401 protein-coding genes, 4 tRNA genes, 3 rRNA genes, 1 pseudogene and 4 riboswitches (2 of these 413 running past the window's edge) are annotated in these 456,190 nt (G+C 72.5%); of the genes and pseudogenes, 233 read left to right on the top strand and 176 right to left on the bottom strand.

Annotated elements, in window-relative coordinates; translation table 11 throughout:
• From SKED_RS18675 to SKED_RS18645, 7 genes are all read right to left on the bottom strand, one after another.
• On the bottom strand, positions 1 to 271 hold the start of the coding sequence (locus SKED_RS18675; RefSeq protein WP_012868747.1) for an aminotransferase-like domain-containing protein. The gene continues 1,040 nt to the left of window position 1, outside the view; 271 of the gene's 1,311 nt are visible here — the first part of the coding sequence; the start codon lies at positions 269 to 271; its stop codon lies off the left edge, out of view.
• Positions 272 to 512: 241 nt separating this feature from the next.
• Entirely contained in the window at positions 513 to 854 is a 342-nt protein-coding gene (trxA, locus tag SKED_RS18670; protein WP_012868746.1) for a thioredoxin, read from the bottom strand.
• Positions 851 to 1,852 (bottom strand): thioredoxin-disulfide reductase, encoded by a 1,002-nt coding sequence (gene trxB, locus SKED_RS18665; RefSeq protein WP_012868745.1) that lies wholly within the window; start codon positions 1,850 to 1,852, stop codon positions 851 to 853. Before trxB ends, trxA begins: the two co-directional genes overlap by 4 nt.
• Positions 1,853 to 2,023: 171 nt before the next feature.
• Complete coding sequence (locus tag SKED_RS18660; protein WP_012868744.1) at positions 2,024 to 3,862, bottom strand: protein kinase family protein; 1,839 nt, start codon at positions 3,860 to 3,862, stop codon at positions 2,024 to 2,026.
• Between the two features lie 70 nt (positions 3,863 to 3,932).
• A complete protein-coding gene (murJ, locus tag SKED_RS18655) occupies positions 3,933 to 5,630 on the bottom strand; it encodes a murein biosynthesis integral membrane protein MurJ (protein ID WP_012868743.1) in 1,698 nt (565 codons plus the stop codon).
• Positions 5,627 to 7,882, bottom strand: a complete 2,256-nt coding sequence (locus SKED_RS18650) for a DUF6049 family protein (protein WP_012868742.1) — start codon at positions 7,880 to 7,882, stop codon at positions 5,627 to 5,629. Before SKED_RS18650 ends, murJ begins: the two co-directional genes overlap by 4 nt.
• Entirely contained in the window at positions 7,870 to 8,487 is a 618-nt protein-coding gene (locus SKED_RS18645) for an NUDIX hydrolase (protein ID WP_012868741.1), read from the bottom strand. Before SKED_RS18645 ends, SKED_RS18650 begins: the two co-directional genes overlap by 13 nt.
• Before the next feature lie 170 nt (positions 8,488 to 8,657).
• Between SKED_RS18645 and SKED_RS18640 the strand changes: the two genes are divergently transcribed.
• Positions 8,658 to 10,070 (top strand): CCA tRNA nucleotidyltransferase, encoded by a 1,413-nt coding sequence (locus SKED_RS18640; protein WP_081448047.1) that lies wholly within the window; start codon positions 8,658 to 8,660, stop codon positions 10,068 to 10,070.
• A 13-nt stretch (positions 10,071 to 10,083) separates the two neighbouring features.
• On the opposite strand, the gene SKED_RS18635 is transcribed toward SKED_RS18640, so the two are convergent.
• The gene (locus SKED_RS18635) at positions 10,084 to 11,028 is read right to left on the bottom strand and encodes an alpha/beta fold hydrolase (protein ID WP_012868739.1); all 945 of its coding nucleotides are present in this window, start codon (positions 11,026 to 11,028) and stop codon (positions 10,084 to 10,086) included.
• A 166-nt stretch (positions 11,029 to 11,194) separates the two neighbouring features.
• On the opposite strand from SKED_RS18635, the gene SKED_RS18630 reads away from it, so the two are divergent.
• Positions 11,195 to 12,466 (top strand): sensor histidine kinase, encoded by a 1,272-nt coding sequence (locus SKED_RS18630; protein WP_012868738.1) that lies wholly within the window; start codon positions 11,195 to 11,197, stop codon positions 12,464 to 12,466.
• Entirely contained in the window at positions 12,463 to 13,128 is a 666-nt protein-coding gene (locus SKED_RS18625; protein WP_012868737.1) for a response regulator transcription factor, read from the top strand. The genes SKED_RS18630 and SKED_RS18625 overlap by 4 nt, the downstream gene beginning before the upstream one ends.
• Here SKED_RS18625 and SKED_RS18620 read toward each other — a convergent pair.
• The 3 genes from SKED_RS18620 to SKED_RS18610 all read right to left on the bottom strand — a co-directional run bounded on the left by SKED_RS18620 (position 13,112) and on the right by SKED_RS18610 (position 16,380).
• A complete protein-coding gene (locus tag SKED_RS18620) occupies positions 13,112 to 14,410 on the bottom strand; it encodes an MFS transporter (RefSeq protein WP_012868736.1) in 1,299 nt (432 codons plus the stop codon). The two genes, SKED_RS18625 and SKED_RS18620, sit on opposite strands and share 17 nt — an antisense overlap.
• A 198-nt stretch (positions 14,411 to 14,608) precedes the next feature.
• Positions 14,609 to 15,700, bottom strand: coding sequence for an inositol-3-phosphate synthase (locus SKED_RS18615; RefSeq protein WP_012868735.1), 1,092 nt, complete (start codon positions 15,698 to 15,700; stop codon positions 14,609 to 14,611).
• Positions 15,697 to 16,380: a PadR family transcriptional regulator gene (locus tag SKED_RS18610; RefSeq protein WP_012868734.1), complete on the bottom strand. Its 684-nt coding sequence runs from the start codon at positions 16,378 to 16,380 to the stop codon at positions 15,697 to 15,699. Before SKED_RS18610 ends, SKED_RS18615 begins: the two co-directional genes overlap by 4 nt.
• A 406-nt stretch (positions 16,381 to 16,786) precedes the next feature.
• Here SKED_RS18610 and SKED_RS18605 point away from each other — a divergent pair, with 406 nt between their 5' ends.
• From SKED_RS18605 to SKED_RS18580, 6 genes are all read left to right on the top strand, one after another.
• The gene (locus SKED_RS18605) at positions 16,787 to 19,459 is read left to right on the top strand and encodes a transglycosylase domain-containing protein (protein WP_012868733.1); all 2,673 of its coding nucleotides are present in this window, start codon (positions 16,787 to 16,789) and stop codon (positions 19,457 to 19,459) included.
• A 293-nt stretch (positions 19,460 to 19,752) separates the two neighbouring features.
• A complete protein-coding gene (gene rpsF / locus SKED_RS18600; RefSeq protein ID WP_012868732.1) occupies positions 19,753 to 20,040 on the top strand; it encodes a 30S ribosomal protein S6 in 288 nt (95 codons plus the stop codon).
• A gap of 60 nt (positions 20,041 to 20,100) precedes the next feature.
• A complete protein-coding gene (locus SKED_RS18595; RefSeq protein WP_012868731.1) occupies positions 20,101 to 20,601 on the top strand; it encodes a single-stranded DNA-binding protein in 501 nt (166 codons plus the stop codon).
• An 80-nt stretch (positions 20,602 to 20,681) separates the two neighbouring features.
• On the top strand, positions 20,682 to 20,918 hold the full coding sequence (gene rpsR, locus SKED_RS18590) for a 30S ribosomal protein S18 (RefSeq protein WP_012868730.1): 237 nt from the start codon (positions 20,682 to 20,684) through the stop codon (positions 20,916 to 20,918).
• A gap of 17 nt (positions 20,919 to 20,935) precedes the next feature.
• Positions 20,936 to 21,385, top strand: coding sequence for a 50S ribosomal protein L9 (gene rplI, locus SKED_RS18585; RefSeq protein ID WP_012868729.1), 450 nt, complete (start codon positions 20,936 to 20,938; stop codon positions 21,383 to 21,385).
• Positions 21,386 to 21,509: 124 nt separating this feature from the next.
• Complete coding sequence (locus SKED_RS18580) at positions 21,510 to 22,610, top strand: serine hydrolase domain-containing protein (protein ID WP_012868728.1); 1,101 nt, start codon at positions 21,510 to 21,512, stop codon at positions 22,608 to 22,610.
• A 122-nt stretch (positions 22,611 to 22,732) separates the two neighbouring features.
• Here the strand turns inward: SKED_RS18580 and SKED_RS18575 are convergent, their stop codons facing one another.
• Positions 22,733 to 24,073, bottom strand: coding sequence for an MATE family efflux transporter (locus SKED_RS18575; protein ID WP_012868727.1), 1,341 nt, complete (start codon positions 24,071 to 24,073; stop codon positions 22,733 to 22,735).
• A 327-nt stretch (positions 24,074 to 24,400) separates the two neighbouring features.
• On the opposite strand from SKED_RS18575, the gene dnaB reads away from it, so the two are divergent.
• Positions 24,401 to 25,786, top strand: a complete 1,386-nt coding sequence (gene dnaB, locus SKED_RS18570; protein WP_012868726.1) for a replicative DNA helicase — start codon at positions 24,401 to 24,403, stop codon at positions 25,784 to 25,786.
• 127 nt (positions 25,787 to 25,913) lie between these two features.
• Here the strand turns inward: dnaB and SKED_RS18565 are convergent, their stop codons facing one another.
• The gene (locus SKED_RS18565) at positions 25,914 to 26,657 is read right to left on the bottom strand and encodes a hypothetical protein (RefSeq protein ID WP_012868725.1); all 744 of its coding nucleotides are present in this window, start codon (positions 26,655 to 26,657) and stop codon (positions 25,914 to 25,916) included.
• A gap of 384 nt (positions 26,658 to 27,041) precedes the next feature.
• Here SKED_RS18565 and glsA point away from each other — a divergent pair, with 384 nt between their 5' ends.
• The 13 genes from glsA to SKED_RS18500 all read left to right on the top strand — a co-directional run bounded on the left by glsA (position 27,042) and on the right by SKED_RS18500 (position 41,846).
• Entirely contained in the window at positions 27,042 to 28,058 is a 1,017-nt protein-coding gene (gene glsA, locus SKED_RS18560) for a glutaminase A (RefSeq protein WP_012868724.1), read from the top strand.
• A gap of 46 nt (positions 28,059 to 28,104) precedes the next feature.
• Positions 28,105 to 30,315, top strand: coding sequence for an NADP-dependent isocitrate dehydrogenase (locus SKED_RS18555; RefSeq protein ID WP_012868723.1), 2,211 nt, complete (start codon positions 28,105 to 28,107; stop codon positions 30,313 to 30,315).
• A gap of 123 nt (positions 30,316 to 30,438) precedes the next feature.
• The gene (locus tag SKED_RS18550) at positions 30,439 to 31,077 is read left to right on the top strand and encodes a Type 1 glutamine amidotransferase-like domain-containing protein (RefSeq protein WP_012868722.1); all 639 of its coding nucleotides are present in this window, start codon (positions 30,439 to 30,441) and stop codon (positions 31,075 to 31,077) included.
• A 409-nt stretch (positions 31,078 to 31,486) separates the two neighbouring features.
• A complete protein-coding gene (locus SKED_RS18545; protein ID WP_012868721.1) occupies positions 31,487 to 31,753 on the top strand; it encodes a GlsB/YeaQ/YmgE family stress response membrane protein in 267 nt (88 codons plus the stop codon).
• Between the two features lie 113 nt (positions 31,754 to 31,866).
• Positions 31,867 to 33,141, top strand: a complete 1,275-nt coding sequence (locus SKED_RS18540) for a M18 family aminopeptidase (RefSeq protein ID WP_012868720.1) — start codon at positions 31,867 to 31,869, stop codon at positions 33,139 to 33,141.
• A 20-nt stretch (positions 33,142 to 33,161) separates the two neighbouring features.
• Positions 33,162 to 34,004: a pyridoxal kinase gene (gene pdxY, locus SKED_RS18535; RefSeq protein WP_012868719.1), complete on the top strand. Its 843-nt coding sequence runs from the start codon at positions 33,162 to 33,164 to the stop codon at positions 34,002 to 34,004.
• A 114-nt stretch (positions 34,005 to 34,118) separates the two neighbouring features.
• Positions 34,119 to 34,895, top strand: a complete 777-nt coding sequence (locus SKED_RS18530) for an alpha/beta hydrolase (RefSeq protein WP_012868718.1) — start codon at positions 34,119 to 34,121, stop codon at positions 34,893 to 34,895.
• Positions 34,896 to 35,059: 164 nt separating this feature from the next.
• Complete coding sequence (locus SKED_RS18525; protein ID WP_217167921.1) at positions 35,060 to 35,596, top strand: nucleotidyltransferase domain-containing protein; 537 nt, start codon at positions 35,060 to 35,062, stop codon at positions 35,594 to 35,596.
• On the top strand, positions 35,583 to 35,972 hold the full coding sequence (locus SKED_RS18520) for a hypothetical protein (protein WP_012868716.1): 390 nt from the start codon (positions 35,583 to 35,585) through the stop codon (positions 35,970 to 35,972). Before SKED_RS18525 ends, SKED_RS18520 begins: the two co-directional genes overlap by 14 nt.
• A 63-nt stretch (positions 35,973 to 36,035) precedes the next feature.
• Positions 36,036 to 37,610, top strand: coding sequence for a 3' terminal RNA ribose 2'-O-methyltransferase Hen1 (locus tag SKED_RS18515; protein WP_012868715.1), 1,575 nt, complete (start codon positions 36,036 to 36,038; stop codon positions 37,608 to 37,610).
• Positions 37,607 to 40,240 carry a polynucleotide kinase-phosphatase gene (locus tag SKED_RS18510; protein ID WP_012868714.1) on the top strand — a complete coding sequence of 878 codons (2,634 nt, stop codon included), beginning with the start codon at positions 37,607 to 37,609 and terminating at the stop codon, positions 40,238 to 40,240. Before SKED_RS18515 ends, SKED_RS18510 begins: the two co-directional genes overlap by 4 nt.
• Positions 40,241 to 40,362: 122 nt before the next feature.
• Positions 40,363 to 41,238 carry a tetratricopeptide repeat protein gene (locus SKED_RS18505; protein WP_012868713.1) on the top strand — a complete coding sequence of 292 codons (876 nt, stop codon included), beginning with the start codon at positions 40,363 to 40,365 and terminating at the stop codon, positions 41,236 to 41,238.
• Complete coding sequence (locus SKED_RS18500) at positions 41,235 to 41,846, top strand: 1-acyl-sn-glycerol-3-phosphate acyltransferase (protein WP_012868712.1); 612 nt, start codon at positions 41,235 to 41,237, stop codon at positions 41,844 to 41,846. The genes SKED_RS18505 and SKED_RS18500 overlap by 4 nt, the downstream gene beginning before the upstream one ends.
• A gap of 73 nt (positions 41,847 to 41,919) precedes the next feature.
• Here the strand turns inward: SKED_RS18500 and SKED_RS18495 are convergent, their stop codons facing one another.
• Positions 41,920 to 42,981: an ABC transporter ATP-binding protein gene (locus SKED_RS18495; protein ID WP_012868711.1), complete on the bottom strand. Its 1,062-nt coding sequence runs from the start codon at positions 42,979 to 42,981 to the stop codon at positions 41,920 to 41,922.
• Between the two features lie 112 nt (positions 42,982 to 43,093).
• Here SKED_RS18495 and SKED_RS18490 point away from each other — a divergent pair, with 112 nt between their 5' ends.
• From SKED_RS18490 to SKED_RS18480, 3 genes are all read left to right on the top strand, one after another.
• Positions 43,094 to 43,768: an ABC transporter permease gene (locus SKED_RS18490; RefSeq protein ID WP_042438193.1), complete on the top strand. Its 675-nt coding sequence runs from the start codon at positions 43,094 to 43,096 to the stop codon at positions 43,766 to 43,768.
• Positions 43,765 to 44,451 carry an ABC transporter permease gene (locus SKED_RS18485; protein WP_012868709.1) on the top strand — a complete coding sequence of 229 codons (687 nt, stop codon included), beginning with the start codon at positions 43,765 to 43,767 and terminating at the stop codon, positions 44,449 to 44,451. Before SKED_RS18490 ends, SKED_RS18485 begins: the two co-directional genes overlap by 4 nt.
• Positions 44,452 to 44,602: 151 nt before the next feature.
• A complete protein-coding gene (locus tag SKED_RS18480) occupies positions 44,603 to 45,604 on the top strand; it encodes a glycine betaine ABC transporter substrate-binding protein (protein WP_012868708.1) in 1,002 nt (333 codons plus the stop codon).
• A 185-nt stretch (positions 45,605 to 45,789) separates the two neighbouring features.
• Here the strand turns inward: SKED_RS18480 and SKED_RS18475 are convergent, their stop codons facing one another.
• The 6 genes from SKED_RS18475 to SKED_RS18450 all read right to left on the bottom strand — a co-directional run bounded on the left by SKED_RS18475 (position 45,790) and on the right by SKED_RS18450 (position 51,225).
• Positions 45,790 to 46,383 carry a hypothetical protein gene (locus SKED_RS18475; RefSeq protein ID WP_012868707.1) on the bottom strand — a complete coding sequence of 198 codons (594 nt, stop codon included), beginning with the start codon at positions 46,381 to 46,383 and terminating at the stop codon, positions 45,790 to 45,792.
• Entirely contained in the window at positions 46,380 to 46,952 is a 573-nt protein-coding gene (locus tag SKED_RS18470) for a TerD family protein (RefSeq protein WP_012868706.1), read from the bottom strand. The genes SKED_RS18475 and SKED_RS18470 overlap by 4 nt, the downstream gene beginning before the upstream one ends.
• 6 nt (positions 46,953 to 46,958) lie before the next feature.
• On the bottom strand, positions 46,959 to 47,417 hold the full coding sequence (locus SKED_RS18465) for a hypothetical protein (protein WP_012868705.1): 459 nt from the start codon (positions 47,415 to 47,417) through the stop codon (positions 46,959 to 46,961).
• 72 nt (positions 47,418 to 47,489) lie between these two features.
• A complete protein-coding gene (locus SKED_RS18460) occupies positions 47,490 to 48,689 on the bottom strand; it encodes a toxic anion resistance protein (RefSeq protein WP_012868704.1) in 1,200 nt (399 codons plus the stop codon).
• 200 nt (positions 48,690 to 48,889) lie between these two features.
• The gene (locus SKED_RS18455) at positions 48,890 to 49,588 is read right to left on the bottom strand and encodes a hypothetical protein (protein ID WP_012868703.1); all 699 of its coding nucleotides are present in this window, start codon (positions 49,586 to 49,588) and stop codon (positions 48,890 to 48,892) included.
• A 155-nt stretch (positions 49,589 to 49,743) separates the two neighbouring features.
• On the bottom strand, positions 49,744 to 51,225 hold the full coding sequence (locus tag SKED_RS18450) for a dihydrolipoyl dehydrogenase family protein (protein ID WP_012868702.1): 1,482 nt from the start codon (positions 51,223 to 51,225) through the stop codon (positions 49,744 to 49,746).
• Positions 51,226 to 51,387: 162 nt separating this feature from the next.
• On the opposite strand from SKED_RS18450, the gene SKED_RS18445 reads away from it, so the two are divergent.
• From SKED_RS18445 to SKED_RS19845, 3 genes are all read left to right on the top strand, one after another.
• Positions 51,388 to 52,065: a response regulator transcription factor gene (locus tag SKED_RS18445; RefSeq protein ID WP_012868701.1), complete on the top strand. Its 678-nt coding sequence runs from the start codon at positions 51,388 to 51,390 to the stop codon at positions 52,063 to 52,065.
• On the top strand, positions 52,058 to 53,422 hold the full coding sequence (locus SKED_RS18440; RefSeq protein ID WP_042438188.1) for a sensor histidine kinase: 1,365 nt from the start codon (positions 52,058 to 52,060) through the stop codon (positions 53,420 to 53,422). The genes SKED_RS18445 and SKED_RS18440 overlap by 8 nt, the downstream gene beginning before the upstream one ends.
• A gap of 69 nt (positions 53,423 to 53,491) precedes the next feature.
• Positions 53,492 to 54,316: a hypothetical protein gene (locus tag SKED_RS19845; protein WP_012868699.1), complete on the top strand. Its 825-nt coding sequence runs from the start codon at positions 53,492 to 53,494 to the stop codon at positions 54,314 to 54,316.
• A gap of 101 nt (positions 54,317 to 54,417) precedes the next feature.
• On the opposite strand, the gene SKED_RS18430 is transcribed toward SKED_RS19845, so the two are convergent.
• Together SKED_RS18430 and SKED_RS18425 are read right to left on the bottom strand one after the other, a co-directional pair.
• Positions 54,418 to 55,224, bottom strand: coding sequence for a VOC family protein (locus SKED_RS18430; RefSeq protein ID WP_012868698.1), 807 nt, complete (start codon positions 55,222 to 55,224; stop codon positions 54,418 to 54,420).
• A gap of 202 nt (positions 55,225 to 55,426) precedes the next feature.
• The gene (locus SKED_RS18425; RefSeq protein ID WP_012868697.1) at positions 55,427 to 57,091 is read right to left on the bottom strand and encodes an MFS transporter; all 1,665 of its coding nucleotides are present in this window, start codon (positions 57,089 to 57,091) and stop codon (positions 55,427 to 55,429) included.
• A gap of 73 nt (positions 57,092 to 57,164) precedes the next feature.
• On the opposite strand from SKED_RS18425, the gene SKED_RS18420 reads away from it, so the two are divergent.
• Positions 57,165 to 57,740 carry a TetR family transcriptional regulator gene (locus tag SKED_RS18420; protein WP_042438185.1) on the top strand — a complete coding sequence of 192 codons (576 nt, stop codon included), beginning with the start codon at positions 57,165 to 57,167 and terminating at the stop codon, positions 57,738 to 57,740.
• A gap of 142 nt (positions 57,741 to 57,882) precedes the next feature.
• Positions 57,883 to 58,104, top strand: coding sequence for a hypothetical protein (locus SKED_RS18415; RefSeq protein WP_012868695.1), 222 nt, complete (start codon positions 57,883 to 57,885; stop codon positions 58,102 to 58,104).
• Positions 58,105 to 58,141: 37 nt separating this feature from the next.
• On the opposite strand, the gene SKED_RS18410 is transcribed toward SKED_RS18415, so the two are convergent.
• Positions 58,142 to 59,074 carry a phosphotransferase family protein gene (locus SKED_RS18410; RefSeq protein ID WP_012868694.1) on the bottom strand — a complete coding sequence of 311 codons (933 nt, stop codon included), beginning with the start codon at positions 59,072 to 59,074 and terminating at the stop codon, positions 58,142 to 58,144.
• Between the two features lie 170 nt (positions 59,075 to 59,244).
• A complete protein-coding gene (locus tag SKED_RS19310) occupies positions 59,245 to 60,987 on the bottom strand; it encodes an HNH endonuclease signature motif containing protein (protein ID WP_012868693.1) in 1,743 nt (580 codons plus the stop codon).
• Between the two features lie 523 nt (positions 60,988 to 61,510).
• Between SKED_RS19310 and pcp the strand changes: the two genes are divergently transcribed.
• Both pcp and SKED_RS18390 read left to right on the top strand, forming a co-directional pair.
• A complete protein-coding gene (gene pcp / locus SKED_RS18395) occupies positions 61,511 to 62,152 on the top strand; it encodes a pyroglutamyl-peptidase I (RefSeq protein WP_012868692.1) in 642 nt (213 codons plus the stop codon).
• 325 nt (positions 62,153 to 62,477) lie between these two features.
• Positions 62,478 to 62,651, top strand: coding sequence for a CsbD family protein (locus tag SKED_RS18390; protein WP_012868691.1), 174 nt, complete (start codon positions 62,478 to 62,480; stop codon positions 62,649 to 62,651).
• Positions 62,652 to 62,765: 114 nt separating this feature from the next.
• On the opposite strand, the gene SKED_RS18385 is transcribed toward SKED_RS18390, so the two are convergent.
• From SKED_RS18385 to SKED_RS18370, 4 genes are all read right to left on the bottom strand, one after another.
• Positions 62,766 to 63,923: a hypothetical protein gene (locus tag SKED_RS18385; RefSeq protein ID WP_143755842.1), complete on the bottom strand. Its 1,158-nt coding sequence runs from the start codon at positions 63,921 to 63,923 to the stop codon at positions 62,766 to 62,768.
• 687 nt (positions 63,924 to 64,610) lie between these two features.
• The gene (locus tag SKED_RS18380; RefSeq protein ID WP_012868689.1) at positions 64,611 to 65,123 is read right to left on the bottom strand and encodes a MarR family winged helix-turn-helix transcriptional regulator; all 513 of its coding nucleotides are present in this window, start codon (positions 65,121 to 65,123) and stop codon (positions 64,611 to 64,613) included.
• A gap of 39 nt (positions 65,124 to 65,162) precedes the next feature.
• Positions 65,163 to 67,043, bottom strand: a complete 1,881-nt coding sequence (locus SKED_RS18375) for an ABC transporter ATP-binding protein (protein ID WP_012868688.1) — start codon at positions 67,041 to 67,043, stop codon at positions 65,163 to 65,165.
• A complete protein-coding gene (locus tag SKED_RS18370) occupies positions 67,040 to 68,914 on the bottom strand; it encodes an ABC transporter transmembrane domain-containing protein (RefSeq protein WP_143755840.1) in 1,875 nt (624 codons plus the stop codon). Before SKED_RS18370 ends, SKED_RS18375 begins: the two co-directional genes overlap by 4 nt.
• 112 nt (positions 68,915 to 69,026) lie before the next feature.
• On the opposite strand from SKED_RS18370, the gene SKED_RS18365 reads away from it, so the two are divergent.
• From SKED_RS18365 to SKED_RS18335, 7 genes are all read left to right on the top strand, one after another.
• The gene (locus SKED_RS18365; RefSeq protein ID WP_245534591.1) at positions 69,027 to 69,851 is read left to right on the top strand and encodes a helix-turn-helix domain-containing protein; all 825 of its coding nucleotides are present in this window, start codon (positions 69,027 to 69,029) and stop codon (positions 69,849 to 69,851) included.
• Positions 69,852 to 69,978: 127 nt separating this feature from the next.
• Positions 69,979 to 71,001: an ABC transporter substrate-binding protein gene (locus SKED_RS18360; RefSeq protein WP_245534590.1), complete on the top strand. Its 1,023-nt coding sequence runs from the start codon at positions 69,979 to 69,981 to the stop codon at positions 70,999 to 71,001.
• Positions 70,998 to 71,873, top strand: a complete 876-nt coding sequence (locus tag SKED_RS18355; protein ID WP_012868684.1) for a siderophore-interacting protein — start codon at positions 70,998 to 71,000, stop codon at positions 71,871 to 71,873. The genes SKED_RS18360 and SKED_RS18355 overlap by 4 nt, the downstream gene beginning before the upstream one ends.
• A 14-nt stretch (positions 71,874 to 71,887) precedes the next feature.
• Positions 71,888 to 73,012, top strand: coding sequence for a Fe(3+)-siderophore ABC transporter permease (fepD, locus tag SKED_RS18350; protein WP_012868683.1), 1,125 nt, complete (start codon positions 71,888 to 71,890; stop codon positions 73,010 to 73,012).
• Positions 73,009 to 74,130, top strand: a complete 1,122-nt coding sequence (gene fepG, locus SKED_RS18345) for an iron-enterobactin ABC transporter permease (RefSeq protein WP_012868682.1) — start codon at positions 73,009 to 73,011, stop codon at positions 74,128 to 74,130. Before fepD ends, fepG begins: the two co-directional genes overlap by 4 nt.
• A gap of 59 nt (positions 74,131 to 74,189) precedes the next feature.
• The gene (locus tag SKED_RS18340) at positions 74,190 to 75,062 is read left to right on the top strand and encodes an ABC transporter ATP-binding protein (RefSeq protein ID WP_012868681.1); all 873 of its coding nucleotides are present in this window, start codon (positions 74,190 to 74,192) and stop codon (positions 75,060 to 75,062) included.
• 54 nt (positions 75,063 to 75,116) lie between these two features.
• Entirely contained in the window at positions 75,117 to 75,785 is a 669-nt protein-coding gene (locus SKED_RS18335; protein ID WP_012868680.1) for a DUF998 domain-containing protein, read from the top strand.
• A gap of 19 nt (positions 75,786 to 75,804) precedes the next feature.
• On the opposite strand, the gene SKED_RS18330 is transcribed toward SKED_RS18335, so the two are convergent.
• Both SKED_RS18330 and SKED_RS18325 read right to left on the bottom strand, forming a co-directional pair.
• Positions 75,805 to 76,230, bottom strand: coding sequence for a PIN domain-containing protein (locus SKED_RS18330; RefSeq protein WP_012868679.1), 426 nt, complete (start codon positions 76,228 to 76,230; stop codon positions 75,805 to 75,807).
• Complete coding sequence (locus SKED_RS18325; protein ID WP_012868678.1) at positions 76,227 to 76,457, bottom strand: hypothetical protein; 231 nt, start codon at positions 76,455 to 76,457, stop codon at positions 76,227 to 76,229. Before SKED_RS18325 ends, SKED_RS18330 begins: the two co-directional genes overlap by 4 nt.
• Positions 76,458 to 76,586: 129 nt before the next feature.
• Between SKED_RS18325 and SKED_RS18320 the strand changes: the two genes are divergently transcribed.
• Together SKED_RS18320 and SKED_RS18315 are read left to right on the top strand one after the other, a co-directional pair.
• Positions 76,587 to 76,985 (top strand): DUF3817 domain-containing protein, encoded by a 399-nt coding sequence (locus SKED_RS18320; protein ID WP_012868677.1) that lies wholly within the window; start codon positions 76,587 to 76,589, stop codon positions 76,983 to 76,985.
• A 155-nt stretch (positions 76,986 to 77,140) separates the two neighbouring features.
• Entirely contained in the window at positions 77,141 to 79,000 is a 1,860-nt protein-coding gene (locus tag SKED_RS18315; protein WP_012868676.1) for a glycoside hydrolase family 15 protein, read from the top strand.
• Positions 79,001 to 79,004: 4 nt separating this feature from the next.
• On the opposite strand, the gene SKED_RS18310 is transcribed toward SKED_RS18315, so the two are convergent.
• From SKED_RS18310 to SKED_RS18290, 5 genes are all read right to left on the bottom strand, one after another.
• Positions 79,005 to 79,415 carry an NUDIX hydrolase gene (locus SKED_RS18310; protein WP_012868675.1) on the bottom strand — a complete coding sequence of 137 codons (411 nt, stop codon included), beginning with the start codon at positions 79,413 to 79,415 and terminating at the stop codon, positions 79,005 to 79,007.
• Between the two features lie 10 nt (positions 79,416 to 79,425).
• A complete protein-coding gene (locus SKED_RS18305; RefSeq protein WP_012868674.1) occupies positions 79,426 to 80,388 on the bottom strand; it encodes a cation diffusion facilitator family transporter in 963 nt (320 codons plus the stop codon).
• 165 nt (positions 80,389 to 80,553) lie between these two features.
• On the bottom strand, positions 80,554 to 82,929 hold the full coding sequence (locus SKED_RS18300) for an MMPL family transporter (RefSeq protein WP_012868673.1): 2,376 nt from the start codon (positions 82,927 to 82,929) through the stop codon (positions 80,554 to 80,556).
• 31 nt (positions 82,930 to 82,960) lie between these two features.
• The gene (locus SKED_RS18295; protein ID WP_012868672.1) at positions 82,961 to 83,620 is read right to left on the bottom strand and encodes a TetR/AcrR family transcriptional regulator; all 660 of its coding nucleotides are present in this window, start codon (positions 83,618 to 83,620) and stop codon (positions 82,961 to 82,963) included.
• Positions 83,621 to 83,791: 171 nt separating this feature from the next.
• On the bottom strand, positions 83,792 to 85,018 hold the full coding sequence (locus tag SKED_RS18290) for a cobalamin-independent methionine synthase II family protein (RefSeq protein ID WP_012868671.1): 1,227 nt from the start codon (positions 85,016 to 85,018) through the stop codon (positions 83,792 to 83,794).
• 314 nt (positions 85,019 to 85,332) lie between these two features.
• Between SKED_RS18290 and SKED_RS18285 the strand changes: the two genes are divergently transcribed.
• Positions 85,333 to 86,319: an asparaginase gene (locus SKED_RS18285; protein WP_012868670.1), complete on the top strand. Its 987-nt coding sequence runs from the start codon at positions 85,333 to 85,335 to the stop codon at positions 86,317 to 86,319.
• Positions 86,320 to 86,335: 16 nt separating this feature from the next.
• Here the strand turns inward: SKED_RS18285 and SKED_RS18280 are convergent, their stop codons facing one another.
• On the bottom strand, positions 86,336 to 87,229 hold the full coding sequence (locus SKED_RS18280) for a helix-turn-helix domain-containing protein (protein ID WP_012868669.1): 894 nt from the start codon (positions 87,227 to 87,229) through the stop codon (positions 86,336 to 86,338).
• Between the two features lie 56 nt (positions 87,230 to 87,285).
• Here SKED_RS18280 and SKED_RS18275 point away from each other — a divergent pair, with 56 nt between their 5' ends.
• The 7 genes from SKED_RS18275 to SKED_RS18245 all read left to right on the top strand — a co-directional run bounded on the left by SKED_RS18275 (position 87,286) and on the right by SKED_RS18245 (position 101,659).
• Positions 87,286 to 90,666 carry a DUF5107 domain-containing protein gene (locus tag SKED_RS18275; protein WP_012868668.1) on the top strand — a complete coding sequence of 1,127 codons (3,381 nt, stop codon included), beginning with the start codon at positions 87,286 to 87,288 and terminating at the stop codon, positions 90,664 to 90,666.
• A 20-nt stretch (positions 90,667 to 90,686) separates the two neighbouring features.
• A complete protein-coding gene (locus SKED_RS18270; protein WP_012868667.1) occupies positions 90,687 to 93,185 on the top strand; it encodes a beta-galactosidase in 2,499 nt (832 codons plus the stop codon).
• An 8-nt stretch (positions 93,186 to 93,193) separates the two neighbouring features.
• A complete protein-coding gene (locus tag SKED_RS18265) occupies positions 93,194 to 94,549 on the top strand; it encodes a cellulase-like family protein (protein WP_012868666.1) in 1,356 nt (451 codons plus the stop codon).
• A 708-nt stretch (positions 94,550 to 95,257) separates the two neighbouring features.
• Positions 95,258 to 96,781, top strand: a 16S ribosomal RNA gene (locus SKED_RS18260).
• Positions 96,782 to 97,236: 455 nt separating this feature from the next.
• Positions 97,237 to 100,348, top strand: a 23S ribosomal RNA gene (locus tag SKED_RS18255).
• Positions 100,349 to 100,426: 78 nt separating this feature from the next.
• Positions 100,427 to 100,543 (top strand): 5S ribosomal RNA (gene rrf, locus SKED_RS18250).
• Together the 16S, 23S and 5S rRNA genes form the textbook arrangement of a ribosomal RNA operon.
• A gap of 294 nt (positions 100,544 to 100,837) precedes the next feature.
• Positions 100,838 to 101,659: an alpha/beta fold hydrolase gene (locus SKED_RS18245; protein ID WP_217167919.1), complete on the top strand. Its 822-nt coding sequence runs from the start codon at positions 100,838 to 100,840 to the stop codon at positions 101,657 to 101,659.
• A gap of 13 nt (positions 101,660 to 101,672) precedes the next feature.
• On the opposite strand, the gene SKED_RS18240 is transcribed toward SKED_RS18245, so the two are convergent.
• The 3 genes from SKED_RS18240 to SKED_RS18230 form a co-directional block, all read right to left on the bottom strand.
• Complete coding sequence (locus SKED_RS18240) at positions 101,673 to 102,026, bottom strand: TraR/DksA family transcriptional regulator (RefSeq protein WP_052293939.1); 354 nt, start codon at positions 102,024 to 102,026, stop codon at positions 101,673 to 101,675.
• A 151-nt stretch (positions 102,027 to 102,177) separates the two neighbouring features.
• Entirely contained in the window at positions 102,178 to 102,468 is a 291-nt protein-coding gene (gene atpC, locus SKED_RS18235) for an ATP synthase F1 subunit epsilon (protein WP_012868663.1), read from the bottom strand.
• A 217-nt stretch (positions 102,469 to 102,685) separates the two neighbouring features.
• Positions 102,686 to 103,324 (bottom strand): TetR/AcrR family transcriptional regulator, encoded by a 639-nt coding sequence (locus tag SKED_RS18230; protein ID WP_012868662.1) that lies wholly within the window; start codon positions 103,322 to 103,324, stop codon positions 102,686 to 102,688.
• 86 nt (positions 103,325 to 103,410) lie between these two features.
• Between SKED_RS18230 and SKED_RS18225 the strand changes: the two genes are divergently transcribed.
• The 4 genes from SKED_RS18225 to SKED_RS18210 all read left to right on the top strand — a co-directional run bounded on the left by SKED_RS18225 (position 103,411) and on the right by SKED_RS18210 (position 107,188).
• A complete protein-coding gene (locus SKED_RS18225; protein WP_012868661.1) occupies positions 103,411 to 104,298 on the top strand; it encodes an alpha/beta fold hydrolase in 888 nt (295 codons plus the stop codon).
• Positions 104,295 to 105,290 carry an NADP-dependent oxidoreductase gene (locus SKED_RS18220; RefSeq protein WP_012868660.1) on the top strand — a complete coding sequence of 332 codons (996 nt, stop codon included), beginning with the start codon at positions 104,295 to 104,297 and terminating at the stop codon, positions 105,288 to 105,290. Before SKED_RS18225 ends, SKED_RS18220 begins: the two co-directional genes overlap by 4 nt.
• 123 nt (positions 105,291 to 105,413) lie before the next feature.
• On the top strand, positions 105,414 to 106,271 hold the full coding sequence (locus SKED_RS18215) for an alpha/beta fold hydrolase (protein ID WP_012868659.1): 858 nt from the start codon (positions 105,414 to 105,416) through the stop codon (positions 106,269 to 106,271).
• Between the two features lie 116 nt (positions 106,272 to 106,387).
• Positions 106,388 to 107,188, top strand: a complete 801-nt coding sequence (locus tag SKED_RS18210) for a hypothetical protein (protein ID WP_012868658.1) — start codon at positions 106,388 to 106,390, stop codon at positions 107,186 to 107,188.
• A 99-nt stretch (positions 107,189 to 107,287) separates the two neighbouring features.
• On the opposite strand, the gene SKED_RS18205 is transcribed toward SKED_RS18210, so the two are convergent.
• Both SKED_RS18205 and SKED_RS18200 read right to left on the bottom strand, forming a co-directional pair.
• On the bottom strand, positions 107,288 to 108,013 hold the full coding sequence (locus tag SKED_RS18205; protein WP_012868657.1) for an SDR family oxidoreductase: 726 nt from the start codon (positions 108,011 to 108,013) through the stop codon (positions 107,288 to 107,290).
• Positions 108,014 to 108,089: 76 nt separating this feature from the next.
• Positions 108,090 to 108,965, bottom strand: a complete 876-nt coding sequence (locus SKED_RS18200) for an SDR family NAD(P)-dependent oxidoreductase (protein WP_042438181.1) — start codon at positions 108,963 to 108,965, stop codon at positions 108,090 to 108,092.
• A gap of 50 nt (positions 108,966 to 109,015) precedes the next feature.
• Between SKED_RS18200 and SKED_RS18195 the strand changes: the two genes are divergently transcribed.
• Positions 109,016 to 109,591 carry a TetR/AcrR family transcriptional regulator gene (locus tag SKED_RS18195; RefSeq protein ID WP_042439773.1) on the top strand — a complete coding sequence of 192 codons (576 nt, stop codon included), beginning with the start codon at positions 109,016 to 109,018 and terminating at the stop codon, positions 109,589 to 109,591.
• A 67-nt stretch (positions 109,592 to 109,658) separates the two neighbouring features.
• Here the strand turns inward: SKED_RS18195 and SKED_RS18190 are convergent, their stop codons facing one another.
• Both SKED_RS18190 and SKED_RS18185 read right to left on the bottom strand, forming a co-directional pair.
• Positions 109,659 to 110,378, bottom strand: coding sequence for an SDR family oxidoreductase (locus tag SKED_RS18190; RefSeq protein ID WP_012868654.1), 720 nt, complete (start codon positions 110,376 to 110,378; stop codon positions 109,659 to 109,661).
• 86 nt (positions 110,379 to 110,464) lie between these two features.
• Positions 110,465 to 111,538 carry an alkene reductase gene (locus SKED_RS18185; protein ID WP_012868653.1) on the bottom strand — a complete coding sequence of 358 codons (1,074 nt, stop codon included), beginning with the start codon at positions 111,536 to 111,538 and terminating at the stop codon, positions 110,465 to 110,467.
• A 110-nt stretch (positions 111,539 to 111,648) separates the two neighbouring features.
• On the opposite strand from SKED_RS18185, the gene SKED_RS18180 reads away from it, so the two are divergent.
• Positions 111,649 to 112,248: a TetR/AcrR family transcriptional regulator gene (locus tag SKED_RS18180; RefSeq protein ID WP_012868652.1), complete on the top strand. Its 600-nt coding sequence runs from the start codon at positions 111,649 to 111,651 to the stop codon at positions 112,246 to 112,248.
• A 93-nt stretch (positions 112,249 to 112,341) separates the two neighbouring features.
• Here the strand turns inward: SKED_RS18180 and SKED_RS18175 are convergent, their stop codons facing one another.
• The 3 genes from SKED_RS18175 to SKED_RS18165 form a co-directional block, all read right to left on the bottom strand.
• Entirely contained in the window at positions 112,342 to 112,896 is a 555-nt protein-coding gene (locus SKED_RS18175; protein ID WP_012868651.1) for a HEAT repeat domain-containing protein, read from the bottom strand.
• An 82-nt stretch (positions 112,897 to 112,978) separates the two neighbouring features.
• The gene (locus SKED_RS18170; RefSeq protein WP_012868650.1) at positions 112,979 to 113,959 is read right to left on the bottom strand and encodes a hypothetical protein; all 981 of its coding nucleotides are present in this window, start codon (positions 113,957 to 113,959) and stop codon (positions 112,979 to 112,981) included.
• On the bottom strand, positions 113,956 to 114,681 hold the full coding sequence (locus tag SKED_RS18165; RefSeq protein WP_012868649.1) for a DedA family protein: 726 nt from the start codon (positions 114,679 to 114,681) through the stop codon (positions 113,956 to 113,958). The genes SKED_RS18170 and SKED_RS18165 overlap by 4 nt, the downstream gene beginning before the upstream one ends.
• 367 nt (positions 114,682 to 115,048) lie before the next feature.
• Between SKED_RS18165 and SKED_RS19305 the strand changes: the two genes are divergently transcribed.
• On the top strand, positions 115,049 to 116,374 hold the full coding sequence (locus tag SKED_RS19305) for a sensor histidine kinase (RefSeq protein ID WP_012868648.1): 1,326 nt from the start codon (positions 115,049 to 115,051) through the stop codon (positions 116,372 to 116,374).
• Positions 116,371 to 117,039, top strand: a complete 669-nt coding sequence (locus SKED_RS18155) for a response regulator (protein ID WP_012868647.1) — start codon at positions 116,371 to 116,373, stop codon at positions 117,037 to 117,039. The genes SKED_RS19305 and SKED_RS18155 overlap by 4 nt, the downstream gene beginning before the upstream one ends.
• A 136-nt stretch (positions 117,040 to 117,175) precedes the next feature.
• Here the strand turns inward: SKED_RS18155 and SKED_RS18150 are convergent, their stop codons facing one another.
• From SKED_RS18150 to SKED_RS18140, 3 genes are all read right to left on the bottom strand, one after another.
• Entirely contained in the window at positions 117,176 to 117,739 is a 564-nt protein-coding gene (locus SKED_RS18150; protein WP_012868646.1) for an AMP-binding protein, read from the bottom strand.
• Between the two features lie 199 nt (positions 117,740 to 117,938).
• Positions 117,939 to 118,424 carry a pyridoxamine 5'-phosphate oxidase family protein gene (locus SKED_RS18145; RefSeq protein WP_012868645.1) on the bottom strand — a complete coding sequence of 162 codons (486 nt, stop codon included), beginning with the start codon at positions 118,422 to 118,424 and terminating at the stop codon, positions 117,939 to 117,941.
• A gap of 94 nt (positions 118,425 to 118,518) precedes the next feature.
• Complete coding sequence (locus SKED_RS18140; RefSeq protein ID WP_012868644.1) at positions 118,519 to 119,361, bottom strand: SMP-30/gluconolactonase/LRE family protein; 843 nt, start codon at positions 119,359 to 119,361, stop codon at positions 118,519 to 118,521.
• A gap of 190 nt (positions 119,362 to 119,551) precedes the next feature.
• Here SKED_RS18140 and SKED_RS18135 point away from each other — a divergent pair, with 190 nt between their 5' ends.
• The 5 genes from SKED_RS18135 (at position 119,552) to SKED_RS18115 (ending at position 124,110) form a co-directional block, all read left to right on the top strand.
• Positions 119,552 to 120,373, top strand: a complete 822-nt coding sequence (locus SKED_RS18135) for an NAD-dependent epimerase/dehydratase family protein (RefSeq protein ID WP_012868643.1) — start codon at positions 119,552 to 119,554, stop codon at positions 120,371 to 120,373.
• 285 nt (positions 120,374 to 120,658) lie between these two features.
• A complete protein-coding gene (locus tag SKED_RS18130; protein ID WP_012868642.1) occupies positions 120,659 to 121,432 on the top strand; it encodes an amino acid ABC transporter ATP-binding protein in 774 nt (257 codons plus the stop codon).
• A 134-nt stretch (positions 121,433 to 121,566) separates the two neighbouring features.
• Positions 121,567 to 122,439 carry a glutamate ABC transporter substrate-binding protein gene (locus tag SKED_RS18125; RefSeq protein ID WP_012868641.1) on the top strand — a complete coding sequence of 291 codons (873 nt, stop codon included), beginning with the start codon at positions 121,567 to 121,569 and terminating at the stop codon, positions 122,437 to 122,439.
• A 157-nt stretch (positions 122,440 to 122,596) separates the two neighbouring features.
• Positions 122,597 to 123,247, top strand: a complete 651-nt coding sequence (locus tag SKED_RS18120) for an amino acid ABC transporter permease (protein WP_012868640.1) — start codon at positions 122,597 to 122,599, stop codon at positions 123,245 to 123,247.
• Positions 123,244 to 124,110 carry an amino acid ABC transporter permease gene (locus SKED_RS18115; protein ID WP_012868639.1) on the top strand — a complete coding sequence of 289 codons (867 nt, stop codon included), beginning with the start codon at positions 123,244 to 123,246 and terminating at the stop codon, positions 124,108 to 124,110. Before SKED_RS18120 ends, SKED_RS18115 begins: the two co-directional genes overlap by 4 nt.
• A gap of 75 nt (positions 124,111 to 124,185) precedes the next feature.
• On the opposite strand, the gene SKED_RS18110 is transcribed toward SKED_RS18115, so the two are convergent.
• Positions 124,186 to 125,136, bottom strand: coding sequence for an alpha/beta fold hydrolase (locus SKED_RS18110; RefSeq protein ID WP_012868638.1), 951 nt, complete (start codon positions 125,134 to 125,136; stop codon positions 124,186 to 124,188).
• Positions 125,137 to 125,239: 103 nt separating this feature from the next.
• Between SKED_RS18110 and SKED_RS18105 the strand changes: the two genes are divergently transcribed.
• Together SKED_RS18105 and SKED_RS18100 are read left to right on the top strand one after the other, a co-directional pair.
• Positions 125,240 to 127,177 carry a penicillin-binding transpeptidase domain-containing protein gene (locus SKED_RS18105; protein ID WP_012868637.1) on the top strand — a complete coding sequence of 646 codons (1,938 nt, stop codon included), beginning with the start codon at positions 125,240 to 125,242 and terminating at the stop codon, positions 127,175 to 127,177.
• A 179-nt stretch (positions 127,178 to 127,356) separates the two neighbouring features.
• Entirely contained in the window at positions 127,357 to 128,010 is a 654-nt protein-coding gene (locus SKED_RS18100) for a copper resistance CopC family protein (protein ID WP_012868636.1), read from the top strand.
• Positions 128,011 to 128,242: 232 nt separating this feature from the next.
• Here SKED_RS18100 and SKED_RS18095 read toward each other — a convergent pair whose 3' ends face one another.
• Both SKED_RS18095 and aztD read right to left on the bottom strand, forming a co-directional pair.
• On the bottom strand, positions 128,243 to 129,109 hold the full coding sequence (locus SKED_RS18095) for a metal ABC transporter substrate-binding protein (RefSeq protein WP_012868635.1): 867 nt from the start codon (positions 129,107 to 129,109) through the stop codon (positions 128,243 to 128,245).
• 131 nt (positions 129,110 to 129,240) lie between these two features.
• Positions 129,241 to 130,689 (bottom strand): zinc metallochaperone AztD, encoded by a 1,449-nt coding sequence (gene aztD, locus SKED_RS18090; RefSeq protein WP_012868634.1) that lies wholly within the window; start codon positions 130,687 to 130,689, stop codon positions 129,241 to 129,243.
• 213 nt (positions 130,690 to 130,902) lie between these two features.
• Here aztD and SKED_RS18085 point away from each other — a divergent pair, with 213 nt between their 5' ends.
• Together SKED_RS18085 and SKED_RS18080 are read left to right on the top strand one after the other, a co-directional pair.
• On the top strand, positions 130,903 to 131,415 hold the full coding sequence (locus SKED_RS18085; protein ID WP_012868633.1) for a hypothetical protein: 513 nt from the start codon (positions 130,903 to 130,905) through the stop codon (positions 131,413 to 131,415).
• 89 nt (positions 131,416 to 131,504) lie between these two features.
• Positions 131,505 to 132,014, top strand: a complete 510-nt coding sequence (locus SKED_RS18080) for a hypothetical protein (protein WP_012868632.1) — start codon at positions 131,505 to 131,507, stop codon at positions 132,012 to 132,014.
• 36 nt (positions 132,015 to 132,050) lie between these two features.
• Here the strand turns inward: SKED_RS18080 and soxR are convergent, their stop codons facing one another.
• Together soxR and SKED_RS18070 are read right to left on the bottom strand one after the other, a co-directional pair.
• Positions 132,051 to 132,554 (bottom strand): redox-sensitive transcriptional activator SoxR, encoded by a 504-nt coding sequence (soxR, locus tag SKED_RS18075; protein ID WP_012868631.1) that lies wholly within the window; start codon positions 132,552 to 132,554, stop codon positions 132,051 to 132,053.
• Between the two features lie 75 nt (positions 132,555 to 132,629).
• Entirely contained in the window at positions 132,630 to 133,463 is an 834-nt protein-coding gene (locus SKED_RS18070; protein ID WP_012868630.1) for an alpha/beta hydrolase, read from the bottom strand.
• 64 nt (positions 133,464 to 133,527) lie between these two features.
• On the opposite strand from SKED_RS18070, the gene SKED_RS18065 reads away from it, so the two are divergent.
• The 3 genes from SKED_RS18065 (at position 133,528) to SKED_RS18055 (ending at position 136,107) form a co-directional block, all read left to right on the top strand.
• Positions 133,528 to 134,004, top strand: a complete 477-nt coding sequence (locus SKED_RS18065; protein WP_012868629.1) for a MarR family winged helix-turn-helix transcriptional regulator — start codon at positions 133,528 to 133,530, stop codon at positions 134,002 to 134,004.
• A gap of 73 nt (positions 134,005 to 134,077) precedes the next feature.
• Complete coding sequence (locus tag SKED_RS18060) at positions 134,078 to 134,770, top strand: ArsR/SmtB family transcription factor (protein ID WP_012868628.1); 693 nt, start codon at positions 134,078 to 134,080, stop codon at positions 134,768 to 134,770.
• Positions 134,767 to 136,107 carry an MFS transporter gene (locus SKED_RS18055; RefSeq protein ID WP_012868627.1) on the top strand — a complete coding sequence of 447 codons (1,341 nt, stop codon included), beginning with the start codon at positions 134,767 to 134,769 and terminating at the stop codon, positions 136,105 to 136,107. The genes SKED_RS18060 and SKED_RS18055 overlap by 4 nt, the downstream gene beginning before the upstream one ends.
• Positions 136,108 to 136,125: 18 nt before the next feature.
• Here the strand turns inward: SKED_RS18055 and SKED_RS20410 are convergent, their stop codons facing one another.
• Positions 136,126 to 136,665, bottom strand: a complete 540-nt coding sequence (locus tag SKED_RS20410) for a TetR/AcrR family transcriptional regulator (RefSeq protein WP_012868626.1) — start codon at positions 136,663 to 136,665, stop codon at positions 136,126 to 136,128.
• A 279-nt stretch (positions 136,666 to 136,944) separates the two neighbouring features.
• Here SKED_RS20410 and SKED_RS20165 point away from each other — a divergent pair, with 279 nt between their 5' ends.
• The 4 genes from SKED_RS20165 to rsgA all read left to right on the top strand — a co-directional run bounded on the left by SKED_RS20165 (position 136,945) and on the right by rsgA (position 140,393).
• The gene (locus SKED_RS20165) at positions 136,945 to 137,379 is read left to right on the top strand and encodes an ArsR/SmtB family transcription factor (protein ID WP_012868625.1); all 435 of its coding nucleotides are present in this window, start codon (positions 136,945 to 136,947) and stop codon (positions 137,377 to 137,379) included.
• A complete protein-coding gene (locus tag SKED_RS18040) occupies positions 137,376 to 138,317 on the top strand; it encodes a cation diffusion facilitator family transporter (protein WP_012868624.1) in 942 nt (313 codons plus the stop codon). The genes SKED_RS20165 and SKED_RS18040 overlap by 4 nt, the downstream gene beginning before the upstream one ends.
• Before the next feature lie 184 nt (positions 138,318 to 138,501).
• Positions 138,502 to 139,308: a hypothetical protein gene (locus SKED_RS18035; protein WP_012868623.1), complete on the top strand. Its 807-nt coding sequence runs from the start codon at positions 138,502 to 138,504 to the stop codon at positions 139,306 to 139,308.
• 50 nt (positions 139,309 to 139,358) lie between these two features.
• A complete protein-coding gene (gene rsgA / locus SKED_RS18030; protein ID WP_012868622.1) occupies positions 139,359 to 140,393 on the top strand; it encodes a ribosome small subunit-dependent GTPase A in 1,035 nt (344 codons plus the stop codon).
• A gap of 87 nt (positions 140,394 to 140,480) precedes the next feature.
• Here rsgA and SKED_RS18025 read toward each other — a convergent pair whose 3' ends face one another.
• The 6 genes from SKED_RS18025 to SKED_RS18000 form a co-directional block, all read right to left on the bottom strand.
• Positions 140,481 to 141,239, bottom strand: a complete 759-nt coding sequence (locus tag SKED_RS18025; RefSeq protein WP_012868621.1) for an SDR family NAD(P)-dependent oxidoreductase — start codon at positions 141,237 to 141,239, stop codon at positions 140,481 to 140,483.
• 123 nt (positions 141,240 to 141,362) lie between these two features.
• Positions 141,363 to 141,578: a hypothetical protein gene (locus SKED_RS18020; protein WP_012868620.1), complete on the bottom strand. Its 216-nt coding sequence runs from the start codon at positions 141,576 to 141,578 to the stop codon at positions 141,363 to 141,365.
• A 311-nt stretch (positions 141,579 to 141,889) separates the two neighbouring features.
• Complete coding sequence (locus tag SKED_RS18015; RefSeq protein ID WP_012868619.1) at positions 141,890 to 142,366, bottom strand: SRPBCC domain-containing protein; 477 nt, start codon at positions 142,364 to 142,366, stop codon at positions 141,890 to 141,892.
• A gap of 88 nt (positions 142,367 to 142,454) precedes the next feature.
• Positions 142,455 to 143,054, bottom strand: coding sequence for a MarR family winged helix-turn-helix transcriptional regulator (locus tag SKED_RS18010; RefSeq protein WP_012868618.1), 600 nt, complete (start codon positions 143,052 to 143,054; stop codon positions 142,455 to 142,457).
• A 103-nt stretch (positions 143,055 to 143,157) separates the two neighbouring features.
• Positions 143,158 to 144,780, bottom strand: a complete 1,623-nt coding sequence (locus tag SKED_RS18005) for a methyl-accepting chemotaxis protein (RefSeq protein WP_012868617.1) — start codon at positions 144,778 to 144,780, stop codon at positions 143,158 to 143,160.
• A gap of 205 nt (positions 144,781 to 144,985) precedes the next feature.
• The gene (locus tag SKED_RS18000) at positions 144,986 to 146,617 is read right to left on the bottom strand and encodes a methyl-accepting chemotaxis protein (protein ID WP_012868616.1); all 1,632 of its coding nucleotides are present in this window, start codon (positions 146,615 to 146,617) and stop codon (positions 144,986 to 144,988) included.
• A 473-nt stretch (positions 146,618 to 147,090) separates the two neighbouring features.
• Between SKED_RS18000 and SKED_RS17995 the strand changes: the two genes are divergently transcribed.
• From SKED_RS17995 to SKED_RS17985, 3 genes are read left to right on the top strand one after another with little or no spacing between them, the layout of a single operon-like run.
• On the top strand, positions 147,091 to 148,113 hold the full coding sequence (locus tag SKED_RS17995; protein WP_012868615.1) for a 3-oxoacyl-ACP synthase III: 1,023 nt from the start codon (positions 147,091 to 147,093) through the stop codon (positions 148,111 to 148,113).
• A complete protein-coding gene (locus tag SKED_RS17990) occupies positions 148,110 to 150,878 on the top strand; it encodes an alpha/beta fold hydrolase (protein ID WP_012868614.1) in 2,769 nt (922 codons plus the stop codon). The genes SKED_RS17995 and SKED_RS17990 overlap by 4 nt, the downstream gene beginning before the upstream one ends.
• Entirely contained in the window at positions 150,875 to 151,867 is a 993-nt protein-coding gene (locus SKED_RS17985) for an NAD-dependent epimerase/dehydratase family protein (RefSeq protein WP_012868613.1), read from the top strand. Before SKED_RS17990 ends, SKED_RS17985 begins: the two co-directional genes overlap by 4 nt.
• 21 nt (positions 151,868 to 151,888) lie before the next feature.
• Here SKED_RS17985 and SKED_RS17980 read toward each other — a convergent pair whose 3' ends face one another.
• Together SKED_RS17980 and SKED_RS17975 are read right to left on the bottom strand one after the other, a co-directional pair.
• Entirely contained in the window at positions 151,889 to 152,737 is an 849-nt protein-coding gene (locus SKED_RS17980; protein ID WP_012868612.1) for an SDR family oxidoreductase, read from the bottom strand.
• Positions 152,738 to 152,834: 97 nt separating this feature from the next.
• A complete protein-coding gene (locus SKED_RS17975; protein WP_143755837.1) occupies positions 152,835 to 158,693 on the bottom strand; it encodes a DUF5979 domain-containing protein in 5,859 nt (1,952 codons plus the stop codon).
• Between the two features lie 251 nt (positions 158,694 to 158,944).
• Between SKED_RS17975 and SKED_RS17970 the strand changes: the two genes are divergently transcribed.
• Entirely contained in the window at positions 158,945 to 159,964 is a 1,020-nt protein-coding gene (locus SKED_RS17970) for a hypothetical protein (RefSeq protein WP_012868610.1), read from the top strand.
• On the opposite strand, the gene SKED_RS17965 is transcribed toward SKED_RS17970, so the two are convergent.
• The 3 genes from SKED_RS17965 to SKED_RS17955 all read right to left on the bottom strand — a co-directional run bounded on the left by SKED_RS17965 (position 159,961) and on the right by SKED_RS17955 (position 164,717).
• Positions 159,961 to 162,501, bottom strand: a complete 2,541-nt coding sequence (locus SKED_RS17965; protein WP_012868609.1) for a LuxR C-terminal-related transcriptional regulator — start codon at positions 162,499 to 162,501, stop codon at positions 159,961 to 159,963. The genes SKED_RS17970 and SKED_RS17965 overlap by 4 nt on opposite strands.
• A gap of 224 nt (positions 162,502 to 162,725) precedes the next feature.
• Complete coding sequence (locus tag SKED_RS17960) at positions 162,726 to 163,700, bottom strand: glycoside hydrolase family 43 protein (RefSeq protein ID WP_012868608.1); 975 nt, start codon at positions 163,698 to 163,700, stop codon at positions 162,726 to 162,728.
• Positions 163,701 to 163,793: 93 nt separating this feature from the next.
• Complete coding sequence (locus tag SKED_RS17955; protein ID WP_012868607.1) at positions 163,794 to 164,717, bottom strand: LysR family transcriptional regulator; 924 nt, start codon at positions 164,715 to 164,717, stop codon at positions 163,794 to 163,796.
• A 72-nt stretch (positions 164,718 to 164,789) separates the two neighbouring features.
• Here SKED_RS17955 and SKED_RS17950 point away from each other — a divergent pair, with 72 nt between their 5' ends.
• Positions 164,790 to 165,800, top strand: a complete 1,011-nt coding sequence (locus SKED_RS17950) for a DMT family transporter (RefSeq protein ID WP_012868606.1) — start codon at positions 164,790 to 164,792, stop codon at positions 165,798 to 165,800.
• On the opposite strand, the gene SKED_RS17945 is transcribed toward SKED_RS17950, so the two are convergent.
• On the bottom strand, positions 165,706 to 166,815 hold the full coding sequence (locus SKED_RS17945) for a CobW family GTP-binding protein (RefSeq protein WP_012868605.1): 1,110 nt from the start codon (positions 166,813 to 166,815) through the stop codon (positions 165,706 to 165,708). The genes SKED_RS17950 and SKED_RS17945 overlap by 95 nt on opposite strands.
• 150 nt (positions 166,816 to 166,965) lie before the next feature.
• Between SKED_RS17945 and rpmB the strand changes: the two genes are divergently transcribed.
• From rpmB to rpmF, 6 genes are all read left to right on the top strand, one after another.
• The gene (gene rpmB, locus SKED_RS17940; protein ID WP_012868604.1) at positions 166,966 to 167,202 is read left to right on the top strand and encodes a 50S ribosomal protein L28; all 237 of its coding nucleotides are present in this window, start codon (positions 166,966 to 166,968) and stop codon (positions 167,200 to 167,202) included.
• Positions 167,203 to 167,211: 9 nt separating this feature from the next.
• The gene (gene rpmG / locus SKED_RS17935) at positions 167,212 to 167,382 is read left to right on the top strand and encodes a 50S ribosomal protein L33 (protein ID WP_012868603.1); all 171 of its coding nucleotides are present in this window, start codon (positions 167,212 to 167,214) and stop codon (positions 167,380 to 167,382) included.
• 1 nt (position 167,383) lies between these two features.
• A complete protein-coding gene (gene rpsN, locus SKED_RS17930) occupies positions 167,384 to 167,689 on the top strand; it encodes a 30S ribosomal protein S14 (RefSeq protein ID WP_012868602.1) in 306 nt (101 codons plus the stop codon).
• Between the two features lie 109 nt (positions 167,690 to 167,798).
• Positions 167,799 to 168,116, top strand: a complete 318-nt coding sequence (locus SKED_RS17925; RefSeq protein ID WP_012868601.1) for a type B 50S ribosomal protein L31 — start codon at positions 167,799 to 167,801, stop codon at positions 168,114 to 168,116.
• Positions 168,113 to 168,235, top strand: a complete 123-nt coding sequence (gene ykgO / locus SKED_RS17920; protein WP_012868600.1) for a type B 50S ribosomal protein L36 — start codon at positions 168,113 to 168,115, stop codon at positions 168,233 to 168,235. The genes SKED_RS17925 and ykgO overlap by 4 nt, the downstream gene beginning before the upstream one ends.
• On the top strand, positions 168,235 to 168,420 hold the full coding sequence (rpmF, locus tag SKED_RS17915) for a 50S ribosomal protein L32 (protein ID WP_012868599.1): 186 nt from the start codon (positions 168,235 to 168,237) through the stop codon (positions 168,418 to 168,420). Before ykgO ends, rpmF begins: the two co-directional genes overlap by 1 nt.
• Before the next feature lie 65 nt (positions 168,421 to 168,485).
• Here rpmF and SKED_RS17910 read toward each other — a convergent pair whose 3' ends face one another.
• Complete coding sequence (locus SKED_RS17910) at positions 168,486 to 168,764, bottom strand: helix-turn-helix domain-containing protein (RefSeq protein WP_012868598.1); 279 nt, start codon at positions 168,762 to 168,764, stop codon at positions 168,486 to 168,488.
• A gap of 115 nt (positions 168,765 to 168,879) precedes the next feature.
• Between SKED_RS17910 and map the strand changes: the two genes are divergently transcribed.
• From map to SKED_RS17895, 3 genes are all read left to right on the top strand, one after another.
• Positions 168,880 to 169,650 (top strand): type I methionyl aminopeptidase, encoded by a 771-nt coding sequence (gene map / locus SKED_RS17905; protein ID WP_012868597.1) that lies wholly within the window; start codon positions 168,880 to 168,882, stop codon positions 169,648 to 169,650.
• Positions 169,651 to 169,696: 46 nt separating this feature from the next.
• Positions 169,697 to 170,188, top strand: coding sequence for a DoxX family protein (locus tag SKED_RS17900; protein ID WP_012868596.1), 492 nt, complete (start codon positions 169,697 to 169,699; stop codon positions 170,186 to 170,188).
• 211 nt (positions 170,189 to 170,399) lie between these two features.
• Positions 170,400 to 171,050: a hypothetical protein gene (locus tag SKED_RS17895; RefSeq protein WP_012868595.1), complete on the top strand. Its 651-nt coding sequence runs from the start codon at positions 170,400 to 170,402 to the stop codon at positions 171,048 to 171,050.
• A gap of 36 nt (positions 171,051 to 171,086) precedes the next feature.
• Here SKED_RS17895 and SKED_RS17890 read toward each other — a convergent pair whose 3' ends face one another.
• Positions 171,087 to 172,127, bottom strand: coding sequence for a LacI family DNA-binding transcriptional regulator (locus SKED_RS17890; RefSeq protein WP_012868594.1), 1,041 nt, complete (start codon positions 172,125 to 172,127; stop codon positions 171,087 to 171,089).
• A 28-nt stretch (positions 172,128 to 172,155) separates the two neighbouring features.
• Between SKED_RS17890 and SKED_RS17885 the strand changes: the two genes are divergently transcribed.
• From SKED_RS17885 to SKED_RS17855, 7 genes are all read left to right on the top strand, one after another.
• Complete coding sequence (locus SKED_RS17885; protein WP_245534589.1) at positions 172,156 to 172,449, top strand: LacI family DNA-binding transcriptional regulator; 294 nt, start codon at positions 172,156 to 172,158, stop codon at positions 172,447 to 172,449.
• Entirely contained in the window at positions 172,446 to 173,789 is a 1,344-nt protein-coding gene (locus SKED_RS17880; RefSeq protein WP_012868592.1) for an MFS transporter, read from the top strand. The genes SKED_RS17885 and SKED_RS17880 overlap by 4 nt, the downstream gene beginning before the upstream one ends.
• A gap of 93 nt (positions 173,790 to 173,882) precedes the next feature.
• On the top strand, positions 173,883 to 174,356 hold the full coding sequence (locus SKED_RS17875) for an ATP-binding protein (RefSeq protein WP_012868591.1): 474 nt from the start codon (positions 173,883 to 173,885) through the stop codon (positions 174,354 to 174,356).
• 7 nt (positions 174,357 to 174,363) lie between these two features.
• On the top strand, positions 174,364 to 175,206 hold the full coding sequence (locus tag SKED_RS17870; RefSeq protein ID WP_012868590.1) for a helix-turn-helix transcriptional regulator: 843 nt from the start codon (positions 174,364 to 174,366) through the stop codon (positions 175,204 to 175,206).
• Positions 175,207 to 175,395: 189 nt separating this feature from the next.
• A complete protein-coding gene (locus SKED_RS17865; RefSeq protein ID WP_012868589.1) occupies positions 175,396 to 176,466 on the top strand; it encodes an iron-siderophore ABC transporter substrate-binding protein in 1,071 nt (356 codons plus the stop codon).
• A complete protein-coding gene (locus SKED_RS17860; protein ID WP_245534588.1) occupies positions 176,463 to 177,629 on the top strand; it encodes a FecCD family ABC transporter permease in 1,167 nt (388 codons plus the stop codon). Before SKED_RS17865 ends, SKED_RS17860 begins: the two co-directional genes overlap by 4 nt.
• Positions 177,626 to 178,753, top strand: a complete 1,128-nt coding sequence (locus tag SKED_RS17855; RefSeq protein WP_012868587.1) for a FecCD family ABC transporter permease — start codon at positions 177,626 to 177,628, stop codon at positions 178,751 to 178,753. Before SKED_RS17860 ends, SKED_RS17855 begins: the two co-directional genes overlap by 4 nt.
• A 92-nt stretch (positions 178,754 to 178,845) precedes the next feature.
• On the opposite strand, the gene SKED_RS17850 is transcribed toward SKED_RS17855, so the two are convergent.
• The gene (locus SKED_RS17850; RefSeq protein WP_012868586.1) at positions 178,846 to 179,502 is read right to left on the bottom strand and encodes an NADPH-dependent F420 reductase; all 657 of its coding nucleotides are present in this window, start codon (positions 179,500 to 179,502) and stop codon (positions 178,846 to 178,848) included.
• 249 nt (positions 179,503 to 179,751) lie between these two features.
• Between SKED_RS17850 and SKED_RS17845 the strand changes: the two genes are divergently transcribed.
• Positions 179,752 to 181,035, top strand: a complete 1,284-nt coding sequence (locus SKED_RS17845; RefSeq protein ID WP_012868585.1) for a heparan-alpha-glucosaminide N-acetyltransferase domain-containing protein — start codon at positions 179,752 to 179,754, stop codon at positions 181,033 to 181,035.
• Positions 181,036 to 181,068: 33 nt separating this feature from the next.
• Here the strand turns inward: SKED_RS17845 and SKED_RS17840 are convergent, their stop codons facing one another.
• Positions 181,069 to 182,253: a class I SAM-dependent methyltransferase gene (locus SKED_RS17840; RefSeq protein ID WP_012868584.1), complete on the bottom strand. Its 1,185-nt coding sequence runs from the start codon at positions 182,251 to 182,253 to the stop codon at positions 181,069 to 181,071.
• A 259-nt stretch (positions 182,254 to 182,512) separates the two neighbouring features.
• Here SKED_RS17840 and SKED_RS17835 point away from each other — a divergent pair, with 259 nt between their 5' ends.
• From SKED_RS17835 to SKED_RS17825, 3 genes are all read left to right on the top strand, one after another.
• Entirely contained in the window at positions 182,513 to 182,797 is a 285-nt protein-coding gene (locus SKED_RS17835) for an HU family DNA-binding protein (RefSeq protein ID WP_012868583.1), read from the top strand.
• 193 nt (positions 182,798 to 182,990) lie between these two features.
• The gene (locus SKED_RS17830; protein WP_012868582.1) at positions 182,991 to 184,397 is read left to right on the top strand and encodes a sugar porter family MFS transporter; all 1,407 of its coding nucleotides are present in this window, start codon (positions 182,991 to 182,993) and stop codon (positions 184,395 to 184,397) included.
• 133 nt (positions 184,398 to 184,530) lie between these two features.
• Positions 184,531 to 185,985 (top strand): YibE/F family protein, encoded by a 1,455-nt coding sequence (locus SKED_RS17825; protein WP_012868581.1) that lies wholly within the window; start codon positions 184,531 to 184,533, stop codon positions 185,983 to 185,985.
• A gap of 18 nt (positions 185,986 to 186,003) precedes the next feature.
• On the opposite strand, the gene SKED_RS17820 is transcribed toward SKED_RS17825, so the two are convergent.
• Positions 186,004 to 188,622 (bottom strand): lysylphosphatidylglycerol synthase transmembrane domain-containing protein, encoded by a 2,619-nt coding sequence (locus tag SKED_RS17820; protein ID WP_012868580.1) that lies wholly within the window; start codon positions 188,620 to 188,622, stop codon positions 186,004 to 186,006.
• Positions 188,623 to 188,846: 224 nt separating this feature from the next.
• Here SKED_RS17820 and SKED_RS19300 point away from each other — a divergent pair, with 224 nt between their 5' ends.
• Positions 188,847 to 190,100, top strand: coding sequence for an HdeD family acid-resistance protein (locus SKED_RS19300; RefSeq protein ID WP_012868579.1), 1,254 nt, complete (start codon positions 188,847 to 188,849; stop codon positions 190,098 to 190,100).
• Between the two features lie 86 nt (positions 190,101 to 190,186).
• On the opposite strand, the gene SKED_RS17805 is transcribed toward SKED_RS19300, so the two are convergent.
• The gene (locus SKED_RS17805; protein WP_012868578.1) at positions 190,187 to 191,305 is read right to left on the bottom strand and encodes a dihydrofolate reductase family protein; all 1,119 of its coding nucleotides are present in this window, start codon (positions 191,303 to 191,305) and stop codon (positions 190,187 to 190,189) included.
• Between the two features lie 295 nt (positions 191,306 to 191,600).
• On the opposite strand from SKED_RS17805, the gene SKED_RS19295 reads away from it, so the two are divergent.
• Positions 191,601 to 192,164 (top strand): TetR/AcrR family transcriptional regulator, encoded by a 564-nt coding sequence (locus SKED_RS19295; RefSeq protein ID WP_012868577.1) that lies wholly within the window; start codon positions 191,601 to 191,603, stop codon positions 192,162 to 192,164.
• A gap of 86 nt (positions 192,165 to 192,250) precedes the next feature.
• On the opposite strand, the gene SKED_RS17795 is transcribed toward SKED_RS19295, so the two are convergent.
• Together SKED_RS17795 and SKED_RS17790 are read right to left on the bottom strand one after the other, a co-directional pair.
• The gene (locus SKED_RS17795; protein ID WP_012868576.1) at positions 192,251 to 193,060 is read right to left on the bottom strand and encodes a CPBP family intramembrane glutamic endopeptidase; all 810 of its coding nucleotides are present in this window, start codon (positions 193,058 to 193,060) and stop codon (positions 192,251 to 192,253) included.
• Positions 193,061 to 193,120: 60 nt separating this feature from the next.
• Positions 193,121 to 193,438, bottom strand: coding sequence for a hypothetical protein (locus SKED_RS17790; RefSeq protein ID WP_012868575.1), 318 nt, complete (start codon positions 193,436 to 193,438; stop codon positions 193,121 to 193,123).
• A 144-nt stretch (positions 193,439 to 193,582) separates the two neighbouring features.
• On the opposite strand from SKED_RS17790, the gene SKED_RS17785 reads away from it, so the two are divergent.
• From SKED_RS17785 to SKED_RS17770, 4 genes are read left to right on the top strand one after another with little or no spacing between them, the layout of a single operon-like run.
• Positions 193,583 to 194,281 carry a hypothetical protein gene (locus tag SKED_RS17785; protein WP_012868574.1) on the top strand — a complete coding sequence of 233 codons (699 nt, stop codon included), beginning with the start codon at positions 193,583 to 193,585 and terminating at the stop codon, positions 194,279 to 194,281.
• Positions 194,281 to 194,586: a transcriptional regulator gene (locus SKED_RS17780; RefSeq protein WP_012868573.1), complete on the top strand. Its 306-nt coding sequence runs from the start codon at positions 194,281 to 194,283 to the stop codon at positions 194,584 to 194,586. The genes SKED_RS17785 and SKED_RS17780 overlap by 1 nt, the downstream gene beginning before the upstream one ends.
• Positions 194,583 to 195,518, top strand: coding sequence for an ABC transporter ATP-binding protein (locus SKED_RS17775; RefSeq protein WP_012868572.1), 936 nt, complete (start codon positions 194,583 to 194,585; stop codon positions 195,516 to 195,518). Before SKED_RS17780 ends, SKED_RS17775 begins: the two co-directional genes overlap by 4 nt.
• Positions 195,515 to 196,291 carry an ABC transporter permease gene (locus tag SKED_RS17770; RefSeq protein ID WP_012868571.1) on the top strand — a complete coding sequence of 259 codons (777 nt, stop codon included), beginning with the start codon at positions 195,515 to 195,517 and terminating at the stop codon, positions 196,289 to 196,291. Before SKED_RS17775 ends, SKED_RS17770 begins: the two co-directional genes overlap by 4 nt.
• A 45-nt stretch (positions 196,292 to 196,336) precedes the next feature.
• On the opposite strand, the gene SKED_RS17765 is transcribed toward SKED_RS17770, so the two are convergent.
• The 4 genes from SKED_RS17765 to SKED_RS17750 all read right to left on the bottom strand — a co-directional run bounded on the left by SKED_RS17765 (position 196,337) and on the right by SKED_RS17750 (position 202,168).
• Positions 196,337 to 198,880: a heavy metal translocating P-type ATPase gene (locus SKED_RS17765; protein WP_012868570.1), complete on the bottom strand. Its 2,544-nt coding sequence runs from the start codon at positions 198,878 to 198,880 to the stop codon at positions 196,337 to 196,339.
• Positions 198,881 to 199,063: 183 nt separating this feature from the next.
• Positions 199,064 to 201,247: an MSCRAMM family protein gene (locus SKED_RS17760; RefSeq protein WP_012868569.1), complete on the bottom strand. Its 2,184-nt coding sequence runs from the start codon at positions 201,245 to 201,247 to the stop codon at positions 199,064 to 199,066.
• 235 nt (positions 201,248 to 201,482) lie between these two features.
• Positions 201,483 to 201,785: a heavy-metal-associated domain-containing protein gene (locus SKED_RS17755; protein ID WP_012868568.1), complete on the bottom strand. Its 303-nt coding sequence runs from the start codon at positions 201,783 to 201,785 to the stop codon at positions 201,483 to 201,485.
• 101 nt (positions 201,786 to 201,886) lie between these two features.
• A complete protein-coding gene (locus tag SKED_RS17750; RefSeq protein ID WP_012868567.1) occupies positions 201,887 to 202,168 on the bottom strand; it encodes a metal-sensitive transcriptional regulator in 282 nt (93 codons plus the stop codon).
• Between the two features lie 188 nt (positions 202,169 to 202,356).
• Here SKED_RS17750 and SKED_RS17745 point away from each other — a divergent pair, with 188 nt between their 5' ends.
• Together SKED_RS17745 and SKED_RS17740 are read left to right on the top strand one after the other, a co-directional pair.
• Complete coding sequence (locus SKED_RS17745; RefSeq protein WP_012868566.1) at positions 202,357 to 202,596, top strand: hypothetical protein; 240 nt, start codon at positions 202,357 to 202,359, stop codon at positions 202,594 to 202,596.
• Between the two features lie 232 nt (positions 202,597 to 202,828).
• Entirely contained in the window at positions 202,829 to 203,593 is a 765-nt protein-coding gene (locus SKED_RS17740; RefSeq protein WP_012868565.1) for an HdeD family acid-resistance protein, read from the top strand.
• 16 nt (positions 203,594 to 203,609) lie between these two features.
• Here the strand turns inward: SKED_RS17740 and SKED_RS17735 are convergent, their stop codons facing one another.
• From SKED_RS17735 to hemE, 8 genes are all read right to left on the bottom strand, one after another.
• Positions 203,610 to 205,196 (bottom strand): hypothetical protein, encoded by a 1,587-nt coding sequence (locus tag SKED_RS17735; RefSeq protein ID WP_012868564.1) that lies wholly within the window; start codon positions 205,194 to 205,196, stop codon positions 203,610 to 203,612.
• Positions 205,178 to 206,065 carry an ABC transporter ATP-binding protein gene (locus SKED_RS17730; RefSeq protein WP_012868563.1) on the bottom strand — a complete coding sequence of 296 codons (888 nt, stop codon included), beginning with the start codon at positions 206,063 to 206,065 and terminating at the stop codon, positions 205,178 to 205,180. The genes SKED_RS17735 and SKED_RS17730 overlap by 19 nt, the downstream gene beginning before the upstream one ends.
• Positions 206,066 to 206,129: 64 nt before the next feature.
• Entirely contained in the window at positions 206,130 to 207,458 is a 1,329-nt protein-coding gene (gene hemL, locus SKED_RS17725) for a glutamate-1-semialdehyde 2,1-aminomutase (RefSeq protein ID WP_012868562.1), read from the bottom strand.
• A gap of 57 nt (positions 207,459 to 207,515) precedes the next feature.
• Positions 207,516 to 208,502 carry a porphobilinogen synthase gene (gene hemB / locus SKED_RS17720; RefSeq protein ID WP_012868561.1) on the bottom strand — a complete coding sequence of 329 codons (987 nt, stop codon included), beginning with the start codon at positions 208,500 to 208,502 and terminating at the stop codon, positions 207,516 to 207,518.
• A 98-nt stretch (positions 208,503 to 208,600) separates the two neighbouring features.
• Entirely contained in the window at positions 208,601 to 209,644 is a 1,044-nt protein-coding gene (locus SKED_RS19290; protein ID WP_012868560.1) for a uroporphyrinogen-III synthase, read from the bottom strand.
• 13 nt (positions 209,645 to 209,657) lie between these two features.
• The gene (gene hemC / locus SKED_RS17710; protein WP_012868559.1) at positions 209,658 to 210,596 is read right to left on the bottom strand and encodes a hydroxymethylbilane synthase; all 939 of its coding nucleotides are present in this window, start codon (positions 210,594 to 210,596) and stop codon (positions 209,658 to 209,660) included.
• A gap of 163 nt (positions 210,597 to 210,759) precedes the next feature.
• Positions 210,760 to 212,355 carry a protoporphyrinogen/coproporphyrinogen oxidase gene (locus SKED_RS17705; RefSeq protein WP_012868558.1) on the bottom strand — a complete coding sequence of 532 codons (1,596 nt, stop codon included), beginning with the start codon at positions 212,353 to 212,355 and terminating at the stop codon, positions 210,760 to 210,762.
• A gap of 27 nt (positions 212,356 to 212,382) precedes the next feature.
• The gene (hemE, locus tag SKED_RS17700; protein WP_081448038.1) at positions 212,383 to 213,507 is read right to left on the bottom strand and encodes a uroporphyrinogen decarboxylase; all 1,125 of its coding nucleotides are present in this window, start codon (positions 213,505 to 213,507) and stop codon (positions 212,383 to 212,385) included.
• Here hemE and SKED_RS17695 point away from each other — a divergent pair.
• Positions 213,506 to 215,014 (top strand): glutamyl-tRNA reductase, encoded by a 1,509-nt coding sequence (locus SKED_RS17695; RefSeq protein WP_012868556.1) that lies wholly within the window; start codon positions 213,506 to 213,508, stop codon positions 215,012 to 215,014. The two genes, hemE and SKED_RS17695, sit on opposite strands and share 2 nt — an antisense overlap.
• A 176-nt stretch (positions 215,015 to 215,190) precedes the next feature.
• Here the strand turns inward: SKED_RS17695 and SKED_RS20405 are convergent, their stop codons facing one another.
• The 5 genes from SKED_RS20405 to purB all read right to left on the bottom strand — a co-directional run bounded on the left by SKED_RS20405 (position 215,191) and on the right by purB (position 220,674).
• Complete coding sequence (locus tag SKED_RS20405) at positions 215,191 to 215,490, bottom strand: DUF4333 domain-containing protein (RefSeq protein ID WP_012868555.1); 300 nt, start codon at positions 215,488 to 215,490, stop codon at positions 215,191 to 215,193.
• 737 nt (positions 215,491 to 216,227) lie between these two features.
• Positions 216,228 to 217,160, bottom strand: a complete 933-nt coding sequence (locus tag SKED_RS17685; protein WP_012868554.1) for a hypothetical protein — start codon at positions 217,158 to 217,160, stop codon at positions 216,228 to 216,230.
• Positions 217,157 to 218,215, bottom strand: coding sequence for a trypsin-like serine peptidase (locus tag SKED_RS20400; RefSeq protein ID WP_012868553.1), 1,059 nt, complete (start codon positions 218,213 to 218,215; stop codon positions 217,157 to 217,159). The genes SKED_RS17685 and SKED_RS20400 overlap by 4 nt, the downstream gene beginning before the upstream one ends.
• A gap of 184 nt (positions 218,216 to 218,399) precedes the next feature.
• Positions 218,400 to 219,194, bottom strand: a complete 795-nt coding sequence (locus SKED_RS17675) for a hypothetical protein (RefSeq protein ID WP_012868552.1) — start codon at positions 219,192 to 219,194, stop codon at positions 218,400 to 218,402.
• A 13-nt stretch (positions 219,195 to 219,207) separates the two neighbouring features.
• Positions 219,208 to 220,674 (bottom strand): adenylosuccinate lyase, encoded by a 1,467-nt coding sequence (gene purB, locus SKED_RS17670; RefSeq protein WP_012868551.1) that lies wholly within the window; start codon positions 220,672 to 220,674, stop codon positions 219,208 to 219,210.
• 763 nt (positions 220,675 to 221,437) lie between these two features.
• Between purB and SKED_RS20585 the strand changes: the two genes are divergently transcribed.
• The gene (locus SKED_RS20585; RefSeq protein WP_217167915.1) at positions 221,438 to 223,270 is read left to right on the top strand and encodes an HNH endonuclease signature motif containing protein; all 1,833 of its coding nucleotides are present in this window, start codon (positions 221,438 to 221,440) and stop codon (positions 223,268 to 223,270) included.
• A 261-nt stretch (positions 223,271 to 223,531) separates the two neighbouring features.
• Here SKED_RS20585 and SKED_RS17655 read toward each other — a convergent pair whose 3' ends face one another.
• Positions 223,532 to 223,924 carry a phage holin family protein gene (locus SKED_RS17655; protein WP_012868548.1) on the bottom strand — a complete coding sequence of 131 codons (393 nt, stop codon included), beginning with the start codon at positions 223,922 to 223,924 and terminating at the stop codon, positions 223,532 to 223,534.
• Positions 223,925 to 224,277: 353 nt separating this feature from the next.
• Here SKED_RS17655 and hisC point away from each other — a divergent pair, with 353 nt between their 5' ends.
• Positions 224,278 to 225,381, top strand: coding sequence for a histidinol-phosphate transaminase (gene hisC, locus SKED_RS17650; protein ID WP_012868547.1), 1,104 nt, complete (start codon positions 224,278 to 224,280; stop codon positions 225,379 to 225,381).
• Positions 225,382 to 225,587: 206 nt separating this feature from the next.
• Here the strand turns inward: hisC and SKED_RS17645 are convergent, their stop codons facing one another.
• Positions 225,588 to 226,067 (bottom strand): ASCH domain-containing protein, encoded by a 480-nt coding sequence (locus tag SKED_RS17645; RefSeq protein ID WP_143755832.1) that lies wholly within the window; start codon positions 226,065 to 226,067, stop codon positions 225,588 to 225,590.
• Between the two features lie 377 nt (positions 226,068 to 226,444).
• Between SKED_RS17645 and SKED_RS17640 the strand changes: the two genes are divergently transcribed.
• Complete coding sequence (locus SKED_RS17640) at positions 226,445 to 227,041, top strand: DUF805 domain-containing protein (protein ID WP_012868545.1); 597 nt, start codon at positions 226,445 to 226,447, stop codon at positions 227,039 to 227,041.
• A 52-nt stretch (positions 227,042 to 227,093) separates the two neighbouring features.
• On the opposite strand, the gene SKED_RS20395 is transcribed toward SKED_RS17640, so the two are convergent.
• From SKED_RS20395 to SKED_RS17625, 3 genes are read right to left on the bottom strand one after another with little or no spacing between them, the layout of a single operon-like run.
• A complete protein-coding gene (locus tag SKED_RS20395) occupies positions 227,094 to 228,140 on the bottom strand; it encodes a DUF4097 family beta strand repeat-containing protein (protein ID WP_012868544.1) in 1,047 nt (348 codons plus the stop codon).
• A complete protein-coding gene (locus tag SKED_RS17630) occupies positions 228,137 to 228,856 on the bottom strand; it encodes a response regulator (RefSeq protein ID WP_012868543.1) in 720 nt (239 codons plus the stop codon). The genes SKED_RS20395 and SKED_RS17630 overlap by 4 nt, the downstream gene beginning before the upstream one ends.
• Entirely contained in the window at positions 228,844 to 230,208 is a 1,365-nt protein-coding gene (locus SKED_RS17625) for a sensor histidine kinase (protein ID WP_012868542.1), read from the bottom strand. The genes SKED_RS17630 and SKED_RS17625 overlap by 13 nt, the downstream gene beginning before the upstream one ends.
• A 324-nt stretch (positions 230,209 to 230,532) precedes the next feature.
• Here SKED_RS17625 and pdhA point away from each other — a divergent pair, with 324 nt between their 5' ends.
• From pdhA to SKED_RS17610, 3 genes are all read left to right on the top strand, one after another.
• Positions 230,533 to 231,690: a pyruvate dehydrogenase (acetyl-transferring) E1 component subunit alpha gene (gene pdhA / locus SKED_RS17620; RefSeq protein WP_012868541.1), complete on the top strand. Its 1,158-nt coding sequence runs from the start codon at positions 230,533 to 230,535 to the stop codon at positions 231,688 to 231,690.
• Entirely contained in the window at positions 231,687 to 232,868 is a 1,182-nt protein-coding gene (locus SKED_RS17615; protein ID WP_012868540.1) for an alpha-ketoacid dehydrogenase subunit beta, read from the top strand. The genes pdhA and SKED_RS17615 overlap by 4 nt, the downstream gene beginning before the upstream one ends.
• Positions 232,869 to 233,036: 168 nt before the next feature.
• The gene (locus SKED_RS17610) at positions 233,037 to 234,692 is read left to right on the top strand and encodes a dihydrolipoamide acetyltransferase family protein (RefSeq protein ID WP_012868539.1); all 1,656 of its coding nucleotides are present in this window, start codon (positions 233,037 to 233,039) and stop codon (positions 234,690 to 234,692) included.
• A gap of 264 nt (positions 234,693 to 234,956) precedes the next feature.
• Here the strand turns inward: SKED_RS17610 and SKED_RS20580 are convergent, their stop codons facing one another.
• The 3 genes from SKED_RS20580 to SKED_RS17595 form a co-directional block, all read right to left on the bottom strand.
• Entirely contained in the window at positions 234,957 to 236,777 is a 1,821-nt protein-coding gene (locus SKED_RS20580; protein ID WP_012868538.1) for a hypothetical protein, read from the bottom strand.
• Between the two features lie 89 nt (positions 236,778 to 236,866).
• Positions 236,867 to 238,429, bottom strand: a complete 1,563-nt coding sequence (locus SKED_RS19270; RefSeq protein ID WP_012868537.1) for a hypothetical protein — start codon at positions 238,427 to 238,429, stop codon at positions 236,867 to 236,869.
• 229 nt (positions 238,430 to 238,658) lie between these two features.
• Positions 238,659 to 239,063 carry a MerR family transcriptional regulator gene (locus SKED_RS17595; RefSeq protein WP_012868536.1) on the bottom strand — a complete coding sequence of 135 codons (405 nt, stop codon included), beginning with the start codon at positions 239,061 to 239,063 and terminating at the stop codon, positions 238,659 to 238,661.
• A gap of 168 nt (positions 239,064 to 239,231) precedes the next feature.
• Between SKED_RS17595 and SKED_RS17590 the strand changes: the two genes are divergently transcribed.
• Together SKED_RS17590 and SKED_RS17585 are read left to right on the top strand one after the other, a co-directional pair.
• The gene (locus SKED_RS17590) at positions 239,232 to 240,827 is read left to right on the top strand and encodes a SulP family inorganic anion transporter (protein ID WP_012868535.1); all 1,596 of its coding nucleotides are present in this window, start codon (positions 239,232 to 239,234) and stop codon (positions 240,825 to 240,827) included.
• A gap of 56 nt (positions 240,828 to 240,883) precedes the next feature.
• Positions 240,884 to 241,741, top strand: a complete 858-nt coding sequence (locus SKED_RS17585; protein WP_012868534.1) for an SDR family oxidoreductase — start codon at positions 240,884 to 240,886, stop codon at positions 241,739 to 241,741.
• 144 nt (positions 241,742 to 241,885) lie between these two features.
• Here the strand turns inward: SKED_RS17585 and SKED_RS17580 are convergent, their stop codons facing one another.
• Complete coding sequence (locus SKED_RS17580; protein WP_012868533.1) at positions 241,886 to 242,527, bottom strand: MBL fold metallo-hydrolase; 642 nt, start codon at positions 242,525 to 242,527, stop codon at positions 241,886 to 241,888.
• A 247-nt stretch (positions 242,528 to 242,774) separates the two neighbouring features.
• On the opposite strand from SKED_RS17580, the gene SKED_RS17575 reads away from it, so the two are divergent.
• A complete protein-coding gene (locus SKED_RS17575; protein ID WP_012868532.1) occupies positions 242,775 to 245,207 on the top strand; it encodes a Pertussis toxin subunit 1 in 2,433 nt (810 codons plus the stop codon).
• Between the two features lie 241 nt (positions 245,208 to 245,448).
• Here SKED_RS17575 and SKED_RS17570 read toward each other — a convergent pair whose 3' ends face one another.
• From SKED_RS17570 to SKED_RS17540, 7 genes are all read right to left on the bottom strand, one after another.
• Entirely contained in the window at positions 245,449 to 246,837 is a 1,389-nt protein-coding gene (locus tag SKED_RS17570; RefSeq protein WP_012868531.1) for a D-arabinono-1,4-lactone oxidase, read from the bottom strand.
• Positions 246,838 to 246,899: 62 nt separating this feature from the next.
• Entirely contained in the window at positions 246,900 to 247,988 is a 1,089-nt protein-coding gene (locus SKED_RS17565; protein ID WP_012868530.1) for a hypothetical protein, read from the bottom strand.
• Positions 247,981 to 249,006, bottom strand: coding sequence for a vWA domain-containing protein (locus SKED_RS17560; RefSeq protein ID WP_012868529.1), 1,026 nt, complete (start codon positions 249,004 to 249,006; stop codon positions 247,981 to 247,983). Before SKED_RS17560 ends, SKED_RS17565 begins: the two co-directional genes overlap by 8 nt.
• Positions 249,003 to 250,112, bottom strand: a complete 1,110-nt coding sequence (locus SKED_RS17555; protein ID WP_012868528.1) for a vWA domain-containing protein — start codon at positions 250,110 to 250,112, stop codon at positions 249,003 to 249,005. The genes SKED_RS17560 and SKED_RS17555 overlap by 4 nt, the downstream gene beginning before the upstream one ends.
• Entirely contained in the window at positions 250,106 to 250,588 is a 483-nt protein-coding gene (locus tag SKED_RS17550; RefSeq protein WP_012868527.1) for a hypothetical protein, read from the bottom strand. Before SKED_RS17550 ends, SKED_RS17555 begins: the two co-directional genes overlap by 7 nt.
• The gene (locus SKED_RS17545) at positions 250,575 to 251,474 is read right to left on the bottom strand and encodes a DUF58 domain-containing protein (protein WP_012868526.1); all 900 of its coding nucleotides are present in this window, start codon (positions 251,472 to 251,474) and stop codon (positions 250,575 to 250,577) included. The genes SKED_RS17550 and SKED_RS17545 overlap by 14 nt, the downstream gene beginning before the upstream one ends.
• A gap of 6 nt (positions 251,475 to 251,480) precedes the next feature.
• Positions 251,481 to 252,479, bottom strand: a complete 999-nt coding sequence (locus SKED_RS17540) for an AAA family ATPase (protein WP_012868525.1) — start codon at positions 252,477 to 252,479, stop codon at positions 251,481 to 251,483.
• A gap of 182 nt (positions 252,480 to 252,661) precedes the next feature.
• Here SKED_RS17540 and SKED_RS17535 point away from each other — a divergent pair, with 182 nt between their 5' ends.
• Complete coding sequence (locus tag SKED_RS17535; RefSeq protein ID WP_012868524.1) at positions 252,662 to 253,270, top strand: histidine phosphatase family protein; 609 nt, start codon at positions 252,662 to 252,664, stop codon at positions 253,268 to 253,270.
• A gap of 76 nt (positions 253,271 to 253,346) precedes the next feature.
• Complete coding sequence (locus tag SKED_RS17530; RefSeq protein WP_012868523.1) at positions 253,347 to 255,473, top strand: bifunctional copper resistance protein CopD/cytochrome c oxidase assembly protein; 2,127 nt, start codon at positions 253,347 to 253,349, stop codon at positions 255,471 to 255,473.
• Positions 255,474 to 255,580: 107 nt separating this feature from the next.
• On the opposite strand, the gene SKED_RS17525 is transcribed toward SKED_RS17530, so the two are convergent.
• Both SKED_RS17525 and SKED_RS17520 read right to left on the bottom strand, forming a co-directional pair.
• Complete coding sequence (locus SKED_RS17525; protein ID WP_081448115.1) at positions 255,581 to 256,495, bottom strand: aminoglycoside phosphotransferase family protein; 915 nt, start codon at positions 256,493 to 256,495, stop codon at positions 255,581 to 255,583.
• An 85-nt stretch (positions 256,496 to 256,580) separates the two neighbouring features.
• Positions 256,581 to 258,299 carry a sensor histidine kinase gene (locus tag SKED_RS17520; RefSeq protein WP_012868521.1) on the bottom strand — a complete coding sequence of 573 codons (1,719 nt, stop codon included), beginning with the start codon at positions 258,297 to 258,299 and terminating at the stop codon, positions 256,581 to 256,583.
• 119 nt (positions 258,300 to 258,418) lie between these two features.
• On the opposite strand from SKED_RS17520, the gene SKED_RS17515 reads away from it, so the two are divergent.
• Complete coding sequence (locus SKED_RS17515) at positions 258,419 to 260,512, top strand: S9 family peptidase (protein ID WP_012868520.1); 2,094 nt, start codon at positions 258,419 to 258,421, stop codon at positions 260,510 to 260,512.
• Positions 260,513 to 260,612: 100 nt separating this feature from the next.
• Here the strand turns inward: SKED_RS17515 and SKED_RS17510 are convergent, their stop codons facing one another.
• Together SKED_RS17510 and SKED_RS17505 are read right to left on the bottom strand one after the other, a co-directional pair.
• Positions 260,613 to 261,224, bottom strand: a complete 612-nt coding sequence (locus SKED_RS17510; RefSeq protein WP_012868519.1) for a GNAT family N-acetyltransferase — start codon at positions 261,222 to 261,224, stop codon at positions 260,613 to 260,615.
• A 60-nt stretch (positions 261,225 to 261,284) separates the two neighbouring features.
• The gene (locus SKED_RS17505; RefSeq protein WP_012868518.1) at positions 261,285 to 262,034 is read right to left on the bottom strand and encodes an alpha/beta fold hydrolase; all 750 of its coding nucleotides are present in this window, start codon (positions 262,032 to 262,034) and stop codon (positions 261,285 to 261,287) included.
• An 83-nt stretch (positions 262,035 to 262,117) separates the two neighbouring features.
• Here SKED_RS17505 and SKED_RS17500 point away from each other — a divergent pair, with 83 nt between their 5' ends.
• From SKED_RS17500 to SKED_RS17490, 3 genes are all read left to right on the top strand, one after another.
• Complete coding sequence (locus SKED_RS17500) at positions 262,118 to 262,843, top strand: helix-turn-helix transcriptional regulator (RefSeq protein ID WP_012868517.1); 726 nt, start codon at positions 262,118 to 262,120, stop codon at positions 262,841 to 262,843.
• Between the two features lie 64 nt (positions 262,844 to 262,907).
• Positions 262,908 to 264,812 (top strand): NHL domain-containing thioredoxin family protein, encoded by a 1,905-nt coding sequence (locus SKED_RS17495; protein WP_012868516.1) that lies wholly within the window; start codon positions 262,908 to 262,910, stop codon positions 264,810 to 264,812.
• Positions 264,813 to 264,824: 12 nt separating this feature from the next.
• Positions 264,825 to 265,487 (top strand): HAD hydrolase-like protein, encoded by a 663-nt coding sequence (locus SKED_RS17490; RefSeq protein WP_012868515.1) that lies wholly within the window; start codon positions 264,825 to 264,827, stop codon positions 265,485 to 265,487.
• A 92-nt stretch (positions 265,488 to 265,579) separates the two neighbouring features.
• On the opposite strand, the gene SKED_RS17485 is transcribed toward SKED_RS17490, so the two are convergent.
• The 4 genes from SKED_RS17485 to SKED_RS17470 form a co-directional block, all read right to left on the bottom strand.
• Positions 265,580 to 266,389, bottom strand: a complete 810-nt coding sequence (locus tag SKED_RS17485) for a phosphotransferase (RefSeq protein WP_012868514.1) — start codon at positions 266,387 to 266,389, stop codon at positions 265,580 to 265,582.
• A 98-nt stretch (positions 266,390 to 266,487) separates the two neighbouring features.
• The gene (locus SKED_RS17480; RefSeq protein ID WP_012868513.1) at positions 266,488 to 267,138 is read right to left on the bottom strand and encodes a biliverdin-producing heme oxygenase; all 651 of its coding nucleotides are present in this window, start codon (positions 267,136 to 267,138) and stop codon (positions 266,488 to 266,490) included.
• Between the two features lie 159 nt (positions 267,139 to 267,297).
• Positions 267,298 to 268,419: a GNAT family N-acetyltransferase gene (locus SKED_RS17475; RefSeq protein WP_012868512.1), complete on the bottom strand. Its 1,122-nt coding sequence runs from the start codon at positions 268,417 to 268,419 to the stop codon at positions 267,298 to 267,300.
• Between the two features lie 138 nt (positions 268,420 to 268,557).
• On the bottom strand, positions 268,558 to 269,160 hold the full coding sequence (locus tag SKED_RS17470; protein ID WP_012868511.1) for a TetR/AcrR family transcriptional regulator: 603 nt from the start codon (positions 269,158 to 269,160) through the stop codon (positions 268,558 to 268,560).
• Between the two features lie 248 nt (positions 269,161 to 269,408).
• Here SKED_RS17470 and SKED_RS17465 point away from each other — a divergent pair, with 248 nt between their 5' ends.
• The 5 genes from SKED_RS17465 to SKED_RS17445 all read left to right on the top strand — a co-directional run bounded on the left by SKED_RS17465 (position 269,409) and on the right by SKED_RS17445 (position 275,731).
• A complete protein-coding gene (locus tag SKED_RS17465; protein WP_012868510.1) occupies positions 269,409 to 270,356 on the top strand; it encodes a hypothetical protein in 948 nt (315 codons plus the stop codon).
• Between the two features lie 333 nt (positions 270,357 to 270,689).
• The gene (locus SKED_RS17460; RefSeq protein WP_012868509.1) at positions 270,690 to 271,835 is read left to right on the top strand and encodes a pirin family protein; all 1,146 of its coding nucleotides are present in this window, start codon (positions 270,690 to 270,692) and stop codon (positions 271,833 to 271,835) included.
• Positions 271,836 to 271,960: 125 nt separating this feature from the next.
• A complete protein-coding gene (locus SKED_RS17455; protein WP_012868508.1) occupies positions 271,961 to 273,094 on the top strand; it encodes an acyltransferase family protein in 1,134 nt (377 codons plus the stop codon).
• A 182-nt stretch (positions 273,095 to 273,276) separates the two neighbouring features.
• Complete coding sequence (locus tag SKED_RS17450) at positions 273,277 to 273,867, top strand: M15 family metallopeptidase (protein ID WP_012868507.1); 591 nt, start codon at positions 273,277 to 273,279, stop codon at positions 273,865 to 273,867.
• A gap of 28 nt (positions 273,868 to 273,895) precedes the next feature.
• Positions 273,896 to 275,731 carry a TerD family protein gene (locus tag SKED_RS17445; protein WP_012868506.1) on the top strand — a complete coding sequence of 612 codons (1,836 nt, stop codon included), beginning with the start codon at positions 273,896 to 273,898 and terminating at the stop codon, positions 275,729 to 275,731.
• A gap of 21 nt (positions 275,732 to 275,752) precedes the next feature.
• On the opposite strand, the gene SKED_RS17440 is transcribed toward SKED_RS17445, so the two are convergent.
• Positions 275,753 to 275,826, bottom strand: a tRNA-Gly gene (locus tag SKED_RS17440).
• A gap of 56 nt (positions 275,827 to 275,882) precedes the next feature.
• Here SKED_RS17440 and SKED_RS20810 point away from each other — a divergent pair.
• The 9 genes from SKED_RS20810 (at position 275,883) to mnhG (ending at position 285,409) form a co-directional block, all read left to right on the top strand.
• Positions 275,883 to 276,521, top strand: coding sequence for a TM2 domain-containing protein (locus SKED_RS20810; protein ID WP_012868505.1), 639 nt, complete (start codon positions 275,883 to 275,885; stop codon positions 276,519 to 276,521).
• Between the two features lie 161 nt (positions 276,522 to 276,682).
• On the top strand, positions 276,683 to 277,258 hold the full coding sequence (dcd, locus tag SKED_RS17430) for a dCTP deaminase (protein WP_012868504.1): 576 nt from the start codon (positions 276,683 to 276,685) through the stop codon (positions 277,256 to 277,258).
• A 1-nt stretch (position 277,259) separates the two neighbouring features.
• Positions 277,260 to 278,342, top strand: a complete 1,083-nt coding sequence (locus tag SKED_RS17425; protein WP_012868503.1) for a hypothetical protein — start codon at positions 277,260 to 277,262, stop codon at positions 278,340 to 278,342.
• 304 nt (positions 278,343 to 278,646) lie between these two features.
• A complete protein-coding gene (locus tag SKED_RS17420) occupies positions 278,647 to 281,799 on the top strand; it encodes a Na+/H+ antiporter subunit A (RefSeq protein WP_081448033.1) in 3,153 nt (1,050 codons plus the stop codon).
• Positions 281,799 to 282,275, top strand: a complete 477-nt coding sequence (locus tag SKED_RS17415; RefSeq protein ID WP_012868501.1) for a Na(+)/H(+) antiporter subunit C — start codon at positions 281,799 to 281,801, stop codon at positions 282,273 to 282,275. The genes SKED_RS17420 and SKED_RS17415 overlap by 1 nt, the downstream gene beginning before the upstream one ends.
• Complete coding sequence (locus tag SKED_RS17410; RefSeq protein WP_012868500.1) at positions 282,272 to 283,894, top strand: Na+/H+ antiporter subunit D; 1,623 nt, start codon at positions 282,272 to 282,274, stop codon at positions 283,892 to 283,894. The genes SKED_RS17415 and SKED_RS17410 overlap by 4 nt, the downstream gene beginning before the upstream one ends.
• The gene (locus SKED_RS17405) at positions 283,891 to 284,514 is read left to right on the top strand and encodes a Na+/H+ antiporter subunit E (protein ID WP_012868499.1); all 624 of its coding nucleotides are present in this window, start codon (positions 283,891 to 283,893) and stop codon (positions 284,512 to 284,514) included. Before SKED_RS17410 ends, SKED_RS17405 begins: the two co-directional genes overlap by 4 nt.
• A complete protein-coding gene (locus SKED_RS20140; protein WP_012868498.1) occupies positions 284,511 to 284,978 on the top strand; it encodes an MrpF/PhaF family protein in 468 nt (155 codons plus the stop codon). The genes SKED_RS17405 and SKED_RS20140 overlap by 4 nt, the downstream gene beginning before the upstream one ends.
• The gene (gene mnhG / locus SKED_RS17395; protein WP_012868497.1) at positions 284,975 to 285,409 is read left to right on the top strand and encodes a monovalent cation/H(+) antiporter subunit G; all 435 of its coding nucleotides are present in this window, start codon (positions 284,975 to 284,977) and stop codon (positions 285,407 to 285,409) included. The genes SKED_RS20140 and mnhG overlap by 4 nt, the downstream gene beginning before the upstream one ends.
• Before the next feature lie 86 nt (positions 285,410 to 285,495).
• Here the strand turns inward: mnhG and SKED_RS17390 are convergent, their stop codons facing one another.
• Both SKED_RS17390 and SKED_RS20570 read right to left on the bottom strand, forming a co-directional pair.
• Entirely contained in the window at positions 285,496 to 286,515 is a 1,020-nt protein-coding gene (locus SKED_RS17390; RefSeq protein WP_012868496.1) for an alpha/beta hydrolase, read from the bottom strand.
• Between the two features lie 122 nt (positions 286,516 to 286,637).
• Positions 286,638 to 287,915, bottom strand: a complete 1,278-nt coding sequence (locus SKED_RS20570; protein ID WP_012868495.1) for an LppM family (lipo)protein — start codon at positions 287,913 to 287,915, stop codon at positions 286,638 to 286,640.
• A 299-nt stretch (positions 287,916 to 288,214) separates the two neighbouring features.
• Here SKED_RS20570 and clpB point away from each other — a divergent pair, with 299 nt between their 5' ends.
• Positions 288,215 to 290,830: an ATP-dependent chaperone ClpB gene (gene clpB / locus SKED_RS17380; protein WP_012868494.1), complete on the top strand. Its 2,616-nt coding sequence runs from the start codon at positions 288,215 to 288,217 to the stop codon at positions 290,828 to 290,830.
• 116 nt (positions 290,831 to 290,946) lie between these two features.
• Here clpB and SKED_RS17375 read toward each other — a convergent pair whose 3' ends face one another.
• Both SKED_RS17375 and SKED_RS19255 read right to left on the bottom strand, forming a co-directional pair.
• Positions 290,947 to 293,592, bottom strand: a complete 2,646-nt coding sequence (locus tag SKED_RS17375) for a helix-turn-helix domain-containing protein (RefSeq protein WP_012868493.1) — start codon at positions 293,590 to 293,592, stop codon at positions 290,947 to 290,949.
• Between the two features lie 151 nt (positions 293,593 to 293,743).
• Positions 293,744 to 294,697 carry a hypothetical protein gene (locus tag SKED_RS19255; RefSeq protein ID WP_143755830.1) on the bottom strand — a complete coding sequence of 318 codons (954 nt, stop codon included), beginning with the start codon at positions 294,695 to 294,697 and terminating at the stop codon, positions 293,744 to 293,746.
• A 185-nt stretch (positions 294,698 to 294,882) separates the two neighbouring features.
• Here SKED_RS19255 and SKED_RS17360 point away from each other — a divergent pair, with 185 nt between their 5' ends.
• Positions 294,883 to 295,515, top strand: a complete 633-nt coding sequence (locus SKED_RS17360; RefSeq protein WP_042439694.1) for a TetR/AcrR family transcriptional regulator — start codon at positions 294,883 to 294,885, stop codon at positions 295,513 to 295,515.
• 74 nt (positions 295,516 to 295,589) lie between these two features.
• On the opposite strand, the gene SKED_RS17355 is transcribed toward SKED_RS17360, so the two are convergent.
• Positions 295,590 to 297,923: a glycoside hydrolase family 3 C-terminal domain-containing protein gene (locus SKED_RS17355; protein WP_012868490.1), complete on the bottom strand. Its 2,334-nt coding sequence runs from the start codon at positions 297,921 to 297,923 to the stop codon at positions 295,590 to 295,592.
• 232 nt (positions 297,924 to 298,155) lie between these two features.
• Positions 298,156 to 298,947: an exodeoxyribonuclease III gene (locus SKED_RS17350; protein WP_012868489.1), complete on the bottom strand. Its 792-nt coding sequence runs from the start codon at positions 298,945 to 298,947 to the stop codon at positions 298,156 to 298,158.
• 70 nt (positions 298,948 to 299,017) lie between these two features.
• Between SKED_RS17350 and SKED_RS17345 the strand changes: the two genes are divergently transcribed.
• The 5 genes from SKED_RS17345 to SKED_RS17325 all read left to right on the top strand — a co-directional run bounded on the left by SKED_RS17345 (position 299,018) and on the right by SKED_RS17325 (position 305,879).
• The gene (locus tag SKED_RS17345) at positions 299,018 to 299,767 is read left to right on the top strand and encodes an SDR family NAD(P)-dependent oxidoreductase (RefSeq protein WP_012868488.1); all 750 of its coding nucleotides are present in this window, start codon (positions 299,018 to 299,020) and stop codon (positions 299,765 to 299,767) included.
• 290 nt (positions 299,768 to 300,057) lie between these two features.
• On the top strand, positions 300,058 to 300,651 hold the full coding sequence (gene pyrE / locus SKED_RS17340) for an orotate phosphoribosyltransferase (RefSeq protein ID WP_012868487.1): 594 nt from the start codon (positions 300,058 to 300,060) through the stop codon (positions 300,649 to 300,651).
• Positions 300,652 to 300,659: 8 nt separating this feature from the next.
• Positions 300,660 to 301,361 (top strand): type III secretion system chaperone family protein, encoded by a 702-nt coding sequence (locus tag SKED_RS19250; protein WP_012868486.1) that lies wholly within the window; start codon positions 300,660 to 300,662, stop codon positions 301,359 to 301,361.
• 83 nt (positions 301,362 to 301,444) lie between these two features.
• Positions 301,445 to 302,032 carry a LemA family protein gene (locus SKED_RS17330; protein ID WP_012868485.1) on the top strand — a complete coding sequence of 196 codons (588 nt, stop codon included), beginning with the start codon at positions 301,445 to 301,447 and terminating at the stop codon, positions 302,030 to 302,032.
• 208 nt (positions 302,033 to 302,240) lie between these two features.
• Positions 302,241 to 305,879 (top strand): HtaA domain-containing protein, encoded by a 3,639-nt coding sequence (locus tag SKED_RS17325; RefSeq protein ID WP_012868484.1) that lies wholly within the window; start codon positions 302,241 to 302,243, stop codon positions 305,877 to 305,879.
• An 87-nt stretch (positions 305,880 to 305,966) separates the two neighbouring features.
• On the opposite strand, the gene SKED_RS17320 is transcribed toward SKED_RS17325, so the two are convergent.
• Positions 305,967 to 306,740: an HAD-IIA family hydrolase gene (locus tag SKED_RS17320; RefSeq protein WP_012868483.1), complete on the bottom strand. Its 774-nt coding sequence runs from the start codon at positions 306,738 to 306,740 to the stop codon at positions 305,967 to 305,969.
• Positions 306,740 to 307,573 carry a VTT domain-containing protein gene (locus SKED_RS17315; RefSeq protein WP_012868482.1) on the bottom strand — a complete coding sequence of 278 codons (834 nt, stop codon included), beginning with the start codon at positions 307,571 to 307,573 and terminating at the stop codon, positions 306,740 to 306,742. Before SKED_RS17315 ends, SKED_RS17320 begins: the two co-directional genes overlap by 1 nt.
• Before the next feature lie 166 nt (positions 307,574 to 307,739).
• Here SKED_RS17315 and SKED_RS17310 point away from each other — a divergent pair, with 166 nt between their 5' ends.
• Positions 307,740 to 308,453, top strand: a complete 714-nt coding sequence (locus SKED_RS17310; protein WP_012868481.1) for a TrmH family RNA methyltransferase — start codon at positions 307,740 to 307,742, stop codon at positions 308,451 to 308,453.
• Between the two features lie 129 nt (positions 308,454 to 308,582).
• The gene (gene fbaA, locus SKED_RS17305; RefSeq protein ID WP_012868480.1) at positions 308,583 to 309,605 is read left to right on the top strand and encodes a class II fructose-bisphosphate aldolase; all 1,023 of its coding nucleotides are present in this window, start codon (positions 308,583 to 308,585) and stop codon (positions 309,603 to 309,605) included.
• A gap of 148 nt (positions 309,606 to 309,753) precedes the next feature.
• Here the strand turns inward: fbaA and SKED_RS17300 are convergent, their stop codons facing one another.
• Entirely contained in the window at positions 309,754 to 310,203 is a 450-nt protein-coding gene (locus SKED_RS17300; RefSeq protein WP_143755827.1) for an STAS domain-containing protein, read from the bottom strand.
• A 222-nt stretch (positions 310,204 to 310,425) separates the two neighbouring features.
• On the opposite strand from SKED_RS17300, the gene SKED_RS17295 reads away from it, so the two are divergent.
• The gene (locus SKED_RS17295; protein ID WP_169310153.1) at positions 310,426 to 312,675 is read left to right on the top strand and encodes a SpoIIE family protein phosphatase; all 2,250 of its coding nucleotides are present in this window, start codon (positions 310,426 to 310,428) and stop codon (positions 312,673 to 312,675) included.
• Between the two features lie 99 nt (positions 312,676 to 312,774).
• Here SKED_RS17295 and SKED_RS17290 read toward each other — a convergent pair whose 3' ends face one another.
• The 4 genes from SKED_RS17290 to SKED_RS17275 all read right to left on the bottom strand — a co-directional run bounded on the left by SKED_RS17290 (position 312,775) and on the right by SKED_RS17275 (position 315,361).
• Complete coding sequence (locus tag SKED_RS17290) at positions 312,775 to 313,518, bottom strand: AIM24 family protein (protein WP_012868477.1); 744 nt, start codon at positions 313,516 to 313,518, stop codon at positions 312,775 to 312,777.
• A 13-nt stretch (positions 313,519 to 313,531) separates the two neighbouring features.
• A complete protein-coding gene (locus tag SKED_RS17285; protein WP_012868476.1) occupies positions 313,532 to 314,206 on the bottom strand; it encodes an AIM24 family protein in 675 nt (224 codons plus the stop codon).
• 2 nt (positions 314,207 to 314,208) lie between these two features.
• On the bottom strand, positions 314,209 to 314,817 hold the full coding sequence (locus tag SKED_RS17280) for an AIM24 family protein (protein WP_012868475.1): 609 nt from the start codon (positions 314,815 to 314,817) through the stop codon (positions 314,209 to 314,211).
• A 169-nt stretch (positions 314,818 to 314,986) separates the two neighbouring features.
• Positions 314,987 to 315,361, bottom strand: coding sequence for an STAS domain-containing protein (locus SKED_RS17275; protein ID WP_012868474.1), 375 nt, complete (start codon positions 315,359 to 315,361; stop codon positions 314,987 to 314,989).
• Positions 315,362 to 315,488: 127 nt separating this feature from the next.
• Here SKED_RS17275 and SKED_RS17270 point away from each other — a divergent pair, with 127 nt between their 5' ends.
• The 5 genes from SKED_RS17270 to SKED_RS17250 all read left to right on the top strand — a co-directional run bounded on the left by SKED_RS17270 (position 315,489) and on the right by SKED_RS17250 (position 320,629).
• Entirely contained in the window at positions 315,489 to 315,929 is a 441-nt protein-coding gene (locus SKED_RS17270; RefSeq protein WP_042439683.1) for a DUF3151 domain-containing protein, read from the top strand.
• Positions 315,930 to 316,080: 151 nt separating this feature from the next.
• Positions 316,081 to 317,370, top strand: a complete 1,290-nt coding sequence (locus tag SKED_RS17265; RefSeq protein WP_012868472.1) for an adenylosuccinate synthase — start codon at positions 316,081 to 316,083, stop codon at positions 317,368 to 317,370.
• A 119-nt stretch (positions 317,371 to 317,489) separates the two neighbouring features.
• Positions 317,490 to 318,779 (top strand): phosphoribosylamine--glycine ligase, encoded by a 1,290-nt coding sequence (gene purD / locus SKED_RS17260; protein ID WP_012868471.1) that lies wholly within the window; start codon positions 317,490 to 317,492, stop codon positions 318,777 to 318,779.
• On the top strand, positions 318,776 to 319,729 hold the full coding sequence (locus tag SKED_RS17255; protein ID WP_012868470.1) for a phosphoribosylaminoimidazolesuccinocarboxamide synthase: 954 nt from the start codon (positions 318,776 to 318,778) through the stop codon (positions 319,727 to 319,729). The genes purD and SKED_RS17255 overlap by 4 nt, the downstream gene beginning before the upstream one ends.
• A 129-nt stretch (positions 319,730 to 319,858) precedes the next feature.
• Positions 319,859 to 320,629, top strand: coding sequence for a DUF1206 domain-containing protein (locus SKED_RS17250; protein WP_042438172.1), 771 nt, complete (start codon positions 319,859 to 319,861; stop codon positions 320,627 to 320,629).
• Here SKED_RS17250 and SKED_RS20135 read toward each other — a convergent pair.
• Positions 320,614 to 320,841, bottom strand: a complete 228-nt coding sequence (locus SKED_RS20135) for a hypothetical protein (protein WP_143755825.1) — start codon at positions 320,839 to 320,841, stop codon at positions 320,614 to 320,616. The genes SKED_RS17250 and SKED_RS20135 overlap by 16 nt on opposite strands.
• A gap of 137 nt (positions 320,842 to 320,978) precedes the next feature.
• Between SKED_RS20135 and SKED_RS17245 the strand changes: the two genes are divergently transcribed.
• From SKED_RS17245 to purQ, 7 genes are all read left to right on the top strand, one after another.
• The gene (locus SKED_RS17245; RefSeq protein ID WP_245534586.1) at positions 320,979 to 321,332 is read left to right on the top strand and encodes a PadR family transcriptional regulator; all 354 of its coding nucleotides are present in this window, start codon (positions 320,979 to 320,981) and stop codon (positions 321,330 to 321,332) included.
• Between the two features lie 26 nt (positions 321,333 to 321,358).
• Positions 321,359 to 321,991, top strand: coding sequence for a hypothetical protein (locus SKED_RS17240; RefSeq protein WP_012868466.1), 633 nt, complete (start codon positions 321,359 to 321,361; stop codon positions 321,989 to 321,991).
• Positions 321,984 to 322,592, top strand: coding sequence for a hypothetical protein (locus SKED_RS17235; protein ID WP_143755823.1), 609 nt, complete (start codon positions 321,984 to 321,986; stop codon positions 322,590 to 322,592). The genes SKED_RS17240 and SKED_RS17235 overlap by 8 nt, the downstream gene beginning before the upstream one ends.
• Before the next feature lie 119 nt (positions 322,593 to 322,711).
• Positions 322,712 to 323,749: a siderophore-interacting protein gene (locus SKED_RS17230; RefSeq protein ID WP_012868464.1), complete on the top strand. Its 1,038-nt coding sequence runs from the start codon at positions 322,712 to 322,714 to the stop codon at positions 323,747 to 323,749.
• An 8-nt stretch (positions 323,750 to 323,757) separates the two neighbouring features.
• Complete coding sequence (locus SKED_RS17225) at positions 323,758 to 324,294, top strand: DUF4303 domain-containing protein (protein WP_012868463.1); 537 nt, start codon at positions 323,758 to 323,760, stop codon at positions 324,292 to 324,294.
• A gap of 162 nt (positions 324,295 to 324,456) precedes the next feature.
• Complete coding sequence (gene purS / locus SKED_RS17220) at positions 324,457 to 324,735, top strand: phosphoribosylformylglycinamidine synthase subunit PurS (RefSeq protein ID WP_012868462.1); 279 nt, start codon at positions 324,457 to 324,459, stop codon at positions 324,733 to 324,735.
• Positions 324,732 to 325,448, top strand: coding sequence for a phosphoribosylformylglycinamidine synthase subunit PurQ (gene purQ / locus SKED_RS17215; RefSeq protein WP_012868461.1), 717 nt, complete (start codon positions 324,732 to 324,734; stop codon positions 325,446 to 325,448). The genes purS and purQ overlap by 4 nt, the downstream gene beginning before the upstream one ends.
• 126 nt (positions 325,449 to 325,574) lie before the next feature.
• Here the strand turns inward: purQ and SKED_RS17210 are convergent, their stop codons facing one another.
• The 3 genes from SKED_RS17210 to SKED_RS17200 all read right to left on the bottom strand — a co-directional run bounded on the left by SKED_RS17210 (position 325,575) and on the right by SKED_RS17200 (position 328,000).
• On the bottom strand, positions 325,575 to 326,240 hold the full coding sequence (locus SKED_RS17210) for a DUF1345 domain-containing protein (protein WP_052293938.1): 666 nt from the start codon (positions 326,238 to 326,240) through the stop codon (positions 325,575 to 325,577).
• A 68-nt stretch (positions 326,241 to 326,308) separates the two neighbouring features.
• Entirely contained in the window at positions 326,309 to 327,562 is a 1,254-nt protein-coding gene (locus tag SKED_RS17205; protein WP_012868459.1) for an O-succinylhomoserine sulfhydrylase, read from the bottom strand.
• Between the two features lie 6 nt (positions 327,563 to 327,568).
• Positions 327,569 to 328,000, bottom strand: a complete 432-nt coding sequence (locus SKED_RS17200; protein ID WP_012868458.1) for a rhodanese-like domain-containing protein — start codon at positions 327,998 to 328,000, stop codon at positions 327,569 to 327,571.
• 6 nt (positions 328,001 to 328,006) lie between these two features.
• A riboswitch (SAM riboswitch) is annotated at positions 328,007 to 328,109 on the bottom strand.
• A gap of 111 nt (positions 328,110 to 328,220) precedes the next feature.
• A riboswitch (SAM riboswitch) is annotated at positions 328,221 to 328,334 on the top strand.
• Between the two features lie 47 nt (positions 328,335 to 328,381).
• Here SKED_RS17200 and SKED_RS17195 point away from each other — a divergent pair.
• Positions 328,382 to 329,830: an aminotransferase class V-fold PLP-dependent enzyme gene (locus SKED_RS17195; RefSeq protein WP_012868457.1), complete on the top strand. Its 1,449-nt coding sequence runs from the start codon at positions 328,382 to 328,384 to the stop codon at positions 329,828 to 329,830.
• A 132-nt stretch (positions 329,831 to 329,962) separates the two neighbouring features.
• On the opposite strand, the gene SKED_RS19245 is transcribed toward SKED_RS17195, so the two are convergent.
• Complete coding sequence (locus SKED_RS19245; protein WP_012868456.1) at positions 329,963 to 330,613, bottom strand: pentapeptide repeat-containing protein; 651 nt, start codon at positions 330,611 to 330,613, stop codon at positions 329,963 to 329,965.
• A gap of 111 nt (positions 330,614 to 330,724) precedes the next feature.
• On the opposite strand from SKED_RS19245, the gene SKED_RS17185 reads away from it, so the two are divergent.
• Complete coding sequence (locus tag SKED_RS17185) at positions 330,725 to 331,810, top strand: FAD-dependent oxidoreductase (RefSeq protein ID WP_012868455.1); 1,086 nt, start codon at positions 330,725 to 330,727, stop codon at positions 331,808 to 331,810.
• A 56-nt stretch (positions 331,811 to 331,866) separates the two neighbouring features.
• On the opposite strand, the gene SKED_RS17180 is transcribed toward SKED_RS17185, so the two are convergent.
• The 4 genes from SKED_RS17180 to SKED_RS17165 form a co-directional block, all read right to left on the bottom strand.
• On the bottom strand, positions 331,867 to 332,508 hold the full coding sequence (locus tag SKED_RS17180; protein ID WP_012868454.1) for a hypothetical protein: 642 nt from the start codon (positions 332,506 to 332,508) through the stop codon (positions 331,867 to 331,869).
• 99 nt (positions 332,509 to 332,607) lie between these two features.
• Entirely contained in the window at positions 332,608 to 333,627 is a 1,020-nt protein-coding gene (locus SKED_RS17175) for a MaoC/PaaZ C-terminal domain-containing protein (RefSeq protein WP_012868453.1), read from the bottom strand.
• Complete coding sequence (locus tag SKED_RS17170) at positions 333,624 to 334,994, bottom strand: 3-oxoacyl-ACP reductase (protein ID WP_012868452.1); 1,371 nt, start codon at positions 334,992 to 334,994, stop codon at positions 333,624 to 333,626. The genes SKED_RS17175 and SKED_RS17170 overlap by 4 nt, the downstream gene beginning before the upstream one ends.
• Positions 334,991 to 336,403, bottom strand: a complete 1,413-nt coding sequence (locus tag SKED_RS17165) for an acetyl-CoA C-acetyltransferase (RefSeq protein WP_012868451.1) — start codon at positions 336,401 to 336,403, stop codon at positions 334,991 to 334,993. The genes SKED_RS17170 and SKED_RS17165 overlap by 4 nt, the downstream gene beginning before the upstream one ends.
• Before the next feature lie 209 nt (positions 336,404 to 336,612).
• Here SKED_RS17165 and SKED_RS17160 point away from each other — a divergent pair, with 209 nt between their 5' ends.
• The 9 genes from SKED_RS17160 to SKED_RS17120 all read left to right on the top strand — a co-directional run bounded on the left by SKED_RS17160 (position 336,613) and on the right by SKED_RS17120 (position 347,087).
• Positions 336,613 to 337,353, top strand: a complete 741-nt coding sequence (locus tag SKED_RS17160) for a copper homeostasis protein CutC (RefSeq protein ID WP_012868450.1) — start codon at positions 336,613 to 336,615, stop codon at positions 337,351 to 337,353.
• A 264-nt stretch (positions 337,354 to 337,617) separates the two neighbouring features.
• Complete coding sequence (locus tag SKED_RS17155; RefSeq protein ID WP_012868449.1) at positions 337,618 to 339,309, top strand: ABC transporter substrate-binding protein; 1,692 nt, start codon at positions 337,618 to 337,620, stop codon at positions 339,307 to 339,309.
• 48 nt (positions 339,310 to 339,357) lie between these two features.
• Positions 339,358 to 340,353 carry an ABC transporter permease gene (locus SKED_RS17150; protein ID WP_012868448.1) on the top strand — a complete coding sequence of 332 codons (996 nt, stop codon included), beginning with the start codon at positions 339,358 to 339,360 and terminating at the stop codon, positions 340,351 to 340,353.
• Positions 340,346 to 341,374, top strand: coding sequence for an ABC transporter permease (locus tag SKED_RS17145; RefSeq protein ID WP_012868447.1), 1,029 nt, complete (start codon positions 340,346 to 340,348; stop codon positions 341,372 to 341,374). The genes SKED_RS17150 and SKED_RS17145 overlap by 8 nt, the downstream gene beginning before the upstream one ends.
• Positions 341,371 to 342,264, top strand: coding sequence for an ABC transporter ATP-binding protein (locus tag SKED_RS17140; RefSeq protein ID WP_012868446.1), 894 nt, complete (start codon positions 341,371 to 341,373; stop codon positions 342,262 to 342,264). The genes SKED_RS17145 and SKED_RS17140 overlap by 4 nt, the downstream gene beginning before the upstream one ends.
• A 2-nt stretch (positions 342,265 to 342,266) precedes the next feature.
• Entirely contained in the window at positions 342,267 to 343,136 is an 870-nt protein-coding gene (locus SKED_RS17135; RefSeq protein WP_012868445.1) for an ABC transporter ATP-binding protein, read from the top strand.
• 152 nt (positions 343,137 to 343,288) lie between these two features.
• Positions 343,289 to 343,945 (top strand): TetR/AcrR family transcriptional regulator, encoded by a 657-nt coding sequence (locus SKED_RS17130; RefSeq protein ID WP_012868444.1) that lies wholly within the window; start codon positions 343,289 to 343,291, stop codon positions 343,943 to 343,945.
• Positions 343,946 to 344,035: 90 nt separating this feature from the next.
• Positions 344,036 to 346,120, top strand: coding sequence for an acyl-CoA dehydrogenase family protein (locus SKED_RS17125; RefSeq protein ID WP_012868443.1), 2,085 nt, complete (start codon positions 344,036 to 344,038; stop codon positions 346,118 to 346,120).
• Positions 346,121 to 346,226: 106 nt separating this feature from the next.
• Positions 346,227 to 347,087 (top strand): EamA family transporter, encoded by an 861-nt coding sequence (locus tag SKED_RS17120; RefSeq protein ID WP_143755822.1) that lies wholly within the window; start codon positions 346,227 to 346,229, stop codon positions 347,085 to 347,087.
• Between the two features lie 142 nt (positions 347,088 to 347,229).
• On the opposite strand, the gene SKED_RS19240 is transcribed toward SKED_RS17120, so the two are convergent.
• On the bottom strand, positions 347,230 to 348,087 hold the full coding sequence (locus SKED_RS19240; RefSeq protein WP_052293912.1) for a DUF2599 domain-containing protein: 858 nt from the start codon (positions 348,085 to 348,087) through the stop codon (positions 347,230 to 347,232).
• Between the two features lie 287 nt (positions 348,088 to 348,374).
• On the opposite strand from SKED_RS19240, the gene SKED_RS17110 reads away from it, so the two are divergent.
• The gene (locus SKED_RS17110) at positions 348,375 to 349,454 is read left to right on the top strand and encodes an alkene reductase (protein WP_012868440.1); all 1,080 of its coding nucleotides are present in this window, start codon (positions 348,375 to 348,377) and stop codon (positions 349,452 to 349,454) included.
• Between the two features lie 160 nt (positions 349,455 to 349,614).
• Complete coding sequence (locus SKED_RS17105) at positions 349,615 to 350,883, top strand: family 43 glycosylhydrolase (protein WP_012868439.1); 1,269 nt, start codon at positions 349,615 to 349,617, stop codon at positions 350,881 to 350,883.
• Between the two features lie 39 nt (positions 350,884 to 350,922).
• On the opposite strand, the gene SKED_RS17100 is transcribed toward SKED_RS17105, so the two are convergent.
• From SKED_RS17100 to SKED_RS17085, 4 genes are all read right to left on the bottom strand, one after another.
• Positions 350,923 to 353,373 carry a Tex family protein gene (locus SKED_RS17100; RefSeq protein ID WP_012868438.1) on the bottom strand — a complete coding sequence of 817 codons (2,451 nt, stop codon included), beginning with the start codon at positions 353,371 to 353,373 and terminating at the stop codon, positions 350,923 to 350,925.
• Between the two features lie 131 nt (positions 353,374 to 353,504).
• Positions 353,505 to 354,350, bottom strand: a complete 846-nt coding sequence (locus tag SKED_RS17095; protein ID WP_086015229.1) for a formate/nitrite transporter family protein — start codon at positions 354,348 to 354,350, stop codon at positions 353,505 to 353,507.
• Positions 354,351 to 354,447: 97 nt separating this feature from the next.
• Positions 354,448 to 355,164 (bottom strand): GNAT family N-acetyltransferase, encoded by a 717-nt coding sequence (locus SKED_RS17090; protein WP_012868436.1) that lies wholly within the window; start codon positions 355,162 to 355,164, stop codon positions 354,448 to 354,450.
• Between the two features lie 114 nt (positions 355,165 to 355,278).
• Positions 355,279 to 356,346 (bottom strand): LacI family DNA-binding transcriptional regulator, encoded by a 1,068-nt coding sequence (locus tag SKED_RS17085; RefSeq protein WP_081448030.1) that lies wholly within the window; start codon positions 356,344 to 356,346, stop codon positions 355,279 to 355,281.
• Between the two features lie 83 nt (positions 356,347 to 356,429).
• Between SKED_RS17085 and SKED_RS17080 the strand changes: the two genes are divergently transcribed.
• The 4 genes from SKED_RS17080 to SKED_RS20895 all read left to right on the top strand — a co-directional run bounded on the left by SKED_RS17080 (position 356,430) and on the right by SKED_RS20895 (position 361,281).
• On the top strand, positions 356,430 to 357,584 hold the full coding sequence (locus SKED_RS17080) for an adenosylhomocysteinase (protein ID WP_012868434.1): 1,155 nt from the start codon (positions 356,430 to 356,432) through the stop codon (positions 357,582 to 357,584).
• A 76-nt stretch (positions 357,585 to 357,660) separates the two neighbouring features.
• Complete coding sequence (locus SKED_RS17075; RefSeq protein WP_143755820.1) at positions 357,661 to 358,689, top strand: PDDEXK nuclease domain-containing protein; 1,029 nt, start codon at positions 357,661 to 357,663, stop codon at positions 358,687 to 358,689.
• A gap of 132 nt (positions 358,690 to 358,821) precedes the next feature.
• The gene (purL, locus tag SKED_RS17070; RefSeq protein WP_012868432.1) at positions 358,822 to 361,146 is read left to right on the top strand and encodes a phosphoribosylformylglycinamidine synthase subunit PurL; all 2,325 of its coding nucleotides are present in this window, start codon (positions 358,822 to 358,824) and stop codon (positions 361,144 to 361,146) included.
• A 9-nt stretch (positions 361,147 to 361,155) separates the two neighbouring features.
• Positions 361,156 to 361,281: a hypothetical protein gene (locus tag SKED_RS20895; protein ID WP_012868431.1), complete on the top strand. Its 126-nt coding sequence runs from the start codon at positions 361,156 to 361,158 to the stop codon at positions 361,279 to 361,281.
• Between the two features lie 74 nt (positions 361,282 to 361,355).
• Here SKED_RS20895 and SKED_RS17065 read toward each other — a convergent pair whose 3' ends face one another.
• Positions 361,356 to 362,198: an alpha/beta fold hydrolase gene (locus SKED_RS17065; RefSeq protein ID WP_012868430.1), complete on the bottom strand. Its 843-nt coding sequence runs from the start codon at positions 362,196 to 362,198 to the stop codon at positions 361,356 to 361,358.
• 95 nt (positions 362,199 to 362,293) lie between these two features.
• Between SKED_RS17065 and SKED_RS17060 the strand changes: the two genes are divergently transcribed.
• The 13 genes from SKED_RS17060 (at position 362,294) to SKED_RS17000 (ending at position 376,341) form a co-directional block, all read left to right on the top strand.
• Complete coding sequence (locus SKED_RS17060) at positions 362,294 to 362,863, top strand: TetR/AcrR family transcriptional regulator (RefSeq protein ID WP_042439661.1); 570 nt, start codon at positions 362,294 to 362,296, stop codon at positions 362,861 to 362,863.
• A 157-nt stretch (positions 362,864 to 363,020) separates the two neighbouring features.
• Positions 363,021 to 364,082 carry a hypothetical protein gene (locus SKED_RS17055; RefSeq protein ID WP_012868428.1) on the top strand — a complete coding sequence of 354 codons (1,062 nt, stop codon included), beginning with the start codon at positions 363,021 to 363,023 and terminating at the stop codon, positions 364,080 to 364,082.
• 663 nt (positions 364,083 to 364,745) lie between these two features.
• Positions 364,746 to 365,915, top strand: coding sequence for an LLM class flavin-dependent oxidoreductase (locus SKED_RS17050; RefSeq protein WP_012868427.1), 1,170 nt, complete (start codon positions 364,746 to 364,748; stop codon positions 365,913 to 365,915).
• A gap of 12 nt (positions 365,916 to 365,927) precedes the next feature.
• Positions 365,928 to 367,337 (top strand): NtaA/DmoA family FMN-dependent monooxygenase, encoded by a 1,410-nt coding sequence (locus SKED_RS17045; protein ID WP_012868426.1) that lies wholly within the window; start codon positions 365,928 to 365,930, stop codon positions 367,335 to 367,337.
• Positions 367,334 to 368,245: a DUF1684 domain-containing protein gene (locus tag SKED_RS17040; RefSeq protein ID WP_012868425.1), complete on the top strand. Its 912-nt coding sequence runs from the start codon at positions 367,334 to 367,336 to the stop codon at positions 368,243 to 368,245. Before SKED_RS17045 ends, SKED_RS17040 begins: the two co-directional genes overlap by 4 nt.
• Positions 368,242 to 368,844 (top strand): GNAT family N-acetyltransferase, encoded by a 603-nt coding sequence (locus tag SKED_RS17035; protein WP_012868424.1) that lies wholly within the window; start codon positions 368,242 to 368,244, stop codon positions 368,842 to 368,844. Before SKED_RS17040 ends, SKED_RS17035 begins: the two co-directional genes overlap by 4 nt.
• A gap of 72 nt (positions 368,845 to 368,916) precedes the next feature.
• Complete coding sequence (locus tag SKED_RS17030; RefSeq protein WP_012868423.1) at positions 368,917 to 370,041, top strand: amino acid ABC transporter permease; 1,125 nt, start codon at positions 368,917 to 368,919, stop codon at positions 370,039 to 370,041.
• Positions 370,038 to 370,820: an amino acid ABC transporter ATP-binding protein gene (locus SKED_RS17025; RefSeq protein WP_012868422.1), complete on the top strand. Its 783-nt coding sequence runs from the start codon at positions 370,038 to 370,040 to the stop codon at positions 370,818 to 370,820. The genes SKED_RS17030 and SKED_RS17025 overlap by 4 nt, the downstream gene beginning before the upstream one ends.
• 121 nt (positions 370,821 to 370,941) lie before the next feature.
• Positions 370,942 to 371,949 carry an ABC transporter substrate-binding protein gene (locus tag SKED_RS17020; RefSeq protein WP_012868421.1) on the top strand — a complete coding sequence of 336 codons (1,008 nt, stop codon included), beginning with the start codon at positions 370,942 to 370,944 and terminating at the stop codon, positions 371,947 to 371,949.
• Between the two features lie 145 nt (positions 371,950 to 372,094).
• On the top strand, positions 372,095 to 373,405 hold the full coding sequence (locus tag SKED_RS17015) for an LLM class flavin-dependent oxidoreductase (protein ID WP_012868420.1): 1,311 nt from the start codon (positions 372,095 to 372,097) through the stop codon (positions 373,403 to 373,405).
• The gene (locus SKED_RS17010) at positions 373,402 to 374,040 is read left to right on the top strand and encodes a GNAT family N-acetyltransferase (protein ID WP_012868419.1); all 639 of its coding nucleotides are present in this window, start codon (positions 373,402 to 373,404) and stop codon (positions 374,038 to 374,040) included. The genes SKED_RS17015 and SKED_RS17010 overlap by 4 nt, the downstream gene beginning before the upstream one ends.
• Positions 374,041 to 374,044: 4 nt before the next feature.
• Positions 374,045 to 375,244, top strand: a complete 1,200-nt coding sequence (locus tag SKED_RS17005; RefSeq protein WP_012868418.1) for an LLM class flavin-dependent oxidoreductase — start codon at positions 374,045 to 374,047, stop codon at positions 375,242 to 375,244.
• Positions 375,244 to 376,341, top strand: coding sequence for an LLM class flavin-dependent oxidoreductase (locus SKED_RS17000; protein ID WP_012868417.1), 1,098 nt, complete (start codon positions 375,244 to 375,246; stop codon positions 376,339 to 376,341). Before SKED_RS17005 ends, SKED_RS17000 begins: the two co-directional genes overlap by 1 nt.
• Positions 376,342 to 376,486: 145 nt before the next feature.
• On the opposite strand, the gene SKED_RS19820 is transcribed toward SKED_RS17000, so the two are convergent.
• Complete coding sequence (locus SKED_RS19820) at positions 376,487 to 377,683, bottom strand: peptidoglycan recognition protein family protein (RefSeq protein WP_169310151.1); 1,197 nt, start codon at positions 377,681 to 377,683, stop codon at positions 376,487 to 376,489.
• Between the two features lie 322 nt (positions 377,684 to 378,005).
• On the opposite strand from SKED_RS19820, the gene SKED_RS16990 reads away from it, so the two are divergent.
• Entirely contained in the window at positions 378,006 to 379,205 is a 1,200-nt protein-coding gene (locus SKED_RS16990) for an FAD-dependent oxidoreductase (protein WP_012868415.1), read from the top strand.
• Between the two features lie 72 nt (positions 379,206 to 379,277).
• Here SKED_RS16990 and SKED_RS16985 read toward each other — a convergent pair whose 3' ends face one another.
• The gene (locus SKED_RS16985; protein ID WP_012868414.1) at positions 379,278 to 379,706 is read right to left on the bottom strand and encodes a winged helix-turn-helix transcriptional regulator; all 429 of its coding nucleotides are present in this window, start codon (positions 379,704 to 379,706) and stop codon (positions 379,278 to 379,280) included.
• 115 nt (positions 379,707 to 379,821) lie between these two features.
• On the opposite strand from SKED_RS16985, the gene SKED_RS16980 reads away from it, so the two are divergent.
• Positions 379,822 to 380,232: a RidA family protein gene (locus SKED_RS16980; protein WP_012868413.1), complete on the top strand. Its 411-nt coding sequence runs from the start codon at positions 379,822 to 379,824 to the stop codon at positions 380,230 to 380,232.
• 117 nt (positions 380,233 to 380,349) lie between these two features.
• Here the strand turns inward: SKED_RS16980 and SKED_RS16975 are convergent, their stop codons facing one another.
• Both SKED_RS16975 and SKED_RS16970 read right to left on the bottom strand, forming a co-directional pair.
• Positions 380,350 to 380,886, bottom strand: coding sequence for a hypothetical protein (locus tag SKED_RS16975; RefSeq protein ID WP_012868412.1), 537 nt, complete (start codon positions 380,884 to 380,886; stop codon positions 380,350 to 380,352).
• A gap of 132 nt (positions 380,887 to 381,018) precedes the next feature.
• Positions 381,019 to 381,666 carry a TetR/AcrR family transcriptional regulator gene (locus SKED_RS16970; RefSeq protein WP_012868411.1) on the bottom strand — a complete coding sequence of 216 codons (648 nt, stop codon included), beginning with the start codon at positions 381,664 to 381,666 and terminating at the stop codon, positions 381,019 to 381,021.
• A gap of 173 nt (positions 381,667 to 381,839) precedes the next feature.
• Here SKED_RS16970 and SKED_RS20565 point away from each other — a divergent pair, with 173 nt between their 5' ends.
• The 3 genes from SKED_RS20565 to SKED_RS16960 all read left to right on the top strand — a co-directional run bounded on the left by SKED_RS20565 (position 381,840) and on the right by SKED_RS16960 (position 384,587).
• The gene (locus tag SKED_RS20565) at positions 381,840 to 382,208 is read left to right on the top strand and encodes an MFS transporter (protein WP_217167912.1); all 369 of its coding nucleotides are present in this window, start codon (positions 381,840 to 381,842) and stop codon (positions 382,206 to 382,208) included.
• On the top strand, positions 382,169 to 383,140 hold the full coding sequence (locus SKED_RS16965; RefSeq protein ID WP_217167910.1) for an MFS transporter: 972 nt from the start codon (positions 382,169 to 382,171) through the stop codon (positions 383,138 to 383,140). Before SKED_RS20565 ends, SKED_RS16965 begins: the two co-directional genes overlap by 40 nt.
• Before the next feature lie 103 nt (positions 383,141 to 383,243).
• Complete coding sequence (locus SKED_RS16960; RefSeq protein WP_012868410.1) at positions 383,244 to 384,587, top strand: glycoside hydrolase family 30 protein; 1,344 nt, start codon at positions 383,244 to 383,246, stop codon at positions 384,585 to 384,587.
• 243 nt (positions 384,588 to 384,830) lie between these two features.
• Here SKED_RS16960 and SKED_RS16955 read toward each other — a convergent pair whose 3' ends face one another.
• On the bottom strand, positions 384,831 to 386,903 hold the full coding sequence (locus SKED_RS16955) for a beta-galactosidase (protein ID WP_217167908.1): 2,073 nt from the start codon (positions 386,901 to 386,903) through the stop codon (positions 384,831 to 384,833).
• Between the two features lie 131 nt (positions 386,904 to 387,034).
• On the opposite strand from SKED_RS16955, the gene SKED_RS16950 reads away from it, so the two are divergent.
• On the top strand, positions 387,035 to 387,505 hold the full coding sequence (locus tag SKED_RS16950; protein ID WP_012868408.1) for a hypothetical protein: 471 nt from the start codon (positions 387,035 to 387,037) through the stop codon (positions 387,503 to 387,505).
• 26 nt (positions 387,506 to 387,531) lie between these two features.
• On the opposite strand, the gene SKED_RS16945 is transcribed toward SKED_RS16950, so the two are convergent.
• The gene (locus tag SKED_RS16945) at positions 387,532 to 388,455 is read right to left on the bottom strand and encodes an Abi family protein (protein ID WP_245534585.1); all 924 of its coding nucleotides are present in this window, start codon (positions 388,453 to 388,455) and stop codon (positions 387,532 to 387,534) included.
• 430 nt (positions 388,456 to 388,885) lie between these two features.
• On the opposite strand from SKED_RS16945, the gene SKED_RS16940 reads away from it, so the two are divergent.
• Entirely contained in the window at positions 388,886 to 389,317 is a 432-nt protein-coding gene (locus SKED_RS16940; protein WP_245534584.1) for a GNAT family N-acetyltransferase, read from the top strand.
• Between the two features lie 113 nt (positions 389,318 to 389,430).
• On the opposite strand, the gene SKED_RS16935 is transcribed toward SKED_RS16940, so the two are convergent.
• Positions 389,431 to 390,426 (bottom strand): ATP-grasp domain-containing protein, encoded by a 996-nt coding sequence (locus SKED_RS16935; RefSeq protein ID WP_012868405.1) that lies wholly within the window; start codon positions 390,424 to 390,426, stop codon positions 389,431 to 389,433.
• Entirely contained in the window at positions 390,423 to 391,748 is a 1,326-nt protein-coding gene (locus SKED_RS16930; RefSeq protein WP_012868404.1) for an amidohydrolase, read from the bottom strand. Before SKED_RS16930 ends, SKED_RS16935 begins: the two co-directional genes overlap by 4 nt.
• 296 nt (positions 391,749 to 392,044) lie before the next feature.
• Here SKED_RS16930 and SKED_RS16925 point away from each other — a divergent pair, with 296 nt between their 5' ends.
• The 3 genes from SKED_RS16925 (at position 392,045) to SKED_RS16915 (ending at position 393,846) form a co-directional block, all read left to right on the top strand.
• Positions 392,045 to 392,251, top strand: a complete 207-nt coding sequence (locus tag SKED_RS16925; RefSeq protein ID WP_143755818.1) for a hypothetical protein — start codon at positions 392,045 to 392,047, stop codon at positions 392,249 to 392,251.
• Between the two features lie 120 nt (positions 392,252 to 392,371).
• A complete protein-coding gene (locus SKED_RS16920; protein ID WP_012868403.1) occupies positions 392,372 to 393,448 on the top strand; it encodes an SDR family oxidoreductase in 1,077 nt (358 codons plus the stop codon).
• A 113-nt stretch (positions 393,449 to 393,561) separates the two neighbouring features.
• Entirely contained in the window at positions 393,562 to 393,846 is a 285-nt protein-coding gene (locus SKED_RS16915) for a DivIVA domain-containing protein (protein ID WP_143755816.1), read from the top strand.
• A 127-nt stretch (positions 393,847 to 393,973) separates the two neighbouring features.
• On the opposite strand, the gene SKED_RS16910 is transcribed toward SKED_RS16915, so the two are convergent.
• On the bottom strand, positions 393,974 to 394,540 hold the full coding sequence (locus SKED_RS16910) for an NAD(P)H-dependent oxidoreductase (protein ID WP_012868401.1): 567 nt from the start codon (positions 394,538 to 394,540) through the stop codon (positions 393,974 to 393,976).
• Between the two features lie 265 nt (positions 394,541 to 394,805).
• Between SKED_RS16910 and SKED_RS16905 the strand changes: the two genes are divergently transcribed.
• Positions 394,806 to 395,408 (top strand): TetR/AcrR family transcriptional regulator, encoded by a 603-nt coding sequence (locus tag SKED_RS16905; RefSeq protein ID WP_012868399.1) that lies wholly within the window; start codon positions 394,806 to 394,808, stop codon positions 395,406 to 395,408.
• A gap of 103 nt (positions 395,409 to 395,511) precedes the next feature.
• Here SKED_RS16905 and SKED_RS16900 read toward each other — a convergent pair whose 3' ends face one another.
• The 7 genes from SKED_RS16900 to SKED_RS16870 form a co-directional block, all read right to left on the bottom strand.
• Entirely contained in the window at positions 395,512 to 398,064 is a 2,553-nt protein-coding gene (locus SKED_RS16900; protein WP_012868398.1) for a zinc-dependent metalloprotease, read from the bottom strand.
• A gap of 165 nt (positions 398,065 to 398,229) precedes the next feature.
• A complete protein-coding gene (locus tag SKED_RS16895; protein ID WP_012868397.1) occupies positions 398,230 to 399,858 on the bottom strand; it encodes an ABC transporter substrate-binding protein in 1,629 nt (542 codons plus the stop codon).
• Positions 399,859 to 399,977: 119 nt separating this feature from the next.
• Entirely contained in the window at positions 399,978 to 401,084 is a 1,107-nt protein-coding gene (locus SKED_RS16890) for a ketopantoate reductase family protein (protein ID WP_012868396.1), read from the bottom strand.
• Entirely contained in the window at positions 401,081 to 402,016 is a 936-nt protein-coding gene (locus tag SKED_RS16885) for an SDR family NAD(P)-dependent oxidoreductase (protein WP_012868395.1), read from the bottom strand. The genes SKED_RS16890 and SKED_RS16885 overlap by 4 nt, the downstream gene beginning before the upstream one ends.
• A complete protein-coding gene (locus SKED_RS16880) occupies positions 402,013 to 402,915 on the bottom strand; it encodes a polysaccharide deacetylase family protein (protein ID WP_217167906.1) in 903 nt (300 codons plus the stop codon). The genes SKED_RS16885 and SKED_RS16880 overlap by 4 nt, the downstream gene beginning before the upstream one ends.
• Positions 402,912 to 404,345: a M20/M25/M40 family metallo-hydrolase gene (locus tag SKED_RS16875; RefSeq protein ID WP_012868393.1), complete on the bottom strand. Its 1,434-nt coding sequence runs from the start codon at positions 404,343 to 404,345 to the stop codon at positions 402,912 to 402,914. Before SKED_RS16875 ends, SKED_RS16880 begins: the two co-directional genes overlap by 4 nt.
• A complete protein-coding gene (locus tag SKED_RS16870) occupies positions 404,342 to 406,030 on the bottom strand; it encodes an ABC transporter substrate-binding protein (protein ID WP_012868392.1) in 1,689 nt (562 codons plus the stop codon). Before SKED_RS16870 ends, SKED_RS16875 begins: the two co-directional genes overlap by 4 nt.
• Before the next feature lie 569 nt (positions 406,031 to 406,599).
• Between SKED_RS16870 and SKED_RS16865 the strand changes: the two genes are divergently transcribed.
• The 8 genes and pseudogenes from SKED_RS16865 (at position 406,600) to SKED_RS20940 (ending at position 414,861) form a co-directional block, all read left to right on the top strand.
• Positions 406,600 to 407,526: a LysR family transcriptional regulator gene (locus SKED_RS16865; protein WP_012868391.1), complete on the top strand. Its 927-nt coding sequence runs from the start codon at positions 406,600 to 406,602 to the stop codon at positions 407,524 to 407,526.
• A 135-nt stretch (positions 407,527 to 407,661) separates the two neighbouring features.
• Positions 407,662 to 407,774, top strand: a riboswitch (SAM riboswitch).
• 143 nt (positions 407,775 to 407,917) lie between these two features.
• Positions 407,918 to 408,868 carry an ABC transporter permease gene (locus tag SKED_RS16860; RefSeq protein WP_012868390.1) on the top strand — a complete coding sequence of 317 codons (951 nt, stop codon included), beginning with the start codon at positions 407,918 to 407,920 and terminating at the stop codon, positions 408,866 to 408,868.
• 11 nt (positions 408,869 to 408,879) lie between these two features.
• On the top strand, positions 408,880 to 409,854 hold the full coding sequence (locus SKED_RS16855; RefSeq protein WP_012868389.1) for an ABC transporter permease: 975 nt from the start codon (positions 408,880 to 408,882) through the stop codon (positions 409,852 to 409,854).
• Positions 409,851 to 411,836 (top strand): dipeptide ABC transporter ATP-binding protein, encoded by a 1,986-nt coding sequence (locus SKED_RS16850; protein ID WP_012868388.1) that lies wholly within the window; start codon positions 409,851 to 409,853, stop codon positions 411,834 to 411,836. Before SKED_RS16855 ends, SKED_RS16850 begins: the two co-directional genes overlap by 4 nt.
• Positions 411,833 to 412,369, top strand: a complete 537-nt coding sequence (locus SKED_RS16845) for a rhodanese-like domain-containing protein (protein ID WP_012868387.1) — start codon at positions 411,833 to 411,835, stop codon at positions 412,367 to 412,369. The genes SKED_RS16850 and SKED_RS16845 overlap by 4 nt, the downstream gene beginning before the upstream one ends.
• Before the next feature lie 180 nt (positions 412,370 to 412,549).
• Complete coding sequence (locus SKED_RS16840) at positions 412,550 to 412,747, top strand: hypothetical protein (protein ID WP_012868386.1); 198 nt, start codon at positions 412,550 to 412,552, stop codon at positions 412,745 to 412,747.
• A 193-nt stretch (positions 412,748 to 412,940) separates the two neighbouring features.
• Positions 412,941 to 413,867 (top strand): annotated as a pseudogene (locus SKED_RS20975) (DUF222 domain-containing protein); the annotation flags it as partial.
• A 328-nt stretch (positions 413,868 to 414,195) separates the two neighbouring features.
• Positions 414,196 to 414,861 carry an HNH endonuclease gene (locus tag SKED_RS20940; protein WP_052293910.1) on the top strand — a complete coding sequence of 222 codons (666 nt, stop codon included), beginning with the start codon at positions 414,196 to 414,198 and terminating at the stop codon, positions 414,859 to 414,861.
• A gap of 243 nt (positions 414,862 to 415,104) precedes the next feature.
• On the opposite strand, the gene SKED_RS16825 is transcribed toward SKED_RS20940, so the two are convergent.
• Positions 415,105 to 415,629, bottom strand: a complete 525-nt coding sequence (locus tag SKED_RS16825) for a flavin reductase family protein (RefSeq protein ID WP_012868385.1) — start codon at positions 415,627 to 415,629, stop codon at positions 415,105 to 415,107.
• Positions 415,630 to 415,648: 19 nt separating this feature from the next.
• A riboswitch (SAM riboswitch) is annotated at positions 415,649 to 415,760 on the bottom strand.
• 34 nt (positions 415,761 to 415,794) lie between these two features.
• The gene (locus tag SKED_RS19230) at positions 415,795 to 418,347 is read right to left on the bottom strand and encodes a sigma-70 family RNA polymerase sigma factor (RefSeq protein WP_012868384.1); all 2,553 of its coding nucleotides are present in this window, start codon (positions 418,345 to 418,347) and stop codon (positions 415,795 to 415,797) included.
• A 257-nt stretch (positions 418,348 to 418,604) separates the two neighbouring features.
• Here SKED_RS19230 and SKED_RS16815 point away from each other — a divergent pair, with 257 nt between their 5' ends.
• The 3 genes from SKED_RS16815 to uxuA all read left to right on the top strand — a co-directional run bounded on the left by SKED_RS16815 (position 418,605) and on the right by uxuA (position 421,583).
• Entirely contained in the window at positions 418,605 to 419,474 is an 870-nt protein-coding gene (locus SKED_RS16815) for a DUF1684 domain-containing protein (RefSeq protein WP_012868383.1), read from the top strand.
• Complete coding sequence (locus SKED_RS16810) at positions 419,471 to 420,139, top strand: GNAT family N-acetyltransferase (RefSeq protein WP_012868382.1); 669 nt, start codon at positions 419,471 to 419,473, stop codon at positions 420,137 to 420,139. The genes SKED_RS16815 and SKED_RS16810 overlap by 4 nt, the downstream gene beginning before the upstream one ends.
• 265 nt (positions 420,140 to 420,404) lie before the next feature.
• On the top strand, positions 420,405 to 421,583 hold the full coding sequence (gene uxuA, locus SKED_RS16805) for a mannonate dehydratase (RefSeq protein ID WP_012868381.1): 1,179 nt from the start codon (positions 420,405 to 420,407) through the stop codon (positions 421,581 to 421,583).
• 68 nt (positions 421,584 to 421,651) lie between these two features.
• Here the strand turns inward: uxuA and SKED_RS16800 are convergent, their stop codons facing one another.
• On the bottom strand, positions 421,652 to 422,191 hold the full coding sequence (locus tag SKED_RS16800) for a GNAT family N-acetyltransferase (RefSeq protein WP_012868380.1): 540 nt from the start codon (positions 422,189 to 422,191) through the stop codon (positions 421,652 to 421,654).
• A gap of 208 nt (positions 422,192 to 422,399) precedes the next feature.
• Here SKED_RS16800 and gdhA point away from each other — a divergent pair, with 208 nt between their 5' ends.
• From gdhA to SKED_RS16780, 4 genes are all read left to right on the top strand, one after another.
• The gene (gene gdhA / locus SKED_RS16795) at positions 422,400 to 423,740 is read left to right on the top strand and encodes an NADP-specific glutamate dehydrogenase (protein ID WP_012868379.1); all 1,341 of its coding nucleotides are present in this window, start codon (positions 422,400 to 422,402) and stop codon (positions 423,738 to 423,740) included.
• A 130-nt stretch (positions 423,741 to 423,870) separates the two neighbouring features.
• On the top strand, positions 423,871 to 424,374 hold the full coding sequence (locus tag SKED_RS16790) for a DoxX family protein (protein ID WP_012868378.1): 504 nt from the start codon (positions 423,871 to 423,873) through the stop codon (positions 424,372 to 424,374).
• Between the two features lie 130 nt (positions 424,375 to 424,504).
• Complete coding sequence (locus tag SKED_RS16785; protein WP_012868377.1) at positions 424,505 to 425,974, top strand: RNB domain-containing ribonuclease; 1,470 nt, start codon at positions 424,505 to 424,507, stop codon at positions 425,972 to 425,974.
• Between the two features lie 3 nt (positions 425,975 to 425,977).
• On the top strand, positions 425,978 to 426,367 hold the full coding sequence (locus SKED_RS16780; RefSeq protein WP_012868376.1) for a sterol carrier family protein: 390 nt from the start codon (positions 425,978 to 425,980) through the stop codon (positions 426,365 to 426,367).
• Positions 426,368 to 426,454: 87 nt separating this feature from the next.
• Here the strand turns inward: SKED_RS16780 and SKED_RS16775 are convergent, their stop codons facing one another.
• From SKED_RS16775 to SKED_RS16765, 3 genes are all read right to left on the bottom strand, one after another.
• Positions 426,455 to 427,291, bottom strand: a complete 837-nt coding sequence (locus tag SKED_RS16775) for a MerR family transcriptional regulator (RefSeq protein ID WP_012868375.1) — start codon at positions 427,289 to 427,291, stop codon at positions 426,455 to 426,457.
• An 82-nt stretch (positions 427,292 to 427,373) separates the two neighbouring features.
• Positions 427,374 to 427,895 carry a glycosyl transferase gene (locus tag SKED_RS16770; protein WP_012868374.1) on the bottom strand — a complete coding sequence of 174 codons (522 nt, stop codon included), beginning with the start codon at positions 427,893 to 427,895 and terminating at the stop codon, positions 427,374 to 427,376.
• Positions 427,896 to 427,946: 51 nt separating this feature from the next.
• The gene (locus tag SKED_RS16765; RefSeq protein ID WP_012868373.1) at positions 427,947 to 429,245 is read right to left on the bottom strand and encodes an FtsW/RodA/SpoVE family cell cycle protein; all 1,299 of its coding nucleotides are present in this window, start codon (positions 429,243 to 429,245) and stop codon (positions 427,947 to 427,949) included.
• A gap of 541 nt (positions 429,246 to 429,786) precedes the next feature.
• On the opposite strand from SKED_RS16765, the gene SKED_RS16760 reads away from it, so the two are divergent.
• From SKED_RS16760 to purM, 6 genes are all read left to right on the top strand, one after another.
• Positions 429,787 to 432,477: a helix-turn-helix transcriptional regulator gene (locus tag SKED_RS16760; protein WP_143755814.1), complete on the top strand. Its 2,691-nt coding sequence runs from the start codon at positions 429,787 to 429,789 to the stop codon at positions 432,475 to 432,477.
• A gap of 315 nt (positions 432,478 to 432,792) precedes the next feature.
• Positions 432,793 to 433,410, top strand: coding sequence for a hypothetical protein (locus tag SKED_RS16755; protein WP_143755813.1), 618 nt, complete (start codon positions 432,793 to 432,795; stop codon positions 433,408 to 433,410).
• Positions 433,411 to 433,575: 165 nt separating this feature from the next.
• Positions 433,576 to 434,154, top strand: coding sequence for a S24/S26 family peptidase (locus tag SKED_RS16750; protein ID WP_012868370.1), 579 nt, complete (start codon positions 433,576 to 433,578; stop codon positions 434,152 to 434,154).
• Between the two features lie 96 nt (positions 434,155 to 434,250).
• Positions 434,251 to 434,844, top strand: coding sequence for a hypothetical protein (locus SKED_RS16745; RefSeq protein WP_143755811.1), 594 nt, complete (start codon positions 434,251 to 434,253; stop codon positions 434,842 to 434,844).
• Between the two features lie 159 nt (positions 434,845 to 435,003).
• Positions 435,004 to 436,551 (top strand): amidophosphoribosyltransferase, encoded by a 1,548-nt coding sequence (gene purF, locus SKED_RS16740; protein WP_012868368.1) that lies wholly within the window; start codon positions 435,004 to 435,006, stop codon positions 436,549 to 436,551.
• A gap of 100 nt (positions 436,552 to 436,651) precedes the next feature.
• Entirely contained in the window at positions 436,652 to 437,755 is a 1,104-nt protein-coding gene (gene purM / locus SKED_RS16735) for a phosphoribosylformylglycinamidine cyclo-ligase (protein WP_012868367.1), read from the top strand.
• A 427-nt stretch (positions 437,756 to 438,182) separates the two neighbouring features.
• Here purM and SKED_RS16730 read toward each other — a convergent pair whose 3' ends face one another.
• On the bottom strand, positions 438,183 to 438,389 hold the full coding sequence (locus SKED_RS16730) for a DUF3073 domain-containing protein (RefSeq protein ID WP_012868366.1): 207 nt from the start codon (positions 438,387 to 438,389) through the stop codon (positions 438,183 to 438,185).
• A gap of 323 nt (positions 438,390 to 438,712) precedes the next feature.
• Here SKED_RS16730 and SKED_RS16725 point away from each other — a divergent pair, with 323 nt between their 5' ends.
• The gene (locus SKED_RS16725; RefSeq protein ID WP_012868365.1) at positions 438,713 to 438,943 is read left to right on the top strand and encodes a BldC family transcriptional regulator; all 231 of its coding nucleotides are present in this window, start codon (positions 438,713 to 438,715) and stop codon (positions 438,941 to 438,943) included.
• 172 nt (positions 438,944 to 439,115) lie between these two features.
• Here SKED_RS16725 and SKED_RS16720 read toward each other — a convergent pair whose 3' ends face one another.
• The 5 genes from SKED_RS16720 to SKED_RS16700 form a co-directional block, all read right to left on the bottom strand.
• Positions 439,116 to 439,433 carry a DUF3618 domain-containing protein gene (locus SKED_RS16720; protein ID WP_012868364.1) on the bottom strand — a complete coding sequence of 106 codons (318 nt, stop codon included), beginning with the start codon at positions 439,431 to 439,433 and terminating at the stop codon, positions 439,116 to 439,118.
• A complete protein-coding gene (locus SKED_RS16715) occupies positions 439,430 to 439,852 on the bottom strand; it encodes a phage holin family protein (protein WP_012868363.1) in 423 nt (140 codons plus the stop codon). Before SKED_RS16715 ends, SKED_RS16720 begins: the two co-directional genes overlap by 4 nt.
• Positions 439,853 to 440,149: 297 nt before the next feature.
• Positions 440,150 to 440,222, bottom strand: a tRNA-Phe gene (locus SKED_RS16710).
• A gap of 50 nt (positions 440,223 to 440,272) precedes the next feature.
• Positions 440,273 to 440,346, bottom strand: a tRNA-Asp gene (locus SKED_RS16705).
• 122 nt (positions 440,347 to 440,468) lie between these two features.
• Positions 440,469 to 440,541: transfer RNA gene (locus SKED_RS16700), tRNA-Glu, on the bottom strand.
• A gap of 280 nt (positions 440,542 to 440,821) precedes the next feature.
• Here SKED_RS16700 and SKED_RS16695 point away from each other — a divergent pair.
• The 3 genes from SKED_RS16695 to SKED_RS16685 all read left to right on the top strand — a co-directional run bounded on the left by SKED_RS16695 (position 440,822) and on the right by SKED_RS16685 (position 443,573).
• Entirely contained in the window at positions 440,822 to 441,175 is a 354-nt protein-coding gene (locus SKED_RS16695; protein ID WP_042439602.1) for a metallopeptidase family protein, read from the top strand.
• Positions 441,176 to 441,332: 157 nt separating this feature from the next.
• Positions 441,333 to 442,316 (top strand): UDP-glucose 4-epimerase GalE, encoded by a 984-nt coding sequence (gene galE / locus SKED_RS16690; protein ID WP_042438159.1) that lies wholly within the window; start codon positions 441,333 to 441,335, stop codon positions 442,314 to 442,316.
• Between the two features lie 36 nt (positions 442,317 to 442,352).
• Positions 442,353 to 443,573: a hypothetical protein gene (locus SKED_RS16685; protein WP_012868360.1), complete on the top strand. Its 1,221-nt coding sequence runs from the start codon at positions 442,353 to 442,355 to the stop codon at positions 443,571 to 443,573.
• An 86-nt stretch (positions 443,574 to 443,659) separates the two neighbouring features.
• Here the strand turns inward: SKED_RS16685 and SKED_RS16680 are convergent, their stop codons facing one another.
• Positions 443,660 to 443,839 (bottom strand): hypothetical protein, encoded by a 180-nt coding sequence (locus tag SKED_RS16680; RefSeq protein ID WP_012868359.1) that lies wholly within the window; start codon positions 443,837 to 443,839, stop codon positions 443,660 to 443,662.
• Between the two features lie 293 nt (positions 443,840 to 444,132).
• Between SKED_RS16680 and SKED_RS16675 the strand changes: the two genes are divergently transcribed.
• The 3 genes from SKED_RS16675 to SKED_RS16665 all read left to right on the top strand — a co-directional run bounded on the left by SKED_RS16675 (position 444,133) and on the right by SKED_RS16665 (position 446,757).
• Positions 444,133 to 444,708 carry a TerD family protein gene (locus tag SKED_RS16675; protein WP_012868358.1) on the top strand — a complete coding sequence of 192 codons (576 nt, stop codon included), beginning with the start codon at positions 444,133 to 444,135 and terminating at the stop codon, positions 444,706 to 444,708.
• Between the two features lie 76 nt (positions 444,709 to 444,784).
• Positions 444,785 to 446,044, top strand: a complete 1,260-nt coding sequence (locus SKED_RS16670) for a DUF475 domain-containing protein (RefSeq protein WP_012868357.1) — start codon at positions 444,785 to 444,787, stop codon at positions 446,042 to 446,044.
• Between the two features lie 137 nt (positions 446,045 to 446,181).
• Entirely contained in the window at positions 446,182 to 446,757 is a 576-nt protein-coding gene (locus SKED_RS16665; RefSeq protein ID WP_012868356.1) for a TerD family protein, read from the top strand.
• A gap of 172 nt (positions 446,758 to 446,929) precedes the next feature.
• Here SKED_RS16665 and SKED_RS16660 read toward each other — a convergent pair whose 3' ends face one another.
• A complete protein-coding gene (locus SKED_RS16660; protein WP_012868355.1) occupies positions 446,930 to 448,516 on the bottom strand; it encodes a TerD family protein in 1,587 nt (528 codons plus the stop codon).
• A gap of 182 nt (positions 448,517 to 448,698) precedes the next feature.
• Here SKED_RS16660 and SKED_RS16655 point away from each other — a divergent pair, with 182 nt between their 5' ends.
• The 5 genes from SKED_RS16655 to SKED_RS20560 all read left to right on the top strand — a co-directional run bounded on the left by SKED_RS16655 (position 448,699) and on the right by SKED_RS20560 (position 455,930).
• Positions 448,699 to 449,856, top strand: a complete 1,158-nt coding sequence (locus SKED_RS16655; protein ID WP_012868354.1) for an HpcH/HpaI aldolase/citrate lyase family protein — start codon at positions 448,699 to 448,701, stop codon at positions 449,854 to 449,856.
• Entirely contained in the window at positions 449,853 to 451,445 is a 1,593-nt protein-coding gene (locus tag SKED_RS19225) for a phosphoribosyltransferase family protein (protein WP_012868353.1), read from the top strand. Before SKED_RS16655 ends, SKED_RS19225 begins: the two co-directional genes overlap by 4 nt.
• Positions 451,442 to 452,614, top strand: coding sequence for a cysteine protease StiP family protein (locus tag SKED_RS19220; RefSeq protein ID WP_012868352.1), 1,173 nt, complete (start codon positions 451,442 to 451,444; stop codon positions 452,612 to 452,614). Before SKED_RS19225 ends, SKED_RS19220 begins: the two co-directional genes overlap by 4 nt.
• Positions 452,611 to 453,612: an HAD family hydrolase gene (locus SKED_RS16645; protein ID WP_174269736.1), complete on the top strand. Its 1,002-nt coding sequence runs from the start codon at positions 452,611 to 452,613 to the stop codon at positions 453,610 to 453,612. The genes SKED_RS19220 and SKED_RS16645 overlap by 4 nt, the downstream gene beginning before the upstream one ends.
• Before the next feature lie 107 nt (positions 453,613 to 453,719).
• Complete coding sequence (locus tag SKED_RS20560; RefSeq protein ID WP_052293908.1) at positions 453,720 to 455,930, top strand: mechanosensitive ion channel family protein; 2,211 nt, start codon at positions 453,720 to 453,722, stop codon at positions 455,928 to 455,930.
• A gap of 76 nt (positions 455,931 to 456,006) precedes the next feature.
• On the opposite strand, the gene SKED_RS16635 is transcribed toward SKED_RS20560, so the two are convergent.
• On the bottom strand, positions 456,007 to 456,190 hold the 3' end of the coding sequence (locus tag SKED_RS16635; RefSeq protein WP_012868349.1) for a DUF4166 domain-containing protein. It continues 503 nt past the right edge of the window; the window shows 184 of its 687 coding nt (coding positions 504-687); its start codon lies beyond the right edge, outside the window; its stop codon occupies positions 456,007 to 456,009.

Genomic DNA, 456,190 nt, shown 5'->3' with positions numbered 1-456,190 from the left:
CACGCAGGGCCTCGTGGCCCTGACCCGAGCCGTACTGCAGCGCGGTGGTGCCGTGGGTGGCGATGAGCCGCTCCATGCTCGCGGCGATGGTCTCCATCGGCAGGCCCTCGAGGTAGGGCATGCCGCCCGCGAGCGACACCACCTCCGGGCGGTTCACGACGGCGAACAGGGCTCGCACCTCGGATGCTCGCATGTTGTGCGCACGCTGGGCGTACGCACCGAACCACGGGTCGAGTCGGGTGCCGGGAGTCGGCGGTGTCGGAGGCGTCACCCGGCCAGTCTCGCACGAGGGTCCGGGGGATCGCGTGAAGGGACACCAGACGGACCGTGCGCGCTCTGGTGCCCGTCCGGCGGTTCGACCCCAGGTCCCGGTCCGGGCCGGGACGAGCGGTGGCCCTGGACGCACGTCGGGCCCCCTGGTGGTCCAGGAGGCCCGACGTCAGATGCTGCTGTGTCGTGTGCGTACTGCGTACTGCGTACTGCGTGGTGGTGGTGCTGGGCGGTCCCGCCCGTCAGCCGATCTCGGCGAGGACGGCGTCGATCTCCTCGACCAGCGACCTCTTGGGCCGTGCGCCGACGATCGACCGGACGAGCTCGCCGCGGTGGTAGATGTTGAGCAGCGGGATCGACACGACGCCGTAGGCGGCCGTGACCTGGGGGTTCTCCTCGGTGTCGACCTTGGCGATCGTCAGCCGGCCGGCGTAGTCGGCCGCGATCTCGTCGAGCACCGGGGCCACGAGGCGGCACGGGCCGCACCACTCGGCCCAGAAGTCCACGAGGACCGGGACGTCGGACTCGAGGACGACGCTCTTGAAGGTGTCGTCGGTCGCGTGGACGGGGGTCGAGACGGTCATCGTGCCTCCAGTGCTTCGACGGCCTCGACGAGCTCGGTGGGCGAGTCCTGCGCGCCGACGAGGTCTGCGAGGTAGTGCTGGGCGTCGAGGGCCGCGGCGCAGCCGGAGCCTGCAGCGGTGATCGCCTGGCGGTAGGTGTGGTCGACGGCGTCGCCGCAGGCGAAGACACCCTCGAGGTTGGTGCGGGTCGAGCGCCCCTGGACCTCGATGTAGCCCTCGGCGTCGAGCGTCACCTGCTCCTTGACCAGCTCGGTGCGCGGGTCGTGGCCGATCGCCACGAAGAGACCGCCGGCGGCCACGTCGCGCTCCTCGCCCGTGAGGGTGTCGCGCAGGCGGACGCCCTCGACCTTGTCGGCCCCGTGGATCCCGACGACCTCGGAGTTCCAGGCGAACTCGATCTTGGGGTCGGCCTCGGCGCGCTCGGCCATGATCTTCGAGGCACGCAGGGCGTCGCGACGGTGGACCATCGTCACCTTGGACGCGAAGCGGGTGAGGAAGGTGGCCTCCTCGACCGCGGAGTCGCCGCCTCCGACGACCACGATCTCCTGGTCGCGGAAGAAGAACCCGTCGCAGGTGGCGCACCACGAGACGCCGCGGCCCGACAGGCGCTTCTCGTCGTCGAGGCCCAGCTCGCGGTACGCGGAGCCGGTCGCGAGGATCACGGCGCGGGCCGAGAAGACGTCACCGTTGCCGGTCGTGACGACCTTGAGCGGTCCGTCGAGCTCGAGGGACACGGCGTCGTCCCACTCGATCTGGGCACCGAAGCGCTCGGCCTGCTTCTGCATGTTCTCCATGAGCTCGGGGCCCATGATCCCGTCGACGAACCCGGGGAAGTTCTCGACCTCGGTGGTGTTCATCAGCGCACCACCGGCCGTGATGGACCCGGCGAGGACGAGCGGGGCGAGGCCGGCGCGGGCGGCGTAGACCGCGGCGGTGTACCCGGCCGGACCGGACCCGACGATGATGAGCTCGTGCGTGGGGGTGGTCTGTGCGGTCACTGGTCGTGCCCTTCGGTCGGTGGTGCGGTACGGCGGGTCGTGGGTGGTGCTCGCCCTGCGCAGCGGGGTGGCTGCTAGGACCAGAACACCGGGTTGCACGGGCTTGTTCCCGTGCTGGGGCTCACTGGTGGTTCGGAACCAGGGCCGCGTCAGATGGCCCTGGGCGGCACGTCACGACAGGCTGATGTCGTAGACGTGCGCACGGAACTTGCCGTCGGCCGCCGTCGGGAGCTCGGTGAAGAGGATCACGAGGCTCTGGGTCTCGACAGGCCGGGAGAGCGTGAACGGGGTCTCGCCGTCGAGCGGCCCCGAGGCGAGCAGCTCCCCGCCGCGGGGGTCGGAGGAGTCGGTGAGCCGGATCTCGACGTTGCCACCGGTGTTCTGCGTCGACAGGTACACGGTCGACACCGTCGCCGGCTGCTCGAGCCTGATCGCGTAGGCGAGCAGGCGGTCGAACCCGCCGAAGGCCGCGGTCTTGTACTCGAGGGAGTACCAGGCGGTGGCGCTGTCGTCGTCGAGCGCGAGGCCGGCGTTCTCGTTGTAGTCCTGCTCACCGGGGTTGGTGAGGACCTCGCCGCTCGCGATCACGGGGAGCGCCGCCGGGGCGGGCTCCTCCTCGGCCGGCTCCTCGGTGGGGTCGGCCGCGTCGGTCGCGTCGTCAGCGGGCGGCGCGGTCGTGGCCGCCGCGGACGGGTCGAGCGTCACGGGGTCGAACCCCGCGAAGAGGGTGTTCTTGGCCAGCACACCTGCGCCGAAGACGAGGACGAGCATGAGGACCAGGACGTAAGGGGTCGGGTTCAGGCGCAATCGTCTGCCGCTTCTCGTTGTCGGTGGGCGCGCGCCGTCGTCGGGGCGCGTGGTGTCCACGGGGGGTGAGGTCGGGGCTGAGGAGGCCACCGCAGGCTCGCTGCGGGTCGCGGTGGTCGTGGCGACCGGTGCGGTCGCCGCCGCGGGGGCTGGTGAGGTCGGTGCCGGGGGCACCTGGCTCGGGCCGAGGGTCAGCGAGGTCGTCGCAGCGGCGGCGGTCGCCGGGGCGACGACGCGGGGGATGCGTCCCGTCGTCGTGCCTCGGCGGACAGGTCCGGCCGGTGGGGGCGTCCCCGGCAGCGCGGCACCGCGGGAGGTGCTGCCGGTGGCGCCGAGCGACCGCACCGACTGGCGGGTCACCTCCCGTGTGACGGGGGGCTCGAGCGGCTGGACGGCCACCGGGACCTCCCCGGTGACGGGGACGTGCTCGGTGCTCCACGGGGCGAGCTCGGAGACGAGCTCGCCCGGGGTGGTCGGACCGTCGTCGTGCGCCCCGAGGGTGACGGAGCAGAGGGTGTCGAGGTCGCGCGGGATGCTCTGGTCGACGTCGCGCGGCGGGACGAGCGCCTCGCCGGGCGCCTGCAGCCCGGCCGGCGTGGGGACACCGGGGTCGAGCGCGGCGACGTCGTGCGCGACGCGGGGGAGGTCGCCGGTGAGCGCGTAGTGCAGGAGCGCGACGAGAGCGACCGTGTCGGCGCGTGAGGCCTCCTCGCCGTCGAGCCTGGTGTCACCGTGGACGAGGTCCCCGTCGATCCCCAGGCCCGTGACGCGGACGCGGCCGCGGTGGACCCTGATCGCCGACGGGCGCAGCGCACCGTGGTGCACCCCGCGCCGGCTGGCTGCTGCGAGCGCGGTCGCCGCAGCACCGACGACGGCACGGGCGGCGTCCGGCGACAGCGGCCGGGCCTCGACGAGGTCGGCGAGCGTCGAGCCGACGTAGGGCTCCGTGACGACGATGCTGCGCGACGCGTCGTGCAGGACGTCGATGACCCGGGTGACGTGCTCGTCGGAGACGAGGGCCGCGCGGCGTGCCGCGTCGAGGGTCAGGGGGGCGTCGGGCGACGTGATGATGCTCAGCCGGACGGGCCGGTCGAGGATCTGGTCCGTCGCCTCCCACGCCTCGACGCCGACGAGGTCGCTCGGCGCAGGTGTGTCCAGCCGGTAACGGGCGACGACGAGCTCGCCGCCTTCCAGGTCAGCCACCCCACGAACCCCGATCAGTCGTCGTCAGAGCGCGCCCGTACGGCGCGTCCCGCGCACCATGGTACGTGGCTCATGTGGAGAATCGGCGGGGGAGGAAGCGACGGAACGGTGCGGCGAGGCTGGTGAGCTCCTGGACGCCCATGATGCGCAGCGAGAGCACGTACACCGAGGTCATGGTCGTCAGGACGAGCAGAGTCACCCAGACCGCGCGCAGCCACGTGTCGCCGGGCGCGAAGCCCCACACGTGCAGGACGAGCCAGCCGGTGAGGGCAGCCAGCACGGCGGAGACCACGAGCTGGACGTGCAGCCGCACGATGCGCGCGAGGTCGAGCCCATCGAGCCGGTCGCGCATCCCGCGCACCCGGAGCAGGACGGCGACGAGGTTCGACGCCGACATCGCCAGCGCCGCGCCGACGGCCCACCACTGGCCCGGTGCGAGGAGCCAGACGGCACCGGCCCCGGCCACCAGGACGACGGTTACCGGGATCTGGATGAGGAACACGGTGCGGCCGTCCTCGAAGGCGAAGTAGACCCACTTCATGAGGACCATCGCGCCGAGGGGCGCGAGCCCCAGGGACATGGCGGCGAGCACGTTGCCCACGGCGACGACCGAGTCCGCGTTGAGCGTCGGGACGATGATCTTCACGACCGGTCGCGACAGCACGATGAAGACCGCGGTCGCGAAGATCGTGAACACCCCGATGACGCGCATGCCGCGCGACACGATCTCGCGGACCTTGGCGACGTCGCCGCCGGCGGCTGCGGCGCTCATCCCGGTGAACAGCGCCGTGGCGATCGACACGGTGATGAGCGAGTGCGGCAGGAGGTAGATCATCAGCGCCTGGGTGTAGGCGCCGTTACCGGCGACCGAGGCCTCGGCGACGCCGTCCGCGGCGGCCGCCAGCGGCGCTCCCGAGGTGATGTTCGAGGTCACCAGCACCGCGACCTGGTCGAGCAGCACGGCAGCGAAGGTCCACATGCCCACGCGGCCGACCGAGCCGAGGCCGGCACCGCGGAACCCGAACCGCGGACGCCAGCGGAAGCCGGAGCGCCAGAGCGGGACGACGAGGATGAGCGCCTGGCCGACGACCCCGAGGGTCGTGACGGCGCCGAGGACCGTGACCTGCGTGGTCGACCACGAGTCGACGACCACGTCGGTGGACAGGCGCGCGCCGGTGGCCGGGTCCTCCAGCAGCACCGAGCCGAAGACCAGCAGGAACACCGAGAGGCCGACGATCGAGATGATGTTGTTGACGACCGGGGCCCACATGAACGGGCCGAACTGGCCGCGTGCGTTGAGCACCTGGCCGAGCAGCGTGTAGAGGCCGTAGAAGAAGAGCTGCGGGATGCACCAGAAGGCGAAGGACACCGCCAGCGCGACCTGCGCGGACGTCCAGCTCGAGTCGGTGTAGAGCGCGACCGCCACGCTCGCGCCCATCGTGCACACGAGGGTGATGACGAGCAGCACGGACCCGGCGAGGGTGAGCAGCTTGTCGAGGTACTCCTGGCCGTCCGGGGACCTGTAGGCCCGCACCACCTGAGGCACGATGACCGCGTTGAGCATGCCGCCCGCGATGACCGCGAAGAGGATGTTGGGGATCTTGTTCGCGATGTCGAAGGCGTCCGCGATCGGCCCGGTCGCTCCGCCGACCACGGCCACCAGCAGGATGTTGCGCACGAGGCCGAGGCCGCGGGAGACCGCGGTGCCCGACGCCATGACGATCGAGCTGTGGCCGACCGACGAGGCCTTGGTGGCGGGCTGGGTCATCGGTCGTGTCCTTCGGCGTGCTGTGCGTCGTCCGCGGGCTCCACGAGCCCGACGGCGTCGGCGGACACCCGGCGGTCCGAGCGTCCACGATGGACGGTACGCCAGATGCCGGCCCCGAGCAGCACCACGAGCAGGCCGGCCACGACGGCGGTGCCCATGTTCTCCCAGTCGGCGCGCACCCTCACCTCGAAGGACTCGGCGCTCCCGAGCACCGTGCCGTCGAGGGCCATGATCTGGGCGGTGACCGTGACGTCGCCGCTGCCGACGGCGCGGACCGGGATCTGCTCGCGCACCTCTTCGCCCGGACCGATCGTCACGGTGACGGACTTCTCGGCGACGAGCCGGGGGTCGTCCGGGTCGAGGGCGATCTTGAGCGTGACGGGCTGGTCGAGGTCGTTGACCACCTGGACGGGGATCTGGCTCCCGGTGCTGATGATGTTGAAGTTCCGGGCGGTGACGACCGACACCGATGCGCGGGTGGCGTCGACGTGCGTGACGACGTCCGCCACGGCGGTGCTCCGTCCTGCGGGGTCGACGCGCCAGGCGACGGACGTCGCGGCGCGGACGGCGTCCTCGACCGGTGCGGTCAGCGCGGTCTGGTCCGGGACCACCTGCGCGAAGCTGCGGATGTCCTCGAGGGCGCCGTCGAGCTCGGACAGCTGGGCAGCGCTGATGGTGCCCTCGGCCGCGGGGGCCTCGGCCGGTCCGGTGCGGTCGACCTCGGCCGCCTCGGCGCCGAGGATCGTCGAGACCGGTCGCAGCCTGGTCCACGGAGCCGAGCCGAGGGCCTCGAGCTGGGCACGGGCGACCGCGGGCTCGGGGGCCCAGTCGCGCGGCACGGTGATGACGAGCTGTCGCGCCTCGGCCGGGCGCTCGCGAGAGACGACGGCGGTCTCGGCGAGGAGCCGCTGGCGCGCAGCCGCCGGCGAGGCGTCCGTGGGGGCGGTGAGCTGCGCGCTCAGCACGGTGTCGGGCACCAGGGCGGCCACGTCGCCCGACGCGGTCGGGACGGTCGTGCGGCCCGTCGGCGTGTAGCTCAGCGCGGTCGACGGGCTGAGCGAGCCGGGCGCGGTGACGACGGTGCTCGCCCCGGCGGCGGCGACCGTGGCGAGGGTGGCGGCGTCAGGTGCGGCCTCTTCGGGCCAGGCCAGGTCGGTGCGCCACGTGGAGGTGGCACCGACGAGAGCGGGCTGCGTCGGTGCCGGCAGCCCGGCAGCCGCGTAGGCCGTGACGTCCTGGTCGCGGTGCGGCAGCGCGAACACCTCGCGTCCGGCCGCCCCGTCGACGATGCGCGCCGAGAGCTCCCCGGCGGCGTCGTCGACCCCTGCCTCTGCGTCGTCAGGGCTGTCGGTGCTGTCTGCGTCGGCTGTGGCCCCGGCGTCGTCAGCGCCTTCGGTGTCGTCGGCGCTCGGGGTGCCGTCGGTCTCCGGGACGAGCGCCGGGTCGACCGCCCAGGCGACGTCGTCGACGCCCTCGGTGCTGGCCAGCACCTGGGTGAGGCGCCCGTCCGACGAGGTGGCAGCCTCGAGCGACGCCTCCGCGGAAGCGGGGTCGAGGGGGTCGACGGCAGGGCCGACGACGGGCACGAGGACGCTCGTGCCGACCGGGGTGACCTCGGAGTCCTCGACGGGGAACCACAGGACGAAGGTGCGCAGCGTGCCGACGGGGTCGACGGTCGCCGGGGACGTGCCGTTCCCGGCGAGCGTCACGGCGATGCCGCGCGGCCCCCAGAAGTCGAGGCTGGTGAGCAGCCCCATCGAGTCGGCCTCGACGGAGAAGTCCACGACCGCCGAGTCGCCCGGCGCGAGGTCTGCCGGGACGTCGACGGACTCGAGCACGGTCCCGAAGGGTGCGGTGAGCCCCTGGTCGGCCCAGGCCGCGAGCCTGTCGCGGGTGCTGAAGCGGTACTTGGACACCGTCAGCGTCGCGACGGGGGAGGTCAGCGTCTCGCCGGTGGTGTTGGTGACCTCCGCGCGCACCGTCATGGTGTCGCCCGGTCGGACGACCTCGGGGCTCATCGTCATGAGCCGGACCGCGGGAGCCGCGGTCGGCTCGGTCGCCGGCACGGGCGCGCTGTCCGTCGGCGGTGTGGACGGCGAGGGTGAGGGGGTGGTCGTGGCGGGCAGGACCGTCGCCGTCGCCGGCGCCGCGCTCCCGAGCAGGACGCAGGCGAGGACCAGCGCCGTCAGGAGGCCGAGGACCCCGGACGGGCGAGCCTGCGCGCCCCGGACCCAGCCGCCTAGCGCGGCCATGGCGGTGGGGTGTGCGCCTGCGGGCCGCCCTGGGCGTCCCGCAGGATCTCGAACGCCGCCGCGGCGAGCCGCCGCTCGTTCGGGTAGCTCAGCGTGGCCGAGAGCGCGGTGAACGCCACCCAGGCGACGTCCTCCGCCTCGGAGTCGGGGTCTCCCTCGACCGTGAGGTACCCGCCGACCGCCTCGAGCAAGAAGTGGTGGACCACCTTGTGGACCCGGCGGTCGTCCCCGGTGAACCAGTAGTCGATGACCCCGAGGCGCCGCTGGATGGTCCCGACGATCCCGGTCTCCTCGGTGATCTCGCGGATCGCGGCCTCCTCGGCCGTCTCCACGCCCTCGAGGTGCCCCTTGGGCAGGCACCACTCGAGACGGCCCGCACGGTTGCGCCGGGCGATCACCGCGGCATGGAACGCACCGTCCAGGACGGCCACCACCAGGCCGCCCGCAGACGTCTCCTCGACGACCGGTAGGTCGGAGGACTGGTGCGACGAGGGCGCGACAGAGCTGCTCGCGCGCCGGGCTGCCTGCGGGTCGATCCGCAGAGGATGGCCTCCTGGCGGCGCGGGGACCGGAGAGCGGCCCTCGGAGTGCGCTGCGCTGGACATGTCGGCCACTTTATCTTTGTCTGGCAGGCTTTGATGTTGTGTCGAAGTCCACGAGGTCCACCAGCGGGTCCACCAGCCCTGAGAATCCGGCCCTAGAGAGCGGTCGGGAGATCGACGTGCCCGCGAATGTCGCGCTGCTCCGGCGACGGCTCGCGACCGTTCTGTCCCACATGGCCCCCGAGGCGGTCGACCTCGGCGAGGTGTTCGCCGCCGCCGGCCACGAGCTCGCACTCGTCGGCGGACCCGTCCGTGACGCGTTCCTCGGCCGCTCGAGCGCCGACCTGGACTTCGCGACGTCGGCCCGCCCGGACGAGACTCTCCGCCTGCTCGCCGCCTGGGGCGACGCGCACTGGGACATCGGCAAGGAGTTCGGGACCATCGGCGCGAAGAGGTTCGCGCGCGGCGGGGCCCCCGAGGTGGTCGTCGAGGTCACCACCTACCGGACCGACGAGTACGACCCGGCGTCGCGCAAGCCGCTCGTCGTGTTCGGCGACACGCTCGACGGCGACCTGTCCCGTCGGGACTTCACCGTCAACGCCATGGCCGTGCGCCTGCCCGACCTCACCTTCGTCGACCCGCACGACGGCCTCACGGACCTCGCCCGCGAGGTGCTCCGCACCCCGATCGAGGCGGCACGGTCCTTCGACGACGACCCCCTGCGCATGATGCGGGCCGCCCGCTTCGCCGCGCAGCTCGGGTTCGACGTCGACCCGGAGGCCGACCGCGCCGTGCGGGACATGGCCGACCGCATCAGCATCGTCTCCGCCGAGCGGGTCCGCGACGAGCTGTCCAAGCTGCTCGTCTCCCAGCACCCCCGCAAGGGTCTGCACGTCCTCGTCGAGACAGGGCTGGCCGACCACGTCCTGCCCGAGCTCGTCGGCATGAAGCAGGCCGTCGACGAGCACAACCGGCACAAGGACGTCTACGAGCACTCCCTCACCGTCCTCGACCAGGCGATCGACCTGGAGACCGACGCCGACGGCGCCGTCCCCGGGCCGGACTTCGTGCTGCGCCTCGCCGCGCTGCTCCACGACATCGGCAAGCCCGCGACCCGCAGGTTCGAGAGCAACGGCACGGTGAGCTTCCACCACCACGAGATCGTCGGGGCCAAGCTCACCGCGAAGCGCCTGCGAGCCCTGCGCTTCGACAAGGAGACCGTCTCGCAGGTCTCGCGGCTCGTCGAGCTGCACCTGCGGTTCCACGGCTACGGCGACGGCGCGTGGACCGACTCCGCCGTGCGCCGCTACGTCACCGACGCCGGGCCGCTCCTCGAGCGCCTGCACCGGCTCACCCGGGCGGACTGCACCACGCGCAACAAGCGCAAGGCGCAGCGGCTCTCCGACGCCTACGACGACCTCGAGTCCCGCATCGAGGTCCTCCGCGGCGAGGAAGAGCTCGCGTCCATCCGCCCCGACCTCGACGGGCAGCAGATCATGGACGCCCTGTCGCTCACGCCCGGGCCCGAGGTCGGCCAGGCCTACAGGTTCCTCATGGAGCTCCGGCTCGACCGCGGCCCCCTCGGCCCGGACGCAGCCCGCGACGAGCTCGTGCGCTGGTGGCCCACCCGCGACCAGCAGGCCTGACCGGTCTCAGCGGTCAGCCAGCCTCGGGGCGGGTGGCCGCCCAGCCGCGGAAGGTCTCGGCGATCTCCGGCGAGAGGGTGTGGTGCAGGTAGTGGTCGCCGTCGAGCGGCACCACCGTGCCGTCTGCCACGCTCGCGGCCTGCCGCTCGTGCAGCCCGAGCCAGTCCGGGTTCTTCTCGTTGTGCTCCACGACGAGGAGGAGGAGCGGGAGGTCCTCGGGGAAGGTCCTGCCGAGCGCGTCCTCGAAGTTCGTGCTGATGTGCGACATCTCGTCGAGGTAGGTCGACGAGAGCGACGTCCGGTTGCCGATCATCCGCATCTGCTCCCGCGCCTCGTCGGGGTACACCGTGCCGTCGAGGCCGTCACCCGCGACGGCCGTGACCACGCGCGCGAGCCCGAGCGTCTTCGCAGCGCCGAGCAGCCCCGTCGGGAAGCTCGCGTCCATCCCCGGCTGACCGGGCACGCTCGAGTCGATCCCGACGAAGGCCGTCACCTCGTCCCGGTAGCGCGTGGTGTACTCGAGCCCGTAGATCCCCGCGATCGAGTGACCCATGAGGACGTAGCGGTCCACGTCCAGCTGCTGCAGCGCCTCGTGCACCTCGGACACGATGTTCTCCGTGGTCCGCTCCACGTCCGTGCCGTCGCTCAGGCCGTAGCCGAAAGGCTCGACGACGATGACACGGTGGTCCGTCGACAGGTCCGCGACCAGCGGTGCGAAGTCGAGCACGGGGGAGGCCGTGCCAAAACCCGGGAGCAGCACCACGTCCGGCCCCTGGCCCGTGACCTGCACGTTCATGTGCCGCCCGTCGACGGTCACGGTCTGCCCGTACGCCTCGACCCGGTCGCTCTCCCGCGCGGACGCGACCGCGTTCACGACGGTTGTCGTCGTCAGGCCGAGCACGACCACGGCACCCACGGCCGCCACCGCCACGAGCGCTCTCTTCGCAGACTTCTTCACAGCCACCTCTCCTGGTGACGCACCCTGCGTCCCGACCTCCAGCATCGGCCGACGACGCCCCGCGCGCGTCAGTCCCGCGTGGACACCTGGCGTACCGCGAGCGTCGTACGCGGACGTCACCCTCGCGGGCGATCCGCCGTGCGACCACGGCCGCGATACTGGAGGAGTGACGCCGACAGGATCCTCCCGAGCACCAGCCGACCCGGCTCGTGGTGCACGGACCCACGGCGGTCGCGAGCCGCGACAGAAGGCCCTGCGCAGCACGCAGGTCCGGGACGCGCTCGCCGTCACCGTCGTCGTGCTCTTCGGCGTCCTGCCCTTCCCCGACGAGGTGTTCCGGACCCGCGGCCTGCTGCTCGTCGTCGCGCTCCTGCCCGCCGTCGTCCTGCCGCTGCGCCGCCGCCGGCCCGCCCTCGCGCTCGCGGTCGCGCTGGCGTGCAGCACGGTCGTCGCCCTCGCCGGCACCCTCGCGCCGAGCGCGATCGTCGCCGTCGCGATCACGGCCTTCTCCGTGACCGCCTGCTCGGAGGCCGACCGGACACGCCGGGTCCTCGGGGTGGCGCTCGCCGCCGTGGTCGTGCTGCTCCTGCCCGCCGTCCCGCTCGACGGCGACCTCCTCGACTCGCGCGCCCTGCAGCTCGTCACCTTCGTGGTGCTCGCCGGTGCGCTCGGCGACACCAGCCGGTCGCGGAAGGAGGCGCTCGCCGCCGCGACCGACCGGGCCGATCGCGCCGAGCGGGACCGCGACGACGAGGCCAGGCGCCGCGTGGTCGACGAGCGCGTGCGCATCGCCCGCGACCTCCACGACGTGGTCGCGCACCAGATCTCCGTGATCAGCCTCAGCGCCGGCGTCGCGTCGTCGTCCCTCGAGAACCGGCCCGAGCGAGCCCGGGAGGCCCTCACGACGATCCGCAGCGCCGCCCGTACCGTGCTCGTGGACATCGGCTCCCTCATGGCCCTGCTGCGCTCGGACGACGCCGACGGCCGCGACCTCTCGCCCCAGGCGGGCCTGTCGCAGGTCGACGAGCTCCTCGGGCGCTTCGCCGACGTGGGGCTGCACGTCGAGGTGCGGCAGGACGCAGACCTCGACGGGCTCTCTCCCGCCAGCGACCACGTCGCCTACCTGGCCCTCCAGGAGGGGCTCACCAACGCGCACAAGCACGGCGCGGACGGCACCGCGCGCGTCGACCTGCACGACCTCGACGGAGCGGTCGTGCTCACCGTCACCAACCCGCTGCGCCCTACCAACCCGCTGGGCCCCACCAGCCTCAGCACCGGCAGCTCCGACCTCCCTCCCAGCAGCCTCAGCACCGGTCACGGCCTGCGCGGCCTGCGCGAGCGCATCGCCGCCGTGCGCGGCACGGCCGAGACCACCCAGGTCGACGGCGAGTTCCGCCTCGTCGTCACCGTGCCCGCAGGACGGAGGGCCGGACGGTGACCACCGTGCTCGTCGTCGACGACCAACCCCTCGTCCGCCAGGCCGTGCGCGACATCCTCACCGACGGCGGGGTCGACGTCGTGGGCGAGGCGTCGACCGGCCACGAAGCGGTGCGCGCCGCCGCGGCCCTCGCACCCGACGTCGTCCTCATGGACATCCGCATGCCCGGGCTCGACGGCATCGCCGCCACCGAGCAGATCTGCGCCGGCCCGGCGGGCAGCACCACCCGGGTGCTCGTCCTCACCACCTTCGAGGAGGACGAGTACGTCGTCGCCGCCCTGCGCGCCGGCGCCAGCGGGTTCATCGGCAAGGGAGCAGAGCCCGACGACATCGTGCGAGCCGTGCGCACCGTCCACCTCGGCGAGTCGTTGCTGTCCTCCGCGGCGACCCGCGCGCTCGTCGAGCGCTACGTGCACCAGCAGGCACCGCGAGCCGACGCCTGGGAGGGCGACGGGCTCGGCAGGCTCACCGAGCGCGAGCGTGAGGTCTTCCTCCTCGTCGCGGCCGGCCGGACCAACCAGGACATCGCCGCAGAGCTCGTCATCTCCACCCACACCGCCAAGACGCACGTCAACAGGATCATGACCAAGGTCGACGTCCGAGACCGGGCGCACCTGGTGATCCTCGCCTACGAGTCCGGACTGGTCACACCGCGTCGCTGAGCGCGCGAGGGCTGCGCAGCCCCCGCAGCCCGAAGACCACCGCGCTGAGCAGGTACCCCACCGCCAGCACCGCGAACACCGGCCTCGAGTACCCCGAGTCCGGCAACGTCACCGCCGCGACCGCGGCCGCCGCGATGAACGCCGAGTTGTAGACCACGTCGTACAGCGCGAACGCCCGACCCCGGAGCTCGTCCGGGGTGTCCCGCTGCACGATCGTGTCGACCGCGATCTTCGCGCCCTGCGCCGCCAGACCCAGCAGCGCAGCACACACCAGCAGGACCGGCAGCCGGACCGACGACAGCAGCACCAGCTGCGCGACCCCCGCCAACACCAGGCACATCACCACCCACACCTGCGCACCTGTGCGCCGCGCCAGCACCGGCGTGGTCAGCACCGCAGCACCGAAGCCGACCGCCGACGCCGCCAGCACCGACGCGAAGACCGCCAGGCCCGCATCAGGGTCCGCCGGGTCCGCCAGCAGGTTCCGCGACAGCAAGATGCTCGCCACGAAAGTCACCCCGTAGAACAACCGGTGCACCCCCATGACCGCCAGCGCCTGCGCCGGCGTCCCGATGCGCGCCAGCGCCCGACCACCCTCGACCAGACCGCGCCCCAGCCGCGCCAGGCGCTCGCGGACCACGTCGGCGTCCGCCAGAGCACCCGGCCCCAGCCGGTCCACCCCGAAGCGCGCCGCGACCCCCGCCGACACCGCGAAGAACACCGCCGCCGCAGCCAGCGACGCCGCGTCCTTCGACGTCCCCGCGTCCATCACCAGACCCAGCAGCAGCCCCACCAGACCACCCAGGGCAGCAGCGCCCGCGCCGAAGGTCGGCACCACCGAGTTGGCCGTCAACAGCTGCTCACGAGGGACCACCCGCGGCAACGACGCCGACAGCGCCGCCAGGACGAACCGGTTGAGCGACAGGTTGAGCAGAGCCAGGACGTAGACGGCCGGGCCGATGCCCCACAGCAAGACCCACGCACCGATCAGCAACGTCACCGCCACGCGCGCCACGTTGACCCGGACGAGCACCTGGCGACGACGCCAGCGGTCGAGCAGGACACCCGCCCAAGGACCGACCAGGGTGAACGGGGCGAGCAGGACCGTGAAGGCCACCGCGATCGACGCAGCCGTGCCCTGGCTCTCCGGGGAGAAGAAGAACAGGGTCGCCAGACCCACCTGGAACATGCCGTCACCCGCCTGGCCGACCAGGCGCACCGCGAAGAGACGGCGGAAGTCGCGGCCGTGGAGAAGACCGGCGAGATCCTGGTGGACAGACATGGGGGTCAGCCTAGGGGAGGGGGTGGGGGCTCCGTTACGGCCGGAAGCCCCAGGCGAAGAGCGTGCCGTGGGGGGCTTGGTCTGCCGGGTGCGGGACACGCGCTGTGTTTTTGGTCGCGATAGCCCTGCACTCCGATACGGCCGGAAGCCCCAGGCGAAGAGCGTGCCTGGGGCTTCCAACCTTCACTGCGTTTCGGGCTATCGCTCGTTGGTACCAGCGATGAAGGCCTCGAGGGCGGCGCGCCCCTTCGTGTCTTCCATCTGCACCGGCGGCGACTTCATGAAGTACGTCGACGCGGACAGGATCGGGCCGCCGACACCGCGGTCCTTGGCGATCTTCGCGGCGCGCACGGCGTCGATGATGATGCCGGCCGAGTTGGGCGAGTCCCAGACCTCGAGCTTGTACTCGAGGTTGAGGGGGACCTCACCGAAGGCGCGACCCTCGAGGCGGACGTACGCCCACTTGCGGTCGTCGAGCCACGCGACGTAGTCCGACGGGCCGATGTGCACGTTGCGGTCCGAGGTCTTGCCGCCGAGCGGGCCGTCGAGGTTCGACGTCACGGCCTGCGTCTTCGAGACCTTCTTGGACTCCAGGCGCTCACGCTCGAGCATGTTCTTGAAGTCCATGTTGCCGCCGACGTTGAGCTGGTACGTACGGTCCAGCACGACGCCGCGGTCCTCGAAGAGACGGGCGAGCACGCGGTGCGTGATGGTCGCGCCGACCTGCGACTTGATGTCGTCGCCGACGATCGGGACGCCGGCGTCCTCGAACTTCTTGGCCCAGACAGGGTCCGAGGCGATGAAGACGGGGAGCGCGTTGACGAACGCGACGTTCGCGTCGATCGCAGCCTGCGCGTAGAACTTCGCAGCCTTCTCCGAGCCGACGGGCAGGTAGCAGACGAGGACGTCAGCCTTGACGTCCTTGAGGGTCTGGACGACGTCGACAGCAGCCGCGTCCGACTCCTCGATCGTCTCGCGGTAGTACTTGCCGAGACCGTCGAGGGTCGGGCCGCGCAGGACGTTGATGCCGGTCGGCGGGACGTCGGCGATCTTGATCGTGTTGTTCTCCGACGCCTGCGTGGCGTCCGCGAGGTCGAAGCCGACCTTCTTCGCGTCGACGTCGAACGCAGCCACGAACTCGAGGTCCGAGATGTGGTACGGGCCGAACTGGACGTGCATGAGGCCAGGAACGGTCTCGTTCTTGTCGGCGTTCCGGTAGAACTCGACGCCCTGGATCAGGGAGGTTGCGCAGTTTCCAACGCCAACGATGGCGACGCGGATGGCAGTCATCCTCGCTCCTTGCTGTCTGTGTCGCGACCTTCGTCGTCGACAACGTATGGATTGATCTGATCTGGTGCTGCAGGTTGTGCGTCCGCCGTCAGGCTGGCGCCCGGGGTGACCCCCGCGGTCCGGGCACGACGACGGTCGCGCTCGGTGTTGATGAGGCCGTCGAGCCATCGAACTTCGCGTTCGACCTGCTCGAGGCCATGTCGTTGGAGCTCGAGGGTGTACTCGTCGAGCCGCTCACGAGTCCGTGCGGACGAGTCACGCACGTTCTCGAGACGCTCGTTGAGCCGGCTGCGCCGCCCCTCGAGGATCCGGATCCTGGTCTCCGCGTCCGTCTGCCCGAAGAACGCGAAGCGCACGTCGAAGCTGTCGTCCTCCCACGCCGCCGGACCCGACGACGCGAGCACGGACTGCAGGTGCTCCTTGCCGTCCGCGGTCAGCGTATAGACGATCCGCGCCCGCTTGCCCGACAACGCGTGCGGAGGCGCCTCGTTCGACGCGGCCCCCACGATCAGGCCGCGCGTGACGAGCGACTTCAGGCACGGGTAGAGCGAGCCGTAGGACAGCGCGCGGAACGACCCGAGGACGAGGTTGAGCCGCTTGCGCAGCTCGTACCCGTGCAGCGGAGAGTCGTTGAGGAGGCCGAGCACCGCAGTCTCCAAGACGGACGACTTGCTGCGCACAGACACCTCCTCGCCACGCTCAAGACCCTGACGAGTGCCGTTCGCGGGCACTCGATGTATCGAATCGATACATCGGAAGACTAGGCACATCCACACCCTTCCGCAAGGACCGCACACGTCTGCGCAGCCCCGGCAGAGCCTGCGCAGAGCCTGAGAACCGCGGACTCCCGGGGCTCAGCGGATGTGAAGGAGACGAGGAACTGGTGGGAGGGCGTCGGGCAGAGTTGGCCTCACAGCCCGCGCAGGGGTGATCCGACGAGGCCCACCCCCTAGAGTTCACGATGGGTTCGTGCGCTCCTGCCCCCCGGCGACGCTCGCCACGACACCCGCGCAGCTGATCGACAGCGGCCGACCACGGCCGGCTCTCCGGTCCGCTCCCACCGACATCCGTAGGAAAGGTCCGTGCGTGGCAAGCTCGACTGGACGACCTCCGCAGCGCCCGGCAGGCACCACGCCTGTCCGGGTCTCTGCCACCTCTCGTGCCACCGGTACGCCTGGCACCCCCGGCGCAGCCGGCACGCCCCGCCCGACCGGCACGCCCCGCCCCGCCGCAGCGACGACCGCGACCGCAGCCAGCGCCCCGGGCGCGCGCGGCGCGAAGACCACGGCCGGCAGCAAGGCCACGACAGCCACCAAGACCACGGCCGGCACCAAGAGCGCCGCGGGCTCCAAGGCTGCCAAGAAGGGTGCCGCCACCAAGGCCGGCGCCGGCAGTGGCAAAGGCGGCAAGGGCGGCAGCGGGAAGCGGTTCTTCAACTACCCCCGCTACGGCAAGGGCCCGATCCGACGCTGGCTGCCCTCGTGGCGGTTCCTCCTCGGCTCCTTCCTCACGATGATCGCCCTCGTGTGCGGCATCGTCATCGCCGCCTACGTCGGCCTCAAGGTGCCCACCCCCAGCGACGTCACCCTCCCGCAGTCCTCGACGGTGCTCTACGGCACCGGCCAGACCATGACGGTGTTCGCCGACCAGGACCGCGAGGTCATCCCCGGCGCCGACATCCCGCAGCACGTCCGCGACGCCGTGGTCTCGGCCGAGGACAGGTCCTTCTACGACAACTCCGGGATCGACCCCCGAGGGATCGCCCGCGCCTTCATCGGCAACATCCAGGCGACGATCAACGGCGGCCGGATCACCGGTGGTTCGACGATCACGCAGCAGTACGTCGAGCGCTACTACACGGGCGAGACGATCGACGGCTACGCCGGCAAGTTCAAGGAGATGCTCCTCGCGGTCAAGATCGACCGGCAGGAGAAGAAGGAAGACATCCTCGCGAACTACCTCAACACCATCTACCTGGGCCGTGGTGCCTACGGCATCGAGATCGCCGCGCAGAAGTACTTCGGCGTCTCGACCGGAGACCTCACCGTCGCCCAGGCCGCGCTCATCGCCGGGATCATCCCGGCTCCGTCCGCCTGGGACCCGCAGAAGAACCCGGAGAAGGCCGAGGAGCGATGGAACTACGTGCTCGACGGCATGGTCTCCGAGGGCTTCCTCACGAAGGCCGAGCGTGACCAGCAGACCTTCCCGGAGACCATCGCCTACGAGCAGACGAACCGGAAGCAGGGCCCGCAGGGCTACCTCATCGACATGGTCGAGCGTGAGCTCGCGGCGCTCCCGGAGCCCATCACCCGCGAGGACCTCGACAGCGGTGGCCTGACGGTCCGCACGACCATCGACGCCGGCCTCCAGGAGATGGCGCTGCAGGCGGTCGCGGAGATGCCCGCGGATGCCGCGCCGAACCTGCGGAAGTCGCTCGTGACCGTCGACCCCGAGACCGGGGGCTACCTCGCGGTGTACGGCGGGGCCGACTTCCTCGAGTCGCAGTTCAACAGCGCCACCATGGACGTCGCCCAGGCAGGATCGACCTTCAAGCCCTTCACGCTCATGGCGGCCCTCGAGGACGGCAAGACGCTCAAGGACACGTTCGACGGCAACAACAACAAGTTCTTCCCGGCGGAGAACTACACGGGTCGGAACTTCTCGAACCAGAGCTTCGGTCGGGTGACCCTCGAGAGGGCGACGCAGGACTCGATCAACACCGCCTACCTCGAGCTGAACGAGGAGATCGGACCGGAGGCCACGGTCGACGCCGCCATCAGGGCGGGCATCCCCGAGGGCTCGACCGACCTGTCGCCCGTCCTGGTGAACGTGCTGGGGGTCGCCTCGGTGCACACCGTCGACATCGCCCGCGCCTACACGACCTTCGCCGCGGGGGGCGAGAAGAAGTCGACGCACATCGTGGCGTCGGTGACCAAGAAGGTCGACGGAGAGGACGCCGTCGTCTACACGGAGAACACGTCGACCGGCGAACAGGTCTTCACGCCGGAGAACACCGCCGAGCTCACCTACGCACTCACCCAGGTGGTGCAGAACGGCTCGGGCACCACCGCGAAGAGGCTCGGCGTGCCGATCGCGGCCAAGACCGGCTCGACCAACGACAACAAGGCTGCCTGGTTCGCCGGGTACACGCCGGACTTCGTCACAGTGGTCTCGATGTTCCAGGTCGGGCCGAACGGCGAGCAGGAGTCCATCACGCCCTTCGGTGACTACGTCAACAAGGAGATCACCGGTGCGACCGCGCCGGCAGACCTGTGGACCGACTACATGGGCAAGGTCCTCCAGGGGCGCGACGTCAAGCAGTTCCCGGAGCGCCCAGCGCCGCCCACCCCGACCTGGACGCCCCCGCCGACGCCGACCGAGGAGCCCGAGCCCACGACGGCCCTCGTACCCGACGGCCTCGTCGGCAGCTCGCGCGACGCGGCTGCCAACGCCATCGCGGCCGCCGGGCTGACCCCGGCGGTGACCGAGCAGTTCGACGTGAACCCTGCCGGCACGGTGATCGGGGTGAACCCCGGCTCGGGTGCGGAGGTCGAGCCCGGCTCGACCGTGACGATCATCGTCTCGGCCGGCCCCGAGCCGGCGGCCCCGCCGCCCGCGCCAGAGCCGACCCCGGACCCGACGACGCCTGCTCCGGAGCCCACGACACCGGAGCCGGAGCCGACGGTGCCCGAGGAGCCAGACCCATCGACCGGGACCGCACCTCCGGAAGACCCAGGCGACGCCGCCCCGGCAGGTTGACCTCGGTCCCACCGGAGCCTCGCTCCACCTCTGCCCGCCATGCACCCCGGCGCTCACCGAGCTCGTACCGAGCACCGGAGGGCACCGAGAGCATGGCGGGCATCACGGTTCCCAGGGGGCGTGCCACCAGGTACCCTGAGTCACTGGTGTGTGCTCTGTGCTGTCCGCCAATCGGCCAGCACCGTGCACTCGAAGACACCGACCGGCCGGGCTCGTCCCGGCCACACGTACGCAACAGCCCTCCTGTCACGGAAAGACCGTGGCCGCTGAGTCCGTAGGAGGTGGGTTCACACATGCGTCAGTACGAATTGATGATCATCCTCGATCCCGAGATCGAAGAGCGCACCGTCGCTCCGTCGCTCGACAAGTACCTCACGGTCATCTCGACCGAAGGTGGATCGGTCGACAAGGTCGACATCTGGGGCCGCCGCCGTCTGGCGTTCGAGATCCAGAAGAAGTCTGAGGGCATCTACGCGGTGGTCGACTTCACCGCCACGCCTGCGACCGCCAAGGAGCTGGACCGTCAGCTCGGCCTCAACGAGGTCGTCCTGCGGACCAAGATCCTGCGCGCAGACGTCTGAGCACACGCTCTGACCTGAACGACCTCGTACGACCCGCACGGAATCGAATGGAGAGAAGCTATGGCTGGTGACACCGTCATCACGGTGGTCGGGAACCTCACGGGCGACCCGGAGCTCCGCTTCACCCCGTCCGGGGCTGCGGTCGCGAACTTCACGATCGCGAACACGCCTCGGACCTTCGACCGCCAGAGCAACGAGTGGAAGGACGGCGACACGCTGTTCATGCGCTGCTCGATCTGGCGTGAGGCTGCTGAGAACGTCGCGGAGTCCCTCACCAAGGGAACCCGCGTCATCGCTCAGGGCCGACTCGTGCAGCGCTCGTACGAGACCCGTGAGGGTGAGAAGCGCACCGTCGTCGAGCTTCAGGTGGAGGAGATCGGTCCTTCCCTGAAGTACGCGTCCGCCAAGGTCACCCGGGCACAGCGCTCGGGCGGCGGTGGCGGAGGCGGCTTCGGCGCCAGTTCTGGTGGTGGACAGGCACAGGCAGACGACCCGTGGGCGACCGCGGGTCCGGCGTCGTCGAACAGCGCGAGCTCGTTCGCCGACGAACCGCCGTTCTAGTCCCCACCCCGTAGATCGTCTCTGACGCCCGCGCCCAGCGCGCAGTCGTCGGAGAACCCTTGAGTGAAGGAGCAACCGCAATGGCAAAGCCCGTTGTGCGTAAGCCGAAGAAGAAGTCCAACCCGCTGAAGTCGGCGAAGATCGAGACCGTCGACTACAAGGACACCGCGCTGCTGCGTAAGTTCATCTCGGACCGCGGGAAGATCCGCGCCCGTCGTGTCACCGGTGTGTCCACCCAGGAGCAGCGTCAGATCGCGCGTGCAGTCAAGAACGCACGCGAGATGGCTCTTCTCCCCTACTCGTCATCTGCACGCTGAGAAGGGGCTGAAGACACATGGCAAAGCTGATTCTTACCCACGAGGTCACCGGCCTCGGTGAGCCTGGCGACGTCGTCGACGTCAAGGACGGGTTCGCCCGTAACTACCTCATCCCGCGCAGCCTGGCCACCCCGTGGTCCAAGGGTGCCGAGTCGCAGGTGACTGCGATCCGCAAGGCCCGCAAGGCCCGCGAGATCGCCAGCCTCGACGAGGCCAAGGCCGCACGCGACTCGCTGCAGTCGAAGGCTGTCGTCGTGAAGGCGAAGTCCGGCAACGGCGGCCGCCTCTTCGGCGCCGTCACCACGGCCGAGATCGCTGACGCGGTCGCTGCCCTCGGTGGCGTCACCGTCGACAAGCGCAAGATCGAGATCGCCCAGCCGATCAAGTCGACCGGAGAGTTCTCCGTGTCGGTCCGCCTCCACCCCGAGGTGTCGGCCAAGATCGCGGTCAACGTCGTCGCAGCCTGAGCCCTCACCGGCCAGCAGCACGTACAGGCAGGGCCCCGTCTCCCGTGAGGGAGGCGGGGCCCTGCCCCGTTCGGCGGTGAAAAGAGGTGGCCCGCCGCGGTGGGCCCGCCCTACGGTGAGGCGCATGGAGACGAGCGCCTCAGGTACCCAGGCCATCGACGACGCCGTCGCGGCGCGTCTGCCCGACGCGGTGCGCGAGACCGCGACCGACGAGGACTTCTCCGGCGTCGTCCGGGTGAGCAGCGGCGGGTCCCTCGTCTACGAGGAGGCCTTCGGGCTCGCCTCCCGACGCTGGTCCGTCCCCGTCGCGACCACCACCCGCTTCGACGTCGCCTCCGTCACCAAGCTCTTCACCTCGGTGGCCGTCCTCCAGCAGGTGGATGCGGGGACGCTCGACCTCGACGCGCCGATCGGCACCTGGCTCTCCCTCGCCGAGACCACGATCTCGCCGGAGATCACGCTGCGGCAGCTGCTCACGCACACCTCGGGTATCGCCGACGACGCCGACGAGGAGGCCGGTGAGTCCTACGAGGATCTCTGGGTGGACCGCCCGAGCTACTCCGTGACCACGACCGCGGACTTCCTCCCGCAGTTCGCGCACAAGCCGCCCCGCGCGACCCCGGGCGAGGACTGCCGCTACTGCAACGTCGGCTACGTGCTGGCCGGTCTCGTCCTCGAGGCCGTCACCGGCACCGCCTACCGCGAGCACGTGGTCGAGCACGTCTTCGCCCGGGCAGGCATGGAGCGGGCCGGGTTCTTCGACATGCGCGACGCCGAGCCCGACGTCGCGGAGGGCTGGGACCCGGTCCACGAGGACGACGACGAGGCCGGACCGGTGGTGGGCTGGAAGCAGAACATCTACTCGTACCCGCCGATCGGCTCGCCCGACGGGGGAGCGCACGTGAGCGCCCAGGACCTCGAGACCTTCATGGGAGCACTGCGCAGCGGGCGGCTGCTGTCCGCGGAGCTCACCGAGGCGTTCTTGACGCCGCAGGTGCTGCACCACGAGGACGACGAGCTCGCGCTCTGGTACGGCTTCGGGCTCGAGCTCGAGGTCCGGCCGGACGGCAGCGTCCGCTCGTACTACAAGGACGGGATCAACACCGGTGCCAGCGCGATCGTGCGCTACTACCCGGCGAGCGACACCACGGTCGCCGTCGTGTCGAACTCCGAGGACGGCGCCTGGGGCCCGATCAGCACCCTCGACGACCTCCTGGCGGTCTGACCGGCCCGACCCCACCCCCACCCCTCCTCATGCCCGTGGCGCGACGGCGCGGTACTCCCCGGAGGGTGTGACGGGCGCGTCCCGAGCATGAGGGTGGGCGGGGTGCGGGCGGGCGGGGAGGGTCAGGCGCCGGCGACCATCCAGCGGTCGGAGCGGGCGCGCAGGCCGGTGGTGAGCGCGCGGCTGAGCATGAACACCCCGGCGAAGGCGACCCACAGCCAGGCCAGCCCGGCGGGGCCGTCGGGAGCCCACGCCCGGACGGCCAGCGCGACGGGCGCGTAGACGACCAGCGTGACCATCCCGGCCCAGGCCAGGTACCGGCCGTCGCCGGCGCCGATGAGCACGCCGTCGAGCACGAACACCCACCCGGCGAGCGGCATGAGGACCCCGGCGACGAGCATGCCCAGGGTGATCGCGACGCGCACCTCGTGGTCGCTCGTGAACAGCAGGGCGAACCACCACCCGCCGGCCGCGATCACCACGCCGATCGCGGCCCCGGCGCCGACACCCCACTGGAGGGTGCGTCGCAGGATCGCCCGCGTCTGGGTGACGTCCCCGGCTCCGAGCCGGTGGCCGATCAGCGCCTGCGCCGCGATGGCGAGCGCGTCGAGGGCGAAGGCCGCCAGCCCCCACACGCTGTTGAGCACCTGGTAGCCCGCGAGGTTGACGGCGCCCAGGCTGGTGGCGACGAAGACCGTGAGCAGGATCGCGAGCCGCAGCGAGAGCGTGCGCACGAACAGGGGGAGACCCGAGCGGGCGTTGGCGAGGATCCCGCCCGAGGCCGGGCGCAGCGTCGCGCCTGCCGCGCGGGCCCCGCGGACGACGACCACCGTGAGCACGGCGCCCATCGTCAGCTGGGTGGCTGCCGTGCCGCCGGCCGAGCCGGCGATGCCGAGACCCATGCCGTAGACGAGGACGACGTTGAGGACGGTGTTGGTGATCGCGCCGCCGACGGCGACGTAGAGCGGCGTCCGGGTGTCCTGGAGCCCTCGCAGCACGCCCGTCGAGGCGAGCACCACGAGCATGCCCGGCAGCCCCGGCGTCGACCACCTCAGGTACGTGACGGCGTGCTCGGCGACGGCGCCCCGCGCACCCATGGCCCCGATGGCCCAGGGCGCCAGCAGCCACAGCGCGGTCGCCAGCACGAGCCCGAGACCGGCGGCGAGCCACATGCCGTCGACCCCCGACTGGAGGGCCTCGGCCCGGCGGCCTGCACCCACCCGTCGGGCGACGGACGCCGTGGTCGCGTAGGCGAGGAACACGCACAGCCCGACGAGCGTGAGCAGGATCGTCGAGGCGACGGAGAGGCCCGCCAGGTGCTCGGTGCCCAGGTGGCCGACGACGGCGGAGTCGACGAGCACGAAGACCGGCTCGGCGACGAGCGCCCCGAGGGCGGGGACGGCGAGGGCGAGGATCTGGCGGTCGAGCAGCCGGCGTGGCTCGGGGGTGGTGCTGTCCGCCACGTGATCCCTCCAAGGTCCGAAGCGTGGATGTGTGGACGATGAATCCTCTCATCCACAAGACGATCCCCGGAATTCCGCGCCTGAGGGCCGAAAACTGGCGTGAGACAGACTGTTGTCCCCAGTTATCCCCACAGTTATGCACACTGTGGATGACCGGTGACGTGCCTCTCGGGCAGTTATCCCCAAGGCTGGGGAAAACCCTGTGGACAGGCTGGTTGATCGCGGTCCCTGACGCGCGTACGGTGCGGGAGGCACCCATCGACGGCACAGGCTGTCGGTGGCGAGGTGTAGACCTGAGCCCTCGCCCACAGCAAGGACGGACAGACCATGTCGATCGACGAGCTTGACACCGGCTACAGCTCTTCCAGCCAGGGGTCGGGGTCGTCTGGGCCAGGGTTCGACCGCACCCCGCCCCAGGACATCGCTGCGGAGCAGAGCGTCCTCGGCGGCATGCTCATCTCGAAGGACGCCATCGCCGACGTCATCGAGCAGCTCAAGGGCACGGACTTCTACCGTCCGGCCCACGAGGCCATCTACGACACCATCCTCGACCTGTACGGCCGCGGCGAGCCCGCGGACGCGATCACCGTGGTCGCCGAGCTCACCAAGCACGGTGAGATGGGCCGCATCGGCGGCGCGCCGTACATCCACACGCTCATCTCGATGGTGCCGACCGCCGCGAACGCCGGCTACTACGCCCGCATCGTGCGTGAGCGAGCGGTGCTGCGCCGCCTCGTGCAGGCAGGGACGCGCATCGTGCAGCTCGGCTACGCGACCGACGGCGGTGACGTCGACGAGCTCGTCAACAACGCCCAGGCCGAGGTGTACGCGGTCACCGAGACCCGCAGCTCTGAGGACTACGCGGTGCTCGGCGACGTCATCGGCGGGGCCGTCGACGAGATCGAGGCGGCGGGGCACCGCGGCGAGGGCATGGTCGGCGTCCCGACCGGCTTCGCCGACCTCGACCGGTTGACGAACGGCCTCCACCCCGGCCAGATGATCGTCCTCGCGGCGCGTCCCGCCATCGGCAAGTCGACCCTCGGCATCGACATCGCACGGTCGGCGTCGATCAAGCACGGGCTGACCTCTGTCGTGTTCTCCCTCGAGATGAGCCGCAACGAGATCACCATGCGTCTGCTGTCGGCCGAGGCGCGGATCCACCTGCAGAAGATGCGCAACGGGTCGATGGGCGAGGAGGACTGGCAGAAGCTCGCCGGGACCATGGGCAAGATCTCCGAGGCGCCGCTGTTCATCGACGACTCGCCGAACATGTCGCTCATGGAGATCCGTGCCAAGTGCCGGCGCCTCAAGCAGAAGCACGACCTCAAGCTCGTGGTCATCGACTACCTGCAGCTCATGACGTCGGGCAAGCGCGTCGAGTCGCGTCAGCAGGAGGTCTCGGAGTTCTCCCGTGCGCTCAAGCTGCTGGCCAAGGAGCTCGAGGTTCCGCTCATCGCGATCTCGCAGCTGAACCGTGGCGCCGAGCAGCGCACCGACAAGCGTCCGGCGATGTCCGACCTGCGTGAGTCCGGCTCGATCGAGCAGGACGCCGACATCGTCATCCTGCTGCACCGCGAGGACGCCTACGAGAAGGAGTCGCCGCGAGCGGGCGAGGCCGACCTCATCGTCGCCAAGCACCGTAACGGCCCCACCGACGTCCTCACCGTGGCCTTCCAGGGCCACTACTCGCGCTTCGTCGACATGCAGGCCTAGGGTCTCCGCAGAGAACCCAGACGCACAGCAGCGGCCCCTGATCACCGTCGATCAGGGGCCGCTGCTGCGCGCACCGCTCGGGTGCGGGACGTGCTGGTCCGGTCGGGACGCAGCCTGCCTGGTGGGGTCAGTCTGCGCTGCGCCGGCGGCGCAGACGGGTCCCGACGGTGACGGCAGCCAGTGCGAGGAGCAACCACCCGAGGACCTGTGCACCGGTCGTCGCCAGGATCCCGTCGTCACGCTCCGACGCCTCAGGTGCAGGTGCGCCGCCGTCTGCAGCGTCGTCGCCGTCGCCGTCGCCGTCTCCGGCGCCACCGTCTCCGCCCGGGGAGAGGTAGTTGATGCTGAAGGTCGCGCCCACGGTGTGGTCGTCGCCCGGGTCGCCCTCGAGGATCTTCGGGTCGACGAGCGTGAGGCGCACGGGGATCACGGTCGTCTCGGCCCCGGAGATGAAGGCGCCACCACCGTGGGCATCCGCGTAGGAGACAGGGGCAGCCAGCGTCCCCGCCTGCGCCCAGCTGGTGACCGTGCCGTTCTCGTCGGTCAGTCCGTACTCGACGCCGAGTGCCCCCGCCAGGCTCCTGGAGTGCTCGTCGACCGGCGTGAAGACGCCGTCGAAGGCGGTCCCCAGCGTGCCGCGGTTCGCCAGGACCCACGTCCCCTCGACGGAGTCGCCCGGTGCGGACGTGTCGAAGGTGTGCACCATCGAGTCGCCGTGGAGCGTCAGCTCCGCGACGGGCCGTGCGCCGCTCGCGGCGGTCTGCGCGGCCGAGTGCTCGTCGGCCGCGGCGACCGTCCCAGACGCCAGCAGCGCACCGACGCTGATCGCAGCGACGGCGGTCGTTCGCCGGAGGGATGTGGGTGTGGTCACGTGGGTGTCCTGACTCTCTCTAGGTCGTCCGTGGAGCAGGCGCGCCGAAGAGCGCCGTGGGGTCGTGCACGCGGTGACACGTGCGTGCCTACCAGCCTCGGTCCGGTCAGGCGCTCGTGGCGCGGTCGTCGGCGGAAGTGCGCGGTAGCGGCGCCGCATGTGCGTGGTCGTGCGTGATCAGTGCGAGCGTCGCCCCCGGCACGGAGCGCCCGGCACGACCCGACATCGCAACGCGCGACGAGCGTCCCCGCACAGCGCGACGAGCGTCCCCCGCACTGTGATGTCACGAGAGATCCGCCCCGGAGCCGCTCCGAGGAGCGGCGCGACGGTCGCTCCGCGCTCACGACCGCCGTCCGCGACGATCGGTGTGTAGCGTCACCGGGGATGAGCCATGACGCAGAGGACGTAGAGAAGATCGTCTCGACCGGAGCCCTCCCTGGGTGGCACACCGTCGAGCACCTGGTCGAGACCGCCCACGAGACCTTCGCGCACGTCCGTGACGGGGAGGTCGCCGACTACATCCCGGCCCTCGCGGAAGCCGATCCCGACCTGTTCGGCGTGTGCGTCGTCGAGGTCGACGGGTCGGTGCACTCTGCGGGTGATGTCGAGCACCGGTTCTCGGTCCAGTCGATCTCCAAGGCCTTCGTGTTCGCGCTCGCCTGCCAGGAGGTCGGTCACGAGCGGGTGCTCGAGACCATCGGCGTCAACAACACCGGCCTGTCCTTCAGCTCGGTGATGGCGATCGAGCTCAACGGCGGTCACCCGATGAACCCCATGGTGAACGTGGGCGCGATCGCGACCACGGCCCTCGCCCCCGGTGCGGACCAGGACGCGCGCTGGGGCTTCGTGCGGGACGGCCTCTCGCGCTTCGCCGGCCGTGAGCTCGAGCTCGACGAGGGTGTGCTGGCCTCGGAGACCGAGGGCAACCAGCGCAACCAGAGCCTCGCGCTGCTGCTCGAGAGCTACGGCCGGATGCCGGTCGACGCCCTCGAGGCCGTCGACACCTACACGCGGCAGTGCTCGCTGCTCGTGGACGCCCGCGACCTCGCCGTCATGGGGGCCACCCTCGCCGGAGGCGGGGTGAACCCGCTGACCGGTGCCCGGGTCGTCGACGCCCAGATCGCGCGCGACACCCTGAGCGTCATGGCGACGGCCGGCATGTACGAGCACTCGGGGGAGTGGCTCTTCGAGGTCGGCGCCCCGGCCAAGAGCGGGGTCTCGGGCGGGATCGTCACGATCGCTCCCGGCAAGGGCGGGCTCGGCACCTTCTCGCCGCCGCTCGACAGCGCGGGGAACAGCGTCCGGGGACGCCGGGTCGCCGCCTACCTCGCGGACGCGCTCGGCCTCGACCTCTTCGCGTCGGCGCCCCCTGCGACGAACACCCAGACCCCTGTATCTTGATGTCAAGACAAGTTCGCCCCGAGCAACGCCAAGGAGCTGCCCGACGATGAGCAAGATCATCTACACGTACACCGACGAGGCGCCGATGCTGGCGACCCACTCGTTCCTCCCCGTCGTCAGCGCCTTCGCCGGCACCGCCGGTGTCGAGCTCGAGACGCGCGACATCTCCCTCGCCGGTCGCATCATCGCGGCCTTCCCGGAGCGGCTCACCGACGCGCAGCGCATCGGCGACGCGCTCGCCGAGCTCGGCGAGCTCGCCACGACGCCCGAGGCGAACATCATCAAGCTGCCCAACGTCTCGGCGTCGCTGCCGCAGCTCAAGGCCGCGATCGCGGAGCTCCAGGCCCAGGGCTACGACCTCCCCGACCACCCCGACGCGCCCGCCACCGACGCCGACGAGGACGTCCGCGCGCGCTACGACAAGATCAAGGGCTCGGCGGTCAACCCCGTGCTCCGCGAGGGCAACTCGGACCGCCGCGCACCGCTCTCCGTCAAGGAGTACGTGCGCAAGAACCCGCACCGCATGGGTGCCTGGACCGCCGACTCGAAGACGAACGTCGCGACCATGGGCCACGACGACTTCTTCTCCAACGAGAAGTCGGTCGTCCTCGACGCCGACGACGTCCTGCGCATCGAGCACGTCTCCGCCTCCGGCGACGTCACCGTCCTGCACCCGGGCGTGAAGGTCCTCGCCGGTGAGGTCGTCGACGCGTCGTTCCTCGACGTCGCCGAGCTGCACACCTTCCTGGCCGACGCGATCGCCCGGGCCAAGGCCGAGGACGTCCTGTTCTCGGTGCACCTCAAGGCCACGATGATGAAGGTCTCCGACCCGATCATCTTCGGCCACGTGGTCCGCGCCTTCTTCCCGGCCGTGTTCGAGCAGTACGGCGCTGACCTCGAGGCTGCGGGCCTCAGCCCGAACAACGGCCTCGGAGGGATCCTCGACGGTCTCGCCGCCCTGCCGAACGGCGACGAGATCCGTGCCGCCTTCGACAAGGGCCTCGCCGACGGCCCGCGCCTCGCGATGGTGAACTCGGACAAGGGCATCACCAACCTCCACGTGCCGAGCGACGTCATCGTCGACGCGTCCATGCCCGCGATGATCCGTACGTCCGGCCACATGTGGGGACCGGACGGCAGCGAGCAGGACACCATCGCGGTGATCCCGGACTCGAGCTACGCCGGCATCTACCAGGCCGTCATCGACGACTGCCGCGCGAACGGCGCCTACGACCCGACGACCATGGGCACCGTCCCCAACGTCGGGCTCATGGCCCAGAAGGCCGAGGAGTACGGCTCGCACGACAAGACCTTCGAGGTCGCCGAGGCCGGCACCGTGCGTGTGGTCAACCAGGCGGGCGAGGCGCTCCTCGAGCACGAGGTCCGCGCCGGCGACATCTGGCGCGCCTGCCAGACCAAGGACGTGGCCATCCGCGACTGGGTCAAGCTCGCCGTCAACCGTGCTCGTGCGACCGGGACCCTCACGGTCTTCTGGCTCGACGAGAAGCGTGCCCACGACGCCAACCTCATCAAGAAGGTCGAGGCGTACCTGCCCGAGCACGACACCACCGGGCTCGACATCCGGGTGCTCGCCCCCGCCGAGGCCACCACGCTCTCGGTCGAGCGCATCCGCCGCGGCGAGGACACCATCTCGGTGACCGGCAACGTGCTGCGCGACTACAACACGGACCTGTTCCCGATCCTCGAGCTCGGCACGAGCGCCAAGATGCTCTCGATCGTGCCGCTGCTCAACGGCGGTGGGCTCTTCGAGACCGGCGCCGGCGGCTCCGCCCCGAAGCACGTCCAGCAGCTCGTCGAGGAGAACTACCTCCGCTGGGACAGCCTCGGCGAGTTCCTCGCGCTCGCGGCCAGCTTCGAGCACTTCGCCGACGTGAACAGCAACGAGAAGGCCCGCGTGCTCGGTGCGACCCTCGACCGTGCCACCGGCACGTTCCTGCTCGAGAACAAGTCGCCCGGACGCAAGCTCGGGACGATCGACAACCGCGGCTCGCACTTCTTCCTCGCGCTCTTCTGGGCCGAGGAGCTCGCGCAGCAGACCGACGACGCGGACCTCGCGGCCGCCTTCGGCCCGCTCGCCGCGTCGCTGCGCGCCGACGAGCAGACGATCGTCGACGAGCTGGTCGCCGTGCAGGGCTCGCCGGCGGAGATCGGCGGCTACTACAAGGTCGACGCCGCCAAGACGGACGCCGTGATGCGACCGTCGGCCACCTTCACCGCGGCGCTCGCCGCGCTCTGACGGAGGACCCTGAACGACCCTGAACGACACCGCACGACCTGACGGGCCTGGACCGGGTGAGCTCTCCGCGAGAGCACCGGGTCCGGGCCCGTCGGCGTGGGTGGTCCGTGGCAGGCTCGGGGCATGACCTCAGCCCTCCTGCTCTCCGCCGGCCTCGGTGCCGTCCCCGGGTTCGTCCACGAGCGTCGCCGTCCTGGTCCGGGCGCGCCCCGGGTGGGCTTCGTCGCCGCGGCGACGAGCATCTACCCCTCGGCACCGTGGGTCGACGCCGACCGGGAGGCCCTCACGTCCTTCGGCCTCGACCTCGTCGAGGTCGACCTCACCGTCCTCTCGGGCGACGGGCTCACCGCGGCCGTCGCGGGTCTCGACGCGCTCTATCTCGCCGGCGGGAACACCTTCGCGCTGCTCCACCACCTGCGCCGGTCCGGCCTGGACCGTCTCCTGCCCGGCCTGCTCGACGACGGGCTGCTGTACCTCGGCGCGAGCGCGGGTGCCGCGGTCGCGGGTCTCGACGTCGAGCCGCTCTCGCTCATGGACGACCCCGCCGAGGCCCCGCCCCTCGAGTCCACCCGTGGGCTGGGGCTCGTGGACCTCGTCCTCCTGCCGCACGCCGACGGCATGCTGCCCCCGTACCCGTCGAGCCTCGTCGAGCGGATCGTCAGCACCTACGGTGACAGGTTCCCGATCCAGCGGATCGACGACGACCAGGCGCTGCTGGTGGCCGACGGTACGGCACAGGTGGTGCACTCTGCCACGGTCTGACGTACTGGCCGTGGAGCGGTGTGAGTCGTCGTGGTGGTGCGCGGTCTCGTCACGCGCGATCCCAGCGTCGGCGGGTGTCTCACCGGCACGAGGTGTGGCACCCGCCGAACCCCGGAGGGCTGCCTGACTCTCGTCGAGGCGACGCTTTACACAGGGGATTGGCACGCCCCGTGAGGAGCGTTGAGACAGTTCTACCAGCGGTCCTGAGGGCGCGCATCCTGAACGCAGCGGTAGTTCTCCAGCATGTCGCGGACGTTTCCGCCAGTCCAGAGTCGGCAGGATCGTGCGGCTGAGAGGGCGCGAGGCAGTGTGACGGCGATCATCGTCGTTCGACGGGCGCGGTCCGGGGAACGGTGCCACGATCTTCACAACACGTTCTCATCGAGCACATTCTTCTCTGGAGGTTGTCATGGGCATTCTTGGTTACATCGTCGTGGGTCTCATCTGTGGCGCCATCGCGAAGGCGCTCCTCAAGGACCGCGCTGTCGGCGGCTGGCTCGCCACCCTCCTCCTCGGCATCGTCGGCGCGATCGTCGGCGGTTGGCTCGGCGGTCTGCTCCTCGACATCGAGCTCGGCGGGTTCTTCGAGCTCCGCACCTGGCTCCTCGCCATCCTCGGCTCCGTCGTCGTGCTGTTCGTCTACACCGCGATCACGGGCAAGCGCTCGCGCCGCTGACGCACAGCGTCTGACGCTCTGCCGTCTGTCACAGGAGGGCCCCGCCGTCGGCGGGGCCCTCCTGTGCGTCCGGGTGGGCGTAGAGCCCTCCCGGCCTGTGGTGTGATGGTCGGATGCAGACCGCATCCGACTACGTCGCAGACCTCGCCCGGTTCATCTCGGCCAGCCCGTCCTCGTACCACACCGCCGCCGAGGCGGCCCGGCAGCTGGACGACGCGGGCTTCGCACGCCTCGACGAGGCAGCGGAGTGGTCGACCCCCACGCAGCGCGGGTACGTCGTCCGTGACGGCGCGATCATCGCGTGGGTCGCCCCCGCGACCGCTGGACCGACCACTCCCTTCCGCGTCCTCGGGGCGCACACGGACTCGCCCGGCTTCAAGCTCAAGCCGAAGCCGACCACCGGGTCGCACGGCTGGCTCCAGGCCGGCGTCGAGGTCTACGGTGGACCGCTGCTCAACTCCTGGCTCGACCGCGAGCTCGAGCTCGCCGGGCGTCTGGTCACGACCGACGGCCGCGAGGTCCTGGTCCGCACCGGCCCGTTCCTGCGCATCCCGCAGCTCGCCATCCACCTCGACCGCGAGGCCAACAGCGGGCTCACGCTCGACCGCCAGCGGCACACCGCCCCCGTCTACGGCGTAGGTGACCGGTCGCAGGCCGACCTCCTCGGGCACCTCGCCGGGCTGGCCGGGCTCAGCGGCGACGACGTCGCCGGGTACGACGTCCTCACCGCCGACACCGCGGCGCCGGCACGCTTCGGTCTCGACGACGCGCTCTTCGCGGCCGGCCGCATGGACAACCTCACGTCGGTCTTCGCAGGCCTGCACGCGCTGCTGGGCGCGGCCTCGGAGCCGAGCCCGGACCACGTGAGCGTCCTGGCGGCCTTCGACCACGAGGAGCTCGGCTCGGAGACCCGCTCGGGTGCCTCCGGCCCGTTCCTCGACGACGTGCTCACCCGCGTCGGCGCGACGCTCGGCGCGAGCGCCTCGCAGCGTCTGCAGGCCTACGCCGGCTCGTGGTGCCTCTCTGCGGACGCAGGGCACTCGGTGCACCCGAACTACCCCGAGAAGCACGACCCGACGAACCAGCCCGTCGCGGGCCGCGGACCGCTGCTCAAGATCAACGCCAACCAGCGCTACGCCACCGACGCGCACGGCGCTGCCCTCTGGGCTGGCGCCTGCGCAGCGGCCGGCGTCCCGTACCAGGAGTTCGTCTCGAACAACACGGTCCCCTGCGGCTCGACCATCGGGCCGCTCACGGCCACCCGCCTCGGGATCCGGACCGTCGACGTCGGCGTGCCGCTGCTGTCGATGCACTCCGCCCGCGAGCTCGCGCACGTCGACGACCTGCACGGTCTTGCGGCGGCCGTCGGCGCGTTCTTCGCCGGCTGAGGGCGACGGGGAGCACACCAGTGAGCACTGTCGTCTCGATCCAGAGCCAGGTGGTCGCCGGGCACGTCGGCAACGCGGCGGCCGTGCCGCAGATGCAGGCCGCGGGTCTCACGGTCCTCGCCGTCCCGACGGTCCTGTTCTCCAACCACCCCGGCCACGGCCGCTTCCGCGGTCGTGTCACGGACCCGACTCTCGTCGCCGACCTGCTTCTCGGCCTCGAGGAGCACGGCGTCCTCGACGACACCGTGTGCGTGGTCAGCGGGTACCTCGGCTCCCGGGAGACCGGTGAGGCTGTCGCCGCCTTCGTCGACCGCGCGCTCGTGGCGGGCCCGGGCATCCTCTACGTCTGCGACCCCGTCATGGGCGACACGGGGTCGGGCGTCTTCGTGGCGCCGGGAGTGGTCGAGGTGCTCCGCGACGAGCTCGTGCGCCGGGCGCACGTCCTCACCCCGAACCAGTTCGAGCTCGGGCTGCTCGTGACGGAGCGTCCTGTCGACGCCCCGGGCGCAGGGTCCGTCGACGACCTCGCCGCTGCCGCCCGCACCCTGCTCGGTCCTACGCAGCTCGGCGTGGTGGTCACCGGGTGCTACCTCGTCGACACCGAGCCCGGCGTCATCGAGACGGTCGTGGTCGAGCGGGACACCGTCACCCGGGTGCCCTCGATCAAGGAGTCCGACGCCCCGAACGGGACCGGTGACCTCTTCAACGGCGCCCTGACCGCGGCGCTGGCCACCGGCGCGACCCTGGCCGACGCGGCGCGCTCCGCCGCCGACGCGGTCTCCCGCGCCCTGCGATGGACTGCGACGCAGGGGTCACGGCACCTGCTGCTGCCGCCCGACGGCTGGGCGCCCGCAGAGGTCTGACGGCCAGGCGGGGACCGTCAGGCGAGACCGGTACGCGGGTCAGACCACCCCTGCGGACAGCGCACCCCTGTGGACAGCGCGTGCCGCCCCGTCCCGCGCCCTAGGCTGTCCTGCATGGCTCTCGTGACCTGTGACTTCTTCTCCGACGTGCTCGGCCTGAGCACCACCATGACGGTGGTGCTGCCGCAGCGGACCCACGCGCAGATCGGGATGGAGGGCGCCGAGCGCGCTGGCGCGACGCCGACCCTCTATCTGCTGCACGGCCTGAGCGACGACGCGACGACGTGGTCGCGCCGTACGTCCGTCGAGCGCTACGCCACCGAGCTCGGGATCGCCGTGGTCATGCCGCAGGTGGCCAAGAGCTTCTACTCCGACGAGGTGTACGGCGACCGCTACTGGACCTTCCTCACCGAGGAGCTCCCGTCGTTGGCGCGCTCGTTCTTCCACCTGTCGGACCGCCGCGAGGACACCTTCGTCGCCGGGCTGTCGATGGGTGGCTACGGCGCGTTCCAGTGGGCGCTCCGCAAGCCTCACGAGATCGCCGCCGCGGCCAGCCTCTCCGGGGCGCTCGACGTCGCGTCCCTCCACGAGGCGGTCCTGGAGCGCGGCGAGGGCTTCGAGGTCCTGCGGAAGGTCTACGGGGACACCTCGGTGCGGGGGAGCGACTCCGACCTGCTGCACCTGCTGAGCACGGTCGACCCCGCGACCCTGCCCGCGCTCTACCAGATGTGCGGCACCGAGGACTTCCTGCTGCAGGCCAACCTCGACTTCCGTGACACCGCAGCCCGGCACGACGTCCCGCTCACGGTCGACCTGCGTCCGGGGGACCACAGCTGGGGCCTGTGGGACGCCACCATCCAGGACGTCCTGGCGTGGCTGCCACTGCGTTAGATAGTGTCAGTGGTGACACTATAGTTTCACCGGCCCGGAGGGAGGTCAGGATGCGGACCCAGCACCCTCTGGCGACAGTGACACCGACGCTCGACGGGGACGTCCTCGTAGCTCTGGCCAGCGCACCTCAGGTGACGTTCACGACCGGGCAGGTAGAGAGACTGATGCGCCTGGGGGGAACCTCCAAGGGTTCGCTCACCGGGATCCGAAAGGTCCTCAACCGGCTCGTCGCCGAGGGCACCGTGGACCGCGAGACGGTCGCCGGCGTCGGGGCCTACAGGTTCAACGACGAGCACCTCGCCGCGCCCGCGATCCTGGCACTCGTCAACCTGCGCTCGAGCCTCGTCGGGCGCCTCGAGGAGACGACGCGTTCCTGGGGCGCGCCGCCGGTGTTCGGCGCGCTCTTCGGCTCTGCTGCCCGAGGGCAGATGACAGGGGACAGCGACATCGACATCTTCCTCGTGCGCCCCGGCGAGGTCGACGACCAGGTGTGGGGCGACCAGGTCGCCTCGCTCTCCGGACAGGTGCGACGGTGGACGGGGAACCGCGCCGAGGTGCTGGAGCTCGACGAGGCAGAGGTCGTCGAGCACCCGGACGACCTGGTGCTCGGTGAGGTGGTCCGCGACGGTCTCGTCTTCGCGGGGCCCCCGACCTGGCTCGTCCGGCTCCAGCGACCAGGGAGACGGCGTGGCACCCCGTGACACCGTCGCGACGGCTGCGGAGGTCGCCGGCCGCAGCTCGAAGGCCGAGCAGTTCCGGGTGGCTGCAGAGATCGTCCGCGACCTCGGTGACGGAGACGACTCTCTCGACGACGCCTTCGTGACGCTCTGCGTCCACTCCGGCATCGCAGCCGCCGACGTGATCCTCATGCGCAAGACAGGCAGGTACAGCAAGGGCGCGAGCCACGCCGACGCTGTCGACGCGCTCGCGAAGGTGTCGCGCGAGCTCTCCCGAGCACTCGCCACGCTGCTGAGCATGAAGACGAAGGCCGGCTACTCTGCCAACCCTGTCCAGGCCCGTCAGCTGACCTCGGCGGAGCGGGCGATGAACGCCCTCCTCGCCGGGATGAGAGGGTGACGGACCGGCCGACCGACGTCCGGTCTCGAGCGTGTCCCGCGTCACGTCTGGCACGATGCCTAGGTGTACCTGACGCTCGGCACCACCTCGACCGGCACGACTGACGGCTCGTCTGCCGGTACCTTCGGCGACGCCTCTGACCTGGGCTTCGTGCTGCACAAGCATCCGGCACGCGCCCAAGAGCTCGACCTGCCGGTCGGTCGGGCGCACGTCTTCTACCCCGAGGCCACCGCCGCGCGGTGCACGGTCGCGCTGCTCCTCGAGGTCGACCCCGTCGGTCTCGTGCGCGGCAAGAAGCTCGGCAAGGACTCCTTCGCGCTGGGCCAGTACGTCAACGACCGCCCGTACGCGGCGTCGTCCCTCGTCGCGGTCGCCCTCGGCCGGGTGTTCCGCTCCGCCCTCAACGGCGTGTGCACCGCCCGCCCCGAGCTCGTCGGTCAGGAGGTCCCGCTCACCCTGCACGTCCCGGCGCTCCCCAGCCGTGGCGGCGCCGACCTGGTCCGACGCCTCTTCGAGCCCCTCGGCTGGACGGTCGACGCCCGCGCCCTGCCCCTCGACGAGCAGGTGCCCGCCTGGGGAGACTCGCGCTACGTCGACCTGACCCTCACGGGCACGACCACCGTGCAGCGTGCGCTCTCGCACCTCTACGTCCTGCTGCCCGTCCTCGACGACGCCAAGCACTACTGGGTCGACGACACCGAGGTCGACAAGCTGCTGCGCGCCGCCGGCGAATGGCTCGGCACGCACCCCGAGCAGGAGACCATCACCACCCGCTACCTCGCCCACCAGCGCGACCTCGTCGCCGACGCGGTCGGCCGTCTCGACCCCGAGACCGCCGCCCTCGAAGGTGCTGGACGCACCGAGGGCGCCGAGAGAGCCGGGGCCGCCGACGACCCCGAGGGCTCCGTGCCCCGCCCGCCGTCGCTCGCGCGCGTGCGGCGCGAGGCGCTGCTCGCCGAGCTCGAGACGCTCGGCGCGACGACCGTCGTCGACCTCGGGTGCGGGGAGGGCGCGCTGCTCCGTGAGCTCCTGCACGATCCGCGCTACACGTCGGTCCTCGGGGTCGACGTCTCCCACCGTGAGCTCGCGAGGGCCGAGAGACGGCTCGGTCTCGACCGGATGCCCGACGCCCAGCGGGCCCGGCTCGGGCTGCTGCAGTCCTCTGTCACCTACCGCGACGACAGGTTCGCGGGGCACGACGCCGTGGTGCTCTCCGAGGTGGTCGAGCACCTCGACCTCCCCCGCCTGCCAGCCCTCGAGCGCACGGTCTTCGAGCACGCGGCGCCGCGGCACGTGCTCGTGACCACGCCGAACGCCGAGCACAACGTCCGGTACCCCGCGCTCGCGGGCGGCGGGTTCCGGCACCCGGACCACCGGTTCGAGTGGACGCGTGCCGAGCTGGCGGACTGGGCCGAGCAGGTGGGGGAGCGCTACGGCTACACGGTGCGGTACGTGCCGGTGGGCGAGGACGACCCCGAGGTCGGGCCCCCGACGCAGATGGCGGTCTTCAGCCGCAGGAGCAGCACCGCCAGCCCGAGCAGCAGCACCGCCGGGCCGAGCGCCACCGACCCGAGCACGGCCAGCACCACCGCCACGAGCACCACCAGCACCACCAGCAGCGAGGGGACGCAGCGATGAGCGACGAGGCAGCAGCGGACCAGGTGGCTGGTCCGACGTCCGCGACGTCCGCGACGTCCGCGACGTCCCCGAGGGCCTCGCGGGTCCTCGGCATCCCCGAGCTGTCGCTCGTCGCGCTCGTCGGCGCCTCGGGGTCGGGCAAGTCGACCTTCGCCGCGGAGCACTTCGGGCGCTACGAGGTGGTCTCCAGCGACATGTGCCGTGGCCTGGTCTCCGACGACGAGAACGACCAGTCGGCCACCGCGGACGCCTTCGAGGTGCTGGGCACCATCGTCGGCAAGCGCCTGGCTGCCGGGCGGCTGACCGTCGTCGACGCCACCAACGTCACGCGCGACGCCCGCAAGGCCGTCGTCGAGCTCGCCCGCGCGCACGACGTGCTCCCTGTCGCGATCGTCCTCGACGTCCCCGACGCCGTGAGCCTCGAGCGGAACCGGGCGCGGGGCGACAGGTCCTTCGGCGACCACGTGGTCCGCCGGCAGCGCGACCAGCTGCGGCGCTCTCTCAAGGGCCTCGCCAAGGAGGGGTTCCGTGCCGTGCACGTGCTCACCTCCGTCGACGAGGTCGCGACGGTGACGGTCCGCCGCGAGCGGCTGCTCACGGACCACCGCGACGACCACGGCCCCTTCGACGTGGTCGGTGACGTCCACGGCTGCCTCGGCGAGCTCGTCACGCTGCTCGGGGCCCTCGGCTACCACCTGGTCCGCGACGACCAGGGGCGCCCCGTCGACGCCTCCCACCCCGAGGGCCGTCGAGTGGTCTTCCTCGGGGACCTCGTCGACCGCGGCCCGGACGCCGCCGGCGTCCTGCGCCTGGCGATGGGCATGACCGCCGCCGGGCACGCCCTCGCCGTGCCCGGGAACCACGAGAACAAGCTCGTCCGTGCGCTGCGCGGCCACCAGGTGACCGTCAGCCACGGGCTCCAGGAGACGCTCGACCAGCTGGCCGCCGAGCCCCCGGAGTTCCGGGCGCAGGTCGAGCGGTGGTGCTACGACCTCGTCTCCCACCTGGTGCTCGACGACGGGAACCTGGTCGTCGCGCACGCCGGACTCAAGGAGGCGTACCACGGGCGCTCCTCGGGCCGTGTGCGCAGCTTCGCCCTCTACGGCGACTCGACGGGGGAGACCGACGAGTACGGCCTGCCGGTCCGCTACCCCTGGGCGACCGAGTACCGCGGCCGGGCGACCGTCGTCTACGGGCACACCCCGACGCCCGAGGCCGAGTGGGTCAACAACACCATCTGCGTCGACACCGGCTGCGTGTTCGGCGGCAACCTCACGGCGCTGCGGTACCCCGAGAAGACGCTCGTGCAGGTCCCCGCGGAGCGCGTCTGGTACGAGCCCGTCAAGCCCTTCCCCACCGCCGGGACGGCCGGACCAGCACCCCGCTCCGGCGACGGCCTCGACATCACCGACGTCCTGGGGCGACGTGTCGTCGAGACCGGCCACCACGGCCGGGTCACGGTGCACGAGGACAACGCGGCCGGCGCCCTCGAGGTGATGAGCCGGTTCGCGCTCGACCCGCGCTGGGTCCCGTACCTGCCCCCGACCATGCCGCCCGTCGCGGCGTCGGACCGTGACGACACGCTCGAGCACCCGGCCGAGGCCTTCTCGGCCTACGCCGCAGAGGGCGTCGGCACCGTCGTGTGCCAGGAGAAGCACATGGGGTCCCGTGCCGTGCTGCTCGTCTGCCGCGACGAGCAGACCGCGACCGATCGCTTCGGTGCGGCCCCGGGGCAGACCGGCGCCGTCTACACCCGCACCGGGCGGTCCTTCTTCGACGAGGCCCTCACCGAGACCTTCCTCGGGAGGCTCCGTGCGGCCGTCACCGCGGCCGGGCTCTGGGACGAGCTCGACGGCGGGTGGTTGCTGCTCGACGCCGAGCTGCTCCCGTGGACCGCCAAGGCCGAGGCGCTCGTCCGCGACCAGTACGCGAGCGTCGGCGCGGCCGCGCGCTCCTCGCTGGCGGCCGCGACGTCCGGCCTCGAGCAGGCAGCGGCAGCCGGTGTCGACGTCGACGACCTCCTCGCCCGCACGCGACGCCGCGCTGCCAACGTCGACGGCTACACCGACGCCTACCGGCGCTACCGGTGGCCCGTCGACGGGCTCGACGGCGTGCAGGTCGCACCGTTCCAGGTGCTCGCGAGCGAGGGCCGGTCCTGGCACGACCGCGATCACGGCTGGCACGCTTCGGTCGCCGACAGGCTGCAGGCGGCCGACCCGGTCCTCGTCCGGTCGACCCGTCGCACCGTCGTCGAGACCGCCGACCCGGCCTCGGTCGAGGCGGGCACGCAGTGGTGGGAAGACCTCACCGCCGCCGGCGGCGAGGGGATGGTGGTCAAGCCCTGGACCAACCTCACCCGCGGTCGCAAGGGTCTCGTCCAGCCTGGCCTCAAGGTCCGCGGGCGGGAGTACCTGCGGATCGTCTACGGTCCCGACTACCTCGAGCCGGGGAACCTCGAGCGGCTGCGCTCGCGGTCGCTCGGGCACAAGCGGTCCCTCGCGCTCCGTGAGTACGCGCTCGGGCTCGAGGCCGTCGAGCGGCTGGTCGCGCGCGAGCCGCTCTGGCGGGTCCACGAGGCCGTGTTCGCGGTCCTCGCGCTCGAGTCCGAGCCGGTCGACCCGCGTCTGTGAGCAGCAGGGACGCAGCAGGGCGACGGTGGCCGAGAGGTGGGGGAGCGGCGGAGGAGCGGCACCGTCACAGATCACCCGCGGCGTGGTCATCGTCACATCTGACGTCCCGTACAGTCGTCGCCATGGATCGCACTCTCCCCCTCGACGCGCACCGCGGTGCCGCAGACGACGTGTTCCGTGACGCCGCCGAGGCGTACGGTGCGCAGGACTACGCACGGGCCGAGCACGGCTGGTCGCTCACCCGCGACTACTTCGCCGCGAACGGCCACACCCTCGACGCGGCCGGTGCTGCCGTCGGGCTCGGCGACGTCCTCTGGGACACCGGTCGAGGGACCGAGGCCGGAGAGCTCTACGCCGAGGCGCTCGAGGTCTACCGCACCGCCGGCCTGCCGCGGCAGGTGGCCGGCTGCCTGATGAACCTCGGGCTGTCGCACGGCGGGGCCGAGCGCCTCGCCGACGCCGAGGCGGCGTACCTCGAGGCCCGCGACCTCTACACGACGCTCGGTCTCGACCGTGAGGTCGCCAGCGCCTCCCTCAGCCTGGGTGGGATCCTCGCGGCGCAGTCGCGCTTCGACGAGGCGGCCACCGCGTACACCTCGGCTCTCGCCTACTACGAGAAGCACCAGCTGCGCTCGCGGGTCGCTGACTGCGCGGCGGGCCTCGCCCTCGTGCTCCGCGAGACCGGGCACCTCGACGAGGCGGCGACGAGCTACACGGCTGCGCTGACCATCTACACCGAGCTGGGTCTGCCGCATCAGGCGGCCGACGCGCTCGCCGGGCGTGGTGCCGCGCGGCACGCTGCCGAGCAGCTCGAGCCCGCAGAGGCCGACTACACGGCGGCCCGCGAGGCGTACACGACGCTCGGTCTGCACCGCCCGGCGGGCGCGTGCCTCGTGGCCCTCGCCGAGATCTACACGGCCGCCGGACGGTCCGACCAGGCCGACGCCGCCTACGAGCAGGCGCGCGGCGAGTACTCCGGCAGCGGCGCAGCGCAGTGATCCGCGAGCACGTCGCACGGGTCTACTGGTCGCTGAGCCGGTGGACGCTGAAGACCGAGCCGATCGCCAAGGAGGGCGCGGGGATCCTCGTGGGGGCGCCGCACACCTCCAACTGGGACTTCATCCACATGCTCGCCATCACGGCGCGTGCCGGTGTCCCGGTGCGGTACCTGGGCAAGCACACGCTCTTCAAGCCACCCTTCGGGTGGCTCATGCGCGGCCTCGGCGGCATCCCCGTCGACCGTCGTGCGCCCGCGGGGCTCGTCGACGAGCTCGTGGCGCGCGTCGCGGCGGGGGAGCGGTTCTACCTCGTGGTCACCCCGGAGGGGACACGCAGCAAGGGCGAGTACTGGAAGTCCGGGTTCCTGCGCATCGCCCGTGAGGCGGGCCTGCCCGTGACGCTCGGGTACGTCGACCGCACGACCATGACGGCGGGACTGGGGCCGACGTTCACGCCGAGCGGCGACGTCCGGGCCGACATGGACATGGTCCGCGCCTTCTACGCCGACAAGGCCGGCCACGACCCGTCGCGTCGTACCGAGCCTCGCCTGCGCGAGGAAGACCTGCCCGAGCCCGAGCAGCCCGAAGAGGGCATCGCCGGCGCCTGAGGTCGCGGGTGGTCGGGGCCTCTCAGCCTGCGAGCACCTCTCAGCCCGGGAGCACCTCTCACCTCGCGAGCACTCAGCCCGCCAGCGCCTCGCGGTGGTCCTCGGCGACGAGGCGGCGCAGGGACGAGAGCAGGTCGTCGGCGGTGAGCAGCCCGACGGGCTGGTCCCCCTCGGTGACGATCACCGCGCCCGTCTCGGAGACGGCGAGCTCGGCGAAGGCCTCGTCGAGCGTGGTCCCGAGCGGGATCGAGGCGAGCTCGGCACCGGGGTGCACGGCGTCGAGGGAGCGCAGGTCGTCGCGTGCGACGTCGCCGAGACCCAGCATGCGCATGGAGCGTCCGGCGCCGATGAAGTTCTCGACGAAGGCGTTCGCGGGCTGGGACAGCAGGCGCAGCGGCGTGTCGATCTGCTCGATGATCCCGCCCTTGCTGAACACGGCGACGCGGTCGCCGAGCAGGACGGCCTCGTCGATGTCGTGGGTGACGAGCATGACGGTGGTGCCGAGCTCGGACTGGATGCGCCGGAATTCGGTCTGCAGGCGTCGTCGACCCTCGGGGTCGACCGCCCCGAAGGGCTCGTCCATGAGCAGGACGGGCGGGTCGACCGCGAGGGCGCGGGCGACGCCGACGCGCTGGCGCTCACCGCCCGAGAGCTCGTGCGGGAACCGCTTGGAGTAGGTCTCGGGGGCGAGGCCGACGAGGGTGAGCAGCTCCTCCACGCGGGCCCGGGTGCGCTTGCGGTCCCAGCCGAGCAGGCCCGGGACGGTCGCGACGTTCTGCGCCACCGTCTTGTGGGGGAACAGCCCGACGTTCTGGATGACGTACCCGACCCGGCGGCGCAGGGCGACGGCGTCGGTCGACATGATGTCGGCGCCGTCGAGCAAGATCCGCCCGCCGGTGGGCTCGACGAGGCGGTTGACCATGCGCAGCGTCGTGGACTTGCCGCACCCGGAGGGCCCGACGAGGACGAGCAGCTCGCCCTTGCGGACCTCGAGGTCGAGGTCGTCGACCGCGACGGTCTGGTTGCGGAACTCCTTGCGGACGTCCTCGAAGCGGATGAGGACGTCGCCGGGGGCGACCGTCGAGGCGCTGCCGACGGGGTCGGAGCCGTGGCGGGAGGTCCGTGTGCTGCTCATGCCACGACGCTACCGGGAGATCCCGACACGGGCGCGGCCAGGAAGGGCAGCGCGACAGAGGTCACCCGCGTTGCCCGCGCCCCTGTGGGCGGCAGCCGGTACCGTCGGGCAGATGAATCCCGAGCAGCCGGCCAACCCATGGCTGTCCTGGCAGTACGTGCAGGACAACTCGGACGAGATCCTCCGCTACCTGGGGGAGCACGTGTCCCTCACGCTCCAGGCGATCGCGATCGCCCTGGTCGTCGCGATCCCGCTGGCCGCCCTCGCCCACGCCTGGCCCTGGCTGTCCGGGCCGCTGGTCGCGACGACGGGCGTGCTCTACACGATCCCGTCGCTCGCGCTCTTCGCGGTGGTCTACCCGTTCATCCGTGACCGGCGCAGCACCGTGCTGCTGGGTCTGGTGCTCTACGCGCTGCTGCTGCTGGTCCGCAACACCCTCGTCGGGCTGCGCGGTGTGGACCCGGCGGTGACCGACGCCGCCCGCGGCCTGGGCTACGGCCGCTGGCGGATGCTCTTCACGGTCGAGATGCCCAACGCGCTGCCCGCCGTCATCACCGGCCTGCGGCTCGCGTCGGTGAGCACCGTCGCCCTGGTGACCGTGGGCGTGGTCATCGGCTACGGCGGTCTGGGCCAGCTGATGTTCCGCGGCTTCACCAGCGGTTACCACGCGCAGATCATGACGGCCACGCTGCTGTGCCTGGCGCTCGGCCTGCTCATCGACCTCGTGCTGTACCTCGTCGGCCGGCTCGTCACGCCCTGGTCGCGGGCGGCGGTGAGCTCGCGATGAACGAGATCTCCGCTGCGATCGCCTGGCTCAACGACCCGCTCAACTGGCAGGGCAAGGGCGGCATCCTCGCGCTCACCGGCGAGCACCTCGTCATGACGCTCCAGGCCGTGCTGCTCGCCTCCGTGATCGCCCTGCCTCTCGGCGTGGTCCTCGGGCACAGCCGTCGGGCCGCCAAGCTCGGGACGTCGACCGTCGTCCTCACCAACGTGACCCGGGCGCTGCCCACCTTCGCGCTCCTGACGATCTTCGCCTCGACGGGCGTCGGCTTCGGCAACACCCCGACGGTGTACGCGGCGGCGATCTTCGCGCTGCCCGTGATCCTCGCCAACACCTACGAGGGCGTGCGCAGCGTCGACGCGGACATCCGCGACGCGGCCACCGGCATCGGCATGTCGGGTACCCGGGTGCTGCTCCAGGTCGAGCTCCCGCTCGCCCTGCCGCTCATCACCTCGGGGCTGCGCACCGCCGCCGTACAGGTCATCGCGACCATCCCGCTGGCCGCCCTGGTGGGCGGCGGAGGCCTCGGGATCATCATCACGCAGGGCTTCGGCACGCAGCGCTTCGGCCAGGTGCTGGCCGGCGGTGTGATCGTCGCGGTCCTCTGCCTGCTCGTCGAGGGGGTGCTCGCCCTCGCGCAGCGCCTGCTCACCCCCGCACCGGTGCGGGCCCTCCAGGGGGCCTGACCGGCGCAGAGACCGGCGCAGCGGGCCGCAGACCGTTATCAGAGCGAGACCCCAGCACGCCCCTGACCGGTTGCCTCGAGACCGCCGGCGGGGTCCACTAGATGCTCGACCTCTCTACCCTGGAGACACCATGCGCGCTCGTCGCACTACCATGACCACCACCGCGGCGGCGCTGGGGCTCGTCCTCGTCCTCGCCGCCTGCGGAGACCCGGGCTCCTCGAGCGGGTCGGGCACGACGTCCGCCGCGACGCCGACCGCGGCCTCGAACCTCGAGACCTGCGACCCCGTCCCGGGCGACACCTTCGTCGGGCTCGAGGACGACAAGACCCTCCAGAACCCCGACAACATCATCCCCGCGGTCAACGCGGCCGCTGCGGGCGAGGACGCCGAGATCGTCACGGTCCTCGACACCGTGTCCGCGGTCCTCGACACCCCGGCGCTCGTCGACCTCAACAAGGCCGTCGACGTCGACCGTCAGACCTCGCAGCAGGCTGCGGCCGACTTCGTCGCCGCGAACGACCTCGGCTCGCCCGAGCAGGTCGGCGAGGGTCGCTCGGTGATCGTCGGAGCCCCGAACTTCTCCGAGGGTCAGACGCTCGCGAACCTCTACGTCGAGGTGCTCAACGCCGCGGGCTACGACGCGCAGACCCAGGACATCGGCAACCGCGAGCTCTACCTCACGGACCTCGAGTCCGGTGCGATCACCGTGGTCCCCGAGTACGTGAGCACGCTGACCGAGTTCCTCAACGCCAAGGTCAACGGCGAGAACCCGGAGCCCGTCGCCACGACGGACCTCGACGCGACCGTCGAGGGCCTGACGGGCCTCGGTGATGAAGTCGGGCTCGCCTTCGGCACCCCGGCCGACGCCCAGGACCAGAACGCCTTCGCCGTGACGACGGCCTTCTCGGAGCAGTACGGCGTCACGACGCTCACCGAGCTCGCGACCACCTGCGGCGACGTCGTCCTCGGCGGCCCGCCGGAGTGCCCGGAGCGCGCGTTCTGCCAGCTGGGCCTCGAGGACACCTACGGCCTCGAGGTCGGCGAGTTCGTCTCGCTCGACGCCGGCGGCAACCTCACCAAGGACGCCCTGCGCCAGGGCAACATCACGGTCGGCCTGATCCTCTCGAGCGACCCGTCGCTCGCGACGGACTGACTGTCTGTTCGACTGACTGACCCAGCCTCCGCGGGCTGACGCACCACGTCAGAGCCCGGCTGCTCTCCACCTCACGGGGAGCAACCGGGCTCTCGTGCGTCTGGGGTCAGCGGCCAGCGCCGGGTCAGCACGGGTGCAGCGCCGGTGCAGCGCTCACAGGGGCACCGGGTGCGAGGCCACAGCCCCTACGCGAAGCCGTAGGCCGCCTTGACCGAGCCGAGCGTCGGGTACGGCTCACCGTCGTAGCGCAGGTGGACGAGGCCGTCGTGCTGGTAGAGCGCGAGCACGGAGATCTTCGGGTCGCAGGCGATCGTCGTGCCGTCGTAGAGGTTGACGGTGACCGAGGAGGTCGACGGCAGGTAGAAGAGCACCCGCCGGAGCCCGCGGGCGTGGCGCAGCCCCAGGACGAACCCCGGCATGCGGTCGTGCGAGACGAGGCGGCGCCGTCCAGCGTCGAGCGGGGCGTTGTCGACGCTGCCCTGCCGGTGGTCGCCGAGCTCCCACAGGACGTCCATCCCGCAGACGTCGCCGCCGACCACCACCTGGAGGGAGCCGATCGCGGACTGGAACCGGGAGAGGGCGAGCATGGGCTGGCGGGCGTCGAGACGCCCGGCGCCGGTCACCCGGGGGATCGACCGGGCGGGCGGCTCGGGCTCACGGACGGTGGCCGTCGGCGTCCCGATGCTCAGCCGGACGGCCGACGGCGCGCCGGCCGTGGGGGCCTCCGGGCGGTGGGGCGGGCGCCGTCGGATGAACGAGTCGACGGGGGTGCCGCTCACAGCTCGAAGCCGAAGTTCTGCGCGACGTCGGCGACCCCTCCGGCGAAGCCCTGCCCGATGGCGCGGAACTTCCACTCGTTCTGGCGGCGGTACAGCTCGCCGGCGACGACGGCGCTCGTCGCGCCGAGGTCTGCGGCCTCGACCGGGTAGCGGATCACCTCGGAGCCGGCGCGGTCGAGGACGCGCACCACGCAGTCCCGCACGCTGTCGAAGGTGCCGGGCTGACGCAGGTCGGGGTTGACGTAGAGGATCAGCGCGATGCTCATGACGTTCGAGGGGATCCGCTGGAGGTCGACCTCGATCTGCTCGACGTCACCGCCGGGCAGCGACCCGTCGGGCTCGTAGGAGACCGCCTCGTCGGGGCTGAGCATCTGGTTGAAGTACACGACGTGCTGGGCGGTCACGGCGAGGCCGTCCTGGCCGCACGCGATCGCGCACGGCACGACCTCGGTCGCCGGTCCGTTGCTCTGCACGACGTGCCACGAGAACCCGACCGTGATGGTCGTGGCCGTGGGGACGTTGTGGGTGACGGAGGCGTTGGCGCCCTTGGAGAGCGTGATGGCTGGCATGTCAGGTCACCCGAACTTCTCGCGGAGGAATCGACCGTTGATCTCGAGCTGGGCGTTGTCGTGCGCGTAGACCGCGGTCACCATCGAGTGGACGCGGCCGTCGAGCAGGCGCAGCTGGCTGAGCAGGAGCTCTTCCTTCGTGGCGCGCTCGGCGCGCGAGGCGAGGAAGGCGTTGACGGTCGAGGGGATGTAGTCCTTGATCATGAACTCGATGGCGATCTGCTCGTCGACCGTCGGCGGTGCGACGAGGGTGTGGTCGAGCAGCTCGTTGAGGTTGTCGAGCATCGAGAACAGCAGGATGGACGCGGGGACGGGCAGGGTCGCCCCGCTCTGCTTGGCGGCACCGACGAGCCCGCGCAGGTGCCCCTCCATGACGTCGTGGAAGGGCGCCTGCGGTTCCGGGGCGGCGACCGGTGCCGGGGTGTCCGGGACGGCCGGGCCCCGGCGTCCGAACAACCAGCTCATCGGTTCGTCCTCGTCGGTGCGTGCGGGATTGCGGAGGTCGTGCGTGCTGGCCTGCTGGGCCGGCGGAGTGGGTCAGGAGGTGATCTCGGGGCGGCTCTTGGCCCGCTCGAGGTACGGCTGCGCCCGCTCGATCTGACCCTCGAGCGACGTGATGGTCACGGCCATGCTCGAAGCGGCCTCGGCGCGGAAGGTGTCGATCGCGTCCATGGTCTCGAAGACGTCCTGGAACGCCTTCTCGAGCTTGTCGATCTCGATGGTCGAGGCGGCGGCCTGGCGGTGGATGTCCGCCGAGGTGGTCTTGAGCATCTCGGCGTTCGAGGCGATGAGGTCGCTGGTCGTCTTGTTGAGCGCGGTGATCTGGTCGAGGACCAGACGCTGGTTGGTGAGCGCCTGGGCGACGATCACGGCGGTGCGCAGCGCAGACAGCGTGGTGGTGCGGGCCCGGTCGACGCCCTTGATGAGCTCGACGTTGTTGGCGCGGACCATGTCCATCGCGAGGTAGCCCTGGGCGGACACGGCGAGCTGCGTGAGGATGTCCTCGCGGCGCTGGCGGACGGCGAACAGCACGTCGGAGCGCATGGCCTTGGCGGTGTCGGGGGAGGAGACCTCGACCTCGGTGATCTTCTTCTCGACGGCCGCGTCGAGCCCGCCGAGGAGCACGGCGTACTCCGACAGCGTGCCCATGGTGTTCCAGAGGTTGACCTTCTCCTGCTCGATCGACGCGTTGTCCTTGCGGAGCTCGTCCTGACCGGACTCGAGGGCGCGGGTGATCGAGTCGAGCTGCACCTGCGCCGACTTGTAGCGGTCGAAGTACCGGGCGATCTTGGACCCGCCGGGGATGAACCCGAGGATCTTGCGGGCACCGGTGAGGTCCGCACGGTTGGGCGTGAGGTCCTCGACCTGGAAGCGCAGGTCGGTGAGCGTCTTGGCCACGCGGGCCTGCGCGTCACCGGCGTCGCCGCTGCCCTTGGCTGCCGCCAGGGCGGACGCGGGACGCTCGAGCATGCGGTTCGACGCGTTGGCGGCGCCCTGGATCTCGTCGCGGCCGAGGGTGGTGATCTCGGTGATCTTCGCCTGCAGCTCGGGGCTGTTGGGCGTGAGGGTCGCGAGCTCGGCCGCGTACGCCTCGGCGGTCGCCGCGAGCTCCTGCTTCTTGGCGTCGGGGACCGGGACCATCCCACCGACCTGCTCCGGCTCGACCGCGGCGACGGGCGCCGGCGGCTGCAGCACCAGGGATGCGCCGGGAGGGGTCAGGGGGGTGCTCTCGCTCATCAGGACTCCGGTTCTCATGTCGCGCAGGCTCGTCGACGAAGACGTCTCGGTTCCCGACTCTACCGCCTGGGCACCTGGTCGGACGGGTGAACGGATGGGCTCGACTGCCCACCTCGACGGCCTGTCTCGACCGCCCGACAGACGGCGCGCACCGGCGCGTCGACGGGCCCCGGGGCTCGAGCGTCCATGTCCGCCGGGGCTCAGGCACCCGTCCGGTACAGCCGGACGTACCGGTGGCCGTGCTTGAAGGACCTGGTCGCGTCGGGCAGCCCGCGCAGGTGCTCTCGCTCGGTGGTGCTCAGCACGACGACGGCGCCGTCCGGGAGGGCGTCACGGAGGACCTCGAGAGCCTGCGCGGTCGGCGTCGTCGAGGTCGAGGCCCAGTCGGTCTGGGTGCCGTAGGGCAGGTCGGCCATGACGACGTCGACGCCGTCGAGGTCGAGGCCGGCGACGGAGGACGGGTCGGTGACGTCTGCGCGGGCGAGGGAGGCGGGCGGCGCCGGGAGCCCGGCGACCCGAGCCAGGAGCCGGTCGGCTGACGCGACCCGCCCCGCGGCCGCACCCCGCTCGACGAGCTCGGCCCGCCGCGCCTCGAGGCCTGGGACGGTCGTGAGCAGCAGGTTCTTGCGGGCGAGCTCGAGCGCCCCCTCGTCGACGTCACTCGCGAGGACCCGCGTGAGCGCGTCGGGACGCAGCAGCGCGACCGACGTGAGGATCCCGCCGGCACCGCACATCGGGTCCCAGAGACCGACGCGCTCGCGGCCCACGAGCACCCGCGCGCGCTCGAACAGCTCGACCGCGAGCCGCGCCGGGAACCCGGGGAACCCCGGGGCCGAGTGCAGCACCTGGCCGCCGCCGACGTCCTCGTAGGAGGCCTGCGGTGCGTGCTCGAACTTCACGGGTCCTCCGGGCTACGGGCTCTGGGCTACGGCGTGCTGCGGGGCGGCCGCCGGGCGGACGCCCGACGGCCGTCCGACTGCCGCAGGTGGACGGCCGCTGACCACCGTAGTGCCCGGGGGAGCGTGGCCGGGGTCTCCTGTCAGAGAGGTTCCGGTCAGAGCCCGGCGGCCTCGAGCAGCCGCAGCCACACCTCGGAGACCGTCGGGTACGACGGCACGGCGTGCCAGAGCCGGTCGAGCGGCACCTCGCCGACGACGGCGATGGTCGCGGCGTGCAGCAGCTCGGCGACCTCCGGGCCGACGAAGGTCGCGCCGACGATCACGCCGCGGTCGGTGTCCACGACGATCTGCGCCTTCCCGGTGAACCCGTCGGCCGCGACGGCTGCCCCGGCGACGGAGCCGAGGTCGTAGGAGAACACGTCGACCTGGTACCCGGCGTCCTTGGCTCCCTGCTCGGTGAGGCCGACGCTCGCGACCTCGGGGCGGGAGAACACGACCTGGGGTACTGCGGCGTGGTCGGCGGTCGCGCGGAACCGGCTCCAGTCGGGCGCGTCCAGCTCACCCTCGGAGGAGCCGCCGAACCGCGCGGCGACGACGTCCCCGGCGACGCGCGCGTCGTACTTGCCCTGGTGCGTGGTGGCCACGCGCCCGGTGACGTCTCCGACGGCGAACAGCCAGCCGCCCTCGACGCCCTCGACGAGCATCGCGTCGTCGACGGTCAGGGGGTCGCCGGCCGTGAGCCCGACGACGTCGAGGCCGATGTCGTCGGTCGCGGGCTTCCGCCCGGTCGCGACGAGCAGCCTCTCCGCGACGAGCGTCTGGGTCGAGCCGCCTGACGAGGTGACCAAATGGGTGCCGTCGTCGTGCACCTCGACCGAGGTGACGTCCGTGCTCAGGTGCACGTCGACGCCCAGGTCGCGGAGGGAGTCGGCGACGGCCTCGCCGGCGAAGGGCTCGTTCGACGCGAGGAGCCGCTCACCCCGCACCACGAGGGTGACCTTCGTGCCGAGGTCGGCGAAGGCCGTGGCCATCTCGACGCCTACGACGCCACCACCCATGATCGCCAGCGACGCCGGGACCTCCTTGACCGACGTCGCCTCGCGGCTGCCCCAGGGGTTCGCCTCGGCGAGACCGGGGACCGGTGGGACGACGGGCACGCTGCCGGTCGCGACGACCACCGCGTGCCGAGCGGTCAGGTGGGTCACGGTGCCGTCGTCGGCCGTGACGTCGAGGGTCTTGGGCCCGGTGAGGCGCGCGCGCCCGCGGACCAGCGCGATGCCCGCACCGTCGAGCCAGTCCACCTGGCTCGAGTCGTCCCAGCCGGACGTGAAGGAGTCGCGGCGGGCGAGGACCTTCGCGGGGTCGAGGGTCCCGGTGATCATCTCGGCGGCGCCGGGCACGGCCCGGGCGGCCTCGAGGACCGCACCGGGGCGCAGGAGCGCCTTGGACGGCATGCACGCCCAGTAGGAGCACTCGCCCCCGACCAGCTCGGCCTCCACCACGGCGACGCTCAGGCCGGTGCGACCGGCACGGTCGGCAGCGTTCTCGCCGACGGCGCCCGCGCCCACCACGATCACGTCGTAGGTGGTCTCGGCGGCGCTCGACGAGTCTGACGAGTGGTCGGTGCTGGTGCTCATGCGCGTGCTCCTCGTGTCGGTGGGCTCTGCCCATCGTCGCCCCTGGGGACCGTGCACGCAGCCGGAGGCGACCCAGCCAGCTCCCTGCCCGACTCCCAGCCCAGCCCTTCAGCCCGCCTTCAGCGCCGACCGGGCACACTGTCCACCGGAGGTGTGACGCGGATGCGGATCCTGGTGGTGGACGACGAGGTGCGGCTGGTCGACGGTGTGCGGCGCGGTCTCGAGGCCGAGGGCTTCGCGGTCGACGTGGCGGCGAACGGGGTCGACGGACTGTGGATGGCCCAGGAGCACCGGTACGACGCGATCGTGCTCGACATCATGATGCCGGGCATGAACGGGTACACGGTGTGCGAGCGGCTGCGTGCGGCCGAGGACTGGACGCCGATCCTCATGCTGACCGCCAAGGACGGCGAGTGGGACCAGGTCGAGGCTCTCGACACCGGTGCCGACGACTTCCTCAGCAAGCCCTTCTCGTACGCGGTCCTCGTGGCGCGGCTGCGCTCCCTGGTGCGCCGGGGCTCCCGCGAGCGGCCCGTGGTGCTCGAGGCGGGCGACCTGCAGCTCGACCCGGCAGCCCGGAGGGTGCGTCGCGGTGACGTCGAGATCGAGCTGACCTCGCGCGAGTTCGCCGTGCTGGAGTTCCTCATCCGCAACGCCGGGGACGTGGTGTCCAAGCGTCAGGTGCTCGACAACGTGTGGGACGGCGACTTCGAGGGTGACCCGAACATCGTCGAGGTGTACGTGCGCCACCTGCGCAACAAGGTCGACCGGCCCTTCGGGCGCGCGTCGATCGAGACGCTGCGCGGCGCCGGGTACCGGCTGGCGGTCGGGCGTGGCTGACGCAGCCCCGGCCCCAGCACCAGTCCCAGCCCGCCGTCGCCCGTGGCGCACCGTCCGGTCTCGCGCCGCGCTCGGCGCGGCCCTCGTGGTCGGCGTGTTCCTGGTGCTCGGGTCCTTCGTGTTCGTCGCGCTGCTCTCGGCGTCTCTGCGGGGCAGCGTCGAGCAGGGGGCGGCGGCCGACGCCGAGCTCGTCGCCGCGCAGGTGGAGGCCTCCGGCGAGGCGCGGATCCCGGCGTCCGACGACCACCTGCTGGTGCTCGTCTCCGCCGACGGCTCCGTGCTGGACGTCAGCGACGAGGACATCGTGCTCCCCTCGCCCCTGCCGCGCGGGGACTCTTTCACGGCCACCGTCGACGACGAGCCGGTGGTGTTCGTCGGCGAGGACGTCGAGGTCGCAGGGCAGGACGTCCGTGTGCTCGCCGGGCGCTCCCTGGAGGACTCCGAGGACGCGGTCAGCACCGTCGTGACGCTGCTCGTAGTGGCGGTCGTGGTGCTCGTGCTCCTCGTCGGGCTCACCGCCTGGGTGGTGGTCGGACGGGCGCTGGCGCCCGTCGAGCGGATCCGCAGCGAGGTGGCCGGTCTCGAGGCCCACGAGCTCGACCGTCGCGTGCAGGTCCCGCCGTCCGGCGACGAGGTGACGCGCCTCGCCGAGACCATGAACGAGATGCTCGGGCGCCTCGACCGTGCTCAGGCGGCGCAGCGTCGTTTCGTCTCCGACGCCTCGCACGAGCTCCGTTCGCCGCTCGCCGCCATGCGTCAGTACGCCGAGGTCGCCGCTGCGCACCCCGACAGGGTCGCGGTGACCGAGCTCGCCGGGACCGTCCTCGCGGAGGGGGCGCGCGTCCAGGACCTCGTCGAGTCGCTGCTGCTGCTCGCCCGGCTGGACGAGCGCTCGCGGCAGGGCAGCGGGCGCCCGGTCGACCTCGACGACCTGCTGCTCGCCGAGGCGTCCCGGCTCCGCGGTGCCGGGACCGTCGCGGTCGACGCCTCGAAGATCGGCGCGGCCCGCGCGCGCGGCGACGAGGCGCTGCTCGGGCGGGTGGTGCGCAACCTCGTCGACAACGCCGTGCGGCACGCCCGGTCCACCGTGACCCTCGCGTCGTGGGAGCAGGGCGGGGTGGTGCGCGTGGTCGTCGAGGACGACGGCGCGGGGGTGCCCGTGGCAGAGCGCGGGCGCGTGTTCGAGCGGTTCGTGCGCCTCGACGAGGCACGGGCGCGCGACGACGGCGGCTCGGGCCTCGGCCTGGCGATCGTCGCCGACGCGGTGCGTCTGCACGGCGGCGCGGTCGAGGTGGGCGACGGGACGGGTGGCGGTGCCCGCTTCACGGTCACGCTGCCCGCCGTCGGGGATGCCTGAGACGCGTCCCTGAAGAGCGCTTCAGGATGCTTCAGGAGGCCTTCAGCACCGCGGTCGCAGACTGCAGGCATGGACACGAACCGCATCCCCGAGAACCCTGACCGCGACGAGCACCCCCGCGACGAGAACCCTCGCGAGGCGAACCTGGCCCGCGAGGCGAACCCGGCCCGCGAGGCGAACCCGGCCCGCGAGGCGAACCCGGCCCGCGACGACCGGGCGGCAGCCCACGGCACGGATCGACCGGCTGGCGCGCAGGCGGCCCCGAGTGCGGCGCCCCCGGCCGTCCCGCCGTCCTCGGCGACCTACGCCGCGGCACCGGCCGCCTTCGCCACAGCCGCACCCGCGCAGAAGCAACCCGTGTGGCGTCGCAAGCCCGTGTGGATCACTGCCGCTGTGGTCGGTCTGCTGGCTGTCGGTGGCGCCGGGGCGGCGTACGCGCTCGACGAGCGTGACGACGACGACCGGTCCTGGAGCACCTCCGACGAGCGTCGCGGCGACGACTACCGCGACGGCGGCGAGTACCGCGACGGGAGCGGTGACCGCGACCGCGACGACCGCGACGACGACCGGGGCCAGGGCAGCCAGGACCTCGGCGCCGCGGCCCAGGGCGGGGCGCCTGCCGAGGGCGACCGCCCGGGCGACGGCGACCGTGGTGCCGACGACCGTCGCGACGCTGACGACGTGCCGCTCACCGACGCCGAGATCGCAGCCGTGACCGACGCCGCGCTCGCGGAGGCCGGTGGCGGCACCGTGACCGACGTCGACCGCAGCGACGACCGCGACCACGCCTTCGAGGTGGACGTGCTGCTCGAGAACGGCGACGAGCTCGAGGTCGAGCTCGACGAGGGTTACGTGGTGGTCTGGACCGAGCTGGACCCGGCCGACCGCGACTGAGGTCCTGAGGTCGAGGTGCTCTCGGGTGGCGGTGCTGCCGGTACCCGCCAGCCTCGGCCGGTGGTCGAGGTGCTCCCGGCCAGCAGCGCCGCCGGTGCCCGTCAGCCCTCGGCCGGCATGGTCTGCAGCAGCGAGAAGCGCGCCCCGGTCGGGTCGGCCACCGTGGCCGTCCGCCCGTACGGGGAGTCCGTCGGCGGGTCGACGACCGACCCACCGTGCTCGACCGCGACCGCCACGGCCGCGTCGACGTCGTCAGCCCAGAAGTAGACGACCCAGGACGCCGGTGCGGTGGCACCATCACCAGCGGCAGCGGCAGCGGCCCCGCCCCGCGAGCCGTCCTCGATGCCGGACCGGTCGACGCCGTCGGCGACGTGGACGGTGTAGCGGTAGTCCTCGGTGTCCGACTCGACGCGGGTCTCCCAGCCGAGGACGGTGCGGTAGAAGTCGATCGCTGCCGTGTAGTCGTGGGTCACGAGCTCGTGCCAGGCGGGGGTGCCGTGCTCCCGGCTGAGCTCGAAGCCGGTGTTCTGGTCGGGTTGCCACGTCTGGAACGTGGTGCCGGTGCTGTCGACGAAGACCGCCATCGTCCCCTGCACGTCGACCGTCATGGGCTCGACGAGCACCCGGCCGCCGTTCTGCTCGACGGAGGCCACCGTCGCGCCGCTGTCGGCCACCGCGAAGAAGGTGCCCCAGGCGTCTGGGAAGCCCGACCCGGGATGGTTGGGCATCATCCCGGCGATCATCGAGCCGTCCTTGGAGAAGGTCACGTACCCGCCGTACTCAGGGCGTCCCTCGGACGCCGTCCAGCCGAAGAGTGCGCTGTAGAAGTCGGCGGCGCGAGCGGTGTCGCCGCTGGCGAGGTCGATCCAGATCGGTGCGCCGAGCGGCGCGGGCTCCCGTGCAGGCATGGTGTGCTCCTCGCTGAGGCCTCCCGGTGACGTCCGCCACCGGCGTCGGCCCGGGTGTGACACCCGGGCCGACGGTGTGCTCTCACGGTAGGAGCGTCTCGGGCGGTCCGTCTTCTCCGAACTTGCGGAGAAGAAGGGGACCGTCAGGCTCAGCGCTCGCTCAGCGCCCGCCTCCAGACCTCGCCCCCTCAGCCTCTATCCCTCAGACCTCGACGAGCCCCGCGCGACGCGTCGCCCGCTGGGCCGAGCGCAGCGCGATGCCGATGCTCACGGCGGTGAGGAACGCGAGGACGGCGCCGATCGCGGACGTCAGGTCGACACCGTGGGCGAAGGCCGACCGCGCGGCCTCGAGCAGCGCGTCGGCCTGACCGGCGGGCAGACCGTCGGCGGCGCTCACGGCGCCGCCGAGGGTCTGCTGCGCCTGGTCGGCCACGGCGGGGTCGAGCCCTGCGGGGAGCTCGAGCCGGGTGCGGTAGACCGCGGCCAGGACGCTGCCGAGGATGGCGACGCCGAGCGACGCCCCGAGCTCGTACGCGGTCTCGGAGATGCCCGACGCGGCTCCCGCTCGCTCGGGTGGGACGGACGCGAGGATCGCGTCGTTGGTGAGCGTCTCGGCGAGCCCGGCGCCTCCGCCCACGAGGACGAAGATCACGACGATGACGCCGACGGAGGACGACCCGGTGAGGGTGGTCCCGAGCAGGTACCCGGCGGTCGCCAGCAGCAGACCGGTGGGGATGAGCAGCCAGATCGGCGCGACGCGGGCGAGCACGACGGCTGCCAGGCCCATGACGACGGTCGCGGCGGCACCGGGGAGCAGGTAGAGCCCTGCCTCCATCGGCGAGAGGTCGAGCACCAGCTGCAGGTACTGCGACACGAAGAAGATGAGGCCGGAGATCGAGAAGATCGCCATGAAGTTGGCGAGGACCGACGCCGAGAACACGCGGTTCTTGAACAGGCCGACCTCGAGCAGCGGGGTGCGTGAGCGCACCTGGCGACGGACGAACACGACGCCCAGGACCACGCCGAGCAGCAGCGACGCGACGCCGAGGGTGCTGATGCCGGAGGACGCGAGCTTCTTGATGCCGAAGACGAAGGGCAGCATCGACACGACGGAGAGCACGACGCTCACCGGGTCGAGGCGCACCGAGCCAGGGTTGCGGGACTCGGGCAGCAGGAACGGTGCGACGACCAGCAGGACGACGAGCACGGGGACGTTGATGAGGAAGATCGAGCCCCACCAGAAGTGCTCGAGCAGCCAGCCGCCGACGATCGGCCCGAGGGCAGAGCCCGCGGAGAACGCCGAGGCCCAGATGGCGATCGCGAGGCGCCGCTGGTTGTCGTCGAGGAAGAGGTTGCGCAGCAGCGCGAGGGTCGACGGCATCAGGGTGGCGCCGAAGAGCCCGAGCAGGGCGCGCGCGGCGATGAGGTGCGAGGCGTCACCGGCGAAGGCGGCGTAGACGCTCACGGCACCGAAGCCGGTCGCGCCGATGAGCAGCAGCCGACGACGGCCGACGCGGTCGCCGAGGGTGCCCATGGTGACCAGCAGGCCGGCGAGCATGAGCGGGTAGATGTCGACGATCCACAAGAGCTGGCTCGCGGTCGGCGAGAGCGCCTGGCTCAGCTGCGGGATGGCGAAGGACAGGACGGTGTTGTCGATGCTCACCAGCAGGACCGGGAGCATGAGCGCGGCGAGCCCGAGCCAGGCCCGACGGCCGGCGCGCGGCGGAGGCGTGGTGGCGCTCCCCGTCGGCGGGGTGGTGCTCGACGGCGTGGTGGGCTCGCTCTTGCTCGAGCGCGCACTCGTCGTCGTGCTCGGGGTGATGGGGTCGGTCGTGTCGTGACGGTGCAGCGACGGGTTGTCAGCCATGGTCTCGCCTCCTCGGTCGTAGGGCCGCGACTACTGTACCGGCTGGACGGTATAGCGGAGGTACAGTGTGACCATGTCCACCCGGCCTGACCGACCTGCCCCGCGAACGCGCACCGTGAAGCCCACCCGCGAGGTCCTCCTCGACGCGCTCGAGACCCTGCTCCTCGACGGAGGGTCGTCAGCCGCGACCCTCGAGGCCGTCGCCGCGGCTGCAGGGGTGTCCAAGGGTGGGCTGCTCTACCACTTCGGGTCCAAGGAGGCCCTCTACCAGGGGTTCCTCGACAGGCTCCTCGTCGAGTCGAAGGCCGAGGCCGACGGGACGCTCGCCGCGCCCGAAGGGGTGGTGGCCGCGTACCTCGACGTCTCGTCGGTGGCCGAGGACCCCTCGACCCGCTCGGTCCTCGCGGCCCTGCGCCTCGCCGGCGTCCAGGAGGTCGACGTCGAGGCGGCCCTCGTCGAGTCCTTCGAGTACTGGTACGAGGTCATCTCGAGGCGCGTGACCGACCCGGTCCTGGCCCGCCTCGTCCAGCTGGTCGGGGACGGCCTCTACCTCCACGCCCTCATCGGGACCGCGACACGCGAGCAGGACGACGAGGTCGTCGCCCGGGTCGTCGCGCTCGTCGCCGAGCACGAGCGCGACGCGGCGTGAGCCTGCCGGCAGAGCGGTAGGACCCGCCGTGGCTGCATCTTTCTGGGCCTGCGCGGCGATCACCCTCGTGAGCGCCTGCGTCAGTCTCGCCTATGCCGTCGCGGGCCTCAGGTCGGCGGTCGGGCCATCCCGGACACCCTCGATGTACGCACTCTCGCGCAGCGTCGCGCTCGTCCTCGTGGCGGTGGTCGCGCCTGTCGCAGGATCCGTCGGGTTCCTGGCGGCGGTCGCCGTCGTGATGGTCGTCGTCCAGGCGGGTGACAGCGTGGTGGGGGCGAAGGTCCGGGACCGGTTCAAGACCTTCGGGCCGGCGGCGACGGCCGCGGCGAACCTCGCAGCGCTCGTCTGGATGCTCGCGGGGTAGACGGCGCCCGCGCAGGAGCGCCACCCGTCGCCACCGGTCAGCCCCGACAGGCCTGGAGCACGGCGAGGCCTGCCGCACAGCTGTCTCGGTACGTCGGGTAGAGGTCCGCCCGCTGGTCCCGCGCCCAGCGGGCCAGGTCGAGCAGGCGCAGCGCGGTCATCCGGTGCAGCGTGCGGAGCGTGGTGTCGTCGAGGGGTGTACCCGTCCCGTCCGCGAGGTCGACGAGGGTCGACCACGGCAGCTCCCGGTCGACGACGACGGCGTGGAAGCTCCGTTGGAGCTCGGTCCACGGCGCCGGTCCGGTCGTCGCGGAGCCCCAGTCGAGGAGGACCGGTGCGACGTCGGCGCCCTGGGACACGAGGTTCCGCGGCGCGAGGTCCCCGTGCACGAGTCCCTGCGACGTCTCGAGGTCGTCGAGGTCGTGGAGCCACCGGCGGAGGGTGGGGAGGTCGTCGGGCTGGTACGCGCCGTCTGCCAGCAGGGGGTCGTCCGGCCCGAGCGCCGTCTGGTTGTAGTCGAGGTGCGCGGCCCAGGCGTGGTCGAGGTCGCGGCCGAAGCGGGAGAAGACCCCGTCGGGTGCATCGGTGAGGTCGGCCTCGGCGACGGACGAGGCGTGCCGACCGAGCCACCACCAGGGTCGGGCGACCGGCTCGGCGGCGGGCTCGACGTAGCGCGAGACCATCACGGGGATGCCTCGTGAGACGCCCACGTGCAGGACCTCCGGGACGGGGACGCCGCAGGTGCGTGCTGCCTCGACGGCCCACCGCTCCACCGGGAACTCGTCAGGCCTGCGAGGGTCGACGGGAGAGCGGACGACCCAGTCGACGTCGTCGCCCACCACCCGCAGCACGACGTTCACCACCCCGCCCAGCCGGTCGACCGTGGTGGGGGTGGCTCCGAGCTCCCGGACGACGCGGAGCGCCCGTGCGTCCTGCGTCTCGCGCTCGGTCTCGTCGGCGCCATCGCTCATTACTGCAGCGTAGGGGGCGGCGAGAGCCTAGGGGGCGGCGAGCGGCCGAGAGGTCGGCGACGCGTGGCACCCGGAGCACGTCGGTGCCAGAGGCCGTCCTCTGACCCAGTCCGACGGGGCCGGACTGCGGGGCGCACGGTGAGGCGGCCCGGTCCGCCAGTCGTACCTGCTCAGAAGGGTGGGTCGTCGGGCAGCTCGGGACTCTCGTCCAAGAACCCGGGGCGGGCGGTCGTCGCGGCGCTCCGCACTGCGGCGCGCGCGTCAGCCTGCGCGTCGATGTGCCTGGCGGCTTGGTCGAGGTAGGTGCGTCCGGTGGGCGCGGTCCAGCGCACGACGTCGGCAGTGGGGGCTACGTGGTCGTGGTCGTCGTGGCCGTTCTGGTTCGCGTGGTCTGGGTCGCGAACGCCTGAGCTCCGGTCCGGGTCGCGATGGCCTGAGTCGCTGTCCGGTGGCCAGGTCGGTGGCCGTTGCGTCGGTTCGGTCCTGACGGTCCAGGTGGTGGTGTGCTTCAAACGATGGTGGTGGCGGCACAGGTGGATGAGGTTGTGGTGGTCGGTGGTTCCGCCGTGGGCCCAGTCCTTCACGTGGTCGATGTCGCAGCGTTGTGCGCGGCGTGAGCAGCCGGGGAATCGGCAGGTCTCGTCGCGGATGCGCAGCCAGGACTTGAGGTCTGCTGGGACGGCGTAGCGGTCACGGCCGACTGAGAGCACGGTTCCGGTCTCGGGGTGGGTCAGGATCCTCAGGAAGCTCGGCGCCTGCGCTGCGAGGCGTCGGGCGGTGTTTGCGTCGATGGGTCCGTGTCCGGCGAGGTCTCCGGGCTCCTCGGAGTGACCGAGGAGGGTCATGACGGGGATCGTGACCGCGACCTGAGGCTTGATACCACCAAGGGAGACACGGTCGGCGATGCCCGCGATGGACTGAGTCGGCCCTCCGGTGGTGTGGTGGTCCGCGGTGTCAGTCATGACGGCGGTGCCCACGGCGCTGCTGTCGATCATTCGGCCCGTGCCCGTGCCCGTGCCCGTGCCCGTGCCCGTGCCCGTGCCCGTGCTCGTGTCCGAACCGGTGTGCTTGCCCAGGCGGGCGGTCGTGACTGAACCCGTGCCTGCGCCCGTGTTCGTGCCCGAGGTGGCCGTGGGGGTCTCACCTGCCGGTATCTGTCCGGCGTCGCAGGGTGCAGCCATCAAGGCCGCCCGTGCGTCGTCGTCGAGGAGCAGGTCGACGCTGGCGTCGGCGCGCAGCTGTGCCAGGGTGCGGGGCTCGTCGGGGCCTTGGACGGAGACGGCGATGTCGGTCAACCGGTGGAAGATCGCGGTGGCCTGGACCGCAGGCAGCAGATGGTGCAGCCATGCCATGCCGTCCCCGCACGGGTGCAGCTCGACGTGCCTGTCTTGGGCTGCGACCTGGTGGCGCTCGACCAGCGGGCGCGAGTCGCGGCGCTCACGCTCACGCCGGGCGACAGTCTTGAGGCGAGAGACCGTCAACGTCTGGGCCTTCTGGGCCAGCAACGCGTCGAGCTCCCGGACCGATGGTTCGTCCAGGCCCATGGTCGCGTCCAGGACCGTCTGCGCATGCCGGTAAGACACCGCACCCTCGCGCAGCGCGGCCATCGTGGCGGGGTGCTCATGCACCAGGGCCTGCGACTCGACCAGCAGAGCGTCCGCTGACCGCTCGGGCAGGCGCAGCGCGCACCCCAGCTCAGCAACCGCCGACCGCTGCGCGTCACGAAGATCCATCACGTCGGCCCGCTCCTTGCCCCGGTGCCGCGCGGCCACCTCAGCGACCACCGAAGACCACCGCCGCAGCTCCTCCACACGCTCAGCCGCCCGCGCCTGCGCAGCAGCCACCTCGGCGAACCCCGCCACCACCGCATCGAACATGTCACCCAGACGATCATTCGCCTGCGCGAGCGTCATCTCGTCCAGACCTGCTGGCGATGCCGTCGCAGTCACCGCCTTCGCCGCCCGCTCCCTGAGCGCCGCCTTCCGCACGAGGGCGAAACCAGCAGACTCCGACGGCTCTGTGCCTGCCAGCGGCTCAGGACCTGCTGGCACAGCACGGCCGAGGCCGTGCGTTCCGCGAGGTTTCAGAGGTTCCGTCGACATATCCCAATTCTACGGATCACCACTGACACACACGACGAGCCGGGCCGCTGCTGACCTTGCCCCCGGTACCCGAATTGCGGCTGTCGCGCCCCCCGAGCCCCGCCCCCCGAGCCCCGCCCCGCCGCACCAGACCCAGCAGCACCCCGCGACCCCGCCCGCCACAGCCACCTTCACCCCGTAGCCTGGGCACCGCACGATCCCGTCCTCCCTCACTCTGCCCGCCCGCCCGCCTGCCCGCTCCGCCTCCTCTCCCGCCCGCCCGCTCAAGCACCTCCGCACGCTCGTCCTCCCGCGCTCTCCCGCCCCTCCCTCCCAGACCACCGAGGTGATCCCCGTGGCAGTCGTCCTCCTGACCGGTTTCGAGCCCTTCGGCGGGCAGGCCGTGAACCCGTCGTGGCAGGCCGTCCAGCTGCTCGCCTCGCACTGGGACGGCCCGGCCGAGCTCGTGACCCTCGAGCTCCCGGTCGACTTCCGGACCGCTGGCCCGGCCCTCGCGGACGCGATCGCGAGCGCGCAGCCTGACGTGGTGATCGCCGTGGGGCAGGCCGGCGGACGTCCGGACGTCACGGTCGAACGGGTCGCGATCAACGTCGACGACGCCCGCATCCCCGACAACGGCGGCTACGCGCCGGTCGACGAGCCCGTGGTCGACGGCGGACCTGCCGCGTACTTCTCGACGCTGCCCGTCAAGGCGTGCGTCGCCGCCATGACCGAGGCGGGCGTCCCCGCGTCCGTCTCGCAGACGGCGGGGACCTTCGTGTGCAACCACGTGTTCTACCGGGTGGTGCACGAGCTCACCGCACGACCCGGTGCCCGCGGCGGCTTCGTGCACGTGCCGTTCACCCCGGAGCAGGCCGCCGGTACCCGCCACCCGAGCATGTCGCTCGAGGCCGTCGCGGCCGGGCTGGACGCCGTGGTGCGCACGACGCTGTCGACCACGGACGACCTCCGCGTCACCGGCGGCACGACGCACTGAGCGGACGGCGCGCCGAGGGGCCCCGGCTCCGACGCCCTGGACCACCGCCCGCCCTGCGCCTCCGCCCCGCCCCGCCCTGCGCCTCCGCCCGCTCCGCTCCGACCCGCCCTGCGCCTCCGCCCGCCTGGCACCTCCACCCGCCTCGCGCCTCCACCCGCCGCATCGCCACCATCTCCGCTCTCGACATGCGAGACCCGCAGAACTGTGCCCTTCCCAGCCGTTCGTGCAGGACGTGTGGAGGCTCAGAAAGCCACCCGCCCTTCAGGATGCGAGGTCTGTCCCGGGGACGTAGCGTCGAGGTATCGGACAACCTAAGGAGGCCCTCATGGGACTTGGTGACAAGATCAAGAACGCAGCAGAAGACGCCAAGGGCAAGGTCAAGGAAGCGACCGGCTCTGTCACCAACAACGAGAGCCTCGAGGCAGAGGGCAAGGCCGACCAGTCGGCAGCCTCCGCCAAGAAGGCCGGCGAGAACGTCAAGGACGTGTTCCGCGACTGATCGTCCGAACCACAGCTTCTCGAGCCCGCCCCAGTTCCTCGGGGCGGGCTCGCCTGCGTCTGGGGGAAGGCGGACCACCTTCGCCCAGACGCAGACGGGCTCAGCCCCAGCCGCTCAGCGGCACCCGTAGGCAGCGGCGATCTGCTCGTCGCTCGGTCGGCCGTAGGCCCACTCGCCCGAGCCGTTGCCGTCGTCGTACCCCATGCTGATGGCCCACGAGGTCGCGAACATCTCGTCGTCGCTGTTGAACGGCGGGGCAGCGTAGAGGTCGTAGCACTTGCTCGTGATCGCGTGGCCGGTCTCGTGGACGACGAGGGCCTGGATCCCGATGTCGGGCCACAGCTCCGCGACGTTGTCGGAGAGCTGGATGGTCGAGTAGCCGTACTGGGCGGTGGTCCAGGTGGCGAGGCCGCCCGAGTTCCCGTCCGGTCCGGCGCCGTTGACCTCCGGCGCCCAGCTGAAGTCGATCGGCACGCCACCCGACAGGGACCGCGCGAAGGCCTCGATCTCCGGCCGTGCGGGGTGCACGGGGTGGGCGAGGAGCCACTCCTGGTCCACCTGCGACGTCGCGACGGCCTGTGCTGCCGCGGTGAACCCGGCCAGCTCGGTGCTGCTTGACGTCGACCACGAGGCGAGAACCCCGTCCGCCGCGACCTGCATGTCCGAGCGCGACGCGTTGGTCGCCACCGGGTTCGTGTCGAGGTAGAACTGCGAGGTCCCCGGGACCGTCGCGAGCAGCGCCTCGGCGGCGTCGGTCAGCCCGACCCGTTGCGTCTCGACGACGTCGAGCGCGTCCTGGGTTTCGGCGAGCATCGTGTCGACCGTCGCTGTGTCGGCCTCGACATCCTCGGTCGCCTCGAGGATCTCCGCAGTGGTGGTGGGGCGCTCGGCGGGCTTCTCGGGGGCGTCCCATGTCTCTCCCCACCCGTCGAGCGTGGTGGCGAGGTCGGTCCGTGCGGTGTCGAGCGCCGCGCGCTCTGCTGCGGGGACGACGTCGGCCGCGGCGGCGTCGAGGAGCGTGGCGGCGGCGTCGGTGTCCTCTCCGGCGGTCGTCAGGGCGGTGTCGACGTCGGTGGCGAGGGTGCCGAGCGACGTGATGCGCTCGTCGAGGTCGGCGACGGCGGTGTCGTACGCCTCCTCGGCTGCGGCGAGCTCCTCCGCCTCTCGTGCCTCACGGGCCTGCTGGTCGGCCAGCTCCTGCGCGGCCCGCTGCTCGTTCGCGCGGTCGACGAGCGCCACGGTGGTGCCGCCGCCGAGTGCGAGCACGATCACCACGCCGAACGCGACGACCCAGCGGCGCGATCGACGAGGTGGGCGGGTGGCTGTGGCGGCCCAGGGGCTCTGCGGGGCCGCGGTCTGCGGAGGTCCGTAGCCTGCGTGCTGGGGTGATCCCGTCGACGCTGGTCCTGTCGACGGCTGCTGGTGACGGGGCTGCTGGGGACGAGGTTGCTGGTACCCGCCCGCAGTGCCCCGAGGTGACGGCGGTGCGTAGGGCGCCTGCGGTGCGTGAGCCCCGTGCTGGCCGCGAGGGGTCTCCGGCGCGTGCGTCTGCCCGTAGCCGTGACCGGGTGCCGGCTGGTGCCCGTGCTGGACCGGCGGCGTTGCCGGAGCCGGCGGTGCCGCCGGAGGGGCAGGTGGCGCAGGAGGGCCAGGTGGCGTCGGCGGGGGAGTCGGCGCAGCCGGTCCCGGGGGAGCGGTCGAGGGCTGGCTCGGTGCGCCAGGCGCTGGCGGACGCGGCACGTCGGGCTGGGGCTCGTCGGGCGGCGGCGGCGGAGGCGTGGCGCTCATCGTCACAGTGTGCAGCGTCCGCGGCGCGGAGGCGAGGGGCCCGGATGGGCTGGAGTCCCCGGGTGAAGTGAGGGGTGCCCGGCGGCGACAGGGCGCGAGGCCCAGACGACCCGGCCTGGCCCGGCCTGACCGGTCTCGGGCCTGCCCAGCCCAGCTCAGAGCTGACCGTGGTCAGGCGGTCGGGGAGTCCGGGGCGATCTTCCACTCGTCGGTGGGGTCGATCTGGTCGCGGATCAGGGACGTGGCGTCGCGGAGCCCGTGCGACTGCTCTGGGGTCAGCGCGTCGAAGACGAGGCTGCGGACGTTCTCGACGTGTCCCGGGGCGGTCGCGACGATCTTGTCGAGACCCGCCTCGGTGAGGATCGCGTTGGTGTGCCGACGGTCGCGGACGCTCGGCTCGCGGCGGACGAAGCCCTGCTTCTCGAGGCGCTTGACCACGTGCGACAGGCGCGACAGCGACCCGCTGGTCAGCCGGGCGAGCTGCCCCATGCCCAGGGTCCGGTCGTCCTGCTCGGACAGCATGGCGAGGACCATGTACTCGTAGAAGCTGATCCCCGCGTCACGAGTGAGCTGGGCGTCGAGCGCCGACGGGAGCCGGATGATGACCTCGGACAGGCGCAGCCAGGTGAGGTTCTCGTCGGCGGAGAGCCAGCGAGGGTCCTGGGGTGCGGTCGGGTCGGTCATGCGTCCACGATAGCCCATTTGCTTGATTCTTCAAATAATTCACCGCCGGTGACCCGCCACCCACGCCTCCCAGAGACGCGCGTAGGTGCCACCCGCCTCGACGAGGTCCTGGTGGCTCCCGGACTCCACGACCCGCCCGGCGTCGAGCACCACGACGCGGTCCGCGTCGGCCGCCTGGCTGAGCCGGTGCGCGATGACGATCGCAGTCCGGCCCTCGAGCGCGGCACGGGCAGCCGTGTCGAGCGACGCGGCCGACCCGGACCCCGCCTCGGCCGTGGCCTCGTCGAGGACTGCGAGGGGTGGGTCGGTCAGGACGAGACGGGCCAGCGCGAGCTGCTGCGCCTGGTCGGCGCTGAGCTCGTGACCGCCGGCCCCGACCGCCGTCTCCAGGCCGAGTGCCGGCGCCCACGAGGCCCCGACGCGGGCGAGCGCGGCGAGCAGCTCGTCGTCCGTGGCCTCCGGCGCGGCGAGCCGGAGGTCCTCGGCGAGGGTCCCGGAGAAGACGTGCACCTGCTGGCTCACCAGCACCGTGGTCCGCGGCGGCGGAGGCCACTGCCCCGCGACCGTCAGGCTGCCGGCCGCCGGAGGGTGGATGCCGAGCACGATCGAGGCGAGGGTGGTCTTGCCGGCCCCGGAGGCCCCGACGAGCGCGACGTGCTCGCCCGCTCGCACGGTCAGCGACACCGAGTCGAGCACGCGACGCTCGCCGTAGTCGAAGCTCACGTCGTCGATCACCACGAGCGGTGAGCCCGGGGCGGGTGGAGACGACGGCTCGGACGACGACGGCTCGGACGACGACGGCTCCGGCGACGACGGCTCCGACGTCGCCCGCGCTGATGCCCGCCCTGAGGCCGGCTCCTCCTCCGACGACGACGTCAGGAGCGTCAGCCCGAAGAGCCGGGCGAGGCCTGCCCCGGCCTTCTGGAGCTCGTCCACCTGCCCGAGCACCGTGCCGATGGGGTCGAACAGCCGGTAGAAGAACAGCGCTGCCGCGGTCGCGGCCCCGACGGTGGCCGTGCCCTCGCCCACGAGCCAGTACCCGACCGTGAGGACGGAGGCGAGGCCGACGAGCTCGGCGGCGTTGAGCTGGTTGTAGAACCGGGTGAGCAGCCGGGTCGCGTGGACCGAGAGCCCGATGGCGCGGCGCGACCGGTCGGCGACCAGCTGCTCGTGCCGGGCGCCCAGGCCGAGGGAGACGACGGTGCGGCGGGCCGACACGGTCTCGATGACCTGCTCGGTGCGCTCGGCCTCCGCCACGCGCACCTCGCGGTACACGGGGCCCGAACGGGCCAGGAACCAGCGCAGCGCGAAGGCCTGGAGCGGCGCGGCGACCACGGCTGCCACCGCGAACCGCCAGTCGAGGGCCCCGAGGCCGACGAGGGTCAGGGCGATGGTGAGGGCCGCGGACGTGAAGGCCGGGAGCACGCCGGTGATGGCCTCGCTCACCGCCTCGACGTCGCCCGAGACACGGGAGACGACGTCCCCCGTCCCGGCCGCGTCGACCCGGGCGACGGGCAGGGCCACCGCAGCACCGAGCACGTCCTCGCGCAGGTCCGCGAGCGCACCCTCGCAGAGCGTCGCGAGCATCACGCGACCGACCATGCCCAGGCCGGCCGCCGCGAGGCCCGCGAGCAGCAGGCCGACAGCGACCGTCACCAGCGAGGACGTGGGCTCGCCCTCGACGACGTGGTCCACGAGCACCCCCAGCAGCGCGGGGGTCGCCAGCCCGCACACGGCGGCGAGCAGCAGCACGGCAGAGGTCGCTGCGAGCCGGGCCCGACGGACGCGCAGCAGCTGCCACATGGCCCGCCGGGTCTGCCGGGTCGTCGCGACCGGCAGCGGGGAGTGGGTGGCGGCGGACTGGGGTACGGCGGGGTGCGGCGCGGCGCTGGTCGGTCCTGGTGCGGTCCCGGTGCTCATGCGACCACCTCGAGGTCGGTGCTGCGGTCGGGTCGGGGGGCGGCGTCGTCGGCAGCGTCCGGGGGCGCGACCGGCCCCAGGTGCACGACGGTGTCGCAGGCGGCGAGCAGCGCCGGGCTGGTGGTGACGACCAGCACCGCCTTGTCGGGGAAGTCCCGCAGGCCGGCGGCGATCGCCGCCTCGGTGACCGAGTCGACCGCCGTCGTCGGGTCGTGCAGCACGAGGACCGGCTCGGGCCGGTGCAGCGCGCGCGCCAGCACCAGGCGCTGACGCTGCCCGCCCGAGAGGTTGTGGCCGCGCGGGCTGACAGGGCTGTCCAGCCCGGTGGGCAGGTGGGTGAGCACCTCGGCGAGGCCGGAGGTGGCCACGACACGCTCGTCGAGGCTGGTCGCCCCAGAGGCTGAGCCTGTGCCGGCAGCGCCGGTGCCGGTCGCGGCGGCGTCCGACCCGGTCGACCGGACGACGTCCCGGACCGTGCCGGCGAGGACGGCCGCGTCGTGCTCGGCGGCGAAGACCGTCGTGCGGACGGTCGACGGGTCCGCGTCGGCGAGGTCGGTGCCGCGGACGGACGCCAGCCCGGCGACCGGCACGGCGCGCAGCCCCAGCGCGTCGACCAGGTGCTGCGCGGAGGCGTGGTCGTGCGCGACCACGCCGACGACGTCGCCGGGCCGGAGCGGGACCTCGGCAGAGTCCACGGTGTCTCCGGAGTCCACGGCGTTGTCGTCTGCGGTGCCCTCGGTGCTCGGCACGGCTGCGCGCGCCACCGTCCGGGTCCCGCGGACGCTGATCAGGACCTCCGCCGGTCCCGGCGCGCCGTCTGGGGAGGCAGGCGTGCCGTCGCCGCCGTCGAGCAGCAGGTGCGGGTCGGCCAGGAGGGCGCGCAGCCGCTGGGCGGACGCGCGCCGCTGCGCGAGGTCGACCCCGAGGAACCCGAGGGCGGACATGGGGTTCTGGACGAGCTGGGCGAGCCCCACCACCATGACGAGCTCGCCCGTGGTGATCGAACCGCGCAGCGCCATCCACCCGGCAGCGAGGGCGATCCCGGCGAGGAACACCGAGGAGAGCGCGGCGCTGAGCGACGTGTAGGCGGCCTTGGCGCGGGCAGCGCGCAGCGCGGCGGTGAGCGAGCCCCTGCTCGCCGCGCGGTAGCGGGCGACCGCGGCGTCCTCGGCGCCGAGTCCCTTGAGGACCCGCAGCCCTGTCATCGAGTCGGTCGCGAGGGTCCCGGCGCGCGCGGCGGCCTCCTGCTCGCGGGCGCTGCGGCTCTCGAGCGGGACGGACAGCCGGTGCATCACCACGAGGACGAGCGGTGTCGCCACCAGCACGGCGAGGCCGAGGGGCACCGACACCAGCAGCAGCGACACGGCCACGGTGACCACCGCGGCGACGGCGCCGAGGCACTCGGCGACCATCCACGCGGTCCCCGCCACCCGAGAGGTGTCCGAGGTCGCGATGCTCAGCACCTCGCCCGGGGCGCGGGGCGCGACGGCGCCGCGCGGGTCCAGGGTCCGGTGGACGACGAGGTCGCGCAGGTCGTGCTGCCCGTAGGCGTACACGCGCATGGTCGCGAGCATCCCGGTGCGCCAGGCGAGGGTCAGGACGGTGAACACGACGACGAGCAGACCGAGCCAGCGGACCAGCGCACCGCCGTCCCGCGGGACGATCGCCTGGTCGACCACGGCGCCGACGACCACCGGGACGAGGGCCTCGCTCACCTGGTGCAGCATGAGGCCGACGCTCCCGACCCCCAGAAGCCGGCCTCGGCGTGCCCCGAGGAGCGAGTAGCGGACGAGCCGGGCGGCGGACCATCCCGAGGCGTCGGGTACGGGGGATCTCTGCGGGCGCGACGGGTCCACGCGACGGGGAGGCATGCGAGTTACCTTAGGCTTACCTCATCATGGCCTCAATGGGATACCGTGCCGACCTATGTCGATGATCGGCCAGCCGGCGGCTCTGGACCCGCCAGCCCCACGGGTGCGCTCGGTGAGCTCGCGTCACTTCCCGCCCAGCGGCCCCGACCGCTGGGACTCCCACAGCCACGACGTCCACGAGCTCCTCTGGGGCGCCGAGGGGGTCCTGACCGTCGAGACCGCCGACGGCTACTTCATGGTCCCGGCCGTCCTCGGCCTGTGGATCCCCGCCGGTGTCGCCCACGCCGTCCAGTGCGCGGGAGGCACCGGGTTCTGGTGCACCTACGTCGACGCCGACGTCCGACCCGAGTTCACCGGCCGCACCACCGCCGTCACCGTCACACCGCTGCTCCGCGAGCTCCTCGTCCACATGGCGGCCGAGCCCATGCGCGCCGAGGTCCGAGACGCCTCTGCGGCGCTCGCGGTCGCGCTCCTCGAGGCCGTCGACATGTCGCCCATGGTGCTGCCGATGCCCACGGACGCACGGCTCGCGAGCATCGCGAGGGCGCTGCTCGACGATCCCGGCGACCGTCGCTCCCTCGACGACTGGGGCACCGAGGTGTCGGTGAGCGTCCGCAACCTCTCCCGCCTGTTCCACCGGGAGACCGGGATGACCTTCGCCCAGTGGCGGGTGCACGCGCGGGTACGGCTCGCGGTCGGCCTCCTGGCCTCCGGGCTCTCCGTCGGGACCGTGAGCCGCCGTGTCGGCTACTCGACGCCGAGCGCCTTCGTGCAGTCCTTCCGCAGGGTCCTCGGGCACACGCCCGGGTGGTACGGCGCTGCTGCGGCGCACGGTGCTGCTCGCGCCCTGGACGGCGGGGCGCCAGGCGCGGACGGCCGGGCCTCGGGCGGGCCGGCGACGAGCGCAGGCCGGTCTGCGACACCGTCTGGCCTGTGAGACGTACTGGACACCTTCTCCGGCCCTGAGGCTAAAGTTAGGGTAGGTAAGCCTAAGTAGCGCGGACGCCGGCCCCTGGCCGCGGATCCCGACGCACCAGGCCTACCGCCTCGACCGAAGGACCCTCATGTCACGAGTCATGCCGCCTGCCCTGACACGCGCCCAGTCACGCGCCCTGCCGTCTGCTGCGCCGCGCACCTCCGTCGCGCTCGCCGCTGCTGGCGTCGCCGCGATGCTGCTCACCGCCTGCTCGACCACGAGCGACGCCGCGACCAGCGCCGACGGCACGTCCGCCGCGACCGGCAGCGCGACGCGCACCGTCGACAGCGAGTTCGGCGAGGTCACCCTGCCGACCGACCCGCAGGCCGCCCTCGGCATGTACACGACCGACCTCGACATGCTCATCACGCTCGGCGTCCCGCTGGCCCAGAGCCAGCCGATCCGCGACAACGGCTACTCGACCTTCCCGTCGTTCTTCGACCAGGAGGCCCTCGAGGGGATCACGCCGTTCACGAACTTCCCGGAGTTCAGCTACGAGTCGATCCTCGCCGCGCAGCCGGACCTCGTGGTCAACGGCCTCGGCTACGACGAGAGCATCGGCGAGAAGCTCTCCGAGATCGCCCCCACGTACTCCTTCAACGGGTTCGACGGCAGCGACTGGCGCGTGAAGTTCGAGGCCCTCGCCGAGGCCCTCGGCCGCACCGCCGAGCACGACGCCTGGACTGAGAAGTACCAGGCCAAGGTCGACGACATCCGGGCCCGCCTCGACGCGGCAGGGCTCGACCCCGTGGTCGGCTCGGTCGGCGTCAACGACGACCAGGTCACCGTGTCCTGCTACGGCACGCCCTGCCTCGTCTTCGACGACCTCGGCCTCGACATCACGCCGCTCTCCGACGGCGAGGGTGCCTACCTCAGCTTCGAGGAGGTCGGCCAGCTCGAGGGGATCGACGCCGTCTTCACGTCCATGCCGCCCGAGACCGACGGCAGCTTCGCCGACTCCTTCGAGGCGCTCGCCGGCAACGCCGTCTGGCAGCAGCTGCCCTTCGTCACGGAGGGTCAGATCTTCACGAGCGACCTCGAGATGATCTACGGCTCGCCGTCCGGCCAGTACGCCTTCCTCGAAGAGGTCGAGAAGGCGCTGCTGCCGTGAAGATCTTCCGTGCCGAGGTCGTCCGGACCGAGCGGGTCACCGCCGGGATGATCCGCATCGTGCTCGGCGGCGAGGACGTCGCCGACTTCGTGTCGACCGGTGTCGGGGACGAGTACCTCCGGGTGTTCCTCCCCGAGCCGGGCGAGCGCGAGCCCGTGCTGCCCTTCGCCACCGAGAACAGCTGGGACTACCCCGAGGGCGTCACGCCGTCGCCGATGCGCACCTACACCGTGCGCGCCGTCGACCCGGCGGCCGGCACGCTGACCGTCGACTTCGTGGTGCACGAGGGCGGCGTCGCGGCGACCTGGGCGCAGCGCGCCACGGTCGGCGACGTCGTCGGCCTCAACTCGCCGTGCGGGCTCTACAGCCCACCCGAGGGTCTCGAGTGGCAGCTGCTGCTCGCCGACGCGACGGGGCTGCCCGCCGTCGGACGGCTGGTCGACCAGGCTCCCGCCGGCGTGCGGACCCGCGTGATCGTCGAGGTGCCGGACGCCTCCCACCACCAGGAGCTCGGCCGGCCCGACGTCGACGTCGTCTGGGTCTACGGTGGCAACGGGCACAGCCAGTCGCGCCTCGACGAGATCCTGCGGTCCGTCGACCTGCCCGACGGCGTCGGCTACGTGTGGTTCGCCGGCGAGGCCAAGGTCATGCGCACCGTCCGCAAGCACCTGCGCCACGAGCGGGGGCTCCCGGGCTCCGCGTACAAGGTCATCGGCTACTGGACCGACAAGGTCGAGGAGTGGACCGAGCGCTGGGACGCCGTCGACGCCGAGACCAAGCAGTGGCTCATGCGGCTCTGGGACGACGAGGGCCGTGCGGTCGAGGAGATCGAAGACGAGTACTTCGCGACGCTCGAGACGCTCGGGCTGTAGGGCAGGGACAGACGATGACGACGACCTCGACGAGAGACACCGGCACCCAGCCGCCCGGCGGGCACCTGCCCCCGGGTGGTCCGGTGACCGCAGCGGGTGGCGAGCTGCCCGAGGCTGCGACAGCCCCCGCCGGTGTCGCCCACACCAACGCGACCCGGACCTTCTGGCTGCTCGTGCTCGTCGGGGTGCTCGCCGTCGCGCTGCTGCTCAGCCTCGCCGTCGGGTCCAAGACCATCCCCTTCGGCACGGTCCTCAGCGGGCTGTTCTCGCCCGACGGGTCGAACGACCACATCATCGTGCGCGACATGCGCGCGCCACGGACCGTGCTCGGGCTCCTCGTCGGCATCGCCCTCGGGCTCTCGGGCGCGATGATCCAGGCGCTGACCCGCAACCCGCTCGCCGACCCCGGGATCCTCGGGGTCAACGCGGGAGCCGGGTTCGCCGTCGTCGTGGGTGTCGCCGTCTTCGGCGTGGTGAGCATCCAGCAGTACATCTGGTTCGCCTTCGTCGGGGCCGTGGTCACGACGGTGGTCGTCTACGTCATCGGGTCGATGGGCCGCGGGGGGACCACCCCGGTCCGGCTCACCCTCGCCGGGATCGCCATCGGCGCGGTCCTCGGAGGGATCTCGTCGGGCATCACGCTGCTCAACCCGCGTGTCTTCGACGCGATGCGGTTCTGGGGAGCCGGGACCCTGAGCAACCGCACGTGGGAGATGGTCGCGACCGTCACCCCGTTCATCGTCGCCGGGACGCTCGTCGCGCTCCTCGTCGCCCGGCCGCTCAACGCGGTCGCGCTCGGCGACGACCTCGCCAGCTCCCTCGGGGCGAACCTCGTCCGCACCCGGGTGTGGGTCGTCGTGGGCGTCACGCTGCTGTGCGGCGCGGCCACCGCGGCCGCCGGGCCGATCGGCTTCGTCGGGCTCATGGTCCCGCACGTCGCCCGCTGGTTCGTCGGGCCCGACCAGCGCTGGATCATGCCGTACACGCTCGTCATGGCACCGACGCTGCTGCTCGTCTCCGACGTCGTCGGGCGTGTGGTGCTGCGACCCGGCGAGCTGCAGGTGGGCATCGTCACGGCCTTCGTCGGGGCGCCCGTCCTCATCTGGCTCGTCCGACGACGGAAGGTGAGCGGGCTGTGAGCACCGACCTCCAGCAGGCCGGGGCGACACCGACGCCCGGTCAGACACCTCCCACGCCAGGTGCGGTCTCGCGCGTCAGCAGCGGGCGACCGACCTGGACGCTCCGGCTCGCCCGGGGCCGGCTGTCCGGCCGGGTCGACGTGCGCACCCTCGTGGTGCTCGTCTCCCTCACGGTCGTCGCGCTCGGCGTCGGTCTCGTCGCCCTCGGCGTCGGCGACTACGAGGTGGCCGTCCCCGACGTCCTGCAGGCCCTCTTCGGTGAGACCACGTCGGTGGTGCGCATGGTCGTCGTCGACTGGCGGCTGCCCCGCGTGCTCCTCGCGCTGCTGCTCGGCGCCGCGCTCGGCGCGAGCGGTGCGATCTTCCAGTCGATGACCCGCAACCCGCTCGGCAGCCCCGACATCATCGGCTTCAACACCGGTGCGTACACCGGTGCGCTCGTGGTCATCCTGCTGCTCGGCGGCTCGTACTACGACATCGCCGCCGGCGCGATGGTCGGCGGCCTCGTGACCGCCGGTCTCGTCTACGCCCTCGCCTACCGCGGCGGGGCGCAAGGGTTCCGGCTGATCATCGTGGGCATCGCGATCAGCGCCGTCCTCGCCTCAGTCAACACCTGGCTCATCATCAAGGCCGACCTCGAGAAGGCCATGAGCGCGGCGACCTGGGGCGCCGGCTCCCTCAACGGGCTCTCGTGGGCGCAGGTGGGTCCGGTCGTCATCATCCTGGTCGTCCTGGTGCCCGCCCTCGTGGTGCTCAGCCGACGCATGGGGATCCTCGAGATGGGTGACGACGCCGCCCAGGCCCTCGGCGTCCGCACCGAGCCGACCCGGCTCGCCATGCTCGTGGTGGGTGTGGCGCTCACCGCGCTCGTCACCGCGGCCGCCGGGCCCATCGCCTTCATCTCGCTGGCCGCCCCGCAGCTCGCGCGGCGCCTCACCCGCAGCCCGTCGGTCGCGATGCTGCCCTCCGCCGTGCTCGGTGCACTCCTGCTGGTGGTGAGCGACCTCGCCGCGCAGCGGGTGTTCGCACCGACCCAGCTCCCCGTCGGCGTCGTCACCGTGAGCGTCGGCGGCTGCTACCTCGTGTGGCTGCTCGCCCGAGAGGCGCGACGGCAGTGAGACGACGCGACAGAGCACCAGAGCTCCTTCCCCCGACCCCGCGCAGAGAGACCACCCAGATGACCACCGACGTGCTCGGCACCACCAGCAGCTCGACAAGCGCAGCGGGGAGCCCTCAGGGCGTCGCGGGCCCGAGGCTCCGCGCCGAGGGCGTCACCATCGGGTACTCCGAGCACCCGGTGTCGAAGGGCCTGAGCGTCGAGATCCCCGACGACTCCTTCACGGTGATCGTCGGGCCGAACGCCTGCGGCAAGTCCACCCTGCTGCGTGCGCTGTCCCGCCTGCTCAAGCCCTCCGAGGGGCAGGTCGTGCTCGACGGCGAGGCCATCACGTCCTACAAGGCCAAGGAGGTCGCACGCCGCCTCGGCCTGCTGCCGCAGACGTCGATCGCGCCCGACGGCATCACCGTCGCCGACCTCGTGGCCCGCGGCCGCTACCCGCACCAGAAGCTGCTCCGGCAGTGGTCCGTCGAGGACGAGGCGTCGGTGGTCCGGGCGCTCGAGGCCACGCAGGTCACCGCGCTGTCCGGGCGCCTGGTCGACGAGCTGTCGGGCGGGCAGCGTCAGCGCGTCTGGGTGTCCATGGTGCTCGCGCAGGAGACGCCGCTGCTGCTCCTCGACGAGCCCACGACCTTCCTCGACATCGCCCACCAGATCGAGCTGCTCGAGCTCTTCGGGGACCTCAACCGCCGCGGCCACACCCTCGTCGCCGTGCTGCACGACCTCAACCACGCCTGCCGCTACGCGACCCACCTCATCGCCATGAAGGACGGCGCCGTCGTCGCCCAGGGGCGGCCCGAGGAGATCATCACCGCGGAGCTCGTCGAGGAGGTCTTCGGCCTGCGCTGCATGATCATCGAGGACCCGGTCAGCAAGACCCCCCTCGTCATCCCGCTCGGCCGCCCGCACACCGCGGAGGAGCCGGAGGCGTAGCAGGCAGGACCGGTCGCGGTCGCGCGAGAGTGCCGCGGCACCGATAGTGGTCCGATGACCGCCAGCGGCTCGACGCCACCCCCGACCGGACCGACCGCGCACGCGGCTGGTGCTGCCCACCCGCACCGCGTCCCCTGGTGGGCGCTCGTCTCGGCGGTGGTCGCCCCAGTGTCGATGATCGGCGCGTGGACACTGTCGGCGGCGCTGCAGCCGTCCTTCGACCCGGTGCGCGACACCATCAGCGACCTCGCGACCGCCGGCATGGTCGCGCCCTGGGTGATGGGTGCGGGGCTCGCGGTCACGGGCGTCGCGCACTGCGTCACCGCGGCGGGCCTGCGGGACGTGCCGACCGCCGGCCGGGCGTTCCTCGTGCTCGGCGGGCTCGCGACCTTCGCCGTCGCGATGTTCCCCTCCGACACCCACTCCCAGCTGCACGGCATCTCGGCCGCCGTCGGCTTCGGCGCCCTGGGTCTGTGGCCCGCGCTCGCGGCACGCCGGGGAGAGAGCGGTGTGCTCTCGCCGAAGGTCGCCATCCCCGCCTCGGTGGTGCTGCTCGGTCTGGTCGGCGTCTTCGTCGCCGAGCTGCAGCAGGTCACGCCCGACGACGGCGCGCTCACCGGGCTCACCGAGCGCCTCGTCGCGGGTGCCCAGTCGCTGTGGCCCCTCGTCGTGGTCGCCGCGCTCCGGCGTCGGCGGCGGGCGGGGCGGCCTCTCGCCGCCTGACTCGCGGCGGCCGGGGGCCTCAGGCCCCGGCGTGCCTGGGGTGGAGCACGACGACGTCCGCGCCGTCGCACAGCAGCTCCAGGTCTCCGGGGTCGGACGTGACGACCAGCGACGGGGCATGTCTGCGAGCGGTGGCAGCGACGAGGGCGTCGACCGTCAGGTCCTTCTTCTTCGCGCGGACGCCCTCGGCCCTCTCCCGGAGGGCTCCCGCCTCCGCGGCGACGTCACGGGTGAGGTCCTCGACGACCAGACGGTTCACCGTGTGCCAGACGGCGGCGTCAGACCGGCGTCCGGTGATGGTCTCGGCCAGTACGACGGCAGGCACGACGACCCGGCTCCCCAGCCGCACCGCGGCTGTCAGCAGGGCGTGCAGGCCGGGGTCGTGGGTGGCCGCACCCGAGAGCCCTCCGGAGTCGAGCACGACGGTCCTGGGCGCGGTGGTCATCCCAGGAGCTCGGCTGCCCGGGCGACGGCGGTGTCGTCTGCTGGGCCGTGCGCGTCGTCCATCTCCGCGACGAGCGCTGCGAGGTTGTCCCGCTCGCGCTTCTCGCGCATCGCCTCGAAGACCCACGCGGAGAACTTGCCCTTGGGGATCTCCGCCGTGACCTCGTCGAGGAAGTCCCCCGGCGCAGTGGCAGAGAAGCGTCGGTACCCGCTCGTCTCGGTGCTCATCGTTCGATCATATCGGCGATCTGAACCTCAGGGGAGGGGGCCCTGGGTCGACTCTCAGCCTCGCGCCGTAGGATCCTCGGACGACCTGCCCGCCCGGTCTGCCGACCCTCCACGAACAGGACCTCCACCATGCCCTCGCCCCGCCCGTCCACCGTCGGACGCGTGTTCTCCGTCGTCGCCCTCGTGGAGGCCTTCACCTGGGCCGGCCTGCTGGTCGGCATGTTCCTCAAGTACGTCACGGAGACCACCGACCAGGGCGTCTGGCTGTTCGGCCGCCTGCACGGCGGGGTGTTCGTCCTCTACGTGGTCGTCGCCCTCGTCGCCGCGGTGCGGCTCCGCTGGTCCTGGAAGGTCGCCTTCGTGGCGCTCGCGGCGAGCGTCCCCCCGCTCATGACCCTCGTCTTCGAGGTGTGGGCGCGCCGCCACCAGCTGCTGGCAGCACCGGAGCACCGCACCGCGGGCGCGGCGCTCCCGAGCGGCAGCAGCAGTGCCGACCGCGATCGTGACGACGACAGCGTCCGAGTCTGACCTCGGCACCTTGCCGGAACGTGTCGCCGCGCCCGGCCGGTTCGACGCCGCGGGTCCCGCCGGTTGCGAGGTGACCCCACCCGCCCGACCATGAGAGAGAGCCTCGCGCACACCGTGCGCAGGCTCTTTTTCTCACCCTGGACGGAAGAGGCACGATGACCGAGCAGCCCGATCTCGGCAACCTCGACGGCGACGCCGGAGACAACGTCGAAGGTTCAGGGCACCGCGACCGCGACCAGCCCCGAGACCCGTCGCCCCGCTCCGACGGCTACGTCCCGCTGCGCTCCTACGCCGCGATCGGCGACGGTCGCACGGTCGCGCTCGTCGCCGACGACGGCCGCATCGACTGGTTCCCGGTACCGAACCTCGACTCCCGGCCCGCGTTCGCCGCCCTGCTCGACGGGCAGGACGGCGGGTGCCTCGAGCTCGCGCCGACCCAGCAGTTCCAGGTCCACCGGCAGTACGTGGTGGGGACCAACGTGCTCGAGACGACCTTCACCACCGCGACCGGCTCGGTCAAGGTCACCGACTCGCTCAGCACCGGGGTCGCCGGGCGACTGCCGTGGACGGAGCTCGCACGACGCGTCGAGGGCCTCAGTGGCACCGTCCCCATGGCCTGGGCGGTGCGCCCGGGGACCGTCTTCAACACCGCCTCGCCCTGGGTCCAGGACACGGTCCACGGGCCTGTGCTGCGGGTCGACGGCGTCACGCTGTCGGTCCGCCTGCTCGGCGAGACCACCTGCGTGGCCGCCGACCAGTCGGTCTCGGGTGCCTTCAGCACCGAGCCCGGGTCCCGGCACACCCTGGGGCTCGTCGGCACCGGCCGCGAGCCCGTGTTCCTCCCCACCCCGGAGGCGGTCGACGAGGGCGTCGACCGGACCGTCGACAACTGGCGTGCCTGGACGCAGGCGTTCCACTACGACGGCCGCTGGGGCAAGGCCGTCCAGCGCAGCGCCCTCGCGCTCAAGCTCCTCATCTACGCACCGTCAGGAGCCATCGCCGCCGCAGCGACCACGTCGCTGCCCGAGAGCCTCGCCGGCGGCAAGAACTGGGACTACCGCTACTCGTGGCTGCGCGACACCGCGTACACGGTCGACGCCCTCATCGGCTTCGGGCTCACCGAGGAGACGCACGCGGCGATCAGCTGGACGCTCACCACCCTGCGCGAGTCCGACATGCGGGTGTTCTACGGCCTCGACGGCAGCCTGCCCGGCGACCACCAGGAGGCACAGGTCCCCGGGTGGCGCGGGATCGGGCCTGTGGTCGACGGCAACCGCGCCGACCAGCAGCTCCAGCTCGGCGTGTACGGCGACCTGCTCGGCGTGGTCCGCGGCTACGTCGACGCCGGCAACCTCCTCGACGCCGAGACCGGACGCCTGCTCGCGTCGATCGCCGACGAGGCCTGTGACGCCTGGCACCGCCTCGACGCCGGGATCTGGGAGCTCACCGAGGAGCGTCACTACACCACCTCCAAGCTCGGCTGCTGGCAGGCGCTCACCTGCGCCGTGCACCTGGCCGAGCTCGGCCAGATCCCCGGCGTGCCGGACCGCTGGCGTGCCGAGGCCGAGCGCATCCGCACCTGGGTCGAGACCGAGTGCTGGTCGGAGGAGCTCGGCGCGTACGTCATGTACCCCGGGAGCACCGACCTCGACGCGTCGATCCTCCTGCACGCCATGAGCGGGTTCGACCGGGGAGAGCGCATGAGCTCGACCGTCGACGCCCTCCGCCGGGAGCTCGGCGCGGGCCCGCTGCTCTACCGGTACACCGGCATGCCACAGGAGGAGGCGACCTTCGTGGCCTGCGCCTTCTGGGGCGTCGCCGCCCTCGCGCACGTCGGACGCCGCGACGAGGCCGCCGCGTGGATGGACGAGCTCCTCGAGCAGGCCAACGACGTCGGCATCTGGTCCGAGATGATCGACGCCACCACCGGCGAGTTCCTCGGCAACCTGCCGCAGGGGCTCAGCCACCTCGCGCTCGTGCAGGCGGCGCTCGCGGTCGGCGGCGACGCGGGCTGACGGGTCAGGTGCGTTCGCCGAAGAACGCGGCCAGCACGTCGTCGTCCTCGTAGGCGAGGTGCGTCGCGGCCACGCGCTCGGGGGAGAACCACTCGACCCGCTGGCCCTCGGTCAGCGCGATCGACTCTGCCGGGGCGTTCAGCCGCGCGGTGAAGGTGTGCTCGACGCCGTAGGAACGCGTCGTCGTCCCGAGGAAGGTCACGTCGGCCGGGTCGAGGTCGACCCCGAGCTCCTCGCGGACCTCCCGGACGATGCAGTCGAGCGGCTCCTCGCCGGGCTCGAGCATGCCGCCCGGCACCGCCCACATGTCGGGGAACGGGATCCAGTCCTTGGCGTCGCGCAGCTGGAGCAGCACCGCTCCGGAGTCGTCGACGAGGATGATCTGGCAGCCTTCGGAGGTGGGGGCCTGAGTCATCTGCACGACTCTAGGCGCTGGTCGTCCTGGGCGGCGGCGATCCCACCGGCGAGCACCGCTCAGGTGAGGTCAGGTGCGGCCGGGTGGTGAAGGCGACCGTGATCCAGTGGTTGGGGTCGTCCCCGCGCAGCGCGTCGACGACCCGCGTCCGGATGTCGTCCCACTCCTCGAGGGGACGAGGCGCCTCGCCCTCGGGGACGAGGAACAGCACCTCGACCTGCCGCGAGCGGCCGATCTGGGCGGCGTAGACCTTCGACGAGACGAACCCCTCCGACGCGACCACCTCGGCCGCCACGCCCTCTGCCTCGTCCTGCAGCGCCACGGGGGTCACGAGCGCCACCTCGGAGAGCGCACGTCGCAGCGTCGCCAGCGGCACCGGGACGAGGACCACGGCCACCACGATGAGCACGACCGGGTCGATGTACGGGGTCGCGGCCTCGAAGCGGGTTCCGTCGATGAGCACGCCGACCACGAAGGCCACGAGCAGCGCCCCGGTGACCCCGCCCGCCATGAGCCAGCCCTTGACGTCCATGGCTACGATCGCCGACCCGATCCGTCGGTTCGCCCGGTGCTCGAGGAGCCCGATGGTGAGCGTGATGACCAGCACGACGGCCGCGTAGACGATCGCCAGCCCCAGCTCGATGTCGCGCCCGCCGTCGAGGACGGACAGCACCGACTCCACGAGGGCATAGGTCATCACGGTGACGAGGATGAGCGCGTTGGCGACCAGCACCATCGGCTCGAAGTGCCAGAACCCCCGCCCGAACCGTCGCGACAGCCCCACGGCCGTGGACCGTGTGATGAGGCGGACCACGGCGATCGACACCACCGACATGAGCGCGTCGACCATCGAGAAGACGCCGTCGAACAGGATCGCGGAGGACCCCGAGGCGAGACCGAAGACGGTCCCCAGGACGGCGAGCGTGACCGCCCCCGCCAACGACGTCGTGAGGGCCTGCTGCTCGGTGCGCATGGGTTTTCCTGACGTGAGGCGTGGACGGATGTCCACTGTAGGCGTTCTGGGCGATGTGCGCGGAGCGCTGCTCGGGTGCGCAGACCAGGGTCGCTTGAGGGGCTGTGCAGCACGACGGCCGCCGTCCGGGGCAGGACAGCGGCCGCTGGTGGTGCTGGGGAGGGGTTACCTCGTGGTGGGACCGGGTTCCGGCGCCACCGGCTGCTCGTCCTTGACGCCACCGTCGACCTCGGCGTGCGGGTGGTGGCGGGTGAGCGCCGACCCCTCGACGTCGACGTCCGGGAGGATCCGGTCGAGCCAGCGGGGCAGCCACCAGGCCTTGTCGCCGACCAGGTGCATGAGCGCCGGGATGATGAGCATCCGGACGAGGAACGCGTCGAGGAGCACACCGAAGGCCAGCGCGAACCCGATCGGCCGGATCATCGTGCTGTGCGAGAACACGAACCCGCCGAACACCGAGACCATGATGATCGCGGCGGCGGTCACCACGGCACGCCCGGCACGGACACCCTCGGCGACCGCGACGCGAGCCGGTGCCCCGTGGACGTAGGCCTCACGCATGCCCGACCCGAGGAACAGCATGTAGTCCATGGCGAGGCCGAACAGGATCCCGACGAGGATGGTCGGCAGGAAGTTGAGGATCGGGCCGGGAGTCTCGACGCCGAACACCGAGGCCAGCCAGCCCCACTGGTAGATCGCGACGACCCCGCCGAGGGCGGCGAAGTACGACAGGATGAACCCGAGGGTCGCGATGACCGGCACGAAGATCGACCGGAACACGATCACGAGGATCACCAGCGAGAGACCCACGACCACCAGCAGGTAGACCGGCAGGGCGCTCGCGAGCTTCTCCGAGATGTCGATGTTGCCGCTCGCCGAGCCCGCGACGCCGATCTCGTAGGTGCCGTCGACCGGTGAGAGGTCGCGCAAGGTGTGCACGAGCGTCTCGGTCGACTCGGCGGTCGGGCCCTCGGCCGGGACGACCTGGAAGGCGGTGACGGTGCCGTCCTCGGAGGACCCGATCGGGGCGACGGCCACGACGTCGTCCTGGGCGAAGAGCGCCTCGGCGATCTGCACCTGGGTCCCGAGCGCCTCGGCCTCGGACCCGGCGACGGGGACGTCGGCGACGACCAGCAGGGTGCCGTTCTGGCCCTCGCCGAACTTGTCGGCGACGGCCGCGTAGGCCTGGTACTGCGTGGTGTCGTGCGACTCGGACGAGCCGTCGGGCAGGTTGAGGCGCAGGTCGAGCGCCGGGAGCGCGACGAGCAGCAGCGCGGCGATGCCGACGAGCACGCGGCCGACGGCCCGCGGGGTGGACATGGGCTTCGCCGGGGCCAGCGCACTGGCCGCCGCCTCGCGCGCGGCGGGGTCGGTCGCGGCCTGGCCCACGCGGGCCCGCTCCTTGCGGCTGAGGATGCGCTCGCCGACCAGCCCGAGCATGGCGGGCGTGAAGGTCACGGCGACGAGGACGGCGATCGCGACGCAGAGCGCCCCGACGGTGCCCATGAGGCCGAGGAACGGGATGCCCGACACGTTGAGGGCGAGCAGCGCGATGATCACGGTCGCACCGGCGAACACGACGGCGTTGCCCGACGTCCCGGTGGCCAGCGCGATGGACTCGTGGACGCCGTACCCCTGCTTGAGCTGGCGGCGGTGCCTGTTGACGATGAACAGCGAGTAGTCGATGCCGACCGCGAGGCCGAGCATGAGCCCGAGGACCGGCGTCACGGACGTCATCTCGACGACGCCCGACAGGGACATCGCGCCGAGCGCGCCCACGCCGACGCCGACGATCGCGGAGAGGATCGGGAGCCCGGCGCCGACGAGGGTGCCGAGCATGATGACGAGGACGATCGCGGCGACCACGAGGCCGACGATCTCGCCCGCACCGACGAGGCTCGGCACGGCGTCGGCGAGCTCGGACGAGAAGTCGGCGGTCACACCGTCGACCGGCTCGTCGAAGAGCGCGACGACCGAGTCCTTGACCTCCGGGGTGACGTCCATCTGCGGCTCGACGAAGGCGACGGTCACGACGGCGGCGGAGCCGTCCTCGGAGACCGTGCGGATCTCGGTGGCCATGTCGAGGAGTGCCTGGCCCTGCTCGACCTGCGCGACCTGCTCCTCGGGGACGGGCACGGGGCTCGCGGCGATCTGCTCGGCGCTGGCCTCGAGGGTCGCGGCCTGCTCGGCGCGCTGCGCCTCGGTCGCGAACGGGTCGACCAGCTGCATGACGCCGTCGAGGCTCGCACCGCTCGTTAGGCGCTCGCTGATCTGTGCCTGCTGCTCGGGGGTGAAGGCGCTGCCGTCGTCGGTCTGCAGGACGATCCGGCCGGTGCCGCCCGAGGCCTCGGGGAACTGCGACTGCAGGCGCTCGGTGACCTGCTCGGTGGGGGTGCCGGGGATCGACATGGTGGTCGCGAGCGTGCCGCCGGCGACGGCGAAGGCCGCGCCGACCGCGACGAGGACGGCGACCCAGATCGCGATCACCGTCTTGGCGCGGTGCGAGGCCGTGCGGCCCAGTCGGTAGAGCAGTTCAGCCATGAGAGTCCTTCGGTACGGGCCGGGAGGGGGGTCAGGCGGTGCGGGGGAACACGGACTCGGACGCGAAGCCCGATCCGACGGCGGTGAGCATGCCCTCGAGCATGGTCGAGAAGGTGTCGCGGGACCGGGCGTCGTCGACGCCGCCGGTCGCGTCCGCCCACCGGTGCGCGACGACGAGGAGGCCCGCGAGGGTCGACCCGACGAGCAGGTCGACGGTGTAGGGGTCGGCGGCCGGGTGGCGCTGGCGGATCTCTGCCGCGAAGCGGGTGCTCAGGCCGGACACCGCGGCGGTGAAGGACGGCGAGAGCTGGTCGGAGGCGCCCTGGTCGGTCCGCAGGACGCGGACCAGGTAGGCCATGGGGCTGATGAAGTCCATGGCGCGCAGCGCGTCCGAGACGTCGTCGAAGACCGACGGTGCGGCGTCGGTCGGGCGTCCGACGGCGTGCTCCTCGAAGGCCTCCATGGCCTCGTCGAAGAACTCCGTGCAGACCGTCGCGGTGATGTCCGCGAGGGACGGGAAGTGGTTGAACACGGTGCGCCGGGACACGTCGGCGCGCTCGGCGAGGTCGTCGACGGAGAAGCCGCCGATGCCGTGCTCGTCGAGCAGGGCGGCCGCGGCGTCGAGGATGGCGCGCCGGTGCCGCGCCTTGAGGGCGGCTCGGCGGTCGCCGGTGGGTGGGCTCTGCGTCACGCTCGCGACACTAGGTGCATCGTTGCACCGGGTGCAACAGGTGGGGGTGTGAGGTGCGCCGCGCGCTGGGCTCCGAGGTCGACCGCGCGGCCCTGCGCCTGCGCCGACGACGGACGGGCCCGCCCCTCCGGTGCGGAGAGACGGGCCCGTCGGCCGTGCGGGTGGAGGGCGTCAGCCCCAGAGGCGCTGGCTCGCGATCTCCGCGCCAGCGCTGAGCGCCTCGAGCTTGGCCCACGCGATCTGCGGGTGGATGCGCCCGCCGAGACCGCAGTCGGTCGACGCGACGACGTTCTCCTTGCCGACCACCGATGCGAAGCGCTCGATGCGGTCGGCCACGAGCTCGGGGTGCTCGACGACATTGGTCGCGTGCCCGACGATCCCGGGGAGGATGAGCTTGCCCTCGGGGAGCGTGACGTCCTGCCACACCTTCCACTCGTGCTCGTGGCGGGCGTTCGCCGCCTCGAAGGAGTAGGCGCCGGCGTTGATCTCGAGCATGAGGTCGACGATGTTCTTCAGCTCGAGGTCGGTGGTGTGCGGGCCGTGCCAGCTGCCCCAGCACAGGTGGAAGCGGATCTGCTCCTGCGGCAGGTCGCGCAGCGCGTAGTTGAGGGCTTCCACGCGGATGCGCGTGAAGGCCTGGTAGTCCTCGACGCTCGGCTCGGGGTTGATCTGGTCCCAGTTCTCGGCGATCGACGGGTCGTCGATCTGCAGGATCAGACCGGCGTCGACGATGGCCTTGTACTCCTCGCGCAGCACGTCGGCCCAGGCCCAGATGTGCTCCTCCTCCGTGGCGTAGAACGCGTTGGGGATGCGCGAGCCGCTGCCCGGCGACAGGCTCGTGACGAAGCCCTCCGTGAGGCCGTTGGCCGCGAGACCGGCCTTGAGGTTGGCGATGTCGGAGGCGATCGCCTCGTGGCCGACGTAGGCGAGCTTCCCGGTCGTCGCAGGGAAGGCCGTGGCGCCCTTGCCGGTCGAGATGCCGCTCGTCGGGTCGGTGTACGCCTCGCGGAAGATCGTCCAGTCGCGACGGTCCGGGAAGGTCGTCAGGCGGATGTTCCCGGGGGTCGAGCGCACGGGCTCGGCCGAGAAGATGTCCTCGCCGGTCACCTCGAGGCCGCTCACGCGCTGGAACGAGTACGACCACCAGGCGCCGTAGTCGACCGCGCTCGTCATGGCCTTGCCGAACTCGCCGTCGCCCGGGACGGTGATGCCGGCCGCCTTCTGGCGGGCGACGAGGTCGCCGACCGCGGAGGTGAGCAGGCCGTCGAACTCCGGGGTGCGGTCGAGGGTGAAGCCGTCCTCGGCGAGCTGGCGCGCGTCGTTCGCGGCGATGAGCTCGGGGGTGCGCGGCAGACTGCCGGCGTGGGTGGTCTGGATGCGGTCGCGACTGTCCAGCATGTGGGCCTCGTCTCGTGATGTCGGGCGCACCAGACGACGCAGGCGTCGCGGTGCTCGGGTGTCGCAGCGGTGCCCTGACAGGCGCGAGGCTTCGCATTCCCGCTGTTCCCACACCTTCCCACGGCTTGACCGCAGCTCTTGTCAGACCGCCCTCAAACCCCGCTCCCGTCCCGCCAGTCGAGACGCCTCATGCTGCTGCGCGAGGGACCGCGCGCGACGCCGAGGGTCTCCAGGAGGTCCCTCGCCGTCGCGCCCGGTCCCTCGGGGTGGGGTGGTCAGGCGAGGTGGTGTCCCGTCCCTGGGACACTGGTGCCGTGACACAGCGACGCATCAGCCTCATCACCCTCGGCGGGACGATCAGCTCGGAGGCGACCCGCGCGACGTCGGGCGTCGTCCCGGTGAGCGGCGCCGACCTGTTCCGGCAGGAGGTCGAGCACTGGGTCCCCGGCATCGCGCTGCTCCCGCACGAGCTCCGCCTCGTCCCCTCGCCGTCCCTGACGCTCGACGACCTGCTCGCCCTGCACCGCTACGTCCTCGCGCTGCCCGACGACGTCGAGGGCGTGGTCGTCTCGCAGGGCACCGACACCATCGAGGAGACGGCCTTCGCGCTCGACCTCCTCGGGACGGCCTCTGCGAGGCCCGTCGTGGTCACCGGCGCGATGCGCAGCCGCGCGGCCGCGGGCGAGGACGGCCCGGCGAACCTCGTCTCGGCCGTGCTCGTGGCGGCGAGCGCCGAGGCGCGCCGGGCGGGGGTGCTCGTGCAGTTCGCCGACCTCGTCCACTCCGCGCGCTGGGTGAGCAAGCGCAGCACGTTCCACGTCGACGCCTTCACGTCCGAGCCGCTCGGTCCGCTCGGCTACGTCGCCGAGGGAGAGGCGCGCCTGGAGCTGCGCCCACGCCCGCGACCTGTCCTGACCGCCCCGGAGTCGGCCCGGGCGCGTGTCGCCCTGGTGTCCACGGGTGCGGGCGACGACCTCGCCCTGCTCCCCGGTCTGGCCGACGCCGGGTACGACGGCGTGGTGCTCGCCGGCGTCGGTGCGGGGCACGTCGCTGCGTCGGCCGTGGAGAACGTCGCCGCCACCGCAGCCCGCATCCCGGTGCTGATGGCCAGCCGGACCGGGGCAGGTCCGGTCTTCGAGCGGACCTACGGCTACCCGGGCGGTGAGATCGACCTCCGGGACCGCGGCGTCATGACGGCCGGCCAGCTGTCTCCGGTCAAGGCGCGGGTGCTGCTCGCGCTCCTGCTCTCGTCGGGCACCGAGGGCGACGGGCTGCGCGAGGCGGTCGCGCGCCACTCCTGAGCCGGACCGAGACCACTCAGCGCGTCCGCCCCCGGTACGCGCTCGGCGCGACACCGTGCACCCGTGCGAACTGCCGGGAGAAGTAGAGCGGGTCGTCGAAGCCGCAGGCTGACGCGACCGCCGCGACGGCGAGGTCCGTGCTGTCGAGCAGCTCGCGGGCCCGCGCCATGCGCAGCTGTGACTGGTAGGCGTTCGGCGACACCCCCACGTGCTCGCGGAACAGCGCACCGAGCCGCGACGTGCTCAGGCCGACCATCGCGGCGAGGGACGCCACCGGGGTGCGCCGCGGGCTCGTGGCCCGCAGGTGCTCGAGCGCCCGCTCGACGGGGCTGAGGGACGGCCCGGGGGAGCGGCGCCCGGTCGCGACGACCTGGGTGAGCGCGTGGAACGCGGCGCCCGTCGCCTGCAGGGTGCCCGCCCGGGTCCCGGCGTCGAGACCGTCGATCACCTGGGAGACGAGGCTCGCGACCGGCGCGGCGTCCCGCAGGTGGGCAACGGGCCCGCCCGAGGCCTGGTGGCCGGCGCTCACGAGCTCGGCGGCGTCGCCGCCGAGGACGTGGAACCACCACAGCGTCCACGGGTCCTCGGCGTCGGCGCCGTACTCGTGCGCCTCGCCGGCGAGCAGCAGCACCGCGTCACCCCGGCCGACGACCTCCGTCCCGGCAGGGGTGCGGCACCACCCGGCGCCGTCCGTGCAGACCAGGACGACGTGCTGCTCGGCGCCGGAGACCCTGGATCTGCCGTGCCGGGCCGCGTGGGGGAACACCCCGGCGTCGGTGACCAGCAGCCGGGAGGTGACCGGGAGTGTGAGGGCTTCGCGCACGAGAGAGCGCGGGGTGACGAGCATCCGCTGCCCCGCGAAACCGTCACGCAGCGCGCCCAGGCCCTCAGCGGCAGTCGATCCGTCCATGAGGTGCAGTGAAACGTCTATCGCCCGGGTGGGTCAACCCGCTCTACCGTCGACCCATGCTCAGCGAAGAGTCGAGGATCGTCCTCCCCCCAGCGCCCGCCGCCCTCGCCGCCCTCCCGGTCCGCGCCTGGCGCGAGCCCGTGGTGATCGACACCTACGAGCCGGCGGAGGCCAGCCGTTACCCGGCCTACCTCGACCAGCGCGTCTACCAGGGGTCGTCGGGCGCCGTCTACCCGATGCCCTTCGTCGAGCGGGTCTCCCTCGACAAGACCCCACGCACCTGGGACGCCGTGCACATCGAGAACGACTACGTGCGCCTCATGCTGCTCCCCGAGCTCGGCGGACGCATCCACGTGGGCCACGACAAGACCCGCGGCTACGACTTCTTCTACCGCAACGACGTCATCAAGCCCGCGCTCGTCGGGCTCCTCGGCCCGTGGGTGTCGGGCGGCGTCGAGCTCAACTGGCCCCAGCACCACCGCCCCGCCACCTACCTGCCCACCGAGTCGACCATCGAGCACGACGACGACGGCTCCGTCACCGTGTGGTGCTCCGACCACGACCCGTTCGCCCGGATGCAGGGCATGCACGGTGTGCGCCTGTCGCCCGCGAGCGCCCTCGTCGAGCTGCGCGCCCACCTGGTCAACCGGACCGACGACGTCCAGACCTTCCTGTGGTGGGCCAACGTCGCGGCAGCGGTGAACGACGACTACCAGTCGTTCTTCCCGACGGACGTGCGCGTGGTCGCCGACCACGCCAAGCGCGCGGTGACGAGCTTCCCAGCGGCCGACGGGCGGTACTACGGCGTCGACTACCCGGCACGCCGCACGCCAGAGCGGCCCGACGGCGACAGGCTCGACTGGTACCGGAACATCCCCGTGCCCACCTCGTACATGTGCCTGGGGTCGCAGGACGACTTCTTCGGCGGGTACGACCACGGGGTCGGCGCCGGGTTCGTGCACTGGGCCGACCACCGGGTCTCGCCGGGCAAGAAGATGTGGACCTGGGGCGACGCGCCCTTCGGGCACGCGTGGGGCGCGCACCTCACCGACACCAACGGCCCCTACGTCGAGCTCATGGCCGGGGTGTTCACGGACAACCAGCCGGACTTCGCCTTCCTGCGCCCCGGCGAGACCAAGACCTTCTCCCAGTACTGGTACCCGATCCAGGACACCGGCCCCGTGCACCAGGCCACGCGTGACGCGGCGGTCCGGCTGGACGTCGAGCCGGTGGGCGACGGTGCCGAGGTCCGTGTCGCGGTCGCGGTGACGGCCGAGCGCCCCGGTGCGCGGGTCGTACTGCGTCGCGGGGCGGAGGTGGTGCACAGCGCGGACGTCGACCTGGCGCCGGGAGCGCCGTACGTCGTCGGCGTCACGGTCCACCCCGAGGATGGCGCCGTCGCGGGGGAGGTCGACCCCCGTGACCTCGAGCTCACGGTCGAGCACGGTGGCGCGCGCCTGATCACCTGGCGCCCCCGCACGACGACGGACGACGCACCGGAGGCGAGCGCGCGGTCGGGGCAGCAGGAAAGCCAGCGCGACGTCCGGCCCGCGACCGAGCCTCCACCGCCCGAGCAGCTGGGCTCCGTCGACGAGCTGTACGTGACCGGCCTGCACCTCGACCAGTACCGGCACGCGACCCGCTCGCCCGAGGCCTACTGGGTCGAGGCCCTGCGCCGCGACCCCGGCGACGCGCGCACCCACGTGGCGCTCGCGGCCCGCCGGGCGCGCGACGGCCGGCTCGACGACGCCGAGCGGCACCTGCGTGCCGCCGTCCGGCGGCTCACCCTGCGCAACCCCAACCCGCGCGACGGCGAGGCGCACTACCGCCTAGGGGTCGTGCTCGCCCGTCAGGGACGCGTCGTCGAGGCGCGCGAGGCCCTCGGCACGGCGTCGTGGGACCGGTCGTGGCTCGACGCCGCCGTCGTCGCCACGGCGCGGCTCGACCTCGCGGAGCGCCTCGAGGACGCCGTCGACGACCTGCAGGCGCTCGTCACCCGCGCACCCGGACACGTCCAGGCCCGCAACCTCCTCACCGTCGCGCTGCGCCGCGCCGGTGACGAGGCCGCAGCCCGTGAGACCGTGCGCGGCACCCTCGCGCTCGACCCGCTCGACGCCTGGGGACGCGACCTCGGCGACCGCCTGGGCGAGCACGTGACGCTCTCCGCCGACCCGACGGTCCTCGTCGACGTCGCGCTCGAGCACGCCTCCACCGGTGACGTCGACGCGGCGCTCGCGCTGCTCGAGCGGGCCGCGTCCCTGCCGACGGTCGGGGGTCAGCGCAACGTCGCACCGGTCGCGTGGCTGCACGCCGCGGACCTGGAGCTCTCCCGCGGGGACCACGCCGCCGCCGACCGGGCGGTCGAGCGTGCCCGCCTCGCCCCCCGGGACCGGTGCTTCCCGTCTGCCGCCGAGGACGACGCGCTGGCACGCCTGCGCCGCTACCGCCCGGACGACCCGCTGCTGTCGGGCCTCGCGGGCCACCGCCTCTACGCCGCCGGTCGACGCGACGAGGCCGTCTCCGCGTGGCAGGCCTCGGCCGACGCCGACGGCACCGACCCCGTCGTCCTGCGCAACCTCGGCCTGGCCGCGTACAACGTGCTCGACGACGGCGACCTCGCGGCCCGCTGCTACGACCAGGCCAGGGCCCTCGCCCCGGACGACGCCCGCCTGCTCTACGAGGCGGACCAGCTCGCGGGGCGCAGAGGCGTCGGGCCGGCCGAGCGTGCCGCGGCGCTCTCCGCCCGGGCCGACCTCGTCGCGGCCCGGGACGACCTCACCGTCCAGCTCGCCGTCCTGCTCACCGACCTCGACCGGGCGGACGAGGCCCTCGCGCTGCTGACCGGGCGCTCCTTCCAGCCGTGGGAGGGCGGCGAGGGTTCCGTCCTGGCCGCCTGGGACTCCGCGCACGGGTCGCTCGCGCTCGCGGCCCTCGACGCCGGTCACCCCGACGACGCCGTCAGGCACGTCCAGGCCGCGCTCGAGCCGGTCGCGTCCCTCGGCGAGGCACGGCACCCGCTGGCCAACACCGCCGACCTGCACCTGCTGCTCGGCGACGCGCTGGCAGCGGCCGGGCGCGAGCACGAGGCTAGCGAGGCGTGGGAGATCGCCGCGGCGCAGCAGGGGGACTTCGAGGCGATGGCGGTCCAGCCGTACTCGGAGCGCACCGCGGCGTCGGTCACGGCCCTGCGACGTCTCGGTCTGCACGACGAGGCCACCGACCTGCGCGACGGCCTCGCCCGGTACGTCGACGAGCAGGAGGGGACGACGGCTGCCGTCGACTACTTCGCGACCTCGCTGCCGACGATGCTGCTGTTCGCCGAGGACGTCCAGGCCACCCACGACGCGCGCCCCCGGCTGCTCCGGGGCCAGCTCGGACGCCTCGACGAGCAGGAGCCGCTGCCGTCGTCCCAGAGCACCCGCAGGACTGACCGATGACGTCCTCGAAGGAGAGACCGATGACCACGCAGGACACCAGCACCACCACGCGCTCTGTCAGCGTCGCCCCGCCGGTCCCGGCCGAGCGCCTCACGTTCCTCGGCGAGAGCACCGACGGCACCGACAGCGCCGACAGCGCCGACAGCATCCAGGCGACCACGCGGACCCTGGAGCGCGGCGGTGCGCCGTGGATCCCGGTCACCGGTGAGGTCCACTACTCCCGGCTGCCCCGCGAGCGCTGGTCCGAGGTGCTCGGGCACGCCCGGGCCGGCGGTCTCGACACCGTCGCCACCTACGTGTTCTGGCAGGCGCACGAGCCGACGCCCGGCGACTTCCGCTGGGACGGGAACCTCGACCTGCGGGCCTTCGTCGAGCTGGCAGCGACGCACGGTCTCGACGTCGTCGTCCGGCTGGGGCCGTGGGCGCACGGCGAGGCACGCTACGGAGGGTTCCCGGACTGGCTCGTCGAGCGCGGCCTGCGCACCCGGACCGACGACCCGGCGTACCTCGACCTCGTCCGCGCCTTCTACGGCCAGACGATCGCCCAGCTCACCGGGCTCACCCACGCCGAGGGCGGCCCCGTGGTCGGCGCGCAGATCGAGAACGAGCTGTACGACCAGCCCGGCCACCTCGCCACGCTGCGCCGCACCGCCGAGGACCTCGGCCTGCGGGTCCCACTGTGGACGGCGACCGGGTGGGGCGGCGCGCAGGTCCCCGGCACCCTGCTGCCGCTCTACAGCGCGTACGCCGACGGCTTCTGGGAGGAGTCGACGACAGGCTGGCCCGAGTTCTCCGCCGTCCACTACCGCTACAGCGCGGTGCGCGACGACCTCACGGTCGGTGCCGACCTGCGCGAGGCGCTCGACGGCATCGTCCTCGAGCAGGGCGCCCAGGCGCCGCTCGACCGCGACGACCTGCCCTTCGCCACCTGCGAGCTCGGCGGCGGCATGCACGTGGCCTACCACCGCCGCCCCCTCGTCACGGCCGACGACGTCGCGGCGCTCGCCCTCGCCAAGGTCGGCTCGGGCTCGGTGTGGCAGGGGTACTACATGTACGCCGGCGGCACCCAGCGCGTCGGGCCGCACGGCACGGAGCAGGAGTCCCAGGCGACCGGCTACCCCAACGACGTGCCGACGCTCTCCTACGACTTCCACGCGCCGGTCGGGGAGCACGGGCAGGTCCGCCGGCACCACCACCTCCTGCGCCGCCAGCACCTCTGGCTCGCCGACGAGGGGGCTCGGCTCGCCCCGATGACCGTGACGGTCGGGGGCGGCAGCGCCGACCCGGACGAGCTCCGCTGGTCCGTGCGCTCCGACGGGCGCTCCGGCTACCTGTTCCTCACCACGTACCAGCCGTCCGCCGCGCCCATCAGCGCCCAGCCCGGCGTCCAGGTGACGGTCGACCTCGACGGGGAGCAGGTCACGACGCCGACCCGCCCGGTCGACCTGCCCGCGGGGGTCTCGGTCGCCTGGCCGCTGCGCTACGCGCTGGCGGAGGGGCTGGTGCTGCGCAGCGCCACGGCGCAGGTCCTCGCCCGGCTCGACGACGTCGTCGTCCTGGCCGCGACCGACGGCGTGGACGTCGAGCTGGTGCTCGAGGGGGAGGTGAGCGTCGCCGGTGCGGGGTCGGCCACCCGCGGGGACGACGGACACACCACGGTCGTCACCCTCGCTCGAACGCCCGGCCGCGGCTGCGTCGTCGACCTGAGAGGCGGAGCCCACGGCGCCGCGGTGCGCGTCGTCGTCCTCGACGACACGACGGCCAGCACCCTCTACCGGCTCGAGGTCGCCGGACGTGAGCGCCTCGTGCTCTCGGACGCACCCGTCTACGCGCTCGACGGCGACCTGGTGCTGCACACCGACGCCCCGCAGGCCACCGTCTCGCTGCTGCCGGCACCGGAGGGGCTCGAGCCCGTGGGCTCTTCCAACGGTGTCGACGCTCCAGCGGGCCAGGTCCGCGACGACGTGCGCGGACCGGGCGCCGCCTCGCCGTGGGGCACGTGGACCGTCGACGTCGTGGGTGCCGGGACCCACCGCGTCGCCGCAGGCCTCCGGCCGGACGCTACGGCTCCCGCCCCGGCCCGCGGCGGGCCCGTGGACCGGCTCAGCGCGCCGACCGACTGGACGGGCGCCGCACGCGTCCACCTCGACGTGCCCGACGCGCTGCTCACCGGCACCGACCGGGCGCTCCTGCGCGTCGCCTGGACGGGCGACGTCGGCCGCGCCTGGGTGGGCGAGCACCTGGTGAGCGACCACTTCTGGCACGGCCGCGTGTGGGACCTCGACCTCACACCGTGGCGCGAGGAGGTCGCCGCGCACGGCGTCGTGCTCGAGCTCCTCCCGTGGGTCGGGGCGACGGGGGTCCGGGTAGACCCGGCCGTCGTCCCCGCAGCGGACGGTGTCGAGGTGCGTTCCGTCGACGTGGTGCGGGTGGCCCGCACCGTGCTGCGCGCCGATGACCACGGGGTGGGTCAGAGCCGACCGTCCTCGGTGTCGACCGCAGGGGCGGTGAAGGGATGAGGGCCGCGATGGTCACGACCGGTGGGACTCCCGGGCGCACCGACGGCGCCGGGGGCGGTGCGCGTCTGCGTGGTGCGGCAGACGTCGCGACCCCGGGGCACCTGCCCGACCGGCTGGCGATCTCGCTCTGGGACTTCTCCTGGTACGTGCGGACCGGCCCGGGCGAGCCCTTCGAGGACCTCGACGCGGCCTTCGCCCGTGCGGTCGAGCTGGGCTACAACGCCGTGCGCATCTGCGCGATGCCCTTCCTGCTGTTCCGGTCGGGGCTGGACACCTCGGCGCTGCACCTCGGGCCGATCGGCGGGGGCTATGCCGGCAGGGTGCGGTGGTACGACGTCCGTGAGCCGACGGTGGTCGACGGCCGGGCGCACCTCCTGAGGTTCTTCGAGGCGGCCCGCCGTCACGGCGTGGTGGTGGTCGCGTCGTCGTGGGAGTACCAGCAGAGCCCGTCCTTCGCGGCGGACCGCGCCTGGTACGACGCCCTCGAGGCCGTGCCTCCCGAGGAGCGCACCGTCGTCCTGGGGGAGGCGATGGCCGACCTGGTGGACCTCTTGGCCGAGCACGGCCTCGCCGAGACGCTCGCCTTCGTCGAGATCCACAACGAGGTCCAGGCCGGGCACCTGACCGCCGGGCTCCCCGGGCGCGAGGACCCGGTGGTCGAGCTGCGCGACCGGCTCGAGGCGGGCATCGACGCCTTCGCCGCGCGGCACCCCGAGGTGCTCTGCGGACCGAACTACGCGGCCGTGCCGGTCACGGCGATGCGGGGAGTGCCCCGGAACGCCGGGGTGCTGGGGGTGCACCCCTACGTCTACGGGGTGCTCGACGACCTCGTCACCGAGCTGGTGCTGCGGGGCGACCCTGCCGACTTCCGGCAGGACCTCGCGGAGCCCCTGCTGCGCCCGGACGCGCCGCGCTTCGAGGACTGGGCGCCACCCGCCGACGAGGAGTGGAAGCGGCACGCCTCGATCGTGGGGCACGCGGAGATCTACCTCCACGACTGGTGCGACGCCGAGGCCGTGGACCGGTGGCTCTACGAGCGGTACGGGGCGCACCGCATCGCGATGGCGCAACGGCTCGGCGAGTGGGTGGGCGTCGCCGCCGACACCGCGGCACGGCTCGGGGTACCGCTGGTCTTCGGAGAGGGGTGGGTCGGCTACACCCCGAAGGACTGCCGGTTCGAGGAGGGACCGGTCGGATCGCAGATCTGCCGGGATGCGGTGCAGCTCTCGGTCGACGTCGGGGCGTGGGGGACCGTCGTGTGCTCGAACGCGGCGCCGCACCACGCCATGTGGGAGGACGAGACGCTCCAGCGCGAGTGCAACGAGCTGTTCATGACCGGGGGAGCGGCGCACGCGGAAGGGTGAGCGAGCCGTCTCACGGTGGTGCCGGGACCCGTCGTCCGGGCGTCGTCGAGGGCGCGGTGAGGTGCGCAGCGAGGAGTCGGGGCACCGGTTTGGAGAAGCGCCGATGTCTGACGTACTGTTCTCGACGTCAGCCCGACCGGGAGACACAGACACCACTGCGAAGCTCTTCGGAGCCGCCGCGAAGTGGCTGGTCCCGGGGTTCGGCATCCTCCTCATGAAGGCTTCGCAGGTCCGCCTGCGCCTGGTAGTGTGGAGGGCCTGGTTCGGCCGGTGCGGGACTTCGAGTCTGGTGCTGGTAGATGCGGTTCGAGTCGCTCGGAAGAGTGGTTCGGGAGGCCGCGGAGATCAGGTAGTCTTCACCAGGCCCGCTTCACCGGGTTAATGCGCTGGAAACGGCGGGTTGACGCAGGGTTGCGAGTCGGGTAAGTTTGAACGGTTGCCTCACGCCAGACGCTCAGTAATGAGTGAACGGGTGATGCGCGTCCGCTCCTTGAGAACTCAACAGTGTGCTTAATAGTCAATGCCAAGACCCCTCGTCTTGGGTTGGTACCTGATCGTTCGGTCGGGGCTGATGCTGGACGAGGTTTATTTGGTATGAATTGAAAACGCAAGTTTTCGGTTTGTAGCCTTGATTAATCAAGTTCTCTCTTTGCAGGGAGGCTTGCTTCGTATGGTTGTTAACTGGTTTCGGCTGGTTGATAGCAAACATTTACGGAGAGTTTGATCCTGGCTCAGGACGAACGCTGGCGGCGTGCTTAACACATGCAAGTCGAACGGTGACGCTAGAGCTTGCTCTGGTTGATCAGTGGCGAACGGGTGAGTAACACGTGAGTAACCTGCCCTTGACTCTGGGATAACTCCGGGAAACCGGGGCTAATACCGGATACGAGACGCGACCGCATGGTCGGCGTCTGGAAAGTTTTTCGGTCAAGGATGGACTCGCGGCCTATCAGCTAGTTGGTGAGGTAACGGCTCACCAAGGCGTCGACGGGTAGCCGGCCTGAGAGGGCGACCGGCCACACTGGGACTGAGACACGGCCCAGACTCCTACGGGAGGCAGCAGTGGGGAATATTGCACAATGGGCGAAAGCCTGATGCAGCGACGCCGCGTGAGGGATGAAGGCCTTCGGGTTGTAAACCTCTTTCAGTAGGGAAGAAGCGAAAGTGACGGTACCTGCAGAAGAAGCGCCGGCTAACTACGTGCCAGCAGCCGCGGTAATACGTAGGGCGCAAGCGTTGTCCGGAATTATTGGGCGTAAAGAGCTCGTAGGCGGTTTGTCGCGTCTGGTGTGAAAACTCAAGGCTCAACCTTGAGCTTGCATCGGGTACGGGCAGACTAGAGTGTGGTAGGGGTGACTGGAATTCCTGGTGTAGCGGTGGAATGCGCAGATATCAGGAGGAACACCGATGGCGAAGGCAGGTCACTGGGCCACTACTGACGCTGAGGAGCGAAAGCATGGGGAGCGAACAGGATTAGATACCCTGGTAGTCCATGCCGTAAACGTTGGGCACTAGGTGTGGGGCTCATTCCACGAGTTCCGCGCCGCAGCTAACGCATTAAGTGCCCCGCCTGGGGAGTACGGCCGCAAGGCTAAAACTCAAAGGAATTGACGGGGGCCCGCACAAGCGGCGGAGCATGCGGATTAATTCGATGCAACGCGAAGAACCTTACCAAGGCTTGACATACACCGGAATCGGCCAGAGATGGTCGCGTCTTCGGACTGGTGTACAGGTGGTGCATGGTTGTCGTCAGCTCGTGTCGTGAGATGTTGGGTTAAGTCCCGCAACGAGCGCAACCCTCGTCCTATGTTGCCAGCACGTCATGGTGGGGACTCATAGGAGACTGCCGGGGTCAACTCGGAGGAAGGTGGGGATGACGTCAAATCATCATGCCCCTTATGTCTTGGGCTTCACGCATGCTACAATGGCCGGTACAAAGGGCTGCGATACCGCGAGGTGGAGCGAATCCCAAAAAGCCGGTCTCAGTTCGGATTGGGGTCTGCAACTCGACCCCATGAAGTCGGAGTCGCTAGTAATCGCAGATCAGCAACGCTGCGGTGAATACGTTCCCGGGCCTTGTACACACCGCCCGTCAAGTCACGAAAGTCGGTAACACCCGAAGCCGGTGGCCTAACCCCTTGTGGGATGGAGCCGTCGAAGGTGGGATTGGCGATTGGGACTAAGTCGTAACAAGGTAGCCGTACCGGAAGGTGCGGCTGGATCACCTCCTTTCTAAGGAGCTACACACTGGCTCTGATCTCGGGGACTACCCCGGCAGGGTTCAGGTGGCCGCTTCCACACTCCGAATGAGGGTGTGGGCGGTTGCTCACGGGTGGAACATTGACTAGGACTCGTCATGAGGTCCGCTGCTAGTACACCAGCTTCGTCTGGTTGGAAGAGAGCGGGTCGAGGGGTGGGGACATGAGCACACTGTTGGGTCCTGAAGGCACGGGCGTCTTGACGCAAGTGAACTTCAGGCGCCAAGCCGGCTGAGACCTCTGGGTCTTGGCGGATCGGGTTGGTTGCCACGACACGGGTCACCCTGAACCAGTTGAACCGCTTCTGAGCTCTGCTCGGGGGTAGGCGGTGGTGTTGGGTGGGATCGTCCGTAGCTTGAGAACTGCACAGTGGACGCGAGCATCTTTGTAAGATCAAAGATTTATCTTTGTTCTCTGCAATTTTATTGTTGTCAAGTTTTTAAGGGCACAGGGTGGATGCCTTGGCACTAGGAGCCGATGAAGGACGTAGTAGCCTGCGATAAGCCTCGGGGAGTTGGCAAACGAACTGTGATCCGAGGATTTCCGAATGGGGAAACCCAGCACGAGTTATGTCGTGTTACCTGCACCTGAATATATAGGGTGTGTGGAGGGAACGTCGGGAAGTGAAACATCTCAGTACCGACAGGAAGAGATATTCCGTGAGTAGTGGCGAGCGAAAGCGGATGAGGCCAAACCGTTCATGTGTGATACCCGGCAGGGGTTGCATGGGCGGGGTTGTGGGACCTTTCAGATGAGTCTGCCGGCTTGTCAGGGAGTCAGAAAGTCATGTGATAGTCGAAGGGCATTGAAAGGCCCGGCGTAGAGGGTGTGACCCCCGTAGACGAAATCATGTGGCCTCCCGAAGGGGATCCCAAGTAGCACGGGGCCCGAGAAATCCCGTGTGAATCCGTGAAGACCACTTCATAAGCCTAAATACTACCTAGTGACCGATAGCGGACAAGTACCGTGAGGGAAAGGTGAAAAGTACCCCGGGAGGGGAGTGAAATAGTACCTGAAACCGTGTGCCTACAATCCGTTGGAGCCTCCTTAGCAGGGGTGACAGCGTGCCTTTTGAAGAATGAGCCTGCGAGTTAGTGCTCAGTGGCGAGGTTAACCCGTGTGGGGAAGCCGTAGCGAAAGCGAGTCCGAATAGGGCGTCAGAGTCGCTGGGTCTAGACCCGAAGCGAAGTGATCTACCCATGGGCAGGTTGAAGCGCGGGTAAGACCGCGTGGAGGACCGAACCCACCTAGGTTGAAAACTGGGGGGATGACCTGTGGGTAGGGGTGAAAGGCCAATCAAACTTCGTGATAGCTGGTTCTCCCCGAAATGCATTTAGGTGCAGCCTCGCGTGTTTCTTGCCGGAGGTAGAGCTACTGGATAGCCGATGGGCCCTACAAGGTTACTGACGTTAGCCAAACTCCGAATGCCGGTAAGTGAGAGCGCGGGAGTGAGACTGCGGGGGATAAGCTCCGTAGTCGAGAGGGAAACAGCCCAGACCACCAGCTAAGGCCCCTAAGCGTGTGCTAAGTGGGAAAGGATGTGGAGTTGCACAGACAACCAGGAGGTTGGCTTAGAAGCAGCCACCCTTGAAAGAGTGCGTAATAGCTCACTGGTCAAGTGATTCCGCGCCGACAATGTAGCGGGGCTCAAGTACACCGCCGAAGCTGTGGCATTCACATAATAACCAGGCCTTCGTGGTCCAGGTGTGTGGATGGGTAGGGGAGCGTCGTGTGGGCAGTGAAGCTGCGGGGGAACCCAGTGGTGGAGCCTACACGAGTGAGAATGCAGGCATGAGTAGCGAAAGACGGGTGAGAAACCCGTCCGCCGAATGATCAAGGGTTCCAGGGCCAGGCTAATCCGCCCTGGGTAAGTCGGGACCTAAGGCGAGGCCGACAGGCGTAGTCGATGGACAAGGAGTTGATATTCTCCTACCGGCGAAGAACCGCCCATACCGAGCCCGGTGATGCTAACCGCCCAAGCCTGGTCTACAGGCCCTTCGGGGCTGAGGACTCAGGGGAGCGCGGGACCCGAACCGGTAGTAGGTAAGCGTATTAACAGGAGTGACGCAGGAAGGTAGCCAAGCCGAGCGACGGTTGTCTCGGTCTAAGGACGTAGGGCGAACAGTAGGCAAATCCGCTGTTCATATAGCCTGAGATCTGACGGGACCCACCCTAGGTGGGGATTTGGTGATCCTATGCTGCCGAGAAAAGCTTCGACGCGAGGTTCAAGCCGCCCGTACCCTAAACCGACTCAGGTGATCAGGTAGAGAATACTAAGGCGATCGAGAGAATCATGGTTAAGGAACTCGGCAAAATGCCCCCGTAACTTCGGGAGAAGGGGGGCCCGGAGCGTGAAGCCACTAGCTGGCCGAGCGTGCAAGGGCCGCAGAGACCAGGGAGAAGCGACTGTTTACTAAAAACACAGGTCCGTGCGAAGTCGCAAGACGATGTATACGGACTGACGCCTGCCCGGTGCTGGAAGGTTAAGAGGACGGGTTAGCCGTAAGGCGAAGCTCAGAATTTAAGCCCCAGTAAACGGCGGTGGTAACTATAACCATCCTAAGGTAGCGAAATTCCTTGTCGGGTAAGTTCCGACCTGCACGAATGGCGTAACGACTTCTCCGCTGTCTCAACCGTGAACTCGGCGAAATTGCACTACGAGTAAAGATGCTCGTTACGCGCAGCAGGACGGAAAGACCCCGGGACCTTTACTATAGTTTGGTATTGGTGTTCGGTGCGGCTTGTGTAGGATAGGTGGGAGACTGTGAAGCGGGCACGCCAGTGTTCGTGGAGTCAACGTTGAAATACCACTCTGGTCGCTCTGGACATCTAACCTCGGTCCGTAATCCGGATCAGGGACAGTGCCTGATGGGTAGTTTAACTGGGGCGGTTGCCTCCTAAAATGTAACGGAGGCGCTCAAAGGTTCCCTCAGCCTGGTTGGCAATCAGGTGTCGAGTGCAAGTGCACAAGGGAGCTTGACTGTGAGACTGACAGGTCGAGCAGGGACGAAAGTCGGAACTAGTGATCCGGCGGTGGCTTGTGGAAGCGCCGTCGCTCAACGGATAAAAGGTACCCCGGGGATAACAGGCTGATCTTGCCCAAGAGTCCATATCGACGGCATGGTTTGGCACCTCGATGTCGGCTCGTCGCATCCTGGGGCTGGAGTAGGTCCCAAGGGTTGGGCTGTTCGCCCATTAAAGCGGTACGCGAGCTGGGTTTAGAACGTCGTGAGACAGTTCGGTCCCTATCCGCTGCGCGCGCAGGAAACTTGAGAAGGGCTGTCCCTAGTACGAGAGGACCGGGACGGACGAACCTCTGGTGTGCCAGTTGTTCCGCCAGGAGCACGGCTGGTTGGCTACGTTCGGAAGGGATAACCGCTGAAAGCATCTAAGCGGGAAGCCTGCTTCAAGATGAGGTTTCCATGAGGGCTTGACCCTCGAGAGGCTCCCAGCAGACCACTGGGTAGATAGGCCGGACGTGGAAGAGAGGACTAACGACTCTCGGAGCTGACCGGTACTAATAAGCCGATAACTTGATAACACTCAATTTTTGTGTGCTACGCGTCCACTGTGCGGTTCTCGGGTAACGGCCGAGAACCGGTTGACAACCCAATAGAGTTACGGCGGTCATAGCGAGGGGGAAACGCCCGGTCCCATTCCGAACCCGGAAGCTAAGCCCCTCTGCGCCGATGGTACTGCACGGGAGACTGTGTGGGAGAGTAGGTCGCCGCCGGACAATCATTCAACGAAAGCCCACCCCTTCTGGGGGTGGGCTTTCGTCGTACCCGGACACTTCTCGACGTGGCCCTCAGAGTCCCCGGACATCTGCCGAGGTCGCACTCATGCTGCCGAGGTCGTACCGACATGCCAGATCGGGAGCTGTGCGTGCCCGTGCTGGAGTGTCAGTACGACCTCGTGCTGATTGGTGCGACCTGGTGAGCTCTCGTCCGGTGTCGAGGGCCCCTCGGAGTGACGAACGGAACCCCCCAGGACGGCATGTCGTCGTGGCGGCCGGGTCTACCGTCGGATCATGACTCTGAGCACGATGACCGTCCTCGCACGCGACGGTTTTGAGCTGCGCGCACAGCGCGGCGGCCCCAAGGGCGCACCGACCCTCGTCCTCCTGCAGGGGCAGGCCAACTCGCACCGGTGGTGGACCGGTCTGCGGGACCGGTTCGAGGACAGCCTGAGCACGCTGACCATCGACTACCGCGGCACCGGCGGGAGCCGTGGGGCTGTCGGGGACTGGACCACCGAGACCTTCGCCGACGACGTCGCAGACGTCTTGGACTACCTCGGGATCTCCTCGGCGGCGGTCTACGGCACGTCCATGGGCGGTCGAATCGCTCAGAAGCTCGCGATCAGGCGTCCCGCACTGGTCTCCGCACTCGTGCTGGCCTGCACCTCGCCGGGCGGCGACCTCGCCGTCGAGCGCAGCGTCGAGACACGCCTGTCGATCGCGCGGGCGGAGCCTGGCACCGGGCGGCAGGTGCTCCACGACCTCTTCTACACACCGCTGTGGCCCGGCACCCCCGAGCGGAGCCACCTCCTCGGCGACCCGACGATGAGCCGCGAGGAGTCGCGAGCGCACCTCCGGGTCAGCGGCCGGCACGACGCCTCGACCGAGCTCTCGCAGATCAGCGCCCCGACGCTCGTCCTGCACGGCGAGGACGACCTCATGACCCCCGTCGTCAACGCAGAGCGTCTCGCAGAGCACATCACCGGCGCCGACCTCACGACCTACCCGGGCTACCGGCACGGGTTCTTCGAGGAGCTTGCCGACGACGTGACCGACGAGGTGCGCACCCACCTCGCCCGCCACGGGGTGCTGCCGGTGGCCGTCCCCGCATAGGTCTGCGCAGGCCTCAGCCGGTGGTCCCCCGGGCGCAGTCGATGCAGAGGGGAGCGGACGGGCGCGCCTCCAGGCGCCCGGCACTGATAGGTCGCCCGCACCGGGTGCAGGTGCCGTAGGTACCAGCGGCGATCCGGGCGAGCGCACCGTCGACCTCCTCCAGCTGCAAGACCACCGCGGAGCGCAGCCCCGTCGCATGCGACCACTGCGTCGACATCGTCGCCCCCTCAGGGTCGTGCTCGTCGTCGTCGGTCCCGTCGGTCTTGGCCTCGCGGACTGTGCGGAGCTCGCCGTCGACACGGGCGAGCTCGTCGAGCAGCGCCCTGCGCCGCTCGTCGAGGAGCGGCGCGCTCGGGTGGTGTTCCATCACCACCAGCCTGGCCTCGACGCCGCAGGGGCGCATCTCCTCGCGCGCAGGGTTCAGGTGCCCCGGCTGCAGGCGCCCCAGAGGGGCATCGGGATCACCCCTCTGGAGCTGTCTGCCGCGGACGCGGCACCGGTGCCCGGGCCAGGTGCGCTCAGCGCGCTCCGACCTTCTCCACCTTGTCGGCGATGACCGTCACATCGTCTTCGTCGACGACGACGAACCCACCGGTCACGGTGCAGCTGACGGAGTCCCCGGACGGGGTGCGGACCATCACCTGCCCCGAGGCGAGCTCGGTGGCCAGCGGCAGCCTTCCCGGCCGGATCCCGATCGAGCCGCCGGTGCCGGGGACGGTGACGGCTGCGGCGTCGCCGGACCACAGCTCGCCCTCGGGGGTCACCACGGTGACGGTCAGGGCGCGGGTGGTGGCAGGCTGCGACGACATCAGGGGAGCTCTCTCTCGTCCTGGCTCCCGGGTGCGAGGGGTGGGCCGTCCCTGGAGGAGGGCGGCCGCGGCGGGGAGCGCACCCCCACAGTGCCAAGCCGATCGGGTGCCGAGATGAGCCCTTCGACTCGAACACGGTGTGCGTCGTGGTGTACGGGTGACCCGCGTGGCGTCGCGCAGACGGACGTCGCATTGCCCGACGTCACATTGCCCGACGTCACACTGCCCGACGTCCCACGGCCGGGGCCAGCGGGTCGAGGACCGCCCTGAGCTGTGCGCGGATGTCGGCGAGCACGTCGTCGAGGCTCGTGCCGTCCGTGAGGGTCGCGGTCAGCGAGAGGTGGAGCACGGCTGACACCACACGCGCCAGCGTGCCTGCGTCCCCTGGCGTGACGTCCCTGGCCCGGACGAGCGTCGCGGCGACCCCGGCCTCGAGCCTGGCCGACAGCTCGAGCCCGGCCTGCCGGTAGGGCTCCTCGGGGTCGCCGACGACGAGCTCGTGCAGGTAGGTCCGTCCGTTCTCGACGTGCTCACGCACGCACGCCACCACGGGGCGGAGGAGCGTGAGCACGTCGTCCACGGCTCCCTGCGGTCCGGCCCGCTCGCCGGCGGCGAGCCCCTCCTGGATGGCGGCGGCGAACTTCTCGTTCTGCACCATGATCAGCAGCTCGGCCTTGGTCGAGGCGTAGCGGAACAGCGTGCCGATGGCGACGTCGGCACGGTCGGCGACCTGCTGGGTGGTGACGGTGCTGACACCGAGCTCGGCGAAGAGGCCGCGGGCCGCCTCGAGGATGCGCTGGTGCTTGTCCTGCTTGGCCCGAGCCCTCCGGCCGACCGCGACCTGGTCGTCGTCCATGGTCCTCCCTTGACAGATGTTCTGAGTGCGCTCAGTATTGAGTCTACTCGGAACATTCGACCAGCAGAAGAGCCCAGGAGGGCGACGTGCGAGAGCAGCGAACAGCACAGAGGTGGGCCGACGTCTCGACGTCGACCGTCTCGGCAGCAGGGGCACGCTTCGTCTACCGCGAGCTGGGGCCACAGACCGGCGTCCCCCTCGTCGCGCTGACGCACCTCGGTGCGAACCTGGACGACTGGGACCCACGCGTCATGGACGGGCTCGCCGAGGAGCGGCACGTCATCGCCATCGGCTACCGCGGCGTCGGAGGGTCGACGGGCCAGGCGCAGAGCAGCATCGATGCGATGGCCGCCGACGCGGTCGCGGTCCTCGACGCACTCGGTCACGAGCGCGTCGACCTCTTCGGGCAGTCGATGGGCGGCATGGTCGCCCAGGCCGTCGTCGCCCGCGCGCCCCATCTCGTCGACCGGGTCGTCCTGGCGAGCTCCGGCCCCACGGGCGGCACCGGCCTCACGCGGCTGCCCCGGGTCATGGTCGCCGGCACCCTGCGGGCGCTGCTCGCGCGCAGGGACCCGAAGGAGGTCCTCTTCTTCACGCGCACCCCCACGGGACGCGCAGCCGCGAAGGCCTACCTCTCGCGGCTGGAGGAGCGCACGACGGACCGCGACGCAGCAGTCACCCTCGCGGTCCTGCGCGCGCAGCTCCGTGCCGTCCGCCGCTGGGGCGCCCTCCCGGCGCACGACATCTCGGTGCTCACCGGCACCGTGCTCGTCGTCCACGGCGACAGCGACGTCCTGGTGCCCCCGGCCGACGCAGACGAGCTCGCCGGCAGGTTGCCCTCGACGGATGTGCACATCCTTCCCGACGCCGGCCACGGCGCCGTCGCACAGCACGGACGGCAGGTGGTCGCCACGATGCTCGACCACCTCCGTCGCCCCACCGCCACGCCCCACCACCAGGAGAAGACATCATGAGAGCGTTCGTCGTCACGTCGTACAAGGGCCCGCTGCACGAGGCGGACGTCCCCGAGCCCACCGTCGGGGACCGCGACGTCCTCGTCCAGGTCCGGGCGGCCGGGCTGAACCAGCTCGACGAGAAGATCCGCGAGGGAGAGTTCAAGCAGATCCTCCCGTACAAGCTCCCGCTCACCCTCGGGCACGACGTCGCCGGGACCGTCCTCCGCGTCGGCTCCCTGGTTCGCGGGTTCGCGGTGGGTGACGAGGTCTACGCGCGCCCCGGCAAGGACCAGATCGGCACCTTCGCGGAGCGCGTCGCCGTCGCCGAGCAGGACCTCGCCCTCGCGCCCACCTCGACCACGGTCGAGGAGGCCGGGTCGCTGCCCCTCGTCGCGCTCACCGCCTGGCAGGCCCTCGTCGTGAAGGGGAAGGTCCGCCCCGGCCAGAAGGTGCTGATCCACGCCGGCGCCGGTGGTGTCGGCTCCATCGCGATCCAGCTGGCCAAGCACCTCGGCGCGACGGTCGCGACCACGGCCAGCGCTGCGAACGCAGACTTCGTGCGGGAGCTCGGCGCCGACGTCGTCATCGACTACCGCTCGCAGGACTTCGAGGCCCAGCTGACCGGCTACGACCTGGTGCTCGACAGCCTCGGCGGCGAGAACCTCGAGAAGTCGCTGCGCATCCTCCGTCCTGGCGGGAAGGCGATCGGGATCTCCGGCCCTCCGGACCCGACGTTCTCACGTGAGGCTGGGCTCAACCCCGTGCTCCGCCTGGCCATCACGGCGCTCAGCCGCAAGGTCCGCAAGCAGGCCAAGGACCTCGGCGTCACCTACGAGTTCCTCTTCATGAGCGCGAGCGGCGAGCAGCTCCGTCAGATCGCTGCCCTCGTCGACTCCGGTGTCCTCCGTCCGGTGGTCGGCAAGGTCTCGACCTTCGACGAGACACCTCAGGCGCTCGCCGCACTGGCGAAGGGCGGCATCCGGGGCAAGGCTGTCGTCACGGTCCCCTGACCGGGCTCGTCTGCCCACCGGAGCGACGCGGTGCCCTCCGCGCACGCTCGACCGCACCCCGCCGCAGCGGCGGGGCGCACCCACGCACAGCCCGGACCACCGCACCCCGCAGGAGACCTGATCATGAGCACCCACGACGAACCCGTCATCACCTCGTACGCGCAGGCACCGGCCCGCACCGTCACCGCGGGCGGCGTGACCTACGCCTACCGCGAGCTCGGGCCGAAGGGCGGCATCCCCGTCGTCTTCTTCGTCCACCTCGCCGCGACGCTCGACAACTGGGACCCGCGCATCGTGGACCCGATCGCGCAGGGCCGCCATGTCATCGCCTTCGACCAGCGTGGGGTCGGGGCGTCCACGGGGAGCGTCCCGAAGACGATCGAGGAGGCGGCGGACGACGCCTACACCTTCATCAGGGCCCTGGGGCACGAGACGATCGACATCTTCTCGTTCTCGATGGGCGGCATGATCGCGCAGGACCTGGTGGTCAAGCACCCCGAGCTCGTGCGCCGACTCGTGCTCACGGGCACCGGCCCCCGGGGCGGCAAGGACATGGACAAGGTCGTGCGCACCACGTACTACGACGTCCTGCGCGCCACGCTGACCCGCTCCGACCCCAAGGAGTTCCTCTTCTTCAACCGCAACGCGACGGGCAAGCGTGCTGCGAAGGCGTTCGTGCAGCGCCTCGGAGAGCGCACCGTCGACCGAGACGCGAAGATCTCGACCAAGGCGTTCCAGACCCAGCTCAGCGCGATCAAGAAGTTCGGCCTCTCGGCCCCGTCGGACCTGTCGGTCATCACGCAGCCCACGCTCATCGCCAACGGCGACAACGACCGCATGGTCCCCTCGGTGCTCTCCGAGGACCTGCACCGCCGGATCGCGGGGTCCGAGCTGATCATCTACCCGGACTCCGGTCACGGCGGCATCTTCCAGTTCCACGAGACGTTCGCCCCCGTCGCGGTGAGGTTCCTCGCGCCCTGACCGGCCCGAGGTCCAGGCCCGGTCTCGACTCCGAGACCGGGTCCTCGACGTACCACCCGACCTCCCCTGACGTTCCACCACCCGACGAAGGCCGCACCGAGACGAAGGGCACCACCATGACCAGCTCCGCCGCCGTACCGACCCTGTCGAAGCACTTCAGCTCTTCGGTCCTGCTGTGGGTCCGCACCGACCAGCCCCGCCAGACCGGCATGGACTACTGGAGGGGCCCGCACTCCGGCATCATCGCCGCGACCCCGGGGCTCACCGAGTACCGCCAGGTCCACCTCGCCGAGGACAACCCCGGGATGTGGCCCGAGACGGACGGCGTCGAGACCGCGATCCCCGCCGACCGGGCGGTCGACGGGATCGCCGAGGTGACCTTCGAGTCGGCGCTCTCCCCGCTCGCCGGGCGCAAGCAGACGGCGCTCGCCTTCGCGGACGAGGTCAACGTGTTCCGGCGGACCCTGCTCTACGCCGGGCCGCCGAACAGCTCGCGCTGGTACGACGTCGCGGCACCGGGCGAGCCGGTCGGCTCCCGCGCAGTCCTCTACCTGCGCCGACGGGAGGGGGTCGGCTCGGTCGAGTTCCACAAGGCCGTGAAGAAGCGGGTCGTCCCAGCGCTCGTCGCGGCAGCGGACCTGAAGGAGCTGCGGACGCAGACCTTCCTCCCGTGGAGCGAGAAGCTCTGGGACACCCCCGACGTCGCCCACGACAACCCGGACGACCAGCACCTGCACGCCTCCGTGATGCTCGGGTTCGCCGACGACGCCGCCCGCGCGGCGTTCTTCGACGGGGCGGCCTCGGGGCCGCTGTCCGAGGTGGTCTCGGCTGCGGCCTCGGCGGTCCACGCCTACGACGTGACGGCCGCGCTGACCTTCGTCCGGGACGGGAAGGTCCTCGCGCACCCCGAGGGGTAGGGGTGCGTCACCGGAGCAGGGGCTGTGCGACGCTGCACAGCCCCTGCTCGTCGTGTCGCGGGCCGAGGTCGTCCTCCGGGGAGGGCCGTCACCGGCCGCTCAGGCGCCTGCATGGTCATCTGCGTGGACCAGCTCGGGGTAGAGGGCCTCGACCGGTCCTGACAGACCTGCCTTGACGGCTGCGCTGAGCTCGTCGGCGACCACCTCGTGGGCGCCCGCCTCGACGCCGTCGAGAACGGCGGTCACGAGGTCGTCCGGTGCCATCTTGGGGCCGTCGGCGTGCGCTGCCATCGCGGTGTCGACGTAGCCGACGTGCACGCCGGTGACGAGCACCCCGTGCGGTGCGAGCTCGACCCGCAACGAGTTCGTCGCCGACCAGAGGGCGGCCTTCGACGCGCTGTACGGACCGCCCGAGGCGAGCCAGCTGGCGACGGAGTGCATGTCGACGAGCACCGCGCCGTCGGCGGCGCGCAGGGCCGGCGCGAAGGCGCGCGCGACGAGCAGCGGCGCGAAGAAGTTGATCTCCATGGTCTGGCGGAGGTCGGCCTCGTCGACCTCGAGGATGCTGGCCGTCTGCGGGAGGCCGCCGGCGTTGTTGACGAGCACGGTGACGTCGGGTGCGGCCTCGACGGCTGCGGCGACCGACGCCGGGTCGGTGACGTCGAGGGTGAGCGGGACGACCCGCTCGTCGTCCCAGGCGCGCGGAGAGCGTGCGGTCGCGTAGACCCTCGCCGCGCCGCGGGCGAGAGCGGCGCGGACGAAGGAGCTGCCGATGCCTCCGTTCGCTCCGGTGACCAGGACGACGGCGTTGTGCAGGGAGGTCATGAGGTCTTCCGTTCGTGAGAGGTGCGGTGGACGGCGAGGTGCGGGAAGGGTGAGGTGCGGGAAGGGCGAGGGGCGGTCAGTGCGCGGTCGGCGCGGCCGGCGCATTCTTGCTGAGCGCCGACGAGAGCAGGCGGTCCAGCACGCGGTCCGGCAGGATCCGCGCGAGGCGCGTGAGGAGGGCGGCGTCGCGACCGATCGTGTAGCGCGTCCTGGGGCGTCTCGTGGTCGCAGCGTCCGCGATGGTCTTCGCGGCCTGGGCGGACTCGACGCCGCCGCGCAGGAAGGTCTCGGACTGGGCGAGGATCGCGTCCATGAGCCCGGCGTACCGCTGCTCCTGCTCGGCGGTCATGCCGTCGACGAGGCGTCGTGCAGTGACACCTCCGCGGCCGACCATCTCGGTACGGACGGCACCGGGCTCGACGATCGCGACGGTGACGCCGTGCGGGGCGAGCTCGCGGCGCAGCGCGTCGCTGACGGCCTCGAGGGCGAACTTCGACCCCGAGTAGGCCCCGTAGGTGGGCTGGGCGAGCCGACCGCCGAGGGAGCTCATCATGACGACCCGGCCCCTGCTGCGCAGCAGGGCAGGCAGGAGGGCCTGGGTGACCTCGACGTGGCCGAAGAAGTTCACGTCGAACTGTCGGCGCCACTCGGCCATCGGCAGCACCTCGACGGGGGCGTTGACCGCGATGCCGGCGTTGTTGACCACCGCGCGGAGCGGCCGGCCGTCGGCCTCGACGGTGCGTACCAGCTCGGCGACCTGCTCCGGGCGGGTGATGTCGAGGATGACCGGGCGGATCCGGGCCGACTCGAGGGCCTGGCCGTCGGCCTGTCGGCGGACGCCGGCGAGCACGTGGTAGCCGCGAGAAGCCAGCTCTCGGGCGGTCGCCGCCCCCATGCCGGTCGAGGCGCCGGTCACGACGATGGTCTCTGCAATTTCAGATGACGTTGTCATCTCAGTACCGTAGCACTTCAGGTGACGCTGTCAACTGTATGATCGTCACCATGGTCAGCCGTCAGGAATCCGCCGCCGCCACCCGCCGTGCTCTGCTCGACGCCACCCGAGAGCTCCTCGCCGAGGGAGGTCAGCAGGCCGTCACGCTCCGCGAGGTGGGAGCACGCGCGCACGTGTCCCGGGGGGCCGCCTACCGTCACTTCGCGGACAAGGAGAGTCTCCTGGCGGCGGTCGGGGCGGAGAGCTGGGACCGGATCGCCGAGGAGCTGGCTGGCCTGGGGGAGCCCGAGGCGGGTGGGGCCGCCGCCGGGCTGCGGGCAGCCCTGGGGGCGCTGCTGACGGTGAGCCGCGAGGAGCCCGAGGTCTACCGGATGATGTTCACGATGCCGGCCCAGGACCCGGAGCTCGCCATCCGGGCGGCGGGGCGCGCGCAGGACGAGTTCTTGAGGATTGTCGGGACGGTCGTCGGCGACGAGCGGGCGCACCTCTACGGCGCGATGCTCCTGACGAGCGTGCACGGGATCGCGAGCATGCACGCCAGCGGTCACCTCGACCCGCAGATGTGGCAGACCACCCCGGACGACCTCGTCGAGGCGCTGGTCGCGCTCGTCACCCGCGAGGGCTGAGGCGGCGTCCCCGGGTGCGGCAGCGGGCGAGAGGCTGTCGCCTCCCGCCCGCTGCGGCATCGAGGTGTCAGGCCTCGTCGGTCGTCTTCACGAGCTCCGGGTACAGCGCCTCGAGCGGTGCGCTGAGGGCTGCCTTGAGCTGGACCGAGGTCTGGTCGGCGAGGACCTCGTACTGGTCCGTCTCGACGGCGTCGAGGACCTGGCGGACCAGGTCGGCCGGGTCGAGCTTGGGGTCGGTCGCGTGGGCGGCCATCGCGGTGTCGACGTAGCCGACGTGCACGCCGACGACGTGGACGCCCTGCGGGGCGAGCTCGACGCGCAGCGAGTTGGTCGCCGACCACAGGGCCGCCTTGGTGGCGCTGTAGATCCCGGCGACGGCGTACCAGGCGAGGGCCGAGTGGATGTCGACGATCGTCGAGGAGCCGTTCGCCACGAGGACCGGCGCGAAGGCGCGGGCGAGGAACAGCGGGCCGAGGAAGTTGGTCTCGACGTTCGCCCGGATCTCCTCGTCGGTGTGCGTGAGGATGCCGGGGCTCGAGACGTTGGCGCCGGCGTTGTTGATCAGCACCGTGACGTCGGGTGCTGCCTCGACGGCGGCGGCGATGGAGGCGCCGTCGGTGACGTCGAGCGTCAGCGGCACGATCCGCTCGTCGTCCCACCGGCGCGGGTTGCGGGCGGTCGCGTAGACCTTGCTGGCGCCGCGGGCCAGGGCGTCGTGGACGAGGTGCGTGCCGATGCCCCCGTTCGCGCCGGTGACGAGGACGACTGCTCCGTGGAGTGCGGGCATGAGGGTTGCTCTCTTTCGGGTGGGCCCGGCGCGCTGTGCTGTGCGGCCGGACGAGGTGTTCGGGTGGGGTCGGAGAGGCGGTCTGCTCAGGCCTGCGCGAGCGTCGGGTAGTCGGTGTAGCCCGACTCGCCGCCGCTGTAGAAGGTCGAGGGGTCCGGCTCGTTGAACGCCGCGTCGGTCCGCAGGCGGTCGACCACGTCGGGGTTGGCCAGGGCCCAGCGGCCGAGAGGGGCGATGTCCGCGAGGCCGGCGTCGATGTCGTCGGCGATCTGCTCGCGGGTGCGTCCGTAGCGGACCACGACGACGGCGGTCGGCCAGGCGTCGCGGAAGGAGCGCAGCAGCTCGTCGTCGCCGACGTGGTGCACGTGGAGGTAGGCGAGGCCCAGCGGCGCGAGCTCGCCGACGAGGTGCAGGTACTGGGCGTGCACGTCCTCGCGGGGGCCTTCGTCCAGGCCGCCGAGGGGCATCGACGGGGAGATCCGGATGCCGACGCGGTCGGCGCCGATCTCGTCGGCGACGGCGCGTGCCACCTCGACGACGAACCGCGAGCGGTTCTCGACCGAGCCGCCGTAGGGGTCGGTGCGGTGGTTCGCGTTCGGGGAGAGGAACTGGTGCAGCAGGTACCCGTTGGCGGCGTGGATCTCGACGCCGTCGGCGCCGGCCGCGATCGCCGAGGCGGCCGCGTGGCGGAACTCGTCGATCACGGTCGCGATCTCCTCGGTCTCGAGGGCGCGTGGGGTCGGGGTGGTCTGCGGGCCTGTCGGCGTGAACATCTCCTGCTCCGCGGAGATGGCGGAGGGGGCGACGGGCTGGCGGTGGTGCGGGGTGTTGTCCGGGTGTGAGATGCGCCCGGCGTGCATGAGCTGGACGTAGAGCGCCCCGCCCTCGGCGTGCACGGCGTCGGCGACGGCGCGCCAGCCCTCGACGTGCTCGGGGGTGTAGATGCCCGGCGTGCCGAGGTACCCCTGGCCGTCGGCGGAGGGCTGCGTGCCCTCGGTGATGACGAGCCCGAGCGACGCGCGCTGGCCGTAGTAGGTGGCCACGAGGGGCCCCGGGGTCCCGTCAGCCTCGGCGCGGTTGCGGGTCATGGGTGCGAGGGCGAGGCGGTGCGGGAGCTCGACGCGTCCGAGCGTGAAGGGCTGCCAGAGAGAGGAGGCCATGGGGGGTCCTTCGTGAGGTCGTGGGATGATGGCGGTCGCTTCCGAGCAGAGCCTGTAGCGACTACGCTCATAACTGAGCGCAATCAACATCTATTCCCGAAGGACTCCTCATGTCATCCGAGCCGCAGCAGCCCGGTCGGCGCGAGCGCAACAAGCAGGAGAAGCTCCGGCGCATCACCGAGGCCGCGAGCCGCCTCTTCGCCGAGCGCGGGGTCGACGAGGTCACCACCCAGGAGATCGCGGACGCCGCCGACATCGGCACCGGCACGCTGTTCCTCTACGCCAAGAACAAGGGGGAGCTGCTGCTCCTCGTGCAGAACTCCACCTACACGGACGCCCTCGTCCGCGGGACCGAGGCCGCCGCAGGCCTCGACGACCCGCTCGACGCGGTCCTGGCGATCCTCCGGCCCGTCGTCGAGTGCAACCGCAAGCAGGTCGACAACGGCCGGACCTACCTGCGCGAGATGGTGTTCGGCGACCCCGAGGAGCCGCACCACCGCGAGGCGCTCGAGCTCAACGCCCGCACCGAGGCCGCGGTCGCCGCGGTGCTGGGCCGTGACGACAGGACGTCGGACGACGACGCCAGCGCCCGTGCGGCCGTCGTCTCCGGGATCATGTTCCTCGCGATGGCGCCCACGCTCACCGCAGACCGCACGGTCGACGAGATCCTCGCCGGCGTCGCGCAGCAGGTGCGGCTGCTGCTGCCCTGAGTCAGGGCGCGGGAGCGACTTCGCGGGCCTGGCCGGCTCTGCCCGCAGCGGGCCGGGCTGGGTCGTCTCTGCTCGGAGCGGGCCCGGCAGGTCCTACTCGGAGGTGGCGCTCAGCCGGGCGGCGAGGGTGTCGCGAGCCTGCTGGGCGACCGGGCGCACCGACTTGTCGGGGTCGCTGAAGCGACGCGCGATGACCGCCTGGTGCTCCGCGGTGCCCTGGGCCGCGAGTGCACGCAGCGCTGCGGCGCGGACGCGCGCGTTCTTGTCGGACGTCAGGGCGACCAGCTCCTGCACGGCCGGGACGTCACGCTCGAGGACCACCCGTGCGCACATCTCGCGCACGCGCCAGGCCTGGTCGCCCAGGGCGGCGACGACGTCCGACGCCGCCGAGTCGTCCCAGACGTACAGCAGCGTGCGTGCGCCCCAGAGCGCAGGCCAGTACAGCGTCGGCGCGCCGTCGAGGATGCCGAGCCCGTGGCGCCCCCCGGCGTAGAGCAGGAAGTCCTTGCCCGCGTTCTCGCCGCGCAGGAGCGCGAGGGCGTTGAGCGCGACCGTCTGCTCGCCGTAGTGCGCGACGGCGGCGGCGATGCGCTCACCCGTCGGGAGGTCGAGGGGGATGGCGGGGTTCGGGCTGAGTCTGTTGTCCATGGCACCGCCCACTCTAGCGGGCGGTGCCATGACGACCCGTGGCGTCCCTGGTGAGAGTCGACACGTCTGGGTGACGCCTCTGTCAGCGACCGAGGAGGTCGTCGAGCCCCGGGATGCCGAAGCCGGAGCCGAGGTCCTTGATCTGCTCGCCGAAGCCCGAGACGGCCTCGCCTGCGCCGTTCGCGAGCTCGTCGACGCCACCGGTGATGTCGAACCCGGACGCGATGCCCTCGAGGTCGACGCCACCGGCGATCGCCTCGAAGTCGACGCCCGCCCCCACGGCCTGCTCGAGCAGCGGACCGGCGACGGAGCTGAGCACCGCACCACCGGCGACCACCGTGAGCAGCCCGCCGGCCGCGAGCCCGGCAGCCGCGGCGCCGCCGACAGCCGCACCCCGGCCGAGCCCGCCCGACGAGCCCCCGCCCCGAGGGTCACGGGTCCCGACCCGTGCCAGCAGCCCCTTGAGCAGGCCAGGCTCGCGAGCCTCGGTGCGGGCCGCGGCCCGCGCGAGGTCGTCCGGCGACGACGAGCGCGGACGCTCGCCCTGCGGCAGCTCCTCCTGCATCCGGGCCTCGACCAGCGACCGCTGCGCCGGCGTGAGGCGCTCGAAGGCCTCGCGGTGCACCTGCTCCACCTGGTGCGGGTCGGCGGTCTGCAGCAGGTAGTCGTACCGCGCGACGGCCGCACGGTCCGTCTGGCTGCCGCTCGGGGCGCGACGGGTCTGCTGCGGCGCGTCGTGCGAGCCCGGGCGCGCGGGACCCGCAGACGTCGGGGCGTGCCCGCCCCGGCGGTCGTAGCCACCCTGTACGTCGTAGCCGCGCTGGCTGTCGGAGCCGCGCTGTCCGCCCCCACTGCTGGGGCCGCGCTGGCCGCCGTAGCCGCCGGTCGCGCCGGTGCCGCCCTGACCGGGCCGACCGTTCTTGCCGTCACCGGTGATCGCGTCGGACGCGGTGCGGACCAGCGCCTTCCAGTCGGTCTGCCCCGAGCCCGAGGTGCTGGACCCGGACCCCTGCTGGGCGAGCTTCTTCTGGGCCATGCGGGCCAGCTTGGAGACCATGCTCATGACGACGTTCCTCTCGAGGGGGTGGACGAGGTGGAGGGGGAGGAGGGGGGAGGGGGTGAGGCCTGCGACGACCTGGTCGCAGACCGCGCGGCGCGGGCCTCGTGGACCCGCCGGCCGACGAGCACGGCGACCGCGACGCCGAGCGCGCCGTAGACGACGAGGTCGAGGTGGCCCAGGTACTGCTCGAGACGCTCGTGCTCGGTCCCGAGGGCCGCGCCCACGCCGATGAGCATCCCGTTCCACAGCCCGCTGCCGACCAGCGTGAGGACGCTGAAGGTGACGACACCCATCCGCGCGGCTCCCGCAGGGATCGAGATCACGGACCGCACACCGGGGATCATGCGGCCGAAGAGCACGGACGGACGGCCGTGCCGCTCGAACCACGTGACGCCACGGTCGAGGTCCTCGCGGGTGATCAGGCGCGTCGCGGCGACCATCCGGACGGCGCGCTCCATCCCGAGGGCCCTGCCCGCGGCGTAGTACACGAGCCCGCCGAGCCACGCGCCGACCGTGCTCCACACGATCAGCCCGACGAGGCTCAGCGACCCGGTCTGCGTGAGGTACCCGGCGAACGGCAGGATCGCCTCGCTCGGGATCGGCGGGACCACCACCTCGACCAGGACCAGCAGGCCGATCCCGACGTCCCCCACGGACAGCAGCAGGTCCGCGGCCCACCCGGTGAGGCCGGTGAAGCCGTGGTCGGTCGGTGCTGCGGTGGTCATCGGTGCCTCTCCTGCGGGTCGCCGGTGCGTCGCCGTCGCGGCGCGCGGGCACGGTGGTGGGGCGCGTCCGGGGACGGGCTCGAGAGCGTGCTGGGGCTCGTCACCGCACCATGGTGGACGATGCTTGCTGAAGCCACCCTGAAGCCCGCTGGGTGCTGCCTGAGGGCGGCGGTGAGACGGCGGCCGCGTCTACCGCGTCTGCGGTACCCGGTCTGCACCGCCCAGACCACGACCGCGGGCCTCCCCACCTGAGACAGTGGTCCTGCGACCGGACCGCACCCCGGCGGCCGGCCGCGCGCGACCTGGGCCCTGCACCTGGACCGACGACCTGAGACCGACGACCGACCCGACCGAGAGAGGTGCTCCGATGCCCCGCCTCGCCGACGTCGAGCGCCGGTCCCGACCGTCGGTCGCCACCTGGTGCGTGACCTTCGCCGCGCTCGCGGCCATGTACACCACCGCCGGCGTCCGCACCGGGACGTGGCAGACGCCGAGCACCGCGCTCGTCGCGCTCCTCGTGCTGTCCTGCACCGCCCTCGCCTTCCGGACCCTGCGCCCGCTGCTCGTCCTGGCCGTGGTGGTGGGGGTCGAGGTGTGCATGCTCGTGTTCCTCGCCGTCCCGGAGCTCGTGGCGGCGCGGACCGAGGGGATGGGAGCGTTCCAGCCCGTCCCGCTCGGCACGATGCTCGCCGCCTGGACGGTCGCGGCCCGGACCCCACGACGGGTCGGCTGGGGATCCGCCGCCGTCGCCGGGGGCGTGCTCATGGTCACCGGGCTCCTCGCGCACGGGCGACCCACCGCCCTCACCGACCTCGTCGTGTTCTACCTCGTCATGAACGCCGCCGCCTTCGGCGTGCTCACCGCCAGCAGGCGCGACACCGCCGAGCGACTGGTCCGGCAGCGTGAGCGCGAGACCGGGGAGGCCGTGATGGGAGAGCGCCTGCGGATCGCGCGCGAGCTGCACGACGTCCTCGCCCACAACCTCACGCTCGTCAACGCCCAGGCAGGCGTCGCCGAGTACCTGCTGGCCTCTCGGCCGGAGGCGGCCGCCGAGGCGCTGCGCGGCATCACCCAGCACACCAGCCGCGCCATCGACGAGCTGCGCGCCACGATCGGCCTCCTCCGGTACGACGGCGTCGACGGGTCGCAGGCCGGGGAGGGCGCCGGTCCGGCCCCGGGCGAGGGCGACGACCCGGGTGCCACGATGCGCCCCGTCCCGGGTGTCGCCGCCCTCGACGAGCTCGTCGCGTCGCACAGGTCGGCCGGCCACGGCGTCGAGGTCCGGAGCTCGGGAGCACCCGGCCAGCTGGACCAGCACGCCGACCTCGCGGCCTACCGGATCGTCCAGGAGGCGCTCACCAACGCCGCCAAGCACGCACCCGGGATGCCGGTCGAGGTCCACCTCGCCTGGTCCGAGGCGGGTGTCCGGGTCCGGGTGGTCAACACCGCGGTCCCGGGTGACCCGCGGCGCCCGTCCGCACCGGGGACGGGGCACGGGCTCATCGGCATGCGCGAGCGCGCCCTCGCCGCAGGGGGAGGGCTCCGCGTCGGCGAGATCGCCGACGACCGCTTCGAGGTCGTCGCGACCCTGCCCGCCGGCAGGCAGACACCCTCGGGCCCCGGCGCCCCGCCGGACGCACCGCCCGGCCCCACCGACACCCCTGTCCCCGCAGACGAAGGACCCCTCCCATGACCATCCGCGTGCTGCTCGCCGACGACCAGGCCCTCCTGCGCGGCACCTTCCGCCTGCTGCTCGACTCCGTCCCCGACATCACCGTGGTCGGAGAGGCCGCCGACGGCGCCGAGGCCGTGCGTCTCGCCCGGTCTGCCCAGGCCGACCTCGTCCTCATGGACATCCGCATGCCTGGCACGGACGGCATCGAGGCCACCCGTCAGATCTGCGCCGACGACGCGCTCGCGGGCGTCAAGGTGCTCGTCCTCACCACCTTCGAGACCGACGAGCTCGTGGTGGCCGCGCTCCGCGCCGGGGCGAGCGGGTTCCTCGGCAAGGGCGTCGACCCTGCGGCGCTGATCGACGCGGTGCGGACCGTCGCCGAGGGGGAGCAGCTGCTCTCGCCCGCCGCGACCCGCTCGCTCATCGAGCGCGTGGTGCAGGAGCCAGAACCGGAGCCTCCCGCGGTGGTGCACGGGATGTCCGACCTCACCGAGCGCGAGCGCGAGATCACCTCGCTGGTCGCCGGTGGGCTCTCCAACACGGAGATCGGCCAGCACCTGTTCATCAGCCCGGCCACGGTCAAGACGCACGTGAACCGCGCCATGATGAAGACGGGCGCCCGCGACCGCGCCCAGCTGGTCGTCTTCGCGTACGACGCGGGGCTGCCGCGCGTGCGGCCGTGAGGCGCGGAGCCTGCCCCTGAGCCCTGAGCCCTGAGCCCTGAGCCCTGAGCCCTGAGCCCTGAGCCCTGAGCCCTGAGCCCTGAGCCCTGAGCCCTGGCGCTCTGACGCCAGGCAGTCCGTCGGGTCGCGTGGCCCGTCAGGCCGCCGCGAGCCCGACGAGGTCGGCGTGGCTGTAGGCGGTCGCGCTCGGCCGGCCCTCGTCGTCCTGGCCGACGACGACCGCTGCCTCGAGCGGGGCGTGCTGCGCCGTGTCGTCCTGCTCTGGCGTCCCGCCGACCAGCTCGTGCTGGTCCCACCCGGTGTGCAGCACGGCTCGGGCCACGACGGTCAGCGGCTCGGCCGCGACGCGCACGCGGACGGACGGGATCGAGCGCGACCCGCGGAGCCCGGACGAGGTCGCCACGACGGCGGCAGGGGCGGCGAGCGAGAACCCGGCCGTCCGCTCCCGTGCCGTGAGGCCTGGGTCGGAGACCACGACCGTCAGCCCGGACTGCCAGCAGGCGTAGGTCAGGGCCGTGAGCGCGGGCCCGGCGGGGACGTCGATCACGACGCGGTCCCCGGGTCGGACGCCGGCGCGGTCGAGGTAGGAGGCGAGCAGTCGTGCACGGTGCAGGAGCAGGGTCCAGCTGACGGGCAGGTGCCCTCGGGTCCGGGTCTGCTCGAGCTGCCGGGTCTTCCGGGACGCGGGGTGTGCGGTCACGCTGGCTCCTCGGGACGGGTCGGTCGCTGCTGGTCTTCAGCCTGCCGTCCGTGGACCCGCCTGTCGTCAGCCGAAAGGACGCTCCTCGCGCGACCTGACTAGTCCCACAGGAGTAGTCGGTCGTCCTCCCCCGGGACGTACGGCGGGCGCTGTCATCGCCCGCCCGTCCCGGGGTCGGTGATCTCTTGAGCGACCGTTCCTAGAGGTCGACCTTCCCCGTGTCGCCCTCGAGGGGCTCTCCGGTGACCTTCGCCTTGACGAAGGCGAGGGCCGTGGCGACCCGGCTGCCCGGGGTGTCCCAGTACTCGCCGCCGTCGGCCGAGAACTTCAGCACGGTGATCTCCGGGTCTTCCTTGCCGTCGGGGAACCAGGCCTCGACCACGGGGCTCCAGTACTTGTCGACACGCTCCTGCGAGTGGACCACCTCGGCGGTCCCGGTGAGCGACACCCAGCTGTCGTTCGAGCTGAGCGCCACCCCAGCCCGAGAGTCGGCAGCGAGCTGCTGGACGGCCGACGACCGCTTCGACACCAGGAACCACAGGTCTCCACCGGGCTCGACCTCCTGGATCGTGAAGGGACGCGCGACAGGCTTCCCAGAGTCGAGCGTCGTGAACATGCCGAAGCGGAAGTCCTTCAGCAGCGACGTGATCTTCTGGGCGTCAGAGGTGGGTGAGGTGTCGTTCATGGGGGTCTCCTCGTCGAGAGCGGGCCGCCGTCCGGCGTGCCTCCTCGACGCTACGACCGACCCGAGCGGTCGGCATCTGGTGGAGGCAGGCTCCTCAGCCCCGGTACGGCAGGACCGGCTTGCCCGGGACGTCGACCGTCGTGCGGAAGAGCGCGCCCGCCTCGGGCTCGGGGTCGTCGAGGTTCTCCTTCGACGTGGTGATGTACAGGTCGGTGAGGTCGGGGCCGCCGAGCGTCACCGCCGTCACGAGGCGCACGGGGACCTCGATCTCCTCGAGGACCGTGCCGCGGGGTGAGTAGCAGCGGACGCGGCCCGCGCCGTTGAGCGCGACCCAGACGTTGCCCACCGAGTCGACGGTCAGGCCGTCGGCGTGGGTGCCGTCAGAGCTGTGGAAGACGCGCCGTCCCGTGAGCTCGCCGTCGACCACGTCGAAGACGTCCGTCGTGCCGGTCGCGGTGTCGTTGTAGTAGGCGAGGTCGCCCTCGGGGGAGAAGTCGAGGCCGTTCGACACCGTCACCTGGGCGAGGACCACCGACACGTCGCCCTCGGGCGTGATCCGGTAGAGCCCCGCGCCTCCCGGGCGCTGGTCGTAGGCCATGCCGCCGGCGTACAGGTTCCCGTGCGGGTCGCAGCCGCCCTCGTTCATGCGGACGCTGGGGTCGTCCCACAGCGGCTCGAGGGGCGTCGGGACGTCGTCCGGGCCGTCGGCCAGCGCGATGCCGCGCTCGACGGCCACCACGTAGCCGCCGTTGGACCGCGGACGGGCGAAGGCGGCGACGTCGCCGACGTGGAGCCGGTCCACGGAGCCGTCGGAGCGCAGCGTCAGGAGGTCGCCCGCGAGCATGTCCACCCAGCGCAGGCCACCCCAGGACGGCGACCAGACGGGGCCCTCCCCGTGGTAGGCGATCGGGTCGGTGATCTGCTCTGCCTGGCGCACGGGGAGGTCCTTCCGTCGGGTACGAGGGGTCGTCCATCGTCGCACCGGGGACGGCGCGACGCCCGGTGGGCACCGTGGCACGCCCGGTGGGCTCTGCCCGCGGTGCCCGGCGTGCAGCCGCGCGACCTCCGGGGAAGACTGGTGAGACCGCACACCAGGCGCACCTGAGCCGACCCCAGGAGGACCACCCGTGACAGAGCAGAACCCGACCGTCGTCGTCTCCGGTGCCTCAGGGAGCATCGGGACCTACCTGCGCCAGACGGGCGGAGGGCTGCCGGCCCGAGGCTGGTCGCTGCGGCTGCTCGGCGGGCACGAGCCCGACGAGCTGCTCCCCGGCGAAGAGGGCACCCCGTTCTTCACCGCCGACATCAGCGAGGAAGACTCCCGCGACGCCCTCGACGAGGCCTTCGCCGGGGCCGACGCCGTGGTGCACCTCGCCGGCATCCCGGGCGAGGACAGCTGGACGACGATCCGCCGGACCAACATCGACGGCACCTACCGGGTGCTCGAGGCGGCCCGCCGGGCGGGCGTGCGGCGCGTGGTCCTGGCGAGCTCGAACCACGCGGTCGGGTACCTGCCCACCGGTGAGACCGCCCGCACGGACGTCGCGCCACGGCCGGACACCTACTACGGGGTCTCGAAGGCCGCGATGGAGGCGCTCGGCAGCCTGTACGCCGACAAGTACGGCCTCGAGGTCGTGTCCCTGCGGATCGGGATGTGCGCGGACAGGCCGGTGAGCACCTTCGACCTGGGGATCTGGTTGAGCCCCGGCGACACGGTGCGGCTGGTGGACGCCTCGCTGCGCGGAGAGGTGTCCGGACCGGTGATCGCCTACGGGGTCTCGGCCAACACCCGGGGGTGGTGGGACCTCGCCAGCGCCCGGGCGCTCGGCTACAAGCCGCGCGACGACGCGGAGGCGTTCGTGGACGAGGTGGAACCGTACGACGGGCCGGAGGGCGTCCTCGGGCACGGTTTCGTTGCGCTCGACCCGCACGAGCACCAGGGAGAGTGAGGTCCTGCACGGGCGGCGCAGGACGGTACACACCGCGCCAGGCTCGCCAATAGGACAAAAGTCCTCTATGGTGGCGTGACCGACGACACACCGAGGTGCGTCGGCCCCGCTCGACGGCGATGCGGGGCTGTCGCCGCAGGTGGCACACGCCCGAGGAGCCCCATGGATCAGCCCGTGACCGCGAGCCGGCACCCCCGTCCGACGAGGCGCGACGATGACGATCTCGTTGCAGAACCGTTAACGATCTCGGTGGCGGACGAAACAAACGTCCCCTACGGTCATGTGATGGATGACACAACCCAGAAAGCCGAGGGTGGGTCGCCAGCGGCGCTGGTCGCGCTCACCGGCGTGAACAAGCACTTCGGCGACCTGCACGTCCTCAAGGACATCGACCTCTCCGTGAGGCGCGGCGAGGTCGTCGTGGTGATCGGCCCGTCGGGTTCCGGCAAGTCGACGCTGTGCCGCGCGATCAACCGTCTCGAGACCATCGACTCCGGGACCATCGAGCTCGACGGTCACCAGCTGCCCGAGGAGGGCAAGGCGCTCGCGCGCCTGCGCGCCGACGTCGGGATGGTCTTCCAGTCCTTCAACCTCTTCGCGCACAAGACGATCCTCGAGAACGTCACGCTCGGGCCCATCAAGGTCAAGGGCATGAAGAGCGCAGAGGCCAAGGAGCTCGCGATGTCGCTCCTCGAGCGCGTCGGGATCGAGTCCCAGGCCGGCAAGATGCCGGCCCAGCTGTCCGGTGGGCAGCAGCAGCGCGTGGCGATCGCCCGCGCGCTCGCCATGCAGCCCAAGGTCATGCTCTTCGACGAGCCCACCTCTGCCCTCGACCCCGAGATGATCAACGAGGTCCTCGACGTCATGGTGGGTCTCGCCAAGGACGGCATGACGATGATCGTCGTCACCCACGAGATGGGCTTCGCCCGGAAGGCCGCCGACCGCGTGGTCTTCATGGCCGACGGCCAGATCGTCGAGGAGGCCGAGCCCGAGGAGTTCTTCACGAACCCGCGGTCCGAGCGCGCCCAGGAGTTCCTGTCGAAGATCCTCACCCACTGAGCCCTGCACCGACCCTGCACTGACGACAGCCGTACCGACCACCCCGTCCCGGGTACCCCTGGGACGGGCGGCCGTACGGTCCGGACGCACCGCAGTCCGGACCGACGTCGCGACCCGCCACGAAGGAGAACCCCATGCGCAACCGTCCGACCGCGTTCCTCGCGATCGCCGCTGCCTCTGCCCTGCTGCTCTCAGCCTGCGGCGGAGACGACAGCTCTGAAGACCCGCCCGTCGCGGACGTCGACGCCGCGGAGTTCCCCGAGGGCAGCACGATGGCCCGCCTCGCCGAGGCAGGCACCATGACCGTCGGCACGAAGTTCGACCAGCCGCTCTTCGGCCTCGTCGGCCCGGACGGGACGCCCGTCGGCTTCGACGTGGAGATCGCGAAGATCATCGCCGGCGAGCTCGGGATCGCCCCGGACGACATCGAGTGGACCGAGACGGTGTCCGCCAACCGCGAGACGTTCATCCAGGAGGACCGCGTCGACATCGTCGTGGCCACCTACACGATCAACGACGACCGCAAGCAGGTCATCGACTTCGCCGGACCGTACTACCTCGCCGGGCAGTCGCTCATGGTGAACGCCGACGACGACTCGATCCAGTCCGAGGACGACCTCGCCGGGAAGATCGTCTGCTCCGCCGAGGGCTCGACCCCCGCGAAGAACATCGAGGAGAACTTCCCCGACGCCGACCTCCGCACCTTCTCGCAGTACACCGACTGCCTCGACCCGCTCCGCAACGGCCAGGTCGACGTGCTCACCACCGACAACGTGATCCTCGCGGGCTACGTCGCCGAGAGCCCGGACGACTTCAAGCTCGCCGGTGAGCAGTTCACCGAGGAGCCCTACGGCATCGGTCTGAAGAAGGACGACACGGACTTCCGCAACTTCATCAACGACACCCTCGAGGCCGCCTACGAGGACGGCCGCTGGGACGCTGCGTGGGAGGCGACCGCCGGTGAGGTGCTCGACACCCCGACGCCGCCGGCCGTCGACCGGTACTGAGCACGACCGGTCGGACGAGCGTCTGACCGACGACCCTCGGCCCGGGCCGGTCGCCTGACACCTCAGGCGGCCGGCCCGGCCCGCGGGACCACCGCACCACCCGACTGCGGGCGCTGGGCCGACGGCCCACGACCCGCGTGAACCAAGGAGGACGACCGTGCAAGCACTGGTCGACGAGCTGCCGAGGATCTGGCAGGGGTTCCAGCTCACCCTGTTCCTCGCCGTCGTGTCGGGAGCCCTCTCCCTCGTCTTCGGGACGATCCTGGCCGCGTTCCGTGTCGCGCCGCTGCGCTCGCTGCGCACCTTCGCCGGCGCGTACGTCGAGGTCGCGAGGAACACCCCGCTGACGCTGGTGTTCATCTTCTTCGTCTTCGTGCTCCCGAGCCTCGGGTTCATCCTGCCGCTCGGCCGGGTGCCCGCCATCATCGCACTCACCGCCTACACCTCGGCCTTCGTGTGCGAGGCCGTGCGGTCGGGCATCAACTCGGTCGCCGTCGGGCAGGCCGAGGCGGCCCGCGCCATCGGCCTCGGGACCGTCCAGACGCTCAGCCTCGTGGTCCTGCCGCAGGCGCTGCGCACCGTGGTGCCCCCGCTGATCAACGTGCTCATCGCACTCACCAAGAACACGTCGGTGGCCGCAGGCTTCGCGGTCGTCGAGCTCACCTCGACGAGCCGAGCCCTCGCCCGCGACAACCCGGCCGACGTCGTCCTGCTGCTCACCGGCATCGCCGTCTGCTATCTCGTCATCACGATCCCCGCGGGGATCGCGGCCAATGCCATCGAGCGAAAGGTGGTGTTCAGCCGATGAGCGGCAACGTCCTCTACGACGCACCCGGACCCAAGACCCGGCGCCTCGAGCGGATCGGCTCGATCGTCTTCGCGGTGATCCTGCTCGGCCTGCTCGCCTGGATGATCAAGGGCATGGCCGACCGGGGGATCTTCGACGACCGGTGGGCCGTCCTCACCGACCCGCCGAAGGGCCAGAGCGCCGAAGACGTGTGGAAGTCGCTCGTCGTCACCGGGCTCGGCGCGACGCTCAAGGCGGCGGTCGTCGCCGCACCGCTCGCCCTGGTGCTCGCCTTCGTGCTGGCCATCCTGCGCACCTCCGGCATCCGCGTCGTGCGCGGTGCTGCGACCGCCGTGATCGAGGTGCTCCGCGGTCTGCCGGTGCTCCTCATGATGCTGTTCGCGCTGCTGGCCTTCGGGCTGTCGTCCTTCCAGGCCGTGGTCATCGGTCTCACGCTGTACAACGCGGCGATCGTCGCCGAGATCCTCCGCGCCGGCCTCGCCGCGCTGCCCAAGGGGCAGGCCGAGGCGGGGACGGCCATCGGCCTCACCCGTGGTCAGACGCTGCGGCTCGTCCAGCTGCCCCAGGTCATCCGGCTCATGCTGCCGAGCCTCATCAGCCAGTTCGTGGTGTTGCTCAAGGACAGCTCGCTCGGCTTCATCGTCGGGTACCCCGAGCTGCTCAACGCCATGAAGACGAACTACAACTTCTTCGGGAGCGACTCGCGCCTGCCGCTGTTCCTCGTGGTCGCCGTCGTCTACCTCACGGTGAACATCGCGCTGTCCCGGCTCGCGGTGTACATCGAGAAGCGGTTGTCGTCTCGCGGCCAGAAGCCCGTCGCGACCGGGCTCGCGACGCCCGACCTGGGCAAGACGACGGTCTGAGCAGGTCCTGGCCTGCGGACCACGTCAGCAGCACCTGGCAGGAGGCCCGTCGCACGAGCGGCGGGCCTCCTGCCGTCAGCTCAGGGTCAGCCTCGCCACGGCCCGGGTGATCTCCTCTGCCATCGAGGCCCCGCCGTGACCGTCCGACCCGACCACCACGAGCTCGCTGGCGGGCCAGGCGCGGTGCAGGTCGTAGGCCGTGGACAGCGGTGAGCTGATGTCGAGCGCACCGTGGACGAGCACCGCGGGGAGGTGGGCGACCCGGTCCACCCGGCCGAGGATCCCCTCGGGAGGCGCGAAGCCCGACGCTGCCCAGACGTGCACCACGAGCGTCGCGAACAGCAGCCGGAACTCCGGGTCCTCGTAGCGCGGGCTCGGCGCCCCACCCGTGGCGAGAGAGACGTGGACGTCCTCCCACGTGCACCACGCGAGGGCGGCCGCCTCCCGGACGCCCCGGTCCGGGTCCGTCAGCCGTTCGCGGTACGCGTCGACGACCCGCTGCCCCGGCGCGCGGCCCGAGGCTGAGGCGAAGGCCTCCCACTGCGCCGGGAACACCGCGCGCATCGACTCGGTGATCCACTCGACCTCGGCGGCGGAGGTGGTCGTCACGGCGCCCAGGACGAGGCCTGTCGCGCGCGACGGGTGGGCCTGCGCGTAGGCGAGGGCGAGCGTCGTCCCCCACGAGACGCCGACCACGAGCCACTCCTCGATCCCCAGGTGCTCGCGGAGCGCCTCGACGTCGGCGACCATGCGCTCCGTGGTGATCGCCGCGAGGTCTGCCCCCGGGCCCGTCGCGAGCGGACGGCTGCGGCCGCAGCCGCGCTGGTCGAGGGCCACCACGAGGTGACGGCGCGCGTCGAAGTGCTGCCGGTGGCCGTCGCCGAAGCCGGAACCCGGACCGCCGTGCAGGAACACCGCGGGGACACCGTCGGCGGAGCCCCAGGACTCCCAGTAGACCGACTGCCCGTCCACGGTGTCGAGGGTCCCGGAGGAGAGGACGTCGGTGGGCTGAGAGGGGAGAGTCACCCGACGATGCTAGCCACGTCCACCGGGTGACCTCGTGGGCGGGTTGTGCGCAGACCCGCGGGTCGGGCTGGACAGAACGGCACACGCCACGTTCTGTTGACCCATGCCTGCCGCTGACGTCATGACCTCGCCACGCCTCCGTCGCCGACCACGGCTGTGGTCGTTCGGCGCCGCCACCCTCTCGACGGTCCTCGTGGTCGGCGGGCTCGCGGCGTGCAGCGACGAGCCCGACCCGCTCGCCGAGGCGACGACGCTCGCGACCGCGCTCGGCGAGGGCCTCGCCGACGGCGACCTCTCCGGCATCGCCTTCAGCGACGTGAGCGCCGACGAGGCGACCGCCTCGCACGCCGCCGTCGTGGCCGCCGTCGCCGACTCGCCGCACGACGTCGAGCTCACCGAGGTGGTCCTCGCCGACGACGAGACCAGCGGCACCGCGACCTACACGCACACCTGGGACATCGCCGGGAACCCCTGGACCTACGACACCCAGGCGCCGCTGGCCCTGTACGAGGACGTCTGGGAGGCGCAGTGGGCGCCCGACCTCGTGGTCGACGGCCTCGAGTCCGACGAGGTCCTGCGCCTGAGCAGGACCACCGCGCCGCGCGCCGACATCCTCGGCGCCGGCGACACGCCGATCGTCACGCAGCGGCCGGTCAAGCGTGTGGGCGTCGACAAGACGCGCGTCGAGCCGGCTGACCTCGACGGCACGGCCCGTGCGCTCGCGGAGCTCGCCCAGATCGACCCCGAGGCGTACGCGGCCAAGGTCGCCGGTGCCGGCGAGAAGGCCTTCGTCGACGCCGTCACGCTGCGCGCCGAGGGCGGCGCCTACGACTTCGACGCGATGGCGGCGATCCCCGGCGTGCTGCTCATCGACGGCACCCTGCCGCTCGCCCCGACCCGCGAGTTCGCGAGCGACCTGCTCGGCCGCGCCGGGGAGGCCACCGCAGAGATCGTCGAGGCCTCCGAGGGGACGATCGCCGCCGGAGACGTCACCGGGCTCTCCGGCCTGCAGCGCCAGTACGACGAGCAGCTGCGCGGCACCCCCGGCGTCGCTCTCGAGGCCGTGAGCGAGGCGCGAGAGCCCCGCGTGCTGCTCGCCGAGGACCCCGTCCCGGGCGAGCCGCTGCGGACCACCCTCGACGTCGGCGTCCAGGAGCTCGCCGACTCCGTGCTCGTGGGCCAGGAGGTGCCCGCCGCCATCGTCGCGATCCGGCCCTCGACCGGTGAGGTCCTCGCGTCGGCCACCGGTGCGGCCGGTACCGGGACGGCGACCACCGCGATGTACGCCCCGGGGTCGACCTTCAAGGTGGTCACCGCGCTCGCCCTGCTGCGCAACGGGCTCACCCCGGACACGCCGCTCGACTGCTCGGCCGAGGCCGTCGTCGACGGGCGGGCCTTCGTCAACTACCCCGACTACCCGGCGGGGAAGTCCGGCGAGATCTCGCTGACCGACGTCATCGCCAACTCGTGCAACACCGCGCTCATCAACGCCTCCGGGCAGGTGACGCAGGCCGACCTCGCGTCGGCGGGCGAGGCCCTCGGGCTGGGGCTCGCGCAGCAGCCCGGCCCGGGAGTCTTCACCGGGTCGGTCCCGGCCGAGGCCGAGGGGACCGAGCACGCCGCGTCCATGATCGGCCAGGGGCAGGTCCAGGCGTCGCCGGTGGCGATGGCGACCGTCGCCGCCTCCGTGGCCGCCGGGACCACCGTGCGCCCGACCTTCCTGGCGCAGGAGGCCGACCCGGTCGACTCCGACCTGCCCGACGCCGCGGCAGCGCCGCTGACCGCCGACGAGGCCGCCCAGCTCGGTGCGTTCATGCGGGCCGTCGTGACCGACGGCGGCGGCAGCTTCTTGCTCGACGTCCCCGGAGAGCCTGTCGGGGCCAAGACCGGCACCGCGCAGTACGGCGACGGCAGCACCAACCACGCCTGGATGATCGCGACCCAGGGCGACCTCGCGGTCGCTGTGTTCGTCGAGACCGGCGACTACGGGTCCACGACGGCCGGTCCGCTGCTCGAGGCGTTCCTCGTCGGGCTGGCCTGACGCTGGCCCGATCGCACGCAGACGAGCGCCGGGGTGCTGAGAGCACGGGTGTGATCGAGACGACCACGTGATCGGGGTCGGTCCTCAGCGGCCGACGCTAGGGTCGAGGTGAGCCTTCCGAGCACCTGCACGCGGCGTCTCGGCCCACCTGATCTGCGCCCCACGGCGCGAGGAGAACCATGACCAGCACCTCCGTCCGCACCCGCCGCCGCACCGCACCGCGCGCGCTCCTCGTCGGCCTGCTCTCGGCGGTCGCGCTGGTCCTCGGCGGCACGACCGCGTCGGCCCACGACACCGTCCTCGGCACGGCGCCCGGCGACGGCGAGACGCTCACGACGGCCCCGACGCAGGTGTCGGTCGAGCTGAGCGCGGTCCCGCAGGCCATCGGGTCCCGGATGCTCGTGACGTCCTCCGACGGCACGGTGCTCTTCGACGGCGAGCCGACCATCGCCGACCGCGTCGCGAGCGTCGAGCTCCCCGCCGTCGCGAACGACGGCTACACGGTCGCGTGGCGCCTCGTCTCCTCTGACGGGCACCCGATCGACGGCACCTTCGGGTTCGTCGTCGACGACCCGGCCGCGGTCGCGCCGACCGAGGACCCCACCATGGAGACCCAGGGCGAGACCGACGCGACGACCGACGCCGAGACCTCCGAGGCAGCGACCGCGACCACCGACGCCTCGGACCCGTCGCCCTCGGCCACCGACGCCGCCTCGGACGAGGACTCCTCGGGCACGTCGTGGCTGCCGGTCGCCGGCGTCGTCGTGGTCGTCGTGGGACTCGTCCTCCTCGTGCTCTTCCGCCGCCGCTCCGCCCTCCAGGACCAGTCCTGACCCTCGCTCCGGAGCTGTCGGCGCGGGCAGGCCCGGACGTCGACAGCTGATCAAGGGGCCCCGGATCTCGAGGTCCCGCTGAGCGCCCCGAGGTCGTACGAACGCCGACGAGGTCGCACAGACACGCCAGACGGCCCTCCCTGAGGGGCTGAGGCGGCGTGTCCGTGCGACCTCGTCCGTGGTGGTGCGACCTCGCGACAGCCGGAGCGACGAGGCGGAGCGACGAGGCTGATCAGTCGCAGGCGAGGCCGGTGGTGAGGGCCTCGAGGTTGGCGCGCATGATGTCGACGTAGTCGCGGGACTCGTCGGTGCGGCTCTCGAGGGGGTCGAGGAGCGCGGTCGAGACGCCGATGTCGTCGGCGAGCGTCTGGGTGACCTTGGGGCCGAGCGAGCGCTCGAAGAACAGCGTCGAGACGCCGTCGCGCTCGACGATCGCGCGCACGTCGCGCAGGCGCTTGGGGGAGGGCTCGGCGTCGGGGTTGATGCCTGAGATGCCCTCCTGGACGAGCCCGTACCGGTCGGCCAGGTAGCCGAAGGCCTCGTGCGAGGTGACCAGCGTGGCGCCCTCGCACTGTGCGAGCCCCTCGGAGAACTCCTCGTCGAGCCCGTCGAGCGTCGCGGTGAGAGCCTCGGCCCCCGCGGCGTAGTCGGCCGCGTTGTCGGGGTCGATCGCGCTGAGCTCGGCGGCCACGGCGTCACCGACCATCGACAGCCGTGTCGGCTCGAGCCAGAAGTGCGGGTCGGCGGCGTCCGCCTCCGCGGCCTCGGCGGAGTCCACCACGTGCTCGGGGGACTGTGCGGAGACCGCCTCGTCGGTCGCTGCCTGCAGGCCTGACAGGTACACGACGAGGTCCGCCGTCCCGATGCCGCGCACCTGGGCGGGGGAGAGCTCGAGGTCGTGCGGCTCGGCGGCGGGCGGCGTGAGGTTCGAGACCGTCACGTGCTCGCCCCCCACCTGCTCGACGACGTACTGGAGCGGGTAGAACGACGCGAGCACGTCGACGGTGCCGTCAGCGGATGCGTCGGTGTCGGAGCAGGCGGTCAGGAAGGCGCAGGCGGCGAGGGCGGTCGCGGCGAGGGCGGCGGGGGAGCGTCGCATGGGGTGTCTCGTCTCCGGTCGTGGCGTACGTGCGGGAGCCCGCCGGTGGGGTTCCCACCGGCGGGCGGCGCCCGAGGGCGCGGGTCGTGCGGGCGTGCTGCGCCACCGTCGGGCGGCGCAGCACGCGCGGGTCAGCTGGTCGGGGTCTCGGTGGCCTCGTCCGAGTGCTCGTGGTCGTGACCCTCGTGGTCGTGCTCGTCGGTGGTGGCGTCCGTGGCCTCGTCCGAGTGGTCGTGGCCCTCGTGCTCGTCGGTCGCCGCGTCACCGTGGTCGGCACCCTCGTGCTCGACCTCGGCGCCGTGCTCGACGTCGCCCGAGGCGCCGGTGAGCTCGTTCGGGACGACGGTGAGCTCGACGCTGTTCCAGATCTCGCCGGTCTCGATGTCGACCGCGTGGATCATCGAGGTGGACGGGTCGGTGATGTAGGCGCTGCCGTCCTGGACGTACAGGGTCGGGCGCGGGTCCTGCCAGGTCTCGGACTCTTCCCACTCGTCGATCACGGGGACGGAGCGCGTGACGGTCCCGGTCTCGGGGTCGATGACGTGCAGGGCGCCGTCGGTGCCGAGCACGAGGGCCTCGCCGGCGTCGCCGCGCCCGAGGGAGCGGAAGGTGTACGAGGCGGGCAGGTCGACGAGCTTCATCGAGGCGTCGCGGGTGTCGATGATCGACACGCGCGTGGGGCGCTCGAGGTCGGCGTCGGGGTCGGTCTTGTAGTCGCCGAGGACGTAGGGGGAGTCCTCGCTGCCGGCCTGGTTGCCGATGCGTCCGTAGGCGTCCGGTGCGGTGACCTTGCTGATGACGCCGTCCTTCGTGACGAGCGCACCGTCCTGGCAGCCGATGACCACCGCCTCGTCGGCCGCGACGGCCTCGCCGTGCACGCCGGGGCACTGGTCGTTCGCGGCGACCTCGGTGCCCTCGGCGTCGAGCACGCGGATGCCGGTGCGGGCGTCCTCGGTGCCCTCGGAGACGATGAGCGTCCCGTCGGAGAGCTCGACGGCTACGCCGTGGTGGGCGCTCGGGGTGCTCACCTCGCGCACCTCGCGGTCGGGGTCGGCGACCTCGGCGGAGTCGAAGACGGTGATGTCACCGGTCCCGTCGGCGAAGAGCGCGGTACGGCCCTCGTGGACGACGGCGTGGCCCGGCTTGTCGGCCTCGAAGGAGATGTCCGTGAGCTGCGGCGTGGTCGTGTAGTAGTGCGCGTGGTCGCCGTGCGGCTCGGCCCAGGTGCCGGCGTCGAGGACCTGGAACTTGCCCGCGGTCGAGACGAGGACGTGGCGCCCGTCGCCCGCGGGGTTGATGCGGTTGAAGCCGTCGAGCTCGATGTCCTCGATCGTCTCGAGGGTGGTCGAGTCGAGGACCTGGATGCCGCCGTCGTACGTGATGACCAGGCGCGGGGTGAGGCCGGCGGCCTCGACCGCGGGGGCGGAGGTGGCGGACTCGGTGGGCTCGGGCGTGCCGGTGGCGGCGTCGGCGGAGTCGTCCGAGGACGAGCAGGCGGCGAGCAGGACGAGGGGCAGTGCGGCACCGAGCGCGACGGCGCGGTGCCTGCGGCTGCGGGAGGCGGTGAGGGTGGGGCTCATGGGTCGACGGGCACGGGGGCAGGGGCCACCGGTGCCCTCTCCTTTCGAGGTCAGGGGAGGGGGTTCGGTGGAAGCGTAGCAGAGAATGAGAACGGTTATCGTTACGTTGTGAAGGTCGGTCAGCAGGGGCGGCCCGGGCGACCGGTGGCCGCCGCACCCGACCTCGGGCAGGCTGGTAAGCCCTGCACCACCGACCGAGGAGAGGCACAGAAGATGAGCGACTCCCACTACGACACGCAGTTCTTCGTGGTCGACGAGGCCGCCGGCACGGTCGACGAGCTCAAGGACGCGCTGCGCGACTGGGCCCAGACCCGCGAGAGCGGCACCCTCCAGGAGCACACGCCCGCCGAGGGCCTCGAGTTCTTCGCCTGGGAGATCGCCGGCTGCACCTTCTCGGTCTCCTTCGACGACGTCGCCGACGAGGACCGCTGGCACTACGCCGGACCCATCGCCGACTCGCACGCCGCGCTCGCGGTCTACGGCGCACCCTTCTTCGTGGCCGTGACCGGCAGCGCGCCCGAGGACGAGGACGGCGTGGCGGACCTCGAGTGCCTGCTGACGGAGGGTCTCGAGCTCGCCCGCGTCTTCGAGCGGCCCGGCGTGGTCGCCGTCGGCATGGGCCCGGGCGGCAAGCGCGACGCGGCCGAGGCCGTCCCCGGCACCGAGCTCGCCGAGCCCGACGAGGCCTTCGTCGTCGAGCTGCGCAAGCGGCAGGTCACGCACTGACGCACGACGGACCATGATCCGGCGGGCGACGCCGGTCCAGGCGCCCCCGACCGCGACGCTCCCTCACCCGACCTACCGAGAGGCTCCCCGTGAGCGACCCCCACTACGTCCACCACTTCTTCGTCGTCGAGCAGGCCGGCGGGACGCCCGACGAGATCCGAGAAGAACTGCGCACCTGGGCGGCGACCCGTGACGAGGGTGTCCTCGAGGAGCACGACGTCCTCGGCGGCTTCCACACCTGGGCCGTCGGCGAGACCACCTACTCGATCACGGTCGACCCGCTCGGCGACGAGGACCGGTGGCACCACGCCCGGCAGGTCGCCGACTCGCGCCTGGCCGCGGCTGTCCACGGGGCGTCGACCCTCGTGGTGATCACCGGCGGCGCGCGCGAGGACGACCCGGACCCGGACGTCCACGCGGTCTGGGAGGCGGCGCACGACCTCCGAGTGCTGTTCGCCCGACCCGGGAGGGTCTCGGTCGAGATGGGCGCGGACGGGACGATGGGGCTCGCCGAGGCCGTGCCCGGCACCGCGCTGCCCGAAGTCGACGACGCGTTCGTCCAGGACCTCCGTCGCGAGCAGTCGGCGCACCAGCCGTAGGCGGTGGCCGGGCGGCGCCGACGGCCGGCGGTGCGTCTAGGGAGACGTGGCCTGCGGCGCCTCACCCGGGAGGTCGAGGCGCCGTGCGCCCGCGCCGTCGTCCCCGAGGGAGTCCTGCGGGTTGAGCAGCAGGCACGACTTCATGGAGAGGCACCCGCAGCCGATGCAGCCGGTGAGCTCGTGCTCGAGCTGCTCGATCGCGCGCCGCCGCTGCTCGAGGACCGACTTCCACTGCCGTGACGCGCGCTGCCAGTCGTCGTGGCTGGGGGTCGAGTCGAGCGGGACCGTCCGCAGCGCGTCCTGGACGTCGGAGAGCGGGACGCCCAGGCGCTTGCCGACGGTGATGAGCGTGACGCGTCGGATCATGTGGCGGCGGTAGCGGCGCTGGTTGCCCGAGGTGCGCGTCGACGCGATGAGGCCGATCCGCTCGTAGTAGTGCAGCGCCGAGACGGCGACGCCGGTCCGTCGGCTGACCTCGCCGATCGAGAGCAGCTGCTCAGGTGCGCGCTCGTCGGCGGTCCTGCTGGTCCTGTCGGCCATCTGCCCTCCCGGTAGACCTCAAGTCTACTTGGGGTTCTCGCGGCCCAGGTGTCCCACGGCCCTCTGGCTGACGGCTCACTGCTCGTCGGGTCCGAGGAACGGGACGAGCGCCTGGGAGATGCTCTCTCGCGCTGCGTCGTCCGAGATCGTCGGTGTGCCGTCGCCGGGCTGGAGCCCGTAGTCGCCGAACTGGGCGTGCGAGGCGCCGTCGATGCGCACGACGGTCGTCGAGGCAGGGAGGTCGGCGAGCGAGTCGTCGATCTTCTCCGGGGTCGCGAGGCCGTCCTGCGTGCCGGACACGGAGATCACGTCGAGGTCGGTGCGTTCCGCGAGGGCGTCGCCCGAGCAGTACGACGCGAGGAGCACGAGTGCGTCGACGTCGCCGGACTCGGCGTAGCTGCACGCCTTGACCCCACCCATGCTGTGCCCGCCGACGGCCCAGGAGTCGACGTCGGGTGCGAGGTCGGTGAAGGCGTCGAGCGGGCGACGCTCGAGGATCGCGAGGTTGAGGAACGGCTTGACGATCACGACGGTGGTGCCCTCCGCGGCGACCTCCTGGAAGGTCGCCGCGTAGGCCTGCGGGTCGACCTTGGCGCCCGAGAGGAACACGAGGCCGCGACCGTCGCTCTCGCCCGTGGGGCGCAGGACCACGACGTCGCCCTGGTCGTCGACGTCGACCCGGGGGTCCTCCTGCACGGCTGCGAGGCCCGCGGGCTCGGCGGTGTAGGTGTCGTTCGCCCAGAAGAGGAACGCGCCGACGGCGACGACGAGGACCGCGAGGACGGAGGCGAGGGTGATCTTCAGCCCGCGGCGGCGACGGCGCGGCCGCGGGGTGCTTGCGGCGGAGGGTGTGCCGGCCGTGTCGCTGCTGGCGTCAGCGCTGTCAGGGCTCACAGGCGGAGTGGGCATCGGGGGTCTCCAGACGTCGATAGTACGGCTACCGTACCATTTCTCCGGCGGGTATGTTGATCCGATGACTCGTCCCCCCGGCGCCGGACCCGAGCTCTCGACCGCCCTCCTCCGGGACCTCCAGGACGCGATCGGCGAGGCGGGCTCCGCGCTCGCCCGTCGGATGGAGATGAGCGCGACCGACGCCTCGGCGATCGAGCACATCTCGCTGTCTGCGGCGCTGCTGAGCCCGGGAGAGCTCGGCGAGCGCCTCGCCGTCACGCGCTCGTCGGCCACCGAGATCGTGGACCGGCTCGAGCGCGCCGGGCACGTCGAGCGAGTCCGGGACGAGTCCGACCGACGGCGCTTCCGGCTCGTCCCGACCGAGGGGGCGAAGATGCGGGTCCGGGGCGAGCTCGCCCCGCTCGTCACGGCGCTCGACGCGGCCGCAGACGGGCTCGGGCCTGCGGAGCGGGAGGTCGTCGCGACGTACCTGCGACGGGTCGTCGCGGCCTACCGCGGCTTCGCGCAGGACGAGGAGGGCGCGCGGCCCGAGGGGTGAGCCGGGCGCCGGGGCCACCCGGCATGTACAAGAACTCTTGTACAAGTGATCTTGTCGATGTAGCGTCCACGGTATGACAGCGCCACGCACCCCCGAGGACCAGCCGACCGCCTCGCTCCGCATCCAGGACGTCGGTGCGCTCCGCGCTCTCGCCAACCCCCTGCGCATGCGGATCCTCGGGCGGCTGCGCCAGGAGGGGCCCGCGACCGTCGGCGCGCTCGCCAGCGCCACGGGGACCGCCGCGGGCTCCGTGAGCTTCCACGTGCGCACGCTCGTGGAGCACGGTCTGGTGGTCGAGGTCCCCGAGCTCGCCCGGGACCGTCGTGAGCGCTGGTGGGCCGCGACGTCGCGGACCACCAGCTGGGAGCCGGGCGACTTCCAGCAGACCGAGGACGGGCGCGACGCGACCGGCGAGCTCGAGCGCGCGGTGCTGCGCAGCCAGCTCGCGTCCGCCGAGGCGGCGCTCGACCACCGGTCGCAGACCGACCCCGAGTGGGTCGCAGCCGGAGCCTACGGCGACGACAGGCTCCTCCTCACCCTCGACGAGGCGCGCGAGCTCCGCGCGGACCTCGAGGGGGTCATGGCCCGCTGGCGCGCCAGGGCAGACGCGGGCCGCGCAGCACCGGGCGCCGGGGGAGCGGGCGAGGCGGTCGGCGGCAAGAGCGCTGACAGCGACACCACTGACGGCAAGGCCACCGACAGCGGTGCTGCGCAGCAGGTGGCTCCGGTGGTGGTCGTCGTCCACACCTACCGCGCGGCGCCGTGACCCGGGCCGCCGCGCCGCGGGTCACGGCGCCGCCCGGGCGTGGTGCCGGTCCTGCAGGGTCTCCGGCACGCCGACGCACCCCGCTCGTCGCGCTCCTCGGCGCCCAGGTGATCGCGACCGGCGGCAACGTCGTCACCCTGGTGGCCCTGCCGCTCTACGTCCTCGCCGAGACGGGGAGCGCCTCGATGGCAGGCGTGCTCGCCGTCGTCACCACGGTGCCCGTCGTGCTGGGCGGGGCCTTCGGCGGCGTGCTCGTGGACCGCGTCGGGTACCGGCGCAGCTCGGTCGTCTCCGACCTGGTCGGCGGCGTCACCATCGGCATGGTCCCCCTGCTGCACGTGACGGTCGGGCTGCCGTTCTGGGCGCTCCTCGTCCTCGTCTTCGCCACCGGGCTGCTCGACACCCCCGGGCAGGGCGCCCGGACCGCCCTCGTCCCCGAGGCCGCGGCCCTCGCCGGGGTTCCGCTCGAGCGGGCCATGGGGTGGTGGGGAGCCGGCAGCCGGAGCGCCACGCTGCTCGGCGGCCCGGTCGCCGGGCTGCTCGTCGCGACGCTCGGGGCTGTCCCGGCGCTCGTGGTCAACGCCGCCACCTTCGCGCTGTCGGCCCTCGTGGTGGTCCTCGGGGTGCCTCGGGCGCTGCGACCGACCGTCGAGGCTGCGGCACCGGCCACCACGGTTGGGACGGCCGCGGCGACAGCCGCCGGTGACCGCGAGGGGTACTGGGCCGCCCTCCGTGCCGGCGTCGCGGTGATCTGGCGGGTGCCGCTGCTGCGCGCCGTCGTGCTCCTCGTGATGGTCACCAACGCGCTCGACGTCGCCCGTGCCAACGTCCTCGTGCCCATCTACGCGGACCGTGTCCTCGGTGGTGCGCAGGCGCTCGGGCTGATCGTCGGGGCCATGGGCCTCGGGGCCTTCGCGGGGGCGCTGCTGTTCTCGGCGGTCGGACCGCGCCTCCCGCGCCGCGCCACCTTCGCCTGGGGCTTCCTGCTCGCGGGAGGCCCGTCGATGCTCGTCTTCGCGCTGCAGCCCTCGCTCGTCTGGTGCCTCGTGGCCACCGCGCTCGCCGGTCTGGCGGCCGGGGCGCTCAACCCCATCATCGGCACCGTGCTGCTCGAGGAGGTGCCGGCGTCGATGCGCGCCCGGGTGTCCGGAGCGGTGAGCGCGGGCGCCTGGGCGGCGATGCCCGTCGGCGCCCTCGCGGCGGGTGTGCTGGTCGAGCAGGTCGGCCTCGTCGCGTGCTTCGTGGGCTTCGGGGTCGTCTACGTCCTGGTGACGCTCGTGCCGTTCCTGCCGACGCCGTGGCGGGCGATGGACCGGCGCGCGGTCGGGCCGGGCTGAGACCGTCGGGCGTCGTGGTCAGCGGTGCCCGAGCGTGTCGTAGCCGGCCTCGACGATCTCGTCGCGCCACGAGGCGGGGTCGTCCGTCTCACGGGCTGCCAGGGTGAGCGCTCCGACAGCCACGAGCGCGCCGGTGACCCGGATGGTCCTGCGCTCGGGGACCTGGCCTGATCCGTCGAAGGCCTCGAAGAGCAGCGGCGAGATGGCGTCGACCTCCTCGCGGACCTTGTCACCCATGGGGGCGATCGTGCTGAGGAGCAGGCTCACGTGGCCCGGGAGCGCGAAGGCGAGCTCGGTGTAGATCTCGATCGCGCGGCGGTCGCGGGTCGGACCGACGGGGAGGTCGGCCACCCGGTCGCGTGCGCGCTCCATCTGCGCCTGGCACTCGGCGAGCACCGACTGGTACAGGTCCTTCTTGCTCGAGACGTGGTGCAGCAGCCCGGCCTTGGAGTACCCGGTGGCGTCGGCGACGGCCTGGACCGAGGCCCGGTCGTACCCGTGGCGCGCGAAGACCGTCGCGGCGCCGTCGATGATGGCGGACCGGTCGCTGTGCGGCACGTCTCTGCGCTCCTGTGGTGGGCGAGCGCAGCCTCCGCGCTCGGTGGGGGCGCCGTGCTCGGGCCTGGTCTCGACCGCGGGCGCCAGCGCGCTGCGAGCATACAACCGGCCGGCGGGGCCGCCCGGGATCTGCGCCGCCCTCGAGTTCGTGACTTTCGAGCGAGTTCGTGCCCTACAAGGCACGAACTCGGTCTGACGGCACGAGGTCGCTCCGAAGTCACGAACTCGCCGGATGCCAGGGGGCTTCCCTTCGGAGGGGCCGTGTGCAAGTATCTGCGTATGCACGCATATACGCAGACAGATGAGCACGGGCTCGAGGTCCCCGACGCCTCCGAAGCTTCCGACGCACCCGACTCCCGGCGCGGCGAGATCGAGGACCATCTCGTCGAGCTCGCCGTCGAGGTCTTCGCGATGTTCGCCGACGCCACCCGGCTGCGGATCGTCCTGGCGCTGCGTGACGGCGAGCTCCCGGTGGCGCGGATCGCCGAGACCGTGGGCAAGTCTCCTTCGGCGGTCTCCCAGCACCTCGCCAAGCTGCGCATGGCGCGCATGGTTTCGACCCGGCAGGACGGCACGCGGGTGTTCTACCGCCTGACCGACGAGCACGTCCGCGAGCTCGTGACCGACGCCATCTACCAGGCGGAGCACGTCGCGGAGGGGCTCCCGCGGCTCCACCACCACGAGGCCGACGACGGCTCCGGGGCCTCGCGGTGACCGGGCACTCGCACGACCACGGCCCGTCCGCCTCGGCCTCGGTCGCCGAGGCGCGCAGCCACCGCCGGCGTCTCGCGATCGCCTTCTCGATCACCTCCACCGTCCTCGTGGTCGAGGTGGTCGGCGCGATCTGGACCGGCAGCCTGGCGCTGCTCGTCGACGCGGCCCACATGCTCACCGACGCCGGCGGCCTGCTGCTCGCGCTCGTGGCCAGCGTGCTGACCATGCGCGCGCCGACCGCCCGGCGCACTTGGGGCCTGCGCCGCGCCGAGGTGCTCGCCGCGCTCGCCCAGGCTGCGGTGCTGCTCGCAGTCGGTGTCTACGTGGTGGTCGAGGCCGTGCAGCGGCTCTTCGACCCGCCCGAGATCCCGTCGACCGAGCTGCTGGTGTTCGGCGTGATCGGCCTGCTCGCGAACATCGCGTCGATCGCGGTCCTCGCCTCGGCCCGCTCGGCGAACCTCAACCTCCGTGCGGCCTTCCTCGAGGTGGTCAACGACGCGCTCGGCTCTGTCGCGGTGATCGTCGCCGCGATCGTCATCTCGACGACCGGCTGGGGAGGCGCTGACGCGATCGCCGCGCTGTTCGTCGGGTTCCTCATCATCCCGCGCACGGTCCGGCTGCTCCGTGAGGCGCTCGACGTCCTGCTCGAGTCGACCCCGCGCGGGCTCGACCTCGACGCCGTGCGCGACCACCTGCTGGGCGTCGACCTGGTCCGCGGTGTCCACGACCTGCACGCCTCGCAGATCGCGACCGGGCTGCCGGTGCTCACGGCGCACGTGGTGGTCGACGACGAGTGCTTCCACGACGGTCACGTCCCGCGGATCCTCGACGCGCTCCAGGAGTGCGTCGCGGGCCACTTCGAGGTGAACATCGAGCACTCGACCTTCCAGCTCGAGCCGCCCAGCCACGCCGAGCACGAGGCTGGTGTGCACGCCTGACGGGCGACCGGCGCGTGGTGCCGACACGTCTTCGCGAGACCTCCACGCCCAGCGGTCGAGCACTGTACCGTCCAGCCGGTACAGTCGGTGGTCCGGACCTGGTCGGCCTCGTCGCCGACCGAGCAGGTCCGGTCCGTCCCGACGGTGCCGGCAGGAGACCGGCGCCTGAACCCAGGAGGCTCGCATGGTCCCCGCACACGTCTCGCCCCGCTCGTCGACCCCCGCCGACCTCGAGGCCCGGGTGGCTGCCCTGCCCGTCGGCGCACCGGACCCGGACGCCGACCCGCGCCGCTGGGTCCAGACCCTCGTCATCGAGGGCCTGCTGCTGGGGACGTACGAGCGCGTCCACGACTTCGACGACGACGAGTGGGAGGGGCTCCTCGAGGCGCTCAGCCGATACGGCGGGCCGGAGACGCCGCGCAGCGGACGCCCCTCGCCGTCGGTGGCCCTCGACCACGACCTCTTCCGCGACCCGGACCGGCCGATCATGGACGCGGTCCTCGCGATCGTGATGGCCGAAGGTCTCGCCGGGCTGACCCTGGAGCGTGTGGCCGAGGTGTCCGAGCGCAGCCTGTCGTTCCTGCGGAGCGCCTTCGGGTCGGTCGACGAGCTGCTGCACGACGTCGTCGTGCAGGCCTACGGCGACGGGTTCGACGACCTCTCGATGTTCCGGGAGGACATCTCCGCCCGGAGCGTCACCGAGTACCTCGCCGTGTTCGACAGCGTCCAGCAGATCGCCGCGTACTGGCGCGTCCTCGTCCTCACGGGCGTCGCCGCCCCGCCCGAGGCCCGTGCGCAGCTCGAGGCCGACCACCGTGCGGCGCGGTCGGCGCTCCCGTCACCTGCCGACGACCCGGGCGCGTGGCTCGTCCCGCTCGCGCTCGACGGCTGGCTGCTCGGCTCGACGACGGTGGGGTACGCCTGGCTCGACCGCGTCCCGGCGGGGGTTCCCGAGGTGCTGACCCGCCTGCTCCGCGACCGGGCCGCCTAGCGACGGAAAATCCCTGGCGCACGGGTGTGGCCCAGGACACGATGGGGCCCATGCCAGACATCTCGCTCGCACTGCTCGGATGGGACCCTCGGCGCACTGACGAGGCCGCGACGCACCCTGCCGCAGGCCCGGGGGTGCGCCCGGGCCGTGTGGTCCGGGTCGAGCGCGACCTCGTGCGGGTCGCCACGGAGGACGGTCTCGTGGCCGTCCCGTCGGTCGGCCTGGCGGTCGGCGACTGGGTCCTCACGGACGGGGCGTCGTGGGCGAGCGTGCTCGACCGGCGCACCGCGCTGCGCCGCAAGGACTCCGGCCAGACCTCCGACGAGCAGCTGCTCGCCGCGAACGTGGACGTCGTGGTGGTCGTCGAGCCCATGGACCCGCGGCCGAACGTCCGCCGCGTCGAGCGGATGGCGACCCTCGCGTGGGCGTCGGGCGCGACCCCGCTCGTGGTGCTCACCAAGTCCGACCTCGCCCTCGGCGGCGAGGTCGCGGACGTCGAGGCCGTGGTGCCCGGCGTCGAGGTCCTCGAGGTCAGCGCGGAGACCGGCGACGGTCTCGACGTCGTGCGGTCCCACCTGACGGCGAGCCGTACCTTCGTGCTGCTGGGCCCCTCGGGCGCCGGGAAGTCGACGCTCGTCAACGCGCTCGCCGGCACCGAGGTGCTCGCCACCGGGGACGTCCGTGGTGACGGCCGCGGCAAGCACACGACCACGCACCGCGAGCTCGTCCCCGTCCCGGGCCTCGGCTGCCTGGTCGACACCCCGGGGATCCGAGGCGTCGGCCTCGTGGCTGACGAGGAGGGGCTCGAGCAGGCCTTCCCCGAGGTGGTCGCACTCGCCGCGGGGTGCCGCTTCGTCGACTGCGAGCACCGCACGGAGCCCGGGTGCGCGGTGCTCGAGGCGATCGAGGACGGTGCGCTGCCCGAGGTGCGCCTGGCCTCCTACCGGCACCTGCTCCGGGAGATCGCGCACCAGACCGCACGGAAGGCGTCGCAGGACCGCAGCGCCCTGCGGAGCCGGGGCAAGCAGGCGAACCGGTCCAAGCGCGAGTCGATGACGATCAAGGGCCGCGGCCCGCGGGGGTAGCCCGAGAGGCCGGGGTCGACGTCACGTGGACGTCGGCCCCGGCCTCTGGTGGTGCGGCTGCTGGCCGCTCAGGTCAGGTCGGCTGCGCTACTGCGCGGAGTAGCCGCCGTCGACCAGGTGGTAGCTGCCCGAGATGAACGACGCCTCGTCGCTCAGCAGGAACAGGACGAGCGAGGCGACCTCCTCGTCCGTGCCGAGGCGCTGCGACGCGTGCTTTTGCTCGAGGTCGGTCAGCGCCTCTGCGGACAGCGAGGAGCGGACGAGCGGGGTGTCGATGAATCCGGGGCCGACGGCGTTGGTGCGCACGCCCTGCGACGTGTACTCGAGCGCCGCGACCTTGGTGAGGCCGATGAGCGCGTGCTTGCTCGTCACGTACGCGGCGTTCTGCGCGATGCCGACCGAGCCGAGCACGGAGCCCATGTTGACGATGGCGCCGCCGCCGGCCGCGACCATCGCGGGGATCTGGTAGCGCAGGCCGTAGAACACGCCGTCGAGGTCGACCGCACGGACACGGTCCCACGCCTCGATGTCGTACTCGCCGATGGGCTGAGGTGCGGCGCCGATCCCGGCGTTGTTCACGGCCAGGTGGAGCGCGCCGTAGGTCTCGACGGCGAAGCGGACGGCCGCGTCGGAGTCCTCGTGCTTGGCGGTGTTCTGGACGAACGCGGACGCGGACCCGCCAGCGGCGACGATCTCGTCGACCACGGACTGCGCGGCCTCGAGGCGGATGTCCGTGACGACCACCGACGCGCCCTCGGCGGCCAGCCTGCGGGACACCGATGCCCCGATGCCGCTGCCTCCGCCGGTCACGATCGCTACCTTGCCGTCGAACCTCTGTCCGGACATCTGCGCCCATCTCCCTCAGTCGTGTGCGAGGGCGGAGTCGCCCTCACGGGCGTGAACCCCGACAGGGCGGTAAGGATTCCCGGGCGAACCGGGAGCTGCGGGTGATCTTCGCCGCGGGCGTCCTCAGAAGTAGGGCACCGGAGTCGAGGCGGCCCCTGGCTTGCCGTGGGCGACCGCTGCGAGTGCCATGTTGTAGACGTAGAGGTCCAGCTCGTCGTGAGGTGCTCCGACGGCGGCCCGGACGGACTGCCGGTAGCTCGCCATGCGACCGCCGCTGAGCAGGCGACCGAGCTCGGCGCGCTGGGGCTCGGTGGTCTGCAGGTCTGCAGGGAGCTTCATCGGGGGACCTCGTAGGGGCTGGAAGGATCGACGGCGGTCACGTAGGATCGGGACGTACGCTGCGGTAGGCCCACTCAGCCACTCGAGTCCCTCACCGCCTAACGCGAGTGGCCTTGCGAGGAGTCCCGCCTGACGGCAGGGCTCCTTTCTTGCGTCCGGTTCCGGCTGGTCGAGCGATCATGCAGCCGCCCGGAGCGCTGTCACAGAGTCGCGACGGTCCGACCATCAGTTCTCGCACATACTGCCCATAGTGGTCACGTTCGGCAAGAGGCCCGGCTGCGGGTGGGGAAAGTCTGCTCTGTCGGCTCGCCTCACCCAGAGCCCGCGAGGAGCTCCTCGAGGCGGTCGTAGTTCTCGTCCATGCCGCTGTCCATGCCCGTGAGCATCGCGTCGCGCTCGGCGACGGTGCCGAAGAGCGACAGGCCGTCGACGCGGCAGCGTCCGCCGGGCAGGTCGGTGAAGGTGAGGGTCTCGAAGGTGGGGTGGCCGGGGTCGCCCTCGAACTCGAAGGTCTGGACCAGCCGGTGCGGGGCGGTCACCTCGTGGAACGACCCGAAGAACGCCCAGCCGACGCCGTCGGTCCCGCGGACCACGTAGCTCCACAGGCCACCGGTCCGGGCGTCGAAGGCACGGACCTCCACGGTCGTGCCCCTCGGCCCGGTCCACCGCGCGAGCGTCGCGACGTCCGTGTGCGCCGCGAAGACCCGCTCGGCGGTGGCCTCCAGCTCGCGGGAGAAGGCGATGCTCTGCCCTCCGGGAGGTGCGGTCACGGTCCGCTGGTTCGCCATGAGTGCTCCTGTGCGCTCGTCGGGTGCCGGCCGGGTCCGGCCGCAGTCCGCCCTCAGTCTCGCGCTCGCGGCCCCGTGGGCGCGAGAGTCAGCAGCCTGTCGCGCCCGCACCCGCCGCGAGGTCCTCGTCCTCGGGGCGCAGGCCGATGATCGTGTGGACCCGGTCGACCGCGCGGTCGAGCAGGTCGAGGACCTCGGCGACGTCGCCCGGGTCGGCGCGCTGGAGCAGCGCGTCGGTCGCGCGGATCTGCATGGCCTCGGCCTGGGTGAGGATCGCACGCCCCGGGTCGGTCAGGGCCGAGCCGACGATGTGGTCGCGGTCCGAGCGCGTGGTCACGAGGCCCTTGTCGCGCAGCGAGACGAGCGTGAGCTCGACCGCGCCGGTCTCCATGCCCACCTTGCGACCGATGTGCCGCGGGTGGTCGACGTCGCCCTCGATCGCCTTGAGGATCATGAACTGGCTCGACCGCAGCGACGTCATGGCCTCCATGCCGCGCTGCAGGAACGTCCCCAGCACCTGGAGCTTGTTGAGCCGCTCGAGCACCTCGACCGCGGTGTCCAGGTCGCCGACCGGGGTCGAGACGAGCTCGCGCCGGGCGAGGACCGCCAGCTCTGCCCCGGTGACCCCTGGCCCGGTCACCGGGGTGACGAGGGGGTCGGACGGGCCGGTGACGATCGGGGTGCTCATGGGTACGGTCCTTCAGGTCGGGGAACGGTGCTGCTGTCAGGCTCGACATCTGGTCAACGTCTGAGAGCCGCGATCCGTCCCCCGACCGTACCCGGGGCTGGTGTCAGTACCGGAAGGTCGCGACCGACAACCGCAGCGCGGAGGCCATCTGCGCCAGCTCGCCCACGGCGGCCGTGGTCTGGGCGAGGGCCTGGGTGGTGGAGTCGGCGGCGTCGGAGACCCCGGTGATGTTGCTCGCGATCTCACCGGCCCCGGATGCTGCCTCGGCCACGGAGCGCGACATCTCGTTGGTCGTGGCGGTCTGCTCCTCCACGGCCGAGGCGATGGTCAGCTGGTAGTCGTTGATCGAGGTGATGACCTCCGAGATCCGCTCGATCGCCTCGACGGCTCCCGAGGTGTCGGTCTGGATGGTCGCGACCAGGCGCCCGATGCTCTCGGTCGCCCGGGCCGTCTCCTGGGCGAGCTCCTTGACCTCGGAGGCCACGACGGCGAAGCCCTTGCCGGCCTCACCGGCGCGAGCAGCCTCGATGGTCGCGTTGAGCGCCAGCAGGTTGGTCTGCTCGGCGATGGTCGTGATGACGCGGACCACGCTGCCGATCTCCTGGCTCGAGGTGCCCAGCTGCGCCACAGAACCCGTGGCGCTCTTGGCCGCCGTGACCGCCTCGGCGGCCACGCGGGCGGCGTCGTTGGCGGACTGGGAGATCTCGCGGATCGAGGCGCCCATCTCCTCGGCGCCGGCCGCGACGGTCTGGACGTTCCCCGAGACCTGGACGGCGGCGGTCGAGACGACGCCGGCCTGGGCGGAGGTCTCCTCGGCGCCCGCGGCGATCTGGTGCGAGCTCGCCGAGAGCTCCTCGGACGCCGCGGCCACCGAGTCGGACGAGCGCACGACGGTGCTCATGACCGCGCGCAGGCTTGCCAGCGCGCCGTCGAGCGCGGCGCCCATGCGGCCGAGCTCGTCGTGCGAGGTCATCCCGGTCGAGCCCGTGAGGTCGCCGTCGGCGAGGCGCTCGACGACGTCCTGGACGGTCTTGGTGCTGCGCGCCACCCCGCGGGCGACGACCCAGCCGAAGGCCAGCGCGACGAGCGCACCGACCACGATGATGGAGACCGACACCAGGCGCTGCTGCTCGTAGGCCTCGCTCGAGCTCTTCACCGCCGCAGCCGCCTCGGCGTTCTCGGCCTCGAGGAGCGCGGTGAGCTCTTCGCCCATCGCGGTGGTCACCGGCTGCACGCGGCTCTCGTTGGCCTCGACCCACCCGGCGGTGTCGTTGGCGAGGGCGAGGTCGGCCATGTCGCCGCGCTGGAGCGCGAGGTAGTCGTCGATGGTCGTGCTCAGCTCGTCGAGGGTCGCGCGGCGCGACTCGTCGAGGTTGGTCTCCGCGTAGGCTGCTGCTGCGGTCCGGAAGTCCTGCTCGGCGGCGTCGAGCCTGCCGAAGGCGGCCTCGGCCCCGGCCTCGTCCGCGGCCATGGCGGCATCGCGCGCGTACATGCGCATCTGCGCGGCGGCGTACCGCATGGTCGTGACATGGCGGACCCCCACGAGGTTCTCCTCGTAGAGCTCCTCGGTGGTGGCGGCAGAGGTCGCGAGCGCGAGCAGGCCGAGCACCCCCACGAGCACGGCCACGGCCGCTGCGACGACGACGGTCCCGAGGACCTTCGTCCGGATGCTGAGGTCTTCGATGCGGGCGAGCGCGCTCCGGCGCACGGGAGGACGGTCGGTCATGGCGGGCTCCATCAGGGGGAGGTGAACACCGACCGGGTGGTCGGTGCTCTCGTCCCGCTGATCGGCAGCCGAGACCCCGTGCTGAGACTTGTGACTGACCAGAATGGACAGTCACCCGCTGCCGTCTCGGACTCCGGACGGTCTGGGCGGCCCAGGCGGCCCAGGCAGTCCAGACCGTCCAGGCCCTCGAGGCAGGCCAGGTGCGTCAGTACGTGAAGGTCGCGACCGACGCCCGGAGCTCGGCAGCCATGAGCGCGAGCTCGTCGACGGCAGCCGTAGTCTGCGCGAGCGCCTGCGTCGTCGAGTCGGCGGCGCCGGAGACGCCGGTGATGGTCGTGGCGATCTGCCCGGCGCCGGTGGCCGCGTCGGCGACGTTGCGGCTCATCTCGGTGGTCGTCGCGGTCTGCTCCTCGACGGCCGAGGCGATGGTCAGCTGGTAGTCGTTGATCGACGTGATGACGCCGGAGATGTGCTCGATCGCACCCACCGCGCCGACGGTGTCGGTCTGGATGGTCGCGACGAGCCGCCCGATGCTCTCGGTCGCGCGGGCGGTCTCCTGCGCGAGCTCCTTGACCTCCGAGGCCACGACCGCGAAGCCCTTGCCGGACTCTCCCGCCCGGGCAGCCTCGATGGTCGCGTTGAGGGCGAGCAGGTTGGTCTGCTCGGCGATGGTCGTGATCACGCGGACCACGTCGCCGATCTGCTGGCTCGAGGTGCCGAGCTGGGCGACCGACCCGGTCGCGTCCTGGGCGGCGGTCACGGCCTCGGCGGCCACGCGCGCGGCGTCGTTGGCGGACTGCGAGATCTCGCGGATCGACGCCCCCATCTCCTCGGCGCCGGCGGCCACGGTCTGCACGTTGCCCGACACCTCGAGGGCTGCTGCCGAGACGACCCCGGCCTGCGCCGAGGTCTCCTCGGCTCCCGCGGCGATCTGCTGCGAGCTCGCCGAGAGCTGCTCGGAGGCCGCGGCCACCGAGTCGGAGGACCGCACCACGCTGGTCATGACCGAGCGCAGGCTCACCAGGGCGCCGTCGAGCGCGGCACCCATGCGGCCGAGCTCGTCCCGAGAGGTCATCCCCGTGGACCCGGTGAGGTCGCCCGCGGCCAGCCCCTCGACGACCTCCTGCACGCGTGCCGCGCTGCGTGCGACGTCACGCGCCACGAACCAGCCGAGCGAGAGGGCGACGACGGCGCCGACGACGAGGATCACGACGGAGACGAGCCGCTGCCGCTCGTAGGCGTCGCTCGAGCCGGAGACGGCCTCCAGGGCGCGGGTGGTCTCGGCGTCCACGAGGGCGGTGATGAAGGCCGTCATCTGGCTCGTGACGGGTCGCACCTCGTTGGCGTTGGCCGTCACCCACGCGGAGGTCTCGCCGGCCTCGGCGAGGGGCGCGAGCAGGTCGCGCTGGAGCGCCAGGTAGCGGTCGACCGCCGTGCTGAGGTCGTCGAGCGTCTGCTGCCGGCCGCCGTCGAGGGGGGTCTGGGCGTACGAGGCCTGCGCGTCCCGGAAGCTCTGCTCCGCGAGGTCGAGCGCCCGGACGCTCTGCAGGTACGCGGCGTCGTTCTGGGAGAGGATCGCGTCCCGCGCGACCTGCTGCATGGTGCCGGCCGCGACCTCCATCGCGGTCGCGTACCGGATCCCCAGGGTGTTCTCGCCGTAGACGGACTCGGTGGTCGCGGCCGAGCTCGCGAGCGCGAGCAGGCCGAGGACACCGACGAGCACGGCGACGGCCGTCGAGAGCGCGATCGCCGCGAGGACCTTCACGCGGACACCGAGGTCGGTGAACCGCGAGAGGAGGTTGCGCCGTGCGGTGGGGGTCGTGGCGGTGGAGGTCATGGGTGTGCTCCGTCGGTGTGGTCCGCTCAGGACGGCCTGGGGGTCGGACCGTCTGACGCGCCGATCGGCAGGTCGCACCACGGTGTGAGGGACCGGAGCGGGTGGAGACGTCCCCGGAGACCGTGTCCTGGGCCACACCTGGCCTGTCTGCGGGGTCTCCCAGGGCCTCGTGCACCGTGTTTCTCTCACAGCGCAGTCGGGCGGATCTGGTGCGCAGAGGGTGAAGAACCGGGCCGAACCAGGGCATCGTGACGGCCGACACCCGGGCTCACGGAGAACTGCCAGCGTCGCTGGTGGATCATGGACGGTGGGACCGTCGGCTCCGCGAGGAACCGGGCCCCTTCAGGACCTGACCGTGCGCGGTGCTCGCGCGCCCGCGGCCGGTCCCGTCCGGACATGCGGTGCGCGGCCGTGGGACGCATCATGAGCGTCTCGACCCGTGGCCCGCCCACACGAACGACAGGAACGCGAACGTGAACGGCAACGCAACATCGAAGCACCAGAACGTGGCGCTCCTGTCGGTCGCGACGGTGGTGCCGGACGTCGTCACGACCTCCGACGAGATGGACAACCGCCTCGCCGACACGCTCAAGCGCCTGCGCATGCCGCGCGGCCTGCTGCAGCGCGTCGCGGGCGTGCACGAGCGTCGTCGCTGGGCTGCGGACCAGAGCTTCGAGTCCGCGGCGATCGCCGCCGGCGAGAAGGCCCTGGCCGAGGCCGGCATCTCGGCCTCCGACATCGGTCTGATCATCAACACGTCGGTGACGCGCCCCCACCTCGAGCCGTCGGTCGCGGTCCGGATGCACCACGGCCTCGGCCTGCCGTCGTCGGCCATGAACTTCGACATCGCGAACGCCTGCCTCGGGTTCATCAACGGGATGAACGTCGCCGCGCACATGATCGACTCCGGCCAGATCCGCTACGCGATGATCATCGACGGCGAGGACGCCGACGAGGTCAACGACAACACCATCGACCGCCTCAACCGGCCCGAGACCAAGCGCTCGGACTTCATGAACGAGTTCGCGAGCCTCACGCTCGGCTCGGGCGCCGCGGCCGCGATCCTCGGCCCGGCGGACTCGCACCCCTCGGGGCACCGCATCCTCGGCGGCGTGACCCGTGCCGCGACGCAGTTCCACGACGTGTGCGTGGGCTCGGTCAACGGCATGTACACCGACACCAAGGCGCTGCTCAAGGGCGGCATGGAGCTCGTGGTCGCCGCCTGGCAGGAGGCCAAGGAGTCCTGGAGCTGGACGGCGATGGACCGGTACGTCATGCACCAGGTGTCCGACGTGCACACCAGCGCGATCGTCAAGGCCGCGAAGCTCGACCGCTCGAAGGTCCCGACCACCTACCCGCGCTACGGCAACGTCGGGCCGGCGTCGATCCCGATCACGCTCGCCGAGCAGTCCTCGACGCTGGCCCCGGGCGACCGTGTCCTCCTCATGGGCGTCGGCTCGGGCCTCAACACCTCGATGATGGAGATCACCTGGTGAACCCCACCCTCCCGGCCGCAGCGTCCACGACCGCGGCGGCGACCCTGCCCCCTGCCCTGGACGGGCTCGACCCGGGCTGGTCGCGCCTCGTCGAGGCGCCGGACAGCGAGGGCACCACCCGCACCTGGCACGTCCTCGACAACGCCGCCAGGCTCGAGCAGGTCGGCGCGGTCCCCGTCGGGACCATCCTGTGCGTGCACGGCAACCCGACCTGGTCCTACCTGTGGCGCGGGCTGCTCGCCGCGGCGACCGAGCAGGCGCAGGCCGGCGGAGCGGCGTGGCGCGTGGTGGCCGTGGACCAGCTCGACATGGGCTTCTCGGAGCGCACCGGCCAGCCCAGACGCCTCCCGCAGCGCGTCCGTGACCTTGACCGGCTGACCACCGCGCTCGGCATCGACGGCCCGGTCGTCACCCTCGGTCACGACTGGGGCGGCGTCGTCTCGCTCGGCTGGGCGGTCGACCACCCGGACCGTCTGGTCGCCGCGACGGTGCTCAACACGGCCGTGCACCAGCCGGAGACCGACCCGATCCCCGCCCCGCTGCGCCTCACCCTCCAGGGACCGGTCCTGGGACCCGCCACCGTGAGCACCCCGGGCTTCCTCGCGACCACCCTCGCCCTCGCCCGGCCCGCCCTGTCGCCCGAGGTCCGCGACGGCTTCCGCGCCCCCTACCTCTCCGCCGACCGCCGCGGGGGCATCGGTGCCTTCGTCGCCGACATCCCCGTCGACGAGACGCACCCCAGCCACGCCGAGCTCGACCGCGTCGCCGAGGGGCTGCGAGGGCTCACGGTCCCCGCGCTCGCCCTGTGGGGCCCGCGCGACCCGATCTTCAGCGACCGGTACCTCGACGACCTCACCGACCGGCTGCCGCACCTCGACGTGCACCGCTTCGAGGGCGCCGGGCACATGATCGCCGAGGAGGTCGACTACGCAGGGGCCGTGCTCACCTGGCTGGACGACCTCCCGTCCCGTACGGCGGCTGCCGCACAGGACCGGGCACAGGACCGGGCACAGGCGCGGGCCGAGGCCGGTGTCGAGGCCGGCGCGGACCGCGACGCTCGCCCGAGCACCGCCGCCGCCGCGGGCTGGACCACCGCCCCGCTGTGGCAGCAGCTCGAGGAGCACCGCGACAGCGACGGCACCGTGCTGGTCGAGATGGCTCCCAGCACGGGCGTCGGTCCGCGCTCGGTGAGCTGGCGCCTGCTGTCCCGGCGCGTCGACGAGATCGCCGCCGGTCTCCTCGCGCTGGGCGTCCAGCGAGGCGACCGCGTGTCGCTGCTCGTCCCGCCCGGCGCGGACCTCACCGCCGTGCTCTACGCCTGCCTGCGCGTCGGCGCTGTCGTCGTGGTGGCGGACGCGGGCCTCGGGCTGCGCGGCCTCACCCGCGCCGTGCGTGGCGCCCGCCCGTCGTACGTGGTCGGTGCCCTGCCGGGGCTCTCGGCAGCGCGCGCGCTCGGCTGGCCGGGCCTGAAGATCTCGACCACCGCGCTGCCGGCCGCGACGGCTCGCGCGCTCGGCGTCTCGCACAGCCTGCTCGACGTCGCCGGGCTCGGTGCGCAGCGCCTCGAGGGCACCACCCTCGGTGCGCTCACCGGGACCCCCGGGCCGGACGACACCGCCGCGGTGCTCTTCACCTCCGGCTCGACGGGCCCCGCCAAGGGCGTCGTCTACACGCACGGCCAGCTGGCAGCGGTGCGCGACGCGCTCGCCTCGCGCTTCGGGATCGGCCCCGGCTCTGGCCTCGTCGCGGGCTTCGCGCCCTTCGCGCTCCTCGGTCCTGCGCTCGGCGCCCGGTCGGTCACCCCCGACATGGACGTCACGTCGCCCAGCACCCTCACGGCGCGGGCCACGGCCGCAGCCGTGGCCGCGGCGGACGCGACCACGCTGTTCCTCTCGCCCGCCGCGATCGCGAACGTCGTCGCGACCGCGGACGAGCTCACCCCTGAGGACCACGAGGCGCTCGCCCGCGTGCAGACCTTCCTGTCCGCCGGGGCGCCCGTCTCGGGCAGCCTGCTGGCCGCCGCCGAGCGCCTCATGCCCCACGCGTCCGCGCACACCCCCTACGGCATGACCGAGGGGCTGCTGCTCACGGACGTCACGGCCGACGAGATCCGAGCCGCCGAGGCCTCCGGCGGGCGCGGCGTCTGCGTGGGCCGTCCGGTCGCGACCGCGACGGTCCGGGTGGTCGCCCTCGACGAGCTGGGTCGTGCGACCGGAGACCTCACGGACGCGGCGGACGTCACCGGCGAGATCGTCGTGGCCGCCCCGCACGTCAAGGACCGCTACGACAGGCTCTGGCTCACCGAGCACTCCAGCCGCGCGGTCGACGGCCCGGCTGCCCCTGACGGGCTCCGCTGGCACCGCACCGGGGACGTCGGGCACCTCGACGCCGACGGGCGCCTGTGGGTCGAGGGGCGCCTCGCGCACGTGGTCGTCACCGCGCACGGCGTCGTGACGCCGGTCGCCCCCGAGCAGGCCGTGGAGTCGTCACGGCTGGTGGCACGCGCCGGCGTCGTGGGCGTCGGTCCCGTGGGCACCCAGCAGCTCGTCGCGGTCGTCGAGACCGTCGACCGTGCACGCCGGCCGGGCCTCGCGCCGCACGAGGTCGCCGCCGACGTCCGGGCCCTGAGCCCGGAGCCGCTCGCCGCGGTCCTCGTGGTGCCCGACCTGCCGACGGACGTGCGCCACAACTCGAAGATCGACCGGAGCCGCCTGTCTGCGTGGGCCGAGGGAGTGCTCTCCGGAGGACGGATGACGACGCCGTGACCGGCCACGACGTGCAGCCCCCGAGCACCGTGCTCGTCACGGGCGCCAGCGGGTTCCTCGGCCGGGCCGTGGTCCGCGAGCTCCTCGACCAGGGGCACGAGGTGCGCACCCTGCAGCGCACCCCGAGCCGCACGGCCGGTGCGACCGACGTCCTGGGGTCGGTCACCGACCCGGACGTCGTGGCGCGAGCCGTCGACGGCGTCGATGCGGTGGTCCACCTCGCCGCGAAGGTGTCGCTCGCGGGCGACCCGGCCGACTTCGAGCGGGTCAACGTCGGTGGCACCCGGACGCTCCTCGACGCCGCCGAGGCCGCCGGGGTGCGGCGCGTGGTCCACGTGTCGTCACCGTCGGTCGCCCACCACGGGGACTCGATCGTCGGGGACGACGCCGGCCCCGCCGACCCGGCGCTGGCCCGCGGCGACTACGCGCGCACCAAGGCCTCGGCCGAGCTCCTCGCCCTGGGACGTGACGGTTCCGCGCTGCACGTCGTGGCGGTCCGCCCGCACCTCGTCTGGGGCCCGGGGGACACCCAGCTCGTGGCCCGCGTGGTCGAGCGGGCACGCGCGGGGCGGCTGCCGGTCCTCGGGCACGGCGCCGCGCTCATCGACTCGACCTACGTCGACAACGCTGCGGGCGCGATCGTCGCGGCCCTCGCCGTCGTCGACGAGGTCCACGGCCAGGCCTACGTGGTCACCAACGGCGAGCCGCGCCCCGTCGCGGAGCTCCTCGCCGGGATCTGCCGCGCCGCGGGCGTCGAGCCGCCGCGGTGGAGCGTCCCGGCCGGGGTGGCGCGCGCCGCGGGCTCGGCCGTCGAGGCCGGCTGGAAGGTCCGGCCGGGCGCCGACGAGCCGCCCATGACACGGTTCCTCGCCGAGCAGCTCTCGACCGCGCACTGGTTCGACCAGCGCCGGACGCGCCGCGACCTGCGCTGGCAGCCGACCGTCACGGTCGACGAGGGCCTGCGCCGGCTCGCGGAGTCCTACCGCTGAGGAGGGCTCGTGCTGCTGTCGTCAGGCTGCCCGGCTCTGGCTCAGCAGCTCGCGGAGGGTGAGCGGCGGGCGCCCGGTGAGGCGCTCGACCGTGTCGGTGATCGTGGCGAGCTGGCCCTGCGCGATCGCGGTGTACGTGGACACCCAGGCGTGCACCTCCCAGTCCGGCGCGCCGTAGACGCGACGTGACTCGTAGGCCTCCGGGACGGTCTCGTCGACGTACCGCAGCCCGCGCCCGGTGACCTCGCGGATCACCTCGATGGCCTCGGGGACGGTGAGCGCCTCGCGGCCCGTGATCTCGTAGGTCTGCCCGGCGTGCGCCGCCGGGTCCTGGAGCACCACGGCCGCGGAGCGGGCCACGTCCTCGCGGGCCACGGCAGCCAGACGCCCCTGGCCGGCCGGTCCGCGGATCACGCCGTCCTCCCCCGCGAGCATCGGCAGGAAGTCGAGGTAGAACGAGTCCCGCAGGATCGTGTGCCCCATGCCGGAGGCGCGCAGGTGCTCCTCCGTGAACCAGTGGTCCCGGGCGAGCGTGAAGACGGCGTCCGGCGCAGCCCCGAGGAACGACGTGTAGACCACGTGCTGCACCCCGGCGCGGGCTGCGGCGTCGATGAAGGACCGGTGCTCGTCGACCCGGTCGCTGCTCTCGGACGCCGACACCATGAAGAGCACGTCCACCCCTGCCAGCGCGGCCTCCGCCGCGGCGCCGTCGCGGTAGGTCGCCTGGACCACCTCGGCGTCGGGGAGCGACGGCGCACGCTCGGGGGAGCGGACCACGAGCCGCGGCGCGATCCCCGCCTCGGAGAGCAGGTGGGCGACGGCACCACCGACGGCTCCGGTCGCACCGGTCACGGCGATGGTGCTGGGCATGGGGTCCTCCTCGTGCAGGGGCTGACGGTCTCCCCTCGAGTCTGCCCGGTCCCGCGAGCCACGTCGCGCGGGGCGCTGGTCGCGCCCCGCGCGAGGGTCACCCCCGGTGCGCCCCGTCGGTCTCCGCCGTCTGGCGGCGGCGGACCACGAGGACCGCTCCGGCGCCGAGCAGGAGCAGCGCGAGGGCGCTGACCCAGACGACGTCTGCACCGGTCACCGGCAGGCCGCCGGACCCGCTGCCGGCCTCGGCGTCGGCGGGCGGGACGGCCCCGTCGGTGCTCGGGTCGGTCCCGGCCTCGGCTGGCTCACCGGGCTCACCCGGCGTCGCGGGGTCGGTCGGGTCGACGGTGCCCGGGTCGACGGGCGGCGGGGGCGTCGTGAACGTGTTGACGACCGTCAGGCCGATCTCCTGCACCTCGTCGCTCGCGCCGACCACCACGGCGGTCTCGTAGGAGTCCGCCTCGATGGTCACGGCCGTCGCACCACCGGTCTCGGTCTCGGCCGCGAAGCAGCGTGTGCCGTTCGGCAGCAGCACGTCGGAGCCGTCGGCGTCGACCAGGCGGAGGGTCTCGCCGCCCATGATCTCGGCAGACGCCCCCAGCAGCGTGAGGCGTGTGCCGTCCGTCGCCTCGACCTGGCAGGTGACCAGCACGGTGAACACCGAGCCGAGCACGGCCTCGGACTCTGCGGCGTCACCGTCGACCAGCTTGGTGAGGTCGAGGGTCGCCGCCGAGAAGACGTTCGTGAACCCGGCCACGACGGTCTGCTCGACGTCGTCGACGACGTCCGGGATGGTCACCGTGACCGGTGCCGGGGTCGTGTCGGCGCCGCCGGTGCCCGTCTCGGAGACCACGCACTCGGCGCCCACGGGCAGACCCTCGAGGGGCTCGGAGTAGAGCGTGGTGCCCGCACCGTCGCCCTCGACGACGATCTCGGTCGTCACGGCGTCGGCGCGCCCGTCGAGCGAGCACACCACCGAGAAGACGAAGGGACCGTAGGTGAGGCCCTCGGCACCAGGACCGGTGAAGTCCTTGGCGACGACGAGCGACCCGGCGCGGAACTCGTTGACGACCTGCAGCGTGGCGGTCTCGCCCGCGACGGTCGGGGTCGGCTCGGAGACGTCCGTCCCGGCGCCGTACGTGACCTTGCTGGCACCGCCCGGGTTGGTCTCCACGACCGAGCACTCGGCTCCCGACGGCACGTCGACGAGCGTCTGCTCGACCGAGCTGATGGTCACGGCCTGCGGGAAGCCCGTGACCACGGCACCGTCGTAGGTGCAGGTGACCGAGGCGGGGTAGGTGGTCTGCGCGTGCAGGCCGGCCCGTCCGACGACGTCCTTGACGAGCGCGAGGCTCGTGGTCGAGAAGTCGTTGGTGATCGTCACGGTCGTCGAGCTGGCCACGCCCGAGGCGTCGGCCGGGATGGTCACGACGACCGGGTCGGTCTCGGTCGCGTCACCGCTGGCGCCGTGGGCGTCGAGCTCCCACACGCGGCACTCGGCTCCCGAGGGGATGCCGCTCACGGTCAGCGGGCTGTCCACCGAGACGCTGTAGACCTCGTCGCGGACCGTCCGGACGTCGCCGCCGACCGGGTCGATGGTGCACTGCACCTGGACGTCGAAGGACACGGCGTCGAGCGGGAGGTCGTACGGGTTCTCGCCGATCTCCTTGGTGATCTCGATCTGGCCGAACATGAGGCCGACGCCGACCTGGATGGGCTCGGTGGCGGGGAGCACGTTCGGGTTGCCGCCGCGCAGGGTCGTCTCGGCGTGCGCGAAGGAGTTCCACGCGACGGTCGGGGTCGCGACCTCGGTCGCGTCGACCGGTGAGGACATCGAGAAGGTGATGTCGACGGCGGCACCGGGGACCAGCGGGGTCGGGAACACGACGTCCATGGACGCCGCGGTCACGTCGCGGGAGAACGGGGCGTCCCAGTCTCCGGGGGCGCAGCGTGCGGCGTTCGAACCGGCCCCGCCCATGGCGAGGTCGGCCGTGCAGATGGTGCTGGCGTTCGTGTACCGGGTGGTCATGACGCCCGGCCCGCTGAGCACCGGCTCCGTGGCCAGCGCCGGGCGCGTGGTCCACTGCGTGCCGCGCTGGCGGTTGATGGTCACGCCGGTGTCACCCTCGACCGGGAACCGGTCGACGACCCGCATGTTGGTGGTGGACTCGGTCCCGGCGTTGACCAGGCGCAGCAGGTACTGGAAGTCGTCGCCCGGGTTGACGAGGGCGATGCACGGGAACGCGGTGTACAGGACGCTGTCAGGGCCGACGCGCGACGGGCACTGCGGTCCGCCCACCTCGACGTTCGTCCGCGTCCGGGTGTTGTACCAGCCGAGGTCGACGGTGCCGGCGACCCACTTGCGGGCGCTGAACGACGCGCCACCCACGACGGTCACCCCGGCGCTCGCCGTGCAGTAGGTGCCCTCGCCGAAGGCGCCGTCCGTCTGCGACGTGCCGGCGCACTGGAAGGACGGAGCCGTCCCGGTCGCCCCCATGGTGTTGGTGACCACCTGGCCGGTGACGACGCCCGGCTCGAGCCGGACCTGGATCTCGACGGTGAGCCGGGCGCTCGGTGCGAGCAGCCACGGCTGGCCGTCGGCGCCGGTCGAGAAGTCCCACTCGAGGCCGGCGGTGCGCTCGCCGTCGAGGGTCGTGGTGAAGACCGGGCTCGGCACGGGGGGCGTGCCGTCGGGCACGACCGTGCTGACGACCTTGAAGGGCTGGCCGCCGTCGCCGACGAAGGTCTCGTCGAGCTCGAGCCCGACGGGCAGGAGGTCCTTGACCACGAGGTCGGCGATGTTCGACTGCCCCGTGTTCGTCACGGTGAGCCGGAACGGGGCCGTCTCACCGGGGCGGATCGACGAGCTCGGCGTCTTGGAGACGGCGAGCTGCGAGGTGCCCTCGACGAGGTCCAGGGTCGCCGAGACCGGCGGGACGTCGCTCGGGTCGCCGTCGACGGTGTTGAGGAGCGTGCGGTAGCGCGCGCTCACCGTGTTGGCGTGCTCGGTCGGGATCTCCCCGGCCGCGTCGCTGCGCGGGTGCTGACGGGGGCTGACGGTGAACCTCACCGTGCCGCCGCAGTCGGCGGTGGGTGCGCACGGCGTGAGCGTGTACCCGTCGTTGACGTCGCTCGTCGAAGTGAAGGTGATGCGCAGCCCGGTGACGGTCGACGCGGTGACGCCGGCCGGGAGCACGGCGGTCCGGCTCCCGCGGGGGACGCCGGTGACCCACGTGCCGTCGACGAGGGCGTCGACCTGGGCGCGGTCGGCGCCGGCGGGCATCGTCAGGCCGTTCGTCGGGAACCCGACGAGGTCCATGGCGTCGAAGAAGTCCGCGTCGGCGTCGGTCAGCTCGAGCATGCTCATGCTCATGTTGCCGGAGTTCTTGGCGGTCAGCTGGACCACGGCGGTCTGCTGGGCGAGGCCCGGGACCCAGCGCGGCAGGGTGCCCGGGTCGATGAGCTTGTTGATGCTGCCGCCGGCCGCGGCGGGCTCGGTGCGGATGTTCGGGGAGCAGGCCGCGGTGCCCACGTAGCCGTCGGCGGTGGGGGTGTAGCAGTTGGTGATCTCGACGCCGTCGACGGTGTCGTCGCGGCGCTCGGTGGTCAGGTGCAGCGTGAAGGACCTGTTCTGCGTGAGCTCACCGAGCATGCGGGCGCGGACCCCGGTGACGCGCTCGAGGAGCTCGGCGGACGCCCCGGCGTAGGCGACCCACTGCGCGGCGTCGGGGTCGTAGACCTCGAGCGCGACGGCAGGGGTGCCTGGGGACCTGTCGACGGTCGCGCCGGTGAGACGGAGCGCGGTGAAGGGGTTGGCCGCGCCGCTGACGGGCACGCCGTCGGCGTCGGTGGCTGGGTCGACGATGGAGGGGTTGACCAGCACCACGTTGCCGTTGTTGGCGGCCTGCAGCGCGAAGGGGATCGGCTGGCCGAGCGGGACGCTCGTCTGGCCGACGGTCTTGACGCCGTTCAGCACGGGGTCGGGGTCCTCGACGACGAGGTCGGCACAGGCCTCGGCCGCGCCAGCACCGGTCGCGTCGGCGGCGATGGCCGGGCTCGTGACCGCGGCGCAGTTGCGGGTGAGCCCGTCCGGGAGGTTCTCCCGCGTCACGAGGTCGTTGAGCGTGCCGTGCAGCTTGAGCCGACCCGCTGCGTTCTCGGCGATGGTCGCTGCCCCGTCGGCGTCGACCCCGGTGAAGGTGACGGTCACGCCGGCGACCCGGAGACCGTCGACGGCCACCGGGCGGTCACCGTCGGCGCTGAAGGTCTTCTCGACCTCGGAGCCGTCGTCGTAGGTGACCACGAGGACCGCGCTCGTGGCGCCCTGCGGGAGCTCGACCCGGACGGTGGTGACGTCGAGCAGGTCGAAGCGGTCGCTGGCCAGGCCCGGGTGCGGGTCCTGGATGGTGAGCGTGCCGATCTCGAAGGGCGAGAGGTTGGTGGCGGTGACGATGGCGCTCACGGGGGAGCTCTTGCCGAAGACGGCGAACTCCTCGAGGTCGGAGCGGACGAAGTCCCCGTTCGTGTCGGCGAAGTACGCCTTGTCCGCGCCGACCACCACCGTGTCCGGCAGGATGCGCGTCGGTGCGCAGGCGGGGGTGCCCTCTGCCGCGACGGGGGTGCCGTCGACGTCGTCGACCGCGCCGGGGACGGCGCAGTTCTCCACGTTCAGCCGGCTGGCGGGCTTGAGCGGCTCGTCGGTCGAGCGGAGCGTGTCGCGCAGGACCATGCCGAGCTCGACGGTGCCGCCGGTCGCGTCGTAGGGGAGCGGGGCACCGGCCGCGTCGAAGGCGACGCGGACGCCGGTGACGTCGGCGGCGTCGACCCCGTCCGGGAGGGTGAAGGCACCGGGCGCGCTGAGGGAGCCGGCGGGGACCTCGAGGCCACCGACCGTCACGAACAGCTGGGCGTTCGTGGCGCCGGCGGGCAGTGCGACGAGGGTCGCCGAGGTGAGGTCGAAGTGCTCGAAGGTCGCCGGGGTGCTGTCGGTGATGCTCAGCTCGGTGATCGACGTGGAGCTCGACGAGCTGTTCCGCACACCCAGCGTGATGGTGCTGGTGGTCTTGTTGCCGGCGATGTTCGCGGGGCCGGCCCAGCTCTTGGTGGCGACGGGGCGCACGACACGGGGGACGGAGACCGTGAGGTCGGAGGTGTCCTCCTGCGTGAGCGCGTTGTCGGCGACGATGGTGGCGCTGTTGGAGATCACCGTGCCGTCGAGCACCGGGGTGTCTGCCGGGAGGCGCATGCCGATCTCGAGGTTGACCGCGGTGCCCGCACCGAGGCCCTTCTCGCCGGCCGGCTCCTGCAGCGGCGCGACGAAGGTGATGACGAGGGTGCGCGTCGCCGGGTCGAAGTCGACCTCGTAGGTCGACGAGCTCGTCGGCAGGCTGGTCCACTCCAGGCCCTCGGGCAGCACGTCGGTCACGGTCGCGTTGACGCAGTCGACCGTGAGGCCGGAGCACTGCGCGGTGATCTCGTAGACGAACTCGGTGCCCGGGGTGAGCGGGCCGTCGACGTCGTTCGTCTTGGTGATCGCCACGTCGGAGTCGTCGACGGCGAGCGCACCGACGTCACGTCGCTGCGGGGCGGGCGCCTCGTCGGTGCCCGTGGTGTCGGCGGTGCCGTCTGCGGCGGTGCCCTCGGTGCCCTCGGTGTCGGTTGCGTCGTCGTCCGCCGGGAGGTCCTCGGAGGGTGCTGCGCCCTCGGTGCCCTCCGAGCCCTCCGTGGCCGCGGCGTCGTCGCCTGCGGCTGGGGTGGTCGCGTCCTCAGGGGCAGCGGGCGTCGTCACGACGACCGGGGCGGGCTCGTCGGCGGCGACCGCGGTGACGGGCGGGAGGGTGATCCCGACGAGCGCCAGCATGAGCGACACGGCGACGGTGCGGGCTCGTCGTCGCCCCCTCCTGTCGTGCGTGGGGCGGACGGTGAGTCCGGGCACGGGCAGGGCGGGGTTCGGCATGGCAGGCTCCGGGGGCTGTTGCCGGCTGAGTCGGCCGGCTGAGGCGGATCGGCGCCGCGCAGGATGCGGCACGCTGCCATCGCACCAGCGCGACCTCTGGATCCGGTCTGCGTCCGGGTGAATGCCGGGGTGAGACCCCCCTCATCCCCTTGCCCCCCGCCGACGTCTCGACGGGCAGCTCGACGACGTAGGCGCCTGGCTCCCGTGACGCTCCCCGTGACGTCGTGCGCGCCCACGGGTAGCGTCGAGCCATGGTGCTCGACGACGACCTCCGCGCGTGGCTGCTCGACTCCGACCCTGCCCTCCGCTGGCAGGTCGAGCGCGACCTGCTGGGAGCCGACGACGACGTGTGGCAGGCCACCCGGGCGCGGGTCGCGACCGAGGGCTTCGGTGCCCGGCTCCTGAGCCTCCAGGACGACGACGGGCGCTGGGCCGGCGGCGCGTTCTTCCCGGCTGGCTTCGACTTTCACGGCCCGGAGACGGCGCCGGACGCCGGTCAGCCATGGACCGCGACCACGTGGTCGCTCACCTCGCTGCACGAGTGGGGGGTCGACGCGGCAGCCCTCGAGGGCACGGCGCAGCGGCTCGACGCGGTCTGCCGCTGGGAGTACGACGACCTGCCGTACTGGGGCGGCGAGGTCGACGCGTGCATCAACGCCATGACGCTCGCGAACGGCGCGTGGCTGGGGGCGGACGTCTCGCAGGTCGCCCGGTGGTTCCTCGAGCACCGCATGACGGACGGCGGGTGGAACTGCGAGTGGGTCGAGGGGTCCGTGCGCTCGTCGGTGCGGTCGACGCTGGCCTCGGTCCGGGGTCTGCTGGGCTACGAGACGACGGTCGAGGCGCACGGCGGCCCGGGGACGTCGTCGTCCCTCACGTCAGCCCTGCGGGCGGCGCGTCACGCGGGGGAGGAGTACCTGCTCGCCCGACGCCTGATGTTCCGGCTGTCGACCGGAGAGCAGCTCGCCCCGTGGGTGACGGAGCTCGCCTACCCGGTCCGGTCCTTCTACAGCGTGCTCGCCGCGGCCGACCACCTGCGCGCCGCGTCGCTGCACGACGCCCGCCCGCCCGACCCGCGGGTCGCCGAGGCCGTCGAGGTCGTGCGGGCCGCCCGGCAGCCGGACGGCACCTGGCTCCAGGGACGGCGCCACCCCGGTCGGGTGTGGTTCGAGGTCGACGTACCCGCGGGCGAGCCGTCGCGGTGGCTGACGCTGCACGCGCTGCGCGTGCTCGACTGGTGGGACACCGGCGGTCCCGCGACGGACGCCTAGGTGAGGTACCCCAGCCGCGCGCCCTCGGCGAGGGCGGCGCCGCGGCTGGTCGCGCCCAGCTTGCGGTAGAGCGACCGCAGCTGGGACTTCACGGTGTTCGCCGAGACGAACAGGTGCCGGGCCAGGACCTCGACGGACGCCGTGGTCTCGAGCTCACGGAGCACCGCGACCTCGCGCTCGGACAGCTCGACCACCGGCACGTCCTGCACGGAGTGCTCGGGCAGCGACGCGGCCCGCAGCAGGGCGAGGACCTCTGCGGCCTCGGGGACCTGCTCGGCGACCCGTTCGAGCAGGGCACGGTCGGTGAGGGCGAAGGGCTGCAGCAGCCCTGCCCGCGAGGTCTGGACGGCCCGGCGCAGCGCAGACGCCGCGCCCGGGGCGTCGCCGAGGGCGTCCCGGGCCTCCATGTCGACGAGCAGCACCGAGACGCGCTCGCGCGGGCCTGACGAGTCACGCCACAGCGCGGTCGTGCAGATCTCGACGGCGGCCACGGGGTCGCCCGCGCTGAGCGACAGCCGGGCGCGCAGCACGGCGTCGTCGTGGAGCGAGGGGTGCGCGGCCAGGAGGTTCTGCGCGCGCGTCGGGTTGCCCGCCACCGCGAGCAGGCGGGCGTGCGCCGACGTGAGGACGGTGTGGGCGAGCGACGGCACGGTGAGCCGTGAGCCGGCCGAGACCACCGCGTCCTCGAGGGTGCCCATCGCGCCGTCCAGGTCGCCCTGCAGCGACCGGACCATGGCGCGGGCCAGGTCGAGCACGTACCAGGCGGCATGCCGCTGGTACTCGACGATCCCGGGGGCCGGCAGGTCCTCGAGGTGCTGCTCGGCGGCGTGGAGGTCGAGGCGGTCGATCGCGAGCAGCGCCTCGGCGACCGGCGCGACCAGGTCCATGGTGGTCGCGATCTTCCGCGGCGGTGCGGTGAGGGTCGCGGCGGTCGCGAGGTGCTCCCGCGCCCTCTGGTTCGACCCGCGCACCGCGTCGAGCAGCGCGACGGTCTCGGCGGCGTTGCGGGCCACGAACTCGAGGTCGCTGCCCGTCCCCGCCCACAGGCAGGCCAGGAGGTCGTCGGTCGCCGCCTGCAGGTCGCCTGCCACGAGCTGGGCCACGCCCGCGTGCAGCAGCAGGAACGGCAGGAGGTCCTCGGTGCCGGCGCGGTAGTGGCCGTCGCTGTCGCGCAGCGCCGCGACCATCCGGGTCGCGAGGTCGCCGGCGAGGTCGGGCCTGCGGGCACGGCGGGCGGCCACGATCTGGCCGACGGCGACACCGACGACGTCGCGCAGCGCCGACTCCTCGACGACCTCGTCCGGGTCGGGCCACGGGACGCTGAGCGCGACGATCGTGTCGTTGCGGTCCTCCAGCAGGACGTCCCGGACGGTGACGAGCCGCGGCATCCGCTGGAACCATCGACCGGGCAGCCGGGACAGCGCGTCGGCGAGGGCGGCCGGGTCGGTCATGACCAGGTGCACCCAGGACGCGTCGGCGATCTCCACGACCCGCTCCCAGTCTCGCGCCGAGACGGCGTGGTGGAGGGCGCGCTCGGGGGTGTCGGCGAGGACCTGCGCCGCCGTGCGGTGCGCGTCGGTCACGAGCTCCGAGACCTGGGTCCACTCCGAGGTGGTCGACAGCGAGCGCAGCAGCGGCATGTACGTGTAGACGCGCCCCTGGGGGCTCGGGCGTGAGCGGGCCAGGCCGGCGGCCTCGAGGGTCGCCAGGAGGTGCCCGGCCGTCTCGGTCCCCGAGAGCGAGCGTGCGAGCTCGACGGTGAGCTCCTCGACCACGGTGGTGCGCACCACGAACAGCGAGCCCGTGGACCCCTCGATGGAGCGGTTGCCGAACAGCGACCCGAGGGTGGACCAGTCGGCGCGGGGGACCTCGCCCGAGCCGACGGAGCTCGCGAGGAGACCGCGGATCGGCGCCGGCCAGCCCCACAGGTCGTGGCAGAGGTCGCGGACGACGCCGTCGGCGACCACCGCGTCGAGGGAGATGGCCAGGCGGGCGACCTCGGGGTGCGTCAGCGCGAGGGCCTGCCCCTCCACGAAGACCGTGTCCATGCCGAGGCGGGCCAGGTGCTCGGGGTCGCTCGAGATGTGGCTGCACAGCACGAGCCGCACCGCGGGCGACGCACGGACCATCTGCGCGAGCGCGGTGTCGACGCGCGCGGCCCGGACGGCCTCGAGCTGGTCGACGACGAGCACGAAGGGGGTCGGCCAGCGGGTGAGCGCGTCACGCACGGCAGCTGCCGGCTCGGCAGCCTCGTTCGCGCCCGCGGACGCGTCGGCGACCCCGGCGTGGACGAGCAGCTCGAGCAGCGAGGCCCAGAACTCGTCGGCGACGTCCGTGGGGCGGGCCGTCATCCAGACGGCGGGGTGCCCGGTCCGGCGCAGCCACTCGCTGACGTGCGCGGACTTGCCGTAGCCCTGGGGTGCGCGCAGCACCGTGACGGCGCTGCCGGTCTCGAGGGTGTCGTAGACGTCGGGCTTGGGGACGAGGTGCGTCGGGACCCGTGGAGGTGCGCTCCAGCGCGGCTTCTCACGGCTCATGGGGGCGACCACGTCCTTCGACAGCGACTCGTCAGCGGAATCATCGATCATATGAGCCGTGACCAGCGAGGACGGAGGGTATGACGCGGGCGACAGATCTTTCACCCGACACAGCGGACGACCGGTACATCTGTACCAGAAAGCCCCCGCCCCCATGCCCGGGGCGCGAGGGTCAGACCCTCCGGGGAGGGCTCCGCCGTCGCGCCCGGGGCATGGGGTGCGGGTCAGGTGCCGTAGGTGGCGACGAGGCGGGCGCGCTCTGACGCGGTGATCGGGACGATGGAGCCGTGGCGGGGGTCGGTGGGGAGGTCCGCGTCGGCGCTCTTGGTCCAGGTGCCGCCGTCGAGGTCGTCGGTCTCGAAGGGCACGTAGCCGCGCATGCCGTACTCGTCGATGAACAGGTACCAGCGCTCGCGGTCGAGAGCCTTGGTGACCGTCGGGCCCTCGCCCTGCCGGATGCCGACCTCGGGGTCGGTCGACATGCCGATCGCGCCGGTGACGTACTCCCAGTCGGTGCTCAGCAGGTCGTCGGACCGCTCGAGCAGCACGGACTTGCCGTCCAGGCCGGGGGTCGGTGCCTCGCGCTCGTCCTTGCTGAACCTGTAGAAGGTCCCGTCGTGCTCGATGACGGTCGAGTCGATGACGGAGTGCCCGGGGTCGGCCCACACCTCGGCCGGGGTGAACTCCCGGAAGTCGGTGGTGCGGGCGACGAGCATCCGGTTGTAGCTGTCGCCCTGGTGCTCCGGGTCGTCGTCCGGGTAGAGCATCGACGCCCAGTACACGGCGTAGCTCGACGACTCCTCGTGCCAGGTGACCTCGGGCGCCCACACGTTCCCCGCCGTCGGCGGTGCGACCTCGGCGAGCCACGGCTCGCTCCACGTGACGAGGTCGGGCGACTCCCAGACCACGAGCGACCGGCTGCCGGAGCGCTGGCACTCCATCCAGTCCTGGCTCGCGTGGATGCGCAGGTCGGTGGCGACGAGGTAGAAGCCGTCGCCCGACGGGCGGCGGACGAGGAAGGGGTCGCGCACCCCACCGGTCCCGAGGTCGGAGGTGAGCACGGGGCGTGCTCCCGCGAGGGTGTCCCACCGCAGCGGGTCCGCGCCGCGGCTCACGGCGAACCGCACCTGCTCGCCGTCCGGGTAGGTCTCCCCGGTGAAGTAGGTGAGGAGGAAGGCGGCGTAGGGCTCGTCGGGCATGCGTGATCCTGTTCTGGACGTCGTCGTGCAGCGGATGCGCACGACCCTACCGGCGCTGGGTGGGCGGACGACGGCCTGTCCCACGAGCGAGGCTCAGCCCGGCAGGGACCGGCTGCTCTGCTCGACCGAGGTGGCTGCGACTGCTTGGAGCGCTGCGAGCACCGTGCGGACCGGGGTGAGCGCGAGAGCGTCCGGGCGGGCCAGGACGTCGACGTGGCGCGCGAGGGGGACGCCGACGATCGGGCGCAGGACCATCCCGTCGACCGCCAGCGGCGCGGCGGTGGTCCGCGGCATCACGGCGATGCCGGCGCCGGCGCGGACCACCTGGGCGGCGACGGAGAACTCGTTGATGCGGTGGTCGACCTGCGGGGCCTGGCCGATCAGGGCACCCAGGTGGGCGAGGACCCCGGCGAGCGGGAAGCCCTCGTGCGTGGAGATCCATCGCTCGTCGCGCAGCTGCTCGGGCCGGACCGCCGGGGACGCGGCGAGCGGGTGCGCCGCAGGCAGGGCGATGTCGAGCGGCTCCACCAGGAGCGGTGTGACGACCACCCGCCGGGACGGCCACACCGGGTCGTGGGCGAGACGGTGCGCGACGACGAGGTCGTAGTCGGCGGTGAGGCCGGCGAACTGCCCGCGGGCGACGTCGGCGTCGGCGAGGGAGACCCGCGGGCCTGTCCCCAGCTCGGCGAGCAGCGGCCCGAAGAACGCGAGCCCCGCGCTGTGAAAAGCCGACACGCGGACCGGTCGCTCCTCCTGCCCGAGGAACAGCCCGACGGCGTCCTGGGCCTCGGCGAGCGCCTGCTCCACACGCGTCGCCGCGACCGCGAGCGCCTCCCCGGCCTCGGTGAGCACGAGCCGTCGTCCGTCCTTGACGGTCAGCGGGACAGGCACGCGGGCCTGCAGCGCGGCGAGCCGCTGCGACACGGCTGACGCGCTGACGTGCGTCGCGGCCGCGACGGCGGCGACGCTGCCGCGGTCGCCGAGGTCGCGCAGGAGACGGAGCTGCGCCGGATCCATGAGGTCTTCCTTAAGGGTCGATCAAGAAACTGGCCGTTGTTCTTCCGCATCGGTGCTCCGGATACTAGCGCCATGACCTCTCGTGCCAGCCGCGGACCGCTCGTCGACCTGCTCCTGCTCGGGGTCGCCGCGGTGTGGGGGGCCAGCTTCCTCGCGGCCAAGGACCTCGCCGCGGAAACGGGTGTCCCTGCAGCCGTCGCTCTCCGCTTCCTCGTCGCGGCGGTCGCGACCGCCGTCCTCTGCCTCGCCCGACGGGAGCCCCTCCCACGGGCGCGAGGTCTGCTGGTCGCCGTCGTCCTCGGCTGCACGCAGGCTGCGGTCATCGGCCTCGAGACGTGGGGCGTGCACCTGACGACGGCGACCAACGCCGGGCTGCTGATCAGCCTGGCGCTGGTGATGACCCCTGTCCTCGAGGGAATCGCCTCGCGCTCGTGGCTGCCCCGGGCGTACTTCGTCGCGGCAGTCGCTGCCGTCGTCGGCGTCGCGCTCCTCGTCTCGGAGGGCGGGTTGCGTCAGCCGACGGCCGGGGACGGGCTCGTGGTCGCCGCCGCCGCGGTGCGGGCGCTCCACGTCACGGCCAGCGCGCACCTGACCCGAGGCCGCACCGAAGGGTCGTCGAGCGTGGTGCTCGTCCAGATGGTCGTCTGCGCCGCTGTGTTCACGGTGATGGCCGGACCGGGTCTGCCGTCCGCTGCGGCACGGCTGGACACGTTGGGGTGGGCAGGCGTCCTCTTCCTGGGTCTGCTGTGCTCCGTCTTCGCCTTCGTCGTGCAGCTCTGGGCGGTGCGGCGGACCTCGGCGTCGCGCGCGAGCATCCTCATGGGGACCGAGCCGGTCTGGGCGCTGCTCGTCGGGGTCGTGGTCGCCGGCGAGGTGATCGGACCGCTCGGCGCGTGCGGCGCGGCCCTGATCATCGCCGCGAGCTACGCCGGGCAGGCCGTCGAGCGGCGGCACCGCCTGGAGACCGGGGCCATCACGCCCCCTAGCCTCACCCCGCCTCGGACCGCTCTCCCAACCACGGCGCGAGCACGTCCTCGCGCCCGAGCCACACGGCACCGCCGTCTGCCAGCTCCGCGTCCGTGAGGAGCACGTCGTCGAACACGGCGCGCAGGCGGGCGCGCTCGCCGCGGGCGACGCCGGTGAACACGAGGCGGGTGTGGGGCGCCTGGCGCTCCCACACGCCGAGCTGCCCGAGGTAGAGCTGGCCGCCGGCGCCGTCCCACTGGCAGACGGTGTCGGGGCGGTTGGGCAGCCAGAAGACACCGCGGCTGCGGACGCGCCCGGTGCCGAGCTCCTCGATGCGGTCGAGCAGGCGCTCGGGGTGCATCGGCCGGTCGGATCGCAGCTCGAGGCTCCACGCGTGCGCGCTCTCCCAGGAGTGCGCGTGGGCGTGGAGGGGGTTGCAGCGGCGCTGAGCGGCGAGGGCGTCGTGCTCGGCGCAGGTGAGCCGGTGCGCGCTGAGCTCGTGCAGTCCGTCGATGCGCCGGGAGTCGGGGGCGCGCAGGTGGTCGACGAGCTCGTCGCCGCAGCGGGCCGAGAGCCCGCGGTGCGTGCTGCCCGAGCTCGCGGTGACGACGAGGTCGGCGTGGGCGAGGTGACCGGCGAGCACCTCGCCGACGGCGCGCTCGTCGTCCTCGGTGAGCCCGATGCCCCGCTCGGCGACGGAGTCGATGCCCAGCAGGTCCTCCTCGGCCTCGTCGACGTCGACGGCGGTGGCGACGGTCGCGAGGCGCACCATGTCGAGCTCGGAGCCGGGGTGGGTCGCGGCGTCGAGGGCGATGCTCACGGGCAGGGAGTCGGCGGAGACGGGCAGGGCGAGGACGATGTCGTCCCACCGTCCGTCGGTCGCGAGGCGGCGCAGCGTGGGGAGGGCGTCCTCGCGGACGGCGCAGCTCAGGCAGGCGTGCTCGAGGTCGTGGCGCTCGTCCTCGACGGTGCCGTCCTGGGTGATGACGGCGCGCCGCAGGTGTCCCTCGGCGGCGTGGATGTCGTGGCGCAGCACGACGGTGCGCGGGGAGTCGACGAGCAGCGCGAAGATCGCGGTCTCGCGGACGACCGGGTCGATCGTGGTGAGCAGGGACAGGGGGATCTGTGCCATGGGTGTCTCCGGTCAGGGTGGGGAGGTGCGTCGGCGCCGCCGGGGTGCTGCTGGCGTGCGCCGAGGATCTGCCGTGACGATACCCCTTGACGATAATGATTATCAATACGTATAGTCGCCGGGTCGTCCCACCCCGTCGGAAGAAGACCCATGTCAGCCGTCTGCCAGGTCCTTGGCACCCAGCCCGGATTCGGGCACACGATCTCCCACTCGCACGTGCGCACCAAGCGCCGGTTCAACCCGAACATCCAGAAGAAGAGGTTCTGGGTCCCGTCGCTCGGGCGCCACGTCACCCTGCGGGTCAGCGCCCGTGGGCTCAAGACCATCGACAAGCTCGGCATCGACGTCGTCGCTGCCCGCATCCTCGCCCGCGGCGAGAAGATCTAGGAGGCCCCAGTGGCAGGAAAGCGCGTCGACCTTCGACCCGTCATCAAGCTCCGCTCGACGGCGGGCACCGGCTTCACCTACGTGACGACCAAGAACCGTCGCAACAGCCCCGACCGCCTCGTGCTGGCCAAGTACGACCCCGTCGTCCGCCGGCACGTCGACTTCCGAGAGGAGCGCTGACATGGCCAAGACCAGCAAGGTCGCCAAGAACCACCAGCGTCGCGCCGTCGTCGAGCGCTACGCCGAGCGTCGTGCCGAGCTCAAGCAGACCATCGCGTCCCCGAGCACCCCGGCCGGAGAGCGTGCCGCCGCCGTCGACGAGCTGGCCCGCCAGCCGCGCGACGCCAGCGCCACCCGGCTGCGCAACCGCGACGTCGTCGACGGTCGCCCGCGCGGCTACCACCGCGCGTTCGGGCTCTCACGCATCCGGCTGCGCGAGATGGCGCACCGCGGCGAGCTCCCCGGGGTCACCAAGTCCAGCTGGTGAGCCGCGGCGGAGCCTGCGCCCCGGTCACGCACCGTCCCCGGACCACCACCGCACCACCTCGAACCACCGTCGAACCCTCAGGCCTCCGGGCCAGCACAGGAGCGTCACCATGAAGAGCGGGATCCACCCCGACTACCACCCCGTGGTCTACCGAGACGCCTCGGCCGACTTCGCCTTCCTCACGCGCTCGACCGCGACCCCCGCGGCCACCGTCGTGTGGGAGGACGGGAACACCTACCCCGTCGTCGACGTCGAGGTCTCGAGCGCGAGCCACCCCTTCTACACGGGCAACGCCCGCGTGGTCGACACCGCGGGTCGCGTCGAGAAGTTCCGTCGCCGCTACGGCCAGACCGGGGCTGCTGCCGCGCAGGCCGAGCCTGCCACCGCCACCGCCCCGGCGGCCGCGTCTGACGAGGCCGCCCGATGAAGGTCCGTGCGTCGCTGCGCTCGCTCAAGAACAAGGACGGCTCGATCGTCGTCCGGCGCCGCGGCAAGACCTACGTCATCAACAAGAAGAACCCGCGCTGGAAGGGCAGGCAGGGCTGATGGCCGTCCCGAAGCGGAAGATGTCGCGATCCAGCACCCGGTCCCGCCGGTCGCAGTGGAAGACGACGCCCGTCGCGCTCGTCCCGATCCAGGTCGACGGCCGGACCGTCGAGGTCCCGCGCGTCCTGGTCAAGGCCGTGCACCGTGGTCTCGTCGACCCGGAGACGCTCTCACGCCTGCGCTGAGAGCGGGGTCGTCGGTCTCGGCGCTGTGCGCGCAGCCTGTCGCGCCGAACCGTGCGACGCGACTGCTACGCCGGTCTGGCCTCGGCCAGGCCGGCGTCGCTCGTGGGGCGGATCTGCGCCCACACCTCGTCGAGGGACAGGCCGAGCACGTCGGCGATCGCGGCGATGGTCGGGAAGGCCGGCGTGGCGACGCGGCCGGACTCGATCTTGCGGAGCGTCTCGGGCGAGACGCCTGCATCGAGCGCGGTCGTCAGCATCGAACGGTCCCCGCGGGCGCGCCGCAGCAGCGCGCCCAGGCGCTGCCCGCGCTCGATCTCGTCGGGGGTGAGCGGGAGTCTGACCATGGTCCCGATAGTAATACCGGGATACTCTGGCCGGTATAGTTATTGGGCGACGGTCCGACGACCGTGTCGACAGCCCCAGCGCCCACCGCGCCGAGAAGCACACGAAGGACACCGCATGATCGAGATCCTCACCCCCGCCGAGGTCGCCCGAGGCCGGGAGACCGGCGCGCTCGTCGGCCACATCCTGCACACCCTCAAGGGACGCAGCACGGTCGGCACCAACCTCCTCGACATCGACCGGTGGGCCAAGGAGATGATCCTCGGGGCTGGCGCCGTCTCCTGCTACGTCGACTACGCACCGTCGTTCGGGCGCGGACCCTTCGGCCACTACATCTGCACCGCCGTCAACGACGCCGTGCTGCACGGCATGCCGCACGACTACACCCTCGCCGACGGCGACCTGCTCACCCTCGACCTCGCGGTGATCCTCGACGGGATCGCCGCCGACGCCGCCATCAGCTTCGTGGTCGGCCAGACGCAGCCCGCCGAGAGCCTCGCGCTCATCGACGCGACCGAGCGGGCGCTGGCCGCCGGCATCGCCGCAGCGAACCCGGGGGCGCGCATCGGCGACATCTCCCACGCCATCGGCACCGTCCTCGAGGAGGCCGGGTACCCGGTCAACACCGAGTTCGGCGGCCACGGCATCGGCTCGACCATGCACCAGGACCCGCACGTCGTGAACACCGGCCGCCCCGGCCGCGGCTTCACGCTGCGCCCCGGCCTGCTGCTCGCCCTCGAGCCCTGGGTCATGGCCGACACCGACGTGCTCGTCACCGACGCCGACGGCTGGACCCTGCGCTCGGCCACCGGCGCCCGGACCGCCCACACCGAGCACACCGTCGCGATCACCGAGCACGGCGCCGAGATCCTCACGCTGCCGCGGTAGGAGCGTGCAGGGGCGGGCCGGGCCGACCGCACCTAGGGTGAAGAGCATGCCCAGGCCACTGCAGCTCGTCATCGCCGCCCGCGTCGTCCGCCGCCTCCGTCGCGACCGCACCGGGGGCGAGGCTGCAGCAGCCCCGAAGGCGCCGAGCGCCGCGCCCGCCCTGTCGCTCGCGGCGACCCTCGCCGCGACCGGCGTCCTGCACCTCGCCAAGCCCGGCCCCTACGACCGCCTCATCCCGAAGGTGCTCGGCAGGCCACGGCCCTGGACCATCGGCTCCGGCATCGCCGAGCTCGGCTGCGCCGCAGCCCTCGCGCTGCCCGCCACCCGTCGCGCAGGGTCTCTGGCGACGGCCGTGCTCGTCGTCACGGTCTTCCCCGGCAACATCACCGCGGCGCTCCGCGCCCGCCGGTCGCGCATCCGCTCGGGCGCCGAGCGCCCGGACGCCAAGGAGATCGCGGCCTGGGCGCGCCTGCCCTTCCAGCTCCCGCTCCTCGCCTGGGCGCTCGCGGCAGGACGGTCGGCGACACGCGAGGGCTGAGGCTGGTCCTCACCAGCCGACCTGGTGGACGGACAGGGCTTCTGCGTCGCGTTGCTGGTGCGGGGGATCGTCTACGAGCCCACCCCACGATGCCCACACCGCCGGCGGCTGGCCTGGGTAGCCTCGGCCCGTGAGTACTCCAGGGGGAGATGTGCCCGTCGACGGGCGGCCGAAGGCTCCGAGGCGACGGCGCCTGTCGAGGCGATGGGCCGTGCTCCTCGTCGTCGCACTGACCGTCGTGGTGATCCGGGTGAGCGAGCACCAGCGTCCCGGGTTCTTCTACGACCAGGTGTGGGCGCGGGTGCAGGGGGTCAGAGACCTCAGGGACTGGGGCGAGGCCTACCAGAACAGGCGTCTCGCGGCCGACTTCGCGCGCGACGCCGCCGCCTGGCCGGGCGTGGTGCGGGTCGGCTGGCCTGACGTGCAGGTGGTCGACGGCGACACCGCGAAGCTGGAGCGTCAGCTCGCCAGCGTCACGGTCGTCGTCGACCCGGACGAGGGTCGGGTCGACGACCTGGCCGCTCGAGCGCTCGCGCAGTCGACGGCCGCAGCGGAGCTGGGCCTGCGCCTCGACGTCACGCTCCTGGTCGACGACCTGGAGCTCGTCCTCACCGACACGGCTGGTCCTGACCTCGACCTCGCGGTCGACGTCTTCGAGGTGGCCCGCGACGATGATCGGGTGGGCTCGGCGACCGTCTCGCTCGCCGCGTACGGCGAGACGCCTGGCGACATGGACATGTTCTACCTGCTGATCCGCACGCGGCAGGAGGAAGACGCCCGTCCCGTGAGGCAGGACCTGTGCCTGCTCGTCGCAGCAGCCGATGCCAAGGAGCGCAGGTGCTCCGTCGGCGGACCACGCTGAGCCCCTGCCCTGCCGATCGACGTCCAGACGTGGGCGCTACGCCGACGCCCGCACCACGAGGTGCGGCACGATCGTCCTCCTCGGTCGTGCCGCGGCCGAGGTCTCCGGGGGGCCAGGGGCCTCGGACCGGCCCGCGCTCTCAGCCGGCCCGCCCGGGCGTTCCTCGCCGCCGACCAGCAGCGCGTCGACGAGCTCGAGCGCTGCGGTCGCGATGACCCCGCGGTCGGTCGCGGCCGTCGTGAGCTCGGGGGTGACGAGCCCGCCGAGGTCGAGGCCGTCCATGCCGACCACGGCCACGTCGTCCGGCACGCGTCGACCGGCCTGCGCCATGCCCTTCATCGCGCCGACGGCGAGCACGTCGTTGAAGGCGAGCACGGCGTCCATCGCGAGGTCGCGGTCGAGCAGCTCCACGGCTGCGGCGATGCCGCCGTCGTGCGACTCCTCGACCCGCACCTCGGACCGCTCGCTCCACGCCAGACCGGCCTCGGCTAGGAACGCCCGGTAGGCGAGGCAGCGGGTCGACGGCTCGGGACCGGAGTCGATCATCGCGACGTGCCGGCGGCCGGTCGCGACGAGGTGCTGGAGGGCTGCGCGGACGCCCACCTCGTGGTCGATCCAGACGGTCGCGTCGCCGACGGTCTCGTCCGGGTTGTCGATCGCGACGAAGGGCACGTCGACGTCGGCGGTGGCGCCCGCGGGCAGGCAGCCGACGAGGGCGTCGACGCGGCGAAGCAGGGGAGAGAGGCGGGCGTCCCGGTCGGAGCCGTAGCCGACGTCGCAGAGGATGAGGCCCCAGCCGCGTGCGGCGGCGGCGCGGCTCAGCTCGGAGGCGAGCTCGGAGTAGTAGGGGTTGCGCAGGCTCTCGACGAGCAGCCCGACCGTGGTGCCCGCCCCCTTGACGAGGCTCTGGGCGGCGCGGTTGGGGCGGTAGCCCAGGGCCCGGGCTGCTGCCACGACGCGGTCGCGGGTCGCCGGGGCGATGCCGGGCATGTCGTTGAGCGCCCGCGTGACCGTCTGGCGGGAGACCCCGGCGTCGCGCGCGACGTCGAGGATGGTCGTCGTCCGGGGTCTGGGCACGTCCCCAGGGTAGTGCTAGCGTGAGACCGTGAACGTTCACGAGGGGATCCGCGAGGTCTTCGAGCAGGCCTCCACGCACGACGACGGAGAGACGACGATGTCCCACGAGACAGCACGACGGGCGACCATCCGGGACGTCGCCGCAGCCGCCGGGGTGTCGGCCCAGACCGTGTCCCGGGTGATCAACGGGTCGACGCACGTGAACCCCGGGACGCGGGCCCAGGTGACGCGCAGCATCGCCGAGCTCGGGTACACCCCGGACGTCGCCGCGCAGAACCTCGCACGTCTGAAGCGCTCCTCCTCGCTAGGCTCGACCTCGTGAGCTCACGTACCGCCGCAGGGGCCACCCCCTCGCCGCGCACCGTCCCCGACGTCGCCGTCCGCCGGGCGAGGGTCGCCGTCGCCGTCCTGTTCTTCACCAACGGGGCGATCTTCGCCAACCTGCTCCCGAGGTACCCGGAGATCAAGGCCAGCCTCGACCTGACGAACGGGGCCTTCGGGGCGGCCGTGGCGGCCATGCCGCTCGGTGCGCTCGTCGCCGGCCTCTCGGCCGGCGCGCTCATCCGGCGCTTCGGCTCGGCGCGCGTCGCGGTGACCGGGACGATGATGCTCGGGTTGAGCCTCATCATCGCCGGTGCCGCTCCGGCGTGGGCTGTCCTCGCTGTCGGTCTGTTCATCGCCGGAGCGATGGACGCGATCACCGACGTCGCGCAGAACTCGCACGGCCTGTGGGTGCAGCGCCTCTACCGCCGCTCGATCCTCAACTCCTTCCACGCGGTGTGGAGCATCGGGGCCGTGTCCGGCGGCATCATGGGCGCGGCGATCGCCGAGGCCGGTGTCTCGACGACGGTCCACATGGTGATCTCTGCGGGGCTCTTCGCGGTCGCGGCGCTCCTCGCCTACCGCTGGCTGCTGCGCGGCCCGGAGCCTCGCGACGTCGAGGCAGACCCGGTGAGCGCGTTGCCCGGAGCCGACCAGGTGGCTGACGCCCCCTCGACGGCGAAGCCCGCGCCGCAGGTCTCCATGTCCTTCGCGCTGCGCTGGGGCATCCTGCTCGCCCTCGTGGTCATCGCCGCCGCGGGTGGCGTGGTCGAGGACGCCGGCAGCTCCTGGGCGGCCATCTACCTCACGGGCACCTTCGGGACGACGGCCTTCGTGGCGAGCCTCGGCTTCATCTCCCTCCAGGGCATGCAGTTCGTCGGGCGCCTCCTGGGCGACCGCCTGGTCGACAGGTTCGGCCAGCGCGCCGTGGCGCGCACCGGTGGCGTCATCGTCTTCGTGGGCACCGGCGCGGCGCTCGCCTTCCCCTCGACCGTGGGGACGATCGTCGGCTTCGGGCTGGCAGGGTTCGGCGTCGCGACGCTCATCCCGGCGGCCATGCACGCCGCCGACCAGCTGCCCGGCTTCGCCCCCGGCACCGGACTGACGATCGTCGGCTGGCTGCTGCGGCTCGGGTTCCTCGGGGCGCCCCCGCTCGTCGGGGCCGTCGCCGACGCGAGCTCGCTGCGCGTCGGCCTGCTCGTGCTGCCGCTGGCCGGCCTGCTCGTCGTCGTGTTCGCCCAGGTGCTCTCGACCCGTCAGCCTGCAGGGCCCGCCGAGCCTCTCGAGCCTGCGGACGAGCCGGCCGCCGAGCCGGCGGGAGAGTCGTCGCCACCGGCGTGAGCGAGGCGAGGTGTGGACCGGTCGTCGGCGTGCGATCATCATCGGGTTCCACTGCGGCCGGCCTCGTCGGCCCTGCTCCCGAGGATGTGCACGATGGTCTTCGTCCCTGCCGCCAGGCCACCCCAGCACTACGAGCGCGTCCAGGAGTGGACGCTCGAGTCGGCCGCCGACGTGAGTCGCGTGCGCACCGAGATCGCGGACTGCGCCGCGGGGACCGGCGACTGGGACCCTGATGTGCCCGAGGTGCTCGACCGCCTCGTCCTGGTGTGCAGCGAGCTCGCCTCGAACGCCCTCATCCACGCCCGGCCGCCGGTGTGCGTCGGTCTCGAGACGTCGCCCTCGAGGTTCCTCGTGGACGTCTCCGACGACGTCCTGAGCACGTCGCCCGTCCTCGAGCACCGGCCCGACGACGGAGACGGGGGTCTGGGGCTGACCCTCACGTCGGCCCTGGCGTCGTCGTCCGGCTGGTACGTGTCCGGCGGGCGCAAGCACGTCTGGGCCACCTTCATCAAGCGTGCGGCGGTGCCGGTCGGCACGGTGCCCCAGGGCGACGCCGGGGGACGATGAGCCCCGCGTGAGCCCCTACCGCCAGGCCGACTGGGACGCCGCCCGGGCGCACCCCTCCACGGTCGAGGAGCCGTACCTCATGACCACGGGGGTGGTGGTCGCCGACCAGGGCGTCTCGCGCCCGCTCGCCGCGCCGCACAGCCACCCGGACGCGATGCTCGCGTGGTGCTACCGCGGCACGGTCTGGGTCTACCTGCAGGACGCGGTCTGGCGTCTGGCGCCCGGGCAGGGGATCTGGGTGCCCGCGGGCACCCCGCACACCTCGCGCCACGAGCCGGGGTCGACCGGCTGCTACACCTACCTGCCCGACGCGGCGCTCGTCGCCCCGGTCGCCACGATCACCCGGGTGCTCGTGGCGCGCGCCGTCCAGGAGATGCTGCTGCACCTCGGCGCGGACGACATGGACGACGGTCTGCGGGTGCGGATCCAGGCGGTGATCCTCGAGATGCTCCAGCAGCCGTCCCTGCAGGCCTCGGACGGGTGGGGCGAGGTGCCGCTGCCAGCGGACGAGCGCCTGCGGCCCCTGGTCCAGGCGGTCCTGGCCGACCCGGGCGACCCGCGGACCGCCCGGGAGCTGTTCGACGCGCACGGGCTCCACGAGCGCACCGTGCTCCGGGTGCTCCAGCGCGACGTGGGCATGACCTTCGCGCGGTGGCGCGCTGGTGTGCGGATGACGCAGGCGGCCCGGATGCTCGTCGACGGGACGCCCGTCGGGCTCGTGGCGCACCGGACCGGGTACGGGACGACCAGCGCCTTCTCCGCGGCCTTCAAGCAGCGGTTCGGCATGACGCCCCGCGAGCACGTGGCGCGCGTGCGCGCGAACCCCGCGCACCACCTGTACTGGCGCTGAGGGCGGGAGCCGCACGGAGACCGGTCGGGCGCGGACCCCCGGGGCGACCACGACCTGTCGGATCGCCGACACATTGTGTCCAGACAGCGACACTCGGGCTTGTTGGTGGCGTCTAGCATCATCGGTGTTAGGTGAGCATTACCTAACCGCCGCGTGACGCGGCACACCCCACCACCTGTCTGGAGAACCATGCCGCACGCCCTCGCGCGCCCGACGACCCGGCGAGCCACCGCGCTCGCCGCCCTGGTCGTCGCCGCCGTCCTCACCGTCACCGGCTGCTCGACGTCCACGCCGACCGGAGAGGCCGCTGCGCCGACGAGCACCACGACCGACGGCGTGGTGGTCGAGCACGCCCACGGGTCGACCACCATCCCCGAGAAGCCCGAGCGCATCGTGGCCCTCAGCTGGATGACCCCCGACATCGTCGCCGCGCTCGGCGTGAACCCCGTCGGCATGGAGAAGGTCTGGGGCGCCGGCGACAGCGGCTTCCAGCCGTGGTTCGAGGAGTTCGTCACCGCCGAGTACGGCAGCACGCCCGAGATCATCCCGTACACCGAGGCCGGCCCCAACTACGAGGCCATCAAGGCGCTCGACCCCGACCTCATCCTCGGCCTGTACTCCGGCATCACCGACATCGAGTACGAGCGCCTGAGCGAGATCGCCCCCACCGTCCCGTACATCGAGGGACCGTGGAACCCGAGCACCTGGCAGGACATGACCCGCACCGTCGGCAAGGCGATGTGGGAGGACGAGAAGGCCGAAGAGCTCATCGCCGAGACCGAGGGGAAGATCGCGGCCCTCGCCGACGAGCACCCCGAGTTCGACGGCAAGACCTTCGTGTGGGGCCTCACCCTCAACGAGGGCGGCACCGACCTCGGCGTCTACCTCGAGTACGACCCCCGCGTCCGCATCACCGAGGCCCTCGGCTTCACCTCGACGTCGGCCATGGACGGGTTCCTGTCCACCGCCGAGGGCGACAACTGGTACACCGGCGTGAGCCTGGAGAACCTCTACGACGTGCCCGCCGACCTCTTCGTGGCCTGGGGGAGCAGCGCTGCCGAGGGCACCTACACGGTCGAGAACCCGATCGTGTCGCGCTGGGACCCGGTCGCGGCGGACTCCTACGTCATCTACGCCGACGAGGCCAAGGCCTCGGCCATCAGCGCACCGACCGTCCTCTCGCTCGACTACGTCCTGCCCACCTACGTCGAGGACCTCGCAGCCGCGCTCGAGGGCGACCCCACCGTCTCGGGCGAGTGACACCGAGCCTGCACCCAGCGGCCCCGTCCCCGGCACAGCCGGGGGCGGGCGTCGCCGTGCCCACGGGCGTCGCCGTGCCCACGGGCGTCGCCGTGCCCACGGTCGGGACAGGGCCAGCCCAGCCCGACCCCGACGAGGGCTCTCGCCGCAGCGGTCTTCGCCGCCGGACCGCGGTGCTCACCGCCGGTCTGGTCGTGGTCGCCGCGCTCGTCCTGCTCGCCGGGATCGCCTCGCTCGCCGTCGGCGCCCGCCCGATCGCCCCGACCACCGTGGTGCGGGCACTCCTCGCCTACGACGACGCCGACCCGCTGCACCTCATGGTCCGCGAGCTCCGGGTCCCCCGGACCGTCCTCGCGATCGTCGTCGGTGCAGCGCTGGCCGTCTGCGGCGCGCTCATCCAGGCCTTCACCCGCAACCCCCTCGCCGACCCCGGGATCCTCGGGGTCAACGCGGGGGCGTCCTTCGCGGTGACCTTCGCCGTGGGTGTCCTCGGCCTGACCGCGCCGGGCTCCTACGTCCCCTTCGCGCTGCTCGGCGCGCTGGCCCTCACGCTGCTCGTGTACCTGCTCGGGTCCTTCGGCAGGTCCGGGGCCACCCCGATGAAGCTCACCCTCGCGGGCGTCGCCCTCGGCGCGACCTTCACGGGGCTGACCACCGCCATCGTGCTCCGCGACCAGAGCACCCTCCAGGTGATGCGGTTCTGGGGCGTCGGGTCGGTCGGCGGGCGCACCCTCGACCAGCTGACCTGGGCTCTGCCGCTCGTGGCCGCCGGGCTGGTGCTCGCCCTCGTGTGCGCGCGGTCGCTGAACGCCCTCGCGCTCGGCGACGACCTGGCGCACTCCCTCGGGGCCCGCGTCGTCACGGTCCGTCTGCTCGTGGTGGTCTCGGTGACCCTGCTCGCCGGGACGAGCGTCGCCGCGGCGGGCCCCATCGCCTTCGTCGGCATCATGATCCCGCACGCGGTCCGCTGGTTCACCGGCCCCGACCAGCGGTGGGTCATCGCCTACTCGATGCTCGTCGGCCCGGTCTTCCTGCTGCTCGCCGACGTCCTGGGACGCGTCGTCCTGCCCAGCGGTGAGCTCCGCGTCGGCATCGTCACCGGGATCCTCGGGGCGCCCGTCCTCGTCGCGCTCGTGCGCCGCAGGCAGGTGAGCGAGCTGTGACGCCCGGACGCGACGTGGTCGAGGCCGGCGGGTCCGCTTCGGCTGCACCCACGGTCGCCTCTCGACGGTCCGCAGCACCACCGACCGTCGACTTCGGACGACGGCTCCTGCGTCTCGAGACCGCCGGGCTCTCCGCGCTCGTCCCTGTCCGCGGGGTCGTCGTGTGCGCTGCGCTCGTGGCGGTCATCCTCGTGGCCGGGGTGACCTCGATGACCGTCGGTGCCTACGACGTCGGCCTCGGCGACGTCCTCCGGGCGCTCCTCGGCCCGTCGGTCGACGCAGACGTGCGCCAGGTGGTCGTCGAGTGGCGGCTCCCGCGTGTCCTCTTCGCCGTGCTGTGCGGGGCGGCGCTCGCGCTGTCGGGCGGGATCTTCCAGTCCCTCACCCGCAACCCGCTCGGCTCGCCCGACATCATCGGCTTCGGTGTCGGCGCCCAGTTCGGGGTGACGCTCACCATGCTGGTCCTCGGGCTCAACACCTACACGTACAAGGCCGCCGGGGCGCTCGTGGGCGGTCTGGCGACCGCGCTGCTCGTGTACGCCCTCGCGACCAAGGGGTCGGTCTCGTCGTTCCGGCTGATCATCGTCGGCATCGGGGTCTCGGCCGGCCTCGGCTCGCTCACCTCGTGGATCCTCGTGTCGGTCAGCGTCGAGGAAGCCATGATGGCGGCCACGTGGGGAGCCGGGTCGCTCGCCTCTCTCGGCTTCGACCAGCTGGTCCCCGCTGCGGTGGTGCTCGTCGTCGCGGTGCTGGCGGCCCTGCCGCTCACCCGTGCGCTCCCCGTCCTGGAGATGGGGGACGACGCCGCGACGGCCCTCGGCATCAGCCCAGGCCGGACCCGGCTCGGCGCGATGGTCGTCGGCGTCCTGCTCGTCGCCCTCGTCACCGCCGCGGCCGGACCCATCTCGTTCATCGCGCTCGCCGCCCCGCAGATCTGCCAGCGGCTCACCCGCTCCAGCACCCCCATGGGCACGGTCTCCGTGATGCTCACCGGCGCAGCACTCGTGGTCGTCTCCGACACCGTCGCGCAGCTCCTGGCCGTCCCCGTCGGCGTCGTCACCGTGTCCGTCGGCGGTCTCTACCTGGTGTGGCTGCTCGCCGGTCAGTACGCACGGCGGGTGTGACGGGACCGTCACGACGAGGGACGGGGGGCGACGGCGAGGGACTTCCGGGAGTCCCTCGCCGTCGCGCCCCGACCATCGGGACGAGCGCCGGATCAGGCCCCCCGACGCGCCTCGGCGAGCTTGACCGGGACCTCGGTCGCGGTCATGCGGACCACGTAGGCGGGGCGGTCGCGCTCGAAGCGCCAGCTCTCGGCGAGGGTGCCGGCGTCGACGGCGTCGAAGCCGAGCTCGTCGAGGAGCGTGGTGACCAGGGCCTTCGCAGCCTCGTCGTCGCTCGCGATCGGGAGGGCACGGCGGTCCGGGGTGCCGGTGGGGGAGGAGTCGTCGGTGAGGTCGGCGGCGGTGATGTTGTTGAAGGCCTTGACGACGGACGACCCGGGCAGGTGCGCCTGGAGCATCGCGGAGACGGTGGTCTCCTCGCGGTCGAGGGCCTCGATGCGGCCGTCGCGCTCGAAGTAGTAGTTGTTGGTGTCGATGACGACCTTGCCGTCGAGCGGCTGGACGGGCACGTCCTGGTAGGCCTTGAGCGGCACCGTGACGACCACGAGGTCGCCGGCCTCGGCAGCCTCCTGGGCGGTGCCCGCACGGGCGCGTGGGCCGAGCTCGGCCACGAGGTCCGCGAGCGTCTCGGGCCCGCGGGAGTTGCTGACCACGACGTCGTAGCCGTGCGCGACGGCGAGGCGCGCGAGCTGGCTGCCGATGTGGCCCGACCCGACGAGCCCGATGGTGGTGAGTCCTGTGGCGGTCATGTGGTGACTCCTTCTCGCAGACGGCTGCGGCGCGGTGTCGCAGCGGGGTGGTGCAGGGGTGGTGCACGAGCGACGTGGTCACCCTCTGGCGGCAACACCGCGCACCCTCCGATGAGTCCCGACCGGCGAGCCGACCGGGTCACGTCGGCGCCGTGTGCCGCATCCTGGTGTCGGCAGGCGCAGACCGCCCGGCCCTCCGCCCCGGACCCACCCGGGCACCGCACCACCCTGGACACCAGAGGACGGCCGATGCACCCCGACTTCCCACCCGCGGCACGAGACGGGAGCGCCGTCCTCTCACGCCCGGCGCGCAGCACCTCCCGCCTCGTGGGCATCGACCTCGCGCGGTTCCTCGCCGTCGTCGGGATGATGGCGGCCCACCTCATGCCGCCCTCCGGCTACCCCGGGCACGTCGCGTGGGTGTCGCGCACGGTCGACGGCAACGCGTCGACCCTCTTCGCGGTGCTGGGCGGGGTGAGCGTGGTCCTCGCGTCCCGGTCGGCCCTCGCCCGCGGCGAGGTCGCCGCGGCACGCTGGGCGACCGCGACCCGCGGGGTGCTCGTCGTGCTGCTCGGCGCGACGCTCGCCCTCGGCCCGGCGAACGTGGTCGTGGTCCTCGTCTACTTCGGGGTGACCCTCGTGTGCGCGGTGCCGTTCCTGCGCGTCCGTCCGGGCTGGCTGCTGGGCTGGGCGGGCCTGCTCGCGGTGGTCGGACCCGTCGTCAACGTCGCGGTGCGGGCGTCCCTCGACGTCGAGGGCGAGGGCGGCGGACTCGGCTGGGTCGAGCTCGTCGACCCGCTGGTCCCGCTCCGCGCGGTCTTCCTCACCGGGACGTACCCGGTGGTCACCTGGCTCGTCTACGTCCTCGTCGGCATGGCCCTCGCGAAGGTGCTGCTGGCTGCCCGCGAGGCCGGGACGGACCGCCGGTTCCTGGTGCGGGTGCTGGCCGGGGGAGCGGCGCTGGTCGCCGGGAGCCTCGTGCTGAGCACCGTCGTCTACGAGGCGGCAGGCAGGGCCGCGGCGCTCGCGGCCTACCCGACGTCCACCGCTGAGCAGGTCGACCTCCTGGTGTCGGAGTCCGGCTGGGGCGCGCCGCTCGACACCGGGTGGTGGGCCTTCGCCCTGCAGACGCCGCACACCGGCGCCCCCCTCGACGTGCTGCGCGGCGTCGGTGTGGCGCTCGTGGTGATCTCGGCGATGCTGCTGCTCGCCGGCGCCCTGCCCGGCTGGGCGCTGCGCGTCGTCGAGCCGCTCCGCGCCGCCGGTGCCGCGCCGCTGACCGTCTACACCCTGCACGTCCTGGGGGTCGGGGTCACCGGCCTCGCGATCGACGCCCTCGTCGAGGCGGGCGGGTTCACCGAGGTCCCGTGGTGGTACCTAGGTCCGCGGATCCTCGCCCTGCACGTGGCCTGCGCGGTCGCCGTCGGCGTGGTCCTCGCGGCCCTCGGCCGCCGCGGCCCGCTCGAGACCGCGGTGAGTGCGGCATCGCGCCGCACCGGGGCGTGGGCTGCTGGGCTCGGCCGTCGGGCTTGAGGACCGTGGTGCGCCTCAGCCCTGTGCTGCCCCTCAGGCCCCGTCCGGGCGCACCGACCGCGTGACCGTGAACTTCGGGTTCTGCAGGACCATCGTGGTCGGCCCGACGACGCGACCGAGCGCGCTCTTGTGCCGCAGGTGCGAGTTGTAGACGGTCCACAGCTCGCCGCCGGGCCGGAGCACGCGCGCGGCTGCGGCGAACATGCGGTGCGCGGCGTCGGTCTCGAGCGTGGTGCCCTCGTGGAACGGCGGGTTGCACACCACGAGGTCGGCCGAGGCGTCGGGGAGGGTCGAGAGCGCGTCGTCCCGCAGGCCCGTGACACGGTCGCCGACGCCGTTGGCCCCTGCGGTGGCGAGCGTCGAGGCGACGGCTGCGGCCGACTGGTCGGAGGCGACGACCCGCAGCCCGGGGCGCGACCGGGCGAGCACGGTCGCGAGCACGCCCGTCCCGCAGCCGAGGTCGACGGCGTCCCGGGCCTCGGGTGCGGCCTGGTCGAGGACGCCGAGGAGGGTCCTGGTCCCGATGTCGAGGCGGGTCCCGGCGAACACCCCGCCGTGCGCGACGACGGTGAGGTCGAGCTCGTCCAGCCGTGCGGTCCGCGGGAAGGTCGGCTCGGTGGTGCGCGCGGCGTCGAGGGGGCGGCGGGCGACGAGCGCCCGCGCCTTGTGGCGTCCGAGCGTCGCGTGGACCTCGCCGAAGGACCGCAGCAGCACCTCGTTCATGGTCCGGGTCATGTGCTTGACCGGGGCACCGGCGTAGACGACCACGTCGTCGGGCGCCCACCGTGCGACCGCCTGGGCAGTCTCCTCGAGGGCGTCGAGGCTCTTGGGCAGGCGCAGCAGCACCACACGGGCGTCGCGGAGCAGGTCAGGTCCGAGCCCGGCGTGCACGGTGACACGGTCGCATGCACCGGCGTCGGCGAGGGCTGCCTGGAGCGAACGCTCGGAGGTCACCCGGTCTTGGGCGGAGCGGACGCGGGGAGCGGGTACCGGCGTCGGCCCGCTGCTCTCCGGCGCGCGCTCCTCGAGCCCCGCGAGCACCCCGAGCACGAGCGCCCCCGAGCGGTCGTCGAGCACCACGACGTCGTCGTGCCTCTCGCGACTCTCGCGCCCTTCGTGCGCCGCGTGCGCCTCGCGCAGGTCGTCGGCGGCCTCGTGGAGGAGCAGCCTGTCGGTGCCGTCGGGCGTCGGCTCGTGCGGGTCGGGGGAGGCGGGCATGGCACCAGTCTCCCCGAGCGGCGCGGGTCCCGGGAGCGCCGCCAACCACGCATATGTGGTCGTGACGGACGCTGACCTGCGTCCCGGAGCCCGGAAACTTCACCGTTTTCAGCGTTGAGAGGAACCGAAACCCTCGAAATGGCGTCATGGAGCCAGAAGATTCCCTAGTGTTGTCCACGAAGACCTGCCGCAAGGCTGGCACAGTACGTCTCGTGCCGTGCAGCGACCGCTGCACGGGCAGACTGACGAAGGGATCCGCATGTCGCTCAACCGCACCGACCTCGTCTCGGCGATCGCTGGCAAGTCTGGTCTGACCAAGACCGACGCCGACGCTGCTCTCTCGGCTCTCCAGGAGGTCCTCGTCGAGTCCCTCTCCGCCGGCGAGGCTGTCAAGGTCACCGGCCTGCTCTCCGTCGAGCGCGTCGAGCGTGCCGCTCGCACGGGCCGCAACCCCCGCACCGGCGAGGAGATCTCGATCCCCGCTGGCTTCGGCGTGAAGATCTCGGCTGGCAGCCTCCTCAAGAAGGCCGTCTCCACCAAGTGATCTCCCCTGCGGTCTCGCTCTCTCGAGCCTGACCGTCGGCACGAGGCCCGGCGCCGAGGACACCTCCTCGGCACCGGGCCTCTGCCGTGCCCGGGTGCCCGGGCACGGGATGAGCACCAGCACCAGCTCAGCACCAGCACCGCACCGGCCCGGCTCCTGCACGACCCCGAACGCCCCTGAGAGGCAGCACCGCGTGACCCGCTCGCGTCCCGTCCCCGAGAAGTACGTCACCGTGGTGGCCTCCGTCGCGACCCTCGGCGGTCTGCTGTTCGGCTACGACACCGGGGTGATCTCGGGTGCGCTGCTCTTCATGTCGGACGACCTCGGGCTGACGCCCTTCACCGAGGGCCTGGTCACGAGCTCGCTCCTCGTCGGCGCCGCGATGGGTGCGCTGCTCGGTGGGCGTCTCGCCGACGCCTACGGCCGCCGCCGGACCCTCATGGGCCTCGCGGTCGTGTTCCTGCTCGGGTCGCTCGGCACCGCCCTGGCCCCCGACGTGGCGACCATGGTCGCCTTCCGGGTGGTCCTGGGGCTCGCCGTCGGCGGCGCGTCCTCGACCGTCCCGGTGTACATCGCGGAGATGTCACCGGCGCACCGTCGTGGACGGCTGGTCACGCAGAACGACCTCATGATCGTCACGGGCCAGCTGCTCGCCTACATCTCCAACGCCGGGATCGACGCCGTGTGGGGCGGCCACGGTACGTGGCGGTGGATGCTCGCGATCGCGTCCGTGCCGGCCGTCGCGCTGTGGTTCGGGATGATGCTCGTCCCCGAGAGCCCGCGCTGGTACGCGTCGAAGGGGCGGTTCGGCGAGGCCCTCGACGTGCTCCGGCGGGTCCGGGCCGCGGGCGACGTCGACGCGGAGATGGCGCAGATCCGGGAGACCGCGGCGGCCGACACGAGTGCCGGCTCGCTGCGGGACCTCGCGGTGCCCTGGGTGCGACGCCTCGTCCTGCTCGGCATGCTGCTCGCCGTGGTCCAGCAGATCACCGGCGTGAACACGATCATGTACTACGCCCCGACGATCCTGCGCGAGACCGGCCTCGGCGACAGCGCCGCCCTGACGGCGACCATCGCCAACGGCGTGGTGTCGGTGCTGGCGACGATCGTCGGGATGGTGCTGCTCGGCAAGGCGCGACGGCGGCGGATGCTGCTCGTGGGTCAGGTGGGCATCACGGCGTCGCTCGCCCTGGTGGGGCTGTCCTTCGCGCTGTTCTTCCACGAGACCGACGGCGGCCTGGTCGGGAGCTTCCCGGGCGCGAGCTACGTGGTGCTGTTCTTCATGCTGACCTTCCTGTGCTTCCAGCAGGGGTCGATCTCGCCGGTCACGTGGCTCATGCTGTCCGAGATCTTCCCCATGAAGCTCCGTGGCATCGGGCTGGGGCTCGCGGCCTTCGCGAACTGGACCATCAACGTCGGGGTGACGCTCGTGTTCCCCGTGCTGCTGGCGGGGATCGGCGGGACGTGGACCTTCGCGCTCTTCGCCTGCGTGAACCTCGCGATGATCGTCCCGGCGCTGCGCTACGTCCCCGAGACCCGGGGGCGCACCCTCGAGCAGCTCGAGCAGCAGTTCCGCGGCGCGGAGCAGCCGAGGTCGTAGCGCGCCTGCGACGTGCCCGCAGCGTGCCGCAGCCGTCGCGCACGGCGGCGTGCCAGCAGCCCCGCTCGTGACGGTGCTGTGAGAGATCCTGTGGCAGGTCCCGGTCTGCTCGTCGGTCTGAGAAGATCGTCCGGTGACTCGACCTGAGAACGATTCCCGGCAGCGCGGGGCGCACAGCACGCACGAGGGGCACGACGGGCACGGCGCGCACCACCACGCGCAGCCCGACGCCCCGACCGCAGACGACCGCTGCGAGCACTGCGGCCGCCACGGCGACGCAGGGGCGCCGGCCGGCACCGCGGCAGGCTCGACGACCACGGCTCCGTCCGGCGACGTCCTCGTGCACGGCCACGGTCACGGCCCGGCGCCGAAGGCGTCGCGCCGGGTGCGGACGATCCTCGCGGCGTTCCTCGTCCCGATCCTGCTGCTGACGGTCGTCGGGCTCGTGCTGCTGTGGCCGCACGGCGCCCCCGAGCGCGGCACCATCGACACGACGGCCGACACCGCCGGCAAGCTCTACGGCGTCGTCACGGGCGAGCCGGTCGACAACCTCGTGCCGGTGACCCTCGACGACACCGGCGAGCAGATCCAGGTGATGTTCCCGCCGGACTACCTGGCCCTCGGGGTGGACGTCGGCTCGACGCTCAAGATCCTGCACATCCCGCAGGCGGCGGCGTCGGGCAGCGAGTACGTGTTCATGGACTACACCCGTGACCTGCCCATCGGGCTGCTCACCGTGGCGTACCTGGTCGTGGTGCTCGCGGTCGCCGGGTGGCGGGGCCTCGCGTCGGTCGGAGGGCTCGTCATCTCCTTCGTGGTGGTGGTGACCTTCACGCTGCCCGCCCTGCTGGTGGGGACCAACCCGGTGGGCGTCGCGCTCATCACCTCGGCGGTGGTCATGTTCGTGGTCCTCTACCTGGCGCACGGCTTCACGGCGAGGACCTCGGCGGCGCTGCTGGGGACCATCATCGGCCTCGTCATCACGACGGGGCTGGCCGGGTGGGCCGTCGACGCCGCGAACATCTTCGGGCTGTCCGACGAGTACGCCCTCGCCCTGCCCGCCTACGCCCCCGACGTCGACATCCGCGGGATCGCGGTCTGCGGCATCGTGCTCGCCGGTCTCGGTGTGCTCAACGACGTGACCATCACCCAGGCGTCGTCGGTGTGGGAGCTGCGGGCCGTGAGCCCCACCATGAACCGCCGTGACCTGTTCCTGCGCGGCATGCGCATCGGCCGGGACCACATCGCCTCGACCGTCTACACCATCGCCTTCGCGTACCTCGGCGCGGCGCTGCCGATGCTGCTCATGGTCTCGCTCATCGACATGGGCCTCGGCGAGACCCTCACCTCGGGCGAGATCGCCCACGAGGTGGTCCGCACGCTCGTCGGCTCCATCGGCCTGGTCCTCGCCATCCCGATCACCACCGGCATCGCGGCCCTGGCCGTCGGCGGCCACGACTCCCTCGGCCCGGTGCCGGGGACCCACACCTCGGAGCCCGTGGCGCCCGGGGCGACGCCCACGTCGACCGGCACGCGACCCGCGCTCCCGACGCGTGCCGCGTTGCGTGGGGCTCGCAAGGGTCGCTGATGCTCCCCGCGGTCGCTCCTACAGATCACCCTTGCGCTGCAGGTACCGCATGGCGACCCACCCGATGGGGATGCGCGCCCAGTACGTGACCACGCGGAACAGCGCGACGGCCGGGGTCGCGATGGACGCGGGCACCCCGGCGGTGGCCGTCAGACCGGTGATGAGCGCGAACTCGATGGCGCCGAGCCCGCCGGGCGTCGGGACGAGCGCACCGGCGGTGTTGCCGACGAGGTAGACGACGGCCACGTCGACGAGCGCGACGTCCTGCCCGAAGGCGGCCAGGGCCGCGTCGAAGGCGAGGACGTAGCCCATGGTCATGACGATGTTCCCGGCGAAGCCGAGGGCGATGCGCCACGGCTGGCCGAGCATCTCGGACAGGCGCGGCCACACCTGGCGGTACATGGGCTCGAGCTTGGAGATCACCCAGCGGCGCACCCACGGGACCATGAACGCCGAGGCGACCACGAGCGCGGCGATCGCGAAGGCGGCGAGCATGGTGGTGGACGGGAGGGAGCGGAGCACGCCGCCGTCGCCGGTGGCGACGGACAGCCCGACGAGCAGCAGGACCGTGACCACGAACTGCGACACCTGGACGAGGGCGACGGTCGCGAGGGCGAGCGAGGTGCTGACGCCGCGCTTGGTGAGCATCCGCAGGTTGAGGGCCGCCGGGCCGAGCCCGGCCGGGGCGGCGAGCGCCACGAAGGAGGCGGCGGCCTGCACGGCCGTCGCGCGGAACACCGACAGCCTCACCGGGGCGAAGGCGACGAAGGTGACGGCGCTGCCCACCCAGGTGACGACGCCGAGCGCGAAGGCCACGAGGGCCCACCACGGCTGGGCGTCGAGGAGCGCCTCCTTGATCTCCTCGAAGTTGATGGTCGTGAGCACCACGAACACGGCGACGACCGACAGCACCAGCGTGATGATGGTCCGGGCGCCGAACCGCACGAGGCTCACCGGCTGGACGTCGGCCTCGGGGAGCCGGTCCACGAAGGCCTGACGGAGGTCGGTGATGACCTCCTTGTGCTTGCGGACCTCTTCACGGGTGCTCGTGGGCAGCGCGACCACCTGGAGCAGGGGGCCGAGTGCCTCGATGTCGGTGTCGGAGAGCACCTCGGCGGCAGAGGCCATGGCCCGCTCGGCGCCGACCCGCAGAGCCAGGAGCGCGATGAGCTGGGTGAGGTCCATGCGGCGGGCGAGGGTGGACGACGCGACGTCGCCGGACTCCCAGCCGGTGAGCCACACCTCGGGCTCGCCGGACTCGGAGGAGCCGAGCAGCAGCACGTCGGCGGTGAGCTGGCGGTGGGCCAGGCCGGCGGCGTGCGCGATCTCGAGCTGGCGCCAGGCGTCGCGCAGCACCTTGTCGGTGATCTTCTCGGTCGGGACGTCGCGCAGCGGCATGGTGCCCACCGCGTGCTCCTGGATGAGCAGCATCGAGTCGTCGGCCTCGGCCAGGCCGAGCAGGCGCGGGGACCGGACGCCGGCCGACTGCGCGGCGTAGGCGAGCAGCGCGGCGCGCTCGGCCACGGCGCGCAGCGAGATGGCCGAGCGTCCGTCGATGCCGCGCAGCCGCAGGGAGCGCCACAGGCGGGTGAGCACGCCGATGACCTGCCGGTCGCCGTCGAGGACGACGACGTCGAGGCGCGGCCCGCCGTCCTGGCTGAGCGCGTAGACGCGGTTGTCGGAGTAGCGGGTGATCGCCACCGACGACGGACCGGGGGCGAGCTCGGTGCCCTCGGCGAGGGCACGGGCCGAGGCCTCCTCGTCGGAGACGCGGTCGTAGGCGTCGACGGGCTCGTCGTCGTCGGCGACGTCGCGGACCCGGATGAGCGCGGTGGGCTCGAACCCGGCGCGGCGGACGCCGTCGAGGAGGTCCTGCCCGTAGGCGCGCTCGCTGCGCACACCCGACACGTAGCGGACGAGCATCCCTGCGAGGCGCCCCAGCAGCAGCGCGAAGAGGACGCCGGACAGGGAGACCTGGCCGGTGACGAGCACGACGGTGAGGGAGACCCACAGCAGGTTCCACGACAGCCGCACGGTGCGTCGTCGCATGCGGGGGCCGGAGGCGGTGAGGAGCCCGCCGACGCCGGCGATGAACCCGGGGATCGTCAGGGTGTAGACCCCGCGGATCGGCACGGACATGCCGATCTGCAGCTCGTCGGAGCCCCAGGTGGCGATGGCCCAGGTGGCGAGGGCCGCGAGGGTGAGGCCGGTGACGAGCGCGGCGATGCACTCGACCACCTGCCGCCCCTGGCGCCGGATGGCGATCTCGGTGAGGACGGCGACGGGCACCCCGAGCATGATGAGCGCCTCGAGGAGCGCCACCGGGACGAACAGCACCTGGGCGAGGACCGAGCCGAAGTTCTGGACGTCGGCCTGCACGCCCTCCGTCGTGGCGTGCGCGTAGACCGCGAGGACGAGGACGAGGATCGCGCCGACGCCGGCCACGACGACGTTGACGAGGTCGCGGGGCTGCCGGACCCGGACCATCGGGGTGTCGACCACGAGGACGGGTGCGAGGGTGTCGTCGTGCTCTGCGTCGGTCCCTGGCGCTCCGGGAAGCGTCGGGGTGGCGCTGGTCTCGGCGTAGAAGGACCCGACGTCGTGCACCGCGCGGTGCTGCTGTGACTCGGGTGGCATGACTGCGAGTCTATGGCTGCCGGGCCGCGGCGCACCGTGAATGACACCCTGTGGTCGCCCGCAGGTGGTAGTGGCCTTGCGCACGCCCCTCGCCCAGCCCCGCGTTGCCTGAGCGAGGTGGGCCCTGCGGTCCTACGATGACGGCAGACGTCGCGCCGGGGTTCCCCGGGCGCGCACGACGCCCCGCTGAGCGGGCGTCGACGACACGACCGGCGGGGTGCACGATGGCTCGGACCACAGGCAAGAAGCAGGCAGCGGTGAGCGGACCGTCCGACGGTGCGCACGGACCGCAGGGCATCGAGCTGCGCAAGGCCCGCGGGCTGTGGATGATGCCGCTGGTGCGCGGTCTCCTGCTCATCCTGCTGGGCCTGCTGCTCATGGTGCAGCCGCTCGGCACCCTCGACCGCCTCATCATGCTGTTCGCGGTGTTCCTCGTGCTCGACGGCGTGGTCGCGGCGGTCCAGGGGCTCGTGAACCGGGACCAGATCGGGTGGCGCTGGTGGTTGGTCCAGGGTGCGGTCGACGTGGTCTTCGCCGTGATCATCCTCGTGTGGCCGGGCGCGACGGCGCTCGTGCTCTTCTACCTGCTCGTCGTGTGGACCCTCGTCCTGGGTGTCGCGGCGATCGCCGGGTCGGTCGCGCTGGTCCGCAACCGTGACCTCGGCTGGCCGTGGCTGCTGACCATCGGTCTGCTGTCCACGCTGTTCGGCTTCTTGCTCGTGACCCGCTCGCAGGACGGCGCCGCGGCGCTCGAGCTCGTGACGGTGGTGTTCGGCATCTACGCCTTCGTCAGCGGCGCCGTGCACGTGGTGTCGGTGTTCGCGATCCGCTCGGTGGCGCAGGAGATCGACCGCGCCCTCACCGGCCAGAGCCTCGTGGTCGACGCGATGGCCGCCCGCCAGGTCGCGGCCCGCGAGGCCGCCGAGGAGCGCGCCCAGGCCCGTGCGACGGCGACCGCCGAGAAGAAGGCGGAGAAGAAGGCCGCCAAGGAGGCCGGGCGCGGCGACGGCGACGCACCGCGGGCGGCGCGCGACACGAAGGTCATCCACCTGCCCGACGAGTCGCACGACTCGCACCCTGCTGGTGGGAGCAGCACGCGTGACGAGGGGGCGGCCCGAGACCGTGCTCACGTCGACGAGGAGCGTGTCTACGACGACGAGCTCGCGGCGACGGGCTTCCCGGACAGCCCCGGGGTCGTCTCCGCGCCGCCCGCGGTCGTCCCCGACGAGGAGCGGTCCGGCAGGGTCCCGGCGCGCACGGACCGGGCACAGCCGGTGAGCAGCACGACCCCCAGCCCTGCCAGCCCAACCAGCCCTTCCAGCACTCCCAGCACCGACAGCTCGAAGGTACCGGCGAGCGCCCCCTACGACGTCGAGGCAGACGCGGCGACCGCCGCCGAGGCTGACGCTGCCGCCGGTCCCCACGAGACCTCGGCATCGCAGTCTCCGCCCGAGGGTGGACCCGCTCCACGCACCTGACGGCCGCTCAGGGCGTCGACAGGGCAGCGACCGCTCGGCTCGACGAACGCTCGGCTCAGGGACTGCTCAGCTCAGCTCAAGACTGCTCAGCGCAGCGGCCCCTCCGCCGCTGCTCTGGAGCCCGTCCCGGTCGTCGTGACGAGCGGGCTGCTGCTCGGGACGAGGGTGACCCGCATGCGGGGACGGCCGGCGTCGTCGTCGACGAGGCGCACGTCGACCAGGCGCGTCGTGTCAGGCAGCTCCCCGACGCCGAGGTCCGTGGCGCCCACGCCGCCCTGGGACGTCCACTCCGGGGTGACGTGGCTGATGATCTCGTCGACCAGGCCGGCACGGAGGAACTCGGCGGCGAGCGCCGTGCCGCCCGAGAGCAGGACGTGCCGCCCCCCGAGGTCGTAGATCGCCGCCAGCGTGAGCGCGGGGTCGCGGGTCGCGAAGTGCAGGGTCCGTCCCGGCCCGTCGAAGATCGGGAGCCCGGGGTCGAGCTCTCGCGTCCCCACCACCACGCGCAGGGGCTGTCGCGCCGCCGGGTGGCCGTCCGGGCCGAGCGCCGCGAGGGACACGTCGTGGGCCAGTACCGCCCAGGTGCTCACCACGAGGGTGTCGACCTGGGCGCGCAGCCGGTCGAGGTCCGGGTTGGGGCCGCCGGCCGAGCCGCCGCCCTCGACGACCCACGTGACCAGCGGGCGTCCGGCCTGGACACCGAAGGTCCAGGCCCTGTTGAGGGACAGCGCCTCGTCGGCGGCCGCGGCGCTCGCGGCGACCACCTCGACGCCCGCGCCCCGGAGCAGCGCTGCTCCGCCGGACGTCCCAGGGTCCGGGTCCAGGTGAGCGACGACCACGCGTCGGACGCCGGCGTCGACGAGCGCCTGGGCGCACGGACCGTGGGGGAGGGGCGACGGCCCGGTGGCGCGCGCGTCGCCCCCCAGACAGCACGGCTCCAGCGTGACGACCGCGGTCGCGCCCTGCGCACGGTGCCCGGCCTCGGCGAGCGCCTGGGCGGTGGCGTGCACCCGGGCGACACGGTCGGTGCGGGCCTCCCCGAGCACGGTGCCGTCGGCCCCGAGGAGGACGCACCCACCGCGCGGTCCCAGGCTCGCCGCGAGCCTGTCCTCGCGAGCCAGCTCGAGGGCACGGCTCATCGCGGCGTCCTCGAGGTGCCGTCGGAACGGTCGGGTGGCCCGGGTGTCGCTGGGCTCGGCAGGCATGGTTCTCTCTCCGGACGTGCGAGGGGTGCTGGCGTCGTCCTGGCCGGTGCGGCGCCGGTGACGCACCTGTGGGCCGCGGCGTGGGGCTGCCGTCGTCGACCACAATGGTCAGGACCATCGTCCGATCGACCGATCTGGTCGGTCCATGAGGGGTCAGCGCCTCGCTCACCCCCTGATCCCGGGGTGACGTGCGCCACGCGGCGGGGTCCGTGGCGGGGGGCGGACCTGCACCGATGCCTCGCCAGGCCCTCGCCTCTCACCGTGCGAGCCCGGCGTGCGCCCGTAGACTCGTCCGATGCCACGCAGGACGACGACGGAGACGACCGAGGGCATCATCGACAAGGCTGCCGGGCTGCTCGCGGCCCTCGGCCCGCGGGACCTGTCGGTCCAGGTCGTCGCCGACGCGACCTCCCTCGCGAAGTCGTCGATCCTCTACCACTTCGGCTCCCGGCAGGAGCTCCTCGACGCCGCCGTACGGCAGTGCGTGCGCGACGCGGTCGCGCTGCGGGAGACCCCGGGCGACGACCGGGCGCGCCTGCGGGCGCTCGCCGAGCTCGCGCTGCGGCGGCCGGGCTGGATGCGCCTCGTCATCGCCGGCGTCACCAACCTGCAGGGCACGGTGGTCGGGGACGAGCTCCGCCCGGGCATCGCGGCGCTCTACGGATTGTTCGGCGTCGACGTGTCCGACCCGCTCGCCGACGCCGACCGGGCCATCAGGGTCACGGGTGCGCTCGGTGCGCTCGCGATCTACGTCGCCGACGTGCCGCCGTTCCTGCCGCACGAGGTCCGCCTGCAGGCCGTCGAGGAGGTCTGCTCAGGGATCCTCGCCGCCGGGTCGGGGCGCGACAGCAGGCTCTGAGAGGGGCTCGGTCTGGCTGAGCGGGTCCGGGGCTGGTCGGACCTGCACGGCCTCCGCCGAGATGCTGAGCCGCTGACGCGCTGGGGTCAGCGGAACCCGAGGGCGCTCCGCCACGCGTCGGGCAGGAAGGCGTACCCGACGAAGGCGACGACGTCGAGGACGGTGTGCGCGACCACCAGCGGCATCACGCGCCTGCGGCCCCAGCGCGACTGGTAGAACCAGGCGAAGACGACGCCCATCACCACGTTCCCGATGAACGGCCCGATGCCCTGGTAGAGGTGGTACGAACCGCGGACCAGCGCGCTCGTGACGATGATCTTCACGGTGCCCCAGCGCAGGTCTCCGAGACGCTCGGTGAGGTAGGCGACCACGATGACCTCTTCGAGGAGGCCGTTCTTCAGCGCGGCGAGCACGAGGACCGGCACGGCCCACCAGGTCGAGTCGAGGTTGGCGGCCTGCACCTCGACGGTGATGCCCAGGGCGCGGCCGGCGGCGTACAGGGCGAGCCCCGGGATGCCGATCACGGCGGCGAGGCCGACGCCGATGCCGAGGTCGCGCACGGGGCTCGCGAGGTCGAGGCCGATGCGGCGCAGCGCGCCCTTCCCGCGGGCCGACAGCAGGTAGAGCGCGAGGGCGACCGGCACCAGCGCGAAGCCGAGCGAGAGGACCTGGTACGTGAGGTCGAGGTAGGGGCGCACCGACTGGCTCGAGTTGAGCGCGGTCGACTGGTCGCGCAGCGGCGTGGTGTCGGTCAGCCGCGCGACGATGTCCACGATCGCGTACACGCCGGACTTGCCGAGGCTGAGCCCGAGCAGGATCCAGATCTCGACGCCGATGCGTCGGCGCTCGTGCCGGGTGAGCGGGTCGAGCTGGTCGGTCACGGCGGCGTCGGTCATGGACCGGTTATAGCACCGGGTCCTGCTGCCCGCCTGCGTCCTGCCTGCGACCGGGCTGGTTCAGTCCCGGTTCTCGCGCCGCTTCGACAGGACCATGAGGACGGTCCCGGCCGCCAGCCCGAGCCCGCCGCCGACGATGATCCCCGGCCAGGGGAGACCGTCGGGCTCGCCGTCGTCGGTCCCGGGTGCGGGTGACGGGGCAGGGGTGGTCGCGGCTGCCACGGACGCGGCGGCAGGCGTACTCGTGATCGCGCTCGTGGTCGCCAGCGCCGCGGTGCTCGACTGTGCCGCGGTGCTCGACGTGGCGCCTGCGACGAGGAGGGCTCCGGCGACGAGCGTCGTGAGCAGGGTTCGGCGGGTGCGGCGGAGGTCTGGCATCGGGCAAGCGTATCGGGACTGCAGGTCTTGCCACCGCGGTCGCCAGGTGCCAGACTGGCAAAGTAGTTTGAAACGCAAACCTAATTCACCGCTGCCGCACCACCACCCCGTCTCCGCCCGACACCTCACCGAGGGGCCACCACCATGACCGACGAACGCACGTCCGCCGAGGCTGCACCCGACCCGGCCGAGGGGCTGCGCATCATCGCGGCCCAGGCTGCTCGCGTCCGTGCCCGCGAGGCGGACAGCCGGATCGTCTTCGCCCTCTGGGGCGCCGCGTGGCTCGTCGGCTACCTGCCGCTCTACCTCACCGCCTCCGGCAGGCTCGGCACCCCGAACGTCGTCGAGGGCATCGACATCCCCGCGCCCTGGGCCTTCGTCGTCTTCGGCAGCTCGATCCTGGCCGCGATGGCCGGCACCATCGTCTACACGATGCGCGCCTCGGCGGGCATCCGCGGCATGAGCACGTCGACCGGCGTGATGTTCGGGTGGAGCTGGTGCATCGCCTTCGTCGGCATGGGGCTCGTCCTCGGCGGGCTCGGGCGCGCCGGAGCCAGCACCGAGATCATGCTGCTCGCCTCCAACGCCATGGCCTGCCTCATCGTCGGCATCCTCTACCTGGGGTGCGGCGCCTTCACCAACGACCGCCCGCTCTACGTGATCGGAGTCTGGGTGATCCTCGTCGCGGCCGTCGCCGCCTCGGTCGGCATCCCCGGGACCTACCTGGTCATGGCGGTGCTGGGCGGCGGCGGGTTCCTCGTCGGCGTGCTCGTCGAGCACCTGCGGCGCGGGCGACCGACCGATCCGTCGCGCACCGCCCACCCGTCCCGTGCGGCGCTGTGATGGGGGACGCCGAGCTCGACCCCGTCATCCACGCCCAGGCCCGCCTGCGCGTGGTCGCGACCCTCGCCGCGCTCGGTCCCGGCGACCGCATCTCCTTCCCCCGGCTGCAGGACACGCTCGACATGACCGCCGGGAACCTCTCGACCCACCTGCGCAAGCTCGAGGACGCGGAGTACGTCGCGATCCTCAAGACCCACGAGGGCCGCAAGCCCGCCAGCTACGTCGAGCTCACCTCCCGCGGACGGCTCGCCTTCGAGACCTACACCGCGTCCCTGACCGCACTCCTGCGAGGAACCGCACCATGAGCACAGCAGGTCCTGCCCCGATCATCTCCGTCGCCGGCGTCACGAGACGCTTCGGGCCCGTGGTCGCCCTCGACGACGTGTCCCTCGACATCGCCCCCGGCGAGCTCGTCGGGATCCTCGGCCCCAACGGCGCCGGCAAGTCGACGCTGCTGTCGCTGGTCTCCGGCCAGCGCAAGCCCGACTCCGGGACGGTGCGGCTCTGCGGGCTCGACCCCCGTGACGCCGCCGCCCGCACCACGCTCGGCCTCACCCCGCAGGAGACCGGCCTCCCTGCGACCCTCAAGGTCCGGGAGGTCGTCGACTACATCGGAGGCCACTACCCCGACGCCGTGCCGACCGCTGAGCTGCTCGAGCAGTTCGGCCTGTCCGAGCTGGCCGGGCGGCAGACCGGCGGGATGTCCGGCGGGCAGAAGCGCCGGCTCGCCGTCGCGCTCGCGCTCGTCGGCCGCCCCTCGGTGATCCTGCTCGACGAGCCCACCACCGGCCTCGACGTCGGCGCTCGTCAGGTGCTGTGGCAGGCGATCCGGGACTACCACTCGAGCGGCGGGACCGTGCTGCTCACCAGCCACTACCTCGAGGAGGTCCAGGCGCTCGCGGAGCGCGTGGTCGTCGTCGACGAGGGCGTGGTCCGTGCCGACGACACGATGGACGCGATCCTCGAGCGGGTCGGGGTCCGTCGTGTCGTGCTGCACAGCGCCGCGCTGGGCGGGGTCGACGACGTCGTCGCCCGGTTCCCCCAGGTGACCCGCGTGCAGGTGACCGGCGACAGGTTCGAGCTGTTCTCGCCCGACGCCGACGGGTTCGTCCGCGAGCTCGTGAGCAGCGGGATCGACTTCCACGGGCTCGAGGTGCGCGGCGCGACCCTCGAGGAGGCCTTCGAGCAGATGGTCGCGCACGAGCCCAGCACGTCCGACCGAGGAGACCAGCGATGACCGCCACCCAGCCCCGTCCGCTGTCGACGGCGCACCTGACCCGGCTGCACCTCAAGTACCAGTTCCTCGAGACGGTCCGGGTGCCGATGGCCGTCCTCGGGAACCTCCTGTTCCCGGCGCTCGCGATGTTCTTCTTCGTGGTGCCGCAGCCCGCCGTCGCGGACGACCCTGTCGCCTCGACCATGGCGGTGGCGTCGCTCGGCCTGTTCGCGATCTGCTCGGCGAGCCTGTTCGCGCACGGCCTGGGGGTCGCGGAGGACCGGTCCCTGCCCTTCGACCCGTTCCTGCGGTCCATGCCCGCCGGCCCGACCCCGCGGATGATCGCCCGGGTCCTCAACGGCGGCGTCTTCTCGTTGTTCGGCCTCGTCCCGCTGATCGTCATCGGGTGGCTCTTCACGGCCGCCACGGTGAGCTGGTCCCAGCTGCTGCTCGGCGTGGGTGTGCTGCTCGTCGTGTCGGTGCCCTTCGTGCTGCTCGGGATGGGCATCGGGTACTCCCTGCCCGTCAAGGCCGCGGTGCCCGTCGTGCAGCTGGTCCTGTTCCCGCTGGCCTTCGCCGGGGGTCTGTTCATGCCGCCGCAGTTCTTCCCCGACTGGCTGGCGACCCTCTCGCAGGCGACCCCGACCCGCGCGGGCCGTGACCTGCTGGTCGGCGCGCTCACCGGCGAGGACGTCTACGCGGGCGCGTGGCCGGTGCTCCTCGGCTGGACCGTGGCCTTCGCGGCGCTGACCGTCTGGGCCTACCGCCGCGACGAGGGCCGCCGCTTCCGTTGAGCGGGGCCCTCGTCTCACCGGTGCCTGCAGCGAGGTGTGCTCCTCTCACCCCGCCCGGCGGAGGCGGAGGGAGTTGCCGACCACGATCACCGAGCTCGCGGCCATCGCGGCGCCGGCGATCATGGGGTTGAGCAGGCCGAGGGCTGCGAGGGGGATCGCGGCGACGTTGTAGGCGAAGGCCCAGAAGAGGTTCTGCTTGATGATCCGCAGGGTCGTCCGGGACAGCCGGATCGCGGTCGCGGCGCTGCGCAGGTCGCCGCGGACCAGCGTGATGTCGCTGGCCTCGATCGCGACGTCGGTCCCCGTGCCCATGGCGAGCCCGAGGTCCGCGCCGGCCAGGGCCGCCGCGTCGTTGACGCCGTCGCCGACCATCGCGACGACGCGCCCCTCGGCGCGCAGCCGGGCCACGACCTCGGCCTTCTCGGACGGCACCACCTGGGCGATCACGTCGTCGGCGGCGATCCCCACCTGCTCGGCGGCGACCCGGGCGGCGCCGGGGTTGTCGCCGGTGAGCAGGATCGGCCGCAGCCCGAGGGCCGTGAGCTCGGCGACCGCCTGCGCGGACGTCTCCTTCACGGGGTCGCGGAGCACGACGACCCCGCGGGCCGCGCCGTCCCACGCCGCCACGACGGCGGTGGCACCGGTCTGCTCCGCCTCGTGGACGGCGTCGCGCAGCGGCTGCTGCTCCTCGCCGTCGACCGTCACGCCCTGCTCGGCCAGCCAGGAGAGCCGCCCGACGAGCACGCGCGTGGCCAGGCTGACGCCCGAGTGCGCCGTGCGCACGACGCCCGACACCCCGCCGCCGGCCGCGCTGACGAAGTCGAGCACCTGGTCCGACCCGACGACGACGCCGTCCCCGCCGACAGCGACGTCGGCGACGACAGCGACATCAGCATCGTGGCTCTGGCTCTGAGCCTGGGTCTGCGCCGCTGCCGCGATGGCCTGGGCGATGGGGTGCTCGCTGAGGGCCTCGACGGCACCGGCCAGCCGCAGCGTGCGCTCGTCGCCGACGACGCCCTCGACGACCATGCGTCCCTGGGTGACGGTCCCGGTCTTGTCGAGGACCACGGTGTCGACGCGGCGGGTGGACTCGAGGATCTCCGGGCCCTTGATGAGCACCCCGAGCTGCGCTCCCCGCCCGGTGCCGACCAGCAGGGCGGTCGGGGTGGCGAGGCCGAGGGCGCAGGGGCAGGCGATGATGAGCACCGCGACCGCGGCGGTGAAGGCGGACTGCGCGGAGTCGCCCCAGACCGTCCAGGCGGCGAAGGTCGCGACGGCGATGACGAAGACGACGGGCACGAACACCGCGGAGATGCGGTCGGCCAGCCGCTGCACGGGGGCCTTGCCGGTCTGCGCTGCCGACACGAGGCGGCCGATCTGCGCGAGGGTGGTCTCCTCGCCGACGCGCGTCGCCCGGACCACGAGGTTTCCGGAGGTGCTCACGGTGGCGCCGGTGACCGGGTCGCCGGGGGTGACGTCGACGGGGACGGGCTCGCCGGTGAGGAGCGAGGCGTCGATCGCGCTCGAGCCCTCGACCACGACACCGTCGGTCGCGACCTTCTCGCCGGGGCGCACGACGAACAGGTCGTCGACGCGCAGCGCGTCGACAGGGACGCGCTGCTCCACGCGGCGGCCGGCGTCGTCGGAGGTGAGGACGGCGACGTCCTTGGCGCCCAGGGCGAGGAGCGACCGGAGCGCGTCCCCTGCGCGACGGCGCGACCGGTGCTCGGCGTAGCGTCCGGCGAGCAGGAAGGTGGTGACGACGGCGGCGACCTCGAAGTACAGCTCGGGTCCGCTCATGGCGGCGTGCTCGGCGGCGGGGAAGAGGGCCGGCGACATGCGCATGCCGATCTCTCCGGCGCCGCCGAAGAGCAGCGCCCACAGCGACCAGGCGGTCGCGGCGACCACGCCGGTCGAGACCAGGGTGTCCATGGTCGACGCCCCGTGGCGTGCGGCGCGCACGGCCGCGCGGTGGAACGGCCAGGCGCCCCACGTGACCACGGGGAGCGCGAGCGCCGTGACGACCCACTGCCACCCGTCGACCTGGAGTGCCGGGATCATCGAGAGCAGCACGACGGGGACGGTGAGGACTCCCGAGACGACCAGCCGGCGGCGCAGGTCGCTGCCGCGGTCGGGCGTCGGCGCGGAGGTGTCCTCGCCGTCGACCATGACGTGGCCCTCGGCCATCGAGTGCCCGGACAGCGCCATCTCGGGGTCGTCGTGCTGGTGGTCGTGACCGCCTGGGTGGTGAGACTCGGAGGTGTGCTCTGCGGGTCCGGTCGTGCCACCCGCAGCGTTCGTGCCGCTTCCCAGCTGCCGGCGTCCCGTCACCCGCGCGTCGTACCCGGCCTTGGCGACCGCCTCGACGAGCGCGCTCTCGTCGACGTCCTGGCTGAGCACCACGTGCGCCGACTCGAGGGGCAGGTTGACGGTGGCCTCGACGCCCTCGATCCGGTTGAGGCGCTTCTCGACCCGTGCCACGCAGGACGCGCAGGTCATGCCGGACACCGCGAGGTCGAGCTCGGCGACGGCGAGACCACTTCGCGGTGCGAGCGGGCTCTGCGGGTGCTCGGACGTCGGGTCGGTCATGTCGGCTCCTCGGGTGCGGCGGTGTCGGTTCTCCCTCCACCATACCCCTAGGGGGTATATCTGCCGAGTGAGGTGCAGCACTCCGGTCGCGGGACGGCGCAGCAGCACGGCGACCGGCCCGCCCCTCGAGAGGACGGACCCGTCGCCGTGCTGTCTCGGTGCGCCCCGAGAGGCCTGCGCGCCTCAGCGGCGCGCGCCCGCCCGTCTGCGGACCGCGAGCGTGCCGACCCCGACGACCACGAGGAACGCTGCCACGGCGAGCGGTGCTGCCGGGTCACCACCCGTGACCGGTAGGCCACCGCCACCCGAGCCCGGGGCCCCCGGCCCGCCCGGGCCGCCCGGCGGCGTCGTTCCCGGGGCCGGGCTGGTCGGGCTGCCGGTCGTGGGAGGTGCCGTCGGGTCGGTGGGCTCGTCGGTCGGGTCGACCGTGGTCGGCGGATCCGTGGGCTCGGCCGTCGTCGGCTCGGGCGTGGGCTCGGGGGTGACCACCGCGAGCAGCACGAAGTCTTGGTCGGTGATCACGTCACCGGCCGGCGTGATCGTGACGGTCAGCGTGGTCGCCCCCTCGACCGTGAAGCCCTCCGGGGCGGTGATGGTGACCGTGTACTCGCCCGGCGGGAGCCCGTCGGCCGCGTAGCCACCGGACGCGTCGGTCGTCACGGTGGCGGCCCCGTCAGGGCCCTCGACGAGCAGCTCGACCCCGGCGACCGGTGTCCCGTCGTCGGTGGTGACCTGCCCGCTGACCGCTCCGAGCAGCGCGAGCGTGAAGTCGACGCCCGTCACGTCGGTGGCGCCGATGGTCTCCTCGCGCGTCGCGGGCCCGACGACGACGTACCCGGCCGGGGGCTCGACCGTCACGGTCCACGCTCCCGGGGCGAGGTCACCGAAGGTGTAGGTGCCGTCGGTCGCGGTGAGCGTCTGGACCGTCTCCCCGCCGGGGCCGGTGGCCGTGACGACGGCGCCCGGCACCGGCCCGCCCGGGGCGGTGACCGCTCCTGCCAGGGACACCGTGGCCGCGGGCTGCAGCACGAAGTCCTTGTCGGTCACGGGGACCTCGGAGCCGGGCGGGATCAGCGCGGGGGTCGGCGAGGTGAGCACCGTGTAGCCGTCGGGAGTCGTGACGGACAGCACGTGCTCGCCCTCGGGCACGGTGTCGAAGAGGTAGCTGCCGTCGGACCGGGTGAGGACGGAGAGCGGTCCGTCCGGGGTCGTGATGGTGACGGTGACCCCGCCGAGCGGGAGACCGGTGTCGTCGCGCACGGTGCCGCTGACCGCGGCGGGCACGATGTCGCGGACCGCGAAGTCCACGGCCGTCGCGTCGGTCGTCGAGAGGTCCGCCGGGAGGCGGACCGGTGTGGTCGCGATCTTCCCGTCCGGCGGGGTCACCTCGACCTGGTACCCGGCGGTCGCCGTGTAGCCCTCGAAGGAGTACGAACCGTCGGCTGCGGACGTCGTCGTCGCGAGCACCTGGCCCTGCGGGCCGACGAGGGTGAGGGTCGTGCCCTCCAGCGGGCCCTCGGCGCCGGGGGTGACGTCGGTGACGACGCCGCTCACGTCACGGGCGAGGGCGGCGAACCACGTCTGGTAGACGGGGAAGCCGGCGCGGCGCGTGAAGGTGAGGGTGAGCGACGAGACCTGCTCGGTGGGCTCGAACCACCCGGCGGCTCCCGAGGTGTCGATCGCCGCGACGTTGCCGGTGAGTGTCCGGGTCGTCGCGTCCCACGACGGGACGTCGTCGGCGGCCCCTGTGCACGAGGGCTTCCCGGTCAGGCCCGGGGCGCAGTAGTTGAACCCACCGCGGAACCCGAGCTCGTCCGCCGTCAGCAGGCGGCCGGAGGTGCCGGTCGCGGAGACCTGGACCTGGTCGGCGTCGATGTCGCCGAGCACGAAGGTCCACCCGCTCGCCGGGGTCGGGGTGTCGAAGGTGTAGGTGGTGGTCGACGCCCCGGTCGGGGAGTCGACCCGCGGGCGGAGGTTGAGGTACTCCTGGTTCCGGCTGCTGCCGTACTTCTGGCCGACCGGGGTGCCAGCGCTGAGCCAGTTGTTCTCGCCCGAGATCACGGCGACGCCCCCGCCGCGCGAGTCCGAGGTCATCGTCGCTCCGGGGAAGCCCCCTGCGAGCGGCGCGATCGAGGTCGTCCAGGCGCCGGCGCCGCCTGAGAGCGGCTCCCAGTCGGCCCACCCGGTCGTCGTCGCGGCGGTAGCAGGGGCGAGCAGCCCGCCGCCGAGTGCGAGCGCTGCGGCGGAGAGGACAGCGACGACCCGCAGCGGCCGGCGGACGGACCGTGGTCGGCGCGGGCGGCCTGGTGCGCGACCAGGCGTGCGGTGGGGGTCGGGCGTGCGGTCGGTCGGGTGGTGCGGGGCCATGTGCGTTCCTCCGGCAGGCGTCGTCGCCGTCCGGGCGTGGAGGCCACGTCCTGGCGATCCGTCGGTCAGGGGCCCGCGCGAACGTGAGACCTCGCGCGCACTCCTCCCGGAGACCATGCTTGGCGACTGTGACCCAGGTCGCATCTCGAGGGGGTGTCGGACGACGACGGGCCCGCCCCGGAGAGGACGGACCCGTCGTCGTGCGCGCTGCAGCTGTCGGTGCGCCAGGCCTGGATCAGGCCTCGCCGTCCCGGTAGAACTCCTCGCGCTGCTGGTGCTGCTCCTTGCTCTGCGTCGCGAGGCCCTCGGCGTCGACGTCGACCGTCTCGGTCTCGTAGCCGGCCTCGGTGACGGCGGCGCGCAGAGCGGCCTCGTCGAGGGGCTCGTGGGACAGGATCGTCACCTCGGAGACGCCCCCGTTGCGCAGCTCGACGCTGATGCGCTCGACGCCCTCGACGTGCTCGAGCTCTTCGGTGACGGACGAGACGCAGTGGCTGCAGGTCATCCCGGGGACTCCGAGCGTGGTGATCGTGGGCATGATGGCTCCTTCGTGGGGTCGGGTCGGTGCTGTGTGGTGGGTGCTGACTGGTGGGTCTGCTGGTCGGCCTGCGGGCAGGGCCGCAGGCCAGCGGGTGCGGCTCAGCTCCGGACGAGCCGGGCGATCGCGTCGGCGGCCTCGCGGACCTTCGCCTGGCCCTCCTCCTCGGAGGACTGGGCGGCGTGGACGACGCAGTGGCTGAGGTGGTCCTCGACGAGACCGATGCTCACGGCCTGGAGCGCCTTGGTGACGGCGGAGATCTGGGTGAGGACGTCGATGCAGTAGGTGTCGTCCTCGACCATGCGCGCGATGCCCCGGACCTGTCCCTCGATCCGGCGCAGCCTCTTGAGGTACTCGTCGGTCGTGCCGCTGTATCCGGGCATGGGTGCTCCTCGGTGCGTGGTGGTCTCGCGTGGTGCTGGTCTTCACGGTACCCCCGGTGGGTATCGCGCGTCCTGCGGTCCGGCCTCCAGGGCCATCTGGTGCCTGCCGACACCCGCCGAGACCTGCGGGCCCCCGCCAGCACCGTCCGGTCACCCGCTGGTCACCTGCCGGGGGTAGCGTTCGACGCGTGAAGACCCTCAAGGCCTACTTCGGCCTGTCCGACGACGGTACCCGGGTCGGGACCACCACCTCGATCGGCATCTCGCTCGCCCTGTCGCTGCTCGTGAGCGTCGGCCTGCGCTACCTGATCCCCGGTGCGAGCCCGGTGATCCGCCTCGTGCTGTGGTTCGTGGTGATGCTCGTGCTGTTCCGCTGGGCTGCCGCGAACGCACAGAAGCAGCGCGGCGGAGGTCGCGACCGCGGCTGACGCTGCTGTCCGCGCACCGTCGGGGGTCGGGCTCGCCACCGGCGGCGCGCCGACGACGCACCGGTGACTCACCCGCGACTCACCCCGTGGTGCGAGGGCTCGCCGGTCCGACCTGGGAGGACGCGCCCAGATACCACCCGGCACGTGGCTGGCGGGACGGGGCCCGGTGGGTCACGATGGGCTGCAGGGCACCGTGGTCCTGGCGCCCGTCCCTGTGGCCTAGGAGCTCACGATGCCCGAGACGATCCTCCCCACCTTCTCCTCTCTCGCGCGCCACGTCTGGCACTGGACGGTGGTCCGCGGGGTCCTCGCGATCATCTTCGGCGTGGTCGCGCTCGTCGCCCCGATCTCGACGGCGGTCTCTCTCGCCGTCGTCGTCGCGGTGTTCGCCGTCGTCGACGGCATCTTCGAGATCGTCGACGGGATCCGGCACCGGGGCGCCGGTGGCGCCGGGCTGCGCATCCTCCAGGGTGCGCTCACCCTGGCCTTCGGCGTGGTCCTCGTCGTCTGGCCCTCCATCACGGCGCTCGCGATCGTCTGGACGATCGGGCTGTGGGCGGTCGTCGTCGGGATCATCCAGGTGGTCGTCGCGCTGTCCCTGCGGAAGGTGGAGCGCAGCGGCTGGGGCTGGGGCGTGGTCTCCGGCCTGGTGTCGGTGATCTTCGGCGTCCTGCTCCTGGCCCGCCCGGGTGCCGGTCTGGTGTCGATCATCTGGGTCCTGGGTGTCTACGCGATCATGCTCGGCGTGCTGCTGGTCGGCTTCGGCCTGCAGGTCCGGCGCCTCGGCAAGGAGGCCGGGGCGGTCGCCGGCGAGACGCGCGACGAGCACGGCGCGCGCGACACCACCTCGGCTCCGCATCCCGACCGCTCCGCGGCGCACCTCGCGCCCGAGAGCACGGCGACCGCGTCGGCCTCCGAGCGTGCTGCCGACCACGTCCCGAGCCACCTCGCGGCACCGTCCGAGCCCGAGCCCACGAAGCCTGACGCCCCCGCCTGAGGGTCTCGACCTCAGCTCAGGCGAGGGCTGTGACCTGCTCCATGAGCCCTGCGCTGCGGGCCTCGAACAGCCGTGACCCGGTGCGCACGCCGACCACCAGCAGTGTGGTGCCGAGCGCCACGCCGACCACGAGCGTCGCCCAGCCGAGAGCGGCGCTCCCGGTGACCACGGCCGCGATGCCGAGCGCGACGTGCGGGAGGCAGAGCACGGAGAGCACGAGCGCCCCGCCGGTCTGGATGGCCATGGTCGACATGGTCGAGCCCTGGGGCGTCGCGAAGGCACCCTCGCCGTGCTTCGGCACGGGGTACACGAACCGGGCCGAGACGACGCTCGAGACGCCGAGTCCCGTGAGGTAGGTCCCGGCGGTGACGCCGGCGACGGCGGGCAGGGTGTCCCAGCGGTCGAGGTACCAGGTGGCTCCGAGCAGGTAGACGACCATCACGGGCACGGCGAGGACGGACACGGCGATCGCGCGCCCGAGGCGGTCGGCCCTGCCGTGGACGCCCGAGACGACGTGCATCCAGAACGCGGTGCTGTCGTACGAGACGTCGGCGGAGATGGCCCATCCCATGGAGAAGGCGGTGAGGGGAGCGAGCAGCAGCAGCACCCACCAGCCCTGGTCGCTGAGGCTGGCCCAGATCCCGAGCCCCAGGGGGAAGAACGGCAGGACGACGAGCGTCCCCAGGTAGCGCGGGTCGCGTCGCCAGTAGGTGAGGCAGCGTGCCGCGACGGCCCCGGTCGGCGTCCCGGAGAAGCGCGCGAAGTGCCCGAGCCCGCTGAGCCGTCGTGACGTGGCCTGCGCGGCGGAGCCGGTGAGGGTGCGCTCGAGAGCCCACCGCCAGAGGGCGACGAGCGCGACGAGGGTCGCGACGGCGACGACGGTCCGGCCGAGCGCGACGAGCGGCTGTCCGGCGACGACCGCGGACGGGACTCCCCACGCAGCACCGAAGGGCGTCCACGCGAGGACGTCGGCGACGGCGTCGAGGGAGCCCTCGGACATGGAGCTGGCGCCGTCGGCCGCGGCGTCGACCAGCCGGTTGCCGAAGAGGATCGCGAGCCCGACGACGGCGGCTCCGAGGAGCCCGGAGACCTCGCGGAACCGGCGCGTGGCCCGCAGCGGGGCGACCGCGGTGGTCAGTGCGCGGGACCCCACGACGCAGGTGGCGACGGCCAGCACGACCGCCCCGACGGCCACGAGGAGCGCGAGCGGGGAGCTGCGCCAGACGACCAGGCTGCTGAACGAGGCGATGGTCGTGACGATCCCGGGGATCCCGACGACGCCCGCGGCGGCGAGCCCGAGGAGCAGGTCGCGCCGGTGGATGGGCAGCAGCGCGAGCTTGCGGGGGTCGAGCGAGGAGTCGACACCGAAGGTCACCAGCGGCAGCAGCCACCACCCGAGGACGGCCACGGACCCGCCGGCGACGACCACCGCCTGGGCAGTCGAGGCGTCGTCGATGCTCAGCACGAAGAGCCCGCCGACCATGACGAGCAGGATCGACGCGCCGTAGAGTGCGGCTAAGGCGAAGCCGACGATCTGCCAGGCGGAGCGCTTGAGGAGGTTGCCGAGGAGGGTGAGGCGGAGCCTCACGAGCTGCGCAACCACGACAGCCCCTCTCCGCTGGTCTGGCCGCCGGCGAGCTCGACGAACCGCTCCTCGAGGGACCGCCCGGCGCGGACCTCGTCGACGGTCCCGGCGGCGCGGACCTGTCCGTCGACGACCACGGCGACGTGGTCGCACATCCGCTGGACCAGGTCCATGACGTGCGACGACACGATGACGGTGCCGCCGCTCGCGACGTAGTCGGACAGGATGGCGCGGATGTGGCTCGCGGAGACGGGGTCGACCGCCTCGAAGGGCTCGTCGAGGACGAGCACCCGCGGGGCGTGGACGAGTGCGGCGGCGAGCGTGATCTTCTTGGTCATGCCGGCCGAGTAGTCGACGACGAGCGTGTCGGCGGCCTCGCGCAGGTCGAGGACCGCGAGGAGGTCGGCGGTGCGGCTCGCGACGGTCTCGCGGTCCATGCCGCGCAGGAGGCCGGCGTAGGTGACGAGCTGGGTGCCGGTGAGCCGGTCGAAGATCGCCATGCCGTCGGGCAGGACGCCGAGCAGCCGCTTGGCCTCGAAGGGGTCGGCCCACATGTCGACGCCGCAGACGGTCGCGGTGCCGGCGTCGGGGCGCAGGAGGCCGGTGGCCATGGAGAGCAGCGTCGTCTTGCCTGCGCCGTTGGGCCCGACGAGCCCGTAGAACGACCCGGTGGGGATGTCGAGGGAGATCCCGGCGACGGCCACCTTGTGCCCGAAGGTCTTGGTCAGCCCGCGCAGCGAGAGGGCGGGCGGGCCGGAGGCGTAGGTGGGTCGCGGTGCGAGGGCCGGTTCAGGTCCGAGGTCCGGCGCAGGAGGGCCTGGCGGCGGCGTCGGACCTGAGGTGGGTCGCGGTGCGATCGGGTCCTGAGGCTCGGTCGGCGAGGTCATGCGACCAACCTAGCGGCTGGTGGGGAGCCGCTCACCTGCGCAGGCGGCTCCCCGTGACCGCTGGCTACGCGCGCGCTGCGGCGGCGGCCTTCGCCGCACCGGGCAGCGCGTCGAGGATCCGGTCGACGGCGGTGTCGTCGTGGGCTGCCGAGACGAACCAGGCCTCGTAGACGGACGGCGGGAGGTTCACCCCTGCGTCGAGCATCGCGTGGAAGAACGGCGGGTAGCGGAAGGTGTCGGAGGCCTGCACCTGGGCGTAGGTGCGGGTGCCGACCTCCTGGGCGAGGTCCCCGAACATCACGGAGAACAGGTTGCCCGAGCGCTGCACCCGGTGGGCGACGCCCTCGGCCGAGAGCGCGGCGCTCGTCGCGTCGGCGACGATCGTCGACACCTCGTCGACCCGCGCGTACACGGAGGCGTCGGCGGCGGCGAGGGTGGCCCGCCCGGCCGCGACGGCGACGGGGTTCCCGGAGAGCGTGCCGGCCTGGTAGACGGGGCCGAGCGGCGCGAGGAGGTCCATGAGCACGGACGGCCCGCCGATCGCGGCGACGGGCATGCCGCCGCCGACGACCTTGCCGAAGGTGAAGAGGTCGGGCGTGAAGTCGGCGCCGAGGGTCGTGGTCTCGTAGCCCCACCAGCCGCTCGCGCTCACGCGGAACCCGGTGAGCACCTCGTCGAAGATCAGCAGCGCGCCGTGCGCGGTGGTGATGCGGCGCAGGCCCTCGTTGAACCCGGGGAGCGGTGGGACGATCCCCATGTTGGCGGGGGCGGCCTCGGTGATCACGGCGGCGATCTCGCTGCCGCGCTCGGCGAACACCTGCTCGACGGCCGCGAGGTCGTTGTACGGGAGCACGAGGGTCTCCGACGCCGTCGCCTCGGTGACACCGGCTGAGCCGGGCAGGGCCTGGTTGGCGACGCCCGACCCGGCCTCGGCCAGGAGCGAGTCGACGTGCCCGTGGTAGCAGCCGGCGAACTTCACGATGAGCGGTCGTCCCGTCGCACCGCGGGCGAGACGCACGGCCGTCATGGTCGCTTCGGTGCCCGTCGACACGAGCCGGACGTGCTCGGCGGCGGGGACGCGGCGGCGGATCTCCTCGGCGAGCTCGACCTCGCCGAGCGTCGGCGCCCCGAAGGACAGGCCACGGGCTGCGGCCTCCTGCACCGCCTCGACGACGGCCGGGTGCGCGTGCCCCAGGAGCGCCGGGCCCCAGGAGCACACGAGGTCGACGTACTCGGTCCCGGTGACGTCGCGGATGTACGGCCCGGAGGCCGACGAGACGAAGCGGGGGTCTCCGCCGACAGAGCCGTAGGCGCGGACGGGGGAGTTCACCCCGCCCGGCAGCACCAGCCGGGCGCGCTCGAAGGCCAGGTGGTTCGCTGCGTCGTCGTGCATCGTGAGGTCCGTCCAGGAGGGGGTGGGTGGTCTGCTCTTCAGGTTACGCGGAGCCGCTCAGCGCTCTCCGAGCCACCCGGCGATCTCGGTGGCCCAGTAGGTGAGGACGATGTCGGCACCGGCCCGCTTGATGCCGAGCACGGACTCGAGGATCGCGCCGCGGCGGTCGATCCAGCCGTTCGCCGCGGCGGCCTCGATCATCGCGTACTCGCCGGAAACCTGGTAGGCGGCGACGGGGACGTCGGACTGCTCGGCGACGTCGGCGAGGACGTCGAGGTAGCTCATGGCCGGCTTGACCATGACGATGTCGGCGCCCTCGAGGAGGTCGAGCGCCGTCTCGCGCCCGCCCTCGCGGCGGTTCGCGGCGTCCATCTGGTACGTGCGGCGGTCGCCGTCGAGCGTCGACTCGACGGCGTCGCGGAACGGCCCGTAGAAGGCCGAGGCGTACTTGGCGGAGTACGCGAGGATCGCGGTGTCCGGGAACCCGGCCCCGCCGTTCGCGGTCGACTGGTCGAGGCCGGAGCGCACGGCGAAGACCTGGCCGTCCATCATCCCGGAGAGCCCGAGGACGGTGGCGCCGGCCTGGGCCTGGGCGACCGCCATGGAGACGTAGCGCTCGAGCGTCGCGTCGTTGTCGACGCCGCCGTGCGCGTCGAGCACGCCGCAGTGGCCGTGGTCGGTGAACTCGTCGAGGCAGAGGTCGGCCATGACCACGAGGCGCCCGGCGGCGGCCTCGACGGCGATGCGGATGCCGCGGTTGAGGATCCCCTCGGGGTCGTCGGCCCCGGAGCCGGTCGCGTCGCGGTGCTCGGGGACCCCGAAGAGCATGACGCCGCCGAGGCCCGCGTCGGCGGCCTCGCGCACGGCCTGGGCGAGGGACTCCTCGCTGTGGTGGAGCACTCCGGGCATGGAGGTGATCTCGACGGGCTCGGTGATGCCCTCCTTGACGAACAGCGGCAGCACGAGGTCGCGGGGGTGCAGGCGGGTCTCGGCGACGAGGGCGCGCAGCGCAGGGGTGGCGCGCAGGCGGCGGGGGCGGGTCATGGGGTCCTCCAGGGGGAGAGGGATGAGCAGGGGGTGTGGGGATACGGGACGAGCAGGGGTGGAGCCCCGGTGGGGGCCGGGGTGGCGGTGCCGAGAGGTCAGGGTGGCGGCTGGGGCGAGGCGGCTGAGGCGTCTGTGCTCTCCGTGGTCTCTGCGACCTCGCTCGTGCGCCGGGCCGCGACGAGCGCCGCGAGCAGCCCGTCGTCGTCGGCGGTCCGGGCGACGGCCGTGACGGCCTGCCCGGTCTCGACCGCCGCGCGGCGGGTCGGCTCGCCGATCGCGACCGCGCGCACGTCCGAGTGTGGCCCCAGCTGGCCGGCGACCTCGCGCGCGACGCTCCCCGAGGTGAGCACGACCGCGTCGTAGGCGCCGTCGCGCCAGTCGGTGACCACGTCGCCCGGGGCCGGGTGCGACACGGTCCGGTAGGTGGTGACGCGCACCGGCTCGTACCCGCGCTCGCGCAGCCCGACCTCGAGGGTCGGCCGGGCGAGGTCGCCGAGGGGGAGCAGGACGCGCGGCGCGGAGGCGGGAGGCGACACGGGCGGCGGGGTGTCGGTCGCTGGCACGTCGGTCGCGGTCGCGGTCGCAGTGGGCTGGGGACCGGGCACCGCGGGCCACTCCGCGAGCAGCCCGACCGCGGAGTTCTCGGTGGCGACGAGGTCGACGGAGATGCCGACCGCAGCGAGCGCACGAGCGGTCGCCGGCCCGACCGCGGCCCAGCGGGCGCGGCGCGCGACCGCGGCGAGCGCACCGGAGTGCGTCCCGGGAGCGCTGTCGTCGTGGCCGGTGCCGTCGTCCTCGCTGGACGTCGCGTCCCCGGTCTCGCCGTCGGTGACACCTCCGACCCTCCGCGCCGACGCCACGAGCTCGTCGACCGCGTTGACGCTCGTCACCGCGACCCACGCCACGTGCCCGTCCCGGAGACCGGCGACCGCGGCGTCGAGCGTGGCCTGGTCCTCCGGGCCGATCTCCGCGCGGGAGACCAGCGGTGCGACGACGGCGGTGCCGCCTGCGGCCTCGACGAGCCGGGCCAGCCCGGCGCCGCGTCCTGGCGCCCGGGGGACCAGCACGTGCCAGCCCTCCAGCGGCCGTGCCGCGGTCACCCCTGCCGCCTGGGTCGACGGCTGGTCGGGTCGGTCCATCAGGCGCGGTCCATCAGATGAAGGACGCTGCGCCGAGCGCCAGGAAGTGGTCGGCTACGGCCTCGCCGAGGGCGACTGCCTCGGCGGTCGAGGTGTCGGCGACCTCGGTCGACTGGTTGTGGCGCAGCTGCTCGCTGCCGTCCGGGCGGGCGACGACGGCGTGCAGGGTGAGCAGCCCGTCGGACACGGTCGCGTGCGTGCCGACGGGGGCTGCGCACCCGGCCTCGAGCCGGGCGAGCAGCGCGCGCTCGGCCAGCACGGACAGCGAGGTCGCGGGGTCGTCGAGCTGGTCGAAGGCCCGGGCGACCACGGGGTCCTCCTCGAGGAGGCTGCTGCGGGTCTCGACGGCGAGGGCGCCCTGCCCGGGGGCGGGGGCCATGTCGGTCACGGAGATGAGCTCGGTGATCGCGTGCTCGCGCCCGATGCGGTTGAGGCCGGCCGCGGCGAGGACCACGGCGTCGAGGTCGCCGGTCTCGGGGTGCACGCGTCCGAGTCGGGTGTCGATGTTCCCGCGGATGTCGACGACGTCGAGGTCGGGGCGGACGAGGCGCAGCTGGGCGGCGCGGCGGGGCGAGCCCGTGCCGACGCGGGCGCCGTGCGGGAGGTCGGCGAGGCGGTGACCGGCGCGCGAGCAGAGGGCGTCGCGCGGGTCCTGGCGGACCGGGGTGACGTGCTGGAGGCCGAGGACGCCGGCGGTCGGCAGGTCCTTGAGGGAGTGCACGGCGACGTCGCACCGGTCGTCGAGGAGCGCGGCGCGCAGGGCGGTGACGAACACGCCGGTGCCACCCATCTGGGAGAGCGAGCCGGTGAGCACGTCGCCGTCGGTCGTCACCGGCACGATCTCGACGGGGCGGCCGGTGAGCCGGCGCAGGTCGTCGGCGACGGTGCCGGTCTGCGTGAGCGCCAGGAGGCTGCTGCGGGTACCGATGCGGAGGGCGGGGTGTCCGGTCACCCGTCCAGTGTGCTCTCGTTCGGCTCCGGAGTCGAAATGAGAGCGTTCCGACGTGCATTGTTCGGCGTACCGAAGAAAGTTCTGACAGCCTGTCAGTTCTGGGTCACACAGGGTGCCCTAAGAAATGCAGAAGAAAGGGCAGCCTTACTTTTTCTCGACGTATTCAGGAATGTCCCAGCGAGCGTGCAGCAGCCTGCGCGTGCGGGACGACGGCCGCGAGCCCGGTGCCCGCCACCCACGCCCCGGTCACCGCGAGGCCAGGACCGGCCGCCTGACCTCCGCCACCGAGCCCTGCGACGTCGTCGACCAGCCGCGACGTGCGCTCGCGGTGCTCCGGGGTCGGGGGCGAGAGGGCGTCGTCCCAGCGCGTCACGAGCGACGACAGCACGTCGTCCGTGGCCAGGCGGACCGCGTAGAGGGCCTGCACGTCGCGCACAGCCTGCTCCACGAAGGCCGCGTCGGCCGCGGCCGCGTCCGTCCCGGCGGCGACCGGGGCGGGCGCCGAGGCACCCCCGCGTCCGTAGCTGAGCCGCACCACGTGGGCGTCCTCGCCCAGCGTGGCGTCGAGCCGGGCCCGCAGCCACGGCCACTTGGCCGAGGCGTGGGTGGTGCCCTTCGCGACGACGTCGGAGCCCGGGGCGACCAGCACGCCCGTGCCCCGGGGCGCCGGGCTCAGGCCGGGCACGCGCAGCAGCAGCGTCACCAGGCGGATGTCGGTACCTCGGACCGGGGCGGCCCCGCGCACGTCGACGTGGTCGGCGAGGAGCGCGACAGCAGCGTGGCCGCCGACCGCCACGACCACCCGGTCGGTGCGCAGGACCGCACCGTCCGACAGGACGACCTCCCAGGCGCCCTCGACGCGGCGCAGTCTCCGCGCCCCGGAGCCGCGACGGACCTGCCCGCCGTGCTCGACGGATCGCTCGAGCGCCGCGACCAGCTGGTTCATGCCGCCGACCAGGCCGCGCACGGCCGAGCCCGCAGGGGCCTGGGCGCGCAGCGACAGGACGGCTGCGGCGAGCGACCCGGTCCGCCGATAGGCCGCGAGCAGGCCCGGGGCGACCGCGTCGACCGACAGCAGCGCCGGGTCCGTCGAGTGCACCCCGCCGGCCACGGGCGTCACGAGCCGCTCGAGCACCCGCGCCCCGAGGCGCGACCGGACCAGCGACGCGAGGTTGGACGTGTCGACGCGGGACGCCGGCAGCACCCGGTCCAGGCTCGCGCGCAGCGCACCGAGAACGCCGATCGCGCGCCGGGTGTCCCGTGCCCACGGGCGTCCCGGGATGCCCAGCACCCCGGCAGCAGGCAGCGGGAAGGCTCGCCCGGCGCTGTCGGCGGACGGGGCGGTGCTGTCGTCGGGACGTGCACCGACGGGGACGTAGCCCCACGCCGACAGGCCGCTCGGCTCGACGGCCTCGAGGCCGAGGGCCGCCACCAGGTCGCCGATCGCCTGGCTGCGCGAGGCGTAGGACTCCGCGCCGACGTCCACCACCACGGGCGTGCCCGCGGGCCCCACGTCAGCCCGCGCGAGGTAGCCGCCGCAGGTGGCCGACGCCTCGACGACCACGGGCGACAGGCCCTCGGTCACGAGCGTGTGCGCGGCCACGAGCCCCGCGACGCCACCGCCGACGACGACGGCGTCGTGCCACGACGGTCCGCCCGCAGGAGCGGCTACGAGGCTGGTCGCCTCCGCCCCGTCAGGGCTGCTCGTCCCCGCCACGTCCAGCGCAGCAGGCTGCTGCGGGTCGGGGCTGGCAGGCACCTGCGGGTCCGTCGTGGCCACGTCGGGTCAGGCCGGGAGGGAGTGGACGAGCTCGACGACGCGCGTCAGCACCGTCGGGTCGGTGTCGGGCGGGACGCCGTGACCGAGGTTCACCACGTGCGCCGGGGCGGTCCGCCCGCGCTCCACGACGTCGCGGACGTGCGCCTCGAGGACAGGCCACGGAGCCCCCAGCAGCGCGGGGTCGATGTTGCCCTGGAGCGGCGTGGTGCCGCCGAGCATCGCGTTCGCCTCGTCGAGGGGTGTGCGGTAGTCGACGCCCACGACGTCGGCCCCGACGTCACGCATGGCGGGCAGCAGGTGGCCCGTGCCGGTCCCGAAGTGGATGACGGGGACCGGGAGGTCCTGCACGTGCGTGAGAGCGCGGGCCGACGACGGCGCGACGTGCGCCACGTAGTCCGCGAGGCTCAGGCTCCCGGCCCAGGAGTCGAACAGCTGCGCGGCGCTGGTGCCCGCGAGGACCTGCGCGCGCAGGAACGTGCCGGTCACGTCGGCGGCCCAGGTGGTCAACCGGGCCCACGACTCGGGGTCGGTGTGCATCATGCGGCGGGCGCCCAGGTGGTCGCGCGACGGGCGCCCCTCGACCATGTACGCGGCGAGCGTGAAGGGCGCCCCGGCGAAGCCGATGAGCGGCGTGCTGCCCAGCTCCGCGACGGTCAGGGCGACCGCGTCACGGATCGGCTGGAGCGCCTCGTCGGTGAGGGTCTTCTCGAGCAGACGGTCCACGTCGGCCGGGGTGCGGACGGGCTCGCCGAGGACGGGGCCGACTCCGGGGGCGATGTCGACGTCGACGTCCGCGAGCCGCAGCGGCACCACGATGTCGGAGAAGAAGATGCCCGCGTCGACCTGGTGCCGACGGACGGGCTGGAGGGTGATCTCGCTCGCGAGCGCCGGGTCGAGGCAGGAGTCGAGCATCGCGACGCCCTCCCGGGCGGCGAGGTACTCGGGCAGCGACCGGCCGGCCTGGCGCATGAACCAGACGGGGATCGAGTCGGGCCGTTCGCCGCGCAGCGCGCGGACGAGTGGTGAGCGGGTCGTCCGGCCGTCGGAGAGCGGGTGCGCTGAGGAGAGATTCACCCCTCGATTCTGCCTTTCGAGCGACAAATGTTTAAATCGAATCGCTGTGGTTCTCATGTCGATGACCGCAAGTCACCACGAGCTTGACCTCGAAGCGCTCGAGCAGCTGTCAACAGGCGCGCATTCGATGGGCACGTCGGCCGTGCGGACCTGCGAGATGATCACCGGTGCGGTCGTGCTCGCGACCTGCAACCGGTTCGAGCTGTACCTCGACCTCGCCGACGGTGCGGCCCGCTCCGCCGTGCCCGGGACCCTCACCGAGCGTGACCTTGCCCACGCCGCCGACGAGGTCGCCCGCCTCATCGCCGTCGAGTCCGGTGTCTCCCAGGAGGCCGCGCGGTCCGCGTTCACGGTCCGCAGCGGCGCCGACGTCACCCGGCACCTCTTCACCGTCGCCTCGGGTCTCGACTCGATGGTCGTGGGCGAGCGGGAGATCGCCGGGCAGGTGCGCCGCGCCCTCGACTCCTCGCACGCCGAGGCGACCACCAGCCCCCGGCTGGAGCGGCTCTTCCAGTCGGCGTCCCGCGCCTCCAAGCGCGTCGCGCACACCACGCACCTCGGGGCCGACGGCCGCTCCGTCGTGTCGGTCGGGCTCGACCTCGCCGAGGCCAGCATCCCGCCGTGGCGCCAGACATCTGCGGTGATCGTCGGGACCGGTGCCTACGCCGGCGCGACCGTCGCGGCGCTCCGCGCCCGCGGGTGCGCGGACATCGCCGTGTACTCCGCCTCTGGTCGTGCCGAGCAGTTCGCGCGGGACCGCGGCGTCGACGCCGTGACCGACCTGGTCGCCGCCCTCGGCGAGGCCGACCTCGTGGTCTCGTGCAGCGGGGCGGGTCGCCGGAACCGGACCGGGAGCACGGGGCTGCCCTCGGACGACCCGACCGCGCTGCGCTACATCCTCGAGACCGCGGCCGTCGTCGCGGCGCGCGAGGACGCCGGCGTGCGCGCCGGCGACGCCGTACCTGCCCGGCCGCTGGTGGTGCTCGACCTCGCGCTGCACCACGACGTCGACCCGGGCGTCGGCGACATCGACCAGGTGCTGCTCATGGACCTCGGGACCATCCGCAGCCACGCGCCGTCGACGTCGTCCCTGCCGGTGCGGGCAGCACGCGAGATCGTCGCGGCGGCCGTCGTCGACTTCTCCGACGGCGAGACGATGCGGTCCGCCGACGCCGTGGTCGTCGGGCTCCGGGACAGGATCGCCCTCGAGGTCGAGGCCGAGCTGGCCCGGTCCGCGTCGTCGTTCTCCACCCCCGCCGACCTCGCCGCCCACGAGAAGTCGCTGCGACGCTTCGCCGCGACCATGCTGCACCGCGGGATCACCCGGATCCGCGAGGCGGCGCGCGCCGGAGAGCCTCTCGACGAGGTCGCCGAGGACACCGCGACCGTGCTCTCGATGCGCTGGAAGGGCCGCCGCGCGGTGCCCGGGGCCGCGCCCACGGGCGGCGCGCTGCCCGACCGCGCTGTGCTGTCGGACCGCGCTGTGTTGTCGGACCGCGCTGTGCTGCCCGACCGCGCGGCCGAGCGCCGGACTGCGCAGCAGGGCGACCTGGCCGCGGGCTGAGTCTGGTGGGGCTGGATCTCGCAGGGCAGACCCAGACCGAGCTCACCCTGACCGAGCTCACCCTGGCCGGGCTGACGCTGGCGGTCTGAGCCTGCAGGGCAGACCTCGGCAGGAGCGGACCGCTGCTCCGACCTGGGCGTCAGCCGACGCCGGGGCCGCTGCACGGGCCCTGGGCGTCAGCCGTCGGTGGGACCGCCGACACGGTACTGACCTGAGTCGTTGAGGACGAGGACCGGCACGGACGCCGGTGAGCCGCCGGAGACGAAGGTGCACTCGAACTCGACGCCCTCACGTGCCTCGACGGCGCCCGGGCAGGTGACGGCGTCGACGTCGCTGAGACCGAAGCTCGTCGAGAGGATCTTGGCGACGTCCTGGGAGACGACCCCCGCGTCGAGCGTCGGTGTGGGGGTGAAGGCCCCGGTCGCGGCGAGCGTCGCGGCGACGCTCACCACCGCGGTGACCAGGGCGGTGAGCACGACGGTCCCTGCGCGCCCGCGCCGAGGGCTGGGCTGAGCAGGTGTGGGCCCAGATGTCGCTCCTGGTGTCGCCCCCGCTGCCGACCCTGGTGCAGACGCTGGTGAGAGCGGACGGGCCGGTGCGAGCGGACGAGCAGACGGGGGTGACGCGGGGCCCGGTGCGGATCCGTAGCGAGGCACGGTGCCGTAGCCGGACGCGGTGCTACGGCCGGGAGTGCCGCGGTAGCCGGGCGCGTTGCTCTGGCCGGGAGTGCTGCTGTAGCCGGTTGCGGTGCCCTGGCCGGGGGCGTTGCCGTAGCCCGGCGCAGAGCCATACCCGGGGTTGCTGCCGTAGGGAGCCGGCGACGAGCGGCGCGCCACGGGGGCACCGCCCTGGCTGGGAGCCCTGCCGTAGTCGGCGGCGCTCTGTGGCGACGCGACGGGTCTGTCCTGCGCGGACGGCCCGTACCCGGTCGGCGCAGGTGCCCCGGTCGCCGCGGGCGGCGCGAACCGCGACGCAGCTGGGTCCGCGTCCGGCTGGCCGGGAGCACGACGAGGCACCCGCGGTGCTGTCGGCGAGGCAGGTGCTGTCGCAGGCGCAGGCGCAGGCGCAGGCGCAGGCTCAGGCGCAGGCGCCGGTGCTGGTGGTTCTGGTGCAGGTGTCGGCACCGGTGCTGATCGTGGTGCGGGTGCGGGTGCGGGCGTCGGGGCAGCACCTGGGGTGCTCCCGGGCGTGGGCGGGACAGGCTGGTCGGTCATCAGGCGTCTCCGAGCGAGGTGATGAAGTCGTCGCGCTCGTCGTCGGTGAGCGTCGTGACGTCGGCGAGGTCGGGGGCGGGTGGGACGTCGTCGCGGGCGGCGGTGCCGGTGATCTCGAAGCCGAGCTGCACCACGAGGTCGGGCACGTCGTCCGACCCCGGGACCACACCGTTCATCTCGACCTTGAGCAGCCCGCCGTCCTCGTCCTGCCACAGGCTCACCGGGACCAGGCTGCTGAGCATCGACTCGGTGAGCATGCTGTAGAGGCTGTCCGGCATGGTGAGGAGCTGGACGTCGAGGACGGACTGCAGGGAGACCTCGGTCTGCGAGAGCACCGACCCGTCGCGGGTGGTCCGGACGCTGCGCCGCATGCTCGCACCGGCGTCAGACTCCTCGGTGGCGCTGATGGCGTCGCGGACGTCGCACACGGTCGAGAAGCCGAGGACGAGGCACATGGCGTTCTCGCCGAGGATCCCGAGGCTGCCGTAGAGGGTCGGGAAGCGTACCCACGGCGTGGTGATCTCGGTGTCGAGGCCGTCGCCGAGGAGGAGGTAGTCCCAGCTGTCGCCGCCGACGTGCAGCACGTCGATGGTGCGGCCGGTGCCGGGGTCGTTCTGCCGGGTGAACAGGGACGCCGGGTTGCCGCTGAGCGCGACGACGGACTGCCCGGCGACGGTCTCCTCGCCGAAGGTCGCGTGCGAGTAGGTGACGCCGGTGATGTCGGTGGTCGCGGCCGTCGTGAACGGGCTCGAGGTGAGGATGTGCGAGTCGAGCAGGTCCATCTGCGCGGCGAACCGGGCGGTCGCGGCGGTGTCGACGTCCTCCCAGTCGGGGAACGCCTCGCCGCGGACGGTTCCCGGGCTGCAGGCGGACGCGCCGAGCAGGAGCGCGAGGGACGTGGCGACGGCGCCGAGCCGCAGGCGCGTCTTCACAGCCCACCGGCTTCGGTGAAGAGGGCGAGGGCGTCCTCGCCGAGGGGCATGGCGCCGAGCTCGGTCTCGGTCTTGAAGGAGGTGGTGGCGACGAGGTAGCCGGCGCCGGTCTCGGTGTCGTAGTCGGAGAGCCAGCCGCCGCCCGAGGCGCCCTGCGTCATGGAGCACTCGATGCCGAAGGCGCCGCGCTGCAGGGTGAACCAGTCGTCGCTCGCGCAGAAGCGCTGGTCGAGGCCGGTGAACGGCGGGGCGGAGGGGTACCCGGTGACGAGGACGTCGTCGACGGTGCCGCCGAAGGCGATGCCCTGGCCGCCGGTCACCTCCTGGATGGGGCGGCCGTCGTCGTCGGGGGCCATGGTGAGGAACGCGAAGTCGTGGGTCCACCCGGTGCCGATGACCATCCCGAGCGAGTTGGTGGTGGCGTTGTCGGCGAACTCCTGGGGCCCGTAGGCGGACTCCGCCGCCCAGTAGCCGTAGGGCGCGACCTCGCCGTTGTCCTCGTCGGCGGGGACGAAGAACACGTTGGTGGCCCAGCCCGTCCCGCCCTCGAAGTCCCACAGGCAGTGGGCGGCGGTCGCGACGACGTCCTGGGAGACGGCGTTGACGACGGTCGCGGAGCAGACGTAGTCGTCGCGGCCGATGGTCACGTACAGGCGCCCCTGGGTCGATGCCGCGAGGCCTGTCGGCGTGAAGGGGTCGCCCGCCGTGGCAGGGGCGACCGGCGTGGGGTCGACGACCGGTCCGGTCGACGGCTCGACGACCACGCCGGTGGCGGCGTCAGGACGGTTGGTCGTGTCGTCGGAGTCGTCGGCGGTGATGTCCTTGGTGTCGGCGTCCCGGCGGCGGTCCTGGGTCCAGTAGTCGTTGACCTCCTGCGGGGAGCTCTCGTAGTCGTGCCGCAGGGAGACGGTGTCGGTCTTGAGGGGTGGGCCGACCTGCGGTGAGAGCGAGCCGGCGACGGCCTCCCCAGGGATCTGCGCGGTGCAGGCGGCGAGCAGGGAGAGGAGGACGACGGGCACGAGCGCGTCGCGGAGACGGACGCTTCGCGGGGTCATGCGACTACTGTCCCACCCGCTGGCGGCCCCGGCGCGTGGGACGCAGGGGACAGGTCCCCACCGAGGGCGACGGTGCAGGGGCGTGGGTGCGAGAGCCCCGGGATCTTGGGGCTGCTGTCGGGCGACGGCGTGTGGGGAGCGGTCCCCATGCGCGCTGCCAGGTCCCGCCCGCTGTCGGCCCGTCCTACCCGATGATCCCGAGCGCGACGCCCTGCACCACGAGCAGCGTGGCACTGAGCAGCACGACGGCGGCGACCCATCGCCACGTCGACCGGAGCCGGCGCGCTGTGCGCGCCGAGCGCTCGAGCTGGCCGAAGCGCTCGGCCTGCTCGGGTGTCACGGTGGTCGGCGGCGTAGCCCAGGTGTCGTCGGCGACGACCGCGGTCTGCACGGCCTCGAGGTCGGTCTCGGCGAGCGTGGGGCTGAGCCGACGCAGGCGTCGTCGGAGGAACAGGTCGGAGAAGACGCGCGTCCGCGCTGGCTTCTCCCGGACGACGAGCCGCTTGGGGTCGACGAAGACGATCACCGGCGTGGCGTCGACAGCGACCCCGGACGCGGTGCGCACCGCGCTCTGGACCTTGTCGGCTGCGGTCTCGGCGACGGCCATGGTCGTGACCTTCTCGCGGTTCACGAAGACCTCGTGCCCTGCGACGAAGACGTTCTTGACCCGGTGGTGCGCGCTGGTCACGACGAGCAGCCCGGGCGGACCGACGGCGACGTGGCCCGCGTCGCTCGGACGACCGCCCAGGGGGACCGAGTGCACGGCGACCCAGCCCGGTCCGAGCCCGTCCAGCAGGCGCGCGACCTGCCGGGCGCCGGTGGCGCGCTCGAAGGCGCCCCGCGCACCCGGCACGACCGGGTCCCGGCCGAAGATGCGGCCGAAGGGGCCGCGGACGTCGCCTGCCGGCTGCTGCTGCAGCGTGAGGACGACGTCCGACCTGCCGGGCGTGCCGGTCGTGCTGACGGGTGCGGGGCTCATGGTGCTCAGCGCGTCACAGGTACTCGGCGACCAGCTGCTCCGCGAGGCCGACGTACGAGCCGGGGGTCATCGCGGAGAGGCGAGCGGCGAGGTCGTCGGGGAGGCCGAGGCCTGCGACGAAGGCCCGCAGGTCGTCGCCGTCGATGCGGTGACCGCGGGTGAGCTCCTTGAGGCGCTCGTACGGGTTCTCCATGCCCTCGACCCCGGCGACCGACGCGGCGCGCATGGCGGACTGGACGGCCTCGCCGAGGACCTCCCAGTTGGCGTCGAGGTCGTCGGCGAGCAGGTCGCCGTTGACCGCGAGGGCCTTGAGCCCGCGGCGGACGTTGTCGATGGCGAGCAGCGAGTGGCCGAAGGCCGGACCGATGTTGCGCTGGGTGGTCGAGTCGGTGAGGTCACGCTGCATGCGGCTCGTGACGAGGGTGGCCGACAGGGTGTCGAGGAGCGCGCACGAGATCTCGAGGTTCGCCTCGGCGTTCTCGAAACGGATCGGGTTGACCTTGTGCGGCATCGTCGAGGACCCGGTCGCGCCCGGGACGGGGATCTGCTTGAAGAACCCGAGGGAGATGTAGGTCCAGACGTCCGTCGCGAGGTTGTGCAGGATGCGGTTGAAGCGCGCGATGTCCGCGTAGAGCTCGGACTGCCAGTCGTGGCTCTCGATCTGCGTGGTCAGCGGGTTCCACGTGAGGCCGAGGCCCTCGACGAAGGCCTTCGAGACGGCGGGCCAGTCGGTGCCGGGCACCGCGGCGAGGTGTGCGCCGTAGGTGCCGGTCGCACCGTTGAGCTTGCCGAGGTACTCGGCGCCCTCGACGCGGCGCACCTGGCGGCGCAGGCGGTGGGCCAGGACGGCGAGCTCCTTGCCGACGGTCGTCGGCGTGGCGGGCTGCCCGTGCGTGCGGCTGAGCATCGGGACGCTCGCGTGCTCGCGGGCCATCTCGGAGATCTGCTCGACGAGGGCGGTCGCGGCGGGGAGCCAGACCTGCTGGACGGCGCCGCGCACCATGAGCGCGTACGAGAGGTTGTTGACGTCCTCGCTGGTGCACGCGAAGTGCACGAGCTCGCCGACGCCGGGGAGCACCGTCGCGTCACCGAGGGTCTCCGGGGCTGCCGCGAGACGGCGCTTGAGGAAGTACTCGACGGCCTTGACGTCGTGGACCGTCTCACGCTCGATCTCTGCCATCTCGGCGATGCCGTCGCCCGAGAACGTCGCGACGACGTCGCGCAGGTAGGCCTTCTCTGCGTCGCTGAGGGACGGCGCGCCCGGCACGACCGGCGTGCCGGAGAGGCCGTCGGTGAGGGCCACGAGCCACTCGACCTCGACGTGCAGGCGCTCGCGGTTGAGCGCGGCCTCGGACAGGTGGTCGACGAGCGGGGCCACCGTCGAGCGGTAGCGGCCGTCGAGCGGTCCGAGGGCGATCGCCGGGGTGACGTCCGCGAGGCTCGCGCGGGTGGGCTCGGGGGAGTGGTCGCTGGTGGGCATGCGCTCATTCTTCCACCTGGGGTCAGGTGGTGGGAGAAGTGGTCACGGGACTGTGGACAGGGGTGCGGTCAGATGGGGTGTGGACAGCGGGGGGCCGTCCGGACGTCGTCCACAGGGTGTTCGCGGCATATCGACCTAACCCTCGCGAACAGGTAGTATTCGAACATGCGTTCGACATCCTCGAGGGGCCCACGGCACACCAGCCCCGTGCCGTGTGCGGCAGGGTCGTGCAGCGGCTCGTCGCACGGTGCCGGTGCGGCCTGCTCGAGCCCGGACGCAGTGGACGGAGCCCGCGGGGACGCGTCTCGGGCTGCTGCCTCGGGCGTGGCGCGGGAGGGGCGCTCGGAGTCGGGATCGGCGCGCGAGGCTCGCTCGGAGCCGGAGCCGGAGCCGGAGCCGGAGCCGGAGCCGGAGCCGGAGTCGGATTCGGGCTCGGTGCGCGAGGCACGCTCGGAGTCGGGCGCGGTGAGCAAGGCTCTCTCAGGCTCAGGCTCAGGCTCAGGCTCGGGCTCGGGCTCGGGCTCGGGCTCGGGCTCGGGCTCGGAGTCGGAGTCGGGCTCGTGGACGACGCAGGTCGCCCGCACGGAGCCGGGTGCGGCGCACGACGTCGACCCGGTCCCGATGTTCCGCGCCGGCGTGGCAAGGGACGAGACCGTCGCCGGCGCGGCCGGCGACGGTCTCGTCCCCCTGCTCGTCGGTCGTGACGCGGATGGCGCGAGACCTCTCCTGGCGGGACGCGTGCCGAGAGGAGCTGTCCGAGCGCGTGGACGAGCTCGAGGCTGCCGAACGGGCGATCGCCTCCGCGCACGCGCGCAGGATCAGGGCGATCGAGGCGGTCCGCGTGCTCGCGGTCGAGACCGTGCGGGGCCTGGACCCGACGCTCGGACCGGTCGACCCTGCCGACGCCGTGCGGGTCCGCGAGATCCGGAGGCAGCAGGCGCTCGCGCGCCGTGCTGCGCACGCGGAGGTCGCGTGCGTCCTGCGGACGCCGGAGATGACCACGACCTCCTTGGTGCACGAGGCCCAGGTCCTGGTGGACCACCACCCCGCGACCTTGGCGGCCCTGACGCGCGGCGAGATCTCGCGCACGCACGCCAGGGTGGTGCTCGAGAACACCGCTGCCCTGGAACCTGACGAGTGCCGCGACCTCGAGGTGACGCTCGTCGAGCGGGCGAAGGACAGCACGGTCGCAGCCCTGCGCAGGTACGCGCGACGCCAGCGCGAGCGTTCCCACCCCCGGCCTCTCGTCGAGCGTCACCGCGAACGGCTGGCAGAGCGTCGCGTCGAGATCGAGCCGGCGCGCGACGGCATGATGTGGCTGCACCAGTACCTGCCAGCCGTCCAGGCGACGGCGATCTACAACAGGCTGACGGACGTCGCGGTGACCTTCCAGGGGAAGGACGAGCAGGGGATGAGCGAGGACAGGACGCTGGCGCAGCTCCGCGTCGACGTCTTCAGCGCGCTCCTCCTCGACGACGACGCGGCACGGCTCGTCCACGGGGACACCGGGCCGGGGCTCTCGGCTGAGCCTGGACCGGGCGCAGCCGCGAAAGCGCCGGGCGCAGCCGCGAAAGCGCCGGGCGCAGCAGCGGAAGCGCCGGGCGCAGCAGCGGAAGCGCCGAGCGCATCCGAGGCAGCCCCGAGTCCGGGAGAGGTAGACCGGGGTGTGGGAGAGGTAGCCCGGGGTGCGGGAGAGGTGGCCCCGAGTGCGGGAGGGGTAGCCCCGAGCAGGGCAGGGGCACTCACGGGCAGGGGAGAGCCAGCCTCGAGCACGGCTGGGTCAGTCCCGAGCGGGGCAAGGACAGCCCCGAGTCCGCCAGGGGTGGCTCCGAGCGTGACCGACGGAGTGATCGGCGGTCGGCACCGAGCCGTGGGACCGTCGCTGCGCGGTGTCCAGCCGACCGTGGCGGTCACCGTCCCGGTCATGACTCTCCTCGGCCACGGAGACGAGCCCGGGCACCTCGAGGGCTACGGACCGGTCGACGCGGACACGGCGAGGGAGATCGCGGCTCGTGCCGCGTCGTTCACCAGGATCCTCACCCATCCGGAGACGGCTGTCGTGCTGTCGGTGGGACGGCAGAAGTACGCCGTGCCGGCCGATCTCAAGGCCTGGCTGAGGCTCCGAGACGAGACCTGCCGCTTCCCGGGCTGCGGCCGACGGGCGGCGAGGTGCGACATCGACCACGTCGCGCCCTGGCAGCTCGGCGGAGGGACGGACCACGACAACCTGATCCACCTGTGCCGACATCATCACCGGCTCAAGCACGAGACAGGCTGGTCGGTCGCCAGCGCCACCTCGGGGGGCGAGACGACAGGTGTGTTCGCGCGCCCTGAGGCGGTGACGTGGACCTCGCCAGCCGGCCGTCGGTACGTCGACCACCCGGCGCTGCCCCGGCCAGCCCATGATCTGCCGCGGCACCCCACCGGCCTCGTCGACCTCGGCGAACGCAGGAGTGGTCCGTCCGGCGGCGTCGCCGCAGGAGATGACGCCGCAGGAGGTATCGATGGCGCTAAGTCGTCGTCGTCGTCCGACGAGGAGAACGCGGAGGCTCCCGGGCTGACGCCCGATCCCTTCCCCGACGAGCCGCCGTTCTGACCGGCGCGTATGGGTGCCGCAGCAGAGGTGGCACTGGAGAGATGCGGCTGGAGAGGTGCAGCTCGAGACGTGCTGCTCGAGGGATGCTGCTCGAGACGTGCTGCTCCAGAGATGCAGCTCGAAACGCGCTGCTCGAGATTCTCCCCAGACGCACGAGAGCCATGCCTCGACCTGGTCTCGGCATGGCTCTCGGTCATGACGCCCGGGGAGCCCCGGAGGTCAGTCCTGCTCGCGGACGGCAGCCCAGCAGTGAAGGTGCACTCAGCGACGTTCGGGGGACCGGGTCGGGACGACCACGGAGATGATCGTCGAGATCACCGAGATGAGGAAGGCCGCGAGGACCGCCCACCAGAAGCCGTCGACCCGCAGGCCCCAGTCGGCCTGCTCGGTGAGCCACCCGGTGAGGAGCACCATGAGGGCGTTGACCACCAGGGTGAAGAGTCCGAGCGTGAGGATGTACAGCGGGAAGGTGAACAGCTGCACGATCGGCTTGATGATCGCGTTGATGACCCCGAAGATCAGGGCGACGACGAGGAACACGACCACCCGTCCACCGGTTCCATCGCCGCCGACGATCTCGAAGTGCGACCCCATGAGCAGGGTCGTCAGCCAGATCGCGACAGCATTGACGAGGACTCGCACGAAGAAGCTCATGTCCAGATCCTCCCACCTGGAGCGCGCGTCGCGCACGGCGAGCGACGAGAGCACGTCCGGGGGTCGTGTGCAGGAGCCGTGGTGCCGGCGCCGTCACGTGTGCTCACCCGCCACACGACCTCGCCCGGTCGGACCTGCCTCACGGTCCGAGCCGCTCCCGTGCGGCCCACCCGTTCGAACCTGCCCCTGCGGTCCGAGCTGCCCCGTGCGGCCCGCCCCCACGGACCGGCCCTGTCGCTGCCCGACCCACGGACCAGCCCCCTCTGCCCGACCCACGGACCAGCCCCCTCTGCCCGACCCACGGACCAGCCCCGTCGCTGCCCGCGCGCCCACCGAGGTGCGAGACTGGTGGTGTGACTCGACGCGTCCCCCTCCGCCCTGCCGTCTCCGCCCTCCCCGCCTACGTCCCGGGCGCCCGCGTCCCGGTCGGCGCCGCGGCGTACAAGCTCTCGTCCAACGAGAACCCGTACCCGCCGCTCGCCTCGGTCCAGGCGGCCATCATCGACGCGGCGTCGGACATCAACCGGTACCCGGACATGTTCGCGACCGAGCTCACGGAGGCCCTTGCGCACCACCTCACGGCAGACCTCTCGCCGCAGGTGCGCGAGGACGGTGGCACGGTCTCGGCCGAGCAGGTCGTCGTGGGCAACGGGTCGGTCGCGGTCCTCGCGCACATCCTCGAGGCCGTCGTCGACGCCGGCGACGAGGTCGTGTACCCGTGGAGGTCCTTCGAGGCCTACCCCATCGTCGTCAGCGTCGCGGGCGGCACCGGTGTCCCCGTGCCGCTCGCCCCCCACGGCAGGCTCGACCTCCAGGCCATGGCAGCCGCGGTAACCGACCGGACCCGCGTCGTGCTCGTCTGCACCCCGAACAACCCCACGGGTGCAGCGCTCACCCAGACCGAGCTCCTCGGCTTCCTCCAGGCCGTGCCCTCCGACGTCCTCGTCGTCGTCGACGAGGCCTACCTCGAGTTCGTGCGCTCCGACGACCCCGTCGACGGCACGGCTGCGCTCGCGGCACACCCCAACGTGGTCGTCCTGCGCACCTTCTCCAAGGCCTACGGCCTCGCAGGCCTGCGCGTCGGCTACGCCGTCGCCCGTCCTCGCCTCGCCACCGGCATCCGCTCCGCGTCGACCCCCTTCGGTGTCTCGCACGTCGCTCAGCGCGCCGCGCTCGCGTCGCTCCAGGCCAAGGACGAGCTCCTGGCGCGCGTCGACACGATCGTCGCCGAGCGCACCCGTCTCGCCGACGGTCTGCGCGACCAGGGGTGGGAACTTCCCGAGTCGCAGGCCAACTTCGTCTGGATGGAGCTCGGCCAGCGGACCGCCGAGCGCGCCGCCGACGCCGCAGCAGCAGGCGTCATCGTCCGGCCCTTCGCCGGCGAAGGCCTCCGCGTGTCCGTCGGAGAGCACGAGGCCACCGACATCTTCCTCCGGGTCGCCGCCGGCTGGCGCTGAGCCGGGCGGTCGGCGCGGCGCCCTTCGGGTGCGCGACGACGAGCCGTGCAGTACAGCGCCGTGCAGGACAGCTCGGGGCAGCACACTGCCGCGAGGCCCCGCGCCGACGAGGCCTTTGGAGGCGCATGAAGCCCGTCCCTGCAGCCGACCCGTCGCTGCGGTGAGGCCGCCCCGGCGCCTGAGCCCGTTCCTGCGGCTAGGTACAGCTAGGCCGTCGCCTGCTCTCGCGCTGCCGCCGCGACCTCGGGCGGCCACACGACCGTGAACCGCTCGAGCACGATCTCCTGGTCGGGTGACCACACCGCGCCACGGGCCGCGCACCCGCGCGTCCAGTAGCGAGCGTGCTCCGTCCGCCACGACTCGAGCGAGCGGTCGTCCTCGCCCTCGTCGAAGGCGAAGGACGCGTCGACCTCCTCGAACGTCGCCAGCCGGAGCTCCGTGCTGCGCAGGACGGCGCGTGGTGCCCCCGTGCTGTCGCAGGCGATCCAGTGCGAGCCCACCCGCGGCAGCGCGTCGCCCCGCGCGGTGAACTCCTCGGCCAGCTCGGCGGTCGCGCGCTTGCGGCCCGAGAGCACGAGGCCGAGCAGCTCGTCGGCCAGCGCGGCCGAGTCCCCGAAGCCCTCGACCGTGTGCTCGCCGCAGACCAGGACCGCCGACGGCACCGCCTGCGAGTACTCGGACCACATACGGGCTGCGGCCTCCAGGTCCGGCGCGGCTGCCGCCGGTCGCGCGGCTGCCGCCGGTCGCGCGTCTCGGGAGTCGGCGGAGGGCTCGGTCGTCATGAGTCCATCATCTCCCGGTCCTGCGAGCAGGTCCTCCGCCGGCGGGGAGAAGTCCTGGTCGGTGCGCTGCTGTCCGTTGCCCGTTGCCCGTTCCCTGCGGCCCGCCGACCTCCTGTGACCGCCTCCGTCACGGGGTGCGTGCGGCGCCGCCTCGCGCGCTGGTGAGATCGCCCCCTGAGGCACGTGACGACCACCCGCCCGCGCCCTACACTCAGGTGCGGTCTGACGGCGTCCAGGGGAGGCGTCCGCGGGCGACAGCGTCACGTGCAGAAGGAGACAGCATGAACCCGGTGGCAGCAGACATCCTGGCCCGCGGAGGGTCGGGCGGTGAGATCGCCGCAGGTGCCCTCGCGCTCCTCGTCGTCCTGTACGTGGCCATCATCGTGGCCGCGCTCTTCGTGTACTCGCGCATCGTCAAGAAGGCCGGCTACCCGTGGCCGTGGATCTTCATCATGTTCGTGCCGGTCGTCAACATCGTCATGTTCCTGATCTTCGCCCTCAAGGAGTGGCCGATCGAGCGTGAGCTCGCCCGCACCCGGGCCGCGCTCGCCGTCGAGACCGGCAGCCCGTACCCGGACCCGAGCGTCTACGGGTTCTCGGACTACCCGGTCGACTACTCCGACACGGCGCGCTACGCGAGCCTCGGTGCCGGGCACGACCCCAGGTTCCCCGCGGCGCCGACCGACCAGTCGTCCTACGGCGCCCAGTACCCGGCGCCGACCCAGCAGCAGTACCCCGCGCCCGACCAGTCGCAGGGCTACCCCGCCCCCTACACCCAGCCCGACGCGGGCTGGCAGGGCCAGAACGGCGGCCTCTACGGCACGCCGGACGACCAGTCCGGCACCGGCAAGCAGAACCCCTGGGCGCCCAAGGGCTGAGCAGCGCCCCCGTGGGCGACGCGGCCGGACCGCCTGCGTCGCCCACCGCGCGTCACTCCGCGCCGAGGTAGGACACGTCTCCGCTGCTCGACCGGATCGTCACGGTGCGCGTCGCCGACGGGTCGGTCGGGGCGTCGACCGTCGACCGTCCGTCGCCGGTGCTGATCTCGAGGGCGACCGAGGTGCCGGTGCCGCGCACGACGACGGGACCGTCGCCCGTGGTCGCGGTGACGTCGCCCCGGACCCCGCTCACGCGGACAGCCCCGGACGACGTCGTCACGGCTGCGGACCCGGCGACCTGCCGGGCCTCGACGTCTCCGTCTCCGGAATCAGCCGTCACCGTGCCACCGGCACCGTCGACCAGCACGTCGCCGCTGCTCGTCCGCGCCTCGACCGAGCCGCCCGCGTCCCGCACCGACACGCGACCGTCACCGCTGCTGGCGCGGACCGGCCCGCCCGCGCCGTCCACGTCGACGTGCCCGCTCGAGGTGCGGGCCTGGACCGTGCCGGTCGCGGCGAGCACGTCGACGTCGCCGTCCGACGTCTCCAGGTCGAGTGCACCGGTGACCCCCTCGGCCCGGATCGTCCCGCTGCTCGACCTGACGACGACCGACGTCCCCCACGGGACCTCGACGGCGAGGTCGGCCCGGCAGACGCCGCTGCTCCACCCCCGCGGGCACGTGTGCTCGACGACGAGGCGCTCGCCGCCGAACCCGTCCGCCGCGCTGCCCGGGCCCGTCGTGACCCGACCGCCACCGGCGGAGGTGGTCGTCGCGCTGTAGGTGACGTCCTGGAACCCGGTGCGCGCGGTCTGCTCGACCACCACCTGGTCCGACCCACCGACGGTCACGGTCACGGCGCCGTCGGCCACGAGCTCGACGACCGGCGTGCCGGGGTACGCAGCGGTCGTGACGGTGGTGGTCGTCGCCATCCAGTCGGCACCCTGGTACGCGACCTGCGCGATCGCCGCGGCTCCCACGACGACGCCGAGCACGAGGAGAGCGCGGCCACCGCGGCCGGGTCTGGGGCCGACCGGGGCGACCGGGCCGGCGTCCCGCTCGGGAGCGACAGGGTCGACGTCTGCTGCAGCGGCGGTCATGGTCGGTCTCCTCGGGAAGGGTCGTGCTGGGAGCGGTCGTGCTGAGAGGTCGGGTGCTGCGACGGTGCGTGCTCGAGCCAGCGCAGCACGGCGAGCACGCGGCGGTGGTCGTCGGCGTCCGGCGCGAGGTCGAGCTTGGTGAGGATGGAGGTCACGTGCTTCTCGACGGCCGCGGTCCCGACCACCAGCAGCTCGGCGATCGCCCCGTTGGAGCGTCCCTCGGCCATGAGGCCGAGCACCTCGCGCTCACGCGCCGTGAGCCTGTCGACGCCGGTCCCGCGGGTGCGGGCCAGCAGCTGGGACACGACCTCGGGGTCGATCACCGTGCCGCCGCCGGCGACCCGGCCGAGCGCGTCGAGGAAGTCGTCGACGTCGGCCACGCGGTCCTTGAGCACGTAGCCGAGCGCGCGCACGTCGCCGGCGAACAGCTCGGTCGCGTAGCGCTGCTCGACGTACTGCGACAGCACGAGGACGGGCAGGCCCGGGTGCAGGCTGCGCAGGTGGACAGCGGCGCGCAGGCCCTCGTCGGTGTGCGTCGGCGGCATACGGACGTCCGTCACGAGGACGTCGGGGAGCTGGTCGACCGTCAGGTGCGCGAAGGCGGCGACGAGCTCGTCGGCCGAGCGGTACCCGGTGACGGTGTGCCCCTCGGCGACCAGCAGCCGGGTGAGCCCGTCCAGCAGGAGGACCGAGTCCTCGGTGATCACGACGTGCACGGCACCTCCACGGTGATGCGGGTCCCGCGACCTGCGGGGCTGTCCAGGGAGAAGGCCCCGTCGAGGGCCTCGACGCGGCTGCGCAGACCGTCGAGGCCGCCGCCGGGGGAGGGCAGCGCGCCGCCGTGACCGTCGTCGAGCACCTCGAGGCGCAGGAGCGGACCGTCGACCTCAGCGCGCACGAGCACGTGCGCCGCGCCCGAGTGCCGGGCGGAGTTGGTCAGCGCCTCGGCCGTGACGAAGTACGCGGCCGCCTGGGCCCCGGGGCTCGCGGCCGACAGCGCGGCGGGGTCCGGGACGTCGACGGTCACCGGGACGGGGTGGCGCGCGGCGATCGCCGAGAGGGCCGCGTCGAGCCCACGGTCGGTGAGGACCGCCGGGTGGATGCCCCGGACCAGGTCCCGGAGCTCGGCGAGCGTCTCCTTGATCTCCCGGTGCGCGTGGTCGAGGGCCGCGGCCGCAGCATCAGGGTCCGTCGCGGCGGCGCGCCGTGCCGTGCCCAGCTCGACGCCGAGCGCGACCAGGCGCTGCTGCGCACCGTCGTGCAGGTCGCGCTCGATGCGCCGACGGTCGTCGTCCGCCGCGCCGACGGCCCGCGTGCGGGTGGTCGCGAGGTGCTCGGCGCGCTGCTGCGCGACGTCTGCGTCCTCGCGGGCCTGCACGGCTGCGGCCTCGGCGCGCTCGACGTCGTCGGTCGCACGAGACCGGCCGAGGAGTGCGCGGGCCAGGCGGGCGTGCGCGAGCGCCAGGGACTGCGTGGCCACGGCCCACACCCAGGGCCCGACGACCCCGAGGGCCAGCAGCGCCACCTGAGCCGTGCTCGGGCTGCCGTCCCAGGCGAGGGCCGGCGAGGCGAGCAGGGCCAGCACGACACCGAGGCCCCAGGCGACGGGCACCTGGACGCACACCAGCAGGACCGCGACGGCGGCGTAGAGGACCGCCGACCAGCCCGCGCGGTCCGTCGCCGCCTCCCGCAGACCACGCCGAGAACGCAGGGACCGCCGTGGGCGACGGTCTCCCGGGGTGATCTGCACCCGGAGCAGCGCGCGCAGCCGTGCCCGCTCGACCCGCGCGAAGCCACGTGCGCCGAGCAGCGTCAGGAGGAGCAGCGGGATGCCGGTGCCGAGCAGCGGGACGAGCCCGACGGAGAGCGGCGCGAGGACCAGCGCGAGGGTCCCGGCCACGAGGAGGACGGGGAGCCCGACGGTCGCCTGCGACACCGCGCGCCAGGTGGCGGGTGCGACAGGGGCGACGAGGAGCGCGCGCGGGCCGGTGAGGGCCGGGGCGACGAGCCGCAGGTCTGCGGGGTCGTCCGTGCCCACGGCGTCGCCGGGCGGTTCGGTGCGGTGCATGCCGCAACCGTAGGGCGTGCGGAGGGCGGTCTCCCAGCCGGTGGTCCCACGTGCGGGAGGTAGGGCTAGCCCACCGTGGTGGGGCTGTCCCCAGCGTGGCGCGGGGGACCTTCGGCTGCTCTCGAGGGCACTCGGATCGATAGTGTCCGGAGGGTACACAGTCCGCCTCAGAACCTTGTGCGGACCCCACGACACGAACCTACGCTTGCGTAAGTTACGCTGGCGTAGCCTACTGAGAGGTAGGCAGACGACGCCGGCCCGGCCGACGCCGTCGGACACCGTGCGCTGGCCCACAGGCCCGCGCATCGACCGTCAGGAGAACGCGTGACTGCACCGATCGAGCCGACCGAGGCTCTCCAGACCGACGAGGACGCACCCGTCCAGCTCGTCGCACCCGACGGCAGCCGGGTCTCCGACGACCGCAACGCGCCCTACCGGGCCCGCACCAGCCACCTCGGCACCGAGGAGCTCCGCGGCCTCTACCGCGACATGGTCCTGGTCCGACGCTTCGACACCGAGGCCACCGCCCTCCAGCGCCAGGGCGAGCTCGCGCTCTTCGCGCCGCTCCTCGGCCAGGAAGCCGCGCAGATCGGCTCCGGACGAGCGCTCGCCCCCCAGGACGTGGCCTTCCCGTCCTACCGCGAGCACGGCGTCGCGCACACCCGCGGCCTCGACCTCGCCGAGATCCTCCGCCTGTTCCGCGGGGTCGACCACGGCGGCTGGGACTCCGAGGCCCACAACTTCCACCTCTACACCCTGGTCATCGGGTCGCACTCGCTCCACGCGACCGGCTACGCCATGGGCGTCCAGCGCGACGGCCTCGTCGGCACCGGCGACCCCGAGCGCGACACCGCGGTCATCACGTACTTCGGCGACGGCGCGACCTCGCAGGGCGACGTGAGCGAAGCCCTCGGCTTCGCGGCCGTGAACAACGCCCCCGTCGTGCTGTTCTGCCAGAACAACCAGTGGGCCATCTCCGTCCCGACCTCGACCCAGTCCCGCGTGCCGCTGTACCGCCGCGGTGCCGGCTTCGGGGTCCCGAGCGTCCGCGTCGACGGCAACGACGTCCTCGCCTGCTACGCCGTGACCGCCGAGGCCCTCGAGCGCGCCCGCAGCGGCGGCGGCCCCACCTTCATCGAGGCCGTCACGTACCGCATGGGCGCGCACACCACCTCGGACGACCCCACGCGCTACCGCACCCGCGCCGAGGAGGACTACTGGCGCGACCGCGACCCGATCGCCCGCCTGCACGCGCTCCTCGTCGCCGAGGGCGCCTGGGACGACGAGGCCGCCGCAGCCCTCGAGGCCGAGTCCGAGGCCCTCGGCGAGCGGATCCGCACGAGCGTCCGCGCGCTCGGCAAGCCCGCCGCCGCATCCATGTTCGACCACGTGTACGCGACCGACCACCAGGTCGTCTCCCGCGAGAGCGCGTGGTTCGAGTCCTACGAGTCGTCCTTCACGGACCAGGGAGGCCACCGATGAGCGCCCCGACCACGAGCAGCACCAGCACCAGCAGCGCGGCCGGCAGGACCCCGGCCGCCGAGCCGGTCCCCACGGGCGTCCAGACGCTCCCGTTCGCCAAGGCCATCAACGCCGGCCTGCGCGCCGCCCTCGGCGGCGACGACAAGGTCCTGCTCATGGGCGAGGACATCGGCCCGCTCGGCGGCGTCTTCCGCGTCACCGACGGCCTGCAGGCGTCCTTCGGGGCCGACCGCGTCGTCGACACCCCGCTCGCCGAGTCCGGGATCCTCGGCACGGCCATCGGCCTCGCGCTGCGCGGCTACCGCCCCGTCTGCGAGATCCAGTTCGACGGCTTCATCTTCCCGGCCTTCGACCAGATCACCACCCAGCTCGCCAAGATGCACTACCGGTCGCGCGGGCGCCTCACGGTCCCCGTCGTCGTCCGCGTGCCCTACGGCGGTGGCATCGGTGCGGTCGAGCACCACTCCGAGAGCCCCGAGGTGCTGTTCGCGCACACCCCCGGTCTGCGCGTCGTCTCGCCCGGGTCGCCCCAGGACGCCTACACGATGATCCAGGAGGCGATCGCGAGCCCCGACCCCGTGCTCTTCTTCGAGCCCAAGGGACGCTACTGGGAGAAGGGCGCCGTCGACCTGTCCGAGGGGCCCTACGGTCGGCGTGCTGCGGAGCAGCAGGAGACGGCCGACGTGCAGGACGTCGCCGCCGACGAGCAGCCGGTGCGCGAGTCCATCACCGTGCGCGAGCCGGTCACCGTGTCCGAGGCCAACGGCTTCTCGACGCTCAACACGGCCGTCGTCGCCCGCCCGGGCACCGACCTCACGCTCGTCGCCTACGGGCCGACGGTCGCGACCGCGCTCAAGGTCGCCGAGGCCGCCGCGTCGGAGGGCACCAGCATCGAGGTGGTCGACCTGCGCTCCATCTCCCCGCTCGACACCGACACGGTCGTCGAGTCGGTGCGCAAGACCCACCGCTGCGTCGTGGTGCACGAGGCCCCGACCTTCCTCGGGACCGGTGCCGAGATCGCCGCGACCGTCACGGAGCGGTGCTTCTACGACCTCGAGGCACCCGTGCTGCGCGTCGGCGGGTTCCACACGCCCTACCCGGTCGCGAAGATCGAGCACGAGTACCTGCCGAGCCTCGACCGGGTGCTCGACGCCGTCGACCGGTCGCTCGCGTTCTGAGAGCATCAGACCAGCACAGGGCCAGCACCGCACCCGCACCGGTCACGCCAGACCAGCAGGCACAGCCCCGCAGACACCGCTCTACCGACACCGCCCACGGACCGGTCCGCGCCGCACGCGCGACCGGGACGCCCCATGCTCCACCTCAGCACCGCCGGAGGACCCCAGATGCCCACCTTTGAGCGCTTCAACATGCCGGACGCCGGCGAAGGCCTCACCGAGGCAGAGATCGTCGCGTGGCACGTCTCGGTCGGCGACACCGTCACCGTGAACCAGACGATCGTCGAGATCGAGACCGCGAAGTCGCTCGTCGAGCTGCCCTCGCCCTACGGCGGGGTCGTCACCGAGATCATCGAGCAGGTCGGCACCGTCGTCGAGGTCGGCCAGCCGATCATCGTCGTGGACACCGACCCGCACGGTGCGGCGCCTGCTGAGTCTGCGGGGTCCGTTGGGACCACGGCTCCGCAGGGCGGCGAGGCCAGCGCCGACGACAGCACCCCGACCACCCCGGACGCCGACGCCTCGACGTCCGGCTCCGAGGGCTCGGGGGCCGTGCTCGTCGGCTACGGCGTCGCGACCGGTGGGACCACGCGCCGTGCGCGTCGCGCGGCAGAGCCGGCAGCGGGGTCGTCGGCAGCAGGGTCGTCGGGAGCAGAGGCGACGGCAGCCGGCGCGCGCGCGGCGACGCCGGTCGCGCAGCAGCCGGCAGCACCGGCCGCTACCGAGACGCCCGCAGCCCGCCCGGCTGCGACCCAGCAGGCGGCGGGGATCCAGCCCGCACAGCCTCCGGCGGCGCTCGCCCCGCAGCGTCCGACCACGCAGCGCCCCGCCACCGCTCCCGCCGGAGCCGTGGCGCCGGCGGCCTTCGCGGCGCAGTCCGTCGGGTCCGTCTCGCAGGTCGCGCCACGGCCGGGGTCGCTCGCCGTCCGCGCCAAGCCTCCCGTCCGCAAGCTCGCCCGCGACCTCGGTCTCGACCTCTCGAGCGTCCCGGCGACCGGGCCCGGCGGCATCGTCACCCGAGAGGACGTGCTCGCGTACAGCGCCCAGGCGCAGCCCCGAGCCCTGGCGACCTACGTCGACGACGACGCCCCGTGGCTCGCGTCGGGCCAGGTGTCCTCCGACGGGCGCCAGACCCGCGTCCCGGTCAAGAGCGTGCGCAAGCGCACCGCCGAGGCGATGGTCTCGAGCGCCTTCACCGCGCCGCACGTCACGGTGTTCCAGACCGTCGACGTCACCAAGACGATGCGTCTGCTCGACCGGCTCCGCAAGGACCGCGAGTTCACCGACGTGCGCGTCACGCCGCTGCTCATCACCGCCAAGGCGCTCCTGCTGGCCGTCAACCGGCACCCCGAGATCAACGCGAGCTGGGACGAGAAAGCCCAGGAGATCGTCTACAAGCACTACGTGAACCTCGGCATCGCCGCGTCGACGCCGCGCGGCCTCGTGGTCCCCAACATCAAGGACGCCCACCGGCTCGGGCTCAAGTCCCTCGCCCAGGGGATCGCCGACCTCACCGCCACGGCCCGCGCCGGACGCACCAGCCCGACCGACATGTCCGACGGCACCATCACCATCACCAACGTCGGGGTGTTCGGCATCGACACCGGGACGCCGATCCTCAACCCCGGCGAGGCCGCGATCCTCGCCTTCGGCGCCATCCGCGAGCAGCCCTGGGTGCACAAGGGCAAGATCAAGAAGCGCTTCGTCACCCAGCTCGCGCTGAGCTTCGACCACCGCCTGGTCGACGGCGCCCTCGGGTCTCGGCTGCTCAGCGACGTCGCCGCGGTGCTCGAGGAGCCGGCCCAGGCGCTCGTCTGGGGCTGACCGGGCACGGGGCTGATCCGGCGCTGACCGGGCACCGCGCTGACCGCGCACGGTACTGACCGGACGCTGGGCTCCTCGAGCCCTCGGCGAGCATGCCGGAGGCCGGGGTGGCAGTGCCACCCCGGCGACCGGCGTCGTGCGGAGCGAGGCCAGCGGTGCTGCGAGCTACCTGCCCTGCGTGTCAGGTGCCCTGTGTCTCAGGTGCCCTGTCTGTCAGGCACCTGCGCGGCAGAGGTTCCTGCACGCCAGCCAGCCTGCCCAGCCTCAGGCCTTGCCCCGCAGCGCGGTGCGACGGAGCACCAGGCCGGCGAGGAGCAGCAGGCCCGTGAGGGCGAGCAGGCCAGGGGCCTGGGTCCCGGTGTGGGCGAGCTCGGACGTCGGCGCTCCCTGCGCCGTCCAGCCGGAGCCGGAGACCGCGGACGACTGACGGTCGCCAGAGCCCGTGGCAGCGAAGCCGGTGACGGCAGAGCCGTCGGTGCCCACGGTGATCGTGCCACCGGCGCCGCCGCCGGTGATCCCGGAGCCGGCCGGGACGGCCGGTGTCGTCGGGTCGGTGGTGTCGGTGCCGTCGACCGGGTCGGTGGTGTCGGTCGAGTCGACAGGCTCGGTCGGGTCGACCGGGTCAGTCGGGTCCACCGGGTCGGTGGGGTCGGTCGGGTCGACGGGGTCCGTCGGGTCGACCGGGTCCGTCGGGTCCACCGGGTCGGTGGGGTCCGTCGGGTCGACAGGGTCGGTCGGGTCGACCGGGGTGACGGGCTGTCCGGGGACGACCACGGTGCTCTCGGCGTCGCCGATCACGCCGACGGCGATCCCGGAGAGGTCGACGCCGAGGGAGACCGGGGCGGTGATGCCCAGGTCGTTCAGCAGGCCGTCGAGCAGACCGCCGGTCGAGACGCCGACGGGAGTGGTCGGGGCCGCGGTCCCGGTGCCGTCCTGCACGGTGGTCGAGGTGGCGTCGCCGATCACGCCGAGCGCGAGCCCGGAGAGGTCGACGTCCACGGCGACCGGCGCGGTGACGTCGGTGCCGTTGGCGATGCCGTCAGTGGTTCCCGGGGTCCCGGGAGTGCCCTCGGCCGGGGGCGTCGGGGTGGAGCCACCGGTGCCCGGTGCGGGCGACGGCGCGACGACGGTGGTCGAGGTCGCGTCGCCGACCACGCCGAGCGCGAGCCCGGACAGGTCGAGGTCCACGACCACCGGGGCGAGGACCCCGGTGCCGTTGAGGATGCCGTCGGTCACGGTGCCCGACGTGCTTCCGGTGACCGGAGTGGCCGGAGTGGCCGGAGCCGCGGGGGCCGTGCCGGTGGTCGGTGCGACCACGGTGGACTCCGCGTCACCGACCACGCCCACGGCGATCCCGGAGAGGTCGAGGTCGACGGTGACCGGTGCGGTGACGTCGGTGCCGTTGGCGATGCCGTCGGTCACGGGCGCGGGGACCGGGGTGGTCTCCGGGGCCGGTGCGGGCGCTTCGGGTGCCGGTGCCGGTGCGGCGGGTGCGGGTGCCTCGATGACGGTGGACTCGGCGTCGCCGATCCCACCCACGGCGATGCCGGAGAGGTCGAGGTCGACCGCGACGGGTGCCGTGACGTCGGTGCCGTTGGCGATGCCGTCGGTCACGGGTGCCGGGACCGGGGTGGTCTCGGGAGCCGGTGCGGCCTCAGGGGCCGGGGCCGGAGCTGCGGGTGCCTCGACGACGGTGGACTCGGCGTCGCCGATCCCACCCACGGCGATGCCGGAGAGGTCGAGGTCGACCGCGACAGGGGCGGTGACGTCGGTGCCGTTGGCGATGCCCTCGGTAACCGGGGCAGCGTCCGCGGGCGCCTGGACCGGGAGCTCGGCCGCAGGGCCCTCACCCACCACCGGTGCTGCCGGAGCTGCCGGGGCGGGCTGGACGACCGTGCTGGTCGCGTCGCCCAGGAGCCCGAGCGACAGGCCCGAGAGGTCGACGCCGACGGATACCGGGGCGATCACCTCCGACCCGTTCGCGATGCCGTCTGTGTCTGCTGCGTGGGCTGCTGCTGTGCCTGCGAGCACCAGACCGCTGGCGACCAGCGTGGTGCGCAAGGCGCGCTTGACGTACGTGTTCATGAGAGTTCGTTCCTGACCGGGAGAAGAGTGCGTGCAGACCGGACGGTCCGCCGCGGGCGCTGTCGACGACGAGGGTCGACGAGGCCCGCTCAGTCAGGTGCTACGGAGATGTCCTGAGCGACGTCCTGCCACGGGGCGACGTCACCCGCGGTGAGGACCCACGCCGCGAGCAGCGGCATGGACGGGTCGGTCGGGAGGATCGCGTCGGTCGCCCACGGTGCACGGGGCGACGCGGCGGAGGCACCCGGGGCGGTCGGTGCCGCCGGTGCTGCGGGCGCCGGGGCGATCGGCTCGCCGAGGCTGGGAGAAGGGTGGCCCGACCCGGCGTGCGCGCCAGCTGCAGAGGCGGCGGGAGCGACCTCCGAGGGGGCGGTGGAGCCGGTCGAGGAGAGCGTGCCGGCGAAGGGCGAGCCCGACACCCGGTGGTCGCCGAGGCCGCCCTGGGTCCCGCGGAGGTCCGCGCTCGATGCGGACGCGTCGGTCGCGGTGCCAGAGGTGCTGGTGGTCGCCGGGGTCCCGGCGGTGACGGTGTCGGCGGTGCCGGCAGTCGGAGGGGTGATGGGAGTGGGCGGCAGGAGACCGGCCCCCGGCGTCTCGTCGTCCGGAGCTCCGTCGCCCGGGTCGGTCCCGGGGCCCTCGGTACCTGGGTCACCGGGGTCCGGTGGCAGGACGGGGTCCACCACAGGCAGGAGGGGGATCACGACAGGCCCGAGCACCGGCTCGAGCACGGGGGACAGCGCGTCGACCACCGGGGCGATCGCACCGGTCACAGGGGCGAGGGCCGCCAGCACGGGGTCGAGGGCCGCGACGACCGGGGCCACCACTCCGAGGACGGGGGAGACGATCGTCCCGAGTGCTGGCGACAGGGCGCCGAGCACCGGGGTGAGCACGGGGGAGACGACGGCGCCGACAGCTCCGCTGACCGGGGCGGTCGCTCCGGCGACGGACTCCACGACCGGGACGACGACGCCGTCGACCACTGGTGCGACACCGTCGGTGACGGGTGCGAGAGCCCCGTCGACCACGGGGGTGACGACCGGGACCACGACGTCCTCGACCACCGGCGCGACAACCGCGCCCACGGTGCCCTCGACGACCGGCGCGACGGTCTCGTCGAGGACCGGGGTGACGGCGTCGACGACCGGGGCCGCGACGCCTTCCACGACGGGAGCGGCGACGTCCACGACCACCGGTGCGACGACGGTCTCGACCACGGGTGCGACGACCTCGTCGACGACGGGGGTGACCACGTCCTCGACGACGGGCACCACGACCGCGTCGACGACAGGCGCGACGACGTCCTCGACGACGGGGGTGACCACCTGGTCGACGACCGGCGCGGTGACAGGGGCGACAGCACCTCCGGCGCCGCCGACGAGGTCGGACACCGCCCCGGTGACCGGGGCGGTGACACCCGCGACCGTCCCGGCGAGCGCGTCGGTCAGGTCGCCGACACCGGTGCCGACCTCCGTGAGGCCCTGCAGCAGGCCGCCGCGCGGCGCAGGCTCGTCGGCCTGGGCGGCGGGAGACAGGGCCATGGCGAGACCGCCGGCAACCACGAGCGTCCCGAGCCCCGTGAGACCGCGCCCCACCCAGCGTCTGGCGCCGGCACCGGGTGCGTGCGAGGCGCCGCGGGGGTCCGGGGCAGCCATCGTGGTCTCCGAGGGTGGGTCTGAGCGTCGAGCAGCTCTGAGAACAGGTGTGTCCACGCTATGACCGCACGCTCACGTGTGCCAGGTCACAGGGCCCTCGGGCGGATACTCTGCGGGTTTCCACATGTCGTGCGGTTTTCCGCACATGCACGCCACACCGAGAAGTCGCGCCGTACCGAGTCGTCACGACATGCGAGACGCCACGACGTGCCGAGGTTGCGCCCGCGCCTCAGGTGCTCTGCAGCAGCCCGATGAACTCGTCGGCCATGTCGAGCTTGCGGGCGAGGTCTGCCCGTCGCTCCTGCGCGGAGGTGACGTACGCGTCGAGCCTCGAGCGCAGCGCCCCGTCCTCGTCGGCCGCTCCGGCGCGCAGCTGGTCGACGACCTCGAGCAGGTCGGCCATCTCCTCGAGGCTGAACCCGAGCGGCTTCATGCGGCGGATGACGAGGAGGCGCTCGAGGTCGTGCTCGGTGTAGAGGCGGAAGCCGCCGTCGGTGCGCCCGGACGGCTTGAGCAGGCCCGTCTCGTCGTAGTGGCGCAGGCTGCGCAGGGACATGCCCGTCCGCTCGGCCAGCGCCCCGATGTGCATGGTGGGGAGGGCGTCGCCGGGGGTCGGGGCGTCAGGGGCGGTCATCGGGCGGTCATCGGTGGTCGTCTCCTCGCTGCGGCCCGCACGGACCGTCGTCAACCCTACCCTCACGTTAGGGTAGAGTCTGGCGCGTCGACCGTCGTCGACGCCCACCATCATCTCGCGCCCGCAGCCTCGCCGAGCCCGCGCCGAGCACCTCCCCCGAGGACACCCGTGCCACTTCTCCCTCGACGTCGCCCTGGCAAGACACCGGCCGAGCCGACGCACCCCGCCGGGCACTCCGCCGAGCACCCCGCCCCGGAAGCCACCCCGCACCCCGTCGCCCCGCCCGAGGCCGACGCCGCGCACTCCGTCCGTGCCGCGCTGCGCTCTCCGCGCCGCCTGCGGACCGAGGCCCTCGGCGGTCTCGTCGTCGCGCTCGCCCTCATCCCCGAGGCGATCTCCTTCTCGATCATCGCGGGCGTCGACCCCCGGCTCGGGCTGTTCGCCTCGTTCACGATGGCCGTCTCGATCGCCTTCCTCGGTGGGCGCCCTGCCATGATCTCGGCCGCCACCGGGGCGGTCGCCCTGGTGATCGCACCGGTGGCCCGCGAGCACGGCGTCGACTACCTCGTCGCGACCGTCATCCTGGCCGGGATCGTCCAGGTGCTCCTCGCCGTGCTCGGCGTGGCACGCCTCATGCGCTTCATCCCGCGCTCGGTCATGGTCGGCTTCGTCAACGCCCTCGCGATCCTCATCGTCATCGCGCAGGTGCCGCACCTCGTGGACGTCCCGCTGCTCGTGTACCCGCTGGTGCTCGCCGCGATCGCGATCCTGGTCCTGCTGCCCCGGCTCACCACCGTCGTCCCCGCGCCCCTCGTGACGATCGTCCTGCTCACCGCCGCCACGGTCGTCTTCGCGGTCCACGTCCCGACAGTCGGCGACGAGGGCGCGCTCCCCGACTCGCTGCCCACCCTGCTCGTCCCCGACGTCCCCCTCACCCTCGAGACGCTGCGCATCATCGCGCCCTACGCGCTCGCCATGGCCGTCGTCGGGCTCCTCGAGTCCCTCATGACCGCCAAGCTCGTCGACGACGTCACCGACACCCACTCCGACAAGACCCGCGAGGCCTGGGGCCAGGGTGCCGCGAACGTCATCACCGGGTTCTTCGGAGGCATCGGCGGCTGCGCGATGATCGGGCAGACCATGATCAACGTCAAGGCGTCCGGGGCCCGCACCCGCATCTCGACCTTCCTCGCCGGGGTCTTCCTCCTGGCCCTCGTCGTCGGCCTCGGCGACGTCGTCGCGGTCATCCCCATGGCCGCGCTCGTCGCCGTCATGGTCATGGTCTCCGTCGGCACCTTCGACTGGCATTCGGTCCGCCCCTCGACGCTGCGCCGCATGCCCAAGAGCGAGACCGCCGTCATGGTCGTCACCGTCGCGGTGGTCGTCGCGACGCACAACCTCGCGGTCGGCGTCGTCGCCGGCGTCCTCGTGGCCACGGTGCTGTTCGCGCGTCGCGTAGCGCACCTCACCGACGTCGTCGCGACCGACGAGCCGTCCGGCACCCGCGTCTACACCGTCACCGGCGCCCTGTTCTTCGCGTCGTCCAACGACCTCGTCTACCGCTTCGACTACGCCGGCGACCCGGCCGAGGTGGTCATCGACCTCAGCGGCGCCCAGGTGTGGGACGCCTCGACCGTCGCGACCCTCGACGCCATCACCACGCGGTACGCACGCCGCGGCACCACCGTGACCATCCGCGGGCTCGACGACGCGTCGGCCGCCCGGCACGCGCGCCTCACCGGGACCCTGGGCGGCGAGGGCTGACACAGCGGTCCCCGCCCCACCGCGCGTGGCAGGACACCCGCCCGTAGCGTGGACGGATGAGCTACGAGACCACACCCACGACCACAGACGTCCGGTGGCCCGGAGCCACCTCTGAGCTCGACCCCGCCCCGGACCACGGCGAGACGTCGTACACCGGGCACGGGCGCCTCGCCGGGAAGCGGGCGCTCATCACCGGCGGCGACTCCGGCATCGGCCGCGCCGTCGCCATCGCCTACGCCCGCGAGGGAGCCCACGTCGTGATCGGGCACCTGCCCGAGGAGCGCGAGGACGCCGCCTCGACCCTCGAGCTGGTCCGCGCCGAGGGCGTCACCGGGCTGGGCGTCGAGGTCGACGTCCGGACGCCCGCCGCCAACGCCGCCCTCGTGCAGCAGGCGGTCGCCGAGGTCGGCGGGATCGACATCCTCGTCGCGAACGCCGCCTACCAGATGGCCCAGCCCGGCGGCCTCGAGGACTACTCGCCCGAGCAGGTCCAGCGCGTCTACGAGACCAACGTGTTCGGCACCCTCTGGCTCGTCCAGGCGGCACGCCCGCACCTCGAGGCAGGAGCGTCGATCATCGTGACCACCTCGATCCAGGCGTACTCGCCGTCCGAGGCCCTCCTCGACTACGCCTCGACCAAGGCCGCGCTCAACAACCTCGTCGTCAACCTGGCGGGCGACCTCGGCCCGGACGGCATCCGTGTCAACGCCGTCGCCCCCGGACCGATCTGGACACCGCTCATCCCCGCGACCATGCCCGAGGACAAGGTGAAGAGCTTCGGCCAGGACACCCCGCTCGGCCGCATGGGCCAGCCCGTCGAGCTCGCCGGCGCCTACGTGTTCCTCGCCTCGGACGACGCGAGCTACGTCTCGGGCACCGTCATCGGCGTCACCGGCGGCAAGCCGGTGTTCTGAGGGAGGAGAGATCCCTCGAGGACCCGACGGCACCTGAGCGCACAGAGAGGCCGCACCCACGACGGGTGCGGCCTCTCTGTGCGGGGCGGCGGTGATCCCTGAGCGCCAGGCGCGGCAGCGCGGCGACGTGCGCTCGGCGTCTGGTCAGTCGAGCCGCACCGTCTCGCCCGAGGTCAGGACCAGGTGCTGCGCACCCGTCCCCGGCCCTCCCTCGCCGAGCATGCGGTTGACCAGCCCGAGGCCGCGGTCGTTGAGGGCCCCGTCGTGCACGGACACGGTGCGCGCGGGGCTCACGGCGCGGACCCAGTCGACGATCTCCTGCAGCTTGGACCACGGGGCGTGCGCCGGGGTCAGCAGCGTCTCGACCGGTCGGCCCGGCATCGTGAAGGCGTCACCGGGGTGGAACACCGTCCCGTCCACCACGAAGCCCACGTTCTGCAGCCGGGGCAGGTCGGGGTGGATCGTCGCGTGCCACTCGCCCACGGCGGTGACGTCGAACCCGGCCGCGGTGAAGGTGTCGCCGTCGCGGACCGCCGTCACGCGCCCGTCGCGGTCGCCGAGGATCTCCGCGACCGCCGCCGTGGTCCATACGCGCAGGTCGGGGTTGGCCGCCCACGCCGCCTCGAGAGCCGCGACGTCCAGGTGGTCCGGGTGCTCGTGCGTCACCAGCACCGCGCCGGCGTCGCCGATCACCCCCGGCTCCGTGAAGCCGCCCGGGTCGATCACCAGCCGACGACCAGCGTCGGAGAGTACCACGCAGGCATGACCGTACTTCGTCAGATCCATGCGCTCCACGCTACGTCGTGCCCTGGGTGCGGGCATCACGGGACTGCGTGGCCGCGGGCGCGGAGCGCCGCAGCACGAGGGTGGCACGACACGGCCCCGGGCGTGGACGCCGAGCCGCCCGTGTGCACCCCGTAGGCCTCGTGCCCGGCACCCGCAAGTGTGTCCGAGAAGCCCTGCGTGCACCCTGCGCGCGGTTAACGTCGGCGATGTCCGCAACGCGGCGGATCGAGCGGCAAGGGGGCTTGACGTGGTTGACAGCATCTTGAGGCAGAATTTGATAGCGCGAGTCCTGGCGATCATCCTGACGGCCGCCCTTCTCGGGTTGGTGGTCCCGGTCGCCGCTCCGGCCGCTTCCGCTCCGCGGCTGGACCTCCCGCCCGGGTGCTCGGCACCGCCGGTGTGCACGTTCAGGGTCGACACGCGACCCCCTGAGGTGGTCTTCGCCGAAGGTTTCACGCCGCTCGGAGACAGAGATCAGCTGCTCGCGCATGCGGTCGGGTACTTCGACGAGGGCTTGACCGGCAGCGCGTTCGTGTCGACGGTGAGCGATTTGGACCTCGCCAACGTGATGATGCGGGGCCGGGGCGAGAGCTTCTGGGTATACGCAGTCTGGAGGTCGGAGAACTTCTTCTCGCTGAACAGCTCTCTGGAGGCGTTCGCGGGGGATCTTCAGGATGCGGGCCGTGCAGCCGACGCAGACCGGGTGCTGGAGCTGCTCAACCAACGCCGCGCGTTCGACGAGTGGTCCGCACTGGGTGGGATCCCGGCTGAGCACGTGATCGGCGCCTTTCCCCGCCAATCCCCGGTGGGAGACTGGCACGGGTGGGTGGAGAACCCGGACACGATCCGGCCGGTGGACCTGCCGCCCGCCGAGCCCTACGGCATCGACTTCGCCGAGCTCGACCTGATCCCGCCGTGTCGTCCTGGCTCCGCGCGGGCCGGAGCCTGCTCGGGCCCGACGACAGAGGAGGAGCTGGCCGACTTCCATGACGCGTTCGACGCCACGTCCGGCGAGGTGCGGTTCACCGCGTTCCCTGACGAGCTGAGCACGGACAGCAAGACCTTGCTCGGTCCGCTCAGCGAGTCGAACGAGGCGCTACGAGCCTTTGACGCCTCGGCAGGTGCGGGTGGGTTCGCCGATCTGAGGCTCGCTCTGGCCGAGTCGATCCCTGCGGACCTCGCTCGCCTGGAGGCGGTGACTGCGAGCGACACGCTGATCTCGAAGGTGATGGAGACGGTGGGGCGGTCGGTCGACGTCGGCAGCGAGCTCATCCCCTACCTGGGGGTCGCTGCGACGGGCTACGCGCTGCGCGAGGACGTGGACCACGGTAACTGGGCGGACGTGGGCTTCGACTCCGTGGCGCTCGCGCTGCAGAGCATCGAGATGGTCCAGCCGGAGCTGGCGGTGTTCGTGGAGCCGGTGCTGCTGGCCGACCTCGCGGTCCAGTGGATCGTGGATCGGTTCCGGCCAGGGCCGGCGCCGGCGCCGGCGCCTGACCTGGGTCACCTGTGGGAGATGTACGACGAGCTCGACTCCGTGCCCGAGGCGCTCGAGCGGGCGTTGACCACCGTGCGCGTCCAGCACCTCGGCGACGCCTTCCAGGATCTGCGTCAGGAGCACCTCGAGGGCACCTTGGACCCACGACTGGCGGCAGACCTCGACACCTTGGAGAGGATGCGCTTCGGCTACGTGCTGGCGGCCGTGCGTCACGCGGTCGACGCCGGTGACGGGGTCAGCATCCCCACCGGTCAGATCCGTGAGCACCAGCTGGGCCTCCTGGCGGAGATCGAGACCGCGTTCGACGACGCGGCCCGCCACCGTGAGGAGCAGTACCGCATCGCGAACGATGCCCAGATGAAGGCCTCCGTGCGTCACACCGCAGAGGCCAGCGGACCGTGGACCCAGGCGTACGACTCCCTCCTCTCCGCTTTCAGGCAGCAGGTTGCCGTCCCGCACCTTCGCGGCCTGGAGACGGCGGTCTGGGAGGAGCAGCGGCGGGTCGGTACGAATGTTGCCATCGCCTACCCGGGGGTGTGCTTTGTCCCGACGCACCCTGAGTGCGTCGGTTTCCGGCAGAAGGTGATCGACGACCGCGTCGACATCATGGTGAGTCTGCACTCCGAGCGTGACGCGCTCGATCAGTGGTGGACCGGTGTCCCGGACTACCTCGCCGGAGATCGTCCGGGCGCGGTGTGGCCGGCTGACTTCGTCGACTTCAGCTCCGATCCTCAGCTCCTGCCGGCGCAGGGCAGGCTCTGCGCCCCGCAGGGGCATCGCTTCTCGCCGAACGGCAATCACCGTATCCAGCTGACGCTCTGTGCTGACACTGCTCACGGTGCGCCGGGCGCTCCGCACGGGCGGACCGTCGTCAGGGTCTCAGGAACTGTCGAGTACCGGAACATCTTCGGCGGATGGCGGCCGCGCAGCGGGGACGTGGTGGCCGGCACCGTCATGACGATCCGCAAGCACGGCGTCGTGGCGGAGGAGGCGCGCCGCACCGTGCCGTTGCCGCGTGGCCAGATCCAGGTGCTGGAGTTCCCCCACAGCGACAGGATCCTCGGGGGCTACCCGGTGAACCTGAGCCTGCGGTTCTCGGAGGATGGGGGCTACGGGCCGTCGCAGAACCCGAGCGACATCTACGTCAACGAGACCTTCTATTTCCCCGCTGGACCGAGGTGAACCTCCAGACGTCAGCGGCTGGGGCGTCGCTGGTCGTACCCTCGCGCAAGGTCGAGCCCGGACAGGCTGATCGTCGACGACGCCTTGGCGACCTCCGCAGCGGCCAAGATGTTCATGGTCTCGGCGGTCACCGCCCGCACCAGGGCGCACCGGTTCCGGGCCGGAGGGCCAGCAGGGATGGTCGATCGTCCGAGCTCGTCGCCGGCCAAGCCCTCCCCGGCTACCTGACTGCTCAGGACACCTAGCCCAGCACGCGGCGCAGGTAGTCGTTGCGGAACACACCCTGCGGGTCGAGCCTGGCCGCGAGCTCGCGGAACTCCGCGAGCCTCGGGTACAGCTCGGCGAGCCGCGCCTGGTCGGTGGTGAAGAGCTTGCCCCAGTGCGGGCGGGCGTCGAAGGGGGCGAGAGCCTCCTCGATCACCGGCAGCAGCGCCTCGACCTCGTCCTGGCGCTGCAGCCACGTGAAGTGGATGCCCACGGCGTCCTGCGCGCCGCTCGGGCTGAGCCAGAAGCCGTCGGCCGCCACGGTCCGGATCTCGGTGACCTGGAGCAGCGGGACGATGCGGTCGCGCAGCGCCCGGACCGCGGCGACCGCCGCGACGGCGTGCTGGCGGGGCACCAGGTACTCGCTCTGCAGCTCGTCGCCGTTGCTCGGCGTGAACGCCATGCGGAAGTGCGCGAGCCGCTCGTGCGCGGGACCCGCGACCCCCAGCTGCTCGGTGCAGCTCTCCGCGGAGATCCCGGGCAGCGGGTGCAGCGGCACGGGGGAGCGCCGGGCGCCGTGGAAGTCCTCGCCGAGGGCGAGCGCCCCGCCCGGGCGGGACTCGAGCTCGTCGACGCGGCTCTTGAGCCACACCTGGTCCATCGCGTCGTCGCGCCACCGCGTGAACACGCTCACCGAGTACGCCGCGCCGAGCACGGCGTCGACGTCACGCTCGAAGGACTCCCACGGGAGGTCGACGAACACGTCCTGACGGACCTCGAAGGTCGGCTCCACGGCGAGCGTCACCCGCGTCACGACGCCCAGCGCGCCGAGGTGCACCACGGCGGCGTCGAAGGGCACGGTGTGGTCAGACGGCGCGGTGATGTCAGAGGGCGCGGTGCTGGTGGACGGCCCGGTGCTGGCGGTGTCCCCGCGCCGGACCGTGAGCACCTCGCCGGTGCCGGTGACGATCTCGAGGGCGACGACGGCCCCGCCCAGCCCCTGGTTGGTCACGCCGGAGCCGTGGGTGGCGGTCGCGATCGCCCCGGCGACGCTGATGTGCGGCAAGGACGCGAGGTTCGGGACCGCGTAGCCGTGCTCGAAGAGCGCCGTTGCGAGGTCGCCGTAGCGGGCTCCGCCCGAGACCGTCACGGTCGTGGCGCCGGAGGCGTCGGTGTCGACCACCAGCGTGCTCGCGTCGACCGGCTCGAAGCGGTCGAGGCTCAGGTGCGTGCCGGTGGTGTCGGCGATGTCGTTGAAGCAGTGCCTCGAGCCGAGGGCCCGCACGGGCCCGCCCGAGGTGACGGCCTCCCGCACCTCCTCGAGGGTGGTCGGCCGGAGCAGGTCGACCGCCCGGTACTCGAGGTTGCCCGCCCAGTTGGAGCGGTCGGTCGTCTGCGTGCTCACGTCATCGGTCACGCTGACCATTGTGGCTCACCCGGGTGGGTGGGGCCACGAGGGGCAGGCGAAGGACGCTCTCGACTCACCACCTACCACTGCGGCGTCCCCGGGTCGTAGGGGGCGCCGTCGTCCGTGTAGTCCTCCGTCTGCTGGCGCTCGCGCTCGGCGTCCTCCGCGCGCTGCTCCAGCTGTTCCCGGCGTTCCTGCTCGGCAGGGTCCGGCGGGGGCTCGCCCTCCTCACCCTCGGGCGGAGGGTCGGCCTGGTCGTCCTCGCCGCCGCCGTCCTCGGGCGGGGGCGGGTCCTCGAGGGCCTCGCGCTTCTCCCGCGCCTCGGTCTCCCGGTCGACGTTGCGCTGCCGGGACTCGTCGTCGTCGGGGCAGCCGCCCTCGACCCGGACGCTGTTCGCGGTGCGGTACAGCTCCTCGGCCTCGAGGTACGTGGCGATCGCCTCGAGGCGGAACGGCTCGGGGTCGGGCGCGACCGACCCGTCGGTCGGACCGTCCGGGCCGAGCGCCGCGAGGGCCTCCTGCGCCGCGGTCATCTCCACGACGAGCGCGTCCGCGGCGAGGTGCGCCACCTCGGCGCGCATCTCGTGCGCGACCGACAGGTTGGCGCGCACCAGGCACGCCGGGAGCGCCCCGGCCTCCTCGGCGGAGAGCGACGACATGTCCTCGGGCAGCGCGGGCGCCGCCGCGAGGGCCTCGTCGAGCAGGCTGACGGCAGGGTCGAGCTCGCCCGCGGCGAGGACCGAGGTGCCCTCGTTGAAGAACACCTTCCACTGCTCGGCGACGTTCCACGTCTGCAGCCGGTGGTACCCGTCGGCGGCCTCGGCGTAGGACTGCGCGTCGAAGTCCTCGCTCGCCGCGTTCGCGACGACCGGCACCGAGAGGGCCTTCCCGACCACCACGAGGGCCAGCACCATGAGCGGCGACGACCACAGCAGCAGGTTGCGCCGGCGTCGCAGGCGGGCCTTGCGAGCCTGGACGCCGGCGTCGGAGGCCTCCCGGGCGGCGCGCTCGGCGGCCTGGTGGGCGAGGTGCGCGCGGCGGGTGCTGGTGGTGTCGGACGCCTCGGCAGCGGGGCCGCCAACGGCGCCCGGCGCGCCGGGCGTCCCCTGCGTCCCCTGCGCCCCTCGCCGCGAGTGCGTCGGCAGGTCGGGTCCGGTCCGGTCAGCCATGGGTCAGCCCCACCTTTCGTCCGATGCGGCGTCCGGCACCCCAGACCTCGAGGCCGAGCAGCCCCGTGAGCGCCACCGCGAAGGGCCACAGCAGCGGCTGGAAGGAGGTCACCGCGCGGCGCCCGTCGGTCGCGATGACGTCGGCGTCGATGCCGCCCGTGGCCTCGGTGGTCGGTCCGGGCGTCGTGCGGTGCAGGTACTCCACGCCGAGCTCGCCGGCGACGGCCTGCAGCTCGGCCTCGTCGATCCGTGAGATCGCGTCGGTCGTACCGCCGCCCGAGTAGTCGACGATGTAGTCGCCCTCCTCGATGTCGCCGCTCGGCGAGAAGTCGAGGGAGTGCATCCGCCCGCCCTCGTCGGTGCCGTACCCGAAGACGGCGCCGCCGTCGACGAGCGGTGCGAGGTCGGCGTACGACTGCCGGGTGCCCGAGGCGGTGTTCTCGCCGTCGCTGAGGAAGAACACGAGGCGCACGTTGGCCGGGCGCTGCTCGACGGAGCCCTGGAGGGCGCGCGTCAGCTCGTCGAGGGGTCGGTCGACGAGCGACCCGCGCGACCGGTAGGTCAGCTCGCGGTCGGCCGTCTCGGTCCACGCCCGTACGGCGCGGGTGTCGGTGGTGAGCGGCAGCTGGCGGGTGGCCTGGGAGTCGAAGGAGATGACCGAGTAGCGGGCACCCGGGATCTCCTCGACGACGCTGAGCACGTCGGCCTTGGCACCGTCGAGCCGCTTGGACTCTCCGTCGTAGTCCTCGGCGGCCATCGACCCGGTGCGGTCCACCACGAAGAACACGTCGACCGCGGCGGCGGCCGAGTCGGTCGAGGTGCGGGGGACGCTCGGGCCCAGGCCCATCACGCCGACCACGAGCACCAGGCCGAACCGCACCGACCAGGACGCCGCCTGGGCGCGACCGGTCGAGGAGCCGGCGCGCAGGCCGCGGACCGCCAGGACGGCGGTGACCACGAGCAGGGGGAGGACCACGAGGACGAGGACGGCCACGGGAAGGACCGGGTGCAGGCTCATTCGCGCAACCTCCACTGGACGAGGACGAGCAGGCCGACGCCGACGAGCGCCACCCAGACCCACGGCCCGGCCTTGTCGGCCTGGCTGATCTCGGGGGCGGCGTCGAGGTCGACGGCCTGCTGGGACTGGACGTCCTCGACCATCGCCTCGACGGCCCGCGGGTCGTCGCTGAAGAAGTACATGCCCCCGGCACCCTCGAGCGCGTCGCCGTACTCGCGGGCGCGCGGGCTGTCGGCGTCCTCGCCGGGCACCGCGCCGTAGAGGCCGTTGACGGTGACGTCCCGCGAGGAGGCGAGGTCGACGGCCTCCTGGAGCGTGTAGATCGGGGTGCCGAGCAGGTCGTTGTCGGTCGCGAGGACGATCGATCGGGACCGCTCGGAGTCCTCCCGGTCGAACATCAGCGAGCAGCTGGCGAGCCCGTCGCCGATGAGCGAGGAGCCCTCGGAGCTGCCGAGGGTGCCGGCGGTCAGCCGCAGGTACCGGTCGACCAGCTCCATGTCGTCGGACTCCAGCAGCCGCGGGTCGAGGGCGGCCTTGGCCTCCTCGAGCTGCTCGCGGACCAGCGTGTAGTCGTCCGTCAGCGGGAACACCGTCCGGGAGGTCGAGTTGAAGATCGACAGGGCGATGCGCTCGCCCTCGAAGCTGTCGACCAGCTCGGAGAACACGTCGACGATCTGCTGGTCGTACTCGATCATCGAGCCCGACACGTCGAGGCACAGCACGATGTCACGCGTCGCGAGCTTCCCCTGGCTCGTCGTGACGTCGACCGGCCGTGCGGCGAGGAACCCGGCCGCGACCGCGACGAGCGCGATGGTCGCGACCCCGGCCCACTGGAGCGCCCGGTACCGCCGCACCCACGCAGCCATCTGCGGGATGTGCTCGACGTAGTCGGAATTGGCGACCCACACGGCCTCCTCGTCCTTGACGGGGTGCGGCCGGTGCACGAGGTACCAGGCGATCGCCCCGACGACGGCGACGACGCCGAGCACGAGCGGCACGGCCCACGGCCACACGATCGACGACGTGACCGTCTCGGCGGCCAGGTGCGTGGTCGCCTCGGTGACGTGCGCGGTCGCTCCGGTGAGGTGCGTGTCGGCGTTCACCATGTGCTGATCACCGTCCGGGCTCCCTCGACGCTCTCGACGCCGGTGACCGTCGTGGCCTCGGAGAACGCGGGCTGGTAGTAGTACGCGATGAGGTTGGCGAGGTTGCCGGCCCCGGTGAGGCCCTCGATGTCGGTGAGGGTCATGACGGTCGTGTCGATGCCGCGGCGTCGACCGGCGAAGCCGCGCACGATGCCGCTGAGCCGCAGGTGCAGCTCGCGGACGTCGATCTCCTGGGCGTGGAACGCCCGGCTCGCCTCGTCGACCTGCCCCAGGTACAGGGCGCGCAGGTCGCGGAAGGGGTCGGTGCCGGGCGAGAACGTCACCTCGGGCTCCTTTCCCGTCGGGGCGACGGGGCGGTGGCGGGTCAGCACGAGGACGACCACCAGCCAGGCGGCGAGCAGCGCGATGACCAGGACACCGGTGATCGCCCACCACGGGCTGAAGGCCTGGGGCCCCACGAGGTCATCGATCGGCACGCTTCTGCCTCCCCAGCAGGTCGACGAGCTGGACGACCGCGTGGTCGGAGCCCGTGGCGGTCATCCCGTGGATCTGCTGGCGGCGCAGCAGGTCGGCGACCATCTGACGACGCGCGCGGACCACCTGCTCGCCGGACCGCTGCAGGCCGCGGCGGCGCTGCAGGAACGCGGGCAGCTCGAGGTCGGCGTCGACGTCGCGCACCGGCTTGGAGGTCGCCCCGGCGGTGAGGGTCAGCGCGGAGGCGTCGGCGACGGCCAGGACCATCACCTCGTGGCGCACGCGCAGCTGGCGGAGCAGCTGCTCGTGACCGGGCTCAGGGCGTGCCTCGTCGGTGATGATCATCATGAGCGAGCGCCGCGTGAAGGCGTTCATCGCCCGCTCCAGCGGACGGTTGAGGTCGCTCGGCGGGGCGTCGATGTCGTAGGCCCCGGCCAGCACGTGCAGCATGAGCTCGAGCTCCTGCGTGCTCGACCGCGGGGGACGCTGCAGCAGGCGCTCGGAGTCGCCGGCCACCAGGGCGACCCTGTCCCCGCGGTCCCGGGCGAGGTAGGCGACGAGCGAGGCCATGAACACGGCGACCTCGGACTTCTCCTCGCCGCCCGCGGCGAGCGCGGCCATGTTGCGGCCGGTGTCGGCGACGATCACGAGGTTGAGGTTGGACTGCCGGGCGAACCGGCGGATCACGGGGATGCCGGCCCGCGCGCTCGACTTCCAGTCGATGTCGCCCACGTCGTCGCCGGGCGTGTAGAGCGACAGGTCGTCGAAGTCCTGGCCGTGCCCCTTGAGGATCGACCGGTGGCGTCCCTCGAGCAGCCCCGACGCACGGCGTGCGAGGGGCAGGTCGAGCCTCGCCCTGACCTGCGCGAGCCGTGAGGTGGAGTCCATGACGGCCTACGGTGTGGGGACGGCGTCGAAGATCGCGTCGATGAGCTGCTCGGGCTGCACGTTGTTGGCGAGCGCGTCGAAGGTGCGGACCAGGCGGTGGCGCAGCACGGCGTGCCGGGTGGCCTTGACGTCGTCCGGGACCACGAAGCTCCGGCCGGCCTGGACCGCGAGGGCCTGGGCGACGCGCATGAGCGCGATGCTGCCGCGAGGGCTCGCCCCGACGCGCACGTGCGCCGAGAGCCCGGGCACCGGGCGCGGCCCGCCGCAGCGGCTCGTGTTGACCACGTCGACGATGTACCGCTTGATCGACGCGTCCACGTAGACGTCGTCGACGAGGCCCTGGAGGAACCGCACGTCGTCGAGGGACACGGGCTCGGCGGTGATCGGCGCGCTCTGGCGGCCGGAGGCGACGCGCTCGAGGATCTCGACCTCGTGGTTGGCCGCCGGGTAGGTGAGGACCTCCTTGACCAGGAACCGGTCCATCTGCGCCTCGGGGAGGACGTAGGTGCCCTCCTCCTCGATGGGGTTCTGGGTCGCGAGCACCATGAAGGGGTCGGGGAGGCGGTACTCGACGCCGCCGATCGACGTCTGGCGCTCCTGCATGGCCTCGAGCATCGCGGACTGCGTCTTGGCGCTCGACCGGTTGATCTCGTCGAGCAGCACGAGGTTCGCGTGGACCGGGCCGAGCTGCGTGGTGAAGGAACCCTCGCCGTAGTTGTAGATCTGGGTGCCGACGATGTCGTTGGGCATGAGGTCGGGCGTGCACTGGATGCGGTGGAAGCTGCCGCCCACGGCCGCTGCCAGCGTCTCGGCGGCGGTCGTCTTGGCCAGCCCGGGCACCGACTCGAGGAGGATGTGGCCGCCGGTGATGAGCGTGCTCACCAGCGCGGTCCGCAGCGACTCCTGCCCCACGACCCGTTGGTCGAAGACCGTCGCGACCCGTCGCAGGAGCGTCGAGGCCGTGTCGAGGTCAGCGGGCGTGATGCCGCCTTCGCCTGCACTCATGTGGGGTAGCGCCTTTCGTCGGGGAGCGGCCTCCAGTATGCCAGCGGGGTTCTCCCGCGACAGGTCAGGGGCATGGGTCGGGGTACCCGTGGAGCGGTGCCCATGGGTGGGGGGGGCACGCCGGCCCGACCGGCATCGTCGACGGACGGCGTGGTCGACGACCCGTGAGGCAGACTGGCTCGATGAGGCTCCTCCTGATCCGGCACGGCGAGACGTCAGACAACGTGGACCGCATCATCGGGTCCCGTCTTCCCGGTCCCGCGCTGACCAGGACCGGGCGGGAGCAGGCCGACGGGCTCGCTGCCCGCCTGGCCCACGTACCCGCGGTGGTCCACTCCTCCCAGGCCCGGAGGGCCGTCGAGACCGCAGAGACGGTCGCCGCAACCCTCGGTGTGCCGCACGTCCAGGTCGAGGGCCTGCACGAGATCGACGCGGGCGACCTCGAGGGCCGCCCCTTCGCCGACGCCCTCGAGGGCTACGCCGGGACCATGCAGGGCTGGTGGACCGACCCGGACGCACGGATCCCCGGCGGGGAGAGCGGCAGCGAGTTCATCGCCCGGTTCGACCGGGCCCTCACCACCGTCGTCGACGGTGCACCCGACGACGCGGTCGTCGCCGTCGTCTCCCACGAGGCGGCGATCTCCGTCTGGGCCGCGAACGTCGCGACAAACCTCGACGCCGAGTTCAGCCGGACCCACGGCATCGCCAACACCGGGGTGGTCGAGCTCGAGGGATCCCCCCAGGACGGGTGGGTCGTCACCTCGTGGGACGGGCACCCCGTCGCGCCCTGAGGGTGGTGAGCCCCGCGGACACCCTGCGCGACGCACCCCGTCCACCGCTCCCAGCCTGCCGAACTACCCTGGATCCGTGACAGCAGGCCAGCAGGACCGCACCCGGGCGTCGCGCCCCTCCACGCCGCGACCGACCTCCGCGCGCGGTGCGCGCACCCCCGAAGCACCCGTCCCGGCGGCCCCCAGGTCGCTGACCTGGTCTCTCCCGCTCGCGGTGCTGGTCGCGCTCGTCGCGCTCGCGGTCGGCGGGGTGTTCTCCGCGGCCTTCGCCTCGCAGCTCCTGCAGGACCCGGGCACCGCGGTGCGGTGGGGCCTGCCGCTCACCACAGTCCTCACCGAGCTGTCCCTCGCGGTGACGCTCGGCTCGCTCATGCTCGCGGTGTTCGTGGTCCGACCCGGGCGCGCCCTCGACACGGCGCTCAGCACCGCGGGGGCCGCCGCGGGCGTGTGGGCGGTCTGCGCCCTCGCGCGGGTCGTCCTGACCGGGGCCAACACTGTCGGCCTGACGCTCACCGCTGACGGGTTCGGCGAGCAGCTCGGCGTGTACCTCACCCAGATCCCGTCCGGCCGGGCGCTCCTCGCCATCGCCGTGATCGTCGCGGTGGTGGCCGTCCTCGCTCTCCTCGTCGCGACGCCGACCGGCGCCGCCTGGACCCTCGTCCTGGCCCTCGTCCCGCTCGTCATCCAGTCGCTCATGGGGCACGCGTCGGGCTCGACCAGCCACGAGCTCGCGGTGTCCTCGATGTTCATGCACCTCGTCGGCGCGGGCGTGTGGATCGGCATGCTCGCGTCGATCGCGCTGCTGCGCGTGCGCCGAGCCCTCGACGGCGAGGCGCTCGCCGTGACCGTCTCCCGGTTCTCGCCCGTCGCGTCGTGGTGCTTCGTGCTCGTGGCGCTCTCCGGCCTCGTCAACGCCGTGGTCCGGCTCGGCGGGTGGTCCGGCCTCAGCACCGACTACGGCGTGCTGATCCTCACCAAGACCGCGCTGTTCGTCGTCCTCGGCGGCTTCGGCTGGGCGCACCGGCAGTGGGTCGTCGGGAGGCTCGGCGCGGTGACCGCCGTCGGTGCCACCGCCACGAAGGCCGCCCGGGCCGGCGGCGCCGCCCCGGCCGCCCCGAAGACCACCGCGCTGTTCTGGAGGCTCGCCTCCGCCGAGCTCCTCGTCATGGGCGCCGTGAGCGGCGTGGCCGTCGCACTCGGCGGCACCAACCCGCCCGACGACAACGCGCCTCCCTCAGCCCCCAGCCCCGCGTACCTCATCACCGGGCACGAGCTCCCGCCCGAGCCGACCTTCGCGCGCTGGTTCACCGAGTGGCGCTGGGACGTGCTGCTCGGCTTCGCGTGCGCCGCCGGCCTCGTCGTCTACCTGCGCTGGGCGCTGCGGCTGCGCCGCCGCGGCGACTCGTGGTCGGTCTTCCGGACGCTCTCGTGGGTCGTCGGCATGGTCGTCATGTTCTGGGTGACCAACGGCGGGCCCGTGGTCTACGGCGCCGTGCTGTTCAGCGCCCACATGCTCCAGCACATGATCCTCGCGATGGTCGTGCCCATCTTCCTCGTGTGCGCTGCGCCCATGACCCTCGCGCTCCGCGCCCTCCCGCCCCGCAAGGACGGCAGCCGCGGGCCGCGCGAGTGGCTGCTGGTGATCATCCACTCGCACTACGGACGGTTCTTCGCGCACCCGATCGTGGCCGCGCTGAACTTCGCCGGGTCGATGGTGATCTTCTACTACACGCCCGCCTTCGAGTACGCGCTGAGCACCCACATCGGGCACATCCTCATGACCGTGCACTTCACGATGGCCGGCTACTTCTTCGCCAACGCCCTCATCGGCATCGACCCCGGCCCGTCCCGGCCGCCGCACGCGCAGCGCCTCCTGCTGCTGCTCGCGACCATGGCCTTCCACGCGTTCTTCGGCGTCACGCTCATGAGCGGCGAGATCCTCATGGTCCCCGAGTGGTTCGGCCTCATGGGTCGGCCGTGGGGCGACACCGCGCTCGCCGACCAGCAGACCGGGGGCGGCATCGCCTGGGGGGTGGGGGAGATCCCCACGGTGCTGCTCGCGGTGTTCGTCGCGCTCTCGTGGTCGCGCGACGACGCGCGCGTGGCCAAGCGGCGCGACCGCAAGGTCGACCGCGACGGCGACGTCGAGATGGACGAGTACAACCAGATGCTCTCGAGGCTCGCCGACCGCGACGGGCGCTGAGGGCGGGCTGAGCGGGAGGAGCGGGCAGGTCGCGCGCACCGCGTCGTCCACGCCGCTCGCGCCGCGGCGTCGCCCGCACCGCGCTCGCCGCGCTCTCGCAGCCCCGCTCACATCGCGCGGAGCAGGTCCTCCGCGGTGCGACCCACCTGGATCGTCACGGCTCGCGCCGCCCGACCGGCGTCGGTCGACTCGCCGTGCCACGTCGCGGACAGCCCCGTCCAGGCGACCACCCACTGCAGCATGCGCACCCGGTCGATACCGGTGGCCTCGCTGATCGCCACCACCTGGCGCGACAGCCGACCCGGTGCGGTCGCGACGGCCGTGCTCGGGTTGCACAGGATGTTGGCGAGGTCGAAGCCACGCTCCCCGACGAGCGACTTGGGGTCGATCGCGCGCCACTGCGCGCCCTGGACGGTGCCGAAGTCGAGCACGTTGCCGTGGTGCAGGTCGCCGTGCAGCACGGTCTCGTCCCACGGGTCGGCCAGGAGCCCGCGGGCCACGACGGCGCTGCGGTGCACGAAGCCGCGGCGCTCGCCCTCGAGCGCGAGGAGGTCGCGGAACCAGGTGGTCAGCGGGGTCAGGTGCTCCGGGCGCTGCGTCTCGACGTCGTCGACCGCGTGCAGGGTGCGGGCCACGTCGCACAGCACCTGCGTCGCGCGGACGTCCTCCCGGACCCACCCGGGCGACCCCACGTCGGTCCCCGCGAGCACCGTGAGGGACCGCGGGCCGGTCGCCCGCTCGAGCAGCACCGCCGAGTCGTCGTGCTCGAGGACCCGGGCGGCCCCGCGACCGTCCCACCACGCCATGAGCTGACCGCCGACCCGCTCCTCGTCGACCCGGGCGACCTTGAGCAGCGCCAGGTCGGGCCCGCGCCGCACCGGGAGCAGCACGCTCGTCGCGGTCTCGGTGAGCGGCCCGTCGGGCTCGAGCCCCCAGCGCTCGAGGTGCCGCTGCAGGTGCTCCGTGACGAGGTGCTCGTCGGGCGGCACGGACGGGTGCTCGGCGGGCAGGGATGACGGCATCGTCACAACATAACGGCGGGGTGCGTGACCGGCACCCGCAGCGGGTGAGGCAGAGGTCCCCATCCCGGGGCGGCGGCTCCGGCGCTCAGCGTGCTTGCTGCGGGTGCGGCGCGGCGAGCGGGAGCCGGACCTCGAAGGTGCTGCCGCTGCCGAGGGTCGAGTCGACGACGATCGAACCGCCGTGCCCCTCGACGATCGCCTTGCAGATCACCAGCCCGAGGCCGACCCCGGGGATCGCCGCGCGCCGAGCCGACTCGGCACGGAAGAACTTCGCGAACAGCGAGCGCACGTCGCTCTCGCTCATGCCGATCCCGGTGTCCCGCACCCGCAGCGACGTGTGGTCGCTGTGGGCCGTGACGTCGACCTCGACCGTCCCACCGCTCGGGGTGTACTTCAGGGCGTTCGAGAACAGGTTGTCCAGCACCTGCGCGATCCGCGCCTGGTCGAGCATCTGCACGGGGGTGGGACGGACGTCGACCCGCAGCTGCACACCACGGCCGAGGGCCCGCTCGATGACGCCGTCGAGCGACTGCTGGGTGATCTCGTCGAGCCGGCCCGCCGACATGCGCAGCGACAGGGTGCCCGAGGCGTGCTGGGCGGTGGTGAGCAGGTCGGAGACGAGCGCGAGCAGGCGCGAGGCGTTCCGGGCGACGACCTCGAGCTGCCCGTGGACCTCGTCGGTGAGCTCGAACTCGCTGTCCTCGTACCCCTCCTCGATGAGCTCGAGGTACCCGATGATCGAGGTCAGAGGGGTGCGCAGCTCGTGCGAGACGGTCGACACGAAGTCGTCCTTGACCTGCATCGCGGCGACCAGGTCGGTGATGTCCGTGTAGGCGACGACCGCGCCCCACAGGGCCCCGGACCCGTCATGGATGGCCTGGGAGGTCGCCAGGAGCGCGCGCTGCGTGGCGCGCTCGTGCCCGAACCACAGGAGGGCGCTGCGGACCAGCTCGCCGTTGCGGGCGAGCGTCGACGGCAGCTGGTCGGGGCGCAGCAGCGTTGTGCGATCGGCGTCGTACACCGCCCACGGGTCGCCGTCTCGCTCGGGGCGCGCGAGGTCGATGAGCTCTTGCTGCCGGCGGTTGGTCACCAGCTCGACGCCCTCGGCGTCGACCACGAGCACCCCGGTGTCGATGGTGTTGAGGACGGTCTCGAGGAGCAGGGACGTCGTCTGGCTCGACCTGAGCGTCTCGGTGAGCCGGGTGCGCTCCTGCGCGAGGAGGTCGTCCTGGCGGTACCGGTACTCGGTGAGCAGCGCCGCGACCCCGGCGATCGCCCCGACGATGAAGGGCAGCAGGAAGGCGTGCAGCCAGAAGCTCAGGTCGAACGGTGCGCCGTGCACGAGGTCGGGGACCACGACGACCGCCAGGCTCGCGAGCACGGCGGCCACGACGCCGGGCCACAGCCGCTCGAAGGCGAGCCACAGCGCGGGGAACAGCACGAGCAGGCCGAGGACGCTGTACTGCAGGCCGGTGCCGTACGACAGCAGCGCGACGGCGAGGAAGTCGGCGCCCGTGATGAGCGCGAGCCCCAGCGTCGTGTCGGGCAGCCACGAGAAGAACGCGCAGGCGCTCGCCACGGCGACCACCAGGAGCCCGGCGAGGAAGGTCCTGCTGAGGAAGAGGTCGCGGTCGAGGGTGAGGACCAGCAGCGCGACGACCGCCGTCGCCGCGGCGAATCCCGACTGGTACGCGGCGGTGGTGCGGTCTCGGTCGTAGCCGACCGCGGTGTCCAGTCGTGTCGCGATGCCTGACAGGCGTGGTCGAGCGTCACCCTGCGCGTCGTCGTGCGTGCCACCCGCCACTCTGCCCCCCGGTTGGGTCTCGTCCTCGGAGTGTAGGGCCAACCAGGCTGGTCGGCGCGGTGTGACCTGGGCGACTTTCTCGTCCTCGTCGGACAGGGGTGTCGTGATAGGAACGACGGGTGACCACACCAGACGCTCACCAGCCCCCCGACCGTCCCGCGCCGTTCACGGACCTCGACCAGTACGTCGCGCTGCCGCGCGTGGGAGGCCTCGCGCTGTCTCACGACGGCACCCGTCTCGTCACGTCCGTGTCGACGCTGTCGACCGACAGCACCGCGTACACGACCGCGCTCTGGGAGGTCGACCCGCGCGGCGAGCAGCCCGCCCGGCGCCTCACCCGCTCCGCCAAGGGCGAGGGCGGCGCGACCTTCACGCCCGACGGCGACGTGCTCTTCACCTCGGGTCGTCCCGACCCGCAGTCCTCGGACGACGAGGCCACGAGCGCCCTCTGGCTGCTGCCCGCGTCCGGGGGAGAAGCCCGCGTCGTCTCCTCCCGCGCCGGTGGGGTCGGCGCCCCGCTGACCGCGCGCACGTCGTCGACCGTCGTGCTCACCGGGGGCGTCCTGCCCACCGCCCGCGACGAGGAGCACGACGCCGAGCTGCGAGGTGCCCGGAAGAAGAAGAAGGTCTCCGCGATCCTGCACACCGGGTACCCGGTGCGGCACTGGGACCACGACCTCGGGCCCTCCGACCCGCACCTCTTCGCGGCGGACCTCGGCGAGCTCGTCACCGGTGCCGGTGCGACCGACCCTCGCCTGACGCTCCGCGACCTCACGCGTGACGTGAAGACCGCGCTGCGCGAGACCTCGGGCGTGCTCTCGCCCGACGGCACGACCGTCGTCACGACCATCAACGTGCCCGAGGCCCGCGGCGCCGAGCGCACCGTCCTCGCCGCGGTCGACGTCGCGACCGGCACCCGCCGCACCCTCGTCGACGACGGCGCCTCCGAGGCGCACGGCCCGCAGGTCTCGCCCGACAACCAGACCGTGGCCTTCGTCCAGCAGAGCCGCAGCTCCGGCCACGAGGCCCCGCGGGTCACCCTCGCGCTCGTCGACCTCGCCGGCGGCGACGTCCGCCCCCTCGCGACCGGCTGGGACCGCTGGCCGAGCTCGATCACCTGGCTGCCCGACGGCTCCGGCCTGCTCGTCACGGCCGACTCCGACGGCCGCGGCCCGGTGTTCCACGTGACCCTCGACGGGACCGTCACGCAGGTCACCGCCGACGACGCGACCTTCACCGACGTGCAGGTCTCCCCGGACGGCACGACCGTCTACGCCCTGCGCGTCAGCTACCTCGAGCCCTCGACGCCCGTGTCGGTCGACCTCGCGGCGGCGCTGTCGTCCGGTGCGCCTGTCGCCTCGGTGACGCTCCAGGGTCCGACGACGGCACCCGAGCTGCCCGGCACGCTCACCGAGGTCGAGACGACCGCCGAGGACGGCTCGCGCGTCCGCGCGTTCCTCGCCCTCCCCGAGGGCGCCGGACCCGACGCCCCCGCGCCCCTCGTGCTGTGGATCCACGGCGGGCCGCTCAACTCGTGGAACGCGTGGAGCTGGCGCTGGAACCCCTGGATCCTCGTCGCCCAGGGGTACGCCGTCTTGCTCCCTGACCCCGCGCTGTCGACGGGCTACGGCCAGGACTTCATCCAGCGCGGCTGGGGTGCCTGGGGCGCCGCGCCGTACACCGACCTCATGGCGATCACCGACGCCACCGAGGCGCGCGACGACATCGACGAGACCCGCACCGCCGCCATGGGCGGGTCCTTCGGCGGGTACATGGCCAACTGGGTCGCCGGGCACACCGACAGGTTCCAGGCGATCGTCACCCACGCCAGCCTCTGGGCCCTCGACCAGTTCGGCCCCACCACCGACCACTCCTTCTACTGGGAGCGCGAGATGACCGAGGAGATGGCGCGGGAGAACTCCCCGCACCTCTCGGTCGACAAGATCGTCACCCCGATGCTCGTCATCCACGGCGACAAGGACTACCGCGTGCCGATCGGCGAGGGCCTGCGCCTCTGGTACGAGCTCCTCGCCAAGTCCGGGCTCCCCGCCGACGAGAACGGCGAGTCGCAGCACCAGTTCCTCTACTACCCCGACGAGAACCACTGGGTGCTCACGCCCCAGAACGCCATCGTCTGGTACGAGGTGGTGCTCGCGTTCCTCGCCGACAAGGTCCTCGGCGAGACGCGAGAGCTGCCGTCGACGCTGGGGTGAGACCCCCGCTGACCTGATGCTGTGCAGATGACCCCGTCGCTCACCCGAGCGGCGGGGTCGTCTGGGGCGTGGGGCGTGGGGCTGCGCAGCGCTGAGCGCCTCAGCAGGCGCGGAGCATCGACCACACCGTCGGGGCGGGAGCCGGGAGCTCGACGACGGTGGTCACGGCGAAGCCCAGCCGCTCGTAGAAGTGGACGTTGCGCTCGTCGCTCGTCTCGAGCGTGCACGAGGCGGCGAGCTCTTCGAGGTGCGCGAGGCCTGCGTCGACGACGGCTGACCCCAGCCCAGCCCTGCGGTGGTCGGGGTGGACCCCGACGGTCGCGAGCGTCCACGCCTCGGCGCAGACGGCGCGGGTGTCGTCGGGGACGACCTCGGCGGTGCGGGCCTCCACCGCGGCGGACGCCACCGCCTGACGCTCCCAGCCCTGCGGCCCCTGCAGCGCGACGATGCGCTCGCGCACCGCCTCGGGCAGGTCGGGGAGCGTCGGCGGGAGGAACGCCGCGACCGCGGTCACCTCGTCGTCGACCCACACGGTCCCGTGCGGCAGGGCCACGTGCTCGACCCAGAGCTGCTGGAGCTCGGCGACACGGGCCTCGTGGTCGTCCTCGGAGACGGTCCAGCGCGTCCAGGCGTAGTCGCTGAACGCCGCTCCGAGCGTGCTGGCTATTCGGGGGAGGTCGTCGCGCGTGGCGCGTCTGGCCGGAGAGTTCACCGGACCACCGTACGCGAGGGGTCGGTGGGCCGGAACCCGCGGTCCCGGCCCACCGACCTGTCACGCCTGTGCCGCCCGCACGATCTCCTCGGCGAGGTCGGCGGGCCGCGAGAACATCGGCCAGTGGCCCGTGGGGAGGTCGACGTAGGTCGCGTCGAGGCTGCCGAGCTCGGTGTGCAGCGGCGGGCCGGGGTGGGCCATCTGGCGGAGCACCTCGGACGGCAGGCTGGTGCAGATGACGGTGACGGGGACGTCGAGCCGGGCCTGGTCGCCGAGCCGCACAGCACCACGGGCCACGGCGGCGGGGTGGGGGACCGCCCGGTCTCGGAACCTCGCGAGACCGGCCTCGTCGACGCCCTCGAGGCTCGAGCCCTGCGCGGCGAGGTCCTCCCACGAGGGCAGCGGGATCTCCACGGCCTCCGCCGGGACGTCGGGGAACAGGGCTGCACCGTCGACCAGCGGGCCCGAGTCGACGTAGACCACCCGCCGGACGCGTCCGGGATCACGGTCCAGCGCCTCGTGCACGACGGCACCCCCGCCGGAGTGGCCGACGAGGACGACGTCGCCCTCGAGCGGTGCCACGACGTCGAGCACCGCGCGGACGTGGTCGTCGCGCGTGACGCCGCTGCGGTCCTCGGCGACGTCGCCCAGTCCGGGCAGCGTGACGGCGTGCGGGACGAGGCCGGCGGCCCCGAGGTGGGGGACGACGTCGTCCCACGCCCACGCGCCGAGCCAGAAGCCGGGGACGAGGACGACGTGCAGGGGCAGGGGCTCGAGGTCGTGGGTCAGGTCGTGTGTCGATGTGCTCATGGGACCAGCCTCCACCCCCGTCGGTGACACCTGTCTGTCACCATGGTGAAGATCAGGTGTCCCGGGACGAGAAGAGGTGCGCGGTGGACAAGACCGAGCGCCTCTACGCCGTCGCCGAGGAGCTGCGCCGCGCCGGCGCCGCGGGGACCACGGGCGCGCGCCTCGCCCGGCTGCTCGAGGTGAGCGTCCGGACCGTCAAGCGCGACGTCTCGGCGCTCCAGCAGGCGGGGCTGTCGATCTGGGCGCAGGCGGGCCCGGGTGGCGGGTACGTGCTCGACGCCTCGGCTTCGCTCCCACCCCTGAACTTCACGCCGCAGCAGGCGGTCGCGGTCGCCGTGGCCCTCGCGTCGCTCCCGGCCGGGAGCCCCTTCGCGGTCGACGCCGCGACCGCGCAGCGCAAGGTCTGGGACGCCCTCGGGCCGACCTCGCAGGAGCGCGCCGCGGAGCTCGCCTCGCGGGTGTGGGTGGCGCACGGTGCGGGCGACCAGGCGGCCGAGGTCCCGGCCGCGGGGGATGCGGCACGGCAGCAGACCCTCCGGGCGGTCGAGCAGTCGATCGCCCGGTCCACGGTCCTCGCGATCCGGTACCGCGACTCCGCCGGCGCGGAGTCCGCCCGTCGGGTAGAGCCCGTGATCCTGGCCCACACCGGCACCGCCTGGTACCTCGTCGCGTGGTGCCAGACCCGCCAGGCTGTCCGCTGGTTCCGGCTCGACCGCGTCGAGCGAGCCGACCTCACCGCGGAGACGTTCTCCCCGCACCCGGTCGCCGAGGCAGGCGAACCACCCGTGGGCGCAGCGCCCGTCGGCTGAGCCGTGACGCCCGTCGGCTGAGCACCCGCCGCCCTGCCGCGTGCCCTGAGGCAGAATCGTCGGCGTGACTGCGAACACCCAGCCCTCAGCCCGCCTGCCCCGCGTCCGCGCCTCCGAGCTCGTCGGGCGCGGCTGGCTCAACACGGGCGGCGTCGACGTCACCCTCGCCGACCTGCGCGGGAAGATCGTGGTCCTCGACTTCTGGACCTTCTGCTGCGTCAACTGCCTGCACGTCCTCGACGAGCTGCGCGAGCTCGAGGAGGCGCACCGCGACGAGGTCGTCATCGTCGGTGTGCACTCGCCCAAGTTCGTCCACGAGGCCGACCCGGTCGCGCTCGCGGCCGCCGTCGACCGCTACGAGGTGCGCCACCCCGTCCTCGACGACCCTGACCTCGTCACCTGGTCCGCGTACACGGCCCGCGCCTGGCCGACCCTCGTGGTCGTCGACCCCGAGGGCTACGTCGTCGCGCACATGGCGGGCGAGGGGCACGCGTCCACCCTCGAGATCCTCGTGCGCGAGCTCGTCGAGGAGCACTCCGCGAAGGGCACGCTGCACCGCGGCTCGGGTCCCTACGTGCCCGCCGAGCCCACCCCCGGGACCCTGCGCTTCCCCGCGGCCGTGATCGCGCTCGAGTCCGGGAACCTGCTGGTCGCCGACGCGGGGCACCACAGCCTCGCCGAGCTCGCCGCGGACGGCGAGACGCTCGTCCGGCGCATCGGCTCCGGCGAGCGCGGGCTGTCCGACGGCGGGCGGCAGGATGCGACCTTCAGCGAGCCGAACGGCCTCTGCCTGGTGCCCGCCACGCTCCGCGACCAGCTCGGCTACGACGTCCTCGTGGCCGACACTGTGAACCACGCGCTGCGCGGCGTGCGGCTCTCGGACGGGCACGTGACCACGGTCGCCGGGACCGGCGACCAGCTCATGGTCGGCGGGGCCGAGAACGTGGTCCCCGAGACCACAGCCCCCGACGCGACCCCCGCCCTGCGGCACCGGCTCACCTCGCCGTGGGACGTCGTGTGGTCCGAGCGCCTCGGTGCGTTCCTCGTCGCCATGGCCGGCAACCACTCGCTGTGGACCTTCGACCCGGTCGCCGGGGTCGTCGAGCAGGTCGGCGGCACGCAGAACGAGGGCCTGCTCGACGGGCCGCTCGCGCAGGCGTGGTTCGCGCAGCCCTCCGGGCTGTCCGTCGGCCCCGACGGCTCCGTGTGGCTCGCGGACGCGGAGACCTCCGCGCTGCGCCGCGTCGACGTCGCCGACGACGGCTCCGCGACCATCACCTCGCTCGTCGGGCAGGGGCTCTTCGACTTCGGTCACCGTGACGGTGCAGCCGCCCAGGCGCTGCTGCAGCACCCGCTCGGCGTCGCCGCGCTGCCCGACGGCTCCGTCGTCGTCACCGACACCTACAACGGCGCGCTGCGCCGCTACGACCCGGCCACCGACGAGGTGACCACGCTGGTCGGCGGCCTCGCCGAGCCGAGCGACGCGCTCGTCCAGGTCGACGGCGATGAGGTCCACGTGCTCGTCGTCGAGTCGACCGCCCACCGCATCACCCGCGTCGCCCTCCCGGCGACGCTCGCCGGCGAGGTCCTCGACTCCGGTGCGCACCGCACGCAGCGCCCCGTCACCGACGTGCCGCCCGGCGAGCTGCGCCTCGACGTGGTCTTCACCCCCGCCACGGGGCAGAAGTACGACGACCGCTTCGGCCCGTCGACCCAGCTCACCGTCTCGTCGACCCCGCCCGAGCTGCTGCTCGAGGGCGCCGGGCGCGACCTCCCGCTGGTGCGCACGCTGCGCATCAACCCCGAGGTCGCCGAGGGCGTCCTGCACGTGACCGCGCAGGCCGCCAGCTGCGACGCGGACCCGGCCGTCGAGTTCCCCGCCTGCCACCTCGCCCAGCAGGACTGGGGTGTGCCCGTCCGGGTGGTCGCCGGCCAGCCGGACGTGCTCACGCTGCCGCTGCGCGGCTGAGAGGATCGACGCATGCGCTACGACCTCGCCCTCGTCGACCTCGACGGCACCCTGACCGACTCGGCCCCCGGGATCATCGCGTCCATCGAGCACGCGTACGACGCCCTCGACATCCCGCGGCCCTCGGAGGAGGCGCTCGCCCGGTTCGTCGGTCCGCCGATCGAGGAGAGCGTCGTGCGCCACGGCGTGCCGCACGAGCGCGTCCCCGAGCTCATCACCGCCTACAGGTCAGCGTTCACGCGGGGCGGGATGTTCGACAACAGCGTCTACGACGGGATCGTCGACGCCCTCACCGACCTGCGCGCAGCGGGCCTGCGGCTCTGCGTCGCCACGTCCAAGCCGGAGCTCTTCGCCCGGCAGATCGTCGAGCACTTCGGCCTCGACGGGTTCTTCGAGGCGGTGTGCGGGGCCAGCATGGACGGGTCACGCAGCACCAAGGCCGACGTCGTCGCGCACGCGCTCGAGACCATGGCCGCCACCGAGGACGGGCTGCCCGACGCCGACCGCATCGTCATGGTCGGCGACCGCGAGCACGACGTCCTCGGTGCCCGTGCGCACGGCATCCCGACGATCAGCGTGACCTGGGGCTACGCGCCCGCCGGTGAGATCGACGAGGCGGCCCCGCTCGCCGTCGTCGAGACCCCGGACGAGCTGGTGAAGGTGCTGCTGGGCTGAGTGGAGCGCGGCCCGCAGCTCGGCTGGGTGCCTCTCACCCGGGTGCGGCTCGTCGCTCGCCGGTCAGGCGAGCGGGGCTCGCGGCCCGCTTGTCACCTGAGCGCCGCTCGCAGCTCTCCGCGGTGGCGGTGCACGTAGTCGGACATCGACTCCCAGCGCTCGGCGTGGCCCGCGGCGTGGAGCGAGGCCCACGGCTCCTCACCGGTCCGCGCGCCGTCGACCAGGAGCTCGTAGACGGTGCGCGTGTGGTCGGCTGTCGCCTGGACCAGCTCGGGGCGCTGGCTCGCGGTGAGCCCGTACCCGTCGACGAGGGAGCGCAGCCGTGCGCCGTCGTCGTGCGGGTCGCCCCCGGGCTGGAGCGGCAAGAACGCCTGGCCGACCGACGCGAGCTCGTCGACGCGCCCGCCCGGACCGGCGCCGTCCCAGTCGAGCAGCACCCAGCGCTCGCCGTCCCGGACCAGGTTCCACGGCGAGATGTCGTGGTGGCACACGATCTCTGACCGCGAGGAAGAGACCGCCGATGCCGACGTCCCAGGCGTCGCCGCGGGGGCGGGGATGGTGACCTGCCACTGGACCCCGGGCGGCGGCTCGAAGGACTCGGCGGCGTCGTGGAAGTCGCGGACCAGCTCGCCGAGCCGGGTGAGGTCGGCGTGGTCGAAGGGCCCGTCCTCGTCGGCCGTGGTCCCCGGGACGTACTCGAGGACGTGGCGCTCCTGCTCGTCGACGCCGAAGGACCGTGGCGCTCCCACGAAGCCGACGTTGGTCAGGTGGGTGAGGAGCGCGTGCACCCCGTAGGTCGCCCGGGTGGCCGGCTTGCGGACGGTCAGCCCGAGGACGGGGTCGGAGACGAACTCGACGCGGCGGGAGCGGCGCCTCGATCGCGTCCGCCCCGGTGTCTGCATGGCTCCAGTCTGCCATTCTCGGGCCTCTCGGCGCAGGTGCGGGGCACGTGTCGTGGACGAGCGTCCACGGGCGCAGCCCCCGCGTGTGGTCAGGGGCGTCAGCAGTGCTGTGCGCCGAGCTCCCCGAAGAGGTCCTGGTTGAGCCGGAACGCCGCCTTGGCCTCGACGACGGCCTCGGCGAGCTCGTCCTCGGAGAACTCCAGGGTGTCGAGGCGCTCGCGGTAGACGTCCTTGAAGGGCTTGGACTTGGGGATCTCCTCGAAGGAGTAGAACGTGATGCCCTCGGGTCCGAGGCCGTAGTGGCGCTCGAGCATCCGCTTGATGATCTGGCCGCCGGAGAGGTCACCGAGGTACCGGGTGTAGGCGTGCGCGGCGTAGCGGGGGAGCGAGGTGCTGCTGGCGTGCAGCGTGGCGACGTAGCGCTCGGTCGCGGGCAGGGCCCGGACGCTGCTCTGCCAGTCGGGCCCGACGAGGTGCTCGAGGTCGCGGACGATCGACGGGGTGCGCGTCAGCTCGGAGAAGATCAGCGAGCCGCCCTGGGGGAGCACGCGGACGTCGTCGGCGATGGCCTCGAGGGCCGAGTAGACGAAGTACTGCTGCGAGGCGAGGGACACGTACGCGTCGGTCCCGAGGTCGCCGGACATGAGGCGGCTGATGAACCCGGAGCTCTCGGCGCTCTCGTGCTCCTCCCGGGTGCCCTCGCGGAGCCGGCTGGACAGGGTGGGGCGGGCGGTGGCGAGAGTCGTCACGGGTCCTCCTCGGTGGGGTGCGCTGACCGGTCGACGACGACCAGCAGGTCGAGGTGACGCGTTGTCAGGAACGGTACCGCATGGAGGTTAGGCTTGCCTACCCTCTTCCTGAACGTCTTGCCTGGCGGGCTGTTCTCACCCGCTCGCAGGTCCCGCCGCTCAGCCGAGCTTCTTCTGCCACAGTGCGACGACGCCCACCGGCTCGAAGCCGAGCGCCTCGTTGATCGACAGCGTGTGCCGGTTCTCCTCCGCGTTCCAGGTGTGCAGGCGCTCTGCGCCGGGGCGCAGCGTCCGGAGCTCGACGAGGTTCTGCGCCTTGACGAGCATCCCGAGGCGGTGGCCGCGGTGTGCCGGGGCGACGAGCGTGTTCTCCTGGAAGGCGGCCGCCGGGGCGTCTGCGGGCAGGACGATCTCGCTGTACGCGACGAGCTCACCGCTCGGACGGTGCCGGACGGCGGTCACCAGCGACCGACGGCCTGCGTCGAGGCTCGCCTGCTCACGCTGACGGACCTCCTCGACGCTGTAGACGTGCTCCACCAGGTCCAGCCCGGCGACCGGGATCGCCGTCGTCATGAGGGTGGACAGCGACGCCAGCTGCTCGACGTGCTCCTCGGGGCAGCGGTCGAGCCAGGTGACGAGCTCGTAGTCCTCGCCCGCCGCGGCGCGGGACTCGGCGAGGAAGGTGTCGACCCGCGAAGGGTCGACGTCCTGGAGCCGCAGGCAGCTGAAGCGGTCGCCCTGCTCGAGCGAGTAGTCGAGCCCCCGGGCGAAGGCCACGCCAGGGGCGTCGCCCGCGATCCGACCGGCGCCGGTCGGCGGTGTCACGACGTCCTGGGCGTCTGCGGGAGGCTCGCCCAGGTGGTCGGTCTCGAAGATCACCGTGGTCCGGCCTCGCTCCGCCGCGACCTCCTCGACACCACGGACGAGGGCTGTGCCGACCCCTGACCGCAGCACCTGCGGGTGGACCGTGATCCCCGCCTGGACGAGGTGGCTGTTGCCCTCGCGCTCCATCCACAGGAAGGCGACGCCGACCACGTCGTCGGGTGACGGCCCTCCTGCGCCCGGTGGGCGCGTGGCGACGAGGGCGACCTTCTCGGTGTGCGTCTGGTTGCGCATGACCGTCAGGCGCGTCCGCGCCGGGGAGTACAGGTCCGCGTGCCCCCAGGTGCTCTCCTCGGAGAGGCGCTCCAGGTGGGCGACGCCGTGCAGCGCCCAGGCCTCGGGCGAGTCGACGGAGTCGGGGAGGACGAGCGGGGTGACGGTCCAGGCGGCTGCGGTCATGGCGGCCATGCTGCTCGCCGACGATCGCGCAGGTCAACGGATTAACGCCGGGCCGGGGCGCTGGTGCGAGGGTCTGCGGAGCCGAGCGTCAGTGCTGTGCGGCCCCAGGGCGGGCCGTCGGTCCTGGCGCTGTCGCGCTCAGGCGTGCGCGGGCTCCACGCCGACCGCCCGCAGCACGAAGGACTCCGTCGCGAGGATCGCGCGGTCCCGTGCCGGCTGCTCCTCGGGGATCTGGCGGCCGGACAGGCAGGCGTTGATGAGGGCGACCGTCGTCGAGATGTCCTGCTCGGGGAAGTCGCCGCGGGCGATCCCGGCCACGAGGATCTCGCGGAGGATGTCCTCGACCACCACGGCGTGCTCGCGCAGGCGCTGCTGCGTGCCGCGCGACAGGACGGTGCGCAGGTCCGGGCCCGGTGCCACGTGGAACACGCGCTTGAGCCGTGCGTGCGCCTGGACATAGGTGCGCAGGCGCAGCACCGGCGCCTCGACGTCCTGGAGCGAGCGCCGCAGGGTCTCGACGTAGCGCTCGGTCTCGAAGGTGATGAAGCCCATGAGGAGGGCTTCCTTGTCCGAGAAGTGGTTGTAGACGGCGGTGCGCCCGACGCCGGCTGCTGCGGCGATGTCGGCGAAGGAGATCGCGTCGAAGCCGCGCTCTGACATGAGGGTGGACAGTGCCGTGAAGAGTCTCTGGCGAGTCTGCTCGCGGTGCTCGTGGAGTGACCCACCGATGATCTTCGGCATTGTGACAGCATCTCACGGAGTGTCAGAACATGCACATCGGCGGGATCCTGCAGGTCGGAGGCGGGCCGAGGGCGGATGGAGGGCACGTCGAGAGCGGCCTGTGCCGGTCCAGCGCGGTGCGGCGCGGTGCAGCGAGAGGCGGAGAGGTGCAGGGCGGGGCAGTGCGGGGAGGTGCGGGGAGGTGCGACGTTCGCCAGCCGTTGCACGCCCGAAACCTCCCGGCATTCTGCGCACCGTACCGTCCGGGTATGACAGCCCTCCTCGACAGGCTCGGTTCGGACGGCCGCACCGGCGCCCGGGTCCTCGCGGTGCCGGCCCACGTCGACGTCGTGACGCTCGCCCGGGCCTGGTTCCCCGACGCCGCGTGGGAGGTCGAGCCCGTCAGCCACGCCACGGCCGCCTCCAGGATCCTCCCGCTGCGCGGAGCCCGGTTCCGGGGCATGAGCGCCCAGCCCGAGGCCGTTCCCGGTGTCCTGCGGCTCACCCCCGGTCAGGTGCTCACCGGTCCGCACCCGCTCACCGCCGAGGACACCGTCACCTACGCGCTCCCACCCCGGCACGTCGACGCCTTCGTCCTGCGGGACACGCAGGACGAGCACCCGGGGGACCTGGCCGAGCACCCGGGGGGTCCGGTCGGCACCGACCCGAGCCCTCAGGACCGGGACCGGGTGCGCGCGTGGCTCGTCGCCGCAGCGCGCCGCGCCCACGGGGCGGTCCTCGACCACGGCGCCGGCCCGGCCGTCGTGCCGGACGCCGCACGGTCCGTCGACCGCACGCTCTTCAGCGCGCACCCGCTCGCCCCGCACCACGCCCTCGCGATCGTGCGGACCGTCATGGTCCAGGCGGTCGTGACCGCATCGCCCGTCGCCGCGGAGGGGGCTGCCCCGGGCTGGACGATCGCGACGGAGACCCCGTACGACGGGACGGTCGAGGTGGTGCTCGCCCGCGTCGCCGCGCTGCCGCCGGCAGTGCAGCTGCTGCCGTGGCGTGAGTCCGGGCCCTACGCCTACAGCGTGCGCTGGGTCTCCGGCAGCCCCGAGGACCAGGGCTCGGAGCACCCGTCGTCGCTCCACCTCGTCGCGCGAGGCCGGATCGCCCCGCTCGTCGCGCGGGTCGCGGCCGCGCTCGAGCAGGCGGTCGAGGGGACGCTCCTCGACGAGGACGGGTTCGTGGTCGAGGGCGGTCTGACGACCTGAGGCGCGCCATGGCGCAGACGTGCTGCCACGGGTGCGCGGAACCGTCCCGGGAGGACGCAGGAACCACATCTGCACGGCTTTGTCCACAGCCGGTGGACGACGGGTTCCCGCTGGCCTGGGAGTTATCCACAGATTCGGTCCACAGGGTTGTGGGTCGGGCGGGGATTGCGGTGCACAGGCTGTGGACAACCATGTGGGCAACGCTCTCCGGCCGTGGGATCTGTCACGCTCGGCATCTGCCTCTGCACGGCCCCCGCGCGCCTCTCGCACGCCCCTCGGCACGCGTCCCGCGCGCACGTCAACGAGCGAGGACGACGGCGATACGCTCGCACCGTGAGCAACCTCGACGCCGCCCCGACCGAGCAGACCTGCGCCTCCGGGCAGAGCAGGCAGGCGGACGGCAGCGGGCAGAGCAGCCAGCCTGCCCCGGGCCGAACGGGGCATCAGGCGCACCAGGTCGGCGTGGAGATCCTCGAGCCCCGTGAGGTCCCGCTCGGTGGGGCCCGCGCCATGACCGTCCGGCGGACGCTGCCGCAGCGCGCCCGCAGCATGGTCGGCGCGTGGTGCTTCCTCGACCACTTCGGGCCCGACGACGTCACGGCCGGGCCCGGCATGCAGGTGCCACCGCACCCGCACACCGGCCTCCAGACCGTCACCTGGCTGTTCGCCGGCGAGATCGAGCACCACGACTCCGTCGGCTCCGACTGCCGCGTCCGCCCGGGAGAGCTCAACCTCATGACGTCGGGCCACGGCATCTCCCACTCTGAGCACTCGCCCGACGACCGCACCACCACCACGCTGCACGGCGTCCAGCTGTGGACGGCGCTCCCGCACGCGAGCGCCGACGTGGCCCCCGCCTTCGAGCACCACGAGGACCTCCCGGTGCTCCAGGCGGCAGGAGCCCGGGTCCAGGTGTTCCTCGGCGCGCTCCCGGCCCAGCCCGGGCTCGGCCGTCCCGAACCTCTCGTCTCTCCCGCCACCACCTACACCGAGCTGCTCGGCGCACAGGTCGACCTCGAGGCCGGCGCGACCCTCGTGCTCCAGGTCGACCCGGACCACGAGCACGCCGTCCTCGTCGACTCGGGCGAGGGCGTCACGGTCGACGGCGAGCAGGTCGTGGCCGACCACCTCGGGTACGTCGCCCCCGGCCGCCGCGGGCTCGCGCTCACCACGACCACGCGCGCCCGGCTCGTGCTCCTCGGCGGACGGCCCTCGACCGAGGAGATCGTCATGTGGTGGAACTTCGTGGGGCGCAGCCACGACGAGGTGGTCGCCGCACGTGCCGACTGGCAGCGGCAGAACGGGCACGCAGACCGCGACACCCTCGACGCCGGACGTACCCCCACCGGGCAGGAGTCACCATCGACCAGCCGACCCGGCGACGCTAGGTTCGGGACCGTCGTCGGCTACGACGGCGCACCGCTCCCCGCGCCCGTCCTGCCCAACGTGCGCCTCGCACCCCGGAGGAACCCGAGCTGACCACACCGCCGGAACAGCCCCGCCCCTCGTCGTCGCAGGCCCCGTCGCCGCGCGTCCCGTCGCCCCGGACGAACCCGCCCGGTCCCTCCCGGGCCGAGGCGCCGTCGACCACCGGCTCGGCCGGCGTGCCGCTGACGGCCGGGTCCCGCGACCGCTTCGCCGACCTGCTCCGGACGCTCGCGCTCGGTGCCGTGGTCCTCGGGCACTGGACCATGGCGGCGATCGGGCGGGACGCCGAGGGCGGCCTCGTGGTCGACAACGTGCTCAACTCCGAGCGGTGGTTGTGGCCGCTCACCTGGGTGCTCGTGCTCATCCCCCTGTTCTTCTTCGTCGGCGGGTTCTCGAACGCGACGAGCTGGTCGCGCGTCGTCGAGCGCACGACCGGGCCCACCGGCGAGGCACCGGGCCCGCTGCGGCTGTGGGTCGTCTTCGTGCGGCGGCGGCTCGGCGGGCTGCTGCGACCGCTCGTGCCCTTCGTGCTGCTGGTCGCCGCCGTCGTGGCCGTGGCCCTCGCGCTCGGCGCCCCTCCCGGGCTCACCCGCACGGTCACGGTCGTCGTGGTCATGCCCCTGTGGTTCGTCGCCGTGTTCGCGGTGCTGGCGCTCGTCGCGCCCGTGATGCTGCGCCTCCACCGTCGCTACGGGTGGCGCGTGGTCGTGGCGCTCTCGCTCGCGGTGCTCGTCGTCGAGCTCGTCCTCATGGTCTCGGGCGAGGCCGCCGTGGGGTACGCCAACTACGTGCTGGTCTGGGGGACGGCCCAGCAGCTCGGCTTCGCCTACGCCGACGGGTCGCTCCAGCGGCTGCCACGCCGCGCCGTCGCGTGGTGGGCGGTGCTCGTCCTCGTCGCGCTCGCGGCGGTCACCGCGTCGCCGTGGTGGGCCGAGTCGATGATCGGGCTGTCCGGCGAGCGCTCCAACTTCAGCCCGCCCGGGATCGTCCCGCTGCTCCTCGGGCTCGTGCAGATCCCGGTCGCGCTGCTCCTGAGGCCCGTCGTCGCCCCGCTCCTCGACCGACCGAGGACCGCCCGCGCCCTCGACGCCGCGTCCGGCAGCTCGATGCGGGCGTTCCTCTGGCACCTGCCCGTCATGGTCGCGGTCACCGGTGTGCTGCTCGTCCTGGACGTGCCGTTCCCCGACCCCGGCACGGCGACGTGGTGGCTCACGCGACCGCTGTGGTTCGCCGTGCTCGGGCTGGCTCTGTGGGGCGTGCTCGCCGCCACCGACGCGCTGCGCGCCCGGACCGCCCGAGGCGTGCGGTAGTCCGGCCCCTCGTGCCGAGGTGCCCGACCCTGCACGCCGAGGTGCCCGGCTCCGCTGGCTGTGATGCCCGACTCCGCACGCCGGGGTGCCCGACCACTCATGCCGAGGTGCCCGCCGCCGATGGGGGAGACGCAGGGTGCGCTCGACCAGCGGGCGCCCGGCCGACCAGCAGGAGGACACCGGTGGACGGGATCGTCGCGATCTCGCAGCGCATGGCTGCGATCCAGGCGACCATGAGCTCCTTCCAGCCGGTCCAGCAGCCCGCGAGCGGGACCATGGGAGCCTCGCTGTTCGGCGATGCGCTCGCGCAGGCGGTCGGCGAGACCTCGACCGCCACGGCTGCCACGACGACGCCCGCGGCGTCGACGGGGTCGTGGACCTCCGGGGTCCCCTCGGACCTCCTCGCCTACGGCAACGGCAACGTCCCGCGCGAGGCGCTCGCGACCGTCGGGCAGACCGGCCACCGCCTCTGGGCGCCGGCGGCGACCGCCCTCGAGCAGGTCATCGCCGACGCGGCGAAGGACGGCGTCACCATCGGCGTCACCGACTCGTACCGCTCCTACGACGCCCAGGTGGACGTCGCCGAGCGCAAGGGGCTGTACACCGAGGGCGGCCTCGCGGCACAGCCCGGCACCAGCCCGCACGGCTGGGGCATCGCGGCCGACCTCGACCTCGACGCGGCGGGCCAGGCGTGGATGCGCGCCAACGGCGGCCGCTACGGTTTCGTCGAGGACACACCGCGCGAGCCGTGGCACTGGGTGTACCGGAAGTAGGTCTCCGGCGAGCAGGGGGAGGAGCAGGATGAGCGTGTCTACGGGGCGAGGGCCCCTGCCGACGAGCGTCGCGAGCAGGTACCCGCACGGGTACGCCGTCGTCGACGTGGAGACGTCGGGCCTCAGCCCGACCCACCACCGTGTCCTCCAGGTCGCCGTCACCCAGGTCGAGCCTGACGGCGCGCTGGGGCGGTCGTGGTCCAGCCTGCTCGACCCCGGGGTCGACCCGGGGCCTGTGCACGTCCACGGCCTCACCCGGGAGCGCCTGGCGGGCGCACCGCAGTACCAGGACGTCGCGGGGACTCTCGACGAGCTCGTCCGAGACCGCGTCCTGGTCGCCCACAACGCCCGCTTCGACTGGGGGTTCCTCGCTGCGGAGTCCGACCGGGCACGGGCTCCGCTGTCGGTGGACCGACGACTCTGCACCCTCGCGCTGAGCCGTCGGCTCGACCTGCCCGTCTCGGACCTCAGGCTCGCCACGGTGGCGGCCCACTGGGGTGTCCAGCAGCGGCGTGCCCACGACGCCGAGGACGACGTCCGCGTGCTCGTCGAGGTCCTGCGGCACTCGCTCGCAGCCGCGGACCGGCTCGGCATGACGCTCCCCGTCGCAGCCTGCGGGCCCGGTGAGCCAAGCGCACGGGACGGGGGCCCGGTGCGCCCGAGCCCGTCGCCACGGGTCCCGTGCGACTGGGCCTGGCCCGGCCGCTGGGACGGTGCGTCGCCCTGGGTCCAGGGCATGAAGATCGTCTTCACCGGGCCGACCGAGCGCCCACGCGACGACCTGGTCCGGCTCGCGGTCGGTGCGGGGCTGGACGTCATGAACTCGGCGAGCTCTCGGACGTCGGTCGTGGTGTGCGCGACGCCGGCAGCCACGACGCGCAAGCTCGCAGCGGCCCGGGCCCACGGTATCGAGATCGTCGACGAGCGTGTGTTCCTCGACCTCGTCGGACGTGTGGTCCCGGGCAGACCGGTGGGAGCCGCACGTCAGGTTCCTGCCGTCGAGGGAGCTCTCCGTCCCAGCGGACCTCTCACCGGACGACGCGTCCTGGTCGTGGGTGGGACGCACACCGAGTCGTCGGCGGTCCGAGAGCGGGTCGTCGCTGCTGGGGGCCGCGCTGCGGTCAACCTCACGGCAGCCGTCACCGACGTCGTCGGGCTCCCCGGCGCGGTCGCAGACCCGCGCTGGTCCCGGATCGAGTCGACGGCGGCCGTCGACCACCTCGACCCGGTCACGCTGACCCCGGTCGCCCCGCCGCGACGGACCGTCCAGCCTCCCGCCGGGACGGGCGCGTTGCCGTCTGCTGCTGCGGCGGCGCCGCCAGCCCGTCGCGTCGTCCACGGAGCCGACGTCCCCGTGCTCCCGCGCGGCGGGGTCCTCGACCTCCCGGACGTCGAGCAGTGGTCGCTCAGCGTGCGGCGACCGGAGAACACTTCCGACGTCGACGTCGTCGCGTTCGTCACCGACGACCTCGAGAAGGTCGCAGACGACTCGGGCCTGGTCTTCTTCAACTCTCCCGAGCACCCGAGCGGATCCGTGTCCGTCGCGGAAGACGCGCCGGGCGAGACGCTCGTCGCGATCGACCTGGAGCTCCTGCCCGAGGGGGCGACGAGGATCGTCGTCGCGGCCTCGACCGAGGGCGAGACAGCCTTCGGGGAGGTCGGACCGATCGAGCTCGTGCTGCGGGACGTCGACGGCACGCAGGTCGTCCGCTCGACGCTCGACGCGGGGACGGTCGAGCGGTCCATGGTCCTCGCCGTCGTCTACCGACGAGGTACGGCGTGGCGGTTCCGGGCTGTAGGACAGGGGTACGAGTCAGGACTCGCTGATCTTGTCCGGCTCTTCGGGGTGGCGGTCGACGGATGAGAGCACGTCATGACCAGTCTGTGGAGCGGATGACGGGAATCGAACCCGCGCTATCAGCTTGGGAAGCTGAAGTTCTACCATTGAACTACATCCGCACTGCGCAACCATCGCGCGACGACGATCATACCCATACGACGGGAGCGAACGACAAGTGAGCAGCTTCTCAGGCTACGGGTCGGTCCCGTCGGAGCCTCTGCCCGAGCACGAACGACCCGACTGGATGCGCCCCGCCGCAGGCCTGCCGGGCACCTCGGCCGAGCCGCCGACCGCGCCGTACGGTTACGCCCTCGACACGCCCGGCCCGTCCTCGGCCCAGCCGCCGTACCTGGCGCAGCCGCCCGCCGGACCGGGCGCCGTGCACCCCTACCCGGGGCAGCAGCCCCCGCAGCAGGCAGGCCAGCAGCCCTACGCCCAGCAGGGCTACACCGTGCCGGTCCCGCCAGCGGGATACCCGGGCACGGGTCACGGCGTCCAGCAGCCCGGGTACCAGCAGGCCGCGTACCAGCAGGCCAGCTACCCGCAGCCCGGTGCCCCGTGGGCGCCGGACGCCTACGCCAAGTCACGGGTCGCCGCCGGTCTGCTCGGCATCTTCCTCGGGGCGCTCGGGGTGCACCGCTTCTACACGGGCCACACCGGGGTCGGCATGATCATGCTGCTCATCACCGTGCTGTCCTTCGGCACGCTGTCCTTCGTCACCGGGGTCTGGGGTCTCGTCGAGGGCATCCTCTACCTCACCGACCGCACCGGCAGCTACTCCCGGGACGCCCGCGGACGGCCGCTGCGCGGCTGACGCTCGACGGCCGCTGCGCGGCTGTGGTCCGACGGCCGCTGCGCGGCTGCGGTCCGATGGCCGCTGCGCGGCTGCGGCCCGACGGCTCGATGCCCGTCGATGCCGGTCGAAGCCCGTCGATGCCCGGCCGGTGACGGCAGCCGATCGGCTACCTTTGCAGGGTGCTGCTCTCAGACCGTGACATCCGTGCCGAGCTCGACCTCGGGCGCGTCAGGCTCGACCCGTACGCGCCGGAGATGATCCAGCCGTCGAGCATCGACGTGCGCCTCGACAGGTTCTTCCGGCTGTTCGACAACCACAAGTACCCGTTCATCGACCCGGCGGCCGAGCAGCCCGACCTCACGCGCGCCGTCGAGGTCGAGCAGGGCGAGTCCTTCATCCTGCACCCCGGCGAGTTCGTCCTCGGGTCCACCTTCGAGGCCGTCACGCTGCCCGACGACGTCGCCGCGCGCCTCGAGGGCAAGTCGTCCCTCGGCCGGCTCGGGCTCCTGACGCACTCGACCGCAGGGTTCATCGACCCCGGGTTCTCCGGCCACGTCACCCTCGAGCTCAGCAACGTCGCGACCCTCCCCATCCTGCTGTGGCCCGGCATGAAGATCGGGCAGCTCTGCTTCTTCCGTCTCTCCTCGCCCGCCGAGCACCCCTACGGCTCCGAGCGCTACGGCTCCCGGTACCAGGGCCAGCGCGGCCCGACGGCCTCGCGGTCCTGGCAGGGCTTCCACCGCTCCGAGGTCTGACGTGGACGACGCAGCCGACGCCCGACCGAGACTGCAGCCGCTCCCGGCGGTGTCGGGGCACCCGATCGCCGACCTCTACGTCCGCCACCTCCTCGCGGTCGAGGACGACGTCGACCCCGCCGAGGTCGAGGCCCTGGCCATGTCCAGGTTCCCCGCCACCCGGTGGGAAGAAGCCCCCGAGGTCGCCCGCGCCAAGGGTGGCGACCGCCTCGTCCCCGGGACCCTGCGGACCTCGCGCCACACGACGATCTCGGGTCCCTACGCGCCCGAGAGCACCGACGGCAGCGGGCTGGGCTTCGAGGGCCCCGTCGGCATGGTCTACGAGGTGCTGTGCCCGCGCGAGCGTGGCGCGGCGCCCTACCCGGGCGGAGACCGCGACGGGCTCGGTCGGGTCTACTCCGAGGCGTACCCGATCCGCGAGGAGGCGCGCGTCGCCACCTGGCTCGTCGCCGTCGCGCGACGCCTCTGCGGCGCCGTGCGCTTCGACCTCGGCGACGCCGGGCCGCGCTTCGTGGTGCCCGACCCGGCCGCCTCGGTCGACCTCACGGTCTTCTCCGACGTCTGGCTCTCGCCCGACGCCGCGCTCGCCGTCTGCGTGGCGGCCGACTCCGGGGCTCGCCTCGCGAGCACCGGGACGCCCTGGCAGGGACCGCCTCCGACCGCCGGCACGGTCCCGGTCGAGAGCGACGGGCCGCTCACGCCCGCGCAGCTCGCCGCGCTGCACGCGCGCGCGGAGGACGTCGACGTCGCCGCGCTCAGCGGGCCCCAGACGCTGTCCGCCTACGGCGTCGAGGTCGACCTGGGGGACGGCGGGCTCGTGTCGGTCGAGGTCAGCGGCGTCGAGCAGCTGCCCCTCGTGCTCCGCGGCCTCGAGTGGGCGGTCGACGGGGCCATCGCCTACCAGGTGCGCTGGACCCCCGACGACCTCGTCGACTGGCAACGGGAGCTCCCGTCCTTCGAGCACCGGGTCGCGCGCACCCGCGCCGTGGGGGTCGTCACGGCGCTCGCCCGCGCGGTCTACGGCGCCGTCGGCGGCGAGGTCGTCGACCAGGACGAGTTCCTCGTGGAGCCCGACGAGATCTGACGACGGCGGCGGGAGTCGCACCGTCACCTCGGCCCGGTAGCCCTCCTGGGCTCCCTCTCCCGGGACGTCTCGACGTGGCGTTCGTCTCGTCTCGTCCGGGTGCCTCCCCGTGCTGCCGGGCCTAGCCCGAGCGCCGAGCGCCGTGGTGCCGCAGAATGGTCTCACCGGAGCCTCCCGTGGCACCGGCCGACCCCATGCCTTGGTAAACTGATCGCCACAACTCCACCCTGCCCTGGGCGCGTGCTGACCTGCGCGCGCGCAGCGGGGCTGACCGACCACCCGCCCACAACAGGACGGAGCGGACGTGCTGCTCTTGCTCGTTGCCCACGTCGTCATGGCACTTGCCGCGCCCGCACTGGTCTCCTGGCTGGGGCGTCGAGCCTTCCTCGTGATGGCTCTCGCGCCCGCCTCGGCGGCTGTCTACGCACTCTCCCAGACCGGCCGTGTCATGGACGGCGACCACCCCACCGAGGTGGTCAGCTGGATCCCCGCGCTCGGCGTCGAGCTGTCGTTCCGCCTCGACACCCTCGGCTGGCTCATGCTGCTCCTCGTGGGCGGCGTCGGCGCGCTGGTCCTCGTGTACTGCTCGGCGTACTTCGCCGCGTCAGCCTCGGGCCTGCGCAAGTTCGGCGGGGTCCTCACGGCCTTCGCCGGCGCGATGGTAGGACTCGTCACCGCTGACGACATGCTCCTCATGTTCATGTTCTGGGAGCTCACCACCGTCTTCTCCTACCTGCTCATCGGTCACTACCACGACCGCAAGGCGAGCCGCCGCGCCGCCATGCAGGCCATCATCGTCACCACCGCGGGCGGCCTCGCCATGCTGGTCGGCGTGGTGATCCTGGGCCAGACCGCCGAGACCGGCTACAGCCTCTCCGGGCTCCTCGCGAACCCGCCCGAGGGTGCGGCCGTGACTGCTGCGGTCGTCTGCCTGCTCGTGGGTGCGTCGTCCAAGGCCGCGCTCATCCCCACCCACTTCTGGCTGCCCGCCGCGATGGCTGCCCCGACCCCGGTCAGCGCGTACCTGCACGCCGCCGCGATGGTGAAGGCCGGCGTGTACCTCGTCGCCCGCTTCGCACCGGCGTACTCGCACCTCACGGTGTGGGTCGCGATCATCGTGGTCCTCGGGTGCGGGACCCTGCTGCTCGGCGGCTACCGCGCGCTGCGGCAGAACGACCTCAAGCTCGTCCTCGCCTACGGCACCGTCAGCCAGCTCGGCCTCATCGTCCTCATGGTCGGGCTCGGGTCCCGCGCCGCGGCGCTGGCCGGCCTCGCCATGATCGGCGCTCACGCGATGTTCAAGGCGGCGCTGTTCCTCACCGTCGGCATCGTCGACGCCGCGACCGGCACCCGCGACCTGCGCCGGCTCTCCGGGGTCGGGCGCGCCATGCCGCTCACCGCTCTCGCCGGTGGTCTCGCGACGGCCTCGATGATCGGCCTGCCGCCGTTCGCGGGCTACGTCGCCAAGGAGGCCGCGCTCGAGGCCCTCGTCCACGACGGCGTCCCGGTGGGGCCGTCGTGGCTCGGCCCGCTGGTCATCGCCGCCGTCGCGGTCGGCTCGATGCTCACGGTGGCCTACGGGCTCCGCTTCTTCTGGGGGGCCTTCGCCACCAAGAAGGGCGCCCCCGCCATCCCGCTCGTCGCGGTCAACGCCGAGGGCCACGCCGTCGAGACCTCGCAGGTCGACACCGCGGCCATCAAGCGTCAGTCGCTGCTCATGGTCGTCCCGGCGCTCGTGCTCGCCGTCCTCGGTCTTGCCGCCGCGCTCTTCCCGGCGGTCGGGGAGCGGCTCCTCGCGCCGCACGCCGACAGCTACCCGACGGGAGAGGCCGGTCACCTGGTCCTCTGGGCGGGCATCACGCCGGCGTTCTGGCTGACCGTCGCGATCCTCGGGCTCGGCGGGGTGCTGTTCTGGCAGCGCCGGGCCGTCGAGTGGTTCCAGGCCGCGATGCCGCGCACCCTCGAGGCCGACAAGGCCTACCGGCGCTCCATGCGCGCCCTCGACGACCTCGCCGCCGACGTCACCGCCATGACGCAGCGTGGCTCGCTGCCCTTCTACCTCGGCGCGATCCTCATCGTGCTCGTCGTCGGCCCCGGTGGCATCCTGCTCACGCAGACCTCCTGGCCGACCGAGACGCGCCTCTGGGACACCGCCGCGCAGATCGCCCCCGTGCTCGTCATCGTCGTCTCGTCGATCCTCGCCGCGCGGTCGCGCCGCCGCCTCAAGGCCGTGCTGCTGGCCGGTTTTGCCGGGTACTCGGTGGCCTTCCTCTTCATGCTGCACGGCGCCCCGGACCTCGCCCTCACGCAGGTGCTCGTCGAGACCGTCACCCTCGTGGTCATGGTCCTCGTGCTCCGCAGGCTCCCCGCGTACTTCTCGGACCGCCCGCTCGCGCTCTCGCGGTACGTGCGCCTCGCGATCGCCGTGGCGGTCGGCGTCGTGGTCATGGGCTTCGCGCTCGTGGCCCCCGGCGCCCGCGTCCACGAGGCCGTCTCGACCAAGTTCCCCGACGAGGCCTACGAGTTCGGCGGTGGCAAGAACATCGTCAACGTGACCCTGGTCGACATCCGCGCCTGGGACACCATGGGCGAGATCTCGGTGCTGCTCGTCGCGGCCACCGGTGTCGCGTCGCTCGTGTTCCTCAGCCGCCGCGGAGGCGAGATCTTCCGCGCGCAGAACGTCACCTCGGACTCGGCCAACGCCTACCGGGTGTGGGCCGCGCAGACCGAGGCCGAGGCCAGCCCGCAGGTCGCCGCGCTCATGCCGGCCAAGGGAGCGCCTGCGCAGCCCGCCCAGTCCATGCGGCAGCGCGTCTGGCTGCCGGCCGGCAAGACGCTCGCCCCGGTCCGACGCTCGGTGATCTTCGAGGTCGTCACACGACTGCTGTTCCACTCGATGATCGTCTACGCGATCTTCCTGCTGTTCGCCGGCCACAACGCGCCCGGCGGTGGCTTCGCCGCAGGGATCGTCGTCGGCATCGCGCTCGTCGTGCGCTACCTCGCCGGCGGCCGCTACGAGCTCGGCGAGGCCCTCCCGGTCCAGCCCGGCCTGCTGCTCGGCGTCGGTCTGTTCCTCTCCGCGGGCGTCGGCCTCGGGTCGCTGATCTTCGGCGGCGGCGTGCTGCAGAGCGAGATCGTCGACTTCACCCTGCCGCTCTTCGGTGACGTCAAGCTCGTCACCGCGCTGTTCTTCGACCTCGGGGTGTTCCTCGTGGTCGTCGGGCTCATCCTCGACGTCCTCCGATCCCTGGGAGCTGAGATCGACCGTCAGATCGACCTTGCCCTGCCCGTCCAGCAGAACGCCGTCGAGGGCATCTCCGTCGGCGTCGGGACCAGCTCCGTCGAGCACTCCCGCGAGAACGCGGCGCACCGCACACGCGACAGCCGCGGCAACACCCGCTCGACCGAGGACGGCTCCGCGACCGGCGGGGCCACCGAGCGCGAGGGGAGGCTCTGATGGACCTCATCGACATGAGCCCCAACCTGCTGCTCGTCGTCGCGATCGGCGTGCTCTTCACCACCGGCGTGTACCTGCTCCTCGAACGCAGCCTCACCCGCGTGCTCATCGGCTTCATCCTGCTGGGTAACGGCGCGAACCTCCTGTTCCTCGTGGCCGGTGGCCGCGCCGGGGGAGCGCCGCTCATCGGGGAGACCGACCCCGCCGACATGAGCGACCCGCTGCCGCAGGCCATGGTCCTCACGGCGATCGTCATCACCCTCGCGCTCACGGCCTTCGTGCTCGCCATGGCCTACAGGTCCTGGCAGCTCCACGGCCACGACGAGGTCCAGGACGACCTGGAGGACAAGCGCATCGTGCGGCTCGCCGCGAAGAACGCGCCCCTCTACAACGACACCGACGCCGAAGAGGACAGCGAGAGCATCGATGAACAGGCCGCCGAGGCACGCGACGAGACGGAGAGGGGCACACCGTGAGTGAGTACACCTGGCTCGTCCCGCTCCCCGTCGTCATGCCGCTGTTCGCGGCCGGGCTGACGCTCGCGCTCTACCGGCACCCCCGCGCCCAGCGCGTCATCTCCGTGGTCGCCCTGTCGCTCATGGTGGCCGTCGGGGTCGGGCTGCTGTTCCTCGCCGACTCGGGTCCCGTGGTCGTCGACATCGGCGGGTGGGCGGCGCCGGTCGGCATCGACCTCGTCGCCGACCGTCTCTCGTCCCTCATGCTCACGGTGTCGAGCGTCGTGATGCTCTGCGTCCTGCTCTACTCCCTCGGGCAGGGCATCACCGACGGAGACGAGGCCGCGCCCGTCTCGATCTACCACCCGACGTACCTCGTCCTGGCGGCGGGCGTGTCCAACGCGTTCCTCGCCGGCGACCTCTTCAACCTCTACGTCGGCTTCGAGATCCTGCTGGCCGCCAGCTACGTGCTCCTGACGCTCGGGGGGACCGGCGAGCGGATCCGCGCCGGGTCCATCTACGTCATCGTCGCGCTGCTGTCGTCGATCATCTTCCTCGTCGCGATCGCCCTCGTCTACGCCGCGACCGGCACCGTCAACATGGCGCAGCTCGCGCAGCGCCTCCCCGAGATCGACCCCGGGGTCGCCCTCGTGCTGCAGCTGCTGCTGCTGCTCGCCTTCGGGATCAAGGCGGCGATCTTCCCGCTGTCCGCCTGGCTGCCGGACTCCTACCCGACGGCCCCGGCCCCGGTCACCGCGGTGTTCGCCGGACTGCTCACCAAGGTGGGCGTCTACGCGATCATGCGCACCCAGACGCTGCTCTTCACCGACGGTCGTCTCGACACGCTCCTCATGTGGCTCGCGCTCGCGACGATGGTCATCGGGATCCTCGGAGCGGTCGCGCAGAACGACATCAAACGACTGCTGTCCTTCACGCTGGTCAGCCACATCGGGTACATGCTCTTCGGCATCGCGCTCGCCAGCCAGGCGGGGCTCGGTGCGTCGATCTTCTACGTCGCGCACCACATCACCGTGCAGACCACGCTGTTCCTCGTGGTGGGGCTGGTCGAGCGCAGAGGTGGGTCCACGTCGCTCGAACGGCTGGGCGGTCTCGCGAAGATCGCCCCGGGCCTCGCGATCCTCTTCTTCATCCCCGCGATGAACCTCGCCGGCATCCCGCCGCTGTCCGGGTTCCTCGGCAAGGTCGGGCTGCTCGAGGCCGGTGTCGAGCAGGGCACCGCCCTCGCCTACACGCTCGTGGTCGGCAGCGTCGTCACCTCGCTGCTCACGCTGTACGCGATCGTCAAGGCCTGGAACAAGGCGTTCTGGCAGACCCCGCCCGAGCCGCTGCCCGAGGCGACGCTCCCGCGCACCATGGTCGGTCCGACCACGGCCCTCGTGGCCGTCGGCCTGCTGCTGACCGTCGTCGCCGGACCGCTCTACGGCTACGCCGACCGTGCCGCCGCGACCATGCAGGACAACAGCAACTACATCGACGCGGTCCTCGGCGAGGACGGGCGCGGCGAGGGCGACTCGACCGACTCGGTGCCCAACCCGGGGATCGACAACACCCCGGTCCCCTCGCAGAGCTCGTCGCCCGACGACGGCTCGACCGGCACGACGGACGGAGGCGACTCATGACGATCCACCGCAGACGCCGGAAGATCCTCGAGCAGTGGCCCACGGTCCTGTGGCTCGCCCTCGTGTGGGTGATGCTCTGGGGCTCGCTCACGTGGGGCAACGTCCTCGCGGGTCTCGGCATCGCCGTGCTCGTCACGGTCCTCATGCCGCTCCCGACCATCGACTTCCACGGGCGGGTGCGGCCGCTGGGCATCATCGCCCTGCTCCTGCGCTTCGCGTGGGACCTCGTGATCGCCTCCGTCGAGGTGAGCCTCTACGCCTTCAGGTTCCGCATGGTGCCCCGCGGTGCGGTCGTGGGCGTGAGGCTGCGGAGCTCCTCGGACCTCTACCTGACGATCGTCGCGGAGATCAGCTCGCTGGTCCCCGGCTCGCTCGTCATCGAGGCGCACCGCAACACCGGCATGCTCTACCTGCACGTCCTCGACATCGAGTCCTACGGTGGGCCGGACAAGGTCCGCCAGGACACCCTCGAGCTCGAGGCCCGCGTCATGCGCGCCCTCGCCTCGGACGAGGAGCTCGCCCTCGCCGGCGTGGCCCGCACCCGACGCGGGCAGGCCGCGCTCGACGCAGCCCGCTCCGCCGAGCAGGGCACGACCCCGACCACGGAGGTCCCGTCATGACCGTCGTCGCCATCATCTGCGGCACCATGCTCGTGGTCGCCGCGATCCTCGCGCTGGTCCGCGCCGAGCGCGGGCCGAGCATGCTCGACCGCACCGTCGCCCTCGACGTGTTCGTCACCGCCCTCGTGGGTGGGATCGTCCTGGAGTCCGCCGTGTCCGGGCGTCTCGACACCCTCCCGATCCTCGTCGTCCTCTCGCTCGTGGGCTTCGTCGGGTCGGTGACCATCGCCCGGTTCGCCGCCGTGGAGCCCGAGGGCGAGGGCCGTGTCCGGACCGCCGAGGAGGTCGCCCAGGAGGAGGCCGCCCGTGCCGGTCACGACATCGACCACCCGATGCTCGACGAGCCGCGCGACCTCATCGAGCCGAAGGACCCGAAGGGCACCGAGCACTCGACCACCATCGGGGCCATCCCGCAGGCGGCCAAGACCGTGCAAGACATCACCGGACCGAAGGAGGAGCGATGAGCTGGACCGCCGTGGCTGACATCGCGGCCTACGCCTGCCTCATCGGAGGGTCCTTCCTCGCGCTCGCCGCCGGCGTCGGTGTGCTGCGCTTCCCCGACCTGCTCGCCCGCATGCACGCCGGCACCAAGCCGCAGGTGCTCGGCCTCATCCTGCTGCTCACCGGTGAGGCCCTGCGTGTGCGCAACATGCAGGTGCTCGGCATGCTCGTGCTCATCGTCGTGTTCCAGCTGCTCACCGCGCCCGTCGCCGCGCACATGGTCGGCCGCGCCGGCTACCGCACCGGGAAGGTCCGCAACGACCTGCTGGTCCTCGACGAGCTCACCGAGGACCACTTCCGCGCCCCCGCCAAGCCGGAGCGCTGCGAGGACGACCACGGGCTCGACAACCCGGCACGCCGGGCGAAGCACGAGCCCGAGGCGCCCAAGGCCTAGCCTGAGGCGCAAAGGCACAGCCTGAGGCGCACAGCGCCTAGCCCGAGGCGCACAGGGCCTGAGACAGGCCGGGGTGCGGACAGGCGTCAGCCGTCTGTGTGCGCGGTCCGGGCGTCCAGCCAGGTGGTGACCTCGGTGAAGAACCGGCTGCGCGCCGGCTCGGGGGACAGGCTGAGGTCGTGCGCCCCGCCGGGCACCCGCACCAGGGTGACGTCCGGGCCGATGCCCGGGGCGACCCGGACGGTCTGCTCGACGTCGAGGACGCTGTCGGTCGTGAGCAGCGCGTCGTGGTGGCGCGTCGCGTCGCCCGTCGCGTCCGAGGTGAGGACCAGCACTGGGCACCTGATGTCGAGACCGCGCGCCACCTGGGCGTGACCGCGACGGATCGCCCGCAGCCACCCCGCCCGCACCGGGAAGCCCTCGTGCGGCTTGAGCGTCAGGTCGTAGTCCCACTCCCCGCCCGACTCCCGGTGCAGCGCCCTCCCGTAGTGCGGCGCCAGCCGACCGACCGGGACGCGCGGGGCCAGCGGGCCGAAGAGGTCCACCAGGCGCGTCGAGACGACACGGTCGAACCACGGCTTGTTGAGGTCGAACCAGGGGGAGTTGAGCACCAGGGCGTCGACGTGCGGGCCAGCAGCAGTGCCGGCGGTGCCCGCGCTGCCGGCTGCCCCGGTCCGGGCGTCGGCCCAGAGCGACGTCACCAGGCCGCCGGTCGAGTGGCCCATCACCACGAAGGTGCTGTGCCCGAGCTCGCCGGTGACGGTGCGCGCGGCCGCGTCGAGCTCCTCGGCGTAGTCCGACAGGCGCGTGACGTAGTTGGGCGTCTGGTGCGGGCGCAGCGAGCGGCCGTACTTGCGCAGGTCGAGCGCGTAGAACGTCCAGCCGTCCTCGGCGAGCGCGTCGGCCATGTGCGTCTGGAAGAAGTAGTCGACGAACCCGTGGACGTACAGCACGGCCTTCTCGGTCCTCGGACGACCGCCGTCGGTCACCAGGGTCGCCACGACCTCGCCCTCGTCGTCCGGGCGCAGCTCGAGGGTCTGCGCGAGCCAGGACCCTCCGAGGACGTCAGGGGTCCAGCGGGGGTCTGCGGCGAGGTCGGGGCTCATCGGCCCACAGTACAGACGCCCGTGCCGCCTCCGGTGAGGGAGGGGGCACGGGCGTCTGTCGTCGCTCTAGGTCGTGCTGTGTCGTGCGGTGCCGTGCTCGGTGGTCCGAGACGGGTCCCGAGTCAGCGCCAGGGCTGCTGGTCGGGAGCCGGGGGCTCGTCGCCCGGGGTGCCGGGCTGGCCCCACTGCTGCTGACCGGGCTGGCCCTGCTGGCCGGGCTGCTGCGGCCACTGCTGGGTCTGGTCCGGCTGTCCCCACTGCTGGTCCTGGCCGGGCTGCTGTCCCCACTGCTGCTGGCCCTGCTGGCCGGGCTGCTGACCCCACTGCTGACCCTGCTGGCCGGGCTGCTGACCCTGACCCGGCTGCTGTCCCCACTGCTGGTCGGGCTGGCCGGGCTGCTGTCCCCACTGCTGCTGGCCCTGCTGTCCCTGCTGGCCGGGCTGCTGCGGCCACTGCTGGGTCTGGTCCGGCTGTCCCCACTGCTGGTTCTGACCGGGCTGCTGGCCCCACTGCTGCTGACCCTGCTGCTGTCCCCACGCCGGGGCGCCGGCCGCTGCGTACGCACCGGGTCCGCCGGGGCCACCCTGTCCGCCACCCTTGCGGTTGCGGGCGATCAGCCATGCGGCGAGGCCCACGAGGGCGAGGGCGCCGAGGCCGATCCCGGCCCACAGCAGCCAGCTCACGCCCTCGTCGTCCGAGGAGCTCGCAGCCTCGGTGGGCTCGTCGCCCGCAGCCTCGGTGGCCTCGTCGGTGGAGTCGGTCGCGCCGTCGGTCGCCTCGTCCGTGGCGTCGTCGGTGGCCGCGTCGGTCGCGTCGCCGCTCGAGCCGCCCGACCCGGAGCCGCCGGCAGAACCGCGGGCGTCGAAGTCGAGGGTCTCGCCGAGCACGTAGGTCCAGGTGACCGTGTTGCCGTCGATCACGCCGTTCGCGTCGGTGACCTCGCCGGGGAACGTCACCGAGAAGGTGATGTCCGGCTCGCTCATCCCGAAGGCCTCGAAGTCGGCGATGTCGCTCTCGGTGAAGCCCATGTCGGAGTTCTCGAGCTGGCCGCTCACCACGTACTCGTCGCCGTCACGCGTGAAGGACATGACCTCGTCGGACACGACCGCGAGCGGCGCGTCCTCGGAGGAGTACCGGTACCCGGTGTGGCCGTCCTCCTTGTACTCCTCGCGGTCCATGCCCGGCATGAAGAGGTCGTCGCCGAGCTCGGTGTCCATCTGCCCGAGGAAGTCGTCGGCGCTCAGGCCGAGCTGCTCGATGGTGGCGTCCTCGATGGCCATGACCATGTCGAGGTTGACCGTGTCGTCCTCGCTGAGGACGAAGTCTGCCTGGACGCGCATGCACCCGGTGAGCGACAGGGCGACGACGGCGCCGGCGGCTAGTGCGGTGAGTCGTTTCATGGCCGGTGAGCTCCTAGAGACGGGTCGCGCACCGGGGGGTGACGACGGGTGAGGATTCGACTGGCATCCACTCTGGCATGCCGAGTCACCGGGTGCCCCACGATCTGGGGGGTCCGGGGACTTCTCCCCAGGTGTGGAGGGCCGCAGAGGGCACTTCTCACCCGCTCGGGCGTCGCGGGTTCACCCGCTGCTCCTCGTCCCGCCCCGGGAAACACTGGCGGAGCAGAGTTGAGTGGAATACGCTCAACTTTAGAGACGTTGTCGTCTGCAGAACCTTTTCCCGACCTTGGAGGACGTGCATGGACCTCAACCTCACCACCCTGTCGCGCGACGCCCTCGGCAGCGCCGTGCAGTCCGCAGCAGCCGCGACCAACCCGCAGGTCGAGCCGGTCCACCTGCTCGACGCCCTGCTCGCCCAGCAGACCGGCACCACGCCAGGGCTGCTCGCCGAGACCGGGGCCGACGCGCAGGCGGTCGGCTCAGCCGTCCGCCGCGCCCTCGTCGCGCTGCCGACCCTCTCCGGCTCCTCCGTCGCCGAGCCGACGCTGTCGAGCGCGATGTCCTCCGTGCTCCAGCGCGCCCGCAAGGAGGCGGCCGACCTCCAGGACGAGTACATCTCGACCGAGCACCTGCTCCTCGGGCTCGCCTCCGCCCCCTCCGCCGCGGCCGACATCCTCGTCCGCGCAGGCGTCACCCCCGAGGCGCTCGCCGCGGCCATCCCCGTGGTGCGCGGCGGTCGTCGGGTCACCAGCCCCAACCCCGAGGGCACCTACAAGTCGCTCGAGCAGTACGGCGTCGACCTCACCGAGGCCGCCCGCGACGGGCGGCTCGACCCGGTGATCGGGCGTGACTCCGAGATCCGCCGCGTGGTCCAGGTGCTCTCGCGCCGGACCAAGAACAACCCCGTCCTCATCGGTGAGCCCGGCGTCGGCAAGACTGCCGTCGTCGAGGGCCTCGCCCAGCGCATCGTCGCCGGCGACGTCCCCGACTCCCTCAAGGGCAAGCGGCTCATCTCCCTCGACCTCGCGGCCATGGTCGCCGGGGCCAAGTACCGCGGCGAGTTCGAGGAGCGGCTCAAGGCCGTCCTCGAGGAGATCAAGGGCTCCGACGGCGAGGTCGTCACCTTCATCGACGAGCTCCACACCGTCGTCGGCGCGGGCGGCGGCTCCGAGGGCGCGATGGACGCGGGCAACATGCTCAAGCCCATGCTCGCCCGCGGCGAGCTGCGCCTCGTCGGCGCGACCACGCTCGACGAGTACCGCGAGCACGTCGAGAAGGACCCCGCCCTCGAGCGCCGCTTCCAGCAGGTGTTCGTCGGCGAGCCCTCCGTCGAGGACACCGTCGCGATCCTGCGCGGCCTCAAGTCCCGCTACGAGGCGCACCACCGGGTGACCATCGCGGACGCCGCGCTCGTCGCCGCCGCGTCGCTCTCCGACCGGTACATCACCGGCCGCCAGCTCCCGGACAAGGCCATCGACCTCGTCGACGAGGCGGCAGCGCGCCTGCGCATGGAGATGGACTCCTCGCCCGTCGAGATCGACGTCCTCCAGCGCGCCGTGACGCGCCTGGAGATGGAGGAGCTCGCCCTCGAGAAGTCCGACGACGACGCCTCCCGCCAGCGGCTCACGGTCCTGCGGGCCACCCTCGCCGACCGCAAGGAAGAGCTCGCCGCGCTGACGTCCCGCTGGGCGGCCGAGAAGGGTGGCTTCAACCGCGTCGGCGAGCTGCGCGAGAAGCGCGCACAGCTCGAGGCCAAGGCCGAGCGGGCCGAGCGCGAGGGCGACCTCGAGACCGCGTCGCGCCTGAGGTACGGCGACATCCCCGAGCTCGAGCGCGAGCTCGCCGAGGCCGAGAAGGCCGAGCACGCCGAGGCGACCGTCGACCGCCCCGCCCCCCTGGTCGGGGACAAGGTCGACGCCGACGAGATCGCGGAGGTCGTCTCCGCCTGGACCGGTATCCCCGCCGGCCGCATGCTCCAGGGCGAGAGCGAGAAGCTGCTCACCATGGAGGACGTCCTCGGGTCTCGGCTCATCGGCCAGAAGGCCGCCGTCGCGACGGTGTCCGACGCCGTCCGCCGGGCACGCGCGGGCGTCTCCGACCCGGACCGCCCCACGGGGTCCTTCATGTTCCTCGGGCCGACCGGCGTCGGCAAGACCGAGCTGGCCAAGGCGCTCGCCGACTTCCTGTTCGACGACGAGCGCGCCATGGTCCGCATCGACATGTCCGAGTACTCGGAGAAGCACACGGTCGCACGCCTCGTCGGTGCCCCGCCCGGCTACGTCGGCTACGAGGAGGGTGGTCAGCTCACCGAGGCCGTGCGTCGTCGTCCGTACTCCGTCGTACTCCTCGACGAGGTCGAGAAGGCGCACCCCGAGGTGTTCGACATCCTGCTGCAGGTCCTCGACGACGGTCGGCTGACCGACGGTCAGGGCCGCACCGTCGACTTCCGCAACGTGATCCTCGTGCTCACGTCGAACCTCGGGTCGCAGTACCTCGTCGACCCGCTGCTCGACGACGGGGAGAAGCGCGCCTCGGTCATGGCAGCCGTCCGCAGCTCCTTCAAGCCCGAGTTCCTCAACCGGCTCGACGACGTCGTGCTCTTCGACCCGCTCGACCTCGACGAGCTCGGACGCATCGTCGACATCCAGGTCGAGGCGCTCGGGGCGCGGCTGGTCGACCGCCGCGTGACGCTCGTCGTCACCGACGCCGCGCGCGAGTGGCTCGCGATCGAGGGCTTCGACCCCGCCTACGGGGCACGGCCCCTCCGCCGGCTCGTGCAGCGCGAGATCGGCGACCGGCTGGCCCGGGCGATCCTCTCGGGTCAGGTCGCCGACGGTGCCAAGGTGCTGGTCGACCGTCCCGAGGACGCCACAGGCGAGAACGGCCCGAGCCTGACCGTCGAGGTGCTGGGCTGAGAGTGCATGTCGGTCTGACGGTGACTGCGTGACTACGTGACTGCGTGACTGCGTGACTGCGTGCGGAGGGCGACGGCCATGGTGCCGTCGCCCTCCGTCGCGTCCGGACGGGACCGTCAGTCGTCGAGCGTGAGCGCCGCGCACAGGTCTTGCCGGTTGTCGACGCCCACCTTCCGGTACGCACGGTGCAGGTGGTTCTCGACCGTCCGGACGCTCAGCACCAGGGTGTCGGCGATCTCCTGGTTGGTCCAGCCCTGCGAGACGAGCCGAGCGACCTCCTGCTCCCGGTGGGTGAGGTCGGCCCCGACCTCGAAGTGGTCGAGGCGCTCGAGGTACCCCGGACCGAGGTCGGCCGCGATCTGCTGGGCCTCGGCGAACTGCGCAGACGCCCGCCCGAGCAGCCCCTGAGACCTCCAGGTCCGGACGGCCGCCGTGTACGCGCGCAGCCCGTAGAGCGGTCTGTCGCCTGCGACGAGGCGGTCGCCGACGGCAGCCATCCTCGTGGCGTCCGTCGAGCAGATCGCTGACGCGTAGTCGGCGAGGTCTGCGAGGAGAGTGCCGTCGGTCCCCTCGGCCTCCGAGACGAGGCGCTGAGCCCAGCCCGGGTCTGGCCTCAGCTCGACGGCGCCGACTCCGGTGAAGAGCCCGGCCGCCACGAACCCTCGGTCCAGGAGGCGCACGGCCTCTGCCCACAGGTCGTCGGCGGGCGTCGCGCTCATGCCTCCGACTCCTGCGCTGCCTCCGAGGTGAGTCACCGCCGCCCGGGTCCAGACCGGGCTCATCGCCGGGAGGTTCCCGGACGGGAGGCCCAGGGCCTGGATCTCCTCGACGAGGGCGACCGCGGTCGCCTGGCGGCCGTCGAGCACGGCGACGGTGGCCGCGACCGAGAGGTTCCCCGCCTGGAAGTACCGCATGGTGACGGGCGAGCCCCCGAGCGTCAGGGCGCTGCTGAGGTTCTCCCGGAGCTCGCGCGTGCGGCCCTGGACGGACAGCACGAGCGAGGCGACGTACGCGTGGGCGTGCAGGCGGTCGACCGAGAGGGTCGCCCGGCCCTCGTGCAGGTGCCGGCGAGACCAGGCGAGAGCCCCGTCGACGTCGCCCGAGAGGGCCAGGGCCAGACCGCGGACCACGTCGCGGTGCGCGGTGAGGTCTCGGTCCGCGGTCGCCACGTCCAGCAGGCCGAGCGCCTGCTGCGGTCGGCCCGCGACGACCAGCAGCTCGGCGCGGAGCACCGAGGCGGCCGCACGGACGGTGGGGGAGGCGCGGTCGGCCCGGAGCAAGAGCTCGGTGTGGTCGGGCGAGGCCTGGTCGAAGGTCGTCTCCAGCCAGAGCCTGCTCAGCCGCAGGTTCCAGAGCTCGCCTTCCGACGCACCGAGCGCCGCAGCCCGAGGCTCGAGGTCGGCGAGGAGCCGCACCGCGGCCGGAAGGTCGTGGCCCAGGATCGCGAGGCTGCGGGCGTGCCACAGCGTGCAGTCGACGAGAGCGCTCACGTCTCCGTCGTCCGGGGTGGCCGCCAGGACGGCCTCGACGGTGGTCAGGTCGGGGTCGCCGAGCAGCACCGCGCGCAGGTACGGCTCCGCGGTCCGCCACGACGGCGCAGCCTCCCACGCTGCGCGGTGCTCCTCGGTGGTCGTCGACCTGCGCTCGGCGAGCATCAGGGAGAGGACCGTGTCGGACTGGCGGGTCGAGGTCTTCGCCAGGTCGGACCTGCGCGCGTCGCCCACGGTGCTGGTGGCGGGGAGATGCTCGTGCAGCTCGTCCACCGAGGCCCGGGTCGCCTCCGGCATCGCTTCCACGATCTCCTCGAGCAGCCTCGTGCGCCGAGCGCTCACGCTCGAGCTGCGGAAGTGCTCTGCGACGAGCGGGGGGTAGACGGCCGCGACGAGGTGGTCGGCGGTCGGGACCAGGTGGACCAGCTGGCGGTCGTCGAGCTCCTCGAGCACCTCCGGGCCGACGAGGAGCCGCGCGGTGGTGTGCTCGCAGCTGCCCACGAGCGAGAGCTTGTGAAGCCCTTCGAGGGCCTCCGGGCTGAGGTGCTCGGTCATGCGGTCGACCACCGCGGAGAGCAGGGGGGACCACCGGTGGCGCTGGACGGTCCAGGTGCCGTCGCGCAGCGCGAGAGAACCGTCGTGGCGCGCGCTGTCCGTGACGGCGCGGACGAGCCCCGCGAGCCCGCCAGACCTCCGTGCGACCCAACGGACGGACTCTGGGTCGACAGGTCCGCTCAGCATGTGGACCACGAGGGCGTGGACGTCGTCGAACCGCAGGGGTGAGACGCGCTCCTGCACTCCCGGGCGGAAGGCCAGGCCCTGCGGCCGGGGTGAACCGGCCGGTGCTCCGGGCGAGGGTCGGGCGACGCTGAGGACGGCATGCCCGAGCCTCTGGTGCGCGGCGCTGAGCACCCCCAGCGTGGTGTCGTCCACGTCGTCGAGATCGTCGACCACCAGCACCGTCGGGCCTCGCGAGGTGACTGCGGTGAGCGAGTCCACCGCCGCGGCCAGGACCGACTGCCCGCGCGTGGTCGAAGACGGCCCGACGATCCCAGAGACGTAGAAGGCCTCGAGCGGACGACCCCGCAGGTGGGGCAGCCCTCGGACGGCCAGCGTCTGGTACCCCTCCCGGGCGAGGGTGGTCCGGACGTCCTCGGCGAGCGCTGACCTTCCCGAGCCCGGAGGGCCGATGAGCTCGACGCTGACGCCGGACCGCAGGTGCGACAGGACGCGCCCGCTGGTCTGCCGGTGGACTCGTGCTGAAAAAGGCATGCTCTGCACGATACGGTCAGGTCACGCAGGAAGGGTGAAGCATCCCAGAACGTCTCGAGAGGGTCCGTCGAGGGCCGGGTGCGGAGGTCAGGAGCCGGGTGCGCGTCGAGCACCCGGCCAGCAGGTCGGACGGGTGGTGCGCCCGACCCGCTCAGTCGACGAGGCTGCCGGTGGTGCTCCCGTCGACCGTGGCGATGCACAGGCCGACCCTGTCGCCGCCCGACCAGGACGTCTCGCTCGGCGTCCACACCACGAGGGCGAGGTCCTCGGCGGGCACGTCGCCGCTGGTCACGAGGTCCGGGGTGCAGGCTGCGGTGGTCTGCGCCACGAGGGTGGGCTGGCCGGGGAAGTCGCCGTCGGTGAAGGTCGTGCTGCCGATCACCTGGGAGGTGTGGTCGTCGGCGCAGGGCACGACGCTCACGTCGCCGACCGAGCCGCTGCCGCTGATGTCCTCGAGGCAGTTGCCCACGACGAGCTGCCCGACGGTCGCCTGGGTGCTCGAGGAGACGTCCGGCTCGAGGGCCTCAGGGTCGGACCCGGCGAAGAACACGAAGAACGCCGTCACGCCGAGCGCGACGACCACGACGGCTACGAGGATCCCGACGAGCAGGCCGCGCGAGCCCTTCTTCGTGGGAGCAGGCGGGCCCCACTGCTGGCCCTGCTGGCCCTGCTGGCCGGGCTGCTGCCACTGCTGGCCCTGCTGGTAGGGCTGGCCCTGCTGGCCGGGGTATCCGTGCTGCGGCTGCGTGGGCTGACCGGGCTGACCCCACTGCTGACCCCACTGCTGACCCTGGTGCTGGCCTGTCGCCCCGCCCGGCTGCCCGTAGCCCGGGGTCGGCTGCTGGCCCTGCTGGCCCTGCTGGCCCTGCTGGGCCCACGGGGCCTGCGGCTCGCCGGGCGGGGCCCACTGGCCAGGCTGCTGGGGGTGGCCCTGCTGCCCGGGCTGCTGCCCCCACTGCTGCGTCTGCTGCGGGTCCGGCGGGGTGGGCTGCCCTCCCCACGCGGGCTGGCCGGGCACCTCGGGGGCGGGGTGCTCTCCGTGCTCCCCAGGCTTCCTGGGCGTCGGGTCGCCACTTCCGGGCGGGGGAGGGGGAACGTGGCTCATGGTCAACCGCCTTGGTTCGTGGCGGCCGGACCGCCGGGAGTCGTCTCCTGGGCAGCCTAGCCGTCGTCGGTGCGTCGTGGGAGGTCGCGGGCCCGCCAGCAGGCGGCCACCGTGCCTGCCAGCGGTAGAGTCGCTGAGCGTCAGGGGTGCCGTGGGCAGCCTTCGTCCACGAACGGGGTCAGACCGTGTCAGAATCCGCGCAGCCGCCTCGCGAGCGGGGCTACGCCAAGGGGCGGGCGACCCGCGTCCAGATCGTCGAGGCCGCGATGGTCTTGTTCGGCGAGGTCGGGTACCGCTCGGCGTCGCTGCGCGAGATCGCCTCGCGCGTCGGCATCTCCCACCCGGGCCTCATCCACCACTTCCCGACCAAGGAGGTGCTGCTCGCCGCCGTGCTCGAGCACCGCGACGAGATGGACGACTCCGAGCTGTCGGCCGACCTGGCCTCGGGCACCGGGCTCATGGACGCCGTCGTGCGCCTGGTCCGGCGCAACTCCGAGCGCCCCGGGATCGTCGAGCTCTTCACCACGCTGGCCGCCGAGGCCACGGCCCCCGACCACCCCGCGCACCAGTACTTCCGCGAGCGGTACGCGACCACGCTCGCGCTGCTGACCCGCGAGCTCGAGACGCTCCGCGCCGACGGTGCGCTGCGCCCCTCCGTCGAGCCGGCGGCCGCGGCCCGCGCGCTCACCGCCCTCATGGACGGGCTGCAGGTCCAGTGGCTGCTCGAGCGCGGTGCCGACGACCAGGTCGACATGGCGGCCGTGATGCGCGACGCCCTCGACCTGTACGTGGTCGGCGCGGCAGAGCGGCGAGACTGACGGCACGAGCACGACAGAGGGCGGACCGTCAGGCGCACGTCGTGGCTGACGGTCCGCCCTCTGTCGTGCGCGGCTCAGGCGCGGACGGAGCGCTCCTCGGCCTGGTCGAGCAGGCGGGCGAGGCCGTCGCGGTCGAACAGCATCCCCGCGAAGTTCGCGATGACGCGGACCGGCATGTCGAGCATCATCTTGGCCATCGTGTCGTCGATCTCGAGCTCGCCGTCAGCGCCGGCGCCCGGGGTCTCCGGACGGGCGAGCTCGGCGCGCAGCAGCTCGCCGCCGACGGGGTGCTCGAGCCACTCGCCGAAGGTCGAGTCGTCCGAGAGCGGTGCCGCCAGGGCGGGAGCGGTCACCTCGACCGTGACCTGCGCTCGCAGGTCGCGTGACGACGCCCCGACCGACACGACGAACTCGCCGGCCTCGAGGGTCCAGGCCCGCAGGGTCGGGTGCCAGTACGAGAGGTCGCGTGCGTCGAGGACCACCTCGACCTCGCGGGACTCGCCCGGCTCGAGCGCGACCTTGACGAAGCCCTTGAGCTCGCGCTCGGGGCGCATCACCGCAGACTGAGGGTCGCCCACGTAGACCTGGACCACCTCGGCGCCGGCCCGGTCGCCGGTGTTGGTGACGCGCGCACGCACCGTGACAGTGGTGGCGTCGCCCTCACCGTCGACGACCGCCGTGACGTCGCCGTGGTCGAAGGTCGTGTACGTGAGGCCGTGCCCGAAGGGGTAGGCGACGTCGATGCCCTTGGTGTCGTAGTAGCGGTACCCGACGAGGACGCCCTCGCCGTAGCGGACGTGGCCGAGCTCCCCGGGGAAGCTGCCGTAGGCCGGGGTGTCCCGCAGGTCGGTCGGGATCGTCTCGGTGAGGCGGCCGGACGGTGCCTGTGCGCCGAAGAGCACGTCGGCGACCGCGCCGCCGCCCGCCTGTCCGCCGAGCCACGTCTCGAGGAGGGCGGGGACGTCGTCCTGCCACCCGGCGACGGTCACCGCGGAGCCGTTGGCCAGCACCACGACGAGGCGCGGGTTCGCTGCGGCGAGCGCGTGGATCAGCTCGACCTGGTTGGCCGGGAGGTCCATGTGGTCGCGGTCGTAGCCCTCGGACTCGTCGGCCGCGGGGAGCCCGGCGAGGAGCACGACGGTCGTCGCGCCGCGCGCGGCCGTGACGGCCTCCTCGCGGAGCTGGGCGTCGTCGCCCTCGGTGACGCCCTCGATGGTGAAGCCGGGGGCGAAGGCGACCTCGGTCCCGGTGAGGTCGGCGATCGAGGTGAGCGCGTCGTCGAGGCGCGTGGGGTTCACCTGCGACGAGCCGGCGCCCTGGTAGCGGGGCGTGCGGGCGAACTCGCCGACGACGAGGATGCCGGGCGCGTCGGCTGCCTGGAGCGGGAGCAGCGGGGCGCCGTCGACCGGGTCGTTCTTGAGCAGGACGGACCCGGCGGCGGCAGCCTCGCGGGCGAGGGCGTGGTGGGCGGCGGCGTCGACGGGGGCGTCGGTCCCGGCGGCGGGGAGGGAACGCGAGAGGAGGGTGAGCAGGCGGCGGACGGCCTGGTCGAGGACGGCCTCGTCGAGAGCGCCGGAGCGGACCGCCTCGACGACCTGGGCGTCGCCGATGTTGCCCGAGTTGGGCATCTCGAGGTCGAGGCCCGCGGCGAGCGACGGGACGCGGTCGGCGACAGCACCCCAGTCGGAGACCACGACGCCGTCGTAGCCCCACTCGTCACGGAGCACCTCGGTGAGCAGCCACGGGTGCTCGGAGGCGTAGGTCCCGTTGACCTTGTTGTAGGCGCACATGACGGTCCACGGGTTCGCCCGGGTCACGGCGCGCTCGAATCCGGTGAGGTAGATCTCGCGCAGGGTGCGCTCGTCGACGTCGGCCGAGACGCGCATGCGGTCGGTCTCCTGGTTGTTCACGGCGTAGTGCTTGAGCGAGGTGCCGACGCCCTCGGACTGGATGCCCTCGATGAGCGCAGCACCGAGGTCGCCCGAGACGACGGGGTCCTCGGAGAAGTACTCGAAGTTGCGGCCGCACAGGGGTGAGCGCTTGATGTTGATGCCGGGGCCGAGGAGCACGGCGACGTCGTTCGCGCGGGTCTCTCGGCCGAGGGCCGTGCCGACGCGGCGGAGGAGCGCGGCGTCCCAGGTGGAGCCGAGGGCGGCAGCCGTGGGGAAGCAGGTGGCGGGTACCGAGTCGGCGAGGCCGAGGTGGTCGGCCGAGGTGTCCTGCTTGCGGAGCCCGTGCGGCCCGTCGGTGACCATGACGGACGGGATGCCCAGGCGGTCGACCGGCTGGGTGTTCCAGAAGTCCAGCCCTGACGTCAGCGACGCCTTCTCCTCGAGCGTGAGGTCCTGGATCAGGCGCTCGATGTCGAGCGGGCCGGAGGTGGTCTTGGGCGTGGATGCGGACGGCATGCGAGCACTCCTCGGGGTCGACGGACGCGCACCGGTGCGCGTCTGACCCACCCTAACCTCAAAACCTACCGCGCGGTAAGCAGGCTGTGTGAAGATCCGGACCGGCGTCGGGGTGCGCTCCGGCACCGGGGTGCACGTGGTGCGAGGCGCTGCCGGCGACCACCCGCGGTCGCCGGCACGACGAAGGGTGCCAGGTGCGCCGTCGCACCTGGCACCCCACCGGCGGCCCTCGTCAGTCCGCGATGTCGACGATCACCGGCACGTGGTCGGAGGCGCCCTTGCCCTTGCGCTCGTCACGGTCGATCTCGACCCCGGTGACCGCCGAGGTCAGCGCGGGGGAGGTGTACGCGAAGTCGATGCGCAGCCCCTGGTTCTTGGGGAACCGCAGCTGCTGGTAGTCCCAGTACGTGTACTTGCGGTCCTCCGGGACGAACTCCCGGCTGACCTCGGTGTAGCCCGCCCCCTCGAAGGCCGCGAAGGCGTCACGCTCCGGCTGGCTCACGTGCGTCTGGCCCTCGAACACCGCCATGTCCCACACGTCGGTGTCCCGCGGCGCGACGTTCCAGTCGCCCACCAGCGCGACCTTCGCCTGCGGGTCCGCCTCTACCCAGGACTGCGCGTGACCGCGCAGCGTCGACAGCCAGTCGAGCTTGTAGGCGTAGTGCGGGTTGTCGAGCGCGCGCCCGTGCGGCACGTACAGGCTCCACACCCGGACACCGCCGCAGGTCGCCCCGATCGCCCGGGCCTCGACCACCGGCTCCTCGCCGAACTGCGGCTGGTCGGGGAACCCGAGCGAGACGTCTTCGAGCCCTACCCGGCTGATGATCGCCACACCGTTCCACTGCGAGAGGCCGAAGTGCGCCACCTCGTAGCCCGCCGCCTCGAAGGCCTCGAAGGGGAACTGCGAGTCCTTGGCCTTGGTCTCCTGCAGCGCGAGCACGTCGGTGCCCGACCGCTCGAGGAAGGCGACCGCACGGTCGACACGGGCACGGATCGAGTTGATGTTCCAGGTCGCGAGGCGCATGAGGTCCAGGCTAGCCGCCCGGGCAGCCCTGCTCACCCGGGAGAGCGGGCTGCTCGGTAGGCTGGCGCCCATGGCTACAGCACTCATCACCGGCGCGAGCGCCGGGCTCGGCGTCGAGTTCGCCTGGCAGCTCGCGACCGGGCACCACGACCTCGTCCTCGTCGCCCGCGACACCGAGCGGCTCGAGCGGCTGGCCCACCAGATCCGTTCCGCCGCCGGGGTCGACGTGGAGGTGCTCGGGGCCGACCTCTCCGACCGCGAGCAGACCGAGCGCGTTGCCGAGCGGCTGCGCAGCACCGAGCGCCCCGTGAGCCTGCTCGTCAACAACGCCGGGTACGCCGTCCACGACCGCTTCCTGGCAGGCGACGTCGCCGATCAGGAGGCGTCGCTCGACGTCATGGTCCGTGCCGTGCTCGTGCTGTCCCACGCTGCGGCGGGGGCGATGCGCTCGCGGTCCCGCGGCGCGATCCTCAACGTCTCGTCGGTCGCGGCGCTCACCGCGTCGGGGACGTACTCCGCCCACAAGGCCTGGGTGCGGACCTTCACCGAGGGGCTCGCCGTCGACCTGCGCGGCACCGGCGTCACCGCGACCGCACTGTGCCCCGGCCTGACCCGGACCGAGTTCCACGAGCGGGCGCAGCTCGACTACTCGTCCTTCCCCGCGGTCGCCTGGCTCGACGCCGGTGCCGTCGTCACCGCCGCCCTGCGCGACGTCCGCCGCGGCGCCGTCATCTCCACCCCGTCGATCCGGTACCGGCTCGCCGCCGGCCTCCTCCGCCTCGCCCCGAGGTCAGCCGTCCGCGCCGCCGAAGCCCGCTGAGACCCACCCCGCCCCGTCCGTCATCCCCAGCCGCCCCCACCCCAGCTGTCCGCCCTCCCCAGCCATCCCCGGCACCCTGATCCCTGCCCCCCTGCACCTTCGAGTTCGTGAGTTCGGAGCGAGTTCGTGAGCTGGGAGCGAGTTCGTGACATGTAGGTGCCGAACTCGCTCGAAAGTCACGAACTCGCTCGAAAGTCACGAAGTCGACCGGCCACCCGGCTACCCGCCAACCCGGCCTCCCGACGTCGTGGGCTCGCGCTGCCGGTGGAGCGACCAGGCCTGGCGATAAGGTGGGCGGCGTGACGACCACCGACTCCTTCACCGGCCCCACCCCCCGCGAGCAGCTGCGCGACCTCATCACGTCCCTCGCCGTCGTGCACGGCAAGGTGACGCTCTCCTCCGGCAAGGAGGCGGACTACTACGTCGACCTGCGTCGCGTGACGCTGCACCACCGGGCCGCCCCGCTCATCGGGCACGTCATGCTCGACGCCCTCGAGGAGGCCGGGCTCGGCACCGCCGAGGTCGACGCCGTCGGCGGGCTCACCCTCGGTGCCGACCCGATCGCGACCGCGCTGCTGCACGCAGCCGCCTCGCGTGGTCTCGACCTCGACGCCTTCGTGGTCCGCAAGGCCGCCAAGGCGCACGGGATGCAGCGCCAGATCGAAGGACCGGACATCAGCGGCCGCCGCGTGGTCGTCGTCGAGGACACGACGACGACGGGTGGCTCGCCTATCGCCGCGATCGAGGCTGCCCGTGCGGCAGGGGCCGAGGTCGTCGGCGTCGCCACGATCGTCGACCGTGCGACCGGGGCGCGCGAGAAGATCGAGGCGCTCGGCGTGCCGTACCACTCGCTCTTCGGGCTCGCCGACCTCGGCCTCGAGTAGGTCTCGACGTGGGGTCGCTCCTCGCCGTCGGGCTGGTGGCGATCCTCGCCCTCGGCGGCCTCGGGCTGCTCGTCGCGCGCAGACGGCGTGACGCGGTCCGCGTCTGGGCCGAGGCGAACGGCTGGTCGTGGCGCGCGAGCGACCGCTCGCTCGTCTCGCGGTGGTCCGAGCGCCCCTTCGGCACGGGCGCGGTGCGACGGGCGACCGAGGTGGTCTCCGGTCCGGCCTCGGCCGGCAGCGGACGGCTCGCCGTCTCCTTCAGGTACAGCTACCAGACGCCCGACTCCGGCGACGGCAGCGGACCGAGGGTGCACGAGTACCACGTCGTCGCCGTGATGCTCCCCGCGGCCCTGCCGCAGCTCGACCTGGTGCCCGCGAACCTCGGCACCAGGATCGCCACGGCCCTCGGCGGCCAGGACATCGTCTTCGAGTCCGACGACTTCAACCGGCGGTGGAGGGTGACCTCGCCGGACCTTCGGCTCGCCCACGACGTGGTGCACCCGCGCACCATGGCTCGGCTGCTCGAGCCCGACGTCGCGGACCTGCGGCTCAGGTTCGCCGGCGACGCGCTCCTCACCTGGACCAGCGGTCGCCCGCGGCTCGACACCGTCCGGTGGACCGCGGCCCGCCTGGACGAGATGATCGACCTGGTCCCGCCGTACGTGTGGCAGGACCGCTCGCCCAGCGGCGGTGCGAGCCCGACGGGCTGATCCCAGCCTCGACCGGCGCCGTGGGCCCGCTCTGCCCGTAGCTGCTCTGCCCGTACCGGCTCTGCCATCACCGGAGGTCTGCCATGATCGTCGCCCTCGTCCTCCTCGGAGTGCTCCTGCTGGTCGCTGCTGGGTGGGTGGTCGCCACCTACAACGGCTTCGTGAGCCTCCGGAACCTGGTGCAGGAGTCCTGGCGGCAGATCGACGTCGAGCTGAACCGCCGCCACGAGCTGGTGCCCAACCTCGTCGAGGCCGTGCAGGCCTACGTGGTCCACGAGCGGTCGGTCGTCGACGCCGTCTCGGCCGCCCGGGCGCAGGCGCTGCGGCAGGCGTCGGGCCCGGCGGAGCAGGCGGCCCAGGAGTCCGACCTCGGCCGCGCCCTCGGTGGGCTGCTCGCGGTCGCGGAGGCGTACCCGGAGCTCCGCGCGTCCGCGGGGTTCGTCGAGCTCCAGCGTGAGCTCGCGACCACGGAGGACCGCATCGCCGCTGCCCGCCGGTTCTACGACGCGAACGTCCGCGCGCTGAGCACGCGGCTGGAGTCCTTCCCCTCCGGGGTCGTCGGACGGGGGTTCGGGTTCCAGCCGGCCGAGTACTTCGCGCTCGCCGACCCGGCCGCCCGTCAGGTGCCCGTGGTTGACCTCGGCGGAGGCACCCGCGGGGCTGCTGGCTGAGGGTCGCGAAGGGCGTCGTCGTCGACACGTAGCGGCTCCCGACGGGTGCCGGCGGTTCTCAGGTGTCCACCAGGTGGAGTTTAGGAGTGCCTAAGCTTGCTTTGGTAAGGCTCTCCTTATATGGTCCGGTCCATACAGGTGTGCAGGTCGCGGACTCGCGAGCGCGCCGAGACCGCGCCGCGAGGCGCCGACCCCAGGAGGCCCCACGGTGCCCACCGTCCTCGAGCATCGCGTACGACGCCTGCTCGCCACCCTGACCGTCATGGCGTTGACCGCCGGGCTGTCCCTCGTCGGCGTCCTCGCGCCGGCGCAGGCGGCAGACGACGCGCCCAACCCCGTCGTCACGGTCAACCCGTCGACCGACATCGACCCGACGGTGGCGAACCAGCTCGTCGTCTCGGGCACCGGGTTCACCGGACCGGGCGCCGCGAACGGCGCGTACGTCCTGGTCGGCGAGGCCGGAGCCTGGGCACCAGGCACCCCGCTGCCCGGCGACGGCTGGGTCGCGCAGATCCACGTCCCCGCCGCGCAGTTCACCGCCGGGGCCTTCACCGGGACCGTCCCGGTCGCAGCCGGCGCGCTCGACCCCACCAAGAGCTACGTCGTGGCAACCTCGGCCGCGCACTGGCTGTCGACCTCCGACCGGAGCCTCGACACCCGGACGCCGATCACCCTCAAGCAGGCCGAGCCCGAGCCGACCCCGGAGCCGACCGACCCCGAGCCGACGCCGGAGCCCACGGACCCCGAGCCGACGCCCGAGCCCACGGACCCCGAGCCGACGCCGGAGCCGACCGACCCCGAGCCGTCACCGGAGCCCACGGACCCCGAGCCAGTCGTCTACACGCCCGCGGTCTCGCTCTTCGCTGCTGACGGCACGACGCCGTTGTCGGGTTCGGTCGAGCTGGGCTCGACGGTCGTGGTGAAGGGTTCGGGCTTCGACCCGGCCGGGAACATCGCTCCTGCGGGTGGTCGTCCGCCGATCGCGGCCGGCAGCCCTGCGGGCACGTACGTGGTGTTCGGCAAGTTCGCGGACTCGTGGAAGCCGTCTGCGGGTGCGCCGAGCAGCGCGCGTGCGGTCGGTGACCAGCGCTGGGCGCTGAGCCAGGCGGCCTTCGACGCCGTGCCCACGGCCTTCCAGGCGTCGATCCGTGGTCAGCTCGTCGTGGTCCAGCCGGACGGGACCTTCGAGGCGACGCTGACGGTCAAGGAGAGCACCTCGGGGTGGCCTGCGACCGGGAACACCGGTGTCTACACCTACGGTGCCGGCGGCGTGACCAGCCCCACCCAGGAGCTCTACGCACCGGTCACCGTCAAGCCGGTCTACACCCCGAAGGTCTCGCTCTTCGCTGCTGACGGCACGACGCCGTTGTCGGGTTCGGTCGAGCTGGGCTCGACGGTCGTGGTGAAGGGTTCGGGCTTCGACCCGGCCGGGAACATCGCTCCTGCGGGTGGTCGTCCGCCGATCGCGGCCGGCAGCCCTGCGGGCACGTACGTGGTGTTCGGCAAGTTCGCGGACTCGTGGAAGCCGTCTGCGGGTGCGCCGAGCAGCGCGCGTGCGGTCGGTGACCAGCGCTGGGCGCTGAGCCAGGCGGCCTTCGACGCCGTGCCCACGGCCTTCCAGGCGTCGATCCGTGGTCAGCTCGTCGTGGTCCAGCCGGACGGGACCTTCGAGGCGACGCTGACGGTCAAGGAGAGCACCTCGGGGTGGCCTGCGACCGGGAACACCGGTGTCTACACCTACGGTGCCGGCGGCGTGACCAGCCCCACCCAGGAGCTCTACGCACCGGTCACCCTCGCGGGCGCACCGGTCGACCCCGAGGTCCCGACCGACCCGGGCACGCCCGAGGTCAAGCCGGCCGTCACGGTCACCCCGTCGACCGCCCTCGACCCCTCCGTCGCCAACGTCCTCACGGTCTCGGGTACCGGCTTCACCGGACCGGGCGCCGCGAACGGCGCCTACGTCCTCGTCGGTGAGACCTCCACCTGGCCGACCGGCACCGCGCTCCCGGGCGCCGGCTGGGCCGTGCAGGCCTTCGTGCCCGCGCCGCAGTTCCGCGACGGTGCGTTCAGCACGCAGGTCACCATCCCCGCAGGCACCCTCGACCCGTCCAAGAGCTACATGGTGGCGACCTCGGCGGCTCACGGTCTCTCGGCCACCGACCGCAGCATCGACACCCGCACGGCCATCACCGTGAAGCCGGGCACGCCGACCACGCCGGTCGACCCCGAGGTCCCCGTCGACCCGGAGGTCCCCGTGCCCCCGGTCGACCCCGAGACCCCGGTCACGCCGGAGAACCCGGTCGCCCGCGGCACGCTCACCTGGGGCGTCAAGGAGTCCTTCCGCAGCTACATCGTCGGACCGATCGCCTCGGGCACGGTCTCCGTCGCCGACGGCGCCTCGAGGGCTGGCTCGCTCTTCGCCTTCCCGCAGTCGTCCTCGGACGTCGACGGGACGACCGGCACCGCCGGCTACACCGGTGCCGTGAGCTTCTCGGGACACTCGGGCGCACTCAGCCTCACGCTGAGCAACCCCTCGGTCCGCCTTACCGGAGCCTCGACCGCCACGCTGGTCGTCGACGCCCGCGGCACCACCCTCGACGGCGGCACCTTCGACCTGAAGGCCGTGGACTTCGCAGCCCTCGCGCTGCCGGCCTCGACCACCAGCGACGGCGTCACCACCTGGGCCTCTGCTCCGGCGACGCTCACCGCGGCTGGCGCCGAGGCGTTCTCCGGCTTCTACCAGGCCGGCGAGGCCATCGACCCGGTGACCTTCACCGTGGGCGCCAGCACCGGCGTCCCCACGGAGCCGGGCACCCCGGGCACGCCCGGCGAGCCCGGCACCGAGCAGCCCGGCGTCGTCGCGCCCTTCGCGCCGGGTGTCTACGCCAACGCCGCGGCGAGCGCGACGACCGTCGTCGCGGGCGGCGAGGTCACCTTCATCGGTCAGGGCTTCGGCTCCGGCACCGAGGGCATCGAGGCCGCGATCTACTCCGAGCGCCAGCTCCTCGCGTCGGGCATCACCGCCGACGCGGCCGGGCAGGCATCGGCGACCGTCACCATCCCGGCCGACCTCACGCCGGGAGTGCACACGCTCTCGCTCGAGTCGCCCGACGGCGTGAGGTCGCAGGTGCAGATCACGGTCGAGGCGCCCGTCGTCCCGACCGCAGCCCAGCAGTGCGTCGCACGCTCGGTCTCCGGTGCCACCCTGAGCTGGGGCGTCAAGGAGTCGTTCCGCACCTACATCACCGGCCCCATCGCCAAGGGCGCCATCACGCCCTCCGGCGTGACGAGCTCGGGCTCCAGCTTCGGCTGGAGCGGCGGCAGCGGGAAGTTCAACTCCGACGTCGACCAGGGACGCGTCTCGTTCCCCGGCTCGGTGGGCTTCAGCGGGCACGGCGGGATCCTCGACCTGACGATCTCCAACGTCCGCGTCCAGGTGAACAGCGCCTCGACCGGGTCGCTGATCGCCGACGTGGCGTCCTCCGACATGGAGGGCACCAAGAACCAGCAGAGCGGCGTCACCATCGCGTCGCTCAACCTCACCGGCACGAAGTCCACGACCGGCGGCACCGTCACCTGGACCGGGGCGAGCGCCTCGCTCACCTCGGCCGGCGCCAGCGCCTTCGGCGGGTTCTACAACGCCGGTGACGCCATGGACCCCGTCACCTTCGCGTTCCCGCTGGGCGCCGAGGTCGAGTGCGACGTCACCTCCGGTGCCAACGGCGCCGGTGCGCTCGCCACCACGGGAGCCGACGCGTCGGTCACCACAGGGCTGGCGGCGTTCCTCACGCTCCTCGCCGGTGTCGGGGCGGTCGCGCTCGCGCGTCGCCAGCGCCGCACGGTCTGAGCCAGGGTCCCGCGAGGGACGAGAGAGGCCCTCTTCCCCCGACAGCCTGTCGGGGGAGGAGGGCCTCTCGTCGTACGCGGCGCGCTGTCAGATGCGCTCGATGAGGTTCGCGACCGAGTCCACGACGGTGCTCGGCCGGAACGGGTACCGGTCGACGTCCTTCACGGTGGTCGAGCCGGTGAGCACCAGGAACGTGTGCAGGCCGGCCTCGATGCCGGCGACCACGTCGGTGTCCATGCGGTCGCCCACCATGGCGGTCGACTCCGAGTGCGCGTCGATCCGGTTGAGTGCCGAGCGGAACATCATCGGGTTGGGCTTCCCCACGAAGTACGGCTCGCGACCGGTGGCGCGCGTGATCATCGCGGCGACCGCACCCGTGGCGGGCAGCGGCCCCTCGGCGCTGGGCCCCGTGGCGTCGGGGTTGGTGCAGATGAACCGTGCACCGCCGAGGATCAGCCGGACGGCCTTGGTGATCGCCTCGAAGGAGTAGGTGCGCGTCTCGCCGAGGACCACGTAGTCAGGGTCCGACTCGGTGAGCGTGTAGCCGGCCTCGTACAGCGCCGTCGTCAGGCCCGCCTCGCCGATCGCGTACGCGCTGCCCCCGGGGATCTGGTCCGAGAGGAACTGGGCGGTCGCGAGGGCGGAGGTCCAGATCGCCGACTCGGGGACGTCGATGCCCGACGCGTAGAGCCGGGCGCGCAGGTCGCGCGCCGTGAAGATCGAGTTGTTCGTGAGGATGAGGAACGGACGTTCCTTGTCGCGCAGGGTCTTGATGAACTCCGCGGCGCCCGGGATCGCGTGGCCCTCGTGGACGAGGACCCCGTCCATGTCGGTCAGCCAGGACTCGATCGTGCGGGTCATCAGTGCTCCCTGTCGTCGGAGGTGGTGCCCTCGACGACGTCGGAGGCCTCTGCCTCAGATGCTACGGCCGGCGACCCCGGTGCAGCGGAGGCAGCAGCGGGCGAGAGCGCGGCGGTGCCCGCCGTGCCCGCAGTGTCCTCGGCGCCCTCGGTCCCGGCGGTGCCAGCAGCCTTGCGCTTGGACACCCAGCCGCGGCTGACCTCGATGATGATCGGCAGCACCGACACGAAGACGATGATCACCAGGATCACCTCGATGTTGTCGTGGACGAAGCTGATCTGACCGAGGAAGTACCCGAGGACCGTGATCCCCACGCCCCACAGCAGCGCGCCGATGACGTTGTAGCTGACGAAGTGGCGGTACGACATCTTGCCGACGCCTGCGGCGACGGGCGCGTAGGTCCGCACGAAGGGCGCGAAGCGCGCCAGGATGAGCGCCCGGCCCCCGTACTTGTCGAAGAACGCGTTGGTCTGGTCGACGTAGGACTGCTTGAAGAACCGCGAGTCCGGCTTGTTGAAGATCTTGGGACCGACCGTCCGACCGATGAGGTAGGAGCACTGGTCCCCTGCGAAGGCGGCGAGGAACAGCAGGATGCACAGCAGCCACAGCGGGAAGTCGAGCTGGTCCTGCGCGACGAGCATCCCGGCGGTGAACAGCAGCGAGTCTCCGGGGAGGAACGGGAACAGCAGCCCCGTCTCCACGAAGATCACCAGGCAGATGCCGATGAGCGCATACCCTCCGAAGGAGGAGATGAGGCTGTCGGCGTTGAGCCAGTCGGGTCCGAGGGCCACGACCTGGTCGCCGGCGGACGCGAGGATGTCAGCTGAGATCACGGGCACCAGAGTACGTGCTGCCCTTCCGCACAGGGCGGGACGGGGTACCTCAGCACCAGATGCGCACCGTGTGAGCACCTCTGAGCCGTCACCAGGTGGTGCGAGGGTCGCGGTCTGCGTGGTGCTGGCGGAGGCGCAGGCGGGGTGCCACGGCAGACTAGAGGTCATGGTGACACCGCAGCCCCGAGCCGTGGCCGACCGGTCCGAGCAGCCCGACGCCCCGGCAGACGAGCGCGCCGGGCGGCCCGACCACGAGGTCGGCGTCGGACCGTGGCCCGGGGGCCACGACGCCTGGCCCCGCACGGACGACGGCGCCCTCGACCCGCGGTACGACCCCGACCTCCTCGAGCACGGCGACCGCCGGAACGTCGTCGACGAGTTCCGCTACCTCACGGTCGAGGCCGTCGTCGCCGAGCTCGACACCCGTCGGCACCCGCTGCACGTGGCGATCGAGAACTGGGGCCACGACCTCAACATCGGGTCGGTCGTGCGCACCGCGAACGCCTTCGCGGCCGCAGAGATCCACATCGTGGGTCGCAGGCGCTGGAACCGCCGTGGCGCGATGGTCACCGACCGGTACCAGCACGTGCGCCACCACCCCGACGTCGAGGCCTTCCTCGCGTGGGCGCAGGACGCGGGCCTGCCCGTCGTCGGGATCGACAACGTGCCCGGGTCCGTCGCGATCGAGCGGTACGCCTTCCCGGAGCGCTGCGTCATGCTCTTCGGCCAGGAAGGAGCAGGTCTGACCCCCGAGGCCCGCTCGGCCAGCGTCGACCTGGTGCACATCACGCAGTTCGGGTCGACGCGGTCCATCAACGCGGGCGCGGCGGCCGCCGTCGCGATGCACGCGTGGGTGGTCCAGCACGCCCAGGTCGGCTGAGGCCGCAGGGGACCACAGGTCGGTCCCACGCGCCCACGGGTCGAACGGCCCAGGGATGCCGACGCGTTTTCGTGACAGACTTTCTCTCGAAGTCCCACCCATGCACACCCTCTTGTACAGGAGCTATCGATGGCCATCGCAACCCCCGAGGTCTACGCCGAGATGATCGACCGCGCGAAGGCAGGCAAGTTCGCCTACCCCGCCGTGAACATCACGTCGTCCTCGACCGTCACCGCAGCCCTCCAGGGCTTCGCTGAGGCTGAGAGCGACGGCATCATCCAGGTGTCCGTCGGTGGCGCGGAGTACGCGTCCGGCTCGACCGTCAAGGACCGCGTCGCCGGCTCGCTCGCCCTCGCCGCGTACGCGACCGAGGTCGCCAAGGGCTACGGCATCACCGTCGCCATCCACACGGACCACTGCGCCAAGCAGAACCTCGACTCCTGGGTCCGCCCGCTCCTCGCCCTCGAGGCCGAGCAGGTCAAGGCCGGCAAGCTCCCCACCTTCCAGTCGCACATGTGGGACGGCTCGACCGTGCCGCTCGACGAGAACCTCATCATCGCCGAGGAGCTCCTCGAGCTCTCCGTCGCGGCGCGCACCATCCTCGAGATCGAGGTCGGCGTCGTCGGTGGCGAGGAGGACGGCCACGAGGCCGAGATCAACGAGAAGCTCTACACGACCGTCGAGGACGGCCTCGCGACCGTTCGTGCCCTCGGCACCGGCGAGAAGGGCCGCTACCTCACGGCCCTCACCTTCGGCAACGTGCACGGCGTGTACAAGCCGGGTGCGGTCAAGCTGCGCCCGTCGCTCCTCAAGGAGATCCAGGAGGGCGTCGGCTCGGTCATCGGCAAGGAGAACCCCTTCGACCTCGTCTTCCACGGCGGCTCCGGCTCCACGGCCGAGGAGATCTCCGAGGCTGTCGACAACGGCGTCATCAAGATGAACGTCGACACCGACACCCAGTACGCGTACTCGCGTCCGGTCGCGGACCACTTCTTCCGCAACTACGACGGCGTCCTCAAGGTCGACGGCGAGGTGGGCAACAAGAAGTCCTACGACCCGCGCGCCTGGGGCAAGGCTGCTGAGGCCGGCATGGCCCAGCGCATCGTCGAGGCTGCCCAGCAGCTCCGCTCGGCCGGCCAGTCGATCGGCTGACCTGACCGACGCAGCGCTCACGCCCCGGCCCTGTGCCGGGGCGTGACGCACGATCGAGACAGACGAAGGGCCCGGTGGAGATCTCCACCGGGCCCTTCGGGCGTCCTTCGTGCTGTGCCGGGTCTCGCGCAGGCGCGCGGCGACCCGCTCAGCCCTCGGCGGGCTCCGTGGCGCGGGGTGCGCCGGGCCCGCCGTCGGCCTCGTCCTCGACGATGTCGAGCATCGTCCCGATGCTCGTCACCTCGAGCAGGAACTTCACGGTCGGCGGTGTGTTGTGCAGGCGGACGCGCCCCGGGGTCACCGAGGTCAGCCGCGCGAGGAAGGCCACGCCCGACGAGTCCATGAACGTCACGTGGTGGACGTCGACGTCGACGGGCAGCCCCGCCTCGCGGACGTCCTCGGTGGCCTGCTGCAGGTCGGCCGAGAGGTCGGCGTCGATCTCTCCCGACAGCACCACGCGCGCGTGGATGTCGTCGACGATGACGTGGACCGAGCCGGGCTCGATCTCGTCCGTTCCCACCAGCGCGACGTCGTCACGGCCTGGTGCTGCTGCCGGCTCGACAGACCCGACGGCGTGCGGGGTATTGGCTTCGCCCACGATGCTCCCTTCGACAGGGGACCATTGTGTCGTGACGAGGCCCGGTTGACTAGTTGCGAGGTCCGGCGGGCGACACGCGCGGGCCCGTGAGCGCCGCCGGACGCGCCCGGCGGCGACCCTCTATGCTGTCCGCACAGACCATGTGGAGGGGTTCGAGTGGAGTCCGCGAGACCGCGTCGCGGCGTGTCAGGTGACGCGCCGGACCTCGGAGACCACCGTCCCGTGACGCACGACGAGGCACCGGGCCTCCCGCTGCCTGTCCTCGGCCGCGCCCTCCAGGGTGCCGGGGTCGCAGCGGTCCTGCTCGACCCGACCGCACCGGTCCCGACGATCCTCTGGGCCAACGACTCCTTCGGGCGCCTGACCGGTCACCTCCCGGACGACGTGGTGGGCCTTCCCGTCACCGTGCTGGAGTCCGACGAGGGCAGTGCCCTCGACCTCGACGCGGTCCGGGCGGCGATGGGCCCCTCGTCCGACGGGACGCCTGTCACCTGGCGGATGCTCAACCGGCGCGCCGACGGCGCGCACCTCTGGTGCGAGTACGCGCTCTCGCAGGTCCGTGGCGGCGACGGGCAGGTCGAGGCGTGGCTCGCGCTGCTGAGCGACGTCTCCGGGCAGGTGCGCGACGCGGCCGGGCGTGCCGGTGCCGTGCGTCGTGCCGAGACGGCCGAGTCGGTCGTCTCGATGGTCAGCGGCGTCTCGCGGCTGCTCAACGACATGGAGTACCCCTTCGTCCTGCGCGACATCTGCGCCGCCTACGGTCGCGGCGTGGTGGCCTGGGGCGGGTTCTTCCTGGACGACGGCGGGCTGGGCTACTCCGACGGGGTGCCACCGGTCGCGCTGTCCCGACCGCGCCGGTCGCCGGTCTCGACCGACGCCCTCGGCGACGCCCGGGTGGTCGGGGAGTCGGCTGGGACCCCGACCGACGTGACCACCTTCATCGACCCGCTCCGCGAGCTGGTCGACGGTTACGTCACCGGTCCCGTCGACTTCCCGCTCGCGACCACCTACCCCGCGGGGAGCGACGCCGCGACGGTGTCCGCGGAGGTCCGTGAGCGCGCCGGCCTGCTCGACGCGCCGGGCGACGGTCCCGGGGTCCCGGTGGCCCAGGTGGTGGTCGTCCCCGGGCGGCGCGCCGTGCACGGCGTCTTCGTGTCGCTGCGCACGGTGGACGGGGTCGACGACGAGACCTCGGCCCGGCTTGTCACGGCGCTCGTCGACCGGGTTGCCGTCGGGGTCGACACGCTGCGTCTGCACGCCCGGGAGCACACGCTCGCCGAGACGCTCCAGCGGTCGATGCTCCCCGAGCAGGTCGAGGTGGCCGGCCTCGACGTGTGGACGTACTACGCACCGACCTCCGACGACGCGCAGATCGGCGGCGACTGGTACGACATCCTGCAGATCGACGAGGAGATCGCGGGGGTCGTGATCGGCGACGTCGTGGGGCACGACATCGAGGCGGCCGCGACCATGGGTCAGCTGCGCTCCGTGGTGCGGTCCTACGCCTTCGAGCTCACCGTCCCGGGCCCCGTGCTCGAGCGCGTCGACCAGCTGGTCGCGGGCATGCGCGTGCAGCGCTCGGCGAGCCTCGTCTACGCGACGCTGCGCCGCACCACGGGGCCGCGTCCCGCGCGGTCCGACGAGGTGTCGGGCTCTGCCGCGGCCTCGGGCGCCTCGGCCTCCGACGCGGGCCGCGGGGTCCGGTGGCGGCTCGAGTACTCCCGGGCAGGGCACCTGCCACCCCTGCTCGTGCGACGGGGCGTCGTCACGCAGCTCGACGGCGCCGGAGGGGCGCTCGTCGGCTTCGGGTCGCGGGCCCGGACGACCGCCGCGACGACCCTCGAGCCCGGGGACACCCTCGTCCTCTACACGGACGGGCTCATCGAGCGCCGGGACCGGGCCCTGCGCCAGGGGCTCGACGCGCTCGTGAGCACGGCGGCGAGCATCACGGCGACCGACGCCGCCGGCATCGGCGAAGAGCTCCTCGCGCGGCTCGCGGAGGCGCCCGAGGACGACGTCGCCGTCGTCGTCGTCCGCGTGCCCGACCCGGCCAGGGACGGACTGCTGCCCACGGTCAGCCCGCGCTCGCGCCGCTGGGTGCTGCCGAGCGAGCCGGCGTCCATCGGGCGTGCCCGGCACGCCGTGCTGCGCACGTGCCAGGCGTGGGAGATCGCCGACGTGTCCAGCGCGGAGCTGGTGGTCTCCGAGCTCGTCGCCAACGGCGTCCTGCACGGGTGGGGCCACATCGCCCTGCGCCTGTTCGACACGGGCGACGGGCTGCGCATCGAGGTCGAGGACTCGAACCCGTCCCCGCCCGTGACGACCGACGGGCACGCCAACCGGCTCGGCGGCTACGGCATGCAGATCGTCGAGCGGCTGGCCGACTGGGGCTGGCGCCCGAGCGGCACGGGGAAGCTCGTGTGGGCGAAGGTCCGGCCCGTCACCCCACGGCCGGCGCAGCCCGGCGCCTGACCCTGCTCGACCTGCTCTACTCGCTCGACCGGCTCGACCGGCTCGACCTGTACGGCTGCTCCCCGAGGCAGGGCCTCGCCCGGGGAGCAGCCGTCGGTGTCACTGCTGCAGGCGCGCGCCGATCGACCGGTGCAGCTGCTGCAGGCTCACCTGGCTCAGGCTCGCGGTCTGCGACTCCACGTGCCGGAACAGGTGCTTGTCGTCGAGGACCTTCTCGCTCGACTGGATGAGCACCGTCCCCGTCCCGGTGAAGTCGAACTGGCGCTCCTCGCCGGAGTCCATGCCGAAGAACCCCGCGGTCGCGCTGAGGAACGACGACATCCACTGCGCGTCGAAGTGGTGCGAGGGAGCCGGGGTGTCCGCCCAGCCCACGAGGGCCTGCGGGTCGACGCGCAGCGGAGGCTCGGCGAACATCACCGGGCCGTTCGACGAGGCGAGGAACTTGCCCGTCCCGAGCAGGGTGAGGAACCCGGGCACGATCGACTGCTTGAGGCTCAGCCCCGGCTCGAAGGCGAGCAGGCTCGACGCCCTGATGGTGAGGTTGCCGTCGTCGAGGTCGAAGGAGTTGATGTCGAAGCCACGGTCGCCGAGGATCAGCTTGCCCTTGCCCTGGGCCACCACCCAGTCGTCCGCGTAGAGCGGCGAGGAGAACTGCGACGCCACCATGCCGGTGACGCTCGTGCGGCTCAGCGGCTCGAACTGCACGGTCCCGTAGTACGCGATCATCGCGCCCTTGGAGGTGAACCACGGGGTGCCGGTGAGGTCGACGCAGAAGGCGTACGAGTTGCCGGGGAGGTTGTCGTCCGTCGGCAGCGTCGACGGGTCGAGGATCTGGATGCTCATGTCGTTCTCCTGCTCAGAACTTCTGCTCGGACGCCTGGACCCACACGGTGCCCTGGCCGGTGAACCGCAGCTGGGTGGCCTCGCCGGACCCCTTGCCGACCACGTCGCGGAAGCCGACCTTCGCGGAGAGGTCGACGGTGATCGGCCCGCGGTGGCCCACGTAGGCCTGCGGGTCGACGACCACCTCGGGGTGGCCGTTGCCGACCTCGAGGGCGAAGGTGCCGCCGTGCGACAGGATCGCCACGGTGCCCTGGCCGCTCAGCTGGGTGGTGAACATGCCCTGCCCGGTGACGGCGCCGCGGACCGCGCCCCGCACCCCGCCCTGGGCGGTGAGCGGGACGATCGACGTCTGCAGGTAGCCCTCGTGGGCCAGCAGCCGGCTGGCCTCGACCGTCAGCTGGTTCACCCCGTCGAGCTCCACGACGTCCACGTACAGGCCCTCGTGGCCGAAGTAGGACTCGCCCTGGCCCTCGACGGTCATCATCGCGACGTGCTCGCCCTGCATCATCCGACCGGCGGCGCCGGCCACCGCGCCGAAGCCCGGCATGCCGCCCCCGCCGCCCATCGAGTGCGGGACGAACCGCACGTCGCCGCGGTAGTAGAGCATGCTGCCCTTGCGCGCCGTCAGCTGGGCGCCCGGGGTGATGGTGGCCTTGAGGACCTTGCCGTTCTCGATCTCCAGGGTCATCTCTACCGCTCCTCGGGCTGGATGTAGACCACGCCGTGGCCGTCGAACCGCAGCGAGAAGGCCTCGCCGCTGCCTCCGCCGACCGCGGACCGCCACGTCACGTCGGTGACGAAGCTCTGGTTGAGCTGCCCGTGGAACGCGACGAACGCGTCCGGGTCGGCGACCAGCGGGGTCTGCTGGGTCACGCCGAGCGCGATGAGCGGTCCTCCGGAGGACAGCAGCGCGATCGTCCCGGTGCCCGAGACCGTCGTGGTGAACAGCCCCTGACCCGACGTGGCCCCGCGCAGCCCGGAGAACTTTACGTCGGTGCGCAGCGGCCCGTCGAGCGCGAGGAGCTGGGAGGCCTCGACGCTCATGGTGTCGTCCTGCAGGTTCACCAGGGTGATGTGCTGGGCGTCGACCGCGAGGTGGACGCTGCCCGTCCCGCTGATCTCCATGAGCGAGATCGACTCGCCCGTCATCTTGCGCTTGAACGCGGCCTTGAAGCCGTCGCCGCCGCCCATGCCGGCGTTCTTGAAGGTCATGTCGCCCTCGTAGGCGACCATCGAGCCGGTGATCGCCCGGATCGTCTCGCCCCGCAGGTCCGCGACCAGGACTCTGTGCCCGGTCATCCGTAGCTGTGCCACGTGGTCTCCATCGTCTGTTCCTCGAGGTGGGCTGCGCTGCTGCGCGCCCTCCCTCGACATCATGGAGACAGTAGGGGCTGAGCGCCCGACGAGGACATGGGGAGTGCTCCACCTCTCGCGCCTCGGGCGACGGTGGTGCGGAGGTCGGGCCGCCTCAGCGGGTCCGGCCGGGGCGTTCCTCGACCGCCGGGACGCCCGTCGCCGGCGTCTTGGGCGCGCAGGCGTGGTCCGGGTCGATGCGGAACAGCTCGAGGGCGCCGCAGACCTCGAGGACGAACAGGTCGCGGTCGTCGCAGCCGCGGAGCACGGTGGCTCCGCCGCGCTTGCGGCCGGAGTCGGCGAGGGAGATGAGGAACGCTGCGCCGGTGGAGTCCATGAAGGTCACGCGGCACATGTCGATGACCAGCAGCTGGCGGCGCAGGCCGACCACGCGCGCGGCGATCTCGGGGAACTGGTCCCGCTCGGCGAGGTCGAGATCACCGGCGATCACGAGGGTGGTGGTCGCAGGTGAGGTCGCGATCTCGATCATGAGGCCCGACTCTATCGACGCCCCCCGGCAGCCGCACCCTGGTCCGGTCACGACTCGGCAACGGACGCCCGCAGGGCCCGACGGGGCGCACGACGCCCGCCGGGACGGACGGGGCACAATGGGTCGCATGAGCCACGCACCCCTCGACCCGTCCGCGAACCTCCTCGGCCCCGCACCCACCCTGCTCGGCGCCGACCACCCCGACGTCGCCGCCCGCGCGGAGATCGACGGCGGTCGCAGCGCGCAGGACGTCGCCCGCGACGTGCCGTCGTCGTCCTACGCCTGGGCGCTGCTCGCCGAGGGCGCGCTGGACCGCGGCGACGACGTCACCGCGTACGCCTTCGCACGCACCGGCTACCACCGCGGCCTCGACTCGCTGCGCCGCGCCGGCTGGCGCGGCCAGGGTCCGATCCCCGTCACGCACGCCCCCAACCAGGGGTTCCTGCGGGCGCTGCTCGCGCTCGCGGAGGCCGCCGAGGCGATCGGCGAGGACGACGAGGCCGCCCGCTGCCAGACCTTCCTCGTGGACTCCGGCGTCTCGGCCGACGCCGTCGCCGCCCTGCGCTGACCCCCACCCCCGAGGGCGCGGTGCGCCGAACTGCGACAAACGGTAAACTCGCCGGGGAGATCGGGTCACTGCCGCCCGAGAGTCCCGAGCACCAGCGCGAAGTCGAGCCGCTGTGCTGCCCACAGACAGGCAGGTTGAAGGTGGGGATTCCATGCCAGCCGTGATCGTCGTCGGTGCCCAGTGGGGCGACGAAGGCAAGGGCAAGGCGACGGACCAGCTCGGCTCTCGGGTCGACTACGTCGTGAAGTTCAACGGCGGGAACAACGCCGGGCACACGGTCGTCATCAACGGCGACAAGTACGCCCTGCACCTGCTGCCCTCCGGGATCCTCTCGCCTGGCGTCACCCCCGTCATCGGCAACGGTGTCGTCATCGACATCGAGGTCCTCTACCAAGAGCTCGACGCGCTCATCGCGCGTGGCGTCGACGTCTCGCGCCTGCTGGTGTCCGGCAGCGCGCACGTCATCGCGCCGTACAACCGCATCATGGACAAGGTCACCGAGCGCTTCCTCGGCAAGCGCAAGATCGGCACGACCGGTCGCGGGATCGGCCCGACGTACTCCGACAAGATCAACCGCGTCGGCATCCGCGTCTGGGACCTCTTCGACGAGAAGATCCTGCGCGCCAAGGTCGAGGGCGCCCTCGAGCAGAAGAACCACCTGCTCGTGAAGGTCTACAACCGGCGCGCGATCACCGTCGACGAGACGGTCGAGGAGCTCATGCAGTACGCCGAGCGCCTGCGCCCGATGGTCGCGGACACCTCGCTCGTGCTCAACACCGCGCTCGACGAGGGCAAGACGGTGCTCTTCGAGGGCGGCCAGGCCACGATGCTCGACATCGACCACGGCACGTACCCCTTCGTCACGTCGTCCAACGCGACCGCCGGCGGCGTGCTCACGGGTGCGGGCATCGGCCCGACGCGCATCGACCGCGTGGTCGGCGTCATCAAGGCGTACACCACCCGCGTGGGTGAGGGCCCGTTCCCGACCGAGCTCTTCGACGAGTGGGGCTCCTTCCTCGCCCGCGTCGGCGGCGAGGTCGGCGTGACCACCGGCCGTGCCCGCCGCTGCGGCTGGTACGACGCCGTGATCGCCCGGTACGCCTCGCGCGTCAACGGCCTCACGGACCTCGTGATGACCAAGCTGGACGTGCTCACCGGCATCGAGAAGATCCCGGTCTGCGTCGCATACGACGTCGACGGTGTCCGCTACGACGAGATGCCGACCGACCAGAGCGCCTTCCACCACGCGACGCCGATCTACGAAGAGTTCCCCGGCTGGACCGAGGACATCTCCGGCGTGCGCACCTTCGACGAGCTCCCCGAGAACGCGAAGGCGTACGTCCTCGCCCTCGAGGCGATGTCCGGTGCACGGATCTCCTCGATCGGCGTCGGCCCCGGCCGCGAGGCCACGATCCAGCGCCACGACCTCATCGACGACTGAGGCTCGACGCACCAGCACCAGCACCAGCACCAGCAGCATCAGCACGAACGGGCGGGACCTGTCTCAGGACGGGTCCCGCCCGTCCCTGCGTCCGGACGTCATCAGTAGACTCACGTCTCGTGAAGATTCTTGTCGTCGGGTCCGGTGCTCGTGAGCACGCCATCGTCCACTCGCTCGCGCAGGAGACCCCCGCCGGGGGACCGCACGAGCTGCACGCGGCGCCCGGGAACCCGGGCATCGCAGCGCTCGCGACCCTGCACCGGGTCGACGCGCTCGACGGCAGCGCGGTCGCCGCGCTCACCGAGCAGATCGGTGCCGACCTCGTGGTCGTCGGTCCTGAGGCGCCGCTCGTCGCCGGGGTCGCCGACGCCGTGCGCGCGACGGGCACGCCGGTCTTCGGCCCGAGCGCCGACGCCGCCCGCCTCGAGGGGTCCAAGGCCTTCGCCAAGGACGTCATGGCCGCCGCGGACGTCCCGACCGCGATGGCCCGCGTCTGCTCGACGGTCGACCAGGTGGGCGACGCGCTCGACGCCTTCGGCCCGCCCTTCGTGGTCAAGGACGACGGGCTCGCCGCCGGCAAGGGCGTCGTCGTCACGACCGACAGGCTCGAGGCGCTGCGCCACGCGCAGGAGTGCTTCGCCAACCCGGACCGCGGGGGAGACCCGCGCGTGGTCATCGAGGAGTTCCTCGACGGACCCGAGGTGTCGCTGTTCTGCATCAGCGACGGCGAGACCGTCGTCCCGCTCGCACCGGCTCAGGACTTCAAGCGTGCCTTCGACGGCGACGCCGGCCCCAACACCGGCGGCATGGGCGCGTACAGCCCGCTGCCGTGGGCCCCGGAGGGCCTGACCGACGAGGTGCTGACGCGGATCGCGCAGCCGACGGTCGACGAGATGCGCTCGCGCGGGATCCCCTTCGTCGGGGTGCTCTACGTGGGGCTCGCGCTCACCAGCCGTGGCACCCGCGTCATCGAGTTCAACGCGCGCTTCGGCGACCCGGAGACCCAGGTGGTGCTCTCGCGCCTCGAGACGCCGCTCTCCGCTCTGCTGCTGTCCGCCTCGACCGGGCACCTCGACGAGCTGCCGCCGCTGCACTGGCGCGACGACGCGGCCGTCACCGTGGTGATCGCCTCGGGCGGGTACCCCGCTGCCCCGCAGACCGGCGGCCCGGTCACGGGCGTCTCCGAGGCGGAGAACCTGCCCGGGGTGCACGTGCTGCACGCGGGCACGTCGACGGACGACGAGGGCGTGCTGCGCAGCGCGGGCGGCCGGGTGCTCTCCGTCGTGGGTGTCGGCGAGACGCTCGCCGAGGCACGACGCCTGGCGTACTCGGGGGTCGACCGCATCGTGCTGCCGGGCTCGCACCACCGCACCGACATCGCCGAGCAGGCTGCGGCGGACGCCCGATGAGCGCGCAGGTACAGTCGCCGGACGACGCGCCGCTCCACCTCACTGGCTGGCGGCACGTCTACTCCGGCAAGGTCCGCGACCTCTACGAGCCCGACCTCGCCCACTACGGCGGTGTGCACCCCCTCGGCGACGTGGTGCTCGTCGTCGCCTCGGACCGCGTGAGCGCCTACGACCACGTGCTCAGCCCCGGGATCCCCGACAAGGGCACCGTGCTCACCCAGCTCAGCCTGTGGTGGTTCGAGCAGCTCACCGACATCGTCGGTAACCACGTCGTCAGCGTCGAGGCGTCCTCGATGCCCGGCGACGGCCTCGTGCCCGACGCCGTCGCAGGGCGCGCCATGGTCTGCCGCCGACTCGAGATGTTCCCGGTCGAGTGCGTGGTCCGCGGGTACCTCACCGGGTCGGGCCTCGTCGAGTACCGGCAGAGCCGCTCCGTGTGCGAGGTGCCGCTGCCCGAGGGGCTCGTCGACGGCTCACGCCTGCCCGAGCCCATCTTCACGCCGGCCACCAAGGCCGAGGTCGGCGAGCACGACGAGAACGTCAGCTTCGAGGTCGTGGCCTCGACCATCGGGCTGGAAGACGCGACCAGGCTGCGCGACCTGACCCTGGCCGTCTACGCGCGGGCCGAGGGCATCGCTCGCGAGCGCGGCATCATCCTCGCCGACACCAAGCTCGAGTTCGGGGTCGACCCGGCGACGGGCGAGATCATCCTCGGCGACGAGGTGCTCACCCCCGACTCCTCGCGCTTCTGGGCCGCCGACCGCTGGGTCCCGGGGCAGTCCCAGCCGAGCTTCGACAAGCAGCCGATCCGCGACTGGCTGGTCTCGGCCGAGTCCGGGTGGGACAAGGACGGCGTCGACGCACCGCCGCTCCTGTCGGACGAGGTCGTCGAGACGACGCGTGCCCGGTATCTCGACGCCTACCGCAGGCTCACGGGCGCCGAGCTCTGAGGGCTGGCGGGCTCTAGGCCCGGTCTTCGCCGTTCCCGCTGACCGTCGGGTGCTCGCGCCGACGTGGCGGGCGTCACGTCGGCGGCGCCTGGGCGTGCGCTGAGAGTCACCCGGTGCCAGGCTCGTCGCATGACTGGACACGTGCAGCAAGCAGCCTCCCGCGCCGGCGACCACCCCCTCGTCGAGAAGGGCGCCCGGCTCGGGTACGCCGCGAGCGGTGTCCTGCACCTCCTGCTGGCCTGGGTGACCGTCCAGCTGGCGTGGACCTCCGGCGGCGAGCAGGCCGACCAGGAGGGCGCGCTCCAGAAGCTCGCCGGCGACGGCGCCGGTCAGGTGCTGCTCTGGGTGCTGCTCGTCGGCTTCGTGCTGCTCGCGCTGTGGCAGGCCACCGAGGCGATCGCCTGGGGCGAGGCCAAGGACCGCGTCAAGGCCGCCGCCAAGGCCGTGACCTACGGTGTGCTCGCCTTCACCACCGTGACGGTGCTGACCAGCGACTCCGGCGGCGGGTCCAGCAGCGCCACGTCGAGCCTGATGTCGTCGGGCGCGGGTCGCGTGCTCGTGGGGGTCGCCGGGGTCGGTGTGGTCGCGGTCGGCGTCTACCACGTGGTGAAGGGCTGGAAGGAGAAGTTCCTCGAGGACCTCGAGTCGAGCCCGTCACGCTGGGTCCGCCGTGCCGGTCGGGTCGGCTACGTCGGCAAGGGGGCCGCGCTCGGTGTGGTCGGTGTGCTGCTCGTGGTCGCCGCGGTGCAGAGCGACCCGGAGCAGGCCGAGGGTCTCGACTCCGCGCTCCACGCGCTCGCAGGACTTCCCTACGGCGCCGTGATCCTCACGCTCGTCGCGATCGGTTTTGCCGCCTACGGCGTCTACGCCTTCGGCCGGGCGCGTCACGCCAAGGTCTGAGCAGGCGGCACCTCGTGCTCGGGTGCGTGCGCGTTCCCGACCGAGCCGCGGCCGACGTGCGTGTCGCGGGTGAGCGAGTACCCGATCGCAGCGCCCGTGCCGAGGGCGACGAGGCACGTCGCCGAGACCACCCACAGCCACCGTCGTGGGGCGCGAGCCGAGCGGGCGTCGAGAGGCGGTCGGGCGGTGGGGTGTGGCGGTGAGGCACGCATGCACCAAGTGTCCGGTATGGGTGTGACCGGGTCGGTCAGGTCGCCACGGGTTCGTGTGAAGGTCGAGCGCACAGCCTGGTCGCGCGCACCCGCATAGTTCGCTTGACGATATATATCGTCGTGGCTACGGTCGGGTGATGACCTCGTTCAAGATGACGCAGCAGGCGTACCTCATCCTGCTCACGCTCGTGCAGGAGCGCCAGCACGGCTACGGCGTCATCAAGCAGGTCGCCGAGATCTCGGGCGGCGAGGTGAGGCTCGCCGCCGGGACGCTGTACGGCAACCTCGACCGCCTGCTCGCCGCAGCGTTCGTCGTCGCCGACGGCGAGGAGATCGTCGACGGTCGGCTGCGCCGCTACTACCGCGCGACCGACCTCGGCGCGCAGGCGGCGCAGACCGAGACCGAGAACCTCGCGAGGCTCGCTGCCCGCGCGCAGCGGGTGCTCGACCGACCACGGGCGCTCGGACGCCCAGCACTAGGGGGTGCGTGAGCATGGCTGGCAGGGGGACCACGACGATGACGACGACCGAGCGCACAGCACGGCTGTGGCTGCGGGCCTACCCGCGGCGGTGGCGCTACGCCTACGGCGAGGACCTCGTCGGGACGCTGCTCGACCTCGCCGGGCCGGACGCACGGACGGTGCGGCTGGGCGACGGGGTGTCGGTGGTGCGCGCCGGGTGGGCGCTGCGGTGGCGCGAGCACCCGCCACTGGGGCCGTGGCTCGCGTACAGGCTGCGTGAGCGCGGGCTGCCCGCGCAGTACCGGCCGTGGCTGATGGACGACCTCCTCGGCCGGTTCCACGCGCTCCGGAGCACCGGGACCGGCATCGTTGCGGCTGCCGTGGTGCTCTTGGGTCTCGTCGCAGTCCTGCCCTTCCTCGCGCCGTTGCTCGCGGTGGCCCCCGAGGCCATCGTGACGGGCTTCGGTGGCATGCTGCTCGTGACGGCGGTGGTCCAGCCACGTGCTCGTGCGCGCCACATCTGGCAGCGCGACGTGAGCGGGTGGCTCCCGCCCGAGCTCCGCCCTCGAGGAGAGCGGTGGAAGGCCGAGGTCGAGCTCGCCCAGTACCGCGCGAGCCTGCGCCGGGACGGCGACGGCTACGACGGCATGGACGGGTTCGCGACCGACGGGGGTGCAGGTCGTGGGTGACTCGCGCACTCTCCTGGAGCAGTCCGCCCGTCTCTGGCTGCGGGCCTACCCGCGCCGGTGGCGGTTCTCCTGCGGCGAGGACCTCGTCGGGACGCTGCTCGACCTCGCCGGGCCGGATGCGCGGACGGTCCGTCTCCGTGACGGGCTCTCCGTACTGTGGGCCGGGTGGGCGCTGCGGTTCCGCGAGCACCCGCCGCTGCTGCCGTGGCTGCGGTACCGGCTCTTCGGAGCCGACCTTCCTGTCGATTACCGGGTGTGGATGATCGACGACCTCCTCGGGCGGCTGCATGCGCTGCGGTGGTTCGTCGCCTATCTCGTCCTGCTCGTCGTCTCCATGGGAATGTTCTTCGGTGTGGTCGGAGACCTAGACGTGTGGACGCAGATGCTCTCCGGTTGGCCGTGGTGGGTCGCCTTCGGGGTCCTCAGCACTGTCGTCGGGCCTCGGTACAGCGCGCGGAAGGTCTGGCGCAAGCACGTCAGCGGCTGGGTCCCGCCCGAGCTTCGCCCTCGTCGACAGCGCGCCGAGGCGGTGCGTGAGCTCGCCGAGTTCCGGGCGGCGAGCGGGTACGAGGGGCCGAGCAGCCCGCTCGCACGGGGCTGACAGCGCCTCCCTCACACGGGGCTGGTGTCGCCTCGGGCGGTGCTGCGTGTGGGATCTCGCACACCGTCCTGCTGAGTTGAGCCTTACCTCTCCAAGGTAAGGCATGCCATACTCGAAGCATGACGACGACAGCGACGACCGAGACCGTCACGCGTGCCGAGCCCGCCTACCGTGTCTTCGACGTCACCGTCGCCCGGGTGCAGGAGCTCAGCCCGTCGTTCGTGCGTGTCACCTTCACGGGGCCTGACGCTGCGGCCTTCGGCACCGACGGGCTCGACCAGCGCATCAAGCTGGTGCTCCCCAACGAGGCCGGGCACCGTCCCGACGCCGCCGACTTCGAGGGTGACTCCTGGTACGCCGCGTGGCGCGAGCTCCCTGACGAGCTCCGCTGCCCGCTGCGCACCTACACGGTCCGCGCCGTCCGTCCGCACGTCGGCCTCGGCGAGGTCGACGTCGACATGGTGGTCCACGTGTCCGACGACGGCCACGACGGCCCCGCCGCGCGCTGGCTCCAGACCGTCGAGACCGGCACGCCCTGCGTCCTCATCGGTCCGAACGCTCGCTACGACGGCCCGGCGTCGGGCATCGAGTGGGCGCCGCCCGCGTCGGCCACCACCCTCGTCCTCGCGGGTGACGAGACCGCGGCCCCGGCCATCTGCTCCATCCTCGAGTCCCTCGCCCCCGGTACCGAGGCGCAAGCCTTCGTCGAGGTCCCGCTCGAGGCCGACGCACTCTCGCTCACCCTGCCTGCCGGGGCGTCGATCACCTGGCTGCCGCGCAGCCGCGGCGGATCCGACCCCGTCGAGCACGGCAGCCTCCTCGACGGCGCGGTCCGCGCCCACATGCAGCTCTGCGCCGCCAAGCAGGCTGCCGGCCTGTGCGACACCTCGTGCCACGACGTGCCCATCGAGCGCATCAGCCTGCCCAAGGGCCAGCCCGCTGCGGAGCTCGAGGACGTCGACGTCGACACCACCATCCTCTGGGAGGTCCCGACCGCCGACACGTCGGCCGGGCCCCTCACCGACTGCTACGCCTGGATCGCCGGAGAGGCTGGCGTCATCAAGCTCCTCCGCCGCCACCTCGTGAGCGACCTCGGCATCGACCGCCGCTCCGTCGCCTTCATGGGCTACTGGCGCCGCGGCAAGGCCGAGGGCTGACAGGAGCCGTGACCGCCGCCGGTCGCGGAGCCGGCAGCGTGCCGGAGGGGGACGTCGCCCTGACGGCAGTGATCGCCCACGCCACCCGGCAGGCGGTCGAGCAGCTGCACGCCGAGCACGACGGGCCCTTCTGCGTGTACGCGCTCGCCACGAGCGGCGAGGCGCTGCGCCCCTACCTGGTCGTGACGCCTGACGGCGAGACCCGGTGGGACCTCCCCGACAGCCCGTTCGCGGTCTACGGCGACGAGCACCTCGCCAGCCTCGAGCACCTGTTCACCGCGCGCGGTGACCTCTTCGACATGTCGCCGGCCGATGCCGCCACGGAGCACGACCTCCGGCTCGCGGCCATGGAGGCGGCTCTGCGAGCCCTCGACGTCGAGGGGCTCTTCGGGACGGGCGTCGCCCGCGAGCAGGTCCTGCTCCTCGTCACGACCCTGCCGCCGGACGAGACGGACGCAGCCTTCGCGCGTCGTCTCAACCCGGTCGGCCCGCTCCTCACGGCCTGGCTCGACGAGGCGTCCGAGGGCGGCACGTCGGGTCGATGACCGTGGTCGGTACGGCCGCGAGACGCGGCCCCCGCCCGTGCGCCCGCGCGATAAACTGTGCGCGAAGCACGCAGGGGACCGACCGGGCGTCTGACGCCCGAGCCTCGCAGTGCCTCCGCCCTCACGCCCTCGCGTGACCAGAACCGAGCACTAGGAGCCCCCGTGGGACGCGTAGTCGTCGACGTCATGCCCAAGCCCGAGATCCTCGACCCGCAGGGGAAGGCCGTCGCCGGCGCCCTGCCGCGGCTCGGCTTCACCGGCTTCACGAGCGTCCGCCAGGGCAAGCGCTTCGAGCTCGAGGTCGACGGGCCGGTGACCGACGAGGTCCTCGCCGCCGCCCGCGAGGCCGCCGCGACCGTGCTGTCCAACCCCGTCATCGAGGACGTCGTTGCCGTGATCGACGCCGCGAGCCTCGAGGCCGTCCCGGGCGCCCAGGCATGAGCGACGTCCTCACCGGCGCGCGGATAGGAGTCATCACCTTCCCCGGCACGCTCGACGACCGCGACGCCGCCCGCGCCGTCCGCATCGCTGGCGCCACCGCCGTGCCGCTGTGGCACGCCGACGCCGACCTGCACGGCGTCGACGCCGTGGTCCTGCCGGGCGGGTTCTCCTACGGCGACTACCTCCGCGCCGGTGCGATCTCGCGCTTCGCCCCGGTCATGGACGTCCTCGTGGACGCCGCGAAGGGCGGCCTGCCCGTCCTGGGCATCTGCAACGGCTTCCAGATCCTCACCGAGTCGCACCTGCTGCCCGGCTCGATGATCAAGAACGACTCGCTGTCCTTCCTGTGCCGCGAGCAGCGCCTCACGGTCGAGAACGCGGACACCGCCTGGACCCGCGGCTTCCGTGCCGGCCAGGAGATCACCATCCCGCTGAAGAACCAGGACGGCCAGTTCGTCGCCGACGAGCACACCCTCGACGAGCTCGAGGGCGAGGGGCGCGTCGTGTTCCGCTACGCGGGCGAGAACCCCAACGGCTCGCGCCGCGGCATCGCCGGCATCACCAACGCGGCGGGCAACGTCGTCGGTCTCATGCCGCACCCCGAGCACGCCGTCGAGGTGGGCTTCGGGACGGCCGCCGAAGCCGGCCCCCGTGCCGGCACCGACGGTCTGACCTTCTTCACCTCGGTCCTCGGGACGCTCGTCACCGCCTGACGCGCACCCGCCCGCACGAGGCCTCGGTCGAACCTGACCGGGGCCTCGTGCGCGTCGCGGTGGGTGCAGCGCCCGGGGTCAGAGCCCTGGGGCGTCAGAGCGCTGCGACATCAGAGACCTGTGACATCAGAGGCCTGCGACGAGGTTGACCACCGACGCGATGATCACCGAGCCGAAGAGGTACGACAGCAGCGCGTGGCGCAGCACCGCGGCGCGCAGCTCCGACGTCCTGACGTCCGTGTCCGAGATCGCGAAGCTCATGCCGATCGTGAAGGCCACGTACAAGAAGTCCGAGTAGCGGGGCGGGTCGTCCTGGTTGAAGTCGATGCCCCCGGCCGGCTCGGAGAAGTACGCCTGCGCGTAGTGCAGCCCGAAGAGCGTGTGCACGGCCAGCCACGACACCACCACGCTCACGACGGCGACCACGGCCGCGACCACCTGCGACCGGTGGTCCTCCGGAGAGGCGAGCAGCAGGACGCCGACCCCGACGAGGCTCGCGAGCGCCGCCGCGAGCACGACGAGGTGCGCCACCCGACGGGTCGGCTCCTCGCGGGTGGCGTGCGCCGCCGTCTCGGACGGGTCCATCGTCCACACGTCCCACCAGGTCCACGCGGTGAAGGCCAGCGCGGCGGCTGCCCAGCCGACGAGGGGCGCGACCAGCAGCTCGCCGAGGACCGCCGTGGCCGCGGTGCCCGCCGCTCCGACCAGCAGGCCCACCAGCAGGCGGGTCATCGGGGTGGTGCTCGACGCGGCGCGGCGCGCGGCGGACTGCGGTGCGGGCTGCTCGGTCACCACGCCAGTCAACCATCGTCCGCCGCGCCTGGGCCCCTGGCGCACGGGCCCAGCCTCTGGGTGAAGGATCAGGCCTGCAGCGCGATCTCCACGTCGTCGATGAGGTCCTGCACGTCCTCGAGGCCGACGCTCAGGCGCACCGTCGTCTCCGCGATGCCCACCGCGGCGCGCCCCTCGGGGCCGAGACGTCGGTGGGTGGTGGTCGCCGGGTGTGTGATGAGCGACTTGGCGTCGCCGAGGTTGTTCGAGATGTCGATGACCTCGAGGGCGTCGAGGAACGCGAAGGTGCGCTTCTTGGCGGCCTCCGGGTCGGTGCCCTCGGGCACGGCGAGGTCGAAGGTCACCACGGTCCCGCCGCCCGTCTGCTGCTTGAGGGCGAGCGCGTGCTGCGGGTGCGAGGGCAGGAACGGGTAGCGCACCCGGGTGATCCCCGGCAGCGTCTCGAGGTGCTCGGCGACCTTCAGGGCGGCGGCCGTCTGCGCGGCGACGCGGATCGGCAGGGTCTCGAGACCCTTGAGCAGCACCCAGGCGTTGAAGGCGCTGAGCGAGGGCCCGGTGTTCCTGATGAACTTCTGCACCGGCCCCTCGATGTACTCGGTCGAGCCGAGGATCGCGCCGCCGAGCACCCGGCCCTGCCCGTCGATGTGCTTGGTCGCCGAGTAGACGACGACGTCCGCGCCGAGCTCGAAGGGCTTCTGGAGGATGGGTGTCGCGAACACGTTGTCCAGCACCACGACGGCGCCGGCCGCGTGCGCGAGCTCGCAGACCCGCTCGACGTCGACGATGTCCTGCATGGGGTTGGACGGCGTCTCGAAGAACACGACGTCGGCCTGGGTGGCCAGCGCCGCCTCCCACTGGTCGGTCTCGTGGCCGTCCACGTAGTCGACCGTCACACCCCAGTCCGCGAAGATCTCGTCGAAGATGACGACGGTCGACCCGAAGAGTGCGCGGGCCGAGACGATGCGAGAGCCGGACCGGACGAGCGCGGCGAGCGAGGTGAAGACGGCGGACATGCCGGTCGCCGTCGCGTAGCAGGCCTCGGCACCGTCGAGGAGCCGCAGGCGCTCCTCGAACATGTGGACCGTCGGGTTGCCGTACCGGGAGTAGATGAACCGGTCGGTCTCGCCCTTGAAGGCGGCCTCGGCGTCGGCGGCACGGTCGTAGACGTAGCCCTGCGTGAGGTAGATCGGCTCGGAGGTCTCCTGGAACTCCGAGCGCACCTGGCCGCCGCGGACGGAGACCGTCGCAGGACGCAGGGAGCGGACGGCGGGGGAGCCGTCATCGGCAGGGGCGGAGGTCGAGGCGTCGGGGGCGGTCGACATCGGGGCTCACTCCCCGGCGGTGTAGGTGGTGCTCGGCAGGCCCCGCAGGCGCCAGCCGTTCACGGTGCGCTGGCCGTAGAGGTCGGTGTCGCCCTCGAAGCCCTCGAGCACGTTGTACGACGGCCCGAGGCCCGCGGCCGTGGCGTCGACGGCTGCGCCGATCGACCGGTTGCCCGAGCGGCACAGGAAGATCACCGGGCGGCCGTCGCCGGGGGCGAGACCCGCCTCGGTGAGCTGCTCGACGAAGGTCGGGTTGGGGCCGAAGGCCGTGGCCCACTCGGCGAACACGACCTCGCGGTCGCCGTCGAGGTCGGCGATGTCGGGGACACCGACCTGCTGCCACTCGCCCACGGTGCGCACGTCCACGAGGACGGCGTCGGGGGTGGACTCGAGCAGGTCCCACGCCTGCTGGGGGGTCAGGTCGCCTGCGTAGCTCATGAGGATCCTCCATCGGTCCTGGCGGTAGCACCCTCGCCCCGACGCGCGGTGCGTGGAGGGGTTGCTGCGGCGTCGTCGTGCCAGGTCACTCAGCCGCTCTGGATGGTTGTCCCCCTGAGCATCACCCCCGACCGCCAGAATGAGACAGCCAGTCCAGCATGCAAGACAGAGTGTGCTCGCTGATTGACATGGACGCCGAGGCGCGCCAATCCTTGACGCAGGTCATGAGTGCCAGCGCGTAACCCCGGTTTGCTGGCCGGCAACCCTCCTCCGCGGTGGGGTGCCCCGGGTGACGACCTGGCCGGACCCAGACGGGCTCCGGCAAGCGCGGGACTCGGTCGGACCCAGGTGCGTCGATCCCCACACCGTCCTGGAGGATCCATGTCTGCCACCCCTGAGTCCCAGTCCTGCCTGCCGGTCGTCGGCTCGGACACCCTCGTCCCGCTCGTCGACGGCCGCACGGTCACCTACGCCAATCTCGACTGCGCAGCGAGCGCCCCCGCGCTCCAGGCCGTCGCCGACCGCGTGACCCAGGTGCTGCCGCTCTACGCGTCCGTGCACCGCGGCGCCGGGTACCTCTCGCAGGTGTCGACGGCCCTCTACGAGGCCTCGCGCCAGACGATCGGCGCCTTCGTCGGGGCGCGCGGCGACGACGTCACCGTCGTCACCCGCAACACCACGGACTCCCTCAACCTGCTCGCCGGCTGCATCCCGGCCGACGCCGACGGCACCCCGGGCCGGGTGCTCGTCCTCGACGTCGAGCACCACGCCAACCTGCTGCCCTGGCAGCGGTCGGCCGGCGGCGCGACCGTGCTGCACGGCGCCGCAACCGTCGCCGAGACGCTCGAGGCGATCCGTGACGAGCTGGCCCGCGCCCCCTACGCGCTGCTCGCCCTCACCGGGGCGTCGAACGTCACCGGTGAGCTGCTGCCCGTCGCCGAGGTCGTCGCGATCGCCCACGCCGCCGGGACGCGGGTCGCACTCGACGGTGCCCAGCTGGTCCCGCACCGCCGGTTCTCGCTCGAGGCCACGGACGTCGACTACATCTCGTTCTCGGGGCACAAGACCTACGCGCCCTTCGGGTCCGGCGCGCTCGTGGGCCGTCGCGACTGGCTCGACGCCGGTACCCCGTACCTCGCCGGAGGCGGCGCCGTCCGTCAGGTCGACATCGACGAGGTCGTCTGGACGAACGCCCCGGCCCGCCACGAGGCCGGCTCGCCCAACGTGGTCGGCGCGGTCGCACTGGCCGCTGCCTGCGACGCCCTCGCGGCGCTGCCCGCCGGCACGCTCGAGGCGCACGAGGCGTTCCTGCGCGAGCGGCTGGTGACCGGGCTCGAGTCGATCCCCGGCGTCCAGGTGGTGCGCGCCTGGGCCGACGCCGCAGACCCGGTCGGCGTGGTGACCTTCTCGGTCGTCGGGCACGACCCGGGCCTCGTGGCCGCGTACCTGTCGGCCGAGCACGGCATCGGCGTGCGCGACGGTCGCTTCTGCGCCCACCCGCTCCTTGCCCGCCTCGGCTACGCCTCGGGGGCGGTGCGCGCGAGCGTCGGCGTCGGGACCACGCAGGAAGAGGTCGACCGCCTGGTCTCCGCCCTCGAGAGCTACGTCACCGACGGCCCGACGGCCCGTTACGAGATCGTCGACGCCTGCTGGACCGTGGCCGACGACCCCCGTCCGCTGCCCGAGGGCAGCGGGCTCTCGGGCCTCATCGCGACCGCTGCGGCCGGCTTCATCGCCGCCGCCGAGGGCTGTGGCCCCGCGCCCGAGGCCGGTGCACGGTCCGGTGCCCAGGGTGTCGCCCGCCCGGTGGGTGCGCTGGTCGACGCCTGACGTCCGGCCTCTCGTCTCACGGCTCGCGAGCCGTGCTCGCCCCGCGGGCGCTCCTGGAGCCCGCCCGGCACTCCGCCCCGGCTGGTCCACCCGGCCGGGGCGGAGCCGTTCCGGGGGTGTCGGCGACCCTCCTCAGGGCTGGATCGAGATGCCCAGGTGGGCGGCGAGCAGCGGCGCGAGGTCGAGGAACTGGTCGGTGCTCACCGTGGTGCCCTTGAGGCCGGTGATCCCGGTGATCTGGCCGAGGTCGGCGCCGCGCAGGTCCGCGCGGGTCAAGGTGGCCCGGGACAGCGTGAGCTGGGCGATGCGCGTCCCGACAAAGCTCATCCGGGTGCCGCGGACGGACGCCAGGTCGAGCTCGCCGATGACGCAGTCGGTGAAGGTCACGTCCGTCAGCCGGGCCTCGCGCAGGTTGAGGTAGTCGATCTTGGTGCCCTCGAAGGTCACCCGGGACCACTGCGAGCCGTAGGCCTGGACCCCGCCGAGCCGGCTCGCGCGGACCGTCACGTCCTGCCAGTCGCCTGAGGAGACGTCGAGCGTCGAGGCGTTGACCGCGTCGAAGGTGCAGTCGCTCACACGGGACGAGGCGAGCTCGGCGCCGGAGAGGTCTGTGCCGGTGAAGGAGCACTCGATGATCCGGGAGTCGACCGCGTCGATCCCGCTGAGGTCCGTCCCGTCGAAGGTGAGGACCTCGACGTAGGCCTCGGGGGCGAAGGCTGATGCGGATCCTGTCGAGGTGCTGCTCGGGGCGCTGTCGTGTCCGGTGGTCTCCGAGGTGGGCATGCGTCCAGGTTCTCACGGAGGGCTGACAGCACGTCGTCCAGAGGCGGACGGGAACATCCGGGTGGTGGAGGCGGTTACGCTAGCAGTTGAACGTTCAAGCAAGGAGTGCAGGTGTACGACGTCGTGGTCATCGGGGCAGGGCAGGCCGGGCTGTCGGCCGCCTACCACCTGCGCCGGAGCGGGCTCGAGCCTGGCGAGCACATGGTCGTGCTGGACTCGAGCGACGGGCCCGGCGGCGCCTGGCGCGAACGCTGGGACTCCCTCACCCTCGGCGCCGCCCACGGCATCCACGACCTGCCCGGCCTGCCGATCGGTGCCCCCGACCCGACCGAGCCCGCGTCGGTCGCGGTCAGCCGCTACTACGGCACCTACGAGGAGACCTTCGGGCTCGACGTCGTCCGACCGGTCCGCGTGCGCGACGTCCGCCCGCTCGAGGGGCCCGACGGGCCCGTGGACGTCGACGACCGCGGTGTCGACCGAGGCTCACCGCTCGTCGTCAGCTCCGACGCAGGCTCGTGGACCACCCGCACGGTCGTCAGCGCCACCGGCACCTGGACGCGGCCCTACTGGCCCGCGTACCCCGGGCGCGAGACCTTCCTCGGGCGGCAGCTCCACACCCACGACTTCGTCTCCGCCGAGGAGCTCCGCGGCCAGCACGTGGTCGTCGTCGGCGGTGGGGCCTCGGCCGTCCAGTTCCTGCTGCAGCTCGCCAAGGTCACCACGACCACCTGGGCCACCCGGCGGCCGCCCGTCTTCGACGACCGAGCCTTCGACCAGGAGTGGGGGCGCGACGTCGAGCGCCGCGTGGTCGAGCGGACCTCCGCCGGCCTGACCACCCTGAGCGTCGTCGGTGCCACCGGCCTTCCGCTCACGCCCGTCTACCAGCAGGGCATCGACGACGGCGTGCTCGTCTCCCGCGGGATGTTCACCGAGATCACGCCCACCGGGGTCGTGTTCCCCGACGGAGAGGTCCGCGCCGACGTCATCCTCTGGGCCACCGGCTTCCGGCCCGCCGTCGACCACCTCGCGCAGTTGCGCCTGCGCGAGCCCGGCGGTGGCATCGCGACGGACGGCGTCCACGTCGACCGCGACCCCCGCGTGCTCCTCGCCGGCTACGGCTCAGGTGCGTCGACCATCGGCGCCACCCGCGCGGGGAGGGCCGCGGCGCTCGCGGCCGTGGCGCGCCGCGCAGCCTGAGGTGGCTGCCACGGGTGCTGGCCTGCCGCCGGTATGTCGCAGGCGACTGGTTCGGGCTAGCGGAGAGGCTCCAGCCTGCTGTACAGGTCGATCTGGTCGGCCTCGTACCAGGACGCGAGGATCTCGTGGATGCGCGCCTCCGTGCTGGCGTCGAGCCGGATCACGTCCGCGCTGAACCGTCCGGTGGTCGGGTCGGGCGACCAGACGAGCAGCCCGACCTCGGTGGCGTGCTCGCCGAGAGCGCTCATGGCCGCCTCCCCGTCCTCGGCCGACGGCGCGTCGCCGCTGGGCGGGGAGTAGGTGGGAGGCGTCGAGCCGGGCGGGACGTGCCCTGCCGGCGGGTCGCTGCTCACCGGTTCGGTGAGCGTGAAGGTCTCGTCGGCGTAGGTCCCGACCACCCAGGCCGAGCCGAAGGTGACACCCATGACCGTCTCGGCGTCGGGGACGTCGGCCCAGTCGAGGCCGACGACCGTCGGCCCACCGCACTGCGGTGGGTTGGACTCCATGACCGTGCTCAGGCAGAGCTCCGGAGGTTCGTCACCCTGCTGGATGATGAATGCCGACGTGGTGTATCGCTGCGGCTCGCCCAGCGGGTCGGGGGCCGGTGCCGCGAGGACGGCGCCACCGTCCGCGCAGCCGGCGAGGACCAGCCCGAGCGTGAGCACACCGGCGATGCCCTTCTGCCTGGTCGAGATCATGACTGCCCCCTGCGTCACGGAGGCGCTGGTGCACCCCACGACATGACTGTGTGCCGGAGCGGCCGGTCCTTGCGTCTGGTCGTGCCGGGCTTGGCCGGATCAGCCCCGCGGGACCACTGAGCCGGAGAGGTGCAGACGGGACCGGCGAGCATCCCAGCCGACGTAGTCGAAGCCAGCGCCGTGGTCCGAGGCACCCGAGAGGCCCGACCCGCCCGGGGCAGCAGCCTCAGCACCTCGGACGTCCCCGCGCGGCGTGAACGCGAGGTCGACCGTCCCCGGGAGCAGCACGGGCGACGCGAAGTCGACCGTCCAGTCGAAGGCCTCGCCGCGGGTGGGCCCCACCTGGGCGAGGGCGCGGCTGGCCGTGTACATGCCGTGGGCGATCGCCCGCCGGAACCCGAAAGCCTTCGCGGTCAGCGCGGACAGGTGGATCGGGTTGTGGTCGCCCGACACCGCGGCGTAGCGACGGCCGGCCCCGGCGTCGAGGGACCACCGGGCGGTCGGGGTCGGCGGCGTGAAGGTCGGGCGGTCGCCGGCTGACGTGGAGGCTGTCGACGCACTGCCGTCCGACGCGGCGCGCACCGTCGGGTCGTCGGCGCGCGGCGCACCACCGGCGTGGACGCCCTTGGCGAGGTACGTCGACACCCCGCGCCACACGACCTCGGTGCTGTCGCCTGCGCCGTAGCGCGCGGAGACCTCGGTGACGAGGTCGACCTGCGTGCCCGTGCGGTGCGGGCGGAGGTTCTCGGCGTGGGCCTCGACGAGCAGCTGCTCGGCGACGCCCACGGCGCGGTGCACGGTGACGGCATTCGCCAGGTGCACCATCCCGGCGACGCGCAGCGGGAAGTCGTCGCGCACCATGAGGGCCGTCGCGACCGGGAAGGCGAGGACGTGCACGAACCCGGCCGGGAGCGTGCCGTCCACCGGCTCGCCGAGGAGCCGCTGGTACGCGACGAGGTGCTCGGGCTCGGCCACCACGTCGGCCACCCGGTAGGTGACCGACGGCAGGGTGGCCGTCGCCGGGTCGGGTGTGCGGCGCGGCAGCAGCGCCCTCGCGTAGAGGCCGCGCAGCTCGGGGACAGAGGCGAGGGTCTTGACCGTCCGCAGGGAGCCCGTCATGCGCCGACCATGTTCTGCCCGCAGACGCGCAGCGTCGTGCCGTTGATCCCGCCGGCGGCAGGCCCGGCGAGGAAGGCGACCGCCTCGGCGACGTCGATCGGCAGGCCGCCCTGCTGCACCGAGCTGAGGCGGCGGGCGACCTCGCGGGTCGCGAAGGGCATGCGGGCCGTCATCTCGGTCTCGATGAACCCGGGGGCGACGGCGTTCGCCGTCCCGTCGACCTTCGCCATGAGCCGGCCGGTCGACCGGACCATGCCGATGACCCCGGCCTTGGAGGTCGCGTAGTTCGTCTGACCACGATTGCCCGCGATGCCGCTCGTCGAGGCCAACGACACGATGCGCGGCGCGTCGGTGAAGTGCTCGGACCGCATGAGCGCGTCGTCGATCCGCAGCTGGGCCGCGAGGTTCACGGCGAGGACGGCGTCCCACTTCTCGGGCGTCATGTTGGCCAGGAGCTTGTCGCGGGTGATCCCCGCGTTGTGCACCACGATGTCGATGCTCCCGTGCCGGGACACGGCGTGCTCGATGATCCGCTCGCCGGCGTCGGGGGCGGTGATGTCGAGCTGGAGGGCGGTGCCCTTGATGCGGTTGGCGACGGCAGCGAGGGACTCGCCGGCCGCCGGGACGTCGACCACGACCACGCGGGCCCCGTCGCGCGCCAGCGTCTCGGCGATCGCTGCGCCGATGCCTCGCGCGGCACCGGTCACGACGGCGACGCGGCCGTCGAGCGGGCTGGACCAGTCGACGGCCGACCCGGCTGCCGAGCCGACGGTGAGGGTCTGGCCGTCGACGTAGGCGGACTTCGCCGAGAGCAGGAACCGCAGCGCCGCTCCCACCGACGGGGCGGCGAGGTCGACGTCGTCGGTCAGCACGACGCCGTTGGCCGTCGCGCCGCCGCGGAGCTCCTTGGCGACCGAGCGCAGGAGGCCCTCGACGCCCTGGCGTGCTGCGGCGACGGCAGGTGCGTCGTCGGCGGTCGCCGTGCGGGACACGGTGACCACGCGCCCTCCCGGGGCGAGGGAGCGCAGCGTCGAGGCGAGGTCGAGCGCCGGGGCCGAGAGGTCGTCCGGGTGCGTCACCTCGGTGAGCACGAGCACGACCGCACCCCACGGGACGTGCTCGGTCCCCACGACCGTGCGGTGCACCTCGAGGTCGGCTGCGGCGAAGCCGGTCGACATGAGCAGCTGGGCGAGGATGTCGGAGTCCTCGCCCGTGCCGGTGGTGGCGCCCAGCACGAGCACGGGACCCGCGGTGAGCGGGGCGCCCTCGGTGAAGCGGCGCAGCACCGACGGGCGGGGCAGCCCGAGGGTCTTGGCGACCTTCGCGCCGAGACCACCGTTGACCAGGGAGATGTAGCCGTCGCTCATCGCCGTCCTCCGTCCGCAGTCGCGTCGGTCGTGGTGGTGTCCCCGGGGACGGACTCGATGAGGGCGGCGACGCCGAGGCCTCCTGCGGCGCAGACGGAGACGAGCGCGCGTGACACCTGGCCGGTCTCGGCAGCGCGGGCTGCCACGAGCTTGGCGGCCGTGGCGACGATGCGCCCGCCCGTCGCGGCGAAGGGGTGACCGGCCGCGAGGGAGGAGCCGACGACGTTGAGGCGGCTGCGGTCGACCGACCCGAGGGCGCCGTCGAGGCCGAGCTCGGTGCGGCAGTACTCGTCGTCCTCCCACGCCGCGAGCGTCGTGAGCACCGTCGACGCGAAGGCCTCGTGGATCTCCACGAAGTCGAGGTCGTCGAGGGAGAGCCCGGCGCGGGCGAGCAGACGCGGCACCGCGTGGGCGGGTGCCATGAGCAGCCCGTCGTGGCCGTGCACGTAGTCCACCGCGGCGGTCTCGGCGTCGACGACCCGCGCCAGCACTGGCAGGTCGTGCTCGTCGGCCCAGTCGCGTGACGCGAGGAGCACCACGGAGGCGCCGTCGGTGAGCGGCGTCGAGTTCCCGGCGGTCATGGTGGCCGGTGTCGGCAGCGAGGTGCCGAAGGCGGGCTTGAGCGAGCCGAGCTTCTCGGCGGAGGTGTCCGCGCGCAGGTTCTGGTCGCGGGCCAGCCCGCGGAACGGCGTGACGAGGTCGTCGAAGAACCCGGCCTCGTAGGCGGCGGCGAGGTTCTGATGGCTCGCGAGGGCGACGGCGTCCTGGTCCTCGCGGCTGATGCCCCAGCGCGCGGTGGTGAGCGCCTGGTGCTCGCCCATCGACAGCCCGGTGCGCGGCTCGTCGGTCCGCGGGGCTGCGGGTGCGAGGTCGCCCGGGCGCACGGCGGCGAAGGCCTTGAGGCGGGCACTGAGCGTCTTGGCCTGCGAGGCCTTGAGGATCGCGTGCCGCAGCCCCTCGCTCACCGCGATCGGGGCGTCCGAGATGGTGTCGGTACCACCGGCGACGCCGGACTCGATCTGCCCGAGCCGGATCTTGTTGCTCACCGAGACCACGGCCTCGAGACCCGTCGCGCAGGCCTGCTGGAGGTCGTAGGCCGGCGTGGTGGGGGAGAGCGCGGACCCGAGGACGCACTCGCGGGTGAGGTTGAAGTCGCGGGAGTGCTTGAGGACCGAGCCCGCCACGACCTCGCCGAGGCGCTCGCCCTGCAGCCCGAACCGGGCGACCAGCCCGTCGAGGGCGGCGGTCAGCATGTCCTTGTTGCCGGCGTCGGCGTAGGTGCCGCCCGCGCGGGCGAAGGGGATGCGGTTCCCGCCGACGATCACCGCGTCCCGGAGCGCTCGTCGCGCCTCGGCCTGGGCTGTCGAGCTGTGGTCCTCACCGGGTGCTGCAGGGGTCCTTCGGGGCACGTTCGTCTCCTCGCGTCGTCGCTCGGGTGTCGCTCTGGTGCGGTGGGCAGGTCCCGGCCGGACAGCGCGAAGACTTACCGACACCCACGGTACCTGGTACCTCGGTCGCGGTCCCGGTGAGAGGCCCGGGCTGTGGACGAGGCCCTACGCTGACCCGGGTGTGCACGGCCGCCGCGGCTAGTGCGTCGTCCGACCCCGAGGAGCTGCAGGTGCTGCGCACGCCCGTGCTGGAGATCGCCGTCCAAGACGTCGCCGGGGTGCGCGTCGCCGCCGACGTCGGAGCGGTGCGGGCGGAGCTGTGCGTCGCCCTCGGGGCGACCGGCGGGCTCACGCCGAGCGTCGGGCTCGTCGCGGCTGCGGTCGCCGCGGCAGAGGCGAGGCTCGAGATCCACCCCCTCGTCCGGTGCCGTGCCGGTGGGTTCGTCTACGACGAGACCGAGACCGGCGTCCACCTGCGCGACGTCCGTGCGCTCGTGGCTGCTGGCGCGTCCGGTGTGGTCGTCGGTGCGCTCACCCCGTCGGGGACCGTCGACCATGACGCGGTCGCCCGCCTCGTCGAGGCGGCGGACGGCGCCGAGGTGACCTTCCACCGGGCGGTCGACACCCTCGACGACCCGGCGTCGGCCGTCGAGGCGCTCTGCGCGCTCGGGGTGACCCGTGTGCTGACCTCGGGCGGCGCGGCGCGGAGCCTCGACGGGCTCGCCGTGCTGCGTGCCATGGTCGACGCAGCCGCGGGTCGGCTCCAGGTCATGGCTGGTGGTGGGGTCCGCCCCGAGGACGTCGCGGCCCTCGTGGCCGTCGGCGTCGACGCGGTGCACCTGTCGGCGAAGGCGGTCCGGAGCGCCGACGGGGGAGTGGGCGGCGGTGCCGGCGCCGGCCTCGAGGTCACGGACCCTGCTGTGGCGCTGGCCGCCGCGGAGGCGCTCCGATCGGCGGTCGCCCGCCCCTGACGTCGAGGTCCGGCGACGTCCCTCCCGGCGAAGGCCCCCGACCATCCGCCGCGTGGGATCGTGTCCATCGTCTGTCCCGGACCGCGCGTAACCGGACAGGACGGGACGCATCGCCACTGGTGGGGTGTGTCCTGCGTCTCGATTAGGTAACAGTCGGCGAAACTTCATCCACAGCCCTAGTCTGTTCGTTAGGTTCCCTTACTAAAGCCTCTGACGACCGGGGCGTGAGCGACGTCACGACGTCGCACGACGAAAGGACCGACGATGATCCGAACTGAGGGCCTCAGGCGACTGCTCCCCGCAGCCGCGCTGGCCTCGAGCCTCGCCCTGATCGTCTCAGGGTGCAGCAGCGACTCGAACGGGGGCGGAGGAGGAGGCGGCGACGACGCCGAGGGCACCGTCCTCAACGTGTGGGCAGGCGCGCAGACCCCGCTCGTGGCGAACTTCAACCCGTACTCGACCGGCATCCAGAACGGCACGCTCGGCCCCATCTACGAGCCGCTCTTCTACTACAACCGCGCCGCCTCGGGTGACCCGGTCCCCATGCTCGGCGAGAGCTTCGAGTTCAACGAGGACGGCACCCAGCTCACCGTGAAGACCCGCGAGGGCGTCACCTGGAACGACGGCACACCCTTCACCGCGAAGGACGTCGCCTTCACCTGGAACTACGAGCCGGCCAAGCCGATCGGCCTCGTCTCGGCCGAGGCCACCGACGACACCACCGTCGTCGCGACCTTCGAGACCGCGCAGTACACGACCGCCGCCGGGCTCTTCATGGCCGCGATCGTCCCCGAGCACATCTGGAAGGACATCACGCCGGAAGAGGCTGGTGCCTGGACCAACGAAGAGGCCGTCGGGACCGGGCCGTACATGGTCGAGTCCACCTCGTCGCAGGCCTTCACCCTCACCAAGAACCCGAACTACTGGGAAGAGGGAAAGCCGACGGTCGACAAGCTCCGCTACCTGGGGATCAACGACAACAACGCCGCCCAGAGCCTGCTGACCACGGGGAAGGTCGACTGGACCGCGATGTTCATCGCCGACACCGAGCCCGTCACCGCCGACGGCCGCATCGGGATGCTCAACACCCCGCAGGACCCGACCGTCATCTACACCTGCTCGAACGCCGAGCTCGGCTGCACGGGCCCCCAGACGGACGTCGCCGTCCGGCAGGCCATCAACCTCGCCATCGACCGCACGGAGATCGACTCCAAGGCGTTCTCCGAGAAGGCCGGCATCATCTCGCCCACCTTCGCCCTCATGCCACGTGACCAGAAGTGGGTCGCCGAGGGCATGCCCGAGGAGAGCCCGCAGTCCGCAGACGTGTCTGCGGCCGAGACCGTCCTCACCGACGCCGGGTACGTCAAGGGGGGCGACGGCATCTTCGCCAAGGACGGCGAGCGCGTCTCCATGACCCTCGTGTCGATCGACGGGTGGACCGACTACAACAACGCGGCGAAGCTCATCGCCGAGCAGGCCAAGGCGGCGGGCATCGAGATCACCGCCTCGACCGCGTCGCAGGCCGAGGTCGACGAGCAGAAGACCTCGGGCAGCTTCCAGCTCATGGTGCACGGCGTCAACGGCACCAACGTCGCCGACCCGTTCCAGATCTACCGCGACTGGTTCACCACGGACAAGACGCAGCCCGTCGGGACCACCGTCCCGCAGGGTGACTGGAACTTCTCCCGCTTCAGCGACCCGGCAGTCGACGCTGCCGTCACGGCCGCCGCCGCGACCGACGACGACGCGGAGCGCCTCGAGCAGTACGCGATCATCCAGGACGCCATCGTCACCGATCTCCCGTACATCCCGCTCGTCATCAACTCGACGCTGTCCTTCATGAACACGAAGGACTACACGGGCTGGCCCACCGAGGACGACCTGTACGCGTTCCCGCCGTCCTGGGGCTCGATGTCCTCCGGGATCATCGCGGCGAACATCACGCCGGCCGACTGATCTGCGACGTCTGAGGAGGAGCTCCGAGCTCATGGGAAGTGTTGATCGATGAAATTTTATGTCCGACGGATCGCGTTCTACGTCTTGACCCTGTGGTTCGCCGTCACGCTCAACTTCGTCCTTCCCAGGCTCTTGCCGGGGGACCCCGCCACCATCCTGCTGCAGAAGCTCTCGCGGCTGGGCGGCGAGGTCACCCCGGCGATGATCCGCAGCGTGGAGCTCCTCCTCGGCACCGACGACGGTGCCTCGATGTGGACGCAGTACTGGAGCTACATCGGGTCGATCTTCCGGGGAGACCTCGGGGTCTCCATCTCGAACTACCCGGCGCCGGTCACCACCCTCATCGGTGAGGCCCTGCCGTGGACCCTCGCGCTCGTGGGCACCGCGACCGTGATCTCGTTCCTCCTCGGCATCTTCGGCGGGGCGTGGGTGGGGTGGAAGCGCGGCACATGGGCCGACAACGTCATCCCCGCGACGACGCTCCTGCAGTCGGTGCCCTACTTCTGGCTCGCGCTGCTGCTCGTCTACATCTTCTCCGTGTCGCTCGGCTGGTTCCCGATCATCGGAGGCTGGGACACGTGGACCTTCGACAACCCAGAGGCCTCCTTCGCCTTCTTCCTCGACGCGTTGCGGCACGCCACGCTCCCAGCGATCACCATCATCCTCAGCTCGGTCGGCGGGTGGCTGCTCGGTATGCGCAACATGACGGTCTCCACGCTCTCGGAGGACTACATCACCACCGCCGAGGCCAAGGGCCTGCGTCCTTCGCGCATCTTCATGACCTACACGGTCCGCAACGCCTCGCTCCCGTCGATCGCCGGCTTCACCATCGCCCTCGGGTTCGTGGTCTCGGGCTCGATCGTCATGGAGCAGGTCTTCACCTACCCCGGCCTCGGACGGCTCATGATCCAGGCGGTCCAGGGCAACGACTACGCCCTCATGCAGGGGGTGTTCCTCGTCATCACGCTCACCGTGCTGGCAGCGAACTTCATCATGGACATGTTCTACGGCTTCATCGACCCGAGGGCACGGCACAATGGCTGACGACATCCGCGAGCAGCAGCTCGCTGCACAGGCGAGCGGTGGGGCGCTGAGCCCCGTCGAGGTCCTCGACGACACCCCGGTGGCGGTGACAGACGGCCCGGCAGCCGTCAGGCGTGGGGCGCTGCGGCGCTTCGGTCAGCTCCTCCGGCGGTCGCCCAAGCTGGTCGTCGGCCTGGGGGTGATCGTCGCCATCGTGCTCTTCGTGGTCATCGTGCCCTTCTTCACGGAGTCGCCGACGGCGCTCGACAACGCATCCCTGCTGCGGCCCGGCGAGGACGGCCACCTGCTCGGCACCACCCAGCTCGGCGCTGACGTCTTGTCTCAGCTGGCGCACGGCGGTCGCGGCTCGCTGCTCATCGGGCTCACCGCCGGCGTCATCACCCTCGTGCTGTCGGTGATCTTCGGCGTCATCGGTGGTTACCTGGGCGGATGGGTCGACGAGACCATGTTCCTCATCAGCAGCGTGATGCTGGTCATCCCCGGCCTGCCGCTCATGATCGTGGTCTCCTCGTACATCCCCGGCAGGACGATCTGGCTCCTCGCCGTCATCCTCGGGGTGACGTCGTGGGCCGGGTCGGCGCTCGTGCTGCGCAGCCAGGCGCGCTCCCTGCGGACCCGCGACTACGTCTCGGCCGCCAAGGTCGCCGGCGAGAAGCCGACGCGCATCATCCTCGTCGAGATCATGCCGAACCTGCTCCCGCTCTTCGCCGGGCAGTTCCTCTTCGCGGTCGTCGCGGCGATCCTCGGGGAGGCGGGCCTGTCGTACCTCGGGCTCGGCCCGACCGGCAGCGTCACGTGGGGCACCATGCTCAACGACGCGCAGTCGGGTGCGGCGCTCACCCGTGGGGCGTGGTGGTGGTTCATCCCGCCAGGCCTGCTCATCGCGTTCCTGGGCGGAGCGCTGTCGCTCGTGAACTTCAGCATCGACGAGACCATCAACCCGAAGCTGCGCGCCGGGTCGATCGCGGCGAAGAACACCCGCGACGCCAAGAAGCGCGCCAAGAAGAAGGGTGACCAGTGAACGCCCCCCTCGCTGCCGAGCGCAGCCCCGCAGCCCACGGTTCGGTCGACGGACGGGAGCCTGTCCTCACCGCCCGCAACGTGTCGGTCGACTACGAGGTGTCGCCCGTGGTCCACGCGGTCCGCGACGTGTCGATCACCCTGCACCGCGGCGAGATCCTCGGGCTCGCGGGCGAGAGCGGCTGCGGCAAGACGACCCTCGCCTACGGGATCAACCAGCTGCTGCGTCCCCCGGCGAACCTCACGTCCGGCGAGATCACCTTCCACGACCAGGACGGCACCGACGTCGACCTGCGCAGGCTCGAGGGCGAGGCGTTGCGGGCGTTCCGGTGGGACAAGATCTCCATGGTCTTCCAAGGCGCCATGAACTCGCTCAACCCGGTCATCACGATCCGAGCGCAGCTCCACGACGTGTTCACGACGCACCGACCCGGCATGACCAAGAAGCAGAAGGAGGAGCGCTCGCAGGAGCTCCTCCGCAAGGTCGGGGTCGACCCGAACCGGCTCGACAGCTACGCCCACCAGCTCTCGGGCGGCATGCGCCAGCGCGTGATGATCGCGATGGCGCTCGCGCTCAACCCGCAGGTGATGATCATGGACGAGCCCACCACAGCCCTCGACGTGGTGGTCCAGCGCGGCATCCTCCGCGAGATCATGCGGCTGCGCGAGGAGTTCAACTTCGCGGTCGTCTTCATCACCCACGACCTCCCGCTGCTCCTGGAGATCAGCGACCGGATCGCGGTGATGCTGCAGGGCGAGATCGTCGAGCTCGACACGGCCGCGAACATCTACGAGAACGCGCAGCACCCGTACACGCGGCGCCTGCTCAGCTCCTTCCCGAGCCTGACCGGTGACCGCGGGTCGTTCATCCGCACCGGAGAGGAGGCCTGACCATGAAGACTCTCGAGGTCAAGCACCTGGTCAAGGACTTCCGCCTGCAGGGCGGGCGGGGCAAGAAGTTCCGCGCCGTCGACGACGTGTCGTTCACGCTCGAGCCCGGCAAGACCATCGCCCTCGTGGGGGAGAGCGGGTCGGGCAAGTCGACCATCGCCCGCATGATCGCCAAGCTCGAGACGCCGTCGTCGGGCGAGATCCTGCTCGACGGCCACGTGAGCGCGACGCACGGGCGCAAGCTCGCCGGGTACCGCCACGACGTGCAGATGGTGTTCCAGGACCCCTTCGCGTCGCTCAACCCCTTCCACACCATCCAGCACCACCTGGAGCGGCCGCTCCGCCTGCACGGCCGCGTGAAGACGCAGGCCGAGGCGGACGCGGAGACCGAGCGGCTGCTCGAGCGCGTGAGCCTCACGCCTGCGGCCGCGTACGCGAGCCGCAGCCCGCACGAGCTCTCGGGCGGGCAGCGCCAGCGCGTCGCGATCGCCCGCGCCCTCGCGCCCGGCGCGCGGTTCCTCGTCGCCGACGAGCCGGTGTCGATGCTCGACGTGTCGATCCGGCTGTCCGTCCTCAACCTGCTGGCCCGCCTGCAGCGCGAGGACAACCTCGGGGTCCTCTACATCACGCACGACCTCGCGACGGCGCGGCACTTCTCGGACGAGATCATCGTGCTGTTCAAGGGCAAGATCGTCGAGCGCGGCCCGTCCGACGAGGTGATCATGAACCCGCAGCACGAGTACACGAAGCTGCTGCTGGGTGCCGCGCCGAACCCAGAGAACCACGGTCGGCTGCGCGCCGAGGTCCTCGCAGAGATGGCCGGTGGCCCTCAGGACGCCGGGCGCGACCGCTTCGGCACCCGGGGGATGTGAGGCGCGAGCCCGCCAGCACGCGGAGCCACGACGACGGCGCGACGGGAGACCCGTCGCGCCGTCGTCGTGCGTCGGGACGGTCGCGCGCGGCTCTGGCATGCGTGGCGTCCGCCCCCTGTCCGAGACCGTGGGTACCTGATACCGTGAGTCTCGTGAGCCAGGTCACCGAAGACACCGCAGCCTCCCCCGACGGTCGGTCGACGCGCTGGGACGACCACCGCGCCGCGCGCCGCGTCGAGCTCGTCCACGCCGCCCGCCGCGCGGTCCACAAGGCCGGCCCCGAGGTCTCCATGGACGAGATCGCCACGCACGCCGGGACGTCCAAGTCGATCGTCTACCGCTACTTCGTCGACAAGCCCGGCCTCCAGCTCGCCGTCGGCGAGGCGGTCGTCGCCCAGATGCGCGACGCGCTCACCGCGGCAGCGGGCACGGCGACGACGCCGCGCGACGCACTGCGCTCGATGGTCGCCGTGTACCTCGAGATGATCGAGCACTCGCCGAACGTCTACTACTTCGTCACCCGCACCGCCCCCGGTCTGCCGTTCCTCGACTCGATGGTCGAGATCGTCGCGCTGCCCTTCGCCCAGGAGATGGACGCCGACCCGGTCGACGCGGCCGCCTGGGGCTCGGGTGCGGTCGGGTTCATCCGCGGCGCCGGTGAGTGGTGGCTCGCGCACCGCACGGACGACGACGCCCCCTCCCGCCTCGAGCTCACCGACAAGGTCACCGCGTGGCTGTGGGGAGGGCCCGTCGGGTTCCTCGCCCGGTCGCGTCGCACCCAGGACCGCCTGGAGGAGCCCACCGCCTGAGCCTCGACCCCACCGCCGCCACCGCCGCCGGGCGCCCACCGTCGGGCGTCGACCCCTGACACCGTCCTCGCCTGTACGAAGGAGTTCAGCATGACAACCGTCTCGGACCGCCAGAGAGCACGCACCACCCCCGAGGCCGACGGCGACCAGCCGACGGTCGACGTCCCCGCCCTCCAGACGCTCATGCTCGGCCGCTGGGCCGGGCTGCGCCGACGGGCCCGCGAGATCGGCGCCGACCCGCGCTTCTCCAAGGTCGAGGGCGCGAGTATGCACGACGCGCGTCAGCGCGTCCTCGGGCAGCTCAAGCTCCTCGTCGAGGAGGGCGAGGTGCTGCGGGCCTTCCCCGAGCGCCTCGGCGGCTCGGACGACGCGGGCGGCAACATCGCCGGCTTCGAGGAGCTGTTGGTCGCCGACCCGTCGCTGCAGATCAAGGCCGGCGTCCAGTGGGGCCTCTTCGGTGCGGCGATCCTGCACCTGGGCACCCCCGAGCAGCACGACCGCCTGCTGCCCGGGGCGATGAGCATCGAGGTCCCCGGTGCCTTCGCCATGACCGAGACCGGCCACGGCTCGGACGTCGCGAGCATCGCGACGACGGCCACCTACGACGCGGGCACCGAGGAGTTCGTCATCCACACGCCCTTCCGGGCGGCGTGGAAGGACTACCTCGGCAACGCCGCCGAGCACGGCACGGCCGCCGTCGTCTTCGCCCAGCTCGTCACCCACGGGGTGAACCACGGGGTGCACGCCTTCTACACCACCATCCGCGAGACCCTCCCTGACGGCAGCGCCGGGCCTTTCGTCGACGGCGTCGGCGGTGACGACGACGGCCTCAAGGGTGGGCTCAACGGCATCGACAACGGACGGCTGCACTTCGACCAGGTGCGCGTCCCCCGGGAGGACCTGCTTGCCCGCTACGGCCAGGTGGCGCCCGACGGTACCTACTCCTCGCCGATCGAGAGCCCCGGGCGGCGGTTCTTCACCATGCTCGGCTCCCTGGTGCAGGGGCGCGTGTCCCTCGACGGCGCGGCCGGCGTGGCGAGCAAGATCGCCCTCGCCACCGCGGTCCGCTACGGCAACGAGCGCCGGCAGTTCTCGTCCGGGACGGGCTCCGACGAGACCGTCCTGCTCGACTACGGCGAGCACCAGCGGCGTCTGCTGCCGCTCGTCGCCCACGCCTACGCGGGGCACTTCGCGCACGACCGCCTGCTCGACCTGTTCCACGCGGTGTTCTCCGGCGAGACCGACACCCCCGAGTCCCGCGAGGACCTCGAGACCATGGCGGCCGCCCTCAAGCCCGTGTCGACGTGGCGTGCGCTCGAGACCCTGCAGACGGCGCGCGAGGCCTGCGGCGGGCAGGGCTTCCTCACCGAGAACCGACTCGTGTCGCTGCGTGCTGACATGGACGTCTACGTGACCTTCGAGGGTGACAACACGGTGCTGCTCCAGCTCGTGGGCAAGCGGCTGCTCGCCGACTACGCCGCCGGGTTCAAGGGCATCGACGGCATCGGCATGGCGCGGTTCGTCGTCGAGCGTGCCGCGGACAGCGTGCTCTACCGGACGCCGCTCGGCCGCGTCGCCCAGACCCTCCAGGACCGTGGCGAGGTGCGCCGCTCGGCCGGGCACCTCCGCGAGGAGGTCGCGCAGCGCGAGCTGCTCACCGACCGGGTCGAGACGATGGTCGCCGAGCTCGCCAACGCCCTGCGCCCCGCCTCCAAGATGGGCCGTGAGGAGGCCGCCGCGCTGTTCAACACCCACCAGCACGAGCTCATCGAGGCGGCCCGCGCGCACGCCGACCTCGTCCAGTGGGAGGCCTTCAGCAAGGCTCTCGGCGACGTCGACGACCCGGGCACGCAGCTGGTGCTCACCTGGGTCCGCGACCTCTACGGGCTCTCGGTGATCGAGAAGAACCTCGCCTGGTACCTCATCAACGGGCGTCTCACCGCGCAGCGCGCCCGGACCGTGTCGTCGTACACCGACCGGCTCGTCGCACGGCTGCGGCCCTATGCCCAGGACCTCGTCGACGGCTTCGGCTACGGCCCCGAGCACGTCCGCGCGACCATCGCGACGGGCGTCGAGAAGCAGCGCCAGGACGAGGCCCGCGAGGCCCGGCGGGTCGCCCGCGCGAGCGGCGACGAGCCGGTGTCGGAGAAGGCGATGGGCAAGAAGAAGGCGTGACCGGTCCGGGCTGACCCGACGACGGGGCGACCGCGGCGATCGCAGGTCGGTGCTCCTGCCCCGGGAGGCCTCTCCTCGGAGACGGTGCTCGTGCGACAGTGTGCACGTGCACCGTCTCCCCGCCCCGCTGCTGTTCCTGCTCTCCGGGGTCTGCCAGTACCTCGGCGCCGGGATCGCCGTCGGGCTCTTCGACACCGCGTCTGCTGTCTCGGTCGGGTGGGCGCGCATCGCCGTCGCCGCCCTCGTGCTTGTCGCCTGGGCGCGCCCGTGGCGGACGCGGTGGACCCGGCAGACGCTCCTCGCCTGCGTCCTCTTCGGCGTCGTCCTCGCGACGATGAACCTCACCTTCTACGCGGCCCTCGAGCACCTGCCGCTCGGCAACGCCGTCGCGATGGAGTTCCTCGGGCCGGTGGCCGTCGCCGCGCTCACCGGCAAGGGTGTCCGCGAGCGGGTCGCCATCGCGCTGGCGCTCTGCGGCGTCGTCATGCTCGCCGGGGTCACGGTGAACGACGGGGGTGAGGGTGCGGTCCTCGGCCTCGTGCTCATCCTCGCGGCCGCGGCCGCGTGGGCCGGGTACATCCTGCTGGGACGGCGGGTCTCGGCCCAGGGGACCGGCCTGGCTCCGCTCGCCCTCGCGATGGTGGCGGGCGCGCTGGTCTTCGCGCCCTTCGCCGGCCCCGGTGCCCTGCCGCTGCTCGGCGGGTGGCAGAGCGCGCTGGCCCTCGTCGGCGTGGCGGTCGCGTCGTCCGTGATCCCCTACGCGATCGACCAGGTGGTGCTCCGCCGCCTGCGCCCCGCGCAGTTCGCCATCCTGCTCGCGATCCTGCCCGTCTCCGCGCTGCTCGTCGGCGTCGTGATGCTCGGCCAGGTGCCGCACGGCTTCGAGGTCGTCGGCCTCGTCCTGGTCTGCGTCGCCATCGCCCTCACCAGCCGCCCGAGCCGCCCGGAACCCGCCCCCACCCCCTGACCCAGCAGCGTCCCATCCCCACCACGCCCCGCCTCCACCCGAACTCATGCCCGGGGCGCGCCGGCGAACCCCTCCGCAGAGGTCCGCCCCATCGCGTCTCGGGCATGGGGACGGGCGGGTGGGGAGCGTGACGGCGCTCGGGTCAGGTCGGGTTGCAGCGGGCGAGCGCGTACTCGACGAGGCCGAGGTCGGGCCGCCACGGCTCGAGGTTCCAGGTCGCCTTGTCGCGGGCGCCGAGCAGGTGGCACTGCAGCTGGGTCTCCATGCCCGGGGTGTCGGCCTCCGGCTCGACGGCGAGCAGGTCCGCCCAGGCGGTCGCGCTGCCCGTCGCGCCCGACACCCGGCCCCAGTCGGTCGGCGTGACGGCGAGCGAGCGGCCACCCTCGCGGTCTCCCCACGACGCCGACGCGACCACGGAGGCCCCGAGCTGCGTCGTGACCACCAGCGGGAAGACAGCCGGGTCGACCGCGCTCACGTCGAGGACCAGGGAGGGGCCGTCCCCGGGCTGGGCGCCCTCTGCCGTCTCCACCCATCGGACACGGGCCTGCGTGCCGTTCGTCCCTTCGGCCTTCGGCAGAGCCAGCCCGAGGGCGAGACGGCCGTCTGCGTGGAGCACCGCCGCGGTCCGGTCGGCCGCGACCTGCACCGACCCTCCGACGGCCTCGGGGACGTCGAGGATCACGGGGGCGGCGGGGTCCTCTACGACGACGGTGAGGACGGTGCCGGTGTCGCCGTCCGGTGGCGACGCGACGGTCGGGCCACCGGACAGGTCCACCACCTCGGCCACGACAGAGCCGCTCTCGACCGAGACGTGGACGAGCAGCGAGGGGGCGGGGGCGGGGGACTCGGCGGTCGCCTCGGGTGTCGGGGCCTGGGTCGAGGGCTCGTCGGGAGCCGACTCGCCTGACGGCGCCGTAGAGGTCGGGGTGGAGGTCTGGGAGGAGCCAGGGCTGGACGGGTCCGGCGTGGTCGAGCACCCGGCCAGGAGTGCGACGAGCAACGCCGTCGCAGTCAGCGATGTCAGCGCTGTCCGACGTGTCGGCGGTCTCGCCACGTGCTCGCTCCTCGGTCGGCTCGTTAGGCCGTGCGGCCGCGGTCGTGCCGAGTCCTGGTCTGGACCGGCGCACCGACTCTAGCGACGCCGAGGCCGTCATCGGTGAAGACGCCGTCCAGGTCTGCGGTGCGTGACGTGCGCCACGGCTGGAAGCAACGACGTCCCGGCACTGTTGTGACCTGAGGATCCTCGCCCTGGCGAGGACGTCCCCTCCCTCGGACGAACGGACCCTGATGACCGACCTCTTCACGCCCACCACCTTCGGTGCGCTCACCCTCGCCAACCGCGTCGTCATGGCGCCGCTGACCCGCATGCGGTCCGGCTCCGAGGGCGTCCCGGGCGACATCGTCGTCGAGCACTACGCGCAGCGCGCCTCGGTCGGCCTCATCGTCAGCGAGGGCACGTACCCGACGCACGCCGGCCAGGGCTTCGTGGGCCAGCCGGGTCTCGTGACCGACGCCCAGCTCGCCGGGTGGCGCCGGGTCACCGACGCCGTGCACGAGCGTGGCGGGCAGATCGTCGCGCAGGTGATGCACGCCGGCCGTGTGACGCACCCGGGCATCAACGGCGGCCGCCAGGTGGAAGGGCCCAGCGCGATCGCGATCGACGGCGAGACCCACACCCCTGAGGGCAAGGTCGCCTACCCGGTGCCGCACGCCCTCACGGTCGACGAGATCCACGGCATCACCCAGGCCTTCGTCACCGCCAGCCGCAACGCCGTCGAGGTCGGCGGCTTCGACGGCGTCGAGATGCACTCGGCCAACGGCTACCTGCTCCACGAGTTCCTGTCGCCTGCGTCGAACGTCCGCGAGGACCAGTACGGCGGCTCGGTCGAGAACCGCATCCGCTTCGTGGTCGAGACCGTCACGGCGGTCGTCGAGGCCGTCGGCGCGGACCGCGTGGGCATCCGCATCTCGCCCGCGCACAACATCCAGGGCGCGCTCGAGACCGACGACGCCGACGTGCAGGCCGTCTACGGCGCGCTCGTCGACGCGCTCGCGCCCCTCGGGCTGGCGTACCTGAGCATCCTGCACCGCGAGCCCACCGGCGCGCTCGTGCGGGACCTGCGCACGCGCTTCGGAGGCCCGACCATCGCGAACTCGGGCTTCGGTGTCATCACCACGCGGGACGAGGCGACCGAGATCGTCGTGGCCGGTCACTCCGACGCCGTGGCCGTCGGCCGCCAGGTCATCGCCAACCCGGACCTCGTCCGCCGCTGGCAGGAGGGCCGCGAGCTCAACGAGCTCGACCAGGCCACCGTCTACGCCTCCGGTGCCGAGGGCTACACGGACTACCCGGCGCTCGAGGACTGACGACAGCACCCGAGACCTCCGAGGGGTGCGGCGCCACCGCGGTGGTGCCGCACCCCTCTGCGGTGCGGCACCTCCGAGGTGCTGGACTCGACGGTGCGTCACGCCTCGGTGCGCGCTGTGTCGTCTCGCCCCGACGGGAAGCGCTTGCCATGATGGGGCGATGGCCCTCGTCCTCAACGGCGTCCCCTGGTTCGACGACCGCGGGGAGGTCGTCAACGCCCACGGCGCCTGCCTCGTCGACGACGGCGGGCGCTACTACCTCTTCGGCGAGCACAAGACGGACGACGAGAACCGGTTCGACGGCGTCGGGTGCTGGTCGTCGACCGACCTGGCGACCTGGACCTTCGAGCGGGTGGTCCTGCCCGTCCAGCCCGACGGGCCGCTGGGGCCCGGACGGATCGGCGAGCGCCCCAAGGTCCTGCGGTCGCCGACGACCGGGGCCTTCGTGATGCTCCTGCACTCCGACGACCTCGGGTACACCGACCCCGTCGTCGGCGTCGCCACCTGCGACACGGTCGCCGGAGAGTACCGCTGGCACGGGCCGCTGCTCTTCGAGGGAGAGCCGGTCCGGCGCTGGGACCTGGGGACCTTCCAGGACGACGACGGGACCGCCTACCTGCTGGTCCACGAGGGCGACGTGTACCGCCTGAGCGACGACTGCCTCGTCGCGGAGGAGAAGGTCGCCTCGCAGGTCGCGCCCGGCGGGGAGTCCCCGGCGATGTGGCAGGTCGACGGGACCTACCACCTGCTCTTCTCCGGGAAGACCTCGTGGGAGCGCAACGACAACTACGTCCTCTCGGCACCGTCCGTCCGCGGGCCGTGGCGCCACGCCGGGACTCTCGCCGCACCGGGGACGCTGACCCACGACTCCCAGTGCTCCTTCGTCGCGCGGGTCCGGCGCGGCGACGAGGTGGTCCCGGTGTACATGGGCGACCGGTGGTCGTTCCCGCACCAGGCGTCGGCGGCGACCCAGGTGTGGCTGCCGCTCCTCGTCGAGGACGGCCGCGCCCGGCTCGGCGAGTACTGGCCTGCGTGGGACCCGGAGACGGGGGAACGCGTCGATCTGCCGGGCGTCGTGGCCGGAGACCGGTTCGTCTCCGACGACCCGGCGACCCGCTTCGAGGTGGAGGTCGACCTCCCGGCCGGCGGCGGTCGTCTCGCCGTCCTCGGGACGTCGGACAGCGCGAGCGGCTACGCGCGTGTCGACCTGGTCGGCGAGGACGGCGAGGCCCGCTCACACCTGGTGGACCTCTACTCCAAGGTCACCGCGGACGGCCCGGTCTACGTGAGCCCAGCACTGCCCGCCGGGCGCTGGACGGTGCGGGTCGCACCGACCGGGGAGGTCCCCGCATGGTGGAAGAAGGACGGCACCCGGTTCGGGTCGAGCGGCGCGAAGGTCACGGTCGAGGGTGTCGCGGTACTGACCTGACCTGACGGAGCCTGCGAGCCCCACGCCGCACGCCGCACGTCAGCTCGGGCTGAGCCCTGCTCGGCGCAGGGCCTCGGCCATCGCTCCCTCGGGTGCGGGTGGTCTCCCGGAGGAACCGCGCCCTCGGCCCTGTGCTGGCCGATCCTTCTCCGGGCGCCCGCGTCGCCGGCCGTCCTCGGCAGCCCCGGTGCTCCTGGCACCCTCAGCGCTCTTGTCCGTCCGAGTGCCCCGGGTCGTACCGTCGCCCCTGGTCTTCCCCGTGCTCCCATCAGCATCAGCCCCGCCAGCGCCCGGGACGGGGTCCTCGAGCCGGAGCGTCAGGCCGATCCGACCACGCCGCACGTCGACGGTGAGCACCTTGACGGTGACGACGTCGCCAGGCTTGACGACCTCCCGCGGGTCGGAGACGAACCGGTCCGACAGCGCCGAGACGTGCACGAGCCCGTCCTGGTGGACCCCGACGTCGACGAAGGCCCCGAAGGCCGCGCAGTTGGTGACGACGCCCTCGAGCACCATCCCGGGCACCAGGTCGGCGACCTTCTCGACGCCGTCGGCGAAGCGTGCGGTGGCGAAGGTGGGGCGGGGGTCCCGGCCGGGCTTCTCGAGCTCGGCGAGGACGTCGAGGACCGTCGGGAGCCCGTGGCGCTCGTCCACGAAGTCGACCGGCTGGAGCCCGCGGAGCGTCTCGGTGCTGCCGATGAGCTCGCCCAGTCCGCAGCGGGCCTTCGCCGCCATGGCGCGTGCCACCGGGTAGGACTCAGGGTGCACGGCAGAGGCGTCGAGCGGCTCGTCCCCGCCCCGCACGCGCAGGAACCCGGCGGCCTGCTCGAAGGCCTTCGGACCGAGGCGCGGCACGGCCTTGAGGGCCCGGCGCGAGGTGAACGCCCCGTGGGCGTCCCGGTGCGCGACGATCGACTCTGCCAGCGAGGTGCTCAGGCCGGACACCCGCGTCAGCAGAGGCACCGAGGCGGTGTTGACGTCCACGCCGACGCCGTTGACGGCGTCCTCCACCACGGCGTCGAGGGACCGCGACAGGTCACCCTGCGGCAGGTCGTGCTGGTACTGGCCGACGCCGATCGACCGCGCGTCGATCTTGACGAGCTCGGCGAGCGGGTCCTGCAGGCGTCGTGCGATGGACACCGCACCGCGCAGCGACACGTCCATGCCCGGGAGCTCGGCGCTCGCGTACGCGGAGGCCGAGTACACCGAGGCGCCCGCCTCGGAGACCACGACCTTGGTGAGGCCGGGGTGACGGCCCACGAGCTGGCCCGCGAGCGTGTCGGTCTCGCGGGAGGCGGTGCCGTTGCCGATGGCGACGAGCTCGACGGAGTACTTGGTGACCAGCGCGGAGAGCGTGGCCAGCGACTGGTCCCAGCGGCCCGACCCCTGGTGCGGGTAGACGACCGCCGTGTCGACGGCCTTGCCGGTGCTGTCGACGACGGCGACCTTCACGCCGGTGCGGTAGCCCGGGTCGAGCCCGAGCGTGGCCCGCGGCCCGGCCGGTGCGGCGAGCAGCAGGTCACGGAGGTTCGCGGCGAACACGCCGATCGCGTCCTTCTCGGCGCGCTCGCGGAGGCGCAGCCGCAGGTCGATGTCGACCCGGGTGCCCACCCTGCCGCGCCAGGCGAGGCGGACGGTCTCGGCCAGCCAGACGTCACCGGGGCGCCCGGCCGCCTGGATCCTGAACCGTGCGGCGATGCTGCGCTCGTAGGAGGACGGCTCGCCGCGGACCGGGCGTGCGCCGTCCGGCTGCGGGTCGAGGTCCAGGTCGAGCAGGAGGACGCCCTCCTTCTCGCCGCGGAGCATCGCGAGGATGCGGTGCGAGGGTGCCCTCGTGAGCCGTTCGCGGTGGTCGAAGTAGTCGGAGAACTTCTCGCCCGCCGTCTCCTGGCCCGCGACGACACGGGCGACGAGGTCCCCGGCCTTCCAGGCGCGCTCGCGGAGCTCGCCGACGAGGTCGGCGTCCTCGGTGAACCGTTCGACGAGGATCGACCGGGCGCCGTCGAGGGCGACCTGCGTGTCGGCGACCCCGCGGTCCGCGTCGACGTAGGCACCGGCCTCGGTCTCCGGGTCACGGCCGGGCTCGGCCAGGAGGAGGTCGGCGAGCGGCTCGAGCCCGGCCTCGCGGGCGATCTGCGCCTTGGTCCGGCGGCGCGGCTTGAACGGCAGGTAGATGTCCTCGAGCCGCGACTTGGTCTCGGCGGCCATGATCGAGGCCCGGAGCGCGTCGTCGAGGCGCCCCTGCTCCTCGATCGAGGCGAGGACCGCGGTACGGCGGGCGTCGAGCTCGCGCAGGTACCGCAGCCTCTCGTCGAGCGTGCGCAGCTGGGCGTCGTCGAGGCCCCCGGTCGCCTCCTTGCGGTAGCGGGCGACAAAAGGCACCGTCGCGCCGCCGTCGAGCAACGCGACCGCGGCGGACACCTGGTGCTCGCCGACGGCGAGCTCGTCGGCGATCCGGCGGGACACCGACGGGAGAGTGAGAAGAGGCATGGGGGCATGCTGCCCTGTCCGGGGCACCGGGCGCCACGTCGACACGGAGGTGCTGTGGACGGTATGCGGGTGCGTGCACCCCTGGGACGACCACGGGACGCTGGACCACGATCGCCATGAGCGGAGCGGGCTCAGGTGCTGGTGGTGCTCTCCGCGGGGTAGTGGGAGTCGTCGTTGAGGTAGGCGTAGTACAGCCCGATGAGCAGGCCTCCGCCGACGAGGTTGCCCAGCAGGGCGATGCCCACGTTCCCGGCCGCCAGCCCGACGTCGAGGCCTCCCTGGAGACCCACCACGAGGAACAGGACCGTGTTGGCCACGGAGTGCTCGAGGCCGGTGAAGGCGAACACGAACACGGCCACCACCATGACGAGGCACCGGGTGAGATCGTCCTTGATGAGCCCGTTGTAGACGAGCAGCATCGCGAGGTTGATCATGAAGTTGCACAGCACGGCGCGGATCAGCAGGTCCGTCCAACCGGTGACGCCCTCCGTGAGGTAGGCGACCTTGTGGTCGGTGGCGCTGACCATGAGGTCGCCGGCCGCGCCGCTGGTCAGCGTCGAGAACCGCAGCAGTGCGGCGACCAGCAGGCCGCCGAGGATGTTGCCGAGGAAGCAGAGCCCGAGGATCCGCAGGCCCTTCACGACGCTGGTGCGCCGGTGGTACAGCCCGATCGACACGATCATCATGTTCGAGGTGAGCAGCTCGGACTTGCTGTAGTAGATGAAGACCAGCGCCCACCCGAAGAACAGCGCCCCGACGATCTTGCCCACCTGGTAGAGGCTGTCGTCGACCTCCTGGAACGCCGCGACCACCGCGAAGTTCACGGTGTACATGACGCCGATGATCACGCCGGCCATCGCCGCCCGCATGAGGTACTGGCGGACCAGCGCGCTGCTCATCGCGGTCTTGGTCTCGAGCGCCGAGAGGACCGTCGAGATGAAGTGCTTTCCCGGGAACAGGGAGGCGTTGTCGGGCATGGACACAGAGTCTCACGCCGGGTGCGGGGAGGGCGGGCGGCACGACAGCCGTCGGCCGGTGCGGCCGTGCCCGGAGATCGTGGCCGCCCCCGCCCCGTCAGCCGATGCCCAGGAATCCTCGGGTGCCGTCGAGCCCGTGGAAGGTCACGTCGAGCTGCTGGTGCGCGGGCCGCGCCTCCCAGGTGCCGCGGCGCAGGCGGTAGCGGAGCTTCTCGACTGCGGTGCCTTCGCGGACCTCGGTGCGCGCGCCGTCGCGCTCGTAGCCGACCTTGCGTGTGACCGCGTTCGAGGCGGGGTTGTCCTCCCAGGCGCTCGTCGTCGCCGCACGGGCGTCGAGCCCGTCGAAGGCGAGGTGCAGCGCGAGCAGCCGCATGGCCGTGCCGACGCCGGTGCCCTGGTGCTCGAGCCCCAGCCACGAGCCGGTCTCGATGCTGCCGGTCACGAGGAACTCGTCCGACTGGAGCGCCTGGATGCCGACCGGCACGCCGTCGACGACCACTCCGAGCTCGAGCGCCCAGCGCTCGGGGGACAGGCGTGAGCGGGCGCCCCACTGGTAGGCGAGCACGCTCCGGGCGACCTCCAGCGGGGTGCCACGGGTCCACGGGACGTCGAAGGGCATCGCGTCGGGGGAGTGGACACCGCGCGACGCGAGACGCGCGAGCTCGACCACGAGGTCGTCGTCGAGGTAGCGCAGCTCGAGCGTGCGCACGCCCCCTGTGCCACCCGGCGTCGCGACGTCTGCGGTGGCCCGCAGGCCGCTGACCGGCCAGAGGGCCGCGAGGGAGAGGTCGTGGGCGGCAGGCTGCGGGGTCATCTGTGCACGCTAACGTCCCGGCGCCCGTGGAGCCAGGAGATTCCCTCCTCGTGGAGCTGGTGGAGCCCGCGAGGTCTGTGGAGCCCGTGGGGCCGGGGGAGGTGGCGCCGCCGCTCAGCCGGTGGTCGTCCCGCGCAGCACGAGCGGGGTCGCGACCGTCCTCACCGACGCCGTCTCGTGCCCTGCCAGCGCGTCGGCGACGAGGTCGACGGCGGCCGCGGCGATCTCCGCGGCGGGCAGCCGGACCGTCGTGAGCTCTGGGCTCACCAGGCGCGCGGCGTCGAGGTCGCCGACCCCGACGATCTCGAGGTCCTCGGGCACCCGGACGCCGCGACCCGCAGCGGCGCGGTGCAGGGCGAGGGCGAGCAGGTCGTCGTCGCAGACCACCGCGCGGACCCCGGCGTCGAGCATCCGCCCGGCCACGGCCGTGGCCGTCTCGACGTCGAAGGTCGCCCGCCACGCCGGGTCGGCGCGCAGCGCCACCCCGTGGCGGTCGGCCGCGGCGACGCAGTCGGCGAACCTCCCGGCGAACACCGCCGACGGGTAGTCGGCCGCCAGGTACGCGACCTCCGTGCACCCTGCTGCCGCCAGGTGGGCGACCGCGGCGTCCGTCGCCGCGGCGGTCGCGAGGACCACCGACCGCATCCCTGGCTCGGGGACCTCGACGAACACCAGCCGGTCGGCCCAGGCCCGCAGCGGCGACGCGTCGGCGAGGCGCTCCCCGCAGACGATCGCCCCGGCGAGGTGTCCCGAGGACAGCTGGTCGGCGAGGCGCTGCTCCCAGGTGGCCGCGTGCCCGCGCGTCTGGATCATCGAGAGCGACAGGTCGCGGCTCGCGGCGGCGTCGTCGGCGGCGGAGAGCATCTGCCCGTAGAAGGGGTGCGAGGCGTCGAGCACCACGAGCCCGAGCAGTCCCGAGGATCCGGTGCGCAGCGCCCGGGCAGCGAGGTTGGGGCTGTACCCGAGCGAGTGCGCGACCTCCCGGATGTGCTCGGCGGTCGACGCGGAGATGCGCCCGCCCGACTTGCCCGACATCACGAGCGAGACGGCGCTCTGCGACACCCCGGCCGCCCGGGCGACCTCGGTGGCGGTGGTCGGCGTGGCGCCGGGCGGCGTCGCGCTCGCGGACGAGGCGCCGGCGGCGCTCGTCGCCGGGTGGGTGGTTGACCGATTTCTGGGCACGCGCCTACAGTATCCGTCATACGTATGACGGACCCGCCGACCCGCCCGGGACGACCCGTCGACGCACGACGAGGAGCCCCCTGATGACCGACGCCGCCCGGATCGCCTGGGTCGACCAGCAGTGCCGCCTCATGGCCGGGATCCGCGAGGAGATCGCCCAGACCCGGCCCTTCGACGGGCTGACCGTCGGGTCGGCGATCCACCTCGAGCCCAAGACGGCCGCCCTCGTCGCGACGCTGCGCGCGGGCGGCGCGGAGGTCGTCGCGACCGGGAACCTCGGGTCGACCCAGCCCGGCACCGTCGAGCACCTGCGGGCCAGCGGCGTCCGGGTGGTCGGCGAGCCGACGCGCGACCGTGCGGTGCGCGCCCGGCACATCGACGAGGTCCTCGACGCCGAGCCGCAGCTGCTCCTCGACAACGGCGGGGACCTGTTCCTGCGCTACCTCGAGCGCCCGTACGCCGGGCTGCTCGGTGGCACCGAGGAGACCACCTCGGGGCGGCAGGTCCTCGAACCGCACCGTGCCGCGCTCGCGATGCCCGTCCTCGTCATCAACGACAGCCCCATCAAGGCCTTCGCCGAGAACCAGCACGGCGTCGGGCAGAGCGTCCTCGAGTCGTACCTGCGCTTCACCAACCGGATCACCCACGGCGAGCGGGTCGTCGTCGTCGGGTACGGGTGGTGCGGCCGCGGGGTGGCCGACACCTTCCGCAACGCCCGCAGCCAGGTGACGGTCGTCGACGCCGACCCGGTCATGTGCCTGCGGGCCCTCATGGACGGCTTCCGCACCACCTCGCTCGAGGCGGCGCTCGTCGACGCCGACGTCGTCATCACCGTGACGGGCGGCGGGCGCGTCCTCGGCCCCGAGCACACCCACCTGCTGCGCGACGGGGCGGTCCTCGCCAACGCCGGGCACGAGCCCGACGAGATCGACCTCGACGCCATCGAGGCGCTGCCCGGCGTGACCGCTGGCGAGACGCTGCCCGACGTCCGGTCGGTGACCTTCACCGACGGTCGCACGGTCCACGTCCTCGGCAGCGGGCACATGGTGAACCTCGCCGGACCGGGCGCGCGCGGCAACTCGATCCAGTCGATGGACATCGGGTTCTCCCTCCAGACCCTCTGCCTCGCCCAGGTCGCGACCGGACAGGTCGGCCCGCAGGACTGCGTGGTGCCGGTGCCGCGCGCGGTCGACGTCGCGGTCGCGACTGGTTATCTCGCACTCAAGGGGATGGTGTGAGGCGGCGCTGATCGATGTCCGTGGGTGATGCCATACTGGCGCGATGGTGACGGATCATGACGAATCGGCTCTGCAGATGGCTGGCTACGGCGAGGTCTTGGCGCGCCTCAAGGACCAGGTGCGGCAGACCCAGTTTCGCGCGGCTCGCGCAGCCAACACGGAGGTCGTGCGGCTCTACTGGTCCATCGGGCGGGAGATCCTCGACCGGCAGACGGTCGACGGGTGGGGGTCCAGGGTGGTCAGCCGACTCGCCACCGACCTGAGGAGAGAGTTCCCGGAGCAGCGCGGCTGGTCACGGACGAACCTGCTCTACATGCGGAAGGTCGCGGAAGTCTGGACAGAAGAGGCGGAGATCGTCCAACAAGCTGTTGGACGATTGCCGTGGGGGCACATCACCGTCCTCCTGGACCGCCTCGACACTCGTGACGATCGCGACTGGTATGCCGCCCGTGCGGCCGACGAGGGGTGGTCGCGGGCCGTCCTCGAGCACAAGATCGTCGCCGGTCTGCGTGCGGCCGTCGGCTCAGCGCCGTCCAACTTCGACACAGCCCTGGACGGGACCGACTCCGACCTCGCCCGCCAGCTGGTCAAGGATCCGTACGTCTTCGAGCATCTGTCGATGGTGACCACCCGGCGCGAGCGCGACGTCGAGCAGGCGCTCATGGACCGTCTGCAGGACACGCTCATGGAGCTCGGCCGCGGCATGTCGCTCGTGGGCCGTCAGTTCCGGCTCCCTCTCGGAGACGGCGACGAGTTCGTCATCGACCTGCTGCTGTTCCACGTCGAGCAGCTGCGGTACGTGGTCGTCGAGCTCAAGGTCGGCCCCTCGACGCCGGCGCACCTCGGGCAGCTCGGCGCCTATGTCGCGGCCGTCGACGGAGAGCTCCGCCGCCCGGAGATTCATGCGCCGACCGTGGGGATCTTGCTCTGTACCGGCAAGAAGGGGGCCGCGGTCACCTACGCGCTCGCGTCGACCGCTGCGCCGGTCGCGGTCGCCGACTACCAGGGGCTGCCGGCCGACGCCCGCGCGGCCCTGCCCTCGGCCGTCGAGCTCCAGGCTGTCGTGGACGAGGAGCTCGAGCGTGGTGACGGCGACCAGACGTAGCAGCGGCTCAGGTGTCGGGCCCTCCCGTGCGGGTGAGACGTGGCTCCCCGCCGATCCCTCCACGGCTAAACTGGCCCTCGTCTCGGCCGACCGTGCCCGCCTGATGCAGGGCACATACCCATGAGGGATCTGATGACCGCCCCCAGCAAGCCCACCCTTGACACCGTCGAGCACGCCGCGAGCACCCCGGACGAGGTGCAGCCCTTCGCGGCGCTGGGCCTCAAGCCGGAGGAGTACCAGCGGATCCGGGACATCCTCGGACGCCGCCCCACGGCCGCCGAGCTCGCGATGTACTCCGTCATGTGGTCCGAGCACTGCTCGTACAAGTCCTCCAAGGTGCACCTGTCGACCTTCGGCGCCAAGACCACCGACGAGATGAAGAAGCACCTCCTCGTCGGCATCGGCGAGAACGCCGGCGTCGTCGACATCGGCGACGGCTGGGCCGTCACCTTCAAGGTCGAGTCGCACAACCACCCGAGCTTCGTGGAGCCCTACCAGGGTGCCGCGACCGGTGTCGGCGGCATCGTCCGCGACATCATCTCGATGGGCGCTCGCCCCGTCGCCGTCATGGACCAGCTGCGCTTCGGCGCCGTGGACCACCCGGACACCGCGCGCGTCGTCCACGGCGTCGTCGCCGGCGTCGGCGGCTACGGCAACTCCCTCGGCCTGCCCAACATCGGTGGTGAGCTCGTCTTCGACAGCTCCTACCAGGGCAACCCCCTCGTCAACGCGCTGTGCCTCGGCGTGCTGCGCCACGAGGACATCCACCTCGCCAACGCCTCCGGCATCGGCAACAAGGTGGTCCTCTTCGGTGCGCGCACCGGTGGCGACGGCATCGGCGGAGCGTCGATCCTCGCCTCCGAGACCTTCGAGGACGGCGTCCCCGCCAAGCGCCCGAGCGTCCAGGTGGGCGACCCCTTCATGGAGAAGGTGCTCATCGAGTGCTGCCTCGAGCTGTACTCCGCCAAGGTCGTCGAGGGCATCCAGGACCTCGGCGCCGCGGGCATCTCCTGCGCCACCTCCGAGCTCGCGTCGAACGGTGACGGCGGCATGCACGTGTGGCTCGACGACGTGCTGCTGCGCGACCCGTCGCTCAACGCCGGCGAGATCCTCATGTCGGAGTCGCAGGAGCGCATGATGGCGGTCGTCACGCCCGAGAAGCTCGACGAGTTCCTCGCCATCACTGGCAAGTGGGACGTCGAGACCGCCGTCGTCGGAGAGGTCAACGGCTCCGGCCGCCTGACCATCGACCACCACGGCCAGCGCATCGTCGACGTCGACCCCAAGACCGTCGCGCACGAGGGCCCGGTCTACCACCGCCCCTACGCGCGCCCGTCGTGGCAGGACGGCCTCAACGCCGACACCACCGTCGCCGCCGGCCTGGCCCGCCCGGAGACCGGCGACGAGCTCCGCGCGACCGCGCTGCGCCTCCTCGGCTCGCCGAACCTCGCCTCCAAGGCATGGGTCACCGACCAGTACGACCGCTTCGTGCAGGGCAACACCGCCCTCGCGCAGCCTGACGACGGCGGCGTGATCCGCGTCGACGAGACGACCGGTCTCGGAGTCGCGCTCGCGACCGACGCGAACGGCCGCTACTCCAAGCTGGACCCGCGCACCGGCGCCCAGCTCGCGCTCGCCGAGGCCTACCGCAACGTCGCGGCGACCGGCGCCCGCCCGCTGGCCATCACCGACTGCCTCAACTTCGGCTCCCCCGAGGACCCGGACTCCATGTGGCAGCTCGTCGAGGCCATCGAGGGTCTGGCCGACGGCTGCCAGACGCTCGGTGTGCCTGTCACCGGCGGCAACGTCTCGCTGTACAACGGCACCGGTGAGCCCGGCCAGATCGACTCGTCGATCCACCCGACCCCGGTGGTCGGCGTGCTCGGTGTCCTCGACGACGTGTCCCGGGCGACCGGCTCCGGCTGGCGCGAGGCGGGGGAGACCATCTTCCTGCTCGGCACCACTCGCGCCGAGCTGGACGGCTCCGCCTGGGCCGACGTCGAGCACTCCCACCTCGGTGGTGTGCCGCCGCGCCTCGACCTCGCGGCCGAGAAGTCCCTCGCCGAGGTGCTCATCAACGCGACGCGCGACGAGCTCGTCGACGCCGCGCACGACCTCTCCGAGGGGGGTCTCGTCCAGGGGCTCGTCGAGTCCTGCCTGCGCTTCGGCGTCGGCGCGAAGGTGTCGATCGCCGGAGTCACCGCTCGCGACGGCGTGACCGACTTCGAGGCGCTGTTCTCCGAGTCGACCGCACGTGCCCTCGTGTCGGTGCCCCGCGGCGAAGAGGTCCGCTTCGTCGACGCCTGCGTCGCCCGCGGCGTCCCGCACCTCAAGATCGGCGAGGCCGGCCACAGCATCGACGGGGTTGAGACCCTCGAGATCGACGGCGTCTTCACGCTGCCCCTCGACGAGGCCCGCGAGGTCCACACCCGGACGCTGCCCGCGATCTTCGGCTGAGGCGGAGTGGTGACGAACCCGCTCGACGACCCCGTGGCGGAGGCTGCAGACGTCGCGGCCTTCGACGAGGCGATGAGCGACGACGCGCCGAGCATCCCCTGGGCTGAGGTTCAGGCGTCCCTGGGCTGGGCATGACCTGAGGGGCGCACCTGACCAGTCAGGTGCGCCCCTCAGGCGTACGGGCTCGTGCGACGGCCCCGGCCGTGCTGCTACTTCGCGAGGAACGCCAGCAGCGCCTCGTTGACCTCGGTGGCGTGCGTCCAGAGCAGGCCGTGCGGGGCGCCCTCGACCTCGACGTAGTCGGCCTCGGGGAACGCCTCGTGGAAGGGGCGTCCGGTCGAGTCGATCGGCAGGATGTTGTCGGCCGTGCCGTGCAGGATGAGCGACGGCTTGCCGGACTCGCGGACCGCGGCCACGTCGGCGCGGAAGTCCTCGAGCCAGGCGGGGACCACGGCGTAGGCGGCCACGGGGGCCGAGCCGTTCGCGGTGGTGCGGTTCGCGTCCACCACCTGCTGGCTCACGCGCGAGCCGAGGTTCTCGTCGAGGTTGTAGAAGTCGCCGTAGAACTGCTCGAACCAGGCGTAGCGGTCCTTGCGCGCCGCCTCGACGATGCCGTCGAAGACGTCCTGGGGGACACCGGTCGGGTTGTCGTCCTGCTGCACGAGGAAGGGCTCGAGGGAGGCGAGGAACGCGAGCTTGGCGACGCGGTCGTGGCCGTGGCGGCTGACGTACCGGGCGAGCTCGCCGGTGCCCATGGAGAACCCGACGAGGACGACGTCGCGCAGGTCGAGCGTCTCGAGGAGGGTGTCGAGGTCGGCGGCGAAGGTGTCGTAGTCGTACCCGGAGCCGACCTTGCTGGACTGCCCGAAGCCGCGGCGGTCGTAGGTGATCACGCGGTAGCCGGCGGCGAGCAGCTCGCGGCTCTGCAGCTCCCAGCTGTGGCCGTCGAGGGGGTAGCCGTGGATCAGCACGACGGGCTGGCCGGCGCCCTGGTCCTCGTAGTAGAGCTCGATGTCAGAGGTGTTCTCCTGGCCGACGATGATGCGTCCCATGGGAAGTCCCTTCCAGATCACGGTGAGAACGGTCGTTCTCGCTCTGCTCTCCAGCGTAGAGAACGAACGTTCTCCCCGCAACTAGAATGGACGGCATGACCACCGACGACCTCCGCGAGAGCATCATCGACGCCGCTGACAGGCTCTACTACGCCAAGGGGTACGCGGCCGTCGGCATGGACGAGCTCCGCACCGAGGCCGGCGTCTCGCTGCGGCGCCTCTACACGGTCTTCGCGTCCAAGGACGACATCGTCCTGGCGGTCCTCGACCGGCGCCACCAGACCTGGGAGAGCGGCCTCGCCGAGAGCGTCGCCCGGGCAGCCGACCCGCGAGACAGGCTCCTGGCCATCTACGACTACCTCGCCGACTGGTTCTGCGACGACGAGTTCCGCGGCTGCGGGTTCATCAACGCCTTCGGCGAGCTCGGCGGCACGCGCCCCGCCGTCGCCGAGGCCGCCCGCGAGCACAAGGCCTCCTTCCAGCGCTACGTCGCCGGCCTCGTGGCCGACGCCGGCGCACCGCCCGCCCTCGCAGCCCAGCTCGCGATCCTCGCCGAGGGCGCGCAGACCACCGCGGCGATCTCCGGCGACGCCTCTGTCGCCGCGCAGGCACGCGGGGCCGCCGAGGTGCTCGTCGCCGCGGCCGGCGTGGCGGTCCCAGCCTGACGACGAGCGTCAGCAGGTCTCAGCCAGGCCCGGGCACGTACCTCGGGGCACCAGGGCGCCCTGCCACCGGTGGCCCTGTCCCGCACCCCGACCCGCTGGGGACCGCTCACCATCGGCTCGAGGAGCGCTCCCCCTCTGCCTCGCGCACGATGGTCCGATGGGAATCTTCAGCAGGCTCGGTCGCCGCAGCTCCTCGCCGCAGGAGTGGACGCAGCTCTGGGAGCTCCTCACGCCCCTCGGCGGCACGACCACCCCGGACGCGGTCGACCGGTGGTCCCGCTGGGCGCGCGAGCTCCCCGAGGAGAGGCTCACGACGGCCGCCGACCAGCTGCGGCAGGCCTACGACGTGCTCGACACCGAGAAGCACGGTCGGGCGCTCGGGGTCGAGCCCTTCTCCGGGATCGACCGTCCCTTCGCCCGGCTGAGGTTCCTGCGGGTGCTCGACGGCGTGATCCTCGCCGGGCCGGACGCGGTCGAGCGGGTGGCGGACGCGCCGGAGCTGGTGCGCGGCTACGACACGGTCCACCTCCTCGACCCCGAGCTCGCCCTCGGCGACGCCAGCCCGGCGCACGTGAACCTCGCACGCCTGCTCGACGAGGCCCGGGTGCTGCGCGGGACGCTCGCGCGGAGCGTCGAGGAGCTCCGCGGCGCGCCGGCGGTCGAGGCGTGGGTGGCCATGTCGAAGCTGGACTTCTCGAGCGCCACCAACCTCTGGACGACCAGCCGCCGCTGGCCGACCGTGCGGTCCGCCAAGGGCCCTCGACGTCAGAGGTTCGCCCTCGAGGACCCCGAGGTCGCGTGGATCGACGTCGACGCGTCCATGCTCTGCGGTGACGGCTCGGAGGACGTCGAGCCGGACCACGGGCACCACGACTGCTGGGTCGCGGCAGGCCACGCGGCCACGCTCGAGGTCTACCGCGCGCTCGGCGGTGCCGCCGGCGCGCAGCACGAGCTCGCACACCGCCACGTCGTCGTCGAGGCGATGCCCGCCGACGAGGTGACCGGAGACGGCAAGAGCGCACCGGACGTCGGCCCGGACGCGCTCCTCGTCTTCGTCGAGCTCGGCCTCTCCGACCTCGAGCAGACCGTCGTCGACCCGCAGGCACGGGTCGCGCTGCTCGTGCGGCGCACCGCCGAGCGGCTCAGCCGCGCGGCGCTGCCGTGGAGCGGCCCGAACCGCGAGGCGCTCGTCGCTCTCGCGAGCGGCGCGAGGTCCTGAGGCCTCCTGACCAGCGGCGCAACACCGACCGGGTCCGCGTCTCGCCCGAGAGGCCAGCGCCGTCTCACGCAAGGGACCTTCGTCCAGCATGCGAACACTTCGGGACAACCGTTGACAGCGGGCTCGCGGGTGCATACTTTCCGGAGCACCGAAGTCCACGGGTTCGTCCGTGGGCCCGCCGCACCGGCGGACTGACAAGGAGACATCATGACTGGACGCTCACTGGGCACGGCGCAGCCGCAACCCGGGCTGTCCATGACCTGTTGTCCCGTCACCGGTGCGCCGCTCACCTGTCGCCACTGAGCTGAGCGCCACCCGCGCGGCCTGAGCCGCGCCGCCGTCCCCGCGAGCCCACGGGCCTGGTGAGAGCTCACACGAGCTCCTCCGGAACCGACCGTCTCTCGCCGCGACGTGCCCACCACCTCCGAGCGGTCCACGACCTCTCGTCCTACCGGCACCTGCCCCCGCCACCGCGCGGCCGCACACCCGGACCAGCGCCCCGCGCCGCTCTCGCCCACCCGGCGGACGGCCGACGCACCCGCTGCACCTGATCGCCGGCGCGCCCCGCCGTCCTCGCCGTGCCGTCTGACGTCCTCTGACGCCTGACGACACCCGGCAGAGGCCCGCAGGGCAGCCGACCACCGTCACGAAGGACTCTTCGACATGTCGTCCAGCACCCCCGGAAGCCCGACCACCCGGACCCTCCACCTCGCCGTCGACCTCACCGACGCCGGCGCCCACCCGGCCGCCTGGCGGACCCTCGGCTCCCAGGCCCGTCAGCTCTTCGACGCCGACCGCCTCCAGGACCTCGTCTCGACCGCCCAGCGCGGCACCGTCGACCTCGTGCTCTTCGACGACGCGTTCTCGCTCCAGCCCGGCCGCCGTGGTGGTGTCCAGGGGCGTCTCGACGCCGCGCTCGTCGCCGCCCGCCTCGCGCCCCGCTCGGAGGGCGTCGGCCTCGTCCCGACCGTCACGACCACCCACACCGAGCCCTTCCACGTGTCGAAGGCCCTCGCGACCATCGACCACGCGAGCCACGGACGCGCAGGCTGGCAGGTCGCCGTGTCGACCGGCGCCGACGACGCGGCCCACGTCGGCCGCCGCCAGGCGCCCGACGTCGCCGCGGCGTGGGCGGAGGCGGCCGAGGCCATCGACGTGGTGTCCAGGCTCTGGGACAGCTGGGAGGACGACGCCGAGATCCGCGACGTCGAGACCGGGCGGTTCGTCGACCGCGACAAGCTCCACTACGTCGACCACGACGGCGTGCACTTCGCCGTGAAGGGCCCGTCCATCACGCCGCGCCCCCCGCAGGGCCACCCGGTCGTGGTGGTCCGCGTCGACAGCGACGCAGCGCTCGCCGTGGCCGCCGAGCACGCCGACGTGGTGCGGGTCCGCGCCACGACCCTCGAGGAGGCCCGGGCGCTGCGCGAGCAGGTCCGGTCGGCCGCCGCCGACCACGGCCGCGACCCCGACGACGTGATCGTCCTCGTCGACCTCTACGCCGTCATCGGCCCGGACCGCGCGAGCGCGCAGGCCCGCCTCGACCTCCTCGAGGGCCTCGCCGGCGTCTCGTGGGACACCGACTCGTACACCCACGTGGGCACCGACCGAGACCTGGCCGTCACGGCCGAGGAGTGGTTCCTCGCCGGTGCGGCCGACGGCTTCACCGTCCGCCCCTCCTCGCTGCAGACGGACCTCGTCGCGCTCGTCGACGGCGTCGTGCCGCTGCTGCGCCGTGCCGGGATCTACCGCACCGAGTACACCGGGACCACGCTGCGCGACAGCCTCGGCCTCGCCCGACCCGCCAACCGCTACGCCGCAGCGATCGCCTGAGAGGACGAGCACATGACCACCACGCCCGCGCCCCGTCCCGACGGCCGCCCCCGCAAGCAGATCCACCTCGGAGCGCACTTCCCCGGGGTCAACAACACGACCGTGTGGAGCGACCCGCGCTCCCGCAGCCACATCGACTTCTCGTCCTTCGAGCACCTGGCCCGCCGGGCCGAGGCCGCCCGCTTCGACTTCTTCTTCCTCGCGGAGGGACTGCGGCTGCGCGAGCACAAGGGCCTCATCCACGACCTCGACGTCGTCGGCCGCCCGGACACGCTCCCGGTGCTCGCCGCGCTCGCCGCGGTGACGGACCGCCTCGGCCTCGCCGGGACCATCAACACCACCTTCAACGAGCCCTACGAGCTCGCCCGTCAGTTCGCGACGCTCGACCTGCTCTCCGGCGGCCGTGCCGCGTGGAACCTCGTGACCAGCTCGGACGCCTTCACGGGCGCGAACTTCCGCCGGGGCGGGTTCCTCGACTACTCGGAGCGCTACGAGCGCGCCGCCGAGATCGTCGACGTCGCCCGGCAGCTGTGGGACTCGTGGTCCGACGACGCGGTCGACGCCGACGCGGAGACGGGGGAGTTCCTCCGCGAGGGCGCCGTCCAGCGGGTCGACCACGACGGCAAGCACTTCGACGTGCACGGCACGTTCACCACACCGCGCGGGCCGCAGGGTCACCCGGTGCTGTTCCAGGCGGGCGACTCCGGCGAGGGCCGCGAGTTCGCGGCCGCGACCGCCGACGTCGTCTTCTCCCTGCACGGCAGCTTCGAGGACGGGCAGGTGTTCTACCGCGACGTCAAGGACCGCCTCGCCGCCTACGGCCGCACCGAGGACTCGCTCAAGATCCTCCCGGCCACGACGGTCGTCCTCGGCGACACCGCCGAGGACGCCGCAGAGGAGGCGGCGCTGATCCGCCGCCAGCAGGTCTCCGGACCGACGGCCATCGCCTACCTCGAGCAGGTGTGGGGACGCGACCTCACCGCCTACGACCCCGAGGGGCCGCTGCCCGACGTCGAGCCGGACGTCGACAACGCCTCGCTGACCCGCGGCAAGGTCCGGCACGTCAAGGACCCCGGCCCGGTCGTCGCCGCCTGGCGCGAGAAGGCCGCCGCCCACGGCTGGTCGATCCGTGACCTCGTCATCGAGGTCACCGGGCGCAACCAGTTCGTCGGGACGGCGCAGCAGGTCGCCGACGACATCGACCGCTACGTCCAGGAGGACGCCTCGGACGGCTTCATCCTCGTCCCGCACCTCACCCCCGAGGGCCTCGACCCGTTCTTCGACCAGGTGGTCCCGCTGCTCCAGGAGCGTGGCTCCTTCCGCACCGAGTACACCGGCACCACGTTGCGCGACCACCTCGGCCTCGAGCTCCCCGGCGTGGGCGGCTCGCAGGCAGCAGACCTCGAAGGGGCACGAGCATGACCACGGCGACGACACCGACGAGCGAGCGCGTGGACGCGGTCTCGACCGAGACCAGCACCAGCACCGCGGCCGCAGAGTGGGCCTCCTGGCACGCCGAGCGCGAGCGGGGCCTCACCGGCGAGCACGGCTGGCTGACGCTCACCGCCCTCCGGTTCCTCTCCGGCACGCCGCAGAGCATCCCCGGGATCGCCGGCGAGTGGTGGGCCGACGCCGACGGCGCGCACGTCCGTGCGACGGCGTCCGAGGGCCTGCGGGCCTGGGACACCCGGACCGGGCGCGACACCGACGAGGCGGCCCTCGACGGCCAGCACACCGTCGTCGTCCCGGAGGCGGGCTCGACGCTCGCGGCCCTCGGGGCCGACGGGGTCGCCGCCGAGGTGGCGCTGCGCACCGGGCGGTACGTCGTGCGGGTCCGCGACCCGAAGGCCCCCGCGCGCACCGGCTTCACCGGAGTCCCGACCTACGCCTACGACCCGTCGTGGGTGCTCGACGCCCCCGTGCGCTGGTACGACGAGCCCCGCCCGACGCTCGTCCGGGCCGCCCAGCCCGGCCTGCGCCACCACGTCCGCGTGGTCGGCGAGCTCGACGTCGTCCGCGACGGCGTGACGACCACGCTCGCGATCACCGGCCAGCAGGCGGGGACCGGGTCGGTGCTCTTCTCCGACACCACCCAGGACACCGCCGAGTGGCGCGTCGTGTCCCTGCCTCCGGTGCACGAGGCTGCTCCCGGTGCGGGAGCGTCCGGCGACGCCCCGGCGTCGGGAGGGCTCCCGACCACGGTGCGCCTCGACCTCAACCGTGCGCTCAACTTCCCCGCCGCCTTCTCCGACCACGGCACCTGCCCCCGGCCGGTCGACGGCAACCACCTCCCGGTCCCCGTGACCGCCGGAGAGAAGGACCCCCGATGAGCACCGTGACCCGCCGCCCGGCCGGCGCCACCTCGGCCGACGCGCTCGACGTCCGCGAGGTCCACCTCGACGACCCGCTCGTGCGGCCTCTGCTCGAGGACCTCGCGCACGAGTACGCGACCCGCTACAGCGACCACCTCACCGAGGAGGAGCTGCTCCGCGAGATGTCGGAGTACCCCGCGGCGGACTTCGCCGAGCCGCACGGCCGTCTCATCCTCGTGCTGTCCGCCGGCGCGCCCGTCGCCGGCGGGGCCTACCGCCGCCGGACCGAGCCCGAGCTCGGCGACCTGCAGCGGAGCGCCCACCCGGACGTGGCGCGCACCGCGGACGGTACCCCGGCCGTGCCGACCGCCGAGCTCAAGCGCATCTGGACGCACAACGCGCACCGACGCCGCGGCCTCGCGCGCCTCGTGCTCACCGAGCTCGAGCGACGTGCCGGCCAGAACGGCTACGAGCGCATCTACCTCACGACCGGACCGCGCCAGCCGGAGGCCGCAGGCCTCTACCTGTCGGCCGGCTACGCACCGCTGTACGACCCGGCCACCCAGCCGGGGCAGCCCGGCCCGCTCGCCTTCGAGAAGTGGCTCTGTCCGAGGTGACCTCACGCGCACCGGCGGTCGACGCACCCGCCCCCGGGTCTCCCGGGCCCCCCGCACACCCGAAGGTCCGTCATGAGCTCAGCACTCTCCACCCCACCCTCGACGGGTAGCCCGGCGTCGCCCCCGCCGGTCGACCGCTCGACCGGCCCGGCCCCCTCGGCGCTCCCGCGTGCGACGCGCGCCGAGCTCGAGTCCCTGCGCGTCGTCGGCGCGCGCCACCCGTGGCGCTACGTCGCGACCGCAGCCGTCGCCGTCCTCCTCGCGATGGTCGTCAGCTCGCTCGTGACGAACCAGCGCTGGGAGTGGTCGATCGTCTTCCAGTACCTCACCTGGCCGTCGATCCTCTCGGGGCTCTGGGGCACCCTGCGGCTCACCTTCGTCGCCGCGGTGATCGGCTTCGGGCTCGGCACGGTGCTCGCCCTCATGCGGCTGTCCCGCTCGCCGCTGCTGCGCGCCGTCTCGTGGGCCTACACGTGGGTGTTCCGGTCCGTGCCGCTGATCCTCCAGCTGCTGCTCTGGTACAACCTCGCGTACCTCTACCCGACGCTCAGCCTCGGGATCCCCTTCGGGCCGTCCTTCGCGGAGTTCGGCACCCTCGACGTCATCAACAAGTTCGGGGCCGCGATCCTCGGCCTCGGGCTCTCGCAGGCGGCGTACTCGGCGGAGATCGTCCGGGCCGGCATCCTCAGCGTCGACCAGGGACAGCACGAGGCCGCCGCAGCCCTGGGCATCCCGCGGGCACGGCAGTCCACCCGCATCGTGCTCCCGCAGGCCATGCGCACCATCGTCCCGACCTCGGTCAACGAGATCATCGGCCTCGTCAAGGGCACCTCGGTCGTGTACGTCCTGGCCTACGGCGAGCTGTTCTACACCGTCGGCGTCATCTACGGGCGCAACCAGCGGGTGGTCCCGCTGCTCATGGTCGCGGCCATCTGGTACGTCATCATCACCACGGTCATCACCGTGATCCAGTTCTACGTGGAACGTCACTACGCCAAGGGCGCGGTCCGCACGCTCCCGCCGACACCGATCCAGGTGGCCCGGTGGACGCTCCTGCGCACCTGGTCGCGCCTCACCGGGCGCCCGCCGCACCCGTCGCTCCCGCCCGCCTTCGCGGTGCGGACCGGCAACGGCCGAGGGCACCTCACCCGGACCGGACGCCCGAGCACGACCCGCACCGAGGGAGATGCCGTATGAGCACCGTCATCACCGGCACCCGCGGCCTCCTCGAGGTCCACGGCGTCCACAAGAGCTACGGCACCCTCGAGGTCCTCCACGACGTCGACCTCACGGTCCAGCCGGGCGAGGTCACCGTGATCCTCGGCCCGTCGGGCTCGGGCAAGTCGACCCTGCTCCGGGTGGTCAACCACCTCGAGAAGGTCGACAGCGGGTTCGTCGCCCTCGACGGCGACCTCATCGGGTACTCGCGCAGCGGCGACACGCTCCGCGAGCTCAAGGAGAAGGCGATCCTCGCCCAGCGGACGCAGATCGGCTTCGTGTTCCAGAGCTTCAACCTCTTCCCGCACCTCACCGTCCTCGAGAACGTCGTCGAGGCACCGGTGAGCGCACAGGGCCGCAAGCGGTCCGAGGTCGAGGTCGAGGCCCGCGAGCTCCTGGCCCGCGTCGGCCTGGCCGACAAGGCCGACGCCCGGCCGCGCCAGCTCTCCGGCGGCCAGCAGCAGCGCGTCGCGATCGCCCGGGCCCTGGCCACCAAGCCACGGCTCCTGCTCTTCGACGAGCCGACGTCGGCCCTCGACCCCGAGCTCGTCGGCGAGGTCCTCGACGTCATCAAGGCCCTCGCGCACGACGGCACGACCCTCGTGGTCGTCACCCACGAGATCGGCTTCGCCCGCGAGGTCGCCGACACCGTCGTGTTCATGGACTCCGGCCGCATCGTCGAGCAGGGCCCCGCGGCCCAGGTCATCGACGACCCGCAGCACGCCCGCACCAAGGCGTTCCTCGACAAGGTCCTCTGACAGCGCCAGCACGGCGCCACAGCAGCACACCACCCCACCGTCTCCTGCCCGGCCGACCGGCCGCGGCAGCCCCGCTCGTACCCTCTCGCCTCCCGCGAGACCACCCGGAAGGTCCACCCTCATGTCCCGTCCCACCACCCGCCACCTCACGTCTCGCAGCCGGATCGGCGCAGCCCTCCTGGTCCTGCCTCTCGTCGCGGCGCTCGCGGCCTGCTCCTCGAGCAACGCCGAGGAGCCCGGTGGCAACCAGCTCGCGGCCGACGCCGAGGCCGCGGGTCTCACGGTGAACACGACGCCGGACCAGGACCGCATCACCACCACCGAGTCGGCCGAGGCGATCGCCCTGCTCCCCGAGGCGTACCAGGACGTCGACACCCTCAAGGTGGCGGTGAGCGCCTACGTCGCACCGCTGGCCTTCCTCGCCGACGACGAGAAGACGCCGATCGGCAACGAGACCGACATCGCGTACCTGATCGGCGACGCGCTCGGCAAGGACGTCCAGCTCGAGGTCAAGGCGTGGGCCGACTGGCCCCTCGCGATCCAGTCGGGCGACGTCGACGCGACCATCTCGAACGTCACCGTCACCGAGGAGCGCAAGGAGCTCTTCGACTTCTCGTCCTACCGGGTCGACCAGCTCGGCTGGCTCGTCCAGGCCGACAACGAGGACATCACCTCGATCGACGAGGCGGCCGACGTCGCGGGCCTCACCGTGGCCGTGGGCTCGGGCACCAACCAGGAGAAGATCCTGCTCGCCTGGGACGAGGCCAACCAGGCCGAGGGCCTCGACCCCGTGAACATCGAGTACTTCGAGAACGACGGCGACACGACCCTCGCGCTCCAGTCCGGGCGCATCGACGCGACCTTCGGCCCGAACGCCACCTCGGCGTACAAGGCGGCCGTCGCCCCGCAGGACTTCAAGGTCGTCGGCACGGTCAACGGCGGATGGCCCGAGACCGCGCAGATCGCGGCCGCGACCCTCAAGGGCAACGACCTCGCGCCGGCCATCACCGCGGCCATCAACCACGCGATCGAGGACGGGTCCTACGACAAGGTCCTCGAGCGCTGGGGCCTGACCGAAGAGGCCATCACCGAGTCCGAGACCAACCCCGCGGGCCTGCCGAAGTCCTGACCCGGCAGCCCACCACAGCCAGGTGCGGGCCGGGGCGTCTCCTCAGCGGCGACCCGGCCCGCACCTGAAAGCACCGCAGCACAGCACAGCACCACCACCCAGCACCGCACCCGCACCACCACCCAGCACCACCAGGAGAGCCACCATGAGCCGCGTCCCCCTCTCGATCCTCGACCTCGCACCCGTCTCTGCCGGAGCCACCGGCGCCCAGACGCTCCGTGACTCGGTCGCGCTCGCCGAGCGGGCCGACGCGCTCGGGTACACGCGGTACTGGTTCGCCGAGCACCACCTGTCCGCAGGTGTCGCCTCGGCCTCGCCCGCCGTGCTCGCGGCGCTGGTCGCCGGTCGCACCGAGCACCTGCGCGTCGGCACGGGCGCCGTGCTGCTGAGCACCACGAGCCCGCTCGTGGCCGCCGAGCAGCTCGCGACGGTCGCCGCCCTGCACCCGGGTCGCGTGGACCTCGGTGTCGGACGGGCCTTCACCCCGCCGCCGAAGCCAGCCGCCCAGCCTGACGCGGAGGGCTCCTCGACCCCGCCGGCCGCACCCCCGCGCAAGCCGGCAGCCCCTGCCCGGGACGTCGACGGTCTGCACGTCCCGTCCGCCCCGCCCATCGACTTCACCGACTCCGCCCTGCGCGAGCGTCTCCTCGGCCAGCAGCGCGTCGTCTCCGCCAACCGCCAGCCCGCGCCCTTCCGCGACGAGCTCGAGCTGGTCCTCGGCCTCCAGGCCGGGACCTACACGGACGCCGACGGCGTGCCCCACGTGAGTGCCCCGGTCGAGGGCACGGACGCGCAGCTCTGGGTGCTCGCGTCGAGCGGCGGGGAGTCCGCCGAGGTGGCCGGCGCGCTCGGTCTGCCGCTCGTCGCCAACTACCACGTGAGCCCCGCGACCATCCTCGACACCGTCGCGTCCTACCGCGCGGCCTTCGTGCCCGGTGTCCTCGACGCGCCCTACGTGATCGTCTCCGCGGACGTGCTCGTCGCAGAGACCGAGCTCGAGGCGACGCACGCCGGCGCGCCCTTCGCGGAGTGGGTGCTGTCCATCCGCACCGGCCTCTCCGGCGCCATCGCGTACCCGACACCCGAGGACGCCCTCGGCCGCGAGTGGACCGAGGCCGAGACGGCCCTCGTGCTCGACCGCACGGCCACCCGGTTCGTCGGCTCGCCCGAGCAGGTCGTCGCGCGTCTCGAGGCGCTCCAGCGCGTGACCGGCGCCGACGAGATCCTCACGACCACCATCGCCTTCGACCCGGCGCACCGCGTGCGCTCGGCCGAGCTGCTCGCGCGGGCCTGGGGCCTCGAGGCGCCTGTCTCGGGCACCGAGAGCGCAGGAGCAGCCTCCGAGACTGCCACGACGGCCCGCTCCGAGACCCCGGCGCACGCCGAGGACGTCCCGGTGAGCGATGCCTTCGGGCAGGTCACCACGCACCTCGTCGGGTCGGGTGCCCACTCGTGACGACCGTCGACCAGCTGAGCCCGTCCCAGGCGGCCCGAGCAGCGGGGGAGCGCCCCGGGAGCGCGTCGGTCACGGTCCGCCTCGTCGAGCCGTCCGAGCACGACGTCGTCGCCGCGCTCCTCGTCGACGCCTACACGAGCGACTACGACATCCCGGACGACTACCGGGTGAGCCTCTCGGCCGTCGCCGAGCGTGCGGCCGTCCACGAGGTGTGGGTCGCCGTCGACGCGGACGGGCAGGTCCTCGGGACGGTCGCGACCCCGCGCGCCGGCTCCCTCATCTCCGAGCTGGCCCGAGCCGGCGAGCTCGACTTCCGGCTGCTCGGCGTCTCGCCGGCGGCCCGCGGCCGCGGGGTCGGCGAGACCCTCACCCGGCACGTCGTCGACCTCGCCCGGGAGCGCGGTGCGAGCCGCGTCGTCATGAACTCCGGTCCGCAGATGATCTCCGCGCACCGCCTATATCACCGCCTCGGCTTCGCGCGGTTCCACGAGCGCGAGACGCGCGTCCTCGACGACGGCACCCGGCTCTTCGCCTTCGTGCTCGAGCTCGCGCCCAGCTCTGCGCCCACCGCGGTGCCTGTCCAGGTGCCCACCGAGGTGCCCACCTCCACCGATCCCCTCACAGCAAAGGCCTGACACCATGCCCGTCGAGTTCCTCGGCATCGCGACCACGTCCGACGCCTCCGAGACCACCGCGCGCACCACCGGCTCCTTCGACAAGGACTACCTGCTGCGCATCGTCCGTGCGCACGAGGACAACGGGTGGACCCGTGTCCTCTTCGCCTACGGGTCGAGCGGACCGGAGCCGTCGGTGCTGGCGTCGTACGTCGCCTCGCGCCTGGACTCGGTCGAGCTGCTGCTCGCGCACCGTCCCAACGTCTCGTACCCGACCTTCGCGGCCAAGAGCTTCGCGACGCTCGACCAGCTGTCCGAGGGGCGCCTGTCGGTGCACTTCATCACCGGGGGCAACGACCACGAGCAGCAGCGCGAGGGGGACACGCTCACCAAGGACGAGCGCTACGCGCGCACCCAGGAGTACATCCAGATCGTCAAGAAGGCGTGGACCAGCGCCGAGCCCTTCGACCACGAGGGCACGTACTACCAGCTGGCCGACTTCGTGTCGGAGATCAAGCCCTACGAGGGTCGGGTGCCGACCATCTCCTTCGGCGGGTCGTCGGAGGCGGCGTTCCAGGTGGGTGCGGCCGAGGCCGACATCTACGCGGTGTGGGGCGAGCCGCTCGCGAGCACGTCGGAGCAGATCGAGACCGTGCACGCGGCTGCGGCCGCCGCCGGTCGCGCGACTCCGCCACGTATCCACGCCGCCTTCCGGCCGATCGTCGCGCCGACCGAGGCGCTCGCGTGGGAGAAGGCCGAGCAGGTCCTCGGCCAGATCGAGGCGCGCAAGGCTGCTGCCGGTGGATCCATCAGCCGTCGTCACCCGCTGACCAAGCCGGAGAACGCCGGGTCGCAGCGCCTGCTGGAGATCGCCGCGCGCGGTGACCGGCACGACTCGGTGCTGTGGACCGCGCCGGCCAAGGCCACCGGCGGCGCGGGCAACTCCAACGCGCTCGTCGGCACGCCCGAGCAGGTCGCCGAGGCGCTCCTCGCGTACTACGACCTCGGGGTGCGGGTCATCTCCGCACGGGGCTACGACCTGCTGAACGACGCCGCGGACTTCGGCCGCTACGTCATCCCGCTCGTGCGGGAGGGTGTGGCGCAGCGCGACGCGGCCCTGGCGCAGGAGTCCTCGGACGCCGCCGACGCCGAGCGCCGCGCCGCCGCGCACGCCGCGCTGGCCCGCCAGGACGCGATCGCCGCTGCCGCCGAGGCGGTCGCCTGATGCGCTTCCAGGTCCTCGACATCGTCTTCAACCCGCCGCACCCGGTCACGGGTGCGGCGGTGGCCCCGTCCGACCGGCTCAACCGCGTGGTCGACACGGCGGTCCTCGCCGAAGAGCTCGGCCTCGACTCCTTCTCGGTCGGCGAGCGGCACGCGGGCGAGGTGCTGTCGTCGTCCCCGACGGTGATCCTCGGGGCGATCGCCGCGCGCACGTCGCGCATCCTGCTGAGCACAGGCGTCACGGTGCTCTCGCTCCTCGACCCGGTCCGTGTCGCGGAGGACTACGCGACCATCGACCAGCTGAGCCGCGGGCGCTTCGAGATGGTCATCGGCAAGGGCAACGAGGTGCAGCAGTACCCGGTGCTCGGCCTCGACATCAGCAAGCAGTACGAGTACCTGCAGGAGAACTACGAGCTGCTGCGCCAGCTGATCTCCGGTGAGGAGGTCACGTGGTCGGGCACCCACCACGTGCCGCTCGACAAGATCACGACCCTCCCACGGCCCTACGCCGGGCCCTTCCGCATCTGGCACGGGTCTGCGACGTCGGCCTTCGCCGTCGACCTCGCCGCCCGGTGGGGCGACCCGATCGTGTCCGCGAACGCCTTCCAGCCGCGCGAGAACTACAAGGTGCTCATCGACCGGTACCGCGAGCAGTACGCCGAGCACGGCCACGACCCTGCCAAGGCGTACGTCGGGTCCGGGTCCGGCGGGCTGTTCCTCGCCGACACCACGGAGCAGGCCATCGAGCAGTACCGGCCGATCTACGAGGGCGCGGTCGCACGGGCAGACGCCCGCGGCTACGACCCCAAGGCCGTCGGCAAGGTGACCGCCTTCCGCACCGTCGAGGAGGCCGTCGAGCGCGGCCCGGCGCTCGTGGGGTCGCCCGAGCGGGTGGTCGAGAAGATCCTCGACTACCACCAGAGCTACGGCCACGACCTCCAGTCGGTGTCGGTCAACCACCTCCTCGACGTCGAGCAGCAGCACGACGTGCTGCGCCGCTTCGCCGAGGAGGTCGTGCCCCAGGTGCGCGCCGAGGTGAAGACCGACCTGTGGACCGAGGCCGACAGCGGTCGCGCCAAGGGGTTCACCGCAGTCTGAGGGTGGGCGTCGACTGATGTGCCGACCTGGCGACGACACGACGGAGACCTCAGGCGCCCTCTCCCCCGTACGGCGGGGGAGAGGGCGCCTGAGGTCGGTCCCGGCCGCTCGGCCGGGCAGCGGTCACGGTGCGGCCGCGTGCGGGTCAGGCCGCCGCGTCGGCCTCGTGCGACGTGCCGACGACCGGGTGGTCGGTGGCCTGCCGGTCGCCGACGGCCGCCCGCAGCTCGTCGAGCCGCTCGTAGAGCTGGTCACCGGGGCACTCCGTGACACCGACGTCTCGGTGGCCGACGAGAGCCGGGTAGGTCCTCCCGTTGACCGTCATCGTGCCGTCGACGTCGACGCCGCGCTCGGAGAGCTTCCATGCCGCGAGGTCGGCGACGGTGTCCCAGGCGGCGTCGGAGATCGGGGCGGTGGTGTAGTTGCCCATGACCGAGATCCCGGTCGTCCAGGCGTTGAACCCGAAGGCGTGGGCCCCGGTCGTGGCGTTGGTGATGCCGCCGGCGCGTCCCTCCCAGGCCCGGCCGAACTTGTCGACGAGGAAGTTGTAGCCGATGTCGCCCCAGTTGTTGGTCTGCGCGTGGAAGGTGTAGATCCCACGGAGGATGGCCGGGACCTGCTCCGGGGTGTAGTCGTTGGTGCCGGCGGTGTGGTGGATCACGGTGCCCTGGACGGTGGCAGGCTGCGGGCGCCAGGTCATGATCGACTCGTCAGCACCCCAGGCGGAGCGCGGCAGGACCGTCGGGGTCCCGCCCTCGCGCGGCACGTCGACAGGGATGTCGTCGGCGTCCGAGGACCCCGGGTCGACGACCGCCAGACGTGCGTTCGCTGGCGTGCCGTCGGCGACGACGCGCACCTCGACGCGGTCGACCTCGCCGACGGCGATCGGGTCCGTGCCGGCGGTCCGGGACCCTGCGGAGGGTCCGTGGTCCTGATCGGACTCCTCGGGCTCGATCGACTCCCAGTCGGACCACGTTCCGCCGGTGAGGGTGCGCAGCTGCACGGACGAGACCGTGACGTCGTCGGTGTCGTCCCAGACGACCCCGGCGACGGCAAAACCGGTCGAGTCCGCGACGGCGCCGAGCGTCACCGGCGGCGCGTCCAAGGTGTAGGGCACCTGCGCGGTGCGGATCGTGGGCGCGGCGGACGGCTGCCACCGCGCTGTCGACGCGGGCGCAGCCGCAGGCGTACCGGGCTGCTGCGGGTCGACGGAGAGAGGGACCTCGGTCGTGGTGGTGCTGACGGGGTGGGGCGTGGTGGCTGCCGCGGGTGTCGCGAGGGCACCGGCGGCGACCAGCGCCCCCAGCACAGGACCGACGATCAGACGACGTGGACATGCCATGGTGGCGTTCCTTCCGTGAGAGATCCCCGCGGTGCGTCTCACCTCGGGGCCTTCTTGGTCGACCGGGCCCGGACAGGACCGGTTGACAGGACCTGACGTCTTCGTGAGGTCTGGCCCGATGATCACGAACGTACGATTCGCGATGTGAGGCGGAGGTGAGACGGAGGTGAGGTGCCGGGGTGCTGCGTGGGCCTGGCGCTGCGGACGGTGGGCGCCGACGACCGTGATTGACCACCTCGTGACCACTGCGTGCTGACCACTGCCCGGACCGCGACGATGTACCCAGCGAGAGCCACAGCCCAGCCAGACCCGAGGAGCGAGCATGACCGAGACCGCTGAGACCGTCGAGACCGTCGTCGTCGGCGGCGGGGTGATGGGGTCGGCCGCGGCCTGGGCCCTCGCCTCCGCGGGCCGTGAGGTGCTGCTCCTCGAGCGCTTCGAGCCCGGGCACGTGCGCGGCGCCTCCCACGGGGCGTCGCGCATCTACCGCACCACCTACGCGGAGCCCGAGTACCTGGACCTCGCGCAGGAGGCCCTGGGGCACTGGCGCGCCCTCGAGGCCGAGGCCGGCGTCGAGCTGCTCACCCTCACCGGTGGCGTCAGCGGAGGAGCGGGCGACGCCCGCCGAGAGGAGATCGCGGCGGCGTTCGTGGCACGCGGCGTGCCGCACGAGTGGCTCTCCGCCGAGGCCGCCGCCGAGCGCTGGCCCGGCCTGCGCTTCGACGGGCGGGTGCTGCACGAGACCGAGACGGCGGGCCGCGTGCACGCCGACCGCGCGGTCGAGGCGTTCCAGGCGGTCGCCCGCGCTCGCGGTGCGCAGGTCCGGCACTCGACCGCGGTGCTGGGGCTCGAGACCGCACCGGGCGGTGTCCGGGTGCTCACCGACAGCGGTGAGGTGATCGCGCAGCGCGTCGTCGTGGCGGTCGGGGCGTGGAGCGCAGGGCTCGTGGCGCCGCTGCTCGGTGGCTCGGTGCCGGACGGGGCGTCCGGGACACCGCTCCCGCTCGTGGTCACCCAGGAGCAGCCCGCGCACTTCGCGCTGCGCGTCGGTGCGCCGGACGAGCTGTCCTGGCCGAGCTTCACCAACGACCCCGGTCCGGCACTCGTCGGACCAGGACGGCGCTGGCCGAGCGGCACCTACGGCCTCGCGACGCCGGGCGAGGGCATCAAGGTCGGGTTCCACGGCGTCGGCCCGCGGACCGACCCGGACCACCGGAGCTTCCAGCCCGAGCAGGCGCAGCTCGACCAGCTGCTCGACTACGTGGCCGAGTGGGTGCCCGGCGTCGACCCGAGCACCGCGGTCCCGATCTCGTGCACGTACACGACGACGCCCGACCACGACTTCGTGCTCGACCGGGTCGGCCGCGTGACCGTGGCGGCCGGGTTCTCCGGGCACGGCTTCAAGTTCGCGCCCTCCCTCGGCCGCGTCCTGCGCGACCTCGCGACCGAGGACGTCGACGGCCCGGTGGGTGTTGTCGCCGAGCGTTTCCGCCTGGCCCGCCTCACCCGCCCCACCACCTGATCCGAGGGACGGGGCGCGACGCCGAGGTACTCCGGGAAGTACCTCGGCGTCGCGCCCCGGCACTCGGCGGGGCTACCTGACGTCGTGCTCGGCGTCGGTGGCGTCGTCGAAGGCCTCACGGGCCTGCTCGACGTCCGCCATGTGCGCTGTGGTCCAGGCGAGGAGCGCGTCGACCGGCTCCCGGAAGGTCTTGCCGAGGGGCGTGATGCTGTAGCGGACCGCGACCGGGCGGGTGGCGACGACCTCGCGGGCGACGACGCCGTTGCGCTCGAGCCGGCGCAGGGTCGCGGTGAGCGACTTCTGCGTGACGGCGGGGATCGCCCGACGGAGCTCGTTGAACCGCGACGGCCTGTCGCAGAGCTCGGCGAGCACCTGCAGCGACCAGGTGTCGAGCACCTGGGCGATGAGGTCGCGGTGCGCGGGGCCGACCTCCGGGTGGTCGTGGTGCTCGTGCGTGTCGTGCGGCGAGAGCGCCGGGGTGACGCTCGGTGCTGTCCTCATGGCGGTGCTCTCCGGCTCGGGTGGTCTCCGGTGCGATACCTGGTCTCGTTGGGGTGCTCTCCGGCGACCAGGTATCTCTTGGACACCTGATAGTCCCACCCCTGAGGAGAGTCCCGTGACCGTCCAGCTGCTCAGCCCCGAGGGCATGCCCCAGCCCGTCCCGTACCACCACGTCGCGATCGGCACCGGCACCCGCCAGGTGCACGTCTCCGGCCAGATCTCCCGCGGGCCCGACGGGACGCCGTTGGCCCCTGACGACCTCGCCGGGCAGGTCGCCCAGGCGCTGCGCAACACCGCGACCGGGCTGGCCGGCGCCGGCGCCTCGTTCCGCGACGTCGTCCGCCTGACCTTCTACGTCACGCACTGGGCGCCCGAGAAGATCGACGCGTTCATGGCGGGCGTCGAGAGCGTCGCCGCCGAGCTCGACCTCCCGACCCCGATGCCGCCGGCGTCCCTCATCGGCGTCGAGTACCTGTTCATGCCCGACGTCCTCGTCGAGGTCGAGGCGACGGCAGTCCTCGACTGACCCCCGCCCCGAGGGACGGGGCGCGACGCCGAGGGACCCCAGGGTGTACCTCGGCGTCGCGCCCCGGTGTGATCGTGGGTCCGTGCGCGAGTCGAGGGCGGGCGGGGGGAAGGAGAGTCAGCCGACCTTCGCGGCGATGACGCCGATGATCGCCGCACCCCACATGGTGATCATGGTGATGAACCCGATCACCTGGGCGACCTCCATGAGGCGCGGGGTCGGGGCGTCGCCGGGGTTGACCAGCCCGAAGACGCCGGTGGTCGTCGAGTAGGTCGGGCGCATCGGCACGTGGAACTGCCTGACGTCGAAGTCGGTGAGCGGCGGCGCCGGGTCTCCGCGGAGCGCCGCCTGCTCGCGGCGGCGGCGCAGGCGCCCCACCTGCACGGCATACCAGGCGAGGGCGCCGTACTGCGTGACGAAGGACAGCCCCCACGCGACGAAGGCGACACCGATCACCGGGCCGGCGTCGTCGGTGCCACGGATCAGCGCCACACCGATCGCCACCAGGCCCGTACCCGCCAGCAGCGCGAGGGGGATGGCCCACCACGACCCGGAGCGGTCGTCGCGGTACGGCGACGGCGACCGCACGGGTCGGAGCATCTCGACCATGTGGTCGCGGTGCGACGGCCCCGTCTCCTCGTCCCATGTCGCCATGTGCGTGCCTCCCCGGTCAGGTCCAGCGGCGTCGTCTGACGCCAGGTCCTGATCATCTGCCCGCGACGAGCGTCGCCACCACCGCGGGCGATGGGGAGAGGTACACCTCCCTGCTCAGCAGTACTGGTCCGCTCAGCGGTAGTCGTCCCAGACCGGTGACGGGAACAGGACCTGCTCGAAGCGGGCCCAGCCGTCGACCATGCACACGGCGGGGGACCGGAACGACCGCAGCTGCACGCCGTCCATGGCCTCGATGGCCATCTCGACGAGGTCGCGTGCGTCGTCCCAGGTGCCGACCTCGGGCGGGAGCCGCCAGCGGGTCCGGGAGTACAGCTCCCAGGTGCCGTCGGGGCGCGCGTCGAAGTACTCGTGCGCGGGGTGCTCGGGGGAGATCGCCTCGGCGCCGAGCACCATGTACAGGCGGACGAGCTGGGGCTCGGCGGCGTTGTTGCGCACGAGGAACCGGCAGTAGCCGGGGAACGAGGCTCCGTCAGGGTGGGTCGCGGCTGGGTCGCCGCTCGCCACGTACGCCTCGGGGTCGAAGCGGCGGTCGTAGCGCTGCTCGACGATGAGCTGGAGCAGGCCCTCCTTGCTCCCCACGTAGTGCAGCAGGCCGGCCTGGCTGATGCCGACAGCCGTCGCGACGTCCTGGAGCGAGAACCCGTAGAAGCCGTGCTGGCTGACCAGGCGCGTGGACTCCTCGAGGATCTGCGCGATCCGCGTCTCGCGGGAGAGGCGGACGCGGCGTCTCGGTGGTGTGTCCGTGGGGGTTCCGGTCATCCCCGCACCGTACCGCCTGGTCGGCGAGGGGCGGTGGAGGCGGGTGTTGACATTCCTACCGCGCGGTCGTAATTTGCATCTATCTACCGATCACTCGGTAGTGGTGAGCCTTCTCCGGAAGGCCCGCGTCTCGCCGATGAGCCGCTCGACTCCCATGACCAAAGAAGGTTCCCATGGACACCCGCACCTCCCTCGCCGCCGAGGGCCCGACCCCGACCACGTCCGGGACCGACCTCGCCCCCGACACCGGAGCCCCCTTCAGCCGTGCGCTCACCCTGAGGTTCGGCGCCGGGTTCTTCGGCTTCGGCCTGCTGTGGATCGTCGGCCTGCAGATCGTCGCCGCCGTGCTGCTGCCGCAGCGCCTCCGCGACATCGGGGTGTCCTCGCCCGAGGCGCTGCTCGGCACCATCAGCGCCGTCACGGCTGTGGTCTCGCTCGTGTCGAACCTGCTCTTCGGGAACCTCTCCGACCGCACGCGCGGCCGGTTCGGGCGGCGCGCGCCGTGGATCCTCGCCGGGGCGTCATCGCGGGGATCTCGCTGACGCTCATCGGCGTCCTCGACTCGCCGCTGACCATCACCGTGAGCTACTGCGTCGCGATGGTCGGCCTCAACATGATGCTCGCCCCGGCCGTCGCCGTCCTCGCCGACCGGGTCCCGATGAAGGTCCGCGGCACCATGTCCGCGTTCTACGGCGGCGGGCTCGCGAGCGGCGCACCGCTCGGCGCACTCGTCGGCGCAGCCTTCATCACGACCTCGCTGCCGGGCTTCATCCTCGGAGGGGCCTTCATGGCGGGATCCGCGGTGCTCGCCCTCGTGGTCTGGCCGCGTGAGCGCTCCGCGGTCGACCTCCCGCCCGCCGCGGCAGGCTTCCGCGAGCTGCTCCGCTCGTTCAGGCCGCCGCGCAACGCACCGGACTTCTACCTGGCCTTCGCCGGTCGCCTGTTCATGCTGGTCAGCTACCAGATGATCATGGCGTACCAGCTCTACATCGTGCAGGACCACGTGGGGCAGACGGTCGCCGAGTCCGCGCGGACCATCGCCACCATGTCGGTGATCCTCCTCGTCGTCTCCCTCGTCGGGTCGGTCGCAGCCGGACCCGTCTCTGACCTCATCGGGCGGCGCAAGCTCCCCGTCGTCCTGTCGAGCGTGCTGTTCGCGGTGGGCATCGCCATGCCGTGGATCTGGCCGACGCCCATGGGCATGTTCCTCTTCGCGGGGATCGCCGGCTTCGGCTACGGCGTCTACACCTCGGTCGACCAGGCCCTCAACGTCGACGTGCTCCCGGACGAGGAGCAGGCCGGCAAGGACCTCGGCATCCTCAACCTGTCGACGACGGCCGGCCAGACCGTCGGGCCGCTGCTCACCTCCGCCCTCGTGGTGTCGACCGGGAGCTACTCGGTCGTGTTCCCGGTGGCGATCGTCGCCGCGCTGCTCGGCGCGTTCTTCATCACCCGGATCAAGTCCGTGCGCTGACGCGCCCCCGGACCCCGACCACCCGCGCCACCCGCACTGCTGCCCCGCACGCACCACCGCCCACCTGTACCACCGCACCCGCACCACCAGCCAGGAGACTCTCGTGACCACGACGTGGACCGCTTCGACCGCCGACGCCCTCTGGGCAGACCGGGGCGCACCCACCCCGGGTGCGTCCGACGCCCGGGGGCTCGCCCTCACCGGATCGCGCGGTCAGACGCTGCGCGGCTTCGGCGGGACGTTCAACGAGCTCGGCTACCGCGCGATCAGCGCGCTCAGCACGGCGGACCAGGAGACGGTCTACCGCGAGCTCTTCAGCCCGGACGAGCTCAACTTCCGTGTCAACAGGTCCGCTGTTGGCGCGAACGACTTCGCCGCGTCCTGGTACTCCTACGACGAGACGCCGGGTGACTATGCGCTCGAGCACTTCTCCGTCGAGCGCGACGAGGAGATGGTCATCCCGTTCATCCGGCAGGCGCAGCGCTACCAGGACGACATGGTGCTGCACTGCTCGCCGTGGAGCCCTCCCACGTGGATGAAGAACCCGCCCGCGTACAACTCCGGCACCCTCGTCATGACGCAGGAGAACCTCGACGCGTACGCGCAGTACTTCGTGAGGTTCGTGCAGGCCTACGCCGAGCGCGGCATCACCGTGAGCCAGGTGCACATCCAGAACGAGGTGTTCGCCGACCAGAAGTTCCCGTCGTGCGTGTGGACGTCGGAGCAGCTGCGGGTCTTCGTCCGCGACCACATGGGCCCCGCCTTCGAGGCCGCAGGTCTCACGGCGAAGATCTTCCTCGGGACCCTCAACGGCCCGGAGGACATGAAGTTCACCGCGACCGGCCAGGCGCTCACCAACTACGCGCGCTTCGTCGACAACATCCTGTTCGACGACGACGCCCGCAAGCACATCGCCGGGATCGGCTACCAGTGGGCCGGCCAGCACGCGGTCGCCCGCACGCACGACGCGTGGCCCGAGCTCGAGATCATGCAGACCGAGTCGGAGTGCGGGTTCGGCGAGAACAACTGGGAGGAGGCCGAGTACGTCTTCCACCTGGTCCGCCACTACCTGCAGCACGGGGCGACCGGGTACACCTACTGGAACATGGCGCTCGAGCCCGGTGGTCTGAGCACCTGGGGCTGGCCGCAGAACTCGCTCATCACCGTCGACACCCAGGCGCGCACCTTCACGCGCAACCCCGAGTACTACGTGCTCAAGCACTACTCCTCCGCGGTGCGCCCTGGGGCGGTGCCGCTCGGTGTGACGGGCCGGTTCAGCGCGCAGGGCTCCGCGTACGAGAACCCCGACGGGTCGATCGTGGTCGTGGTGCAGAACGCCCTCGACCGCGACGAGGAGTTCGCCTTCACGGTCCCCGGAGACGAGTCGAAGAGCTTCACGGCGACCCTCGAGGCGCGGTCCCTCAACACCTTCGTCGTCGAGCCGTAGCCGTTTCGCGGCACTCCGGGTCGGGTGGTGGCGGCGCACTCTGCCACCACCACCCTGTCGTGCTGCCTCCGTGGCCTGGGCCCACCAGCACCTTGCTGAGTTCGTGACTTCGGAGTGAGTTCGTGCCGTATCAGTGCCGAACTCGCTCCGAACTCACGACCTCGCCGGCCGGCCGACCTGGCCGGTCGGCCGACCGACCTGGCCAGCCGGCCGGCCGACCTGGCCAGCCGACCGGCCTGCGGTTCAGCCGATCTCGCCCTCGACCACCAGCAGGTCCCAGGCGCCGATCGTCAGCGTCTCGCCGACTGCGACCTCTACGTCACCGAGCACCGACCGCCCGGCGACAGGGCTGTCGAGGGTCACCGGCTCGGCTGAGTAGTTGAGCAGGTAGGTGAGCTCCCGGCCGCGGGCGTTGGTCCCGCGCCGGACGCTGACGGTCCCGGCGAGCTCCTGCGGCCAGTCCCACACCCCGGCGTCGCGGACGGCGACGGCGAGGGTGGCGCGGACGAGCTCGGGGGAGGTCATGGTCCCGAGGTGCAGCGCGGATCCAGCACCCGACCCCGAGTCCGACCGCTGACGGGTGACCGCCGCGTACTCCCCGTAGGCGGGGTGGTCGTACGCGGCGAGCACCTCGGCGCCCTCGGTGGTGAGCAGCTCCATGAAGCGCTGCGCCTGCGGTGCGTCCTCGACTCCCTGCGTGGTGGCGGCCTCCGCGAGGTCTCCGTGGAGCGTGAGCCCGACGCCGTCGGGCCGCGTGAACTGGTTGTAGGTGACCCCCAGCGTGCCGGTGAGCCCGTGCGGTGCGCGGTCGTGCCACACGGTGACGTGCTCGTCGGCGACCGCGGTGCGGAAGGTGGTGACCAGGTGGCCGCCGGCCTCGACGTGCTCGCGCAGACGGGTGATGGTCGACTCTGGCGCCGAGTAGAGCGCGGGGGCGACGACCAGCGCGTACCGGCCGAGGTCCGGGTCGTCGGCCGACACGAAGTCCACCTCGACGTTGAGCTCGAAGAGCGCGTCGTAGACCCAGCGGAGCACGTCGTTGTAGCCGATCGAGCTGCCGAAGACCCCGTCGATGAACCCGGTCTCGACGGTGAACCACTGGAGCGCGGTGAGCGCCTCGTTGCTCACCATGATCGCGACCCTGTTGGACTTGCGCAGGTGCAGCAGCGCGTCACCCGCGGCGGCGGCCTCGCGCCCGAAGACGCCGGCCTCCTCGTAGGTCGGGTTGGTCTCGAGGTCGTGGCTGAGCAGGCCCTTCCAGTAGGTCTCGAAGGAGTTGTGGATCGAGTGCCAGTGCCAGTACATGAGTCCGTCGGCGCCGCTGGCCAGGTGGCTGTACGCCTGGAGGCGCAGCTGCCCGGGGTAGGGGAGCCAGCCGACCTGGCCCTGCGCCTGGGTCTCGAGGACGAGGTAGTTGTCACCGCCCTTGATCGAACGGGTCATGTCGCCGCCGAAGGCGATCTCCTTGCCGGTGAGGCGCGACTGGGTCGGGTGGTAGATGTCCACCCCGGCGACGTCGACGGTCGCGGCGGCCTTGAAGTGGTCGACGGAGGGCTGGAGCCCGTAGGACCACCCGGGGGACCAGTCGAAGTCGAAGTTCTGCGTGACGAACTGGTCGTCGCGCGAGTACTCGCGGACGATCCCGGCCTGCCAGCCGAGGAACTCCTCGACGAGGCGACGCCGGTACTTGGCGAACTCCGCGCCGAGCGAGCCGTTGATCGTGCCGCGCACGTCGGGGAAGTCCTCCCACGCGTCGATGCGGTTGGACCAGTAGGCGAGGCCGAAGGCGTCGTTGAGCGCGCCGAGGTCGTCGTCGAACTCCGCGCGCAGGTACTTGACGAACCCGCGCTGCACGTCGTGGGAGGCGGCCTCGTAGTACTTGGTCTCGTTGTCGACCTGGAACCCGATGACGCCCGGGCGGTGCGCGGTGCGCTCCATGAGGCGGCGGATGACGCGCTCGGCGTGGAACCGGTACGTCGGGCTGGTGATGTTCATGATCTGGCGGGCGCCGTAGCGACCCTCGCCGTTGTTGGTCACCGCGAGGACCTCGGGGTACGACTGCACCAGCCACGCGGGCACCGCGTAGGTCGGGGTCCCGACGATCACGTGGATGCCGGCGGCCTCGAAGGCGTCGAGCGCGCGGTCCACGTGCGTGAAGTCGAAGACGCCCGGCTGGGGCTCGAGGGAGCTCCAGGTGGACTCGGCGATGCGCACCACGGTGATGCCCGCGGCCTTCATCATCTCGACGTCCGTGTCGATCCGGTCGGTCGGCATGTACTCGTCGTAGTACGCCGCACCGAACAACAGCTGGTCCACCGTGGTCACCCTTCGTCGCGCGTCCGCCGCGGGCGCTGGTGTGCCCGTCGGCTGTGTCTTTCGTCGGACACGCACCATCTTACCTACCGATCGGTAGATAAGCGCGGGGCTGGTCGGCCTAGGGTGGGACCATGCCCTCCGAGAGCGACGTCCTGGTCCGGTCGACCCCCGACGCCCCCTGGCTGCCGCCCGGGTCGCGCGCCGAGGTGGTGCGCTCTTCCACCGCTCCGACCCCGGCCTGCCTCGTACGGCTGCTGCTGCGTCGCGGGACCGAGGTCTTCTGCGTCCCCCGGGAGCAGACGGCCGCCCTCGACCTGCCGACCCGCGCGGTCGAGCCCTCCGACCCTGACGGGCGCGCCACGGCGGAGCGCCTCGCTCACGACGTCCTCGGCCAGGCCGCGCCCCTGGCGCCGGTGGGATTCGTGCGGAACGTGTTCGCGGAGGGCGTCCCGGGCTACGGCTGGCCCGTCCCGCTCGCGCACTTCGTGGTCTGGGAGACGACGGGCGTCCCCGCCGTCGAGGGACAGTGGGTCGACACGCGCGGCCCCGGTTCTCCGCTCACCGAGCGGCACTGGTTCCCGCTGCTGTCTGCCCTCGGCTGACGGAGTCGCCTCGGCGATGCCGGTGCTCAGGCGCTGTGGTCTCGCGGGCTCTGCGGACGGGCCAGACCCTTCCAGAACACGGAGTCCCGAGTGTGGCGTTCCAGGAGCAGAGGGAGCACGGGGTCGGCGGCGTTCCCGCGCGAGGCCATGTCGTCCAGCGAGGCGACGACGTCGAGGACGGAGCGCGGCTCGAACTGTCCTGCGAGTCGTTTCGCCTTCTTCCGGACGTTGTTCGGTGTCGGCCCCGCGTCGAGGACTGAGTGGTGCCACAGGCGGCTGTGATGGGCGCACCGGTTGCGGAGGTAGACCAGAGATCTGACGCGGTAGGCGAACCCGGCCTTTGCGATCCCGGCGCTGGTGGCCACGGAGTCGGAGAGAGACCCTCTCGCTCCTCGCTCGACCGCTCGAGACAAGGTCCCGAAGGACCAGGCCTCTACGGCGGACCATACGGGGAGCCTGCTGAAGTCGTCGCCGTCCAGATATCGCAGGATGTGACGGTCCTTGCTTCGCCTGATGTCGCGGAGGAGCGACTCGACTGTCGGCTCGGCGTCGCCGACGTCGGTGTAGAAGCGCTCCTCGAGGAAGCTCCCGTAGGGTCCGTGCGCGTCGGCGATCACGCGTGCTACGTGCGTCCGCAGCATGAGCTCGACACGAGCGAGAGACTTGCCGAGGGCCTCACGCAGTGCCTCGTCGGCGACGTAGGCAGCGCGGACGTCCTCGAAGGTCGTTCCTGGCTTGAACGTGTCGTCGCCGAGGTGCGGGGCGCGCTGGAAGTATCGAGCGTAGCCAGAGAGCCGGTAGTAGTTGCACGAGACGAGGAACGTCCTGCAGGCAGCCTCGTCGTCGATGACGAGATCGCGCTGGGCGAGGAGCGCAACCTGCTGCTCCACCGTCAGACCTGGTTTCATCCGCCCCCCGCGAAGAAAAAAAGGCCCCTCCCATGTGAGCATCGTCGAGAGGCTTGGGAGGGGGTCTATTGGTCTGATAGTACCGGATGTGCCGACTTCGTGCCAGGCCCTCGAGCGACGGAGCTGGCACGGCGCAGGACTAGAGCGGCATCAAAAGGCATGACACGACCCCTGTCTCACGCCAGCATGGTGCTCATGTCGTCGAGATGAGCGATCTGCGAGTGACCCCGGCCGATCACGCCGGGCCCTGCAGCACACCCAGACGACGGACGGACCCGAGCCATGCGGACGACCCAGCAGAACAGCAGTACACCGAAGCCTCCTGCGCCCTTTCACGTCCGTGACTACGAGAGCGCCGACGAGCGTGGCTGGCTGCGGTGCCGGGTGCTCTCCTTCCTCAGTACTCAGTACTCAGTACTACGACGACGTGCGCCCTCGGAGGGCTCCCCTGGAGGAGCGGTCTGTCGGGCTGGTGGCCGTCTCCCCGTCGCCGGAGGGGGAGGAGGTGGTCGGCATCCTCGACGTCGACGTCGAGGTCGACGCGGCCGAGGCGACCATCGACACCCTTGCCGTCCACCCGGACCACGCACGCAGCGGTATCGGCGCGGCGATGCTCGCGGTCGCGGTGGGGCGCCTCCGTGCGCAGGGTCTCGGGTCCCTCGACGCCTGGACGCGAGAGGACGCCGCGGCCAACGGTTGGTACCAGGCCCAGGGCTTCGTCGAGCGCTACCGGTACGTGCATGTCCACAAGGAGGGTGGCGACGACCCACGAGGGTTCCGCTCGCCGGAAGGGCTGTCCACGCCTGTGCGCGCCTTCGCCCACGCTCCGCTCGAGATGGAGGCACAGCTGCGCGCGGAGTTCAGCAGGGTCTACGTCTGCCGGCAGTACGTGCTGAACCTGTAGGTCGAACCGTCGGCGGCCGGGCCTCGGAACTCGGAAGTGCTATCAAGCGGCTGCCTTGCTTACACTTCCGCCAGAAGTGTAAGCAAGGCGCGACGACGTGCACAGATCCCTCCTCAGCCGCGCGCCCGCTCCTCCTCCAGCAACCTCCCGAGGTACCGCGCCACCTCACGCGGCCCGCTGCGCGGAGCGGCCGCCTCGACCTGCGGGTTGTAGTTCGTGTTCGTGTTGACGTCGTAGGTGAGCACGCGCCCGTCGGCGGACTCGATGAGCTCGATCCCCGCGATCTCGATGCCGTGCGCCCGCGTGAACGCGAGGTACTTCTCGACGATCCCCGGGTCGAGTTCCTCGCGCAGCGAGAACAACGACACCCCGGGCTCCGGCGCGAGCGTCGCGCCGGGCGGCAGCACAGGGCGCCCCGTCGTCGGGTCGACGGCGCACGCGTCCGCCGGGCACAGCTGGAACCCGCCGCGCAGGGTGTCGGCCCGCACCGAGTAGAGGTGCTCGCCGCCGACGATCTCCACGCGGGTGATCGACCCGTCGCGCGGCTGCACGTACTCCTGGAGCAGCGTCACGCCGTCGACGGGCTCCTCGAAGTCCCCGGCCGCGAGCACCGCGGCGAGCTCGTCGACGTGGTCGAAGCGCTGCACGCCCAGGCCCTTGCCGCCCTGGTTGTGCTTGGTGACGAAGGGCGTCGGGAAGTCCTGCGCGGCGGCGAGCAGGTGCTCGGTGCCGACGACCACGCGGGTGCGGGGGACGTCGATCCCGGCGGCGCGCAGCGCGCTCAGCTGGAGGACCTTGGACACCTCGAGCTCCAGCACAGCGCGCCCGTTGACGACCCGGCGGCCCGCCCCCTCGGCCCACGCGAGGACCGCCCGCGTGTGCTCCTTGGACAGCCCGTGCCCGCGGGTGTGCGACGACGCGCTGAACCGCGACCACACGACGCCGGGCGGCGGCGGGTCGTCGAGGTCGAGCACGCCACCGGTCAGCACGAGCTCCCGGTACGGGACGCCCTCGGCCTCGAGGGCCTCGGCGAACACACCGAACCACTCCGGGTTCTCGTGGACCGCGTGGACGACGGGCGTCGCGGCCGACGCTGCTGCGGCGCTCATGCGAAGTACCCCGCGACGTCCACGACGCCACCGGCGGCCTCGAAGTCCTCCCGGACGTCCGCCCGCAGCGCCGGGTCGTACAACCAGTCGAGCGCGGTGAGCGCGAGGCCCACCGCCCCGTCGAGGGCAGCGCGGTCACCAGCCTCCGTGGCTCCGGCGGCCGCGAACTCGCGGGTGTGCAGCGCGATCTCGGGGTCGCTCACCGCGATCATCGGGTGGATCGACGGGATGCGGACGCTCACGTTGCCGAAGTCCGTCGACGCCGCGAGCTCGGCGGGCACCACGCCACCGGCGAGCGCGGTGCGCCCGCGCCCGGCCTGGTGCTCGGCCCAGCGGGCCGCGAGCGGCCCGTTGGTGCGCAGCGGCAAGGTGTACGGCACCGGGTCCCACGCGAGCTCGGCGACGGTCCCCGTCGCCTGCGCGACGCCGTGCGCGATGTCCTCGAGACGCGCCGAGAGGTCCTTGAGCGTCGACGCCTCGGCAGAGCGCACGTAGTACTCGACGACCGCCGTCTCGGTGACGATCGACGGGCGCGTCCCACCCTCGCGGACCACCCCGTGCACCCGGTCGCTCGGCGGCAGGTACTGCCGCAGCAGCCCCACGGCCTGGTAGTTGAGCGCTACCGCGTCGAGGGCGTTGCGCCCCATGAACGGCTGGGCCGACGCGTGCGCCGCGACCCCGGTGTACCGCACCACGAGCTGGCGGCGCCCGAGGAACGGCTGGTCGACCACGTCGTACCCGAAGGGGTGGACCATGATCGCGGCGTCGACCCCGTCGAAGAACCCGGCCCGCGCGAGGATCTCCTTGCCGCTGTTGCCCTCTTCCGCAGGGGTGCCGAGCAGCAGCACACGACCCGGCAGGTCTTCCTGGGCGAGCGCCAGGAACGCGCCCGTCGCGGCCGCCGCGATGATGTGGTGCCCGCAGGCGTGGCCGATCTCCGGCAGCGCGTCGTACTCCGCGACGATCGCGACCGTCGGACCGTCCGTCTGCCCGGCGCTCGCGCGCAGCGACGTGCTGAGTCCGTGCGTCCCGACCTCCACCGCGTGCCCGTGCTCGCGCAGGAGCGCGGCGAGCGCCGCGACGCTCTGCACCTCCTCGAAGGCCTCCTCGGCGTGCTCGAACACCTCGTGGGCCAGCGCGACGACGTCGTCCTCCTGCGTCGCGGCCCGTGCGAGGACGCGCTCGCGGACGTCGGCGGGTGAGCCAGAGTGCCCCGAGACCAGCGGCACGAAGGCCGCGGCCCTGCGGCGGGTCGTCGCGTCGAGAGCCTCGAGGTAGGCGCGGCTCGGCTGCGGCGGACGAGGGGCGGTGCGGTCGGTCATCGGGCTCCTGCTCTCGGCGTGCGTCGGCGGGGGGGCGTCGGCGGGGCGTGCAGCGACCGGGCACGCGGTCCGCGCCCCGGAAGGTCTCTGGCCACCCTAGGCGCACGACCACGGCCACCTAGCGGTCACGGCAGATTCTCGGAGGCTGAGACGACGCGCTGCGCTGGACGACGCCTCCCGATGCGGGAGAGCGCTGCCACCGACGACCCGCCGCCGCTGCGGCTGCTGCTCTCCTGTGCCCGACGGCACGTCGCCCCAGGATGCGACCGGTCGGGACCGCCACGACCATGGAGACGATGAACGAGATACTGCTGAGCGTCGGGTGGGTCCTGTCCGTCGTCGCCCTCCTGGCCCTCCAGCTGACCGTCACGAAGCGCGGCGGCTGGGGCGCAGAGGGCGCTGCGGGCGAGGCGATGCGCCGCAGGATGCGGCCGCTGATGTGGGGGACCACGATCGTCGGCCTGCTGTGCCTGCTCGGCCTGTTCCTCACCGGCGACCGCTGACCGACTGCTGACCGACCGCTGGACCACCACCGACTGGAGGCCTCTGTGCCCACCCACGCGACGCCCACCCCCGTGACGCCCACCCCCGCGACCACCTCTCCCGACCGCGCCCCCACCCCGGTGCGTACCCCGCCCGAGGGCGCGCACGCGCTGGTCGTCGGCGCCACCGGCATCGCCGGCTCGGCGCTCGTCGAGCAGCTCGTCGCTGCCGGCTGGCAGACCACCGGTCTGTCGCGGCGGCCGGTCGACGTCGCGGGCGCCGGGCACGTCGCTGCGGACCTCACCTCGCGGGGCAGCCTCCAGGAGGCGCTCGGCGACCTGCGCCCCACCCACGTGTTCATCACGGCCTGGGCGCGGCAGGACACCGAGGCGGAGAACATCCGTGTCAACGGCGGCATGGTCCGCGACCTGCTCGCCGTCCTCGGCCCGCAGGGCACGCTGTCCCACGTCACGCTCGTCACCGGCCTCAAGCACTACCTCGGCCCGTTCGAGGCCTACGGCGTCGGCGAGCTGCCCGACACCCCGTTCCTCGAGGACGCCGAGCGCCGCCCGGTCGAGAACTTCTACTACGCCCAGGAGGACGAGCTCTCCGCTGCCGCCACCGAGCACGGTTTCACCTGGTCCGTGCACCGCGCGCACACCGTGATCGGGCACGCCGTGGGCAACGCCATGAACCTCGCGTCGACCCTCGGCGCCTACGCCGCGGTCGTCCGTGCCACCGGCCGGCCCTTCGTGTTCCCCGGCTCCGTGAGCGCGTGGAGCTCCCTCGTCGACCTCACCGACGCGGCGCTCCTCGCCGACCACCAGCTGTGGGCGGCGACCACCCCGGGTGCCGCGGACACCGCCTTCAACATCGTCGACGGCGACCAGGTCCGGTGGCGCAGGCTGTGGCCCGCGCTCGCGGCCCACCTGGGAGTCGAGCCGCAGGGACCCGGCGACGAGCCGGCGACCCTCGAGGTGCAGATGGCCGACGCGGCCCCGGTCTGGGAGCGCCTCGTCGCCGAGCACGGCCTCGTCGAGCCGGACCTCTCGCGGGTCGCCTCGTGGTGGCACACGGACGGCGACCTCGGTCGTGAGGGCGACATGCTCGCGGACATGACGCGCTCTCGCCTCGCCGGGTACACCGGTTACGTGAGCACCGAGCGCGCGCTGCTCGCCGTCCTGGACAGGTACCGGGCCGAGCACGTCCTGCCCTGAGACCGATGGGCTGAGGCGTGCGGGGTAACCGCTGAGCCCGTCCCGTGCCTGCACATCGATGAGCAGCGCTGACGGAGAGCAGAAGACGCGGCGTCATCGCCTACGGTGTGACGATGACATCTGCTGACGACGTGGTGGGGGCCCGGTTCCCGGCGATGAAGTTCCGGCACGGCTATGCGTGCGTCGACGTCGACACCCTGCTCGACCGGTGCGTCGTCGCCTTCCGGCACTACGAGGAGGGTGGGACCGCCGCTGCCGCGACGGTCACGTCGTCCGAGGTGCGCAGCGCAGACTTCCCGTTGACGCGGTGGCGTGAGGTCTACGCCGCCGATGCCGTCGACCCGTTCCTGCGGCAGGTGGCCGACGCGTTGGCGCGATGGGAGATCGTCGCGCGCTGAGGCGAAGGCCGCGGTGCTGGCCTCGACGAGAGGTGCGAGCCGAGCACGTGAAGGCCGCACCGACGGGTGTCGGTGCGGCCTTCACGTGCAGACCCGCGCGTCCGCGCGAGCCCGTGTGCGTCGTGCGTCAGGCGGCGACGGCCTCGCGGGCGGCCGAGACGGTCGCGGCGAGGACGGCCGTCAGCTGCTCGACGACCTCGGAGTCGTCGCGCGGATGCGTCTCGGCGAAGCGGACGACCGAGCCGGGGATGGAGAGCGTGATGTCGCCGAGGACGTTCGCGCCGGCGATGCCGAAGGCCTTGCGGGCCTCGTCGTGGGCCCACACGCCGCCGAACTGGCCGTAGGCGCTGCCGACGACGGCGACGGGCTTGCCGGAGATGGCGCTCGCGCCGAAGGGGCGCGAGGCCCAGTCGATGGCGTTCTTGAGCACGGCGGGGATGGTGCCGTTGTGCTCGGGGGAGACGGCGAGGACGGCGTCGGCGGCGGCGAGCGCCTCGCGGAACGCGGTGGCGCCGGCGGGGGCCGAGTCCGGGAGGTCGATGTCCTCGTTGTAGAAGGGGAGGTCGGCCAAGCCCTCGAAGATCGTGAGCGTGGTGCCCTCGGGGGCGAGGTCGACCGCGGCCTCGGCGAGCTCACGGTTCTTCGAGCCGGAGCGCAGGCTGCCGACCAGGACGAGGATGGAGACGTCTGACATGGGATGTCCTCACGGGGTTCGGGGGGTGGTGCTCGGAGGTGCTCAGGTGCTGTGTGCGTGCAGGGCGTCCGTGCGAGGGTCGTGTGCTCGCCCGGTGGCCTGCGAAGTGTGCGTGCGGTGCGGTGACCGCTCGACCAGCATAAGCGGACCGTGGTCCGTTTAGCAGCGTGACGTGCGTCTCACCCGGTCGGAGGTCTTCAGCCCCGCGAGCGCGACGATAGGCTCGTCGGAGCGCACGACCGTCGACCAGGTGAGGAGGCCCGCGATGACGTCCCTGGGCTTCCCCGCGCCGGCGAGCACCGCGGCCTGCGAGCGTGCCGACGCCGCCCGCAACCGCGAGCACCTGCTCGTCACGGCCCGCGCCATCGTCGACGAGGTCGGCGTCGACGCGCTCACCATGGACGGGCTCGCCCGTGCCGCAGGCCTCGGCAAGGGCACGATCTTCCGACGGTTCGGGTCCCGCGCCGGCCTGCTCCACGACCTGCTCAACGACAGCGAGCTGCAGTTCCAGCACGGGTTCCTCTCCGGCCCGGCCCCGCTCGGGCCTGGCGCGGACCCTGTCGACCGTCTCGTGGCCTTCGGGCGCGAGCGGCTGCGGCTGGTGACGGTCCAGGGCGACATCTTGCGCAGCGTCGAGTCCGAGTCCGCGCTGCGGTACGCCGCACCGGCGCACGCCGCGTCCGCGATGCACGTGCAGATGCTCCTCGGGCAGGCCGGTGTCGACGGCGACCTCCAGGTCCTCACGCTCACGATGCTCTCCTCTCTCGACGCTGCCCTCGTGCTCTTCGAGACCCGGGACCTGCAGATCGACCTCGATCGCCTGGCCGACGCCTGGGAGGACCTGGTCCGACGGGTCACCCGAGGCTGAGCGGGCTCCGGCAGCCGATCCCAGCCCAGCCCAGCCCGGCTCTGCCCACCCGCGAACCTCTCCCGGTCTTGTCGGACCGACGTCTCCTCAGCCCAGCGGCTCCTCAGATCGGTGCCCCGGGCGGGATCACCGGCAGCGGGCCGAGGTCGACCGCCGACGCGTCCGTCGCGGCGAGCCGTGCGGTCCGCACGAGGTGGTCCCAGCCACGGTCGGTCGCCCAGCCCGCAGACCCCGCGCCCGCGGCGCCTGAGCCCGCAGCCTCGGGCGCCGCGTCGAGCCTGTCCTCCAGCCGGTCGACGGCGTCGGCCAGCGAAGTCGTCACGGTCGCGGCGACCGGCAGGTGCAGCCCGCCCCCGGCGAGCGTCGCGACGAGGTGCTGGAGCACGGTCCACGCGGTCGCCTGCCGGACGGCCTCGGTGAGCGCGTCGCCGGTGCCGGGCGCGTCCCAGGCCGCGTCGAGGACGGTCGCGACGACCTCCGCGACCGTCGGCACGTCGTCGGCTCCCCCCGCAGCCGCGCTCCCAGCCGCTGTGCCCTGACCCGACCCGCCCTGTGCCGATGTCCCCTCGGCCGCCTGCCACGCGACGCGGTTGAGCCGCCCGGGCGCGAAGAGCTGTTCGGCGACGAGCCCGGCGCCGGCTCCGACCGCGGTGAAGGGGTCGAAGACGAGGCCGCGGCGAGGCGTGAGGTACTCGGCCGTGCGCTCGTACCGGATGGCCGGCGGCACGACGGTCCGCAGCACGGACGACGGCAGCGCGAGCACCTGGGGCGAGAGCAGGTCGGTCAGCACGGACAGCGCTCGCCTCTGCTCGGAGCCGGGGACCACGCGGTTGCCCGTCGCCGCCTCGCCGGCCAGCGTGTAGGCGTACTCCACGCCACCGAGCAGCCGGGCGACGGCTGGCACCTGGTAGCGGTGCAGCAGGTAGAGCGGCACGAGCCGCTCCTCGATCTCCCCGGCCTGACGGTCGGGAGCCACGACGCCCGGGGAGAAGGCCCGCAGGGCCTTGGCCCGGACCTGCAGCAGGTTCTCGAGCGAGCCCACCGGCTCCGCACCGTGCACCCACGGCACGGCGTCCGGCGACGCGGCCTCGGCATGGTGGCCGTCGTCGTCGGTGAGGTAGGTGAGGCCGGCCGCGGTGGCCTCGCGCCGCAGGGACTCGAGACCCGCGGCCTCCTCGCCCGGCGCGAAGTCCTGGTAGGCGTGCCGGACGGCGAAGACGTCCCACGGGCCGAGGCCGACGGGGTAGGCGTCCGACACGTCGACCTCGCCGTCGTCGCCGAGCCGCACGCGGGGGTGCGGGTAGTCCATGACGGAGGCCTGCGGGTGCTGGTGCGAGGCGTAGTTGTGCATGAACCCCAGGGCGTGGCCGATCTCGTGGGCGGCGAGCTGCCGGAGCCGGGCGAGCACGAGCTCCTCGACCGCCGCGAGCCGGCGCGCCTCGTCGACGTGGCCGTAGGGCGCGAGGAGCGCCTCGGCGATCAGCGTGAGCTGGTGGATGCGCTGCGACCCGAGACGCACGCGCCCGGAGAGGATCTCCCCGGTGCGCGGGTCGGTGAGCGCGGCACCCTGGGACCATCCGCGGTTGGTGCGGTGCACCCACCACAGCGACGACGTGCGGGCGGCGAAGGGGTCGACGTCCTCGCCGCGCACCTCGACCCGGTACGCGTCGACGAACCCGGCCGCCTCGAAGCCCTCGGCCCACCAGCTGCCGCCCTCGATCACGGCGCTGCGGTAGGGCTCGGGGATCGCCGGGTCCACGTGGAACACGATCGGGTCGTGGACGGTGCTGGGCGCCGTCCCGGGCGTGGTCTTGTCGAGCCGGAAGCGCGGCTGCACCCGGACGTCGACGCTGCGGCCGCCGGGCAGCGCGTGGTCCGCGAAGCCCTTGCCGTAGCCGCCCGCGCCCGGGTGGAAGGTGCGGGGTGCGTAGCCCTCGGGCAGCGGGACCAGGCTCACGCGCTGCGTGATCGAGACCGCGTCCGGGTCCGGGCTCACCTGGGCGAGCAGCGCCCCCTCGCCGCGCCCGGCGAAGGTGAGCACCGCCGAGAGCTCCACCGAGCCGGGGGTGCGTGCGGGCTCGCTGTCGCCCGAGGTGCTGCCCGCCGCCGACGTGCTGCGCGCCCCCGACGTGCCGCCCGCCGTCGTCGGCCCGCCCGGCCCCGTGGTCGCCGAGACGAGATACGACCGTGCCGCGTCGAGCCGCAGGTCACCCTGCTTCGCGCGCGCCAGCCGTGCGCTCACGGCGAGCAGGTCGCTCGTGGCGAGCGACGCCGCGTCCACGACGACGGTGCCGTCGCCGCGGTGCTCGACCACGGGCGCCGACCACAGGACCGACCGCGCGAAGGAGTCGTCGCCGGCCTGGACCGCCGCGGGGTCGTCGGACACCACCGTGAAGTGCTTGTTGTCCTGGACGAGCAGCACCCGGTCCCCGACCACCCGCAGGTGCACGAGGCGCACGTCGCCGGGCTGCCCGCGGTCCAGCCACAGCCCGCTCGACCCGATGCCGCGCTCGATGCCGGTGAGCAGCAACAGCTGCCCCCCGGACCGCGGGACGGCGAGCAGCGCGGTGCCGTCGGCGCCCGGGGCGTCGTGCGAGGCGCTCCAGCCTCCGGTCTCGGTGCTGCGGGCGGGGACGAGCGTGGGGAACGAGGTCACGAGGTGAGGTCCTGTCGTCGTCGGGTCGGTCGTGCGGTGGTCGGTCGTGCGGTGGCTGGCTGTCCGGCCAGCGTAGGTCGGGGTCAGGGGGCGGGCGCGGTGGCTCCCGTCGCTCCGCCCCCCGACCTGCCGACCGGATCGTGCTGGTGGTGCAGGGTTCGCGTCTCAGCCCTGGGAGATCCAGATGTCGTAGAAGACGGGCTTCGACGACGCCTCCCAGTCGATGCCGTGCACGGTCGACGCGGCGCCGAGGATCGACACGCTCTCGACGATCGGCACCGTGAACCCGTCGGCCAGGATGAGCTCCTGGGCCGTCTCGACGAGCGGGAAGCGGACCGCCGGGTCGGTGGTGGTGCGCTGCTCGTCGAGGACCGCGGCGAGCTCGTCGTCCGTGCCGCCGTGGCGGTTGGCCGGGTTCGCGGGCGAGAAGTTGCCCCACAGCACGTCGGGGTCGGGGCGGGTCTGCGAGTTGTAGAAGAGGTCGTAGTCGCGGTCGCCGAGCACCTGGTTGAGCTCGGGCAGGGTGATGGTGCGGATGGTCAGCTCGACGCCGATCTTGGCGTAGTCCTGCTGGGCGAACTCGAGGACCTGCTTGCCCCACCCGATCGCGGGGTTCCACGTGGCCTCGATCGTGAGCCGCTGGCCGTCCTTCTCGCGGACCCCGTCGGACCCGGCGACCCAGCCGGCGTCCTCGAGCGCTGCCGCGGCGGCGTCGGCGTCGTAGGCGAGGGAGTCGCTCAGGTCGCTCCACCCGGGCGTCGAGCTCGACAGCACGGCCGTGGCGGGCGGCGCCTCGTCGAAGAACAGCGTCGAGGATACGAGCGACCGGTCCACGCCGAGCAGCAGCGCCTCACGGACCGTGGGGTCGTCGAGGACCGGGCGGGTGGTGTTGACGAGGAACCCGCCGGCGTTGCCGGGGTTGGGCCGCGAGACCACCTGGTACTGGTCGCCCGACTGCAGCTGGGGAAGGTCCTGGGTGGGGACGTCGCCGATCACCTCGAGCTGGCCGGAGACGAGCGACCCGGTGCGCACCGAGCCCTCGGGGATCACCGAGAACTCGACCCGGTCGAGGTACGCGTCACCGGTGTGCGCGGCACGTCCGGGAGCCCAGTCGTAGCCGTCGCGTCGCGTGATGACCACGCTGGTGCTCGGCTCGTAGCTGTCGATGACGAACGGCCCGGAGGCCGCGTAGGCACCGGTGCACAGCTCCTCGGGCGTCTTGTCGAGGCTCGCGGAGGACAGCAGCCCGAGGGACATGCTCGAGCTGGCCTGGAGGAACTGGGCGTTCGGCGCCGAGAAGCTGATCTTCGCGGTGTGCTCGTCCACGACCTCCGTGCCCTCGTACCCGGTGAGGTACTGGAGCGGCAGGCCCGCGAGCGGGCCGAGGTCGGCGATCGAGTCGAAGTTCTTCTTGACGAGCTCTGCCGTGAGGGGCTCCCCGTCGGAGAAGGTCACGTCGTCGCGCAGGTGGTAGGTGAACTCCGATGCGTCCTCGTTGACCTCCCACGACTCGGCGAGCCACGGCTCGATGTCGCCGGTCTCCGGGTCCTGGTCGAGCAGGCTGTCGACCACCGAGCGGGTGACCGTGAGGCTCACGGTGAGGCCGCCCTGGCGCGGGTCGAGGCACTGCGGGTCGGCCTGCAGGCCGTAGCGCAGGGTCCCGCCGGCGACGGGCGTGAGGTCGGCGTCGTCGCTGCCACCGCCGGTCGAGGCGGTCGAGCCGCCGCCGCACGCGGAGAGCAGCAGGGCGGTCGCCACGACGGCGGCAGGCAGGACGGACTGGGTCGGTCTCATGGGTAGGGCTCGCATTCTGGTGCTGGGAGGAGGGGGAGCGGGACGGAGGGTGGTGGTCAGGTGCGTCAGGCAGGGCGTGCCAGGTCGGGCGTCCCGGGGCAGGTCTCAGGTCGTGCAGCTCAGGAGCGTGCGGCGAGCTCCGCGCGGATCTCGTCGACGGTGTGCCACCCGAACTCGCGGGTGCCGGCGGCGACCTCGTCGAGGGCCCGCGCGACGAGCGGACCCACCACCAGGTCGACGCCGACGGCCGCAGCCTGCTCGGGGTAGGCGCTGCGGTCGCCGCCGGTCTCCCGCGGGCGACGACGCACCGCGATGTCGCGGAACACCCCGCTGCGGTCCTTCGGCTGCGTCCGCAGCCAGCGCACGAGGCGGGTCAGCGCGCGCTCGCGGGCGAGGTCGGGCGCCGCGTCGGAGAAGGCGTAGGGCTCGTACGCGTCGAAGCGCTCGAGCACGACGCCCGACCGGATCGCCACCTCGGTGCTCTCCCGGGCGACCGCCGCCGCGAGGTCGCGGTACCGGTCGACGACGTCCGCGATGGGCGCGTCGACGAGGGTGGTGAGGCCGAGGATCGAGCCGAAGCCCTGCTTGCCCCAGCGGTACCCCGCGAGGTTCGCCGTCGCGACCACGTCGCCGTAGGCGCGGAGGTCCTCGGCGACCGCGAGGACGCGCGCGTCGGGCGCACCACCGTCGGGCAGGCCGACGGCCACGGCGCCCACGCCGCCGTCGCTGACGACCCCGGGGCCGAGGTAGTCGGTGAAGATGTTGACGAAGGCCCCGAGGACGCGGTGCGCCCCGACCTCCTCGGCGATGGTCTGCTCGTTGTGCCCGTTCTGGGCCGAGAGCACGAGCCCGTCGGCCGCGAGCCGCGGTGCGAGCCACGCGGCTGCCGTCGCCGTGTGCTGCGACTTGGTCGCCAGGACCGCGCGGTCGACGGTCCTCTCGGGAGCCTCGTCCGGCAGGTATGCACCCGCGACCCGCACGACGTCGTCGCGGCCGTCCGGCCGACGGATCGTCAGCCCGTGCTCGCGGATCGCCGCGACGTGCGCCGCGTCCGTGTCGATCACGGTGACCTCGTGGCCGGCACCGGCGAGGGCGTGGGCGAGCGTGCCGCCGATCGCCCCCGCGCCGACCACCGTGTACGCGGCCCGCTCGGGCCGGCCCGGGTCCAGGGCGGGTACGGGAGACCCTGCCACGACGGGTGTGGTCGGGGCTGTCGTGGTGCTCATGCGGAGACCTCCGAGAGGTGGGGAACGGTCGGTGCTGGGGCCGGCGCTGCTGCCGGTGCGCCCGACGCCGCTGCTGCTGCAGACGTCGCGGGCTGCTGGGTGCTCGTCGTCGTCGGCCAGTGCTGGGGGAGGGCTGTGGTGCCGCCCGACGCGCCACCGTCGACCGACAGCGTCGTGCCGGACACCCACCGGGCGTCCGGGCCGAGCAGGAACCGCACCGCCGAGGCGATGTCGCCCGGCTCGGCGCGGCCGGGGAGCACGTTGCGGCGCACCGCGGTCGCGTACTCCGGCGTCACCGGGTTCACCGGGGAGTCGACGTCGACGAACCCGGGCGCCACCGCGTTGACGCGGATGCCCGCGGGGCCCAGCTCCACGGCGCTCGCCTGGGTGAGGAGCGTGAGCGCCGCCTTGGACGTCGAGTAGTGCGCCGTCCCCGGCCGAGCGGCGCGCGCCGCGCCCGAGGTGATGTTGACGACCGCCGGGGTGCGACCGGCGGCCACGGCCCGCCGGCCCAGCTCCTGCGTGGCGAGCAGCACCGCACGCACGTTGACGTGCTGCACCCGGTCCCACTGCGCCGGCGTGATCTCCAGGAACGGGATCGCCGGGTACACCCCCGCCGCGTTGACCAGCGCGTCGAGCGGACGACGCTCCCAGGCCACCGCGACCGCGTCCCGCGCGAAGGACTCGTCACCGAGGTCGCCCACCAGGGCGTGCGTGGTGGCACCGGTGCGCTCGCGGACCTCGGCGAGGACCGCGTCGAGCGCGTCCTGCCGGACGTCGACCCCGGTGACCTCCCACCCGTGCGCCGCGAGGTCCGCGACGATCGCCGCGCCGATGCCGGAGCCCGCCCCGGTCACGAGGGCGTGCCCCGCAGTGCCGGTCGTGCTCGTGCTGATGTCGCTGCTCGCGATGTTCCCTCTGCTCGTGCTCATGATGTCTCCCTCACGTGGTCGGCGACCTGTGCGTGCGTCGCGAACCACACGGGCCCGGACGCGGTGATCTCGGCGAGCAGCTCGTCGAGCACCCACAGGCGCGAGCGGTGCCCGATGATCCCGGGGTGCATGGTCAGCTGGAACACCCCGCCCTCGGCGAGGGCCCCGCGGAACTCGTCCCGCCAGATGCCCAGCACCGCTGACGGCGCCGTGTGCGGGCGCAGACCCGCGTAGCGCGCCATGACGAAGTACGGCGCGTCGTCCCGGATCCACTCGACCGGCACCTCGACCACCCCCGTCGGCACGCCGTCGGCCAGCAGCTCGTAGGGGTCGTCGTCGGCCATGAGGGAGCTGTCGTACCGGAAGCCCGCCTCCTGGACGATCCGCAGCGTGCTCTCCGAGAAGTCCCACGACGGCGTCCGGATGCCCACCGGGCGGGTGCCCGACAACCGTTCGAGGACGTCGAGGCTGCGCAGCGTGAGGTCACGCTCGTCGGCCTCGCCCAGCAGGGTGTTGCGCTCGTGGATCCACCCGTGGACACCCACCTCGTGCCCGGCCGCCGCGTAGTCGCGGACCTCGCCCGGGTGCAGCAGCCCGGAGACCGCCGGCACGAAGAACGACGCCGGGACGCCGTGCCGCTCCAGCAGCCGCAGGATGCGCGGCACCGCGACACGGGCACCGTACTCGCCCGCGGCGAGACCGCCCGGCGTCGTCTGGCCCTCGCGCAGCACCGGCGTCTCGTGGTCGGCGTCGAAGGAGATGGCGACGGCGACCTTCGCCCCGCCCGGCCACGTCCCGGGGACCAGACGCCGACCGGCCCGCACCTGCTCGACGAGCCCGCGCCACACGGGCTCCTCCCACTGCCAGGGCTGCTGGTCGCCGGGCATCGGCGCGCTCATCGTCCGGCCTCGGTCGTGGCACCGACGGGAGCCAAGAACCCCGTGACGACCTCCGACAGCGCGTCGACCGTCAACCGCAGGCTCTCCACGTCCACCTGCTCGTCGTCGCCGTGGAACAACGACCGGAACCTGCCCACGTCCCAGGCGTCGCTGAACAGCGCGAAGCCGTACGCGACCCCGCCGCGCTCGCGGACGAAGCGTGCGTCGGTGCCGCCGGAGGTGAGCAGCGGCAGCACCTCGGACGAGGGGAAGCGTGCGGTGACGGCGCCGACGAGCGCGTCGTAGAGGCGCCCGTGGTCGGGGGACACCGAGGCGTCGCGGGCCGGGCCGGCGAGCACCTCGACGGGGCCGGCGGGTGCGGCGAGGTCGCCGAGGGCCGCGGCGACGGCCGCGTCGGCGTCGTCCCCGGTCTGCCCGGGGAGCAGCCGGATGTCGACGTCGACCTGGCCGCGCCCGGGGATGACGTTCCCCTTGCTCCCCGACCGCAGGACGTTGGGGGACAGCGTGAGGTGGCTGACCGCGTGGCCGAACCGCGCGCTCGTGCCGAGCTCGGGCAGCGCGTCGTCGAGGCGTTCCGGGTCGAGCAGCGCCGCCCGGGCTGCCTCGCTCAGGGGCGACGCGGCGACGAAGGCCCGCCACCGGGCGTCGAGCACGGGGCGCGTGCGGTGGCCTGCGACGCGCAGCGCGGCGTCGGCGGCGAGGAGCGCGGCGTTCGCGGCGCCCCACGGCAGCGAGCCGTGGCCGCCCCGCCCGTGCGCCACGAGCCGTCGCGGTGCCCCGCCCTTCTCGCCGACGGTGACCGTGACGTGCGAGCCGACGTGCAGCCCGCCGCTCTCGGTGAGCGCGTTCTCGGTCGGCACGAGGCCCGGGCGGTGGGTGGTGATCCAGTCCATGCCGAACCGGCTGCCGGCCTCCTCGTCGGCGACCGCCGCGAACACGAGGTCGCCAGCCAGCGGCGTGCCGGAGGTCGCGACCTCGCGGGTCACCACGGCCATGGCTGCGGTGAGGTTGAGCATGTCGAGGGCCCCGCGCCCGCGGACCACCCCGTCGACGACCTCTCCGGCGAAGGGCGCGAAGCTCCAGTTCTCCTCGTCCACGGGGACGACGTCGGTGTGGCCGATCAGGCTGAGCGGCGGTGCGTCCGGGTCGGTGCCACGGACCGTGAAGATCGCGCTGACCCGCCCCGGGTGCGGCTCGACCAGCTCGACCTCGGCCCCGCTGCCCGCGAGGAACTGCACCAGCGTGCGGGCGTTGCGGACCTCCTGACCGGAGTCCGGGGTCCCGTCGTTGACGCAGGCGTTGCGGATGAGGTCCCCGAGGAGCGAGACGACCTGCGCGGTGCGCGGGCTCGCGGACGTCGACGTGGTGGTCGTCGTCGTGGTGCGGATAGGTGTCCTCGTGCTGACGGTGCTGGTGCTGCTGCTGCTCACGGTGCCTCGATCCAGGTGTCGTAGAAGGACAGCCGCGACGACGCCTCGAACTTCAGGTCGTGGACCGTCGGGGCCGTCGCGATGACGGTGGTGAACTCCATGACCGGGATGGACAGCCCGCGCTCGAGCAGCTGCGTCTGGGCGTCGGCGAGGAGGGCGAGGCGTGCGGCGTCGTCTCCCTCGGCGGCCTGGGCGTCGAGCGGGGTGTTGACGGGGTCGTCCTCGGCGAGGCGGGCCACGTTGCGGCCGCTCGAGCCGTAGATGGTGCGGAGCACGTCGCCGTCGGCGCGGGTGAGGGAGTTCCAGCTGAAGTCGTAGTCGCCGACCTTCTGCACCTCGGGGTACTCGGCCATGGTCACCTGGCGCAGCTGGAGGTCGATGCCGGCCTTGACCAGCTGCTGCTGGACGAGCTGGAGGATCTGCTCGCTCGCGGCGAAGTTGGTGAGGTAGACGACGTCGGCCTGGAGACGCTGGCCGTCCTTGGTGCGGATCCCGTCGTCGCCGGGCTCCCAGCCCTCGGCGTCGAGGCGCTCCGTGGCGGCGTCGAGGTCGAAGGCGAGCAGGTCGCCGAGGTCGGTGTAGCCGGGGTTCGAGCTGCTCAGCGGGCTGGTCGCGGGCTTGTAGCTCGGGGTGAGGACGGTGTCGACGACCTCCTGCCGGTTGATGGCCGCGCTGATCGCGAGCCGGACCTCCTCGTCGCCGCCGACGGGTCGGTCGGTGTTGGGCACCAGGGAGAACGAGATGCCGGGGTTGGTCCGGGCGGACACGGTCTGACCGCTGGCCTTCAGCGGCTCCTCGTCCGTGGGCAGCACGTTCATGAACGCGTCGAGCTGGCCCGACTGGAGCGAGCCGGTGCGCACGCTCGGCTCGGAGACCACGGAGTACTCGATGCCGTCGAGGTAGGCCTCGCCCTCGTGCCCGGCGATGCTCGACGGCCAGGCGTAGCCCTCGCGGCGCTCGAGCGACGCGGAGCGGGCAGGCTGCCAGTCGGTGAGCGTGAACGGCCCGGAGCCGACGAACTCCCCGGCGCAGCGGTCTTCGACGGACAGCGTGGTGCTCGCGACCGAGAACAGGCCGAGCGTCATGGTCGACGTCGCCTGGAGGAACTGCGCGCTCGGCTGGGAGAACTCGACGCGCGCCGTCTGCGGGTCGACGACCACGGTCTGCACGTAGCCGTCGAGGTAGCTGGACCCCAGCGTCGACTGCGCGCCGAGCTCGGCGATGCCGTCGAGGTTGGCCTGGACGGCGGCCGCGTCGACGGGGGTGCCGTCGGCGAAGGTCGCGTCGTCGCGCAGCGTGAAGGTGAAGGTGGTGGCGTCCGGGGACACCTCCCACGACGTCGCGATCCACGGCACGATCTCGCCGGTCTCGGGGTCCTGGTCGGTGAGGGAGTCGACGAGCTGGCGGCCGACGTTGAGGGAGTCGTTGCCGCCCGCCTGCTGCGGGTCGAGGCAGGTGGGGTCGTACCCGAGCCCGAAGCGCAGCGTGCCGCCGGACTGCGGCTCGCCGGTCGCGGCAGCACCGTCGGTACCTGGGGCGGCGTTGCCGGAGGAGGCGCAGCCGGCGAGCAGCAGCGCGGAGACCGTGGCGGCGGCGAAGGCTGCCCGGTGGGGTGAGGTGGTCCGACGAGCGGGTGCTGCAGGACGAGGTGACGCTGCCTGCTGGGGCGAGGTGGTCGATGGCACGGTGGCTCCGGTTCGAGGGTGTGCGGCGGCCCCGGCACCTGCTCGGCACGCCGTCAGGGCGCGCTCGAGGTGCCGGTCGAGGCCGGGAGGGTGTGGGGTGCGGCAGCCCGCGGGGCGCAGACGGGCCGGGTCAGGGTCCGGCGCTCGGCGGGGTGGCGCTGCGAGACGCTGCGAAGCACTGCGTGCGCTCGTCGTCGACGGGGCCTGGCGGTGTGCGGGCGCTGGTCTCGGTCACGAGGTGCTCGCACGGTGCTCAGGGCTCGTCAGACGCCTGCCGACGCTCGGCGGCGTGCGGTCAGGGTCGACAGCAACAGCTGCCGGGGCGCACGGCCGGACAGCCCGCGGGCTGGGTGGGGCGGTGCGCGGCGGGGCGCAGGGCGCTCCGCCGGGACGGCTCGAGGGAGCGCGGTCCGTTCTCGGTCAGGATGGCTCTGCGTCGCACGGTGCACCTCCTCGGGTGGCGTCGGTGGTCTGACGGCGACCGCGTCCGGGTCACCTGGTGGGACCGTAGCCCGGATCCTGAGAAGAAGTCCATCTATCCAGACTTCACGTCAGCGTAAGATCTTCTTATGTATGACGTGAAGCGCCTGTCGCTGCTCCAGGACCTCTCGATGCTCGGCACCCTCTCCGCCGTGGCCGAGGTCAACGGCGTGACCGCCTCCGCCGTCTCCCAGCAGCTCAAGACGCTCGAGGACGAGGCTGGCGTCGACCTGCTCGTCCGCGACGGCCGACGCGTCCGCCTCACCTCCGCGGGCGACCTCCTCGTCGAGCACGCCGCCGAGGTGCTGGCCGCCCTCGAACGGGCCCGCGGGGCCGTCGCGGCGCTCCAGGACGAGGTCGCCGGCGAGGTCACGGTGGCCGCGTACCCCAGCATCCTCGCGCCCGTGGGCAGCCGGCTGGCCGTCGCGGTCCGCGAGCGCCACCCCGGTGTCACCGTCCGGCTCGCGGAGACCGACGCGAGCCGCGCGATGCCCGCCGTGATCCGTCGCGAGATCGACGCCGCCCTCGTCCTGCGGTACCCGGACGACGGCGACGCGGTCGTCCCGGGAGTCCGGACGCGCCGCCTCTTCGACGAGCAGTTCGTGGCGATCGTGCCCGAGGCCCTCGGGGGCGTCGTGCTGCACGGCGGGCTCGGCGTGCTGGGTCGCGACCGGTGGATCATCGGTGCGCCGACCCTGCCGTGCACCCGCTCGATCCTGTCCGCATGCCGGACGGCTGGCTTCACCCCGGACGTCCAGCACGAGGGCATCGGGTACCTCGCGGCCATCCAGCTCGTCGGGGCGGGCCTCGGCGTGGCCGTCGTCCCCGAGCTCTCCGCCCAGGTGCTTCCCGACGGCGTGGTCGCCGTCCCGTGCGATGTGCCGCGCCGCCAGGTGGCCCTCGCGTACCGCGACGGCGCCCAGGGGCACCCGGTCACGCACGCCCTGCTCGACGTCGCCGTCGAGGTCGGCCGCAGGCTCCGGACCCGGCCGCTGTTCGCCGGCGCCGCGGGCTGACGGGCTGCGCCAGGGCACAGGCCTACGGGACGGGGATCTGTTCACAGGGGTTCACACAGCGTCGCCGGCCCCGTCTCCTCGCAGCGTGGACACCGCCTTGACCGGCCCGGTGGGGCGTGCCTAGGGTGTCGCCCAGGTCACGAGACCTCGCCCATGGCCCGGCAGGCGAGGCAGCAACCCCCAGATGGCAGCGGGGTGCTCCCGGGTATCGACCAGGCCGTCAGGACCCCCGACGGCAAGTGCCCCGACCACCCGACCGCGCGCAGCGCCGGTCGTGCACGCACCCCGTACCTCGGCGTCCCTCACGCACCCCGCCCGGCCTCGTCGCCGGCCTGGCGGGTGCCGTCCGGACGTGGAGCGGTGCGCGGTGCGTCCGAGAGGAGTCCCCCTCGTGCGTGCCTATCTGCTGCGCCGTGCGCTCCAGGCCGTCTTCGTGCTCTGGGCCGCGTTCACCGCGACCTTCGCGATCCTGTACATGCTGCCGAGCAACCCCGTCGCGATCATGCTCGACGCCGGCGGCGAGGGGACGCAGGTCGACCCCGAGAAGGTCGCCGAGCTCACCGCCCGCTACGGCTTCGACAAGCCCGTGTGGGAGCAGTACCTCACGCGGCTGTGGGCGGCAGTGCGCGGTGACTTCGGGTCGTCGATCCAGACCGGCCAGCCGGTCACCGGCTCGATCCTCGACGCCCTGCCCGAGACGCTCAAGCTCGCCTCGATCGGTCTCGTCCTCGCCGTGGTGATCGGGGGGTCGCTCGCGCTGCTCGCGACCTGGACGCAGGCCCGCTGGCTCCGCCAGGCGCTCCTCGCGCTGCCGCCGCTCGGTGTCTCCGTCCCCACGTTCTGGGTCGGGCTCGTGCTGCTCCAGGTCGTCTCGTTCCAGTGGGCGCTGCTGCCGGCCATGGGCAACGTCGGCTGGCAGACCCTCGTGCTCCCCAGCCTCACCCTCGCGATCCCGACCTCGGCGGTGATCGCACAGGTCCTCGCCAAGAGCCTCTCGGCCACCTGGGACCAGCCCTTCGTCGAGACCGCCCGCGCCAAGGGGACACCGCGGCTGCACATCCACCTGCGCGACGTGCTGCGCAACGCGGCGATCCCGACGCTCACCCTCGTCGGCATCACCGTCGGCAACCTGCTCGCGGGGTCGGTCGTGGTCGAGACCGTGTTCTCGCGCAACGGGATCGGCCGCCTCACGCAGCAGGCCGTGACCTTCCAGGACATCCCCGTCGTGCAGGGCCTCGTGGTCCTCTCGGCCGTCATCTTCGTCGTGGTCAACCTCGCGGTCGACCTCGTCTACCCCGCCCTCGACCCCCGCATCAGCCAGCGCACCCGCGCGGCTGCCTGAGAGGACGCACCATGTCAGACCTGACGATCACCGTCCGCGGTGCTTCGACCGGCCCAGCCGACGGGGTCTCGTCCTCCGACGGGCTCGACCACGCGCTCGCCGAGGCCGCCGGAGAGCTCCACGACACCGACGCGTGGGCCGTGCCCTCGCGCACCGAGCGCCTGCGCCGTCGCGCCCTGTGGCTCGTGCGCCGCCCGGGCCTCGTGCTCGCAGTCCTCGCCATCGCGCTCGCGCTCGCCTGGGCCTTCTGGCCCGCGGCCTTCGCGCCCTACAGCCCGACGGAGGGCGTCCCGGCCGACAAGCTGCAGGGGCCGAGCGCCCAGTACTGGTTCGGGACCGACTACCTCGGGCGCGACCTGTTCTCCCGCGTCGTGCACGGCTCTGCGCTGTCCCTGAAGGCCACCTCGATCGCCGTGGCCATCGCGCTCGTGGCCGGGTCGGGCATCGGTCTGGTGGCCGGGTTCGTCGGCGGGGTCGTCGACGACGTGCTCATGCGCGTGGTCGACGTGCTGCTCGCCGTCCCCGGCCTGCTGCTCTCGCTCGCCGTGGTCACCGTGCTCGGCTTCGGCACCACCAACGTCGCCATCGCCGTCGGGGTTGCGGCCATCGCCTCGTTCGCGCGCGTCATGCGCGCCGAGGTGCTGCGGGTCCGCGAGTCCGTGTTCGTCGAGGCCGCAGCGGCCTCGGGCGTCGGACGCCTGACGATCCTGCGCCGCCACGTGCTGCCCAACTCCTCGGGCCCCGTGCTCGTGCTGTCGGCCCTGGAGTTCGGCTCCGCGATCCTCGCGGTGTCCGCACTGAGCTTCCTCGGCTTCGGTGCGGCCCCGCCCGCCCCCGAGTGGGGGTCCCTCGTGTCCGAGGGGCGCAACTACCTCGCCACCTCGTGGTGGCTCACCACGCTGCCCGGGCTCGTCGTCGTGGCCGTGGTGCTCTCGGCCAACCGGGTCAGCCGGGCCCTCGACGGAGAATGGAGCGACCTGCGATGAGCAGCACGAAGAGCCCCAGCGGCTCGACCCAGGACACCGCGACCGGGTCGCCGGTGACCGACGGGCGGTCCGGCGCGACCAGGTCACCCGTGACCACCCGGTCGGCTGCGACCCAGACCGGCAAGACCCGTGACCAGCCGGCGCGCTCCGGGCCGCTCCTCGTCGTCGAGGGCCTCGAGGTCGCGTACCGCACGCGTCGCGGCACCGTCCCGGCGGTCCGCGGCGTCGACCTGCACGTCGACGCCGGCGAGGTCGTGGCCGTCGTCGGCGAGTCCGGCTCGGGCAAGACCACCACCGCGCAGGCGATCATCGGGCTGCTGCCGCGCGGCGGCGTGCGGACCGCCGGGCGCATCGTGCTCGGCGGGACCGACATCAGCGCGTGGGGCGACAAGGAGCTCGAGCAGGTCCGCGGTGCCCGCCTCGGCCTCGTGCCGCAGGACCCGACCGTCTCCCTCAACCCGGTCCGGCGCATCGGCGACCAGGTGGCGGACGTGCTCGTCGTCCACTCCGGGCTCGCCCGCCGGGCCACGGGGGAGCGGGTCGTCGAGATCCTCGAGCAGGCCGGGCTGCGCGACCCCGAGGCGGTCGCCCGCCAGTACCCGCACCAGCTGTCCGGCGGCATGCGCCAACGGGTGCTCATCGGCATCGCGCTCGCCTGCCGGCCCGAGCTGGTCATCGCCGACGAGCCCACCTCTGCCCTCGACGTCACCGTGCAGCGCGCGGTCCTCGACCACCTCGGGTCCCTGACCGCCGAGCTCGGCACCGCCGTGCTGCTCGTCACCCACGACCTCGGCGTCGCCGCCGAGCGGGCCCAGCGCGTCGTCGTCATGAACAAGGGGAGGGTGGTCGAGGAGGGCAGCGCCCGGCAGATCCTCGAAGACCCGCAGGACCCGTACACGAAGGCGCTCGTCGCCGCGGCGCCGTCGCTCTCGCCGAGCAGGCTGCGGCCGCGGGCGCTGGTGGGGTCGGCAGCGTCGGCTCCTGCAGCGGCGTCGACCCCGCTGGCTGGGCCGGTCTCGGCTGCCTCGCCGACCGACGGGGCGAGCGGCCCGGGTGCCTCCGCCGTCTCGCTCGAGCCGGTCGTCGAGGTGCGCGACCTCGTCAAGGAGTTCTCCGTGCCGCAGCACGGTGGCGGCAAGAAGACCCTGCGGGCGGTCGACGGCGTGTCCTTCTCGGTCCCGCGCGGCGAGACCTTCGCGATCGTCGGCGAGTCCGGGTCGGGGAAGTCCACCACCGCGCGTCTCGTGCTGCGCCTCGCCGACCCGACCTCCGGCTCCGTGCACGTCGACGGCCAGGACATCACCCGGGTGCGCGGCCGACGCCTGCGTCGTCTCCGCGAGCACCTGCAGCTCGTCTACCAGAACCCCTACGCGTCGCTCGACCCGCGGTTCACCATCGCGCAGGTGCTCACCGAGCCGCTCGAGGCGTTTCGCGTCGGCGACCGGGCGTCGCGCGCGCGGCGCGCCGCGGAGCTGCTCGACCAGGTGGCGCTGCCGACGTCGGCGCTCCACCGGCACCCCGCCGAGCTCTCGGGCGGACAGCGCCAGCGCGTCGCGATCGCCCGGGCGCTCGCCCTGCACCCGCAGGTGGTCGTCCTCGACGAGCCGGTGTCGGCCCTCGACGTCTCCGTCCAGGCACAGATCCTCCAGCTGCTCGTCGACCTGCAGCACGACCTCGGGCTCAGCTACCTGTTCATCTCGCACGACCTCGCGGTCGTGCGGCAGATCTCCGACCGCGTCGGCGTGATGTCGCGGGGCAGGCTCGTCGAGAGCGGCACGACCGAGCAGATCTTCGCTGACCCCCAGCACGAGTACACGCAGGCGCTGCTCGAGGCGATCCCTGGTCGCGTCGAGGCTGTCGCCGGTCGCGACGGGGTGTCCCCGCTCGCGACGGGGAGCGGCGCGACCGCGCGTCTGTGCAGGGAGCCTGACTCTCCGCGACCCATCTCAGCCAGTCATCACCACCGAGAGGACTCATCATGACCAGCACGACGAGCTCGTCCAGCACGACCACCGACCCGGCAGACGCTGCGCAGACCGCGGCTGACCAGGCTGAGCCTGCTCAGCCGTCTCTCGCCCAGACGCCTGTCCCCGCGGCACCTGCGCCCTCCGACGAGGAGGCGCTCGCCGCGGCGCGCTCCCTGGCACCGCTCGTGAGCCCCCAGGACGCCGCCGGCCACCTGGCCTCAGGTGGGCTGCTGCTCGACGTCCGCAGCGCAGCCGGGCGCGCGACCACCGGCTCGATCGACGGCGCCCGGATCACCGACCGTGCCGACCTGGGGCCGGAGCTCGACCCGACCGCCAGCCCGAGCGTGCTCGCCGCAGCCGGTGCCGCGGCAGGTGACGGCCCGCGCCTCCCGGTCTCGCTCGACACCCCGATCGTCGTGGTGTGCGGCTCCGAGCGCGGTTCCGGCCCGGTGGCGGCCGAGCTCATCGCCCGCGGCTACACCGATGTCCGCCAGGTCGACGGCGGCGCGCCCGGCTGGGCTGCGGCAGGGCTGCCGCTGACGCGGTGAGGGGGGCGGGTGCAGCGGATAGGGCGAGGTTCCGGACGCGGAGGGGCGTGCAGCGTCGGAGGCGGTCAGGGGCCCGCCGCTCTGCACAGCCCTCCGCACGCCCTTCCGCAGGCACCGGGAGAGGCGTAGCGCCGGATCTCATCCTGTCGGGGCGAGATGTCCCGTTGCTAGCCTCTGAGGATGACGAACCAGCCTGAGACTGTCGCTGCCGACCGGACTCGCCTGCTCACGGGGGTCGCGGTGGCCCTGCTCGTCGTGGGTGTCGCGCTGTTCATGGTCGGGCGGCCCTACCTGGCGATCATCGGGTCGGTCGCGAACCTCGCCGGGGTGCTGATCCTTCTCGACGTCTGGGTCCGCAGGCGGCTCCTGCAGCGATGAGCGCGGTCGGCCCGGACGAGGATGCAGTGGCCTGGTGCCTGGTGCCTGGTGCCTGGTGAATCGGAGTGAGCCGATGCGGCAGAGCCGGCCTCCTCGGCCTCGTCGGCCTGGTCGGCTCGGCCGTCCGATGGTGGGACGGGCAGGCCGCGCGTAGCTCAGCGTGAGTGTCAGTGGTGATCCGTAGAATTGCCACATGTCGACCGAACGGCGGAAACCTGACGAAGCGCACGGCGTTGGCCCTGCTGTGCGGTCGTCCGCCGGTGCCGCCTCCCCTTCTTCCCCTTCTGCGCTCTCCCCCGCAGTGCCGTCGGGCGTCGTGCCGTCGGATGCTGTGCCGTCGGGCGTCGTGCCGTCGGATGTCGTGCCGTCGGGCGTCCTGCCACCGCCGTCGCCGGCATCCGTCGTGGAGCCACCGTCGCCGTCACCGTCACCTGAGGGTGGGTGGCCTGAGGTGCTGGAGCCGATGACGGTCGCGCAGATGAACCACCGTCAGGGCGAGCTGGTCGACGCGGTCGTGGCAGGGTTCGCCGAGGTTGCTGCTGCCCAGGCGCGGTGCGCCCGGCGCGTGGACGACCTGCGCCGCTGGTCGGTGGCTGCCACCGACGCCGTGGCACGTGGCCGGGGTGAGGAGGCGGCGTCCCTGACCGACCACCGGCTGGCTGAGCGGTGGTTGGTCTCCGAGGTCGCCTGCGCGCTGCAACTGCCCGAGGGGTCGGCGTCGGCGCTGGTCGCGGAGTCCCAGGCCTTGGTCCACGAGCACCCCGCCACCATGGCCGCACTGAGCCAGGGGCAGGTGTCGTACCGGCATGCCGAGGCCGTCCTGGGTGCCACGGTGGGCCTGGACGAGACCTCCCGCCGAGAGCTGGACCTGCTGCTGTCCGACAGGGCGCGCACCACCACCGTCGCAGTCCTCAAACGGGTCGCGCGCCGCGAGCGGGAGCGCCGTGACTCCCGCCCGTTGGTCGAGCGTCACCAGGTCGCAGCCGTCGAGCGCCACGTAGAGCTCCAACCCTGCCAGGACGGCATGGCATGGCTGCACCAGTACCTGCCCGCAGTCCAGGCCACAGCCATCTTCAACCGCCTCACCGACATCGCGACGGCGGTCGCCAGGCCCCGACGAGCCCCGCACCCTGGCCCAGCTGCGCGCCGACGCCAGCGTCGACCTGCTCCTCGACGACGACGCCCGCCAGGCCCTGGCGACCGCCACCGCCGCTGTCACGAGCACGGGCGCCGGCACGCGTACGAACGGAACCACCGGCGCGGCCACGGTCTCGGGCACGAGCGGAACCACCGGTGCGGCCGCGCACAGCAGCCTCGACCGACACGCACCGCAGGCTGGCGCCGACACGAACGAGACCACGGGCGAGCCCAGCCGGTCGATCGCGGGTGTCGCCGACCGCATCTCCCTCGGTGGCATCAAGCCCCAGGTCGCCGTCACCATCCCCGTCATGACGCTCCTCGGCCACTCCGAGGAGCCCGGCGATCTCGCAGGCCACGGACCCATCGACGCACACACCGCCCGACGCCTCGCAGCCCAGGCACCGAGCTTCCTGCGGATCTTGACCCACCCCGAGACCGGGACAGTCCTCTCCGTCGGACGAGACCGCTACGCAGTCCCCGCAGACCTCAAGTCCTGGCTGCGCATCCGCGACGAGACCTGCCGGTTCCCCGGATGCTCACGCAGAGCCCAACGCTGCGACATCGACCACGTCAAGGACTGGGCCCACGGCGGAACCACCGACCACCACAACCTCATCCACCTGTGCCGCAACCACCACCGCCTCAAGCACACCACTGCCTGGACCGTCAGCACCGGACCGCCGGTCGACGACCACGGACCACCCGGGAGGTCGTCGACAGATCCGCCCTCGAGGCAGTCGACCAACGCACCCGACGGGCCCACATCACGCCCAGGCTCACGACATCGCGCTCCAGCGCACGACGAGGCTGCCTTCACCGGCGACGTCGTGCACTGGACCGCGCCCTCGGGTCGCACCTACATCGACCACGCCGCACGAGCGATGGCTCGTCGACATGAGGTCGAGCTGTCGGCGTGCGCCGCGGCGTCTGAGGACGGAGACCAGTCTCAGTTCCCCGACGAACCACCGTTCTGACACGATCTGTCGGCTGGTCCGCCGTCGCGTCCGATGCTCGATCGGTCCGTCCGATGCTCGATCGGCCCGGCCGGTGCCTCGAGCCGGAGACCTCATTCGGGCCTGAGCAGGAGATCCGAGCGAGCCGTGAGCGTGGGACCCAAGAGAGCCCTGAGCGTGAGACTCGGCTTCTGACCATGAGACCCGAGGGCGAGCCGTGAGCAGGAGGTTTCACAGGGAGACCCGAGCGACTCTCCCACGCTCTCAGATCGCCGTGTGGTCGCCGATACGGTGGTACGTGCGGTCGTGGAACACGAGCGGCGTGGCGTCCGGGCGGGTGCTGGACTCGATGGCGCGGATCGACACGAGGAAGCTCTCGCCGACGGGGGTGCGCTCCAGCACACGACCGCGCAGCCAGGTGACCGCACCGTCGATCACGGCCTCGCCGCTCGGCAGCTCGGTCCAGCCGCCCCCGGCGAAGCGGTCGATGCCGCTCGTCGCGAAGCGCGCCGAGACGTCGTCCTGGTCCTGCGCCAAGAAGCTCACCGCGACGGTCTCGGCGGCAGCGAGCGCCGCCCACGACGACGACGTCCCGGCGATCGAGAACGCGAGCAGCGGCGGCGCCGCAGACACGGAGATGACCGACGTCGCGGTGAACCCCACGTGGCCCTGGGGCCCGCGCAGGGTCACGACGGCGACCCCGGCCGGGTGCTGGCGGAAGACGGTCTTGAACTCGTCAGGGGAGAGGTGCGTGTCGAGGTCGGCGATGCGCTCGTCCTGGATGGTCATGTGCTGTCCTTCGGTGGTCCGTCGTGGCTTGCCGACCCGGAGGGGCCGGCCAGGTCATCTCCCGGAGCACCCCGCCGTGACATGGGGGTTGCTGTCCGACCAGCCGGGGCTTCGCGTCGGTTCTCGTGACCTTGAGTGACCGGTATAGCAAGGGCGCCCGACCTGTCAGCGGGTTTCCCCGAACGTCTCACCATGTGGTTCCGATGGCGTTGGTGCAGGCGCTGCCTCGGACCCAGGACTGACCTCAGGTGCGGGCGCGGACTTCTGCGGGTCGGCCGACGATCCCGTCGGGATGTCGTCCAAGCCCTCCCGGGCTACGGCTCCTGCCGTCGCTCCGTCAGCTGTCGCCTCGTCGGGCGGCGCGAGACCAGCCGCTCCTGGTGCACCACCAGTCGCCTCGCCTGCTGCTTTCTCGCCGCCCTCTGCTTCCCCGACCCCTGTCTCGCCGACTGTCGCCTCGCCGACCAGGGCGGTGTCGTCCGCGGAGACGTCTCCTGCGTTCCCGTCCCCAGGCTGCCGCGGCGCCGCCGCGTCTCCCGCCGGCTCCTCCTCGGGTGGCACCGCACCCGGCGGGGCGGGCTGCGGCTCGACCTCCACGGTCGACGTGCGGTTCGGACCGAAGCCCGTGACGCGCACAGCGTCGCCCGTCCCGGTCACCGTCACGTACCTGACGCTCAGCGCGTGCGCGCCGGGGGTGGCGCCGCTCCACACGAGCGGGGTGGACTGGGGCATGAGGTGGTAGCGGCCCGTCGGAACACCGTCGATGCTCACCTGGACGTACTGCCCGGCGGCTCCCTCCAGCAGGACCGAGACGTCCCCGGCCACCACCGGCCCGGCCTCGGCGGGCACGGAGAGCGTCGGCCTCTCGAAGTCCCACTCCAGCGCGTCCGACACCTCGGAGGACAGGCCGGTGCTCTCGTCGAGGGCGTGCGCCTGGACCACGAGCGTCGCGACGTCTGCCAGGCAGGCGCCGGGTGCTGCCGTGACGTCCGGGCACACCGGTGTCGACCACGCCCCCGCGTCGTCGGCGACCGCGGTCGTCAACGACGCACCGTCGCCCGTGGTGAGCACGACGGTGACCCCGGGGTCCGCGACCCCGGAGACCGTCGGGAAGGTCGTCAGCGGCACACCAGCGGGCGGGCCGGTGAGCGTCGGCACAGCGGGCCCTGTCACGTCGGGCACCTCGGTCGTGGGGTCGGTCGGCTCCGACGGGCCCGTCGGGTCCGTCGGCTCGGAGGGAGCAGTCGGATCCGTCGGAGCGGCCGGTTCGTAGGGCTCGTAGGGCGCGAGCGGCGGCAGGGTCGGGAGCGCGGGGACGGCCGCCGGCTCCTGCGGCTCGGGAGTCGACGGGGGATCAGGGATCTCGCGCCAGGGTCTCGTGGGGGCGACCGGTGGCACCTCGACCGTCGGGGAGTCCTCCGGGTCGCCGACCGGTTCCTCGACGGTCCCCTCCTCGGACGGCACCGCGCCGACCGGTGGGGACGCCGGAGACGACGTCGTGCTCGGGGGCGCCGGCGGTGCCCCCGCAGCGACCTCGGACCCGCCGGCCAGGTTCGACGCGAGCACCACGGCACCGGAGACCGTCGCCAGCCCGGCGACCACCATCACGGCCAGGGCACCGGAGCCGACACGTCGAGAGGTCGCGCCGGCGCTCCGGCCGTGCGCACGGACGGGGCTGGCGGCCGTGGGGGACGAGCCGACGGACGACGAGGCCGCGCCTGAGCCCGCAGCAGCGCCTGAGTCCATAGCGGCGTCAGAGCCCACAGCAGCACCCGCGCCCACGGCAGTGCCGGACCCGACGGCAGGACCAGCACCCGCGGCAGTCATCGTCTGGAACGCAGCCCACGGCATCCCGACGAGCAGCGGCACGAGCACGAGCCCGAGGCGCTTGGACACCTCGTCGACCTCACCGAGGACGATCGTGCACCGGGCGCACCCGTCGACGTGCTCGTCGAAGCGTGCCCGGGCGGTCCCGCTGAGCGCGCCGCGGTGGGCGTCGCCCATCCGCTCGGCGGACCACCGGCACCCTGCGGGCAGGGACGTCGAGCTCACGTGGGCCTGCAGCCAGGCGCGTCGCAGACCTTCGCGCGCCCGGTACGCGAGGGCGGACACGGCGCTCGGGCTGAGGGCGAGCATCGGCGCGATATCGGCAGGCTCCAGGCCTTCGACCTCGGAGTACCAGAGGACCTCCTGCCAGCGTGCGGGCAGCGACCGGAACGCCGTCGCGGTGACGGTGCCCTCGAGGACCGTCTCGGAGATGTCGGTGCCGTCGCTGAGGTCAGGCATCAGGTCGACGCTGTCGTCGCGGGGTCGCGCCGCCCAGGTGGCTGCGATGTTCCGGATCGACTGGTACAGGTACGGCCGGAACGGCCCGTCGGGCCCCTTGCCGCGGCTCACCGCGGAGTAGATCCGCAGGTAGGCCTCCTGAACCAGGTCGTCAGGGTCGCTCGCACGGGTGATGCCCACGGCCGCCCTGCGGCCGGCGTCGGCGTGCCGACGCCACAGCACGTCGAAGGGGTCGAGGGCGGAGGTGTCTGAGGCGGCGTGCGCACGGGCACGGGCGACGAGCTCCTCGTCGCTCAGACGGTCGAGGGTGCGGCCCGCCGGCAGTCCCAGACCACCCCGGAGCCGGCCTCTCGCGCTGCGCCCGGGCGCGCCGGACCCACCCGCCACCCCGCCTGGGGGCTGCCGGTCGGTCTGTCCACGTCCCTGGTCCACGTCGTCTCTTCTCGTCGTCTCGACGCCTGTCCCTCCCTATCACAGCCCTCACGGGCGGGCACAGGTCCCTGCAGGAGTCATGACCGGCTCCGCCGCGTCCCATGACGTCTGCGGGCGCAGCCTCAGCGGGTGAAGTCCGCGCCTGGTGGGACCCGGTCGCCGCGGTGACGTGCGACGGCGGCACGACGCGCCTCGCTGTGCTCAGTCCCACACTCTGGACGGGCTCCCGGCGCAGCACGGGCGAGGAGAATGGTGGGATGACGACGAGCAGCACCCCCGCAGCAGAGCCCGTGAGCGCCACCGGCGCCACGAGCGCTGCAACCACCGCGACCGCCCGTGACCAGTGGGTCGCATGGCGCGCCGAGCGCGACGCAGGCCTGGCCGAGCACCACGGCTGGCTGACCCTGACCGCGCTGCACCTGCTGACCGACGTCCCGACCGCCTACGACCAGCTCCCGGGCCTGTGGTGGGCCGAAGGCTCGCGCATCCACGTCCGCGTCGTCGCGGCCGACGGCCTGCGCCCGGCCGACACGAGCGCCGACCGCCCCGCAGCGGACGAGCCGCTCGACGGCGAGCACAGCGTCGACGTCGCGACCGTCGGGTCGACCATCGCCGCGATCGTCCCGGGGGACGTGGCCGTCGAGGCCGGCGTCCGCTCCGGTCGACCGATCCTGCGGGTCCGTGACCCCCGCGCGCCCATGGCCACCGGCTTCACGGGTGTCCCGACCTTCGACTTCGACCCCTCGTGGTCCGTCGAGGCCCCGGTCCGCTGGTACGACAAGCCGGTCCCGGCGGTCGTCGGTGCCGCCCAGCCCGGCTTCACGCACGACGTCACGGTCAACGGCGAGGTCGACCTGGTCCGCGACGGCCAGAGCGTCACGCTGCGCCTCGTCGGCAGCGCGCCCGGCAGCGGCACCCTCTCCTTCACCGACACCTCGCCGGACACGCCAGGGTGGCGGTCGCTGACCGTCGACACCGCAGGCCGGGCTGAGGGCACGGTCGTGCTCGACCTCAACCGCGCCTACGACATGCCGTGCGCCTTCAGCGACTTCGGCACCTGCCCGCAGCCCGTCGACGGCAACGACGTGCCCTTCGCCGTCACCGCAGGGGAGTGTCGCGTCCGATGAGCACCGACAGCGCCGTCGTCCCCGGCCACCTCGACGGGCAGCAGACCAGCACTGCCGCCCAGCACGGCCCTGCAGGACAGCACGGCTCTGCAGGACCGCACGGCTTCGAGGTCCGTTCTGTCCACATGACCGACCCGCTGGTCCGCCCGCTGCTCGACGACCTCGAGCGCACCTACCTGCGGCTCTACGCGTCGCTCCTCGGCGAGGAGGTGCTGCGCGAGGAGATGGCGCACTACGCCCCTGAGGAGTTCGTGGCTCCCGACGGCGACTTCGTCCTCGTCCTCGACGACGGCGTCCCCGTCGCGGGCGGCGCGTTCCGCCTGTCAGTCGAGCCCGAGCTCGGCGACCCGTCGCTCTCGCGGTACCCCGACGCGCAGCGCGGCACCGACGGCCGCACGGTCGCCGCGACGGCCGAGCTCAAGCGCATCTGGACGCACGCCGACCACCGTCGCCGCGGCCTCGCCCGCATCGTGCTCGCCGAGCTCGAGGACCGCGCAGCCGCTGCCGGTTACGGCCGCATCTACCTCACGACCGGGTCGCGCCAGCCCGAGGCCGCCGCGCTGTACCTGCGCACCGGGTACACGGCGCTCTACGACACCGACGCCGCATGGACCGACGCCGACGGGCCGCTCGCCTTCGAGAAGTGGATGCTGCCGCCGGTCTGAGGTGCCCGGCGCGGGCGGGCCTCGGGTACCTCCGGTGGACGTCGACGCTGGGCCCGATGCCAGCGCCCGTAGGATCGTGCTCTGCACCTCGCCGCCGACGACGACCTGCGGCCGCCTGGTCACCAGGTCAGCGACGCCGTGCAGGGACCGCGACCACTGCCCAGCGACGACGCCGACGCCCCGCGGGCACCGACCGAAGGACCCGACGATGACGTCTCGAACCCCACAGCCCGCCGCCCGCCGCGCGATCAGGACGGTCTGACCCGTGGAGCACACCTGGCGCTGGTTCGGCCCCTCCGACCCCATCACCCTCGACGAGATCCGGCAGACCGACGCGACCGGGATCGTCACGGCCTTGCACGACATCCCCAACGGTCAGGTCTGGCCGGTCGAGGCGATCCGTGAGCGGCGCGAGACCATCGAGCGCGCCGGTCTGGTGTGGTCGGTGGTCGAGAGCGTCCCGGTCCACGACGACATCAAGCGCGGCGGGCCGCTGCGCGACGAGGCCGTCGCCGCGTACCAGCAGACGCTGCGCAACCTCGCCGAGTGCGGCCTCGACGTCGTCTGCTACAACTTCATGCCGGTCCTGGACTGGACGCGCACCGACCTGCGGTTCCGGCTGCCCAACGGCGGGTACGCGCTGCGCTTCGACGTGGACGCCGCGACGGCCTTCGACGTGCACGTCCTCGAGCGGCCCGGGGCCGCGGCCGACTACACGGCTGACGAGCTGGCGCGTGCCCGGCGGTTCGCGGACTCGCTCGACGACGAGGCCCGGGCCAGCCTGACCGCCACGATCATCGCCGGGCTCCCCGGGTCTGAGGAGCACCACACCCTCGACACCTTCCGTGACGCGCTCGCCGGGTACGCGCACGTGGACCCGGCGACGCTGCGCGCCAACCTCGCCTCGTTCCTGCGTGACGTGGTGCCGGTCGCCGAGGAGGTCGGCGTGCGCCTGGCCATCCACCCGGACGACCCGCCGCGGTCGCTGTTCGGCCTGCCACGCGTGGTGTCGTCGGCGAGCGACGCCCGGGCCGTGGTCGGCGCGTGCCCGTCGCCGTCGAACGGCCTCACCCTGTGCATCGGCTCGTACGGGTCGAGCGCGGACAACGACGTCGTCGAGCTGACCCGCGAGCTCGCCGAGCACGTGTACTTCGTGCACCTGCGCTCGGTCGAGCTCGACGACGACGGCGCGAGCTTCGTCGAGGCCGCGCACATCGACGGCGACGCCGACATGGTCGCGGTGATCAGCCTGCTGGTCGCCGAGGAACGGCGACGAGCGCGCGAGGGCGGGCCGCGCATGCCCATGCGGCCCGACCACGGCCACGAGCTGCTCGACGACGCCACCCGGCGCACCAACCCCGGCTACTCGCTGGTCGGGCGGCTCAAGGGCCTCGCGCAGCTGCGCGGCGTCGAGATGGCGGTCAGGGCGCTGACCGAGGGCTGAGGGCTGGGGTTCCAGGGCGGGGCAGGGCCTGTGCCACCGGAGCCAGTGGCTGCCTCAGCCGCTGGTCCTCACCCGACAGTCTTGCGGAGGATCTCCATCTGGAGGTCGTCGCGCTGGGGGAGGCCGAAGCGCTCGTCGCCGTAGGGGAAGGCGCGGTGCTCCCCGCTGCGGACGTAGCCGCGGCGCTCGTAGAAGGCGAGCAGCTCGGTGCGGGCGTCGAGCACGGTCATCTCGACGGTGCTCACAGCCCACTCGTCGACCACCAGGCGCTCCGCCTCGGCGAGCACCTGCTTGCCCAGGCCCTGCCCCTGGCCGGCGGGGCGGACGCAGAACATGCCGAGGTACGCGGTTGACGGCGCGGTGCGACGCACGTGCACGCATCCGTCGACCGGGTGCGGCGACCCGTCGGTGTGCGCGGTGACCACGATGCTGTCGGGCGCACGGAGGTCGGCCAGCAGCAGGTCGGCGTCGATCCGCTGCCCCTCGAGGAGGTGGGCCTCGGTGGTCCAGCCCTGCCGGCTGGACTCGCCGCGGTACGCGGAGGTGACGAGGGAGAGCAGGTCGGGGACGTCGGCCTCGGTGGCTCGGCGGAAGGTCAGCGGCAGCACGCAGGAGACCTTACTCCCGCGGGCGCCTCGTGCTCGCGGTCGACCGTCCGGCGGCTCAGGTCCGGTGTGCAGACCGGCTCCTCGGGTGCTCCGGTCCACCGGTCGAAAGGCCCGGCTGGGCGCCTGCGAGCTGGGGGTACTCTGGCGGCGCCACGTGGCACAGACGTACCAGAAGCAGCCGCGTCCCGCGCTCGACGGAGGAGAACTGATGATCGACGGACAGCTCGCGCCCGTGCTCGACGAGGTGCTGCGACGCAACCCCGGCGAGGCCGAGTTCCACCAGGCGGTGCGCGAGGTCTTCGAGTCGCTCGCACCGGTCCTGGCCAAGAACCCGCAGTACGCCGACGCCGCGGTCCTCGAGCGCATCTGCGAGCCCGAGCGTCAGATCATCTTCCGGGTGCCGTGGGTCGACGACGCCAACCGCGTGCAGATCAACCGCGGCTTCCGCGTCGAGTTCAACTCCGCCCTCGGCCCCTTCAAGGGCGGCCTGCGGTTCCACCCCTCGGTGTACCTGGGCATCGTCAAGTTCCTCGGCTTCGAGCAGGTGTTCAAGAACTCCCTCACCGGCATGCCCATCGGCGGCGGCAAGGGCGGGTCCGACTTCGACCCGCGCGGCCGCTCGGACGGCGAGATCATGCGGTTCTGCCAGTCCTTCATGACCGAGCTGTACCGGCACATCGGCGAGTACACGGACGTGCCCGCCGGTGACATCGGCGTCGGCGGCCGCGAGATCGGCTACCTCTTCGGCCAGTACAAGCGCATCACCAACCGCTACGAGTCCGGCGTGCTCACCGGCAAGGGCATCAGCTGGGGCGGGTCGCTCGTGCGCACCGAGGCCACCGGCTACGGCACCGTGATGTTCGCCCGCGAGATGCTCAAGACGCGTGGCCTCGAGCTCGAGGGTCAGCGCGTGGTGGTGTCCGGCTCCGGCAACGTCGCGATCTACGCCATCCAGAAGGCCCAGCAGCTCGGCGCGACGGTCGTCGCCTTCTCCGACTCCTCGGGCTACGTGGTCGACGAGGCCGGGGTCGACCTCGACCTGCTGCGCCAGATCAAGGAGGTCGAGCGCGGGCGCGTCGACCTCTACGAAGAGCGTCGCGGGTCGGCGAAGTTCGTCGCGGGCGGCAGCATCTGGGACGTCCCCGCGACGGTCGCGCTGCCCTGCGCGACGCAGAACGAGCTCGACGAGTCTGCCGCGCGCACGCTCCTGACCAACGGTGTGATCGCGGTCGCCGAGGGCGCCAACATGCCCGCGACGCCCGAGGCCGTCGCCGCCTTCCAGGAGGCCGGGACGCTCTTCGCCCCCGGCAAGGCTGCGAACGCCGGCGGCGTCGCGACGTCCGCGCTCGAGATGCAGCAGAACGCGAGCCGCGACTCGTGGACCTTCGAGCACACCGAGGCCCGCCTCGAGGGCATCATGACCGGCATCCACGACCGCTGCGCCGAGACCGCCGACGCCTACGACCGTCCCGGCAACTACGTGGCCGGCGCCAACATCGCGGGCTTCACCAAGGTCGCCGACGCGATGATCGCCCTCGGGGTCGTCTGAGGTCGGGCTGGACGTCGGTCGAACCGCATCCCGTCGACCTCCCAGGTTGCGGCAAGGGCCGCTTGGTACCGTGCAAAAGGTTGCCTAAGCAACCTTTGATGCACGCGCCCCCCCCGACGGAAGGACTCCGATGTCTTCGAGCCACCCCGCCCAGCACAGCAGCACACCACCCCGCACGGACCCGACCGCTGCCGGCCCTCGGTCTGCCCTCGTCTCCTCGTCGCCCGCGGCGACGTCGGCCGGGCTTGCGCTGCTCCGCGTCGTGCTGGCGGTCGTGATGATCGCGCACGGAGCGCAGAAGGTCTTCACCTTCACCCTCGACGGCACGGCGTCGTCCTTCGCCGACATGGGAGTCCCTGCGGCGGGCGTCGCCGGGCCCGCCCTCGCCGTCTTCGAGCTCGTGGGCGGGGTCGTGCTGCTCCTCGGGCTCGGGACCCGCCTCGTCGCCGCGCTCAACGCCGCAGCCATGGTCGGTGCGCTGGTGATCGTCCACCTCGAGGCCGGGTTCTTCGCCGCCGACGGCGGGTACGAGCTCGTCCTCGTCCTGGCTGCCGCGTCGGCCGCGCTCGTCCTCACAGGCCCCGGCGCCTGGTCGGTCGACGCGCTCGTCGCCCGCCGCTCGTCCCGCAGGTAGCACTCAGCGCGGGGCCCGGGTTCAGGCCGTCGTGGTCTGCACCCGGGGCCTGCTGCGTCGAGGCGCACCGTAGGCGGGGCGTCAGGACGTCCGCCCAGCGCTCGCGTCCTCCGCGTCGTACAGTCTGTGAGTGCCGTCACGTCACATCCGGCTGGACCTCCCGGCGTCGACCGTCCCTGAGCGGGTACGGGTCGCCTTCGCACGGCTGCGCTCCGAGCTGTCGATCCCGGACGACTTCCCGCCCGAGGTGCTCGACGAGGCGGCGAGCAGCGTCCACCGCGACGAGCACGCCGGCACGCGCCTCGACCTGCGCGACCTGCCCTTCGTCACCATCGACCCACCGGGCTCCAAAGACCTCGACCAAGCCGTCCACCTGAGCCGCAGCGACGACGGCGGGTACGTGGTCGACTACGCCATCGCCGACGTCGGGCGCGTGGTGGTCCCCGGCGGCGCGGTCGACACCGAGGCGCACCTGCGCGGCGTGACCTTCTACGCACCCGACGGCCGCACACCCCTGCACCCGCCCGTCCTCTCCGAGGACGGCGCGAGTCTGCTGCCCGGCGTCGACCGGGCCGCAGCAGCATGGCGCGTGGTCCTCGACGACCGCGGCGAGATCGTCGACGTCGCCGTGCGTCGCGCCCTCGTCCGCTCCCGGGCGCAGCTGACGTACACCGAGGTGCAGGACGCCCTCGACGCCGGGACAGCCGACGAGAACCTCGTCCTGCTGCGCGAGGTCGGCGCGCTGCGCGAGGCGCGAGAGCGCGACCGCGGCGGCGTGTCCATCGACGTGCCCGAGCAGAACGTCACCCTCCACGAGGACGGGACCTACAGCATCGAGCTCCGCTCGGTCCTGCCCGCCGAGGGGTGGAACGCGCAGGTCTCGCTGCTCACCGGGATCGCCGCTGCGTCGCTCATGCGGGCCGGCGAGATCGGGATCCTGCGGACCCTGCCGGCCAGCGACCCGCGCGACGTCGAGCGCCTGCGCAGGACCGCGCTGGCCGTCGGGATCGACTGGCCCGTCGAGGTGCCGTACGCGGAGCTGCTGAGCACCCTCGACTCGAAGGTCCCGCAGGACGCGGCCTTCCTCAACGAGGCCACGTCGCTGTTCCGCGGCGCCGGCTACCTCGCCTTCACCGGTCCTGTGCCCGAGGGCTCCGAGCACGCGGCGATCGCCGCGGAGTACAGCCACGTGACCGCCCCGCTGCGGCGCCTCGTCGACCGGTACACCACCGAGATCTGCCTCGCGCTGTCCGCGGGGGAGGGCGCGGCCGGTGTGCCGAGCTGGGTCACCGACGCCTTCGCGGACCTCCCCAAGACCATGGCGCGCTCGGGCCAGCGGGCCTCGTCCTTCGAGCGGGCCGGCGTCGACATCGTCGAGGCCGCGCTGCTCACCGGCCGTGTCGGCGAGACGTTCCGCGGCGTCGTCGTCGACGTCGACGGCAAGGACCCGCGCAAGGGCGTCGTCGTGGTCGACGACCCGGCCGTCCGGGGTACTCTCACCAGCGGCTCCCACGACCTCCCGCTCGGGGAGCCCGTCGCGGTCGAGCTGACCGAGGTGTCGATCGAGAGCAGGAAGATCCGGTTCTCCTACGGAGGGTGACCCATGGCAGTCCGACGCCGCACCGACCCCGCGGTGGGACGCACCGCCGTGACCGCCTGGCGGTCCGGTGACGCCGAGCGTCGCACCGTCACCACAGCGGTCCGGTTCACCCTCGAGGAGATCGCCGACGTCGCACCGGGTCACGCCGTCGAGGTGCGCGTCCCGCCGTGGGGCGCCGTCCAGTGCGTCGAGGGTCCTCGGCACACCCGCGGCACCCCGCCCAACGTGGTCGAGACCGACCCCGAGACCTGGCTGGGGCTGGTGTGCGGGCTGGTGACCTGGCAGGACGCCGTCCGTGACGGCCGGGTGAGCGCCTCGGGCGACCGGGCCGACATCTCGCACCTGCTCCCGCTGCAGGCGGTGCGGCTGCGAGGTCGAGAGGCGCGGGGCTGAGATGTCCGTGGCTGAGAGGCGCGGGGGCTGAGAGGCCTGAGGGACCGAGAGGCGCAGGTTGACGAGCTCAGCCCTCGCTCCCGGACTTCACTCCCAGGTTGCCGTCTCCGGGTCGACGTCGTGGGCTCTCGCCGACTCCTCGATGACGGCGCGCAGCCAGGCTGCCAGCCCGGGGGACAGGCCCTCGTAGTGCGCGCGGAAGCGCGGGTCGTCGGTGTAGGTCCGGGCCAGGCACACCTGCATGGACCGCGAGCACGTGAAGTGCTCGTCGATCGACGCGCGGTGCAGCTCCGCGACGGCGTCGGCCTCCGGGGAGCCGGGCTGCACCCCGGCTGCCATCGCGTCGACGAGCCGCTGCGACAGTGCGGCCGCGCGGTCGGCCACCTGTTGCCAGTCGTCGGCGTCCATGCTCGCGGAGCGCTCGGCGTACTCGGCCCACTGCGTCGAGTCGCCCCAGCGGTCGTGCGCCTCGGCCACCCACGACGGCTGCCACCCGTCGCCGAAGATCGCGACCTGCTCCTCGTCGGACAGCAGTATCCCGCGGTCGGCGGCCTCGACGAGGCGGTCGACCGCGACGACCATCGACTGCAGCCGGGAGATGTGCGCGGCAAGCTCGGCCCGCTGCTCACGCAGCGTCGCCGCCGAGGTGGCGCCGGGAGCGTCGAGCAGCTCGCTGATGCGCTCGAGCGGGAGCCCGAGCTCGCGGTAGAGGAGCACCCGGTGGACGCGGGCGACGTCTGCCGCCCGGTAGAGCCGGTACCCGCCCGAGGACCGGCCGGACGGTGCGACGAGCCCGATCGTGTCCCAGTGGTGGAGCGTCCGGACGGTGACCCCGGCGAGGCGCGCCACGTCACCGACGGTGCGGTCGGTGACGTGGTCGGTCGCGCTGCCGGCTGACGGGCGGGTGCCAGGGTGCTCGGTCATGGCTCCCAGTCTGGCAGCGGGCCGGGTCGCCGGCGCCGGTGGCGCGGTACCCGCGTCGGTTCGCCTCCTCACGGCAGCCTCCTCACGGGCGGGGGATCTCGAAACCCGCGTCCTCGAGGTACCGGGCCTCGGGGCCGGTGACGTCGAGCTCGCGGGCGGCGGTCATGATGACGCGGGCGTTCTCCGGGGTGGTGATCTCGAGGTCGACCGTGTTCCACGGGGTGCTCCGCGGGCCGGTGGTGCACCCGGGGAGCAGCGTGGCGCACGCCTGTGCGATGCCCTCGATCTCGCTGAGGACGCAGGCGAAGCTCACCGTCACCGCGGGGGCCTCGGTCGCGCTGCCGGTCGGCACGAGGAGGGCGTCCTGGAACGCCCAGCGGCGCACGTGCGTCAGCTGTCCGGGGACGGTGAAGAGGTCGACGAAGCCGAGCCCCGAGACCCAGAAGTCGACCGAGGCGGCCAGGTCGCTCGTGGGGACGGTGACGAACATGGGCATGCCGTAGATGCCGCGATAGGTGCCGGGGGAGACGGCGTGAGGGCCGGGGGCGGGGACGGGGCTGATGTCGAAGGCGTCGAAGTTCGCGGTCGTGGAGTGCGTGGTCATGGCACGAGCGTGCAGCCTCACGCTGCGTGAGGGTCAAGTGGCGTCGGGCGATCAGCCCCGGCGTCGTCGGCCGAGCACCACGCGGGAGCGGCGCAGCACACCGGGGCGGGAGGCGAGCGCCTCGGGGGCGCCGGGCTCAGTCCGGGCGAAGGACAGCACGATGCCGATCGCCAGGAGCGTCGTGACCAGGGACGAGCCGCCGGCCGAGACGAGCGGGAGCGGTACCCCGATCACCGGGGCGAGGCCGACGACGGTCCCGATGTTGACGAAGGCCTGGGCGAGGACCCACCCGAGCACACCGCCGGTGACGATCCGCGCGAAGGGGTCGGTGTGCCGGGCGATCACGCGGATCATCGCGAATGCGAGGGCACCGACCAGGGCGAGCACCAGCAGCATGCCCAGCACGCCGAGCTCTTCGCCGACGATCGCGAAGATGAAGTCGTTGTGCGGCTCGGGCAGGTAGGACCACTTCTGCCGCGACTGGCCGAGCCCGACGCCGGTCCACCCACCGGACCCGAGGGCCCGCAGCCCCTGCGTCGCCTGGTAGCAGCTGCCGAGCGGGTCGCAGTCGCTCCCCAGCCAGTCGCTGATGCGCTGCACGCGGCGGGGTGCCGCGAGGGCGAGCCCGCCGAACACGACCGCAGCCCCGGCGCCGGCGGCCGCGAAGAGACGCAGCGGCGCGCCGGCCACGAACAGCGCCCCTGCGACGAGCGCCGCCATGACCAGGGAGGTGCCGACGTCGTGCCCGAGGAGCGTGAGGGCGATGGCCAGGCCTGCTCCGGGCAGCGCCGGGAACGCTGCGGTGCGCCAGTCGCCGATCCGGTGCTGGCGGCGTGCGAGGACGGTGCCGAGCCACAGCACCAGCCCGATCTTCAGCGCCTCGGCGGGCTGGCCCGTCACCGGGCCGATCGTGATCCAGCTGCGGCGCACCCCCTCGCCGACTGCGAGCGACGTGTGCACGAGCACCTGGAGCCCGAGGGCCACGACCAGCGCAGGCGCTGCGACCCGGCGGTACACCCGGGTGGGGACCCGAGAGGCGACAGCCAGGACCACGAGCCCGACGAGCGCGTAGCGGCTCTGCTCGAGGGCGAGCGCGAACGGAGACCTGCCGCGTGCCAGCGAGTCGACCGACGACGCCGAGAGGATCATCGTCTGGCCGATCGCGAGCAGCGCGAGGGTCGCGGTGAGCAGCACGTGGTGGCTCGCCGCGGCGAAGGTCTCCGACACGCTCGGGGGCGGGGCCACGTCGGACGGGCGCGTGGGGCTCGTGGCTGCGCCGGGCGCAGCGGCTCCCGTGGTGCCGGTGGCTCGCGTGGTGCTCCGGCGCGCCTGCGCCGGGTCCTGGCTCACCGTCCCGCCTCGGGGACGGGCACGGGCGAGGCCGTCTTCAGCTCGTTCACGTCCGCGGCACCACATATGGCCAGAAACTACCATGTATGCCGATACGGTCTGCGTGAGGCCGGTCCTCCCGGGGGTGCCCGAGATCCGGCCGGTCGCGCGACGCCGTGAGGCAGCGGGTCGCCGCGCGACACGGCCCGGGCGACCGCCCCGGTGCCGACGGTTCGGCGCGAGGAGGTCCTGTGGACGGCGAGCAGCGGTTGGCTCTGGTGATCCTCAGCGGGAGCGGGGTGGTGCTCGTCCTGTGGGCGTGGTTGATCATCTAGGCGGGGGACGGCAGCCCGCGTTGACGAACAATGTGAGGTCGAGCGCTCCCGCATTCTCGGGCGGTCCGGTTTCTCGCCCGACGGACGGGCTGGTGGCGCCATTTTCCCGAGGAGGGCTCCGCGGTTCGCGAATGCCGCCCTCGGCGTTCGCTATGCTGACCTTTGGTGAAGAATTCCCTGACGTCGTGAAGGCCGGCGACGAGGTCCCGCTGAGGTTGGTAGAGACGATGAACCCATACCGTCGGAACGATCCTTCTCCGAGCCGAGACGAGCCCCGCCGGAGCGAGCCCGACCGGGGGCCCGAGCTGTCCGCGGTCTCGGCCCATGCGCACGAGGTCCAGCGGATCGTCCAGCTGGTGACGGACGGCTCGAGCGTCGAGGTCCTCGGTGGGCGGTGGTCAGGGCGGACCCAGGTGCTCGGCTACGTCCGCGCGGCCCTGGCCGACCTCGGCTTCGACGTGCTCGCGGTGAGCGGCATGGGGGCTCTGCTCCCGCTCGAGGCGGTCGCGTCGGTCCTGCCGCCGGTCTACCGGGACATGACCTCGGGCGACGACCGCTCCACGGTCGCGATCCGCGACGCCCTGGTCGAGTTCCTCGCGGAGAGCCGGAGCGTGGTGGTCGTCGACGACAGCGACCTCCTCGACGAGACGTCGTGGGGCGTCCTCGTCTCGGCCTCCAACCTCGTCGGCAGCCCGGTGGTCTCGTCGCGTCTGCGACGGGCCGGGGCCTCGGACAAGGTCCTGGCGACGGTCGCCCGCTCGGTGATCCAGGTGTCTCTCAAAGAGCTGCGTCTCGAGGCCCTCCACGCCGTTCTCGAGGAGCGTGTCGACGGCACGCTCTCCCCGGCCGTCACAGCGCGGATCCACGCCGAGTCTGCGGGCATCCCGGGGCTCGCCGTCGTGCTGCTCGACGGGGCGCTCGCCCAGGGGCAGGTGCGGCGCAAGGGGGACCAGTGGACTCTCGGTCCGACGGTGTGGTCGGACGACGCGGGCGATGCCTACGAGTCGTTGCTGCACTCGTACACCCCCCAGGTCCGCGACGCCGTCGAGATGCTCGCGGTCGCGGGGACGATGGACCTCCAGGCGGCCTGGGTGCTGCTGGGAGACGACCTGGTCGAGGAGCTCGAGGGGCACCGGCTCGTCCGGCTCACCTCGGTCGGCACCGACCGCCGCCCCGTGGTCGGGGTGCACCCGCCGGGCATCGGCGACTACTACCTCCACCAGCCGGTGACCGCCCGCCGGCACCGGATCCTCGCGACCGCGGTCGCCGCGCTCGAGGGTGCGAGCCAGCAGCTCGACCACGTCGAGCGAGACCGGCTGCTCGCCCGCCTCGGGTCACCGCGGCCCATCGTGCACGTGGCCGAGGAGGAGCGTCGACGCGGTGCGGTCCGCAGCGTCGACGTGCCGGTCGTCGTCCGGATGTTCACCGAGTCCTACACGCACGAGCTGGCGAGCGCCCGTGCCCGGTGGGAGGCCTCTCGCGACTACGCGAGCGCCGTGCGGTACCTCCACCTCCAGCTGTCCGGGCAGAACGACCCGGAAGAGTTCGAGCGCGTCTTCGTCGGCGTGGTGCGGGACGACACCACGGATCCCGTCGACGAGGTCCGCCTGCGGCACGTCCACTCGCGGTGGCTCCTCACGCTCGGCGCGACGGTCGCCGAGGCGGTGCGACCGCTCGTCGACGACGTCCCCGACGGCTTCGAGCACGCCGAGGCTCTCGACACCCTGACGCACCTGCTCCGGTGGGAGAACGAGGGCCTCGACGCGTCCTTCGCCGAGCTCCTCGAGCCCCGTGCGGCGCGGACCGGGTTCGACGGGCAGGTCGCGAGCGTCGTCCTCGCCGCCTGCTTCACGATGGCTGGACGGTCCCACGACGCCGTGCGGGTGCTCGACGCGACCGAGCCCGGTCTGCGACGGGGCGAGGAGATCGGAGCAGGCGTCCTGCGCGGTCTCGCGCTCTACGCGACCGGTCGGTTCGCCGAGGCCTTCGAGCTCGCGACCGCGCAGATGCAGCAGGCGATCTCGACGCTCGACCGGGTCGCCTTCGCCGGGTACTCCTACCTCGGTGCCCTGGCGCAGATCGCACTGGGTCACCTCGACGAGGCGCAGGACACGCTCGCGGTCGTGCTCGGGTCTGGCATCGTCACCGAGCCGATGGCCTTCACGCCGAACAAGGCGATCCCCGTCGCGATGGCGGTCATCTCCACCCGCACCGGTCACGAGGCCGCGGCGTCGGGGTTCGCGGACCACGCGAGCCAGGTGCTCGGCACGAGCGACGCGCTGCCCTTCGCCTCGGCCGCGTGGGCTGAGGCCATCTCCGTCGCAGGGAGCGGTGAGACCGAGGTCGCCGCAGGCATCTTCGCCGAGCTCATCGACGACGCCCGCGCCCGTGGGTACGTGCTGTCGGCCGACGTCGCGCAGATGGCGTCGTTGATGATCCACTTCGACCCGACCGGGGCGGAGCTGTTCCGGGACCGTGCCGAAGAGCTGGGTGGCTCGCTGTTCACCGCGTACCTCGACGCCCGGGCGGCCGCTCACGACCGCGACCCGGTGCGGGTCGAGGCCGCGGCACGGCTGCTGCACGAGCACGACTCGGGGAACGAGGCCCTGACCTTCTTCATGCTGGCCAGCCGTCTCTTCCGGGAGGCCGGGGACCTGGACGGCTCGGCCCGCGCGAGGGCGTCGGCGCGCACGGTCGGCGACCGGCTCGGGATCTCGGCCCGCTCGATGGCCGCTCTCGAGGAGCCGGACTTCACCGCGCGCGAGCGCGAGGTCATCCGGCTCGTGGCGGCAGGCCGGTCCAACAACGAGATCGCCGCGGAGCTGTTCGTCGGTGTCCGGACGGTCGAGAGCCACATGCGCAACATCCGCCGCAAGTCCGGTGCCGTGGGGCGCAAGGAGATCGCCGGCTTCGCCTGAGCGGTCGAGACCGGGGTTCCGGGAGCGACGCGAGGGCTCCTCTCGGAGGCACGGACAACGCCTACGTGGTGCCTCGCAGGGGGCTGCGTGGGACGGAGCGAGCACGCAGCACGTGAGGTTCGTGGGAGGTCGAGACAGTTCCTCTCGGGGATGTGCCGGACGGAGGCCCGTAGATCCGGGAAAGCCCCGGCGGGGGCGTCGTGGGCGCTCATAGGCTTTTCACATCAAGCCGCACAGAAAGTGCGAGCTCGCGCCACCCCGCGGATATTTTATTACGGCCGGTTCGGGGTGCCCCACGTGAAAGGCACTACATTCATGCGAGAGAACACCCGTAGCCCCAAGAAGAAGCTTCTTGCGGCGGGTCTGGCCGTTGCTCTGGGCGCCGGCATGGTCGGTGTCGGCGCAAACTTCAACCTCCTGACGTCGATCACGGGCAACCAGTTCCAGGCGACCGTGCCTAACCCTGTGGACCCGCGCGAGGAGGCTCTTCTCCGGGTCACCGGCGACAAGATCGACAAGACCTTCAACGTCGCGGCCAACCACGACGAGGTCGTGGCCGACTGGAACATCGCGAACATCGGTCGGTTCGACGCGCAGTTCGCAGCGGACTTCCTCACCGCGGCCACGATCGACCAGGTCCTCGCCGAGAACCTCGAGGTCTTCTACACCGTCGGTGACGGCCCCGAGCGTCGCGCCGGCACGCTGGCCGACTCGACCGAGCTGACCGCCGTGACCGGCCTGTCGGACGTCCTCAAGGTCGGCGAGGACGTCGATGTCCAGGTCCGCATCGTCCTGCCCAACCCGGCCGAGCTGCTGGTCACCGACACCGAGATCGACCAGGTGCTCAACGTCGCGGCCGACTGGGACGTCAGGTACCTGACGATCGTCGCTGACGAGGACGAGGACGAGGACGAGGACGAGACGGACGCCTGAGTCTCACGTCTCGTCTGACTGAGTGGGTGCCGTCGGTACGGAGCCCGCATCGGGTCTTGAGCCACGGGGCCGCAGGGACTACTCGTCCTGCGGCCCCGTCGGCCGACCCACCCCCCTCCCCGAGCCTCGCTCGACCCACCCCCCGAACCCCTGAAAGGTGGACCCGTGGTCCGCACCCTCACCCTTGTCGTCCTGCGCACCGTCTCGGTCGTGCTGCTGCTCGTGCTCGTGGCCCCCTTCGCCTGGCGGGCCGTCACCGGGGACACGTTCATGAACGTCACCTCCGACTCCATGCGGCCCGTCTACGAGGTCGGTGACGTGCTCTCGGTCCGTCCCGCCGAGGGGGACGAGCTCACCGAGGTCGGCACTCTCGTCGTCGTCGCCTTCGGCACCGCCGGCGGCGGCAACGCCCGCTACGTCCACCGCGTCGACGAGGTCCTCGAGGACGGGACCGCGTGGCTGCGCGGTGACAACAACAGCGACCGCGACCCCCAGCCCGTGAGCCAGGACCAGGTCGAGGGCACCCCTAGGCTCGCCCTCACCGGTGCTGCTGCCGAGGCCTTCACCTTCGCCCAGTCCATCACCGGACGCGCGATCATCGTCGCCGGCGCGCTGATCTTCCTCTTCATCCCCGTTCCCCGCCGGAAGAGCCAAGATGCCGGTCCCCGCGAGAAGGACGACGCCACGGACGGTGTCGCACGCCATGCGCTGCCCTCGGACCCCGAGACCCCTACCGGGCCCTGAGGTGTCAGGCGGGAGCTCCGGCGCCGTGAGCACCGAGCCTGGCGGTGCCGAGATGCTCGGGCCGGTCGAGCTGGTGCGAGCACGTAGGCTGGACGTGTGAGCTCCACTCCCTCTCAGCCCGAGCCGGCCGTGCCGGACCAGCCGGTCGACACCGCCGCGCCAGCGTCCTCCGACGACACCGCTGGGACAGACGACGCCGTGGCTCGGACCGTCCGCGATGCTCAGCCGGACGTCGTTGATCAGCCGGTCGTCCCAGCTCAGCAGGACGTCGTTGATCAGCAGGACGTCGTTGCTCAGTCGGATGCCGACGTCCAGCCGGATGTCGCAGCCCAGCCGGTCGCGACGGGGCAGCCCTCTGCCCGACCTGTCGTCGCGATCCCGGCCGACGGTCCGCTCTCGGACGAGCAGCTCGCCGCGATCGCGGCGACAGCGCAGCCCGCGACGGTCCGCCGCGCACCGCGGTACAAGGGCTTCTTCTGGACGGGCGCGCTCGTCGGCATCGTCCTCGGTGTGATCTTCGGTCTGGGTCTGTCCTACGACGGCATGGTCAACCGGTGGATCTACGTCGTCGTCACGGTTCTCGGGACCACCCTCGTCACCGTGCTCCTCGCCGGTGCCCTCGCTGCCCTGGTGGACCGCCGTGGCGCGAAGCGCGCCGCACAGCAGCGCAAGGCGGCCACGGAGCGCTGACCTGCTGACGCAGGTCGCCCCGTCAGGGGAGGTCGTCCTCCGAGACCAGACGCTCGCCGGAGGCCCGCCGACGGCCGAGTGCGACTCGAGGCCCCGTCGCCGTCTCACGAGGTACCGGGCGATCTGTGCCCACCGCCTGCTCTGTGGGACACTGGGGTCGTGGCCCCCCGCGGAGATGGACTTCTGAACCACGACCTCATGCCTGGCGAGAAAGGCCCCCAGGACGCTTGCGGCGTCTTCGGTGTCTGGGCTCCCGGCGAAGAGGTCGCCAAGCTTGCCTACTTCGGGCTGTACGCGTTGCAGCACCGAGGGCAAGAATCGGCCGGGATCGCGACCAGCAACGGTCAGCAGATCCTCGTCTACAAGGACATGGGACTCGTGTCCCAGGTGTTCGACGAGACCGCCCTCAACGCCCTGACCGGGCACATCGCGGTCGGGCACTGCCGGTACTCGACCACCGGTGGTGTCACCTGGGAGAACGCCCAGCCGACCCTCGGTGCGACGGCAGCCGGCACAGTGGCCCTCGGGCACAACGGCAACCTCGTCAACAGCGCCGAGCTCGTCGACCTCGTAGCCGAGCGTTACGGCGCCCAGCGCCGCGGAGAGCTCGCCCGTGGCAACACGACCGACACGGCCCTGGTCACCGCGCTGCTCGCGGGCGACGACGACCACACCCTCGAGCAGACGGCCATGGAGGTCCTCCCGCGCCTCCGCGGCGCCTTCAGCCTCGTCTTCATGGACGAGAAGACCCTCTACGCGGCGCGCGACCCTCAGGGCGTCCGCCCGCTCGTCCTCGGTCGTCTCGACCGCGGCTGGGTCGTCGCCAGCGAGACCCCTGCCCTCGACATCGTCGGCGCCAGCTTTGTCCGCGAGGTCGAGCCCGGTGAGCTCATCGCCATCGATGCCGACGGCCTGCGGTCGCAGAAGTTCGCGACGCCCGAGCGCGCCGGCTGCGTCTTCGAGTACGTGTACCTGGCCCGCCCGGACACCAGCATCAAGGGCCGCTCCGTCCACGCCGCCCGCGTCGAGATGGGCCGTACGCTCGCCCGCGAGCACCCCGTCGAGGCGGACCTCGTCATCCCCGTCCCGGAGTCCGGCACGCCGGCAGCCGTCGGGTACGCGCAGGAGTCCGGCATCCCCTTCGGCCAGGGCCTCATGAAGAACGCCTACGTCGGCCGCACCTTCATCCAGCCGTCGGACACCCTCCGCCAGCTGGGCATCCGCCTCAAGCTCAACCCGCTGCGCGACGTCATCAAGGGCAAGCGCCTCGTGGTCGTCGACGACTCGATCGTCCGCGGGAACACGCAGCGCGCCCTCATCCGCATGCTCCGCGAGGCCGGCGCCGCCGAGATCCACGTGCGCATCAGCTCGCCGCCCGTCAAGTGGCCGTGCTTCTACGGCATCGACTTCGCGTCGCGCGCCGAGCTCATCGCCAACGGCCTCAGCCCCGCCGAGGTCGGCCAGTCGCTCGGCGCCGACACCCTCGGGTACATCACCGAGGAAGGCATGATCGCCGCGACCGAGCAGCCGAAGTCTCAGCTCTGCAGCGCCTGCTTCAGCGGCACGTACCCGATCGAGCTGCCCGACGCCGCTCGCCTCGGCAAGAACCTCCTTGAGCAGGCCGAGCTCCCGCTCGGCGCGCCCGAGGACGGCCTCTCGACGCTCACGGTCTCGGCCGGCGGCGCCAGCGCCCTGCAGCACCCCTGACCCAGCAGCACCCCTGACCCAGCCCTGGTCCGACCGCACGGACCGTCAGCAGCGGCCCGCGCCCACCGCGCGACCCGCGCCAACCACAGGAGTCATCGAAGTGTCTGAAGGCATCACCTACGCAGCCGCCGGCGTCGACACGGCGGCCGGTGACCGGGCCGTCGAGCTCATGAAGTCCGCCGTCGCGCGCACCCACGGACCGCAGGTCCTCGGTGGGGTGGGCGGCTTCGCCGGACTCTTCGACGTCTCGATGCTCAAGGCCTACGACCGCCCGCTCCTCGCGTCCTCGACCGACGGCGTCGGCACCAAGGTCGCGATCGCCCAGGCGCTCGACATCCACGACACCATCGGCTTCGACCTCGTCGGCATGGTCGTCGACGACATCGTGGTCTGCGGCGCCGAGCCGCTCGTCATGACCGACTACATCGCCACCGGCAAGGTCGTGCCCGAGCGCATCGCCGACATCGTGCGCGGCATCGCCGCAGCCTGCGAGGTCGCCGGCACTGCGCTCGTCGGCGGCGAGACCGCCGAGCACCCCGGCCTCCTCGCGCCCGACGAGTACGACGTCGCCGGTGCGGCCGTCGGCGTCGTCGAGGCAGCCGACCTGCTCGGCCCCGAGAAGGTCCAGGACGGCGACGTCGTCATCGCCCTCGCGTCCTCGGGCCTGCACTCCAACGGCTACTCCCTGGTCCGCGCCGTCATCAGCCACGCCGGGTGGACCCTCGACCGCCACGTCGAGGAGTTCGGCCGCACCCTTGGCGAGGAGCTCCTCGAGCCGACCCGCGTCTACGCCGCCGACTGCCTCGCCCTCGCCCGCGACGCCGGCGCCCAGGTCCACGCCTACTCCCACGTCACCGGCGGCGGCCTCGCGGCGAACCTCGCACGCGTCCTCCCGCAGGGGCTCTCCGCGACCGTCGACCGTGGCAGCTGGACCGTCCCGGCGGTCTTCGACGTCGTCCGCGGCCTCGGCCAGGTGCCGTGGAGCGACCTCGAGAACACCCTCAACCTCGGTGTCGGCATGGTCGCGGTCGTCGGTGCCGACGGCGCAGACGCGGCACTGGCCCGCCTCGCCCAGCTCGGTGTCCCGGCGTGGACACTCGGCACGGTCAGCGTCGACGACGGCGCCACCGACGCCGGCATCGTCCGCGGCGCCAAGGGCGTCGACGGGGGAGCGGTCCGTCTGCACGGCGAGTACCGGGCCTGAGGTCCGGACGGCGTGAGCTCTCACCGCGACTGAGTCACGCACTGCGCTCGACCCGGACGCCGACGGCCAGACCCTGACGGGATCCGGCGTCTGACAACGAGCACGAGACACCGACGCGCGGCCGGTCCTGGAGCACGGGGCCGGCCGTCCGTCGTCGGCGCGGCCTGGTGGCAGACCGTGACCCGACGACGCTCGGGGACCGCGCGCAACCGGGCCCCGGGGGCCTGTGCGTGCGCCCGTGCACGTACGTCCGGCAACGACGACGAGCGGTGCACCTGACGCGAGGTCAGTATGCACCGCTCGTCATGACGATGAGTCGGGCTGTGTCGGGCACCGTGCGGTCGGGAGCGGGCGCGCAGAGTGTCGCTCGGGGCCGTGCAGGGTGTCTGTCAGACGAGGGGAGTCTGCGACAGCAGTGACGCTCAGGTCACCTGTCGTCGGACCAGTCCGCGTACGGGTCACGGTCCTCGACCTCGTCCGACCTGCTCGCACCGTGGCGAGAGTCTGTGGCGATGTCGGTTCGGCTGTGACCGGTGAGCTCTTGTTCGAGAGCCCTGTAGTCCGTTCCCGGAGAGTAGTACTTCAGCTCCCGAGCGACCTTGGTCTGCTTTGCCTTCTGACGGCCGCGGCCCATGGCTCCGACCCCCTCAACGTAGAAGCGGGGCGGCTGGCGTACTAGACGTGCGGCCCCGGGGTGTATTTCGTCTGTTCGTGGGTTAACGGTACATGGTCGCGGGGCGGTTGGACCACTCGGACCACGGTGCGTGACCCCCGCGCACGGGCGGTGTGGCAACCGTCACTGCGTGCACACTCGGTCCATGTCCGTCATCTGCTCACTTTTCACCCCCGGTGGCACCGGGCACGAATCGCCCGTAGGGTGATAATGGACGAAACGGCTAGGGCTGATCGATGAGTTCCCTCCCCCCGGGACCAGTCTGCGCCACAGAGAGGTGCATCATGTTGAGCAACCGTGGAGAGCAGGAAGTCCTGCTGACCCCCGCCGAGGTCGCGAGCCTGTTCCGCGTGGACCCCAAGACGGTCACGCGCTGGGCCAAGGCCGGCAAGCTGTCCTCGATCCGCACGCTGGGCGGCCACCGCCGCTACCGCGAGGCCGAGGTCAAGGGCCTCCTCGCGGACTCGGGCGTGAGCATCAACGAGGAAGACCTCAGCCAGCACCGAGGCGCCTGACCCTCAGGCCCCAGCGATCCCAGAGGCGGGCTGACCCCCAGGCCCCCTCGATCGCAGAGGCACCCAGAGACACCGAGAGGCCCCGTCCGGACATGCTCCGGACGGGGCCTCTCGCGTCTTCTGGCAGACGCCGCGGTGCTGAGCGTGCGGTGCTGAGCGCGCGCTGCTGGGGTCAGCGGCGGGCGCGACGGATCACTGTCAGCGCGACGACCGCCACGACACCGGCGGCGACGCCCAGGACGATCTTCGCGTTGCGCGCGCGCGAGCGAGAGGCCTTGGGCAGGCCGGCACCCGTGACGAAGGCCCCGGCGTCGGTCGCAGCGAGGCGCGCGGTGGTGGCCGCCTCGGAGGCGAGCGTCTTGGGGCTCAGGCGGGTCGACAGCTCGTCGACGGTCGCGGCGAGCTCCGCACGCGCCTTGAGCACCTCGGCGCTCAGCTCGGCGGCAGACATGCTCGAGGGGTCGGGGACGTGCAGAGGCTGATCGGTCATGACTTCAGACCTTCCTTGATGGCGGTGACGTCGTCCTTGATGCTGTTCACCGTGATCTCGGGCTTGGGGGGCGTGCCCTTCTTCAGCAGCTTGACCCCTACCCCGACGAGGATCCCGGTCACGAGGAGCAGCGCGACGCCGACGATCAGCGCGGACAGCCACAGCGGCAGGGCGTTGGCGATCCCCGCGACGGCTGCGTACAGCAGGACGCCGAGGGCGTAGAGGGCGAAGACCAGCCCTGCGGCGATCAGCCCGGCACCGATGCCGATGCCCTTGGCCTTCGTGGTCAGCTCGGTCTTGGCCGAGGCGATCTCCGCACGGACCAGCCGGCTGATCTGCTCGCTCAGGCGACCGACGAGGGTGCCGATCGTCGCCTGCTCGGTCGGGCCGCCTGGCAGCCCGGTGTCCTTCTGGCTCATGGCCGTCACACCTTCCTGTTGGTCCGCGCGTCGCCTGCCGCGCGCCGTCGTCTCCGTCGCCCCTGTGACCAGGGATGCTGCGGATCTGATCTGAGGACGATCGTACGGCGTGCGCACAGGGGACGCAGTGCGGCGGGTCTGGTGCTCGACTGCGCTCGACCCCGGACCTGACGGCAGGGCGATCCCGCGATGCCCGGGAGTGCGAGAGCCTCAGGAGACGCGAGAACGTCCGGGAACGCGAGAACCTGCGACAACGCAAGAACGCCGCAGACATGTCTGCGGCGTTCTCGATGTGTGTGGCTCCGACCGGCGTCGATCCGGTGACCTTTCGATTTTCAGTCGAACGCTCTACCAACTGAGCTACAGAGCCTTGACACGGAAGCCCGGCCATATCTCTATGACCGGGCGACCATCGTCAAGCGACCCCGACGGGACTTGAACCCGCGACCTCCGCCGTGACAGGGCGGCGCGCTAACCAACTGCGCTACGGGGCCTTGGATCACGCTGTGACACAAGGTCCTTGCTGCTTCTCTCGGTTCGTTGTCCGAACCGTTGAGAACCTTACCGTACTTCTGAGCCCTCCGTGACCACCTCGCGGTGATCCTCGTCCTGCTCGTACCCCCAACGGGATTCGAACCCGTGCTACCGCCGTGAAAGGGCGGCGTCCTAGGCCGCTAGACGATGGGGGCCTAGTCGAAGACGAGCCGTGGCGTGAACCATGACCGAACCGTCGAGGACGGTACGAAGCATATGGCCTCATGCCCGGTGGACGCAAAACCCCAGGCTGGGACACGGCCTGAAGAGGGTCTGGTCAGGTGCTGGACAGCGTGCTGGCAGACGTGGGACAGGTGCGCGGGCCCTGGCTGGGGCGCGGCAGCTGCGCGGGCCTGGCCGAGGCGTGGTCAGCCACGCGGGCCCTGGCCGAGGCGGCGCGACGAGCCCCACCAGAAGTGCGGGAGGATGGAGAGCATGGTCGACATGACGCGCGAGCAGTTCGAGGAAGCCGTCTCTGACGCCCTCGACCAGGTGCCTCCCGAGCTCACCGCCCAGATGGACAACGTGGTGATCTTCGTCGAGGACGACGCCCCGCCCGAGCAGCCCGACCTGCTCGGCGTCTACGACGGCGTCCCCCTCACCGAGCGCGACCTCGGCTGGGCTGCCGGTGCGCTGCCGGACCGCATCACCATCTTCCGCAACCCCACCCTCGCCATCTGCGAGACGGTCGAGGAGGTGGTCGACGAGGTGACCATCACGGTGGTCCACGAGATCGCCCACCACTTCGGCATCGACGACGCGCGGCTCCACGAGCTCGGCTGGGCCTGAGGGCTGGCCCCACCGGAGCTTCCGAGCCCTCTGGCGTCGGTGCGACCGGTTCCTGCGGGGCACCAGGGCTGCGGGCTGCGAGACGCTCTGCGAGACCGCCCGAGAGCCGTGCCGGACGTCCCTGCCGTCGTCCTCGGCAGAGCGGTAACCTGCAGGCATGACGATTCTGGTGACTGGCGGGGCTGGGTACATCGGCGCACACGTGGTGCGCCTCCTTCACGAGCGCGGTGACAAGGTCGTCGTCGTCGACGACCTCAGCACGGGTGCGCGCAGCCGTGTCGGCGACGCGACCGTGATCGAGCTCGACGTCGCCTCGGCCGGCGCCCAGGAGGTCCTCGCGGCAGCCCTGCGTGAGCACGAGGTCGACGCTGTCATCCACTTCGCGGCCCGCAAGCAGGTCGGCGAGTCCGTCGAGCGGCCCACGTACTACTACCAGCAGAACGTCGGCGGCCTCACCAACGTCCTCGCCGCGATGGAAGAGGTCGGCGTGCACAAGCTCGTCTTCTCGTCGTCCGCCGCGACCTACGGCATGCCGTCGGTCTCCGTGGTCGAGGAGAAGCTGCACGCCGAGCCCATCAACCCCTACGGCGAGACGAAGCTCGTCGGCGAGTGGCTGGGCCGCGCGGCCTCGCGCGCCTGGGGCCTGAAGTTCGTGGCCCTGCGCTACTTCAACGTCGCCGGCGCCGGCTGGGACGACCTCGGCGACCCCGCCGTCCTCAACCTCGTGCCCATGGTCCTCGACCGCCTCGAGCGCGGCGAGCAGCCCCGCCTGTTCGGCGACGACTACCCGACGCCCGACGGCACCTGCATCCGCGACTACATCCACGTCCTGGACCTCGCCAAGGCGCACATCGCCGCGCTCCAGTACCTCACCCACGACACCCAGCCCTTCGACGTGTTCAACGTCGGCACCGGCACGGGAGCCTCGGTCCGGGAGGTGCTCGACGGCCTCGCCGCCGCGTCCGGCCTGACCATCGACCCGATCATCGAGCCCCGCCGCGCGGGCGACCCGCCCCAGCTGGTCGGCTCGCCCGAGCGCATCAACGAGGTGCTCGGCTGGCGTGCCGAGGCGGACCTCGAGGAGATCCTCGGCTCCGCGTGGAGCGCCTGGCAGGCGGGCCCGCGCCGCATCGACGTCTGACGCAGCGCCGATGCCCGACGACCGCCTGACGACGCCGTGGACGCCATGACGGCGGGCCGACGCCTCGTCGCGCCGTCGGGCACCAGCCTGCAGCCGCCTCTCGGCTGGGTGGTGGTCGACGACGTCACCGGGACCGGTGCGCGTGCCTCCGCGGCGTCCCTCGCGGACGCCAGCGGGCGGCACGTCGCCGCGCAGGTCGACGTCCGGCGGCTGCGGCCCGGGGGCCCGGGCGCGGTGATCGGGTGGGGTGCCAGCAGCGCGCCCGGTCCCGGGTCCGTGAGCGAGCTCCTCGAGCAGGCCGCCAGGTCGCGTGTGGTGGCAGCCTTCGCCGACGACCCCCGTGCCGTGCTCCTCGACGCCCGGACCGTCGTGCTCCCCACGGACGGTGGGCGCGAGGTGACCGCGGTGCGTCTCGACGTCGTCGAGCACGACATGACCACGCCCGTGGTCCGCACGTCCATCCTCGTCCCGGGTGCGGGTGCGGGTGCGGGTGCGGGTGCGGGTGCGGGTGCTGGAGTCGTCGCCGGTGGTGCCGGGTGGGTCGACGAGGTGTCCGTGACGGTGCCGGTCGCCCACCACCGGGCGCTCGTGCAGGCGCTCGAGGAGACGCTCGCCTCGGTGCGCGTCGCGGACGGCGCGGTGCCGAGCCCGGGCAGCGTTCTCGACGGTCAGCAGCACGGGTGGCTCGCGACCCTCGACCAGGACCGCTGGTACGTCCCTCCGGAGGCGTGGCTGGGGGCCGAGGAGCTCGACATCTTCGTCCGCGGGTCGCACCGGCTCGCGCCCGCGCACCGCCCGGGGCCGGTCCGCGCCGGGCTCCTGGCGCCGAGCGGGACGGCGACCACCACGGGCGAGCTCGTGCGCCGGGCCGTGCACCGGCCGGACGTCCGCGTCCACGTCCGCGCGGCGCACGCGCAGGACGGCTCCGCGGACGGCATGGCGTCGATGGTCGTCGACCGCGTCGGCACCTGGGCGGTGATCCGCTCCACGCCGCCACCGGGAGCCCTCGCACCGGGGCAGCCGGTGGCTGCCCACCGCTACGTGGAGGTGGTCGACCTCGCCGCCGCGCCCGCACGCGTCGTGGCGTGGACCAGCACCGGGCCGGGACGCGCGTTCCGCGCCCCGGAGGGCGCGGTGCTCAGCCTCGGCGCGAGCCGCCCAGAAGGCTGGGGGCGGCCGGTCGGACGGGCCGTGGCACTCGAGCCGTGGCTCTCACCGCGCGACGTGTGGCACGGGGTGCTCACGGCGCTGGTCTGAGGCGCGAAGGGTGTGAGGTGCGACGGGCCTGAGGCACGAGGACCTGAGGGCCTGAGGTGCGAGGGCCTGAGGCGCGAGGGTGTCGGCTACTTCACGAACTTGTTGACGGCCCAGCAGAGCACCAGGCCGACCACGAAGCCGATGCCGACGTACAGGTTGTCGGCCCGCGCCATCGTGATCGCGATGCCGATACCTGTGCAGATCACGAGCAGCACGCCGCCCAAGAACCAGTTGGCCTGACGGTGGCGGATCTCTTCCTCGTTCACCCCTCCAGGGTGCGCTGCCGAGGGCCTCCGGGTCAAAGCGGAGCCCTGCTCGCCCGCGAGGGAGCGCACCAAGGTGGGCCGGGCCCTCCCGGAGGGGCCACGTCCGGGGGCCGGCCGGTGCGGGACCAGCAGGGACCTCCCGTATGGGCAGGGGAGCGGTCCCCATCCAGATCACCCCTGGTCCCCAGGAATCCCGAGGGTGGCGGGGATATAGTCGGCGCGTCGCCTCATGGTGACGCAGCACACCGAACGGTGAGGGCCCGGCGCCCTCGCCCTGAGCGTCTGGAGCACTCGTGGGAGTCAGTCTTACCAAGGGCGGGAACGTCTCGCTCACCAAAGAGGCACCTGGTCTGACCGCAGTCACCGTCGGCCTCGGCTGGGACGCACGGTCCACGACCGGGACCGACTTCGACCTCGACGCGAGCGCCATCATGGCCGGCGTCAGCGGCAAGGTCCTCTCCGACGGACACTTCGTCTTCTTCAACAACCTCACGAGCGTCGACGGCTCCGTCCAGCACCTCGGTGACAACCTCACCGGTGAGGGCGACGGCGACGACGAGGAGATCAACGTCAACCTCGCGGCCGTGCCGCCGGAGGTCGACAAGATCGTGTTCCCCGTCTCGATCTACGACGCCGCAGCCCGCTCGCAGAGCTTCGGCCAGGTCCGCAACGCGTTCATCCGCGTCATCAACCAGGCCGGCGGCGCCGAGATCGCGCGCTACGACCTCAGCGAGGACGCCTCGACCGAGACCGCCATGGTGTTCGGCGAGCTCTACCGCAACGGCGCCGAGTGGAAGTTCCGCGCGGTCGGCCAGGGATACGCCGAGGGCCTCGTGGGCATCGCCCGCGACTTCGGCGTGGGCGTCTGACGCACCACAGCTCCACAGGGCGGCCCGGGACTCTCCCGGGTCGCCCTTCTTCAGCAGTTCCTAGACAGGACAGAGCATGATCCTCCGTACCTTCGGGTGGTCCTTCGTCATCACCGCCCTCGCCCTCGTGACGGCACTCCTCTACGGAGGGCCAGAGGCCCTCGTGCTCTGCCTGATCCTCGCGGTCCTCGAGGTCTCGCTGAGCTTCGACAACGCGGTGGTCAACGCCAAGGTCCTCGAGCGCATGAGCGAGGCCTGGCAGAAGATCTTCCTCACCGTCGGCGTGCTCATCGCCGTGTTCGGCATGCGGCTGGTGTTCCCGCTGCTCGTCGTGAGCGTCACCGCCGGGCTGGGACCGGTCGAGGCCGTGCGGCTCGCGATGGCCAAGGGCGACGTCCACGAGCCGGGCAGCTACGGGTACATCCTCGCCGAGGCCCACCCGCAGATCGCGGCCTTCGGCGGGCTGTTCCTGCTCATGCTGTTCCTCGACTTCGTCTTCTCCGAGCGCGAGATCACCTGGCTGTCCTGGATCGAGCGCCCGCTCGCCCGCGCAGGGAAGCTCGCGAACCTCTCCGTGGTGGTCGCCGCGATCGCCCTCGTCCTCGCCTCCGAGCTGCTCGCCGAGGACTCGCACACCGTGCTGCTCGCCGGTGTGCTCGGCATGATCACCTACCTGGCCGTCAACGGGCTGGGCAGCCTCTTCGAGGACAGCCACGTGCTCGACGACGACGCGACTGCTGACGGTGTGCAGGAGCAGGAACCGGTCGCGCGCGCTGCGGCAGCGGGCGGTGCCGACGTGTCGACCGATCCCAGGGCGCCGATCACCTCGGCCGCGCGGCCGACCGGCCCGACAGGTCTGGCCAAGGCGACCGGCAAGGCCGGGTTCTTCCTGTTCCTCTACCTCGAGGTGCTCGACGCGTCGTTCTCCTTCGACGGCGTCATCGGTGCCTTCGCGATCACCGCAGACCCGATCATCATCGCCCTCGGGCTCGGGTTCATCGGCGCGATGTTCGTCCGCTCGATCACCATCTTCCTGGTCCGCAAGGGCACGCTCGCCGAGTACGTGTACCTCGAGCACGGCGCGCACTGGGCCATCGGGGCGCTCGCCACGATCCTGCTCCTGTCGATCCACTGGCACATCAACGAGGTCGTCACCGGGCTCATCGGCGTCGTGTTCATCGGGGCCGCGTTCTGGTCCTCCGTGCGGCACCGCCGCAGGGAGGGGCTGGACGGCGCGGCGCCCGAGGAGACCAGCAGCACCGACAGCGCCGGCGCCGCTGACGAGCACGCCGGTCCCACGGGCGGCACGGGCACCTCGCACCCGACGTCGGTCTGACGGCGGACCGCGCACCTCACCTGACCGCGCACCTCACCTGACCTCGCTGCACACCAGACCACACCACAGCACCTCACCGCACCACGCAGCCAGGGCCACCCGGCCCGGCCTGGCGCACCACGAAAGGACACCACCGCATGTCTGTGAACCTGTCCAAGGGCCAGAAGGTCTCGCTCACCAAGAGCTCCGGAGGAACCCTCACGCGCGTGCGCATGGGGCTCGGCTGGGACGCCGTGAAGAAGCGTGGGTTCTTCGGCAAGAAGGAGCAGGAGATCGACCTCGACGCCTCCGGCCTGCTGTTCGACGGCGCCGGCCAGCTCGTCGACGTCGTCTGGTTCAACCAGCTCGGCAGCAAGGACGGCTCCGTCGTCCACACGGGCGACAACCGCACGGGCGCCGGTGACGGTGACGACGAGTCGATCGTCGTGGACCTCACCCGTGTCCCCGCGCACGTGACGACCATCGTCTTCACCGTGAACTCGTTCACCGGCCACGACTTCAGCCAGATCGAGAGCGCGTTCTGCCGCCTCGTCGACGAGGCCGACGGCTCCGAGATCGCCCGCTACGAGCTCACCGGCTCCGGCACGCACAACGCCCAGGTCATGGCCAAGGTGTCCCGCGACGGCGCCGGGTGGTCCATGACCGCCATCGGTGCCCCCACCTCGGGGCGCACCTTCGACCAGCTCCTCCCCGCGGTCTCCCCGCACCTCTGAGGTCTGCGAGCACCAGGGCGCCACAGCTCGAGAGCAGCTCAGCACGCGAGCCCCGTCCCCCGATCGCACGATCGCACGATCGGGGGCCGGGGCTCGCGGCGTTGCTGGGGACGGGGGTACCGAGCCCCGGTGGCCCGGGACGTCCCGGGCCGCGTCGTCCGCGCGGTACCGGTCAGCCGCCCGCGCGGACGTACTGCGCTGCGGGCTTGCGCATGGCCTTGACCGAGCGGCCGTCGTGGAAGTCGCCGAGCGCCTCCATCTCCCAGCCCGTCGCCGCGCGGCGCAGCACGCACATGAACACCCCGGTGCTCGGCTTCGAGTCGGTGAGGTCGAAGCGCACCAGCTCCGCCTGCGTCGACGAGTCGACCAGACGGCAGTAGGCGTTCTTGACGTCCGTGAACAGGTGCTTCGAGAACGAGTTGATGGTGAAGACCACCGCCGCGACGTCGGCGGGCAGCGCGTCGAGCTCGACGAGGATCACCTCGTCGTCCCCGTCGCCCTGGCCCGTGAGGTTGTCGCCCTGGTGCTTGATCGCACCCTTGCAGGCCTTCTTCGACGCGAACCAGGCGGAGTCGACGTCCTTGCCGGTGGCGTCGAGGACGATCGCCGAGGCGTCGAGGTCGACCGACCGGCCACCGCCCGCCGGGTCCCACCCCAGCCCGAGCTGGACGCGGCTGAGACGCGGAGCGCCCGTCTTGACCAGGGACACCCGCTGGTTCTTGGCGAGGCTCACGCGCCCCTTGTCGAGGTTGATGGTCGGACCACCCGCAGCCGGACCACCCGCAGTCGGACCACCCGCAGCCGGACCGGCAGGTGCCGGAGGGGCGCCGTAGGGAGACGGGGCCTGGAGAGAGGTCGCGGGCGACGGGGGAGCCGGTGGGGAGAGCGGTGCCGACGGGCTGAGCGGTGCCGGTGGTGAGAGGGGTGCGCTGCCGTACGCGGCGGGCGGGGCGTACCCCGCGAGGGGCGCGCCGGTCGGCGGCGTCAGGAGCGGTGCCGGAGGGGCTGCCGGAGGCGGCGGGGTCGTCGCTGCGGGTGCCGTCGTCGGGCGGGGCGGGCGCGTGTAGCTGATGCTCGGCGAGGTCTGGGGTGCCGAGCCGGCCGGCACGCCGGGTGCCGGGAGCGGCGGTGCCGGCGGGGTGTACGGGGCTGCGGGCGTCGTCGGGGGAGCGAGGGTGGCGGGCGCGGCCGACGGCGTGGCCTGAGGCGCTGCCGCGGGCGACGCGGGCGCGTCGTCGACCGAGATGCCGAAGTCGGTCGCGAGGCCGGCGAGCCCTGAGGCATAGCCCTGACCGACCGCGCGGAGCTTCCACGCACCGGCCCGGCGGTACACCTCGCCCGACACGTAGGCCGTCTCCGTCGTCGCGTCGGTCATGTCGAAGCGCGCCACCTGCGCACCGGTCGCCGCGTCGGTCAGCAGCAGGTGCAGGCCGCGGACCTGGCCGAAGGTCCCGCCGTCGGCGGACGCCCCGAGGACGATCCGGTCGACGGCGCTCTCCACGCGCCCGAGGTCCAGCTCGAGACCGTCGCGGACCTGGCCGCCGTCGACCGTCCGCGGGAGCTTCTGCACGGCGCCCGAGGCGTGGCGGGGCTGGTTGAAGAACACGAAGTCGTCGTCCGAGCGGACCTTGCCGGAGTCCGTCACGAGCAGCGCCGAGGCGTCGACCTCAGGTCCGCCCCGAGCGGTGTCCCACACGAGCTCTGCGCGCAGGCGCGCGGCGGACAGCGGGATGTTCGAGCCCTTGGTCATCTGCGTCATGAGCACATCGTCGCAGAGCAGGCCGGGTGCGGCGCGGCGCCGGGGAGTTCTCCCCAGCGCGGCCTCTCGCTCCCGACCCGCAGTTGTCACGAGGCTCGGCTATCTTGAACTGCGCTCGACCTCGAGCGCGTGTCGGACCCCCGGTCACCCGGGTGTCCCGGTCTGTTCAGAGAGCCAGGACCATGCGCCACTTCGAATACCTGAGCGAGGCTGAGATCCAGCGCTTGTTCCACCGCGCGCCGCAGCCGTTCACGGTCGACACCGATCCCGGCATGCTCGCCGTGGGCCTCGGCGCGACCCTCTACAGCCCCGGTACCCGCCCGAACCTCGCCGCCGACATCGCCAAGCGCGCGGCATACGGCGTCGTGTCCCTCGTGGTGTGCCTCGAGGACTCGATCGCCGACGAAGAGGTCCCCTTCGCCGAGCAGAACACCGTCGCCCAGCTGCGCACCTACGCGGAGACCGGCGCCTCCGGACCGCTGATCTTCGTGCGGGTCCGGTCCGCCTACCAGATCCGCCTCGTGGTCGACGGGCTCGGCGAGCACCTGTCCGTCCTCGCCGGGTTCGTCATCCCCAAGTTCCTCGGGTCCACGGGCGTCGAGTTCCTCGAGGAGATCGAGGCGGCCAGCGAGCGCACCGGCCGGCGCCTCTACGCCATGCCCGTGCTCGAGTCGCCCGAGCTCGCCTACACCGAGACCCGCCGCGACGAGCTCGAGGGCGTCCGCCAGCTCCTCGTCAAGCACCGCAGCACCATCCTCGCGGTCCGCACCGGGGCCACCGACCTGTCGTCCGCCTACGGGCTGCGCCGCAACCGCGAGCTGACGATCTACCACGTGCACGTGGTCGCCAACGTGATCTCCGACATCGTCAACGTGCTCGGCCGCGCCGGAGACCAGGGCTTCGTCATCACCGGGCCGGTGTGGGAGTACTTCTCGTACCAGGAGCGCATCTTCAAGCCGCAGCTGCGCGAGAGCCCCTTCAAGGAGCACGACGAGAAGCCGCTGCGCGCCAAGATGATCGACGCTGACCTCGACGGCCTCATCCGCGAGGTGGTCCTCGACCAGGCCAACGGGCTCACCGGCAAGACCGTCATCCACCCCTCGCACGTCGCCGCCGTGCACGCGCTCTCCGTGGTCTCGCACGAGGAGTACTCCGACGCCTGCGAGATCCTCGCCGCGACCACCGGCGGGGTCAAGGCCTCGCAGTACAAGAACAAGATGAACGAGTCCAAGCCGCACCGTGCCTGGGCCGAGCAGCTGCTGCGCCGCGCCACCATGTTCGGCGTCATCAACGAGGACGTCAGCTACATCGACGTGATCTCCGCGAGCGACCAGCTGTGACCGGCTGGACCGGAGACTGGGTCTCCGCGCGCCTCGGGGTCGGGCTCACCACCGACCGGTCCGTCGTCGACCTCCCGCTCCCCGCGCTCGTCGGGCTCGCGCTGCGCCGCAACCCGCGCCGCGCTCACCTGCTGGTGTCCACGGTGCTCGGCAAGCACGTGCCGACCGACCCGCGCGTGGTGCAGGCCGCCGGCACGCTGCTCGGCCTGCTCGTGGCCGACGCGCTCGGCGGGGCGACGACCGTCGCCGACGCCGCACGGACGGCCCAGGTCGGCGACGCGCTGACCGCGGCGCTCGCCGGCGGCCCGGGCGCTGCAGAGCACCTGCTGCTCGTGGTCGACGGCCTGCACGACGCGGTGACCGAGATCGCCGAGGTCGGGTCGGAGCGAGGTGCTGCGGCGCCGGGCTCCGCCGGCACGACGGTCGTCGTCGGGTACGCGGAGACCGCGACCGCTCTCGGGCACTGCGTCGGTGCTGCCCTGGGTGTCCCGTCGCTGCACTCGACGCGGCGCCCCGTCGCCGGCGTCGTGCCGGCGGCCGGTTTCGCCGAGGAGCACTCGCACGCGACCGAGCACCTGCTCCTCCCGCACGACCCGAGGTTCCTCGCCGACGCCGGGACCGTCGTCCTCGTCGACGACGAGATCTCGACCGGCAAGACCGCTCTCAACACCGTGCGCGCGCTGCACGCCGACAGGCCGCGCGACCGGTACGTCGTCGCCGCGCTCGTCGACCTGCGCTCTGCGGACGACCAGGAGCGCTTCGCCGCGCTGGGACGCGAGCTCGGGGCACGCGTCGACGTCGTCGCCCTCACGAGCGGCACGATCTCCCTGCCCGACGACGTCCTCGACCGGGCGCCCCAGGTGGTGGCCGAGCAGAGCGCGCAGCAGGTGAGCGCTGGCACCCGTGACACCGACGTGGACGAGGCGGCCACGGCACGCGCGACCGTCACCCGCCGCGCGGCCTGGGAGGCCGGCGTCCGCGAGGGCGGACGGCACGGGTTCTCCCCGGACGACGAGACCGTGCTGCGGCGGCACGCCGCCACGCTCGCCGACGAGCTCGCAGGCGACCTCACCGGCGCAGAGGTCCTCGTCCTCGGTGTCGAAGAGCTCATGTACGCGCCGCTGCTCGTGGGCGTCGCGCTGACCGCCGTCGTCCCCGACGGCGTCCGGGTCCGGTACTCGACGACCACGCGCTCTCCGGTGCTGTCCCTCGACGACCCCGGCTACGCGATCCGCACGACCGTGACCTTCCCGTCGCACGACGGCCCCGAGGACGGACCCGGGCCGCGGTTCGCCCACAACGTCGCGGCCGGCGTCGACGCCGGGCGGCGCTCCACGGATATCGTCGTGGTCGTCGACGGACCGGCAGACACCCCGGCGCTCTCTGCGCCGGGCGGCCTGCTCGACGTGCTCGCGCAGCACTGCGACCACGTGCACCTCGTGGTGGTGCCGAGCGGCACGCAGCAGCCCGGCACCGAGCAGGCCCGCACCGAGCAGGCCCGCACCGAGCAGACCGGCAGCGAGCCTGCTACCACCCAGCCCGAGACCAGCACCCTGCACGCCACCAGCACCGAGGAGCCCACCCCGTGACAGCCCCCACCCCTCCGGCGCCCCTGCACGGACCCGCGTTCGGGTCCTACGACTCCCACGAGGTCGCGTGGCTGCTGAGCGACCTGTCCGGCGTCGAGCTCGAGGCCCCGACCGAGGAGCGCGAGGAGGCCATCCAGTCCGGCGGCGCGCACTACGCGGAGTCGCTGCCCGTGGAGTACCAGCCCACACCGGAGTACACCGCGCTGTTCCACGACGCCCTGCGCGCCAGCTCGCGACGCCTCGCGCACGCCGTCGGCGTCGTGACCGAGCTGGTCCTCGCCGAGCGCGGCGACAAGGCGGTCCTCGTCTCGCTGGCCCGCGCCGGCACGCCGATCGGCGTGCTCATGCGCCGCTGGGCCAGCTACGCGCACGGACTCGTGCTCCCGCACTACGCGGTGAGCATCGTCCGCGGTCGCGGCATCGACCAGCTCGCCCTCGCCTACCTCGCCCAGCACCACCGCCCCGGGGACGTCATGTTCGTCGACGGGTGGACCGGCAAGGGCGCGATCTCGCGCGAGCTCGCCGCCGCGGTCGAGGAGGCCAACACGGCCCTCGGTCTCGTCGAGGGCTTCAGCGCCGACCTCGCGGTGCTCGCCGACCCGGGTCACTGCGCCGAGCTGTTCGGCACCCGCGACGACTACCTCATCCCGTCCGCCTGCCTCAACTCCACGGTCTCCGGGCTGGTGTCGCGGACCGTGCTCAACGACGCGCTCATCACGCCCGGGATGTACCACGGCGCCAAGTTCTACTCCGAGCTCGCCGACGTCGACGTGTCGGGGGAGTTCCTCGACCGCGTGAGCATGCAGTTCTCCGAGGTGGCCGACGACGTCGCCACGACGGTCGCCGAACGGCGTGCCCAGCCCGCGCCGGAGCTCACGTGGGCGGGGTGGAAGGCCGTCGAGGCGATCTCCGCCGAGCACGGCCTCGGCGACGTCAACCTCGTCAAGCCCGGGGTCGGCGAGACCACCCGGGTGCTGCTGCGCCGAGTGCCGTGGAAGATCCTCGTCCGCGCCGACGCCCGCCACGAGCTCGGGCACGTGCTGCTCCTCGCCGAGCAGCGCGGCGTCGAGGTCGTCGAGGTGCAGGACCTGCCCTACAGCTGCGTCGGGCTCATCCACCCGAAGTTCACACGGGGTGCCACCGGCGCCGACGGGACGGCCGCGCAGTGAGGGCTCCCCAGGACAAGGGTGCTACCAGGAACCTGGGGGACGCCGAGAACCTGCCCGTCGCCGTCGACCGACCCGTGGTCTCGACCGGGCTGCGACGACCGGTGCTCGCGGCGAGCGACCTCGACCGGACGCTCATCTACTCCGGCAAGGCCGCCAAGCTCGGCCTCCCGCCGGGGACCAGGCTCCGCGACAGCGCGCTCTACGAAGACCTCGTCTGCGTCGAGATGTACGACCACAAGCCGCTGTCGCACGTGACCCGGACCGCGCTCGCGTCGATCACCCGGCTGGCCGAGCTCGGCGTGCTCGTGCCGGCCACCACCCGTACGCGCGCCCAGTACCGGCGCATCTCCCTTCCCGGACCGCCCGTGCCGTACGCGATCACCGCCAACGGCGGGTTCCTGCTCGTCGACGGCGAGACCGACGACGACTGGACCCGGCAGGTCGAGCGCGAGCTCGCCGCCTCCTCGCACCCCTTCGCCGAGGTGCAGCAGTACATGGCCGACACGTTCCGGCCCGAGTTCACCTCGAAGCTGCGCAACGCCGAAGAGCTCTTCTGCTACGCGGTCGTCGACCGTGACGCGCTGCCCGAGGGCTTCGTCGCGGAGGTCTCCGCCTGGGCCGAGGCGCACGGGTGGCGCGCGTCCCTGCAGGGACGCAAGCTCTACGTCGTGCCCGTCGGTCTCCGCAAGGGAGCAGCCGTCGCCGAGGTCGCCCGCCGGGTCGGCGCCGAGACCGTGCTCGCCGCGGGCGACTCGCTGCTCGACGCCGAGATGCTCGAGTCCGCGACCCGGGCCGTGCGGCCGGCTCACGGCGAGCTGCACGAGGTGGGGTGGCAGACGGAGGGTCTGGTCGTCACCGCGACCGCCGGGGCGACCGGCGGTCAGGAGGTCGCGCAGTGGCTGCTCGACGAGACGCTCGCCGTCCTCGACGGGGCTGTGGAGGCTCCCGACGGCGCAGGTGCCGCTCCTGGCGGTGCAGCAGAAGCGCGTCACCTGTGAGTCCACGCACAGTCTGACCGATCTTCGTCAGTGTTCGTGCAGGTCGTCACGCCCTCGACACCTCTCTTCACAGGACAGTCCCTGGTGCGGTGCCTAGCCTGGGGGACGTGCCTACCGAAGAAGCCTCCAACATCGTGGTGACGCTCGCCGTCGCCGCCGCAGCGGTCGTCGTCGCCTACGTCCTGGGGACGATCGTGTCGATCGTCGTGCGCCGGGCCGGGCGTCGCAACGAGTTCGTGCGCGACGTGTCGCACCGCATGCGCCGCCCGCTGCGCGCCGTCCTCATCGTCCTCGCGCTCCTCGTGGCGCTGCGGGTGACCACGAGCGACGCCGACGGGTGGACCGCCGGTGCCGAGCACCTGCTGCTGATCGTCGGCATCGGGGTCGGGGCGTGGTTCGTCGGGGCCCTGGCGTTCGTCGTCGAGGACAGCGTCCTCAAGCAGTTCCGCACCGACGTCGTCGACAACCGGCACGCACGCCGCGTCCGCACCCAGATCGTCGTGGTGCGACGGGTGACCGTCGCCCTGGTGGTCATCTGCGCCATCGCCGCGATGCTCTTCACCTTCCCGGCTGCACGCACCGCAGGGACCAGCCTGCTCGCGTCGGCCGGTCTCATCTCGATCGTCGCCGGTCTCGCCGCGCAGACCGCCCTCGCCAACGTCTTCGCGGGGATGCAGATCGCCTTCACGGACGCGATCCGTGTCGACGACGTCGTGGTCCTCGAGGGGGAGTGGGGTCGCATCGAGGAGATCACCATGACCTACGTCGTGGTGCACCTGTGGGACGACCGGCGGCTCATCATGCCCTGCACGTACTTCACGAACACGCCGTTCCAGAACTGGACGAGGCGTGCCGCCGAGCTGCTCGGCACCGTCGAGATCGACCTCGACTGGGACGTGCCCGTCCCGGCGATGCGCGCCGAGCTCAAGCGGCTCCTCGAGGCGTCGCCGCTGTGGGACAAGCGCGTGGGGATCCTCCAGGTCACCGACGCGACCAACGGCTACGTCCGGATGCGCGCCCTCGCGAGCGCCGCCGACGCCGGGACGCTGTTCGACCTGCGCTGCTACGTCCGCGAGGGCCTGGTCGACTGGCTGCAGCGCGCCGCGCCGCAGGGCATGCCGCACACCCGTCTGTCCACGAGCGACGGGAAGGTCCGCGCCGCCCTCGAGGCCGCACCCGGCGACGCCCCGGCCCACGACCTCGCCAAGTCCCCGGTGCGGTCCGGTGTGCTCGACTCGCTCTTCGACGAGGAGCGCTACGGCAACGAGCGTGACAAGCCCTCCGTCACCGCCGAACCCGACCTGCCGCGCCGCATCGCCGCCCGCTCGACGCGGCCGGGCGTCCGCATGCACCTGTCCGAGCCCGCGCGCGGGTTCCACACGGCCCCGGCCGTGCCGTCGTCCGAGGACGAGACCACCCTGCTGGGCAAGGTCGGCGCCGACGGGACGCCGGTCGACGTCGTCGTCGAGCCGTCCGAGGACGCGACGATGGCCTGGGGGACCAGCGAGGGGCTGTTCACCGGGAGCGAGGCCGCCGTCGAGCGGTCCAAGGCCTTCTCCGGACCTGGCCAGGAGGTCATCGACGAGCGCGAGCGCACCGCGCTGCTCGACGCCGTCGACGACGAGGGCACGGACGGCACGACCGAGGGCGACTCCGACGACGACGAGGCTCCCGCCGAGCGCGAGCGCCGCTTCGCCGGGCACCCCTCGGCAGGCAGCGCGGCTGCCGAGCAGGCGGTGCCGGAGGAGGACGGTGCGACGGCCGAGGCCGAGGCGGCGGCTGAGCCCGCTGCGGCTGTGTCCGCTGAGCCCGCTGCGCCCGGTGGGGATGCGTCGGTTGAGTCCGACCGCGTTCTCGGGGCGACCGACGTCAGGGCTTCTGGCGGCGACGGGGCGTCGCACGACGACCAGGTCGGCCGCGACGACCGGAACGCCGGCGGTGAGGAGACCACCGTCGTCGGCTCCGAGGGGCCCGGGGCGCCGGAGCCGAGCGAGCGTTCTGGCGCGACCCGCGTCCAGCCCCCGCTGCCTGTGCCGCCGCCGCCTGCGGACGTGCCGAGCGCCGCACCGCGGCGCGCGCTCGTCGAGGACGAGAGTGCTGCCCCGGTGCCCGGGGCCCAGGCTCCCGAGGAGCCGCCGTCCGTGACGCGGACGGGTGTGCTGCGCCGGACGCCGCGGGCCGGCGCCCACACCGAGGCGCCGGAGCCCGAGCAGACGGCTCGGCTCCCGCGTGTCACGGAGGACCTCCCGCCGGGTGCCACCGAGGAGACGACCCGGATCCCCCGCGTCGACGACGACGGCGAGCCCCGGACGAGCTGACGATCCTGAGCGACGGGGCCGCGGCCCGGCCCGGACCCACGAGCGGCCCGGCCCTGTCCGCGCAGGGCGCCGGGGGTCAGCCTCGGCGCTCCTCGCGCAGCGGCTTGGCCGACGCAGGGACGGACGTCGCCGGCAACGTCGTGAAGTCGCAGGTGAAAGACCCCCGGTACCCGAAGATCGGCCCGACCAGCGGGTTGGACACGGTGAGGTCCACGTGGAACCGGCCGGTCGCGTCGTCGAAGTGCTCGTGGAGCTCGGCG

Origin of the sequence: Sanguibacter keddieii DSM 10542, assembly GCF_000024925.1 — a bacterium.
In the GTDB taxonomy this organism is placed as follows: domain Bacteria; phylum Actinomycetota; class Actinomycetes; order Actinomycetales; family Cellulomonadaceae; genus Sanguibacter; species Sanguibacter keddieii.
Note: the sequence above shows the minus strand (reverse complement) of the source record. Positions and strands in the feature narration are given on the sequence as shown.

Excerpts from the sequence above, each read along its gene's own strand:
- trxA (WP_012868746.1), bottom strand. The coding sequence starts at position 854 with ATGACCGTCTCGACCCCCGTCCACGCGACCGACGACACCTTCAAGAGC.
- murJ (WP_012868743.1), bottom strand. The coding sequence starts at position 5,630 with ATGACCCAGCCCGCCACCAAGGCCTCGTCGGTCGGCCACAGCTCGATC.
- SKED_RS18650 (WP_012868742.1), bottom strand. The coding sequence starts at position 7,882 with ATGGCCGCGCTAGGCGGCTGGGTCCGGGGCGCGCAGGCTCGCCCGTCC.
- SKED_RS18645 (WP_012868741.1), bottom strand. The coding sequence starts at position 8,487 with ATGTCCAGCGCAGCGCACTCCGAGGGCCGCTCTCCGGTCCCCGCGCCG.
- SKED_RS18640 (WP_081448047.1), top strand. The coding sequence starts at position 8,658 with ATGGCCCCCGAGGCGGTCGACCTCGGCGAGGTGTTCGCCGCCGCCGGC.
- SKED_RS18620 (WP_012868736.1), bottom strand. The coding sequence starts at position 14,410 with ATGTCTGTCCACCAGGATCTCGCCGGTCTTCTCCACGGCCGCGACTTC.
- SKED_RS18615 (WP_012868735.1), bottom strand. The coding sequence starts at position 15,700 with ATGACTGCCATCCGCGTCGCCATCGTTGGCGTTGGAAACTGCGCAACC.
- rpsF (WP_012868732.1), top strand. The coding sequence starts at position 19,753 with ATGCGTCAGTACGAATTGATGATCATCCTCGATCCCGAGATCGAAGAG.
- SKED_RS18595 (WP_012868731.1), top strand. The coding sequence starts at position 20,101 with ATGGCTGGTGACACCGTCATCACGGTGGTCGGGAACCTCACGGGCGAC.
- rpsR (WP_012868730.1), top strand. The coding sequence starts at position 20,682 with ATGGCAAAGCCCGTTGTGCGTAAGCCGAAGAAGAAGTCCAACCCGCTG.
- rplI (WP_012868729.1), top strand. The coding sequence starts at position 20,936 with ATGGCAAAGCTGATTCTTACCCACGAGGTCACCGGCCTCGGTGAGCCT.
- SKED_RS18580 (WP_012868728.1), top strand. The coding sequence starts at position 21,510 with ATGGAGACGAGCGCCTCAGGTACCCAGGCCATCGACGACGCCGTCGCG.
- dnaB (WP_012868726.1), top strand. The coding sequence starts at position 24,401 with ATGTCGATCGACGAGCTTGACACCGGCTACAGCTCTTCCAGCCAGGGG.
- glsA (WP_012868724.1), top strand. The coding sequence starts at position 27,042 with ATGAGCCATGACGCAGAGGACGTAGAGAAGATCGTCTCGACCGGAGCC.
- SKED_RS18555 (WP_012868723.1), top strand. The coding sequence starts at position 28,105 with ATGAGCAAGATCATCTACACGTACACCGACGAGGCGCCGATGCTGGCG.
- SKED_RS18550 (WP_012868722.1), top strand. The coding sequence starts at position 30,439 with ATGACCTCAGCCCTCCTGCTCTCCGCCGGCCTCGGTGCCGTCCCCGGG.
- SKED_RS18545 (WP_012868721.1), top strand. The coding sequence starts at position 31,487 with ATGGGCATTCTTGGTTACATCGTCGTGGGTCTCATCTGTGGCGCCATC.
- SKED_RS18540 (WP_012868720.1), top strand. The coding sequence starts at position 31,867 with ATGCAGACCGCATCCGACTACGTCGCAGACCTCGCCCGGTTCATCTCG.
- SKED_RS18530 (WP_012868718.1), top strand. The coding sequence starts at position 34,119 with ATGGCTCTCGTGACCTGTGACTTCTTCTCCGACGTGCTCGGCCTGAGC.
- SKED_RS18525 (WP_217167921.1), top strand. The coding sequence starts at position 35,060 with ATGCGCCTGGGGGGAACCTCCAAGGGTTCGCTCACCGGGATCCGAAAG.
- SKED_RS18510 (WP_012868714.1), top strand. The coding sequence starts at position 37,607 with ATGAGCGACGAGGCAGCAGCGGACCAGGTGGCTGGTCCGACGTCCGCG.
- SKED_RS18505 (WP_012868713.1), top strand. The coding sequence starts at position 40,363 with ATGGATCGCACTCTCCCCCTCGACGCGCACCGCGGTGCCGCAGACGAC.
- SKED_RS18495 (WP_012868711.1), bottom strand. The coding sequence starts at position 42,981 with ATGAGCAGCACACGGACCTCCCGCCACGGCTCCGACCCCGTCGGCAGC.
- SKED_RS18490 (WP_042438193.1), top strand. The coding sequence starts at position 43,094 with ATGAATCCCGAGCAGCCGGCCAACCCATGGCTGTCCTGGCAGTACGTG.
- SKED_RS18485 (WP_012868709.1), top strand. The coding sequence starts at position 43,765 with ATGAACGAGATCTCCGCTGCGATCGCCTGGCTCAACGACCCGCTCAAC.
- SKED_RS18480 (WP_012868708.1), top strand. The coding sequence starts at position 44,603 with ATGACCACCACCGCGGCGGCGCTGGGGCTCGTCCTCGTCCTCGCCGCC.
- SKED_RS18470 (WP_012868706.1), bottom strand. The coding sequence starts at position 46,952 with ATGCCAGCCATCACGCTCTCCAAGGGCGCCAACGCCTCCGTCACCCAC.
- SKED_RS18465 (WP_012868705.1), bottom strand. The coding sequence starts at position 47,417 with ATGAGCTGGTTGTTCGGACGCCGGGGCCCGGCCGTCCCGGACACCCCG.
- SKED_RS18460 (WP_012868704.1), bottom strand. The coding sequence starts at position 48,689 with ATGAGCGAGAGCACCCCCCTGACCCCTCCCGGCGCATCCCTGGTGCTG.
- SKED_RS18450 (WP_012868702.1), bottom strand. The coding sequence starts at position 51,225 with ATGAGCACCAGCACCGACCACTCGTCAGACTCGTCGAGCGCCGCCGAG.
- SKED_RS18445 (WP_012868701.1), top strand. The coding sequence starts at position 51,388 with ATGCGGATCCTGGTGGTGGACGACGAGGTGCGGCTGGTCGACGGTGTG.
- SKED_RS19845 (WP_012868699.1), top strand. The coding sequence starts at position 53,492 with ATGGACACGAACCGCATCCCCGAGAACCCTGACCGCGACGAGCACCCC.
- SKED_RS18430 (WP_012868698.1), bottom strand. The coding sequence starts at position 55,224 with ATGCCTGCACGGGAGCCCGCGCCGCTCGGCGCACCGATCTGGATCGAC.
- SKED_RS18425 (WP_012868697.1), bottom strand. The coding sequence starts at position 57,091 with ATGGCTGACAACCCGTCGCTGCACCGTCACGACACGACCGACCCCATC.
- SKED_RS18420 (WP_042438185.1), top strand. The coding sequence starts at position 57,165 with ATGTCCACCCGGCCTGACCGACCTGCCCCGCGAACGCGCACCGTGAAG.
- SKED_RS18415 (WP_012868695.1), top strand. The coding sequence starts at position 57,883 with ATGTACGCACTCTCGCGCAGCGTCGCGCTCGTCCTCGTGGCGGTGGTC.
- SKED_RS18410 (WP_012868694.1), bottom strand. The coding sequence starts at position 59,074 with ATGAGCGATGGCGCCGACGAGACCGAGCGCGAGACGCAGGACGCACGG.
- SKED_RS19310 (WP_012868693.1), bottom strand. The coding sequence starts at position 60,987 with ATGACGCTCGCGCAGGCGAATGATCGTCTGGGTGACATGTTCGATGCG.
- SKED_RS18390 (WP_012868691.1), top strand. The coding sequence starts at position 62,478 with ATGGGACTTGGTGACAAGATCAAGAACGCAGCAGAAGACGCCAAGGGC.
- SKED_RS18380 (WP_012868689.1), bottom strand. The coding sequence starts at position 65,123 with ATGACCGACCCGACCGCACCCCAGGACCCTCGCTGGCTCTCCGCCGAC.
- SKED_RS18375 (WP_012868688.1), bottom strand. The coding sequence starts at position 67,043 with ATGAGCACCGGGACCGCACCAGGACCGACCAGCGCCGCGCCGCACCCC.
- SKED_RS18370 (WP_143755840.1), bottom strand. The coding sequence starts at position 68,914 with ATGCCTCCCCGTCGCGTGGACCCGTCGCGCCCGCAGAGATCCCCCGTA.
- SKED_RS18360 (WP_245534590.1), top strand. The coding sequence starts at position 69,979 with ATGTCACGAGTCATGCCGCCTGCCCTGACACGCGCCCAGTCACGCGCC.
- fepD (WP_012868683.1), top strand. The coding sequence starts at position 71,888 with ATGACGACGACCTCGACGAGAGACACCGGCACCCAGCCGCCCGGCGGG.
- SKED_RS18340 (WP_012868681.1), top strand. The coding sequence starts at position 74,190 with ATGACCACCGACGTGCTCGGCACCACCAGCAGCTCGACAAGCGCAGCG.
- SKED_RS18335 (WP_012868680.1), top strand. The coding sequence starts at position 75,117 with ATGACCGCCAGCGGCTCGACGCCACCCCCGACCGGACCGACCGCGCAC.
- SKED_RS18330 (WP_012868679.1), bottom strand. The coding sequence starts at position 76,230 with ATGACCACCGCGCCCAGGACCGTCGTGCTCGACTCCGGAGGGCTCTCG.
- SKED_RS18325 (WP_012868678.1), bottom strand. The coding sequence starts at position 76,457 with ATGAGCACCGAGACGAGCGGGTACCGACGCTTCTCTGCCACTGCGCCG.
- SKED_RS18320 (WP_012868677.1), top strand. The coding sequence starts at position 76,587 with ATGCCCTCGCCCCGCCCGTCCACCGTCGGACGCGTGTTCTCCGTCGTC.
- SKED_RS18315 (WP_012868676.1), top strand. The coding sequence starts at position 77,141 with ATGACCGAGCAGCCCGATCTCGGCAACCTCGACGGCGACGCCGGAGAC.
- SKED_RS18310 (WP_012868675.1), bottom strand. The coding sequence starts at position 79,415 with ATGACTCAGGCCCCCACCTCCGAAGGCTGCCAGATCATCCTCGTCGAC.
- SKED_RS18305 (WP_012868674.1), bottom strand. The coding sequence starts at position 80,388 with ATGCGCACCGAGCAGCAGGCCCTCACGACGTCGTTGGCGGGGGCGGTC.
- SKED_RS18300 (WP_012868673.1), bottom strand. The coding sequence starts at position 82,929 with ATGGCTGAACTGCTCTACCGACTGGGCCGCACGGCCTCGCACCGCGCC.
- SKED_RS18290 (WP_012868671.1), bottom strand. The coding sequence starts at position 85,018 with ATGCTGGACAGTCGCGACCGCATCCAGACCACCCACGCCGGCAGTCTG.
- SKED_RS18280 (WP_012868669.1), bottom strand. The coding sequence starts at position 87,229 with ATGGACGGATCGACTGCCGCTGAGGGCCTGGGCGCGCTGCGTGACGGT.
- SKED_RS18275 (WP_012868668.1), top strand. The coding sequence starts at position 87,286 with ATGCTCAGCGAAGAGTCGAGGATCGTCCTCCCCCCAGCGCCCGCCGCC.
- SKED_RS18270 (WP_012868667.1), top strand. The coding sequence starts at position 90,687 with ATGACCACGCAGGACACCAGCACCACCACGCGCTCTGTCAGCGTCGCC.
- SKED_RS18265 (WP_012868666.1), top strand. The coding sequence starts at position 93,194 with ATGGTCACGACCGGTGGGACTCCCGGGCGCACCGACGGCGCCGGGGGC.
- SKED_RS18245 (WP_217167919.1), top strand. The coding sequence starts at position 100,838 with ATGACTCTGAGCACGATGACCGTCCTCGCACGCGACGGTTTTGAGCTG.
- SKED_RS18240 (WP_052293939.1), bottom strand. The coding sequence starts at position 102,026 with ATGGAACACCACCCGAGCGCGCCGCTCCTCGACGAGCGGCGCAGGGCG.
- atpC (WP_012868663.1), bottom strand. The coding sequence starts at position 102,468 with ATGTCGTCGCAGCCTGCCACCACCCGCGCCCTGACCGTCACCGTGGTG.
- SKED_RS18230 (WP_012868662.1), bottom strand. The coding sequence starts at position 103,324 with ATGGACGACGACCAGGTCGCGGTCGGCCGGAGGGCTCGGGCCAAGCAG.
- SKED_RS18220 (WP_012868660.1), top strand. The coding sequence starts at position 104,295 with ATGAGAGCGTTCGTCGTCACGTCGTACAAGGGCCCGCTGCACGAGGCG.
- SKED_RS18215 (WP_012868659.1), top strand. The coding sequence starts at position 105,414 with ATGAGCACCCACGACGAACCCGTCATCACCTCGTACGCGCAGGCACCG.
- SKED_RS18210 (WP_012868658.1), top strand. The coding sequence starts at position 106,388 with ATGACCAGCTCCGCCGCCGTACCGACCCTGTCGAAGCACTTCAGCTCT.
- SKED_RS18205 (WP_012868657.1), bottom strand. The coding sequence starts at position 108,013 with ATGACCTCCCTGCACAACGCCGTCGTCCTGGTCACCGGAGCGAACGGA.
- SKED_RS18200 (WP_042438181.1), bottom strand. The coding sequence starts at position 108,965 with ATGACAACGTCATCTGAAATTGCAGAGACCATCGTCGTGACCGGCGCC.
- SKED_RS18195 (WP_042439773.1), top strand. The coding sequence starts at position 109,016 with ATGGTCAGCCGTCAGGAATCCGCCGCCGCCACCCGCCGTGCTCTGCTC.
- SKED_RS18190 (WP_012868654.1), bottom strand. The coding sequence starts at position 110,378 with ATGCCCGCACTCCACGGAGCAGTCGTCCTCGTCACCGGCGCGAACGGG.
- SKED_RS18185 (WP_012868653.1), bottom strand. The coding sequence starts at position 111,538 with ATGGCCTCCTCTCTCTGGCAGCCCTTCACGCTCGGACGCGTCGAGCTC.
- SKED_RS18180 (WP_012868652.1), top strand. The coding sequence starts at position 111,649 with ATGTCATCCGAGCCGCAGCAGCCCGGTCGGCGCGAGCGCAACAAGCAG.
- SKED_RS18175 (WP_012868651.1), bottom strand. The coding sequence starts at position 112,896 with ATGGACAACAGACTCAGCCCGAACCCCGCCATCCCCCTCGACCTCCCG.
- SKED_RS18170 (WP_012868650.1), bottom strand. The coding sequence starts at position 113,959 with ATGAGCATGGTCTCCAAGCTGGCCCGCATGGCCCAGAAGAAGCTCGCC.
- SKED_RS18165 (WP_012868649.1), bottom strand. The coding sequence starts at position 114,681 with ATGACCACCGCAGCACCGACCGACCACGGCTTCACCGGCCTCACCGGG.
- SKED_RS19305 (WP_012868648.1), top strand. The coding sequence starts at position 115,049 with ATGCCCCGCCTCGCCGACGTCGAGCGCCGGTCCCGACCGTCGGTCGCC.
- SKED_RS18155 (WP_012868647.1), top strand. The coding sequence starts at position 116,371 with ATGACCATCCGCGTGCTGCTCGCCGACGACCAGGCCCTCCTGCGCGGC.
- SKED_RS18145 (WP_012868645.1), bottom strand. The coding sequence starts at position 118,424 with ATGAACGACACCTCACCCACCTCTGACGCCCAGAAGATCACGTCGCTG.
- SKED_RS18130 (WP_012868642.1), top strand. The coding sequence starts at position 120,659 with ATGGATGACACAACCCAGAAAGCCGAGGGTGGGTCGCCAGCGGCGCTG.
- SKED_RS18125 (WP_012868641.1), top strand. The coding sequence starts at position 121,567 with ATGCGCAACCGTCCGACCGCGTTCCTCGCGATCGCCGCTGCCTCTGCC.
- SKED_RS18115 (WP_012868639.1), top strand. The coding sequence starts at position 123,244 with ATGAGCGGCAACGTCCTCTACGACGCACCCGGACCCAAGACCCGGCGC.
- SKED_RS18105 (WP_012868637.1), top strand. The coding sequence starts at position 125,240 with ATGCCTGCCGCTGACGTCATGACCTCGCCACGCCTCCGTCGCCGACCA.
- SKED_RS18100 (WP_012868636.1), top strand. The coding sequence starts at position 127,357 with ATGACCAGCACCTCCGTCCGCACCCGCCGCCGCACCGCACCGCGCGCG.
- SKED_RS18095 (WP_012868635.1), bottom strand. The coding sequence starts at position 129,109 with ATGCGACGCTCCCCCGCCGCCCTCGCCGCGACCGCCCTCGCCGCCTGC.
- aztD (WP_012868634.1), bottom strand. The coding sequence starts at position 130,689 with ATGAGCCCCACCCTCACCGCCTCCCGCAGCCGCAGGCACCGCGCCGTC.
- SKED_RS18085 (WP_012868633.1), top strand. The coding sequence starts at position 130,903 with ATGAGCGACTCCCACTACGACACGCAGTTCTTCGTGGTCGACGAGGCC.
- soxR (WP_012868631.1), bottom strand. The coding sequence starts at position 132,554 with ATGGCCGACAGGACCAGCAGGACCGCCGACGAGCGCGCACCTGAGCAG.
- SKED_RS18070 (WP_012868630.1), bottom strand. The coding sequence starts at position 133,463 with ATGCCCACTCCGCCTGTGAGCCCTGACAGCGCTGACGCCAGCAGCGAC.
- SKED_RS18065 (WP_012868629.1), top strand. The coding sequence starts at position 133,528 with ATGACTCGTCCCCCCGGCGCCGGACCCGAGCTCTCGACCGCCCTCCTC.
- SKED_RS18060 (WP_012868628.1), top strand. The coding sequence starts at position 134,078 with ATGACAGCGCCACGCACCCCCGAGGACCAGCCGACCGCCTCGCTCCGC.
- SKED_RS20165 (WP_012868625.1), top strand. The coding sequence starts at position 136,945 with ATGCACGCATATACGCAGACAGATGAGCACGGGCTCGAGGTCCCCGAC.
- SKED_RS18035 (WP_012868623.1), top strand. The coding sequence starts at position 138,502 with ATGGTCCCCGCACACGTCTCGCCCCGCTCGTCGACCCCCGCCGACCTC.
- rsgA (WP_012868622.1), top strand. The coding sequence starts at position 139,359 with ATGCCAGACATCTCGCTCGCACTGCTCGGATGGGACCCTCGGCGCACT.
- SKED_RS18025 (WP_012868621.1), bottom strand. The coding sequence starts at position 141,239 with ATGTCCGGACAGAGGTTCGACGGCAAGGTAGCGATCGTGACCGGCGGA.
- SKED_RS18020 (WP_012868620.1), bottom strand. The coding sequence starts at position 141,578 with ATGAAGCTCCCTGCAGACCTGCAGACCACCGAGCCCCAGCGCGCCGAG.
- SKED_RS18015 (WP_012868619.1), bottom strand. The coding sequence starts at position 142,366 with ATGGCGAACCAGCGGACCGTGACCGCACCTCCCGGAGGGCAGAGCATC.
- SKED_RS18010 (WP_012868618.1), bottom strand. The coding sequence starts at position 143,054 with ATGAGCACCCCGATCGTCACCGGCCCGTCCGACCCCCTCGTCACCCCG.
- SKED_RS18005 (WP_012868617.1), bottom strand. The coding sequence starts at position 144,780 with ATGACCGACCGTCCTCCCGTGCGCCGGAGCGCGCTCGCCCGCATCGAA.
- SKED_RS18000 (WP_012868616.1), bottom strand. The coding sequence starts at position 146,617 with ATGACCTCCACCGCCACGACCCCCACCGCACGGCGCAACCTCCTCTCG.
- SKED_RS17980 (WP_012868612.1), bottom strand. The coding sequence starts at position 152,737 with ATGCCCAGCACCATCGCCGTGACCGGTGCGACCGGAGCCGTCGGTGGT.
- SKED_RS17975 (WP_143755837.1), bottom strand. The coding sequence starts at position 158,693 with ATGCCGAACCCCGCCCTGCCCGTGCCCGGACTCACCGTCCGCCCCACG.
- SKED_RS17970 (WP_012868610.1), top strand. The coding sequence starts at position 158,945 with ATGGTGCTCGACGACGACCTCCGCGCGTGGCTGCTCGACTCCGACCCT.
- SKED_RS17965 (WP_012868609.1), bottom strand. The coding sequence starts at position 162,501 with ATGAGCCGTGAGAAGCCGCGCTGGAGCGCACCTCCACGGGTCCCGACG.
- SKED_RS17960 (WP_012868608.1), bottom strand. The coding sequence starts at position 163,700 with ATGCCCGACGAGCCCTACGCCGCCTTCCTCCTCACCTACTTCACCGGG.
- SKED_RS17955 (WP_012868607.1), bottom strand. The coding sequence starts at position 164,717 with ATGGATCCGGCGCAGCTCCGTCTCCTGCGCGACCTCGGCGACCGCGGC.
- SKED_RS17950 (WP_012868606.1), top strand. The coding sequence starts at position 164,790 with ATGACCTCTCGTGCCAGCCGCGGACCGCTCGTCGACCTGCTCCTGCTC.
- SKED_RS17945 (WP_012868605.1), bottom strand. The coding sequence starts at position 166,815 with ATGGCACAGATCCCCCTGTCCCTGCTCACCACGATCGACCCGGTCGTC.
- rpmB (WP_012868604.1), top strand. The coding sequence starts at position 166,966 with ATGTCAGCCGTCTGCCAGGTCCTTGGCACCCAGCCCGGATTCGGGCAC.
- rpsN (WP_012868602.1), top strand. The coding sequence starts at position 167,384 with ATGGCCAAGACCAGCAAGGTCGCCAAGAACCACCAGCGTCGCGCCGTC.
- SKED_RS17925 (WP_012868601.1), top strand. The coding sequence starts at position 167,799 with ATGAAGAGCGGGATCCACCCCGACTACCACCCCGTGGTCTACCGAGAC.
- ykgO (WP_012868600.1), top strand. The coding sequence starts at position 168,113 with ATGAAGGTCCGTGCGTCGCTGCGCTCGCTCAAGAACAAGGACGGCTCG.
- rpmF (WP_012868599.1), top strand. The coding sequence starts at position 168,235 with ATGGCCGTCCCGAAGCGGAAGATGTCGCGATCCAGCACCCGGTCCCGC.
- SKED_RS17910 (WP_012868598.1), bottom strand. The coding sequence starts at position 168,764 with ATGGTCAGACTCCCGCTCACCCCCGACGAGATCGAGCGCGGGCAGCGC.
- map (WP_012868597.1), top strand. The coding sequence starts at position 168,880 with ATGATCGAGATCCTCACCCCCGCCGAGGTCGCCCGAGGCCGGGAGACC.
- SKED_RS17900 (WP_012868596.1), top strand. The coding sequence starts at position 169,697 with ATGCCCAGGCCACTGCAGCTCGTCATCGCCGCCCGCGTCGTCCGCCGC.
- SKED_RS17875 (WP_012868591.1), top strand. The coding sequence starts at position 173,883 with ATGGTCTTCGTCCCTGCCGCCAGGCCACCCCAGCACTACGAGCGCGTC.
- SKED_RS17865 (WP_012868589.1), top strand. The coding sequence starts at position 175,396 with ATGCCGCACGCCCTCGCGCGCCCGACGACCCGGCGAGCCACCGCGCTC.
- SKED_RS17850 (WP_012868586.1), bottom strand. The coding sequence starts at position 179,502 with ATGACCGCCACAGGACTCACCACCATCGGGCTCGTCGGGTCGGGCCAC.
- SKED_RS17845 (WP_012868585.1), top strand. The coding sequence starts at position 179,752 with ATGCACCCCGACTTCCCACCCGCGGCACGAGACGGGAGCGCCGTCCTC.
- SKED_RS17840 (WP_012868584.1), bottom strand. The coding sequence starts at position 182,253 with ATGCCCGCCTCCCCCGACCCGCACGAGCCGACGCCCGACGGCACCGAC.
- SKED_RS17835 (WP_012868583.1), top strand. The coding sequence starts at position 182,513 with ATGTCGCTCAACCGCACCGACCTCGTCTCGGCGATCGCTGGCAAGTCT.
- SKED_RS17820 (WP_012868580.1), bottom strand. The coding sequence starts at position 188,622 with ATGCCACCCGAGTCACAGCAGCACCGCGCGGTGCACGACGTCGGGTCC.
- SKED_RS19300 (WP_012868579.1), top strand. The coding sequence starts at position 188,847 with ATGGCTCGGACCACAGGCAAGAAGCAGGCAGCGGTGAGCGGACCGTCC.
- SKED_RS17805 (WP_012868578.1), bottom strand. The coding sequence starts at position 191,305 with ATGCCTGCCGAGCCCAGCGACACCCGGGCCACCCGACCGTTCCGACGG.
- SKED_RS19295 (WP_012868577.1), top strand. The coding sequence starts at position 191,601 with ATGCCACGCAGGACGACGACGGAGACGACCGAGGGCATCATCGACAAG.
- SKED_RS17795 (WP_012868576.1), bottom strand. The coding sequence starts at position 193,060 with ATGACCGACGCCGCCGTGACCGACCAGCTCGACCCGCTCACCCGGCAC.
- SKED_RS17790 (WP_012868575.1), bottom strand. The coding sequence starts at position 193,438 with ATGCCAGACCTCCGCCGCACCCGCCGAACCCTGCTCACGACGCTCGTC.
- SKED_RS17785 (WP_012868574.1), top strand. The coding sequence starts at position 193,583 with ATGACCGACGAACGCACGTCCGCCGAGGCTGCACCCGACCCGGCCGAG.
- SKED_RS17780 (WP_012868573.1), top strand. The coding sequence starts at position 194,281 with ATGGGGGACGCCGAGCTCGACCCCGTCATCCACGCCCAGGCCCGCCTG.
- SKED_RS17775 (WP_012868572.1), top strand. The coding sequence starts at position 194,583 with ATGAGCACAGCAGGTCCTGCCCCGATCATCTCCGTCGCCGGCGTCACG.
- SKED_RS17770 (WP_012868571.1), top strand. The coding sequence starts at position 195,515 with ATGACCGCCACCCAGCCCCGTCCGCTGTCGACGGCGCACCTGACCCGG.
- SKED_RS17765 (WP_012868570.1), bottom strand. The coding sequence starts at position 198,880 with ATGACCGACCCGACGTCCGAGCACCCGCAGAGCCCGCTCGCACCGCGA.
- SKED_RS17760 (WP_012868569.1), bottom strand. The coding sequence starts at position 201,247 with ATGGCCCCGCACCACCCGACCGACCGCACGCCCGACCCCCACCGCACG.
- SKED_RS17755 (WP_012868568.1), bottom strand. The coding sequence starts at position 201,785 with ATGCCCACGATCACCACGCTCGGAGTCCCCGGGATGACCTGCAGCCAC.
- SKED_RS17750 (WP_012868567.1), bottom strand. The coding sequence starts at position 202,168 with ATGCCCGGATACAGCGGCACGACCGACGAGTACCTCAAGAGGCTGCGC.
- SKED_RS17740 (WP_012868565.1), top strand. The coding sequence starts at position 202,829 with ATGCCCGAGACGATCCTCCCCACCTTCTCCTCTCTCGCGCGCCACGTC.
- SKED_RS17730 (WP_012868563.1), bottom strand. The coding sequence starts at position 206,065 with ATGACCTCGCCGACCGAGCCTCAGGACCCGATCGCACCGCGACCCACC.
- hemL (WP_012868562.1), bottom strand. The coding sequence starts at position 207,458 with ATGCACGACGACGCAGCGAACCACCTGGCCTTCGAGCGCGCCCGGCTG.
- hemB (WP_012868561.1), bottom strand. The coding sequence starts at position 208,502 with ATGACCCGCCCCCGCCGCCTGCGCGCCACCCCTGCGCTGCGCGCCCTC.
- SKED_RS19290 (WP_012868560.1), bottom strand. The coding sequence starts at position 209,644 with ATGGACCGACCCGACCAGCCGTCGACCCAGGCGGCAGGGGTGACCGCG.
- SKED_RS17695 (WP_012868556.1), top strand. The coding sequence starts at position 213,506 with ATGTCGATGACCGCAAGTCACCACGAGCTTGACCTCGAAGCGCTCGAG.
- hemE (WP_081448038.1), bottom strand. The coding sequence starts at position 213,507 with ATGAGAACCACAGCGATTCGATTTAAACATTTGTCGCTCGAAAGGCAG.
- SKED_RS20400 (WP_012868553.1), bottom strand. The coding sequence starts at position 218,215 with ATGACCCCGCGAAGCGTCCGTCTCCGCGACGCGCTCGTGCCCGTCGTC.
- SKED_RS17675 (WP_012868552.1), bottom strand. The coding sequence starts at position 219,194 with ATGAGCCCCGCACCCGTCAGCACGACCGGCACGCCCGGCAGGTCGGAC.
- purB (WP_012868551.1), bottom strand. The coding sequence starts at position 220,674 with ATGCCCACCAGCGACCACTCCCCCGAGCCCACCCGCGCGAGCCTCGCG.
- SKED_RS17655 (WP_012868548.1), bottom strand. The coding sequence starts at position 223,924 with ATGAGCTTCTTCGTGCGAGTCCTCGTCAATGCTGTCGCGATCTGGCTG.
- SKED_RS17645 (WP_143755832.1), bottom strand. The coding sequence starts at position 226,067 with ATGTGGTCCGAGTACTCGCAGGCGGTGCCGTCGGCGGTCCTGGTCTGC.
- SKED_RS17640 (WP_012868545.1), top strand. The coding sequence starts at position 226,445 with ATGAACCCGGTGGCAGCAGACATCCTGGCCCGCGGAGGGTCGGGCGGT.
- SKED_RS20395 (WP_012868544.1), bottom strand. The coding sequence starts at position 228,140 with ATGACCGCCGCTGCAGCAGACGTCGACCCTGTCGCTCCCGAGCGGGAC.
- SKED_RS17625 (WP_012868542.1), bottom strand. The coding sequence starts at position 230,208 with ATGCACCGCACCGAACCGCCCGGCGACGCCGTGGGCACGGACGACCCC.
- SKED_RS17615 (WP_012868540.1), top strand. The coding sequence starts at position 231,687 with ATGAGCGCCCCGACCACGAGCAGCACCAGCACCAGCAGCGCGGCCGGC.
- SKED_RS17610 (WP_012868539.1), top strand. The coding sequence starts at position 233,037 with ATGCCCACCTTTGAGCGCTTCAACATGCCGGACGCCGGCGAAGGCCTC.
- SKED_RS20580 (WP_012868538.1), bottom strand. The coding sequence starts at position 236,777 with ATGAACACGTACGTCAAGCGCGCCTTGCGCACCACGCTGGTCGCCAGC.
- SKED_RS19270 (WP_012868537.1), bottom strand. The coding sequence starts at position 238,429 with ATGGCTGCCCCGGACCCCCGCGGCGCCTCGCACGCACCCGGTGCCGGC.
- SKED_RS17595 (WP_012868536.1), bottom strand. The coding sequence starts at position 239,063 with ATGACCGCCCCTGACGCCCCGACCCCCGGCGACGCCCTCCCCACCATG.
- SKED_RS17585 (WP_012868534.1), top strand. The coding sequence starts at position 240,884 with ATGAGCTACGAGACCACACCCACGACCACAGACGTCCGGTGGCCCGGA.
- SKED_RS17580 (WP_012868533.1), bottom strand. The coding sequence starts at position 242,527 with ATGGATCTGACGAAGTACGGTCATGCCTGCGTGGTACTCTCCGACGCT.
- SKED_RS17570 (WP_012868531.1), bottom strand. The coding sequence starts at position 246,837 with ATGGTCAGCGTGACCGATGACGTGAGCACGCAGACGACCGACCGCTCC.
- SKED_RS17565 (WP_012868530.1), bottom strand. The coding sequence starts at position 247,988 with ATGGCTGACCGGACCGGACCCGACCTGCCGACGCACTCGCGGCGAGGG.
- SKED_RS17560 (WP_012868529.1), bottom strand. The coding sequence starts at position 249,006 with ATGAGCCTGCACCCGGTCCTTCCCGTGGCCGTCCTCGTCCTCGTGGTC.
- SKED_RS17555 (WP_012868528.1), bottom strand. The coding sequence starts at position 250,112 with ATGGTGAACGCCGACACGCACCTCACCGGAGCGACCGCGCACGTCACC.
- SKED_RS17545 (WP_012868526.1), bottom strand. The coding sequence starts at position 251,474 with ATGGACTCCACCTCACGGCTCGCGCAGGTCAGGGCGAGGCTCGACCTG.
- SKED_RS17540 (WP_012868525.1), bottom strand. The coding sequence starts at position 252,479 with ATGAGTGCAGGCGAAGGCGGCATCACGCCCGCTGACCTCGACACGGCC.
- SKED_RS17535 (WP_012868524.1), top strand. The coding sequence starts at position 252,662 with ATGAGGCTCCTCCTGATCCGGCACGGCGAGACGTCAGACAACGTGGAC.
- SKED_RS17525 (WP_081448115.1), bottom strand. The coding sequence starts at position 256,495 with ATGCCGTCATCCCTGCCCGCCGAGCACCCGTCCGTGCCGCCCGACGAG.
- SKED_RS17505 (WP_012868518.1), bottom strand. The coding sequence starts at position 262,034 with ATGAGCACATCGACACACGACCTGACCCACGACCTCGAGCCCCTGCCC.
- SKED_RS17490 (WP_012868515.1), top strand. The coding sequence starts at position 264,825 with ATGCGCTACGACCTCGCCCTCGTCGACCTCGACGGCACCCTGACCGAC.
- SKED_RS17485 (WP_012868514.1), bottom strand. The coding sequence starts at position 266,389 with ATGCAGACACCGGGGCGGACGCGATCGAGGCGCCGCTCCCGCCGCGTC.
- SKED_RS17475 (WP_012868512.1), bottom strand. The coding sequence starts at position 268,419 with ATGACCGCAGCCGCCTGGACCGTCACCCCGCTCGTCCTCCCCGACTCC.
- SKED_RS17470 (WP_012868511.1), bottom strand. The coding sequence starts at position 269,160 with ATGCCGAAGATCATCGGTGGGTCACTCCACGAGCACCGCGAGCAGACT.
- SKED_RS17465 (WP_012868510.1), top strand. The coding sequence starts at position 269,409 with ATGACAGCCCTCCTCGACAGGCTCGGTTCGGACGGCCGCACCGGCGCC.
- SKED_RS17445 (WP_012868506.1), top strand. The coding sequence starts at position 273,896 with ATGAGCGTGTCTACGGGGCGAGGGCCCCTGCCGACGAGCGTCGCGAGC.
- SKED_RS17415 (WP_012868501.1), top strand. The coding sequence starts at position 281,799 with ATGGACCTCATCGACATGAGCCCCAACCTGCTGCTCGTCGTCGCGATC.
- SKED_RS17405 (WP_012868499.1), top strand. The coding sequence starts at position 283,891 with ATGACGATCCACCGCAGACGCCGGAAGATCCTCGAGCAGTGGCCCACG.
- SKED_RS20140 (WP_012868498.1), top strand. The coding sequence starts at position 284,511 with ATGACCGTCGTCGCCATCATCTGCGGCACCATGCTCGTGGTCGCCGCG.
- mnhG (WP_012868497.1), top strand. The coding sequence starts at position 284,975 with ATGAGCTGGACCGCCGTGGCTGACATCGCGGCCTACGCCTGCCTCATC.
- SKED_RS17390 (WP_012868496.1), bottom strand. The coding sequence starts at position 286,515 with ATGAGCCCCGACCTCGCCGCAGACCCCCGCTGGACCCCTGACGTCCTC.
- SKED_RS20570 (WP_012868495.1), bottom strand. The coding sequence starts at position 287,915 with ATGAAACGACTCACCGCACTAGCCGCCGGCGCCGTCGTCGCCCTGTCG.
- clpB (WP_012868494.1), top strand. The coding sequence starts at position 288,215 with ATGGACCTCAACCTCACCACCCTGTCGCGCGACGCCCTCGGCAGCGCC.
- SKED_RS17375 (WP_012868493.1), bottom strand. The coding sequence starts at position 293,592 with ATGCCTTTTTCAGCACGAGTCCACCGGCAGACCAGCGGGCGCGTCCTG.
- SKED_RS19255 (WP_143755830.1), bottom strand. The coding sequence starts at position 294,697 with ATGAGCCACGTTCCCCCTCCCCCGCCCGGAAGTGGCGACCCGACGCCC.
- SKED_RS17355 (WP_012868490.1), bottom strand. The coding sequence starts at position 297,923 with ATGCCGTCCGCATCCACGCCCAAGACCACCTCCGGCCCGCTCGACATC.
- SKED_RS17350 (WP_012868489.1), bottom strand. The coding sequence starts at position 298,947 with ATGCGCCTCGCGACCTGGAACATCAACTCGATCCGTGCCCGTGTCGAC.
- SKED_RS17345 (WP_012868488.1), top strand. The coding sequence starts at position 299,018 with ATGGCTACAGCACTCATCACCGGCGCGAGCGCCGGGCTCGGCGTCGAG.
- SKED_RS17330 (WP_012868485.1), top strand. The coding sequence starts at position 301,445 with ATGATCGTCGCCCTCGTCCTCCTCGGAGTGCTCCTGCTGGTCGCTGCT.
- SKED_RS17320 (WP_012868483.1), bottom strand. The coding sequence starts at position 306,740 with ATGACCCGCACGATCGAGTCCTGGCTGACCGACATGGACGGGGTCCTC.
- SKED_RS17310 (WP_012868481.1), top strand. The coding sequence starts at position 307,740 with ATGGTGACACCGCAGCCCCGAGCCGTGGCCGACCGGTCCGAGCAGCCC.
- fbaA (WP_012868480.1), top strand. The coding sequence starts at position 308,583 with ATGGCCATCGCAACCCCCGAGGTCTACGCCGAGATGATCGACCGCGCG.
- SKED_RS17290 (WP_012868477.1), bottom strand. The coding sequence starts at position 313,518 with ATGAGCATCCAGATCCTCGACCCGTCGACGCTGCCGACGGACGACAAC.
- SKED_RS17285 (WP_012868476.1), bottom strand. The coding sequence starts at position 314,206 with ATGACCCTGGAGATCGAGAACGGCAAGGTCCTCAAGGCCACCATCACC.
- SKED_RS17280 (WP_012868475.1), bottom strand. The coding sequence starts at position 314,817 with ATGACCGGGCACAGAGTCCTGGTCGCGGACCTGCGGGGCGAGACGATC.
- SKED_RS17275 (WP_012868474.1), bottom strand. The coding sequence starts at position 315,361 with ATGATCGAGATCGCGACCTCACCTGCGACCACCACCCTCGTGATCGCC.
- SKED_RS17270 (WP_042439683.1), top strand. The coding sequence starts at position 315,489 with ATGAGCCACGCACCCCTCGACCCGTCCGCGAACCTCCTCGGCCCCGCA.
- SKED_RS17265 (WP_012868472.1), top strand. The coding sequence starts at position 316,081 with ATGCCAGCCGTGATCGTCGTCGGTGCCCAGTGGGGCGACGAAGGCAAG.
- SKED_RS17255 (WP_012868470.1), top strand. The coding sequence starts at position 318,776 with ATGAGCGCGCAGGTACAGTCGCCGGACGACGCGCCGCTCCACCTCACT.
- SKED_RS17250 (WP_042438172.1), top strand. The coding sequence starts at position 319,859 with ATGACTGGACACGTGCAGCAAGCAGCCTCCCGCGCCGGCGACCACCCC.
- SKED_RS20135 (WP_143755825.1), bottom strand. The coding sequence starts at position 320,841 with ATGCGTGCCTCACCGCCACACCCCACCGCCCGACCGCCTCTCGACGCC.
- SKED_RS17245 (WP_245534586.1), top strand. The coding sequence starts at position 320,979 with ATGACCTCGTTCAAGATGACGCAGCAGGCGTACCTCATCCTGCTCACG.
- SKED_RS17240 (WP_012868466.1), top strand. The coding sequence starts at position 321,359 with ATGACGACGACCGAGCGCACAGCACGGCTGTGGCTGCGGGCCTACCCG.
- SKED_RS17230 (WP_012868464.1), top strand. The coding sequence starts at position 322,712 with ATGACGACGACAGCGACGACCGAGACCGTCACGCGTGCCGAGCCCGCC.
- purQ (WP_012868461.1), top strand. The coding sequence starts at position 324,732 with ATGAGCGACGTCCTCACCGGCGCGCGGATAGGAGTCATCACCTTCCCC.
- SKED_RS17205 (WP_012868459.1), bottom strand. The coding sequence starts at position 327,562 with ATGTCGACCGCCCCCGACGCCTCGACCTCCGCCCCTGCCGATGACGGC.
- SKED_RS17200 (WP_012868458.1), bottom strand. The coding sequence starts at position 328,000 with ATGAGCTACGCAGGCGACCTGACCCCCCAGCAGGCGTGGGACCTGCTC.
- SKED_RS17195 (WP_012868457.1), top strand. The coding sequence starts at position 328,382 with ATGTCTGCCACCCCTGAGTCCCAGTCCTGCCTGCCGGTCGTCGGCTCG.
- SKED_RS19245 (WP_012868456.1), bottom strand. The coding sequence starts at position 330,613 with ATGCCCACCTCGGAGACCACCGGACACGACAGCGCCCCGAGCAGCACC.
- SKED_RS17180 (WP_012868454.1), bottom strand. The coding sequence starts at position 332,508 with ATGATCTCGACCAGGCAGAAGGGCATCGCCGGTGTGCTCACGCTCGGG.
- SKED_RS17175 (WP_012868453.1), bottom strand. The coding sequence starts at position 333,627 with ATGACGGGCTCCCTGCGGACGGTCAAGACCCTCGCCTCTGTCCCCGAG.
- SKED_RS17170 (WP_012868452.1), bottom strand. The coding sequence starts at position 334,994 with ATGAGCGACGGCTACATCTCCCTGGTCAACGGTGGTCTCGGCGCGAAG.
- SKED_RS17155 (WP_012868449.1), top strand. The coding sequence starts at position 337,618 with ATGATCCGAACTGAGGGCCTCAGGCGACTGCTCCCCGCAGCCGCGCTG.
- SKED_RS17150 (WP_012868448.1), top strand. The coding sequence starts at position 339,358 with ATGAAATTTTATGTCCGACGGATCGCGTTCTACGTCTTGACCCTGTGG.
- SKED_RS17145 (WP_012868447.1), top strand. The coding sequence starts at position 340,346 with ATGGCTGACGACATCCGCGAGCAGCAGCTCGCTGCACAGGCGAGCGGT.
- SKED_RS17135 (WP_012868445.1), top strand. The coding sequence starts at position 342,267 with ATGAAGACTCTCGAGGTCAAGCACCTGGTCAAGGACTTCCGCCTGCAG.
- SKED_RS17125 (WP_012868443.1), top strand. The coding sequence starts at position 344,036 with ATGACAACCGTCTCGGACCGCCAGAGAGCACGCACCACCCCCGAGGCC.
- SKED_RS17110 (WP_012868440.1), top strand. The coding sequence starts at position 348,375 with ATGACCGACCTCTTCACGCCCACCACCTTCGGTGCGCTCACCCTCGCC.
- SKED_RS17105 (WP_012868439.1), top strand. The coding sequence starts at position 349,615 with ATGGCCCTCGTCCTCAACGGCGTCCCCTGGTTCGACGACCGCGGGGAG.
- SKED_RS17100 (WP_012868438.1), bottom strand. The coding sequence starts at position 353,373 with ATGCCTCTTCTCACTCTCCCGTCGGTGTCCCGCCGGATCGCCGACGAG.
- SKED_RS17095 (WP_086015229.1), bottom strand. The coding sequence starts at position 354,350 with ATGCCCGACAACGCCTCCCTGTTCCCGGGAAAGCACTTCATCTCGACG.
- SKED_RS17090 (WP_012868436.1), bottom strand. The coding sequence starts at position 355,164 with ATGACCCCGCAGCCTGCCGCCCACGACCTCTCCCTCGCGGCCCTCTGG.
- SKED_RS17080 (WP_012868434.1), top strand. The coding sequence starts at position 356,430 with ATGACCGACGCCGCCCGGATCGCCTGGGTCGACCAGCAGTGCCGCCTC.
- SKED_RS17075 (WP_143755820.1), top strand. The coding sequence starts at position 357,661 with ATGGCTGGCTACGGCGAGGTCTTGGCGCGCCTCAAGGACCAGGTGCGG.
- purL (WP_012868432.1), top strand. The coding sequence starts at position 358,822 with ATGACCGCCCCCAGCAAGCCCACCCTTGACACCGTCGAGCACGCCGCG.
- SKED_RS17065 (WP_012868430.1), bottom strand. The coding sequence starts at position 362,198 with ATGGGACGCATCATCGTCGGCCAGGAGAACACCTCTGACATCGAGCTC.
- SKED_RS17060 (WP_042439661.1), top strand. The coding sequence starts at position 362,294 with ATGACCACCGACGACCTCCGCGAGAGCATCATCGACGCCGCTGACAGG.
- SKED_RS17055 (WP_012868428.1), top strand. The coding sequence starts at position 363,021 with ATGGGAATCTTCAGCAGGCTCGGTCGCCGCAGCTCCTCGCCGCAGGAG.
- SKED_RS17050 (WP_012868427.1), top strand. The coding sequence starts at position 364,746 with ATGTCGTCCAGCACCCCCGGAAGCCCGACCACCCGGACCCTCCACCTC.
- SKED_RS17045 (WP_012868426.1), top strand. The coding sequence starts at position 365,928 with ATGACCACCACGCCCGCGCCCCGTCCCGACGGCCGCCCCCGCAAGCAG.
- SKED_RS17040 (WP_012868425.1), top strand. The coding sequence starts at position 367,334 with ATGACCACGGCGACGACACCGACGAGCGAGCGCGTGGACGCGGTCTCG.
- SKED_RS17035 (WP_012868424.1), top strand. The coding sequence starts at position 368,242 with ATGAGCACCGTGACCCGCCGCCCGGCCGGCGCCACCTCGGCCGACGCG.
- SKED_RS17030 (WP_012868423.1), top strand. The coding sequence starts at position 368,917 with ATGAGCTCAGCACTCTCCACCCCACCCTCGACGGGTAGCCCGGCGTCG.
- SKED_RS17025 (WP_012868422.1), top strand. The coding sequence starts at position 370,038 with ATGAGCACCGTCATCACCGGCACCCGCGGCCTCCTCGAGGTCCACGGC.
- SKED_RS17020 (WP_012868421.1), top strand. The coding sequence starts at position 370,942 with ATGTCCCGTCCCACCACCCGCCACCTCACGTCTCGCAGCCGGATCGGC.
- SKED_RS17015 (WP_012868420.1), top strand. The coding sequence starts at position 372,095 with ATGAGCCGCGTCCCCCTCTCGATCCTCGACCTCGCACCCGTCTCTGCC.
- SKED_RS17005 (WP_012868418.1), top strand. The coding sequence starts at position 374,045 with ATGCCCGTCGAGTTCCTCGGCATCGCGACCACGTCCGACGCCTCCGAG.
- SKED_RS17000 (WP_012868417.1), top strand. The coding sequence starts at position 375,244 with ATGCGCTTCCAGGTCCTCGACATCGTCTTCAACCCGCCGCACCCGGTC.
- SKED_RS19820 (WP_169310151.1), bottom strand. The coding sequence starts at position 377,683 with ATGGCATGTCCACGTCGTCTGATCGTCGGTCCTGTGCTGGGGGCGCTG.
- SKED_RS16990 (WP_012868415.1), top strand. The coding sequence starts at position 378,006 with ATGACCGAGACCGCTGAGACCGTCGAGACCGTCGTCGTCGGCGGCGGG.
- SKED_RS16985 (WP_012868414.1), bottom strand. The coding sequence starts at position 379,706 with ATGAGGACAGCACCGAGCGTCACCCCGGCGCTCTCGCCGCACGACACG.
- SKED_RS16975 (WP_012868412.1), bottom strand. The coding sequence starts at position 380,886 with ATGGCGACATGGGACGAGGAGACGGGGCCGTCGCACCGCGACCACATG.
- SKED_RS16970 (WP_012868411.1), bottom strand. The coding sequence starts at position 381,666 with ATGACCGGAACCCCCACGGACACACCACCGAGACGCCGCGTCCGCCTC.
- SKED_RS20565 (WP_217167912.1), top strand. The coding sequence starts at position 381,840 with ATGGACACCCGCACCTCCCTCGCCGCCGAGGGCCCGACCCCGACCACG.
- SKED_RS16950 (WP_012868408.1), top strand. The coding sequence starts at position 387,035 with ATGCCCTCCGAGAGCGACGTCCTGGTCCGGTCGACCCCCGACGCCCCC.
- SKED_RS16945 (WP_245534585.1), bottom strand. The coding sequence starts at position 388,455 with ATGCTCACATGGGAGGGGCCTTTTTTTCTTCGCGGGGGGCGGATGAAA.
- SKED_RS16935 (WP_012868405.1), bottom strand. The coding sequence starts at position 390,426 with ATGAGCGCCGCAGCAGCGTCGGCCGCGACGCCCGTCGTCCACGCGGTC.
- SKED_RS16930 (WP_012868404.1), bottom strand. The coding sequence starts at position 391,748 with ATGACCGACCGCACCGCCCCTCGTCCGCCGCAGCCGAGCCGCGCCTAC.
- SKED_RS16925 (WP_143755818.1), top strand. The coding sequence starts at position 392,045 with ATGAACGAGATACTGCTGAGCGTCGGGTGGGTCCTGTCCGTCGTCGCC.
- SKED_RS16915 (WP_143755816.1), top strand. The coding sequence starts at position 393,562 with ATGACATCTGCTGACGACGTGGTGGGGGCCCGGTTCCCGGCGATGAAG.
- SKED_RS16910 (WP_012868401.1), bottom strand. The coding sequence starts at position 394,540 with ATGTCAGACGTCTCCATCCTCGTCCTGGTCGGCAGCCTGCGCTCCGGC.
- SKED_RS16905 (WP_012868399.1), top strand. The coding sequence starts at position 394,806 with ATGACGTCCCTGGGCTTCCCCGCGCCGGCGAGCACCGCGGCCTGCGAG.
- SKED_RS16895 (WP_012868397.1), bottom strand. The coding sequence starts at position 399,858 with ATGAGACCGACCCAGTCCGTCCTGCCTGCCGCCGTCGTGGCGACCGCC.
- SKED_RS16890 (WP_012868396.1), bottom strand. The coding sequence starts at position 401,084 with ATGAGCACCACGACAGCCCCGACCACACCCGTCGTGGCAGGGTCTCCC.
- SKED_RS16885 (WP_012868395.1), bottom strand. The coding sequence starts at position 402,016 with ATGAGCACGAGCAGAGGGAACATCGCGAGCAGCGACATCAGCACGAGC.
- SKED_RS16880 (WP_217167906.1), bottom strand. The coding sequence starts at position 402,915 with ATGAGCGCGCCGATGCCCGGCGACCAGCAGCCCTGGCAGTGGGAGGAG.
- SKED_RS16865 (WP_012868391.1), top strand. The coding sequence starts at position 406,600 with ATGTATGACGTGAAGCGCCTGTCGCTGCTCCAGGACCTCTCGATGCTC.
- SKED_RS16855 (WP_012868389.1), top strand. The coding sequence starts at position 408,880 with ATGTCAGACCTGACGATCACCGTCCGCGGTGCTTCGACCGGCCCAGCC.
- SKED_RS16850 (WP_012868388.1), top strand. The coding sequence starts at position 409,851 with ATGAGCAGCACGAAGAGCCCCAGCGGCTCGACCCAGGACACCGCGACC.
- SKED_RS16845 (WP_012868387.1), top strand. The coding sequence starts at position 411,833 with ATGACCAGCACGACGAGCTCGTCCAGCACGACCACCGACCCGGCAGAC.
- SKED_RS16840 (WP_012868386.1), top strand. The coding sequence starts at position 412,550 with ATGACGAACCAGCCTGAGACTGTCGCTGCCGACCGGACTCGCCTGCTC.
- SKED_RS20940 (WP_052293910.1), top strand. The coding sequence starts at position 414,196 with ATGACGCTCCTCGGCCACTCCGAGGAGCCCGGCGATCTCGCAGGCCAC.
- SKED_RS16825 (WP_012868385.1), bottom strand. The coding sequence starts at position 415,629 with ATGACCATCCAGGACGAGCGCATCGCCGACCTCGACACGCACCTCTCC.
- SKED_RS16815 (WP_012868383.1), top strand. The coding sequence starts at position 418,605 with ATGACGACGAGCAGCACCCCCGCAGCAGAGCCCGTGAGCGCCACCGGC.
- SKED_RS16810 (WP_012868382.1), top strand. The coding sequence starts at position 419,471 with ATGAGCACCGACAGCGCCGTCGTCCCCGGCCACCTCGACGGGCAGCAG.
- gdhA (WP_012868379.1), top strand. The coding sequence starts at position 422,400 with ATGATCGACGGACAGCTCGCGCCCGTGCTCGACGAGGTGCTGCGACGC.
- SKED_RS16790 (WP_012868378.1), top strand. The coding sequence starts at position 423,871 with ATGTCTTCGAGCCACCCCGCCCAGCACAGCAGCACACCACCCCGCACG.
- SKED_RS16780 (WP_012868376.1), top strand. The coding sequence starts at position 425,978 with ATGGCAGTCCGACGCCGCACCGACCCCGCGGTGGGACGCACCGCCGTG.
- SKED_RS16775 (WP_012868375.1), bottom strand. The coding sequence starts at position 427,291 with ATGACCGAGCACCCTGGCACCCGCCCGTCAGCCGGCAGCGCGACCGAC.
- SKED_RS16770 (WP_012868374.1), bottom strand. The coding sequence starts at position 427,895 with ATGACCACGCACTCCACGACCGCGAACTTCGACGCCTTCGACATCAGC.
- SKED_RS16760 (WP_143755814.1), top strand. The coding sequence starts at position 429,787 with ATGAACCCATACCGTCGGAACGATCCTTCTCCGAGCCGAGACGAGCCC.
- SKED_RS16755 (WP_143755813.1), top strand. The coding sequence starts at position 432,793 with ATGCGAGAGAACACCCGTAGCCCCAAGAAGAAGCTTCTTGCGGCGGGT.
- SKED_RS16730 (WP_012868366.1), bottom strand. The coding sequence starts at position 438,389 with ATGGGCCGCGGCCGTCAGAAGGCAAAGCAGACCAAGGTCGCTCGGGAG.
- SKED_RS16725 (WP_012868365.1), top strand. The coding sequence starts at position 438,713 with ATGTTGAGCAACCGTGGAGAGCAGGAAGTCCTGCTGACCCCCGCCGAG.
- SKED_RS16720 (WP_012868364.1), bottom strand. The coding sequence starts at position 439,433 with ATGACCGATCAGCCTCTGCACGTCCCCGACCCCTCGAGCATGTCTGCC.
- SKED_RS16715 (WP_012868363.1), bottom strand. The coding sequence starts at position 439,852 with ATGAGCCAGAAGGACACCGGGCTGCCAGGCGGCCCGACCGAGCAGGCG.
- SKED_RS16695 (WP_042439602.1), top strand. The coding sequence starts at position 440,822 with ATGGTCGACATGACGCGCGAGCAGTTCGAGGAAGCCGTCTCTGACGCC.
- galE (WP_042438159.1), top strand. The coding sequence starts at position 441,333 with ATGACGATTCTGGTGACTGGCGGGGCTGGGTACATCGGCGCACACGTG.
- SKED_RS16670 (WP_012868357.1), top strand. The coding sequence starts at position 444,785 with ATGATCCTCCGTACCTTCGGGTGGTCCTTCGTCATCACCGCCCTCGCC.
- SKED_RS16665 (WP_012868356.1), top strand. The coding sequence starts at position 446,182 with ATGTCTGTGAACCTGTCCAAGGGCCAGAAGGTCTCGCTCACCAAGAGC.
- SKED_RS16660 (WP_012868355.1), bottom strand. The coding sequence starts at position 448,516 with ATGACGCAGATGACCAAGGGCTCGAACATCCCGCTGTCCGCCGCGCGC.
- SKED_RS16655 (WP_012868354.1), top strand. The coding sequence starts at position 448,699 with ATGCGCCACTTCGAATACCTGAGCGAGGCTGAGATCCAGCGCTTGTTC.